The 461,373-nt window shown below is 47.1% G+C and carries 365 protein-coding genes, 3 tRNA genes and 1 pseudogene (2 of these 369 cut by a window edge); 129 read left to right on the forward strand and 240 right to left on the reverse strand.

Annotation, left to right across the window (positions count from 1 at the left end; genetic code table 11):
• Positions 1–575, forward strand: partial view of an Hsp70 family protein gene (locus ACMXI2_RS20785; RefSeq protein WP_483777988.1) — the 3' portion only. It extends 1,924 nt beyond the left edge of the window; only the last 575 of its 2,499 coding nucleotides appear in the window; its start codon lies off the left edge, out of view; the stop codon is at positions 573–575.
• On the opposite strand, the gene ACMXI2_RS20790 is transcribed toward ACMXI2_RS20785, so the two are convergent.
• The 5 genes from ACMXI2_RS20790 to ACMXI2_RS20810 all read right to left on the reverse strand — a co-directional run bounded on the left by ACMXI2_RS20790 (position 572) and on the right by ACMXI2_RS20810 (position 9,112).
• Positions 572–2,239 (reverse strand): hypothetical protein, encoded by a 1,668-nt coding sequence (locus tag ACMXI2_RS20790; RefSeq protein WP_483777989.1) that lies wholly within the window; start codon positions 2,237–2,239, stop codon positions 572–574. The genes ACMXI2_RS20785 and ACMXI2_RS20790 overlap by 4 nt on opposite strands.
• 27 nt (positions 2,240–2,266) lie before the next feature.
• Positions 2,267–3,931, reverse strand: a complete 1,665-nt coding sequence (locus tag ACMXI2_RS20795) for a hypothetical protein (protein WP_483777990.1) — start codon at positions 3,929–3,931, stop codon at positions 2,267–2,269.
• Positions 3,932–3,967: 36 nt separating this feature from the next.
• A complete protein-coding gene (locus tag ACMXI2_RS20800; RefSeq protein WP_483777991.1) occupies positions 3,968–5,221 on the reverse strand; it encodes a YeiH family protein in 1,254 nt (417 codons plus the stop codon).
• A gap of 27 nt (positions 5,222–5,248) precedes the next feature.
• Positions 5,249–6,667, reverse strand: a complete 1,419-nt coding sequence (locus ACMXI2_RS20805) for a phytoene desaturase family protein (protein WP_483777992.1) — start codon at positions 6,665–6,667, stop codon at positions 5,249–5,251.
• A 108-nt stretch (positions 6,668–6,775) separates the two neighbouring features.
• Positions 6,776–9,112: a GAF domain-containing protein gene (locus ACMXI2_RS20810; protein ID WP_483777993.1), complete on the reverse strand. Its 2,337-nt coding sequence runs from the start codon at positions 9,110–9,112 to the stop codon at positions 6,776–6,778.
• Between the two features lie 154 nt (positions 9,113–9,266).
• Between ACMXI2_RS20810 and ACMXI2_RS20815 the strand changes: the two genes are divergently transcribed.
• Positions 9,267–9,833, forward strand: coding sequence for a DUF1579 domain-containing protein (locus ACMXI2_RS20815; protein WP_483777994.1), 567 nt, complete (start codon positions 9,267–9,269; stop codon positions 9,831–9,833).
• Positions 9,834–9,870: 37 nt separating this feature from the next.
• On the opposite strand, the gene ACMXI2_RS20820 is transcribed toward ACMXI2_RS20815, so the two are convergent.
• Positions 9,871–10,755, reverse strand: a complete 885-nt coding sequence (locus ACMXI2_RS20820) for a carbohydrate kinase family protein (RefSeq protein WP_483777995.1) — start codon at positions 10,753–10,755, stop codon at positions 9,871–9,873.
• 104 nt (positions 10,756–10,859) lie between these two features.
• On the opposite strand from ACMXI2_RS20820, the gene ACMXI2_RS20825 reads away from it, so the two are divergent.
• Together ACMXI2_RS20825 and ACMXI2_RS20830 are read left to right on the forward strand one after the other, a co-directional pair.
• Complete coding sequence (locus ACMXI2_RS20825; RefSeq protein ID WP_483777996.1) at positions 10,860–11,543, forward strand: VIT1/CCC1 transporter family protein; 684 nt, start codon at positions 10,860–10,862, stop codon at positions 11,541–11,543.
• 57 nt (positions 11,544–11,600) lie between these two features.
• A complete protein-coding gene (locus ACMXI2_RS20830) occupies positions 11,601–15,305 on the forward strand; it encodes a hypothetical protein (RefSeq protein ID WP_483777997.1) in 3,705 nt (1,234 codons plus the stop codon).
• A gap of 1 nt (position 15,306) precedes the next feature.
• Here ACMXI2_RS20830 and ACMXI2_RS20835 read toward each other — a convergent pair whose 3' ends face one another.
• Positions 15,307–17,502 (reverse strand): S41 family peptidase, encoded by a 2,196-nt coding sequence (locus ACMXI2_RS20835; protein ID WP_483777998.1) that lies wholly within the window; start codon positions 17,500–17,502, stop codon positions 15,307–15,309.
• A 166-nt stretch (positions 17,503–17,668) separates the two neighbouring features.
• On the opposite strand from ACMXI2_RS20835, the gene ACMXI2_RS20840 reads away from it, so the two are divergent.
• Positions 17,669–19,786, forward strand: coding sequence for a type IA DNA topoisomerase (locus tag ACMXI2_RS20840; protein ID WP_483777999.1), 2,118 nt, complete (start codon positions 17,669–17,671; stop codon positions 19,784–19,786).
• A gap of 247 nt (positions 19,787–20,033) precedes the next feature.
• Here the strand turns inward: ACMXI2_RS20840 and ACMXI2_RS20845 are convergent, their stop codons facing one another.
• From ACMXI2_RS20845 to ACMXI2_RS20860, 4 genes are all read right to left on the reverse strand, one after another.
• Positions 20,034–20,870 (reverse strand): oxidoreductase, encoded by an 837-nt coding sequence (locus tag ACMXI2_RS20845; RefSeq protein WP_483778000.1) that lies wholly within the window; start codon positions 20,868–20,870, stop codon positions 20,034–20,036.
• An 82-nt stretch (positions 20,871–20,952) separates the two neighbouring features.
• Positions 20,953–21,855, reverse strand: a complete 903-nt coding sequence (locus tag ACMXI2_RS20850) for an AraC family transcriptional regulator (RefSeq protein ID WP_483778001.1) — start codon at positions 21,853–21,855, stop codon at positions 20,953–20,955.
• Positions 21,856–21,967: 112 nt separating this feature from the next.
• Positions 21,968–22,408 carry a nuclear transport factor 2 family protein gene (locus tag ACMXI2_RS20855; RefSeq protein ID WP_483778002.1) on the reverse strand — a complete coding sequence of 147 codons (441 nt, stop codon included), beginning with the start codon at positions 22,406–22,408 and terminating at the stop codon, positions 21,968–21,970.
• Positions 22,409–22,643: 235 nt separating this feature from the next.
• Positions 22,644–23,186, reverse strand: a complete 543-nt coding sequence (locus ACMXI2_RS20860) for a TetR/AcrR family transcriptional regulator (protein ID WP_483778003.1) — start codon at positions 23,184–23,186, stop codon at positions 22,644–22,646.
• Positions 23,187–23,302: 116 nt separating this feature from the next.
• On the opposite strand from ACMXI2_RS20860, the gene ACMXI2_RS20865 reads away from it, so the two are divergent.
• Positions 23,303–26,095, forward strand: a complete 2,793-nt coding sequence (locus ACMXI2_RS20865; protein WP_483778004.1) for an alpha-L-rhamnosidase — start codon at positions 23,303–23,305, stop codon at positions 26,093–26,095.
• Here ACMXI2_RS20865 and rpiA read toward each other — a convergent pair.
• The 6 genes and pseudogenes from rpiA to ACMXI2_RS20895 all read right to left on the reverse strand — a co-directional run bounded on the left by rpiA (position 26,083) and on the right by ACMXI2_RS20895 (position 32,070).
• Complete coding sequence (rpiA, locus tag ACMXI2_RS20870) at positions 26,083–26,784, reverse strand: ribose-5-phosphate isomerase RpiA (RefSeq protein WP_483778005.1); 702 nt, start codon at positions 26,782–26,784, stop codon at positions 26,083–26,085. The genes ACMXI2_RS20865 and rpiA overlap by 13 nt on opposite strands.
• A 78-nt stretch (positions 26,785–26,862) precedes the next feature.
• Positions 26,863–29,307 carry a glycoside hydrolase family 95 protein gene (locus ACMXI2_RS20875; RefSeq protein ID WP_483778006.1) on the reverse strand — a complete coding sequence of 815 codons (2,445 nt, stop codon included), beginning with the start codon at positions 29,305–29,307 and terminating at the stop codon, positions 26,863–26,865.
• Between the two features lie 98 nt (positions 29,308–29,405).
• Positions 29,406–29,714: pseudogene (locus ACMXI2_RS20880) on the reverse strand (hypothetical protein); the annotation flags it as partial.
• A 16-nt stretch (positions 29,715–29,730) separates the two neighbouring features.
• Positions 29,731–30,237: an AGE family epimerase/isomerase gene (locus ACMXI2_RS20885; RefSeq protein WP_483778007.1), complete on the reverse strand. Its 507-nt coding sequence runs from the start codon at positions 30,235–30,237 to the stop codon at positions 29,731–29,733.
• Between the two features lie 139 nt (positions 30,238–30,376).
• Positions 30,377–31,303 (reverse strand): YihY/virulence factor BrkB family protein, encoded by a 927-nt coding sequence (locus tag ACMXI2_RS20890; protein ID WP_483778008.1) that lies wholly within the window; start codon positions 31,301–31,303, stop codon positions 30,377–30,379.
• A gap of 449 nt (positions 31,304–31,752) precedes the next feature.
• On the reverse strand, positions 31,753–32,070 hold the full coding sequence (locus ACMXI2_RS20895; RefSeq protein WP_483778009.1) for a hypothetical protein: 318 nt from the start codon (positions 32,068–32,070) through the stop codon (positions 31,753–31,755).
• Between the two features lie 191 nt (positions 32,071–32,261).
• Here ACMXI2_RS20895 and ACMXI2_RS20900 point away from each other — a divergent pair, with 191 nt between their 5' ends.
• Complete coding sequence (locus tag ACMXI2_RS20900; protein WP_483778010.1) at positions 32,262–32,789, forward strand: dihydrofolate reductase family protein; 528 nt, start codon at positions 32,262–32,264, stop codon at positions 32,787–32,789.
• A gap of 8 nt (positions 32,790–32,797) precedes the next feature.
• On the opposite strand, the gene ACMXI2_RS20905 is transcribed toward ACMXI2_RS20900, so the two are convergent.
• From ACMXI2_RS20905 to ACMXI2_RS20935, 7 genes are all read right to left on the reverse strand, one after another.
• On the reverse strand, positions 32,798–33,010 hold the full coding sequence (locus ACMXI2_RS20905; RefSeq protein WP_483778011.1) for a tautomerase family protein: 213 nt from the start codon (positions 33,008–33,010) through the stop codon (positions 32,798–32,800).
• A 143-nt stretch (positions 33,011–33,153) separates the two neighbouring features.
• Positions 33,154–33,855: a DUF3823 domain-containing protein gene (locus tag ACMXI2_RS20910; protein WP_483778012.1), complete on the reverse strand. Its 702-nt coding sequence runs from the start codon at positions 33,853–33,855 to the stop codon at positions 33,154–33,156.
• An 11-nt stretch (positions 33,856–33,866) separates the two neighbouring features.
• Entirely contained in the window at positions 33,867–35,819 is a 1,953-nt protein-coding gene (locus ACMXI2_RS20915) for a RagB/SusD family nutrient uptake outer membrane protein (protein ID WP_483778013.1), read from the reverse strand.
• Positions 35,820–35,838: 19 nt separating this feature from the next.
• The gene (locus ACMXI2_RS20920) at positions 35,839–39,000 is read right to left on the reverse strand and encodes a SusC/RagA family TonB-linked outer membrane protein (RefSeq protein ID WP_483778014.1); all 3,162 of its coding nucleotides are present in this window, start codon (positions 38,998–39,000) and stop codon (positions 35,839–35,841) included.
• 79 nt (positions 39,001–39,079) lie between these two features.
• Positions 39,080–41,134, reverse strand: a complete 2,055-nt coding sequence (locus tag ACMXI2_RS20925; protein ID WP_483778015.1) for a beta-L-arabinofuranosidase domain-containing protein — start codon at positions 41,132–41,134, stop codon at positions 39,080–39,082.
• A gap of 2 nt (positions 41,135–41,136) precedes the next feature.
• Positions 41,137–42,984 (reverse strand): glycoside hydrolase family 2 protein, encoded by a 1,848-nt coding sequence (locus tag ACMXI2_RS20930; RefSeq protein ID WP_483778016.1) that lies wholly within the window; start codon positions 42,982–42,984, stop codon positions 41,137–41,139.
• 19 nt (positions 42,985–43,003) lie between these two features.
• Entirely contained in the window at positions 43,004–44,029 is a 1,026-nt protein-coding gene (locus ACMXI2_RS20935; protein WP_483778017.1) for a glycoside hydrolase family 43 protein, read from the reverse strand.
• Positions 44,030–44,228: 199 nt separating this feature from the next.
• On the opposite strand from ACMXI2_RS20935, the gene ACMXI2_RS20940 reads away from it, so the two are divergent.
• From ACMXI2_RS20940 to ACMXI2_RS20950, 3 genes are all read left to right on the forward strand, one after another.
• A complete protein-coding gene (locus ACMXI2_RS20940; RefSeq protein WP_483778018.1) occupies positions 44,229–47,396 on the forward strand; it encodes a ligand-binding sensor domain-containing protein in 3,168 nt (1,055 codons plus the stop codon).
• On the forward strand, positions 47,378–48,157 hold the full coding sequence (locus ACMXI2_RS20945) for a response regulator (RefSeq protein WP_079470226.1): 780 nt from the start codon (positions 47,378–47,380) through the stop codon (positions 48,155–48,157). The genes ACMXI2_RS20940 and ACMXI2_RS20945 overlap by 19 nt, the downstream gene beginning before the upstream one ends.
• Before the next feature lie 166 nt (positions 48,158–48,323).
• A complete protein-coding gene (locus ACMXI2_RS20950; protein ID WP_483778019.1) occupies positions 48,324–50,564 on the forward strand; it encodes a cation:proton antiporter domain-containing protein in 2,241 nt (746 codons plus the stop codon).
• Positions 50,565–50,791: 227 nt separating this feature from the next.
• Here ACMXI2_RS20950 and acnA read toward each other — a convergent pair whose 3' ends face one another.
• Entirely contained in the window at positions 50,792–53,518 is a 2,727-nt protein-coding gene (acnA, locus tag ACMXI2_RS20955) for an aconitate hydratase AcnA (protein WP_483778020.1), read from the reverse strand.
• A gap of 156 nt (positions 53,519–53,674) precedes the next feature.
• On the opposite strand from acnA, the gene ACMXI2_RS20960 reads away from it, so the two are divergent.
• The gene (locus ACMXI2_RS20960) at positions 53,675–54,511 is read left to right on the forward strand and encodes a class I SAM-dependent methyltransferase (RefSeq protein ID WP_483778021.1); all 837 of its coding nucleotides are present in this window, start codon (positions 53,675–53,677) and stop codon (positions 54,509–54,511) included.
• A gap of 3 nt (positions 54,512–54,514) precedes the next feature.
• Here ACMXI2_RS20960 and ACMXI2_RS20965 read toward each other — a convergent pair whose 3' ends face one another.
• On the reverse strand, positions 54,515–55,525 hold the full coding sequence (locus tag ACMXI2_RS20965) for an MBL fold metallo-hydrolase (RefSeq protein ID WP_483778022.1): 1,011 nt from the start codon (positions 55,523–55,525) through the stop codon (positions 54,515–54,517).
• A gap of 116 nt (positions 55,526–55,641) precedes the next feature.
• Positions 55,642–57,441: a chloride channel protein gene (locus ACMXI2_RS20970; protein ID WP_483778023.1), complete on the reverse strand. Its 1,800-nt coding sequence runs from the start codon at positions 57,439–57,441 to the stop codon at positions 55,642–55,644.
• 110 nt (positions 57,442–57,551) lie between these two features.
• Here ACMXI2_RS20970 and ACMXI2_RS20975 point away from each other — a divergent pair, with 110 nt between their 5' ends.
• Positions 57,552–58,226, forward strand: a complete 675-nt coding sequence (locus tag ACMXI2_RS20975; protein WP_483778024.1) for a Crp/Fnr family transcriptional regulator — start codon at positions 57,552–57,554, stop codon at positions 58,224–58,226.
• Between the two features lie 66 nt (positions 58,227–58,292).
• Here the strand turns inward: ACMXI2_RS20975 and ACMXI2_RS20980 are convergent, their stop codons facing one another.
• Positions 58,293–58,985 (reverse strand): Crp/Fnr family transcriptional regulator, encoded by a 693-nt coding sequence (locus tag ACMXI2_RS20980; protein ID WP_483778025.1) that lies wholly within the window; start codon positions 58,983–58,985, stop codon positions 58,293–58,295.
• Positions 58,972–59,757 carry a uroporphyrinogen-III C-methyltransferase gene (gene cobA, locus ACMXI2_RS20985; protein ID WP_483778026.1) on the reverse strand — a complete coding sequence of 262 codons (786 nt, stop codon included), beginning with the start codon at positions 59,755–59,757 and terminating at the stop codon, positions 58,972–58,974. Before cobA ends, ACMXI2_RS20980 begins: the two co-directional genes overlap by 14 nt.
• Before the next feature lie 185 nt (positions 59,758–59,942).
• Here cobA and nirB point away from each other — a divergent pair, with 185 nt between their 5' ends.
• The 6 genes from nirB to ACMXI2_RS21015 all read left to right on the forward strand — a co-directional run bounded on the left by nirB (position 59,943) and on the right by ACMXI2_RS21015 (position 70,537).
• On the forward strand, positions 59,943–62,441 hold the full coding sequence (gene nirB, locus ACMXI2_RS20990; RefSeq protein ID WP_483778027.1) for a nitrite reductase large subunit NirB: 2,499 nt from the start codon (positions 59,943–59,945) through the stop codon (positions 62,439–62,441).
• A gap of 25 nt (positions 62,442–62,466) precedes the next feature.
• Positions 62,467–62,844: a nitrite reductase small subunit NirD gene (nirD, locus tag ACMXI2_RS20995; protein WP_483778028.1), complete on the forward strand. Its 378-nt coding sequence runs from the start codon at positions 62,467–62,469 to the stop codon at positions 62,842–62,844.
• 85 nt (positions 62,845–62,929) lie between these two features.
• Positions 62,930–64,252, forward strand: coding sequence for an alginate export family protein (locus tag ACMXI2_RS21000; RefSeq protein WP_483778029.1), 1,323 nt, complete (start codon positions 62,930–62,932; stop codon positions 64,250–64,252).
• A 17-nt stretch (positions 64,253–64,269) separates the two neighbouring features.
• Positions 64,270–65,559 carry an MFS transporter gene (locus ACMXI2_RS21005; protein WP_483778030.1) on the forward strand — a complete coding sequence of 430 codons (1,290 nt, stop codon included), beginning with the start codon at positions 64,270–64,272 and terminating at the stop codon, positions 65,557–65,559.
• A gap of 20 nt (positions 65,560–65,579) precedes the next feature.
• The gene (locus tag ACMXI2_RS21010) at positions 65,580–69,077 is read left to right on the forward strand and encodes a molybdopterin-dependent oxidoreductase (protein ID WP_483778031.1); all 3,498 of its coding nucleotides are present in this window, start codon (positions 65,580–65,582) and stop codon (positions 69,075–69,077) included.
• Between the two features lie 2 nt (positions 69,078–69,079).
• The gene (locus ACMXI2_RS21015; RefSeq protein ID WP_483778032.1) at positions 69,080–70,537 is read left to right on the forward strand and encodes a rubredoxin; all 1,458 of its coding nucleotides are present in this window, start codon (positions 69,080–69,082) and stop codon (positions 70,535–70,537) included.
• On the opposite strand, the gene ACMXI2_RS21020 is transcribed toward ACMXI2_RS21015, so the two are convergent.
• On the reverse strand, positions 70,512–72,587 hold the full coding sequence (locus tag ACMXI2_RS21020; RefSeq protein WP_483778033.1) for a CehA/McbA family metallohydrolase domain-containing protein: 2,076 nt from the start codon (positions 72,585–72,587) through the stop codon (positions 70,512–70,514). The two genes, ACMXI2_RS21015 and ACMXI2_RS21020, sit on opposite strands and share 26 nt — an antisense overlap.
• A 284-nt stretch (positions 72,588–72,871) precedes the next feature.
• On the opposite strand from ACMXI2_RS21020, the gene ACMXI2_RS21025 reads away from it, so the two are divergent.
• The 3 genes from ACMXI2_RS21025 (at position 72,872) to ACMXI2_RS21035 (ending at position 76,023) form a co-directional block, all read left to right on the forward strand.
• Complete coding sequence (locus ACMXI2_RS21025) at positions 72,872–73,144, forward strand: hypothetical protein (protein WP_483778034.1); 273 nt, start codon at positions 72,872–72,874, stop codon at positions 73,142–73,144.
• Between the two features lie 154 nt (positions 73,145–73,298).
• Entirely contained in the window at positions 73,299–74,735 is a 1,437-nt protein-coding gene (locus tag ACMXI2_RS21030) for an AAA family ATPase (RefSeq protein ID WP_483778035.1), read from the forward strand.
• Between the two features lie 133 nt (positions 74,736–74,868).
• The gene (locus ACMXI2_RS21035; protein ID WP_483778036.1) at positions 74,869–76,023 is read left to right on the forward strand and encodes an MFS transporter; all 1,155 of its coding nucleotides are present in this window, start codon (positions 74,869–74,871) and stop codon (positions 76,021–76,023) included.
• Positions 76,024–76,058: 35 nt separating this feature from the next.
• On the opposite strand, the gene ACMXI2_RS21040 is transcribed toward ACMXI2_RS21035, so the two are convergent.
• Positions 76,059–76,868: a tyrosine-protein phosphatase gene (locus ACMXI2_RS21040; protein WP_483778037.1), complete on the reverse strand. Its 810-nt coding sequence runs from the start codon at positions 76,866–76,868 to the stop codon at positions 76,059–76,061.
• Between the two features lie 30 nt (positions 76,869–76,898).
• A complete protein-coding gene (locus tag ACMXI2_RS21045; RefSeq protein ID WP_483778038.1) occupies positions 76,899–79,775 on the reverse strand; it encodes a TonB-dependent receptor in 2,877 nt (958 codons plus the stop codon).
• 229 nt (positions 79,776–80,004) lie between these two features.
• On the opposite strand from ACMXI2_RS21045, the gene ACMXI2_RS21050 reads away from it, so the two are divergent.
• Positions 80,005–81,126 carry a helix-turn-helix domain-containing protein gene (locus tag ACMXI2_RS21050; RefSeq protein ID WP_483778039.1) on the forward strand — a complete coding sequence of 374 codons (1,122 nt, stop codon included), beginning with the start codon at positions 80,005–80,007 and terminating at the stop codon, positions 81,124–81,126.
• Here the strand turns inward: ACMXI2_RS21050 and ACMXI2_RS21055 are convergent.
• Complete coding sequence (locus ACMXI2_RS21055; RefSeq protein ID WP_483778040.1) at positions 81,091–82,053, reverse strand: LysR family transcriptional regulator; 963 nt, start codon at positions 82,051–82,053, stop codon at positions 81,091–81,093. The two genes, ACMXI2_RS21050 and ACMXI2_RS21055, sit on opposite strands and share 36 nt — an antisense overlap.
• A 70-nt stretch (positions 82,054–82,123) precedes the next feature.
• Here ACMXI2_RS21055 and ACMXI2_RS21060 point away from each other — a divergent pair, with 70 nt between their 5' ends.
• Both ACMXI2_RS21060 and ACMXI2_RS21065 read left to right on the forward strand, forming a co-directional pair.
• Positions 82,124–83,245: an alkene reductase gene (locus ACMXI2_RS21060; RefSeq protein ID WP_483778041.1), complete on the forward strand. Its 1,122-nt coding sequence runs from the start codon at positions 82,124–82,126 to the stop codon at positions 83,243–83,245.
• Positions 83,232–84,326, forward strand: coding sequence for an alkene reductase (locus tag ACMXI2_RS21065; protein WP_483778042.1), 1,095 nt, complete (start codon positions 83,232–83,234; stop codon positions 84,324–84,326). Before ACMXI2_RS21060 ends, ACMXI2_RS21065 begins: the two co-directional genes overlap by 14 nt.
• Positions 84,327–84,832: 506 nt before the next feature.
• On the opposite strand, the gene ACMXI2_RS21070 is transcribed toward ACMXI2_RS21065, so the two are convergent.
• From ACMXI2_RS21070 to ACMXI2_RS21150, 17 genes are all read right to left on the reverse strand, one after another.
• Positions 84,833–84,976 (reverse strand): hypothetical protein, encoded by a 144-nt coding sequence (locus ACMXI2_RS21070; protein WP_325637982.1) that lies wholly within the window; start codon positions 84,974–84,976, stop codon positions 84,833–84,835.
• 73 nt (positions 84,977–85,049) lie between these two features.
• Positions 85,050–86,570 (reverse strand): hypothetical protein, encoded by a 1,521-nt coding sequence (locus tag ACMXI2_RS21075; protein WP_483778043.1) that lies wholly within the window; start codon positions 86,568–86,570, stop codon positions 85,050–85,052.
• Between the two features lie 70 nt (positions 86,571–86,640).
• On the reverse strand, positions 86,641–87,942 hold the full coding sequence (locus ACMXI2_RS21080) for an IPT/TIG domain-containing protein (protein ID WP_483778044.1): 1,302 nt from the start codon (positions 87,940–87,942) through the stop codon (positions 86,641–86,643).
• 32 nt (positions 87,943–87,974) lie between these two features.
• Positions 87,975–89,810, reverse strand: coding sequence for a RagB/SusD family nutrient uptake outer membrane protein (locus ACMXI2_RS21085; RefSeq protein WP_483778045.1), 1,836 nt, complete (start codon positions 89,808–89,810; stop codon positions 87,975–87,977).
• 23 nt (positions 89,811–89,833) lie between these two features.
• Entirely contained in the window at positions 89,834–93,265 is a 3,432-nt protein-coding gene (locus ACMXI2_RS21090; protein WP_483778046.1) for a TonB-dependent receptor, read from the reverse strand.
• Positions 93,266–93,396: 131 nt separating this feature from the next.
• Entirely contained in the window at positions 93,397–94,524 is a 1,128-nt protein-coding gene (locus ACMXI2_RS21095) for a FecR family protein (RefSeq protein WP_483778047.1), read from the reverse strand.
• Between the two features lie 17 nt (positions 94,525–94,541).
• Entirely contained in the window at positions 94,542–95,084 is a 543-nt protein-coding gene (locus ACMXI2_RS21100; RefSeq protein WP_483778048.1) for an RNA polymerase sigma factor, read from the reverse strand.
• Positions 95,085–95,376: 292 nt separating this feature from the next.
• Complete coding sequence (locus ACMXI2_RS21105) at positions 95,377–96,486, reverse strand: acyltransferase family protein (protein ID WP_483778049.1); 1,110 nt, start codon at positions 96,484–96,486, stop codon at positions 95,377–95,379.
• A 29-nt stretch (positions 96,487–96,515) separates the two neighbouring features.
• Positions 96,516–97,385 carry a PKD domain-containing protein gene (locus tag ACMXI2_RS21110; RefSeq protein ID WP_483778050.1) on the reverse strand — a complete coding sequence of 290 codons (870 nt, stop codon included), beginning with the start codon at positions 97,383–97,385 and terminating at the stop codon, positions 96,516–96,518.
• Between the two features lie 12 nt (positions 97,386–97,397).
• Positions 97,398–98,915: a RagB/SusD family nutrient uptake outer membrane protein gene (locus ACMXI2_RS21115; RefSeq protein WP_483778051.1), complete on the reverse strand. Its 1,518-nt coding sequence runs from the start codon at positions 98,913–98,915 to the stop codon at positions 97,398–97,400.
• A 10-nt stretch (positions 98,916–98,925) separates the two neighbouring features.
• Complete coding sequence (locus tag ACMXI2_RS21120) at positions 98,926–102,159, reverse strand: TonB-dependent receptor (RefSeq protein ID WP_483778052.1); 3,234 nt, start codon at positions 102,157–102,159, stop codon at positions 98,926–98,928.
• Between the two features lie 205 nt (positions 102,160–102,364).
• Positions 102,365–103,489 (reverse strand): FecR family protein, encoded by a 1,125-nt coding sequence (locus tag ACMXI2_RS21125; RefSeq protein ID WP_483778053.1) that lies wholly within the window; start codon positions 103,487–103,489, stop codon positions 102,365–102,367.
• A gap of 54 nt (positions 103,490–103,543) precedes the next feature.
• Complete coding sequence (locus tag ACMXI2_RS21130) at positions 103,544–104,104, reverse strand: RNA polymerase sigma factor (protein WP_483778054.1); 561 nt, start codon at positions 104,102–104,104, stop codon at positions 103,544–103,546.
• Between the two features lie 72 nt (positions 104,105–104,176).
• Positions 104,177–106,351 carry a GH92 family glycosyl hydrolase gene (locus ACMXI2_RS21135; protein ID WP_483778055.1) on the reverse strand — a complete coding sequence of 725 codons (2,175 nt, stop codon included), beginning with the start codon at positions 106,349–106,351 and terminating at the stop codon, positions 104,177–104,179.
• Between the two features lie 61 nt (positions 106,352–106,412).
• Positions 106,413–107,339: an endonuclease/exonuclease/phosphatase family protein gene (locus ACMXI2_RS21140; RefSeq protein WP_483778056.1), complete on the reverse strand. Its 927-nt coding sequence runs from the start codon at positions 107,337–107,339 to the stop codon at positions 106,413–106,415.
• Between the two features lie 27 nt (positions 107,340–107,366).
• Positions 107,367–109,172: a RagB/SusD family nutrient uptake outer membrane protein gene (locus ACMXI2_RS21145; RefSeq protein WP_483778057.1), complete on the reverse strand. Its 1,806-nt coding sequence runs from the start codon at positions 109,170–109,172 to the stop codon at positions 107,367–107,369.
• Between the two features lie 19 nt (positions 109,173–109,191).
• Complete coding sequence (locus ACMXI2_RS21150; RefSeq protein WP_483778058.1) at positions 109,192–112,395, reverse strand: SusC/RagA family TonB-linked outer membrane protein; 3,204 nt, start codon at positions 112,393–112,395, stop codon at positions 109,192–109,194.
• A gap of 297 nt (positions 112,396–112,692) precedes the next feature.
• Here ACMXI2_RS21150 and ACMXI2_RS21155 point away from each other — a divergent pair, with 297 nt between their 5' ends.
• On the forward strand, positions 112,693–115,245 hold the full coding sequence (locus tag ACMXI2_RS21155) for a Kelch repeat-containing protein (protein ID WP_483778059.1): 2,553 nt from the start codon (positions 112,693–112,695) through the stop codon (positions 115,243–115,245).
• A gap of 30 nt (positions 115,246–115,275) precedes the next feature.
• Here the strand turns inward: ACMXI2_RS21155 and ACMXI2_RS21160 are convergent, their stop codons facing one another.
• Together ACMXI2_RS21160 and ACMXI2_RS21165 are read right to left on the reverse strand one after the other, a co-directional pair.
• Positions 115,276–115,692, reverse strand: a complete 417-nt coding sequence (locus ACMXI2_RS21160) for a peptide chain release factor-like protein (protein WP_483778060.1) — start codon at positions 115,690–115,692, stop codon at positions 115,276–115,278.
• A gap of 4 nt (positions 115,693–115,696) precedes the next feature.
• The gene (locus ACMXI2_RS21165; RefSeq protein ID WP_483778061.1) at positions 115,697–117,097 is read right to left on the reverse strand and encodes an RtcB family protein; all 1,401 of its coding nucleotides are present in this window, start codon (positions 117,095–117,097) and stop codon (positions 115,697–115,699) included.
• Positions 117,098–117,626: 529 nt separating this feature from the next.
• Between ACMXI2_RS21165 and ACMXI2_RS21170 the strand changes: the two genes are divergently transcribed.
• The 6 genes from ACMXI2_RS21170 to ACMXI2_RS21195 all read left to right on the forward strand — a co-directional run bounded on the left by ACMXI2_RS21170 (position 117,627) and on the right by ACMXI2_RS21195 (position 125,296).
• Entirely contained in the window at positions 117,627–118,253 is a 627-nt protein-coding gene (locus tag ACMXI2_RS21170) for a TetR/AcrR family transcriptional regulator (protein ID WP_079470266.1), read from the forward strand.
• A 5-nt stretch (positions 118,254–118,258) separates the two neighbouring features.
• A complete protein-coding gene (locus ACMXI2_RS21175; protein WP_483778062.1) occupies positions 118,259–119,590 on the forward strand; it encodes an ABC1 kinase family protein in 1,332 nt (443 codons plus the stop codon).
• Positions 119,591–119,707: 117 nt separating this feature from the next.
• A complete protein-coding gene (locus ACMXI2_RS21180) occupies positions 119,708–120,748 on the forward strand; it encodes a sensor histidine kinase (RefSeq protein WP_483778063.1) in 1,041 nt (346 codons plus the stop codon).
• Entirely contained in the window at positions 120,748–121,458 is a 711-nt protein-coding gene (locus ACMXI2_RS21185; protein WP_483778064.1) for a LytR/AlgR family response regulator transcription factor, read from the forward strand. Before ACMXI2_RS21180 ends, ACMXI2_RS21185 begins: the two co-directional genes overlap by 1 nt.
• Positions 121,459–121,554: 96 nt before the next feature.
• Positions 121,555–124,104 carry a TonB-dependent receptor gene (locus ACMXI2_RS21190; RefSeq protein ID WP_483778065.1) on the forward strand — a complete coding sequence of 850 codons (2,550 nt, stop codon included), beginning with the start codon at positions 121,555–121,557 and terminating at the stop codon, positions 124,102–124,104.
• A 121-nt stretch (positions 124,105–124,225) separates the two neighbouring features.
• Complete coding sequence (locus tag ACMXI2_RS21195) at positions 124,226–125,296, forward strand: hypothetical protein (RefSeq protein WP_483778066.1); 1,071 nt, start codon at positions 124,226–124,228, stop codon at positions 125,294–125,296.
• Positions 125,297–125,312: 16 nt separating this feature from the next.
• Here the strand turns inward: ACMXI2_RS21195 and ACMXI2_RS21200 are convergent, their stop codons facing one another.
• From ACMXI2_RS21200 to ACMXI2_RS21320, 25 genes are all read right to left on the reverse strand, one after another.
• Positions 125,313–126,044, reverse strand: coding sequence for a metallophosphoesterase family protein (locus tag ACMXI2_RS21200; RefSeq protein ID WP_483778067.1), 732 nt, complete (start codon positions 126,042–126,044; stop codon positions 125,313–125,315).
• Positions 126,045–126,052: 8 nt separating this feature from the next.
• Positions 126,053–126,598 (reverse strand): 2OG-Fe(II) oxygenase, encoded by a 546-nt coding sequence (locus ACMXI2_RS21205; protein ID WP_483778068.1) that lies wholly within the window; start codon positions 126,596–126,598, stop codon positions 126,053–126,055.
• A gap of 4 nt (positions 126,599–126,602) precedes the next feature.
• On the reverse strand, positions 126,603–127,292 hold the full coding sequence (locus ACMXI2_RS21210; RefSeq protein WP_483778069.1) for an NUDIX hydrolase: 690 nt from the start codon (positions 127,290–127,292) through the stop codon (positions 126,603–126,605).
• 241 nt (positions 127,293–127,533) lie between these two features.
• Complete coding sequence (locus ACMXI2_RS21215) at positions 127,534–127,962, reverse strand: NAD-dependent epimerase/dehydratase family protein (protein ID WP_483778070.1); 429 nt, start codon at positions 127,960–127,962, stop codon at positions 127,534–127,536.
• Between the two features lie 64 nt (positions 127,963–128,026).
• Complete coding sequence (locus tag ACMXI2_RS21220) at positions 128,027–129,412, reverse strand: undecaprenyl-phosphate glucose phosphotransferase (protein WP_483778071.1); 1,386 nt, start codon at positions 129,410–129,412, stop codon at positions 128,027–128,029.
• A gap of 34 nt (positions 129,413–129,446) precedes the next feature.
• Positions 129,447–130,682: a WcaI family glycosyltransferase gene (locus ACMXI2_RS21225; RefSeq protein ID WP_483778072.1), complete on the reverse strand. Its 1,236-nt coding sequence runs from the start codon at positions 130,680–130,682 to the stop codon at positions 129,447–129,449.
• A gap of 18 nt (positions 130,683–130,700) precedes the next feature.
• The gene (locus tag ACMXI2_RS21230; protein WP_483778073.1) at positions 130,701–132,134 is read right to left on the reverse strand and encodes a capsule assembly Wzi family protein; all 1,434 of its coding nucleotides are present in this window, start codon (positions 132,132–132,134) and stop codon (positions 130,701–130,703) included.
• Positions 132,131–132,712, reverse strand: coding sequence for a WcaF family extracellular polysaccharide biosynthesis acetyltransferase (locus ACMXI2_RS21235; protein ID WP_483778074.1), 582 nt, complete (start codon positions 132,710–132,712; stop codon positions 132,131–132,133). The genes ACMXI2_RS21230 and ACMXI2_RS21235 overlap by 4 nt, the downstream gene beginning before the upstream one ends.
• Before the next feature lie 6 nt (positions 132,713–132,718).
• On the reverse strand, positions 132,719–133,624 hold the full coding sequence (locus ACMXI2_RS21240; protein WP_483778075.1) for a glycosyltransferase family 2 protein: 906 nt from the start codon (positions 133,622–133,624) through the stop codon (positions 132,719–132,721).
• Positions 133,625–134,755, reverse strand: coding sequence for an XrtY-associated glycosyltransferase XYAG1 (locus ACMXI2_RS21245; RefSeq protein ID WP_483778076.1), 1,131 nt, complete (start codon positions 134,753–134,755; stop codon positions 133,625–133,627).
• A 9-nt stretch (positions 134,756–134,764) separates the two neighbouring features.
• The gene (locus ACMXI2_RS21250) at positions 134,765–135,841 is read right to left on the reverse strand and encodes a glycosyltransferase (RefSeq protein ID WP_483778077.1); all 1,077 of its coding nucleotides are present in this window, start codon (positions 135,839–135,841) and stop codon (positions 134,765–134,767) included.
• Positions 135,838–137,196, reverse strand: a complete 1,359-nt coding sequence (locus tag ACMXI2_RS21255; RefSeq protein WP_483778078.1) for a hypothetical protein — start codon at positions 137,194–137,196, stop codon at positions 135,838–135,840. Before ACMXI2_RS21255 ends, ACMXI2_RS21250 begins: the two co-directional genes overlap by 4 nt.
• A gap of 3 nt (positions 137,197–137,199) precedes the next feature.
• Positions 137,200–138,126, reverse strand: a complete 927-nt coding sequence (locus tag ACMXI2_RS21260) for a polysaccharide pyruvyl transferase family protein (RefSeq protein ID WP_483778079.1) — start codon at positions 138,124–138,126, stop codon at positions 137,200–137,202.
• A gap of 11 nt (positions 138,127–138,137) precedes the next feature.
• Positions 138,138–139,283, reverse strand: a complete 1,146-nt coding sequence (locus ACMXI2_RS21265; protein WP_483778080.1) for a glycosyltransferase family 4 protein — start codon at positions 139,281–139,283, stop codon at positions 138,138–138,140.
• A gap of 19 nt (positions 139,284–139,302) precedes the next feature.
• Complete coding sequence (locus tag ACMXI2_RS21270) at positions 139,303–140,568, reverse strand: hypothetical protein (RefSeq protein ID WP_483778081.1); 1,266 nt, start codon at positions 140,566–140,568, stop codon at positions 139,303–139,305.
• On the reverse strand, positions 140,561–141,715 hold the full coding sequence (locus ACMXI2_RS21275) for a glycosyltransferase family 4 protein (RefSeq protein WP_483778082.1): 1,155 nt from the start codon (positions 141,713–141,715) through the stop codon (positions 140,561–140,563). The genes ACMXI2_RS21270 and ACMXI2_RS21275 overlap by 8 nt, the downstream gene beginning before the upstream one ends.
• Before the next feature lie 3 nt (positions 141,716–141,718).
• On the reverse strand, positions 141,719–143,272 hold the full coding sequence (locus ACMXI2_RS21280) for a lipopolysaccharide biosynthesis protein (RefSeq protein WP_483778083.1): 1,554 nt from the start codon (positions 143,270–143,272) through the stop codon (positions 141,719–141,721).
• A gap of 10 nt (positions 143,273–143,282) precedes the next feature.
• A complete protein-coding gene (gene gmd, locus ACMXI2_RS21285; RefSeq protein WP_483778084.1) occupies positions 143,283–144,380 on the reverse strand; it encodes a GDP-mannose 4,6-dehydratase in 1,098 nt (365 codons plus the stop codon).
• Positions 144,381–144,412: 32 nt separating this feature from the next.
• A complete protein-coding gene (locus tag ACMXI2_RS21290; protein WP_483778085.1) occupies positions 144,413–145,759 on the reverse strand; it encodes a UDP-glucose dehydrogenase family protein in 1,347 nt (448 codons plus the stop codon).
• Between the two features lie 11 nt (positions 145,760–145,770).
• Positions 145,771–146,715, reverse strand: coding sequence for a GDP-L-fucose synthase (fcl, locus tag ACMXI2_RS21295; RefSeq protein WP_483778086.1), 945 nt, complete (start codon positions 146,713–146,715; stop codon positions 145,771–145,773).
• A gap of 25 nt (positions 146,716–146,740) precedes the next feature.
• Entirely contained in the window at positions 146,741–147,763 is a 1,023-nt protein-coding gene (locus ACMXI2_RS21300; RefSeq protein WP_483778087.1) for a mannose-1-phosphate guanylyltransferase, read from the reverse strand.
• 18 nt (positions 147,764–147,781) lie between these two features.
• Positions 147,782–148,291, reverse strand: coding sequence for a transcription termination/antitermination NusG family protein (locus tag ACMXI2_RS21305; protein WP_483778088.1), 510 nt, complete (start codon positions 148,289–148,291; stop codon positions 147,782–147,784).
• 109 nt (positions 148,292–148,400) lie between these two features.
• Positions 148,401–150,752: a GumC family protein gene (locus tag ACMXI2_RS21310; RefSeq protein ID WP_483778089.1), complete on the reverse strand. Its 2,352-nt coding sequence runs from the start codon at positions 150,750–150,752 to the stop codon at positions 148,401–148,403.
• 3 nt (positions 150,753–150,755) lie between these two features.
• Complete coding sequence (locus tag ACMXI2_RS21315; protein ID WP_483778090.1) at positions 150,756–151,490, reverse strand: polysaccharide biosynthesis/export family protein; 735 nt, start codon at positions 151,488–151,490, stop codon at positions 150,756–150,758.
• A 251-nt stretch (positions 151,491–151,741) separates the two neighbouring features.
• On the reverse strand, positions 151,742–152,410 hold the full coding sequence (locus tag ACMXI2_RS21320) for a response regulator (RefSeq protein WP_483778091.1): 669 nt from the start codon (positions 152,408–152,410) through the stop codon (positions 151,742–151,744).
• Positions 152,411–152,743: 333 nt separating this feature from the next.
• Between ACMXI2_RS21320 and ACMXI2_RS21325 the strand changes: the two genes are divergently transcribed.
• Positions 152,744–153,460 (forward strand): sensor histidine kinase, encoded by a 717-nt coding sequence (locus ACMXI2_RS21325; protein WP_483778092.1) that lies wholly within the window; start codon positions 152,744–152,746, stop codon positions 153,458–153,460.
• Here ACMXI2_RS21325 and ACMXI2_RS21330 read toward each other — a convergent pair.
• Positions 153,457–154,557 (reverse strand): T9SS type B sorting domain-containing protein, encoded by a 1,101-nt coding sequence (locus ACMXI2_RS21330; protein ID WP_483778093.1) that lies wholly within the window; start codon positions 154,555–154,557, stop codon positions 153,457–153,459. The genes ACMXI2_RS21325 and ACMXI2_RS21330 overlap by 4 nt on opposite strands.
• Before the next feature lie 172 nt (positions 154,558–154,729).
• On the opposite strand from ACMXI2_RS21330, the gene ACMXI2_RS21335 reads away from it, so the two are divergent.
• A complete protein-coding gene (locus ACMXI2_RS21335) occupies positions 154,730–155,680 on the forward strand; it encodes a DUF3829 domain-containing protein (RefSeq protein WP_483778094.1) in 951 nt (316 codons plus the stop codon).
• 263 nt (positions 155,681–155,943) lie between these two features.
• On the opposite strand, the gene ACMXI2_RS21340 is transcribed toward ACMXI2_RS21335, so the two are convergent.
• On the reverse strand, positions 155,944–156,750 hold the full coding sequence (locus ACMXI2_RS21340; protein ID WP_483778095.1) for a DUF6607 family protein: 807 nt from the start codon (positions 156,748–156,750) through the stop codon (positions 155,944–155,946).
• An 18-nt stretch (positions 156,751–156,768) separates the two neighbouring features.
• A complete protein-coding gene (locus ACMXI2_RS21345; protein WP_483778096.1) occupies positions 156,769–157,089 on the reverse strand; it encodes a hypothetical protein in 321 nt (106 codons plus the stop codon).
• Between the two features lie 169 nt (positions 157,090–157,258).
• On the opposite strand from ACMXI2_RS21345, the gene ACMXI2_RS21350 reads away from it, so the two are divergent.
• From ACMXI2_RS21350 to ACMXI2_RS21360, 3 genes are all read left to right on the forward strand, one after another.
• A complete protein-coding gene (locus ACMXI2_RS21350; RefSeq protein ID WP_483778097.1) occupies positions 157,259–157,972 on the forward strand; it encodes a pirin family protein in 714 nt (237 codons plus the stop codon).
• Between the two features lie 140 nt (positions 157,973–158,112).
• Positions 158,113–159,627 carry a sensor histidine kinase gene (locus ACMXI2_RS21355; protein ID WP_483778098.1) on the forward strand — a complete coding sequence of 505 codons (1,515 nt, stop codon included), beginning with the start codon at positions 158,113–158,115 and terminating at the stop codon, positions 159,625–159,627.
• A gap of 5 nt (positions 159,628–159,632) precedes the next feature.
• The gene (locus ACMXI2_RS21360) at positions 159,633–160,691 is read left to right on the forward strand and encodes a response regulator (RefSeq protein WP_483778099.1); all 1,059 of its coding nucleotides are present in this window, start codon (positions 159,633–159,635) and stop codon (positions 160,689–160,691) included.
• A gap of 2 nt (positions 160,692–160,693) precedes the next feature.
• On the opposite strand, the gene ACMXI2_RS21365 is transcribed toward ACMXI2_RS21360, so the two are convergent.
• The 3 genes from ACMXI2_RS21365 to ACMXI2_RS21375 form a co-directional block, all read right to left on the reverse strand.
• A complete protein-coding gene (locus ACMXI2_RS21365; protein ID WP_483778100.1) occupies positions 160,694–161,074 on the reverse strand; it encodes a hypothetical protein in 381 nt (126 codons plus the stop codon).
• An 11-nt stretch (positions 161,075–161,085) separates the two neighbouring features.
• Positions 161,086–161,772, reverse strand: a complete 687-nt coding sequence (locus ACMXI2_RS21370) for a hypothetical protein (RefSeq protein WP_483778101.1) — start codon at positions 161,770–161,772, stop codon at positions 161,086–161,088.
• 185 nt (positions 161,773–161,957) lie between these two features.
• Positions 161,958–163,481 (reverse strand): ArnT family glycosyltransferase, encoded by a 1,524-nt coding sequence (locus ACMXI2_RS21375; RefSeq protein ID WP_483778102.1) that lies wholly within the window; start codon positions 163,479–163,481, stop codon positions 161,958–161,960.
• A 461-nt stretch (positions 163,482–163,942) separates the two neighbouring features.
• On the opposite strand from ACMXI2_RS21375, the gene ACMXI2_RS21380 reads away from it, so the two are divergent.
• The 3 genes from ACMXI2_RS21380 (at position 163,943) to ACMXI2_RS21390 (ending at position 168,756) form a co-directional block, all read left to right on the forward strand.
• Positions 163,943–166,444: a cation-translocating P-type ATPase gene (locus ACMXI2_RS21380; RefSeq protein ID WP_483778103.1), complete on the forward strand. Its 2,502-nt coding sequence runs from the start codon at positions 163,943–163,945 to the stop codon at positions 166,442–166,444.
• Positions 166,445–166,456: 12 nt separating this feature from the next.
• A complete protein-coding gene (locus tag ACMXI2_RS21385) occupies positions 166,457–167,431 on the forward strand; it encodes a 2-hydroxyacid dehydrogenase (RefSeq protein WP_483778104.1) in 975 nt (324 codons plus the stop codon).
• Positions 167,432–167,493: 62 nt separating this feature from the next.
• Complete coding sequence (locus ACMXI2_RS21390; protein ID WP_483778105.1) at positions 167,494–168,756, forward strand: acetyl-CoA C-acetyltransferase; 1,263 nt, start codon at positions 167,494–167,496, stop codon at positions 168,754–168,756.
• A 7-nt stretch (positions 168,757–168,763) separates the two neighbouring features.
• Here ACMXI2_RS21390 and ACMXI2_RS21395 read toward each other — a convergent pair whose 3' ends face one another.
• The 13 genes from ACMXI2_RS21395 to lepB form a co-directional block, all read right to left on the reverse strand.
• Positions 168,764–171,781 carry a PVC-type heme-binding CxxCH protein gene (locus ACMXI2_RS21395; protein ID WP_483778106.1) on the reverse strand — a complete coding sequence of 1,006 codons (3,018 nt, stop codon included), beginning with the start codon at positions 171,779–171,781 and terminating at the stop codon, positions 168,764–168,766.
• A 478-nt stretch (positions 171,782–172,259) separates the two neighbouring features.
• Positions 172,260–173,210 carry a quinone oxidoreductase family protein gene (locus tag ACMXI2_RS21400; protein WP_483778107.1) on the reverse strand — a complete coding sequence of 317 codons (951 nt, stop codon included), beginning with the start codon at positions 173,208–173,210 and terminating at the stop codon, positions 172,260–172,262.
• Positions 173,211–173,279: 69 nt separating this feature from the next.
• A complete protein-coding gene (locus ACMXI2_RS21405; RefSeq protein WP_483778108.1) occupies positions 173,280–173,819 on the reverse strand; it encodes a Crp/Fnr family transcriptional regulator in 540 nt (179 codons plus the stop codon).
• 40 nt (positions 173,820–173,859) lie between these two features.
• A complete protein-coding gene (locus tag ACMXI2_RS21410; protein ID WP_483778109.1) occupies positions 173,860–174,099 on the reverse strand; it encodes a DUF1543 domain-containing protein in 240 nt (79 codons plus the stop codon).
• A gap of 61 nt (positions 174,100–174,160) precedes the next feature.
• On the reverse strand, positions 174,161–176,809 hold the full coding sequence (locus ACMXI2_RS21415; protein ID WP_483778110.1) for a GH116 family glycosyl-hydrolase: 2,649 nt from the start codon (positions 176,807–176,809) through the stop codon (positions 174,161–174,163).
• 470 nt (positions 176,810–177,279) lie between these two features.
• Entirely contained in the window at positions 177,280–178,707 is a 1,428-nt protein-coding gene (locus tag ACMXI2_RS21420; protein WP_483778111.1) for a glycoside hydrolase family 30 protein, read from the reverse strand.
• A 24-nt stretch (positions 178,708–178,731) separates the two neighbouring features.
• A complete protein-coding gene (locus ACMXI2_RS21425) occupies positions 178,732–180,147 on the reverse strand; it encodes a glycoside hydrolase family 30 protein (protein WP_483778112.1) in 1,416 nt (471 codons plus the stop codon).
• Between the two features lie 94 nt (positions 180,148–180,241).
• Complete coding sequence (locus ACMXI2_RS21430) at positions 180,242–181,804, reverse strand: RagB/SusD family nutrient uptake outer membrane protein (RefSeq protein ID WP_483778113.1); 1,563 nt, start codon at positions 181,802–181,804, stop codon at positions 180,242–180,244.
• Positions 181,805–181,825: 21 nt separating this feature from the next.
• Positions 181,826–185,179, reverse strand: coding sequence for a SusC/RagA family TonB-linked outer membrane protein (locus ACMXI2_RS21435; protein ID WP_483778114.1), 3,354 nt, complete (start codon positions 185,177–185,179; stop codon positions 181,826–181,828).
• A 305-nt stretch (positions 185,180–185,484) separates the two neighbouring features.
• A complete protein-coding gene (locus ACMXI2_RS21440) occupies positions 185,485–186,657 on the reverse strand; it encodes a FecR domain-containing protein (RefSeq protein ID WP_483778115.1) in 1,173 nt (390 codons plus the stop codon).
• Between the two features lie 86 nt (positions 186,658–186,743).
• Positions 186,744–187,334: an RNA polymerase sigma factor gene (locus tag ACMXI2_RS21445; RefSeq protein ID WP_483778116.1), complete on the reverse strand. Its 591-nt coding sequence runs from the start codon at positions 187,332–187,334 to the stop codon at positions 186,744–186,746.
• 101 nt (positions 187,335–187,435) lie between these two features.
• A complete protein-coding gene (locus tag ACMXI2_RS21450) occupies positions 187,436–188,398 on the reverse strand; it encodes a YheT family hydrolase (protein WP_483778117.1) in 963 nt (320 codons plus the stop codon).
• Positions 188,399–188,522: 124 nt separating this feature from the next.
• On the reverse strand, positions 188,523–189,710 hold the full coding sequence (gene lepB / locus ACMXI2_RS21455) for a signal peptidase I (protein WP_483778118.1): 1,188 nt from the start codon (positions 189,708–189,710) through the stop codon (positions 188,523–188,525).
• A gap of 345 nt (positions 189,711–190,055) precedes the next feature.
• On the opposite strand from lepB, the gene ACMXI2_RS21460 reads away from it, so the two are divergent.
• From ACMXI2_RS21460 to ACMXI2_RS21495, 8 genes are all read left to right on the forward strand, one after another.
• The gene (locus ACMXI2_RS21460; RefSeq protein ID WP_483778119.1) at positions 190,056–191,033 is read left to right on the forward strand and encodes a sugar phosphate isomerase/epimerase family protein; all 978 of its coding nucleotides are present in this window, start codon (positions 190,056–190,058) and stop codon (positions 191,031–191,033) included.
• 265 nt (positions 191,034–191,298) lie between these two features.
• Positions 191,299–192,519: a tetratricopeptide repeat protein gene (locus tag ACMXI2_RS21465; protein WP_483778120.1), complete on the forward strand. Its 1,221-nt coding sequence runs from the start codon at positions 191,299–191,301 to the stop codon at positions 192,517–192,519.
• Positions 192,520–192,673: 154 nt separating this feature from the next.
• A complete protein-coding gene (locus tag ACMXI2_RS21470; protein ID WP_483778121.1) occupies positions 192,674–193,309 on the forward strand; it encodes a (2Fe-2S)-binding protein in 636 nt (211 codons plus the stop codon).
• Positions 193,306–194,286, forward strand: a complete 981-nt coding sequence (locus ACMXI2_RS21475; RefSeq protein WP_483778122.1) for an FAD binding domain-containing protein — start codon at positions 193,306–193,308, stop codon at positions 194,284–194,286. The genes ACMXI2_RS21470 and ACMXI2_RS21475 overlap by 4 nt, the downstream gene beginning before the upstream one ends.
• Positions 194,283–196,520 carry a xanthine dehydrogenase family protein molybdopterin-binding subunit gene (locus ACMXI2_RS21480; protein ID WP_483778123.1) on the forward strand — a complete coding sequence of 746 codons (2,238 nt, stop codon included), beginning with the start codon at positions 194,283–194,285 and terminating at the stop codon, positions 196,518–196,520. Before ACMXI2_RS21475 ends, ACMXI2_RS21480 begins: the two co-directional genes overlap by 4 nt.
• Positions 196,517–197,671 (forward strand): XdhC family protein, encoded by a 1,155-nt coding sequence (locus ACMXI2_RS21485; RefSeq protein ID WP_483778124.1) that lies wholly within the window; start codon positions 196,517–196,519, stop codon positions 197,669–197,671. Before ACMXI2_RS21480 ends, ACMXI2_RS21485 begins: the two co-directional genes overlap by 4 nt.
• Entirely contained in the window at positions 197,671–198,264 is a 594-nt protein-coding gene (locus ACMXI2_RS21490; protein WP_483778125.1) for a nucleotidyltransferase family protein, read from the forward strand. The genes ACMXI2_RS21485 and ACMXI2_RS21490 overlap by 1 nt, the downstream gene beginning before the upstream one ends.
• A gap of 151 nt (positions 198,265–198,415) precedes the next feature.
• A complete protein-coding gene (locus tag ACMXI2_RS21495; protein ID WP_483778126.1) occupies positions 198,416–199,156 on the forward strand; it encodes a DUF72 domain-containing protein in 741 nt (246 codons plus the stop codon).
• Here the strand turns inward: ACMXI2_RS21495 and ACMXI2_RS21500 are convergent.
• A complete protein-coding gene (locus tag ACMXI2_RS21500) occupies positions 199,145–199,924 on the reverse strand; it encodes a DNA-formamidopyrimidine glycosylase family protein (RefSeq protein WP_483778127.1) in 780 nt (259 codons plus the stop codon). The genes ACMXI2_RS21495 and ACMXI2_RS21500 overlap by 12 nt on opposite strands.
• A gap of 325 nt (positions 199,925–200,249) precedes the next feature.
• Here ACMXI2_RS21500 and ACMXI2_RS21505 point away from each other — a divergent pair, with 325 nt between their 5' ends.
• The gene (locus ACMXI2_RS21505) at positions 200,250–201,008 is read left to right on the forward strand and encodes a murein L,D-transpeptidase catalytic domain family protein (RefSeq protein ID WP_483778128.1); all 759 of its coding nucleotides are present in this window, start codon (positions 200,250–200,252) and stop codon (positions 201,006–201,008) included.
• A 1-nt stretch (position 201,009) separates the two neighbouring features.
• Here ACMXI2_RS21505 and ACMXI2_RS21510 read toward each other — a convergent pair whose 3' ends face one another.
• Both ACMXI2_RS21510 and ACMXI2_RS21515 read right to left on the reverse strand, forming a co-directional pair.
• Complete coding sequence (locus ACMXI2_RS21510) at positions 201,010–202,569, reverse strand: L,D-transpeptidase family protein (RefSeq protein WP_483778129.1); 1,560 nt, start codon at positions 202,567–202,569, stop codon at positions 201,010–201,012.
• A gap of 158 nt (positions 202,570–202,727) precedes the next feature.
• Entirely contained in the window at positions 202,728–203,315 is a 588-nt protein-coding gene (locus ACMXI2_RS21515) for a hypothetical protein (protein ID WP_483778130.1), read from the reverse strand.
• Positions 203,316–203,601: 286 nt separating this feature from the next.
• Here ACMXI2_RS21515 and ACMXI2_RS21520 point away from each other — a divergent pair, with 286 nt between their 5' ends.
• From ACMXI2_RS21520 to ACMXI2_RS21545, 6 genes are all read left to right on the forward strand, one after another.
• Complete coding sequence (locus ACMXI2_RS21520) at positions 203,602–204,360, forward strand: DUF5672 family protein (RefSeq protein ID WP_483778131.1); 759 nt, start codon at positions 203,602–203,604, stop codon at positions 204,358–204,360.
• Positions 204,361–204,435: 75 nt separating this feature from the next.
• Positions 204,436–205,386 carry a hypothetical protein gene (locus tag ACMXI2_RS21525; RefSeq protein ID WP_483778132.1) on the forward strand — a complete coding sequence of 317 codons (951 nt, stop codon included), beginning with the start codon at positions 204,436–204,438 and terminating at the stop codon, positions 205,384–205,386.
• Between the two features lie 23 nt (positions 205,387–205,409).
• Entirely contained in the window at positions 205,410–206,021 is a 612-nt protein-coding gene (locus tag ACMXI2_RS21530) for a class I SAM-dependent methyltransferase (protein ID WP_483778133.1), read from the forward strand.
• Entirely contained in the window at positions 206,000–207,013 is a 1,014-nt protein-coding gene (locus ACMXI2_RS21535; protein ID WP_483778134.1) for a glycosyltransferase, read from the forward strand. The genes ACMXI2_RS21530 and ACMXI2_RS21535 overlap by 22 nt, the downstream gene beginning before the upstream one ends.
• A 19-nt stretch (positions 207,014–207,032) precedes the next feature.
• On the forward strand, positions 207,033–208,031 hold the full coding sequence (locus tag ACMXI2_RS21540; RefSeq protein ID WP_483778135.1) for a glycosyltransferase: 999 nt from the start codon (positions 207,033–207,035) through the stop codon (positions 208,029–208,031).
• Entirely contained in the window at positions 208,028–208,723 is a 696-nt protein-coding gene (locus tag ACMXI2_RS21545) for a hypothetical protein (RefSeq protein ID WP_483778136.1), read from the forward strand. Before ACMXI2_RS21540 ends, ACMXI2_RS21545 begins: the two co-directional genes overlap by 4 nt.
• A 56-nt stretch (positions 208,724–208,779) precedes the next feature.
• Here ACMXI2_RS21545 and ACMXI2_RS21550 read toward each other — a convergent pair whose 3' ends face one another.
• From ACMXI2_RS21550 to ACMXI2_RS21580, 7 genes are all read right to left on the reverse strand, one after another.
• Positions 208,780–211,317: a phosphocholine-specific phospholipase C gene (locus ACMXI2_RS21550; RefSeq protein ID WP_483778137.1), complete on the reverse strand. Its 2,538-nt coding sequence runs from the start codon at positions 211,315–211,317 to the stop codon at positions 208,780–208,782.
• 191 nt (positions 211,318–211,508) lie between these two features.
• Positions 211,509–211,928: a hypothetical protein gene (locus tag ACMXI2_RS21555; RefSeq protein ID WP_483778138.1), complete on the reverse strand. Its 420-nt coding sequence runs from the start codon at positions 211,926–211,928 to the stop codon at positions 211,509–211,511.
• A 161-nt stretch (positions 211,929–212,089) separates the two neighbouring features.
• Positions 212,090–212,305: a hypothetical protein gene (locus ACMXI2_RS21560; protein ID WP_483778139.1), complete on the reverse strand. Its 216-nt coding sequence runs from the start codon at positions 212,303–212,305 to the stop codon at positions 212,090–212,092.
• Between the two features lie 58 nt (positions 212,306–212,363).
• Positions 212,364–213,503, reverse strand: a complete 1,140-nt coding sequence (locus ACMXI2_RS21565; protein ID WP_483778140.1) for a hypothetical protein — start codon at positions 213,501–213,503, stop codon at positions 212,364–212,366.
• Positions 213,504–213,573: 70 nt separating this feature from the next.
• Positions 213,574–215,382: an STN and carboxypeptidase regulatory-like domain-containing protein gene (locus ACMXI2_RS21570; RefSeq protein WP_483778141.1), complete on the reverse strand. Its 1,809-nt coding sequence runs from the start codon at positions 215,380–215,382 to the stop codon at positions 213,574–213,576.
• A 15-nt stretch (positions 215,383–215,397) separates the two neighbouring features.
• Positions 215,398–216,375 (reverse strand): FecR family protein, encoded by a 978-nt coding sequence (locus ACMXI2_RS21575; RefSeq protein WP_483778142.1) that lies wholly within the window; start codon positions 216,373–216,375, stop codon positions 215,398–215,400.
• A gap of 10 nt (positions 216,376–216,385) precedes the next feature.
• Positions 216,386–216,961: an RNA polymerase sigma-70 factor gene (locus ACMXI2_RS21580; RefSeq protein ID WP_483778143.1), complete on the reverse strand. Its 576-nt coding sequence runs from the start codon at positions 216,959–216,961 to the stop codon at positions 216,386–216,388.
• 374 nt (positions 216,962–217,335) lie between these two features.
• Here ACMXI2_RS21580 and ACMXI2_RS21585 point away from each other — a divergent pair, with 374 nt between their 5' ends.
• On the forward strand, positions 217,336–217,662 hold the full coding sequence (locus ACMXI2_RS21585) for a hypothetical protein (protein WP_483778144.1): 327 nt from the start codon (positions 217,336–217,338) through the stop codon (positions 217,660–217,662).
• A 138-nt stretch (positions 217,663–217,800) separates the two neighbouring features.
• Here the strand turns inward: ACMXI2_RS21585 and ACMXI2_RS21590 are convergent, their stop codons facing one another.
• A complete protein-coding gene (locus ACMXI2_RS21590) occupies positions 217,801–218,094 on the reverse strand; it encodes a GNAT family N-acetyltransferase (RefSeq protein ID WP_159454320.1) in 294 nt (97 codons plus the stop codon).
• A gap of 442 nt (positions 218,095–218,536) precedes the next feature.
• Between ACMXI2_RS21590 and ACMXI2_RS21595 the strand changes: the two genes are divergently transcribed.
• Positions 218,537–219,517, forward strand: coding sequence for a DUF2157 domain-containing protein (locus ACMXI2_RS21595; protein ID WP_483778145.1), 981 nt, complete (start codon positions 218,537–218,539; stop codon positions 219,515–219,517).
• On the forward strand, positions 219,504–220,673 hold the full coding sequence (locus ACMXI2_RS21600; protein WP_483778146.1) for a hypothetical protein: 1,170 nt from the start codon (positions 219,504–219,506) through the stop codon (positions 220,671–220,673). Before ACMXI2_RS21595 ends, ACMXI2_RS21600 begins: the two co-directional genes overlap by 14 nt.
• A 69-nt stretch (positions 220,674–220,742) precedes the next feature.
• Here ACMXI2_RS21600 and ACMXI2_RS21605 read toward each other — a convergent pair.
• The 5 genes from ACMXI2_RS21605 to ACMXI2_RS21625 all read right to left on the reverse strand — a co-directional run bounded on the left by ACMXI2_RS21605 (position 220,743) and on the right by ACMXI2_RS21625 (position 223,863).
• Positions 220,743–220,815 (reverse strand) — tRNA-Gly (locus tag ACMXI2_RS21605).
• Positions 220,816–220,841: 26 nt separating this feature from the next.
• Positions 220,842–220,917: transfer RNA gene (locus ACMXI2_RS21610), tRNA-Gly, on the reverse strand.
• A 228-nt stretch (positions 220,918–221,145) separates the two neighbouring features.
• Positions 221,146–222,372, reverse strand: coding sequence for a PepSY-associated TM helix domain-containing protein (locus ACMXI2_RS21615; RefSeq protein WP_483778147.1), 1,227 nt, complete (start codon positions 222,370–222,372; stop codon positions 221,146–221,148).
• Positions 222,373–222,536: 164 nt separating this feature from the next.
• Entirely contained in the window at positions 222,537–222,737 is a 201-nt protein-coding gene (locus ACMXI2_RS21620) for a hypothetical protein (protein WP_483778148.1), read from the reverse strand.
• Positions 222,738–222,843: 106 nt separating this feature from the next.
• A complete protein-coding gene (locus ACMXI2_RS21625) occupies positions 222,844–223,863 on the reverse strand; it encodes a glycosyltransferase family 2 protein (protein WP_483778149.1) in 1,020 nt (339 codons plus the stop codon).
• 118 nt (positions 223,864–223,981) lie between these two features.
• Between ACMXI2_RS21625 and ACMXI2_RS21630 the strand changes: the two genes are divergently transcribed.
• The 11 genes from ACMXI2_RS21630 (at position 223,982) to ACMXI2_RS21680 (ending at position 236,471) form a co-directional block, all read left to right on the forward strand.
• Positions 223,982–225,130 (forward strand): sensor histidine kinase, encoded by a 1,149-nt coding sequence (locus ACMXI2_RS21630; RefSeq protein WP_483778150.1) that lies wholly within the window; start codon positions 223,982–223,984, stop codon positions 225,128–225,130.
• 81 nt (positions 225,131–225,211) lie between these two features.
• A tRNA-Leu gene (locus tag ACMXI2_RS21635) sits at positions 225,212–225,295 on the forward strand.
• Positions 225,296–225,745: 450 nt separating this feature from the next.
• Positions 225,746–226,996: an exonuclease SbcCD subunit D C-terminal domain-containing protein gene (locus tag ACMXI2_RS21640; RefSeq protein WP_483778151.1), complete on the forward strand. Its 1,251-nt coding sequence runs from the start codon at positions 225,746–225,748 to the stop codon at positions 226,994–226,996.
• Positions 226,993–230,727: an AAA family ATPase gene (locus ACMXI2_RS21645; protein WP_483778152.1), complete on the forward strand. Its 3,735-nt coding sequence runs from the start codon at positions 226,993–226,995 to the stop codon at positions 230,725–230,727. The genes ACMXI2_RS21640 and ACMXI2_RS21645 overlap by 4 nt, the downstream gene beginning before the upstream one ends.
• 14 nt (positions 230,728–230,741) lie before the next feature.
• Positions 230,742–231,215, forward strand: a complete 474-nt coding sequence (locus tag ACMXI2_RS21650; RefSeq protein WP_483778153.1) for a hypothetical protein — start codon at positions 230,742–230,744, stop codon at positions 231,213–231,215.
• 12 nt (positions 231,216–231,227) lie between these two features.
• Entirely contained in the window at positions 231,228–231,446 is a 219-nt protein-coding gene (locus ACMXI2_RS21655; protein ID WP_483778154.1) for a hypothetical protein, read from the forward strand.
• Positions 231,447–231,465: 19 nt separating this feature from the next.
• Positions 231,466–232,776 carry an ABC-three component system protein gene (locus ACMXI2_RS21660; protein WP_483778155.1) on the forward strand — a complete coding sequence of 437 codons (1,311 nt, stop codon included), beginning with the start codon at positions 231,466–231,468 and terminating at the stop codon, positions 232,774–232,776.
• Positions 232,769–233,446 carry an ABC-three component system middle component 1 gene (locus ACMXI2_RS21665; RefSeq protein WP_483778156.1) on the forward strand — a complete coding sequence of 226 codons (678 nt, stop codon included), beginning with the start codon at positions 232,769–232,771 and terminating at the stop codon, positions 233,444–233,446. The genes ACMXI2_RS21660 and ACMXI2_RS21665 overlap by 8 nt, the downstream gene beginning before the upstream one ends.
• Positions 233,436–235,730 carry an AAA family ATPase gene (locus ACMXI2_RS21670; RefSeq protein WP_483778157.1) on the forward strand — a complete coding sequence of 765 codons (2,295 nt, stop codon included), beginning with the start codon at positions 233,436–233,438 and terminating at the stop codon, positions 235,728–235,730. Before ACMXI2_RS21665 ends, ACMXI2_RS21670 begins: the two co-directional genes overlap by 11 nt.
• 200 nt (positions 235,731–235,930) lie before the next feature.
• The gene (locus ACMXI2_RS21675; protein ID WP_483778158.1) at positions 235,931–236,167 is read left to right on the forward strand and encodes a hypothetical protein; all 237 of its coding nucleotides are present in this window, start codon (positions 235,931–235,933) and stop codon (positions 236,165–236,167) included.
• Positions 236,157–236,471, forward strand: a complete 315-nt coding sequence (locus ACMXI2_RS21680; protein ID WP_483778159.1) for a PIN domain-containing protein — start codon at positions 236,157–236,159, stop codon at positions 236,469–236,471. The genes ACMXI2_RS21675 and ACMXI2_RS21680 overlap by 11 nt, the downstream gene beginning before the upstream one ends.
• A gap of 180 nt (positions 236,472–236,651) precedes the next feature.
• Here ACMXI2_RS21680 and ACMXI2_RS21685 read toward each other — a convergent pair whose 3' ends face one another.
• Positions 236,652–238,571 carry an alpha/beta hydrolase-fold protein gene (locus tag ACMXI2_RS21685; protein ID WP_483778160.1) on the reverse strand — a complete coding sequence of 640 codons (1,920 nt, stop codon included), beginning with the start codon at positions 238,569–238,571 and terminating at the stop codon, positions 236,652–236,654.
• Between the two features lie 699 nt (positions 238,572–239,270).
• On the opposite strand from ACMXI2_RS21685, the gene ACMXI2_RS21690 reads away from it, so the two are divergent.
• From ACMXI2_RS21690 to ACMXI2_RS21705, 4 genes are all read left to right on the forward strand, one after another.
• The gene (locus ACMXI2_RS21690) at positions 239,271–240,563 is read left to right on the forward strand and encodes a DUF2130 domain-containing protein (protein WP_483778161.1); all 1,293 of its coding nucleotides are present in this window, start codon (positions 239,271–239,273) and stop codon (positions 240,561–240,563) included.
• A 10-nt stretch (positions 240,564–240,573) separates the two neighbouring features.
• Positions 240,574–241,194, forward strand: coding sequence for an HAD family hydrolase (locus tag ACMXI2_RS21695; protein WP_483778162.1), 621 nt, complete (start codon positions 240,574–240,576; stop codon positions 241,192–241,194).
• Between the two features lie 202 nt (positions 241,195–241,396).
• Positions 241,397–242,041, forward strand: a complete 645-nt coding sequence (locus ACMXI2_RS21700; protein WP_483778163.1) for a DUF4136 domain-containing protein — start codon at positions 241,397–241,399, stop codon at positions 242,039–242,041.
• Positions 242,042–242,072: 31 nt separating this feature from the next.
• Positions 242,073–242,693, forward strand: a complete 621-nt coding sequence (locus ACMXI2_RS21705) for an outer membrane beta-barrel protein (RefSeq protein WP_325642904.1) — start codon at positions 242,073–242,075, stop codon at positions 242,691–242,693.
• Positions 242,694–242,770: 77 nt separating this feature from the next.
• Here the strand turns inward: ACMXI2_RS21705 and ACMXI2_RS21710 are convergent, their stop codons facing one another.
• Together ACMXI2_RS21710 and ACMXI2_RS21715 are read right to left on the reverse strand one after the other, a co-directional pair.
• Positions 242,771–243,787 carry an FAD:protein FMN transferase gene (locus tag ACMXI2_RS21710; protein WP_483778164.1) on the reverse strand — a complete coding sequence of 339 codons (1,017 nt, stop codon included), beginning with the start codon at positions 243,785–243,787 and terminating at the stop codon, positions 242,771–242,773.
• Positions 243,788–243,803: 16 nt separating this feature from the next.
• The gene (locus tag ACMXI2_RS21715; protein ID WP_483778165.1) at positions 243,804–244,982 is read right to left on the reverse strand and encodes an acyl-CoA dehydrogenase family protein; all 1,179 of its coding nucleotides are present in this window, start codon (positions 244,980–244,982) and stop codon (positions 243,804–243,806) included.
• 151 nt (positions 244,983–245,133) lie between these two features.
• Between ACMXI2_RS21715 and ACMXI2_RS21720 the strand changes: the two genes are divergently transcribed.
• Positions 245,134–245,574 carry a YciI family protein gene (locus tag ACMXI2_RS21720; protein WP_483778166.1) on the forward strand — a complete coding sequence of 147 codons (441 nt, stop codon included), beginning with the start codon at positions 245,134–245,136 and terminating at the stop codon, positions 245,572–245,574.
• A 72-nt stretch (positions 245,575–245,646) separates the two neighbouring features.
• Here the strand turns inward: ACMXI2_RS21720 and pyrF are convergent, their stop codons facing one another.
• The 3 genes from pyrF to ACMXI2_RS21735 form a co-directional block, all read right to left on the reverse strand.
• Positions 245,647–246,468: an orotidine-5'-phosphate decarboxylase gene (gene pyrF / locus ACMXI2_RS21725; protein ID WP_483778167.1), complete on the reverse strand. Its 822-nt coding sequence runs from the start codon at positions 246,466–246,468 to the stop codon at positions 245,647–245,649.
• A gap of 214 nt (positions 246,469–246,682) precedes the next feature.
• The gene (locus ACMXI2_RS21730; protein WP_483778168.1) at positions 246,683–247,309 is read right to left on the reverse strand and encodes an FMN-binding negative transcriptional regulator; all 627 of its coding nucleotides are present in this window, start codon (positions 247,307–247,309) and stop codon (positions 246,683–246,685) included.
• A gap of 70 nt (positions 247,310–247,379) precedes the next feature.
• Entirely contained in the window at positions 247,380–248,477 is a 1,098-nt protein-coding gene (locus ACMXI2_RS21735) for an Mrp/NBP35 family ATP-binding protein (protein ID WP_483778169.1), read from the reverse strand.
• Between the two features lie 189 nt (positions 248,478–248,666).
• Here ACMXI2_RS21735 and ACMXI2_RS21740 point away from each other — a divergent pair, with 189 nt between their 5' ends.
• Complete coding sequence (locus ACMXI2_RS21740) at positions 248,667–249,272, forward strand: carboxypeptidase-like regulatory domain-containing protein (RefSeq protein WP_483778170.1); 606 nt, start codon at positions 248,667–248,669, stop codon at positions 249,270–249,272.
• A 58-nt stretch (positions 249,273–249,330) separates the two neighbouring features.
• Positions 249,331–250,215: a 3-hydroxyacyl-CoA dehydrogenase family protein gene (locus tag ACMXI2_RS21745; RefSeq protein WP_483778171.1), complete on the forward strand. Its 885-nt coding sequence runs from the start codon at positions 249,331–249,333 to the stop codon at positions 250,213–250,215.
• A 186-nt stretch (positions 250,216–250,401) separates the two neighbouring features.
• Here ACMXI2_RS21745 and ACMXI2_RS21750 read toward each other — a convergent pair whose 3' ends face one another.
• From ACMXI2_RS21750 to ribD, 6 genes are all read right to left on the reverse strand, one after another.
• Positions 250,402–251,016: an Imm25 family immunity protein gene (locus ACMXI2_RS21750; RefSeq protein WP_483778172.1), complete on the reverse strand. Its 615-nt coding sequence runs from the start codon at positions 251,014–251,016 to the stop codon at positions 250,402–250,404.
• Positions 251,017–251,028: 12 nt separating this feature from the next.
• A complete protein-coding gene (locus ACMXI2_RS21755) occupies positions 251,029–255,360 on the reverse strand; it encodes a DUF6531 domain-containing protein (protein WP_483778173.1) in 4,332 nt (1,443 codons plus the stop codon).
• 35 nt (positions 255,361–255,395) lie between these two features.
• Positions 255,396–256,766, reverse strand: a complete 1,371-nt coding sequence (locus tag ACMXI2_RS21760; RefSeq protein ID WP_483778174.1) for a hypothetical protein — start codon at positions 256,764–256,766, stop codon at positions 255,396–255,398.
• Positions 256,767–256,782: 16 nt separating this feature from the next.
• Entirely contained in the window at positions 256,783–258,591 is a 1,809-nt protein-coding gene (locus ACMXI2_RS21765; protein WP_483778175.1) for a type VI secretion system Vgr family protein, read from the reverse strand.
• Positions 258,592–258,875: 284 nt separating this feature from the next.
• Positions 258,876–259,478, reverse strand: coding sequence for an IMPACT family protein (locus ACMXI2_RS21770; protein ID WP_483778176.1), 603 nt, complete (start codon positions 259,476–259,478; stop codon positions 258,876–258,878).
• Between the two features lie 26 nt (positions 259,479–259,504).
• A complete protein-coding gene (gene ribD, locus ACMXI2_RS21775; protein WP_483778177.1) occupies positions 259,505–260,548 on the reverse strand; it encodes a bifunctional diaminohydroxyphosphoribosylaminopyrimidine deaminase/5-amino-6-(5-phosphoribosylamino)uracil reductase RibD in 1,044 nt (347 codons plus the stop codon).
• Between the two features lie 108 nt (positions 260,549–260,656).
• Here ribD and prmC point away from each other — a divergent pair, with 108 nt between their 5' ends.
• On the forward strand, positions 260,657–261,511 hold the full coding sequence (gene prmC, locus ACMXI2_RS21780) for a peptide chain release factor N(5)-glutamine methyltransferase (RefSeq protein WP_483778178.1): 855 nt from the start codon (positions 260,657–260,659) through the stop codon (positions 261,509–261,511).
• Positions 261,512–261,566: 55 nt separating this feature from the next.
• Here the strand turns inward: prmC and ACMXI2_RS21785 are convergent, their stop codons facing one another.
• The 3 genes from ACMXI2_RS21785 to pepT all read right to left on the reverse strand — a co-directional run bounded on the left by ACMXI2_RS21785 (position 261,567) and on the right by pepT (position 264,024).
• Positions 261,567–261,962, reverse strand: a complete 396-nt coding sequence (locus ACMXI2_RS21785) for an ExbD/TolR family protein (RefSeq protein ID WP_079470398.1) — start codon at positions 261,960–261,962, stop codon at positions 261,567–261,569.
• Positions 261,963–261,972: 10 nt separating this feature from the next.
• Positions 261,973–262,689 carry a MotA/TolQ/ExbB proton channel family protein gene (locus tag ACMXI2_RS21790; protein ID WP_079470399.1) on the reverse strand — a complete coding sequence of 239 codons (717 nt, stop codon included), beginning with the start codon at positions 262,687–262,689 and terminating at the stop codon, positions 261,973–261,975.
• An 87-nt stretch (positions 262,690–262,776) separates the two neighbouring features.
• A complete protein-coding gene (gene pepT / locus ACMXI2_RS21795) occupies positions 262,777–264,024 on the reverse strand; it encodes a peptidase T (protein WP_483778179.1) in 1,248 nt (415 codons plus the stop codon).
• Positions 264,025–264,218: 194 nt separating this feature from the next.
• Here pepT and metE point away from each other — a divergent pair, with 194 nt between their 5' ends.
• Both metE and ACMXI2_RS21805 read left to right on the forward strand, forming a co-directional pair.
• Positions 264,219–266,510: a 5-methyltetrahydropteroyltriglutamate--homocysteine S-methyltransferase gene (metE, locus tag ACMXI2_RS21800; protein ID WP_483778180.1), complete on the forward strand. Its 2,292-nt coding sequence runs from the start codon at positions 264,219–264,221 to the stop codon at positions 266,508–266,510.
• A gap of 80 nt (positions 266,511–266,590) precedes the next feature.
• Entirely contained in the window at positions 266,591–266,785 is a 195-nt protein-coding gene (locus tag ACMXI2_RS21805; protein ID WP_483778181.1) for a cysteine-rich CWC family protein, read from the forward strand.
• A gap of 71 nt (positions 266,786–266,856) precedes the next feature.
• On the opposite strand, the gene ACMXI2_RS21810 is transcribed toward ACMXI2_RS21805, so the two are convergent.
• Complete coding sequence (locus tag ACMXI2_RS21810) at positions 266,857–267,285, reverse strand: FKBP-type peptidyl-prolyl cis-trans isomerase (protein ID WP_483778182.1); 429 nt, start codon at positions 267,283–267,285, stop codon at positions 266,857–266,859.
• 104 nt (positions 267,286–267,389) lie between these two features.
• On the opposite strand from ACMXI2_RS21810, the gene ACMXI2_RS21815 reads away from it, so the two are divergent.
• Positions 267,390–268,556 (forward strand): exo-beta-N-acetylmuramidase NamZ family protein, encoded by a 1,167-nt coding sequence (locus ACMXI2_RS21815; protein WP_483778183.1) that lies wholly within the window; start codon positions 267,390–267,392, stop codon positions 268,554–268,556.
• 69 nt (positions 268,557–268,625) lie between these two features.
• A complete protein-coding gene (gene fmt, locus ACMXI2_RS21820) occupies positions 268,626–269,558 on the forward strand; it encodes a methionyl-tRNA formyltransferase (RefSeq protein ID WP_483778184.1) in 933 nt (310 codons plus the stop codon).
• A 231-nt stretch (positions 269,559–269,789) separates the two neighbouring features.
• On the opposite strand, the gene ACMXI2_RS21825 is transcribed toward fmt, so the two are convergent.
• From ACMXI2_RS21825 to hemH, 7 genes are all read right to left on the reverse strand, one after another.
• Positions 269,790–270,758, reverse strand: coding sequence for a DPBB and LysM peptidoglycan-binding domain-containing protein (locus ACMXI2_RS21825; protein WP_483778185.1), 969 nt, complete (start codon positions 270,756–270,758; stop codon positions 269,790–269,792).
• 207 nt (positions 270,759–270,965) lie between these two features.
• Complete coding sequence (locus ACMXI2_RS21830) at positions 270,966–272,369, reverse strand: methyltransferase RsmF C-terminal domain-like protein (protein ID WP_483778186.1); 1,404 nt, start codon at positions 272,367–272,369, stop codon at positions 270,966–270,968.
• 277 nt (positions 272,370–272,646) lie between these two features.
• Positions 272,647–274,113, reverse strand: a complete 1,467-nt coding sequence (locus ACMXI2_RS21835) for an NAD(P)(+) transhydrogenase (Re/Si-specific) subunit beta (RefSeq protein ID WP_483778187.1) — start codon at positions 274,111–274,113, stop codon at positions 272,647–272,649.
• Positions 274,114–274,208: 95 nt separating this feature from the next.
• On the reverse strand, positions 274,209–274,520 hold the full coding sequence (locus ACMXI2_RS21840) for an NAD(P) transhydrogenase subunit alpha part 2 (RefSeq protein WP_079470407.1): 312 nt from the start codon (positions 274,518–274,520) through the stop codon (positions 274,209–274,211).
• Between the two features lie 29 nt (positions 274,521–274,549).
• Positions 274,550–275,680, reverse strand: a complete 1,131-nt coding sequence (locus ACMXI2_RS21845) for a Re/Si-specific NAD(P)(+) transhydrogenase subunit alpha (protein WP_483778188.1) — start codon at positions 275,678–275,680, stop codon at positions 274,550–274,552.
• 60 nt (positions 275,681–275,740) lie between these two features.
• Positions 275,741–277,087, reverse strand: coding sequence for a protoporphyrinogen oxidase (hemG, locus tag ACMXI2_RS21850; protein ID WP_483778189.1), 1,347 nt, complete (start codon positions 277,085–277,087; stop codon positions 275,741–275,743).
• A 9-nt stretch (positions 277,088–277,096) separates the two neighbouring features.
• A complete protein-coding gene (gene hemH, locus ACMXI2_RS21855; RefSeq protein WP_483778190.1) occupies positions 277,097–278,140 on the reverse strand; it encodes a ferrochelatase in 1,044 nt (347 codons plus the stop codon).
• A 227-nt stretch (positions 278,141–278,367) separates the two neighbouring features.
• On the opposite strand from hemH, the gene hemA reads away from it, so the two are divergent.
• The 11 genes from hemA (at position 278,368) to ACMXI2_RS21910 (ending at position 291,990) form a co-directional block, all read left to right on the forward strand.
• Positions 278,368–279,621: a glutamyl-tRNA reductase gene (gene hemA, locus ACMXI2_RS21860; RefSeq protein ID WP_483778191.1), complete on the forward strand. Its 1,254-nt coding sequence runs from the start codon at positions 278,368–278,370 to the stop codon at positions 279,619–279,621.
• A gap of 4 nt (positions 279,622–279,625) precedes the next feature.
• Entirely contained in the window at positions 279,626–280,546 is a 921-nt protein-coding gene (gene hemC, locus ACMXI2_RS21865; RefSeq protein WP_483778192.1) for a hydroxymethylbilane synthase, read from the forward strand.
• Positions 280,536–281,279 (forward strand): uroporphyrinogen-III synthase, encoded by a 744-nt coding sequence (locus ACMXI2_RS21870; protein ID WP_483778193.1) that lies wholly within the window; start codon positions 280,536–280,538, stop codon positions 281,277–281,279. Before hemC ends, ACMXI2_RS21870 begins: the two co-directional genes overlap by 11 nt.
• Positions 281,276–282,304: a uroporphyrinogen decarboxylase gene (hemE, locus tag ACMXI2_RS21875; RefSeq protein ID WP_079470414.1), complete on the forward strand. Its 1,029-nt coding sequence runs from the start codon at positions 281,276–281,278 to the stop codon at positions 282,302–282,304. Before ACMXI2_RS21870 ends, hemE begins: the two co-directional genes overlap by 4 nt.
• Positions 282,305–282,310: 6 nt before the next feature.
• Entirely contained in the window at positions 282,311–283,222 is a 912-nt protein-coding gene (hemF, locus tag ACMXI2_RS21880; RefSeq protein ID WP_483778194.1) for an oxygen-dependent coproporphyrinogen oxidase, read from the forward strand.
• 45 nt (positions 283,223–283,267) lie between these two features.
• On the forward strand, positions 283,268–284,239 hold the full coding sequence (gene hemB / locus ACMXI2_RS21885) for a porphobilinogen synthase (protein ID WP_483778195.1): 972 nt from the start codon (positions 283,268–283,270) through the stop codon (positions 284,237–284,239).
• A 36-nt stretch (positions 284,240–284,275) separates the two neighbouring features.
• The gene (gene hemL / locus ACMXI2_RS21890) at positions 284,276–285,562 is read left to right on the forward strand and encodes a glutamate-1-semialdehyde 2,1-aminomutase (RefSeq protein WP_483778196.1); all 1,287 of its coding nucleotides are present in this window, start codon (positions 284,276–284,278) and stop codon (positions 285,560–285,562) included.
• Between the two features lie 154 nt (positions 285,563–285,716).
• The gene (locus ACMXI2_RS21895) at positions 285,717–286,139 is read left to right on the forward strand and encodes a hypothetical protein (protein ID WP_483778197.1); all 423 of its coding nucleotides are present in this window, start codon (positions 285,717–285,719) and stop codon (positions 286,137–286,139) included.
• Between the two features lie 137 nt (positions 286,140–286,276).
• Positions 286,277–287,395 carry an efflux RND transporter periplasmic adaptor subunit gene (locus ACMXI2_RS21900; protein ID WP_483778198.1) on the forward strand — a complete coding sequence of 373 codons (1,119 nt, stop codon included), beginning with the start codon at positions 286,277–286,279 and terminating at the stop codon, positions 287,393–287,395.
• A 31-nt stretch (positions 287,396–287,426) separates the two neighbouring features.
• Positions 287,427–290,567: an efflux RND transporter permease subunit gene (locus tag ACMXI2_RS21905; protein WP_483778199.1), complete on the forward strand. Its 3,141-nt coding sequence runs from the start codon at positions 287,427–287,429 to the stop codon at positions 290,565–290,567.
• The gene (locus ACMXI2_RS21910) at positions 290,560–291,990 is read left to right on the forward strand and encodes a TolC family protein (RefSeq protein WP_483778200.1); all 1,431 of its coding nucleotides are present in this window, start codon (positions 290,560–290,562) and stop codon (positions 291,988–291,990) included. The genes ACMXI2_RS21905 and ACMXI2_RS21910 overlap by 8 nt, the downstream gene beginning before the upstream one ends.
• Before the next feature lie 48 nt (positions 291,991–292,038).
• On the opposite strand, the gene ACMXI2_RS21915 is transcribed toward ACMXI2_RS21910, so the two are convergent.
• From ACMXI2_RS21915 to ACMXI2_RS21925, 3 genes are read right to left on the reverse strand one after another with little or no spacing between them, the layout of a single operon-like run.
• Positions 292,039–292,836 (reverse strand): carboxylesterase family protein, encoded by a 798-nt coding sequence (locus ACMXI2_RS21915; protein WP_483778201.1) that lies wholly within the window; start codon positions 292,834–292,836, stop codon positions 292,039–292,041.
• A gap of 37 nt (positions 292,837–292,873) precedes the next feature.
• Positions 292,874–293,671: an O-methyltransferase gene (locus ACMXI2_RS21920; protein ID WP_079470422.1), complete on the reverse strand. Its 798-nt coding sequence runs from the start codon at positions 293,669–293,671 to the stop codon at positions 292,874–292,876.
• Positions 293,672–293,685: 14 nt separating this feature from the next.
• Positions 293,686–294,423, reverse strand: a complete 738-nt coding sequence (locus ACMXI2_RS21925) for a glycosyltransferase family 2 protein (protein ID WP_483778202.1) — start codon at positions 294,421–294,423, stop codon at positions 293,686–293,688.
• Between the two features lie 187 nt (positions 294,424–294,610).
• Between ACMXI2_RS21925 and ACMXI2_RS21930 the strand changes: the two genes are divergently transcribed.
• Both ACMXI2_RS21930 and ACMXI2_RS21935 read left to right on the forward strand, forming a co-directional pair.
• Complete coding sequence (locus ACMXI2_RS21930) at positions 294,611–295,939, forward strand: hypothetical protein (RefSeq protein ID WP_483778203.1); 1,329 nt, start codon at positions 294,611–294,613, stop codon at positions 295,937–295,939.
• Between the two features lie 124 nt (positions 295,940–296,063).
• The gene (locus ACMXI2_RS21935; protein ID WP_079470425.1) at positions 296,064–297,008 is read left to right on the forward strand and encodes a hydrogen peroxide-inducible genes activator; all 945 of its coding nucleotides are present in this window, start codon (positions 296,064–296,066) and stop codon (positions 297,006–297,008) included.
• Between the two features lie 64 nt (positions 297,009–297,072).
• Here the strand turns inward: ACMXI2_RS21935 and ACMXI2_RS21940 are convergent, their stop codons facing one another.
• From ACMXI2_RS21940 to prmA, 3 genes are all read right to left on the reverse strand, one after another.
• Complete coding sequence (locus ACMXI2_RS21940) at positions 297,073–297,876, reverse strand: M48 family metallopeptidase (RefSeq protein WP_483778204.1); 804 nt, start codon at positions 297,874–297,876, stop codon at positions 297,073–297,075.
• A gap of 106 nt (positions 297,877–297,982) precedes the next feature.
• On the reverse strand, positions 297,983–298,624 hold the full coding sequence (plsY, locus tag ACMXI2_RS21945; protein WP_079470427.1) for a glycerol-3-phosphate 1-O-acyltransferase PlsY: 642 nt from the start codon (positions 298,622–298,624) through the stop codon (positions 297,983–297,985).
• Positions 298,625–298,739: 115 nt separating this feature from the next.
• On the reverse strand, positions 298,740–299,567 hold the full coding sequence (prmA, locus tag ACMXI2_RS21950) for a 50S ribosomal protein L11 methyltransferase (protein ID WP_483778205.1): 828 nt from the start codon (positions 299,565–299,567) through the stop codon (positions 298,740–298,742).
• Positions 299,568–299,688: 121 nt separating this feature from the next.
• Between prmA and ACMXI2_RS21955 the strand changes: the two genes are divergently transcribed.
• Entirely contained in the window at positions 299,689–300,258 is a 570-nt protein-coding gene (locus ACMXI2_RS21955) for a hypothetical protein (RefSeq protein ID WP_483778206.1), read from the forward strand.
• 90 nt (positions 300,259–300,348) lie between these two features.
• Here ACMXI2_RS21955 and ACMXI2_RS21960 read toward each other — a convergent pair whose 3' ends face one another.
• From ACMXI2_RS21960 to ACMXI2_RS21970, 3 genes are all read right to left on the reverse strand, one after another.
• Entirely contained in the window at positions 300,349–302,688 is a 2,340-nt protein-coding gene (locus tag ACMXI2_RS21960; protein WP_483778207.1) for a polyribonucleotide nucleotidyltransferase, read from the reverse strand.
• Positions 302,689–302,812: 124 nt separating this feature from the next.
• Positions 302,813–303,085 carry a 30S ribosomal protein S15 gene (gene rpsO / locus ACMXI2_RS21965; protein ID WP_106528148.1) on the reverse strand — a complete coding sequence of 91 codons (273 nt, stop codon included), beginning with the start codon at positions 303,083–303,085 and terminating at the stop codon, positions 302,813–302,815.
• A 149-nt stretch (positions 303,086–303,234) separates the two neighbouring features.
• Positions 303,235–303,930 carry a cell division ATP-binding protein FtsE gene (locus tag ACMXI2_RS21970; protein WP_483778208.1) on the reverse strand — a complete coding sequence of 232 codons (696 nt, stop codon included), beginning with the start codon at positions 303,928–303,930 and terminating at the stop codon, positions 303,235–303,237.
• 153 nt (positions 303,931–304,083) lie between these two features.
• Between ACMXI2_RS21970 and ACMXI2_RS21975 the strand changes: the two genes are divergently transcribed.
• Entirely contained in the window at positions 304,084–304,449 is a 366-nt protein-coding gene (locus ACMXI2_RS21975) for a BlaI/MecI/CopY family transcriptional regulator (protein ID WP_483778209.1), read from the forward strand.
• Positions 304,450–304,451: 2 nt separating this feature from the next.
• Positions 304,452–306,140 carry a TonB family protein gene (locus ACMXI2_RS21980; RefSeq protein ID WP_483778210.1) on the forward strand — a complete coding sequence of 563 codons (1,689 nt, stop codon included), beginning with the start codon at positions 304,452–304,454 and terminating at the stop codon, positions 306,138–306,140.
• Positions 306,141–306,443: 303 nt separating this feature from the next.
• On the opposite strand, the gene ACMXI2_RS21985 is transcribed toward ACMXI2_RS21980, so the two are convergent.
• Positions 306,444–307,619, reverse strand: coding sequence for an AIR synthase related protein (locus tag ACMXI2_RS21985; protein WP_483778211.1), 1,176 nt, complete (start codon positions 307,617–307,619; stop codon positions 306,444–306,446).
• Positions 307,620–307,756: 137 nt separating this feature from the next.
• Here ACMXI2_RS21985 and ACMXI2_RS21990 point away from each other — a divergent pair, with 137 nt between their 5' ends.
• Positions 307,757–308,695, forward strand: a complete 939-nt coding sequence (locus tag ACMXI2_RS21990) for a bifunctional riboflavin kinase/FAD synthetase (protein WP_483778212.1) — start codon at positions 307,757–307,759, stop codon at positions 308,693–308,695.
• Here ACMXI2_RS21990 and ACMXI2_RS21995 read toward each other — a convergent pair.
• From ACMXI2_RS21995 to ACMXI2_RS22005, 3 genes are read right to left on the reverse strand one after another with little or no spacing between them, the layout of a single operon-like run.
• Complete coding sequence (locus tag ACMXI2_RS21995; RefSeq protein ID WP_483778213.1) at positions 308,692–308,961, reverse strand: hypothetical protein; 270 nt, start codon at positions 308,959–308,961, stop codon at positions 308,692–308,694. The two genes, ACMXI2_RS21990 and ACMXI2_RS21995, sit on opposite strands and share 4 nt — an antisense overlap.
• A gap of 8 nt (positions 308,962–308,969) precedes the next feature.
• Positions 308,970–309,965, reverse strand: a complete 996-nt coding sequence (holA, locus tag ACMXI2_RS22000; protein ID WP_483778214.1) for a DNA polymerase III subunit delta — start codon at positions 309,963–309,965, stop codon at positions 308,970–308,972.
• Between the two features lie 28 nt (positions 309,966–309,993).
• On the reverse strand, positions 309,994–310,653 hold the full coding sequence (locus ACMXI2_RS22005; RefSeq protein ID WP_483778215.1) for a ribonuclease H-like domain-containing protein: 660 nt from the start codon (positions 310,651–310,653) through the stop codon (positions 309,994–309,996).
• A 171-nt stretch (positions 310,654–310,824) separates the two neighbouring features.
• Here ACMXI2_RS22005 and ACMXI2_RS22010 point away from each other — a divergent pair, with 171 nt between their 5' ends.
• Both ACMXI2_RS22010 and ACMXI2_RS22015 read left to right on the forward strand, forming a co-directional pair.
• Positions 310,825–311,787: a zinc ribbon domain-containing protein gene (locus ACMXI2_RS22010; RefSeq protein WP_483778216.1), complete on the forward strand. Its 963-nt coding sequence runs from the start codon at positions 310,825–310,827 to the stop codon at positions 311,785–311,787.
• Positions 311,788–312,223: 436 nt separating this feature from the next.
• A complete protein-coding gene (locus ACMXI2_RS22015; protein ID WP_483778217.1) occupies positions 312,224–312,619 on the forward strand; it encodes a response regulator in 396 nt (131 codons plus the stop codon).
• A gap of 77 nt (positions 312,620–312,696) precedes the next feature.
• Here ACMXI2_RS22015 and ACMXI2_RS22020 read toward each other — a convergent pair whose 3' ends face one another.
• Entirely contained in the window at positions 312,697–314,340 is a 1,644-nt protein-coding gene (locus tag ACMXI2_RS22020; RefSeq protein WP_483778218.1) for an ABC-F family ATP-binding cassette domain-containing protein, read from the reverse strand.
• Between the two features lie 244 nt (positions 314,341–314,584).
• Here ACMXI2_RS22020 and ACMXI2_RS22025 point away from each other — a divergent pair, with 244 nt between their 5' ends.
• Both ACMXI2_RS22025 and murI read left to right on the forward strand, forming a co-directional pair.
• Positions 314,585–315,247: a carbonic anhydrase gene (locus ACMXI2_RS22025; protein ID WP_483778219.1), complete on the forward strand. Its 663-nt coding sequence runs from the start codon at positions 314,585–314,587 to the stop codon at positions 315,245–315,247.
• Between the two features lie 2 nt (positions 315,248–315,249).
• Positions 315,250–316,068, forward strand: a complete 819-nt coding sequence (gene murI, locus ACMXI2_RS22030) for a glutamate racemase (RefSeq protein ID WP_483778220.1) — start codon at positions 315,250–315,252, stop codon at positions 316,066–316,068.
• Between the two features lie 54 nt (positions 316,069–316,122).
• Here murI and ACMXI2_RS22035 read toward each other — a convergent pair whose 3' ends face one another.
• From ACMXI2_RS22035 to ACMXI2_RS22070, 8 genes are all read right to left on the reverse strand, one after another.
• Positions 316,123–318,171, reverse strand: coding sequence for a S9 family peptidase (locus ACMXI2_RS22035; RefSeq protein ID WP_483778221.1), 2,049 nt, complete (start codon positions 318,169–318,171; stop codon positions 316,123–316,125).
• Between the two features lie 138 nt (positions 318,172–318,309).
• Positions 318,310–319,695 carry a Gfo/Idh/MocA family protein gene (locus tag ACMXI2_RS22040; protein ID WP_483778222.1) on the reverse strand — a complete coding sequence of 462 codons (1,386 nt, stop codon included), beginning with the start codon at positions 319,693–319,695 and terminating at the stop codon, positions 318,310–318,312.
• Between the two features lie 372 nt (positions 319,696–320,067).
• Positions 320,068–320,832 (reverse strand): succinate dehydrogenase/fumarate reductase iron-sulfur subunit, encoded by a 765-nt coding sequence (locus ACMXI2_RS22045; protein WP_483778223.1) that lies wholly within the window; start codon positions 320,830–320,832, stop codon positions 320,068–320,070.
• A gap of 63 nt (positions 320,833–320,895) precedes the next feature.
• Positions 320,896–322,869 carry a fumarate reductase/succinate dehydrogenase flavoprotein subunit gene (locus ACMXI2_RS22050; RefSeq protein WP_483778224.1) on the reverse strand — a complete coding sequence of 658 codons (1,974 nt, stop codon included), beginning with the start codon at positions 322,867–322,869 and terminating at the stop codon, positions 320,896–320,898.
• Between the two features lie 19 nt (positions 322,870–322,888).
• Positions 322,889–323,572: a succinate dehydrogenase cytochrome b subunit gene (locus ACMXI2_RS22055; protein WP_483778225.1), complete on the reverse strand. Its 684-nt coding sequence runs from the start codon at positions 323,570–323,572 to the stop codon at positions 322,889–322,891.
• A 187-nt stretch (positions 323,573–323,759) separates the two neighbouring features.
• Entirely contained in the window at positions 323,760–324,323 is a 564-nt protein-coding gene (locus ACMXI2_RS22060) for a hypothetical protein (protein WP_079470450.1), read from the reverse strand.
• 30 nt (positions 324,324–324,353) lie between these two features.
• Positions 324,354–325,172, reverse strand: a complete 819-nt coding sequence (murQ, locus tag ACMXI2_RS22065) for an N-acetylmuramic acid 6-phosphate etherase (RefSeq protein WP_483778226.1) — start codon at positions 325,170–325,172, stop codon at positions 324,354–324,356.
• A 19-nt stretch (positions 325,173–325,191) separates the two neighbouring features.
• Entirely contained in the window at positions 325,192–326,040 is an 849-nt protein-coding gene (locus ACMXI2_RS22070; RefSeq protein ID WP_483778227.1) for a BadF/BadG/BcrA/BcrD ATPase family protein, read from the reverse strand.
• A 216-nt stretch (positions 326,041–326,256) separates the two neighbouring features.
• On the opposite strand from ACMXI2_RS22070, the gene ACMXI2_RS22075 reads away from it, so the two are divergent.
• On the forward strand, positions 326,257–327,873 hold the full coding sequence (locus ACMXI2_RS22075) for a S41 family peptidase (protein ID WP_483778228.1): 1,617 nt from the start codon (positions 326,257–326,259) through the stop codon (positions 327,871–327,873).
• Positions 327,874–328,178: 305 nt separating this feature from the next.
• Here ACMXI2_RS22075 and ACMXI2_RS22080 read toward each other — a convergent pair whose 3' ends face one another.
• Together ACMXI2_RS22080 and ACMXI2_RS22085 are read right to left on the reverse strand one after the other, a co-directional pair.
• A complete protein-coding gene (locus ACMXI2_RS22080; RefSeq protein WP_483778229.1) occupies positions 328,179–330,299 on the reverse strand; it encodes a carboxy terminal-processing peptidase in 2,121 nt (706 codons plus the stop codon).
• 262 nt (positions 330,300–330,561) lie between these two features.
• Positions 330,562–331,791, reverse strand: a complete 1,230-nt coding sequence (locus ACMXI2_RS22085) for a PQQ-dependent sugar dehydrogenase (RefSeq protein ID WP_483778230.1) — start codon at positions 331,789–331,791, stop codon at positions 330,562–330,564.
• Positions 331,792–331,931: 140 nt separating this feature from the next.
• Here ACMXI2_RS22085 and ACMXI2_RS22090 point away from each other — a divergent pair, with 140 nt between their 5' ends.
• Positions 331,932–333,188 (forward strand): MFS transporter, encoded by a 1,257-nt coding sequence (locus ACMXI2_RS22090; RefSeq protein WP_483778231.1) that lies wholly within the window; start codon positions 331,932–331,934, stop codon positions 333,186–333,188.
• Between the two features lie 40 nt (positions 333,189–333,228).
• On the opposite strand, the gene ACMXI2_RS22095 is transcribed toward ACMXI2_RS22090, so the two are convergent.
• Positions 333,229–333,723: a YkgJ family cysteine cluster protein gene (locus ACMXI2_RS22095; protein WP_079470457.1), complete on the reverse strand. Its 495-nt coding sequence runs from the start codon at positions 333,721–333,723 to the stop codon at positions 333,229–333,231.
• A gap of 164 nt (positions 333,724–333,887) precedes the next feature.
• Here ACMXI2_RS22095 and gcvP point away from each other — a divergent pair, with 164 nt between their 5' ends.
• Positions 333,888–336,749, forward strand: coding sequence for an aminomethyl-transferring glycine dehydrogenase (gene gcvP / locus ACMXI2_RS22100; RefSeq protein ID WP_483778232.1), 2,862 nt, complete (start codon positions 333,888–333,890; stop codon positions 336,747–336,749).
• 79 nt (positions 336,750–336,828) lie between these two features.
• Here gcvP and ACMXI2_RS22105 read toward each other — a convergent pair whose 3' ends face one another.
• Positions 336,829–338,079, reverse strand: a complete 1,251-nt coding sequence (locus ACMXI2_RS22105) for an alkaline phosphatase family protein (protein WP_483778233.1) — start codon at positions 338,077–338,079, stop codon at positions 336,829–336,831.
• A gap of 317 nt (positions 338,080–338,396) precedes the next feature.
• On the opposite strand from ACMXI2_RS22105, the gene ACMXI2_RS22110 reads away from it, so the two are divergent.
• The 4 genes from ACMXI2_RS22110 (at position 338,397) to bamJ (ending at position 342,214) form a co-directional block, all read left to right on the forward strand.
• Positions 338,397–338,909 carry a hypothetical protein gene (locus tag ACMXI2_RS22110; RefSeq protein ID WP_483778234.1) on the forward strand — a complete coding sequence of 171 codons (513 nt, stop codon included), beginning with the start codon at positions 338,397–338,399 and terminating at the stop codon, positions 338,907–338,909.
• Between the two features lie 144 nt (positions 338,910–339,053).
• The gene (locus ACMXI2_RS22115) at positions 339,054–339,404 is read left to right on the forward strand and encodes an MmcQ/YjbR family DNA-binding protein (RefSeq protein ID WP_483778235.1); all 351 of its coding nucleotides are present in this window, start codon (positions 339,054–339,056) and stop codon (positions 339,402–339,404) included.
• A gap of 73 nt (positions 339,405–339,477) precedes the next feature.
• The gene (locus ACMXI2_RS22120; protein WP_483778236.1) at positions 339,478–341,370 is read left to right on the forward strand and encodes a CocE/NonD family hydrolase; all 1,893 of its coding nucleotides are present in this window, start codon (positions 339,478–339,480) and stop codon (positions 341,368–341,370) included.
• Between the two features lie 124 nt (positions 341,371–341,494).
• Positions 341,495–342,214, forward strand: a complete 720-nt coding sequence (gene bamJ / locus ACMXI2_RS22125; protein WP_079470465.1) for a BamJ family beta-barrel-assembly machinery protein — start codon at positions 341,495–341,497, stop codon at positions 342,212–342,214.
• Positions 342,215–342,552: 338 nt separating this feature from the next.
• On the opposite strand, the gene ACMXI2_RS22130 is transcribed toward bamJ, so the two are convergent.
• The 8 genes from ACMXI2_RS22130 to ACMXI2_RS22165 form a co-directional block, all read right to left on the reverse strand.
• The gene (locus ACMXI2_RS22130) at positions 342,553–343,554 is read right to left on the reverse strand and encodes a chorismate synthase (RefSeq protein ID WP_483778237.1); all 1,002 of its coding nucleotides are present in this window, start codon (positions 343,552–343,554) and stop codon (positions 342,553–342,555) included.
• Between the two features lie 22 nt (positions 343,555–343,576).
• Positions 343,577–344,839, reverse strand: a complete 1,263-nt coding sequence (gene aroA, locus ACMXI2_RS22135; protein ID WP_483778238.1) for a 3-phosphoshikimate 1-carboxyvinyltransferase — start codon at positions 344,837–344,839, stop codon at positions 343,577–343,579.
• A gap of 39 nt (positions 344,840–344,878) precedes the next feature.
• Positions 344,879–345,904, reverse strand: coding sequence for a 3-dehydroquinate synthase (aroB, locus tag ACMXI2_RS22140; protein WP_483778239.1), 1,026 nt, complete (start codon positions 345,902–345,904; stop codon positions 344,879–344,881).
• A 74-nt stretch (positions 345,905–345,978) separates the two neighbouring features.
• A complete protein-coding gene (locus tag ACMXI2_RS22145; protein WP_227024498.1) occupies positions 345,979–347,082 on the reverse strand; it encodes a chorismate mutase in 1,104 nt (367 codons plus the stop codon).
• A gap of 33 nt (positions 347,083–347,115) precedes the next feature.
• The gene (locus tag ACMXI2_RS22150) at positions 347,116–347,958 is read right to left on the reverse strand and encodes a prephenate dehydrogenase (RefSeq protein WP_483778240.1); all 843 of its coding nucleotides are present in this window, start codon (positions 347,956–347,958) and stop codon (positions 347,116–347,118) included.
• Complete coding sequence (locus ACMXI2_RS22155) at positions 347,955–349,118, reverse strand: pyridoxal phosphate-dependent aminotransferase (protein WP_483778241.1); 1,164 nt, start codon at positions 349,116–349,118, stop codon at positions 347,955–347,957. Before ACMXI2_RS22155 ends, ACMXI2_RS22150 begins: the two co-directional genes overlap by 4 nt.
• A gap of 8 nt (positions 349,119–349,126) precedes the next feature.
• Positions 349,127–349,951, reverse strand: coding sequence for a prephenate dehydratase (locus tag ACMXI2_RS22160; protein WP_483778242.1), 825 nt, complete (start codon positions 349,949–349,951; stop codon positions 349,127–349,129).
• Positions 349,952–350,534: 583 nt separating this feature from the next.
• The gene (locus ACMXI2_RS22165; RefSeq protein WP_483778243.1) at positions 350,535–350,768 is read right to left on the reverse strand and encodes a hypothetical protein; all 234 of its coding nucleotides are present in this window, start codon (positions 350,766–350,768) and stop codon (positions 350,535–350,537) included.
• Between the two features lie 131 nt (positions 350,769–350,899).
• Between ACMXI2_RS22165 and ACMXI2_RS22170 the strand changes: the two genes are divergently transcribed.
• Both ACMXI2_RS22170 and ACMXI2_RS22175 read left to right on the forward strand, forming a co-directional pair.
• On the forward strand, positions 350,900–351,475 hold the full coding sequence (locus tag ACMXI2_RS22170) for an RNA polymerase sigma factor (protein ID WP_483778244.1): 576 nt from the start codon (positions 350,900–350,902) through the stop codon (positions 351,473–351,475).
• A complete protein-coding gene (locus ACMXI2_RS22175) occupies positions 351,450–352,583 on the forward strand; it encodes a S1C family serine protease (RefSeq protein WP_483778246.1) in 1,134 nt (377 codons plus the stop codon). The genes ACMXI2_RS22170 and ACMXI2_RS22175 overlap by 26 nt, the downstream gene beginning before the upstream one ends.
• Before the next feature lie 67 nt (positions 352,584–352,650).
• Here the strand turns inward: ACMXI2_RS22175 and ACMXI2_RS22180 are convergent, their stop codons facing one another.
• The 7 genes from ACMXI2_RS22180 to ACMXI2_RS22210 all read right to left on the reverse strand — a co-directional run bounded on the left by ACMXI2_RS22180 (position 352,651) and on the right by ACMXI2_RS22210 (position 361,626).
• The gene (locus ACMXI2_RS22180; protein ID WP_483778247.1) at positions 352,651–353,367 is read right to left on the reverse strand and encodes a carboxypeptidase-like regulatory domain-containing protein; all 717 of its coding nucleotides are present in this window, start codon (positions 353,365–353,367) and stop codon (positions 352,651–352,653) included.
• Between the two features lie 204 nt (positions 353,368–353,571).
• Positions 353,572–354,525: an aldose epimerase family protein gene (locus ACMXI2_RS22185; protein ID WP_483778248.1), complete on the reverse strand. Its 954-nt coding sequence runs from the start codon at positions 354,523–354,525 to the stop codon at positions 353,572–353,574.
• 115 nt (positions 354,526–354,640) lie between these two features.
• Positions 354,641–355,969 carry a xylose isomerase gene (gene xylA / locus ACMXI2_RS22190; RefSeq protein WP_483778249.1) on the reverse strand — a complete coding sequence of 443 codons (1,329 nt, stop codon included), beginning with the start codon at positions 355,967–355,969 and terminating at the stop codon, positions 354,641–354,643.
• 45 nt (positions 355,970–356,014) lie between these two features.
• The gene (locus tag ACMXI2_RS22195) at positions 356,015–357,493 is read right to left on the reverse strand and encodes a xylulokinase (RefSeq protein ID WP_483778250.1); all 1,479 of its coding nucleotides are present in this window, start codon (positions 357,491–357,493) and stop codon (positions 356,015–356,017) included.
• Between the two features lie 95 nt (positions 357,494–357,588).
• Entirely contained in the window at positions 357,589–359,274 is a 1,686-nt protein-coding gene (locus tag ACMXI2_RS22200) for a sodium/sugar symporter (RefSeq protein ID WP_483778251.1), read from the reverse strand.
• A 398-nt stretch (positions 359,275–359,672) separates the two neighbouring features.
• The gene (locus ACMXI2_RS22205) at positions 359,673–360,812 is read right to left on the reverse strand and encodes an NAD(P)/FAD-dependent oxidoreductase (RefSeq protein WP_483778252.1); all 1,140 of its coding nucleotides are present in this window, start codon (positions 360,810–360,812) and stop codon (positions 359,673–359,675) included.
• 13 nt (positions 360,813–360,825) lie between these two features.
• Positions 360,826–361,626 carry an SDR family NAD(P)-dependent oxidoreductase gene (locus tag ACMXI2_RS22210; protein WP_483778253.1) on the reverse strand — a complete coding sequence of 267 codons (801 nt, stop codon included), beginning with the start codon at positions 361,624–361,626 and terminating at the stop codon, positions 360,826–360,828.
• A gap of 149 nt (positions 361,627–361,775) precedes the next feature.
• On the opposite strand from ACMXI2_RS22210, the gene ACMXI2_RS22215 reads away from it, so the two are divergent.
• Positions 361,776–362,822, forward strand: coding sequence for an NAD(P)-dependent alcohol dehydrogenase (locus ACMXI2_RS22215; protein WP_483778254.1), 1,047 nt, complete (start codon positions 361,776–361,778; stop codon positions 362,820–362,822).
• Positions 362,823–362,950: 128 nt separating this feature from the next.
• Here ACMXI2_RS22215 and ilvA read toward each other — a convergent pair whose 3' ends face one another.
• From ilvA to ACMXI2_RS22255, 8 genes are all read right to left on the reverse strand, one after another.
• Entirely contained in the window at positions 362,951–364,207 is a 1,257-nt protein-coding gene (gene ilvA, locus ACMXI2_RS22220; RefSeq protein ID WP_483778255.1) for a threonine ammonia-lyase IlvA, read from the reverse strand.
• A 160-nt stretch (positions 364,208–364,367) separates the two neighbouring features.
• Complete coding sequence (ilvC, locus tag ACMXI2_RS22225) at positions 364,368–365,414, reverse strand: ketol-acid reductoisomerase (RefSeq protein ID WP_483778256.1); 1,047 nt, start codon at positions 365,412–365,414, stop codon at positions 364,368–364,370.
• 121 nt (positions 365,415–365,535) lie between these two features.
• Positions 365,536–366,072 (reverse strand): acetolactate synthase small subunit, encoded by a 537-nt coding sequence (ilvN, locus tag ACMXI2_RS22230; protein WP_079470487.1) that lies wholly within the window; start codon positions 366,070–366,072, stop codon positions 365,536–365,538.
• Between the two features lie 49 nt (positions 366,073–366,121).
• Positions 366,122–367,870, reverse strand: coding sequence for a biosynthetic-type acetolactate synthase large subunit (gene ilvB, locus ACMXI2_RS22235; RefSeq protein WP_483778257.1), 1,749 nt, complete (start codon positions 367,868–367,870; stop codon positions 366,122–366,124).
• Complete coding sequence (gene ilvD, locus ACMXI2_RS22240; RefSeq protein WP_483778258.1) at positions 367,836–369,515, reverse strand: dihydroxy-acid dehydratase; 1,680 nt, start codon at positions 369,513–369,515, stop codon at positions 367,836–367,838. The genes ilvB and ilvD overlap by 35 nt, the downstream gene beginning before the upstream one ends.
• A 247-nt stretch (positions 369,516–369,762) precedes the next feature.
• On the reverse strand, positions 369,763–370,665 hold the full coding sequence (locus ACMXI2_RS22245) for a branched-chain amino acid transaminase (protein WP_483778259.1): 903 nt from the start codon (positions 370,663–370,665) through the stop codon (positions 369,763–369,765).
• A gap of 687 nt (positions 370,666–371,352) precedes the next feature.
• Positions 371,353–372,450 carry a phosphotransferase enzyme family protein gene (locus tag ACMXI2_RS22250; RefSeq protein ID WP_483778260.1) on the reverse strand — a complete coding sequence of 366 codons (1,098 nt, stop codon included), beginning with the start codon at positions 372,448–372,450 and terminating at the stop codon, positions 371,353–371,355.
• Complete coding sequence (locus tag ACMXI2_RS22255) at positions 372,441–373,343, reverse strand: sugar phosphate nucleotidyltransferase (protein ID WP_483778261.1); 903 nt, start codon at positions 373,341–373,343, stop codon at positions 372,441–372,443. Before ACMXI2_RS22255 ends, ACMXI2_RS22250 begins: the two co-directional genes overlap by 10 nt.
• Positions 373,344–373,474: 131 nt before the next feature.
• Between ACMXI2_RS22255 and ACMXI2_RS22260 the strand changes: the two genes are divergently transcribed.
• From ACMXI2_RS22260 to ACMXI2_RS22270, 3 genes are all read left to right on the forward strand, one after another.
• Complete coding sequence (locus ACMXI2_RS22260; protein ID WP_483778262.1) at positions 373,475–374,815, forward strand: alpha-L-fucosidase; 1,341 nt, start codon at positions 373,475–373,477, stop codon at positions 374,813–374,815.
• Positions 374,816–374,844: 29 nt separating this feature from the next.
• Positions 374,845–375,792, forward strand: coding sequence for a 1-aminocyclopropane-1-carboxylate deaminase/D-cysteine desulfhydrase (locus ACMXI2_RS22265; protein ID WP_483778263.1), 948 nt, complete (start codon positions 374,845–374,847; stop codon positions 375,790–375,792).
• Between the two features lie 67 nt (positions 375,793–375,859).
• Complete coding sequence (locus ACMXI2_RS22270) at positions 375,860–376,591, forward strand: hypothetical protein (RefSeq protein ID WP_483778264.1); 732 nt, start codon at positions 375,860–375,862, stop codon at positions 376,589–376,591.
• 2 nt (positions 376,592–376,593) lie between these two features.
• Here the strand turns inward: ACMXI2_RS22270 and lipB are convergent, their stop codons facing one another.
• Positions 376,594–377,298 (reverse strand): lipoyl(octanoyl) transferase LipB, encoded by a 705-nt coding sequence (lipB, locus tag ACMXI2_RS22275; RefSeq protein ID WP_483778265.1) that lies wholly within the window; start codon positions 377,296–377,298, stop codon positions 376,594–376,596.
• Positions 377,299–377,416: 118 nt separating this feature from the next.
• Here lipB and ACMXI2_RS22280 point away from each other — a divergent pair, with 118 nt between their 5' ends.
• Both ACMXI2_RS22280 and ACMXI2_RS22285 read left to right on the forward strand, forming a co-directional pair.
• Positions 377,417–378,490, forward strand: coding sequence for an RluA family pseudouridine synthase (locus ACMXI2_RS22280; RefSeq protein WP_483778266.1), 1,074 nt, complete (start codon positions 377,417–377,419; stop codon positions 378,488–378,490).
• 123 nt (positions 378,491–378,613) lie between these two features.
• Positions 378,614–380,284, forward strand: a complete 1,671-nt coding sequence (locus tag ACMXI2_RS22285) for a T9SS type B sorting domain-containing protein (protein ID WP_483778267.1) — start codon at positions 378,614–378,616, stop codon at positions 380,282–380,284.
• Between the two features lie 3 nt (positions 380,285–380,287).
• On the opposite strand, the gene ACMXI2_RS22290 is transcribed toward ACMXI2_RS22285, so the two are convergent.
• The 8 genes from ACMXI2_RS22290 to ACMXI2_RS22325 form a co-directional block, all read right to left on the reverse strand.
• Positions 380,288–381,238 carry a hypothetical protein gene (locus ACMXI2_RS22290; RefSeq protein WP_483778268.1) on the reverse strand — a complete coding sequence of 317 codons (951 nt, stop codon included), beginning with the start codon at positions 381,236–381,238 and terminating at the stop codon, positions 380,288–380,290.
• 132 nt (positions 381,239–381,370) lie between these two features.
• Positions 381,371–381,910, reverse strand: coding sequence for an anti-sigma factor (locus ACMXI2_RS22295; RefSeq protein WP_483778269.1), 540 nt, complete (start codon positions 381,908–381,910; stop codon positions 381,371–381,373).
• Between the two features lie 164 nt (positions 381,911–382,074).
• Positions 382,075–382,938, reverse strand: a complete 864-nt coding sequence (locus ACMXI2_RS22300) for an anti-sigma factor domain-containing protein (protein WP_483778270.1) — start codon at positions 382,936–382,938, stop codon at positions 382,075–382,077.
• Between the two features lie 66 nt (positions 382,939–383,004).
• Positions 383,005–383,508 (reverse strand): RNA polymerase sigma factor, encoded by a 504-nt coding sequence (locus tag ACMXI2_RS22305; protein ID WP_079470502.1) that lies wholly within the window; start codon positions 383,506–383,508, stop codon positions 383,005–383,007.
• Between the two features lie 119 nt (positions 383,509–383,627).
• Positions 383,628–384,206: a peptide deformylase gene (gene def / locus ACMXI2_RS22310; protein WP_420990386.1), complete on the reverse strand. Its 579-nt coding sequence runs from the start codon at positions 384,204–384,206 to the stop codon at positions 383,628–383,630.
• Positions 384,207–384,308: 102 nt separating this feature from the next.
• The gene (ruvX, locus tag ACMXI2_RS22315; protein WP_079470504.1) at positions 384,309–384,722 is read right to left on the reverse strand and encodes a Holliday junction resolvase RuvX; all 414 of its coding nucleotides are present in this window, start codon (positions 384,720–384,722) and stop codon (positions 384,309–384,311) included.
• Between the two features lie 27 nt (positions 384,723–384,749).
• The gene (locus tag ACMXI2_RS22320; RefSeq protein WP_483778271.1) at positions 384,750–385,616 is read right to left on the reverse strand and encodes a UbiA-like polyprenyltransferase; all 867 of its coding nucleotides are present in this window, start codon (positions 385,614–385,616) and stop codon (positions 384,750–384,752) included.
• A 12-nt stretch (positions 385,617–385,628) separates the two neighbouring features.
• Entirely contained in the window at positions 385,629–386,162 is a 534-nt protein-coding gene (locus ACMXI2_RS22325) for an RNA methyltransferase (RefSeq protein ID WP_483778272.1), read from the reverse strand.
• Between the two features lie 46 nt (positions 386,163–386,208).
• On the opposite strand from ACMXI2_RS22325, the gene mutS reads away from it, so the two are divergent.
• Positions 386,209–388,818 (forward strand): DNA mismatch repair protein MutS, encoded by a 2,610-nt coding sequence (gene mutS, locus ACMXI2_RS22330; RefSeq protein ID WP_483778273.1) that lies wholly within the window; start codon positions 386,209–386,211, stop codon positions 388,816–388,818.
• A gap of 77 nt (positions 388,819–388,895) precedes the next feature.
• Here the strand turns inward: mutS and ACMXI2_RS22335 are convergent, their stop codons facing one another.
• The 3 genes from ACMXI2_RS22335 to ACMXI2_RS22345 form a co-directional block, all read right to left on the reverse strand.
• A complete protein-coding gene (locus tag ACMXI2_RS22335) occupies positions 388,896–390,473 on the reverse strand; it encodes a SusD/RagB family nutrient-binding outer membrane lipoprotein (RefSeq protein WP_483778274.1) in 1,578 nt (525 codons plus the stop codon).
• Between the two features lie 37 nt (positions 390,474–390,510).
• On the reverse strand, positions 390,511–393,792 hold the full coding sequence (locus ACMXI2_RS22340; protein ID WP_483778275.1) for a SusC/RagA family TonB-linked outer membrane protein: 3,282 nt from the start codon (positions 393,790–393,792) through the stop codon (positions 390,511–390,513).
• A gap of 919 nt (positions 393,793–394,711) precedes the next feature.
• Positions 394,712–395,743, reverse strand: a complete 1,032-nt coding sequence (locus ACMXI2_RS22345; RefSeq protein ID WP_483778276.1) for a LacI family DNA-binding transcriptional regulator — start codon at positions 395,741–395,743, stop codon at positions 394,712–394,714.
• Between the two features lie 314 nt (positions 395,744–396,057).
• Here ACMXI2_RS22345 and ACMXI2_RS22350 point away from each other — a divergent pair, with 314 nt between their 5' ends.
• The 7 genes from ACMXI2_RS22350 to ACMXI2_RS22380 all read left to right on the forward strand — a co-directional run bounded on the left by ACMXI2_RS22350 (position 396,058) and on the right by ACMXI2_RS22380 (position 408,832).
• Positions 396,058–396,933, forward strand: coding sequence for an AraC family transcriptional regulator (locus tag ACMXI2_RS22350; RefSeq protein ID WP_079470510.1), 876 nt, complete (start codon positions 396,058–396,060; stop codon positions 396,931–396,933).
• A gap of 138 nt (positions 396,934–397,071) precedes the next feature.
• Entirely contained in the window at positions 397,072–397,656 is a 585-nt protein-coding gene (locus tag ACMXI2_RS22355; RefSeq protein ID WP_483778277.1) for an RNA polymerase sigma factor, read from the forward strand.
• Between the two features lie 92 nt (positions 397,657–397,748).
• Entirely contained in the window at positions 397,749–398,771 is a 1,023-nt protein-coding gene (locus ACMXI2_RS22360; RefSeq protein WP_483778278.1) for a FecR family protein, read from the forward strand.
• A 5-nt stretch (positions 398,772–398,776) separates the two neighbouring features.
• A complete protein-coding gene (locus ACMXI2_RS22365) occupies positions 398,777–402,262 on the forward strand; it encodes a SusC/RagA family TonB-linked outer membrane protein (protein ID WP_483778279.1) in 3,486 nt (1,161 codons plus the stop codon).
• A gap of 11 nt (positions 402,263–402,273) precedes the next feature.
• Positions 402,274–403,851 carry a SusD/RagB family nutrient-binding outer membrane lipoprotein gene (locus tag ACMXI2_RS22370; RefSeq protein ID WP_483778280.1) on the forward strand — a complete coding sequence of 526 codons (1,578 nt, stop codon included), beginning with the start codon at positions 402,274–402,276 and terminating at the stop codon, positions 403,849–403,851.
• A gap of 200 nt (positions 403,852–404,051) precedes the next feature.
• Positions 404,052–407,201, forward strand: a complete 3,150-nt coding sequence (locus ACMXI2_RS22375; protein WP_483778281.1) for a SusC/RagA family TonB-linked outer membrane protein — start codon at positions 404,052–404,054, stop codon at positions 407,199–407,201.
• 29 nt (positions 407,202–407,230) lie between these two features.
• The gene (locus ACMXI2_RS22380) at positions 407,231–408,832 is read left to right on the forward strand and encodes a SusD/RagB family nutrient-binding outer membrane lipoprotein (RefSeq protein ID WP_483778282.1); all 1,602 of its coding nucleotides are present in this window, start codon (positions 407,231–407,233) and stop codon (positions 408,830–408,832) included.
• Positions 408,833–409,081: 249 nt separating this feature from the next.
• On the opposite strand, the gene ACMXI2_RS22385 is transcribed toward ACMXI2_RS22380, so the two are convergent.
• The 3 genes from ACMXI2_RS22385 to ACMXI2_RS22395 form a co-directional block, all read right to left on the reverse strand.
• Positions 409,082–409,894 (reverse strand): alpha/beta hydrolase, encoded by an 813-nt coding sequence (locus ACMXI2_RS22385; protein WP_483778283.1) that lies wholly within the window; start codon positions 409,892–409,894, stop codon positions 409,082–409,084.
• 84 nt (positions 409,895–409,978) lie between these two features.
• On the reverse strand, positions 409,979–412,303 hold the full coding sequence (locus ACMXI2_RS22390; RefSeq protein WP_483778284.1) for a M1 family metallopeptidase: 2,325 nt from the start codon (positions 412,301–412,303) through the stop codon (positions 409,979–409,981).
• An 8-nt stretch (positions 412,304–412,311) separates the two neighbouring features.
• A complete protein-coding gene (locus ACMXI2_RS22395; protein ID WP_483778285.1) occupies positions 412,312–412,893 on the reverse strand; it encodes a HupE/UreJ family protein in 582 nt (193 codons plus the stop codon).
• A 68-nt stretch (positions 412,894–412,961) separates the two neighbouring features.
• Here ACMXI2_RS22395 and ACMXI2_RS22400 point away from each other — a divergent pair, with 68 nt between their 5' ends.
• Complete coding sequence (locus ACMXI2_RS22400) at positions 412,962–413,450, forward strand: DUF6702 family protein (RefSeq protein WP_420990394.1); 489 nt, start codon at positions 412,962–412,964, stop codon at positions 413,448–413,450.
• 459 nt (positions 413,451–413,909) lie between these two features.
• Here ACMXI2_RS22400 and flxY read toward each other — a convergent pair whose 3' ends face one another.
• From flxY to ACMXI2_RS22550, 30 genes are all read right to left on the reverse strand, one after another.
• Complete coding sequence (gene flxY / locus ACMXI2_RS22405) at positions 413,910–415,202, reverse strand: flexirubin biosynthesis putative acyl-CoA ligase FlxY (RefSeq protein WP_483778286.1); 1,293 nt, start codon at positions 415,200–415,202, stop codon at positions 413,910–413,912.
• A 12-nt stretch (positions 415,203–415,214) separates the two neighbouring features.
• Entirely contained in the window at positions 415,215–415,592 is a 378-nt protein-coding gene (locus tag ACMXI2_RS22410; RefSeq protein ID WP_483778287.1) for a holo-ACP synthase, read from the reverse strand.
• A gap of 5 nt (positions 415,593–415,597) precedes the next feature.
• Entirely contained in the window at positions 415,598–417,283 is a 1,686-nt protein-coding gene (locus ACMXI2_RS22415) for a C45 family autoproteolytic acyltransferase/hydrolase (RefSeq protein WP_483778288.1), read from the reverse strand.
• A 1-nt stretch (position 417,284) separates the two neighbouring features.
• A complete protein-coding gene (locus ACMXI2_RS22420) occupies positions 417,285–418,802 on the reverse strand; it encodes a phytoene desaturase family protein (protein ID WP_483778289.1) in 1,518 nt (505 codons plus the stop codon).
• Positions 418,789–422,664, reverse strand: a complete 3,876-nt coding sequence (locus ACMXI2_RS22425; protein WP_483778290.1) for a 1-acyl-sn-glycerol-3-phosphate acyltransferase — start codon at positions 422,662–422,664, stop codon at positions 418,789–418,791. The genes ACMXI2_RS22420 and ACMXI2_RS22425 overlap by 14 nt, the downstream gene beginning before the upstream one ends.
• On the reverse strand, positions 422,657–423,850 hold the full coding sequence (locus tag ACMXI2_RS22430; protein ID WP_483778291.1) for a DUF2062 domain-containing protein: 1,194 nt from the start codon (positions 423,848–423,850) through the stop codon (positions 422,657–422,659). The genes ACMXI2_RS22425 and ACMXI2_RS22430 overlap by 8 nt, the downstream gene beginning before the upstream one ends.
• Positions 423,851–424,210 carry an ApeI family dehydratase gene (locus ACMXI2_RS22435; RefSeq protein ID WP_483778292.1) on the reverse strand — a complete coding sequence of 120 codons (360 nt, stop codon included), beginning with the start codon at positions 424,208–424,210 and terminating at the stop codon, positions 423,851–423,853. It abuts the gene before it with no gap.
• 35 nt (positions 424,211–424,245) lie between these two features.
• A complete protein-coding gene (gene lolB2 / locus ACMXI2_RS22440) occupies positions 424,246–424,869 on the reverse strand; it encodes a flexirubin biosynthesis protein LolB2 (protein ID WP_483778293.1) in 624 nt (207 codons plus the stop codon).
• On the reverse strand, positions 424,847–425,479 hold the full coding sequence (gene lolA2, locus ACMXI2_RS22445) for a flexirubin biosynthesis/transport protein LolA2 (RefSeq protein WP_483778294.1): 633 nt from the start codon (positions 425,477–425,479) through the stop codon (positions 424,847–424,849). Before lolA2 ends, lolB2 begins: the two co-directional genes overlap by 23 nt.
• On the reverse strand, positions 425,472–426,251 hold the full coding sequence (locus ACMXI2_RS22450) for a polysaccharide deacetylase family protein (RefSeq protein WP_483778295.1): 780 nt from the start codon (positions 426,249–426,251) through the stop codon (positions 425,472–425,474). The genes lolA2 and ACMXI2_RS22450 overlap by 8 nt, the downstream gene beginning before the upstream one ends.
• The gene (locus ACMXI2_RS22455; RefSeq protein ID WP_483778296.1) at positions 426,245–427,309 is read right to left on the reverse strand and encodes a beta-ketoacyl synthase N-terminal-like domain-containing protein; all 1,065 of its coding nucleotides are present in this window, start codon (positions 427,307–427,309) and stop codon (positions 426,245–426,247) included. Before ACMXI2_RS22455 ends, ACMXI2_RS22450 begins: the two co-directional genes overlap by 7 nt.
• 12 nt (positions 427,310–427,321) lie before the next feature.
• Entirely contained in the window at positions 427,322–428,518 is a 1,197-nt protein-coding gene (locus ACMXI2_RS22460) for a beta-ketoacyl-[acyl-carrier-protein] synthase family protein (protein ID WP_483778297.1), read from the reverse strand.
• Positions 428,515–428,781, reverse strand: a complete 267-nt coding sequence (locus tag ACMXI2_RS22465; RefSeq protein WP_483778298.1) for a phosphopantetheine-binding protein — start codon at positions 428,779–428,781, stop codon at positions 428,515–428,517. Before ACMXI2_RS22465 ends, ACMXI2_RS22460 begins: the two co-directional genes overlap by 4 nt.
• A gap of 19 nt (positions 428,782–428,800) precedes the next feature.
• Positions 428,801–429,358 (reverse strand): hypothetical protein, encoded by a 558-nt coding sequence (locus ACMXI2_RS22470; RefSeq protein ID WP_483778299.1) that lies wholly within the window; start codon positions 429,356–429,358, stop codon positions 428,801–428,803.
• 64 nt (positions 429,359–429,422) lie between these two features.
• Complete coding sequence (locus tag ACMXI2_RS22475) at positions 429,423–430,679, reverse strand: NAD(P)/FAD-dependent oxidoreductase (protein ID WP_483778300.1); 1,257 nt, start codon at positions 430,677–430,679, stop codon at positions 429,423–429,425.
• 44 nt (positions 430,680–430,723) lie between these two features.
• On the reverse strand, positions 430,724–431,785 hold the full coding sequence (locus tag ACMXI2_RS22480) for an SAM-dependent methyltransferase (protein ID WP_483778301.1): 1,062 nt from the start codon (positions 431,783–431,785) through the stop codon (positions 430,724–430,726).
• 14 nt (positions 431,786–431,799) lie between these two features.
• Positions 431,800–432,945, reverse strand: coding sequence for a beta-ketoacyl synthase N-terminal-like domain-containing protein (locus ACMXI2_RS22485; RefSeq protein WP_483778302.1), 1,146 nt, complete (start codon positions 432,943–432,945; stop codon positions 431,800–431,802).
• Between the two features lie 12 nt (positions 432,946–432,957).
• Positions 432,958–433,377: an acyl-CoA thioesterase gene (locus tag ACMXI2_RS22490; RefSeq protein ID WP_079470537.1), complete on the reverse strand. Its 420-nt coding sequence runs from the start codon at positions 433,375–433,377 to the stop codon at positions 432,958–432,960.
• Positions 433,378–433,380: 3 nt separating this feature from the next.
• On the reverse strand, positions 433,381–434,136 hold the full coding sequence (locus ACMXI2_RS22495) for a hypothetical protein (RefSeq protein WP_483778303.1): 756 nt from the start codon (positions 434,134–434,136) through the stop codon (positions 433,381–433,383).
• A gap of 6 nt (positions 434,137–434,142) precedes the next feature.
• Positions 434,143–434,568 carry a hotdog family protein gene (locus ACMXI2_RS22500; protein WP_483778304.1) on the reverse strand — a complete coding sequence of 142 codons (426 nt, stop codon included), beginning with the start codon at positions 434,566–434,568 and terminating at the stop codon, positions 434,143–434,145.
• A 75-nt stretch (positions 434,569–434,643) separates the two neighbouring features.
• Complete coding sequence (locus ACMXI2_RS22505) at positions 434,644–435,519, reverse strand: LpxL/LpxP family acyltransferase (protein ID WP_483778305.1); 876 nt, start codon at positions 435,517–435,519, stop codon at positions 434,644–434,646.
• Positions 435,519–435,776: an acyl carrier protein gene (locus tag ACMXI2_RS22510; RefSeq protein ID WP_079470541.1), complete on the reverse strand. Its 258-nt coding sequence runs from the start codon at positions 435,774–435,776 to the stop codon at positions 435,519–435,521. The genes ACMXI2_RS22505 and ACMXI2_RS22510 overlap by 1 nt, the downstream gene beginning before the upstream one ends.
• A gap of 95 nt (positions 435,777–435,871) precedes the next feature.
• On the reverse strand, positions 435,872–437,098 hold the full coding sequence (locus tag ACMXI2_RS22515; protein WP_483778306.1) for a beta-ketoacyl-[acyl-carrier-protein] synthase family protein: 1,227 nt from the start codon (positions 437,096–437,098) through the stop codon (positions 435,872–435,874).
• Positions 437,099–437,147: 49 nt separating this feature from the next.
• Positions 437,148–437,876 (reverse strand): flexirubin biosynthesis SDR family reductase FlxB, encoded by a 729-nt coding sequence (gene flxB / locus ACMXI2_RS22520; RefSeq protein WP_079470543.1) that lies wholly within the window; start codon positions 437,874–437,876, stop codon positions 437,148–437,150.
• 48 nt (positions 437,877–437,924) lie between these two features.
• Positions 437,925–439,460, reverse strand: a complete 1,536-nt coding sequence (gene flxA, locus ACMXI2_RS22525) for a flexirubin biosynthesis tyrosine ammonia-lyase FlxA (RefSeq protein WP_483778307.1) — start codon at positions 439,458–439,460, stop codon at positions 437,925–437,927.
• Between the two features lie 146 nt (positions 439,461–439,606).
• A complete protein-coding gene (locus ACMXI2_RS22530) occupies positions 439,607–440,896 on the reverse strand; it encodes a hemolysin family protein (protein ID WP_483778308.1) in 1,290 nt (429 codons plus the stop codon).
• Positions 440,897–440,919: 23 nt separating this feature from the next.
• Complete coding sequence (locus ACMXI2_RS22535) at positions 440,920–441,651, reverse strand: ZIP family metal transporter (RefSeq protein ID WP_483778309.1); 732 nt, start codon at positions 441,649–441,651, stop codon at positions 440,920–440,922.
• Complete coding sequence (locus ACMXI2_RS22540; RefSeq protein WP_483778310.1) at positions 441,648–442,226, reverse strand: phosphatase PAP2 family protein; 579 nt, start codon at positions 442,224–442,226, stop codon at positions 441,648–441,650. Before ACMXI2_RS22540 ends, ACMXI2_RS22535 begins: the two co-directional genes overlap by 4 nt.
• 2 nt (positions 442,227–442,228) lie before the next feature.
• The gene (locus tag ACMXI2_RS22545) at positions 442,229–442,972 is read right to left on the reverse strand and encodes a class I SAM-dependent methyltransferase (RefSeq protein WP_483778311.1); all 744 of its coding nucleotides are present in this window, start codon (positions 442,970–442,972) and stop codon (positions 442,229–442,231) included.
• Positions 442,973–443,003: 31 nt separating this feature from the next.
• Positions 443,004–445,022, reverse strand: a complete 2,019-nt coding sequence (locus ACMXI2_RS22550; RefSeq protein ID WP_483778312.1) for an LTA synthase family protein — start codon at positions 445,020–445,022, stop codon at positions 443,004–443,006.
• A gap of 166 nt (positions 445,023–445,188) precedes the next feature.
• Between ACMXI2_RS22550 and glmM the strand changes: the two genes are divergently transcribed.
• Positions 445,189–446,571, forward strand: coding sequence for a phosphoglucosamine mutase (gene glmM, locus ACMXI2_RS22555; RefSeq protein WP_483778313.1), 1,383 nt, complete (start codon positions 445,189–445,191; stop codon positions 446,569–446,571).
• A gap of 198 nt (positions 446,572–446,769) precedes the next feature.
• Here the strand turns inward: glmM and ACMXI2_RS22560 are convergent, their stop codons facing one another.
• From ACMXI2_RS22560 to ACMXI2_RS22580, 5 genes are all read right to left on the reverse strand, one after another.
• Positions 446,770–447,897, reverse strand: coding sequence for a cysteine desulfurase family protein (locus ACMXI2_RS22560; RefSeq protein WP_483778314.1), 1,128 nt, complete (start codon positions 447,895–447,897; stop codon positions 446,770–446,772).
• Between the two features lie 193 nt (positions 447,898–448,090).
• On the reverse strand, positions 448,091–448,822 hold the full coding sequence (locus ACMXI2_RS22565; RefSeq protein WP_079470552.1) for a LytR/AlgR family response regulator transcription factor: 732 nt from the start codon (positions 448,820–448,822) through the stop codon (positions 448,091–448,093).
• On the reverse strand, positions 448,819–450,111 hold the full coding sequence (locus tag ACMXI2_RS22570) for a sensor histidine kinase (RefSeq protein ID WP_483778315.1): 1,293 nt from the start codon (positions 450,109–450,111) through the stop codon (positions 448,819–448,821). The genes ACMXI2_RS22565 and ACMXI2_RS22570 overlap by 4 nt, the downstream gene beginning before the upstream one ends.
• Positions 450,112–450,284: 173 nt before the next feature.
• Entirely contained in the window at positions 450,285–450,632 is a 348-nt protein-coding gene (locus tag ACMXI2_RS22575; protein ID WP_483778316.1) for a DUF4907 domain-containing protein, read from the reverse strand.
• Entirely contained in the window at positions 450,625–451,623 is a 999-nt protein-coding gene (locus tag ACMXI2_RS22580; protein ID WP_483778317.1) for a Kelch repeat-containing protein, read from the reverse strand. The genes ACMXI2_RS22575 and ACMXI2_RS22580 overlap by 8 nt, the downstream gene beginning before the upstream one ends.
• Before the next feature lie 247 nt (positions 451,624–451,870).
• On the opposite strand from ACMXI2_RS22580, the gene ACMXI2_RS22585 reads away from it, so the two are divergent.
• Together ACMXI2_RS22585 and bamG are read left to right on the forward strand one after the other, a co-directional pair.
• The gene (locus ACMXI2_RS22585; RefSeq protein WP_483778318.1) at positions 451,871–453,205 is read left to right on the forward strand and encodes a DUF4270 family protein; all 1,335 of its coding nucleotides are present in this window, start codon (positions 451,871–451,873) and stop codon (positions 453,203–453,205) included.
• A gap of 9 nt (positions 453,206–453,214) precedes the next feature.
• On the forward strand, positions 453,215–454,444 hold the full coding sequence (bamG, locus tag ACMXI2_RS22590; RefSeq protein ID WP_483778319.1) for a BamG family beta-barrel-assembly machinery protein: 1,230 nt from the start codon (positions 453,215–453,217) through the stop codon (positions 454,442–454,444).
• Between the two features lie 226 nt (positions 454,445–454,670).
• On the opposite strand, the gene ACMXI2_RS22595 is transcribed toward bamG, so the two are convergent.
• Positions 454,671–456,041 (reverse strand): GH1 family beta-glucosidase, encoded by a 1,371-nt coding sequence (locus tag ACMXI2_RS22595; RefSeq protein WP_483778320.1) that lies wholly within the window; start codon positions 456,039–456,041, stop codon positions 454,671–454,673.
• A gap of 186 nt (positions 456,042–456,227) precedes the next feature.
• Between ACMXI2_RS22595 and ACMXI2_RS22600 the strand changes: the two genes are divergently transcribed.
• A complete protein-coding gene (locus ACMXI2_RS22600; protein WP_483778321.1) occupies positions 456,228–457,274 on the forward strand; it encodes a formylglycine-generating enzyme family protein in 1,047 nt (348 codons plus the stop codon).
• On the opposite strand, the gene ACMXI2_RS22605 is transcribed toward ACMXI2_RS22600, so the two are convergent.
• The 5 genes from ACMXI2_RS22605 to ACMXI2_RS22625 all read right to left on the reverse strand — a co-directional run.
• Positions 457,257–457,766: a DsbA family protein gene (locus ACMXI2_RS22605; RefSeq protein WP_483778322.1), complete on the reverse strand. Its 510-nt coding sequence runs from the start codon at positions 457,764–457,766 to the stop codon at positions 457,257–457,259. The genes ACMXI2_RS22600 and ACMXI2_RS22605 overlap by 18 nt on opposite strands.
• 1 nt (position 457,767) lies before the next feature.
• The gene (locus ACMXI2_RS22610) at positions 457,768–458,229 is read right to left on the reverse strand and encodes a redoxin domain-containing protein (protein WP_483778323.1); all 462 of its coding nucleotides are present in this window, start codon (positions 458,227–458,229) and stop codon (positions 457,768–457,770) included.
• Positions 458,230–458,343: 114 nt separating this feature from the next.
• Positions 458,344–459,888, reverse strand: a complete 1,545-nt coding sequence (locus ACMXI2_RS22615) for a M56 family metallopeptidase (RefSeq protein WP_483778324.1) — start codon at positions 459,886–459,888, stop codon at positions 458,344–458,346.
• A 13-nt stretch (positions 459,889–459,901) separates the two neighbouring features.
• On the reverse strand, positions 459,902–460,261 hold the full coding sequence (locus ACMXI2_RS22620) for a BlaI/MecI/CopY family transcriptional regulator (protein ID WP_079470564.1): 360 nt from the start codon (positions 460,259–460,261) through the stop codon (positions 459,902–459,904).
• A gap of 171 nt (positions 460,262–460,432) precedes the next feature.
• Positions 460,433–461,373, reverse strand: partial view of a redoxin domain-containing protein gene (locus ACMXI2_RS22625; protein ID WP_483778325.1) — the 3' portion only. It continues 199 nt past the right edge of the window; 941 of the gene's 1,140 nt are visible here — the last part of the coding sequence; its start codon lies beyond the right edge, outside the window; its stop codon occupies positions 460,433–460,435.

Raw genomic sequence — 461,373 nt, forward strand, 5'->3', positions numbered from 1 at the left:
CAGCAACTGTACAGGATATTATGGTGGATCTGGATCATATCAGCAACCGCCTGGAATTACTCAGCACAGACGATGTAACCGACGAAAAATATCAGCTGGAAGAAAAGAAACGTAAACTCGCACAACATCTCGACAGCACCGGGAAAGACCAGCTGATTGTAGAAATTACAGAACTCTATTTTAAACGGAAAGAATATTGTTTGTATAATATCCGGGAAGAAGAAGACAGCACCCGCATGATCCGTTTTGAAAAGATCACCGCCGATGAAAGCGCCTGTCTTTCTTCACAAAGCTACTACGCCATCAAAGCAAAAATTGATGAGCTGAATGACCTCAGCTGGGAAATAAGACGCAACAAACCCGAAACCTGGATCAATGCGTATTACTACTACGCCAATGTAAGTACGGAAGATTATACAGATCCGCAAACAGCCGCCCGCTTCAAGGAAATCGGGGAAAAAGCGCTGGAACGGAAAAATTATGAAGAACTGAAAGTAGCCGTGAATCAACTGTACAACCTCATGCCGGATACTAAAAAAGAAACCGACCAGCTGAAAGGAACCGGGATCGGCTAATTGCCAACTTCCAGTTCTATTCCTTCCGCATTATTTTCCAGCAGGTTGAAATGCAAACTGGTACTATCAGTAAGCCCGATTTCAATAGGGATATTCCTGTCGGAGGTAGCCCAGTAATTGGGGTCGAGCTTAAAAATCAGACTGCTTTCTTCCAGGAACTGCCTGGAATTTTTATACGGCATCAGGAAAAATCCTTTGACCCGGTAGGCGCGCGCATCATCCATCGGGGATCTGGCTTCTTTACTTCCATTCCAAAGCTGCCCTACATATACATACAACTGGTTAACGGTGAGCTGCAGCGGTACATAAGCGCTATCGGCCGGCGCAATATAACAGGAATAAAAAGTATCCGGCGTTTGAATCATGGCAATGGCAGGAACGATCAAACGGTTGTAGAGATGCAGGCTTTGCCGGTGAGCGGTATTCGACTTTGGTGCAGAGATAGTTGCTCCCGGTTTGCGATCTTTAAGACGATCGTCCACCGTCTTTAATACAGCAGGGTCGGTTGTATTAGAGAACAACGGCTTTTGCAATGCGGCCATAAAGTCGGGGCCGTATACGTCGTCTCCTGTTTTAGGTGTTTTACTGGTATCCCTGTTTGAAGTATATACCGAGTCCGTTTGTAAGTTGTACAGGAGGTATTTTACAGGTTCATATGTAGAGGCATTCATAAAATAACTTACTTCCATGCTGGCCCCCCGTGGTTGCCGTCCTTCACCCTCCGATCTATTGTTTATGAAATAAATCGACGAACACACTACAATTATAATCGTCCATCCTGCTCCCTGTTCACTCAGCCATCGTGGTAAAATTGGGGCAAACCAGTGCCCTACCCACCATGCCCACTGTTGCGCCAGCGACATATTATTTCGCTTTTCTTTCTGATACGCCAGTATCTTCGTTTTCCATCGCTTATTTTCCTCCTGTACATATTCTGTGGTTTGCAACTGCGCTACCAGTCCGGGTACCGCACTACCATGTTTAAAATCATTCCGGTATATAGCAAGCCCCAGATTAATCAAACAAATACCATAATCACTTCTCCAGTCCTGAAACGTATGCGGTAACTGATTCAGCTGTTTCACCAACGTGATGTTGGCAAAAAACGACAGCTCGTTATATGGAATCACCTCGCCTGCCCTCAATTTCGCAATGGCAATTTTCAGTTGTTCTTCCAGCACTTTTACATAACGGAATATCCGGCCATAGCAGGTTGTAGTATGCTCTCCATCCAGTAGCCAGGGATTGGCAAACAGATAGGAAGTACTTTGCAACCGCTGATGTTTAAAACTATCCAGCACCGCATTGGTAAATAGCGGCTCGTAGTAGGGAGATATAAATTTCAGGAACCCATTCTCATTATAAAGAGGACTATCTGCAAACCTTCCGGTGATTTCACCGGTTTCCAGGAAATGCAGCAGCACCGGGTCTGCCGCTATCTGTGCATGATAGCGCAGCTCATTGCCTGCTGTCAGCTTGTCGAAAAACTGTAACAGCTGGTGCTTATCGAATGTCCATTGATTTATTTTGAATTGCTTATCATCCGACAGTTCCAGTTCTGCCAGCATTTTTTTCCGGAGAAGGGATAACGCAGCAGCATTCTCCGTATCTACGGGTTCACCATGAACTGCCTCCAGGAAACTAACGGGATTCACATATTTCATAAGAGAGCAAAATAAATAAAAAAGTGGCTACTCCATCGGAATCAGGTCTACGCCGTTGAAATTATTAGTCAGCTGCCGGAGTTGCAGCTCCTGCTGCAGCTGGTTCTTTTGGGATAAGAAAACTTCTACCGGGATATAACGGTTGGAGTGTTGCCAGTAGCTACTGTCCAGGTTGAGTTGCAGGCACGACGTTTTCAGAAACGACAGCGCATCATACACAGGCATGAGGAAAAAACCTTTGGCACGATAAGATGGTACGTATTCCATTACATATTCCGCCTTCCATTCCGGGTCCCAGCCTATGCCGGCGTAGAAATATACCCTGCTTATTGAAAGCGGCAGGGGCACAAAGGCGCTGTCGAACGGCGCTATGTAACACGAGTAAAAAGAATCGGGCGTTTGTACCATCGTAATCAGTGCGCCATCCTGACGGTTAACAACATGCATGCTTTGCCGGTGTGCGGCATCATTCCAGGAGCTGTCTTCCGGCGCCCACTCCCGCAACCGGCCAAAAGGCGGACGTACAAAGCCGGCGCCATAATCTCCCTGCATACGCACGGCCTTCATAAAATCAGCGCCATACACATCTGCCCCCGTGGCGGGAGATGGCAGCTTAGCGCCCTTTAACAGCTTCTTCGCCCGTTTTTCTGTGTCCATCAGCAACTGCGATAAAAGGTATTGCATGGTCAGCGAAGTACGGGCGCCCATAAAAATACTGTGCTCACTTTCGCGGACTTTTATGCGGGGCGTATATTCCTGTTCAAAGCGGGCGCCAATGAAAATGGCTACAATAATGCCAAGCGCAATCCCTCCTTTCAGCAAGGCATCACGCACCAGTTTCCGGCGCTGTTGCCTGGTTTTATAACCGATCCCGAAAAACCTGCCCAGCAATGATTTGCGGCTGGCTGCCTTTTCTTCCAGTTGCTGAAGATACCGGTGTGTTTCTTCTCTCACATACGCGCCACATTTCAATGTGTTTACGGCATGCAGGATTTCCAGCGCCTTTTTATTTTCGCGGGTGCCATCCAGCGCCAGCGCAAAGTTGATCATCAGGATACCATAGTCATTCCGGAACTCCTGGAAAATATCCGGCAGTGCATTCAGCGCCTGTACCTGCTGCAAACTCACATACAGCGCGGCTTCCCTCCACCTGGAGCCGGGATCAGCTCTCCTTCGCTTTTCTGCTGCTTCCAGTATTTTATAGGATTCGGGTAATGCCCGGAATATTTTATCGTAGCTCCGGTTCAGGTGTTCGCCATCCATTAACAGCGGGTTGGCATACAATTGCCGTAGTGCCGGCGCCTGCTGCTGTTTCAGGCTGTTGAGCACTGCCGTGGTAAATACCGGCTCATAAAACGGTGCTATAAAAGTGAGGAACAGAGGCGTGCTGTAAAGCGGGTTATTATTAAAAAGTCCTGTCAGCTTACCCGTTTCCAGGAAAGCCGACAGGACGTTATCTTCATTGATCTGTTGATGTAAGTGTAATTTGCCGGGTGACTGCAGTTCATCAAAAAAAAGCAGCAGGTCGTTTTTACTAAACCATTGTGCACCTACCCTTAATACCTTTTCTTCTGATAGTTCCAGCTCTGCCATCATTTTTTTCCGGAGAAGGGATACTGCTGCAGCATCCTCCGCTGATACGGGCCCGCCATTCATCTTCTCCAGGAAAGCAAAGGGATTCAGGTATTTCATATACCGGCAAAATACTAAAAAAAGTAATCAGCCGGGTCAGGAAAACAACAGGTAAGCCAATATCAGTGTAACAATCACGTTAAACGTTTGGGCTATCAGGAACGCATACACGGGTTTCCTGCTTTCTGTGCCGATCAGGTCCTTGAAATTTGTTTCCAGCCCTATGCTGGTAAATGCCAGCGCAAACCACAGTCCCTGTAAACTTTTCAGCGATCCCTTCACCGGCGCAATAGCCGCAGGCGACAATAAAAAAGAAAACACCAGTGAAGCAATGATAAAACCAATCACGAATTTGGGAAATCTATCCCAAATCACTTTCAGCGTGGGCTTCTGTTCCTTATCGGCCGCATTCGGATGTTTGGTATAGGTCCAGTATACCGATATAGCAAAAGCAGCGATACCCAGCAACACATTCTGCGAAAACTTCACGATGGTGCTGATCTTCAATGCGGTTTCACCTACCAGCGATCCAGAGGCCACCACCGCACCGGTAGTGTCTATACTACCTCCCAGCCAGGCCCCTGTTACTTCTTCCGGGAACTGGAAATGATGGGCAATCATCGGCATAAAAATCATCATAGGGATAGCGGTGATCAATACCAGCGAAATCACCAGCGACAATTTCTTTGAATCTCCCTTAATAGCGCCGGAAGTAGCGATAGCTGCAGACACCCCACAAATAGATACAGCGCTGGATAACATCATGGTCAGTTCTTTATCTATTTTCAGTTGCTTACATACCCAATAAGAAAAATACCACACAGAAATAACTACCACCAATGCCTGTATCAGTCCCAGGGAACCGGCTTTCAGCACATCCGAAAAAATAACAGTGGTACCGAGCAATACCAGGCCTATCTTCACAAAAAACTCCGATGTAAGCGCTTCCCGGAACCAGGTGGGTAATTTAAACAGGTTACCGATCAGCAAGCCAATGATGAGGCTGAAGATAACTGCTTCCAGTCCAAGTTCATTTAACGCGGCGTTACCCGCTACAATCAGCGCTAATGTGGTTAATATAAACACAGCAGGGAATACCAGCAAGGTGTTTTTTAATGATCTGCCGGTAAGAAAGGATCCCAGCAGGGCCACCAGCAACACGTAAATAAACTGTGCGCCGATCTTTAAAAAGTTGGCGCCGGTCAATACCTTTGTGGTAAGATCACCGGTGGCATTCCATTTGTAATCCGGTAAAGCAATGTGTACTCCGGCCAGCGACAGCAGGATGATCAGGAACCCCAGTACAACAATGGCCCAATCTTCCTGTAAATAAGACTTAACTCCAGGCATATTTTTTTTCATTAAGATAGTGACGGTTTAAAAAATATCTTTCAGCACGGTGTTGGCAGCATGGTATCCGCACATGCCATGAACGCCGCCTCCCGGCGGTGTGGCGGAAGAACAGATATAGATCCCTTTGGCAGAGGTACGGTAGGGAGAAATGCGACAGGCAGGGCGGGTGTACAACTGCCTGATGTCAATGATGCCGCCATTGATATCGCCCCCTACATAGTTTGGATTATATATTTCCATCTGTTGTGCATTCATTGTGTGTTTTGCCAGGATCAGGTCGCGGAATCCCGGTGCAAAGCGTTCTATCTGCTGTTCTATGATCCGGGTCATGTCCGCATCGCTGCCATTGGGAACGTGGCAATAGGCCCAGGCTGTATGTTTTCCCGCAGGCGCCCTGTTATCAAACAGGCTTTGCTGCGATAGCAATACATACGGCGCCTGACAGACCTTTCCGTCGTATGCCTGTTGCTCCGATAAGGCAATTTCCTCAAAGGCGCCACCCAGGTGTACTGTGATGGCCTGCCTGCATTCCGGCGCGGTGAAAGGAATGGGGCCGCTCAGCGCCCAGTCCATCTTAAACACGCCCGGGCCATAGCGGTAGCGGGATAGTTGCCGTTTATAATAAGGTGAAAACTGATCACCTGCAATGGTCAGTAATTGTTTTGGCGTGAGATCAAAAACCACTGCATGATGCGATGGCAATTGCGAGAGCGAGCTAACGTGCACGCCTGTCTGAATTTGTCCGCCTAGTGAAATAAAGTATTGCGCCAACGCATGCCCGATAGCCTGTGAGCCTCCTTTGGGAACCGGCCATCCGTAGCGGTGGCCTACCGCAGACAATACAATGCCGATGGCTGCAGAAGCCACGTTGGTTAAGGGTTGTATGGAGTGCGCCGTCATGCCGGCCCATAAACCCCGCGCTGCGGTAGTGGAAAACCTGTTGGCAACAGCCGATGCAGAGCGCAGCGCATTCAGCCCAAAACGGGCCATGATCAAAGGATGCCGCGGAAAGGAAAAAGGCCCCAGGCTATCTTCCGCCACTGCCTCCCAATTGTCTGCTACCGGCTTTATCAGCTCCCGGTACACTTTTTCATCGGCTCCCAGCGCGCGGGCGGTATCGTCCAGCGAACGCGCCAGGAAGGCTGCCGTGCCGTCATCAAACGGATGGGCTGCTTCCAGCGGGGAATAGGCAAACTCCAATCCATAATCCGCCAGCGGCAATTTAGAAAAAAAAGGAGATCCCATTGCCATTGGATGCACGGCTGAACATACGTCGTGGTAAAACCCCGGCAACGTGAGTTCTGCGGTACGCATTCCCCCGCCAATGATGTCCTTTGCTTCCAGCAGCAACACCGATACCCCCTGCTGTTGCAGCCTGATGGCGGCAGACAGGCCATTGGGTCCGGACCCTACCACTATTACATCGTAATCTTTTTTCTCCATGAGCTGCTTGCCGTGGTTGAGAGATCATATCCCCGCGCTGATTCACTCGTCTACAAACCAAGTACGCTATTAACGGGAATGCAAATTATTTTTGAGAAAGATAATATTTTATTTTGCCTCTTCCACTACTACGGCCAGCCGGAGTGCTTTCAAACCGCTGAGGCCCTGCAGGTCTTCCAGTTCCAGCTCTTCCAGCTCCGGATGCAGCACACCGGTATCCTGTAAATAACGGATAAACGGCAGGTAATCATCCACATCGTCCCTGTCGGAATAGATCAACGCAATTTTATCGGGCTGGGTTAACCGCTCTTCGGTATTCCGGATATGTACTTTATCGATCCGTTTTTTAATCATCTGGTAACGGATATTATACGCGCCCTCCACATCAAACTTCCGCTCATCTGCCCGGAAGCTGATGTCAATAGGATGGTTATGCACAAAAATAAGCTGGGTGGTATACAACTCTTTTTCCATTTGCGCGATCAGCGAGTGGGTAAGCTTTGTAATGGCCACCATAGAAGACAACTGCCATAACCGGAGGTTTTTGAGATGGAAATGATTAAAGGGCCGGTCCGGTGCAATAGACTGACCAATATAAATATCATACTCCACCCCATCTGTTCTGAACTTTTCAAAATAACAGGGATAAGACTCCTGTAACCTGGCTTTCTCTGATTCCAGGTAGCCGTTCGCAGCCTGGGTGATCAGCTGCATAGACGTTTCCAGTGCATCCTTGTTCACATTACCGGCCATGCTTTGCAGGCACGCATCAATAGTTTCACGGGTATTCGGATATTGGGCGGCAATATGTTGCAGGTACTTCACCGATTCTTCTTCCAGGAACCTGTTCAGTGCATTTTCATCGGAAGGGCTCAACTGCTGATGCAACAGGGCCTGCTGCCATCGCTGGCAATGATAGATCATCTCCTGTAGCAAATCATTCTGCTGGTACTTACGCAGCACGTCCAATGTATTGGCGAGGATGCTTAAATGACTATCCAGGTCGGCAATAATTGCCTTATTTCTTTCCACAGTAGAATTCCGGATATCAATGGCGCCATACAACGGGTATACTTCTTTGAACAGGATATTGCTGATCACAGCCGGCTGGTTCTTTTTCAGCCGGTACAGGTAATACCAGGCGGCCTCATTAAATTTCCATTGCACCGCCGGTTGTATGGAGGTAAATTTCTCCTTGATGACCTTCTCTATCTCTCCGTTAAATTCTTCTATATAGATCTGCAAAAGCTGTCCTATTGCTCCTATGGCAGGTTCCAGCAGCGACAAAGTTTTTTCATCAAACATATGATCGCTCCAGGTATGTACCGCAAATGCCCCTACCGGTTCCCCCAGATGGAAAATGGGCATGATGGCGAGCGACTTTACCCCCTGCTGGCGGAAATATTCCAGGAAGGCGTATTCTTTCCGCGTTTCCTTCCAGATATCCTGAGAAAAAAAGAAGAGAGGTTTCGACATAAATGATTTCGCGTTCCGGCTGAACTCTTCCGGCGACAGGCGGCTTTCTCCCCAAACGGCAAACAATATACCCGTCCCGCCTTTTTCAAAACTATATACCGGGTTATCATTTACCCGGAGGAAAGGAAACAGGTCGAATTCAATTCTACTGTCACGCACCAACGATTTAAGCGATAAGATCACCTGTTCGAAGTTCTGCTCATTTATCAGTGTTGTACGCGATAACCTCATACCGGCAATATTCTCCACCGCTTTTTCCGCCGTTACATCCGTTACGGTGATCACACAAAATCCACGGAAGCTGAACAGGTTCAGCGGCAACATTTCTTCCAGTATTTCCTCTCCACCGCCTTCGCTGAAATGCGTATACAGCTTTACAAAATCAATTTCCGGCAGTTCCGCTTTCGCCGTTACCGTAACAAAGTCGGTGTTGATGGCCACTGCATAGTATTGCAGCAAACCGGTAGCGGTATTCACCCCTGCATGGTGCTGCTCCGTTTTCACCGGCGCCTGGAAATTATAAAGCCGCTGCAGGATCAGTGAATACACCAGTTGCAGCCTTTCCCGGTGATAATCGGCCGGTGTGCGGGTTACTTCGTAGGTATGTTCCTCCGTGTTGCTTCCGAGCAGTTGATAAATCAGGTCTGTACCATAAAAAGTAGTGGGAAGGAACGGGAAGCTGAGTCCCCATGCCAGCTGATGCTCCGGGCTCATGGCAGGAGAAAGACAGGCATATACATATTCCAGCAGACCGGAATACTGTGGCGTTTCTTCCAGGGGAATATCCCGCCGGCCAATATCCGACGCTTCAAATGCTGCCAGCGCTTCTTTATACAACCGGGCCTTCACCGTGGGTTCTTCCCCGATCCGTTGCCTGAGATAGGATATAAATGCTTCAAAGGAAATGGCTGCATCTATTGCCAGTGGCTGCGCCTTTTTTCCCGACACATCCAATATGGTTGTTTGCATAAAGAGGAATATTCTTTTTCAGGATCAAAGGTAGGGGAAATCCCGGCTATTTACGAGGTGTAACACGCATGCGATGGCGGAGAGCAATAAATATCTTATCTTGTTGTCCTGTAATTTCACCCCGATACAAACATCTCTTAAACAGCTGCAAATCATGAAAACAATTTACCTGTTAACAGCTGCGTTATGCCTGTTAATTAACTCCGCAACCTTTGCACAGCAAGACTCTGCCGCCATGATGAAAGCATGGACAGACTACATGACACCAGGCCCCGCACATCAGAAAATGGCACAAATCGACGGCGAATGGACAGCCGACATGACCTTCTGGGAAAAACCAGATGCGCCACCCACCAAATCAATAGGCGCCGCCACGTACAAAATGATCCTGGGCGGCCGCTATTGCGAAGGCCGTTATACTGCCAACATGATGGGCATGGACTTCGAAGGGATCAGTACTATGGCGTACGACAATGCAAAGAAAATGTACATCTCCACCTGGGTGGACAACATGGGCACCGGCATCACCGTGATGGAAGGGAAAGCTAACGGCGATGCACTTGAATTTACCGGCAAAGGACTGGATCCCGTAACCGGCAAAGAACACAATATCCGCCAGGTAATGACATGGCAGGATAAAGATCATCACAGCATGGAAATGTACAAAACCGTAGATGGAAAAGAAACAAAAGACATGGAGATAAAATACACCCGCAAATAACACCAGGTTTTGCAGGGGATTCAGCTTCCGGCGGACGCTAATTCCCCTGCTTTAAAATATCATTCACGTTATAATCCGGCGCGCCTCCCGCATAAGACGCCACCAGCGCCCCCAACGCATTGGCAAACACCAGGCATTCCCGCGCCGCACACCCACGGATTATACTATGCAGAAACCCCGCCAGGAAGGCATCCCCACTACCGATAGTATCCACTACCTTCACCGCAATACCAGGTTCCACATAAAAAATATCATTCGTAAACAACAACGCACCATCTGCACCCATTGTTACCACAATAGTCTCAATCCCAAAACGCTCCGATAACATACCCACGGCCTGCTCCTTATCCACATAAGGATGATACCATTCACTGATCAGTTCCAGCTCACTGGTATTCAGCTTCAGGATATCACACTCCGTCAGCAGCCATTCCACATGCGCACGGGTATAATGCGGCTCCCTTAAATTAATATCCAGCACTTTTACCACATCCTCCTTCAATGCCTGCTGCAATGTATGCAGCGATACTTTATCACGGGAGCAAAGACTTCCGAATACAAAATAGCGTGTAGCCGTATCCTTTAGCCGCGCTGCCAATGCAGGTTCCCATTCAATAAAATCCCACGCTGCCGGGTATACGATATCATAATGTACATTATGCGGATCAGTCATATCAGCAAATACTTTCCCGGTTTCCTGCTGCTCATCGATCTGCACCAGGCTGGTATCCAGTCCAAACCGGCGCAGCATATCCAGCAATCCCTGCCCCCGCACATCACGCCCCACCCGCGATACCATCGATACCTGCTCTCCCAGCTTTTGCAGGTGGTAAGCTACATTCATCACCGCCCCGCCGGGTAATTCCTTCTCCGGTAAAATATCCCAGAGCATTTCACCAAAACATACAATCCCGTTTGCCATAATTTTCCAATTTTGATTAAAGGTGATGATCCCTTACCTTGTTCAGACAAAATACGATAAAGCGCTTATATTTATAATTTGAAGCCCCCTAAACCCGGAAAAAGATGCACCAGGAAGAACATTTAAAAAGCTCAGATTTTATTACAGATATGGTCATTGGCATGAGCGACGGACTCACCGTGCCCTTTGCCCTGGCCGCAGGACTCAGCGGCGCCGTGAGCAGTAATAACATCATCCTCACCGCTGGTATCGCTGAAATTGTAGCCGGCTGTATTGCTATGGGCCTCGGTGGCTATCTCGCCGGGAAAACAGAACTGGAACATTATGAAAGCGAATTAAAAAGAGAATATACGGAAGTAGAAACCATGCCTGCCAAAGAAATAGAAGAAGTGAAAGAAGTGTTTGCGGAATATGGCCTCAGCCCGGAAGTACAACACCTGATTGCCACCGAGCTGTCGAAAGACAAAACCAAATGGGTGAACTTCATGATGAAATTTGAACTGGGACTGGAAGCGCCTGATCCAAACAGGGCGCGGCAAAGCGCACTCACCATCGGCGTCTCCTATTTTGTAGGCGGACTCCTGCCTTTATCGGCCTATCTTTTCACGGACACGCCCCAACGTGGTTTGATGGGCTCCACCGCGCTCACCATCATCTGCCTGTTTGTATTCGGCTATTTTAAAAGTAAAGTAACCGGGCAACCACCCACACAGGGAGCCCTGAAAGTAACCATGATAGGTGTGCTCGCCGCTGCCGCCGCTTTTGCCATCGCAAAACTGGTTTCCTGAAAGTGAACATATACGATACCCGGCTGTTTGTAATCAGATCATTCGCATACGAGGAACATGAAGATATCACCTAAAGCAAAAATATGGCTGAAAGTACTGGCCATCCTGCTCATCATCAGGATAGCCATAGGCGTGCTGTTATATTATCTTGTGGAACATAAGTTCGTAAACATCATACAGTACATCGTGAACAAGGAATCCGGTAACGCCTATACGTTTAATGCGGATGATATCGACTTCTCCCTTCTCAAAAGAAATATTGTAATCAGTGGCGCGCGGCTTACAGGAAAAGATACCGTCAACGTGGCCTCACATTTCGATGTGTCCATTCCCAGGGTCTATCTCTCCATACAATCCTGGCGGGCACTGATACTGCATAAAAAATTGTTGGTGGACAGTCTTTCCGTGATCAGCCCGGCGCTCAGCATTCATGAACATGTGTCGCGCGGCCCACGCCAGGAAGGGTTCCAGCTTTCATCTGTAGTACAACACCTGGAACAAGCCCTTCAATATGTAAATGCCCGCATCGTTCACCTGCAAAACGGCTCCCTGTTATACAGCAAGGTAAAGGGGCCGCCGCCACTCCATGTTGATCATTTCAATTTCTCTATCCTCAATTTCTCTAAAGTTACCCAGGCCGACAGCCACATTCTCGGATCGGATGATGTGGACTTTTCATTCGATCGCCAATACTGGGTCCTTCCGGATGGCAGGAATACCATCAGCTTCAAACGGCTGCACTTCTCCGGTAAAAAACAAATCTTTGAACTCGACTCCGCTACTATCTTCAGTGCCGCTACTGCCACAAAAGGAGAGATGTCGCTGCAGGCAGATAAATTCTACTTCAGCGCCCGGCATCTCCCTGCTATTTATATGCGGGAAGAATTGCTGATAGATACCCTCGTATGTATCCGCCCCGTGCTGAAGCTCCCCGGCAGAAAGGTGAGTACCAAAGATAGAAAAGTAGCGCTGGACAGCCTGCCCAATACTCTGTTTAAAAGAATGAACTTCAGGTACATCGAAGTAAAAGATGGTGAACTGTTGCTCCGCGGCAATGTGTCTACCGGCACTACCAAACGTACCAACCTGAATATCTATAACCTCACCATTGCGCATGATACCACGCCCGGTATCACCACCGACAGTATCGCACTGAACCTCAATAAAATAAAGTTCTATTCGCTCGATAGTATGTTCCAGCTCAGCGTGGATGAATTTATCCTGCAACAAAATGATGTGATCTTTAACAACGTGGAATATAGTCCCACGCCACAAAACCATTCCGGCAAAGGATTAACATTCCGCGCACCATCCCTGCGGCTTAACAATGTAAGCCTGGAACACTTGCTGAGAAAGCGTTTGAAAGCTGCCAGCGCGATACTCTACGAACCCGGCATCACCTTTCTTACCAAAGCAAAGCAATCCGTTAAAGGTAAACCACCAACAGACAGCACCGCGCTTAAAATGCCGGCCTTCTATCAAACATTGCATGGCCTCAGTGAACTGATACAGGTGAACACTTTCCGGATAGTAGATGGTAATGTTAACTTTACTTCCAACGGTAAATCAAAGGTGACGATACTGGTAAAAAAACTGAACACCGATATCCTGCTGCACAACTTCCTGCTCAGCGATTCACTGGTAGATATTAAACACGCCATGCCCAACCTGCGTATCCTGCAAATGAACGTGATATCCGACAAGGCCAATATTACGCTGGACAACTATAGTTTCAACGGTACCCACCGGCATAACAAAGCCGCAAAAGCAGCCGTGGCACTCTCTAACGGCGCCCGCATTGCTGCACGGGATCTTTACTGGGAAGTGTTCGACTGGGATGTATACCAGCAAACAAAGGATATACAGATAGATGCGTTGAGAATAGGCGCCATCAATATACAGGCGCCGCATAGTGGCGCAAAGAAAGAAGCTCCTGCAAAGAAGGATCTGCCGATAATCCGCGTTGGTCGTGTAAACATCGGCAACATGCAGTTTAACAGCGAAGGCGCCGGTGAACACAGCAGTTTTAATGCGGATAAAATTACTTTGAAAGATGTACGCACGCGCGAACGCTTCTTTACCTGGGCAGCTGCCACCGGGCAGCTTAACCTCATCAGCCATCATAATAAAAAAATGGATGTTGCCATTGGAGGCATGCAGTTTAACAGCAACGGCCATACGCATATTACTGACGCCGATGCTACGCTGTATAACGGTAACGGTCACACTAAAATAACGGTTCCTTCTCTCGATATTCAAACCAATATCCATAGCACCGATTTCAGCAGGGTAGCTATCAGTAAACTGGCCACAGGCAATGCCGCGGTTGCGCATACCAGCATTAAAGGACATGACACCACCCGGCTGGAAACACAGGCCACGCTTACGGGAAATCAACTGGAATTAAATACGGTAGGCCAACGCCTGTTGCAATATGGCGACATGAATGTGCAACTATCAGCGGTTTCTTATAGCCATACCGGTACCACTGCCGTGGTTCCACAGCTATCCCTGCAACTTAATAAAGGATCGTTGCATAAGGACAAGTCCGGTCATTTGTCGATCTATTCCGGTGTAGCCCTCGCATGGCGGGAGGCGCAACTTTCCCTGCACCATGCCGATACATTGGAACTGGTATTGCAAAAATTGTCCGGCATGTTTAAAGATGCGTCCTTCTCCTGGCGCCAGGGCCATAAAATGAAGTGGCAATCATTTATCAGCAATACCACTCTCAGCGACGGCGGATTACGCTACCGCAATAAACAGATCCATGCCCACGCGGAAAACTTTAAACTGGACCCCGCCACCCAAACATTTCATGTGAGCAACTTTGAAGTAGCGCCCAACCTTACGGCAGCAGAAACTTTTCGCACCGCCCGCTGGCAGCGCGATTACATTACGGTGAAAGGAGATGCATTACAGATCAGCGGTGTCAATATGCATCACCAACCCGGCGACACCACTATTGCCATCCGCAAAATCACGGTGAATAATACGCTGCTGACTACGGCCAGGGATAAACGAATTCCATTTGAACACGGCGTCGAAAAATGGATGCCTACAAAATTAATTCACACCATTCCATTTGCCTTGCAGGTGGATTCTATCGTGGTAAAGCAATCGGCTGTAACGGTCAATGAATCGTCGAAGTCCACACACAAGTGGTCGGCCGTACCCATTACAGATATCAACGCCCTGATCACGCATTTCGGCAATACGTACAGTAACACCGACAGCCTCCTGGTGCAGGCCACCGGCCGGCTGCTGGGAAATCCCATCCGTTACTTTTCCTATCATGAATCCTATGGGGATTCCCTTTCGGGCTTCACGGCACAAAGTTATCTCGCCCCGATGGACCTGAAGGATTTTAACGCCGTAGCCATCCCGATGGCTGCCGTAAAAGTAAGACGCGGTTATGCAGATACGGTCTTCTCACAATGGTCAGGAAATAAATACGCTACGCTGGGCAACATGAATTTTTACTATCACAACCTGAACATACAGGTGCTCAATAAAAAGGATTCCACGCGCCAGGGTTTCAAGGCTAACCTGGAAACCTTCCTCGCAAACGCTTTCCTGAGAAACCGCAATCAACGGCCCACCCTTATGTTCTTTGAGCGCGACCGGGAGAAGTTCATCTTCAACTACTGGGTAAAAGCAGAAACTTCCGGTATGGTAACAGCCGTAGGCGTTAAAAAAGACCGGAAGTACCTGAAGAAATATAATAAGGTAGCGAAGAAATACTCTTTACCAAAAAAATAACTTATTCCCTGATAATTGCCAGGGCCCTGTCCAGCAGCTCATCCCTGTTTTCCCGTATACCCTTCACCGTTGGTTCCATCACAATGTCAGGAACAATGCCTACACGCTGCGTTTCCCGGCCATCAGGATAATACACGCCAATGCCGGTGATCAGCGTTTGTACGCCGCCGGGAAGTGTGAAATAAGAAACATTTCCATCTGCCCCGGCGGTAGTACTGCCCAGCACCACTGCACGCGGCGCCAGCCGGAGCGCCATCGTTACAAACTCGGCATTGCTTTGCGTGGTGGCGTCTACCAGGATCACCAGTTTGCCTTTGTAATAATCTTTGTTTCTTGTGCCGGCTTTCATTTCATCTGTCATACCAAACAACCCTGGTTGCTGTACACTGCCAACGGTAAACTTAGCAAAAGGTACGGGCGACGGCAACACATACTTCACAAGTGAATTCAGCAGGTTGTCCGCAGGATAAGAACGCAGGTCTATCACCATTCCTTTGGTATTTCTAAAAGCCTCTCTCACCGAATCCATTTGTGTGTTCTTAAAATTGCCCGGGTATACATATCCCACGTCTTCTCCTATCATCTTCCAGGAAACAGACGGCCAGTCATTCGCTATAATAGCCTGTTTATAAGTAGTGGTGGCCAAAGCTACACTGCTGACTTTACCATCTCTTTCGTATTCCATTTGCAGGGTACTATCCTGCGTTTGAAACAGGATCCGTTCAATCCTGTTTAGCTGTGTGGCATAATTGGAAGCAGAGGTAAGTGGCAATAATCTTTGTACCATAGCTGCCACCGGCTCTTTATTGATAGCAGTAATCACATCCCCGATGCATAGTCCGCATTTTTCATCGCCCACTTTTACCAGTACGGCCTTGTTTTCCACGAACCGCGCCCTCAATGGCAGCGTTCTAAATCTATCCACTCCGCGGATCACTACATTGGGGCCATACATGCCTGCGTGCGAATCGTGAATGCCTGCAATCAGCCGCAGCAACGCAGTTTGGTATGCCGCGGTATCTGCCGCGGCTATCATTGCGGGGATATGCTCAGCCAGTTTATTATTCCAGCCTTCAGTGATCAGGTGCTTATAGGGAAAATAATACTGTATGATGTTCCAGTAGCGGTATAATGCCAGCAGGCGGAAACCTGCGTCAGGATAGGGCATTGTGTTATAACCTTCTTCATTCTTAAATGCCGGATTACCCGCAGGCTCCAATCCGAGGTAATAACTGACATCATCACGGGGCATGGCGGCCACCTTTTTCAGGGCCACAGATAACGCAGCGCCGAGGGTTTTCTCATCTGAGATCCAGTCAAGATCAGGTGTAAATTTAACAGCCATTTTACCGGTGCGTGTACGCCGGAATTCCTGCGGCGCCGCAAGCTGATTGGTCCAGCGAAACAGCACCTCATTCCTGGCCGTTTCGCTGGTACTGTTCAGTATCGCCGGCAGGATCCGGAATAGTTCATAGTCCCAGTTATACTCCCCGGCCATTACCGCAGGATGATAATATTTCAGGAAGCCCCAAACTTTTCCAAGTACTTCCAGGTGTGTTATTTGCAAAGGTGTAAGACCGGAAATATTTATACCGGAGCCTTTATCGAACACATGATCGCTGTCGGCCTTATACACGCGGAGGGGTGGCGCTTCCTTCAACGGCTTTCCATCAATCAATATTTCCAGGTTATCTGCCCATACGTTGCCATTGCTGTGATTAATGGCGCCGGCGTATACTGTGCCGCCACCTGGCGGAAGGGAAAGGGTAATGCTGTATTTTTTCCAGCCGGTGGTTCCCTGCAGCCGCTGCTTCTGCATATTGTCCATTTTGTACACAGCGCCCGATGTATTGTCCACCCGCATAAACAGGCCGGCATAGCCATTGGTCACCGAATCCAGTTTCAGGTAGCCATTGAGCAAAATGGTTTTCCCGGCGAAAGTAACCGGTATACGCATTACCGTGCAACCGAAATCGTTACTGCCTCTTTTTTGAAATGGCGTAATACGTAATGCTCCATGTCCTTCGTAACTGGCGCTGTCAACGGCGAGGCGGTAATTGGAGCCCCAGTCGATCCAGCCGGACGGTAGTCCGCCATCCGGTTTTTTACTTTCAAAACTTCCATCGAAGGACGCAGGGAATTGTGCTGCAACAGGAAGAGATAAGGCACACGATAATAAAAGGGCTGGAAAGCGCATAAGGAACAGGATTTTCAGGTTCAAATCTTACCTTAAAATAACGGGTATTTTTGTGCACTAAAAGTTAAAGTATGTACTTGATTATTTTAAGATTTTTTTGGCGTATTTTAACCTTCTTTCATTTACAACTTTTTATCCGACATTTGTTACCCAATTTTAAACGAATATGAAAGTTTGCATTGCTGAAAAACCAAGCGTGGCAAGGGATATTGCTGAAGTGATCGGTGCGAAACAACGCAAAGATGGCTACTATGAGGGCAATGGCTACCAGGTAACCTGGACTTTCGGACATTTCTGTACCCTCAAGGAGCCGCACGATTATTACGAGCAATGGAAGTTCTGGCGGCTCGAAGATCTGCCGATGATTCCTCCCAGCTTCGGTATCAAACTGATTGAAAATTCAGGAGTACAAAAACAGTTTAAAATTATAGAAACCCTGGTACAGGCCTGTGAAGAAGTGATAAACTGCGGGGATGCCGGCCAGGAGGGGGAACTGATCCAGCGCTGGGTGCTGCTGAAAGCCAAATGCGCCGCGCCCATTAAAAGACTCTGGATTTCCTCACTAACGGTAGAGGCTATCCGCGATGGTTTTCAAAACCTGAAAGCTTCCGAACAATATAATAACCTGTACGCTGCAGGCAGCGCACGCGCTATCGGCGACTGGCTCCTGGGCATGAACGCCACCCGGCTGTTCACCAAAAAATTTGCGCAGGGCAAAGTGGTACTGTCTATCGGAAGGGTGCAAACACCTACTCTGGCCATGATTGTACAACGGCAAAAGGAAATCAATGCCTTTGTATCCGAAGATTACTGGGAACTGAAAACCATTTACCGGGAAACAGAATTCACCGCGGCCATCGACCGGCTGAAAACACCGGATAAAGCCGCCAAAGGGCTCTCCTATCTACAGGAACATCCGTTTGAAGTAACTTCTTTTGAAAAGAAAGATGGAAAAGAAGGCAATCCGCGCCTGTTTGACCTCACCGCCCTGCAGGTGGAAGCCAATAAAAAATTCGGCTTCTCCGCAGACGATACGCTCAAATATATCCAGAACCTCTACGAGAAAAAGCTGACCACCTACCCCAGGGTAGATACCACCTATCTCTCAGAAGACCTTCACCCAAAAATTGCGGGCATCCTGCAGGACATGATGCCCTACAGCGCGCTCACTGCACCGCTGCTGGCCGCGCCGATCCCAAAGCTGAAAACCGTTTTCGACGATAAAAAAGTAACCGATCACCATGCCATCATCCCTACCGGTCAGCATCCCGGTGGTCTTCCCCTGGAAGAAAAACGGATCTACGACCTGGTGGCCCGCCGCTTTATCGCCGCTTTCTACCCGGAATGTAAGATCTCCAATACCACCGTACTCGGCAAAGTTGGACAGGTACCTTTCAAAGTAACCGGTAAACAGATCATAGAACCCGGCTGGAAAGAAGTTTATGCCAACGATATAAAAGAGAAAAAGGAAGGGGAAGAAGAAGAAAAAATACTCCCACACTTTGAAGTGGGTGAAAGCGGGCCGCATACCCCCCGCATCCACCAGGGTAAAACATCTCCTCCCAAAGCCTTTACAGAAGCTACTTTGCTGAGAGCAATGGAAACTGCCGGCAAGCAGGTAGATGATGAAGAAATGAGGGAACTGCTGAAAGACAATGGTATCGGCCGGCCTTCTACCCGTGCCAACATCATCGAAACACTGTTCCGCAGAAAATATATCGAGAAGAAAAAGAAGAATATCTATGCCACCCAAACCGGCATGGATCTCATTGACACCATACAAACAGAATTACTGAAAAGCGCCGAACTAACCGGTCAGTGGGAACGTAAACTACGCCTCATAGAAAAAGGCGAATATGCTATGGATACCTTCAAAGATGAACTGATCCAGATGGTGGTTGATCTTACCAAAGAAGTAAAAACCGCCAGCTACAAGTTCATCACCATTGCTCCCGATCCGCCACCCGTACCGGAAGAAAAAGAGAAGCCTAAAAAAGAACCTAAGCCCAAAAAGGTAGTGGTGATAGAAGAAATGCAATGCCCGAAATGCAAAACGCATCCACTTAAAAAAGGTAACACAGCCTATGGCTGCGCCAATTTTAAGGAATGCGGCTTCAAACTTCCTTTTGAAATACTGGGCAAAAAGTTAACTGATAAACACATCACGGATTTGCTGACCAAAGGCAAAACCGCCAAAATAAAAGGGCTCAAAGTACCCGGCAGCGGGGAAGAACGTGAAGGTAAACTGGAGCTGGGAGCGGATTTTAATATCAGCATGTCTTAGTGAGGAGGGCATCGCCTTCGGCGATGATAAATTGTCTTGGAGCAGGATTACGCTGATTTTACTGATTACACTGATTTGATTATGTTTTGATTTTAAATGATTAGGGGAGATATAAGCGGATATTTTCGTTTATATCTCCCCTAATCATTTAAAAATCTAAAATCCCAGAAAATAAAATCAAGGAAATCAGTAAAATCAGCGTAATCCTGCTCCAAGACAATTTATCATCGCCGAAGGCGATCCACCACTACGCAATCGCAGTTCCTACGGTTACTTCTTTCCACTGTTCCAGGTCGGCTTCCAACGCGGCTATTTTCTGATAAGCGAGGTTGTAGGCGTCTTCACCGAGGAAGAGGTGCAGCGGTGCATTTTCCACAGTGGCTACATCGATGATGGCGGCTACTGCTTTTTCAGGATCTCCAGGCTGGTTTCCGTTGATCTCCTGCTGATGCGCCTGTTGGGTGGCGCGAACAGACTCATAGGCAGCCAGTGGGCTGGCAGGCAGGCCCAGGGAGCCGGAAGTAAGGAAATCGGTTCTGAAATAACCGGGTGAAACGATGGTAACGGAAATACCAAAAGGTTTTACTTCTGCGGCGAGCGACTCTGATAAACCATCTACTGCAAACTTGGTAGCGCAATAGATCCCGAAGCCGGGGAAGCCACCGGTAAAGCCGGCAATGGAGGAAATATTGAAGATCTGTCCCGACTGCTGCGTTCTCATATGCGGCAGGATATTGCGGGTTACATTCAGGAGGCCGAATACATTCACCTCAAAATTGTTTCTTGATTCCGCATCCGACAGCTCTTCAATGCTGCCTATCTGTCCGAATCCGGCATTGTTCACCAGCACATCGATACGGCCAAAACGGCTGATCGTTTCTTTTACTGCTACCTGTATGCTGTTCTCATTTTTAAGGTCAACGGCCAGCGGCAGAAAATCCGCGTCCGTTGCAATTTTGCGCAGGTCGTCGATGCTACGTGAAGTGGCGGCTACTTTATATCCTTTACCTAATAATTGTTTTACAAGGGAGCGGCCTAATCCTTTGGAGGCGCCGGTTACAAACCATACTTTTTTGTTGTCCATGAACTTGTGTTTTTTGTTAACACAAAAGTAGATCAGGGAACGTTGCCGCCTGTTACGTTATTCAAACCAATGATTGCAAAAATCAAACAACGCGAAAAGCCCCGGGAGTGATGCTGGTTTGTTTTTTGAAAAAGTTACTGAAGTGGGCAGGTTCTTCAAATCCGAGGGCATAGCTGATCTCTGCCACGTTCCAGTTGGTGTGCTTTAATAAAGCCTTTGCTTCGGCGGTTATGCGTTCTGCAATATGTGCCGTGGTGGTTTTACCGGTGGTTTCGCGGATGGCCCGGTTCAGGTGGTTTACGTGTACGGACAACTGCTTTGCAAAGTCGTTGGCAGAACGCAACGCAAACCGCTGTGCCGGCGATTCAATAGGGAATTGCCGTTCCAGCAGGTCGGTAAATACCGCGGTGATACGCGACTTCGCATCGGCATGCTGGTACAGGGTTTCGGAGGGTTGCATCTTTAATGCGTAATGGATGATTTCTGTGAGGTAACTGCGCAGCAGATCGTATTTATAGACATAGTCCGTATTAATTTCTGTGAGCATCTTTTTGAAGATCTCTGATACTTCTTTGTCCTGTGCCTTCGTGAGTATGTAAGAAGGAATGCCGCCCGGCATCATCATGGGCAGATCGTGGATGTTACCACGGGTGGCGCCGGTAAAAAAGGACTCCCTGAATATGCAGAAATAGCCGCTATTATCGGCGGATAGAGGCTCCCAGCCATAAGGTACCTGCGGGTTGAAGAAGATCAGGGTACTGCCTTTCACTTCAATGGTTTTATCTGCATAGTGATAGAGGTTGGTTCCCCTTAGCAGGCTTACCTTGTAAAAGTCGCGGCGGCTGTACTTCACCGTTGAAGCGCCGTCTACAATACAGTCTTCCAGCCGGAACACATTAAAATGTCCTATATCCTGCTGTAACTTATCGGGTACTGCCTGGAACTTATATTCGTAAAACTCCCGGAGTGTTTCTGTTTTGTTCATCTTACAAAATTACAAAATTCACACTATGGTTGATGTGATGATGGTAATTATCCGGAAAATCGCCATCATCACATTATCCTGTTTAGCCGGGACTTTTCTCCGGTCCCGCGCCCTAACAGGCCAGTATCAGGTCTTCCGGTTCCCGGAATTTCCGTTCGCTGCTTTTAATAGGCACGTCGTTGATGGCCGCCAGCCTGCGCTGCATGAATCCGTCGGCATTAAACTCCCATAGCTCATTACCGTAAGATCTGAACCAGTTACCGGCATAGTCGTGCCATTCATATTCAAAACATACAGCAATGTGGTTGTCTGTAAAGCTCCAGAGTTCTTTTTTCAGGCGGTAGTCCAGCTCCCGCTGCCATTTTTTTGTAAGAAAGGCCACTACTTCTTCCCGGCCGTTGATGAACTGGTCGCGGTTGCGCCACACAGTATCGGGTGTGTATACCAATGATACCTTTTGCGGATCACGGCTGTTCCAGGCGTCTTCTGCCATCTGTACTTTCTGCAGGGCGGTTTCACGCGTAAACGGGGGAAGGGGGAATTTTTGTTCCATGATAAAAATGTTTAAAAATGATGAATATGATTTATACAGATAGATCGATCTGTCTATTTAAAAAGATTTAAAAAAAGATGCCCGGCATCTTTTGATTTACAGGTGGCCTGTTTGGCCTGAACTGATACATGGAGTGCGCAGGTAATTACCGCTAATCTAACGGTGCAGTCTGCAATCAGCCGCCGTACTACAACCTCCTGACTGCTTCGTCTGCAGTTCCGGTAAAGCTGCCGTACTACAACAATCCCAACGCCATTTTCCTCGCTTCCTGCACCGGCCACTGATTCCGGTAAAGCTGGCTTTCCACGATCGCGGATTCAAACAACAGGTAAACATGATCCTTTAACAATTGCTTTTCGTTGGTGAGGATCTCCCCCAGAAAGGCGCGCAGGTCTTTTTTATGATCCTGTATCACTGTCAGCACCGCGGTATCCTTTTCCGTAGTTTCCGACAGGATATTCAAAAAGGCACACCCTCTGAAATGCTCTCTTTCATTATTATCCAACAGGAAGTCAAACGCCGCCGCAATTTTATCCTTCGGTTTGCTGGCCTCATCAGTAAAGCTTTTCAACCCCGCCATCCAGTCGATATGACGCTGGTTTAAGAACGCCAGGAGCAGGGATTCCTTTGATTCGTAATGCAGATATAAACTGGCTCTTGCCACACCGGCTTCTTCAATTACCTGGTTAATACCCGTGGCATGATATCCCTGGTTATAGAAAAGCGTAGTGGCTGTATCCAGCAAACGCTGCTTCGGATCACCTGTTTTCTTCTTCATGGAACAAAGATAAGAAATAAATAGACAGATCGGTCTATCTTTTTTTCATCTACATAAAACAATAAAAAAAAAGTGTGGCTTACTTTATCTTGTTGTCAAATAATCAAGCGCTTAGCATGCATTCAACATTCCGGAAATTGTTTCTGTACCTGTTATTTTTATGGCCTGTCGTGTCAACCAGTGCAAAGGCGGGCAGCCTTACCACCAGAACGGCTTTCACAAAAGCCTATAGCCATTACAAAGCGATGGGAACGCCCGCCCAACCTGCTACTGCCAGCAAAGCAACATCAGGAGTCACTCCCTGTGAGGCTACCGGCCTGAAATGTGAACACCTGGTAACGCCACTCGGCATAGATGCCGCTCATCCGCGGCTGTCGTGGCAACTGGAAGATACGCGCCCCGGCGCGCGTCAAACGGCTTACCAGATCCGTGTATCCACCGACTCCCTGACACTGAACACCCACCCGCTCTGGACCTCCGGAAAAATTAACCGTGCAGATATCCTGACCACTTACTCCGGAAAAGCACTCGATCCGTTTACCCGCTACTACTGGAGCGTGGAAGTGTGGGATAAAGACGGCGTAAAATCCATTGCCCGCCGCTCCTGGTTTGAAACCGGCATGCAGCAACAAAACAACTGGAAAGGCGCCTGGATCAGCGACGACAATAACGTTCGCCTGAAACCCGCCGCTAACTTCAGGAAAGTTTTCACGGCTTCTAATCCAATTAAATCCGCCCGCGCCTATATCGCGGTGGCAGGCCTGTATGAACTGTATATCAACGGGGAAAAAGCAGGCAACCACCGCCTCGATCCCATGTACACACGCTTCGACCGCCGCACCCTGTACGTTACCTACGATGTTACCTCCCTGTTGCAATCCGGTAAAAATGCCATCGGCGTGATGCTTGGCAATGGGTGGTACAATCACCAGTCCACTGCCGTATGGAACTTCCATGAAGCGCCGTGGCGCGGCAGACCTGCATTCTGCCTCGATCTGCGGGTAACCTATACCGATGGTACCGTGGAAACCATCTCCTCCGGGAAAGACTGGAAAACAGCGCTGGGACCTATTGTATTTAACAGCATCTACACCGCCGAACATTATGATGCCCGCAAGGAACAACCAGGATGGAGCACGGCAAATTTCGACGATAGCAAATGGAAGAATGTTATTTACCGCGCCGCTCCCTCTCAAAATATTGTATCCCAACAATTATATCCCATCGAAAATGTGGAGGAAATTCCTGCTGCCGGCGTTACCCATCCCAACGACAGCACCTGGATATATGACCTGGGCAGAAATATTGCCGGTGTTAGCAAGATCCGCGTAAGCGGTGCAGCCGGCACCGTCATTAAACTGAAGCACGGCGAACAACTGGATAAAAAAGGTTTCGTGGATCTCTCCAATATCGTGGTGCATTACCGCCCTACAGATGATACCGATCCTTTCCAGACAGATATTTTTACCCTCAGCGGCAAAGGCGAGGAAACCTTCATGCCCCGCTTTAATTATAAAGGTTTTCAGTATGTGGAAGTTACCAGCACCAAACCGGTGCAGCTCAATAAGGAAAGCCTTACCGGCTATTTCATGCACAGCAACGTACCTCCCGCGGGCCACATTCATGGCTCCGATTCCATGATCAATAAATTATTCGCAGCCACCAATAACGCATATCTCTCTAACCTGTTCGGCTATCCAACGGATTGTCCGCAGCGTGAAAAGAACGGCTGGACGGGAGATGCACAGATCGCCATTGAAACAGGGTTGTATAGCTACGACGGCATCACCATCTATGAAAAGTGGCTGGCAGATCACCGCGATGAGCAGCAACCCAACGGTGTGCTGCCCTCTATCATTCCAACCGGCGGCTGGGGATATGAATGGGGCAACGGTCCGGACTGGACCAGCACTATTGCCATCATCCCGTGGAACATCTATCTTTTTTACGGGGATGCCACGCTGTTATCTGCTTCCTATGATAATATGCGCCGGTATGTAGACCGGATCACCGATATCAGTCCTTCCGGATTAACCACCTGGGGCCTCGGCGACTGGGTACCGGTAAAATCAAAATCACCGGTAGAATTTACCTCATCAGCCTACTACTACGCCGATGCACTGATACTGGCCAAAGCTGCGAAACTGTTTGGCAAAACAGCCGACTATACCTATTACAGCGCATTAGCAGAAAAGATCAAAACCGCCTTTAATGCCAAATACCTGAACAAGGAAACCGGTATTTATGGAGAAGGAGTACAAACAGAGCAAAGTGTTGCCCTGTACTGGGGATTGGCGCCGGACGCCATGAAAAGCAAGGTAGCAGCCAATCTCGCAAAGAGAGTAGCCGCGGATAACTTTCACCTCGACGTAGGTTTGCTCGGAACCAAAAGTATCCTGAATGCGCTGAGTGAAAACGGGTATGCAGATGTGGCCTGGAAACTGGCCGCGCAACGCACCTTCCCTTCCTGGGGCTGGTGGATCATGAACGGCGCCACTACCCTCTTTGAAAACTGGGACATCAACGCTTCCTCAGACCTATCGCGCAACCACATCATGTTTGGCGAAATAGGCGCCTGGATGTACAAAGGGCTCGCCGGTATTAAGCCGGACGAAAATGCTCCCGGGTTTAAAAACATCCTGCTGTCGCCCAATTTTGTGGAAGGACTCGATCATTTTGAAGGAAGTCATGACAGCCCTTATGGTACCGTAGTTTCTTCCTGGAAAAGAAACGGTACTGCCATCACCTACCGTGTGACAGTACCCGCAAATGCCGGTGCAGACATCTTCTTTCACATCTCACCCACACAAAAAATATATGAAAATGATAAACCGGTAACTACACAAAACACCGGTAAAGGGTTACGTTATCATGTAACCGCTGGTACGAAAGAGTTTCAGATCAGGTAAGCCGGATCTTTCGGAATAATTTCCACTCCTTTCTTTCCTGCTATGATGGCAGCATGCGCCATATTGTAAAAAAGCGAAGTTTCAAGAATACCCGGAATTTCCTTTAAACGATCATTGAGGCTGTCTAATGGCGGGAAAGAACGGAACCAGATATCAATGAGCAGGTTGCCATTCTCCGTAATCACCGCGCCATCTTTTTTATTGCTGAGCCGGATCACCGGGTTAGCCAGTGAAAATATTTTCTTCAGCTGCTTCATCACAAAAGGAACCGCTTCCGGGATCACCTCTATCACCACGGGGAAAGTAGTGTACAACTGCGTTACGTATTTGGAGCCATCGCCGATAAGGATAAACTTATCTGCCATCGCGGCCAGCAATTTCTCGCGCGTATGAATACCGCCGCCACTTTTCAACGCATTCAGCTGATGATCGAACTGATCGCATCCATCGAAATAAATATCCAGTTGGGATAGCTCACCGGGTTGCTTCGTGTTAAATCCATGTTCCTGCAGCAACTGCTGTGTACTAAAGGAAGAGGTGACCGTAGTAATACTTTTAAACAACGTTTCCTCCGTTTTCAGGTAATTCACCAGGTGTGCAATGGTGCTGCCTGCGCCCAGTCCTATGGTATGGCCGGGTTTTATATAATCCAATGCTGCCTTTGCAGCCACTTGTTTCAGATCTTCCATATGGGTTGTTATGAAAGGTAAAGATGCGATTTTTTTGTCTTACTCAGGGTAGACTGAGTAAGACAAAACTCCGCAACTTTATACTGCTATGTGATACATCATTCCCTTCTTTGTAGCAAAGCGCAATACGCCATCCTTATACTGATGCGGAATCACCACTCCGTTACGATCCTTTACCACAGCCCTTTCCGGCAGCAACACCCTACATTCTGCACCGGTATTGGAGAGCAGGTGGAGTTCCTGCACCGCTTTATTCTTCCAGCTGAAATCCACCACAAAACCATTGATGGCACAAAGTCCCTTTACCTCGCCGGCAGCAAATTCCTCATTGTCCGGCAGGGCCGGCAGCAGGCGGATCACGTTATCGCCGCCATGACTTTGCAGCAACATTTCCGCGATACCGGCAACAGCGCCTAAGTTACCATCAATCTGGAACGGCGGATGTGCGCAGAAAAGGTTAGCATAAGTACCTGCTCCTGATCTCATACTGATTTCGCTGGTAGCAGCGGCTGGCGCCAATAATTCGCGTAACATCGTATAGGCGTGGTTGCCGTTGCCTAAGCGCGCCCAGAAAGCAATTTTCCATGCGCGCGACCACCCGGTGCCGCCATCGCCTCTTCTGAGGAGTGTTTTTTCTGCAGCGGCCGCCAGCTCCGGCGTATCCCACGGCGTAATTTCATCGTAGGGGTATAAGCCATACAATGGTGATACGTGGCGGTGATGCGGGTCGGATTCTTTATAATCCTGCAGCCATTCCTGCACCCCACCCATGCTTGGGCTGATCTGGTTGGGCGCCAGTTTGCCCAGTACCGCCTGGAGTGTGTCTGCCCAGGCTTTATCCGTTTGCAGGATGCGGGCCGCTTCCTGGTTGGCTTTGAGCAGATCCCTTCCGATCTGCATATCCATTGTTGGACCCATACAGGTTTGTCCTTGCTGCCCGTTGGGCAGGATGTACGCATTTTCCGGTGAATTAGAAGGCGCCGTAACCAGCCACTGATGCGATGGTTCGGTGATCAGGATATCTTTATAAAATACAGCGGCGCCTTTCAGGACCGGGTATATTTCTTTCAGGAACTTTTTATCGTTGGTATACTGGTAATGTTTCCAGAGATGAGTGGCTACCCAGGCGCCACCGGTTAGCGTAGAGCCCCAGTCGGCCCCTTCACCTGGAGAAGTAAAGCCCCACGGGTTGTTGATCACATGCGCTACCCAGCCATCTGCATTGTAGTAAGTACGGGCAGTGCGCTGACCGTATTTCGCCATTTGCCCGGCCAGTGTAAACAGTGGCTGGTGGCAGTCCGACAGGTTGGTTACTTCCGCCGGCCAGTAGTTCATCTGTACATTGATGTTGAGATGATAGTCGGCGTTCCACGGCGTTTGGTACTCTTCCGCCCATAGTCCCTGTAAATTGGCCGGCATGCCGCCATTACGGGAGGAGCTGATCAGCAGGTACCGTCCGAAGTTAAAATACAGGGAGGCCAGGGAAGCGTCTTTCTTACCGTCGTGCAGGCGTTGCAGCCGGTCGATGGTAGCGAGTGACTTCACCTCCTCATTGCTGTTATCTGTAAACGATATGCGGCAACGGTTGAAAAACGACGTATAGTCTTTTACGTGTGCCTGCAGCAATGATTGCCACGACGAGGCAGTGACTTTGCTGATGTCTGCCAGTGTTTTCTGCATCGGGGCCGGACCGGGTGTTTCCACCGCCGGCCAATTCATATTGGTACGGGCGGCCACCAGTAATAAACATTCGGTGGCGCCGGCAATGGTGATCTGGTCATTGCTTTGTGTGCGGGTACCACCTTTGGGTATTACTTTCAGTACGGCTGCATACTGAACGCCGGGGTCGTTGTTGCCGCCATTCAGTGTGCCGCTCATTTCCAGGTTGCCGTTTACCAGTTTCAGTGCGGCGCGTTCTTTCCGGTATAACCCCGTGCTGAAAGAGAGGCTGCCGGGCTTGCTGGCAGTGAGTCGTACCACGGCTACCTGTCCGGGGGCGGATACCAGTACTTCTTCCTTAAAAGTAACCCCGTTCTTTTCCCAGCTTACGGCGCTGATGGCGCTATCCAGCCGCAGCTGGCGCTGGTAGTTGCTTACCGCCGACAGGGTGTCTTTCCACTGAATAAAAAGATCGCCCAGGGTTTGATAGCAACCAAACTTTACGTTGGCGCCACCACTGCTTCCCGGACCCTTGCACACAAAATACTGCTGCAACATTTTCTGCGCTTCAATATTTTTTCCTTCCAGTAGTAATGTTCTGATCTGTGGCAGGTAGTTGCCTGCTTCTTTGCTGTCGGCATCCTGTACGCCGCCGGCCCACATCGATATTTCGTTTAATACAATCCGTTCCCTGTTGGTGTTACCAAACACCATAGCACCCATACGCCCGTTTCCCAACGGGGCAGACGCGGTAAAATGCCGGGCCGGTTCACTGAACCGTACCGTTACATCAGATTGCGCCGATAATGTGAGGGCGCCCAATAAAAATGCAGCTTGCAGCGTGGAATATATCTTGCAGTTCATATGCTTCAAGATATATAAAATAGTTATGCAGCGGAAGCCCCCAAGGGGTAATTGCTAATTACAAATTAAGAAATGCGAATTCAGTATCGGTGACGGGCTCATTGCAACCACTTCATGCCTTTCATGCACGCCCGGGCGGTATGATAAGGACGACAGCGGCCATGCGGTTGCAGCTGCCAGGCGTTGATAAAACCAACCAGTGCTTCGGCCTGCGGCCACCAGTGTTTTTCGGTATTCATATGCCGGCGGTAAGTTTCATATTCATACCATAGGCCACCATCTTTGTCAATGTCGCCCTGCAGGATGGCGTTGGTGATCACCAGGGCCAGTTTCCGGTATTGTTCCGTGAGGAGCGGATCACCGGCAATTTCCGCGGCTTCCTGCAGGAGCCGGCTGGCTTCAATATCATGGCCGTAGGATACATTATTCCCTTTTTACCTGCCATTGCTCATCAAAAAATAAATGCAGATGCCCGTTTTTTTTATCGATGATCTTATCATAGAATACCTGCAACAGCCGTTGTATTTGTGTACGTAGTTTTTCATCCGGCCAAACGGTGTACAGGTTGGCATAGGCTTCCACCACATGCAGATGGGTGTTCATGGTTTTCTTTTCATTGGCGTCTTTTGCACTGAGGCGCAGGTCTGCTATTTTCTGCCACTCGCGTGTGAATGCTTCAAAGTAGCCGCCATAAACCGGATCATAGCTGTGCTCCTCTATACTGTTGTACAGGGAGATGGCCGTGGCCAGTACCTCCGGATGTGGCGCCGCTTTGTAGTATTCACTGTAGGCGTAAAGCGCAAATGCAATAGCGTATACCTGTTTCTTTGTTTCCGCCGGCTGGCCGGTATAGTCCACCGTCCAGTATACGCCTCCGTAGGTGTGATCAATAAAGTGCGTATTAAAATACTGATATGCACGATCCGCCATTACAAGGTATGCGGGGTTGCGGGGTGGAATTCTGCCTGAAAAATATTTTATACTGCAATTAGCAAATCTATCTCTATAAAAGACAATTTTTATAATACTTATTTGTCTATTCAGGGTGCTTTGTTATCAGTTGGGGAGATCAGTCTTCCGCAGGGGTGATTTCAAACCTCGCGGCGTAATGTAGTGGCTCCACAGGTCTGCCGGTAAGGGCGCCCCAGGCATAGGTAAAACAGGCGCCGAAATAAAAGATCAGGGAAGAATAAAACATAAACAACAACACCAGCACAGTAGACGCAGAAGCGCCATAAATGCTGTTAATACTGCTATAGGTGAGCATTACCTTTAATACCATTTTCCCGATGTTAAACAGGATACTTGTCACCAGCGCGCCGGTAATCCCTATCCTCCAGCGTGGACGCCCGTCCGGCAGGAAATGGAACACAAGAAAAAACCAGATGGTAACAATGATCACAGAAATAACATAGTTGAGCGTACTGTTATAATAACCAGCCAATGCAGGCAGGTATAAGTCAATATACTTTCCAAGAAAGGTACGTGCAGTTTCCACCACCAGGTCGATAATAAACAGCACACCTGCAAAAACAATCACCAGCACGGCCTTCAGCCGGGACACCATAATTTCCCAAAAACTACTCTTATGGGTTGGTCTTATTTTCCAGAGTTCATTCAGGGAGCCTTTAATAATTTTAAAGAGTGTGGTAGCAACAAACAGCAGGAAGATAAACCCGGCAATAGCGATGATCCAGTTCTGTGCAATACTCCGGAAGGCCTTCAGGGTTTCGAGGATGGCTTCGGTTGTTTCCTTTCCAAACATACCTTCCAACTGTATCATGAGGCGCAGGCCAGGGTGTTGTATCCGGAAAATAATACGCAGCAACTGGATAATAATGATCAGGATAGCGGGCAACGCAAAAGTGGTGAAGAAGGCTGTAGCGCCGGCCATCCGCAGCGGGTCACTGGCCTGCAGCGCCTTATATGCCTCTTTAAAGGAAAGCAGGAAAAGCTGCCAGCGCGGCAATTGTTTTTCTGTTGTAACGGTGTTCATACCTGCACCCAATTTACTGATTAATTTCCGTTGCTGGTCAGCCGGTTGAAATTGCGGAGTACATTATTTAATTTGCCCCGCAATTACCACCTTATGCAAATATTACGCCTTCTTGTCATTTTAACATTTATCAGTTGTGATGTACTTCTTTACAGTGGTTGCCACCAGTAATAAAAAGGTTTTATAGGCGATAATTACAACAACGACGGTGAGCGGATTAATGGCGGAGAAAATTACGGGCTGTTTTAAAAAACTAAAGATAGTAGTTAGCTGACGAGGCGCATTCTGTCAAAGGGCAAGTTCTTCCCGGCCTTCAAAAATATAAAAACGCGGTGTAGTGAGGGCCTTGTTCATGTGGCGGTTCCTGATATGATATTTGCAGAAAATTACTTGTATTAACTTAGTGGGGCTCTTATTCAACAAATAGATCGAACATACTTAATTACTGACTATTGCAGTCTTCTTAACGGTGGGGTTCTGAAAGGTACCCATTCCGCAATTTTCTCAATACTTTTCTCAATAGATTCCAATCGTTGATCAACTAAGTCAAACCGCCGATCAAACCGGGTTTCCATTGCATCAATTCTGAGATCCGTGGTGTCAAGTCGTTTGTCTACTGAGTTAAATCGCTCATTCACTGAGTCAAATCGTCCATCTACTGCATCGAACCTTTTATTCACTACAGCAAATTGTTCATGAATTGCACTAAATTGTTCATGAACTTTATCAAACTTTGACAAAATTGTCTGTAAAGCTTGTGTTTCCATATACTTTATAAAATTTTAATTCGTCAAATTTAATACATATTTAAAGTACACAACACTTTCAAATCAGATATTTTTTATCACATTATTATTTACTAAATCACTCTATCATTCTGATTCAGCTACTATCAAATACCAATGGAAATTTTGTACATTCTCACTTATTAATTAAGCCTCAATTTATCATAAAAAACATGAAAAAGCTAAAAGTATATATTGCCACCAGCCTGGATGGCTACATCGCTGACCGCGATGGGAAAATCGAATGGCTCACCGGTTTCCCAAACCCGGAGAACACGGATTACGGTTATGCTGATTTTCTTGCCACCATCGATACCACGCTGATGGGAAACACTACCTATAAAGATGTGCTGGTACTCAGTGAAACTTTTCCATACCCGGATAAAACAAATTATGTGTTTACAAGAGACAGCACATTGATAGACACACCATTTGTACAATTTATCAGCCGGGATATTACGGAGTTTGTAAGGAATCTTAAACAAGAAAATGGCAAAGATATCTGGCTCATCGGCGGCGGACTGCTGAATGGTGCGCTACTGGAGGCAGACCTCATCGATGAAATGATCATTCATGTGATGCCGGTAGTATTGGGAGAAGGAAGTCCTCTATTTGGCGGTATACCAATGGAAAAAGCATTCCGGTTAACGGATACCACATCTCATCCCAATGGTGTGCTGAAGTTGCACTACGTGATATAACTGATGCGTTATTTCTTCACCATCTGCGCAACTCCACGGCCGAAAGACCAATCCGCCAGATCGTTTTCTACGAAGACGATGATTACGTCATCTACACTCACCGGTGGGGCGGCTGCAATGTGGCCGGCTATTTTCTCATACAACGCCTGTTTCATATCCGCCGTTCTGCCGGCCCTGGCCGCACTGGAAAAGGCAAATCGTACCTGGCAATCAGTGCTCACCAGTAGCAGCGTAGCCGGGATAGCGACTCACGGATATCCTCTTTGACACCATCACAGGTGAATGATATCCGGAAACGAACGAAGAAAAATAAAAAGCCCACCGGAAAACCGGCGGGCATGTGAAGCGGTCTGTTCATCATTCTCTACAGTGTAATCTCCTGTACCGGGGAGAAAAGCAGATCTTCCACACCAGCTATTTTTAAGCCAACCCTCACAAATACAGAAGGTTGTGCCGGCACTACATCCGGTATAGTCAGCTGCAAACTGATATTAGCAGGATCAACAATATCGCCGCCGGCCATGTCGGCTGTTTCAATACTATTACGGCCATCCACAAACTGCGTTTTACACACATACAGGAATACTCGCTCAATATCCCGCGCATTGGCATCTTTAATGATCTTCTCGGCGCTAAAGGTAGCCGTGAGTTTTCTGGCCACCGCCGTAAATTTCGGAGAACGGATCATGTAATAAGGCATTACCTCGATATCCTGGTGCAGGCTACCGGAGATAGTCAGCGGAATGGTATCTGTATTGGTTGTTTTATCAGGAATAGATCTGAAAGGCCCCTGGGCAGCAGGAATCACCAGCTTATAGGCAGCGTTGAACAGCATTGCTGAAAACGAGCCATCCTGGCTAACATTAACGTTGATGGGCGTACGGGTTCCCCATCCGGGTTCCCACAGTTCAAAATACACATCGTTATAACTAACATTTATTGGTTCTCCCTGGTATACCAGTCTCCCGTTGAAAGTACTGGACGGCGCCTTATAGTTATCTTTTTTGCAGGAAGCAAAAAAGACACCTAACGCAATGATTATCGCATACTGAATTTTAGTTCTCATAATAAATCACTTTACTGGTTAGGATTCTTTACTATTTTAGGATTATTATTCCGGATATCATCTCCGATAAATCCGTAATAATTTCCTAAACGGAATAAATGCGCAGAGGTAACCGCTCCGGGTAATACCTGTTTAAATACATACTTACCGTTATTAGCACTTCCCGGATCATATACTTTATAGGGCCACAGGGCAAATACGCGTGTGCTTACTGCGGTTGCACTTCCTGGTGCAGTGGTGAGCGGCGTTTTAGCGCCATTCCATATCTTGTGTGCCAAACGCCAGCGCTTCATATCCCAGAACTCATGTCCTTCAAACGCCAGCTCCACTTTCCTTTCATGTACAATCCGGTCGAAAGTGATTTGTGCGGCTGTCAGCGGAATTTTAAAGCCGGCTCTTTCACGTACTTCATTGATATAGCCGGCTGCCACTCCCGCCTGCCCCAATTCAAACGCAGCTTCCGCAGCGTTTAGCAATACTTCTGCGTAACGGTAACGGATCCACCACACTTCACTCTGCGTACCAATACGGCCGGAGCCAACAGTTGGGTCCATATACTTGCGGATGATGAAGCCGGATTGCGCGCTGAACTCCAGGTTATTTACCGGGCCGTCGAACCCTACCACCTGTACATCCGGGCCGTTCGGCTCCAGCTTTGCCTTTGCTCCGAAATTATCACCGGTAACAATGCTGCCATCTTTCTTAATGTAACCCGCCCAGATATCCACTTTCTTGTCTTTAAATTCAGATCCCGGCAACATAACGGTTGCGGCTAAACGTGGATCCCTGTTGGCAAACAGGTCCATCGGATCGTTGTAATAGATATAGCCGCCGCCATTGGCACTTATGGGCAACGGGGCAAAGGTGTTGTCCAATAACTCGAACGACTGCACGAGATTCAGCGATGGATTGAGGCGGCCACCCTGCTGCTCTTCGGCATTGGAACGGGGCTGGCTCCATAAGGTCCAGGGTTGTACCCTTCCGCTCTGTAGTTTGTAATCCTTTGCAAATATTACTTCCGGATTGGAGCCCTTGTCTATAAACAGGCTGACAAAATTCTGTGTAACATTATCTGAATTCTTTCTATACAAAGAATAACTTCCCGTTGCAATCAGCTCCTGTGCCGCCTGTAAGGCAGTCGTATAATAAGCATTTGCTTTTGAAACAGGAATTCCCACTTCTCCACCGGGCAAAGATACCTGCGGTGTTTCAGCGCCATGTTTCGCAATGGAACCGGCATATAGTGCAGCCCTTGTTTTGGTGGCCAGCGCCAGTCCTACCGTTACACGGGTTTTGCTTACCGGGCTTGCAGGCACATATTTCTTTACAGAATCCATTTCATTGATCACAAAATCGTAGATCTCTGATTCTTTTGCGCGCGGATGTTGCAGATAAACAGGATCATTTTTATAATCATATTCCATTGCCTGCAGGATCAGCGGCACGCCGCCCACCCTTTTTACTTCTTCAAAATATACCACTGCTCTCAGGTAACGCGCTTCTGCTATAAAGCGGTCTTTCACCTCCTGTTTAAGCTTTGTAGAAGTACCGCATTTTTCAATAAAGATATTCAGTTCCCTGATGTAGGCATAGTCCCAATAGGTTACTTCCGCACCTCCGCGAACAATCATACCAGGAAACACGTATGGGTAATCACTCGCGCTATGCCGCCAGTACTGGCCGTTTTCAGAAGCAAAGGCTTCATCGAAGCGGGCAAATTCTCCCCAGTTATCAATGGTCTGTACTACCATCGACGGAATGGTGGAATTGTTCACATCTGTTTGCCTGTCGGGATAACGATCATACAGATCTGCCAGTACCGACAGGATCAGCCCTTCATCATTCCATAACTGATCGTTCTGCAGGATGTTGGAGGGTGGCACATCCAGGAAATCTTTGTCCCTGTTGCAGCCCGTACTTAAAGCGAGTGCGCAAAGACCTATATATAACAAACTTTTTTTCATAACGAATCTTATTAATTACTTAGAAAGTAAAATTCAACCCAATATTAACCAGCTTATTCTGCGGATACTGCAACCCGTTTTCATCAGCTATTTCCGGCTCTATTCCAAGATCTTTTACATTATCTAACGAGAAGAGATTGTAAGTATTTACATATACCCTCACCTTCTTAAACCTGATCCTGTCCAGTATTTGCTGGGGAATGGAATAGCCTATTTCCATTGTTCTCAACCGCAGATAATGCACATTATGCAACCAGAAAGTGGAAGGCTTGTTATAATTACTATGACCACCTTTGTTGAAACGCAACGGAGGGTTTTTACCGGGAATCCATTTGCTGTTCAGATCAAAAGGATCTTCGCGGTGCCAGCGGTCATCGTAGAATTGTTTCAACAGGTTACCGCCATTCTGATAGGGCCATCTCATTTCCCAGTTCTGATTATAGGAGTACATGGAACCACCGGAGAAGTCGGCTGCAAAATCAAAACCATTCCATCTTACGCCAAAGTTCAAACCAAAATTAACCGTAGGGTTACCAGTTGTCTGGTAGCCGATGGGGCGCTGATCGTAGTCATTAATTACGTTATCACCGTTCATATCTTTGTAGATAATATCTCCCGGTAACAAAGTTTTATTGCCTTGTCCATCAACGTTAACAGGGTACTTATTGATTTCTTCCTGCGACTGAAACTGACCGATTGCTTCATATCCCCAGTAGATATTATTCCAGCGATCTTCAATGGAATTTCTGTAGTGATCCCATGAGTTGCCCCAAACCGGTTTATAACTTTCGAGGAACCTGCTGCGGGAGTAAGACACATTACCGCCTATCATGAAATTCACTTTGCCTGCCTGCCCGTTATAGGCAGCAGAAAACTCGCCGCCTCTTTGTGAATCGCTGTTCACGTTTTCATCCGGCAGGTTGTAACCTATTTCACTCGGCACCAGTACATCGTATTTGCGGCCGCGTAAGCCGGAGCGTTTACGGTTAAAGAAATCGAGGGAGCCGGATATTTTCCCGTTCCACAACTGGTAATCCAATCCTATGTCGGCGATCTTACTGGTAAACCAGGAGAGGCGGTCGTTGGGAACGCCTTTATCGCGGGAACCCCTGATAACAGTGCCATCCAGGATTACGGTAGAAGTACCATAGGTGTATCCGGGCAGGTAATCGTAGGCGCCGATACCGATATCATCGTCACCCAGTTCGCCATAGGAAGCCCGTAGTTTTAATTCTGTGAGGATAGAATTTCCGCCCAGCCAGTTCTTAACAAAGGGTTCTTCTGTTATTCTCCATCCTCCGGAGATAGATGGGAAAAAGCCCCATCTTTTATCTGGAGTAAACTTCCAGGAGCCATCATAACGGCCCGCTACTTCGAGGAAATATTTATCGCTGAAGCTATAGTTCAGACGGCCGATATAGCCCACACGCGCTTCCGTCCAGTCGTTATCATTATAGGTATCCATATCGGAAAACTGGATCAGTGGCAGCTCGTTACTTTTGGGTACGGCATGCACCCATACATCCAGTTCCCGGCGCTTGATGCGCTCAGACACCAATGTAGCGCCGATGGTATGTTTACCAAAAGTGTTGTTATAATTGATCTGGGCCTGCAGTACGTTTTCCAATACTTTATGATTGCCCCTTTCCCTCCAGGGATTGGAGCTTCCGCCGGTACGCAGATAAGTATCGGTGGCTTCCTGGTAGGTGTAGGTGTCGTACGTATATTCGTGACCGTTCATCAGCTTGTCGGCGAAATAGTAGGAATACATTCCTTTCAGCGTAAGCCCTTTTATGGGTGTTTCGTAAGTGGCGTTAAAGTTGGTTTGCAGTACGCGCCAGTCTTCCGTCCAGTAGCCGGAGATGTCTTTGGATTGTACCGCCCAGTTCTCTGTGTTATGGCCGATATCATTTGGGTACAGCGGGTTGTCGTTGGCGTAGGGTCTTTCTGTTGGCCTGTTACGGAACAGGGCGAAACGGGGCGCCCAATAATCGTCGCCGCCCGGTACGCCGGGGTTATCGCGTTGCTCAATACGACCGTTGATCTGTACGCCTACTTTCACACGTTTGGCTACTTTGGCATCCACGTTACTCTGGATGTTGGTACGGTTAAAATCAAACTCTCTTCCAAGCACTGATTTCTGATCCAGGCGTGTGAGGGAAAGATAGTAGTTGATATTCTCCGAACCGCCTGTAGCATTTACGTTAATAGAATTCTGCGGAGCGTTTTTCTTGATAATAAAATCGTACCAGTCGAAGCTCTTATATCCTTTTTCTGTTCCCGCTTTCCATTTCTCCAGTTCTTCCCTTGTGATGTCTGTATGTGGGTTTTCGTCGTTCATTTCTGCATCTGCTTTACCCAGCATCCATTCATAGGCGTTTACGGTTTTGGGGAACCTCGACCAGTTCTGCCATCCCGTATAGGCGTCTACGTTAATAGTATTTCCGGCGCCCATTTTACCACGTTTGGTAGTTACCACCACTACCCCGTTGGCAGCCCTTACACCGTAAATGGCGGCAGAGGCGTCTTTGAGTACGGTAATACTTTCAATGTCGTTGGGGGAAATATTATTGAACTGGCCGGCATCTTTCTGTATACCGTCAATTACATACAGGGCATTTCCAAAATTACGGATCTGGATATTGGCGCCGGCGCCTGGCCTGCCGTCGGGCATACGGAAAGATACACCGGGGATTTTACCTGCCAGCGTAGCGCTCACAGTAGAGGCATGAACCCTTTCCAGGTCTTTACTGGTAACCCCCGAGATAGCGCCTGTAATAGACTCCTTCTTCTGTGTACCATACCCTACCACCACTACTTCTCCCAATCCTTTACTATCAGTTTCCAGTTGTACGTTCACTACTTTCTTACCCGACAACGGAACTTCCTGTTTTAAAAATCCTACATAGGAAAACACCAGTACGGCGCCACTTTCAGGAACAGACAGCGAGTAATTTCCGGCGCCATCTGTAGCGGTTCCTTTATTGGTACCTTTTACATTCACTGTTACTCCTACCAGTGGTATTCCTTTATCGTCTGTTACCTTACCGGTAATCACCATATCTGCGGGGGCAGCATGGGCCATCAGGCTGAGGGAAAGCAACAATACCGTGAATAGCCGGCAATAGCCGCCCGGTATCACTTTCCGGATTGAATTGCGGAAACGTAATCGTTTTTTCATAACATGTTTTTGTGTGGTCTTATTAAAATATCAGTCTTACATAACTGCCTGTTTGGTTGATGTCTGCTTGTGCTGTTGTTTACTTCACTACCGGGAATGCTACTATTCTCACTTTCGTGCATCCATAGGGCACCAGGCTTATATTGGTTTCTTTGTCGTTTACTTTTCCTTTATAAATACCATTCCTGTCTGTTACGGGTTGTGGCGCCACGTCATCCACCAGTTTCCACTCAGGGATTTGTTTAGCGGTGGTGGTAAGGGTTACCGGCGCGTGTGCCAGGTTCCATACGAAAGTGTCTGTTACCGGTTTCAGGGCGCTTACCTGCAGGTACTTTGCCGGCTCGCGGATGATTTTTTCAGGCAGCCCATAGTTCCATTCACCCTTAGGATAAACGCTGAAGTAATCGCCTTCCACCTCGTCATGTCCTTTCTCCCATTGCTCTTCTAACCTTAACGCGTATACGATCGGCCCTCTTTCCACGGCGCGTGAATTACGGCCCCAGTTGGAAGTGCGTATCTGCATGGGAAGTTGCAGCACCAGCTGATCATCGTTATTCCAGTTACGGTTTACCGTAATGATCTGACCACCTTTCGCAGTGCGCAATTTTTCGCCATTGAGCAATATGGTTGCTTCATCGCACCAGGCTGGAATACGCAGTTGGAGGGGGAAGGCAACTACCTGTTGCATGCGCATCCGGAAGCGGATTTGTTCTTCAAAAGGATAACCGGTTTCTTCCCGGATAGTAACGGGCGTATTGTTTTTTCCCACTTTGGCAGTTACTTCACTCGGGCTGTACGTAAGTGCAGCAAGACCGTTTCCTGCGGCGCCATACCACAGGTGGGATGCGAACTTTGTCCAACCCTGGTGCATATTGGCCAGGCAGCAGGTATAACCGCTGCGCATGCCCAGTACGTTATTCATTTCCCGGTCGAACGGCAGGGAAAAATTAAATACGCCTCTTTTGATATTCACCTGGTTGGCTACCTGGAAGTATTGTTTGTTGTTATAGTCGTCTGTTGTTTGTGTGGGCAGCGCGTTAAAGGTCATGCGTTCCAATGCTTCCATGTACAGGGGATCACCGGTGATGCCGATAATTTCCTCCAGGGAAAACATGGCTTCCACAACGGCACACAGCTCTGTTCCCTGCGTAGGCGCGTTACCGTGCAGGTCTTCATCTGCAGAGAAGATGCCCATTGGCAAACCGTGAAGGTTCATCAGGTCGGCAAAGCCGGTGTGCAGGTCCTGCAGGTACTTTTTGTTGCCGGTGCGCTGATAGTTCATCACGGGGTCTTTCAGCCCCATGCCTACATTCACGCCGTGGCGACGCATCCAGTGCTGGTCGTTTTGTTGTGCTGCGGCATCTATTACCCAGCTGCGGTTGCCGAGCCAGCTGCTCCAGGTGAATGCCTGTGATTGCAGCAATGTGGCCAGTTCCAGCAGTTGTTTGTCTTTATTGATGCTATACAGCCATTGTGCTACCATTACATTCTCAGCGCCGCGGGAGGTGGCCCATTCCGTCCATTTTCCGAGCGGGCAGGTTTTCAATACCTGCAGCTGGTAGTGAAAGTACCGCGTCATAAAAGGTAAAACACGGGGATCATTTGTGGCCGTATAATATTGTTGCAGTACTTTCAGCATCACCATCTTCGGCCACCAGTCGTCGCCGGCTGCAGCGTTACTAACGCCAATGGCTATATTTTTCTCTCTTTCTGCTTTTGTGAGCGGACCAAAATAACCGGAAGGGCGCTGGTGATCGAGCGTCCAGTTGATATAGCGGAGTACTTTATTCTTCAGTTCTTTGTCGTTGAGCAGGTAAGCCAGCGGTACAGCGCCATCGAGCCAGTAGGGTGTTTCCTCCCAGCCATCGCCTTTTCCACCGAGCCAGCCATTGTCGTTCTTCACTTTATCGTATACTTCATCGAGGTGACCACTGGTGCCGTTACGCATGATCTGCAGCTGGTGCAGCAGCCAGCCCTGCGGCTTTACTGCGCCCAGCGGCAATGCCTGGTAAACGGGCATCACAAAGATATTGTTGTCGGCCCTGGCACCCGGCAGATGCGTTGCATCCGCCGGGATAAGACCAACAAAAAAAACAGAAAGCATCAATAAGCCAAACAACTTTCGCTTTTTCATCATTATGGTTTTATAGTTACCAAAGCCGGGTTATATAATTTCTGATGAATCAGTTTTAGTTTTTCCAGTGGCATCTTCTGCACTTTCCGGTCGTAGGTCATCAGGCCATTTATTTCCACCTCCACATCAGTTGTTTGTGTGTATACGGCAGCTGACAATCCCTGTTTAATCAGTGTTTCCAGCCTATCGGTAAAGCCGCTGTAGCGTTTAAAAAGATCTTCCTCATTTTTGAAGCTCTGGTAACCCCAGTTGTCTTTTTGCTGCCAGACGTGTCCGTTCACCGGGAGACCGAGGCCACCGAATTCACCCAACACGATGGCGCGTTTATCGCCATATATTGCCGGGTCGGGCATCGCGGGCTCCGGGTAGTTATGCAGATCAATAATATGTCCTACCGGGTAGAAATTACCACCGCTGGCAGTGTTCACGAGGCGGGACGGATCTTTCTTCATGGTCCATTCCGCGATTTCTACCGTTTTGAATTGTCCCCATGCTTCGTTGAATGGCGTCCATACTACAATAGAAGGATAGTTGTATAAGTGGTCGATGATAGCGTTCCATTCCTTGCGGTAGTAGCCTTCTGATTCGGCTGAACGATTCTGGTCGGTAGCGCGGTCGATGATACCGGGACGAGGCTCCCAGCCGTTCCCGAGATCGCCGCTTGGCATGTCCTGCCATACCAGCATTCCCAGTTGATCGCAGTAATAGTACCAGCGTGCCGGCTCTACTTTAATATGCTTCCGGATCATGTTAAAGCCCATTGCTTTAGTTTGTACGATATCAAACTTCAGGGCTTCATCTGTAGGGGCGGTGTATAATCCGTCGGGCCACCAGCCCTGATCCAGCGGGCCGTACTGGAATACAAATTTATTGTTCAGCAACATGCGTTCCACACCATTGGCGTCTTTGCCAATGGAAGATTTACGCATGGCGAAATAGCTTTTTACTTCATCTATCACTTTACCTTTTCGTGTAACCGTAAGCGTGAGATTATAGAGGAAAGGACTTTCGGGCGACCATAATTTTGGCGAAGCTATTTTTAGTACGGCATTTTCACCGTTGATCGTGTTCTCTGCTACTTTGGCGCCACCATCGTACGCGGTTACTTTTATTACGTCGCCGGCTTTTATGTTTTCCACATTGGCCGCTACGGTGAGTGTTTCCTGGTCGATGTCGGGTGTTTGTTTGGTTGAGGCGATATAGGTATCCGCTACCGCTTCCACCCAAACCGTTTGCCAGATACCGGTTACCGGTGTATACCAGATCCCTTCGGGACGCTTTACCTGCTTGCCTCTTGGCTGATCGCCGTCGTCGGTTGGGTCCCATACTTTTACTACGATCTCCTGTTTACCTTTTTTCACTAACGAGGTGATATCGAAGGTAAAGGGATCAAAACCGCCTTCGTGGCTGCCGGCTTCTTTGCCATTCACATATACGGTAGTACGCCAGTCGGATGCACCGAAGTGCAGCAGTATCTTTTTGCCCTGCATACCGGAAGGCAGTGTGAGTGTGGTGTTGTACCACAGGGTGCTGTCTTTCCCCACATTGCGGCCTACGCCGGAGAGTGCTGATTCAACAGCAAAAGGTACCAGTATTTTGCCGTCCCAGGTGGCAGGTTGATTTTCCTCTTTTGCTTTGATGGCATAGTTCCACAACCCGTTCAGGTTTTTCCAGTTGCCGCGAACCAGCTGCGGACGCGGATAATCCGGCAATGTAGCTGCCGGAGATACCTGTTCGCTCCAGGAGGAAGCAATCTTTCCTCCCACCATTTTCCAATCCTGTTGTTGTGCTATGGCTGTACTGCTGCCCAATCCAAGTGCCAGTGCAAAAAATAGGTACTTCTTTTTCATATATTTACTTAAAGTGATTTTATTCTCCAGAGGGATTAGTGATCCATGTATTTATTTTCACCGGTTCTCCAAAAAACGGGGTACCGTCTGTGTTCCAGGCGATTTTTTGAATGCGGGGATTACGAAGGTTGCCACATCCCTGTCCGGCTTTTGAGTTGGCGTGATAAATGATCCAGTCTTCTTTTCCGTCGGGTGATTTAAAGAAGCCGTTATGTCCTGGTGCATAGGCGCCATTTTCGGGTTTGCTTCGCAGTACCGGCTCCGGTGATTTGGTCCAGCTTGCGGGCAGCAGCGGATCGGCGCCGGTCTTTAGTTTCATGATGCCGAGTATATAATTTTCTGTCCAGCAACCACACGCGGAAAAAACCAGGAATACCTCTCCTTTAGCATTCCGCAGGATTTCAGGACCTTCATTTATCCCGTTCTGTTCCCACGGATACTGCGGCGCAGCTATCTCTACTTTTGACGAGGCCAGTGTCCACGGATCTTTCATACGGGCTATATACAGGCGTTGCACGGCATCTTTTCCGTTATGCCCGCTCCAGATAAAATAGTTATTGCCTTTATGTTCAAAGAGGGTACCATCAATGGCGAAGTGCTCCGGATGGGCAGGATCGGTGATCTGTCCTTTGTCCGTCCAGCTGCCGGTGGTAGGATCTTCGGCGGTATTTTCCAGTACGAAGGTGTGTTGCGGATGAATGCTATCTGATGATCCGGCGGTATAATACACGTACCATTTCCCATTCAGGCGGTACAGCTCCGGCGCCCAGACATCCCTTGCGTTGGGACCTTTGGCCGGTGGCCTCCAGATAACCGTTTCGGTTGATTGGGCCAGCGCCGACATGTTTTTTGTTTTCCTCATCACCAGGTTATGACCGGTGGTATGCATATAGTAATACATGCCGTTGTGCCTCACCACCCAGGGATCGGGGCCGGAGGCCAGTAAAGGATTCTTGAACATACCCGTAGTATCCGCAGAGGTAGCGCGGCATATCCCACTGATGAACAGAAAAAATACCAGTGAAAGTAGTTGGCTACTTTTCATAACATGGATTTAGAAGATGGCTTATTTAAGTGTATATTTCACGCTTAACACACTTCTCCAAAGAAAGACTATCCTTTGAATACTTGTTTGCCCATTTATCTCATTTTTTCTCGCTTTTGTATCATTTTAGCTTTTGGCCGGACGGTGGTGGGTTTTAGCGGAAAAACCATTAGTTTTAAGTTTTCCACTAAATGAACACATGCCAAAAATCCGCTATTACATCCTGTTCATGTTGCTGCTGCTAAGCGAGGCGCTATATTGCCAGTCGCCCGGTTTTGTACATTACCAGGTAGAGAACGGTTTATCGCACAACGCCGTTATCTGTACGCTGCAGGATAAACAGGGGTTTATGTGGTTTGGAACGCTGTATGGTTTAAACCGGTTCGATGGCTATACCTTCCGCGTATTCCGGCGAACAGAGCAGCCCGGAAGTATCGGCGGCAACTATATCCTTTGCCTGTTCCAGGACGATGATGGTTTGCTATATGTGGGATCGGACAAAGGAGTATTTATATATAACCCGCGTAATGAGCAGTTCCGTGAGCTGAGTAAAAAGACAGCAGGAGAAGTACGGGCCATTACCAAAGACAGGCAGGGAAATATCTGGATTATATCCGCAGGACACCTGTTCCGTTACCAGGCTGCCACCGACCGCCTGACGGAAATTCCCGGCTTTCCGGACGCGTCCTCTATTTGCCTGGATGGTGAAGGGCATCTCTGGTTGTCATCCTCCAGAGGGAATATGGCTGTTTATCACTACGACAAAAACAATTTCACCACCTACTCTCTTTTTTCGCACTCTACCAAACCAAATTCCTACGCTATCCAGAAAATTGTACCGATGGGCGGGGATACTATATGGGCGTGTACCGCAGGGCAGGGCCTAAAACTATTCAACACACGGGCACGTACCTACGAAGATTTCCTTTCCAGGGACACCACCGGCATTGAACTGTATGTGAGGGATTTTATCCGCCGGAACAATGATGAATACTGGATTGCATCGGAATCCGGTATCTATATCTATAACATTAAAAGCGGTAAGATCATCAACCTGAAAAAAAATTATGATGATCCTTACTCTGTTTCTGATAATGCCATTTATAATTTTTGTAAAGATAAAGAAGGCGGTATATGGGTAGGCACTTACTTTGGCGGCGCCAATTATTTCCCGCAGCCATATACTTATTTTGAAAAGTTATTTCCAAAAACAGGTTCCTCTTCTCTCAGTGGTAATGCAGTAAGAGAAATACATCCTGACAAATATGGTCATTTATGGATAGGTACTGAAGATGGCGGGTTGAATAGGTTTACGCCATCGGATGGCAGTTTTTCCGCCATCAAGCCATTGGATAAACATGCGCCGGGTTTATCGCATACCAATCTTCATGGTTTACTGATCACCGGAGATTCTCTCTGGATAGGCACTTTCGAGCATGGATTGGATGTCATGGATATTCCCACCGGGAAATTTATCCGGCACTATGCCCCAGGTGACGGTCCGCATCAGCTCCACAGCGGCTTTATTTATAGTTTGCTGCGCACCAGCAACGATAATATACTGATATGCACTACCTGGGGGTTATATGAGTATATCCGTTCCCGTGATGAATTTAATACTGTAAAAGAAGTACCGCATTATATTTTTTATACGGCTGTTTTTGAAGATAGTGAAGGCACCATATGGTTAGGCACGGTGAGAGACGGACTCTATTTCTATAACCGCCGCACGGGAAAGAAAGGACTCTACCTGCATGATGCAGGCGACAGCACCAGTGTGAGTAACAACCGGGTGAACAGAATTTTTGAAGACAGTCATCATCGTTTATGGCTGGCTACAGATGATGGTCTTTGTTTGTATAACCGGCAACGGAATAATTTCACTACCTACAGAACCCATCATGGTTTCCAGAGCAATATGATGTTCTGTATCCTGGAAGATCAGAGCGACCGCCTGTGGGTGACTACCTCCAAAGGGCTGGCGTGCTTTACACCTGCCACTGAAAATGCGGTGGTATATACCAAAGCCAGTGGATTGTTAAATGATCAGTTTAATTATAATTCTGCTTATAAAGATAGTTGCGGTAATATGTATTTCGGCAGTGTAAAAGGATTGATCCGTTTCAACCCGGAAACGTTTGTGCGTAACAGTTATCTCCCACCGGTATATATTACCGGCTTCCAGGTGTATAATAAAGAAGCAGCCGTAGGCGATATCCTGGAGAAATCTATTTTCCTGACGGATACGATTGTATTATCGCACGACCAGTCGTCATTTAGTATCAACTTTGCCGCGCTGAGTTACACGTCGCCTGAGATGACGGCCTATGCGTATAAAATGGAAGGCCTGGACCGTGACTGGACTTACCTGGAAACCAACCGGAAAGCCTTCTTCACCAGGTTATCTCCCGGTACTTATAAGTTTATGGTGAAGTCGGCCAGCAGCGGAGGCAACTGGAGTATTACACCGCGTGTGCTTACCATTACTATTCTGCCGCCCTTCTGGGCCAGCTACCAGGCATATGCCGCCTACATCATCCTGTTATGCAGCCTGGTGTATTTTATTATCCGGTGGTATCATCAGCGTGCGCAGCAAAAACAAAAACGGCAGCTGGAGCTGTTGGAGCACGAAAAAGAAAAAGAGTTATACCAGGCGAAAATTGAATTCTTTACACATCTCGCGCATGAGATCCGGACACCGCTCACGCTGATCAAGGGACCAATGGAAAAGGTGATCCGTAAATCGGATGAAGTGCCGCTGATCCAGAAGAACCTGCGCATCATGGAACGCAATACCGACCGGCTGCTGGAGCTGACCAACCAGTTGCTCGATTTCCGCAAAACAGAGATCAATGGTTTCAGCCTCAATTTTGTGCGTACCGATATTTCTGAACTGCTGAAAGAAAATCATCTGCGGTTTACGCCAGCTGCAGAGCAGCAGGATATCCGGTTTAAAATAGAGTTATCCAGCCTGCATTTTTTTGCTTATGTAGATGGGGAAGCATTACATAAAATATTGGGCAATCTTATTAACAATGCTATCCGGTATGCGGCAACCAAAGCATCTATACACCTGTTACCTGTTGATGAAAATGATACCACTTTTACTATACTGGTGAAGAATGACGGATACATTATTCCTGCGGAGATGAAAGAGAAAATATTTGAGCCGTTCTTCCGGGCAAAGGCCACCGCCGATAAATCCGGTACCGGTATAGGGTTGTCGTTATCAAGATCATTGACGCTGCTGCACAAAGGCAGCCTGGAGCTGTTATCCACCGGTGGAACACTAAATGTTTTTTCACTTACTTTGCCTGTTCACCAGGAAATAGAGTTTAACCTGAGCAAATGGAAAACAAACCACTGATACTGCTGGTAGATGATAATGAAGAAATCCTTTCTTTCATTGCAGACGACCTGGAAGATAAATATAAAGTGATCACTGCTCGCGACGGGCAGGCAGCCATGCTTTTATTGCAGGAGCAACCCGTGCAACTGGTGATCAGTGATGTGATGATGCCTGTAATGGATGGCTTTGAGCTTTGCCGCATTATTAAGTCTGATTTTGTATCCAGTCATATTCCGGTGATCCTGCTTACAGCACGCAATACGATGCAATCGAAAATAGAAGGACTTGAACTTGGCGCCGATGCTTATATTGAAAAACCATTTTCACCTGAATTCCTGCAGGCGCAAATTGCGAGCCTGCTCAGCAACCGTCATAAAATAAAATCCTACTATGCCAGCACCCCGCTGGTACATCTGCGCAGCATGGCCTATACCAGCGCCGACGAACAGTTTTTAGAGAAACTGAATGACCTGATCAACCAGCATCTCAATAATATTGACCTGGATGTAGAACAGCTGGCAGACTTCATGAACATGAGCCGGCCTACCTTCTACCGAAAAATAAAAGCGATATCAGATCTTACCCCGCATGAACTGATTAATATTGCGCGCCTGAAAAAAGCGGCGTCTTTACTGTCTACCGGATCGTATAAAGTAAATGAAGTGGCCGAGCTTTGCGGTTTTGCCTCCCTGACTAATTTTGGGAAGAATTTCCAGAAGCAGTTCGGGATACTACCATCGAGGTATGTGGCGCAGATACAGGCGGAGAAAGAGCGGTAGCTTCTTTTCCTTTCCCTTCTCCCAAACTTAATCTTGCTTCCCCGCAGGAAAAATAATATATTAGCAATATTCAAAGGTCCGGAAACTGGCATCTGACACATATGTGCGCTGATTTCTCAGCGTCATAAAAGTACATCACACGAATCATTAAATCGATTATTACTGTATGCATCTACCATCATTGATCATTGACCTGGCATTAATATTAGGAGCGGCGGGAGTTATTACATTACTGTTTAAACGGCTGAAACAGCCGATGGTGCTGGGGTATATCATCGCAGGGTTTATAGTGGGTCCCAATTTCAAATTATTCCCCACTATCGGGGATGCGGAAGGCATAAAAACCTGGTCTGAGATCGGTGTTATTTTCCTCTTATTTTCACTGGGTCTGGAGTTTAGTTTCAAAAAGCTGATGCGGGTGGGAGGTACTGCCACTATTACCGCATTTGTAGAAATAGCGCTTATCACGGTAGCCGGTTATTTCACCGGTAAGCTGATGGGCTGGGGTTTTATGGACAGCCTGTTTCTCGGGGGGTTGCTGGCCAGTTCTTCCACTACTATTATTATCCGCGCCTTTGAAGAATTAGGTATCAAGAAAAAGTCATTTACCAAAATCGTATTCGGCGTATTGGTGATAGAAGACATTGTGGTGATCCTCATGATGGTATTGTTATCTACGATGGCAGTGAGCCGTAAATTTGAAGGAACAGAGATGTTGTTTACCATTGCCAAGCTGATGTTCTTCCTGGCGGTATGGTTCCTCGCGGGCATCTTCCTGTTACCTACTGCACTCAAAAAAATAGAACGTTACCTGAATGGAGAAACTTTGCTGATACTAAGTATAGCGCTCTGTTTGGGCATGGTGATCCTGGCAACCAAAGTGGGTTTCTCCGCAGAACTGGGCGCCTTCATTATGGGTTCTATCATAGCAGAAACCACTTCTTCTGAAAAAGTGGAACACCTGATACAACCGGTAAAAGACCTTTTTGGTGCTATCTTTTTCGTATCGGTAGGCATGCTCATTAACCCGGAAATGATTGTGGAATACAGGTGGCCGGTGTTGTGGATAACATTGTTAACCATTACCGGGAAATTTTTCAGCACCACTATGGGAGCGTTATTATCCGGTCAGCCGCTGAAACAGGCCGTCCAGGTGGGTATGAGTATGGCGCAGGTGGGTGAGTTTGCCTTTATTATTGCTACGCTGGGTCTTTCACTGGGTGTGACCAGCGAGTTCCTGTTCCCGGTAGCTGTGGGCGTTTCGGCCATTACTACTTTTACAACGCCTTACATGATCAAGTTTTCCATACCGTTTTACAACTGGCTGGAAAAAATTATCCCTACGCGCTGGATGGCCACCTTGAACCGGTATAGCGCCAGTTCACAAACCTTACAGGCGGAAAGCGACTGGCGCATTGTATTGCGCAGTTATGTAAAAGTGATTGTACTCAATGCGGTGATCATATTTGCGATGATCCTGCTGAATACCTACTATATTGGCCCGTTTGTGATAAAGTATGTGAAGAACCTGTTCCTGGCGGAGATGGTAAGTGTGATCATTGGAATTGCCATGATGTCGCCGTTTATCTGGGCGCTGATGGTACAGAAAATTTCGAGCAACTCTTACAAGGCGTTGTGGCTGGATTCCAAATACAATCACGGACCGCTGGTAGTGGTGGAAGTGGTACGTAACGTGGTGGCGGTGCTGCTGGTGGGTTTCCTGGTAATTCAGTACTTCCCCTTCTGGCAGGCGTTGATAGGCACCGCCATTATACTGGCCTGCGTGTTGCTGGTGCTGCGTTCACAATTACAGAAATATTATAACCGTATTGAAAGCCGCTTTCTTACCAATCTGAATGCCCGCGAGACAGCGGATGCGGCCAACAATAAAGCCACAGCAGCAGATCTTCTGCCCTGGGATGCACAGGTATCTGAGGTGGAAATTGATCCGTGGTCTACCCTGGTGGATAAGCCGCTGATAGACCTCGAGCTGCGGGAGAAATACGGCATCAACGTAGGAGCCATTAAAAGAGGAAATGTGACTATCTACGCACCGACCCGTGATGAAAAATTGTTTCCGCACGACATCCTTACTGCTATTGGCACGGAAGCGCAGCTGGAAGAATTTAACCGGGTAGTGAATACCCTGAATGTAGAAAGAAGTGATGATGTGGCAGATGAAAACATTGGCCTCACCAGCATCGTGGTGGATGAGCACAATGGCCTCAAAGGCCAGACCATCCGTGGATCCGGCATCCGCGAAAAAACGCAGGCGCTGGTGGTGGGTATTGCCCGCGGCGGTGAAAAGATCCTTAACCCCGCTTCCGAAACGGAGTTTGAATGGGAGGATGTAGTTTGGCTGGTGGGTAACCGCCGGAAGATCCTGGAATTTTCAAGGGGAAGGTAAGCGAGAAGGATCGCCTTCGGCGATGTTAAATTGTCTTGGAGCTGGATTACGCTGATTATACTGATTTAAGGATTTGATTATTTTGGATTTTAAAAGATTAGGGGAGATAGAAGCGAATTCGCTTCTATCTCCCCTAAATATTTATAACAGATGGTGGGAAAATCAACGGAATCACGGTTAATCCCAAAATCCTGCACCAAGACAATTTAACATCGCCGAAGGCGATCCTACGCTTTTTCAAGAAACGCCCGCAGCACATACTGCAAAATACCACCATGACGATAATACTCAATTTCTATCAGGGAGTTCAGCTTTGATTTTACTTTGAAAACAATGGGCGCCCCTTCTGCCGGGATAGCCGTTACCGTTAGTATTTTATTTGGAATGAGACCAGCAGCAATATCGCTGATTGTGTACAATTCAGTTCCGGTAAGTTTTAAGGTGTTTGCATTTTCTCCTTCCAGGTATTCGAGTGGAAGTACGCCCATGCCTACCAGGTTGCTGCGGTGAATACGTTCATAGCTTTCAGCAATCACTGCTTTTACGCCGAGAAGGTTGGTACCCTTTGCGGCCCAGTCGCGCGAAGAACCGCTGCCATATTCCTTTCCGGCCAGTATGATCAGTGGCACTTTTTTAGCGGCATATTGCTGCGCCGCATCATAAACGGGCAATACTGTTCCGGATGGAATAATAGTGGTAAAACCACCTTCTTTGGGCGACAGCTCATTTTTAATACGCACATTGGCAAAGGTGCCGCGGATCATTACTTCATGGTTTCCCCTGCGGGAGCCATAGGAGTTAAACAGGCGTGGATCAATGCCATGATCCAGCAGGTATTTGCCCGCCGGCGTATCCGGTTTGAATGAGCCTGCCGGAGAGATATGATCCGTGGTGACGGAATCTCCCAGTTTCAGTAGCACGCGTGCACCTTTTACATCTTCCACGGGAAGCGGGAATTCGGACAAGCCGTTAAAGAACGGCGCTTCCCGGATGTAGGTGGAGTCGTTGCTCCAGTGATAATCCTTCCCGGAGGGCGCCAATAAACCGCGCCATTGTTCATCACCGTCAAATATTACCTTGTAGATATTCTCAAAGTCTTCCTGCTTTACTGCGGCGGCTACGGCGTCGTTGATTTCCTGCTGGGTGGGCCAGATATCGCGGAGATACACAGGTTCGCCATTGGGGTCGTAGCCCAGCGGGGCGGTGAGCATATCCACATCGATGCGGCCGGCAATGGCGTAGGCTACCACCAGCAATGGCGAGGCGAGGAAGTTCATCTTCACCTGCGGATGTACCCTTGCCTCGAAGTTACGATTGCCGGAAAGCACAGATGCCACCACCAGGTTTCCTTTCTCCACCGCTTCCGCAATGGCCGGCGGCAGCGGACCACTGTTACCAATACACGAAGTACAGCCGTAACCAACGATATGGAAACGCAGCGCTTCCAGTTCGGAGAGTAACCCGGAGCGTTTCAGGTATTCCGTTACCACCCTTGAACCCGGCGCCAGGCTGGTTTTCACCCAGGGTTTTACATACAACCCGCGACTGATAGCTTTTTTCGCTACCAGCCCTGCTCCTATCATCACACTTGGATTGGAGGTGTTGGTACAGCTGGTGATAGCGGCGATGGTAATGGCGCCGTCGCTCAGTACATATTCTTCATTTTTCAGTTTAATACGTACGGATTTAAGATAGTCCAGTTCTACCGCTACTTCTTCCACCTGCTTTTGTATTTCGTAGGTAAAGGCGGTACCGGAACCACCTTCCGACAGCCAGGCGGTGTCGCGGCGTTTTCCTTCGGGAGTATACATGCGTTTAAATTCCTTGCTGAGCAGGGTTTCAAACTCGTTGTGCAGATCGCGGACCAGGATACGGTCCTGCGGCCGCTTAGGCCCGGCTACCGCGGATTGTATTTGTCCGAGGTCCAGTTCGATAATATCTGTATAAGTGATTTGTTCGCTGCCATGACGCCAGAGCATATTTTCTTTGCAATAATTCTCCACTTGTGCAATATCTTCTTTGGAGCGGTTAGTGCGGTGCATGTATTGCAGCGTTTGCGTATCTATCGGGAAATAGGTAACGGTGCAGCCAAATTCCGGCGACATATTGGAGATAGTGGCGCGGTCAGGTACAGAGAGGAAGTCCAGCCCGTCGCCGAATACTTCCACGAATTTGTCGACCACCCCGTATTTACGCAACAGTTGTGTGATGGCAAGTACCATATCGGTGGCAGTAACGCCTTCTGTGAGCCGGCCGGTGAGACGCAGCCCGATTACCTGGGGGCAGGAGAAATAAATAGGCTGACCCAGGATAGCAGCTTCTGCTTCAATACCGCCTACGCCCCAGCCCAGTACACCGATACCGTTGACCATCGGGGTATGTGAGTCGGTGCCAACCAATGTATCGGGAAACAGCCAGCCATCGCGGCTTATAACGCCTTTGGCGAGGTATTCCAGGTTTACCTGGTGGCAGATACCCATGCCTGGCGGTACTACCGTAAAATTATCGAAAGCCTGTTGTGCCCACTTGAGCAGCTGGTAACGTTCTTTATTACGTTCATATTCATAGGCCACATTTTTTGTATAGGAGTAATCTGTTCCGAAGAAATCGACCTGCACGGAGTGATCTACCACGAGATCCACCGGGATGGCCGGGTTAATTTTTGCACCGTCTTTTCCTTTACGGATCACTTCTGCACGGATGGAAGCAATATCCACTACGGCGGCAACGCCGGTAAAGTCCTGCATCAGTACACGGGCGGGTTTAAAGGGTATTTCTTTGTCCGTTCCTGCCGGGTCCCAGTTTACCAGTGTTTCCAGGTGTTCGTCGGTGATGGCGAAGTTGTCGTGGTTCCGCAGTACATTTTCCAGTAAGATCCTGATCGAGAAAGGCAACCGGGAGATTTTTCTACCGTCCTGTTCCAGTTTGCTGAGTGATGCGATACGTGGCTGCATAATCTGAGTTGTTGACATTTTAGTGAAACAATGATGCTACCATTTTGTTTATTAAATATACCTTATTGTGAACCGTTCAGGAACGATTAATATTAAAATAACCCTGCCGTGCTTATGCATTGGCCTATATTAGCTTTATTATAAATACACCTCAAAATGACCGAAAAATTAAAAGTACCCTCCACTTCCCGCCTGGTGCTGGAAGCAGCCATGCAATTGTATACCACAGCACTGCAGCAGCAGTATATAGAAGCGATCGATTTTAGCGAAACCAGCGGTTTCTATGATGAACTGAAACAACAATATCCATTTATTACAGATGTGATCTGCCTGCGCAAACAAAGTATCCGGAGGATGTTGCGGGAGCGTATGCCCGCGTTTCCGGGTCAACAGGTGATTATGCTCGGCGCCGGACTGGACCCTTTATCTTTATATCTCCTGGAAAATTACCCGCAACAGATCAGCGGAATCATAGAGGTGGACAATGGATATATCGAAGAAAAGCAACGGCTCTATGAGGAGATCATGCCGGGCAACCCGTTGATCCGTTTTATCAAATGCGATATAACGGATACTGCATTACTATGGAGTAAATTATTGGAAAACGGCTACCGGGAAGAGATTCCGGCGATCATTGTTTTTGAGGGCGTGCTTCATTATATCTCCAACAATGCGTTTGTGCAGGTAATGCAGTTGTTTAAAACGCTGCAACAGCATAACCTGGTATTGCTGGATTATTCTTTATCTGAAGAAGAGGTACCTGCCAGATTCCTGTCTTATCACAAAGTGGTGAAAGACGTGCTGGAAAGCTATATTGGCCGGCCTATAAATATGAATAACCGCGCAGATATTGCCGGTTTACTGTACCGGCTGGATGGTATACTGGAAATAGTGGAGCCATTGTGTGAAACGGAAAAAAAGCTCACCGGGAACAATCAGCTGTTTCATGCGCCCGGTGAAGGTATTGTAGAAATGGTGAGCTTCCGGATCTAGGGACTACTCCCACCAATGTTCCTGGGGATAATGTGCGCCTACGGTTACCGGTTCTCCTATGCGGGGTGTGGCGACAAGCAGACCTCTTTGTGCGCCTGCGGCAGTCACTCGCTTCGGGGAGTCATTCCAGGCATGCATAGCCAGTACAAATTTGCCCCAATGTACCGGCAGCAGGGCTCGTGCCTGCAGGTCGATGGCCGCCTGCACGGTTTCTTCCGGGTTCATGTGGATGAAAGGCCAGTAATCGTTGTATTGTCCGCATTCCAGTATCACGAGGTCGAACGGACCAAATTTATCACCAATGGCTTTGAAATGCGTATCGTACCCGGAGTCTCCCCCGATAAAAATCTTATACCCGAAGATTTCCAGTACAAAAGAAGACCAGAGGCTGCCGCCTCTTTTAAATCCACGGCCGGAGAAATGTCGTGCAGGCGTAGCCGTTAGGATGATATCATTTGCGATTTCATGGGTTTCCCACCAGTCCATTTCCGTGATATTATTGCCGGTTGCCACGCAGTGCTGCAGATCATAGCCAACGCCCAAGCTGGTATATATTCTTTTAGTATGGGACTTTAGCTGTGCTAATGTTTTTTTATCAAGATGATCATAGTGATTGTGGGTAATGATCATGAGATCTATTTCCGGCATATCGGCGGGCGTATAGGCATCTGCTCCGGGGAATGCCTTTACCATAAATGACATGGGCGATGCGCTGCCGCTAAACACGGGGTCTACCAGTATATTAAATCCCTTTACATGGATGAGGTAAGAAGAGTGTCCAAACCAGGTGACCACAGGCTTTTCCGAATATAGTGCTTTCAGATCGGTGCGCACCGTTGGCATTAGTCCGGGAGGCCGTACATCTGCCGGGCGTTTCAGTACTTTGCGAAACATGGTGAAATAAGTAACATCCTCCGGCTTTACCGGCGTAATGGAGAGGTTCTGAAAGGCTCCGTTCCGGAAGTTCTGAGAGTGTTGTATTCTTTCTTTTATGGAAGGTAATTTCCGTTGCATGTATTAAAGTTAAGAAGCTTTTATACGAAGACGGGCAACGCGGGAGAATATTTTACCGGGTTAAAAAAAGGTCCACCCCAAAGAGCGGACCTGCATTTCAACCATCATGTCAGTTATTAAGGCCGTGCCAGCAGGCGTTTTCCCCGTGCCATTAACCGCAGCAGGCGGGTATTGCCATAGAAAGCAGAATGATACTTTGCGGTGGCCCTGCGGCGTTCGCCATAGGTTCTCAGCACCGCATCGGCAGTGACGATGCCTGTTAATTTCTTTCCTGCATCGAGTACTGCCAGGATATCCGGCGGATAGCTATCGAAGAGTTCTGTAACGAGATTGATATCATCGGCGGGATACAGGTAGGGCGCAGATGATTCCAGGAGCTCCCTGAGAGGCGTATTGTTTACGGCCGATAGGTGCTGCCGGTTAATATATCCTTTGAAATGCCCGGTCTTATCTGTTACCGGCAGGTAGCGGTAGTGATAAAAGACTGTTTGCAGCAACTGATGTGCCTGCGCCTGGGTTGTTTGTTCATCCAGCACTACCGGGGTGTTGGTGGCCACGGCCGCCACATTGATCAGCTGCATCATATCGGGGGTATATTCTTCCGGGGTGACAATGCCTCTGCGGCGGATCTTTTCGGTCATGATGCTGCCTTTCATGAGAAAGAACGACACAAAATAAGCGGCCGTGCAGGCGGCTATCAGCGGCAGGAGGCCGTGTGTTTGCCCGGTTGTTTCCAGTGAGAATACAATGGCGGTGAGCAATGCGCGGGAGGCGCCGGCAAACATGGCGGCCATACCAATCAACGCCGCCGTAGCGATGTTGATGCCGCTGCCGGGGAATAAATGCATCACTGCCACACCCAGTAACGCCCCAAAAGCGCCACCAATGGTAAACAGGGGAGCCAGTGTTCCGCCGGAGGTACCGCTACCCAGGGAGATCACCCATGAAAGATACTTGAGGACGCAAAGTGATACCAGCAGTGCCAGCGGCGCGTTGCCGGTTAACAGTGTTTTAATGTTATCATAGCCCACACCCATTGTGTGTGGAGCGAAGTAGCCGATCACACCTACCGCGATGGCGCCGAGTGCCGGCCACCACATCCAGTGGATGGGCAATTTCTCAAACAGGTCTTCCACAAAATAAACGGATTTCGACACGTAAGCCGCCACTACGCCCACTATGGCGCCCATCAGCACATAAGTGACCAGGGCAATATCGGTTACGGCGGGGATTGGGGGCATGGCAAAAACCGGGGTGCTGTCGAACAACAGGATGTGCATCCCGGCGCCGGCGATACAGCCTATAGCTACTGGGATCACCGAACGGGGAGAGAATTCAAACAGCAGCAGTTCAATAGCGAGCAAAATAGCTGCCAGCGGGCTTCCGAAGATCGCGGCCATACCGGCGCAGGCGCCTGCTGCCAGCAATACTTTTCTTTCTGCGGAAGAAATATGGATTACCTGTCCCGTGAATGAGCCAATGGCGCCACCGGTAGCGATAATGGGGCCTTCCGCACCAAAGGGACCGCCGGTGCCGATAGAGATGGCGGCGGACAGTGGTTTCAGCAATGTGATTACCGGCGGAATCTTACTTTCATTGCCGATGATGTTTTCCATTGCTTCCGGGATACCATGACCGCGGATGGCTTTACTGCCAAAACGCGCCATCACCCCTACTATCAGGCTGCCTATAATGGGTACTATGATTACCAGCGTGCCCAGGTGGTTTCCTGCCGGCCCTGCTTCTTCAAATGAAAATTTCCCGTAAAACGACAGATTGGTAATGAGACTGATCAGCAACACCAGTGCTTTTGCCACTACGCCAATGACCAGGGCGTTGATACATGCCTGCAGGCTGAGGTAAAATACTCTCCGTGACATGTTTCCGGCAAACTTCTGCTCTTTTTTGTGATTCATACTATATAAAATGACAATTACATCTTTAAAAAAACACAAAGATATGATTCAAATCATATTAAAACCTATTTTTTCTTCCAAAAACGTGAAAAAACATTAGTATTGCAGTCATGAAAAAAGCCGGAACCTGCGATCTGAACACCTGTTTTTTATGCCAGTACAGCATTCCTGAATGGATTGCGGCGGTATCAGATCACAGGCAGCATCTTTTTTATAAGAAGAATGAAACGATTTTCCAGGAGGGCAGCCCGGTGAAGGGGATCTTTTTTTTGTATGATGGCAAAGTGAAAGTGCATAAGCAATGGGGGGCCGAAAAAGAACTTATTGTCCGCTTTGCGCAGAAAGGGGATATCCTTGGGCATCGTGGGTTGGGCAGTGGAGAGCGGCTGTATACTGTTTCCGCCACCGCGCTGGAAGACACCACGGTGTGTTATACGGAGCTGTCGTTTTTTGAGGCGTCGCTGAAAGTGAACCCCAGCCTGGCATTGAAGCTGATGCAGTTTTATGCCGACGAATTACAGGAAGCAGAACGGAAGATGCGCAATTTGGTGCATATGGACGTAAAAGGCAGGCTGGCAGATGCTTTGCTGGAACTCAGCCGGTTGCATAAGGCGCTTCATTTTACCATCAGCCGCCAGGATCTTGCGGCTTTTGCAGGCACTACCTATGAAACTATTTACCGCAATTTGCAGGAGTTTATTGCGGAGAAACTGATTACTGCGGAAGGCAGGGCGATAACGATATTAAACGAAAAGAAGCTGCGCAGGTATATTGTTGGAGGTTGAGTGGAAGTAAACCCGACGCATACATGGCTTTGAGGTGGACTTGATCCGGAAATGCCCGCTGGCAGGCTAACTGGTCTCGGTAAGCCGGAGTAGTTTATCTTCGTTCAAAATAGTGATACTTTTCCCTGAAACGGCTACCAGCCGTTCTTCTATCAATTCATTCAATACCCGGAAAGTGGTTTCATAAGTAGCCCCGATGTAGGAAGCGAGGTCTTGTTTACTAAGTGCGAGGTCAATAAATCCGTCTTTGTTGAAGCCAAACTTTTGTTGCAGTAGTATCAGTGCATTGGCCATGCGGCCTTTAACAGACATATGTGCAAGGTTACGCATCTGTTTTTCGGACGTTTGCAGTTCCTGTGCATAAAACAGCATGAGTTCGTACAGCAGGTCGTGATTAATTTTAAGAGATGCCTGGAAAAAGTCCATCTCTATAAAACAAACTTTTACCGGCTCCAATGCAGTGGCTGATATGGGATAATGATGTTCCGTACCGCCTATACCGCGGTGGCCAACGATATCGCCTTTTTGTGCAAAGCGGACAATGAGTTCCTTTTCGGAGCCCCAGTGTTTATGCACTTTCATGCGGCCTTCATAAATAAAGTAGATGCCTTCTACTTTATCACCTTCTTTAAACAGGGTTTCTCCTTTGTTCAGGGTAAAATTTTTGCGGTACAATGCTGTTGCCGGGGCCCATTCTTTCAGGGATAACCGGCAAAGGAGGCAAGTTTTACCATCACAACCCTGTTTATCTTTCTTCATGTATTGTATTGCTGTTTTGTAATTGTTGTAATGTTTCATCTGCCAGCATGGATTGCAACTTTACTACCTCCCCTACCACTATAATAGCAGGATTTCCCATTCCGGCGGCCTGTGCACGTAAGGCAATATCCTTTACGGTACCGATCACCATTTTTTGCTGTGGTGTAGTGCCGTCCTGGATAATGGCTACCGGTGTAGCTGCTTTGCCGTGTGCATGAAAGATATCCATGATACCTTCCAGTTTACTCATGGCCATTAATATTACTACCGTTGCAGTAGATTGTGCCGCCAGCGCAATGTCTTTTGAAATATCGCCGCTTTTGGTGGTACCGGTGGTTACCCAGAAGCTTTCCGCGGCGCCCCTGCAGGTAAGCGGTATCATCTGGGATGCCGGTACTGCTACTGCGCTGGAGATCCCTGGTACAATAGCCACTTTGATCCCATGCTTCCTGGCGGCTTCAATTTCTTCCACAGCCCTGCCGAATATGAAGGGATCGCCACCTTTGAGCCGTACCACATGGCCATGAGCCAGTGCCATTTCCACGATCAGGTGATTTATTTCCTGCTGAGACAGGGCATGGCAACCATATCTTTTACCTACAAACTTAATGATCGCACCCGGCGAGGCATAAGTGAGCAGGGATTCGTTTACCAATGCATCATATAATATGACGTTGGCCCGGCGGATGGTATTAATCGCTTTCAGCGTGATCATTTCAGGATCTCCCGGTCCTGCTCCGACTAAAGATAGAGATGGAATTGCTACCTGCATACATATTGTATTTAAAATTATGTGATTATTTAACAGCTATGCATGCCTAAAATTAAAACAAAAACGCTTAATTTTATAATTAACATCATACACCTACCTTAAAAATCATCTCCAAAGCAAAAAATACTATTATATTAATTATTTAATAATATAATTCAAGATTTCTGATCCTTAAATATAATCGAATGAAAATAGTAGTTATAGGAAACGGTATGGTGGGATACAAATTTTGTGAGAAGATCATTTCCAAATCTGCCGACACCCCGATTGAACTGGTTGTATTTGGAGAAGAACCCCGTCCCGCCTATGATCGCGTACATCTCACCTCCTGGTTTGACGGCAAAACAGCCGACGACCTCCTGCTTGCTACGGCCGACTGGTACGTGGAGCGGGGCATCCGCCTGCACCTCGGCGACCCGGTACTACAGATTGACCGCACCCATAAAACGGTGCAGTCTTATAAAGGTATCGTGGAAACCTACGATTACCTGGTGATGGCCACCGGCTCTGCTGCATTTGTACCACCGGTACCCGGCATGGATAAAAAAGGCGTATTCATTTACCGCACTATAGAAGACCTGGAAATGATGAAGGCATATGCCCCCCGAGCCAGCAGCGGCGCTGTTATAGGCGGCGGGTTGCTGGGACTGGAAGCCGCCAAAGCTCTCCTGGACCTCGGTATTAATAATACGCATGTGGTGGAGTTTTCCCCCCGCCTCATGCCACGCCAGATAGATGAACAGGGTTCGAGCATCCTCCAAAACAAACTGGCCGGCCTGGGACTGAAAGTGCTTACTGGTAAAAACACCCGGGAGATACTGGGAGATGAAGCAATAACAGGGCTCCAGTTTTCCGACGATACTATCCTGGAGACAGACATCCTGGTAGTTTCTGCCGGTATTAAACCGCGCGACGAGCTGGCGCGTGCTGCCGGTATCGCCATTGGCCCACGCGGTGGCATTGTGGTAAACGAACAGATGCAGACAAGTGACTCCTTTATATATTCCATCGGTGAGTGCGCACTTTACAACAACATGATCTACGGCCTGGTGGCCCCGGGTTATGAAATGGCAGAAGTGGCCGCCTCCCATATCGCCGGTGAAGCTAAAGCCTTCACGGGGTTTGATATGAGCACCAAATTAAAACTCATCGGCGTGGATGTGGCCAGCTTCGGCGACCCGTTCCCTGCTCCGGAAAGCTGCCACAGCATTGTATTTGAAGATAAATTCAAAGGCACTTACAAAAGGATCAACATTACCCGGGATGGCCAGTTCCTGCTGGGAGGTATATTAATAGGTGACGCAGCCGCCTACAACATGCTGCTGCAAACCACCAAAAACAAACTGGTCCTGCCGGCCAACCCGGAAGATTTACTGCTGGGTAACAGAAGCGGCAGTGCCGATGCCGGCGCCGGCGTTACCGCCCTTCCGGATGAAGCCATTATCTGCAGCTGTGAAAGCGTAAGCAAAGGCGCTATCTGCCAGGCAGTAACCGATGGCCGTGAAACACTGGATGAAGTAAAAAAATGCACCAAAGCCGGTACCTGCTGTGGTGGCTGTACGCCAATGGTGAAAGATCTGATCACCGCCACCATGAAGGCACAGGGCAAATATATCCGTAACGTGGTATGCGAGCACTTCCAATATTCCCGCCAGGAAATGCTGGACCTCATCAAAGTAAAATCACTCCGTTCCTTTGATGAAGTACTGGACCATTACGGCAGCGGCGAAGGCTGCGAAGTATGTAAACCAGTGGTAGCCTCTATTCTCGCCAGTTTGTGGAATGATATGATCCTGGACAAAGGCAATGACACTGCGCAGGATTCCAACGACCGCTACCTTGCCAATATCCAGAAAGGCGGTACCTACTCCGTAGTGCCCCGGATTCCCGGTGGAGAAATTACACCGGAAAAACTGGTAGTGATCGGGCAGATAGGTACTAAATATAACCTCTATACGAAAATCACCGGCGGACAACGTATCGACTTGTTTGGCGCACACCTAAGCGATCTGCCAAACATATGGGAAGAATTAATTGCAGCAGGTTTTGAAAGCGGCCATGCTTATGGTAAAGCGCTCCGCACAGTAAAAAGTTGCGTAGGCTCCACCTGGTGCCGCTTCGGACTGCACGACAGCGTGAGCTTCGCCATCCGCATAGAAGAACGCTACCGTGGATTGCGGGCGCCGCATAAAATTAAATCGGCCGTATCCGGGTGTATCCGGGAGTGTGCAGAAGCGCAGTCGAAAGACTTTGGCATCATTGCCACCGAAAGAGGCTGGAACCTGTATGTATGCGGTAACGGCGGTTCCAAACCACAACATGCACAATTACTTGCATCAGACATCGACAGCGAAACCTGTATTCAATACATCGACCGCTTCCTGATGTTTTACATCAAAACAGCCGATCCGCTGACACGCACTGCTACCTGGCTCAACAAGCTGGATGGCGGTATGGACTATTTACGCAATGTGGTGTTGAATGACAGTCTTGGTATTGCCACCCAGCTCGAATCAGAAATGCAGCTGCTGGTAGATAACTACAAATGCGAATGGCGCGAAGTGGTGGAAAACCCTGAACTGCGCAAGCGTTTCTCCCACTTCGTAAACGCACCAACCGACAAAGATCCGACAGTAAAATTTGAAACGATGCGTGCTCAGAAGAAAGCCGCTGAATGGAAATAATCTCTTTACACAAAAATACACTGCTATGTCTACTACTCACACAACTACTACCAGCTGGTTCCTGGCTTGCAAAACATCAGATGTACCTACCAATGGCGGCGTTTGCGTAAAGTATAAAGAGGAGCAGATAGCCCTGTTCTATTTTGCCCGCAGAAATGAATGGTATGCCACCCAGAACCTTTGCCCGCACCGCCAGCAGATGGCACTCAGCCGCGGTATGACCGGCACTGTACAAGATGAGCCCAAAGTAGCCTGTCCTTTTCATAAAAAAACATTCTCCCTGAAAGATGGCCGTTGCCTGTCTGACGAACACGAATGTTCCCTCACCACCTACCCTGTAAAGATCGTGGACGACATGGTATATATAGGCGTAGCCACTGAGATGGAGATGGCAGGTGTATAATAAAAAAACGAAACCCGGTAGCTGGCAGGCTAACCGGGCTTCTGATCCGGAAATGATTGGCTCATTCAAAATCAACCAAAGTTACATGAAAAAATGGTTTCCAGGCAAGGTATCGTTGATACTTCCCGGACTGCTGTTATCGCAGTACGGCTATGCCCAGCTCACACTCGGTGCGCAACTCAGAACCCGCACCGAACTACGTAACGGACAAGGCGCTCCGCAGCCCGATGGCGCCGCACCAGCTTTCTTCACCTCTCAGCGTACCCGGTTAATGGCCGGCTTCAGTGCTTACCGGATCAAACTGGGACTAACGGTACAGGATGTACGTGTTTGGGGGCAGGATGGCTCTACTATTAACCGTACCACTACCCCGGATAATAACGGGTTTATGCTGCATGAAGCGTGGGCGGAGGTATTGCTGACAGATACCGTGGTGAAGAATAAAAGTCTTTCTCTAAAGATCGGCCGCCAGGAACTGGTGTATGACGACAGCCGTTTACTGGGTAATCTCGACTGGCTGCAACAGGGCCGCCGGCACGATGCAGCGGTGTTGAAATACGAAAGTAATGCGTGGACCCTGCATGTGGGCGCCGCCTTTAACCAGAATAAAGAAAATGCCAACGGCAGCGTATACAATGCCACGCCTCCCGGTAATTATACCGCAAACACCAATGGCGGCAATATGTACAAAAGCCTGGAATTTGCCTATGTATCCAGGAAGCTGAACAAGGGTAATTTATCCTTTCTTTTCCTGGCAGATCAGTTTTCAAAATACCACATCGACAGTGTAGAGCATGTGGCCGTAAAAGTATATGAAGGAGCAGTAAACACCCGTTTGACCACCGGGTTATTTTACACACAGGCATTTAACAGATTTACCTATACAGCTGCCGCGTATCATCAGTTTGGCACCAACGGGAACGGACAAACGGTGAGCGGCAGTTTACTTTCAGGTTCTTTCTTTTATAGTGTGAATAAAGCGTTCAGCGCTGGCGCCGGAGCGGATTATACCAGTCCGGATTTTGATCCGCTGTATGGTACCCCTCATAAGTTCTGGGGCAATATGGATTACTTCTATGTGGCCAGCGGATTTGGGAATAAAGGATTACAGGACTATTACGTAAAAACGAAACTAAAGCCGGGGTCGCGTTGGGCATTGACCGGCGACGTACACGAGTTTTTCAGTGCAGCCGATGTAACGGGCATGAATAAACAGTTTGGAACAGAGGCAGATGTAACAGCGAATTACACCCTTACCAAAATGATAGGACTGGAAGCAGGTTACAGCCATTTCTGGAGTACTGCTACCCTGTCGTCCCCTACTGTTAAAAATGTAAAAAACGCTGCTGCAAACAGTAACTGGGCATATATATCGGTTAATATCCGGCCCGAATTTCTGATTAAATAATCTGTAAAACACAACACATGGCTGCTCCTTTAGAAAAATTAAAAATATTCAGTCTTGATACCATACAGATGCGCACGTTCCATATTACGTGGCTGATGTTCTTCGTTTGTTTTTTCGGCTGGTTTGGGCTGGCCCCGCTGATGCCTACTATCCGTACGGATCTCGGGTTAACCAAATCGCAGGTAGGTAATATCATTATTGCTTCCGTATCCGGCACCATCATCGCGCGGCTCATCATTGGCCGGCTCTGCGACACCTGGGGGCCGCGTAAAACCGCTATCCGGCTGTTGCTGGTGGGTTCGTTGCCGGTATTCCTGGTAGGCTTATCAAAAGACTATACTTCCTTTATGCTGTTCCGTTTAGCCATCAGCGTTATAGGGGGCTCCTTTGTTATTACGCAGTTTCACACCTCCCTTATGTTCGCCCCTGCCATCAAAGGCACCGCCAATGCAATTACCGGCGGCTGGGGCAACCTGGGCGGAGGCGTTACCAACATGGTGATGCCGGTGATATTTGCCGCGATTGTTGGTTTTGGTTACACCAAACCTGAAGCGTGGCGGTATGCCATGATACTGCCGGGTCTGATGATGCTCGGTGTAGCGTACCTGTATTACCGTTATACCAAAGATACGCCTAACGGAAATTTTGATGAGATTGGTTATAATAAGAAAGATAATAAAACGGATTGGTCCGTGCTGGGCGACTGGCGCATCTGGGCGCTTACGCTGGCATACGGAATGTGTTTTGGTATGGAGATCACTTTTGACAATGTAGCGTCTTTACATTTTGTAGATACCTTTCAGCTTTCGCAAGGCAGTGCAGGGTTCTGGGCCGGCATCTTTGGTTTTATGAACCTGTTTGCGCGGGCACTGGGAGGCATTATTTCAGATAGGGCAGGCGCCAGATTTGGCATGAGAGGTAAAGGATGGTTACTGGCCCTGATGCTGCTGGCGGAGGGAATCGGGTTGTTACTGTTTGCACAGGCGGGATCGCTGGTAGTGGCTATCATAGCCATGCTGGGCTTTGCGCTGTTCCTGAAAATGGCCAATGGCGCCACTTATGGCATCGTACCGTTTATCAACGAAAAAAATGCAGGGCTTGTTGGCGGCATTGTTGGCGCAGGAGGTAACCTCGGCGGAATGATGTTCGGCTTCCTGTTTAAATCAGACAGTATCAGCTACGTACAGGCGTTCACGTATATTGGCTATGTAGTTATTGCCATCTCCTGTATTGTAATGCTGACACGCTTTACCCGGCAGCCTGCTGCTGAGGAAGCACCGGTAAGAACACCGGTAGCGGTATCATAAATCATTGTAAAACCTTTAGCATGCAAGCATCATTCAAAACCACCTGTTGTTACTGCGGCGTAGGCTGCGGAATAGTGGTATATAAAGACCGGCAGGGCAAGCTGCATGTAGAAGGTGACAAAACACACCCGGTTAACAAGGGCATGCTTTGTTCCAAAGGTATGAACCTGCATTATACAGTGATGGATACATCAGACAGGTTGTTGTATCCTGAAATGCGGTATCACCGTAACCTTCCACGGCAAAGGGTTACATGGGACCAGGCATTGGAAAGAACCGCCGCTGTATTTGCAGCCATCATAAAAAAACATGGTCCGGATGCTGTAGCCTTCTACGCATCCGGGCAATGCCTCACGGAGGAATACTATGTAGTGAATAAGCTGATCAAGGGATTTATTGGCAGCAATAATATAGATACCAACTCCCGGCTGTGTATGAGCAGTGCGGTTGTGGCTTATAAAATGGCTTTGGGAGAAGATGCCGTGCCCGGCGCCTACGATGATATAGAGCAGGCCGACTGTATCTTTGTGGCAGGCGCCAATCCGGCATGGTGCCATCCCATTTTATGGCGCAGGGTAGAAGCAGCGAAGGCCGCCAACCCGGCCATGAAGATCATTGTGAGTGATCCTCGGGTAACGCAAAGTTGCGCGCTGGCGGATCTGCATTTACAGGTAAACCCCGGTACCGACATTGTATTACATCATGCCATAGGCCGGGCGCTGATCACCGCCGGGCATACGGATAGCTCCTTTGTGGAAGCGCATACCAATGGTTTTGATAAGTACAAGGATACCGTGATGGAACGCACCATAGAAGAAGCCGCCGCCATTTGCGGTATTGCGGCAGAAGATATTCACCGTGCGGCTGATTACATCGGCAACGCCACCGGGTTCATGACCCTCTGGACAATGGGTTTGAATCAAAGCTCAGTGGGCGTGCATAAAAATCTTAGTCTCATTAACCTTCACCTCATTACCGGGCAAATCGGCAAAGCCGGCAGCGGTCCTTTTTCTTTAACAGGCCAGCCAAATGCAATGGGGGGCCGCGAAGTAGGCGGCTTATCCAATCTCCTGCCGGCGCACCGGGTACTGAACAATCCCGTGCACCGTAAAGAGGTACAGGCTTTCTGGGGAGGCACGGAGCTTTCCGACAAGCCGGGTTTTACTGCCACAGAGATGTTCACAGCCCTGAACGATGGACGGCTGAAAGCTATCTGGATCATGTGTACCAATCCACTGGTAAGTCTGCCCGACGCCCGCTTTGCCGAAGCTGCACTGCAAAAAGCAAAGTATGTAGTGGTGCAGGAAATTTCCAGTAAGCCCGAAACATTGCGTTATGCAGATGTAGTATTACCCGCGGCCGCATGGACGGAAAAAGAGGGTACCATGACCAACGCAGAACGACGCATCAGTTATCTCACCAAAGTGAATGATGCGCCCGGCGAGGCATTACCCGATGCCGAAATCATTTGCCGCTTCGCGCAAAAAATGGGTTATCACGGGTTCGACTATACGAATGTATCTGAGATATACGATGAACATTGCCGGCTTACGGCCGGTACCAATATTGATGTGAGTGAACTGAACTATGATATTATCAAGGCGCAGCGCAGCGTGCAGTGGCCCTATCAATCGGGCAACGGCACGCCGCGCCTGTTCCGCGACCACCGGTTTTATACCCCAGATGAAAGGGCGGTAATCCATAGTTTCGAAGACGAAAACACATCCGAGCCACTCAGCAATGAGCTGCCGCTGGTATTAACTACCGGCCGCATACGCGACCAGTGGCATACCATGAGCAAAACGGGTAAGGTGAGTAAGCTGAAACAGCATATTTCTTCCTCCTTCCTTGAAATACATCCCGAAGATGCACGGCAGCGCGGCATTTCGGCAGACGATATTGTTACCGTTACCAACGGACGCGGAACAGTACGGGTAAAAGCGCAGCTCAGCACCACCATCAAAAAAGGAGTTGTTTTCCTACCCATGCATTGGGGAAAGATATTGCACAACGATCTTCACCGCGCCAATAACCTGACCAGCCCGCTGCTTGATCCTCTTTCCAAACAGCCGGACTTTAAATATGCAGCAGTACAGGTAGCGCGCTACCGGAAACCGGTACAGAAAATTGTGATAATAGGCGCGGGAGCCGGGGCCTGCGGTTTTGTAAAATCGTACCGCGAATTAAACACTTCAGATGAAATAGTGGTGTTCAGTAAAGAAGACCTGCCGTTTTACAACCGCGTGATGCTACCGGATTACATCAGCGGCACCCAGCAATGGAAGCAGCTGGTGAAGATGACCCGTGCAGAAGAAAAATCCTATAATATTACCTTGCACCGCGGCGTAAGCATTACGCATATCGACCGTAGCAACAAGTTACTCACCGATAGTAACGGGAACGTACATACGTACGATATCCTGCTGATGGCAACCGGCAGCCGGGCGGCCACGCTGCGGGATATTCCACCCATACCGGGCATTTTCACCATGCGTACCCGGATGGATGCAGATGCTTTCAAACAGCATATAGATCCATCCAAAGGGAAAGTCATGATAGCAGGCGGTGGATTATTGGGGATAGAGCTGGCAGCATCTCTCAAAGAAATTAATATAGACGTTGGCGTTATACAACGTACTTCCCGTTTAATGGACCGTCAACTGGATACACTGGGCGGACAGCTACTTTACGAAGAGCTTACCGACCGTGGTATTGACATCTATTACAATGATGAAATCAACCGTTTCTCCGGGCAGGATCAGCTGGAAGGCATCCAGCTGAAAAGTGGCCTGTACATTCCGTGCCAGGCAGTGGTTATGTCTATAGGCACGGTTCCCAATATAGAGCTGGCGCAAGCGGCACAGCTGGAGTGTAACCGGGGTGTGGTGGTGAATGAATATCTTCAGACCAGTGATCCGGAGATTTACGCGATTGGTGAAATTGCCGCTTTCAATGGTACCTTGTACGGCATTACTGCTGCTGCAGAACAACAGGCAGAAGTAGTGGCCCGGTATCTTAACGGCGACATCAGCAATTATTATCAGGGTTCCCTGTTTATGAACATCCTGAAGATGCATGGCACGGATCTTTGCTCGCTTGGCATGGTGGAAACGCCAAAAGATCCGGCTTATGAAGAGGTAGTGTTTATTGATAAAGCGAAACGTTATTATAAGAAATGTATCATTCACCAGGACCGGCTGGTGGGCGCCATCCTGATCGGCGACAAATCGGAGTTTATCGAATTCAGGGATCTCATCCAGCAAAAAATTGAGTTGTCGGATAAGCGGCTGGAACTACTGCGTTCCGGTAAAAAGGGAACGCCGGTAATGGGCAGGCTGGTATGCTCCTGTGGCAATATAGGCGAAGGTAATATCATGGAGAAGATAGCAGGAGGTTGTGATAACCTGCAACAGCTTTGCCAGGCTTCCGGCGCTGGCCTGGGCTGTGGCAGCTGCAAATCAGAGGTGAAGGCTTTGCTGGAAAAATCAATTCAAAAAAACGTGGCAGCACTTGTATAATTATGGCTAAACATACGCATACATTACCCGTTAATTTCACCGGTGGTATTATTTCACCGGGATACCTGCTGCAGTTACTGGAAACAGCAGCTGCAGCGCAGGCTACGCATGTACGTTTTGGCTTACGGCAACAATTGCTGGTAGATATACCGGATAGAAATTTAGCTGTCTTTAAAAAGAACTGCGCGGAGAAACAATTGCCGATAGCGGATCAGCCCAATATTATGAGCTCCTACCCTGCTGCCGGTATCTTTATCCACGACAGCTGGTTGAGTGAAGGGATTTATAAAGATGTATTTAACGGCTTCGACTATACGCCAACACTGAAGATCAATATATGTGATAGTCAGCAAACATTTGTGCCGTTGTTTACCGGGCATATTAACTGGATCTCTTCTTCCAGTTTACATTACTGGTACCTGTATATCCGCATGCCGGGAAGCCAGCAGCTGTATGCGTGGCCGGAGCTGATCTATACCAATAATATTGCTGCTATGAGCAAGCAATTGGAGCAAAGCATCAATGAAGGCGATACGCCGGAGGAAGTGTACCAGCAGGTAAAACAGGTGGCGGGTTACATCGGCCGCGCGAAAGAGAAAGAACCGGATCTTCCTGCTTTTCATTTGCCCTACTACGAAGGTTTTAATAAGCATGACAATAGCTATTGGTTAGGTATTTACCGGAGAGATGAAGATTTCCCCATTGCTTTTTTGAAAGAAGTATGTACCATTTGTTTGGAAACCCGCATCGGGCAATTATATGCCACGCCGTGGAAATCGCTGATCATTAAAAATATTGAGCCGGCTCACCGTAAGCTCTGGGATTATGTGTTGGGGAAATACGGCATCAATGTACGTCATGCGGCGAATGAATTGAACTGGCAGGTAGAAGATAATTGTGAAGACGGGCTTGTTTTAAAGCGGCACATCATCCGCTATTTTGATACTGCCGATGTACGTACTTATGGTTTGTGTTTCAGCGTGAGGATTAACCGGCCGGCGAGCCTTTTTGGAACGGTGGTGATCCGCAAGCAGGAAAACAAGCATGGCAGCAAACTGAAGTATATGCAGCGTTACGACATTCTGTACACGGCGGGGTACAACGCCAATTCTGCACAGCTGTTGTTATACCGGGAAGGTGTTTCCAAAGAGCACCTGGGGCCTTATATTGTAGCGTTGTGCAGAACTTTTTACGAGCGGGAAAGTGAGGCGGATGTATTACAGCATTATGTAACAGAGCAGCAATCGCTGGCGCCTGTTGCCGCTGCTGAACGGACTGTCCATCAATGCCAGGTGTGCTTAACGGTATACGACGATACCGCCGGAGATCCAGAACAGCAGGTACCTGCTGGCACTTTATTCAGTGATTTACCGGAAGATTATTGCTGCTCCGTATGTTCGTCGCCGTTAGATGAATTTAAAGCGATTAATGAAGCTACTTTATCCATACACACTGTGTAAATGCGCCATTAGCGGCAACATCCCATAATTCAAACCGTACCCATTTACGGTTTTCCAGGTTGGTATTAAATGTAAACGTGTTTGATCCGAATGACTGTGTCTGATGCAGGGGAATTTTTTCCCGGTAAACATCCTTCCCATCTCCGGAGATGATTACGGCGTAGTTAAGCGGAAAAGTCCAGCTGGCAGATACTTTCACAATTCCTTTTCCTGTGGCGGCGATCGTATTTCCGGAAGATTTTCCATTCACGGTAAAAACGGGCAACAGTATTTCTCCTGTGGTTACAAAAAACTTTCCCTGCTGCATGGCATCCAGCACAGGTTGCCAGCCATCTTTAAAAGCGGGCAGGTGATCCAGCTGGAGATAGTTTACGTTGAGGTGTCCGTACAATTCATCTTCCGGCGTAATACGGAACAGGTCTGCTTCTGCAATCATTGTTTTGTGCAAGCCCCAGTTGGCCATATCATCCAGCAGATCCAGCGCCCGCTTCCCGAGATAAGGCTGTGAAAGGTCGGCGGGTAAAGCTTTCCAGGCGGCGCCCATAAATTGGGGAGCCGTGAAAAATGCTTCCTCTTTATATTTATCCGGGAACCCGGTAGATCCTTTGGTACGTGCGTGAGCTGTCCAGGCCATGCCTTTTTCTGTTTGCAGGAGCTGCAGCATTTCCTCTTTATTGCTTATGCGGTATACTTTTCCGTAGGTGGGATCATTGGTTACAAAAGGCTGTGAGGGCTTACGATCCATCACCCAATAAACCGGTTTAGGAAAGATGTTCATCCAGTGGCCGCCGAAGAAGTTATTGGGTTCTTCACCGGGGAGTAATAAAAACTGTTTAGTAGATAATCGTTCGCACTCTTTAAACAGTGTTTGCTGTTCGAGGAAGCGTTCACTTTCCGGACCGCGTGGATGGCCGGGGCCGTGGAACTCGCCCAGGTGGACGATATTCACACCTGTTTCACGAAAGGCTTTTATGAATGCAGGAAGTTCCGGCATCGGCAGTTTATTCAATACATCAGCGGTATGCTCCTGGTGAAAGTGGCTGCTCATGGTGTAGTATCCGGGGAGCGGCGTATATGCATCACTGTGGGTATAGCGGCGCACATACTGCAATGTTTTGCCGGCATTGGTATTGCTGAGTAAACAAAAGAAATGAAGGCGCTGTTCGGTTCCGGGAGGAGCATTAAACCAGGGTACCCATCTTTTATCTCCTTCCGGCTCCTGCCGGATACCAATACCATAGCCGGGTGCAGCTTTATTATAGCTATTCCCGTACCAGGTAAACGACTGGTTGAAACAATTATCCAGCGGGTAAAAGAATTGGTGTGGCGCGGGAAATAACGCCAGGCTGCCGGTTCTACTTTCACCGATGATGGTGCGGTATTTTACGGCTACATTAGTGCTCTGCGTGCCTGTTACTGCCGGCACGGACTTCATCACACCTTTGGGATCGGCCCAGTGGATCTGTTGCCAGGGTATATCCGTGGCCGTTAGGCCGGCGTCGTATAGTATAGCGATAGAATCTTTTTGGGTGGTCATTACGGCTGCTATGTTCATCAGCCCGCTGCCATTGTACAGGGTTATTTCCACAGCACCACTAAAAGGGCCTCCAGTAGCGCCGGCCACACGAATAACAGTGCGGGAGCCATCTGTAATAACGGCTATACTGTCTTTCTGCAATTGTACCGGATAAGTGGTGCGGGGTAATTTTGCCGTTTTATCAAAGAAGATATTCCAGCCGTTTTGTGATACCAGGTCGCGTTTGCCAGCGGTAAGAAAAAACACCGGCTGCAGCCCGGATGCCACCTGCTGCCATTCTTTTTTGCCGGTATTCCAGCTGAGGCTGTGGATAAGCGGATTTTGCTGCTCCATATCCAGTACAATCCTGGCCTGTTGATTGGCGCCGGTATTCCACACAGCAGTGAGCTGCTGATTGGCCACGCTTACCTTTGTCCCGCCGGAGGGCTTGTATCCATGCAGGTTTACCGGCACCTGCGCTGCAACGGGCAGGTAAAGAAAACAACAGCTGACAATATATTTAAAGAAGGGCATAACGTGGATATTTACATACAGAAAAGGGGAGAAATCATTACCTCCCCGGTAATCATCTCTCCCCTACAAAATATATAATTGTCCTGATAACAACCTACTATTTTTTATAAACAGCAGTTGTTTGTAACCGGTTTAGTAAAATAACCGGTGGTTGTGTGGCGAACTTAATAAAATCTGCTGCGCTTACCTGGCCTCCGGTGAGCTGTTTTTATACCTGAATAATGATCCGGTTGCCAGCTGACTTCAGGAGATGTTTAAACCAGTACTTTTTTAATCAGCATCTTATGCCTGCATTAAATCCGGCTGATATAAACTTAGCTGATATAAACTTAAATGATGCAGCGGGAAAAGAAGTTACAAAGGACAAAACAGTTCATCCATCCGGAGAAACCGATTATGAAAAAACTTCAACAGATACATTCGGTGAAACACGAACTGGTTTAGCAAAAACGGATTTCGGATTAAGTTCCGGTGTAGGGGTTGAGTATAAAAGATTTGTGCTGGGAGTTAATTATGAGCCGGGCCTGATAAATATCGGGGGAGATTACAGAGACTGAAAAGGAACTTTTCCATTATAAGCACCCTGCTTTATAAGTTATGGCTGCGGATATATTTTGATCCGCAGCCATAACTATGTATATTTGTATAGTTGTGGCTGCGGATATATTCCGATCGGCAGCCACAACTTAGTTAATATTAAAATAATTAAACATGGAAAGACTTATCGGCAGGGAGAGCGAAAAAAAAATACTGCAACAGACGCTGATTTCTGAGGAAGCAGAACTTGTTGCTGTATATGGAAGAAGGAGAGTTGGAAAAACCTTCCTGATCCGGGAGTTCTACAATAAACAACTCATTTGTGAATTTTCAGGCGTTCATAATGCCTCCGTTCAACAACAGCTGGAAAATTTCAGGAATAGCATTGCCATTGCGCTAAACTCGCCTGTACCACCTATGGTTCCGAAAACCTGGACAGAAGCATTTCTTCTGCTTATAAAATTTTCGACCCCGTTACTGGGAAAGGAAAAAAGAGTAATATTCTTTGATGAGTTTCCCTGGCTAAGTTCTCCTAAATCGGGTTTTTTATCGGCGTTTGAATATTTCTGGAATTCATGGGGATCAAAACAAGCCGGACTGGTAATTGCCATCTGCGGCTCCGCGGCGTCATGGATGATCCAAAAAATTGTTAATAATAAGGGAGGATTGCATAACCGGATTACAAAAAAAATCCGCTTGTTACCCTTTACACTCCATGAAACGTCAACTTATCTGCATAGTAAATCTGTGAATCTGGATACATATCAGACCTTACAGATATATATGGCCTTTGGTGGTGTTCCGCATTATCTAAAAGAGATTACAAAAGGAGAAAGTGCCACACAGACTATAGATAGGTTGTGTTTTACAAAGGATGGGCTGCTTGTAACTGAATTCAATAACCTGTATCATTCACTGTTTGAAATGGCCGACCGTCATATCACAGTTGTAAAAGCACTGGCAGCGAAGCCATCAGGTTTAACAAGAAAAGAGATCATTGAAGCCTGTAATCTGCAAACTGGCGGTACCACAACGAAGCTGCTTGATGAGCTGATCCAGTCGGCCTTTGTGAGCATATATATGCCATTTCAAAAAAATACGAGGGATGGAATTTATAAACTAGTTGATGAATATAGCTTGTTCTACCTCAAATTCATTGAGCATTCCAGAGCAACGGGGAAGGGAACATGGATGAAACTGTCGATCTCACAGTCGTGGAAGAGCTGGAGTGGCAGTGCCTTTGAAAGTATTTGCCTAAAACATACTGACCAGATTAAACATGCTTTGGGGATCTCTGGTGTCTATACTGAAGAATCTTCCTGGAGATCAATACCTGAAAAAAAAGAGAAAGGAGCACAGATAGATTTGCTGGTTGACAGGCAGGATGGCTGTATTAATATCTGTGAAATGAAATTTTCCAATACCCCATTTTCCATTGATAAATCTTATGCCACAGAACTGGAAAACAAGCTGCAAGTTTTTAGAGAAAGGACCAACACAAAGAAGACCTTATTCCTGACAATGGTAACTACTTATGGTACCAAAAACAATATGTATAAAACAGCGGTCGTTCAGAATGAAGTAACAATGGAGGATTTATTTAAACAATAAAGTGTCCGTCTAACACCCAAACCCTCCCCCCGCTTCATTTCCGCGCTCCCTCCCGCATTTCCCGGGCTAATTCTCCCCGGATTTGCCTAATTTTGCACCGTCAAATACCTCAAACAGGTGTGGAGCGCAGATCATGTTAGCAGATATTCAAAATGAAACCGATGCGAGGCAATACCGTATCGCTATTTCCGTCTTCTTTTTCATCTCCGGATTAGGTTATTCTTCCTGGGCTTCCAGGATTCCCTCCATTAAGCAGCAATTGCATTTAAATGAGGCGCAGTTTGGGCTGGTATTGCTGGCACTGCCTATCGGGCTGATGCTCACAATGCCCATTACCGGCAAACTGCTGGGCTTATTCAGCAGCCGGAAGATCATGGTATTTGGCGCAATGGTGTTTAACCTGATACTGAGCTTACCGGGTTTCACCACCAGCATCTGGCAGCTGGCACTGGTGTTATTTTGTTTTGGCTCTGCCCGTAACCTGCTGAACCTCTCCATGAACTCGCAGGCGGTACAGGTGCAGCACTTGTTCCCACAGTCTATTATGACCACCTTTCACGGCATCTGGAGCGTGGCGGGCTTTGCAGGCGCGGCCATTGGCTACCTGATGGTGACCATGAACGTGGCGCCTTCCTATCATCTGCTGATGATTAGTACATTATTACTGGTATTTACCATCTATTATTATCCCAAAACATTACCGGATCAGCCGGTGAAGGAAACGGTAAAAAGAGCGGCTTTTGCGCTGCCTGATAAATCGCTGCTGAAATATTCGCTGATCTGCTTTGCCTGTATGGCCACGGAAAATACGATGTACGACTGGAGCGGGCTATACTTTGAAAAAATTGTTGGCACCAGCAAATCTACTGCTGTAGCTGCTTTTGGCATATACATGGTAGCCATGACTACCGGGCGTTTTATCGGCGACAGGCTCGTAAACCGGCTGGGGATCAAATCGATGCTGCTGTATAGCGGCTGGTTTATACTTACCGGGTTATTGCTCGCTATAGTGCTGCCTTATCCGGTGACGGCCGGTATCGGTTTTATTTTTGCAGGTTTGGGAGTAGCGTGTGTAGTGCCACTGGTATTCAGTTTGGCAGGACGCTCAAAGAGCACTAACAGCGGGCAAACACTGGCTTCTATTTCCACGATCGGCTATCTTGGATTCATGGTAGTACCGCCACTGGTAGGATTGGTGGCCCAGGCTACCAGTTTACGCTGGTCATTTGCTATTATGGCAATATGCGGATTAGCGATTGTAGCCCTGGTGAAAGGAATGAAGGAATAAGTTTAAGCGGAGGGGATTCCCCTCCGCTTAAACTGCTAAATAGTATACTTCTCTTTCAAAACTGCCCGCTCCTTTTCCCCGATACCTAATTCTTTCTCAAAGAAATTTTCTACCGTGCCGTATTTGCCTTCAATGGCATTAAAGAGGCTATGCAGTAATTCCGGTTTCAGTTCCAATGCTTTACGAATGGTTTCTTCATCCATGCCCGTGCGCTGTTGCAGCCCCTGGAACATCCGTTTATTCATAGGCAGCAGGTATACATTGCTGGCAGTAAAATCTGCTTCGATGGTTTGCTGCGGCACGCCTAATGCGTAAAGGAATAGCGCGGTAGCCATACCGGTTCTGTCGCGGCCACCGGTGCAGTGGTACATAATAGATTCATTGGCAGGTAATACCAGGAGTTTCTGGAACAGTGGTTTATAGCGATCGCCCAGGTATTGGGTGTTGCCGTAAAACTTCTCCAGGAAATTACCATTCTTAATAATTTCCCCCATTTGCGCGGCGCCGGGCAGGCTGTCGCTGCCGGCGGGGCATAGCAGGTAATCCGTTTTTGGCAGCAAATGATCCGGGGCAGCAGCAGCTTCTTTCACACCACGGAAATCTATTACGGTGTGGATATGTTTTTGTTCCAGTACGGTGAGATCCTGGTCTGTCAGGTGGCTTACATCAGCAGAGCGGAACACTTTTCCCCACACTACTTTTTTGCCATCCTTTGTTTTGTATCCGCCTATATCGCGGAAGTTAACCGTTCCCTGCATGCGCACCACTCTTTGCGCGCTATCGGCTAATTGGGCAAAAGTTGCACCAGGTAAAGCAATGGCCAGTACCAGCATTATTCTTTTCATATAGTATTTGTTATTTTTTGAGAGATGATGTTATTTGATGATGTCCCACCGGATACCGGCCTGACCGCGACTGCCATACCATTCTTCCGCGGCAATACGTCGTTTATCACCCATATAGGTTTTCAGTGGTTCGTTGGTAATGTTATTCAGTTCTGCAAACACCCGTATTTTGGATGTGATGTTTACAGTAGCAGAAGCATCTACCGTAAAGTTTTTATCTGTCCAGGTATAAAAATCCTTACCCAGCTGCTGATTGATGGTTTCCACAGATGCACCGCGGTAGTTGCCCGCAATACGGATCATAAGACCGTTGCGTTCATAAAAGAGGATGCTGTTAAACAGGTGACGCGATTGGTTTGGCAGGCTGGTTTTATCCATGATCTTATTACCGCTGGCGGTTCTTGGTACTTCCACTGACGAGCTGATAAAAGTATAATTCAGTTCTGCGCCCAATCCACTGAGGATACCTGGCAGAAAATCGAACCGTTTGTTGATACCTGCTTCCAGTCCTATGAGGGAGGCGTCGTTCAGGTTCTTTGCCTGTGCCACCACGTAGTTGGTGTTATTCTCCGTGTAGTAAGTTTTATCTGCAAAAATTACGTTACTGATCTTCTTATAAAAGACACCACCGGAAATAAGACCAATATTTTTAAAATAGTATTCGCCCATCAGATCGAAGTTGTTGGAGAAAGTAGGCTGTAAGTCGGGATTACCTTTGGTGATGGTAATATTAGAGCCGGTGTTATCCACAGATTCGCCTGGCGTGAGGTCTGTAAAATTGGGGCGGATAAACGTGCGGGTGTAGGCAGCACGCAGGTTGGCCTGGTCGTTAATGCTGTATTTAAGATGCAGCATTGGCAGCAGCGCGTTGTAATTATTTTTTACTGTAGCCGGTGTAATGGTAGTTACTTTTGGTGTGCCTTCGGCAGTGGCTTTTGATCCATGTAATGTAAATGCGGTGTATTCATTTCTAACACCGGCAATCATTTTCAGTTTATCTGTAAGATCGATTTCTGCCATTGCATAAGCTGCAGCTACATTTTCTGTACCTGTATAAATATTGGTGGCATTGGATTTAGACGTGTAGTCGGCAAAGCCGTTTTTGCGCAGGGTGGCGGTATCATACAAATCAAACAACTGTTGTTTGGTGATGGGATCAATCATAAACTGATCATAGTTGCCTTTCAGCCCCTGGAAGAAGCCGCCGCGTACCGGGAAACCGGTGGTTTGCAGTGTATTCAGCGGCAGCAGGCCCGGTGAATTTGGAATGCCCAGTGCTGCGCCGGGGAGGTACACGATGTTGGAGCCGTACATACCGGCGCGGTCTTTATGACGGTATTTGGCGCCAAACTTCAGGTTCACCCTGGAAGATGCGCTTATTTTGAAGTTCACCTGTGCGGTTTTATCTTCTTCTTTTGTATCCAGTTGCGCAATCACTAACTGTTGCAGGGTAAGCTTCGACGGGTCCATTACTTCCCCGCTGTTTTTTATACCGGCATCAAAGTGTAGCGGATCACCGCCGGTACCATTTGGTGAATCGAAGCCCCAATACCGTTTTCCATCTGCAGAAAGATTATTAAAACCACCGGTAATTTTCTGCCGGAAAGTAGCGATGGGCAATCCTTTATTACCATTGGTAGGCGGTGTTTCCAGGAAATACTTTGTGTAGTAATCGCTCACCGTCCAGTCCATTTTCACTTTGGAAGACAACTGGTGTTCTCCTCCCAGTTCACCGCCGTTCAATACGGTTTGGTAGTAAGAGTAGCGATAGTTATACTGATAGCGGCTGTTGTTGTAATCCACATAAGATTCATATACCGGGCGGATGTCGTTGAACTTATCCATCAGTCCGCGGAAGAATATTTTATTGGCAGAATTGAATTTATATTCGAGTCCAACGTTGGCGCCATAAGTCTGGCGTTTGCCCATGTATCGTTTCAGCATAACGGTGCTGACAGACTTCTGTTGCACCGGATCGGGAAGACCGGTGTTATAGGCCACTTCAAAGGCATCCGTGCCCCACTGGCGGTCCCAGATGGCGCCGGCGATCATCACGCCCAGTTTATCTTTAAAAAAGCGATCACCGTATACGAGGGATGCGTTGTAGGTAGCATCTTTTGAGAAGGTGTTGTAACCGCCTGCCGCGCTTACATTGAGTGTTCTTTTAGCGGGAGCGGTGCGGGTAATGAAGTTAATGGAACCGCCAATAGCGTCGCCTTCCATGTCTGGTGTAATGGCTTTGGCTACCTGTACGTACTGGATAATTTCTGAAGGTACTGCGTCCAGTACTGAGTTGCGGTTGCCCAGTACATTGGCGCTTGGCAGGCGGCTGCCGTTAAAAAGAATAGAGGTCCAGGCGAAAGGCGTACCTCTTACCGTGGCGGCATCGGCTTCCCCGTGGTAGCGGGCTACGGCTACACCCTGTACACGTTGTACGGCTTCGGCGGCATTACGGTCCGGCAATTTACCGATGGCGTCTGCCGCGATTACGTCCATGATAGCAAGGGAATTCTTTTTGATACTGAGGGCTTTCACGGTGGAAGGCGCCATTGTTCCTTTCACCAGTACTTCTCCCAGTTTGCCGCCGGTGGGCGCCAGTGTGATATTGCCGGCGTCGTTGATGCCGGGCTTTACCGTTAATTCCAGTTGTTGTGTTTCATGTCCTATATAGGATACCAGCAAAGTTACTTTACCGGTGGTGTGTACGTTGATAGTGAAAGCGCCATTCAGATCGGTAGCAGTGCCTTGTTTGCTTCCTGCGGTTTGTACAGAAGCGCCGGGCAGGTGTCCTTCCCTGCCGTTGACAACTCCCTTGATGGTTTGTGCCTTTGCCGTGCCGGCCATTACCAGCAGGAGCAGCAATGTAAGGTAACGGGAGCTTTTTAATGGTATAAAAATGCGATCCATATGAAGGTATTTTTCAACAAAAGTGGGGGTTGCTGATGATGAGTTCGACCGCATCCAACTACTGCTACGTGTATACGTATTTTCCGTTTTAAACGTACTCACTTTTATTGAAAACCAATACATTACCATGTGTTACGAAATCATTACCAAATGGAGTAACAGCTATCTGAAACCGCAGGTTTAACATTCCGGTAATATTGGTTTTATACTTTCGGTGCATATCCGCACTATGATATATGTTATTGCCATCGGAGCATTTCAGGCGCTTACCGCAGTTGCTTTATTAGGGAGCAGTAAATTGCGCAGTAAAGCAGATTTTCTGCTGATCCTGTTGCTGTGCTGTATTGCTGCGCATCTCGCTATTAAATTCTGTATCTATTCTTTTGTGAACGACAGCGAGGTGCGTACACAGATGAATACATTTATCGGTTTTTGTTACGGGCCGTTACTGTATTTATATGCATGCCAGCGGCGGAATGCTGCATTTATTCCAGCTTCACGGTGGTATGTTTTTTTGCCTTTTATACTGGGCGCAGTGGGCTATCTTACGGTGGTGTGCGTGCTGATGTGGTCGGCGGATGCCGGTCATGCGGTATTGTATTACTACAATGAAACCACTACCTGGATAATGATGGTGTTGGGTTTCCTCTTTCCCGCATTATCGCTCCGTATTGCGAAGCAATTACCTGATATGCCGCAGGAGAAGAAGCTGATCAACAGTATCAGCTACCTGTTGGGTATTATCAGCATCGTTTCGCTGGGATTTAAAATGGCGCAATCGGTGCATATGCTGGATGGCTCCTATAACTATAATATTATCTGCAGAGATATCGTATATTCTTTACTGTTAGTGGTGTGCCTCGTGATTATCCGGTACAAGTATGTGGGGATCATAGGTGTGCAGCCGGTGAAGGCAGCGGCGCAAACAGTAGCAGCGGCGGAGGTATTGCCTTCCCGCAGGATGCAGCTCAGTACCGAAGAGCAGCGGCTGCTATTGCAATCGCTGGAAGCTTATCTTCATAAAACAAAAGTATTTACGGATGCCGAGCTAAACCTTGACAAGCTTGCGCAGGGCGCCGGGATCAGTAAGTATCATATTTCAGAAACGCTGAACAGTTATGCCGGTAAGTCGTTTTACCAGTATATCAATGAATGGCGTATCCGGCGGGCGATGGAACAGATCCGCTTCATGAACGAAAAAGCGCTGCCGGTGAATGTGTTAACACTGGCGTATGATTGTGGCTTTAAAGCCAAGTCATCTTTCAACCAGTATTTTAAAAAGATCACCGGTCTTACACCTACTGAATATATCAAATCACTGGTGGCTACCAGCGTAACTATTCACGAGTGACGGGCTGTAAAATTCGGCGGAAAAGATCCGCTGTATTTTGTCTATTTCTGCCGCGTACATTGTTTTTTTCCGGGTACCAAAATACAGGGTATTTTCTATGACCTGTTCTCCTTCCCACACCAGCTTTATGCTGCCAGCTTCAATTTCATGGGCGCACAAAAAGTCGGGCACTACCGAGAAACCGGTTTCCCCGCTGAGACAGCGAACAATAGAGCAAATATTTGGAACGATGTAGTTGGGTTTAAAATCCATTTGATGGCGGAAGTTGAATTGCCAGAAACGTTTCAGGTGTTCCATATCTGCCGCGGTGCTGTACCAAAGCTGTTCTTTCAACCAGTTTTCCGCCGCTTTCACGTCTTTCTTTTTCAACAATGCGTCCAGGGGTTTGATATCTGTTTTGCCACCGGCCACCAGTACAATCTTTTCTTTTGAGAAGGATTTAAACTCCAGGTTTTTCTGATCACCTTTCTGCGGGGTGATGATGAGGTCCAGCAGTCCTTTATCGAGGTCATTGATCATTTGCGGGTAGTCACCGAATTTGATGATGATGTTAAAGGGTAGTGTGGCGATATATTTCTCCAGTGTATATTGAAATGTTTCGAAGCACATACCGATGCTGATAGTGGCCCTGTCGGCTTTTGTGCTTTTATGAAAAAGCTGTTCTGCGTTTTCCAGTTTGAGCAGTGGTTCCTCTATAAAATTATAGATCACTTTTCCCCTTTCGGTGGGCACTAGTTTTTTGGCCGAGCGGTCGAACAGTTTATAGCCGGTATATGCTTCCAGGGAGTTGAGGTGCAGGCTTACGCCCGGCTGTGAAATAAAGAGTTCCTGCGCTGCGCCGGTGAGGGTACCCTGCTCATAGATGGATTTGAAGGTACGGAGCCATTCCAGGTTAAGTCCCATATTATTATCATTTTTCTGATACAAAGATATAAGTTAAATAATTATGATAATAATATTTTTTGGAAGAATTTTGTGTTGTCAAAATACGAATACGATGCTTTTTACACATTATACACTAGGCGGACTTCACCTGAAAAACAGGATAGTAATGCCGCCGATGACCAGGTCCAGAGCCGCCCGCGGCGATGTAGCCACTTCACTGATGGCGGAATATTACAGTCAGCGTACCGGCGCCGGGCTGCTGATATCAGAAGGCACGCAGGTGAGCCGGCAGGGCCAGGGCTATGCCTGGACGCCGGGTATATACAGTCCGGAGCAGATAGCCGGCTGGAAACAGGTGACAGACGCCGTACATGCCAATAACGGCCTCATCTTTGCCCAGTTGTGGCATGTAGGCCGTGTTTCACATATATCCATACAGGAAAACGAGGCCGCTCCGGTGGCGCCTTCCGCCATCCTTGCAGAAGGCGTGAAAGTATTTGCCGATCCCGCAGGGAAAGGGGCCGAAAACGGCGCCGGGGAAATGGTGCAGCACTCTATGCCCCGGGAGCTTACCAAGCCCGAAATACAGGCTATTATCAACGATTTTGCACAGGCAGCCAGAAACGCCATAGCCGCCGGTTTTGATGGCGTGGAGCTACATGGCGCCAATGGCTACCTGATTGAGCAGTTCATCGACTCACAAACCAATCACAGAACAGATGAATACGGCGGCTCCCTGGAAAACCGGTTACGCTTCCTGAAAGAAGTGGTAACAGCAGTAGCCGACGCCATCGGCAAACACCGTGTAGGCGTGCGCCAGGCGCCGCTGACCACTTTAATGGGCGCTATGGACGACCATCCGGAGGAAACTTATATTGCGGCAGCAAAAGTGCTGAACGACATAGGCATTGCCTATATCCACATCGCGGAAGCCGACTGGGACAATGCACCCGTGATGCCGGTGGCATTTAAGGAAGCATACAGAAAAGCCTTCTCCGGTACCCTTATTTATGCCGGTAAATATACTGTTGCCAGGGCAGAAGAAGCATTGCAGAAAGGCTGGGCAGACCTCATCGGCTTTGGCCGGCCGTTTATTGCCAACCCCGATCTTCCTTACCGCCTGCAACACCAGTTGCCGCTCAATGAACCCGACAGATCGAAATTCTTCGGAGGCAGCGCGGCAGGGTACACCGATTATCCCATCATTAAAAAAACAACAGATGCTATTATTTGAACCATATACCGGCAAAGGCCTGGCATTAAAGAACAGGATCGTGATGGCGCCCATGACACGCGCACGGAATCCAAACGGAATTCCCAATGAAATGAATGCGTTGTACTACCGGCAACGCACCAACGCAGGACTCATCATCACGGAAGGTACTTCCATCTCTCCTACTTCCTCGGGCGTATTGCATATTCCCGGCTTGTATACACCGGAGCAGGTGGAAGGCTGGAAACTGGTTACAGCAGCCGTTCACGCAGCAGGCACTAAAATATTTACACAGTTGTGGCATGTGGGCCGCGTATCACATACCACCAATCAACCAGGCGGCATTGCACCGGTAAGCGCTTCCAACATCCAGGCTGCCAACTCACATGCATGGGGCTACAACGAAAACGGCCAGGAAGCCTTTGTTCCCTGTTCTGTTCCGGTAGCATTAACCACCGAAGGCGTGAAAGGCGTGATACAGGATTTTGCCAACGCCGCTGCCAATGCGGTAAAAGCAGGCTTCGACGGAGTAGAACTCCACGGCGCTAACGGCTACCTGATTGAACAATTCCTGAATCCCTTTGTGAATAACCGCACAGATGAATATGGCGGCAACATCGTTAACCGCAGCCGCTTTTTACTGGAAGCAATTGATGCGTGCATCGCTAACATTGGCGCAGCGAAAGTAGCTATCCGTCTTACTCCTTATGGTGGCCTTCATGAAATGCCCCACTACGACGAGCTGGAGGCTACCTACCATTACCTTGCTGCGGAACTCGGCAAACGGAATATCGCCTACATTCATATCATGGACCAGCAGTCGAGAGGCAGCTTTGCCTTACCTGACGGCTTCCTGGAACGATTCAGAAAACAATACAATGGTGTAATCATACTGGCAGGCGGCATGAACAAGGAAAAAGCGGAACGGTATTTAACTGCCGGCACCATTGACCTGGCCGCATGGGGAGAGCCTTTTATTGCCAACCCTGACCTTGCCGAACGACTAAAAAACGACTGGCCATTAAATACACCCGACCGGAATTTACACTATGGAGGGGCCGCACATGGATATACAGACTATGCGGCGTATGAAGGAGCATGATAAAAAGAAAGCATTACGATTCATACCGTAATGCTTTTTTTATGAGTACTCATCTGCCAATATATGAAGATTAACCCACACATGAAGAGTAATGCCGCCATTGCCTCCCGGATGCCTCTCCCATACTTCGGACTTGGATATGTCATGGACTATCCATGCACTATCTATACAGTTCCCATGCACTCCTCATGCACTCCTCATGCACTATTAATGCACTATCAATGCACTATCAATGCACTATCAATGCACTATCTCCCCTTTGGAATACCTATTTTAATAATTATCTATATGGCTTTATTTTATTCAGAAAGCGTTCAGACAATCTAAAGGGCATATTGATTTATCACATTATCAATAATATTAAACTTTACGTTATTACACGCTGTTTTCACAGCATTTTTTCCGCGACCCGATCTATTACATTCTCCCCCATAAAACACTGAACCCGCCTCTTACAGCGGGTTCAATTCAACTAAAACAAACTTTAGCCATTGGGCATCCGGCTATTAGCATACCCAAAAAGTTTCTCCGCAGGAAATAAACTGCGTAGTTGGCAAAGTGCGGCCTTTGCTTTTTTCCTGTGGCGCTTTACTAAGGCTGGCAACTGTAATTTTTGTGAGCTTCAGCTTTGAAGTGATTTTCTTTTTCATATTGATACAGATTTAGGTTATTTCAATTTACGATAAGAATCTGTTACCATCAATCACGTAAAAAGGGGATTTATCACTGCTGTGCTCCTTTGCTGATCTTGTTATTGACGATACGTGTGTTGCCGTCGATATCGAGACTGCCATTCACTGCCTCAGAAATCACTGCGCCGGTATTGCGGGCGGGTGAATTAGGAGCAATGTGCAGATCTGGTGTTGTTGTGCTGATGAGTAAAGGATCTGTACCATATACGGAGTTCGCATCTGTGCCGGAAGTGGCTTTCCATGTATTGAAATCGGTAATGATGTTAGTGTTGGTACCATTCCAGATCCATTGCGGTGTGCCGGTGGTGAAGTAAAGGTTGTTGTCGATGATATTACCGGAACCGGTGCCGGTATATTTATGCACAAAGATATCTACCGGTCGCGCATATACGATATTATTACGGATCACATTATCAAAGCATTGTTCCGTGAGGCGGATCTCTCCTTCTATTTCGCCAAAGGCGCCCGGCTCGCGGTCGTTGAACAACAACGTGTTGTTTACCACATAACAGTTGCGTGTACCACCGGAAGTATAACCCAGGTAACCACCAAGATAGATGCCGGTGCGCCAGCAGTTATACACAAAGTTATTCCTCACGATGCAGTTGCTGGTAGGGTAAGCATCATTTTCACTTACGATACCGATGCCGCGGTCTGCTTCATGAATATGGTTTCTTTCCACGGTGATATTCCGCGCGCCGTCTACATAAATAGCAATGGCGCCGTGGCCATGTGTGCCGCCAACAGGGCCGCGGGTCATATCAATATTATACAATTCATTTTCGGTGATAACGCCGTTCCTTGCATAATTAAATGCAGGGTTAGTATTGGCGGCGTAGCCGCCTGCTGCGTCGATACCAATGTTCTCAGTATTGTAGATCGTGTTTCTCCTGATAATAAATCCGTCTACATAACCATTGATCGTGAGATTTTCGCTGTATCCTGTTTTGGTATCGTGAATGATATTATCCTCCACAAGGATGTTCTTCATCACATCGGCGGTGTTGCCGATAATTTCGATACCATGACCGCTACGGCCTTGTGAAGGATCTACGTTATGCTCTATGTTATAAATTTTATTTTTCCGGATGATGATATTGCCGGCGCCAGCGTCTGCTGTGACCCCATTCACATTGGCCCATGCCGCGGTACTTTTTAAATTGCAGATATCAAATCCTTCCAGCACCACATAACTGGTGTTACTGATAGTAACCAATGCTTCCTTCCCGGTAACGGTCATACCAGTGCCGTCAATCACGGCTTTTTCACCGGGATATACTTTGAGGGTAATGAGTTTTTCCAGTCGCCCGGAGCGTGGAAATACTACCTTCTCTGCGTAAGTTCCGGCTCTCACCATCACGGTATCGCCGGGAAGGGCTTTTGCCAAAGCGATGTTGATGCTGCGTACCGGTTTGCTGATAGTACCTGCGGCCGAGTTATCGCCGTTGGCGGCTACGTACCAGGTGTGGGTTTGTGCGGCATCAACGGTAGTAACAGCGGTAGATCCTTTACTACAGGCGCCGGCCAGCATAGCGAATAGCAATAAATACATGTTCCTGTTTAACATCTTTAAAAAATAAATGGCGGCAGTAAGCTACTGCCGCCGTGGGTTTGCATATAAGTTATTCTGAAATTATTTTCCTGACCCTGTTATTATTTTTATCCAACACATACACTATTCCATCCTTATCTACTGCTACTCCCATTGGTGCGTTGAAAGAGGCTGCAGCTCCGATGCCGTCTGTAAACCCGGCGCTGTTGCTGCCGGCATACGTAATCACATCCCAGGTGTTAGCGGAAATAGCACGGATACTTTCATCGGCATTGGCGCCGTAGCTGCCATTACCGGCCACGTATATATTACCGGTGATGTCTACTGCCAGTCCCCAGGGATTTGCAAACCGTGCAGCAGCGCCAGTTCCGTTTACGTACCCTGCTACTCCGGTAGACCCGGCAATAACGGTAGGCTGCCAGGTACCTGCTTTAAACTGGATAATAGTATGACCAGTATTACTTGATACATAGAGGTTACCAGCTTTGTCGAAGTCCATACCACCGGGAGCTGTGATACCGTTGATAATAGCGGTACTGCTGCCATCCGCCTTCATCTCGAAAACGCTTCCGCCCCCGTTGCTGCAATAATATACTTTACCGGATACTTTATCTACCGCTACATTCCAGGGCTCCTGTACGGTGCCTCCGAGGGTAGTGGTGGCGCCGTCTGGTGTAATTTTGCGGATACTCCACGTACCCGGATCTGCCGTATACACATTGCCCTGTGCATCCAGTGCTAAACCGTATGGAATCTGGAAACGCGCTGCCGGGCCTTTGCCATCGTCGCTTCCACTGTTACCCGGGCTACCGGCTAATACAGTTGTATTTCCTTCGTTATCAATTTTACGGATACAGGCGTTGCCCGGATCTGCCACATATACGTTCCCGTTATCATCTGCACCAATTCCCATCATCCGGTACCAGCTTTGCCCGTTAAAATTAAACAACGCGTCGGCGCCTTTTCCATTTGCAAATCCCGCCGTTCCGTTGCCAGCCAGCGTTGTAACGGTCCTGGAAAACACATAGGTAAAAGGGGTGCTGCTCACCACGCTGTCTTTCCCTACTTTCACCACGAGGTTACCGGTGCCACACTTTTTTGGCACTATCACCATGATCTGTTTCGTATTGGCGTTCACGATAGCACAACGTTTACCGTTGATGGTAACGGTGATATCGGAGGTATCAGCGGAGAAATTATCGCCTGTAATCAGTACTTCTGTGGTACTGCCGCCGGTAGCGGGAATGAAGTCGGTGAGCAATACGGGTTGTCCTTCCGCGTGTTTCAGATCATCGTCTTTTGAACATCCCGCCAACAAGGCAGACATCAGTAAACAACCTTTCAGTATATATGAATTCAGTGGCCTGATCATAGCAGTTAGTTAAGAATTAAATAAAGAAAAAATTACCAGCCCGGGTTTTGCACCAATGCGCGATCTCTTTCCAGGTCCTGTTGCTGGATAGGGAACATATACATTTTGTTATCCCAGTATCTTTTCTGGAAAAGTGTGCGGGTATAAAAACCGGTGAAGGAAAATCCCTGGTCATTATCTTTCGCATTTATATTCATGCCGTAAATCGCCTGGTTTTCCGGTTTACTCATCAGCAAGCGGCGGATGAGTGTATAATAACGATCGCCTTCAAAGCAGAGTTCCACCTGTCTTTCCCGCAGAATATATTTTCTCATTTCTTCCTGGTTGCCTACTGCGCCGGGATATACGGTTTCAATGCCGGGCAGTCCGGCGCGCGTTCTTACCTGGTTGAGGTACTTCACGATATCAGGATTGGCGGGATCATATTCATTCAAAGCTTCTGCATAGTCCAGCAAAATTTCGGAGTAACGGAGAAGGATATACGGAGAACGGTATGCGTCGGTAGACATGCTGCGGAGATTATCGTTCGGACTCAGTAATTTAGCCGGTAGATAGCCGGTGATGATGCTGCTGCCCATTCCCTGCATCCCGGATTTACCGCTGTAATAGAACTCCTGGCGGCCGGTACCATCTTTATTTTTTTCAGAAGAGAAATAGTTTTTATCATCTACTGATACCGCTGCAATCACCGGGCGGCGGTTGTAAGCGATGTAAGCATAGAACCGTGGTTCGCGCTTTGCATACATATTCCAGTCGCCTTCCTTATTTTCCCAGTAATGGTCGCCGTCATGTGTAGCAAAGCCCGTTTCCACGTAGTTGGAAGTAGGATCACTGATGGTTTTACCATTGTTCATATAAAAGGCATCCACTACATTTTGTGTGGCGTTGTACAGGTTGTATCCTGCGGGGCCGGGAGAGGAACAGATGGTATATCCCCAGCGTTGCCAGTTCATGGAAGCCAGAATGATTTCATCGTTCCAGGAAGTAAGGAATACATCTCTTACAGAAAGGAACGGATCGAAGGTAGTACCGCCATTATCGAGGTTGGTAAACAGTTTGTACTTGTTGGAATCGATGATCGCTTTTGCTGCCTGTGCGGCGATGCGCCATTTATTCACATCATAGCCGGCGGGAGCGAGTGCGGTACCGTCCTGGTTTTTGAACGCAGCGAGAGCAGGGTTGCCATTCCATAACGGGCTGGCTGCCCACTGTGCTACTTTTGCTTTTACAGCGAGACAGGCGCCGCGGGTTGCACGGCCGTTGTTACCGGAGGAACTCCATACGAAAGGAAGTCCGGCGGCAGCGCCATCCAGCATTTCATTGATGAATTTTACGCAGGTATCGAAAGGCGCTCTCGGGTATTTGTTCATGTCTTCGTCCTGGCTAACCGTAGTGGTGAGTTTCACAAATGGTCCGTATTGTCTTAGCAGCATCCAGTAAAAGTAGCCGCGCAGAAAAAGATTTTCCGACTTGTATTGTGCTTTCAGTTCGTTGCTCAGCTGATCGGCCGGCACTTTATCGATGTTTTGTTCAAAGATGAAAGATTTCCGGATGGCGGTATAGTAGCCGCCCCAGTTGTAGAAGTACCAATCGGATGCGCTCCAGTTGCCGCTTACCATATACCTTACCGTGGTACCGGGAATGGAAACCGAGAGATCATCCGCGGCGCCGATGCCGGCATAGTCGCCGCCAGCCTGGCGGGCGCTGTAGATATTACTCAGATAGGCTTCCGCGTTAGCCCTGGTTTGCCAGATCTGATCTTCTGTGAGAAGATTATCCGGCTTTTTGTCCAGGTACTTGCTGCAGGATACCAGTGTGATGGCGTTGATACCGATGAAAAAAAGTAACAGGTATTTATATCTGGTCATAACAATAATCTTTTTGATCTTGATTAAAACTGCGTTCTTACACCCAGGGTAAAGGTTTTCGGATAAGGGTACCTTGAAGCATAGATACCCAGTTCCGGATCCCATAATTTAAACTTCGAGAACGTGAGCATGTTGGTGGCAGTGGTATATACCTGCAAGCTGCTGATGCCCTTGCGTTTCATATCGGGTGTGATAAAGGAATAGCTGAAAGTGGCTTGTTTCAGGCGCATAAAGCTACCGTCCCTGATCCACCAGCTGCTGTTTAAATAGTTATTGTCGTTGGTATTGGCGACAGTTAAACGTGGATAATGTACATCCTGACTTGGATTTTCCGGTGTCCATCTGTTCATCATATCTTCCAACACACTCGCAGGATATTGTCCCATACCGGCGAAAGGAATTACGCCTACGCCATCGGCGCCGGCCCCATTACCGAGTACGCCTGAACCATTGGCCATGATCCCTACATCAGCCACGCCTGCGAAAACGGCGGAGAGTTCAAATTTCTTATACCCGAAATTAAAGCCATAACCGTATGACCAGGTTGGAAAACTGGATTTGCCTAAATAGGTTTGGTCGTTACCATCAATCCTTCCATCGTTATTAAGATCAGCGTATTTCACATCACCGGGATGCACTACCCTGAACTGTTGCGGGCTTTTTTCCACGTCGTCCTGGCTGGTGAACAGGCCGAGGCTCTGGTAGCCTTTGAACTCGCCATACTTATGTCCTTCCTGTTGAGCATAGGCATACAGGGCAATGGGATTATCTGCAAAGAGGATCTTGTTACGTGCGTAAGTAACGTTACCGAATAAACGAATAGAGATATCTTTTCCGATATGACCGGTGTATTCCATGCTGCCATCTATTCCTTTATTCACCATTTCCCCGATGTTACCATAAATGGCGCTGGAGCCGTATCCTGCAACGGGTGAAATAGATCTGCGGGCAACGAGGATGGCACTTCTTTTATCCTGGAATCCATCTACTATAATATTCAACTTATTCCACAAACCTATTTCCAGGCCAATATCTGTTTTAGCAGATTTTTCCCAGGTGAGATTTTCCGTACCAATTACATCTGCATTAATACCTCCATAATAGGAAGGCGTACCGGAGCTACCGAAAGAAACACCGGATGCGCCATTATAATAAGTGAGATAACCGAAGCGGTTATTCTCAATCTGATCATTACCCGTCATACCATAAGATCCACGGATCTTTAACAGGTTGATCACTTTTGTATAAGGCAGAAAAAAGTTTTCTTTGGAAATCACCCAGCCAACGGAACCTGCGGGGAAGTAACCCCATCTTTTCCCTTGTTCAAAGTTTTCAGAACCGGTGGCGCCCATATTTATTTCCGCCAGGTATTTATCCATATAGGAATAGGTGACCCTGGCTGCAGCGCTTTGGTTGCGGTAAGGGATGGCTTCTTTTACGTTGCCTGCAGAGCCTACCAGGCGGTTGCGGATGCTACCCACCAGCAATCCACCGAAATTATGTTTACCGAAGCTATGATCATACGTGAGGTTCCCTTCCAGGTACATCATGCGTTCACCTGTAGAAGAAGCGCCATAGCCCAGGTAAGTATTTCCTGTTCTGGTTTGGTTGAAGATCAGGCTACCGTCTTCATTTCTGCCAGGCGCATAAAACAAATCATTTACTCCCGTCCTGCGGTTATCAAATTCGCTGTAAGTATCAAAAGAAAAACGGGCGTTGGCGCTCAGTCCTTCGGTAATTACATCCAGTTTCTGATTAAGGGATAACACGGATTGGATGGAGGGTCTGAATTCTGTGGCGTAGCCGGCGTTTTGCACGAGGTTAAAAGGATTGGAACCGCCGTTATTAACCGGGCCAGCCCACTTGCCATCCGGGTAAGATACGGGGAAGGAGATGGGGTTGGTGCCGTAGGTAGCGTACCAGATAGAGCCGGCGGAATTGCCCGGGTAGCGGGTATTTACCAGCATGGAAGCCAGGTTGAGGGAAAGCAATGTTGTTTTGGTAACATTCAGGTCTACATTACTCCTGAAATCATATCTTTTGAAATTGAGGTTGGGGTTGTAGCCGATGTTATTCACTTTATATTGTCCATCCTGGTTGTAAAACGACATCGACACATAGTAACGCATGGCTTCACCACCACCGCTTACATTTACGTTGGCATTGGCCATAGATGCCCAGTCCTTATAAATAGTCTTGATCCAGTTTACATTTGGATAGATATATGGATCAAGTCCGCTGGCTGTTTTACGAATCAGTTCATCGGAATATACCGGTTCTTCGCCGGCATTGGTACGGGCTTCATTATACAGCTTCATATAATTCACGCCGTCCAGCATTTTTGGCATCTGGGTTAATCCGCTGAAGCCTGTTTCTGCTTTGGCAGATACTTTTGGTTTACCCGCCACGCCTCTGCGGGTGGTAATGATCAGTACGCCATTGGCGCCTTTGGCCCCATATACTGCGGTAGCGGAAGCATCTTTCAACAACGAAATACTCTGGATATCTTCCGGATCAATATTATTAAAAGCGCCGCCGTAGGTGCTGTTTACATCTTCCCTTTGCACGCCATCCACAATGATGAGCGGGGAAACGCTTCCCTGGAAAGTACCAATACCGCGGATGGTGAAGTTAGGGTTATCATAACCGGGTTCACCGCCACCGCTCTGCATGGATATTACGCCGGCTACCTTGCCTACCAGTGCGTTGGTAAGTGAGCGTACCGGTGTTTGCATATCGGCCATATTTACGGTGGATACAGCGCCTGTTACGGTTACTTTTTTCTGGCTGCCAAAACCTACTACCACTACTTCGTTCAGCTTATCCACTTTGGCGGTTAAACTTACTTTGAGTGTTTTCTGGTTGACTACCTTTACTTCTTCGGGATTCATTCCCATCATGGCCACTTTGATAATGTCATCCCTGTTGGCGGCAATGGAAAATACGCCCATCACATCGGTAACCGTTCCTTTTTTACCGTCTTTCACCGTAATAGTAGCGCCAGGTAAGGGATTTCCATCTACATCCATTACCTGCCCCCGCACCAGCCATTCTGCCGGTTTCTCCCCTGCAGGAGCTACCGTTGTTTCCGGAGCAGCTGCTTTTTTGTCGAGTACAATACGATTGCGTTGCAGTACATAGCTGATATTTTTATTTTTAAAGATAAAAGCCAGTACTTCTTCCAGTTTCGCCTGCTGGAAGTTGAGCGACATCTTTTCCCCGTCGTTCAACAGCTGGTTGCTGTACACCAGTGTAAGCCCTGTTTGCTTTTTGATGGCCCGGAAGATCTGCAGGAGGGTCACCTCGTTACCGGTAACCGTAACGATTGATTGCAGCGAAGGCGGCGGTGTTTGTGCCTTCACGCGGGAAAATGCAGTGCATATAAGGGCACACAGCACCAACATGCGCACAACGTTTCGCATAGCCAGCTGGCAGTGGCGTATACTTTTTCTCATTCGGGAATTGTTTACAAGTTAAAATGATGGTACAGCAAATGACCGTAACAAATGCTTTCATTGCAACTACATCGTTTTTCAGAAAACGGGTGACAAGGAGTAGTAAAAATATTTTCTGAGGGAAGAAAAATTTATCTCAGGGTAATTTCATTACCTGATAAATGGTATTCGATATGTGCAGTTGTTTTAAGATCGGATAAGAAATCTTCCAGCCGGTTACGGTCCATCAGGCCCGTTACTACTTGTCCGGCTTCTTTGTTTTTATCCAATACAAAACGCATCCCATAGAAGCGGGAAGCAGCGGTGATAAGGGTTGTTAGCGGCATGCGGTGATAGTAGTAAACACCGTTGCGCCAGGATAATACTTCTTCTTCATCAAAATGACTGGTAACAAATCCTTTACCGGCATCATAATCGGCCTGGATACCTGGTTGCAGCGTTTGGCGTTCGCCCGTTTTTCCTTTGGTAACAACGCTGCCCTGTACCAGCGCCGTTTTCACGATGCCCGGCTGATAGGTATTTATATTAAAAGCTGTTCCCAGCACTTGTACGCTGGTAAGTGCTGTGTGTACAATAAAGGGTTTCTCCGCATTGGCGGCCACTTTAAAATAGGCTTCCCCTTCTACATATACTTCTCTTGCCGGCCGCCCGAAGTGGAAAGGAAAACGTAGCCTGGTGGCAGCGTTCAGCCATACTTCCGTACCGTCTGACAAAGTAAGTTTATAGCTTTCTCCGGCTGGTACATCGAGGGTATTTAATACGGTGTCGGCAGAAGAGTATTGCAGGGCGCCATTGCTGGTATTCAGCGTGGCGTTGTTGAGGGCGATCGTTTTGGGGCTGCTGTCTTTACTCAGCACTACTTTTTCGCCATTGCTCAGTAACAGGCGTACCGGTTGCTTTTGCTGCTGCATAGCCACCGCCGGCGAAGTGGCGGGTGTTGTGCGGACAAAGAAGTAGTAGACACCACTACCTGCCAATAGCAATATGGCGGCGGCAGACAACCACTTTTTAAGGTGGACTACCGGGCGGGGTGCTGTTCTTTCTTCCTTAATCCGGTGGAGGGCTGCTTCAGAATCAATCTGCTGAAGATACCTGTCTGTATGAAGGGTTATGTTCTCCAGTTCCAGCTGATCCCATTGTGCTTTGAAGCCGGCATCATGCTGCAGCATTTCCTGCACATACCGCTCCTCTTCTGCAGAGAGTGTTCCCGACAAACGTTGTAGATATAATTCAAATATTTTTTCCTGTGCCTGCTCCATTGTTAACAAAACGCGGGCTAATACCCCTTATTAGTAATTGCATGACGTAATACTTTCAGCCCTCTTTTCAGATGGGTTTTGAAAGAATTGATACTGATGCCCATTTCATCCGCTGCTTCCTGGTAACGTTTTCCCTGGATATACACCATTTGTATAGCTGATCTTTTTTGTACGGCCATATCATTGATGGCCGTTAATACCTGTTTATAATAATCCGGTGAAACTTCGGTGTTTGCCATACAGGTATCCTCCTGTAACTGGGTGAACGCTACTTTATTTTCCAGTTCCGTCTTTTGCTTTTTAAGATGCGTCAGGCAACGGTTTTTTACGGCCTGATGCAGGTATCCTTTGATATCACCTGAAAAATGAAGGTATAACTTTTTGTCCCAAATGTCCAGGAAGAAGGTCTGTACAAGATCATTTGCTTCTGCTTCGTTTCGCAGGAACCAATAGGCATTCAGGCAAAGCAGCTTGTGATACTTCATAAATAAAGCATCATATGCTGAAGCATCGCCTTCCTTTAACCGCTGTACCAATACTATGTCTGAAGAATGATTCATGTAACCGGAACCTTATTGGTAATTATTCATTACAGGTAGCTTAAACACATAACATATCTGTAACGCTGCTTGGCGGCAGCCTTATTACAGTGATTTTGATTAAATGATCCGGAAGAAATTGACTTCTTCCATTGTTCACGCTTTGATACTAAAGATTTTGGCTAATTGACTATTAAACTGGAATCAAGGTAAATAATAAAATCGGAAAAATATACGGCCCCGGTAAAAAAATTAAAAGCCCCGGTAAAGGATACCGGAGCTTTTTTTCTCATGGGGGGTTTCAGTAGATAGCTTATAATTTAAAGAAGATCTTCTTTTTAAATAGCCAGTAGCACAGTCCCCATTCCAGTGCCAGTGCCGCAAAGGCAGATAATATTTCCCGGATGCTTTCGGGAATTCCTGCCAGCGCAGTAAATCCTTTTACGAAGATATCAGTCGTGGGATTTACCCATTGCCCACCTACTGTTTCAAAGAAGAGATAAATAAAAATGGCGTTCATGCCCACTACTGTGGCTATCCAGGCGTAACGCACATTTTGTTTTACATCTATAAGCCAATACAGCAGGGCCATTACCAGCATCACCCATCCCCCGGAAGCCAGCGTAAAAGAGGCGGTGGCAATCCGTTTGATAATGGGTGTAATGCCTGCCAGGTCCAGTCCATAGCCGGTGATGAGCCCTATCAGTCCTGCTGTCACCAGGATCTTTATTTTCTGTGTCCGTGGCCGGTCGCTGATCAGTAACTTCCCGGCCAGCGCGCCCCAGATGGTATGTGCAGCAGTGGGTATAAAGTTAATGGTTACCCATCCGCCCGGGTTGATCTTACCCATCAGCACAGTATCCATAAAAGCTCCGAAGTTATGACCTTGTGTGAAGGGTTCTTCGAAACCGGGCAATAAAACAAACCGGTACAATAAATCAGTTGCCAGCAGCAATAACAGGCTTACGCCCAGCTGGAAACCAAAGGAACGGCGTATGATGAGGTAAGCGATCAGGGTGGTTACCGATAACTGCGTGAGCACATTCCATAACTCCCATACTAACCTTCCTGCATATACGCAATGGAGGGCGGTACCAAATATAAACAACTTTAAACAACGCAGGGCAATATGCCTGAAATTTTGTGACCAGGTAATGCCCTTTTGTGTTTTATAATAATAAGAGATGAACATCGCAGCACCGGCCATTGTCATAAAAGCAGGTTGCACCAGGTCCCAGGCGCGCAGGCCGTTCCAGGGGTGGTGAAAAAACTGCGTTATTAAACTACCGGCTATCCCCGTAGGATGTAAATGTGCTATTGACTCATAGATACGGGCGCTTTCTCCAGCCAGAAGAATCATGATAAGGCCACGCATTACGTCCAGGGAAATCAATCGTTGGCTGACATTGGTTGTTTTGTTCATTGTCCTGTTTGTAGGCTTAAATTAATAATTTATTCCGGCATATTTAATAAAAAAGCGGCGGCGCCTTCATCGGGGATGGTGCCCAGCTGGGTAGACCAATCGTTGGAAGTGGCCACCATACCAAGTCGTATAGCCGCTCCCGTAAAGCCTTTTATTTTTGAGCGGTCCAGTTTTCCTTCAAAACGGATCACGCCACCGGCTTCCGCAATGGCGCCCATCGTAAAGAAATCTGTACCTGATTGCTGGTCGAAACTGAAGCTGGTTTGCGGTCCATTATGATAATACATCGCCATCGGGACGGCGGCCGTGTTCTGATTGAGCAATAACTGGCCCTCCAGCAGTACATCGTACGCCGCGCCGGTAAACAGGGAGGTGATCAGGCCGGTAGCAGCACTGTTGTCGCTGTCGATGTACATGTCGAAAATAGCGCCATCGGCCAGTTTCCCGCTCATCTCTCCATAGAAATAAACAAACTGTCCGTCGTAATCAAATTTCACCTTTTTGAAAACGCCACCGGCCGGGCCGGCAGTGATCACATTCTGACTGATGGTATCCCAATCGGCCAGGCTGTTATCGGTGAGTTTCACCGGTGAAGTTTTGGAGATCCGGATCACGGTAGATCCTTCTGCCGTAACCCCTGCAGCAGATGTAGCATACAACGTGGGCACGTATTTGCCCTTGCCCTGGTAGATATGCACGGGGCTTTGCTCGGTGGAGCCGGTACCATCGCCGAAGTCCCATTTCCACGAGGTGGCGCCGGTGCTGGTGTTATTAAAAGATACCTGGTTGCCGTTTACTTCGATGGTATATACTACCAGCGGCGCGGGATTGGTATCATCTTTTTTACAGGCGGAAGCTGCGCACAGCAGCATGAATATATAGAGCAGTTGCTTTTGCATGATCGGGTGGTTTTAAGGATTCTGTACGCACAATTTATTGGTTTCTATCTCATCGATCGGGATGTAATAGATAATTTTGGGATTATCGGGCTGCACCACCATACCGGCATAACCGGAAGGATTTACGGCCGGGTTGATATCCGATTCTTTCAGTCCCGGTAAATGATAACCCCAGTAAGTTCTGTTCATTGCTTTTTTATTGCGGTACACATCAAAGGTGCGGTGGCCTTCAAAGGCAAGTTCCAGTCGTCTTTCCTTTAGTACCACGTCCAGCGCGGTTTTACCGGCAGGCAGCTGTTGATGATACAATGCCCCCGACAAGCCGCGGTTGGTGCGAATGATATCCAGGTCGTCCAGTGCGGCGGCTGTTTTGCCTGCTTTCGCTGCTGCTTCAGCCCTGTTCAGGTACATTTCCGCAAGGCGGAAAAGGATGGGTGAGCTAAGCGTAGGACTTCCCCCCTGCCCGGAGAATTTAGAGATATAGTAAATATCGATGCCGTTCTTTTTCTGCAATACGCCGTTGTCATCTTTCAGCGGGATAATATATTTCCAGCGTACATCTTCCGGGTTAGCAGACATGGTATCCCTCAGCGAGGCGGAAGCAAATTCTTCGCCCCAGCCGGAGTTACCGTTGGAATAGATCATGGAGGCGATAGAACCAAACTTACCGTAATCGTCCAGCTGCGTAAAGGCCACGCAGAAAATGGTTTCTGTACCGGCGGTAGCGTTGGCAAACAGATCGGGATAAGTAGCCGGGGTAGCCAGTGAATAGCGACCGGATGAAATGACCTGTGATGCGAAGTAGGTGGTGCTGTCGTTGTTCCCTTCATACAGGTATGCCCTGGAAAGCAGCGCCCATGCAGCTTCGCGGGAAGCATACTGCGGACCCCTGCTTTGCGACATCAGTTCGGCTCCCCTCCTGGCGTCGGCAATAATCTGTGCATATACCTCTCCCACACTGGCCCGTGCCTTTTGCGCAGGATCGCTGGTAGCTGTGCGCAGGATCACACCGGGAGCGCCGGGGTTTTGCGCGTATGGCATGGCAAATAATTTCACCAGGTTAAAGTGACTGAAGGCGCGTAAAAAATAGCACTCGCCCAGCATTTGCTGCGTAGTGGCATCAGGGTTAGCCTGCTTTTCCACCGCTTCAATGACAGTATTGGCGTCGTTGATAATTTTGTAGGAGATATACCAGAAATAGCGTGTATTCGTTTGCGTTGGCGAGTGGCCTAACGAGAAACTATAGAACAGGGGATCTTCTGTTGTTTGTCCGCATACAATATCATCACTGGCAAAATCCGACAGCTGGAAATACTGGCGCAGGTACATGTTATTATCATCGGTGGTACCATTAAACGGCACGTGATCCTTCAGCAGGGAATATGCCCCGTTCACAGCGTTCTTCAGCCCTTCGGGAGAACCGGTAATGGTTTCTGTGGTGAGGGCATCGCTTGGATTCACATCTTTCATACAACCTGTTTGCCATAACAACACAGGCAGTAGTAGTAATATTATAATCGCTGATCTCATGACAGGCATTTTAAAATCTGAAATTAATGTTGAACAGGTACTGGCGGTTGTTGGGATATTTAAAATCCGATACGCCCGGCATCACCTGTGATCCGGGTGTGATGGTGGTTTGCGGGTCCTGCCCTAAGAAATTGGTGAACGTATGCACGTTGTCGGCGGTGAAGCCAACGGTTACCCCATCGAGGCGCCACCTGTTTACGAGGGCTTTTGGCAGTTCGTAACTCAGGCTGATGTTACGTAATGCCCAGAAGCTGCCGTCTTTCAGAAAACGTGTAGACGTTTGCGTGCTGTTGGCAGAGTTCTGCGGACTGGGCTCTGTGGCAATATCACCGGGCTTTGCCCAGGTGCTGCTGCCTTTGGGCAGGTTTACCTGGTTGTAGTAAGGTTCGTTGCCGTCATTTTCCACAAAGCGCAGGTTATTGCTGTATACTTTGTTGCCGGAAAGAAAATAAATATTTGCGCTTAAAGAGATACCGCTGTAGGTAAAGGTGTTGGTCATGCCACCCTGGAATTTCGGCAGTGCGGAGCCCACTTCCTGGTAGGTGGCGCTGGCATAGTCTGATGTAGATGATTTGTTGCCGTCTTTATCCACTACTTCCCACAAAGGTGCGCCGGTTTGTACGTCCACACCTAACCATTTGGGCATATAAAATTCATACAGGTTACCACCATTGCGGTAGATCTGCGAGATACTCCAGGTAGATTGTGTATTAATGATACTGGCAGGGAATTTCTGCAATTTGTTGGTATTGAAGTTGATATTAAAATCGGTGCTCCACTGGAATTTCCGGCTGCGGATATTTACGGAGCTGATGCCCAGTTCCACGCCGTTATTCACCAGTTCACCAACGTTCTGCCAGCGTGTTTCAAAGCCAACCGACAGTGGTTGTGACACCTGCAGCAACAGGTTTTTGGTGATATTATTATACACATCCACACTCAGATCAATACGTTTGAACAACCCGATATCGATACCACCATTCCACTGATATTTGCTTTCCCAGGTGAGATCCGGGCTGGGCAGCTGTGAAGGAGTTGCCGCTATTTGCCCGTTGTACTGACTGGCCAGTGAAAACAATGCGAGATAGCGCGATGACCCGATGTCCTGCGTACCGGTAACACCGTAACTGGCGCGGAGTTTCAGATTGGTGAACACATTATTGTCTTTCAGAAAATCTTCGTTACTCATCAACCATGCTGCAGAAACAGAGGGGAAAGATGCCCAGCGGTTACCGGAGGGAAAATTGGAAGAGCCATCCACGCGGAATGATCCGGTGAGGAAATATTTATCCAGGTAACTGTAGTTTACCTGTGAGATGAGCGACTGTATAATGGCTTCATTGATACTACCATTTACGATCTGGCTGTTAGCTACTACGTTCAACACCTTTAACCCGGCGGGCAATCCTTTTCCCGAGGCGCCCAGCACTTCAGTATTGCTGCCTTCAAATGCTACGCCCGCGAGGCCGCTGATGCGGTGATCACCCATGCGGAAATCTACTTTCAGCAGGTTATTGGATACGTAGCCGTAGTTAAGCGTGCTAAACTCGCTGAGGTAACCGGTACTATGATATTGCCCGGCCACATCCGGCGAATACCAGGTTTTATTTTTATTGTATCCCAGCGAAAGCCGGTTGGTGCTGGTAAATGTGAGCCAGTCGGTGATGCCGATGTTAAGTCCCATGTCATAATTCACATCAAAATTTTTATAGGGATGTTCTGAATTATTGATGGTGTGAATAGGATTTACCTTATCGCGCGACCACCATTTGAAGGGCGAGTTACCATCTACATACAATGCTTTACCGGAGCTGTCGTACGGGTTATCCCAGGGCATATTGAGATAAGCATAATACATATCGTTGTAGTCGTATGTTTTACCAAAGGAGCCACTGAGATTGATGTTATTGGTTAAGCTGATACGTTTGGTAAAGTGATAGGTAGAATTGGCTCTCAGGTTTACGCGCTGATAGTTGGTATTCATGAAAGTACCTTTCTCGTTGTAATAAGAGAGGCCCAGGTAATAATCTGATTTTTCTGACCTGCCGCTGGCGGAGAGATATACATTTTGCATGGGTGCGCGCCGGAACATGTCTGTTAACCAGTTATAGTTCTGGTTGCGCAAGGCAAGCGGGCGTTCATTGTAGAATTTCAGCAGGTCTATTTTATAGGAGTTGTTGGTAGCGCCGGGAATATAGTCGCGGTAATATTCTTTCTGGCGTTCATACAATTCGCTGCCGTTCATCATGTCCATTGTGCCGAAGTCGGGTGTACGGAAGCCCGTGGTTACTTTTGCCTGGAACTGTATTTTTCCGGAGGCGGCTCTTTTGGTGGTGATGATGATTACGCCTGCGTTAGCCTGGGAGCCATACATAGCGGTGGCGCCGGCATCTTTGAGTACGGTTACGCTTTCGATATCGTTGGGGTCGTAGTTGCCGCCAATAATACCATCCACTACTACGAGCGGACTTTGTGAAGCGTTTACAGAAGAAATGCCGCGCATGCGTATTTCTGCTGCCGCGCCGGGAACGCCTGAGCTGCTGACCACCTGGAGACCGGCTACCTTGCCTTGCAGCATGGTACCTACATCATTGGTGGTGACGTCTTTCAGTTTTGTGGCATCTACTACGGTAACGGCGCTGGTTAATTCGCTTTTCTTTTTATCGGAGTAGCCCACTACCACTACCTGGTCCAGCTGACTGTTAGCGGTACGCAGGGTTACCTGCATACCGTTGCGGGCGGGCAGTTCCTGTTTATCATAACCGGTGAAGGAAATTACCAGTATTTCACCGGCATTGGCGGGTACGGTAAATTGTCCGCCGGCATTGGTGGCGTCGCCCCTGCTGGTGCCTTTTACGATTACAGTAGCGCCGGGGAGCAGTGTGCCATCAGGGCCACGTACTGTACCGGTAATACGGCCAGTAGTATCCACTGGCGGCAGCGGGGGCTCGGACTTTGGGCGGATCACGAATACGCCGTTGTTGATAGAAAAGGTGACCGGCTGATGTTGCAGGCATTGCTCCAATACGGATTGCACGGAGGCGCTGCTTACCTGTAAGGTAACCGGGGTAGTGTTTTTGAGGGCGGATTCATTGTATACGATGGTGGCCCCGGATTGCAGGATTATTTCTGCAAACACTTTCTGTAACGGCATATTTTTCACAGAGAGGGTAACCTGTTGTGAAAAACTCCTGGCGCTTACGTGTAAGCAGGCGATCAGGATAAGCCAGGTGGTCATTTTCATAACCCGCAAAATTTTGGTTAATAAAAGTCCCTTTGGGAGAAATGGTATCTCCTTAAATTTTAAATGCATACTTTTAATAAGGTTTAGAATTCTTAAATGATCGTCGCTGATCTTACAGGATGCTGAGCTGCTGCCGGGGGTGTGTCACCACCTCCGGCTTTTTTCATTGTTCAATGTGTTACTTCATATGTTCTTTTTACAGGTTTTACGGTAATACCACTACTTTATTTCCATCTGTTTTAAAGTGATTAGTTCCGTTTTCTTCTAATACTTGCAATACGGCTGATAAATTAAGATTCCGGCTGATTCCGCCACCATACAGTTCTTTACCGGGTGCGGACTGATATACTATTTCCACATCATACCAGCGGGCAATTTCCCTCAGTATGGTTGGCAGGTCCATATTATTAAATACAAAGAGGCCGTTTTTCCAGGCCATAATTTTATTCACGTCGGCATCGCGTACGGTGAGCTGGTGGCCGGATAGTGCCAGCACGGCCTGCTGACCGGGGCGCAGGATCTTATCCTGTACTTTTATTTTTCCATCCACCAGGGTGGCGTTGATAGTTGGTTCATCGGCGTAGGCCATCATATCGAAGCGGGTGCCCAGCACTACCACTTCCATTTCATTGGCCTGTACTTTAAAAGGTTGTGCGGCATTGGCGGCAATTTCAAAGTAGGCTTGTCCCTGCAGGATCACTTTCCGTTCTGTTCCCCGGAAACTGGTAGGATAGCGCAGGGAAGTAGCGGAGTTGAGCCATACGTTGGTACCGTCCGGCAATACCAGCTGATACTGGCCACCACGGGGTACAGAGAGGGTGTTGTATACCACTGCGCCGTTGGCGTCACCGGCCTGGTAGGCCAGTTGTCCTTTTTCTTTTTTGATAATGTTTGCACCGCCCTGTTTACCGAGGGCGCCGTTGGCTGCATCATCGAGGGAGATGGTGCTGCCATCGGCTAATGTAAGCATGGCTTTTTTGTTGGCAGGAGGTTTATCTGTTGCGGCTGTGTTATCCGCCATGATATTTTTTTGGGGAGATGGATACCGGTGCTGCCACCCTATTTTGCCGGCTACTGCTACCAGGGCCAGCAGGGCCGCAGCAGCCGCATAACGCCAGAAGGGAATCCTTTTTACTTTTTGTGACTGCATCACCGGTTTCAACCTGTTGAGCAGCCGCTGTTCCAGCATCCGGCGATCTTCCCCCGGCTCCACGGACAGCGGCACTTCGCTGTCGTCGAAGCTATCATACCACTCATGAAGCGCTTCCGCTTCTTCGGGTGAAGCATTGCCTTTCAGGTAACGTTGGATCAGGTCTTTTAGGTGCTGCATAATAACAGAGTACAGAAATACTGCCGTTACCCTTAGTTGTTTTTATATTTTTTTTCAGAAGAAGAAAGAAAGATAGGGGTATACATCTTTCAGGCGAACGCGCAGGTGTTTCAAAGCCTTTGTGAGATGGGCTTCCACTGTTTTTTCGGACAACTGCAGAGCCGCCGCGATTTCTTTATTGCTGTATTGATCATGGCGGCTGTATAAAAATACGAGGCGGCATTTTTCGGGGAGCCGGGCTATTTCCTGTCCGAGCCGTTCCTGCAGGCGGCAATAATCCAGGTGATCCATGTCCGGGGTTTGTACCAGTTGCTGCGCTACATCGGACGTATCGAGCGGATGATCCGGCAGCAAACGGCTGATCTGGCGGAATACGGCGTAGCGGGTGGCCGTGGCGAGGTATCCGGAAAGGTGGCGGATATCCAGCTCCGCTTTTCTAACCCACAGGCTGGCCAGTACTTCCTGCACTACATCTTCAGCAGCGGCGCGGGTACGTAAGCGGTTGTACGCAATAGCATACAGTTTCTCCCAGTAACGATGAAATATTTCGGTGTACGCCGATTCATCGGATTGCCGTAGTCTTTGTAATAGCGCTATGTCACTTTGTTCCTCCACGTGTGGTAATTGGTTGATATCCGGTGTGCGCTATAAAAATAAGTAAAAAGAAGCGGAATTTGTCTTTCCCGCTTACAACGCATGCACACTCGCTCCCCAGCGACGGTCCGGCGTAGGCCCCATTTCCAGCTCCAGGGTACCGCCTTGCATAAGTTGCCGGTGCGTGAAAAAGGGGGAGGTCAGTACTTCTCCGTTGAGGCGGGCGCTTTGGATATATTTATTGGTATCTGAGCACTGGTTGGCAATGATGGTAAATCGGCGGTTATCCGGAAGGGCAATACTTATCCTGCTGAATACGGGGCTGCCGATGGTATAGATAGGTATGCCCGGGGTAACCGGGTAAAAGCCCATAGACGCAAACACCACAAAGGCGCTCATGCCGCCGCCATCTTCATCACCGGGGATACCAAATACATTGTCTTTAAACCAGAGGTCCAGTAAAAAGCGGACGCGCTTCTGCGTTTTCCACGGGGCGCCGGCATAGTTATACAGCCAGGGAATGTGGAAACCGGGTTCATTGCCCATAGAAAACTGTCCTACGAGACCGGTGGCATCCGGGAATTTGTGCCATAGCTCATAGCGCGGCATGCCCGGATCTTTGCGGAACAGTTCATCCAGCCTGGCTTCAAAACGTTTTTCGCCACCCATTAAACTGATAAGGGCAGGCAGGTTGTGTTGCACCTGCCAGAGATAGGTCCAGCCGTTGTTTTCATCGTAATAGTCGCGGCCACCCGGTCCTCCGTCGAAAGCAGGATCTATACTGATCCAGTTGCCGGCGGCGTCTTTTGGCATAAAAAAGCCATTGCCCGGGTTCCAGAGGTGGCGGTAATTTTCGCCGCGGGCAGCAAACAGGCGGGCATCGGCATCGTGTTTTAATGCCGCCGCGAATTGCGACAGCGCCCAGTCGTCGTAGCTGTGCCCTAATGTAACGGCCACCGCCTGCCGCTTTTCAAGGGGATGTACGGCGCTGATGGTTTCGGTATCGCCGGGTGGTAAAGCCGGGTAGTATCCGTTGGTGTAGTAGAATGAGTCGAGCGAGCCGTTGGGACCATTACGCCACGGCAGCATGGTAGCCATCCATGCGTTCTTCTTCATCCCCGCGTATGCTGTATCTGGGGCTGTTATCGGGATGCCTTTGCGCAGCGCGTCGAGAAAAACGATGGTGCTGTGAAACCCGTTCATACAGGGATGATCACCATACAGTCGCGGAAAAGTGGGCATCCAGCCGCTTTGCCGGTACATTTCTGTATAGGAATACAGCATATCGGCTTCCTGCTGCGGGTGCAGGATCATGCGCAGGGGGTGCAGCGCCTGGTAGGTATCCCAGGTGGCGTCATCTACATAAAACGGGCGGGGGGTGCGGTTTACTTTTTTATTGTACCCGCTGTAGTAAAGTGTATCTTCTGTAATATCTACCATCCGCTCGTGGCACCGGTACAGGGCGGTGTAAAAAGAGCGGCGTTGCGCCGTGGTGCCACCTTCCACCCTGATCTGATCCGTTATTGCTTTCCATTGCTGCCGGCCATTGCTTTGTACTGTGGTAAAGTCTTTGTTATCTATCTCCCGTTTAAAACTATTTTCCGCACTCGCCATACTAACGTAAGAAATGGCGTACTTCAGGGTAATGATGTTAATGGTGGTATCGGGGAAAGAAAGATATTGCAGTGTATCCGTTAACGTTAGAACGTTAACGGGCGTATTAAATTCTCCGTATAAGTATACCGGTACATCGTCATGATACAGTGTTTGCGCAGTAACTGCGGTACCGTTGGTGTGGTACCCGGCATTGTCCAGTAATAAATATTTCCGTGTACCAGCGGGATAAGTAAAACGATAGACACCGGTTTTGCTGCCAGGCGTAAATTCCACGGTGGTATTACTTTCCAGCAACATAGTGTGATAATACCAGGGATGAATAATTTCCTGGTCGTAGGTTTGTTTTTGTTGCCAGCGTGTGGGTGTAAGTTTACCGGTGGCGGGTTGTACTACAAACAAAGGGCCGCTGTTATGTGCGGCCACCTGCAGCGGAAATCCGCTGATCTGATCATCGGTGTAATCCTTCCTTAACGGGTAAACGCGGATCATTTGATTGGGCAGGTGCATCACGGGCCTGGTGGGCTGCAATAACGTGGAAACATTGCCGATAGTGGGGTCGATATACTGTTCTGTACTTACTTGTGGACTGGTGCTGCAACCCAATAAAAACAGTAAGGCGATTACCGGCAGATAACAGAAAGGTGACTGCATAGAATGCCTGTTCATAACACGGGCCCACATCAGCAGGCCCGTGTTGATAAAAAAGAGATGACTATTTACTGTATTCCACCGTGGCTATTACGGGGAAGTGATCAGATGGTTCCCTGGCGATATATTTCGACATACGCACTTCTTTGGGGAAGTTGGCGTTTGCCTCCGGAGTGGCGCCTTCAGGGCGTTTGCTGCGGTAGGTATCGGTAAGGATCCCATAACGGCTCACTTTAAACTGTTTGGTCAGGAAGATATGATCGATCCGGCTGTCTGTTTTGCTGTCGGGTTTAAAGCTGTTGAAGGTACCGTTCAGCGCGTAACGGACAGCGGTAGTTTCGTATGCATCTTCCAGCACACCGGAGGTGTGGAGCACGGCATAAGATTCACTGGTTTGATCCACGTTGAAATCGCCCGTAAGGATCACCGGTTTGTTGCCGGTCATCTCTTTTATTTTTGCCAGGATCAGCTTCGCACTTTCTGCGCGGGCTACTACGCCCACATGATCCATGTGGAGGTTAAAGAAATAAAAGGTAAACCCTGTTTTAATTTCTTTGAACTCGCCCCAGGAGCAAATCCTGGGCAGCACGGCATCCCAGCCTTTATTGGGCCTGTCGGTAATAGTAGACATCCAGAAATCACCTTTTTTGAGCAATTTGAATTTTGATGTTTTATAGAAGATGGCAGAGTATTCTCCTTTTGTTTTTCCGTCATCGCGGCCTATACCGATATAGTCGTAACCGGAAAGACTGCCTTTCACATCTTCCAGCTGGTGGTATAAACATTCCTGGGTACCGAATATATCAAAGTCGTGAAACGCAATCAGGGAAGCGATTACGGGGAACCGCTGTTTCCAGCCGTTGCCTGCAATAGAATCGTCTTTGTTGTTATCGTTGCGCATATTGTAGGTGGCTACATTGAATTTTTGCGCTTTTACGCCGTAGGAAAAAATGACTACACAGGCCATTAGCAGCATTACGCTTTTCTTCATCTGTTGTTATTTATACGGTTATCAATGTTACTCTTCCCAGCCTGGATTCTGCAGCAGGGCAGGATTGAGCTGAAGGTCGGTGTAAGGAATGGGATACAGGTACTTGCGTTCCAGCCATTCTTTCGGTACGTTATCCAGCCAGTGCAATTCGCCATAGGTGCCGTGCGACAACTGCTGCGGATTTGCGGTGTTACCCAGTTGGGGAGATACGTTAATATAGGTAACTCCTTTTACGGGATTGGCCGGCATGGTCTGGTAGAAGCAAACATCCGGCACACCGTCGCTGTCGAGATCCATTGGCACGTTCAGCGCCGGCACGTACATACCGTTCCAGGAACCGGTGAGCAACGGCGCCTGTCTCCATCTTACCAGGTCATAAAAACGGAATCCTTCCAGCACCAGCTCTATCCCTCTTTCCCTTCTGATTTCCAGCAGGGAAGGATCAGTAATATCGTTAAAATAATTGCTTTTTAAATAGTTATCAATGATCACCGGTTTACTGGCAATACCGCCGGTAATACCGGCACGGGCGCGTAGTGCGCCTACTGTTATTTTCCAGTCGTCGTCGCTGAGCAGCTTCAGTTCCGCGCGGGCTTCCGCATAGTTCAGCAGGATTTCCGCATAGCGCATGAGGCTAATGGCATTGATGTTATTGGTACCGTTATCATAATAAGTGTCATCCAGGCACCATTTAATAGGCATATAACCTGTATAGGTATACGAAAATACCGGAGGTGCAGACACCACTGCTCCATTGCTGGTACGCTTATATCCCGGTGTGCGGATGGTTTGCTGAAGGCGGTTATCGCGGCCCAGCGTTTCTTTGTTAAAGGGCAGGGTATCATATCCTGGTATGCTGGTAAAAGGCGTACCATCCACATTGAGGTAGGTATTCACAAATTTACGGGTGAAGCTGAGCCGGGAGCCATACGTAGCGCTGGTATACCACCAGTTGGCATCGTTAAAGGCGCCGAGGCTGGCGTTGGCGATATTCGCCAGCATCACTTCTGCCGTAACCGGAGCGGTGTTGGTAAATAATTGCCGGTACGACAGGGTACTGCCACCCGCCTGGCTTAAACTAAACGCTTTACTGTCGATCACTGTTTTGGCAGCAGCGGCGGCGGCAGTCAGCAGGCTGTCGGCGCCACCCACCAGGCCCAGCTGCTGCTGATATTTGCGGAAGGTACCTTCAAACAGGCATACGCGGGATTTAAATCCATACACCACATTTTTAGTGATCTGGCTGCAGGTTGGATCGCTGGTGAGGGTGATGTTGGCGGCGGCGTAATCCAGGTCGGCGATCACAGAGTCGATGATCTTTGTGCGCGGATCGCGGCCGGCATACAGGGCGGGATCATCTACTTCAAAAGGTTTACCGATCCAGGGTACATTGCCGAAACGTTTTACTTTATCGAAATAAAAGTACGCCCTGAAAAAGCGGGCCAGCCCGAGGTAATTATTTCTTATGGCTTCCGGCACGCGCTGATCGGTGCAGTTGGCGATGAAGTAATTGATATTCCGTAAATTTTTCCAATCCCAGCCTGTAGCTGTTCTGGAAGTATATCCTCCCTGTCTTAAAAAATCGGGAACGGAATTCACGGCGCTATAATCAGCCATTCCGTCTGTTTTATAGATATCGTTGATACCAGGTAGTACGTCGTAGAAAGAGTTTGAATAGAGTTTCAGTCCATCGGCGCTTCCAAACACCGCATCTTTAGTAGCGGTGGATTGCGGCGTCTGATCCAGATTTTTTGCGCAACCGGTGATAAACATCCCTGCTGCCAGTACCAATGCCGTCCTTTTCCGGAGTAATGCAGTTATATATTGTTGCATAGCTTTTCCTTTTTATTTATCAGAGTGTGATGTTAATCCCGATCGTATAGCTTTTCAGGATGGGATAGTTATTACCGTTGCCGGAACTGTTCTGATCCGTTACGGCATCCGAGCGGCGGATGCTTTCCACATCAAGGTCGCGGGTAATTTTATAGAGTGGCGACCATGACCAGAGATTTTCCGCGGAGAGATAAACGCGGGCAGACGTCATCCGGGCGCGGGATACCAGCGAGTGCGGGAGGTTATAACCCAGCTGCAGATTTTTGAGCCGTATGTACGCTACATTCTGCAGGTACTTGGATTGTGGCGGATTTAATTCACCCGCGCCGTTTTGCGCTACATATCCGCGGTAACGTGGGAAGTATGCGTCGGGGTTATCTTCCGACCAGATCTTTCCCTGCTGCGATTTAGGCATAAAGTTATAGGGCCGGTTATACTGTCCCCAGAATACATCTGACTCTGATCCCGGCCACCAGTCCTGTTGCAGTACCCCCTGAAAGAAGGCCCCAACAAAGAAGTTATTCCAGTCGGCACTCAGGTTGATGCCATAGGTATACCGCGGCAGGGTATCACCAATGATAGTCAGATCGCCATGCTGGCTCAGGGTATTTGCGCCGTTATTGATGGCGGGATCGTTATCCAGGTTTTTAAACCGGATATCGCCGGGCAGCCATTGTCCGCTGTTAGAGGCTTTGAAGAGGGCCTGTGTTGCTGCGGCCTGAGCTACATTTTCTTTTGTCCAGTAGCCATCGTTGGTATATCCCCATATTTCACCAAAGCGCTGACCTACATAATAATCAGTGAGTTTATTATTGGTGTTGTTGTATTTGGTGATAGTGGCTTTATAATCGGCCATAGAAACGCTTACTGCATAGTGGAGTGGTTTGGCTGCTACGTTAAACTGGTCTTTCCAACCTACGGTTACTTCCCAGCCCACTGTTTTCAGATCTGCATAGTTTCCTTTGGGTACATCGGTACCAAATACGGCGGGAAGTGTTTGCCCTACAGTGAACATATTTTTAGTAATTCTCGTATAGGCGTCGCCGCTAATGGTGAGGTGATCATTGATAGCAGAGAGGTCCAGTCCGAGATCGCGGGTGGTGGAGGTTTCCCAGGTGAGACCGTCCGGCAGCACCACAGGTTGCGATGTTTGCTGTTGCTTTACACCGTTGATCACGCGGGCTGATTGTGTGATAGCCAGTTTTTCCTGGTAGGCATAGGAGGCTACATTACCATTACCCAGCGAACCATAGGAGCCTCGTATTTTCAGATCGGAAATAATTTTGGGCGATACCTTCCAGAATGGCTCCTGTGCTACTCTCCAGCCTGCGGATACGGAGGGAAAGAAGGCGTAGCGCTGATCGGAGGGAAATTTGGATGAGCCGTCGTAACGGCCATTCACTTCCACGAGGTAGCGGTCTTTATACGCATAGTTTAACCGGAAAAATTCACCCATAATGGCCCAGCGGTCGTAGCCGCCGGTGGTGTTTACATTGGTGCCGAGTGCGAGACTGAGGTCTTTGGCATCGCTGTACACCAGGCCGTTGCGGGTGGTAGCGAATCCTTTGTAGGTCGACTGCTCATAGTTGAACCCCACGAGGGCTTTAAAGTAATGCACATCTCCCCCAAAACGGTTTTCGTATTCACCATACAGATTAGAGGCAAGATAGAGGGTATTGTAATTGCTCATCATGAGGTCGTTGTAGGCATTGCCCACGTAAGCAATTACACCCGGCGCTGCGCTGTACGGCACCGGTACGCGTAAGCGTTTCTGGTTATCGGCGGTGTTCTGGAAGGTGAAGTCACCTTTCAGCCGGAATTTATCCTTATAAATATTAGCTACAAAGCCGGTCGTGTTTCTGAATACCTGTTTGTTCCAGTCGAGTCCGTTTTTTCCATAATACATATCCCCTACTGTGTAGGCAGCAGAGGCGGTGAGGGTGCCATCCGGGTTGAGCAACATGGAAGAAGGATGCGCTTCATCGGCCATATTGCGCCAGATACCACCCCCTTCGCCAACGTTGAGCGGGTTGTGATAATCCCTGTTGGAAAATTCTGTGTTGTTATACACCTGCAAAAAAGGGAACAGCTGGATGTTGCCTTTTGCGCGCAGGTTATACATTTTATAATCGTCGGTGTTAAAGCGGAACAGTCCATCCTGACCATAGTAGCGGCCGGTGAGGTAGTAGCTGGCTTTACCGCTGCTGCCCGAAACGGTGAGGTTCTGGTCTGTGGCGGTAGTATGGTTTTTATATAGCAGGCCGTACCAGTCGGTGTTGCCATAATACTCATAATTGCCTGCTGCATTCACGATTGTTTTCGGCAGGGTGGGATCATCTTCATGCGCTTTCAGCGCATCCAGGTATGCTTTGGAGAAAGGTTGTGTTTTATTAATATTTTGTGGCGACTGGGAATAATCGTTCCAGGCGCTCCAGGCTTCGTTGAAATTTTTGGCGTATTCGTAACCGTTAGTTACCATATCAGGAACTGTGGTTGGCTTTTTAATAGAGTAATTAGACGAATAGCTCACGCTCAGTTTATCCTTAACCGGTGTTTTTGTGGTGATGAGGACTACGCCAAATGCCGCTCTTGCCCCGTAGATAGCGGCAGAAGACGCATCTTTTAATACGGTGACACTGGCTACATCGGCGGGGTTGAGCATCGCAGGATCTCCTTCTACCCCATCAATGAGGATGAGGGCACTTCCTCCCTGTCCGATGGAGGTGGTACCGCGGATATTATAGGCGGGCGACTGGATCGGTTTTCCATCACCGGGTACCAGGTTGAGGTTGGGGATCATACCCTGTAGTCCCTGGCTGAGATTAGGGAGCGGACGGTTTTCCAGTACTTTGCCGGACACCTGTGCAACGGCCCCGGTAAGATTTGCTTTTCTCTGGGTGCCATATCCTACCACTACCACGTCGTTGAGGTTGGAGATGTTATCTTTTAATACTACCTCGATATTTGTTTGGTTACCTACGGCGAGGGTATCCGGTTTGTATCCGACAAAGCTGAATATCAGGCGGTCGTCCGCAGTGGCATTGATAATGAAATTACCTTTGGTATCGGTGTTGGTGCCAGCGCCTGTGCCCGACAGTTTAATAGATACCCCCAGCAATGGCTGGCCAGCGGCGTCGACCACCCTGCCCTTTACCGGGTGCGATTGCGCAGTGCTTCTGAATGCGTAGCCTAGCAGCAGTAGAATGCATAACCATCTCTTCATGGCGATTCTGTGATTTTGTAGATCAGGAATAATAAAATGTCTGCTGCAAATAAGGAAGTGCGGGTTAACGGGTGGGTTAACTGGTGATTAATGGGGTTAATTAACCCAGAATAAATTATGAAATGCGTGTATAATCGCCTAAATTAACACTAGAAAAGTTTCTTAAACTAAAGTTAACTTTCAGATCGGAGATAATACCTATTTAGCGAGTAATTTGCCACGTTATTGAGAGCCGGGAACCCGCTTTTACCATAGGACAATTGAAAAATTCTTACAGCAACAATTGTAAGGCAGCCAATGTACAGATCTACTCTTTTATTATTGACGTTACTAACTATAACCATCATCAGCAAAGCCCAGGAAGCTTACGGACTGGAGTTCGCGTGCAAAAATATCCCGCAGGAATCGCGCACGTCCCTTGATCTTTCCCCGGAACAACCTTTGGTGGTAAAAGATAAATATGCGCTTTCGTTTGATTTGTCTTTTATGCCTTTTTATTCTTCTTATTTCGGATATATTTTCCGGATAACGGATGAAAAGAAACAAAATATCGACCTGATATATAATGTACATACGTTTGCGTTTAATGTAGTTACCGGCAATGAATTTTCCGGGATCTCTTTTAAGATAGACCGGGACTCCCTGTATCATCAATGGAATAACATCCGGCTCGACATTGATACAAGGGTGCATACGCTTCTCGTTACTGTAAACGGGAAAGCAATAAAAAGTATCCGTCACCCGGTTATTTCAGGACACCAGCTGAATATTTGTTTTGGCGCCAATTATCGCAAAACATTCAAAACCTTTGACGTAGCGCCGATGCGGCTCAAAGATGTGAGAATTTCCACCGGGCAGGAGTTGTTACATCACTGGCCGCTGGACCAGGTAAGTGGTACAGTCGCAAAAGACGGGTTAACCGGGCAAACCGCCGCCATTAAAAACCCTGTTTGGCTGCGGCCTCAATTCAGCCAATGGCAACTGGCCGATTCCTTTTCCATTAACAGCAATGCCAGCGTGGCAATGAATCCCGCCACCGAAAACGTGTATATCACCGCGAGGGATTCCATATATCAATACAATTGCAGTTTGCGCACACTGGTGGCCAGCGCTTTGCCGCAGCAACAAGGCACTCCCGCGGGTATACGGTCGGTATACGACCTTGCCCGGCGCCAGCTGTGCAATTTATTCCCCGACAGGCAACAGGCAGCCCTGTTTGATTCAGCCACCGGCAGGTGGAACCAGTCTATTGATCATAATGCAGTAACCAACTACTGGCATTCCAATATTTTCTTTTCGTTATACGACAGCACCATTTATTCCCTCGGCGGGTATGGCGACTTCCGCTATAAAAATGAGATCCACCGGTATGATCCGCGGCAGCTGCGCTGGGATACCGTACATGCAACCGGCGACTTTTTCACGCCGCGTTACTTAGCCGCCGCAGGCGCTAATAACGCCGGCGACTCCGTTTATGTGCTGGGAGGCTATGGCAGTATTACCGGTGATCAGCTGCTGAATCCACACCCACTGTACGACCTGATGCTGTTTGATGTAAAACGCCGGACTTTCAAAAATATCTGTAAGCTGAAAGAACCGGAAGAGCCTTTTGCTTTTGCCAGTAATATGATCGTCAACAGCGCGCACCAGGAATATTTTGCGCTGACATTTCCCAACGACCGGATGAATTCTTCACTGCAACTGATCCGGGGTTCGCTGAAAAACCCGGTGTATACCAAAATGGCAGCCAGTTTACCGTACAATTTCTACGACACCAAATCAGCTGCATACCTGTTCTATTGCCCGCAGAATGATAAACTGGTAGCGGTTACCTTCTTCTCTCCAAAAAATAATATTACAAAGGCAAAAATATATACGCTCAGTTTTTCACCCTACGGCCTTGCAGTAAAAGCGCCAGTCAATGAACGTATACCCGTATACGTAGTACGACTGCTGCTGGCAGTAGCCATTGGTTTCTCCCTGTTCCTGCTGGCGGCTGGAATTTCTGCTTTAAAAATCAATAGAACAGTAAAGGAAGATGATGAGCCGCAGGTAGCTCCTGCTCCGCAGGCGGATGCACAGGAACCACCCGCAATACATATACCTGCAACTACTATCCTGCATACGCAACCCGCATCGGCCGTTTATTTATTCGGGCATTTCACTGTGCTCGACAAAGAAGGCAATGATATCACCCGGCTATTCAGCCCGCTCCTAAAAGAATTGTTCCTGCTATTATTCCTGCATTCCTTACCGGGTAAAGCGGGTATTTCTTCCGAAAAAATCAATGAAATACTATGGCCGGGACGATCTGTGAAAGATGCGAAAAATAACCGCTCCGTAAATATTGTGAAGCTGAAAAGTATCCTCGATAAAACCGGCGCCTATACGCTGGTGAAAGAAAACGATAAATGGATCTTTCATTTCGATGATCCGCAGATCCAGGTGGATCTGGCTGAATACCTGCACCTGTTGTCCGTTATTTCAATCGATGGGAGTAATGTTCACCGCGTTGCGGACATTGTAAAAAGAGGCGCATTTTTGCAGGAAACAGAGTACTCGTGGCTGGACAAATTCAAGGCGGATATTTCTGCGCAGGCGATTCCACTGCTGATCCATTACCTGGAGGAGCATACTGCAGAACCGGAGCAGGTAATCAGTATCTGTGATTGTATTCTCAACTTTGATTCCCTTTGTGAAGAAGCCGTGATGTTAAAATGCAAAGCGTTGGTAACGCTGCGGCAGCACGCTTCTGCGAAGAAAATATACACTTCATTTATTGCCGAGTATGAAAGGATTTATGGGGAAACGTTTGAGATGGAGTATACGAAGGCAATAGAGCAATATTAAAGAAGGTGTACCGGCCGATACACCTTCTTCTTACAACCGTTCCCGGATCACTTTCACCGCATCCCCTCTTTCCAGTTCGTTGTGTTCCTGCCAGCGGTCCTGCTGCTGTTTTACCAGCTCACTGGTTTGCCAGGCGAGGAACTTTGCCTCCAGCCGTTCCAGGCATAACCGTTTATTCTGTAGTTGAGAGCGGCTGTCCCGAATACCGCGAACGGCGGTTTCCACTTTATTCACATGCTGACCGCCCGGACCCGCTGCACGACAGGTGAGCAGCAGCGTAGCAGAGAGCAGGGTACCGTTAATATCTCCTTTGATATTTTCCAGTACCTGTATGCTGATGCCTGCTGTACGGCCTTCCTTTATCATTATTTCCTGCACCTTGGCCACTACCCTGCAACATTCTGCAGGGCCGCGGCCGGAGGTGATTTGTACAATCATTTGTTCCATGTTGTTAGTCTTTATTCATTCTTACTATGGCGGGCATAAACCGGCCTTGTATGTCTACTAATTCCTGCTGAGCGCCGATAACATTTTCAATGTCTTTATACGCCAGCGGATTTTCTTCCACGCTGCCACCGATGAGGGTTACACCTGCGGCGGCCAGCATTTTTTTCAACCCTGATACGGTCATGCTTTCTTTGGCTCTTTTTCGGCTCATGGCCCTGCCTGCGCCGTGGGAGGCGGAGTACAAAGCGTTGTCCACGCCCTTTCCCATTACGAGGTAGGCGGCGGTGCACATGCTGCCGGGAATGATGCCCATTTCGCCGGCATGAGCAGGGGTAGCGCCTTTGCGGTGAATGATCACGGATTGACCGTTTGCGAGGGTATCTTCCCAGGCAAAGTTGTGGTGATTTTCCACTTTTGCGAGCGACTGCAAACCCAGCGCCTTCATGAGGTTGAGGTGAATGCGGTCGTGGCATGCTTTGGCATAATCGCCTGCCAGGTTCATGGCCAGCCAGTATTCCTGTCCGGCTTCGCTGTTGAGATCCAGCCAGGCCAGCTGCTGCGCTGACTTTGGCAGCTTACAGGTGTCCATAGCGATACGCGTGTAATGCTGCGCAATGTTAGCCCCCAGTCCGCGGCTGCCGGAATGCGACAGCAGCGCCAGGTACTTTTTTGGTGGCAGTTGCAGCGCATTGTGGTCTTTCAGTTCTATTAAGCCAAATTCCACGAAGTGGTTGCCGCTGCCGGAAGAACCTAACTGCCGCATGGCTTTGGCCTGCAATTTCCGCAACAATTCTGTCGACTGAAACGCCGCGCTGTCGAGCACTTCATGTTCCTGTGGAAATTCCAGTCCACCTTCCATACCAAAGTGCGTGTATTCTTTCAACGCTACTTTTACCTGGTGGGAGAAGCGTTTTAAAAAGCTTTCTCCTTCGCCGAAGATGATGAGCGCCATGCGGCAGCCGATATCCACGCCTACCGCAAACGGCAGCACGACGTTATCAGTAGCCAGTACGCCGCCGATAGGCAGGCCGTAGCCGGTATGTGCGTCCGGCATAAGGGCGCCCTGGATGGCAACCGGTAAAGACATTGCTGTTTCCATTTGCTGTTTGGCGGAGCGTTCTATTTCTTTGGCGCCGTATACTTTCAGCTGGCCTGTTTTTTCCAGCAGGTCGTACGACTGAAAATTGCATTCCACCGGTTCATCGATAAAGGTGTCTGCTATTTTTCCCAGTATTTCGTGGGAGCGATAGTTGGCCGGATTAGCTTTGATGGCGGTTAACAGCGTTATGAGATCTGTCTTCGCTTCGTGTTTGAAATGCTTTGATATAATATTGACCACGAGGCTTCTGGCCTGGTCGTTTGTATAACCTATTCTACTAAGTTCCTTTGTTTTTATACTGCCCATAAAAGGTAATGTATTTGCAGTGATGCGGCCTTTGCGGGCACACCAATGCTGCGCCGGCGATCCGGTGCGGGTATTGAATATAAATTTTGTTCTGTGTGGGAATACACCTTCCGAAGAAGAGATAAAGCAAACGGAGGCACTAACGTATCCGTATATACGAAATACGTTTATACAAAAGACATAAGATGCATGAAAAGATTATTCCGGCTTATGTAAAAGTAAGCAGCAACGTTTGCCTGATCAGGCAAGAAGCGAAAGGTGCGATATGTGGGTATGTTCTGTCATGATTCCTTGTATTTTTAAAGATGATAAATAAGGAATTCGGATGCAAAGGTATATTTATTTTATAAATACAACTGCATTTTTTTCGCATAATAATTTTAGTGCCGATTGTAGCAGATTTTAACATTTCTCCAGCCTATAAAAAAGGGTTTATAACTGCGCATGACGTAAATTTGTATGTACCCGCATTTTTAACCTCCGGAACCCGCTCCGGACGGGTTACATCAACATTATAAAACTTTTTCTTATGGACAAACAGCTCATCCGCAACGCCTATAAAGTGTACTGGCTGGAAAACGGCAAAGCGCCCGTTTCTGTTTATGCGCTCTGCAAACTTGTAGACGTTTCTGAAACCGAATTCTATGAACAATACAGTTCACTGGAAGCGGTAGAAAAAGACATCTGGTTAGCTATCTTCCAACAAACATTGGATCAACTGCATGCAGATGAAATTTATCAGCAATATAATGCACAGGAAAAACTGCTGGCCTTTTATTTCCTCTGGGTACAGAAGCTGAAGGAAGACCGGAGTTACCTGTTATTGCAGCGCAAACACTTCCGGTTACCGGACCTGTACCGCAACAAACTGGAAACTTTCCGTCACGCGTTTAACAAGTATGTGAGCGACCTGGTGAAAGAAGGCTATCAGTCCAGCGAAATCAAGGAAAGAAAATATATTTCCGACCAGTACGTACATGGTTTCTGGTTACAGGCCCTGTTTGTGCTGAAATACTGGCTGGATGATACCAGCAACCAGTTTGAAATGACGGATGCCGCCATTGAAAAAGCGGTAAACCTGAGCTTCCAGCTGATCAAATCCAATACACTGGACAGTTTGCTGGATTTCGGGAAATTCATTTTTACGCGGAAATAAGTATCATGAAAGAGCAATCCAATATTCCCACTTCCAAAGTGGAACGGGCAGGCAAATTCGTTACGACAGGACTTAAGGTAGGTACCAATTATATCAAACACTACACCCGGAAACTGATGGATCCTTCTACCACCAAAGAAGAGCTTCACCAGGACAATGCCGCGGATATTTACGATACGCTGAGTAACCTGAAAGGCAGCGCGCTGAAAGTGGCGCAAATGCTGAGTATGGATAAAGGTATGCTTCCGAAAGCCTATACCGAAAAGTTCGCCATGTCGCAATACAGCGCTCCCCCGCTGAGCGGCCCGCTGGTAGTAAATACTTTTGTAAAGACGTTGGGAAAATCGCCTTCACAGCTGTACGACCAGTTTGACCTGCAGGCGTCCAACGCCGCCTCCATAGGGCAGGTACATAAAGCCGCCAAAAATGGTAAAAAACTGGCCGTGAAGATCCAGTATCCCGGCGTGGCCAATAGCGTAAAGTCCGACCTCCGCATAGTGAAACCCTTTGCCATCCGCATTGTGGGCATGAACGAGGTGGATATGGACAAATATTTTGACGAGATAGAAAGTAAGCTGCTGGAAGAAACCGACTATAAGCTGGAACTCCGCCGTTCTATGGACCTTTCCAGGGAATGCGCGCATATTCCCAACCTGAAGTTTCCCGGTTACTACCCGGAACTGTCGTCGGAACGGATCATTACAATGGACTGGCTGGACGGTCAGCATCTGAAGGAGTTCCTGCTAACCAACCCCTCGCAGGAAGTGCGGGATAAGATTGGCCAGGCCCTCTGGGACTTTTACCAGTTCCAGGTGCATAGCCTCAAACAGGTGCATGCAGACCCGCATCCCGGCAATTTCCTGATGCGCCCGGACGGAACGGTGGGCATCTTTGATTTTGGCTGTGTAAAGGAAATACCGGAAGATTTTTATGAAAATTACTTCCTCCTGGTAGATAAAGAGGTATTGAAAGACGAGAAACGCCGGCATCAGATCTACACCAACCTGGAGATGATCCATCCGTCGGACAGCCCCAAAGAGGTGGAATTCTTCTCCGGTCTTTTCCAACACATGATCGATTTGCTGACCCTTCCCTTCACGCTGGACACTTTTGATTTCGGCAACGAAGTTTATTTTAATGAAATATATGCCTACATGGATGAACTCTACAATATGAAAGAGATCCGTGATTCAAAGGTAGCTCGTGGCTCCAGGCATAGTCTTTATATTAACCGTACCTATTTTGGGTTATACTCCATTCTGAGCGACCTGAAAGCGAATGTAATCACCGGCCCCGCCAGGATACAGGAGCTGATGGATGCCAGGAAAACGGCTTAACGGGCTTTCCGGGGACATACCCCGGAAAGCTTTGTTTTTTTCCATGTTAGTCGTAGAATTATTACAATTGGTCGCAACTCTGCCTTGATAATTATACAAATGCCCTAATTTGCCGCCATGAAACAGGAATGGTACCAACAGAAATGGGCAATAATAGCCAGGCATATTCTCGCATGGCTGATATTCTTCTCTCTCCCCTATTTGTTACATCCTACCAACGAAAAGTACGACCGGGACCGCATAGATGAAAAACAGGCGTGGGCTATGTATGTGTATTTTACTTACCTGGTAATGGTGGTGTTTTTTTACCTGAACGCCTGGGTATTTATTCCGAAGCTGGTTTATAAAAAGAAGATTGTCGATTATATCCTCTACATCGTGGGGATATTTATTTTTATGTGCACCATGCGGTATGCTTTTGAAAAGATATTCCTGAAACCGCATCAGATAGATATAAAACCTGCCATCCTGTTCACCTTTTTTGCTTTTTTCTTTGTACTCTCGGCAAGTACCGCCTTCCAGATGATTGTAGATAAAATGAAGCTGGAAAGACGAAGCAGTGCGCGGGAAAATGAGTTGCTCAAAACGGAATTATCGCTGCTCCGCTCACAGGTAAGCCCTCATTTCATGTTTAATGTACTTAACAACATGGTATCGCTGGCGCGCAAAAAGTCGGATGTGCTGGAACCTTCTCTCATCAAACTGTCGTCGCTGATGCGTTATATGTTGTATGAAGCAGATGAAGACAAAGTTCCCCTGCAAAAAGAAACAGAATACCTGCAAAGTTATATAGACCTGCAACAGCAACGTTTCGGGAAGAATGTAACCATCCAGGTATCGTTGGAAACGGGGGATACCTGCTATGAAATAGAGCCAATGCTGCTGATCCCCTTTGTGGAAAACGCTTTTAAGCACGGTACCGGCATGATCACCGATGCAACGATAGATATCCGGTTATATACGCGCGACGACAAGCTGTTTTTTTCTGTGCGGAACCGTTTCATTAAAGATTCTTCCGAAATAAAAGATAAAACCAGTGGTATCGGTCTTACAAATGTAAAAAGGCGTTTGAATTTGTTGTATGGAGATAATTATGTTTTGCATATTGATAAGAAAGATGACTGGTTTATAGTATCCTTGCAATTAAATCTCCACTGATGATGAAATGTATTGCCATAGATGATGAACCGTTAGCGCTGGACCTGCTGGAAGACAATATCAGCATGGTTCCTTACCTGCAGCTCACCGGCAAATGCAACAACGCATTTGAGGCGATGGAGATTTTGCGGCGCCAGTCCGTAGACCTCATATTCCTGGACATCCAGATGCCGGGGCTTACGGGGTTACAGTTCCTGGAATCGCTGCCCAATAAACCGCTGGTGATCCTCATCACTGCTTATGAAAAATATGCGTTGCAGGGGTTTAACCTCGCAGTAACGGACTATCTCGTAAAACCGGTGTCCCTGGAACGCTTTATCAAAGCCTGCAATAAAGCGCAGGAGCTTTTCCTGCTCAGAACAGGTGGGAAAACGGCGCGGGAAGAGGCGGACTTCTTTTTTGTAAACGTGGACTACAGCCTGCTGAAAGTGGTATATGCCGATATCCGGTGGATAGAGGGATTGAAAGATTATGTAAAAATCCACCTGAACAGCAACCCCAAACCGGTTATTACCCGTATGAGCATCAAGGGATTGGAGGAGCAGTTGCCCGGCTCCAGGTTTGTGCGGGTGCACAAGTCGTATATCGTTTCCGTTGCGGCCATCACTACGATCCGGAAAAACAGTGTATTCCTCGATACGCTGGAACTTCCTGTGGGCGATACTTACCGTGATGCGGTATATGCCATTGCCGGTAAGGCCGGTCAGTGATCCGACAGTTCGTAGCAGTTTTTTCCCCACTCATCTCATTTAATTTATTTTATCCACCTGGTGGGTATACTTTTGCGTGATCTGAATTTTTATAAAATGTATAAGATTTATTTGTTTATCACCCTGTTTTTGCTTTCAATGAGTGCTGTAGCTCAACCCCCTGCAGGCGCCAAAATGCCGATGGGTATGGGAATGAGCGGCCATGTATATGGCAAAATTATTGACCCCGATGGAAAAGCCGTTCCTTATGCTTCCGTAATTATCCTGCAGAACCGCATGGATAGCGTTACAAAAAAAATGAAGGAAAAACTGCTGAAAGGCGTACTGACCAAAGGCAACGGTGAGTTCAGCCTGGAAGATCTGCCCGGCAGAGGCCCGCTCAAGCTGCGGATCACTGCTACCGGATACAAAACGGTGGAACAACCGGTTACCTTTCCTCCGTTTGAAAAGGATCTCGGCAATATTAAGCTGGCAGTAAGCACCACGCAGTTGCAGGGCGTTACGGTAGCCGGCACCAAACCGATGATGCAGATGGATATCGATAAAAAGGTATTCAACGTAGAAAAAAACATCGTAAGCGCCGGTGGTACCGCGCTGGACGTGATGAAAAACGTGCCTTCTGTAAATGTGGATATCGATGGTAATGTAACCCTGCGTAACAGCGCTCCGCAACTGTATATCGACGGTCGTCCGACCACCCTTACCCTGGAACAGATTCCGGCGGATGCGATTGAAAACGTGGAAGTGATCACCAATCCTTCTGCCAAATACGACGCGTCCGGTGGTAGCGCCGGTATCCTGAACATTGTACTGAAAAAGAACCGGAAAACGGGTTACAATGGTAACCTGCGCGCTGGTGTGGATAAACGCGGCGCTGTAAATGGCGGTGCTGACTTTAACCTGCGCCAGGATAAGGTAAATATTTCTGCCAGCGTAATGGGCAACCAGATGAAAGGCCGTACCAATGGTACCACCGAGCGTAACAACTTTGCAGACGAACCGCCTACCAACATCAACCAGTACAACACCAACAAAACAGATGGTGGTTTCGTTTTTGGTAAACTTGGGCTGGATTGGTTTGTTACCAACCGTACCACCTTGTCTGTGGCCGGTATCAAGGTACATGGCTCCATGAACCCTTCTGAACGGATAGATATTAATACCGACAGCCTGAATAAAGCCGGCGATATCAGGGCTTTCAGTCAGCGTAACTCCAGTTCCCATAACAAGTTCAATGCTAACGGCCTGGTATTGGGAATGAAACACCTTTTCCCTAAAGAAGGAGAAGAACTGACCGCCGACTTCAACTATTTTGGCGGAAAGAGCGATAATAACTCCGACTACAGAACTGACCGTTATACCGGCAGCAACATCAGCGGCAGCGATATACAACAGATACTGGGTAATGGCTCCATGAGCTTTATGACCATTCAAACGGATTATGTAAAACCTTTTACCGGTAAATTAAAACTGGAAACGGGTTTAAGAGCCTCTGTCCGTAAAACGAAGAGCAACTTTAACAACTATATGCTGGACCCGGAAACACAGGAATATGTACTGATCCCGGCCGCCTCCAATAATTATAAGAACAGTGATAACGTATACGCAGCTTATGTAAGCGTATCCAATACCATCGGTAATTTTGGTTATAAAGCAGGCGTACGTGCAGAAAGTTCCAATTACACCGGCGACCTGCTCAACAATGGACAACATTTCTCCAACAACTACCCGGTGAGCCTGTTCCCATCGCTGTTTTTAAGCCAGAAGCTGAAACACGACCAGGAGCTGCAGCTGAGCTATACCCGTCGTATTAACCGGCCCAACTTCTTCCAGCTGATTCCTTTCACCGATTCCACTGATAAGCTGAATATCACGAAAGGTAATCCAGGGCTGGTACCGGAGTTCACCACTTCACTGGAAATGTCGTACCTGAAAACGCTGAAAGGAAACAATACCATATTGGCATCTCTCTATTACAGACATACCAACAACCTGATCACCCGTTACCTCACGAAGGAAACCGATCCGGTAAACGGCCAGGAAATGCTGGTGAACACTTATATCAACGCGAATTCCAGCTATTCTGCCGGTGCGGAAGTAACCGCCATGTATAATTTCACCAAATGGTGGAGCGCAACGGGCAACGTGAATATTTATAATTCAAAGATCAATACAGACAATGTTACGCAATCGCAGGATGCGCTCTGGAGCTGGTTTGGTAAGCTCAACAACACCTTTAGGCTGCCAGCCAGTTTTGAATTGCAGCTCACAGGTACGTATCAGTCGAAAACCAATTTGCCGGTGAATGAAAATAAGAATGTGCAGAGCGGTCCGCCAATGCAGCAGTCGCAGAATGCTTCACAGGGCTACATTGCTTCTTTTTATGGTGTAGACGCCGCCATCAAAAAGAGCTTCCTGAAAAACAATGCCGCTTCGGTGACCTTTAGCGTGAATGATATCTTCAGAACCCGCTGGTCCGACCAATATTCACAAAGCGATTATTTCACACAATATTACAGTCGCTTACGCGACCCGCAGATGATGCGCCTGACATTTGCTTACCGGTTTGGTAAAATTGACGCCAGCCTGTTTAAGAGAAAGAATATGGGCGCGGGCATGCAGGGAATGCAGGAAGTGATTCAGTAAGAAGTTGTCTTATAGTTTAAAGCACCGGAATGCGAGGGGGTACACCTGAGCGTTCCGGGCTTTTTTTTGTGGGGGATTTTTTACATCTTTGGTTGATTTTGTAACCTTATTCTCCTATATCATGAAAAGATTCTTTTTGTTAACTTCCTTTTGCTGTTTGACGGCAATGATGAGTAATGCACAGATCCTCAATCAGACTACGTTGCAGAGTGGCGCCGATTTTAATATTGATGGGATTGGACGCGCAAGCCAGTTCAGGACATCTGTCACAACCGGCGCAGGTGGGTCAGGTCACTATATGCTTATGCAGGGTAGCGCTTATCGCTGGGGGTTGGGAACCGTCAATGCAGAAAATGGTACTAACCCTCAGGGCAGCGATTTTGCATTATTTGCTTATAACAACGATGGCAGCTTTATTGCCAGGCATTTAACAGTTATGAGAAGTAACGGATTTATGGGGATTAATATAGTGTCACCTACTGCGCAATTGCATGTCAACGGTCCCACACAAATAAGTTTGGCTAAATTTACCTGTACGGATATTCCGGAAACGAGTGCGGCATTGACTATTCACAACTCAACTTCATTTACCGGCAGTTACGTACCTACTATTACTGGTCGCGCCTATTCGCCGGGAAGATGTTACGGTTTGTCTCTGATTGCTGAAGCCGAAGATGTGACCGCTTCCTCTAATGAATCGCATGCAGCTGCTTTTACACTTCTCGCGAGAAGTAACACACTTAGCGGCTTAGTAAATGCGAATGTGTTTGTGGTAAGATCACCTTCAGCCCCATTCATGCTTATCAAAGCCAATGGCAACGTGGGCATAGGCACCACTGCCCCCGGTACCAATAAACTTGCCGTAGAAGGCACTATTGCCGCCAGAAGGGTTAAAGTAACACAGGCCGCTACCTGGCCTGATTATGTTTTTGAGCAGGATTACCTGTTGCCATCTTTACAAAAAACCGAAGCATTCATCAGGGAAAACAAACATTTACCAGAGGTACCTTCCGCAAAGGAAGTTGCTGAAAACGGCCAGGATCTGGGAGATATGAATACCATTCTGCTGAAAAAAGTAGAAGAGCTTACATTGCACCTGATCTCTATGCAAAAAGAAATAACGGAAGTAAAAGCCACCAATAAAGCATTGATGAAGGAGTTAAAAACAATACAGACAGCTGTAAGCAAATAATAGTTGAAGGCCGGAGTCATGGATTCCGGCCATTCTCCCCCGGATACAGCAAATACACCGCATCGCTCTGCCAAACTTCCTTCGTATCCACATTCATCGCGGAAATTTTGCCTTTGAAGGCGGCACCGGTATCGATGTTATGTACGTTGCAGGCGATCATGGGGAGGTCTTCACCATAATTAAGACTGGGGGTATGACCGATATAGATCTCTTTGAACTGCAGCAGTCTTTTTGGATAGAACATGGAGTTCTTTGGAATGCCGCGATCCATCGCCAGGGCGAGTTCCCAGAGGCTTCTGTCCCAATAGAGCATGGGTTCAAACCTTTCATGGGCGGGGCCGTGAGTGGAAGTGAACCCCGCGTGTATGTACAACCTGTTTTGATCATCAGTGTAATACATGCGCATGCGGTTCAGGAATTGTTTGTGACCTTCCAATGCTGCGGGCGACAGTTTATTGAAGCTCTCCACCGTGGCTTTGCCGCCATTGCGTTGCCAGGAGGCTTCGGGCATTACGCCATTCAGCCAGGATTCGCACCAGGCGTCGTGGTTTCCTTTTATAAAAATGCAGGTGTATTGTGATTCCAGTTCCATGAGCCAGGTGATTGTTTCTGCAGACTCAGACCATCCATCTACATAATCACCTAAAAAAATCAGAGTATCGGTTGTTTTCGGCGCGATACGCTCTACCAGCTGTTTGAGGGCTTTCAGCGCACCGTGTATATCACCTATTACGTAGGTTGCGGGCATGTTTTGTTTTATTTGTACATAATGTCTGTTCGCAGCACATATTTCACACCTGCGGTAAGCAATGAACCTTCATGCCGCAACGGGTGATGAAATATCAGGGCGGTACCGGTTTCCGGGCGGATAATTTCGCCGGAGGCAAAAATGGTTTCCCCGCCGGTATATGCTTCGTTCAGATAGATCATAAAAGTATACTGGCTGGCTTCAAACCTGTTCCGCTCAAAACTGCCGTCCTTGTGCATTTTGAAACGTTGTCCCGGACTGTATTTATAGAACCGGAACAATTCATTTACACCGGAGGCGGTTCTGTTATCTTTTCCTTCCGGAGCAGAGTTTTTCAGCCGTTCCCAGATAAAGGTAGCATAAGCTACATCTTTATACAAGACCCGTTCATTATTTCGTACACCTTTTATCATCCGTTGTACGCCTCCACCTACGTCTACGGTGGCTTCTCCGTAGCCCATTGCTTCACTTTTTTTTATGAGTTGGGCACATTCGGCTGTGCTGAGAAAGTTTTTAATGGTAAAAATTTCCGGGGTGTAAGTCATTTTCTCCATAACATCAGGTTTCAGTGGGAACATTGATCTGGAAATTATTTTTCTTTAGTTGTTTGTTGAACTTATACAGTTCGGGATGCCGGTTCTTCAATCCTTCGCGTTTCAGGCCCGTATTAACCACATAGGCGGCATCCAGTATTTTGCGGCGGAAGTTGCGCCGGTCGATCGTTGTTTGCAGGATACATTCATACAGTTCATGCAGCTCTGTGATGGTAAACAGTTCATCCAGCAATTCAAATCCTACCGGGTAATACTGGATCTTCGACCGGAGCCTTTGCAGTGCCTGTTTAAAAATATGTTTATGATCGAAGCCCAGGACCGGCATTTTCCTGACATTGAACCATTTTACATCATTGGCCATGCTACCGGCCACCACATCAAATTTAGCGGGGTTAATGAGGGCATAATATCCCACGGCTATTACCCGGCCACGCGGATCCCTGTCAGGTGCGTCAAAGGAATAGAGCTGTTCAAGGAATACTTCCTTCATGCCGAGCTTTGTTTGCAGGATGCGGGAACAGGTGTCCAGGAAGGTTTCTTCCATTTGCAGGAAGCCGCCCGGTAAGGTCCAGCAGTCTTTAAACGGCTCCTCTTTACGGTTCAGCAACAATACCGATAAGGTATTGTTGTGGTACCCAAATACCACCAGGTCTACCGCCAGGGAAGGGTTCTTATACTCGTGGAAAGACATCATACTCCGTTTGCGTCATTTTAACGTGAAGTAAAGATTTTTTGGGGAGATAACCTAAAAAAACTGGGGTTGTGCACAACAAAAAGGCGGCGCCGAAGCACCGCCTTTTTTTATTTGGACCCGGGATAGGAATATTCCAGTCATCTCATAACCTACAACTGTTACACTGTTAAAGTAACAAGATGCAAATATACACCCCGACATCTATATAAAGTAGGCCGCTATCCCGCAGGTTACCAGTATTTCATGGATGATGGGCCAAAGTCAGGATATCTTTTACTTCCAGTACCGGCTTCGGGCATCCGTAGCGGGTAACGTTGATCATGGCCTGCCCTACCTCTGCCAGCGTGGATACCGACTGCGGAAAAAACCGCGTTTTAGCCACTTCCATCGTGAGATCGTACGTGACCCGTTTGTAAGCCTCCTCCTTCATTCCTACAGAAGAAACGCCCAGGCAGAAGTAGCAGGCATTATATCCGTGCAGCTTTGCAGCCACGGGCAGCATATCATAGAAGTTTTCATGAATAATTTCCTTCAGCCTGGGATGCCGTACGCCACAAGGCCTGCGGTTAATGACCAGCACCTCTTTTACATCCGGATGTTGTAAACATTCATGCAGCACCCCTTCTCCTACCATACCGGTACTTCCTGTAATAATGGCTCTTATCTCCATAGGAAAGATTTAATCTGAAATTTAATCTTTCCTATGATTTTAAGCAAAATATCTATACCGGTATTCAAAACGCATTCTCATCTCCCTTAATCGTATTTCTGATCGTTAAAAATATAATACGCAGATCGAGATATACCGACCAGTTCTCCATATACCAGATATCATGTTCGATCCTTCTGCGCAGATGCGATTCTTCCGTAATTTCCCCACGCAACCCGCATACCTGCGCCCAGCCTGTGATACCGGGCTTCAGAAAATGGCGGATCATGTATTGCTGGATCACCCGCGAAAATTCCTCGGTATGACGAAGCATATGTGGACGAGGCCCCACAATAGACATATCTCCCATAAAAACATTCAGGAACTGCGGCATTTCATCGAGGTTTGTTTTACGCAGAATACGCCCGATCTTCGTGAACCGGCTATCATGCCGCGTGGCCTGCTTCGCATTCGCCTCATTGTTTACATACATGCTCCGCAGTTTCAAACAGGGAAAATTCAGGTTATTACGGCCTGTACGGTATTGAATAAAAAACACCGGCCCCCTGGACTCCAGCTTGATCAGCAGCGCCAGCAAAGGAATCAGCCAGGTGAGTATAAAAACAATCACAAGACTGCTGAAGATAATATCAAACACACGCTTACGGATGCGGTTGGCAATATCATCCAGCGGTTCAGAACGTAATGAGATAATAGGAATATTATTGAAGTAATCCACAAAGATCTGCCTGTTCACAAACAACTTGAAATCGGGTACAAAACGGAAATGAATCAGGTTCAGTTCTGCCTCCCTCGCCAGCGTGTACAGGTAAGGAAATTTTTCGGGAGATAACGTAGAATATATTTCACGGATGTTGTTAGACTGTGCGTAAGGCACACAGGCTTCCAGGTTGCCGATTACCGGGTAATAAGACAACTCATGCACGTTACTGTATTCTTCAAAATAACCTTCAAACTTAAGGTTGCTGTTATCTCCTATCAACTGATCCGCCAATTGTTTGGAAAGATCATTATACCCCAGGATGACTACTTTCTTCTCCACTCCGCTGCGATGCAGGATATGCCGGGTAACCTTGTAGAAAATCCAGCGGCCCAATAATACCATGCACAGGAAGCTGGAACAATAACTCAGGATAAACAACCGGGAATATAACTGCTTGGTAAGAAACAATGACAACAACAATAACAACAGGTACAACAATATACTCTGTATTGTTTTGCGGGCAATACGGTCAAACGATAATTGCTGACTGAGGAAGTAAATACCAGTAGTGTACAAAGCCACCAGCCAGGAGAGATTTGATACCACGAGAAAAATATCCACATTAATATCCTGCATACGGTCGTACCGCTGTAACCAGGAGCTGGTTAAAAAAAACAACACATTCAGCCAGATAAAATCCAGAACAATCAACTGGATACTGCAAATTTTGAGATACCGGTTCAGCATAAAATAGAATATGGTTGATCAATAAAAGAAAGCGCTACGCCACCTGTTCTTTAAAGCGCGTCATCACTCCTGAAATAGAAAGGTGACTGGCTGCAAATTCACGGGCATTCCTTGCAATGTCGGCAGTATTTTCCCATACGGCCCTGCCTATTCCTGTTTGCAACGCCTCCTGGTTTTCCGCATCCACGAGGATGCCCATCTGATGCCGGCTAACCAGCTCATGCAGGCCAGTGCCTTCATTGGCGGTAATCAGCGCTATACCGCCCACTGCGAGTATAGTAGTTAATTTAGATGGCATCACCAGATCGCTGGCATGTGATTTTTGTATAACCAGGTGTACGTCTGCCATGTTTAAAAAGTTATTAAACTGCGCGAGGGGTTGCAATGGAAAGAAAATTGTATTCTTTAACTGCAGCTGCGATGCAACCTGTTCCAGTTTGGCCTTATAAGGGCCGGAACCACAGATCAGGAATTTCATTTCTTCGCGGTGCTGCCATGACGCGGCGGCATGCAACAAGGCTTCCAGCCCCTGCTTTTCGCCGATGGCGCCGGAGTACAATATAATTTTATCGGTAGGCAGAAATCCAAAAGACTGCTTTAATATAGCCTTGTCCGTTAGTGGATGAAATTGTGTTACATCCACCCAGTTAGGAAAATAAAACACTTCCCTGCCGGCCTTGTCACTTATTTTACGGATCATCCCGTCGGCTATACTGCTTACATGATCCGCCTGCCGGAGAATCATCTTCTCCAGTTTCAACAGCGCATTGATAAGCCGTGGCGAGCGGATCATCTGCAGGTCGCGCGCGGCTTCTATCTGCAGATCCTGCACATGATACACGAAGCTGGCGCCCCGCAGCTTTTTATAGAAAACGGCCAGCAACCCGAGATGAAAAGGCGGCGCTACCGTAATTACGATATCATACTTCTTTTTCCACACCAGCTGCATCACTTTGACGAATGCGGCTGCCGCAAAAGAAAAATCCTGCAACATTCTCTTCTTACCGGAAGGTTCTGCAGGTACATACTGCGGGCAGCGATACACCGTTAGTTTTCCTTTTCCCTGCGGATGTACTTCTTTTTTAAACCAGTTCTTTGACCGTTCATAGGGCGATTGCACCTGCCATTGCGGATAATAAGGATAGGTAGTTATTACCGTGCAGTCGTCCCCGTTATCTGCCAGCCAACTAATCATTTCTCCATTATACTTTCCTATTCCCGTTGGCTCGGGTGAAAAATTGCCGCCTATCAGTAATATTCGTTTACCCATATACGTTGTATTTAAATATTATTGCCGCCAACTCCATAATACCCCCAGCATAAACCCCACGTTATCGGAGAGCTGCCCCTGATCCACTGCTATGGATGCTTTCAGGGCAAGTCCTTTCGACGACACCTGGTACTGAAACTCCTGCAGGGTATACCATTGCCGCTTCATTGGTTTAAAAAGGGCAGTATTGGTGTAGGTGCCATAATTCTGCGTGTAGGTGATTAATGTTCTACCGGTAATTTTTTTCGGGAGATGATAAAGTGCGCCGATATGCACTCCCATTACACGGTTATTAATAATATTCCCCCCCTTTGCTCTCAGTGAATCCTTGTGATCATTCCAGTTGAACGGCTTCATGCTGGGGAAGTAATGCTGTCCGCGATCCCGGTCAATAAACAACGGAGTGCCGATCACACGTTCATGATAATCCCAGCCAGTAAGATATACCCCGTTGTTATAATAGCTTTCTCGTTGATGCAACGGGAAGAAATCGTTCATTTGTTTGGTATACAGCACCTCTGCTGTGATCTTCTCCAGCCAGCTGCCAGCTTGTTTGTTGGTATACACAATACCCAGGAGCCGGTCGATATTCCGGATATCGATACCCTGCCCCGATTCAAAAGGAGTTTGATTATACAGGCGAAGAGACAACTGGTCGTTTTCCCATTCAATACCTCCTTCTATAATGCCGCGGTGGTCGCCGGGGCGATTGGGCTGTATTTCCGAAGTACCAACGGTGCCATCATCTTTTGTTTTAACCAGCAGCACATCCATAAACCCCTGCCAGTCGGCAGTGATCTTTGGCAGGTCTTTCCGGTTGCCGCCCCATACCGCGTAGTGCTGTAGGCCGCCAAATACTTTTAGTTTTCTTTTGCCTATGCGGAGATAGAAATTTTTCTCATGCAACCAGGCATCTTTGATGTATTGGTCCTTCCCCATCCAGCCGTGACTGATGAGTCCTTTAAACTGAACCCAGCCATTGGTGTAGGGAATATCGGTGTACTCCGTTACCGCGATGCCTACTTTTGGAATAGGGAGTGCATTACCACTAATCCCCATAGAGCCGCTGCTCAGGTCTTTATCATTTTCCCCAATGATTTCCTCATACCGGCCGGCCCTGATTTCCCAGTGTTTATAACCGGCTTTTACATATCCCTGCTCTATAAATGTTTGGTGGAACTGATCATTATTGTATACATCCAGCCCGTATCTCACATAAAAATTCTCCTTCCATACATGCCTGTTACTAAAGCCAACATGTGTGGATACATCGCCTTTACGGTCGCTGATGGTACCAAAATGATTAGCCATGAGCCAGAGCGGCTGGTAGTCTTTCGAAGCAATGGTCCCTGCTGCGCCCGCGTGCACTTCCAGCGAATCTGCAAAATGAACCTGCGCCCACGCGGTGGCTGGTCCCATCATTAACGCGATATATAAGCACCATTTCTTCATATAGCCGCCGTATTTAGCATGGTAACCGTATGCCCTTTCATTTCCCTTTTACGTACTGCCACCGCAGGGTTCCCAGAGTAGATCAGCCAGGGCTGCATTTCTTTTGAAGCCACGCTGTTCACCGTAAGTACGGCATGGCTGCCGCAGGTAACACCTGCACACACTACTGCCATAGCGCCTATCCAGGCGCCGTTTTCAATGTGAATGGGCCCGAGCCGGTAAGGAAAATCCGGTTGTTTATAATCGTGGTTGCCGGTGAGCAACAGGGCGCCCTGCGAAAGACAAACATGATCTCCCAGCGTTACCGCCGCCAGGTTATCAATCCACACCGACTCCCCTATCCAGCAATGATCGCCGATAGTCAGCAGCCAGGGATATTTGATCCGCACCTTTGTTTTTATAACGAGGCCCTTGCCTACACGGGCGCCAAACAGCTTCAGCAGCTTACTTTTAAAGCCATAAGGCCAGGGGAAAGCGCTGTTGAAAATATAGTAGTTACAGAAGTACCATAACAGCACTTTCCACTTAGGGCCGGCATAATAACTGCCTGTATTAAATGCAGCAAGATTAGTGGTCATGTGATATCAGATATGAATGTTATAATCCTGTTTCAGTAACGCCATAATATCTTCCCTGCTTTCTTTTCCATCAAGCTTTTGCTGAAATTCCTGCACATTAACGTCTACGAGTAAACGATACCAGTACCCCTGCATGAAATGGAAAAGGAAGCCCTTATAGCCATCCAGGAAGCCGTAACGTACCACATAGCGGAACAGGAAGTACAGCGACGCGCGCATTCCCGGCGACATGGAGGCGTATACCTTCTCTTTCAGGAACCGTTTCCGTTTGGCCTGTGTTCCGCTTTCGCGCAGCAACCTTTCATCGGTTTGCCAGAAGCCATAGCGGATATTCAGCAGGTCCACCATTTCACGGATGGCGTAGTTATTATGTTTGTTTACCCACCAGTGAATAGAGTTCAGGTTATCGTCTACAATATGTTCTTTAAACAGCATCGTAGCGCCGTCGGACAATACAATATGTTCATCCATCCAGCGCTGTTCGATGCTGCCTACCCCATTGCGCCATATCCGCAACAGGGTATGCGGGTAGAAACCGCCGAAGCGGATCCATTTACCTTTAAATAACACCTTGCGGCGTATATATATCCCCGTTATACCAGCTGGTACTTTGTCTATCCGCTGGCGGATTTCCTTTACCAATCCGGGTTCCAGGTACTCATCTGCATCCATGCGCATCACCCAGGGCGTTTCAATGCCGCAATGATCCAATGCCCATTGAAACTGATTGGCATAGTTGACCCATTTACGCTGAAAAACCTTTGCACCGAATCTCTCCGCTATCGCTACGGTATCATCTGTTGAAAAAGCATCTATTACGTACAGTTCATCTGTTATTTGCCGGAGATTCTCCAGGCAGCGTGCCAGGTGCAACGATTCATTAAATGTGAGTATTACTACCGCGATCTTCATCTAGCTACATTTTTCATACAGTTCTACATAAGACGATGCCAGCGTGGCATCATTGAAATCACTACGGATCTGCAAAGGGGCAGACCGCGTAATCCTTTGCCGTTGCCCTTTTTCCTGGTAAGCAGCAGTGAGCTGTGCTGTGATCATATCCACACTATCGATCCCCGTAATCCAGCCCAGATCATGCTGCTGCACATAGGTTGCCAATCCTACCTGATCGCTGATCAGCACCGGCGTACCCGCATACAGCGATTCTATCACCACAATGGCAAAGTTTTCATTACGGGAGGTAAGCGCAAAAAGGTCGGTGGCAGCGAGGAAATGAAATTTGTCCTCACTGCCTTTCCAACCTACCCATTCGACGCTATTATCCATATCGAGCGACGCAATTAAATCTTTTAGTTCTGCTACATACTGTGCATCTCCACTCCCGGCGATCTGTAACCGGTAGGGGAACGTAACCTTTGCCAATGCACGGATCAGCAGGTCCAGCCCCTTCTTGGGATCCACCCGTGAAAGAAAGCTGATGGTAAATACTTCGTTCTCCTTCCGTATAAAACTCCCTTCCGGCAAATCCACCAGGTTAAATACCTGTCCGCCTTCCCAGTGGGTATTCACCTGCCGGCATTCCTTCCACTCCAGCTCTGATGAAACATGCAGGTAAGTATTCTTTAATAAACGTTTACCCATCACCGTATGCAGCAGTTTCTTCTTCCTGTTATTCCGCGCCGTTAGTACATAGTCGCAGAACATGCCATGCGGCGATAGCAATGGTTTCAGCTTCCTCCATTTACAGATAAAGGAAGCGCCCATTACCAGGAAATTCCACCAGGAGTGGATATGTACTTTATCAAATCGTTTTGCATTAGACCAAACTGCTTTCCACAATGCCGGCGACACATGCGTATGATCGCCGGTGATCCTCTTGAAATAGGTTACCTTAACCCCGTCCATGATCACCGTAGTATTAGCCGCTATATCCAGTTCCTTCGCACCGTTGGCAGTGGTAGTATACACTTCCACCTGGTGCCCCATTAACACCAGTTGCTCCGCCAACCGCGCTATTACTACAATAGGACCTCCGTACACGTAGGCCGGTTTGTAGGAAGGAACAATAAAAAGTATCTTCATAAACAAGGGTTATTTATTCATTGAATCCAGTGAGTGAAAAGCATTATCCACCATCGCCGTCATGGTGAGGTTTTCTCCCACAAATTGCTTTGCATGTTGCCCCAGCCGGTTGATCTCTTCATCCGACAATTGATCCAGCACATACAAACACTCCTCCATACTATCGAAGATCAGTCCGTTGTAACCATCCCGGATATAGCTGTACTCCACGCATTGCAACACTTCCTCGCTGCGTTTAAAAGTACACACCGGTTTACCATAGGCCATTGCTTCCACCGCCGAAAGGCCCACCCATCCTGGCTGAAAGTACAGATCGGCGATGCCAAACAACTCCTGTTTGATGACAGGATCATATACTGCCCCGAAGTCGTGCACATGTGGATAACTGCTGAAGTCCGGTTTATATTTACCTGCCCCGATGATAATAAATCCATACTGTTCCGGATCGGTTTCCTGCATCAGCTTCTCCAGCAGATCAATACGACGGCCGGTCTCATTAAAGCGGGCGCAATAAATCAATATGCGTTTTGAACGGATATTGTACTTTTCCCGTAGTGCCGCTTTATCGGGCGCCTCCCGTTGCATGATCTTCTCTACTTCAGAAATAGTATTGTTTAAAGCCACTGCTTTTAAACCCGGCATTTCCTGTTGCCAGAGCGCCATTTCCTTTGGCGTGTAAAACCAGGTAGCATCTGCCAGTTGTATCATCCATTTCAGCAGGCGGCTGGGCCGTTGCTCTTCCTGTACATATCTTTTTACTGAAATACCATGTCCCCAGAGGATAATCTTTTGTTTCAGCAAAGGTTTCATCAGCAGGATCATCCAGGTTGACAAATGCGCGAAATTGAGCATCAGCACCAGCACCTTATAATCTTTACTAAAAAAGCGCAACGGGTTATATAACACAAATGGGCCTACGCTCCAGGCAGGTAATTGCTTCACCGCAGTATTGCCTGCCGACAGGTTCTGCTGTTTGATAGCATCCGCCTGATCATAACAATACAGATCGAAAGGGGCCTGCTCATTGAGCCGGTTAAAAAAATGTTCGCGGTAATGCGGTACCAATGGCTGCAGGATGGCAATCATACCAATACATTTTTATGTGCATGAATAATACTGCTCACATCATAACCATAAATCATGCGGCGGCCTTCATGGATGGAATCAAAAGCCACCACGTTACCATCGCGCTTCCAGCGCGGGTGTAAATCGCAGTGCAGACCGCTGCGTGTAAAAGCCATCTGCTCCAGTGAGAAGGCTTTTAACACACCTTCTTCCACGCCGGCCAGTAAAGGGTGTGCTAGTTGCAGGTCAGGTTTATCATCAATCATACAGTAAGTGCCCAACGTAACTTTCTGTTGTGTGCTGTACTGGAAAAGGAACAGCGTACGAATCCCCTGTTGATTGGGATAGGTATCACAAATCATCCAGTCGCGGTCCGCAGGGCAAAACATCGGATGCCCGTCTTCTGTAATAATATCTTTCGCCAGCATAGCCGGTGTACCGTTATCCACATCTTCCAGTAACAACCAGTTGAAGGGCGCTACTGCTTTGGCTCCTTTCTCTTTTGTATATAATAGTTTCTTCAACACTTTCTTTCCTCCGGAAATCAACCCGGAAGGCATCATTTTATACAACAGCGAGCCACGCAGTTTTTCTATGTTACTGCCAGTTCTGCCCCAAATGGCAATGTGGGCATCATCTTTCCAGTCGAAATGACTGAGGAAACCTGTTGCCAGGCATTTCAGGTTGCTGCCATCCACACCGATGGTCATGAGCCGTGTGGTTTCGCCGCCATCCTTTAACTTATAGCGGTGCAGGAATGCTAACCGCTGCTGCGAAGGATTCAGCAGCAGATGCGTGATATAATGATGTTGCCCCAGGGCCGGATTCATTTTATAATTGGCAGCAGCGGCAATAGACAGCAGCAGGGTCTGCTCACCGGTGTATACATTATGTTTCACAATACCGGATGTATCGGGCACATGAACGTGTGCATACTTATCCGTAAGACCCGTGTATCCATATCCTCCTACACGGAACAGCCGCGCATAGTCGATACCAAAAGCGACGCCCTCATCTGTGATCACATGGGCGGGCTGATGCAATACGCTCACACATTTACCGGCATTTGTATCATATATCCGCGAACCCCAAACATCATCAACACGATCATTTACGATAAAAGTATCTGTATCGCCGATCCATTGCTGGCGGGCGCCCTGCGGATAGTTGTAGGCATAGGTATCTCCCATGCGGCGGTATTGCTGTGCTGCATCAAAATAGCCGATGCCGCAGGGGATGCGCGGGTCCGGGGGAACGGTGATATCTGGTGTTTGTAATGCGAGCAATTTATCACCTGCAGCATTCCAAGCTACCAGATCATGAAAACCAAAAAAGAAATGTCCTGTTCCTGCTGATAAAATAAATTCCTGCTGCATATGTTAATGTGTTGTGATGAAAGATGATTTATCCATGCACTTTTCCTTTCTTAACAAAAAAGTCTGATCATGAATTTTATTATCGATACGCCTGATAACATCTTCTTCAGATAAATAGAAACCATTCACTGCCTGCAGCGTTTTCAGCAGGTCTGTTTTTACGATATCCCTGGCCATAAATTCCGCACTGATGCGGTTACCGGAAAGTGTCTTAATTTTCTGATGAAGAAACGATTTGCGGTAAAGCTTCACTGGTGTGGCATTGATATTATACAGATGAATGGCGGCCTGCCAGTCCATCCATTTAAATTCCGCCACACCGCTGCCTTCTGTATGCGGGGTAGACAATATAAAGCGATGCCAGGGCACGCGCAGCGCATCGGCCAGGATAGCGCCGTGCATGGCTTCTGCAATCACATATTCTGATGCAGCGATTTCCTGTAAGGTATGCTCTACTCCTTTTTCAGACCGCGGTGAGATATAATTATAACCCAGTTTATTACAGAGCGCTTCCCAATCGAAAAATGGCACTGACTTAAAATAAGGGATCACGCTCACCTTATACTTTTTTTTCACCTTCAGGAATTTATCGAACTCCGGCAACTGACGGATGGCATAAGCAGCATCTGCGATATACGGGAACTGGTTATTAAACGCATAGGCAGACAATGGTCCCCGCAGGAAGCGGATATCCCAGCTGCTGTTGAGGCTGAAGGTTTGATGAGAGGGCCTTACACCTGTGCCGAATACGATCTTGCATTTGTCCGGTATATCCCTGAATAATGGAGAACCATCGAACAGGATGGAGCCAATGCCCAGGAATGCTTCCGGGTCATTGATATTGCCTTCGCCAAATAACTTGGGCCAGAGCCAGCCGTTCAGGTCGTCACCAAAATTACCTTTGGGATCTTTATAATATACATAGTCCACGTTGTAGTCATTTACAGGTTAGCAATACGTAATACTTTTACTGCATCATTACTGTTGATCCATGCTGTAAAATCAACTGCCCGTCGTTCCCAGCTGTGAGCTTCGCTGTTCACCGTTGCCGGCGCCAGTCTGCCATTGGCCAGTTTACTGATCAATGCTGCCAGCGATGCCGGCGCATTATTGTTGAAATAATATCCCTGTTGTCCGAATATTTCCAGTGGCTCACCAATGGCACAGGTAAACACCGGCTTATCAAATGGCAGGTACATATAAATTTTGCTGGGGCAACGCGCCCAGTCCTGCACGGTATCATTCAGCGGAGAAATAAATGCATCAGCAGCAGTAAACCAGGAGCTGAGATCTTCTTCCGGCGCGTAGCCCAGGAATTCCACCTGTGCATCAAGTTGTTTCTCTTTCACAAAAGTTTTTGCTTCCGCCATATGTCTTCCCTGACCCAACAGCATTAACACCACATCACTTCGTTCCTTGCTCACCATCTCCATCGCTTGCAACATAGTGAAGAGGCCATAGTTGCGGGTGAGCGTGCCCATATAGATCAACATTGTTTTACCCGCATAAGCGTCCTGCAATTCTTTCAGGCGGATACGGGGCGACGCGATTACATCGTTATTGAATGCGTATGGCGAGTATAAAACGGGAAGCTGTTTGCGGAACAGCTGTGCAGCTCTTTTCGTATATACGTTACAGAGATACTTACTGGCACATAGTAATCCATCTGCATATAACACCGACCAATACTCCAGCGCCAGCATAGCAAACTTGCGAATCCCTTTATTATCAGGGATACCAGAGGGCAGCTCCGAATGTTCGATGAGTATTTTTGGTTTTACGTTGAGTTTACTTTTGGAAATGCGGTTACGGAAACTAAAGGAACAAAACAGTACATAGTCGGGTGCAATCTGGTTTACCAAATCTGTTTTAACCCGTACTTCTTCCCCAGCGGAGCCAGGCTGATAGTAGTATACCTTCACGGCCTCGCTGCACTCCATCCCTATGCGTTTGCGATTCTCTTCACTGTCCTGTGCAATGATGGACACCTCCCAGCCGAGCGACAGCAACGGTCCGGCCATGCCTATGGCCCGTTTCATGGTGGCAATGAATTTAATATCCCCTAGTGTAATGAAGCATATTTTCATAGCTGATGTTTTTTACCGTTTATATTTTCCCTTCGGGAGATAGCATATCGATCGTTTCATTTGTATGTACCGTTACTTCCTCAGTGCTGGCTTCTTCCATAAAATCATAATACGCGCGTAACAACACTGCACCGATAGCAGGTATATTAAATCTCAGTTGCTGGATGGGGGAGAAAAGAAAGGTCCATATCACCCCAATCGTCATGAGCACCAGTACCGGGTACAAGGCTGTATCAGCAGCATTCCGGATGAGATAAAACCCCATTCTCAGCAGGAAGATGAATATGAGCAATACCGCAATAAATCCACCCAGCCCACAGTTTACCCAGGCGCCCAGCAGGATCGAGTGACTGGGGATCAGGTGATCTGTTGAGGTAGCCAGTTGTTCATTCATCTCTTCATTCTGGTATAGTAACAGGATCCGGTAATACTGCAGGTTATCATCTTTTGCCCAGGAACCGTGACCGAACAAAGGCGCATCAGCAATAGCGGCCATTGCAGCAAAGGTTTCGCCCCTGCCTGTCATGAGTAACGACAACGGATTATAAGGATTATCGAGCCGGTCGATTTGTTCGGAAGCATGATCCCCCCCTATTTCATGGTTCATCACAGCATTTACATAACACACATAGGCAAACTGGAACAGGATAGCGCCTGCAATACCAAATACCAGCAACCGGTCGCGGGTGAGGTACATACCGCTGTTAAAGCAATAGATGATGATAGCACCCAGGAAAAAGACCATGCCTGTTGAGCGCGAGTCGCGGGCAAAACACAACAGGCTATAGCCTAATAACAGTGCCAGCACTGCTTTCCATCGTCCTCTGCGATATAATAGGAAAGAACAGATATAAACAGCATACGACAGGATAGGTACCATTTTAAACTTGAAGTACGACATATCGGTGTCTGCATTATCATCTGTCCAGATAATATTTTTTATAAGTGTCATGCAAAGGAAGAAGAAGATTGCCTGATCATCTTCCAAAGTTTTAAACAGAAAAATAAATGAGAGGATAGACATAATAATAGCAGCCCAGCCGCGCATGAAATTTTCCGATGAACTATGTACAACAAACAGATCTGTAATAGCCTGAAATACAAAAAGCGCTACCAAGGCAAAAATGATCTTGCGGAACATGGGATATGCTTTAAAATCCCGCAGGTCAAATACAAAGGGAGTAGACAGCAGCACCATGATCTCATTGAGCTTCAACTGGCCTACCAGTGCTACATTCACGCCACTCAGCAAGGTGTACATGGCTATTTTGATCCGGTTAAACATAGGCAGGCATTTTACCGCGTACCGCGTAGTTAACAATTTGCTGTAGTCGTTCCCGGTTTACATCCAGGCTGTATTCCTGTAAAAAATCTTCGCGCAACCTGGCGCCTTTATCTGTTTCCGGATCAAAGGCCAGTAAGGATTGTTTAAAGGCCGCCGGTTCATCGGACACAATAAAGTGATGGCTCTTCACGCCTTCCACTCCCTTCCGGGTGCTGATAATAGGTGTGCTAAGCGCCATTGCTTCCAGGCATTTCAGGCGGGTGCCACTGCCATGCACCAACGGAATGATCACTGCACTGGCTACGGAGATATACCATTTTACATCGTCTACCTTTCCAAAGGCCACAATATTGCGGTACTCTTCTTTGCCGGTAATTTGTTTCAGCGCCTCTTTAGAACCTCTGCCAACCAGCCACAGATCATACTTCCCGGCCAGGTCATCGTCCCATACATTTTCTATAAACCATTTGAGGCCGGCGAAATTCATATATACACCGAAGTTAGCCGTCATCACCAGCACACGCTGTTGCTTCTTCCCGGTGAAGTGATAATCTTTTGCATCCAGGAAGTTGGGGATGGTAAAAACTTTCTGTTTAGGCAGGAATCTGGTGTGATAGGCATTATCATCTTCACTTACTACCAGCACAGCAGCAGCCTTGTTAAAGTACATACGTTCATGCAGCTTCTCCATGCTGAACAACTGCCACTTGCGCAGCTTATCCACAATACTTTTTGAAGGTAGCTGCCACGTGATCATGGGCTGTGCGTTGTGAGTACCCAGGATAACGGGTATCTGTTTCTCTCTGAAATAAGAAATATAATGACCTACATAGCCATAGTCCAGGATAGCCGCCGCCAAAGGGTATTCCCGGCACACTTCTTCAAAGATGTTCATCACAGTAGCGGATCGCTGGAAGTATTGCTTACCCGTAATACGGGTCAGCAGGTCAAAAGGTTTTGCTTCATAAGTATAAAAAGTAACGTTAGGGAGATGGTATTTTTGCAGGTCCACCTTCTCCACATTCCGTACCACGGCAATCACCTCATAGCCGAGCTGCGACAAAGCTTTGATCAGGTAGTAGCTCCTGATCCGTTCTCCCCCGTTTTGCGGGAAGGGAGATATGTCTGTGAAGAAAAGAATGTTCATATCTTAATTCGCTTTTAATACCACTAGCCGTGCCTGTAGTTTTGTAAAAATCCTGTTGAGTAACTGTTCCACTTTCGCGGTTTCATTAGTGGTTAGCCCAATGAAACGGATGAGGAACACAATACTGATGATACTTATTATCGTGGTAACGCCCAACCGTACAAACCCTTTACCCATGAATAGCTGCGGGATACAGGCCAGTCCGGCTGCCAGCAGTACCGGCACTATTGATTTGATGATCACCTGCCTCGTGAATACTGCCGGTGATAAGCCCGTGATGGTTTTCGCTGCCATCATACGATAGATACCACTTATTACTTCTATGGCTATTGCGCTGATCAATACCGTAGCTGCGGGGTATCCGGCTTTCAGCAGCAACCATGCAACGGGTAAATTGAACAGCACCATTGTGCTGACCACTACCTGGTACTTTCTTATTTTCCCTACCGACTGCACGGCTACCTGTATGCCGGATGACAGCTGGTTAATCAACGTAGCAACGATGATCAGGCGACACATCATCACGGTAAAATCAGGCACTTGTTTGAGCCAGCATTGCAATACAAAAGGCATTTCTATCATTATAGGGATGGCAAAAAAACTCAGCAGGAAAAAGGAAAACTTGCTGGCAATCATCGCCAGCCGCAGCATCCTCGGACGGTCGCCACTGCCTTCACTTTTAATGATCTGTGGATTCAATGCCCGCAACATGGTAACAGAAAAGTAGCTCAGCTGCGCATTCACCTGGTTGGCTATACCATAGGCCGCGTTTACAATGGTACCGAAGAAAACATTCAGCAGGAGTGCAATACCCTGGTTGCGGGCCACAAAGCTGCCGGCGCCAAACATATTCCATCCTGCATAGGCAAACATTTCTTTCAACAGACTTTTGTCGAAATACTGCCGGATGCGGATTCGGCTTTCCTCATACTTCACAGCGCAATACACTTGCTTGAATACCAGCAACAATACCGTGAGCAATGCCATGAGGCCACCGTATACAATGAGCCGGTCGTACGAGGTGTATTGCAGGCTGAGTGCTATCAGCAGCTTTCCTACTGACTCTACAATACCCAATATGGCTACCATTACCATGTTTTCCTGTGCAATCAATGTAGCATCATAAGGCACGGAGATGATGGTAAAGAATGCGCTGACCACCATGAATTGAAAGATAAGCTTTGCGGCCACCGTGCGGGATGCAGGATAGTTGAGCACATGATCAAAAAGATAGCTGCCTATTACTTCAAACAGCAGCACCAATGCCAGGCCCAGTACAAAGTGTAGCAGCACGCTGGAGTTAAACACCACTTTTAATTTGTGTGCGTCTTTGGTGCCCAGGTGAAAAGACATATAGCGCTGCGTGCTGATGGTCATGGCCATGTTCAGAAAAGACAACATGGCAATGACCCCGCTGATCAGGTTAAACAATCCATAGTCTGCCGCACCCAGCAGGTTGAGTACCAGCCGGGTGGCGTACAAAGAAATAAAAACCGTGATCAGCATTCGCCCGTAAAGTGCTCCTGTATTCAATATCACCCTGTTCGCTACCTGCATGTTGGTTAAATTATCCGATTAAGTGTTCCAGTTGTGTAACTTCTTTCTTTGCAAACAACGCCACATCGCTGGCCATCATTTCCTTTACCAGTGCTGCCAGGTCGTAGGCTGGTTCCCATCCCAGTACTGTTTTGGACTTGGTAGGATCGCCTATCAGCAGTTCCACTTCTGTGGGGCGGAAATAACGCGGATCGATGGCTACCACCTGCTTGCCTAACGGCAACGCATATACTTCATTTGTGCAGGCGGCTACGGTACCAACTTCGTCTGCGCCCGTGCCGGTGAAGGCGATTTCAATGCCCAGTTCTGCAAAAGACATGCGTACGAACTCTCTCACCGTAGTGGTGATGCCGGTGGCAATTACATAGTCGTCCGGTTTTTCCTGTTGCAGGATGCGCCACATGGCTTCCACATAGTCTTTTGCATGACCCCAGTCGCGTTGTGCATCCAGGTTACCGAGGTACAGTTTATCCTGCAGGCCGAGTGCGATAGCAGCAGCGCCCCTGGTGATTTTGCGGGTTACGAAGGTTTCTCCGCGCAGTGGGCTTTCATGATTAAAGAGGATACCGTTGCAGGCGTACATGCCATAAGCCTCGCGGTAGTTCACCGTAATCCAGTAAGCGTATAATTTCGCCACGGCGTATGGACTGCGTGGGTAGAAAGGCGTGGTTTCACGTTGCGGTACTTCCTGTACCAGTCCATATAATTCGGAGGTGCTGGCCTGGTAGATGCGTGTTTTCTTTTCCATTTTCAGGATGCGCAGTGCTTCCAGGAGACGCAATGTACCTATTCCGTCCGCGTTGGCCGTGTATTCAGGCGTGTCGAAACTTACCCGTACATGGCTCATGGCCGCCAGGTTATAGATTTCATCCGGTTGGATTTCCTGTATAATGCGTATGAGGTTGGTGCTGTCGGTCATATCGCCGTAATGCAAACGGAAGCGCACATTTTCGCTGTGCATATCCTGGTAGAGGTGATCAATTCTTTCTGTGTTGATCAGCGAAGCGCGGCGTTTTACACCATGCACCATATATCCCTTTCCCAGCAGCAGTTCTGCCAGATAAGCGCCATCCTGGCCGGTAATACCTGTTATCAGGGCTACTTTCATACGATCGTTATTTTTAGTGATAAAGAAATGAGTTATTGCATAAGGGCATTTACTGCGGTAGCGGCAGTATTGCCGATGCCGTAATAGGTGAACCCGTGTTTTACCAGTTGTACATCATCATAGATATTCCTGCCATCAAAGAGCAGTGGTGTTTGCAGCAGGCTATGCAGGCGTGGCCAGTCGGGCATCCGGAAGGCATTCCATTCCGTTACCAGTAGTACCGCATCTGCACCGGTGGCGGCGGCATACATATCATCTGCAAAGATGACGCTGTCGCCCAGCAGGTGAAGCGCTTCTTCCATTGCAACGGGATCGTATACACGAACCTGCGCGCCGGCTTCCAGCAGGCTGTTGATCAGCACCAGGGAAGGCGCTTCCCGCATGTCGTCGGTATTGGGCTTGAAAGACAATCCCCATATGGCGAACGTGCGGCCTTTGATATCGCCGTCGAAATGACGGAATACTTTATCGGATAGTATTTTCTTCTGGTCTTCATTCACTGCTTCCACTGCTTCGAGAATGCGGAGCTGATAGCCGTATTCTCGGCCGGTCTGAATCAGGGCTTTTACATCCTTCGGGAAGCAGGAACCACCGTAGCCGATGCCGGGATACAGGAAGTGTTTCCCGATGCGGGGATCGCTGCCGATACCTTTGCGTACCTGGTTAATATCAGCACCTACAAGCGTGCATACGTTGGCGATATCGTTCATATAGGAGATCCTGGTAGCCAGCATGGCATTGGCTGCGTACTTGGTCATCTCCGCGGAGGCGATATCCATAAAAAGCAGCGGGTGTCCGTTTAACACAAATGGGCGGTATAATTGTTCCAGTACTTCGCGGGCATGGGTAGTACTCACGCCGGCGACTATACGATCCGGCTTCAGGAAATCATTTACCGCAGCGCCTTCTTTCAGGAACTCCGGGTTGGACGCTACATCGTAATCAATAATCAGCTGACGGGCCGACAGGCTTTCCTTTACTGCGCGGTTCACACGGGCGGCGGTACCTACCGGCACGGTGCTTTTGGTCACCAGCAGGAGGTAATGCTCCATGTGCTGCCCTACCTCATGCGCTACCTGTAATACATACTTCAGGTCAGCGCTGCCATCTTCTCCCGGTGGTGTGCCTACAGCAATGAATACTACTTCAGCACCGGGTAATGCACTGGCCAGCGAGGTAGTGAAGGAAAGCCGGCCGCTTGCCTGATTACGCATCACCATTTCAGGCAAACCGGGTTCATAAATGGGCAATACCCCTTTCTGAAGCCGCGCTATCTTTGCTGCGTCCACATCAACGCAGGTAACACTGGTTCCCACTTCAGCCAGGCAGGCACCGGTAACCAGTCCAACATATCCTGTTCCTACAATAACTACTTTCATACCCCTGGTTTTTAAGGTTGTAATTTGAACTGATCCTGTTGCAGGAAATCCCTGTAAGCCATTACCAGTCCTTCTTTCAGGCTGATGCTATGTTTCCATCCCAGCCGGTGCAGTTTTGATACATCCATCAGCTTACGTGGTGTGCCATCCGGTTTGGTAGCGTCAAAAATGATTTCCCCTTCATAGCAAACCACTTCCCGGATATATTCTGCCAGTTGCTTGATGGTGAGGTCTTCTCCTATTCCGATGTTCACCGGTTCTTTATCGCTGTAATGCTGCATGAGATATACACAGGCATCCGCCAGGTCATCTGCAAATAAAAATTCGCGTTTAGGCATTCCCGTACCCCATACAGTTACCGATGGTTTCTGATTTACTTTTGCTTCATGAAAGCGGCGGATCAGCGCCGGTAATACGTGTGCATTTTCCGGGTGATAATTATCGCCGATGCCGAACAGGTTAGTGGGCATTACGCTGGTAAAGTTGCAGCCATACTGATCGCGGTAAGCTTCGCACAATTTGATGCCGGCTATTTTTGCAATCGCGTAGGGTTCATTGGTTTGTTCCAGTAAACCTGTGAGTAAGAAACTTTCTTTGATAGGCTGCGGCGCCATGCGCGGGTAAATGCAGGAGCTTCCCAGGAACTGCAACTTGGTAACGTTGTGTTTCCATGCCGAATGGATTACATTGGCGGCAATCATGAGGTTATCATACAGGAACTCTGCGCGGTAAGTATTGTTAGCGTGTATGCCGCCTACTTTGGCGGCTGCCAGGAATACATAGGCCGGTTTTTCTTTTGCAAAAAATTCATCTACCGCTTCAGCGTTCCGTAAATCCAGTGTGCCGGATGTGCGGGTAATAATGTTCTGGTAACCTAGTGTTTCCAGTCTGCGTTTAATAGCACTTCCTACCATTCCGCGGTGGCCGGCTACATATATAAGATCGTTTGCCTCCATACGTGTTGATTGATTGTGTTTATGTTTAGAGCAGCTCCGGGCGGTTTTCCCTCACCCATTGATGCAGTTGTTTAATATCCTGTCCGCTTCCTTTCCGCATAATCAGCAATGCGCTTTCTGTATTCACCACCACCATATCTTCCACACCTACCAATGCTACCAGTTTATCTTTTCCTATCACCATACTCTTACGGGGATCGCTTTGAATAAATACTGCCTGGTGATTCCTGTACTGGTAATGTTGTGAAAGTGCATCTGCCAGTGCTTCATAGCTGCCTACATCGCTCCAGTCCATTTTGCTGGGCACTACTTTTACGATACTGCTTTTTTCCAACACTGCATAGTCGATGCTGTCAGACGGAATCGCTTCCATGCTTTCTTTCGACAGCACGCCGGTTTGTTTCCATTCTTCCGCGGCGATGGCAGCAGCTTCATAGATAGCAGGTGCATGTTTTTGCAGTTCCTGCAGCATGATGCGTGCTTTGCAGCAGAAGATGCCGCTGTTCCAGAGGAATCCGCCGGCGGCCAGCATGGCTTCTGCCACGGCGCGATCAGGTTTTTCCACGAAACGGAGCACATCATGACCGGAGTAGCTGATGTAGCCGAATCCCGTATCCGGGCGTGTAGGCACCAGGCCAATGGTAACAATATGGTTGCCAGCGGCCAGCAGGCCGGCGGTTTCAATGGCCATTGCGTATCGGTCGGGCGTGCCTATCAGGTGATCGGCCGGTGTAATGAGTAGTATGGTTTCCGGCTCTGCGGTGAAGGCTGCCAGGGCAATGGCGGCAGCCGTATTACGTCCTACCGGTTCGGCCAGGCATACCGGCGCAGCTGCGCCTGCCTGCATCAGTTGTTCCTGAACAATTTCCGACTGCTGTTCATTGACAATCGCCATTACTTTGTTACAGGCAAAACGGTTTCGCCGGAAAGCGAGTTGCAAAAGACTATAGCCGTCGAACAGGGTGAGTAATTGCTTGGGCGTTTGTTGGTTGGACAAAGGCCATAACCGGGTGCCGGAGCCACCGCAAAGGAGAATATGCTGCATCATAGGATGATTGGTTTATGGTCAGTAATGATGTCCGTTCACCGTTTTATGGCCGGTGATCACCGTCATTTCCCTGGAAGGCACGGTTGCTACAAGCATACAGCCCAGCCTATTGAGTTCCACTTTCACGCGGTTACGGCTGATCTGTAAGATCCTGGCGGTAGAAGCAGAACGATTTTCTTCTTCCTCTGCCCGTATAGGAAATTTTTCTACAGATACATCTTCATAATCACGGAGAAAATGGCGGATGAGTGCTATTTCGTGATCCGGTATCACCGCCGGTTGCCCCAGCCAGTACACGAAGTTGACCACGTTGTCTGTTTCCTTTACCACCCAGCTCCTGCTTTCAGGAATGTGTACGAATACGTAGGATGGAAAAAGAGGTTCCTGGATGATCTTACGGGCACGCACCAACGGTTTAGCGGGAACGTAGTGTTCCACTTTTTTACGGGTGAAAAGGTCTGCCACTTTTTTTTCGCATTTTGGCCGGGTATATACCGCATACCAGACCGGAGGCTGTTCATTAAACATAGAAGCCGGTTTTAAGGTGATCGGATAGTTTTTTGTAGAATTTATAAAGGCAGGAGCGGGCATGATTTCGCCCTTTGTTTATTTATATCTCGACTATAGCTGGCTGCAGTTACTTTACACTGCGCCTGAATAATCCGGGTTTCTTTGTTACTTCCGTGTATCCGTATCCGTTAATATCACCATATCCGGATCCGTAACCGTATCCTGCTACACCTTGTCGTTTGATACCGTTAAACACGATGTTTAGTTTTCCTAACTCTTTATTCTGATACAACTCTTCAATGAGTTTAAGATAGTGTTTCGGAGTCCGCTGGTGACGTACCACATACAGGGTAGCATCGCAATAAGGCGCTATCAGGCGGGCATCTGTTACCAGTCCTACCGGTGCGGAGTCAATGATAATATAATCGAACCGTTCTTTCAGTTCATTCAGCAACCGTTCCAGTTCACCATTCAGAATAAGTTCACTTGGGTTTGGCGGCATAATACCGGCCGACAACAGATAGAGGTATTCATTATCTCCAACGGGTTGCAATATCTGCTGCAACGATGCTTTGCCAACGAGGTAGTTGCTGATACCCGGATCGGCACGCATGTTCAACATTTTGCTGACCATTGGTTTTCTCAGGTCAAATTCCAGCAGCACTACTTTCTTTTTGGCGAGTGATAAGCTCATGGCCAGGTTAACGGATATAAAGCTTTTTCCTTCACCGGATATGGAAGAAGTGATCAGTAATGTTTTGCGGTCGCCGTTTAAACCGATATAAGACAGGGATGTTCTCAATGCCCTGAACTGTTCTGCCACCGCGGTTCTGCTGTTATTAGACATCACGATGGCATCTTTGCTGTCGTGGTGCATAATCTCTGCTGCAATAGGCGCCGTTGTTATTTTTTCAATATCTGAGCGGAACATCACTTCGCGGTTCATCATATCTTTCAGGGATACAAATCCTGCTACCAGTGCAAGAGCTGTGAGTATCGAAATACCGAATACCATTGGTTTCTGCGGACTGAAAGCATATGCTGCTGCTTCTCCCGCATCTACCACGCGGCTGTCGGAAACGGCGGCCGCGTATGCCAGTGCGGTTTCTTCTCTTTTCTCCAGCAGGAAGGTGTAGATATTATTTTTGATCACCTGTTGCCTGCTTACTTCCAGCAATGCTTTTTCTTTTCCGGGTACGCTGCGGATGATGCCCATGTTGCGGCTGTTTTCTGCCTGCAGGCGTGTTAAGCCCGCCTGCAGATTGGCGCGCAGGCTCCCGATATTTTCCATGATAGCGGGTTTCAGCCTTTCTACCTGCCGGTTCAAACTTGCCAGCAGCGGGCTGTTTTCGCCGGTGGTTTTGCGTAGTCTTTCCAGTTGTAATTCTGTTTCAGACAACTTGCTCACCAGTTCCAGCAACACCGGATCAGAAAGTCCCAATGTACCGGGTACAATATTCCCTCCGGGATTCTGGCTGGTAACATATCTTTCAATGGCATCCAGTACGGAGATCTGCATATTGGCCTCACTGATCTTGCGATCGTTTTCCTGTACACCTGCGAGGAATATTTTACTTTGTTCACTAATGTCCACAATGCCCTGGGAGGTTTTGAAGTGTTCCACTTCTGTTTCCGCCTGGCCCAGTTCCGTACTTACAATACGCAGGCGTTCTTCCACGAAGCGCATAGTGTTGGCAGAGGTTCTGTTCTTATCTTCCACAGCGGCCTGGCTATATACCCGGATCAGTTCATTCACAATATCTTCCCCGCGTTCCGGCGCCGCGTCGGTGTATTCAAGATCTACTACGCTGCCGGCTTTTGCGGCGGGCATAATTTTCATGGTACCGAGGATGATCTGCATCCAGGTTTTCTCATTCATGATATGCAGCACATAACCGGCGGTAGTATCTGTATGCCTGGCTTCTGCCTGGATGAGCATTTTTCCCCAGCGTGTTTGCACCGTATCGTTCAGCGGATATTTTTTACCGTCGATGGCTACACGCTTTTGCACAGGATCATATGTAAAAGGCCAGTTGCCGGTAGAAGCCAGCTGGATAGATTCCGGTTCCAGGAAGGTAAATTTCACCGGGCTATCTTTATAAAGTACAACGTCTCTTATTTTTCCTTTTTCTATTACTTCTCCATAAAGATTCAGGTTCCTTACCACTTCCTTTGTGAGGGTGCGTGACTTCAGGATTTCTATTTCGTTTTCCATCACTGTTTTGCTGCCGCCCATCAGGTCGAGCGACTGCAGCATATCGCTGGCGCCGAGCCCATTGGTGGCTTCCTGTACCAGGAGTACACCGGAAATTTTATACAAAGGAGTAGCATAACGGAGATAAAGGAAAGCAGCTACCAGTGCGGCTACTACGGCTCCTGCAAAGAAAGGCCAGTATGGCAGATAGCGGGAGCGGATGATAGTAAGCAAACTCTGAGGCGCTTCCGTGTGCTGGGTTTTATGTCCGTTTACTTTTTGCATAACCTAATTATTAATAACTAACCGGTCCAGGATAATAACGAGTAATGAGAGACTGCTGAGAATAATTGGCAGGATTTGCCGCGAACGATCAGCCGTCGCTACTTTTGATTTATTGGGTTCTACATATAGGATATCATTGGGTTGCAGAAAATAGTAAGGAGAATTCAGGATACTTTTGTCGTTCAGATCGATGCGTCGTATAATCCGCTGCCCGTCTATCTCCCGGATTAACAGGATATTATTTCGTTTACCGAACACCGTTATATCACCTGCCATTCCCAATGCTTCAAGGACCGATATTTTTTCGTTGGTTACATTTACTACAGTTGGTTTATTCACCTCTCCCAGTATGGTTACGCGGTAGTTGAGAAACCGTATGCTCACCACCGGGTCTACCAGGAGCTTTCGTTCAATGAGCTGATCATGCAGGTATACGGTAAGTGCTTTTTTGGTGAGGCCCGTTACTTTTACGGGACCCAGTACGGGGTACTGTATAAATCCCTGTTCATCTACCAGGAATCCTCCCAGCATAGCGCCGGCTCCTGCATTGGCGCCACCTGCGCCGGAAGCGGAGGTCATGTTGGATACATTATATATGATCACATCCTCCGGATTAAGACTGCTTACGTTGATCTGCAGTATGTCATTCTTCTGAATACGGGGGTCAAAACTGCTATCTGATGGTAATAGCACCGTATCTCTCACATCATTGAAATAAACAGCATTTTTGGTTGACACGCACGAAGTAAACAAACAACTTAAGCATAGCAATCCCAATCCTATCCAGGTTAAGCAGGCTTTCAATATCATCGATATGGCATTTAACATCATCACTTACACTGACCGTTCCTCTCAATACAAACTTACTTCAGAACGGGGTGGGATTCAATTACTCACTACAGTATAAATTGGGATGATTGGTATGGCGTCCTTACTTATTAAAGTAAGTTACCGCTCACAACCACTGACATATATAATAAAACAAAATATTAATAATATATTTGAATAAAGATAAAAAATAGGGTAATGAATAAGTTATTTGATAAAATTTTTGAGATTAACTCAGATTTGGTTGAAACGTTCAATTTAAAATATACCTTTTTCAGATGTTGGTTCACAGTGAATACTGTCACAAATAGCTTGGCTGCCATTTCCTTATATGAGTAACCTTCTTTCAGCAGGGCCACCAGTTCATACTCCCTGCGGGTAAGCTTGTCTTTGATGCTTTCCAGCGGATCCTTATTGATATGAGTAATGAGCAGGTGCGCTGCACGTGGGGATAAAGAAGCGCCGCTTTGAACAGTATCCATCACCGACTGATAGATATCACTGAGGCGGCTGGATTTAATGACATAGCCGCTCGCGCCATTTTTAATGGCTTCAATAATATACTGCTGCTCCTCATGGCCAGACAGTACAATCACCTTTGCGTCGGGATACAACCGCTTTACTTCGCGGAGCCCTTCAATGCCGGATATACCAGGTAACGTGATATCCAGCAGGATTACTTTTACATCCGGATAAGTAACAGGTAAGGCCATAAATTCCTCTATCGATTTACAGGCAAACATCACCTTACACTCCTGGAAGTCTTCCAGGAATTCACGGTAATTACTTAGCAGAAAATGGTTGTCTTCAATGATTCCAATGTTGATCATGGCTAAACGGGGGTATGGTATTCGAAATGATATGGTTTAATAAGGTAATCTGATAGTAAATATAGTCTGAAAAATGATAGTTGATTAGTATAATTTTTTACACATATGTTATGTATTTATATACAGATGGAAATAAAACATGACATCTTTATAAAATAAATTATAAAATATTCTATATAAACAAATTCTCACTCTATGTTAAATAAAAATGATCAATACGGACTTTTTTAAAAATATATATAAGTTTCGTATATTGTGCACATAACCATTTGTGCTCCTAACCCGGTATCCTTCGAAATAGAAACCTTATTAAGAATCAACCAAAAAAAGAGTATGCTGAACCATATCAAAAGGCATGCAGGTGGCCAAAAATCATTACTGGAAATGCGATCGGATTTTATTGCAATGGCTACACATGAATTTAAAACACCGATCAGTGCCATCTCATCCTCCATAGAGTTACTGGAAACCAAAATGCAGAGAGATGAATTGATGTTACCGTTTTACGAACGCAATTTGTCCCGCATTAAGGAAGAAATAGACATTTTAAGCAGCATGGTAGACGATATCCTTACTACCGGCAGCATGGTAGCCGGCCCCCCTGTAACACAACCGGAAGAAACAGCACTACCCATTTTTGCCAGTATGATCCGGCAACAATATTTCAGTAACCGTGCTGATCAGCGGGAACTCCGCATCAAAGTATCCGGGCGCCCGCGTAATATCTATATCGACAGAAGCCACCTGGCGGGGATACTCACCAATCTTATCAGCAATGCGTTTAAATACTCTTCCGGCGATCCGCTGCTCGGCCTGCATTTCCGGAAAAACCACCTCTGCATCAAAGTAAAGGACAATGGCATCGGTATACCGGAAGCGGATATACGCTTTTTATTCACTCCTTTCTTCCGGGCAACAAACGCCCGCAGCAAAGAGGGTACCGGCCTCGGCCTGGCTATTGTAAAATCGTATGTTGCCGCCAACAACGGGCATATCAGCGTAACCAGCGGCAAAAATGGTTCTGTTTTCTCGGTTACCTTTAGCTATTAACGGAGCAGCATCACTGTTCCTTTCAATACATGCTGGTCACTGCGGCTATCCGTATACGTACATACGTACACATATGCCTGAACACCCGCCGGCATGCCTTTAAAATTCCCGTCCCAGCCCGCTTCGGGCGCGTTACTCATAAACACCAAAGCCCCCCACCTGTCGTATACCCGTAACCGGTAGTCGTGAATAACATCATATACTTTCGGGCGAAACAAATCGTTCAGTCCGTCGTTGTTTGGACTGAAAGCACCGGGCATCACCACCGTACAGTTTTTCCAGGGAGATTCTACCTTAGCAGTTACACCGGCGCTGTAATCATGCGCATCCATTATTTCCGCTATATGCGTACCCGCCGCAAGCCCGGGGAACACGCTATCTGTTTGCCATTGCCCGTTATCCAGCCGGTACCGGTAAGGCGCCGCGCCGCCGGTTACATGCAGCATAATGCGCCCATCAGCTACTTCCCCACAGCTGCAGGGCTTTACACTGGCCTGCACTGCCGGCGGCATCAGCGGATCAATGGCAGAAAGATTGTCCATCAGCAGCGCGATCCCATACATACTTTTATTGCAGGGCGTTGTAGGATAAGCCCAGCAGGAAATATAAGCATAATTGCCGTGCGGCCTGAACACTGCATGATACCGTTTCCAGTTTTCATGGGTAAAGTTACCGGACGACCACAACAGCTCGGCAGTATCTCCGGGTGCATTACCTCCAAAAATCGCCAGGTTGCCGTAACAGGCCGGGTATAAATAATAAAGTGTAAAGGCCAGGTCGAAGCTCAATACATAAGTGCTGTCCTGTTTTAACGAGGCAGACAACTTTTGGGCGATACCTTCCAGGAATCCTTTTCCACTATGCACACCTATATAACTATTACCAGCTGAGGGGGCCAGCAGGATCTCAAAAACGCCCGGCTGTGTATCCGGCGTACCATTAGCTACCATCCAGCCTGCAGGAACCAAACCTTTCCCGGTACGGCCTTCCAGTGAAGGGTTACTTAAGGGTATCTGCTGCGCCTCCGCCGGCACGCACAAAGCTAAAAACAGCCAGCAGCATAGTATTCCGTATATAACTGTGAGATCTGAAAACATGCCGCTCATTTACCGCATTAAAATTACCGGTTATATAGATGATGACATATACTTATACAAGTAGTTTGTCGTCCTACTTTTCTTTTGTTTTCTTTGCCCGAAAAAATATCTTTGCCCACGAAAATGCCCCGGCACCCGATTGTGCCATTGTTTAATCCGAAAAACACTTATCATGAAAAGATCCGTACTGTACTTAGCCCTGGGAACCGCCCTTCTCACCACGTTTGTGTCATGTAATGAAACTGGTAAAAAAGACAGCAACGCAGCGTACGAAGATAAATCTGCATCTTCCGCAAATGACGTAATTGAGTACACCAACCTCATTGTAGACCTGTCTAACAAAAATTCCGACTACGTAGCCCGGCTGGTAAATAACGCCGACCGTGTAACCGAATTACTGTCTGGCAACGGCAATCCTGCCTTCCTTAGCAGTATCATCAAACCCATTATGATCAATATGATCAGTCATGGAAAGGTGAAAGTGGAAGAACCGGTAGATGCCTTAAATAAGGCAGATCAACAGTTTTTTAAAGAAAAGGTAGCCAGCTTTAAAGGCTCGTTCGACAAGTTAAAAACTACTTACACCCAACTGGATGATTACCTGAAAGCACAGGACTATAAAGACGACAAAGGCGCAAAGGGCCTGGCACTGGCAGATTCCATCCGCAACGATGCACAGGTTTTCTTTGAACAGAAAACTGTCCTGATGAAAAGAGTGGGCGAAGTAGCAGATGCCAGTGAGGCGATCATTCTGAAAGACAGCCCCATAAAAGAATATGTACTGGCTATGAAAGCCGATATGCAGTCGGTACGCGATTACATTAACCTGCTGGGAGAAGGTGGTGCAGACTTCGCAAAGATCAGCGATAAAGCGCAGGCAGCCTACGACGCATTGGAAAAAAGCCAGGCAGCGCATGCAGGTATAGATATGGCCAACGCCGCAAAAGAAAACAAAGAATCATATTACAAGAACTTCTACGACAGCTTCCATCAGTTCCTCCTGACAGCAAAAAGGATCATGCGTGATGCCAGGGAAAAAGGCGAAATGACCGACAGTCAGCTGGAAAGCCTCGACAACTCGCTCGATACCATGATTGGCAGGTACAACAGCTTCACAAAATAAAATAACAATGGGTGGATATCCGCAATGGATATCTATCCATTTGCTTTACAGAAAAAAAATACTTCTTCCAACAAAAAACCGCAGCCAGGAATGACTGCGGTACTTTTCTTATCCACTCGTTTATCGTTGTAAACTCAACGCTGTATTATGCGAAAACTGTTGTAATGTAGTTGTTACGGTCTTTTCCAGTTCTGCGCCGGAAAGCTCCTTGCGGAAAGCTTTTTCCTCCAGTGCAGACATCACCTTATATAGCGGTTCATTATTTACTTTCTTCTGCAGATTAATTTCGCTGCTTTCACCACCGTAGATCTTATCCCAGCTTTTACGTACTCTGTCCAGAAAGCTTTATGTTGTTCCCACCATTCTTTGGCCAGCTGGCATTTGCTTTCGCCGGTGCGGTTATAGGTATTCAATCCTTTCTCTCCCACAATCACCTTATCCGTACCATTTGCGCGGATCACTTTCTTGTTATCCTGCTCATGTACAGATCCGGTAGCAGTGATTTCATGATGATTTACCCGGTGTAATACATTATAGTCTTTGCGGGTGGTATACTCCCGGCGGGGCAACGGTGCATCGGACGCAGCTTCCCAATAGTGGCGGCCATCGGCATGTACCCAGGTAGCAGAGCCTTCGTAGCGCGGCTCATCATCCACGCCGTATACTTTCTGTGACCACTGGCCTTTCATCTGGGCGGCGGGTAGCGTAACTTTCTTCCACTGGTTATCCTGTGCATAAGCAAGCAGTTGCTGATTTTCGTACTGCCAGTCTTCCGTCCAGTGCTTGATCACGCTGCTGTCTGCAATAAGCAGATGCTGCAATACAATGCGGCGGGGATCTTCAGATGCAACGGTTACATATTCTATGGCGTCAATAATTTTATGATATCCTTTGGGCTTATAGCTGGTATCTGCCGGGAATGTTTCCGTGTACTCAAAAGTCACTTCCTGGCAGCCACACATACTTCTGATAGCTGCTTTATCCTGCAACAGTTTATCACCGCCCTTTTGCTGGGCTGTTGCTGCCAGCGCCATGAATGCGCTGATGATTAAAATGGAAATACATTTCATAAAAATAAAAATGAGTGGTTAGTTGAATTTACGTGTGCCATCCGGCTGATACGCAAACCGGAAATTATAATAACGGCTTATTGATGTTCCGTGGTTGGAGGTGATGAACAGGCCGGTTTGTTCTGCCAGCACCTGCTGCAGCAATAGCGCTCCCATAGCCTGTATCTGTTGCTTATGGATCACCGTAACCGGTACGGGTACTTTGCTTAACAGTTGTTCATTCCTGGTAGCGGTAACCACTACTTCCTGTAATACTTTACTGCCGGAAGTAGTGTCTGTTTGGGCAAAAAGGGTCCCTGCCCGCATGATGCAGGTGAGCAGGAATAAATATCTATACATCTTAAGGTTTATCTGAAATTGTGAAGCAAAAGTACGGGCATAAACATCAGTACCTTTACGAGTTTGGGAAAGTTATTTACGAGATCCGGAAATTTGCATTTAACTTAGTTGGCCCGGAAAAACTAACCGGTGTCCAAACAATTTTAAATCATTACCTGTTCATTAATATATGAAAACACAATACTTCCCGGCGGGCGACAGAGGCGTTAAAGACATAGGCTGGCTGAAAAGTAATTTCTTCTTCAGCTTCAGTGATTTTTATCACCCGATGCGCAGCGCTTTTGGTACGCTGTTCGCTTTCAACGACGACTATGTAGAAGCCGGCAAAGGCTTTGGTATTCATCCACACGTGAATATGGAAATTATTTCCGTTTTACTGAAGGGAAAGATGAATCACAAAGATACAATGGGATATAGTACCGAGATAGAAGCACCCGCTGTACAGATCATGAGTGCCGGCAGCGGACTAAGACATGAAGAGTATAATATAGGTACAGAAGAAGTTAACTTCTTACAGATCTGGATTCTTCCCAAACAACAAAACATTTCACCACGCTACCAGCAGCGGAGTTTCCCCCTGGAAAAAAGAAAGAACAAACTGGTAACCATCGTATCCGGTGAAGAAGGGATGCAGCATTGCTGGATCAACCAGAACGCGAAGTTGTCGCTCGGTTATTATGAGCAGCCGGCCAGCGTTACCTATACCTTTAACCAGCTGAATAAATGCCTGTTTATCTTTTCCATTTCCGGCAGCCTGAGAATACAGGACCAAGTATTGCAGCCGCGTGACGCTATCGGGATATGGGAAACCGGTGAGGTGATCCTGCAGTGCGGAGAGAAAACGGAGTTCCTGATTATTGAAACACCTGTCAATCAGAAGTAGATACCTTCTTAATACACATTAAATACAAACATATTATTACTTTTATAAAATAATAACATCCAATTTATTCATACAGGTAATTTATTCCACCGGGAATCATTAAATTTATATAGCACCGCTCTAAAGGGTCAATTACCTGTATGATTAATACCTCCCAAAATAATTACATAGGTTTCGAGGTACTCTTTAACCATGCCACCATCAGCATACTGGTTGCTGACAACCAGCACCGGATCGTGATGGCCAACCCCTTTCTGCTCAACCAGTTTGGCTACACAAAAGAAGAAGTTACGGGTCAGTTAACAAGCCTGTTACTTGTCCGCAACGGTAAAGAACAATATGCAGTACGGAAAAACGGCAGCCAGTTCCCGGTAGAGATCAGCCAGGCTAACCACGCCACCCCGGAAGGGATACTAACTATCCTTTACATCACTGATACCACCGATCGCCGGAATGCAGAGATGACGCTCCGGGAGCTTTCGCTGCAACGGAAAGAAGCGGCCGTTAAAGACGGTTCGCTCCAGCGGATGCACAGCTTCCTCAGTAGTTTATGGACCAGTACCGGCGCCATGATCATTGTAATCAATACCGATGGTTTCATCAAGTGGTTCAACCCGGCAGCAGAAAGGATACTGGGCTATAAAGCCAGCGAAATGGTGGATGTGTATACCCCATTGCTGCTGCATGATCCGGAAGAAGTGGCCCTGCGGGCAGAAGAATTTTCACAACAGCTGAACCAGCCGGTTGCTCCCGGTATGGAAACACTCACAATCAAAGCCAGGCTGAACCTGTACAATGAATACGAATGGCAATATATCCGGAAAGATGGAAGCAGACTACCGGTTTCCCTGACGGTATCCGCCATCCGGGATGCCACCGATATTACAGGATACATCGGCATTGCCATCGATCTTTCCCGTATTAAACAGGCGGAATCAGAGCTGAGAACTTCCCTGGAAAAAGAGCGGGAGCTGAATGAACTTAAATCCAGGTTTGTATCCCTGGCCTCCCACGAATTCAGAACGCCACTCAGCGCTATTCTGTCTTCCATCTACCTGGTGTCCAAATATGAAGCAGATGATGATTTAGCCAAACGGAGCAAACATATTCAACGTATTATTTCCGCGGTTAATATGCTAACGGATATATTAAACGATTTCCTGTCGGTAGGAAAAATAGAAGAAGGAAAGATACAGGTACGCCCCGGTACTTTTGATGCCGGCAAACATATCAGCAACATTCTCGGTGAAATGGACGGACTCAAAAAACCAAAACAGAATATTTACTATGCCCACCACGGCGCTGCTCATGCCTGCATGGATCCTACACTATTAAAACACATTGTTATGAACCTTGTATCCAATGCCATCAAGTTTTCTCCGGAGGGAGCCATCATTTCAATTCGGTCACAATGCAGCGACAGCAACTTCCAGCTATCCGTAAAAGACAAAGGAATAGGTATTTCAGAAGAAGACCGCCAGCATCTTTTTGAGCGCTTTTTCCGTAGTCAGCATGTGTCCAATATCCAAGGTACAGGACTCGGACTGCACATTGTAGCCAAATATGCAGAATTAATGAATGGCACAGTTTCCTGTAACAGCGCTCCGGAAAAAGGTACAGAGTTCATTGTTACGGTTCCCTTCCCCAAAAACTGACGCTCATGGAAAAAATATTGCTGATTGAAGATAACGCTGCCATCCGTGACAACGTAGCAGAAATCCTTGAACTGGCCAACTACCAGGTGCTCACCGCCACCAACGGCAAAGAAGGCGTGGCAATGGCCCTGGAACACCTCCCCGACCTCATTGTATGCGATATCATGATGCCCGTGCTGGATGGCTATGGCGTATTACACATGCTGCATAAAAATAAGGCCCTCCAAAAAACGCCTTTTATCTTCCTGACGGCCAAAGCAGAAAGAACGGATATACGAAAAGGAATGGAGCTGGGCGCAGATGATTATATCACCAAGCCTTTTGAAGGCACAGAGTTACTCAGTGCCATAGAAAGCCGCCTGAAAAGATGCGCAGAGATCAAACAGGACACCGTTACCGGTTTACACGGACTCCAGGTACTGCTTTCTGCCAGTACCGGCAGGGATCAGCTGACCATGCTCAAAGAAGACCGTAATACCAATCACTATAAAAAGAAACAAAGCATTTACGCCGCAGGCAACCGCCCGGATCATTTGTATTACCTCCTCCAGGGAAAAGTAAAAACATATAAACGCAACGATGAAGGTAAAGAACTGATCATTGGTTTATATAACGAAGGGGATTTCCTCGGGTATAATGCCCTGCTTGAAGGCGGTAACTACCAGGAGTATGCAGAGGCGATGGAAGACACGCTGATAGCCGTGATCCCGCAAAAAGATTTTGAACAGCTGATCAGCAGTAACCCCGAAGTGCTGGGGAAATTTATCCAGCTATTATCAAAAGAAATGGCGGAAAAAGAGCAGCAGCTGATCGGACTGGCGTATAATTCGCTTCGTAAAAAAGTAGCGGAAGCATTACTGATGCTCGACAAAAAATACAATACAACAGGCAGTAAACATTTTACGATTGATATCAGCCGGGAAAACCTTGCTGCAGTAGCAGGCGTGGCAAAAGAATCTCTGATACGTACATTGGGCGACTTCAGGGATGAGCAGCTGATTACATTGAAAGAGGGTCAGATTGCTTTTCTATCTGTCAAAAAACTGGCGGCGCTGGTAAACTGAGCCTATACCTTTTCAGCCGCTATAAAAACGAGAAATGCAACCTTTAACCGCTCGTACTCCCGGATCATTCCTTCCATATCATTTTTCAGCACAGCATAAGTATGAGGCGCAGGCACACCCGCCGGCTGCCAATTCAGCCAATCGAGCTGCTCCCCTATTTCATGCCGCAACAGGACAAGCGACTCTTCCCGGTCCAGCATAGTGAGCTGAAACTCCTCTGCCTCCTCAATAAACGACCGCCGCGTTGTTTCTTTTAACGCTGCCGCCAGCTGGTTGATCAGCGAGGCATTATCTTCCCTTAAGGCTTTCAGTATCCTGATCCAGTTGCTGCATGCCTCCTGGTAAGCAGTAATATCTGTGTCAGTCAGAGGTTCATAAAACATATTGATAGTTGCTAATTATAGTAGGTTTGCTCCATCTGCAGATTCTTATCCGCTCCCCATTTCTTCAATAGCTGACATAGATGTTGCTGGTGATGATTCATCTGCCGGATGCCTGACATTAACTCCATCATATAACGGAGATATTGTTCGTCTGGCAAATAGTTTTCTTTTCTTGCCACATCTTCCAGTACAGACAACATGGTTTTGCTTTGCAAAACAAAATCCTTTACTACCCTATATAGTTTAGAGATGTGTTCCTGCCCGGGTTCGGCGATCGGCTCCCGTTTCCTCGATTTTCCGGCCGGCTGCAATTCCTGCTTCATATTGCGCAGGATCACATTGTGATAGATAGATGCCTCCCTGTAAAAATGAATGATGAGATCATTGAAATCCAGGTATAAGCCCGGCAAACTACCAGCTAACGCCTGTACCTGCGTATAAAATTCCTCCAGCTTCTCCAGCACCTTCGCCGTTTCCGGCGCTGCCTTTTCGGCGATACAGCGCTGTATTTCGTCTGCATACCGGTCGTTGTTCCCCGGTATGCCCAGCTGCATATCCAACAATGCTTTCACACCGGCATGACGTCCATACTGCCTGAAAATATGATTCCCATACTTGCGTAAATGCCTGATGGGAAAAAAGAGGAAACCTTCACAAAATTTCCGCTGACGGGATGTAGGAGTTAATCCGCTGAACATGATTTGTATTTTTTTAACAGTAGGTAAAAGTATCACCGCTGATAGAACGGTGATACCTTCTCAACAGCACATCTTCACTTTTGTTTACGCCAAGGAATCCAGGTGGATGTCCAAATACTAGCGTAAAACTAAGCCGGAATACGTTGCTGAACAATGACGGGCATTATTCCTTCTGCTGACTGTCATCATTCTTTCAGATGACCGGGATCATTACCCGGCTGCGGAGGCTGATAGTTCATACAGCGGAAAACGAGGAATTTCCTTACTACGCGGCCCTGGCGGGTAACAACAATGGGAGGCAGCGACCGTACGGAGCTAAAGAACGGCGCCAGTTCCTCTTCCACAAACGTTTGTTCATCCACATCATCGTTCACGTCGGTCAATGAATTAATAAACAGGGCGTTTTTTCCCTTTAATGCATTAATATTGGTTCCGATAAAATCGAACTGCAGGGCATTTTCGCCAATAATATTACGGGAGTATACCATGCGCCCCAGGTAAAGATTGAGCATCGCACTGGTTTTATAATCATCTGCAGAGAAAATAAAATCATCGGGGTATTCTTCGGACAATGTCTTCACACCGTCGCCCAGCCCTTTCCAGCCAATCATCGTATCATCTGAATGAATAGGCACGGGATAGAAAATGATCTCTACGGCCAGCGCCAGGTGTATTACCAATGAACAGACCCACTGCCAGCGTACATACTTAAAGGTGATCCAGGTGCTTATCCATATAATACCCGTAATATAGGCAGGCATCATCCAGTTGATCTTTACCCAGTAGATAGGTGAAATCAGGAAGAAAATGCCAAAAACGGGAATGAAAAAGCATAACAGGAAAAGCTGCCGGGCGGAGATCCGGCCAATATGCCATCCGTATTTGCGGACCAGTTTATACACATAGTACAGCAAGGCAAAAAATAATACCGGCAACAGGATCGCCGCCTGGTGACCAATAACGCCGAAAAAATCCAGCGGCCGGAATTCCACGCCTCCTACCCGGCCGGTCGATTGGAACCGGAAAGAAGCAAAGTCGTTATCCACATTCCAGATCACAACCGGCAAAATGGTGATACAGAAAACCACGATACTGCCAAAGAACCAGGGCGACCACAAATACCGCCGGTGCCTCTTCGACAGCAACAGATAAAGCACGGCGCCTGCCGGCAGGAAAACAGCCGTGTACTTGCTGTCGAATGCCAGTCCCATTGCAATCCCCGCCCATATCCAATATGCTTTACGCTCCTCAAATACTGCCCTGTACATCGCTATCAGCGATAATGTCCAGAACAGCAGCAAAGGCACGTCGGGCGTGGACACCAGTGATAAAATAGTGATCATCAGCGTGGCGCCCAACAACAACAGGCTATTCCAGGCACGCTCCCGGGAAAGGAAACATCCTGACAAGCTATAAAAAGCCAGCAAGGTACCGATGGTTACGAGGGTATCTGCCAGCTTTATCACAAATACATGCCGGCCGAATAAGTCTGTAAAAGCACGCAGGATCCATGCTATCGCCGGAGGGTGGTCGAAATATGACAGCGCGAAGTGTTGTCCGTAGAAGTAATAATAGGCGTCCTGGGGCATGGCCCCCATGATCCCTATAAATGAAAATCTCATCAACACAATAATCCCGATGGCAACGGCCACCCACTTATTTGCTGTGATATAGGCAATGAAACGATTACTCCCCGATAGATCCTGCATATGTTAGGCTGACAGTTGTAGTTGTAGTTGTTACAGATAATGTGATCAGATGCGTTCCTTCCACAATCTCTGTGCCGCTTGGTAATTTTATACCCGTTACTTAACTATAATTAACACTACCGCACTGGTTATGTTCAGCCTCAAACAGTGGCTATTCCGCGTTCAGGCGTCCGGGGCAATGCCGTTCATTGTTTTTGCTACCGGAGGAAATCAGGCACGGGGGCCGGCTTTCCCTGCAGCCGGGCAGTGAGGTCAGTGATATCCATTTTCCAGCGGGGAAGTAGAAATTCCTCATCAGACCGTCCCATTCCCTGTTGGCATCATTTACCAGCAGTTTTTTTGTTCGTTGGTCCCCCCGTTAGATAAATCAATCATTAAAGATGATAAAAAATTATGAATTACAAATCCTTAATTCATAATTTGTAAATTTACCAGACCTCTTTTCACCAAAACAACCCTGCATGGCTGGACAGATCAATTTACCGGAGCATATCAAAGGCTTGGACGAAGCAGCTGTTAAGGCTTCAAGAGAACAATATGGCAGCAATGTTCCTCCGGAACCTGCTACAAGTCCACTGAAGGCCATATTGAAAGAGATTGTAGAAGAACCCATGCTGGTATTGCTGATAGCGGTAACCGCTATTTATTTTGTGATGGGAGAACTCGGTGAGGCTTATTTTATGCTGGCTGCCATTGCATTGGTGTCTGGCATTTCGTTTTACCAGGACAGCCGCAGCCGTAAGGCGCTGGAAGCGCTGGAGAAAATGAATGAGCCGCTCAGCAAGGTTATCCGCAGCGGGGAACTGAAAAGTATACCTACCAGGGAAATTGTGAAAGGAGATATGATGCTGGTGTCTGAGGGTAATACGATCAATGCCGACGGTATCATTGTACACGGCAATGACTTTTCTGTCAACGAATCGACCCTCACCGGGGAGGCCTACGCCGTATTCAAGCAAAGCGACAGTGAAGATAATAAAGTGTACAGCGGCACCGTCGTGGTGTCCGGACTCGCTATCTGTGAAGTACAGGAGATAGGCGCGCAAACAAAAATCGGTCAGTTGGGGGAAGCCATTCTCAATATCAAAGAAGAAATAACGCCGCTGCAACTACAGATCCGGCAGTTTGTAAAATGGATGGCCGTAGTCGGCGTAATCGTTTTCCTGGGAGTATGGCTGTTTAATTATATCCGCAGCGGAAGCCTTACCGACAGCCTGCTGAAAGGACTAACGCTGGCCATGTCTATTTTACCCGAAGAAATACCGGTGGCCTTCACCACCTTTATGGCGCTGGGTTCCAGGCGACTGATGCAGATGGGGATCATCGTAAAAAGGATCCGTACCGTGGAAGCATTAGGCAGCGCCACCGTTATCTGCATCGATAAAACAGGTACTATTACTGAAAACAAAATGAGCCTGCAGGCCGTATATAACGGCGCCGACCACACGATATATGAAGCCGGCCACTTTCCGGCAGCGCTGATCACCAGTGCCATGTGGGCCAGTGAACCCGTACCCTTTGATCCGATGGAGAAAACACTCCACCGGCTATACGAAGAAATGGTACCGTTTGATGAACGTACCAATTACACAATGGTGCATGAATATCCTCTGGAAGGCAAACCACCCATGATGACGCATATCTTTGAGAATGCCGCTGGTAAGCGCCTCGTGGCAGCGAAAGGAGCGCCGGAAGCAATACTACAGGTTTCCCATCTCCCCGAAAAAGAAAAACAAACGATCCTCGACCAGGTAAATATACTGGCAGCAAAGGGCTACCGGGTATTGGGAGTAGCCACTTCGGATTTTACCGGCACCAACTATCCCGCCACACAACAGGAATTGCCGTTTGTTTTTGTGGGATTGCTGGCTTTCTACGATCCTCCCAAAAGCAATATCGGCAAGGTATTCCAACAATTTTACCAGGCGGGCATTAAGGTAAAGATCATTACCGGCGACAACGCCATTACCACCCGCGCCATTGCACAACAGGCCGGGTTACAGCAGGCGGATGAAGCAGTAAACGGTGATACCCTGATGCAGATGAACGAAAAAAAGATGCAGCAAACCTTACAGTCCGTCAATATTTTTACACGCATGTTCCCCGAAGCAAAACTGGCAGCCATCAATGCATTGAAGGCTGACAATGAAGTGGTGGCCATGACCGGCGACGGCGTGAATGATGGTCCTGCCCTTAAGGCCGCTCATATTGGCATTGCAATGGGCAAAAAAGGAACGGAGATCGCCAAACAGGCCGCCGCGCTGATCCTCGTGAACGATGATCTCAGCAACATGGTAGATGCCATTGCAATGGGACGGAGAATTTATACCAATATAAAAAAGGCGGTGCAGTATATCATCTCTATTCACATCCCGATTATTCTTACTGTATCGCTTCCGCTGTTCCTCGGGTGGATCTATCCCAACATATTTACACCCGTGCATGTAATCTTCCTGGAAGTAATTATGGGCCCTACCTGTTCTATTGTATATGAAAATGAACCGATGGAAGAAAATGCCATGTTACAACCACCCCGGCCTATTACGCAAACCTTCCTGTCTTTCCGGGAAATGAATATCAGCATCCTGCAGGGCCTGATCATCACCGCAGGTGTATTAACGGCCTACCGGTGGAGCATAGCGCAGGGTTCCGGGGAAGTGCTCACCCGCAGCATGGTGTTCACCACGCTGGTTCTCGCAAATATTTTTCTTACCTTAGTGAACCGTTCATTCTATTACTCCTTTATACACAGCATGCGCAACCGGAACAAACTGATGGTTGGCGTAATTGGTATCACCCTGCTGTTGCTGGCAGCCATGCTATATGTTCCGCCGGTGGCGCGGTTCTTCAGTATTACCGGCCTTTCAGTATATGAACTGCTGCTGTGTACCGCCATCAGCGCGGCATCGGTATTATGGTTTGAAATATGGAAACTGGGGAAGAGGAAATTTCAGCGCAATTAAACTGATGATATTATGAAGGTATTCACAACAAGGGTTATTCCGGAAGAAGGGTTATCACTCCTGCAACGTGCAGGCTTTACCGTTACACAGTGGTCAGAAGAAAAAGAAATGACACCTGCGCAAAGAGTACAATATTGCAAAAACAGTGATGCCCTGCTTTTCGCCGGTGGTGAAAAACTGGACCGGGCATTTTTAGAACAGTGCCGGCACCTGAAAGTGATCAGTCTTTTATCCGTAGGATACGACAACGTAGATCTGAAAGCTGCTACAGAACTGGGATTACAGATCACCAACACACCTGGCGTATTAAGTAACGCCACCGCCGACACCGCCTTTTTACTGATGTTATCCGTAGCACGCAAAGCATTCTATCAACATAAAAGAATTTTAAAAGGCGAATGGGGATTCTCTACTCCTACCGCCAACCTCGGCACCGACATCGAAGGAAAAACACTGGGCATATGGGGACTCGGCAACATAGGTACGGTAATGGCTAAACGCTGCAAGGCTGCTTTTGGCATGAAAATCATTTACTCCAACCGGCATCGCAACGAAGCCGCTGAAAAAGAACTGGACGCCACCTTTGTTACCTTTGACGAGTTGCTGCAACAAAGCGATGTTATCAGCATACACACTTCCCTTACACCCGAAACAAAGGAAAAGTTTAATAAAGAAGCCTTCCGTAAAATGAAGCCCACCGCCATTTTCATCAATGCTGCACGTGGAGGCATTCACAATGAAACAGATCTCATTGCCGCTTTAAAGGAAGGGGAAATATGGGGCGCCGGGCTGGATGTTACCAATCCGGAACCCATGCACCCGGACAATCCACTGCTGGAAATGCCCACCGTAGCAGTACTGCCGCATATTGGCTCAGCCACGCTGGAAACCCGCAACGCCATGTCCAGGATTGCTGCACAGAATGTAATTGCTGCGCTAACCGGCCACCCCGTGCCCAACCCGGTGAATCATATTTATGACCTGTAAACAAGTACCACCGGTGATTGTTGGGCTGATATATTCCTTAACTTTAGTTAAAGCACAGCAGCATGAAAAAGGTCGCTATCATCGGCGGATTACGTATCCCTTTCGTAAGATCCTTTAGAGAATACAATCATATCAGCAACCAGGAAATGTTAACCACTGTATTGAGTGCATTGGTAGACAAATACCAGCTTTCCGGAAAACGACTGGGGGAAGTAGCGCTGGGCGCATTGCTGAACCGCTCCACCGATTGGAACTTTGCCAGGGAGTGTGTGCTGGGCACATCGCTGGATCCGCATACGCCTGCCTATGGCGTGCTGAGAGCCTGCGGAACCAGTCTGGATACCACCATACAACTGGGGCTCCGCATTGGCTGTGGGCAAATAGATACCGCCATCAGCGGCGGCAGCGATACCAACAGCGATATTCCATTGCTGTTCCGGCAACAGCTGGCGTGGAAGCTGGCCGACCTGCGCGCAGCAAAAACTTTTTCCCAACGGCTAAAAATACTGGCCTCTATCCGCTTCAAAGACCTGAAGCCATTATACCCTTCCATCGTGGAACCCAGAACGGGCCTGTCGATGGGGCAACACACCGAAAAAATGGTGAAGGAATGGGGCATTACACGCGAAGAACAGGATGCGCTGGCATACCGGAGCCATATGAATGCCGCAAAGGCTTATGAAGAAGGCTTTTTCAATGACCTCATTATTCCTTACAAAGGTGTAAAAAGAGATACTATTGTGCGGGCCGATACCACACCGGAGAAACTGGCTGCATTGAAGCCGGCTTTTGATTTCAGCGGCAACGGCTCCCTGACAGCGGGTAACAGCACTTTATATACCGACGGTGCGGCTGCTTTGCTGATGGCCTCCGAAGAGTTTGCGCAGCAACAGAACTGGCCCGTGCTGGCCCATCTCGTAGATGCGGAAACCGCCGCTGTGGATTATGTAAATGGCGAGGGCCTGCTAATGGCGCCTACCTATGCTGTGGCACGTATGCTGAAACGCAATCACCTGAAGCTGCAGGACTTTGATATTTACGAAATCCATGAAGCCTTCAGCGGGCAGGTACTCTGCACACTGAAAGCATGGGAAGATGCAGCTTACTGCAAAAAACTCGGCTGGGACACGCCGCTGGGAAGTATCCACCGGGGCAAATTAAATACAAAAGGCGGCAGCGTGGCTATTGGCCATCCCTTTGCAGCCACCGGCGCACGCATAGTAGCGCAAACGGCTAAAATGCTGCAACAGCACGGCAGCGGCCGGGCTTTGATTTCTATCTGCACCGCCGGCGGCACGGGCGTAACAGCAATATTGGAAAGCTAAGCGCTTCCTACTTCTTTAATGATGCCAGGTAGGTGACCAGGTCAACCAGTTCCTGCTGCGACATGGCCGTAGCGAGGCCGGTGGGCATGAGCGAGTGTTCATATGCTTTCCGGGACACAATGGTGCTCTTTTGCAGTTTTACACCCTGCCCCCCGGCGGTACGTACATCAACTTCCTCTTTTGTTTCTCCGGCAATATACCCCAATACCTGTGAGCCATCTTTCAGTTTAAAGAAATAGCCTTCAAAGCCAAAGCTGATGCCTGCATCCGGTTCGATGATGGCATCGTAGATAGCGCTTTTGGTGAGCTTGCTGCCAATTTCTGTTAGTGCAGGTCCGAAGTTCACACCGGAGTTTCCATCCAGGTGGCAGGTAGCGCAATAAGTATTAAATACTTTTTTTCCTCCGGAGATGTTGCCCGGCAGGGTCACCAGCTTATCTACGGGCTGCAGGTCGTGGTGTACTGCTGCAGGCTCATAATAGGCTACGGCTTTAGCTTTGATGTCTTGCCGCCATGCGTGCGTAAGAACCGCCCTGGCTACAGTATCTAAATCGGCAGGGAGCAATTTGCCTTCCACCATATTCCACAGATCTGCAAATCCGTCCCATCCGTGACCAAGATTGCGCGTGGCCTGTTGCCGTAACGTTAAAGGGTATACGTTGTTGCGCATCACCGTAGAGAGCAATGCCCGGCCGGTGCGGTCCTGTGTTTTGCCGATGGCGTTTATCAGTAGGGTGGCGGATGTTGAATCTTTTTTTGAAATGGTTTTAATCACCAGTGGTTGTCCGCCGCTTTGCAGCAGCGTTTTCATAGCGTATCCCTGGAGGTCCTCACGCTTTGAATCCAGCACCATCTGCAAAAGTGCTTCATTCTGATCGCGGACATGGTACTTTAACACGAGGTCAATAAATTCCATATGCCCTTTAAATGCGGCCAGGCTGTTAAGGAGCAGGGCTGCGACTTCCGGTGTTTTGGGTACTGCTTTCTCATCCAGCTGTATAAATGCCAGTGCATTGATATAGGCTTGCTGCGGATGTTGTCCTTTCAATAACCCCAGCAGCACGGGAGTGGTTACTGCAGCGGGATAGAAATCGAATGCGCGGAAGTAACGTTTGTTTTGCAGGGGATCTGCATCCGGTTCCAGGATCAATGCGGCCAGCAGCGGCAGCGCTGCCGGTGTTCTGGCACGCCAGATAATATCGTGGTCTGCTACCGGGTGTTTTGTATTGGGTGGTAATTTCCGCCATTCATTAAAGCAGGCATCCCAGTTGCCATCTGCTGCAATGCCCAGTGCTTCCAGGTACCACCGGTCATTTCCGTTGTATTGTGCAGCGAGCAACGCCCAGTTGGCAGGCATGTCTTTTTCACGGCTGTGATGCATGGCCAGCAGTAACTGGCGGCGCACCGCAACGGAAGTATCTGTTACCAGCATATTACCGTAGGATACGCCGGTTTCCCTGGCGGCGCGAATGGCCGTAATGCGGATATCTTCATCTTTATCTTTCAGGGCTGCCTGCACATAGCCGTTACCGTTAGGCAGCCTGCTGAGCAGCCACAGGGCGCGGGCACGGTAGCGGGGATTGGCGCTGTTATACAGCTCCTGTAATTCCTTTTCTGCTGTTGCGCCCATGCCGGATAGTTTTGTCCAGGCGAGGTAGCGGGTACTGAGATTAGGGTTTTTCAATGCGGCAATGGCATCGGCGGCAGTATTGAGTACCGGTGGCTTCACCTTATATGAGCTACCGGGCGGGGCTATACGAAATACGCGGCCCCGGTTCAGGTCGGCCACCTGGTGACCGCCAACGCCGGGGTCGTACCAATCGGCTGCAAACAGTGATCCGTCAGGCGCCACGCACACATCTGATGGCCGGAACCACTGATCGGAACCGCTTTCCAGGATATTTTCAATAGTGGCCGTATAGCCGGCGCCGTGTTTTTTAACGGGATAGGATCTTACCACATTATGGCCTGGATCTCCGTGGATCATCTGGTTACGAAAGGGCGCCGGTAACAGCTCTCCTTCATAAATCACCATACCGGTAGGCGAACCCGAACCCGTTTGCAACAGGTTGGGCACTACACCGGGATCATTGAGGTGCCAATGCCGGTATGGAATGGAGTCTTCCATATTCATACGGCGGGATGACCAGCCTGCGCCGGTCATCTCATCCGTATAACCATAGTTGCCATGTTCAAGAATATAATTGATGCGAACGCCCCTGTTGCCATCGTCGTCGTTATCGCTCTGCCACATATTACCAAAAGCATCCACCGCTACTTCGTAGTTGTTACGGAAGTTATGCGCCATAACTTCCAGGTTGCTGCCATCTTCATTACAGCGGAAAATCATTCCCTGGCGGTAAGGCTTCCCTTTGTTGGCGATGAGATTACCTTCTGCATCACGGATCACGTTTCCGTTTTTGTCAAGTATGCTGTCGCCGGCGTTACCAAAATTGAAATATAGTTTCCCGTCGGGACCAAAGGTGAATGAATGAATAGCATGATCGTGCTGTACTCCACCGATACCGCGGAACAGCAATTCTTTTTTATCTGCTTTATCATCTCCATTGGTATCCGTAAAAATAAAAACGTTCGGGCTGCAGGACACAATCACTTTATTCCCCAGCACACAAATACCCAGTGCGGCATTAATGCAGGTATCCTGGTAAAATACTTTGGCCGTGTCTGCCTTACCATCTCCGTTCAGATCTTCCAGGATCATAATACGATCACCGGCAGCCTTATAAGGATGATCCGGATTTAGTTCATTGCGGTAATTATAGGCTTCTGTGATCCATACCCGGCCCTTTTCATCGATATCCATATTGGTGGGATTCATGATGTTGGGTTCACTGGCAAACAGGGTAGTTTCCAAACCGGAAAGCGTTTTTAGTCCGTGTACGGCATTTTCAGGCAGTCGCTGCTGCGCTTCCGTTAATACAGGTGGAGGCGTTGCCGGCTTGTTGGATTGGCATGCGCTGATAACAACAGATACCATAAATATCACCCGGTGAATGTATTTCATATACGTGGAAATAATTAATTGTCAATATAACACGTATTAAAAGTAATAAATAAATTCACATTTTTCCATAAAAAAACCCGTCCCGGGAAACCGGGACGGGTGGTCCATTGTCATCCATTTCACCGAATAAATAATTCGTTGCCGGCATAGTGCAGATACCATGCCGGAAATGAATGAACAACTTAGTGCAGTATTTTTTCCAGTTCTTTTTCCAATGCCACCCAGGATATTAAAATTCTTATCCTTGAATTTGTTATATGCTTTTTGCCCGAGGCTGGACTGCCGTAACCCGTGGGTATTTTACCGGTGATGACAGATTTCTTTTGTGCAAATGCACCTGAAACGGCTACTGTTGCCAGGCAGCCGGGAATCATTTTTTGATACGATGAATGATTGGTTGGTTTTGCCCGAAAGTATAAAAATGCAACAGCTAGTGCTTAACGGCGGGCGGTCGATGGATCATGATTACCGGCGGGCCTCAGGGAATGAGCACCAGCCTGCTGCCGCCGGGTACTTCCCTCGTCCAGGCGGTGGCTACTTCACTCAGCGGCATCTCTATAGTGTTGATCAGCAGTTTTCCTTCAGCAGCCTTTCTCATAATTTCCGGTAATACTTTAAAGATGGCTTCTATAGATACGCTGCCTCCGCCACTTCCCATGATTTCCAACCTCGAACTGCGCAATGCCGCGGAAGAAAGTGAAATAGGATCTCCGGCCATACTACCCACCTGTATCAGACGCGTGCGCGGTGCTTCCTTCGTCATGCTATTACCCGTTAGTGCTGTAATAAGCGTCATTGCCGGTTCTCCCCACAGGTAATCTATTACCACATCATAAGGTTGAGCGGCAAAAGCTTTTACCAGGTTTTCGGGAGATTGATCCAGCGGTATACACTCATCCGCCCCAAGCGCACGCAGTTGTTCCAACACGGCTTTATTACGACCGGCGGCAATCACTTTGCCCGCTCCCAGCAATTTTGCTACCTGTACTGCCAGCTGACCGGATGTACCGGTGGCGCCGAGAATCAATACAGTTTCTCCGGGTTGCAGCTGCGCCCTGTAGGTTAATGCCAACCAGGACGACATCGCAGGATTTAAAATAGCTGCGGCGGTGGCATCAGGGAGGCCATCCGGAACCGGGATGCTCCAACCCGGAGTGGTAATGCTTAATTCCGCGAAAGTACCATAAGGCTTACGTATGGCGCCGAAATATACCCGGGCCCCACTTGCCAGCAGACCCACGCCATCCACACCGGGAACAAAGGATTGATCGCCGCCCGCAGAATAGTGCTTTCCTGCTGCAATGGACCTCACCACATGGTGTATAGCGGCGGCCCTTACCTGTACTATCTGTTCTTTTTCCCCGGCTACAGGATCAGCGAAATTTCCATACTGAGGAACCTGACCGGAAGTTACAATTGCTGCATTCATCTTATTTGCATTTTTGTATTACAAAAGTGCACGACGAAAAAACAGGATCACTTTACATTTGTTAAGAAATTACCGCTGGAGTTTATTCCTGATCCGGCTAAGGGATACAGGGGTAATACCCAGGTAGGAAGCGATGTATTGCAGGGGAACCCTTTGCAGGATGTGCGGTTGATCACGAATCAGCGCTTCATAGCGCTCCTGCGGCGTATCGCGGATCTGGGATATGAACATGCTGGCGTAACGCAGCAAACGTTGAAAAATAATTCCTTCCATCTTTGGCCTCAAGCCCGGCGTACTATCGATTACCAGGTCCAGGTTTTCTTTGGAGATCTTATAGAGCCTGGCGGCAGTAATGGTTTCTATAGTACACATACTCGGCTGGCCGGTACGGAAACTCTCAATAGAAGACACCGCTTCTCCCTCAAAGAAAAACTGGAAGGTAGTATCTTTCCCTTTATTGTTAAACCACACGCGCACCGCACCTTCTATGATGAGATAGGCATACCGGGATATTTTGCCTTCTTCCAGCAAAACAGATTTGGCAGGTACGCTGATTTCTTCATAGAGATGCCCGTACTGCGACCAATCAATGTATTCTAATCCATTCATAAATGTTGCAGCTGAAAATATCTGAAATGAATAGAATCGGCTATCGCATCGGCACATCATCCACGTCTATCCCATATTTGTCATCAACATGCGAGGTAGCCTCTCCGAACGAGGTATGCTTGTAAAAAGCCGTTTGTTTAGATGCCGGCCAGAATGCCCTCACATCGGGGATAAGATCACGCAGGTGAAGCCCGATCCCAAAAAACACATCGTGTTGTTCTGTATGACGCCCCTCCGGCGAACATCCCAACACCAGCATAAACAATTTTAACGCCGCCATTTTTTACTGTTTGCAATAAGAAAGGTACAGCATTTTTAGTTCTCGTATATGCCCTCATAAATTATACGATAATAAGATGAAGATGCTGACCTGCCTTCAATTGCAGGGATGTGGCCAGTTGGATAGTAACGTAACCATTTTCTTCTTTAAAGGTGGCCGGTGTTTTCTTATCTCCCAACAATACCTGTTTCACACCGGTACGCTGAAAACCCAGGGTATTTATTTGCAGCTGACCATATTTTAGCTGCAGCGTATGACTACTACCCTGTTGTGTATAAGTGCCCCATCCTTCGGCGGTAACAAAGGGCGCTTTAAAATTTTCCCGGTTGATGGCCGGTGCAAAAGCGATAAAACCTTCAGGACCATGATAACGGAATCCGCTGGCGGTAATAAAAGTGCCATAGCTGGCCATTGCACGCGCGTAGTGGTCGCTGCATTCAATTTCATTAAACGGGTTACGCTTCACGGCGTGGTAACGGTCGTGTATAGCACGGGTAAGTGTAAGCGCTTCATCTGTCATGCCTTCCGCCATCATATGCGCTGCCACCTGGTGTTCAAAGCCACTCATGCATTCATTAAAGTACCCGAGCTGCCACGCGTTTTTTACGCCAAAAGGAAATTCCTCATTGCGGGGATTGGTGTTCAGGATCATGCCTCCTTCACCTGCCAGCGCATAGGGCCGGCCTCCGGGATGAGCGGCGATATAAGGCCCTACATCTGCCTTAAAATTATATTTATACAATGCTTTTAAAGCCGATAATGTTTTTTCGCGGTCAATCACCCGGTCTATGCCCACCTGGAAAGCCCAGCTCTGGCCATATACCTGGTCGATATGACAAGTATTGTAAGAACCAATCACCGATCTTCCTTTTACTTTATCCGGCTGATGAATAAAATATTCGCCATTGAACAACTGCGTTTCCATGTTGCGTTTTCCTTTCTCCGTATAGTCGTTACAGATAGCAGCGAAGGCAGTATCATTTAGTTCTGTGGCCATGAGTGCGGCAGCTTTAACAGCGGCAATACACAAACCCACTATCCAGGCGATTTCCCCGTCCCAAACAGCATCCAGCGTATTTTCCATCGGCGTATCTTCCATACCGTCGTTGTTACGGTCCTGGTGGATCAGGAAGAGCGTGGCCTTCTTTATATTGGGCCAGTTTTGTTGCAGGAAAGAATGATTGCTGCTCATCTGGTGTTCGCGGTAAATGCGTAATATAGTGCCTGCCTGTCCGTCGATAGCGGGACGTTTCTCCGCTTCACCGCGGAACAGGATGCCGCCGTCGGGCATCTGGCCAATGCCGAGGTCTACCCGTTGCCGGGTATCGCGCTCCAGTGCCGGGAATATGCGTCCTACAGCCTGCGCATACTGCCATACGTGGGTGCAGGTGCCTTCACAGGCGCCCACACCTTCCCAGGCATAAAAGCGCCCCGACCTGAAGCGGTGTGCCGTGGTAGTAGCCAGCGTGGATATGTTGAGAAAAGTGCGCTCCATAAACCACCACGGCAGCGATGCATCATACCAGGTATTCTTCCACAGGCGGCTTTCTCCGGCCAGGCGGGCATAATTTTCCAGTACATATTTCATTACTGCAGATGCATCTGTAAACTTATTGGCGTAGTAGCGTCCTTCTCCCTGAATGTCTTTGAAATGCAGGTTGGCCGCGTACCAGCTGATGGCAAAAACAGTACGTATAGTCCTGCCCGGTAGTATGTCATGCCTGGTGGCAACTGTGCCGGTTAATTGCTCCCCCGTTCCTTTCACTGCGTGCTTTGCAGACATCAGTGAAAAATGTGCAGCCGTTAATTCACCGGTGGGCATTACCGGGTTTACCATTACTTTATTACCCGCCGCCGCGATGCAAAAATTTCCGTAGTCATATTGTTTCTGAAAATCTTCTTCATTGCCACTTTTTGTACGCACTGTTTCATAAACGCCCTGCCAGTTCTTTCCTTTTACGGTAGTATTCACGCGTTCGTGTGCAGCACCGGCAGAATAAATAGCCGTCTTGTTTTCCAGCCATCCGAGAATGGTAGCGGTAACAGGTACGGTATCTTTGTTTTCTATTTTATAGGACAAAATGGTGACAGGTAATCCGGAATCATCTTCATTCAAAGGAATAAAAGGAGAAAATGCTTCCAGTGTAACAGCTACCGGCAGCTCGGGATCGGTATAACGGATAGTGGCTATCGGATACGTTGCTTCAAAACTGATTTCAGGCCAGCTTTCCTCATCAAACTTCCGGATAATGGTTTGCCCGCCCCAGGTAAGCTGCAACGCAAATCCCTGGTCCAGCGGCCGGATATTCTTCGATGGCTCAATATAACACGCCCCATCGCGGGAGCGCACTTTTTTGCCGCCATCCAGCACGTTGGCGCTGTAGTTAACTACTTTGGGTTCTATTCCTTCCTGGTTTTTATTAAAAATATCCCAGAGCCACAGGCGGCCATCGCCACCGAGATACACGGTGCCGCACATGATCCCTCCTACCGGCATACCAATATATTGCAGCTCATTTTTACTTTTGAGATAAGTGGTGGCATTGCCCCTTTCGTAGAGCGAAGCGATCCAGGCGGCATCCGGCTGCCGGGTAAACAACAGGCGGCCACTTGCTGCCATACCGCTGCCTAACACCGGCAAACGCACAGTGAATGCTCCCGCCATTGTTAAACCAATATTTCTTAAAAATTTTCTACGTTCAATACCCATAAAGAAGTGTTTTATCGAGAGCCGATTGCATAAAAGATATTCCTGTGGCGGCATTGCAGGAATCAGCGATTTTTATTTTGGAAAGTCCGGGCATCACGTGCAGGCATAATGCCTTAAAGACATTACTATCATTGTTCAATGTTATATTTCCCTGCCAGGTGTTAATCATAACCAGTGGTACAGCAATATATACAACCTTCCGGAAGGATTATGCCGGATGTTAAGGGAGCGTCAGGAAATGTGAATAAATCATCAGCGCGGATTTTGTCTTTTTCAGGATTAGACTGACTATTCTGATTTAATTTTGGGAGATATAAAAAGATTAGGGAAGATAAAAGCGGATATCGGCTTTTATCTTCCCTAACCTTTTAAAATCAAAACATAATCAAATCAGCGTAATCAGAATAATCAGTCTAATCCTGAAAAAGACAATTTCCGCATCGCCGAAGGCGATCCTCCGCGCGCTGCATTTACTGCACGATCAGCGTACTGATAGAGTGCGGCAGGCTTTTAGTGGCCGCAGCCTTTCCTGCTATCCATAAGCTGAAAGGAATTTCTTTGTCGGTGGCGTTCATTACTACTACCGCCAGTTTGCCATCGGTGTTTACAAATGCAGTGGTTTGCAGCATGGAACGGCTGGAAGAACTTACCACACGCTTGGCGCCGGGGCGGATGAATTTAGAAAAATGACCGAGATAATAATAAGCGTTGGTATAAATCAGTTCTCCTTTTTGGGTATCAGCATGCACCGGTGCAAAACAGAAGTTGCCCACGTGGTTTGGCCCGCCCTTCTCATCCAGCAGGATGTTCCAGTCGGTCCATGCGGCGGTACCGGCGTTAAAATCGCCGATCATGGAGGCGCCATATTTTTCGCCAATGAACCAGTCGTGTACTTTAGCAAGATCAAATTTCTCAATACACCCTTCCGTAAAGATCAATGCCTTATCAGGGAACGCTTCATGTACCAGTCTTTCGTTCTGGAACTGCATTTCACTGCCGGTCCAGGTTTCATACCAGTGATAACCTATCCCCCAGATATATCTGGCGGCTTCCTTATCCTGCAGCAACGTGCTGGCGCGTTGATACAGGAGATCTCGGTTGTGGTCCCAGGCAATCAGCTTTTTGCCGCCCATGCCGGCTTTCTGTAAGGTAGGTCCGAGATAACTTTTGATGAAGTCGCGTTCTTCCTCCGCGGTGTAAATACAGGACTCCCATTTCTGTTTGGCCATCGGTTCATTCTGCACGGAAAGGCCCCATACCGGGATACCCAGCGCTTCGTATGCGTTGATGAACTTTACATAGTGATTGGCCCATACCTGGTAATATTGTTTCAGAAGGTGGCCACCCTGTAATACGCTGTTATTGTCTTTCATCCATGCCGGCGGGCTCCACGGGCTTACAAACAACGGCAGCTTCCCGCCGGCTGCGGCAATGGCAGCTTTAATAAAAGGGATGCGGTATTGCTTGTCGTGGTCCACGCTGAAAGTTTTCAATGTAGCGTCGAATGGCGTCGTGTAGCTATAGCTGCCGCTGGAGAAATCGCAGCTCTGGATGTTGGTCCGTGAAAACGTATACCCGATACCGTTATTAACATCATAGTACGCTTTCAGCAACTCCTGCTGTTTATCTTTGGGCAGTTTAGCATATGTTTCCGCCGAAGCGTCTGTTAATGCGCCACCTATACCGATAAAGGTCTGGAAACTTTTCTTTGTGTCTACAAACACGCAGGGCGCTGTTTCCAGCGGCTGTGGCATGGCAGTGAATTCCAGTGTAGCCGTTTGGGTTAGCCGCAGGTTGGTATTTTCAGCGGTGGTAAATACCGTTACTTTTTTCTGCTGACTGTAACCGGCGCTCCACAATGCGAGCAAACTGGCTCCTGTCAAAAATATCTTCTTCATATCATTAATGTCAGTTACCATATTTTACCAAACAAAAGTGGCTACTTCTCCGCTTCGGAGGGAAGCTGCAGCTACTTTGCTTTTTACTTTAATCTGGAAATCCTGCGCAGCCGCATCTGTATTTACTACAATCAGCACAGTTTTACCTCCGGGCGTTAAAAAGGCGACGTTATCAAGTGTGCCTGCGATATTGGAAGCAATCCTTACGGAACCAACCGGCACAAACTTAGCAGCATGACCTATTACATAGTAGGAGGAGTTACGGGAAATAGCCTGCCCATCAATGGTAATACCACCCAGGCACTGGGAGCATCCACCCTGATCGGTGTGTGGATTCCAATGTGCATCAGCGGCGAGATTCCATTGCAATACATTGCGGCTCCAGTTGCGGGTAGCGCCTACGATCAGTTTGCTGACATTATTTGTCAGCTCATGGGAGAAACTACCTTTTCCATCAGACCACTGCTCTGTGAAGTAGAGGTGCTTTGCCGGGAACTCGTCGTGTACTTTACTCAGCGCATCAATAGTGCCGCCATACAGGTGAAACGCGGAACCATCTATATAAGGATAAGCGGCCTGGTCTCTCAAAATAGTGAGCGGGTATTCCGGCTTATCACAGTTGTGATCATACAGGATGATTTTTGTTTTCACGCCGGCTTTTTTAAAAGCAGGCCCCAGGTGATCTTTGATAAAGATGGCCTGGTCTTCTGCCAGCATCAGCATGCTGGGATTATTTTTAGGATGCAGAGGTTCATTCTGGATGGTGATGGCATCGATAGTGATACCAGCGGCTTTCATCGTCTTTACATACTTTACAAAATACTGTGCATAAGCGCTATAGTATTCCGGTTTCAGGCTGCCACCAATAAACGAGTTATTTGTTTTCATCCAGGCTGGCGGCGTCCAGGGAGAGCCTAATATTTTAATAGCCGGATTTAGTGCTACAATTTTTTTCAGTACGGGGATCAGGTCTTTTTTTTCTTCGTTGATATTGAAATGTTTCAGCTCCGGATCTGTTTGTCCGTCGGGCATATCATCATAGGTAAATACAGATGCGCTCAGATCGGAAGCACCGATACTGAGGCGCAGGTAGCTGATGCCGATACCGTTTCCTTTTGTGAGGAACAACTCTTTCAACAAGGCATCCTGTTGTGCAGCGGGCAGCTGGTTGATCAGCGTGGCGCTGCCACCGGTGAGAGTGAAACCAAAGCCATCTATCAGCTGAAATTTCTTTGCGGGATCCACTTCAATGGTAGCAACATTTTTTTCCTGCTTGGAAAACGGCAGTGTAGTTACCTGCCGTTGCAGGGCAATGGATTTGTCGGGAGATGTTAACCAGTAACTGATCTCTTTATTTTTTTTCTGCTGACTTATTGCGGGCTGGATACTTACTGTCAGCAAGGCGAGGCAACATAGCAGTTGTCCGGTTTTCTTCATCATAGCAAAACGAATTATTAATCGGTAAAAGTATTCAGGAATTCCCGGATTTCCTCCTTTTTTGAAGAAATACTGGAACTCCTGAATAAAGGGATCGTTACTCCCACTCTTTGCTCTGCTTCAGACTTGTGTTTTGCAGTTCCAGCGCAGGAATCGGCAATATTTCATTCTTCGGTTTAAAGCTTCTTTTTTCGATAGCGTTCAGTACGGCGGACGCCTGCCCGGTTCTTACCAGGTCAAGGAAACGGTGTCCTTCTCCGGCCAGTTCCAGGCGTCGTTCTTTAAAGATGTTATCAAAAGTAGCATCTACGGGCGTTAGTCCAACGCGGGCGCGTACGGCATTGAGCAGCTGATAGGCGCGACTGCCGCTGCCACTGCCTTCTCCTGCTTTTACGCGGGCTTCTGCCTCCATCAGGTAAGTATCTGCCAGGCGTATTTCATACAGGTTTTGCGGAAAGTTCAGTTCCATATTACCACCGCCTTTGGAGATGTTGGCAGTACGGCCCACAAATTTATTCAGGAAGAAACCCGTGTTATCAAAACTTTCCGAGTAGGTAGCTTTACCTGCGGCAACCAGGCTCTTCATATCCAGTATGGTGGCGTTGTAGCGTGGATCACCACGCATAACGCTTTCCAGTTCTTTGGATACAAGCAGGAAACCCCATCCGGCCACATACTGGGAAGCCTCACTCGTAGCAGGTGTTGCCACCAGGCTGCGGGGACCGCAAAGGATATTCAGAATATTTCCATCGGTGTTGGCAACACCTGAAGTCCAGTTACCGCCTGAAGTAGCCGTATAGGATATCTCAAAAATAGATTCGCTGGGGAATTTGTAAGCATCTTCTGATCTCCAGAGATCGGCAAAATTCGGTACCAGTGTATAGTTATATTTAGCGCTCGGCTGACCGGGAGTTTCGCCATTTACTTCTTTAAGTTCTGCGGCGGCTTCGGCCCACTTTTTCTCATACAGGTATACTTTTCCCAGCAAAGCATGTGCAACGCCTTTACCTACGCGGCCTCCTTCGGTAAGACGTGGCGGCACGTCCGGCAGACTGGCTTCAGCGATGGCGTCTTTCAGGTCCTGTTCAATCTGTTTGTATACTTCTTCCGGTGCGGCCTGGGTTACTTTCTTTACATCCGCAATCGGAAGGGGGGCTGTCATCAGCGGTACATTCCTGAATAAGCGCACCAGGTCGAAATAAAAATATGCACGCAATAATTTTGCTTCTGCGGCATATCTCTTTTTCAGATTTTCATCCATTGGTACTCCCGGCAGCTTGGATAACAGGATATTTGCGCGGCTGATGCCCGAAAAGCCTCTCTTCCAGAGTTCATCCTGCGGACCGGTAAGCGGCGTAAGCAGGTCTAACCGGGTCATTACCTGGAACACATTGATATCACTGGGACTGGCGCCGCCTGTCCAGTGGTCATCTGATGCGGCATCCATAGCGCCTATCTTCGTAGTATAGTTGCCGGCCTGGTAGCCCACCATGTCATACACCGCTACCAGCCCGTTAAAAGCTTCCTGTTGATTGGAGTAGTAAGTACTTTCCAGGAAACTTCCTTTGGGAGGAACGGTGATGAATTTATCACTACAGCTGCTCATTAACTGCATGCCTGCCACTATGGCTACTATATATTTTAAGTTTCGTTTTTTCATTTTTGATCAGCTTTAAAATTATCAGAAAGTAACATTCAAACCACCCATAAAGGAACGCGCCTGCGGATATACGCCACGGTCGATGCTCAACGCATTGGTACCGCCTATTTCAGGATCATACCCGGTATATTTGGTAATGGTGAACAGGTTTTCGCTCATAACGTATACACGTATTTTCTGCAACCCGGTTCTCTTCACCAGCGTTGACGGCAGTGAATAGCCTATCTGTAATGTTTTAATCCTGAAGTAGCTGCCATCTTCCAGGTAAAAAGAAGAAGGGCTGCTGTAGTTTTTATTTGGGTCAGCAGCGGTAAGCCGCGGATAAGTAGTAGATGGATTTTCCGGCGTCCAGCGTTCCAGGGCTTTGGTTTGCCAGTTTGCTTTGGGAATATCCAGGCGGCGTAATCCCTGGAAAATTTTGTTGCCGTTAACGCCCTGGCCAAATGCGATGATATCAAATCCTTTGTATGCGGCGCTGATGGTTACACCATAGGTCCAGCTCGGAGTGGGGTTACCGATGAAAGTCCGGTCTTTATCAGAAATACTGCCATCACCATCAAGGTCTGCAAACTGGAAATCTCCTGGTTTTGCGGATGGCTGGATCTTGCCGCCTGTTTTGTTGGTGTAGGCATCTATCTGTTGCTGGTTCTGGAAAATGCCCATTAATTCATAACCATAAAAAGAGTTGAAGGCATGACCCACTTCTGTTCTTACAATTTCGGGCATGTTCTGGAATCTCTCTTCCTTATCGTTCAGGCGGGTTACGCCATCACCGAGGTAGGTCACTTTGTTTCTCATGTAGGAAGCATTACCATTGGCAGAAAATTCCACTTCACCGATCTTTCCGTGGTAGCCCAGTTCCAGCTCCACGCCACTGTTTTCCATGCTGCCCACGTTGGCCGCAGAGTTGCCGATAGCGCCTACAAACAGGGGCAGGCGGGGCTTCATCAGGATGTCTTTTGTTTTTTTATTGTACCAGTCGAAGCTCAGTGTAATATTGCGCAACAACGTAGCTTCAAAACCGATATTGGTTTGACTGGTAGATTCCCATTTCAGATTTGGGTTGGCCGGTGCATTTGGGCTGTAACCAACGGTATAGCCGAGCGGACCAAAATTATAATTCCTGCCGCTGCCGATAGTAGAAGCAAATGCCTGGTCGTCTATTTCATCGCTACCTACCGTACCGTAACCGCCGCGGAATTTGAGGAAGTCCACCACTTTATTTTCCGGCCAGAAACTTTCTTTGGAGGCCACCCATCCCAATGAATAAGAAGGGAAGATACCATACTGGTGATTGGGGCCGAAGCGGGAGGAACCGTCGCGGCGCAGGATACCTTCTACCAGGTATTTTTCTGCATAGTTGTAGTTGATACGACCGAAGAGAGAAGATACGCGGTGATCAATATTTTCCTTACCATCAGAGATGCGGTTAGCCGCTGCCGATTTAAAGTTAAGCGATGCCTCTTCAAAATTTGTGGCCGGGATATCGTAGAACATCACATTGAGTTCCTTCAACCGGTTATCCATATAAGCGCCCTGCCCTGCGAGCAATGTGATATTGTGCTTATTGAAACTGCGGGTATAGGAAACAATATTTTCAATATTCCAGGCATAGCTTTGATGCTGGCCGCGGTTAAAAGATGTACGGGTATTTTTGGAAGAGCTGTTCAGGTAGTAAATGGGCGTAAATGTTTCATCTCCCCAGAAGGAAATTTTTGCGCCTACAGTAGAGCGGAATTTCAATCCTTTAACCGGTTCCATCTCCAGGAAGGTATTACCTACCACGTTATGCGACCAGTCGTAATTTCCAAGACGGGTACTGATATAAGCCAGTGGATTGGTAATTTCCTGCGCCACCTGGTCGGAGATACCATAAAACTGACCAGCCGCATTTTTCCGGGCGCCTGTTTGTGTGTATGCGCCTCCGGCAGATTCTGCCGGATCGGTGATCACAGCTTTGGTGATCGGATCCAGGTTGATGGCGGAACTCAGCGGTCCGCCAAATTCATTATTGGTATTACCGATGCCGGTTGATTTCTCATAAGAATAACCAACATTTTCGCCCCAGGTAAGCCAGGGAGTAATTTTATGTGTGGAATTCAGGCGGAAGTTAACCCGTTCGTACTTGGAGATATCAGAGGCCACTACACCTTCCTGCTTCAGATAACCAAAGGAGGAATAGAACGTAGATTTTTCGCTGCCACCGCTGATGCTCAGTTCATGATTCTGACGGATAGCGCTGTTGTTGAATATTTCAGCCTGCCAGTCGGTTCCCTTGCCATAAGAAGAAGGATTGGCAAAAGGGGCGGCGCCGCCATCATTTGTAACGGCTTCATTTCTTAAAGTGGCGTATTGCGTGGCATCCAGCAATTTCAGTTTATGTGCCGGTGCAGAAGTACCTAAGTACCCATTATAGCTCACGGATATTTTACCGCTCTTGCCTTTTTTGGTAGTTACCAGGATAACTCCCGCAGCAGCTCGTGCGCCGTAAATAGCCTGGGAAGCCGCATCTTTCAGCACTTCCACGGATTCAATATCGTATTGGTTCAGGTAACCGATGCCGCCATTATCTACCACTACTCCATCCACTACCCACAGTGGGTTGTTGTTGTTAAAAGAAGTGATGCCTCTCACCCGGACAGACGACGCCGAACCTGGCTGACCGGAACTGGCAGCTACTGTTAAGCCGGACGTACGGCCCTGGAGTACCTGCTCCACGCGGGTTACAGGCTGGGATTCAATATCAGCGGCACGCACACTGGAAATAGCGCCGGTGACCACACTTTTCTTCTGGATACCATAACCCACTACCACCGTTTCCGTAAGTGCCGTATTGGAAGGTTTCAGGTGAATACTCAAAGGACTGTTGGATACCGCCACCACTTTGCTGTCGTATCCGATGAAAGATACCAGCAACAGGCTTTTGTTATTGGGTACTTTGATGCTGAATTTACCTTCAGCATCTGCCGCAGCTCCGGTACCGGCATTCTGTACACGGATAGTAGCTCCCGGAATGGGTTCGCCTGTTTCAGTTAACACTCTACCGGTAACGGTTATACTGGAATCGGCGCTTTTTCCCGGAAGTATATTTACCAGGGTGATGCGCTTTCCTTCCATGACATAAGCCAGGGGTTGATTCTTCAGGCAGATGTCCAGGGCTTCCTTTACCGATACATTGCTAACATTTACGTTAACACGCGCAAATGAAGACAATAAGGCTTCGTCATACACCACAGATATACCCGCTTGTCGGGCCACTTCTTTCAGCACTTTTTTCAGGGGTGCGTTTTTTTCCGAGAGTGTGATCTGCTGCGACAATCCTTTTGCGCTGATATGCAGGCAAGCTGTAAGAAGCAAAAAGGCGGTCATTTTCATAACGCAGAACGTTTTGGTTGATAGTAATTTCCGGGTACAGGAAATTATACCACTAAAGTTTAATTGCATACTTTTGTAGTGTTTGGGAATTCTTGTAATGAAGTTCTTTGATTAAGGGACTGAAACTCAAGGGGAATGCCCAGGCCATACCGGGAGTGTTGCGAGCACTTCCGGTTTTTTCGGACATACCTTCCCCGGTTAACTTGTTTCGGTTGTTGTCATCTGTTTAAAATTTATCAGTTTTTACGTGGATTGCCGCAACGTGGAAGCTGCAATAATTAGCAAATATTAAAAGTGTTGTCTTCTTATTTTATTACGGTTAATTTTCTTCCTTCCAGGTTAAATTTCGCACCACTGGCTTCCAGTAGTTTCAACATTTCCGATAGCGGCAGGTTCCTGTTGATCCTCCCTCCGAATAGCCTGTCGTCTGCATTTCCTGCATCTGTCTCTATATCATACCAGCGGGCTAACTGTCTCATAATTACATTTATATTAGCATTGTCAAATTCAAAGAATCCGGTTTTCCAGGCGGTTACACCCGCTACATCTGCAGCGTGTACCGACATCATGCCGGTGCTGTTACTGATGGCTGCCTGATCGCCGGGACGCAGGTACTTTTCTGCCTTGCCAAGTTTCACTTTTACCGCACCACTGAGTAAAGTGGTTTTCACGGCATCTTCATCGGCATAGGCCATGATATCGAACGCAGTGCCCAGTACCTGTACTTCTATGGCGTTTACTTTTACAATAAACGGGTGTTTTGCATCCTGCTTTACTTCAAAATAGCCCTGCCCTTCCATTTCCACTGTGCGGTTATTACCGGTAAAAGCAGTTGGATAACGCAGGCTGGAGGCGGAGTTGAGCCATGCCATTGTGCCATCCGGCAATTCAACGGTGAACTGCCCGCCGCGTGGTACTTTCAGCGTGTTATATCCAACTGATGCATTGCTACCGGATACGGCGTACTCGAGTTTTCCATTCTGTTGCTTCACTACCGTTGCACCCTGCTGTATCACCTGTTTGCCTGCACTGTCGAGCGTTACTACCGAGCCATCGGCCAGTGTAAGTATGGCTTTGTTGGTACCCGGCATTACATCTGTGATGAGCGGAGCAGCCGGTAAAGATACTGCAGGCTTACGCAGGGTGTAAAACAAAGTAATGCCGGATGTTACCAACAAGGCTACTGTAGCTGCTATCGCCCAGTTACGGCGGAAGGATACCCGCATCGGTACCGCTTCTTCCTTACTGGTACTGATAGAACTGAGCAACCGGGTTTCTATCCGGTTGCTCAGTTCTTCCGGAACTGCCGGCCGCTCCTGCATGATACGCTCAAAATCCTGTTGCATTACTGACAACAAAGGCTTATGCGCATCAGAGGTCAGCAGCCAGCTGTATAAGGTGGCTATTTCCTCCGGGCCGCATTGCCCATCGAGGTATTTTTGCAATAGTGCTTCCTGGTAGTCTTCCGGTAAATTCATTATTATGCCAGAACCTTTTGCATACAGGCCCTGCATATAATATCCGGAAATGAAGAAAGAGGGTACCCCTCCGGGAAAATATTTTTTTAAATAATTGTGGTAAGAAGATAGGTAGCCACCAGGATATCGCCATGACGGAAGATATAATCCTGTATAAACCGCATACTGAGCACCATATGCTTTTTAACGGTATCGCGGGAAATACCTAAGATGGCGGCGGCTTCGTCATATGTTTTGCCTTCCTGCCGGCACAGGCGGAATACGCTTTGCCGCTGACTGGTCATCCGGCTTAATGCTTCCTGGAAAAGACGGTCGTATTCCCGCGACCTAATGGTCAGATCGGTTAACCCGGTATCGTGGTGAGAGAGCTGCAAAAACAACTGTTCCCGCATTTGCCCATCGGTAGCCAGTTTGGCGATGGTTTTAAAAACGTGGTTACGCGCAATCCTGTAAAGATAACCGCTGAAAGAAAGCTTTGGGTTAATCCGCTCCCTGATTTCCCATATCTTCAGGAACACATCATGAACAAGGTCCTCCGCCAGGGAAGGCACTTTGCAAAAGCGTAACAGGTAGATATAGAGAGAAGAATGGTAGTGCCGGTAGATACTGGAAAAAGCCAATTCGTCGCCCCCTATCATCCTCAACAACACTTCTTCTTCAGATGGCATTCGCTCCATATGAGTTTAACAGGTTTTAATGATGCACACCGTTCCGGTGTAAATTATAAAAAACCACGGGAAATACAAATAACACGAATTTCACAGCACTGGTGTATAGTTTACGCTTCCTGTATAAATGCCAGCGCCCTTTTCTCCGACCAGTAAAAATCGTCCCCGAATTTTACAAATCCTACATGGCCGCCCTGGTGTGGGGTTTCCAGGAACAGATATGGACTATCGGCCGCTATCTCATAAGGATAACATTCCTTCCCCAGGAACGGATCATCCTTCGCATTGATCACCAATACCGGTATCCGGATATAGGGCAACAACGGCCGGGAGCTGCATTGTTCCCAATAGGTAAGGGCATCTTTAAACCCATGCATGGGCGCTGTATAGCGATCATCGAACTGCCGGAACGACCGGATATCGTCATACCGGTCGAGACTGATGCTCCCCGGGAACTGCAACTCCTTCAACCGCAGCTTCTCCCCCAGGTCGCGGATGAAGCGCTGCATATATATAATATTGTGCCTTTTCTCCAGCTCCGCGGAGCCGCTTTTCAGGTCACACGGCACAGAAATAGCTACAGCCGACTTTATCGCACTATCCAACGACGCGCCCCTTTCTCCCAGGTATTTTAATGTTACATTCCCTCCCAGCGAAAAACCCACCAGGTGAATGGTCTTATACTTTTTCAGCGCCCCCAGGTATCGGATCACGGTATGCAGATCTTCCGTTTCGCCACTGTGGTAAAAACGGAGGTTTTTATTCGGCTCGCCGCTGCAGCCCCTGAAATTCATGGACACCGTATCAAACCCCGCGCCATTGAAGATATGCACCATTCCCAGCACATACTTGCGGCCGGCATTGCCTTCCAGTCCATGCAGGATCACTACAATACGTTCATGCCCCTTCTCACTGAAATCCAGATCCAGGAAATCGGCGTCGGGCGTAGCAATCCTCTCCCTCCTGTAAGCCGCCGGCCGGATGCTGCGGAATAAAGAGGGATAGATGGTGAGCATATGGCGATTCTGTAATAAAAAAGGCGCCTGGTAATCTGAGTTATGTAATACGGGCATCCCGCAAAATTACGAATTCAAACTCCTTAATCCGTATTTTCGCTGCATGCCGCTACCCGTTTTTGGTATAGGGAAAATATTTAATCTCCCTTACAAAAAGGAAGATTTCAAAGTCAAAGCTGGCTTATCTTATCGCTGAAAATATTCTTCCCCAACGGATGCGGTTATGATGAATACTCATCCAGATGATCCATGCTTTTCCCACAATATGATCTTCGGGAACATAGCCCCAGAAGCGGGAATCCATCGACTCACGGCGGTTATCCCCCATCATCCAGTAATAATCCATTTTGAAAGTATAGGTATTGGTTTCCTGGTTGTTGATATAAATTTTTCCATTCACCACACGCAGCATGTTATGTTCATACGTATCTATGATACGGCTGTAGAAAGGCAGTGTAAGGGTATCCAGCATTACGGTGGTCCCTTTCCGGGGAATGTATAAGGGACCGAAGCAATCCTCGTTCCAGTCGTAGTGTTTCGTATCAAAGGGAAACACCCGGGAGTCTGCAAAGGCGTCATACACATAGCGTTGCACGGTAGCGCCCATCGCCTTCAGGGTGTCTATATTGGCGGTGGTGAGGTTGTAAATAAACATGCCCGAATCGCGGGTAGCCCGCTGGATATGATCTGTTCCCAGTACATCCCGCATGGAGTCGCTGAGTTCCTTTTTATCCGGCATGGTAACATAATATCGCGCTTCAAAGTGTTCCGGTGAGGCCGTGGGCATATGATTGATGTACACGATGCCGTCGATGATCTGCAGGGTATCGCCTGGAATAGCAATGCATCGCTTGATCCAGTTTTCTCTTTTGTCGACCGGCCGGATTACAGGAGGAGGATAATTTTTATGAACGTATTCCGCACCAAGCGACCGCATATTCGTGTAGTAGTCCTCATCAGCGCCGGTAATGGTTTTCAATACGGTATCCCCGCAGGGATAATTAAATACCACCACATCATTGCATTGAATACTGCTGAAGCCCGGTAAACGCGTATAAGGCCATTGAACGGCGGTGGAAAAGGGTTTGGTATTTTGGGTAAGCGGAAGGGTGTGATGGGTAAAAGGCCATGCCAGTGGTGTAATGGGGATACGCGGACCATAACTGATTTTGCTGACAAAAATAAAATCGTTGATCAGCAATGTTTTTTCCATAGAAGCGCTGGGGATAACAAAAGCTTCAAAGATAAAGGTACGGATAAGGGTAGCGGCAACTACAGCAAAAAGAGCAGCTTCTATCCATTCTCTCACCTTCGATTTCTTCCGGGTACCTTCCTCTGGCTGCTTTACATCGCTGAAAGAAAAATTCATTTTACACGTGGTTTTGGACAAGTAACTACTAACAATTTAATTAATTATACCCACATCTTTTCAAAATTTATATGAATAAAAAGGGCTGCTGTAATGACGCAGTAAGCAACGGCAAAAAACCTTTATAGCAGCAGCATACAGCCCAAATCAGCTATTACCTCGATGAAGCATCTGCGTTATAAAAAACATGCATTTCATTGTACTACTATACCCGTTTCTGCAAAAAAGTATTATCTCCCGTAATTCTTTTTAAATAATTTCAACAAGATAAAATCGTTTTATTAAATTGCTCTGCGTAACCACTTCAGTAGTTATACATTTACCCACGTTCCAAACATAATTATCATGCATACGTCGAGACGTTCTTTCATACAACAAACCGGGCTGATAGCCGCAGGTATGATGTTGCCCGGTGCTTTGGCTGCCATGACCGGCAACAAAGCGCTCCCAAAGAAAATAGGTTTGCAGCTGTATACTCTCCGCGACCAGCTGGCCAAAGACCCCAAAGGTACGCTGGCCAAAGTAGCAGGTATCGGCTACAAAGAAGTGGAAACCTTTTACGGCTACCTGGGCGCGGGCGATAAAGGAGAGTTCTGGGGACTGAAGCCCGCCGAACTGAATGTCGTATTAAAACAGTACCAGCTCAGTACACCCAGCGGCCACTATCAGCTCAACGACTACCTCACCAAAGGCAATGGCAACGCGGATGCGCTGCAGCCACAGATCGACCTGGCCGCCGCACTCGGACAACAATATTTTATCGTTCCGGTACTCCCTCTCTCCCTCTGGGATAAGAAACTGGGTGCTGACGATTATAAGTTCATGGCCGAACAACTGAATAAAGCCGGTGAGCAATGCAAAAAAGCAAACCTGAAGATCGGTTATCATAACCACTACTGGGAATTCAAACCGCTGGCAGACAGCAACAGCACCGGTTATGAAATTATGCTGAAAGAAACAGATCCCGCACTCGTTACCTTTGAACTGGATCTTTTCTGGGCGGTAAAATCCGGGCATGATCCAATCTCCCTGTTTAAAGAAGCACCGGGCAGATTTGTAGCCTGGCATGTGAAAGACATGGACAAGGCTAATACTGCCAGTCTTACCGCCAGCGGTACAGAAAACAAAACCTCTATGGAACTGCTCTCCGGCGTTACTTTTGCAGAAGTAGGAACCGGCAGCATCAACTTCTCCAAAATATTTGCCCAGGCAAAACTTGCCGGTGTAAAACATCTTTTCGTAGAGCAGGATAAAATCACCATCGATCCATTTGACAGCGTAACACAGAGTTATAAATATGTGAAGAACGTTTTGCTGAAATAGCGAAGGGGATCGCCTCCGGCGATGCGGATGTTGTCTTTCCCGCTGATTACGCTGATTATACTGATTTAGGGATTTGATCACTTTGGATTTTACAGGATTAGGGGAGATATAAGCGAAAATATCCGTTTATATCTCCCCTAATCCTGTAAAATCCTTATAAAATTAAAAAAGTAAAATCAAGGTAATCAGTATAATCAGCGTAATCAGCGGGAAAGACAACATCCGCAACAAAATTCGCGTAGTTTTGCACCAAAGCAACTAACATATGGCGATGCATGAAATTGAAACATTGGTGGAACTATCTGTTCTTTGCCTGGATAAAAGCCAGGAAGAAGGACTGGATCGCAGGAGCCTCTTTTTTAACCTATACAAATTACAACAGCAATACGATACGGGGTTTACCCATTTCCGGGTAATGGACGTATTAATCAAACATCATTTCGTATATACCTTTCCCGTTACTGCACATCCGGCTTATACCGCGCATGCTGCCTGGTTTGATGCACTGGCTGCCAGTAAGCAATTTAGCTTCATTTACCAGGACCCCACCGCCGAATGGAACCAGGAAGCCAATCCTGTAGCGGGTTACGCCAATTTCGATTTTGCCACTCAATCTTATATTTTATATTGCGATGCCGGCTCCGCGCTCTGGGCGGCTTTGGTGGCCAATGGCGCCCTCACCGGTGATGATGCCATAACGCCGGAAAAGATAGACACCTTCCCGCTGGCACATGAAGTGGCAGAAGCCGCTGGTGAACAAAAAGATAAAGACGTGCTGGGCCTGTGGTATCAGCTTCTTCCTTACATGGTAATGGAAGCGGAACAGGAAGGAGAACCCATTCACTACAAAGCGCTGGAAGCCATACTGGAATTGGTGGTAGCCAACGATGCCATCCCGGATGAAGGGCTGCCTCCGGCAGATGAACTGCCCGTAGGCGGTGAGTTGGGGAAGTTCTGCAAGTGGTGGTACGCCCCCGCAGCAGATAAAATGCCTGCAACAGCGCCGGAAGAAACAGCAGAAGAAATAGACCTCGAAGCCGTACCATTTACAGAACAGGTGGATAAAAGCGCCGCCTGGTACGAGCAACAGGTAGTGCAGATCCTCCAGGATGCCAATGCAGCCATCACTCACATGGAAGATAGCGGCCCCAATGAAGCCACACAGCGAAGCGTTTATGAACGTCTGCAACAAGGACTGGTATATGCTGATAAAGGACTGGAGCTGTCGCCCGGCGAACCCGGACTGCTCATGAATAAAGGCTCCATACTGATGCTCCTGGAACAATACGATCAGGCGCTCGCCGTTTATAACGAAGCACTCGCCATCGCACCCGAAAATCCATATGTACATCTGAATCGTGCAGTACTCTTTTATCACATGGAACAGATCCCGGAAGCCATTGCTTCTTTTGAACACCTGCTGCAACTGGAACCGGGAAATGAATTTGCACAACAGTGGCTTTCACATCTTAAAAATGGCGGGTGATTATCATCGCGCTTCCCGTCGGATATTAAAAGATCTGAAGCATAAAACTACCTGTCTTCTTCCGCGTGGTAAAGGCGATATATCCGTTCATCTATTTTAAAAGCAAAATACCGGATTTATTTCCTAACTTATTAGTGATTAAATCTGGTAGAAAATGCCACAGGAAAACGACCAACAACACTATCCGCACAGGAAAGAAAAACATGAAGCCCGCCGCGACTTCCTGAAACAATCTTCCGCTATGATGGCGCTGGCGCTCACGCCGCCGCTGGTAATAAAAGCGGCTCAGCACGATGAGGCCATTGCAGGTATCTTTGAAAAGATGCCGGTGAGCATGGAAATAAACGGGAAGAAAATAGAGATTTCTGTAGAGCCCCGTGTTACTTTGCTCGACCTTCTCCGTGAACAACTAAATCTTACCGGCACCAAAAAAGGCTGCGATCATGGCCAGTGCGGCGCCTGTACGGTGCATGTAAACGGCCACCGCATTAATTCCTGTCTCACGCTCGCCGTCATGCAGGAAGGTAAAAAAATCACGACCATTGAGGGCCTCGCCAACGGCGAACAACTGCATCCGGTACAGGAAGCCTTTATTAAACACGATGGCTTCCAGTGCGGCTATTGTACCCCCGGGCAAATCATGTCGGCGGTAGCCTGCATCCGTGAAGGCCATGCCGGCTCTCCGGAAGAAATAAGAGAATTTATGAGTGGGAATATCTGCCGCTGCGGTGCATACGACAATATCGTTCACGCCATTGCGGAAGTAAAACAAGGAGGGAAAACAGTATGAACCAATTCTCCTACGTACGCCCCGCCAGCCTGAAGGCAGCTATAGACGCGGTGACAAAAGATAACACGGCCCGCTTCATTGCCGGCGGCACCAACCTGCTGGACCTGATGAAAAGCGGGGTGGTGATCCCGGAAAAACTGGTAGACATTAACCGTTTGCCGTTAAAAGATATCCAGTTAAATGGCAACACCCTGCATATAGGCGCACTGGCGCTTAACAGTGAACTGGCCGCACATGAACTGGTTACCACGCATCATCCGCTGCTGTCGCAGGCTTTACTGGCAGGCGCTTCGCAACAACTCCGCAATATGGCCACCGTAGGCGGTAATATAATGCAACGTACCCGCTGTACTTATTTTTATGATACCACCATGCCCTGCAACAAACGCAGCCCCAACAGCGGCTGTGGCGCTCTTGGCGGCATCAACCGTATGCACGCCATCTTCGGCGCCAGCGAAAGTTGTATTGCCGTACACCCCAGCGATATGTGCGTGGCACTCGCAGCACTGGATGCTACTGTACTGGTAACCGGTCCAAAGGGTAACCGCCGCATTCCTTTTACAGACTTTCACCGCCTGCCGGGCAATACCCCGCAACTGGATAACAACCTGGCAAAAGGAGAACTGATCACAGCAGTGGAAATTCCCACCAGCACCTACACGAAAAATGTATACTACCTGAAAGTACGCGACCGCGCCTCCTACGCTTTTGCACTGGTATCCGTGGCCGCAGCGCTGGACATCAGCAACAATGTAATCCGGAGCGCCCGGCTGGCAATGGGTGGCGTGGCGCACAAACCCTGGCGATTGTATGATGCCGAAAAAGCATTGGCCGGCAAAGCGCCTACGGAAGAAAATTTCCGCTATGCTGCCGGCATTGCGTTGCAATCTGCCAAAGCATATACCCATAACCAGTTTAAAACAGGTTTATCAGTCAACAGCATTCAAACCGCCTTACTTAAAGCTGCCAGTGTATGAAAAAGCAACAAACAGGACAGTCGATGGACCGTGTAGATGGCCGCCTGAAAGTAACCGGCGGCGCAAAATATTTCGCAGACCACCAGCTGCCTGATCTGCTGTATGCCGCACTGGTATGCAGCTCCATCAGCAACGGTACCATTAAAAGCATCAATACTACCAAAGCGCTCAGAGCACCCGGTGTACAGGATGTAATATCACATCTCAACGCCCCCCCGGTACCGGGATACAAAAATTCCGATCCCAATGCGAAAGATGGACTCAAAATATTCAAAGACAACCGCATCTACTCCAACGGTCAGCCCGTAGCCATCGTATTGGCCAACACGCTGGAACGCGCTGTACACGCCGCTTCCCTCGTGGAAGTACAATACAACCAGGAAACGCATTACACCGATATGAATGCCAATATGGGCAAAGCCTTTCAGAATAACCGGATGAAAGACTATACACGCGGTGAAGCGGATGCATGGAAAAAAGCGCCCGTAACCATTGACGCCACCTATAGCCTTCCGATGGAAGTACATAACCCGATGGAACTGGCCGGCATCATCGCCCACTGGGATACGCCGGACACACTGGTGCTATACGCCAAAACACAGGGAGTGAAAAATGTGCAGGATACCATAAAAAGATTATTCCAGATACCTGAACAAAATATCACCGTGCATTCACAGTTTGTGGGTGGCGGGTTTGGTATGGCGTTACGCGTATGGCCGCTGGAAATAGCCACCATACTGGCCGCAAAGAAAGTACGCAAACCGGTAAAACTGGTGATCACACGCGACCAGATGTTTACATTGGTAGGTTACCGGCCCAACGCTATACAACGATTAAGCCTGGGCGCCACCGCCGATGGTAAGCTCACCGGCATCACCCATGAAGCGGTAGCTGTTACATCTCCCTACGAGGATTTTACAGAAGGCATTGTAGCCATGAGCAAATTCATGTATGCCTGCCCGAATGTAACTACCCGGTACAAACTGGTACCGCTTAATATCAGCACGCCCATCTGGATGCGCGGCCCCGGCGAAGCTACCGGTGCATTTGCACTGGAATCGGCCATCGATGAACTGTCTTATAAGCTCAACATCGATCCACTGGAACTCCGGGTGCTGAACCATGCGGATACCGACCCTGAAAAAGATCTCCCTTTCTCCAGTAAATATCTCAAGGAAGCTTACCAGCTGGGAGCTGAAAAAATTGGATGGTCGAACCGGAAAGCCGCTCCCCGCAGTATGCAGGAAGATGGTATGCTGGTAGGCTATGGCATGAGCAGCGGCACCTTTGGCGCATTCCGCGGCAAAGCAACGGTATCAGCTACACTGAAAGCAGATGGTTCTCTCATCCTGCAGAGCGCTGCTGCCGATATTGGCCCGGGTACCGCTACCGCAATGGTACAGATAGCAGCAGATGTAACCGGCATGGCACCAGCAAAAATAAAATTCATGCTCGGCGAATCTGCTTACCCCTTTGCGCCCCAGCAGGGTGGTTCTTCTACCGTGTCTACTTTAGGCAGCGCGGTAACAGACGCCTGTAAGGCACTGCAGCAGAAGCTGGCCGGTCTTGCAATCAGCCATGTACCTGCGTTTAAAAATGCTGCTCCGGAAACAATTATTTTTGAAGATGGACAACTGCTGAGAGCCGGACAAAGCGAAAAAATATCTTACGAAACTATCTTACAACAACAACAGCTGCCGGAAGTAAATGTAGTAGCCACTTCACAAAGCGGGGAAGAAAGAAAAAAATATTCCATGTATTCTTTCTCTGTGCATTTTACCAAAGTGCATGTACACCCTGCTACCGGCGTGGTTCGTATAAAACATATTGTAAGTGTGGCAGACGCTGGTACTATTGTAAATGCCAAAACAGCCCGCAGCCAGATGATCGGCGGCGTAGTAGGCGGCATCGGTATGGCGCTCACTGAAGAAGCAATCATGGATCACCGTTTCGGACGTTTTGTAAATAATAATTATGCAGACTATCACGTTCCGGTAAATGCAGACACACCACCCACCGATGTATATTTTATTAACAAGAAAGATCCTTATATTAATCCGATGGGCTCAAAAGGCATGGGAGAAATAGCGCTGATCGGCTTTGCCGCCGCAGTTTCCAATGCAGTGTACCACGCCACCGGCAAGCGGGTACGCGACCTGCCCATCACGCCGGATAAAGTACTGGATGAGAAAGGATATCAGCAATGGAAGCTGGAAAATAAAATGAGTACATGAAAGAACTGGAAGACATTGTGAAATCATACCACGCTGCCTGCCGCCAGGGAATAAAAACGGCGCTGGCCACGGTAGTATATGTAGAAGGCTCTGCTTACCGCCAGCCAGGCGCAAGGATGCTGGTTACAGAAACCGGCATGCTCACCGGCGCCATCAGCGGCGGCTGCCTTGAAGGGGACGCCCTGCGCAAAGCGCAGCTGGTGATGATGCAGCAACGGTCCATGCTGGTGACTTATGATACCAACGATGAAGATGATGCCAAACTGGGCGTTGGACTCGGATGCAACGGTATCATTCACATACTGCTGGAACCTGTGAATGCAGAAGATCCCGGCAACCCCGTGGCCATGCTGCAGGAAATAACTTCCCATCGTGCACCCGCCGTATTGGTTACCCTGTTTACGCTGCGCCAGCGCAAAGCGCCCCAACCCGGCACCTGCCTGGTGCTTACCGCCAACGGCCAGATGCATCACCGTATCACTGACTCTCAGCTGCAAAATGCCATCACCGCAGATGCACATCAGGCCTTACAAACACGCGCTTCTTTTACAAAAACATACCTCTCCGCCGGCAACGACTACACAACACATACGGCTTACATTCCGCCAGCGCCACAGCTATTAATTGCCGGTGCAGGCAACGATGTAATCCCGCTGGTGAAAATGGCAGCGCTGCTCGGATGGCACACCACCGTTATCGATGGCCGACCGGGTTACGCCACCGCTGCGCGTTTTCCGGCAGCTACACAGGTGATCACCGCCAAACCCGCACAGGTGCTCCTACAGGTGCAAACAGATCTATATACCGCAGCTGTACTGATGACCCACAACTACAATTACGATCTTGCCGTGCTGGCGCAACTGCTCCCGCTGCCACTACCCTACATCGGCGTGCTGGGGCCTGCCAAAAAACTACAGCGTATGCTGGACGAACTGGCAGAAAACGGTATCTGCATTTCCCGGCTACAACGGGAACGCATACACGGTCCGGCAGGATTGGACCTGGGCGCTGAAACATCGGAAGAAATTGCCTTATCTGTTATCAGTGAAATAAAGTCCGTGCTGTCTGCCGCTACCGCAGCATCACTGCGGGAAAAAACTACCGCTATCCATTCCCGCGAACAACAGGTCATACATCAACAACAACTATAATGGAAACAACTGGTATCATCATCCTGGCCGCCGGCGCCTCTAAACGACTGGGAACACCCAAACAGCAACTCCCCTTCCAAAACAAAAGCCTGCTGCAAAATGTAGTGCATACGGCCCGTCAGTGTAATATGCCCACGGTAGTAGTGCTGGGCGCATTTGCCACACAGATCAGGGAACAACTGGCGGCTGAAAAAGTACACACCGTAGTAAATCCCAACTGGCCCGCCGGTATGGGTGGCTCTATCCACACGGGGTTACAGCACCTGCTGCGTATAGCCCCTCACGTGAGCAACGCATTGCTGCTGCTATGTGATCAGCCTTTTATTACCACTGCGCTGCTGGAAGAAATGTTTGCGCTGAAAAATTCTTCCGGCAAAACGATTATAGCTTGCTCCTATGGTAATTCTACCGGTACGCCGGCGCTTTTTGGCAAGTCCTTTTTTCCACAATTGCTGGCACTCAATGGCCAGGAAGGCGCAAAAAAAATACTCTTGCAACATCCGGAGCAGGCAGCTACTGTTGATTTTCCACAGGGAGCAGTGGATATAGATACCAATGGCGACTATGAACAACTGCTCATCAGCACAAAATAAATCACCGTTTCAGGAACCCTTTTCCCATCACTACAGTATTAATGCGCATCTTCTGACCCGGGAAACATTCATGGTCCTGTATTTCAGGATCCCGACGCGGTATTTCTTCTTATATGGGAACAACATTTGCAGCGCTTCCATTAAAAAAAGAATGGCAACCACAGGCATTCATATCGGCACATCCGGCTGGAGCTACAGGCATTGGCGCGAAATATTTTATCCAACGGGACTAAAACCCGTTGACTATCTCCCCTGGTATGCAAAAAAATTTAAGGTAACAGAAATAAACACCAGCTTTTATCACCTGCCCAAGCCAGTTACGGTGAAAGCCTGGATAGAAAAAGTACCTGCACGCTTCTATTTTTGCCCGAAGATCAGCAGGTATATCACCCATGTAAAAAGATTACTGGACCCCGAAGAATCATTACCCAAATTCTTTGACCTCTTCGATCCCTTCACAAAACACCTGGGACCCGTACTCATCCAATTGCCGGCGGCGGCTGCTTTTGAGGCCGAAAGAGCAGATCACTTCTTCAAAATACTGACTGAAAATTATCACGATTATCATTTCGCCCTGGAAGCGCGGCACCAAAGCTGGCTTTCCGGGGAAGCAATGGCGTTGCTGCAGCAATACAAAATTGCCTGGGTAATTGCACTGTCGGGGCGCCGGTGGCCATTTGCAGAAACCATTACCGCAAAGCATATCTACGTCCGCTTCCACGGGCCCGACGGCAAATATGATAAACTATATCCTGAGAAAACAATAGATACCTATGCGGGAAAATTCAAAGAGTGGGAACAGGACAAACATACTATCTGGGCATTTTTTAACAACGACGGGCACGGTTATGCTTTACAAAATGCACAGCAAATTATTGCGCTACTCAAATAGCTCCTGCTCATCTGTATAATAAGTTTTCCGGCCACCGCCGGTGTCCTTCTTAATAGGAGCGCCACCAGGACTTTCAGTTAATTTGGAGTTATGCACCAGCATAAAATCGCGGACCTCGCCATTAATGATATCAGGGTTACTTTTCAGGATCTTCTTTTCCGCTCCTTCCAGGATCTTTTTAACTGATTTCAACAACGCTTTGATCTTTGACGCCGGTATTTTATTGGCGATAGAAAAAGGCGAAATTTTCGCATCCCATAAAATATCATCCGCATACGCGTTCCCGATACCCAATACATTGTGCTGATCCAGCAGGTATTTTTTGATAGTTATCTTCTTCTTTGCCAGCTGCGCTGTCAGGTAACTTTCGTTGAAGTCTTCCGACATTGCATCCGGTGCAGTTTTCTCCTCCGGGTCGAGGGTGATATTGGCGGCGGCCTGAAAATCCGTTAAGGCCAGCCCGGTACCATCTGCAAACAACAATTCTGCAATGGTATACTTCTGCTCATTCTTCTTATCAAACAGATACAATTTCCCATGCAGCATTAAATGCATACCCAGCACATGCCCGTTCTTAAATACAAAATGCAGCTCCTTTCCCACCCGTTGTAAGTGTTCCAAAGCCTGCCCTTCCAATGCTGCCTGCAGGTCGGCTTCTTTCGTATGTAATTTCTTGGCATTTTTTACCGTAATGGACTTCAGTCTTTTATGAAGCAGCGCCTTTTCCAGGTTATGCCGGAAGGCTTGCAGATCAGGTAATTCAGGCATAATGAATATTTTTAAGATAAGTTAACGAATGTGGGGGAAATAATAAAGGGCCGGCAGCAATAACCGACCCATTTTTTATGGCAGTTTTTTCCTTCTACGAAACAATAAACCAAAGATAATTATCATAACAGATCAGCTTATGCTGATATTGTCCATCATTTAACCAATATTAGCCACTTATACATATTTTTCATGTATGTGAACATCCTGTTAAAATAATCGTCCAACGGCCTCAGACGCGACTTTACGGGCTTTTCAAACATAAAAATCGCTATATTTGTTGCCTATGCCTTTTCTCTAAACCAATAAAACACGGAGTGTGAACATGAAATTGAAGCAAGTGATGAAACCGTTGATTTTTATTATTACAATTTGTCTTTTCGTATTTCTATTTACCAATTTTACAAACCTTACCACAGCAGGAACACCCACTGCAGCTATCCAACCGGCTACTGCTGTAAAAACGGACTCGGTTCAACGGGAAAGTCTATACGACATGATGCGGCTGGATACTACCGGTCTTTCCAGGGAGGCGTTTGACAATGCGATGGTAGGATACGAGCACCTGCAGGAAAAAGGACGGATAAAAAATCCGGATGTAGTGTCTATTATCGACTTCTCCCTGCCCAGTACAAAAAAGCGTTTGTTTGTAATAGATCTGAAAAATAAACTATTACTTTTCAATACCCTCGTATCTCATGGCCGGAACTCCGGTAAAGATATCGCCAACGCTTTTTCCAACAAGATGAACAGCTTTAAAAGCAGTCTTGGTTTTTATGTTACCGGCGATACCTATAACGGCGAACATGGCTACTCCCTCCGCCTCGAAGGAGAAGAAGCCGGCATCAACGATAACGCCCTTAGCAGGGGTATTGTGATGCACAGTGCAAACTATGTGAATGATAACCTCGGTAAATTACAGGGTTATATTGGCCGCAGCCTGGGATGCCCCGCCATCCCCGAAAATGTGCACCGCAAAGTGATCAGCAGCATCAGGAATGGTACCTGCCTGTTTCTTTACAGCCCGGATAAATATTATTCCACACATACCAGGATCCTCGTAAAAGACAGTACTGCATCTTAAACTATTTAAACAGCTTTTCCTTAAAAACGGCGTCATGCCCATATACATCGGAGGCAAAGTATAACTTGCCTCCTTCCGCCCATGCGGTGAAATAGGTAATAATCACCGGCACCGGATTCTTTACCGCCACAAACTTTTCCTTTCCGCTGTTCATAGCGCTGTCAATTTTTTCGTTGGTCCATTGAGGTAAGCCCTCCAGGACAAACTGCGCCATTTTTACCGGATCTTTCAGCCGGATACAACCATGACTGTAAGCCCGGTTATCCCGCTCAAAAAGACTTTTCTCAGGCGTATCATGAAAGTAGATATTATAACTGTTCGGGAACAGGAACTTCACCCGTCCCAGTGCGTTGCGCGGCCCGGGCCGCTGACGGATAACCGGCAACCCATTCGCCTGCCCGGTAACCTCCATATCTTTCGACGCCAGGTATCCCCTGTTGCGCCGGATGGCAGGCAGGATTTCCTTCCGGACAATGCTGCGGGGAATATTCCAGTAAGGACTAAACACCACCTGGTTCAGCATTCCTGAAAACATAGTAGTGCTGTGTCCTTCCTTTCCCACCACAATATCCATATCAAATAAACGTTTATCCCCATCCGTTACATGCAGTATAAAAGCAGGTATATTTACCAGGATCAGCTTCCCCTGCGGTTTTACAGGCATCCACTTCATGCGTTCCATATTTACCAGCAACTCCTGCAGCCGTTCTTCAGCGGGGATGTTTAATGCATTGATCACGGTATCATTCAATACCCCGTTTTGCGTATACCCGTTGCTGTTACGAAATGCATTGATGGCAGTTTCCAGTTCATCATCAAATACATCGGTGCTGTCATTATGCTTCAGCTCCCCGGTTATCAGCAATCGTTTTTTTACGGCTATAATTTCGGGAGAGGATTGCCCCTTTTTCAATCCCTTCTTTATCGCGGGCAACGCCTGCCAGCCGCCCTTTTTGACATATTCCCGGTAGACTTTGAGCGGTTCTTTCATAGAAGCAACCGCCGGGAACATCTTATCATTGGTTTTAAGCATGGAATCGGCCAGCTCCATTAAAGCGTAACCCTGCGCCGGCACCATGTGCTCCAGCTGACCAACGCTGCCCCCGGTTTCCCTGAAATAGTTAATGAGCCGCCAGGTAAGCTGCAATTCCGTTTTAATAATCTCTTTGTCGGTAGCGCTCACCACCAGGCTGTCTTCATCTATGAGAGCATTCAGCCGCTTATCAAGCGCCCGGTTGCTGGTACTGTCTTTACTGTAATTATACAGGCTCCGGAAAGCGGCGGCCTGTTCTACCGGTCCTTTGCTGTCGAACCAGGCAAACTCGAAGTTACGCGCATTGTAAAAGCTGCGTAACCGGTTAGCGATGGTATCATTCAGCTTTTCTGCGGTGATGAATGCGGCAATAGCAGAACTGTCGAGGAACAGGTCGTTGTAGGCATTTTCCGGGGTGACCCCTGCATTACGGGGACTAATGTGTTCATCGGACGTGGCGGGGGTAGATGGGGAGTTGCAGCCATTCAGCATGTATGCAAACAATGTAATCAGTAGTACCCTTTTCATACCTGATCGTCTATCAAATAGGAAGCCGGTTGCAGGATGTCCTTTTACCGGGCAAATAAAGAGCAGACGTAGCCGCTCTGGAACAAACTGTGCAAATAGCGCAACAAAAAGTCCCCCCGCGGATGGCAGGAGGACTTTCTCACAAAAAAATATTTGTGCTAATTTTTCAGTCCCAGGTATTGCTGTACCGACTTATAATTTTTCCAGTCCACTCCACTGGCACTGCGGGCAGCAACGCCGCCGGGAACAAGCACATAGCGGAACTGCTGGATCACTTTCTCACCGGGATAATTGCCGGAGCTGAGATCATGACTGGCCAGGATGATGATTCCTCCTTCAGCAGCGCGGAAGCTTACAAACAGGTAAGGATCCACATAAGGCAACGGCACTATATACGGCGCATCGGCGGAGTCGAGGTTAAAATAAACATTGATCAGCCCTTTAGTCAGTATCTCGTTGGTCAGTTTCGGAATTTCGATGGAACCAATAAAGCCATCGCCGGTTGGCACGCCATTTTCATCCCGGATACTATCAAAGGCTACGTTAAGCCACTCCGAGTAGATCACATTCGCCACACCGGTATCGCCTTTGGCGCCACCAGGGCCGGCAGGACCGGCTGGACCCGCAGGCCCGGCCGGACCAGGATTTCCGGCAGGGCCCTGATCTCCGTCTTTGGAGCAGGCGGCAAAAGCCAGAATTACAGCAAACAGAAACATAAGGGGCAGGTGACGGGAAGATAATTTCATAAAGGAAGATTTTGGATGATTTAATATAATTAATGATATGTGGAGATTCAAGGCAACGGGATCTTTAACACGTTAGTCAATATACAAAAAAACAAATAACAAAAATGGTATAATTTAGTTCAGATAGCCATCCATAACTACTCGCTTTTCTTGAACAAAATCGTCACTTGTTGGTTTAAATACAATGTGGCCTCTTTTTGTCATCTGAACCATTTCTTTGATAACCTATAATTAGAATATGACAGTGCGCCGTAAACTTTGTGTGATAATACCTGTACATAAATCTGTGCTATCTGAGGAAGAAGTTTTGTCCCTGTATGCATGCCACAGGCATCTGAAAGCATTCGACTGTTTCCTTGTTTACCCGGAAGGACTGCCCATTGATCGTTACCTGGCAATACATCCCGGACTCAAACTTAAACCGGTTGCCCCATCGTGGCTTTCTTCCCTGGGGAATTATAACAGGATGAAATTATCAGTTCCGTTTTACCAGCAATTTGCTGACTATGAATTTATGATGACCTATGAACTGGATGCTTATATCTTCAGCTCTAAAGTTCATGAACATCATGGATTCGACTTCGATTTCATAGGGGCGCCCGTTTTTGAGGGATACCTGAATGCAACACCGGATGCACCATTCCACGGTGCACTTAATTCCGGTTTTTCTATCCGCAATATACAGTCGTGTATCACGGTTCTGAAATTACTCAGAAGGTATAAGTTGAGATGGAAATTCTACCATTTCATTTACGCCAATTGCGCCGCTTTACGGAGAAGGATAAAACAGGATCAGGACGCTATCTTTTTTAACATTCATCTTAAAAAATATTATACAGGAAAAAATTTCAATGAAGATATGATCTGGACACAGGTAGTTCCCCTATTGGAACCTACCTTCAGAACAGCCCCACCGGAAACCGCGGCTGTATTCAGCTTTGAGGTAAACCCCGAACGGCTCTATGAACTAAACAATGGCCGGCTGCCACTCGGATGTCATGCATGGTTCAGGTTTCCTTTCTGGGAAAAATATATCAAAGTGTAAGCGTGCGCTTACCAGGTACATGCTTGTTTTCCAGGCATCATTTTATTAAATTTACTATACATCTATTTATCAGGTATGGCCAATTATCATGTGCAATCTCCTGTCTTATTATTATCCTTCAACCGACCTGATACTGCCTTAAAGATATTTGAACGGGTAAGAGAAGCCCGGCCCGCTAAGTTGTATATCGCTGCAGACGGACCACGAACCGGCGTAGAAAAAGATACACAGCTATGCAGGGAAACAAGGATGATATATGACCAGGTAGATTGGGACTGTAGCGTATACAAATTATTCAGTGAAGAAAATAAAGGTTGTAAAGTAGCCGTAGCAGAAGCTGTGACCTGGTTTTTCCAACAGGAAGAAGAAGGCATTATCCTGGAAGACGATTGTTTACCCACCAACGATTTCTTCTATTTTTGCGACCAGCTGCTCCCGCGCTACCGGCACGATACACGTATGGTGAATATCACCGGTACCAACCTGCAGATGGGGAAAAAGTGGGGAAATGGCAGTTACTATTTCTCACAATACAGCCACATCTGGGGATGGGCAAGCTGGCGGCGGGCATGGGAAGCATACGACATCGACCTCGAGCACTACGACGAAAAAGAAACCGTTTCCGTACTGGAAAATATCTTTACGGATCAATTCCTGATCGACGGCTGGATAGACATCTTTCAAAGACTAAAAAGAAAAGAAATAGACTCCTGGGACTACCAGTTTAACCTGATTAACTTTTTCCGGAACGGACTATGTATTACACCCAATGTAAATCTTATCAGCAACTTAGGGTTCAGGCCGGATGCCACCCATACTTATAACGTTCCGGATGATCACGCCAACCTACCGGCGGAACAACTGGAAAAACCCCTGGTGCATCCTTTACATTTTACACCGGAGAAACAGGCAGATTATTATTTTTTAAGTAAAGACTTTATGCTCGAAGAGAAATGGCGGAAAGTAAAAAAAGAACAACTGTTGAGAAGACGGTTTAAACGATGGGTAAGAAGTTTTTTTAAATAAATCATCCTCAAACGTCCAGCAGTATGTTTCAAAAAATGATAGAAAGATCTGCCCTGAAAAAGATCCATCCCTATTACGAAATAGACGGATGGCTCACCGAACGGGAGGCACTGGGACTGTTCCTCACCGCACGTAAACTGCGCCGCGATGCGGTAGTAGTGGAAATTGGCAGCTGGCAGGGAAAAAGCACCTACTGTATTTCAAAAGGACTCCGGTCAGGAAAAATATATGCCATCGATCCATTCAATGCAGACGCCGGGTTTGACCAGGAAAGCCGCAAAGAATATGCAGAGAAAGGCGCCAGTACCGATCTCCTGATACGCTTTACAGAAAATATGGAACGCCTCTCTGTTCATGATAAGATCATCGTAAGAAAAGGCTATTCGTATGAAATGCATAACGACTTTCAAAAAATCGACTTCCTTTTTATCGATGGCGACCACTCCATCGCAGGATGCAGATCGGATTTTGAATTGTACGCCTCCAAAGTTGTAAGAGGTGGCTATATCGCTTTCCACGACTACTACCCCGACCGGGATGAACTGGGCCCTACTTATGTGATCGAAAACCTCGTGGGCGACCATTTCAATTTTTTCAGGCAATATGACTCGTTATGGATCGGGAAAAAAAGATAGATTATTCACTGGTTATATGCACCTTCAACCCGGATAAACGTATCCTGCAACGTTGCCTGGAAGCCGTGTGGCAGCTGGATACCACCGGCATTTCCACCGAAGTGATTTTAGTGGATAACAACAGTGATTTCCCACTTCACCAGCAATCATATATAAAGATATTTGAAGAAAAGATCCCCGGCATGCACATCCTCCTGGTACCGGAGCAGGGCGTAAATTACGCACGGATGGCCGCCATAGAAAAAGCTGCCGGCAACTATATCGTATACTTTGACTACGACAATGAACCCGAAAGCGATTACCTCCAGGAATTGAAAAAACTAAACGAACAATTTCCTGCCGTGGCTGCCTGGGGGCCCGGTATCGTAAAGGTGGATTTCATTGACGGAGTAGATAGCGCTATCAGGCATTTTGCCAGCATGGCCTTTCAGCAACGGGAAGAACAAACGGTAAGAACCGCCCGGGAAAATTCGTGGCAATCCTGTTACCCTTTTGGTACCGGTCTTTGCACTACCGCTTCGCTGTTGAAAGAATTTGTACAGCTGGCCCGCCAGGGACGCTTTACCGCCTCTGGCAGAAAAGGGAATAAACTCAGCAGCGGGGAAGACACACAAATGGTACTGCATTGCATCAGCAAAGGATATGCTGCAGGCGTATCTCCAGCGCTGAAACTCACACATATCATACCGCGGAGCCGGGCCAACAGCCAATACCTGCAACGTTTGCTGTATGGCACGTTTATCTGTTATGAAACCTGCCTGTTGCAGGTATTTCCCGAACAAAAAAAATCACTCGAACAAAAAATAATGCCGCGGTGGAAATTCTCCCGGAAATCCCTGAAGAAATTCATCCGGGCCCGCTGGAGCAAAGATCCGCACAAAATGTTTGATCTCGTGGAATTCATTGCCACCAACGCAGGAACCTATGCAGCATTGAACAAACCGGTACCGCTACCGGTGAACCAGATAGTGAGGATGCTGAAAGTAGAATAGCTTAAAACTAAATATAAACATGAAGTGGAAGATTCCGGAAAGTAATACTAAAGGCGTTTCAGTTATTATTTGCTGCTATAACAGTGCTTCCCGGCTGCCGCAAACATTAGCTCATCTGAATGAACAGGTAGTGCCGGAAGATTTTTTCTGGGAGATTATACTGGTCAACAATGCCTCTACAGATAACACAGTTGAATGCACCCGGGCCATCTGGCAGGAAAACCAACCGGTAAATGCTACGTGCAGGATAGTAGATGAATTTACACGCGGACAAATGTATGCCCGGAAAAGAGGCGCCAGGGAAGCCAGTTATGAATGCCTCCTATTTTGTGACGATGATAACCTCCTGGATAAAAACTACGTTTATCTTTCCTGGCAGGTGATGCTGAAAGATAAAATGATCGGTGCAGCAGGCGGGCAAAATGTACCGGTAACAGATTCGGCAGCATACCCCGACTGGTTTGAAGACTATAAAGATAAATATGCCATCGGCATCCCCGCGGAAGAATCAGGCGATGTAACCCACCGTGGGTTTGTACTCGGCGCCGGACTGATTACCCGCAGAGCCCTGTTCCTCCAGGTATTTGACGACAGGTACCCTTCCCTCCTGAATGGCAGGAATGGCGAAAAACTCACCACCGGCGATGATTTCGAATACTGCAAACGACTGCTCCTGTGGGGGTTTACCTTATATTATGATAAAGAGCTGAAACTGAAACATTTTATACCGGCAGAAAGATTAACAATAGATTACAGGGACCGCCTGATGGACGGCATCCGCGAGGCCACAAAAGTACTAAGCATGTACGACAGGGCGCTCTTCCTCCACAACAAAAATAAACATAAGAACAGGTGGCGCTTACTTGTTATGACCCCGGTCCGGATATTGTTTGCAAGAATGGGTTTGTCTAAACGGGATCTGACAACAGAAAGACAGGTACTCTTTTACCTGTCGCCGTTCGCCCGCAAACAGGACGAGGTTACCAACTCAATTAAAAAATTCTTAAATAATAAATGATGGCAAGAGAAAGAAGAAAGCAGTTTAAGATATTCTCGTTTTATAATCATAAAGTAAATCCCAGGGTACCCCGGTATCAAAAAGCAGTGTTTGGTAAATTCGGAGTACCGGTACATCACATTGTTGATGAACAGTTCAGTCATGGCGATTTTCTGAACCATATCTGCAGAACCGTTACAGATACCGACTACCTGATTTTCTTTGATATTGATTGCGTGCCCACGCGTAAGGAATGGTTATCTGATCTATTGGAAGACCTTCGTGAACCCCGCACCATCGCCGGCGCTGCGCAAACAGCCAATCACCTGCGCGATGCAAAAAACCTGTATGTTTCCCCGTTCTTCTTTGGTATTTCCACCGCTTACCTGAAAGAGCTGGGGTATCCGGATATGAATATGACGGAAGATATGGACGCAGGACAAAATCTAACGGAACAGATTATACAACGTGGCGGCAACGTAAAATACTGGTGGCCCACCCACATCGAAGATGAGCAATGGTACCTGCATCATCCGGAACATAATAAATTCGGATACGGCACTACCTACAATGACCGCATTTATCATGCGTTCCTGTCGCGGCACGATTTGTCGCAGCGCTTTATAAAGAAGTGTAAGTCAATACTACCCTTACTTACCAAACTTCGTTTGAAGCTAACAGACAAAAAACAATCGCCTCCGGTAGGACAATAAAAAAAGGCGCCTCGTATTAATGAAGACGCCTTCTTTCCTATCATTGCAAATAAATATTATACTCTTCCCATCACCGGGTCGCTTATGCTTTCCTTCCCGGTTTCCACCCTGCCGGCATAACGCTGTGCGAATACATCGCTGCCGGTGGCCTTCACGGAAAAATCGTACCAGCCGTGGCTTTTAACCAGGTCTATTACCAGCGTGGCGGTTGTGCGTGCGGCTACTGTTTTCTTCAGCACGCCCTTGTTATATCCCAGGTCGCTGATGGTAAAGGTGGCCGGTTGTGTACTGTGGTTCACCAGTTTCAGTTCCACATTCCCGGTCAGTTTTTTACTATTGGTAAGGCCCCGCTGATAGCTGCATTGTATTTCCACCTGCGGATCATTGGATGCGCCGGTAAATTCACGGTAAAAGCCATTAGGGCCATATACCCTCAGGTGATAGTGCGCATCCTCAAAAGCCGTCAGTGGCCAGGTATCTTTCAGCTGGTCTCCGGCCTTCACGGCGTACGACCAGGTTCTTACCGGCTCCATTATTTGCGTGGTTTCCTGCAGGTATTTGCCGGGGGCATATACATTGAATGGAGCGCCGGCAGCCCGGTCGCCAAACACCTTGCTGGCCGCCTCAAAACTGATTTCAAATGATTGCTTATCCGCCCCCAGTTTCCCTCCAACGTACAATTCATAAGGCAATGCGTTGGAAGCCCGGGTGCCTTTCTCCTGCTGTGGCATCCACTCTGCGGTGGCGGGGTTGGCATTGATCTTTGCAATTTCCTCCGCCGTGAGCAGCTTAAATTCATCCGGCAGCTTCTTGAACTTCGCATTGTAGATCGTTTCAATAAACTCGTTCCTTTCCGGGAAGGGTACTGAAATTTTTTCCCCGTTAAAAGGACGGAATACGGAAGTAAGATCACTGCACACCGTACGTCGCCAGGCAGATATGTTCGTTTCTTTGATAGGTTTACCCGTTTTATGTTGCAGGAAATGCTCCATCAGCTGCACAATGGAAGTATGATCACATACCTGCGAATTTACGTAGCCACCGCGGCTCCAGGGCGATGCTATCACCAATGGCACACGATAACCTAACCCGATAGGGCTTTCCCGGATTTCATCTGCGCTGAGATATTTCTTTGCTTCTTCTTCCTCGCGTGTCACATATTCAATACCGGTGTCAATTCCTGCAGATACTTTGCCGGTGCCGGGTTTATGTGGTGCGGTAAACGGGGGTACGTGGTCGAAGTAGCCATCATTCTCATCATAACATAAAATGAAAATGGTCTTTTTCCACACCTCTTCCTGTCGGGTGAGGATATCCAACACTTCCGACACATACCAGGCGCCATACCACGGCGATCCGGGGTGATCAGAAAACTCGCCCGGCGCCACCAGCCATGAGATGGTTGGCAGCTTACCTTCATTTACATCTGTTCTGAACTGATGCAGGATATCTCCCTTCGGCACCTGTACAGTTCTTTCCATGCCGCCGTCTTTGTAGGCGAGGGTTTCCAGTTCGTGGTAATCCGGATCGGCAATATTGGTGGTAAAGGCTTTGTTATGGAGATTTTGTGCGCGTTGCGGCAATTTGGCAAAATTAGCCGCTGTAAACTTTTCCGCATCGGACTTTGCCCGTTCCAGTTCCGTTTTACGTTGTTCCAGTTGCTTTTGCAGCTTGGTGGCTTCCTCCCCGGAAGTGCCGCCCAGTTTTGATTCCAGCGCTTTTATTTCGGCAGGCAGCTCTTTAATTTTACGTTGCAGGTATTGGATATGCCCGGCAGCAAAACGAACGTTATAGGCAGCAAACCACTCTATGGGGTTATCGGTAAAGTTGGCCAGCATACCATCCTTTTCTCCTTCCAGGCCCGCAGCACTGATTTCATTCTGGTAAATTTTCCAGGAAACGCCGTTGTCTTCGAGGCGTTCGGGAAAACTGGTCCAATGTGCTTCCCGGCCATAATCCACGTCTTCATTCCATACATTGGCTTTGGAATCGGCTTTCTGTTCATCCCGCACGGTACCTGTCCACAGATAAAGCCTGTTGGGCGTAGTACCGGTTAGTGAAGAACAGAAATTCTGGTCGCATACGGTAAACGCATCTGCCAGGGAATAATAAAACGGAATATCCTCCCGGTTATAATACCCCAGTGTGAGTGGCATAGGCGCCCAGTCTTTGTTACCTGATTTCTTTACCAGCAGCCACTGATCATATTTACCGTTGTTGCGGGCATCTACCTGGTTACCCCATGAATGCGGCAGGCTGCTCATCCAGGTAGCCTTTGTTTCCTTCAGATTGAGCCGGAAAGGGGCATACGTTTCATGCTTCGCATTGCTCTGCAGCCATACCAGGTTTTTATTGGGCAGCTGAATGGCACGCGGATCATTGTAGCCCCTCACGCCACGAAGCGTTCCATAACAGTGATCAAAGGAACGGTTCTCCTGCATCAGCACCACGATGTGCTCTGCATCCAGGAAAGTGGTACCCGGTTTAGGGTCAATAGCCATTGCCCGCTGGATAGACGCCGGCAGGGCACCGAAAACACCGGCTGCCCCGGATAGCAACGCTGCCTTCTTAATAAAATCTCTTCTGTTATCCATTATTCGTTGAATTTTTCATGTACACTGTAAAGGGATTACGAAAGATGGAAAATAGTAAAAATCCCGTGCTATACGCAACTTACTATGAAGAATCGCTGTTATTTTATTATTATGGTTCTGACTTAACGGAAATAAAAAAGGCGCCCGTTTCCACGGAAGCCTTATGTATGTTGAGAAATGGTAAAGATGGTTTACTGTGCGGAAGGTATCAATACAATTTTCACTCTCACTTTGGTAGCCGGCTTTTGCGATGCAGCGCCGTTCACACCTTTGATATCCACCTCTACTGCCTGATCATCGTGGATAACGAAATAAGATTGGTTGTTATACACCTGCGGCAATAATTCAAATGCCTGTGGTACCACTGTTGGAGCATTGGCATCGTATCTGGCCATAGAAACGATCACGCCATCCAACTGGTTCACATTATTCAGCTCCGATACCGGAATGGAATAGAAGTAAACGCCGGTATTGTTATCGAATCCCCAGTCGTTTGGATTTATTTCAAACAAAATCGTCTGGTTAGGGATTACTACTTCGTTAGTTGTTTTGGTGCAACCGGGCAATATAAAACCCAGTAACAGCAGCGGCAGGTAAAACCATGTTTTCATATTGAGTTGCTTTTAACATCATTTTACCAAATACAATGCCATAAACATATAATTCCATGCTAATCCGTATTTTTATGGCATATTACCACGATATCCAAAAGCCTTTGAACATATTCCCGGTGTCCGGTTACAACACGCCGGAAAGTCAATAGTGGCGAGGTTCAGGCAATCTGACGAACCCGGCAGGGAACAGGGCTTTCTTTACGGAAAATTCCCTGGTATTCATTCTCCGGGGCGCCAAAACCCTTGCACAGTAAAAGCTCAATAATTCCGCATTCATGCATGCCCCGGAAAGCGTGGCCACCGACAACATCAGCTACCGGATGCAGCGCAGCAATTGTACCCGCTACGCTGGAAGGAAATATATTGAGATACAATATTTGAAAATAAAAATATTTCAGCGGGGAGGTCTGATTCCTCCGCTGAAAATAATAGTTAGATTCTTACCTGTACACCGGCGGTTCCACCTATATATCCGCCGCGAAATTTGTTATTACTCCTATACTCCGACCAGATATAATGATCGCTCAGCTCCTCTCCCACGCCATGTTCCGTTTGCACAACATTAAACGTAGGACCGGCAAATACTTCTACCCTGCTACCAAAACGGTAGGCGGGAAATATGCCCAGCGACTGACGGTGATAGTAACCCTTTTTGAAATCGGTGAGCATCAACGTGGTGGCTTCTGCATTGATCCTGAAATGTGATAACAGCGGAAAATGCGCACCAATACCTGCCTGCAGGGCATACAGCGGATCAGGGTTATCTTTAAAGTTATATCCCACCCCGAGGATACCGTATAATATTCTTCCACCCGATTTGAAAGACGCAATAGTGGTGGCAGTTTCATCGATGCTCACACTTACCTGTTTCTCGCCGCCTTTCACGATGTTGATCACCCCAATCGGGCATTCGCTGCTGTCCGCAATGTTGATAAAGCCAACCTGCACACCTTTTACCTTCTTTGCCATATTCAGGAAACCGGCTACCTGTGTATGCGCGTTCTCCGATTTATTCATAAAGCCGGCTACCTGTATGTTGGCATCCTTCTTTACAATATTCGTAAACCCGGCTACCTGCGCCTGTGAATTATTTGCGCCCATGTTCATAAAACCGGCTACCTGTGTGCCTTTCACATCATGCTGCACAAGATTGGCGAAACCTGCCATCTGGAAACCATGCAGGCTTCCGGACAAATTCAGAAAACCTGCTACCATAGCGCCGTCGGCGCTGGTTTTTACCTGGTTCATAAAACCTGCTACCGTAGCAGCGTGAAATGTTTTACCAATATGATTGGAAAAAGCCGCTACTTCTGCACCGGTAGCGTTGTCTTTAATGATATTGGAAATGCCTGCGATAGCCACGCCTGTTTCGGCTTTGGACACACCGGCAATGATATGCAATGAAAAATGATTCGTATAGGCAGCTGCATTTTTCCCATTGCTGCTCAACGGATATATAAAACCAATATGTGCAGGACTGGTAAGCGGCGACTGCGCGTAAGTCGCTGTAGTAAAGGATAAAACGGAAACCAAAAAACAAATGATCCGGCTGCTGAAGTAAAATATTCTCATGGTGTGTTAGTTATTTCGTACTGTATAACGACACCTTGAAGAACTTATACCCCTATGTGGAAAATGAAATTTAAAAAAGACTGATACCCGCCTGCCATCCCAGCCAGGAAGTAACGGAGTTTCCCATGTTAAAAGAAGGATAGTGCCTGCTAAAGTCCACCGACTTATAACCCGGCATGGGCGCTATTTTCTCATCGATGTAAATTGCCATCGCAGGCCCTGCAAATAAGGTGATGCGTTTGGATAATTTAATGTTGAGAGAGGGCTGCAAACGGAAGATCTGTGTATTGCGCTCCCAGCTGCCCAGGAAAATATTCTGCCCGGTAATTTCTGTGGATAAAGACAACGTTTTATTAAATGGAATAATTTTACCTATACCATATCCCAGCGACCACGCTTTGTTATTTTCACCAAAGCTGGCGCCACCCAGCAGGATGCTGTACAACTCACTGCGACCGGCTTTCCAGGCGATATTAAAAGGCAGCACATCCGTACTGAACAACACTACTTTTTTGTAACCCTTGCGCACAATATTGATGATGCCGATACTATATCCGTTCACGGTATCTGCAATATTTACCAGGCCAATCTGTACTCCGTCCATTTGCCGCGCGTAATTAAAAATAGCGGCGAGCTGCAAGCCTTTCATCACACCGCGGTTGATATTTCCGCCGCCGGCCAGCTGCATACCGTGAGCATCTTTTCCGTTGTAATTGGCAATGCCGCTCAGTTGCAGCCCGTCGAGGTTGTTACCGTTGTAGTTGAGCGCGCCTGCTACCTGCCAGCCCTGCGTATTACCGCGTGTAACGCCCGCGATGCCTTGTATGGATACCCCGTTCATATTTCCATATACCTGACCTATGGCGCCGGTGAGCTGCACACCTTCCATATTACCCTCTGTAATATTGCTGATGCCGGCTGCCTGTACACCTTTCATAGAGTCCAATACATTATTGTGAAACCCTGCCAGCTGTACACCTTTTGTTTTTCCACCCACTACATTCACCAAACCGGCGATCTGTACATGCTGCATATCATTTTTCACGATGTTGAAAACGGCGCCTATTTCCACGCCATCTACCCCGGCAGCGTAGCCGCCGAGCATGTTCATGGAAAATTTATTCACTACCTGTCCGCTCATCCTGCCGTGAGTACCCAGGCCCGGCGTGAGTGATACCTGGTAAGGCTTATCGGCCAGGAAGGCGCCGATGTTCAAACTGGTTAGCTTCTGACGGGAAGATAAAAACATGCTGCCGAACCAGGTTTTTTCCACGTGTGAATGCCCGGTGATATCCACCACTTTCAGCTGATAAGTAGAAGGGGCAATGCTTACCGTGATTTCCTGGTCGTAGCCGGTAGTGAGTAACAGGGAGGTATCTGCATAGAGGTCCTTACTAACACTGATGGCTGCGGTAGGATATTTATCCTTTAACCGCAGCCTGAAGTAACCGTCGTTGTTTGTTAAGGTAGAAATGAGTTGCTGTCGTTCATACACACTGGCATTAGGTAGCCGTTGCCCTGTTTTCCGGTCCGTGACCACCCCGCTGATCAGATAGTATACTTGTCCCGACGATTTTTTTAAAAGGATAATATAGTTCCCCGATTCTTTATATAAAAAATCACCGTTGAATAAAATATCAAGTACCTGTTTTACACTTTTATTTTTTACGGAGATGCTTACCAGGCTGTCTTGTGGAAGGATGGTGCTGAGATACGAGAAATAAAAATTGCCTTGTTTACTGATGGTGGTGAGCACATCCGAAAGTGGCTGCTGCTTCACATCAATGCTAACGGTTTTATTCAATAACTGCTGGGCAGCCAGTGGTAATGAAAAACAACAAACAAATAATAATGTCAGCAATTGCTTAGGTAGTAACATACAGTACGAAGGCTATTATTTCAGTGTAATTTGTGATCCCTGTTTCTCCACGGCGATCTCATAAGTAAGCCCGATTACTTTTAAAGTACTATCCAGCGAACTGTTGGTAAAGGTAGAATTAATCTGCAGATCGCGTTTAGCATTATTGACAATAACGATGTTTACGCCATATGCTTCATTCAGGATCTCCACCAGTTTCCATAAAGGAGTGTTATTGCATACAAATGTTTGGGTGCGGTAATAGCTGTACAATTCATCTGTATTACTTTGTTTGCTGGGGGCAGCCTGTTGTTCGGTTACCACCGCTTTTTCGTGTTGTTTCAGTTGTACGCTGTTATTGTTTTTTGTTACTTCCACGGCGCCGGTTTCCACAATTACCTCTGTTTTACCGTGTACGCTTTTAACATTGAAAGAAGTACCCAATACGGTTACGGTTACATCGTTCACTTTTATCACGAAAGGTTTTCCCGGGTCCTGTGCCACGTTAAAAAATGCTTCTCCTTCCAGTTTTACCGAGCGTTCTTTTCTGTTACCCGCATAGGTGATGGTGGATTGTTTATTCAGCGTTACCTGCGAGCCATCCGGCAAAACGTCTTGTTTGATTTGTTCCCCTGAGCTTACGATCAGCGGGGTGTTGCGGTTTTGCGAGATAAACCAGGCGCCGGCAGCGCCTATCATGACAATGAGTATGGCGGCAATGCGGAGAATAGGTCGCCAGGCAATACCGGCATCCGGTTTTACGATGCGGGTCGTATTTTCGTTGGCGCTTACCCGTTGCCGGAAGCGCGACCATGCGTCATTTTCATTCACGGTGCTTACCGCGGCCAGTTTGCGGCTTTCCTCCCAAATCAGGCGGAAGTGTTCAAAATAGCGTTGATGCTCCGCCTTCTCTGCCAGCCATGCGGTTACAGCTGCTTTTTCGGATGGTGTGGCGATATCCAGCAGATGCTTTACCAGCAGGTCGTCGTTTATATGTGTAGATGTTTTTTTCACGGGTGCACTTTTACAGGTGGAGCAAAATTAATAACAAGGGCAGAAAATCTACCAGGTTGAGTCGTAGTAAGCGCAACGCTTTGCCCATCTGATTTTCCACAGTTTTTATAGAGATATCCAGGCGATCTGCTATTTCCTGGTATTTCAGTTCTTCAAAGCGGCTGAGTTGAAAAACGGTGCGGCATTTTTCAGGTAGTGCCATCAAAGCTGCTTCCAGCTTCTCTTCCAGCTCCCGCAGCATTACTTTACCGGATGCGTTGCCGGTATCATGATCATTGCTCATCTGGTATTTGGTATGTGCCTGGTGGGTAGCTTTCACTTTCTGGTGCCGCAGATAATTAATGCACTCGTGATACACCGCCCGGTATAGGTATCCCGAAACAGATTGCTTTATTTTTATATCACCTGATTTTTCCCACAGTTTACAAAAGACATTCTGTACCATCTCTTCCGCCATCACTTCGTCTTTTAATAAGGTACATGCATATGCATGCAAGCCTTTAAAATGAGTTTTAAAAACCTGTTCAAATGTTAATGAGTTTTCTATTACCGGTGCTGCAGTATTACCCGGATTTATAAATTCCATACCCAGGGTTTGATATCTAACGTCAAATATAATTCCTTCTGCCAATTGAACTGATTTATTATACGACACCTTTCTAAGTACTTACCCCTACGCGGATTTTGTCTTTTTGCAGGATTAACCTGATTAGGCTGATTTCCTTGATTTTATTTTGGATTGTATTTTGGATTGTATTTTGATTATTTGATATATTATAAAGAATGCTTCTACAGCAAATAACAATATGAAAATCAATGTGATAAAAATAAAATCAAGGAAATCAGCCTAATCAGGTTAATCCTGCAAAAAGACAAAATCCGCACCACTTTAACATTACTTTATATTCGTGTTAAAGAATATTTCACAACTGGACGATTATTATTGTGGAAATTATCCCGATGAAATTTACCTGTACACTTTGCCTGTTACTGTTAGGAAGTACTGTTCTTTTTGCCCAATCCAAAACGGGTTACATCAATTTTCAACAAATGATTGGTATGATGCCGGAAAGTAAACTGGCAGGAGATTCATTAAATATTTTACAAACGAAGTTGAATGCCAACGGGCAGCAGCTGGTGGCAGAGTACACAAAAAAGATATTAAAGGCGGTAGCTAACGAAAAGGGCTATACGCTGGTGATTGATAACTCCAGAGACGCGGTATTGGTATCCGCAGAAGCCGATGACCTGATGTCAGCAGTAAAGGTGAAGAGGGGAATCAGGTAAGAGGGCATTTGAATATTTAGTTATTTAGTTATCTGACTGGTCTCAATGTTCGATGAATCTTCCGCCATTCTTATTTTCTGATAATGTGGATGGCCGGCAAATAATTAAATAACTAAATGTCAAATGTAAAATAAAGAGCTATATGTGTAAACCATGCGCCAGCAGTGTTTTCCACTGAGGATTACTGCGTACAAATTCTGCCACTTTTTTGCTGGAAGGCACCATACGGATATTCTGTGCAGAAATTTCCTCCATTACTTTTCCCAGCATCATTGGTAATACACCCTGTTTTTCCAATACCGGCGGCACTTCTGCACCAGTCAGGAAAATACGGCTTCCGTTTCTTTCGTAAATAACTTTAGCCATTTGTCCGGCTATATGCGCCTCAAACTGCCTGGCCTCTTTGTTGTCAATAATTTTAAAATCCTTCATGATCATAATTATTTTTTACATGATGTTTCTAGCGGTAGCATACTAAAGGGAAGTATCTTATGCAAAGGGAAGTTGAAATAAGATAGTACGAATGGTATTAAAATACCCTGAAAAAGCTGATTCCGTCTGCAAATATACTAATAATATAACAGAAAACCGTGAAACAATAATATGTAAAAATAATTAATATTTAAAGTAGTTGGCAGGTAAGCCTTTAATTGGAAGCCTTACGTGAAACACGCTGCCACTAAGGGGATATTCAGCTACCTGTTCAGCTGTCATGTGCTCCGGGCAGTTGTAATCAGCAGTTCATTCATTTTCATGTTCATGCGGTGGATTTACTGCGAATCGTTTCCGTATACCGCAATATATAGTTTTGTGCGCTGATATTGTATATTGCAGCGGGTAACGATTGTTAATTCCAACTACTTTAACTCCATCTATGAACATCAAAGTATTTGAAAAACTCCGCGCAGCAGAACTGATAAATGATGCGGAGCTTACAGCAGTAAAAACTGCGGAAGATCAACAGCTATTCTCCCTCCACTGGGAAATAAAAACACTACTCTACCTCGGCGTACTACTGCTGAGTGGCGGTTTGGGTATCCTGATCTATAAAAATATTGATACTATTGGTCACCAGGCAATCCTTTTGATCATTGGTGTGATCTGCGCCGGTTGCTTTAGTTATTGTATCCGGAAAAAGGCGCCGTTTTCATGGGCAAAAGTAAACTCGCCCAATGCGTTCTTCGATTATGCGTTACTGTTAGGTTGTCTCACGTTCGTTTCGTTTGTGGGTTATCTCCAGTTTCAGTACACAGCATTTGGTACTGCGTATGGACTGGCCACTTTTATCCCACTGGCCGTACTCACCATTAGCGCCTATTACTTTGATCACCTGGGCGTACTGTCTATGGCTATCACCAACCTCGCTGCCTGGATGGGTATTGCAGTAACGCCTTTCCAGGTGTTATCCGCCAACGATTTCGGCAGCGGGCGGCTTATTTATACCGGCGTGATACTGGGAGGCCTCCTGTTGGTGGTCGCATTTATATCTGCCAGAAAAAATCTGAAAAAAAACTTTGCCTTTACTTACCAGAACTTTGGTACGCATATCATTTTCATTGCCTGTGTAGCGGGCATGTGTGTATATGATGCAGGTTGGTTAGCCTGGTTCGCATTTATGGCGGTTATTGCTTACTTTATTTTCAAAGAAGCATTCAAGGAACGGTCTTTCTATTTTGTACTGATCACTGTTCTATATAGCTACATCGCTGTGAGTATTGCCGTAGTGCGTTTACTCGTTACAACAAACGATATCGGCGGTGTATATCTTGGTTTGTTATACTTCATCGGTTCTGCCATTGGCGTAATTGTATTATTGATCAGTCTCAACAAAAAAATTAAACATGCTGGCATATAATTCCCAAACACTCGATAATCTTGAAATACGGGAGGAAGCAGAAAAAGCATTGCGGAAAAACTGTATCACAGTACCTGCCTACAAAGCAATAGAAGCAGCGCACCCGGTAGATTTTTATACGCCTAACCCCGTGATTAAAATCGGGTTGTTTATTCTTACGGTTGTTATTATTTCCTTTTCGCTTGGCTTGTTGTCGCTCATGGCGATGGATCTGCTGCGTAATGAAGATGGATTCGCAGGTCTTTGTATTTTCGCCGGACTGACATGTTATGGTATCCTGGAAATATTTATCCGCGAGAAGAAGTTATTCCGCGCGGGGGTTGATGATGCCCTGTTATGGGGCGCCGTACTGCTCATTTGCAGCAGCATGGCTATTGTAGACAGGATCTCCGCTTCTACTATCTGCTTCGTGGTTTGTATGGTCGCCCTGCTGGCTACTTTACGTTTTGCAGATATGATGATGGCTGGCGTGGCGTATCTGGCTTTCCTGGGTTTTATATTTACGGTAGCTATCAAACTGGGGCCTGTTGCCAAAACCATTGTGCCGTTTCTTATCATGTTCATTTCCACTACCATGTACATTGCAGCAGAAAAAATATCGGCCTATCATAGCAGCAGGCATTATAAACATTGCCTGACGGTGGTATCTGTACTGTCTTTGCTCACACTTTACCTGGCGGGTAATTATTTCGTGGTGAGAGAGGTGAGTAATGAGATGTTTGATTTGCAGTTGCAGGATGGACAAAGTATTCCAGGCGCTATATTCTTCTGGATCTATACAGCCATTGTTCCGGTGATATATCTCTACCTGGGTATCCGGAAAAAAGATGCTGTGCTGTTGCGTACGGGTATGATATTACTGGCAGCCATTGTATTTACCATCCGTTACTATCACAGCGTGCTTCCGTTGGAAACGGTGATGGTAATTGGCGGACTGGTACTCACTGTAGGCGCCTGGGCGCTGATCCGTTATCTGAAAGAACCAAGGCATGGCTTCACTTATGCCGAGCCGGAAGATCCTTCCCTGGCAGATAAATTAAGGCTGGAGTCGCTGATTATTGCGCAAACTTATGTACCGGGTGCACAGCCTGCCGGTAATGATGTGCAGTTTGGCGGCGGTACCGGTGGCGGTGGCGGAGCAAGCGGAGGATACTAACAAGGGCGCGGAAGTCTCTCGCTTCCGCGCATAAAAAAAGCCTGACTGAGATGATCAGTCAGGCTTTAGAGCGAAAGACCGGGCTCGAACCGGCCACCCCGACCTTGGCAAGGTCGTGCTCTACCAAATGAGCTACTTTCGCAGATGTATTAAGAACTTTATAAAAACTGGAGCGAAAGACCGGGCTCGAACCGGCCACCCCGACCTTGGCAAGGTCGTGCTCTACCAAATGAGCTACTTTCGCAGGTATTAAAAACTTTGTTATTTTAAGAACTCTTCCTTTCGAATCGCATTCTTCCGTTTGCTTTGCCCCGTGGCGTTTTCGTTGGGATTGCAAAGATAGGAAACGGACTGAAAACACAAAATTTTTTTTGAAACTTTTTCGAATATCTTTTACGCCGCTGTATACAGCAACTTGCTGAAACACAACAGGGAAAAGCATTTCAACAGAAAAATAAGTAACACTTTTTATTTACATTGTGCTCGGTACAACAGCTGCACGGATCACCACCGGCTTCTTTTTCGACTTCTTCCTTTTACCCCACCACACATAAAAACCCGTTACCGGTAAAGATGCGCAGATCAGGCTGATGATGAAGGCCAGGATCTTTCCGGGTAGTCCGGCGATGGCGCCCACATGGATATCATAGTTCATGTCTATTAGCCGCTCGCCTGCATTTTTATGCGAGTCGTTCCTTCTACCCAGCAGCGCGCCGCTGTACTGGTCAAACGTAAGGTTATCAGAACTGTAATAGGTTTCCGCTCTTTTATTTCCGCTGATAGTGTTCACCCCGGTTTCACCGGATGCCGGGTAAATGAACAGGCGCTTTGCATCTTTCAGAATAGGCAGGGCCTTGCTGTAAGCGATATCCAGCGGATCCTGGCTTAGCTGTGCTGCTGTTTTGGCGGATTCATATTGTTTTACATCAGGAGGGGTAATACTGCGGGAGGCCACTACATATACCGTGGTCTGAAACCATGTAAACGCCCATACCATGCCAGTAAAGGCAATTACCAGTGCAATGATCATGGCATAAAAGCCCAGTACATTGTGCAGGTCGTAGTTCACTCTTTTGAAGCCTGCTTTCCATTTTATTTTAAAGCTCTTATCGCGGTTGGCTTTGTTCCACTTCTTTGGCCACCACATGATTAACCCGGTGATCATCAGAACCACAAAAATGAGGGTACTCCAGCCTACAATAGTTTGGCCGTATTTGTCGTTCAGCAGAAGGCTCCAGTGGATACCCTTTACAATTGAAAAGAAGTTGTGTTTATAGTCGATCTTTCCGGTCACCTCTCCAGTGTAAGGGTTCACCAGCACAGATTCATAATACTCCAATGTACCAAAATAGGTCAGTGCAGTATCAATGCCTTTATAAGCCATAAACTCCCAGGCCATATCCGGCCGGGTATAAGTGGTGATCGTCATCGCCGGTTTGTCGGGTCCCAGGGCCGCCTGTGCAATCTTTTTCAGCTCGCTTACCGGGCGTAAGGGCGTATTTTCCGGGGCAACATATAATATTTTACGATAATAATAATCGTTTACTTCTTTCTGAAAAACAAACAAACAGCCGGTAATGCTGATAATAAGCACAATAATACCTGCCCCCAGCCCCAGCCAGAGATGCAGTTTATCCACAACTATCCTGAACAGCGACTTATGCTGTTTCTTCTTTAACTTATCCGTCCGTTTAAACATATACTAATCCCCCCGGTAGATCTCATGCCGGAGATACAAAAGTCGATTCAAATGGTCAGAAAAGCTGATCGGATCGGGAAATTTATTTACGCAAAACGGAAAGGCATAAAAAAACCTCCACCGGAAAACCGGTGGAGGCAGGATAATTATGTTTAAGCCGTAGCTTATTTATATTTTGGATTGTACAGCGAGCTTTCCTGCACCTTTACTTCCGGTTTGCCCTTGTATCTATGTGCATAAAGCCCGTAGCTAAGTCCCAGGATAAAGGCTACCATACAAAACAATTGTACGTAAAAAAGCCAGCGGGAACGGGAAACCTTGTCTAGGGTGATGTCGTATTTATTTTCTACTGTATTCTGTTCCATAATCAGTTTATTTCCGGTGCAAACCTACATAATATTTTGAAATTTTCGAATTTTCATAGCTGGTAATTTTGTGAGACAAGAAACTTTCCCCGGAGATTACCGCTGTTTAAATCAATTCAGAAAAATGTTTGTGTCCGAGAAAATAGTAGCGCCAGATCATAATACCGTGAAACACACCACTCATTTTCATCAGCTTCATTTCCGGCAGATCATCTTTCTTCACATAAGTTCTCCGCCAGCGATAATAATCCCTATAGGCGCGGTAAATAGCCGCCATATCCTTTGGTTTTCCTGCTACCAGGCTTTTTACGCCCGCCAGTATATCCAGGAAAAAGCGTTGTACCAGCACAATCCAGCGGTCTTCGCTATGCAGGTTTTTCCACAGCATCATCAGGTTATTCCTGAAATTCAGGTACAGCTTGCGGGGATTCCCCTGTGGTAAGCTCCCTCCTCCTACGTGAAACACCCTGGAATCAGGACAGTAACAAATGCGGTAACCCGCTCTCTGCAGCCGCCAGCAAAGGTCCACTTCTTCCATATGGGCAAAAAAATCGCGGTCGAAGCCCCCCACCTGGTGATAACAGGCCGAACGGATAAACAATGCCGCCCCGGTTGCCCAGAAAATGTCCTTTACGTCGTCATATTGCCCGTGGTCTTTCTCCGTGGTATACAGGATCCGTCCGCGGCAAAAAGTATAGCCCAGGATATCCATCCAGCCGCCGGCTGCCCCTGCATATTCAAATTCGTCCGGGTCTTTGTAAGCTCTCATTTTAGGCTGACAGGCAGCAATCTTTGTATCCTGCTGCATGAGCGCCACTACCGGCTCTATCCAGCCCGGTTCCACCTCTACGTCCTGGTTGAGCAGCACGTAAATGTCGGCCTGCACGTGTTGCAGGGCATCATTGTACCCGCCGGCAAATCCATCGTTCCGGGGATTCTGGATAATCCGGATCTGCGGGTAATGCTCCGCTACAAAAGCCACACTGTCGTCCGTAGAGGCATTATCGGCCAGCACCAGCTGCAGGTTGCCGTAGGTAGAACGGCAAACAGACGGCAGGAACTTTTCCAGAAAAGATCTCCCATTCCAATTTAAAATAACAACTGCTACTGATGGCAATACGGACAACGGCAATTACGTTTATGCGTGAACAATTATTTTTGAGATGCAAATATGCAACAAAGGATTCTAATATTTGCGAATCATTACAGATTCAGGTAAGTCGAATAAGGCTTAAATTAGAAGTATGTTTAAACAGTATATCGGTTGGAAGTTTGTACTGGCCTCCATAGCAGTGCTCATCATAGGCACTACTATCTGGTTTGTAAGTAATTTATCCCGCAATATTCAGGAAGAAGAAAGAAAAAAAGTTGCTACCTGGGTGGAAGCCAACCGCGAACTCCTGCGGGCAAGTTCCGAAGCCAATCTTAACCTGGCAGTAGACATCGTTACCAACAATACCACCATCCCGCTGATATTAACCGACGAAACCGGTAAGATCCTGGATAGCCGCAACCTCGACTCCATGCGCATTATGCAGGACCCCAACTTCCTGAACAACGAACTGCAGGCTTTCAAAAAGCAACATCCGCCGTTTATCATGGAAGTGGATTCCAAACAGAAACTATATAACTACATCTACTACGGCGATTCGCTGATCCTCCGGCAGATCCGCTACTACCCTTACATTCAGCTGATAGTGGTAACCCTTTTCATTGCCATAGTACTCTTTGCCCTGTCCAGCACCAACCGCGCCACCCAGAACCAGGTGTGGGTAGGACTGGCCAAAGAAACGGCCCACCAGCTGGGCACGCCCCTCTCTTCTATGGAAGCCTGGCTGGAAATCCTCCGCGACAATGAAGCCAATGCCACCATCGTAACAGAACTCTCCAAAGATGTAGACCGGCTAAAACTCATCACCGACCGTTTCTCTAAAATAGGAAGCGTTCCAAAACTGGAAGAGAAAGACATCGTGGCACAAATAGAAAACATGACCAATTACATCCGTAAACGGGCGCCCCAGAAGGTGATACTCACGGTTCACAGCGCAGAAGAAGAGCTACCTGCTATGTTTTCTCCCCCGCTTTTCGACTGGGTTGTGGAGAATTTATTAAAAAATGCACTTGATGCAATGGAAGGAAAAGGGAAGATCGATATCACCATAGAAAACCACCCGACTTTTATCACCATCGATGTAGCCGACACCGGTAAAGGTATCCCTAAACTGAGCTTCGAAAAAGTATTCAAACCCGGATTCAGCACCAAAAAGCGGGGATGGGGCCTGGGCCTGTCGCTGGCCAAACGGATCATTGAAGAATACCACCGCGGCCGGCTGTATGTGAAGTCGTCCGAAATAAATAAAGGCACCACTTTCCGGATCCTATTGCGGAAATAATGACCCTTTTCAGTAAAATATGAATAAATAAATTTGCTTATTTTAAAAAAGCCATTATTTTTGCACCCCATTCTACCAGATGCGAAGGTGGCGAAATTGGTAGACGCGCTACTTTGAGGTGGTAGTGCCTGAAAGGGCTTGGGAGTTCGAATCTCCTCCTTCGCACACAAGGAAACGATCGGTTTTGATCGTTTCCTTTTTTTATGCAATCAACAGGCTGATTTGCCTGTTTTTGTGGAGCAATAAAGTGTGTTCGAGATTTTTCCGAAATTCTTAAGCGCCGATTTATCATGTAGCCAAACTGCCATAGAAAGGCTAATGTCGGATGTTCCAGGCCATCGCCCCATTTTTCTCGCCCATATAGCTGAAAAGCGAATGTTCAGATACTCATAATCGTGTATTTTCCCCCGCGGATAGGATAAAGGACTTGAGTACATTGTGGGCATTTTTGTTGACATTATTTGTACTAACATGTTTGTAATGTTGACCACTTCAGAAATTGTATTTTCATATTCAATTTTTTATAGTTAAATTGTCAAATAGAAAATATTAGCACATATCCCCAAAAAAGAGAAGCCCCAAACGAATTGATTATTAAATCAATATAACATTGTAATGGTTATCCTTCATACCGCTGACTGGCATATTGGCCAGTTATTCCATGAATACGATCGTACTTACGAACATTCTCAGTTTTTAAATTGGCTATTGGCAACGCTTATAACCGAGCATGTCGATGTTTTGCTGATCAGTGGCGATGTATTCGATCTATCCAACCCTTCAGCAGTATCTATCAAAATGTTTTACAACTTTCTCAACCGGGCGATTAAAGCTAATCCCGATCTGCAAATAATAATCACTGCCGGCAACCACGATTCTGCTGCACGATTGGAATCGCCCAAGCCACTATTGGAATCATCCAGCATACATATAATTGGCCTTGTGGAGAAAAAGGAGGATGGGAGTATTGATTATGAAAAACTAATTATTCCGCTGAAAGATAAAGACGGAGTAATCAAAGCCTGGTGCCTGTCAGTCCCCTTTTTACGAATGGGCGATTATCCGGTCATTCCCGATGCGGAAAATCCTTATACAGCTGGTGTTGCAACGTTCTATGCGGAGGTGTATAACTGCGCCTGTGCTAAAAAACGGGCAAGCGAACCCATCATTTGTATGGGCCACCTGCATGCGCAGCAAACGGATATGACTGATGTGGACAAATCAGTTGAACGGGCCATAATGGGCGGTATAGAATGTATTGGCACTACGGCTTTCCACGAAGATATTCGGTATGTGGCTTTGGGGCATATTCATAAAGCACAGCGGATTGGTGGTAAGGAACACATACGCTACTGCGGAAGTCCATTGCCTATGTCCTTCTCCGAAGCTAACTATAAGCATCAGGTAATTGTGTTTGACCCAGAAGAACAAGGCATCAATAACCTGAAATCTATCGAAGTGCCTGTATCTGTGGCATTAAAAAGAGTCCCCCTTGTTCATAGCTCACTTACAGATGTGATCAATGCATTACAGCAATTACCTGTTGCAGGTACCGATCCCCAATTAGCGCCATACCTCGAAGTACGGGTTCTGCTCGATGGGCCTGAGCCCGGGCTGCGCCACAAAATAGAAACAGCCCTAGGCGGCAAAGATGTTCGCCTGGCAAAAATTGATGTAAGATACCCTGCCGCCAATACCACGGGCGATAGAGCAGCGGCTGTTGCGGAAGGCAGCCTTCGCGAACTCCAGCCCCAGGATGTTTTTGAGCAGGTATATCAATCCAGGTACAACAATGTTGTTCCAGTAGAGCTGCTCCGATTATTTAACCAGGTAACCCAGGAGGTCGCCCAATCTGAAACGATATGAAGATACTGACCATCCGCATAAAGAACCTGGCCTCGCTGGAAGGGGTGACTGAAATTGATTTCACGCAGGAACCGCTATCATCCGCAGGCATTTTTGCCATTACTGGCCCTACCGGTGCGGGAAAATCTACCCTCCTGGATGCACTTTGCCTGGCTTTGTATGGCAAAACACCCAGATACTTGCAGGCCAAAGAATCCGGGATCGAAATAACGGATGTACAGGGAAGTACCATCAGCCAGGGAGATGTACGGGGTATATTAAGAGACGGCACCGGCGAAGGATTTGCAGAAGTAGATTTTACAGGTGTTGACGGACAACGCTATAGGTCTACCTGGCGGGTGCGAAGAGCGAGGGATAGGGCCGAGGGAAGCCTGCAACAATATAACATTGCCTTAAAAAACGTCGATACCAACACAGATATTCCCGGGAAGAAGAACGAAATACTAGAAGAGATAGAAAGATTGGTAGGATTGAATTTTGAACAGTTTACCCGTTCCGTACTGCTGGCCCAGGGTGATTTTACTGCTTTTCTCAAAGCGGCCAAGGAGGAAAAATCTGCTCTGCTGGAAAAGCTTACAGGCACGCATATCTATTCTGAAATATCCAAACATGTGTTTGCCAATTACAGCAAAGAAAAGCGAGAGCTGGAAGACCTGAACCTGCAACGCGATGGTATTGGCACACTTACATCTGCAGAACTGGAGGCTTTTGAGCTGCAAAAAGCAACACTGGAACAAAGCATAGTGATACAGGAAAAAGATGCAGAATCTTTAAACAAGGAAATTGCCTGGCATATCCAGCTTACGCTATTGCAAGCCAATCTCAGTACAGCGCATACGACGCATGAACAGGCCATTGAAGCCAAGCAAAATGCAGCGGGCCGTGAGCAGGAATTAAAACAGGCAGAGCAAGTGCAATCCACCCGGACCTGGGTGGATGGACAACAAGCAACTGAAAAGCAACTGGCTGAAAAGACAGCAACGCTGCAACAATTACAAACAACGCTTGATAGCCTACAAAAGCAGCAGGAGGCATTAGACAGGCAACTACAAACCGCAAATGAAGAAGCGACTACCACTATTCAAAAACAGGTAGAAGCGGTACCGTTCTTAGAAGAAGCAAGGGCATTGGATGTACAGATCAGGGAAAAAACAGAACAGGCAAACCAGGCAGCGACAGAAGTAAAGAGTGTTGAAGATAATCATCTACAACTGGAACAACAGCTACAGGTACGGCAGCAGCAAACCGAACAGTTACTCACTTCCATTACACAATTACAACAGTGGAAGGAAGATCATAGTACACGGCAGCCCATTGCTGAGAATCACGGCCTCATCAGCTCAAAACTTGGTGATGCACGGGTTCTGTTGGATGCGATACAGTCGTTGTTGCCGCAACTGGAAAGCACACAAACTTCTATAGCCGAAGCGAAACAGGCAAAAGCTGACCTGGAGCCAGAATCAGCAGCTATAATACAGCGCTTGCAGGTAGAGAAGAAGCAGCATACCATAGCTTCGGAGGCATTGCCGACTATACCCATTACATCTTTAGAAAAAGAAAAAGCAGCTATCGACTCCCGCATAGAAGATATGATTGCGGCAGTAGCGCATTGGAGAATATTATCTCACAGCGAGGCTGACTTTAATACATTAAAGCAACAACTGGCCGGTAATAAAAGAGAATTAAGCAATAAGTCGCAATCACTGGCACATGCGTCAGCGCAATTGGTGGTTGCTGCAGCAGAGCGGGATGCATCGCTCCGCATGTTGAATCGAGCGCGCCTTGCTGCTGCTGAAAATGTGGAATCCCTGCGATCACAATTAATACCCGAAGAACCCTGCCCGGTTTGTGGCAACAAAGAGCATCCGTATGTTACCGAACAGCCCCAATTGAATCATGTGTTAGCGGAACTGGAAACTACACATCATGAAAATGATAAAGCTTATACTAACTGCCTGCAAACAGAAAGCAGTTCGCAGGAAACGATCAATTGGTTAAAAGAAGCGATTGCCCTGCAGGAACAGGAAACAAGTATAAAAGAAACTGCACTTGCAGCGCATCAAAAAACCTGGGAAGACTTTGTTATTTATCCCCATACTGCTGAAATACCCAATGAACAAAAAGCAATATGGCTGGCACAGCAATTACAGGATGCGAAGGCACAACAAAAAAACCTGCAACAGCAAATACAATTGTACACTGCAAAAAAACAGGAGCTGGATGCTCTGCAGCAAAAAATAAGTACACTGGAACGGCAGCAGAACGAAAACAGCAATGCAGTAAAAGATACAGACAGGCGTCTGCAATCATTGCAGGAACAAGATACGCAATACCAGAAAGAACAGCAAAGCAATAACCAGGCACTTACCACAATAGAACAAAGCTTGTCTGCTTACTTTACCGCACCCGGTTGGTTTACGCATTGGAAAAATGATGCAGCAGCATTCCTGCAACGCATCAGTGATTTCGCTGAACAATGGAAAGCTACTGATCAAAAGATGGAAGACGATTCCCGGCAGCAGGGCATATTAACTGCAACACTCGAAGCCGCAAAGGGACAACTACAAAGCTTTTCAGTGGATGTACAAAAAAAGCAAGCCACACTTACCGCTGTAAAAGAACAACAGGCTACGCTCATCCAAAAACGAAAAGCCATCTTTAACGGCGAAGCAGCTACAACCATAGAGCAAGGTTTAAAACAGGCCGTAGCAGCAACACAACAAGCGCTGGAAAAAATTAAGTCTGAGCGAGAACTTTTACAAACAAATCTTACCCGTACCGGCACACAGAAAGAGCAGGCCGAAAAAGACATACTACTGTTGCAGCAACAAGCCGAAACCTTGCATCAAAAAACGCGGGAGTGGCTTACTGTATTCAACAGCCGCAATATCCCGGTTTTAGATGAAGAGCGATTATCGCATTTGCTGGCGTATGAACCCAGCTGGATAGAAACAGAACGTACCGCATTGAGAGCGCTAGCCGATGCCATTACACAAGCACAATCCGTATTGCAGGAACGCTCAGCACAACTGCAACAGCATGAGCAACAACGGCTCTCTGAACTAAGTGCAGAAGCGTTAACCGAATTACTGAATACTGTAAAAACAAACCTGCAACAACAGGTACAGCAAAAGAACGAGATCGGTTTCCAGCTGCAGCAGGACCTTGCCAATAAACAGAAGATCGGCGGCCTGCTGGGCATCATTGAAGCCAAAGGACTCATTACAGAAAACTGGGCAAAGCTCAATGACATTATTGGCTCGGCAGATGGGAAAAAGTTCCGGCTCATAGCACAGGAATATACCCTGGATGTATTGCTCAGCTATGCCAATGTACACCTGGGTATGCTCAGCAATCGCTACCTGCTGCAACGCATACCCAATACGCTAGGCCTGCAGGTAATAGACCAAGATATGGGCGATGAAGTGCGTACTGTGTATTCCCTCTCCGGCGGTGAATCGTTCCTGGCATCGTTGGCGCTGGCATTGGGACTGGCTTCGCTATCCAGTAGCCGCATGCAGGTAGAATCATTGTTTATTGACGAAGGCTTTGGCTCACTCGACCCTGCTACTTTAAATATCGCTATGGACGCGTTGGAACGTTTGCACAACCAGGGGCGTAAGGTAGCTGTGATATCGCACGTGCAGGAAATGACGGAACGTATACCGGTACAGATTAAGGTAAGTAAACAGCAAAGCGGCAAAAGCAAAGTGGAGGTAATTGGCGTTTAAAAAAGTATAAAACAATGCATCTTAACCAAACCGATAAAACAAATATTTATGTGGGCGCGCCCCTTCGGGTCGGTCTATCCGCTGCAAGTCCTCCGGCTCATAATTCGCCGTGCGGCCTTTCCGATGCTATCCCTCACGCGGAGGCAATCATAAAAGCAATGCAATTAACCAAACTAAAAACTAAAAAAAACAAAATCATGAATCAGAACATCGTTGATGCAATCGAAAGCCAAAATGTAATAGAGTTTTATTACGAAGGAGAATTCAGAGTTGTTGAACCTCATTGTTATGGCGTAACAACTGCGGGCAACGAAGGGCTTAGAGCCTACCAGACAGGTGGTTATAGCGCATCGGGGAAATTGGGGTGGAAAATGTATGATTTGGGCAAAGCCGATAGAATTACTGTTACGGATGACGAGTTTAATGGGCCTCGTCCTGGCTACCAAAGCGGCGATAAAGGAATGTCAAGAATTTATGTTGAATTGTAAAAACTTAAAACAATGGAAAGATATAGAAACGCAGGAGGAGACTCCGGAGTGTCGGCCTACGAAATAGGTACAGACTATATTAAAGTAAAATTTTCGGGAACATCCCGCACCTATATTTACAGCTACAAAAAAGCTGGCAGCACTCACGTGGAGCAAATGAAACAATTAGCTCGAAATGGTAGTGGCTTAAACAGCTATATTAACCGCTATGCAAAACACCTATATGATTAGCATTAAATAAAAATTTAATATGAAGATTATAGAAGAAGTCGATGATACTTTGCCACATACGGCAATACCGACATGGAGCGGTTTTATTTACCAAGGCAGAATTGGTCTCTATCATATATTGAAACAACTTAACTCTAAATCAGAAGATGAAATTAATGAATTAGTATTTCAGGTTGATTCAATAGAAGATTTCACAATAATGAGATCAAATCCAAACGGCAGTCCTATGCCAGTTTCCATGCATCAGGTAAAAGCGGTAAAAAGTGAAGCCTATGCAACTTATAAAGATGATTTTGACCAACTTGAACAAAAGTGGGCGGCCATTGGAATTAACACGGTTGAGGCATTTTTTCATCTGGCAACAAAAAACAAAAAAGCAAAAGCACAGATAGAGGCCTTACATCCCAATTTAAAAATTTATGTGTATGAGAACAATGCCGAATCATGTGCTTTAAGCGATATCGATGGCAAAATTAAAGCGCAGATTGTCTTAGTTCTTCAGAAATATAATATTGGTGGATCGGACAATCCAACGAATATTCAATTACTAAGTGAAATACTGGAAAAAATAGTGAGTGATAAAGTAATTTATATCCACTCTTTAAATCACGCAGGTGAGGCAATACGGCAAGCTGCATCTGATAATCCTATTCCACTTAAATACTTTTTAGACGAAATAAAAACTGATGTTACTAAACTCGTTCAAGATGAAAATTATTTTGAGACCATAATTAAAAGTAACCTGAATCGCTACTATGATGAATTTTGTATCAGTTGTGATGAAGATCAAATGACGGATGATGTTAAGATTAAGATGGACAAATACCTGGTGCTGTTTAACTCTCACCGATCACTTGGTTTTAGGTCATTTCTACAGAGTATTAGGCCACATAAAGAAATTAATTACCGCAATCTGCAGGAGTATACTGATCTAAGTATGACTGAAGACGAAATAAAAGACGCTTTCTTTAATATTCTGTTGATAATTAAAGGTTCAAATGAAAATGAAGGTATTGGTTGGATATGTCCTGAGTTGAAGCACTATTACCCAACTTCCTTGACCTATTCAAATACCGATAAAGGTCGAAAAAATGCATCCGAAAGAATATTAAAAACAGCACTAAGTACAATGGTCGATGTCCCTTTTAATTCGGATTATCTTATCACAAGCGAATGCAATGTTGATGACATTGAGGCTTGTGCAAATAATATAGGACACTTAAATATTGGCGATACAGACCTGGACGATGAAAGACGGGTTAGAATAACCCAATGGAAAAAGGTACGTCTGATTGATCTTGAAACAGCAAAAAATAAACTAAATGATTAATCTGATCAGCAGAATATTCGAAGAAGCCGGGCTTGAAGAAAAAACAGGCGCAGAGTTTAAAATCTATGGACTGAAAGAGCAGCAAAATTATTGGGTAATTGTTCAACGCAATGATGTTGTGGAGAATATTATTGATGAGCAAGTTGAGCTTTTCATAAAAGCAAAGGAAATTATTCAAAAACCAACATTTGACAAAAATGCGAATCTGCTTATTTTAAACAAGGTGGCAGCAATATCCGATATCAAAGCAGATAGTTTTTTACAGGTTGAGGAAAATCCATATCATTTTAAAAAGAGCATCCTTTATTACACAGAAGATGAACTGAATAATCTCACTAAGAAAATTGGTGATTCTCCAGCACTCTCCTCCATCGAATCTCTAATCTTAGCAGACCAAGTGTTTTCACGACATAAAATTAGTTTCGATGCTAATGATTTCGAATCATTAGTGTACCGGATGGCTATCAAAATACCATTCATTAAAATACGGATCACGCAAACCAATAATCTAAAATCACTAGAAGAGATCAATCAAAAATCAATCGGAAGGAATCCCCTTAATGACTTGTTAGAGCAAAATTTTCTTTCATTGGGTGACGAAGACTTTAACGCAATGACAGAAGAAGTTATTCTCGAAAAGATAAAAACAATATTGCCGGATGAAAATTAACAAGATCAGAATTCAAAACTTTAAAGTATTTAAAGATATTACTTTGGACTTCAGTTCGTCGGACATTATTGTATTTGACGGTCCGAACGGGTTTGGCAAGACAACTATTTATGATGCCATAGAACTGGTTTTTACCGGTAAAATAAGGCGGTATGATGATTTAAAGTCAAAATTGATTGATGGAAGACAAAACTTTTCAGAGAACCCATTCCTGCATGTAAATGCACAGGGTGGAGATGTGGTAATTACGATTGAATTTGCCAAAAATGATCAGGTTTATGTATTGGAACGATTTGCGCAAGCTGATGATATAAGCCCTTATATAGACTTTTCGATCTATAAGCTATTTATAAAAGATAACTTCCCCTCAGAAGAAAAGAGCGCTGTTAACAATGAAGAATTATTCTTGGTAGAAATACTGGGCAAAAATTATAATTCAAATTTTCAGTTTTTGAATTACGTTGAACAAGAAGAGTGTCTTTTTCTACTGAAACATTCTGATAAAAACAGAAAAAGTCATATTGGTCATTTATTTGACCTTAAAGAATTTGAAGAAAAAATTAAAAAAATTGATACGCTAAAAAAAAGAATTGATGCTTTTGTAAATAATAAAAACAATGAGGAGAAAATATTAAAAGAAGAAATTGATAAGGTAAAAGTTGGCTTGATTGAAGATCAAACACCCTCATCTTACATTAGACTATTTGGAGAAAAAGACTTGAATTGGGATCTGGAAGATGTAGATATCAATTCGTTTAACTATTTAGATGTGGCAGGTGCCGAAGGGTTTCTTGAACGTTTAAAAGTATTTGTTGAACGAAAAAGTTTATTTAGTCAATACAGGATAAATAGAGCGGTCGAATTTTTGTTGGGAAACGAGGCAATAACTCTTGATTTTTTCAGGTTTTACAGTTTTCTTCCTAGAAAAGATGAATTACGTGATCTAGGCAAAAGGATAGCCCAACAACAGAATTTAATCAGGCAATTAGAATCTCTTACTAACAATACACTTGAAACGGCAATTGATTTAGAACCCTATGAATTTATTCCGGCCGATCTTAAGGCAATATTTGCTACAACAAAACAGGAGCTTTTGTTTGGCTTTCAGGAGCTTTCGGGGCTAGATAAAATATACTCAGATATCTCCAGGTCGAGAAATGAACTGATCAGAGAAATTAATAATTTAAAAGATGCAGGAACCTTAACCAGCGAGTGCGTTTTATGTGGATATAACTGGGGAAACATTGAAGAACTCTTTTCTCAGATCGAGAAGAAATCAGATCAAATTAGAGTTATTAATTCTGAAAAGAGCATTCGAGTTGAGGAGTCATTTAACGTATTTAAGTCAGGGACCGTTCAACAGTTAATTGACATTTTAAAGGAAAACTTATCCCAGCTAAATTATAATGAAGAATTTGTAACCGAGCTATTGGAAAAGGAAGTCAGCAGCTTTAACAATTTGCTTAAGGCGTTTGATTTTCTTAAAGTTGATTATTTGCAATATCTAAGCAACGAACAGGAGATAGATATTTCGGAAGTCTTCAATAGATTAAAGAATACAATCACTCCTTTAAAGGATGAGTCTAGAATGGAGCAGATTGAAGACTATTTTATGACCTATTTTAATGAGTATTTTGATGGTGAGTTTACTAAAATTGATGGTATAACTATTGAAAATATAGAAACGAAGAAAAGATACCTTTCTCATAAATGGTCTCTAACTCAAAACCAGCTTTTGCAAGAAAAATCAACAAAATTGCTTGACGTGACTAAAAGCAGAGACGAAGCCAGGGAAACTTCTCAAAAATTAAATGGATTAAAAGGTACTTATAGCGCTTCACTAAAATCTTACCAGAAACAGATTATTAAGGATATAGAAGTTGTGTTTCACATATACTCGGGAAGGATTATGCAATCTTTTCAAGGAGGAATAGGTCTATTTATATATTCTGAAAAAGATGGTATAAGGTTTCAGTCCGACTCAAATAAAACATACGATGCGATTTTTACCATGAGTTCTGGCCAACTATCTGCTCTTATTATTGCCTTTACATTGTCACTTCACAAGAAATATTCGCAGAATAGAATAGTGCTGATTGATGATCCCGTTCAGACAATGGATGAGTTGAATATGTATGGATTTATTGATCTCCTTAGAAATGAATTTATAGACAATCAAATTGTCATGTCCACACATGAAGATATGATATCTGCCTTCATGAGGTATAAATTCAAAAACTATAATCTTACAGAAAAAAGGGTTAATTTAAAAGAAATAGCATAAGGTTATTAGTTGCTAAAAACTCAATGTTGAATACCTTTTATAAATGATTAAATACGATTTACATCTCTTGGACTGGTATGAATTCCAGAAGTTGTGCTTAGCCATTGTACAGGAATTTTAGGCCCAACCGTTATGACTTTTTTTGGATAGTAATGATGCAGGTAAGGACGGCGCTTTCTCCGGCACCTGGAAATAAAAGGATGATCAGAACTATAATTCACCCACAGCAGCCAATTATAACAATGCGTCTTCCTGACGAAATGATAGGTAAGACTGTTGAGGTAATTGCCTTTGAAATTGCGGAAGAAAAACCTGTAAAAAAAGAAAGTACCAGGCAGGAACGTCTTCAGGAGATCCTGGCACTAACTGCTTCCAGCCTGATTGATCTTAGCAAATTTAAGTTTGATCGTGACAAGGCCAATGATTATGATGAATAGTAAAGTTGTTGCCCTGGATACAAACGTGCTAATTTATCTGCACGATGGATCAAGTGAAACCAAAAGAACAATTGCCGCTAACCTCCTGTCTGATGGCCCTAAAATTCCTGCGCAAGTCATTTCCGAATACCTCAATACGATGCGCCGTTTGACCTCGATGCCAAGGGATGCCCTGCTATTTCAGTCCGCTGGTCTTTTTGCTAAAAATGATATAATACCAGTTACAGCTTCCACTTTACTATTAGCAGGTGAGTTGGTAAAAAAATATCAATTTCAACTCTTTGACGCCGTTATCGTTGCTTAAGACATGCACACCGGGTTGACAGTGGAAAAAACGCTTAAAATTCTCAATCCTTTCAAATAACTAATAATTTTCTTCCTTATTATAAATCATACAGCTCTTTCTGGGATACCACAACAAGACAAACAGGGCTATCCTTGTTTGTCTCTTTTTTTTTAGGGCAAAGCCTGTTCGTGCGTAAATTTATTTAAAAAGCAGCTGTGCAAAATTGAACAGGTTATTCCGCCATACCGGCCAGGTGTGACCGCCCTGGTATTCACTATAGGTATGCTTAATATTCAGCTCATCCAATTTTGCCAGCATCAGCTGACAATTCCCGTAAGCAATATCTTCTTTTCCACCCATAGAAATCCAGAACGTTTTCAAATTGTTGTTAATCGTAGCGGCATGGGCTTTCATAAAATCGTACTGAGCTGCCGCAATACCGGCTTGCCGCGACTGTATCCAGCCGGAACTGAATACCCCCAGGGAAGAAAACAGATCCGTGTTTTTGATGCCTGTATAAAGCGTATGAATGCCGCCCATCGATAACCCCGCCAATGCTCTTTTATTGGCAGCTGTTTCAGCGCGATAGTTTTTTTCTACCAGGGGAATAATAATATCCTTCAGTTCTGATTCAAATGTCTTCAATGCAGATTCGTCGAAAGCAGTGCCGCCTATGTTGGCATCGGGCATCACGATCAGCATAGGCCCGGCTTTTTTTGAAGCGATGAGGTTATCCATGATCAGATCTGTTTTGCCTTGCATGGCCCACCCGGTTTCATCTTCACCGCCACCATGCAAAATATAGAGCACGGGATATTTTTCGTTTGTATTGGCGTCATAACCTGGTGGGGTATAGATATATAACTGCCGCCATGAACCGGTAACCTTTGAGAAATATTTCCTGATCCGGATATCGCCATGCGGCACATCTCTTAACGCATAATAGTTACCGCCGGCAAACGGTATTTCAATACCGCTTGCCATTCTTCCCATGCCGTAAAAGGTTTCGCTGGCGGGGTCCGCAACGGCTACATCATCTATCAGCAGGGAATAGTAATGAAAGCCTTCGCCTATGGAATCTGTTGTTACTGTCCATAAACCGCCGGTGTCTTTCACCATATCATACCTGCGGCCCAGGTCCACCTGGACCTTCCGCGCTTCCGGCGCTTTGACGCGGAAAACAACGCGATGGTCTGCCAGTACCTGTGGATACTTTGCATTGCGAACATTGGTTTCAGCGGGGGCGCCCACCACCGGGTATTTTGAGAAGGTAGCGGTATCTACCGGTTTAAAGATCAGCTGGGAAAACATAAACAATCCGTTCTTCCATACCTTAAAGTCATGCACGCCGGGTTCAATGTAATAGATATGCGGTACATTGTTTTTTTGCAGGTAATCATGTGTACGTTTGCTGAAAGTAACTAATCCGTCGCTGGCGCCGCAGGAGATCCAGAGTAGTTTTATTTGCTGTTTTGCTTCCACAGGATCCGGTATCAGCTGCTCCGGTACTTTGGTGTTCGGGGCAGACGAAAAACCGCCGATCCATGCAAACTTATCCAGGTTACCCAGTCCAAAATTCAGTGACTGCCCTCCTCCCATCGACAGGCCGGCAATGGCCCGGTGCTCCCTGTCTGTATAAACAGGATACTTCTTTTGTATATAGGGAATAAGATCACTCAACAAATCTTTTTCAAAAGTGGCGAATGCCTGCACTTTGTCGGGGGCCATGATATTCCCCGTGGCCCGGTCGTCTTTCATGGCCCTTCCGTTGGGCATAACAACAATCATCGGCTCAATTTTTCCTTCTGCGTACAGGTTGTCCAGGATTACCTGGGGCGTGCCGCCTCTTAGCCATTCCTTTTCATCGCCGCCAATGCCATGCAACAGGTATAACACCGGGTATTTATTTTTCCTGGAAAATCCTGGTGGCAAATATATCAGTGCTTTGCGAGGATTGCCCACTGTTACTGAATGATAGCTGATGGTATCAATCCGGCCATGCGGTATATCTGTATGCGGGGTGTCAAAACCGGGCAGTGCGTGTTCAATAATGCCCTGTGTAAAAGCGGTTACGGTAAACAATAGAAGAATGGTAAGATTAAATACTATCTTTTTCATGTGGAATGATTGTTTTATTACAAATGCAGCCTAGTTGCTTCCGGATGATTAACATAAGAACTAAAAGCACGTATCATCAGAGCCGGTGATAAAACAAAAATACGGGAACCCACCTTTAACTAATAGCTTATTTGTTGAAATTGATAGTATAATTGTCTTATGGACAATAAAACAATATAGATAGCTTCATAACCCGGCGACAACTGTACGCTTTGATTACCGGTTTTACTTTTCAGGGAAACCTTGCCTGAAGAAAGAGAGAGCCAGGCCGCGCCAGGTATTGGCAACCTCTTCCATATACTACCCTCAGGATGGGATAACCCATAGATAAGCCATATATAACCCATATATAAGCCATAGATAACCCATACCTATAGAGATATGGGTTATCTATAGCTTATCACCTTTTTTACTCCGGGTAAACTATAAACATACCCTGAAGGGTTTATATATCGGTAATTACGAATATATCGGGAACACATTCTTAACAATCTCCTAACCCATATTTAACCTCCGTCTAACAATCATTTCCCATCTTGCCGTTGTTACCCCAGCAGGAAATACTATCTGATTGAAAAACCTATTAACTATTGTTTGTTTCAGCCATTATTGATGCAGGAGGAAGGAAGAGTAAGCTCCTTCCTTTTTTTATTCCGGCTGCCAAACCCCTATCTTTACGTAATTTTTTACTGAGATACTATGGGAACATCAATTACCTGTCCCAGTTGCAGGCACCAGTTTGTTATTGAGGATGCTTTTGCAGCGGATATAGAAAAAGAAATGCGGGGAAAAATGGAAGATGAGTGGCGCAGACGCCTGAAATCTCTCCAGGAGGAAAAAGATACGCTTCTTTCTGAAAAAAATAAGATGGCACTCGAACGCCGGCAGATAGAAACGCTGAAACAGCAACAGGAAGAAGAAGTGAACCGCCGTGTACTCGCAGAAAAAAAACAGCTCCAGGATACTATGGAGCAGGAACTACGCAAAACTATTACCGCCGATTTCGGCAGCCAGCTGTCGGCTTTGAAGGAAGCCAACCAGGAACAGGAAGAAAAGCTCCGGGAAGCCCGCAAACAGGAGCTGGAGTTCCTCCGCAAGGAGCAGGAACTGAAAACCAAAGAACAGGAACTGGAAATTGATCTCCAGAAAAGATTACTGGAAGCCCGGTCTGAACTGGCCGATCAGATACGAAAGGAAGAATCCGAACGTAACTCCCTCAGAGATACAGAACACCAGCTGCGCCTCCGTGAACTGGAAAAGCAACTGGAAGACCAGCGCAAACTGGCAGAAGAAATGAGGCGCCGGGCAGAACAAGGCTCCATGCAACTGCAGGGTGAAGCACAGGAACTGATACTGGAAGAAATGCTGCGTCTCCATTTCCCGTTTGATGAAGTGACGCCGGTAGGCAAAGGCGTTCGCGGCGCCGATTGTATACACCTGATCCGCAACCAATATGGACAGGAATGCGGACGCATCATCTATGAAAGCAAACGCACCAAAGAATTTATCAAAGACTGGGTAGAGAAGCTGAAGGCAGACATGCGCAGCCAGGGAGTGGATGTAGCCATCCTGGTTACCCAAACCATGCCGAAAGACATGGAACGGTTTGGTGAAAAAGAAGGGATCTGGATCTGCACCTTCGCAGAGGTGAAAGCACTGGCCTATGTGCTGAGAGATGGAATCATCAAAATTTCAGGTAAGCTCCGCTCACAGGAAAACAAAGGCGACAAAATGCACATGCTCTACGAATACCTTACCGGTGGCGAGTTTGCAGAGCAATGGAAAGCTATCCGCGAAGGATTTATGTCTATGAAATTATCCATACAGCGGGAACGGGATGCGATGGAAAAACTCTGGAAAGCACGCGAAAAACAACTGGAAAAAGTATTGCTCAATGCGGCGCATATCAAAGGCTCTATTGAAGGTATTGCCGGTAGTGATTCGGTAGACCTGCAACTGCTGGAGGATGCAGCCGATGAACTTCCTGAATAAATATAAACCTATGCAAAACAAAAAAATCAACACGATTATATTCGACCTGGGCGCAGTATTGATCGACTGGAATCCCCGTCACTTGTACCGTAAAATTTTTTCTTCGGAAGAAGAAATGGAAAACTTCCTCCGCGATGTATGTACTTCCGATTGGAACGAAACACAAGATGAAGGCAGAACCCTGGCAGAAGGCACCGATCTGCTGGTTAACAGCTTTCCGCACCATGAAGAAAACATCCGCGCCTATTACGGCAGATGGGACGAAATGCTCGGCGGGGAAATTGAAGGCACCAAAAATATATTGCATCAATTGAAGAAAAGCGGGCAATATAAATTATACGCACTCACCAACTGGTCTGACGAAACTTTCCCCATTGCCTGGGCCATCTACCCTTCCCTCCACTGGTTTGATGCTATCGTAGTTTCCGGCAAAGAAAAAATGCGCAAACCAGCCCATGCATTTTTCCAGCTCTTGCTTGACAGATACAACGCCGACGCACATACGTCATTGTTTATCGATGATAATTTACGCAATGTGTTGGCGGCGCGTGAGTTTGGTATTGATACTATTTTGTTTGAAAGTCCGGAACAGTTAAGAATTGAATTAGAAAACAGATCTATAATAATTTAATCCACTACATTACTTACTGTATTTGTTAACCCTTCTTCCACTTTAGGATTTCATTAACACTCCGCAGATAAACTTTCTGTAACAATCAACCATCTAATCCGTTCAAGAAGGATACACGGAAACCGGAATGTCAGGATACTAATCTGTTTGGTCCATGATCGTTAACCTGTAGATTTTATTTTTTTAATTAATACGCTAGGACATGAAAAAAACTTTGCTTTTATTCAGTGCCGCTGCCGCAGTGGTAGCGATGGTTTCATTCAGTAGCTGTCGTAAAGATCCCTTAAAAGATATGACTAATGAAGAGTCGAGGATCTATATCACTAATCACGACAGCACCGCTAACTTCACCTCATATTCAACTTTTAGCATAGTAGATTCGGTAGCAGTGCTGACGCGTAGCAGCGATTCAGCTAAAAAAGAATTAACCGACTACGACAAAAAATTAATTGCTTCCGTAAGCACTGCTATGCAGCAACGGGGTTACACACTTGTGAACAAAGCCGCCAAACCCGATCTGGCGGTGAACCTCACACGTATCGACAACTCCTACACCAACATCTCCTGGAATCCGGGATGGTGGGGTGGCGGCGGCTACTGGGATCCAGGTTACTGGGGATATCCGGGTGGCGGCTGGTACTGGCCTTCTTATTACACCGTTTACCAGGTGAATGAAAGACAGGTGGCCATCGACGTATTTGACCTCAAAAACCCCAAAAACAATAAGCTGACGGCTGTATGGAATTCATTATGGCGCGGCTCAGGCGTATGGAGTATCGGTAATATCGATTCAATGGTACAGGCATCTTTTGCCCAATCGCCCTACCTGAGTAAAACCGCTAATTAATGTTGATTGAGAACTTTTAAACTGACAGGAAATGAAAAAGATAAGAAACTGGATATTGATTTTTGCAGGATGTTTTGCTGCCCAGGCAGTATCCGCACAGGTTCGTCCGCCTTTATCCGTAGATGTTAACTATTCTATTGCACAACCCCTCGGTTCATTAAAGGACTATTCCGATAAAACCAGCTTCCGTGGCTGGAGTGCAGGGTTACAATATCAGTTGAATGACCAATGGTCCGTAGGATTACGTTCCGGATTCCAGGACTTTTACCAACGGCTTCCACGTGCAGTATATCCCGATAAACAAGGCGATGTATCTGCTGTTCAGTCGCGTACGTTACAGGTAATTCCGATCCAGGCAACGGTGAGTTATGCCTTTACCAAACCATCTGCAGCCGTTATTCCGTATGCTACCGTAGGTGTAGGTACTGCCAATATGAATTATGAAAAATACTGGGGTGAATTTGTAGAGAAAGATAATAGCTGGCAATTCCTCGTGAGCCCGGAAATAGGCATCAATGTGCCTTTTGGAAAAGCTTCACCGTTGATGTTCAATGCCAGTGTGCGGTATAATTATGCGCCTTATAAGTATGGCGATATCACCAATTACAATACCGTTCAGGGAAATATTGGATTGAAGTTCTCACTGAACTAAATCCTTTTGTGTCCATATTCTAAGAAGAAAGCGTGAGAGTGAGTCCCGTTCGTGAACCAGCGAACGGGACATTTTTTTTAGAATTCCATATACGCCTTAAAGCCTTTACTAAAGGCTTCCTTAATGGCGCCATCCCTGTCTTTATAAATATAAATTGCTTCCAGCCCATACTCCGGATGCTGTGCAATAAAGGCGAGTCCCTTTTCCACGCCCATCAGGATAAGCGGGTTATCAAAAGCATCTGCCGTAAAACAATCTTTTGCAATCACGGTTACGCTGATAATATTATTATGCAGTGCCACTCCTGTTCCGGGGTGAATGGTATGCGCAAAACGTGTACGTCCCTGGTCAAAAAAGCGGCGGTAATTTCCACTGGTGGCAATACCCTTGCCGGGAAGCCGTACCAGCCCCTGTACCGGCTCATACGCAGTATCCCCTTCCGATGGCCTTTCAATCCCCACACTCCATACTTTATGCTGATGATTATGTCCTTTTGCGCATAATTCACCACCTACATCTACCAGGTAATTATCTATTCCCTGCTGCGATAAAAAATGACCGATAACATCTACCGTATATCCCTGCGCGATACCGTTGCAATCAATCTGTACGCCCTTCTTTACAGCATACAGCTGATCCCCTTTTACACGGAGATAACGGTAACCAATATACGACATAGCAACTTTGATGCTATCGGGTGGCGGAACACCTTTAAAAGAAGGTTTGATAACGCCAAAACCCCACAGGTAAACCAGCGGTTTTACCGTAATATCAAACAGGCCATTGGTAGCTTTACTGGTGAATAAGGCTTTTTGAATAACTGCTTTCATGTGTTCATCCATCGTGATATGGCCGGTTTCATTAAACCGGTTGATGGCTGATCCGGGTTTATACAGCGACAACGACTGATCGATCACGCCAAATAGGGAATCAATTCGTTTATCCATTGACGTGGTATCGGCCGATAAATATTTCACGAGATAGTAGGTACCCTGTGCTTTTCCTTCGCAGGTGATCAGCTTCAGGGCAGGCGCCTGCTGCGCCCGGGTGTTGGCAGACCACAGAAGAATGGCCAGGAAAAAAAATCGTTTCATGTAACCGCTAATGCTGCTATTTAAATGCGTCTAACCCGGTAATATCCATACCGGTGATGAGTAAATGTATTTCGTGTGTTCCTTCGTAAGTCATTACGCTTTCCAGGTTCATCATATGGCGCATTACCGGAAATTCGCCGGTGATGCCCATTCCACCTAAAATGCTGCGGGCGTTGCGGGCTATATTGGCGGCCACTTCGCAGGAATTGCGCTTGGCCATAGATATTTGTGCGGCCGTTGCTTTTCCTTCATTTTTTAACACGCCGAGGCGCCAGTTGAGCAGTTGCGCTTTGGTGATTTCGGTGATCATCTCTGCCAGTTTCTTCTGCGTAAGCTGAAATCCGCCAATGGGACGGTCAAACTGAATCCGTTCTTTGGCATATCTGAGGGCCGTATCGTAGCAATCCATCGCGGCGCCTATCACTCCCCAGGCAATGCCATAACGCGCCGAAGAAAGGCAGGTTAACGGCCCCTTTAATCCGCGGGCTTCGGGCAGAATATTTTCTTTAGGTACTTTTACATTATCAAATACCAGTTCGCCGGTAGCGCTGGCGCGTAAACTCCACTTCCCTTTTGTTTCAGGCGTGGTAAATCCCTCCATCCCTCTTTCCACAATGATACCGCGGATCACACCACTTTCGTCTTTTGCCCACACCACGGCGATATCTGCAAATGGCGCATTGGAGATCCACATTTTAGCGCCGTTCAGGATCACCTGATCTCCATCTTCCCGGAAGTTGGTGAGCATACCGGCAGGATTGGAACCGTGGTCCGGTTCTGTAAGGCCAAAGCAGCCCATCCATTTTCCTGTAGCCAGTTTGGGCAGGTACTTCTTTTTCTGCGCTTCGCTGCCAAAAGTAAAGATCGGGAACATCACCAGCGATCCCTGCACCGAGGCGGTAGACCGGATGCCACTGTCGCCCCGTTCCAGTTCCTGCATCATCAGTCCGTAAGCAATATGATCCATTCCGCCTCCGCCGTATTCCACCGGGATGGTGGGGCCAAAGCAGCCCAGTTCTCCGAGTCCTTCTAAAATATGTGATGGAAAAGCAGCGCGCTGGCAATAGTCTTCAATGATGGGGGATACTTCTTTCTTCACCCACCGGCGTACTGCGTCGCGGATCAAAAGGTGTTCTTCTTTCAGCAAATCATCTATAGCAAAGTAATCAGGTGACTGAAACAGATCTTGTTGCATTAACTACAGGTTTAATACCCAATATAAGAAATTACCTGTTAGGAACCACGTCCGCGGGGAGATTTCAGTCATGTATGCCTGCATTAAAATACCTGGAGACGAGCATGTTATTTCATGACAAGTTTGTACCTTTCCTTCAAATTCAATAACTATGGCAAGCAAAGTTATACCTGCGCTTTTGCTATTGGGATTTTTAGTTGTTGTGATGTTATCATTTCACCCCACACCATTACAATCTGTTGCACTGAGCAAGGTGCTGCCACCAAAAGTCAAATCAGGCGCGTCTCCTGAACTAAAACGTTATTGGATGGTGCTGCTAAAGAAAGGTCCCGTCCGTAACCAGGATACTGCCCTTGCGGCAAAAATCCAACAAGCCCATATGGACAACATCAACAAAATGGCCGCCGCCGGCAAGCTGCTGGTAGCAGGGCCTTTTGAAAATGATGAAGAGTTACGTGGTATTTTAATTATGGATTGTAAAGACAGCCTGGAAGTGGTGTCGCTGGTGAATAAGGATGCTGCTGTGATAGCAGGCAGACTGGCTTTCGAGGTAAAGCCGTGGTGGACTGTAAAGAACTGTATTTTTAAGTAGAAATCAGGAAGATACCGGTACCTGGTGTCTGCTGCAAACTGCAGCTGCCAGGTACCGGTATTAAAAAATTATTTACACGGCTGCTACCATCTTGTTCAGATAGCCGGCCATTTCCACCTGGTATTGTTTGGCTACACGACGGGCGTCTGTAGCAAAATCGTCTCCATTGCCTGCATAAATGATGGCACGGCTGGCATTTACCAGCAGTCCGCAATCCTTATTCATGGCCTGTGTGGAAATTTCTTCGAGGCTTCCGCCCTGTGCGCCTACCCCAGGTACAAGGAAGAAATGATCCGGTACCAGTTTGCGGATATAGCCCAGCTGTGAAGACCGGGTAGCTCCTATCACGAACATCAGGTTTTCCGGAGTGCCCCATTCCATACCGGCTTTCAGCACTTTTTCAAACAGGAATTCGTCTCCGATCTGTTGCATCTGGAAATCCTGGCTGCCTTCATTGGAAGTTAATCCCAGCAGGATCGCCCATTTTTCAGAGAACTGGAGGAAAGGCGTTACGCTGTCTTTACCCATGTATGGCGCAACGGTCACAGAATCGAACTTATAGGTTTCGAAAAATGTTTTGGCGTACTGGGTGGAAGTATTGCCGATATCACCGCGTTTGGCATCTGCAATTGTGAATATACCGGCAGGGATATATTCAATGGTCCGTTGTAAACTTTCCCAGCCGCGCATGCCCATACTTTCGTAAAAGGCCGTATTAATTTTATACGCCACGCAAAGATCTTTGGTAGCGTCAATAATCGCCTTGTTAAAGGCAAACACCGGATCTGCATGAGAAAGCAGGTGTTTTGGAATCTTTTGAATGTCCGTATCCAGTCCTACACACAGGTAAGACTGCTTTTCCTTAATCAGATTCACCAATTCCTGTCGATTCATAGTCGGTTAATTTGGGGCGCAAAGTTAAGAAAAACTTAAGCATTGACGCTTCTTTAAACATATTATGATTACCTGTAATTGAAAAACAACTCTTTTTTATTCACTGTGGTAGTTGTGGTTTACCAGCAATGCGGATTTTCTTTAGCGCGGAAGATTAAAATAAAGATATTCCTTTTTGGGATTATGACCATCAACAAAAATAAAATGTTTCCGTCTATTTTTCAGTTGACCGGCGGGCCTCCATTTCTGCCGCCACACGCAGTGAATTTTCGTCGCCCAATGCCCGCAAATGCGCAATTACGCTGAAATAATCCATATCTTTTTTATTCTGGCTGAGCTTATAATTGGCGTTCACCTCCCGGATGCTCATTTCAAATCCCACAATTGCTTTTACATTATTCCGGAGCGTTTTATCGTCAATATCAGTGATATGCACCGGGCAGGCAGATGCCGCCTCATAGTGATCCATCAGTGCGCCCAGCGCCTGCACTACTTCTGCTTCTTCCTGGATACGGATAGTACCGTGAATATGTACTGCCATATAGTTCCAGGTGGGTATCTTTTCTTTTTCGTACCACGAGGAGGAGATGTACGCGTGATGTCCTGAAAACACTGCCAGTGTTTCGTTTTTCTCAAAAAATTCCCATTGTGGATTGATCCGTGCGATATGTCCGTGTAACACAAATTCTCCGGGTGTTTTTTCCACCAGCGTCATGGGAATATGTGTAGCATGGGGAGTTCCGGCGTTATCGGTATTGATCAGCAAACCAAAACCATTTTCCCCGATAAAATTGGCAATAGTATCCCAGTTGGTTTCCCTGGTATGTTTTGGAGTATACATATGAAGCTATTAAAGCAAATGATTACGGATCACAGGTATCCCTATCTGTAACCCGTAACCGCTGATTCTTTTATACAATAATTTCCACAATCCTGGTAGGAGCAACATTGGCGTTGCGCATAGCGATGCTGCGTGCAGCTGCACCGGCAACATCCAGGAAAGCCTTGCGGGTTAGCTTTTCGTCGCCGGCCATAGCGGGCACACCGGCATCACCACCTTCGCGGATGCTTTGTACCAGCGGGATCTGGCCGAGGAACGGGATATCCATTTCTTCCGCCAGTTGTTTTCCGCCTTCTTTACCAAAAATGTAATATTTATTTTCCGGCAGTTCAGCAGGTGTGAAATAGGCCATATTTTCCACTAATCCGAGAATTGGCACATTAATCTGTTGTCCCATGAACATGGCAATACCTTTTTTGGCATCGGCCAGGGCTACATCCTGCGGAGTGGTTACAATCACAGCGCCGGTAACAGGCACTGTTTGTACCAGGGTAAGGTGAATATCGCCGGTGCCGGGAGGCATATCGATGATCAGGTAATCCAGTTCATCCCAGTATACATCCGTAATAAACTGCTTCAAAGCGCTGCTGGCCATAGGTCCACGCCAAACAACCGCCTGTTTTTCATCTATCAGCAACCCGATAGACATTACCTTGATACCGAACTTTTCTATCGGCTGGATCATGCCTTTGCCATCTACATTCACCATCAGCGGCCTTTCGCCACGTAATCCGAACATAATGGGAACCGACGGACCGTAAATATCCGCATCCATCAGCCCTACTTTGGCGCCATCACGGCCCAAAGCCAGCGCCAGGTTGGCTGCCACAGTGGATTTACCCACTCCCCCTTTACCGGAGGCCACCACAATGATATTCTTTACATTAGACAGGACACCCTGTCCGTTTGCTCTTTTGGTGTTTACGTTGGCCGTCATGACAACTTCCACTTCTGCATCTTTGCTTACCAGCATGTGAATAGCATTCACACAGGCATTGCGGATCAGGTCCTTTAAGGGACACGCCGGCGTGGTAAGAATGACCGTAAATTTTACTTTATTGCCATCAATCTCTATATCTTTTACCATGTTCAGCGTAACCAGATCCTTGCCCAGATCCGGCTCTTCTACGTTGCTCAGGGCCTTTAAAACCTGCTCTTTCGTGATCATAAATTGTTGTTAATTTTGAATCCAGACAGCAAAGTTAACCCAATTGGGATTTAATTTACAATTTCTCTGGGCAGGTGACCAACTGCATGGAAACACGTAATTAAATTTTTATATCTTAGGGCCGGCATGCATCAGAAAAGATCCTACATACTGTCACTCATAATAGTTTTCGTTTTATCTCCTTTCCTTTTGAAAGCTCAGATCGCGGAATTCAGAGACAGCGTTATACAAATTTCGGGTATTACCATGACGGCAGACAGCCTGCGGGCCATCCCCGCGGTAAGCATCCTGGTAAAAGGACAAAACAGGGGAACTATCTCCAACAGATCCGGCATATTCTCTATTGTTGTATTTAAAGGCGATACCCTGTCGTTCAGTGCAGTGGGCTTCAAACATAAAAATTACCGCATACCTCCGGACATCAAAGGCAACAGCTTTTCCCTGATACAGCTGATGGTGGAAGATACCACCTATCTCCCTGTAACTATTATCAAACCTTATCTTTCCAGGGAAGAATTTGAACGTGCCTTCGCCAATATGGACATCCCCGATGATGCCTATGAGGTGGCACGAAAAAATACAAGTAATGCCAGGCTTCGCGCTATGGCCCGCTATATACCGGTTGACGGCAGGGAAGGCACCAGCCAATACCTCAAGAAACAGGCCCAGAGCCTTTACTATGCCGGTCAGCCCCCTCCGCAAAATATCTTTAATCCGCTGGCATGGGCCCAGTTTATCCAGGCATGGAAACAAGGCGACTTTAAAAGGAAAGACGACAGTTATGGCAGTTACTGACCGTAACGTGTAATACCTTAAATTAGCGCCTTATTCAATTCCGACAAATCACTACACCATGCAAAAAATTGCGGTTATCGGCGCTGGTACTATGGGAAATGGTATTGCGCATGTATTTGCTCAACACGGCTACGCCGTAAAACTGATCGATGTTTCGGCCCCGGCACTGGATAAGGCGCTGCAAACCATTACCAAAAACCTGGACCGCCAGGTGGCAAAAGGCGCCATTACTGAAGCCATAAAGGCGGATACACTGGGTAACATTTCCCTGCAAACCGACCTGGCCGCCGGCGTAAAAGAAGTATCCCTGGTAGTGGAAGCCGCCACAGAAAATATTGCGCTGAAGCTGAAAATATTCCAGGACCTCGATCTCCACGCACCGGCTGATGCCATTCTCGCTACCAACACCTCTTCTATCTCTATTACAAAAATTGCAGCCGTTACCAAACGCCCGGCAAAAGTAATAGGCATGCACTTCATGAATCCTGTACCGGTAATGAAACTGGTAGAGATCATCAATGGCTACGCCACCGATAAAGAAGTAACCGCTGCTATCGTAGCGCTCTCCGAAAAACTGGAAAAAGTTCCCTGCGTAGTAAATGATTATCCCGGCTTTATCGCCAACCGCATCCTGATGCCCATGATCAACGAAGCTATCTGCTCCCTTTTTGAAGGCGTGGCCGGTGTAGCTGAAATTGATACGGTGATGAAACTGGGTATGGCCCATCCTATGGGCCCCTTACAGCTGGCGGATTTCATCGGACTCGATGTTTGCCTCTCTATCCTGCAGGTATTGCACGACGGCTTTGGCAATCCTAAATATGCACCCTGCCCGCTGCTTGTGAACATGGTAACAGCAGGTTATCTCGGGGTTAAAAGCGGTGAAGGATTTTATAAATACACCCAAGGTAGTAAAGACCTGGTTGTGAGCGGGCGTTTTTAGATAAAGGGCATGAACTTACTCAACAGCGGATGCTCAATAAAACTATTGTTGCATCCGCTTCGTTTTCTCAACACCAGTAAGCTGATTAAATGTTCAAAGTCCAACCGCTTTCTATGATATTCCGCCGTGTCATTGATCCATGCTGAAACAACAGCGATATCCTGGCAGGGCTGATACGCCTGCATTCTACAGCGAATAAATGTAACATAGTTCCCATATCTTGTCTTTTGTACCTTTTACGCCCAGTTTGTCAACAAAAAATGTTTTCATCTCACCTTCCAGGTTTGAAAGCTCTTTCTCTATAACGGCCTCACATTTCGCCTTATTCTTCAACACTTTTACATCATTGTCTGTCGCAGCTAAAATCTTCTTAAAAAAAGGTAACAGATAAGTGGTATACACTTCATACCTTCTGTTATGAACAGACGGATCTGCCAGTTCTTTTTTTGAAGTAGCTAACAATGATGTTAAAGTTCCGTCTTCAATCAGGCGGATGATCTTTTTTTCACAATTCCTGAAAAAATTCTCATCAAGGATTTGTGTATATCCAATATCCACTTTAATATTAGCCGACAGGTTATCAAGACCATCATCAGGTCTGCCAACGGGGCCAACCCACATAGTGGTTTGCAGGGAACCATCATCTTTATATACTCTGGCAATGACATAACAATAAAAAATATCTTCGATATGTTTACTTAATGCCACCAGATGAGGATACCATAGCTTCTTTGGCTGTTTAAAATCAAATTGTTTAATCAGATCTTCAAATTCATTAACGACGCTAAAAAACTCAGACATACTATCTCTTATTTAGTGGTTACCAGGATATGTTTTTCCATGTGTATAGGTAATTCCGTTATCATCCATTTTCTTCAACAGATCCTGCATATCCACAGCATTAGTTGGATCATGGTCAAAATGCCAGTGCGGATTTGCATCGCCGGCTACCTTGTTGGCGATATCTTTATCCACCTGTTTATCCATCCTCGCTAATGATTCTTTCGATCTCGGGCCTTTGGAGAAGTTATCAGATTTGAACTCAATATCTTTGCCATCATAAGATTTATCATAATTACGCCCGCCAACTGACTTTCCCTTATTGTCTTTCCCGAATATCTCGTCGGCACGTTTATCATGCCATTGTTTGGCCCAGTTCAGCCAGCCCCGGCCTGATCCCGCTCCTGCACCGCCTGTCAATCCATACACATCAACCCAGCTGTTCGGGTCATGCACATAGCCATACATTTTCATGCCCCCCAGCAATCCAATAGGGTCCTGGGAAATATACATGCCACTTCCGGAGTCGTAATACCGGAACCTGTTATAACTTAACCCTGTTTCGGCATCTTCATACTGCCCCTGATAAAGATAATTACAAAATGTTTTATCGCCATGCAGGCGTCTTACTTTCCCATAACAATCGAGTTCCCGCTCCCACACTTTATTTCCCGATGTATCAAATGCATGCACCGGCGTGCCGAGATGATCTGCAACAATACTGTAAGACCCTGCCGCGGTGAGCTTCGCACAGGGCGCCAGGGAACTTTCTTCAAATACCCAGGTCACCAGGTTCTCTACCGGCTCGGCTTCTATCTGCAATGCGCCATCTGCCACTGCTTCCAGGTGCGGTGGATAATCGCCTGTATACTGCCATTCATGCAATGGTACATTGCCGTCCCATAGCCAGCGGGTTACCTCCTGCTTTCGTTTATTCACCTTCGCAATACGCCTGCCCAGCGGATCATAGCTGAATACAATTTCTCCTCCTGCAGGTGTGATCACTTTCCACAGCCATCCGTTTGCTTTCCATTCATATACCCAACCAGTATGGCTTCCTTTCAATACTACTTTATTTGCCTTCGCCCACGCCTGCTTATCTTCTGCTATTTGGTGATTGTGCCGGAATTCTTTGCAGATAAGATTTCCTTCTCCATCATAATAGTAGAAGTAATCCGGACATTCCAGCAGGCGCCCGCCTTTGCCATATACACGGTCGGTTCGTGCGGGTGTTCTGAAAAGATGCCCCAGCTTATCGGGTATCCGGTAAACGGTATCCACCGCAGCGCCGTTTGTTTGGCCATAGGTGGCACTTACCAGGTTATCAAATTCATCATAGGAAAACTGCGCCTGCGCACCATTCAGTTCATTCACCATCCGCCGCAGCTTCGTATTTCTTCCCCATTCATAACGAATGCGATGTTGTTCTACTTTATGCACCCCGATAGATTGCCTTAGTACCTTCCCCTGCTTATCGCGTTGTGTTTCCACACTCACTCCACCGGATAACATCCGCAATACTTCCAGTCCGCTTTCATTATGTTTCCACTGCGCCTGCCAGGCGCCTCCCGGTCCATTAGCCGCCTGCATCCCTTCCACATATCCTGCTGCATGATGTTCCAGCTGAATAGCAGCGCCCAACGTACTCCCTATGAAAACCGGCTCTCCCCATTCATTGTATTCACGGTTCACCGCGTGAGCGCCTTGTACCTCGCTGATGGCGCGGCCGCAGGCATCCCGTTGAATGGTAACTGCGCCGTCTTCATTAAAGGCGCCCGTCAGCTGCCCGTCTTTGTTATATCCATATGCAGTTACGCTGCCGTCGTTGTATTCTTCCCGTACCAGTAAACCGGTGCTGTCATACTCGCAGGCGGTCCACCGATTATCCGGCCGGAATATTTTTTTCACCTGGCCTGCTGCATCGCGCTCGTAATGGTAATGCACACCGTCGAAACCCCATTCATTGATGATATTCCCGTTTGCATCCGGCTCCTGCCGGTACAGCTCTCCTCCTTCGTTGGCAATACTGCGTAGCTGCAACTCCCTGTCGTAATTAAAACGGACATTCACACCATGCTGACTTCTTCCTGTTAACACACCCAATGGTCCGTAAGTAAAACTTACTTCCCGCTGGCCGTCTCCCGCCTTCACCAGGTTATCAGCGGCATCGTAACTGAACTGATGAATACTGCCATCGGCTTCTTCCACATGAATCACATTACCGGCAGCATTGTACTCATACGCGTACCAGTAGCCGGTTTCAGTGGTTTCTTTTATCAACTGCCCCAATTCATCATACTTCCAGTGACGCTGTGCATTTTCAGGAGAAGTAATTCCGCTGAGGTTGTGCTGTTCGTCATATTCCAGCACAAAGGTGCGGCCGTTTTTATAAGTTACGTGGGTGAGATACGGACCTGTATACCTGTACCGCGTTACCACTCCTTCCATGTTCTTTTTCTTCACCACCAGTCCTTCATCATTATAGGTCCATTCTGTTCGTTTGCCACCGGGCGTTTTAAGCCCTGTTAACCGCTGTTCCTCGTCAAAATAAAACAGGGTGGATTCCCCGTTGCCATTGGTTTCTTTCACTTTATTCCCATAGGCGTCATATTCATACTTCATAGTATTGCCCGCAGGATCTACCACTACTTCCAGTTCGTCATACCTGTTGTAATGCTGCAGGGTAACGCCTCCGTTGCCATCAATGAATTTATAAATAAGATAACGTTCGTCGTGGTAGTAGGTTGTCGTATGCCCAAGACCGTTAGTAACAACGGTTTTCCCTTTTTCATACTGTGCATGGTATTCCAATACGCCTTCATCTCCCCAGGTATGAACACAACGCGCCTCCTCTCCCCCGCCTTCATATTCCCAGTAAAAATTCAATCCGCTCTGGTTGGTTAGCCGCACCAATAAATGTCCTTTGTAAAAAAAGTATTTGCTAACATCCCGCGCATTCGTAGTACTGGCGAGATTACCTGCTTCATCAAAGGAATAACGCACGAGGTGAATAACCTCCGCTCCTTTGCGGGTGTGAATCCCTTCAATACGGCCGTGTTCATCGGTGGTTACCTGCAGCAGCCGGTTCCCGCTGTCGATGATCTGTTGCAGATAGCCATGCCCGTTATACCGGAACTGGATCCGGAATCCTGCAGCGCTACATATTTCAGATAGCATACAACTGCCATCTGGTGCAGGCCGGGTGTTGAAGCGATACCGGAGCTGCTCTTTATCTTCCAGGTAATAACCGCTGCTGTCGCGGCGCCACCACAACTGTTCCGCCCTGTTAAAATAGCTGCTGTTTGCAGGTAGTGCCGGCATCACTGTTTCGCGGCCATCTGCCAGGCGGATACTAAAGTAGCCGTTATGCAGATTGTACAGGCTGAGGTTATAGCTATGGTGCCAGTTGTAACCCAATGGCCCCTGTACTTCTGCATTGCTGTAATACGTACGTTCCCACACCAGCGGTATGGGACCGGGCAATTCAAAATCTATATTGGAGGAAACCACACTTCCGCTTGCGGCATCCACAGGTTCCCCAAATCTTTTACATTTAAAATCCTGTAGTACACCTGCCAGCTTTGGAAAGCGGCTTTCTATTTTATTGACCACTTTCTGTAAAGCCGCGCCTGCTGCTTTGGACAGTCCTTTCAGGCCCAGTTTAAACATCAGCTGAAACAGGTCGATAGTCGGCGGACCACCCACCAGCACCGGCTTCCCGGAAGAAGTCATGATCAGCAACATGGAAGTAGGCGCCATCAGCGCCATAGCGGTGCTCTTTTTATTCAGCCGTGGCGGTGAAGGAAGCCCCACCAGGTTACACGACAACGCGGGATGAAACTGCGTGGAAAAAGGGCCCCCGTCTGCCAGCACAGTAGAACTCCCCATCCACATTTCGGATGCTGCTTTGGGCTTCACAACAGGAAAGGGCAAATGTGCAATGATGGCGGGTAAATGCAGGATGGGTGTACCTGCGTTGGCCACCCATTGGTTATGCACTTTTACGGAAGGACTGAGTGCATGCACCAGCATTTGCGCGGTAGCTGCCAGCGAAAATGGTTCCGGCGCCGGTTCTTTTCCTTCCTCTGCAGGCGGCGGGGGTGGCGGCGGGGGCACTACGCTGGCAATAGCCGCCATGATAGCGCCCAGGATATCGAACACCATACCGATATGCGGTACCGGCAACAACGGTGATGGAGGAAATACGGAATCGTGAAAGTCGATACCTATGCCGAGATCAAAATATTTTGCGGCGGGCATTCCCGGGAAAGCGGGTAAAATACTGGCCATTCCTTTCTGGATATGGTCCAGTGAGTTTTTCTTTTCGGCAAATAATGCTCCAAAGCCTTTGTTTTCTACAGCCATGATATGATTACTTTATTCCCTCGCGGGATAGGATCTTAGTTAAACTCAAACAAGGTGGATTTACGTCTCACTGTTGCTTTGTCCATGCCTTCCGCCTGTAGTAATGTATGCCAGTCATCGCCTAATAGTTCCTGTAGGTTACTTTCCAATATGGCGAGATCTTCCGGTCCCCGGATCTTTTCACACAGATGTACTGCCATCGCGGCTGCGTGCAGGAAAGTTGATTGTCTTCTTACTTCCCGTTCCAGGTAGCTGCCGCCGGTCATGGACAGCAATAGGTTTTCAAAGGCCGTGTTCAATTGTCCCAGTTCATAATGCAGGTGACCACAAAGGCGGTATCCTTCCATGATCATAAAGGCATCGCCTTTATTCACGGCCTCCAGCGCCAGTGCTTCATAGAGTGCAATGGCCTGTTTTCTTTTCTTCCTGCCGGCCAGTATAGCGGCGCGGATCATCACACAGGATTTCCAGGTAGGATAGCCTGCCGGATCATTCCTGTCCATCAGCTGCCTTGATAACCGGATGGCTTTATCGGCATAGCCTGCGCTCTTATCAGCTTCACGCGCCATGAAATATGCCTGGGCAGCTATCATCATACCGGCTACTTCGTGGGGTTCACCGCCCATTTTTTTACTTAGTGAAAGCAGGACAGATACTTCCTGATCCAGCGCGGGCGAATCAGGCTGTGTAGTGCAATCCATTACTTTACGGATCTGTTTACGGAAACGTGCGTCTACACTGATGGTGTCAGAGTTGCCGCCGCCTTTGTCCATTTCATGGTTAATAGCGGCCACCATTTGAAGGGATGGCTGCAATATTTTTACCTGGTTGGTAAATATTCTGGGGATGGTAATACGGGAATTGGCCGCTATATCTATCGTAACAAGCCGGATACCTTCCGGCAATCCTTTTTTCAGTACGTCCGCGTACCATGCGCCGGCATCGGGCTGGTCGGGTCTTAAAGCGGGGAAATAAATGCAGCAGCCGGTATCTTCCAATCCGCGGATGCAGCCCATAAAACGCCGCAGTTCCTTCCAGGTACTTTGTGCTGTTGGCGGCAGGCTGCGGTCGGGTCGATAATCTGTTTTCAGCAGGCCATCTTTTTTCATTGCGCTGTAAACATCATATTCTTCGCGTGGCACGGGTTCAAACCATTCCAGGAATTCATTCCACAGTCCTTGTTCATACGCCTGGTGATCTTCCTGGTATGGGGAATCAAATCTGAAAAATATCTCTTTAAAAACACCAATGGCAGTGCGTTCGGTTTCCAGGAATTTATCAATAATTTCCACGTCGGCATATTGTATCAGCCAGATGGCCAGTTTCCATTGGTGATCGCTGTCGGCGGTGGCCCATGTTTCCCTTACTTTATAAAACTCCTGCCCGATAGTTGGTGAGGTTGTCATAAGTGAGCTTTAAGGATCAGGAATTTATTTTCACCAGTCCGCCGGATACTACTACATCGCCATGCCCGCTTACAGTAACATCCTTTGTACCATTTACCATAACGGAGGCGCCGGTAACGTTGGCATTTTTACTTCCGGAGGCCAGCAGGTCTTTCGATATCAGTGTAAGTGAATCGCCTCCTTTCACTACGGCATCCTTACTGTTTACAGTCACAGTTTCCGTGCCTTCCAGGTAGATGCCTTTTTTGGCTACAATAGAGCCTTGTTCGGAGGCTGCGATGCTAAATTTCTCGGAGGTGATTTCGACTTCTTTGGAAGATATTGACATTTTTGTTTTGGAGAAGAGCGACATTTTATCTGTACCATCTATGAAGATGGTATTACCGGCTTTGTCTGAAACGGTAACGCTGCCGTCGGCATCATTCAGTAGAATGGAAATGCCGGTACGGGTGCGGATGGCTTTCATGTCGTTATTGGCGGTGCCAAATCCCGACTTACCTTCCCCGTTGTAAGTGGTTCCCAATACGAAGGGGAGTTCGGGGTTGCCACCTTCAAAGTCCACCACTACTTCTTCTCCTTTTTCCGGTACCATATACATGCCTTTGCTGCCGCCACCGTGGGGAGCCACCACTCTCATCCAGGGGGTCATGCCCTGTTGCTGCCATTTGAAACGCGCTCTTACGCGTCCGAGGTCTTTAGGGTCATGATTGTCCACTACAGTAGCGCTCTGCGCTTCACAGAAGGGCATATTTTCCAGGTTCACGGGCGGAGCGGCCGCATCTGCCGGGATACCTTCAAACTCGTTGTAATAGTCGCCGTTGCCGGTTACATGATGAGTGAGCCCCCAGATCATGAATTTCCCATGATCATCTTTTGCGTATACACTCTCCTGTATAGAAATATGATCCCCAACCCGGAGCGAGGTATGCCTGCTGCTGCCCTTCAGTTGCACCATAGCGGCCATACGTCCTTTTTTTTGCCGGGTTACCAGCGTATCCAGTTCTGCTTTGGCGTTGCTGGTAAAGGCGTGGTTCATTTTATAGGTGGAGGGTGTACTGTATAATTTTTCACTTAGTCCCTGTACATGTGAGGTATAATCGTTGACTTTCCCGGCAGGCTGCGCCACCGTGGTATTTTCCACCACTTTATTGTTCCGGTAGTCAAATCCGTTCAACTGCTGATTGTTAGGTTGCACTTTCATTTCGAGGTCGAAGCTCATAAGGTCAACCAGGTGTACCAGTGATACTTCACGGGGTTGATATTTTCCAAAAACCACCTGTTGCCCGTTATAAAAAAACCATTCCCCGAAACGCTCTGAGAGCCGGTGCAGGAAGTCGAACGATGTTTCTTTGTACTGCACAATATATTTCAGAGGCGATGTAGTATTGGGATCTACCAATGGGCGCGCCACATAGGGGCCACCCGCTTTCAGCGTATTGTTCACAATAGCGCTGAGGTCCTGGTTTTCAAACACCTGTACATGCAGGTCGTTACTTAGCAGAACGGTGGGACTGTATCCGCGGATCACGCAAAAACCATGTGTGCCGTCACTTTCTTTTCCGGAGCTGACAGACATCACAATGCCATTGAAAACAAGCGGTTCATATGTTTGTAATTGTTCAAAAGCCTGTATGGTGATGCTCACTTCTTTTCCCAGAAAAGCTTTGGTAGCCGACACCATACCGGGGCCCAGTTCCTGCAGCCAGTCGTAGCCTATTTTCAGCTCAAAACGATGATGTCCCTGTAACTGTTGTTCCAGGCGCAGGGAATGAAATTGTTTAAACTGTTTGTCAGCAATAGATACGGTTGTTATGGTATGTAACATATACAGGGGGGCTTTTAATATTAATATGGTCCTATATCTGATCTGAAAAAGCTGGATGGGCGCTGCTGCATGAGCAGATCTCATCTCAAAAAACACCTGAAAAACGGGTTAAGGAAATCCTAGTTAACAAAAATAAATTTAAGGAAATTTATATTACGACCGGCTCATTTTATGCAAACGGGGAAAATATTTCCGGGGGTATTTTAGGGAGATGATCCTGAAGTACGGATTCCTATCTACATGTTGTAATATCCGCCTGCTTACCAGGATCATCCATTTTTCTTTCAGGGCTTTTGTGGTTGTATCTGCAACCCGTAAATATCTTTTAAGCGCAGCAGGCAAAGCTCTTCACCTGATTTTGGAATGCCGATCACCATTTCACAGAACAGCTGAAGTTCCTGTGAAATAACGGTGCAGTTATTTTGCTTCACCACCATCATCACGTCGTTCATGATGGTATAATCGAAGCTGAGATGATATTTTGTTTCTATGTTTTTCTGGATCACGGGGATCAGCTGCAGCACCATAGCCGCGCTCATTTTGTACGCATTGATGAGTCCGGGTACGCCGAGCAGGCTGCCGCCAAAATAACGCACCACCACAATGAGCACATCCGTAATTTGTTTACTGTCTATTTGCCCCAGGATAGGTTTGCCTGCCGAGCCGGAAGGTTCCCCGTCGTCGCTGGCGCGGAACTGGAGCCCGGCGGTGCCAATGCGGTAAGCATAACAGTGATGGGTGGCCTTTGGGTGTTCCTTTTTTACCTCGCCGAGGCATTCTTTTACTTCCTCAGGCGATTTAACGGGAAATGCGTACGCGAGAAATTTACTGCCTCTGTCTTTAAATTCTGCTACTGCTGTTTTATCAATTGTAAAATAAACCTCCATCAAAATAATTTAATACGCGCTTAAAACTACGCGGGATGATAAAAATCGATGCGATCGCCGGCTACCTGTAAGGTATGCGTGAGCGATGCGTTGGCAAGTACCGGCGCCGCCAGTCCTTCCGGCAGAGCACCCCTACCCGTGATAACACGCGCCTCATCCCACAAACCGGCTGCAATGAATTGCTGCAGCACATTGCTGCCGCCTTCCACCAGGATACTCTGGATCTGCCGCCGGTGTAATTGCTGCATCAGTTGCGGCAGCAGGGCGGCGTTGAAATCGAGCGGCAGGGTTTCGGTAAGACCGTGGGTTTCCGCCGCTGTAGCCGTGATGAAGATAGTAGGGATGCTACCGTCCCACACATGATGAGATCTCGGCACTTTCAGCTCCCGGTCAATGATCAGGCGCACCGGGTCTTTACCGGTCCACAGCCGGTTATTGAGCCGGGGGTTATCATTTATCGCGGTGCGGGTACCTGCCAGGATGCCCATTTCCTCGCTGCGCCATTTGTGTACGAGGCGGTCGCTGTATTTATTGGATATCCGCACGGGCGCCCCTCCTGCCCCGGCGATCAGGCCATTGCTGCTTTGCGCCCATTTCAGCACAATATACGGGCGTTGTTGTTCATGAAAGGTAAAAAAACGGCGGTTGATTTGCCTGCAGGCCGCTTCCAGCACGCCTGTTTGCACCTGTACGCCGGCCTTCTCCAGTTTTTCGATGCCTTTTCCGGCGACTGCTGAAAAGGTATCCACGCAGCCAATCACCACCTGCCGGATGCCTTGTGATACAATAAGGTCCGCGCAGGGCGGCGTTTTACCATGATGCGCGCAGGGTTCCAGGCTTACATACATGGTAGCCAGCGGAATGAGCGAACGTTCTTCCGGCGCCACGCTGTTCACACAGTTCACTTCCGCGTGGGCCTGCCCGTATTGCCGGTGATAACCTTCCCCGATGATACGCCCCTGGTGTACCAGCACGGCTCCCACCATTGGATTGGGCGCCACCTGACCGGCCCCCATAGCGGCCAGTTCGAGGCAACGCTGCATATAAAATTCATTGAACGTGCTATTCATAATCACCGGGCGAAGTAATATTTTTGCAAAAGTATCGTTTTTAACGAATGGAAAATGCCGCTCCCTCAGGTTTGCACTTTTCCCGTCACATTCCTTAAACTGATTATATTGAACATACAAACGGCCTTTACCTATATTACAGGCGCTATCAGTGAACTATATGATGAGCGGGAAGCCGCCAATATTGCGCATATCATAATGGAATACCTAACGGGTATGGGTAAACTGGACCGGATTGTTCACAAAACAAAAATCCTTTCCCCCGATCAGAAGCAACGTCTCCAGGCAGCCATAGAAGCGCTGCAACGCCACGAACCGGTACAATACATCACCGGTACCAGCTGGTTTTACGGCATGGAACTCCTCGTAAATAAAAATGTATTGATTCCACGCCCGGAAACGGAAGAACTGGTAGAATGGATGGTGCAGGATGCTGCACACCGCCACCGGCTTCACCTGCTGGACGTAGGCACCGGCAGCGGATGCATTGCGCTGGCATTAAAAAAATCATTGCCGGATGCACAGGTATCTGCCATAGATGTGAGTGAAGGCGCACTGGACGTGGCGCGCAGCAATGCTGCACGGCAACGGCTGGAAGTTGGGTTCCTTCATCTTGATGCGCTGAACCCGCAACAGATGGCAGGCTTACCGGAGTTTGATATGATTGTGAGCAATCCGCCCTATATCACGCAGAGTGAGCAAACCTCCATGCAGCAACTGGTTTGGGGCTTCGAGCCGTCGCTGGCCCTGTTTGTTCCGGATAATGATGCGCTGCTGTTTTATCGCCATATCTCCGGAATGGCCTATTCCAGGCTGGTTTCCGGCGGCGCCCTTTATTTTGAAATCAACGAGGCGCTGGGAAAAGAAGTGATAGCGCTCATGGAGCATATCGGGTTTATGGAAGTAACACTGAAGCAGGATATGTTCGGGAAAGACAGGATGGTAAAAGGAAAAAAGATATAAATAAAAAAACCTGGTGGTATAATACCACCAGGTTCCGTATAAGTTAAAGGCATTATTACTTATGTGCGGTGGCCAGCACTACTTTGGCCCCCATCTCCCTGGCCACTTCCATCACACTCACCACATCTTCCACCGGTACAGATTTTTCCGCATTGATCACAATCGTGGGATCAATCTTTTCATTACCGATGGAAGGCGCCAGCGCCTGTTTCAGGTGGTCAAAGGTCACTTTATTGGTGCCTACAAAAAACTCGCGTTTATCGTTGATACTGACTACTACTGTTTGTTTCGACTTGGTATTGCTCTTCGCTTTTGGCAGCAGCAGTTTAATCACATTCGGGTTAGCCAGGGTGGAAACAATAAGAAAGAACAACAACAGAATGAACAGAATGTCATTCAGTGCTGAGTTGTGCATTTCCACCTGTCTCTTATTTCGTCTGCGTAAATTCATGAGGGTGGTTTTAGCGGGTTGGTTCCTGCAAAATATCGATGAATTCAGCAGAAGCGCCTTCCATCTTGTTTACTACCTTGTCTATCTGGGCATTCAGGTAACTGTAACCAATGAAAGCCACGATACCGATAATTAACCCGGAAGCAGAAGTAATCATTTTTACATAGATACCCCCTGCAATAGTTCCCAGTGTGATATCAGAGGTAATGGAGATATTGAAAAAAGTCTGGATCATCCCTGCAATAGTACCGAGGAAGCCGAACATAGGAGCAATACCTGCAATAATAGACAGGATCACCAGGTTCTTTTCCATCCGGTAAATTTCCAGTTTACCCACATTCTCCATAGATTTTTCAATATTCTCAATAGGCTTGCCTATGCGCTGAATTCCTTTCTCAATCATACGTGCGATGGGTCCGTAGGTGTTTTTTGCCAGTGATCTGGCAGATTGCATATTACCCGTGGTGATCTGATCACGGATCATGGGCATAAAGTTATCAGGCAACCGGCCGGCTTTACTGATGGTGATGGCTCTTTCCACAAATACATATACAGCTATCAGGGAAAGTATCCCCAGTGGGATCATCAGCACGCCGCCTTTCATCAGCATATCTATCAGATGAATTTCCGGCGCCGGGGCTCCGGCAGCACCGGCTGCCAGGGCTGCTGAATCAGCCGGAAGGGACGATAAAGAATCCTGTAATAACGTAATAAAACCTAACAACATGAACTATATTTTAACGGGTGCATAAGTAGAACACACTACTATAAACGGTTAAAGTAATAAAATATTTGCGAATGTGCACGGCAATATTTACGCCTTCTCTTCCCAAACCTGTGCCAGATACACAATTGTTTGCACCGCTTTCTGCATATCCTGTATGCTTACGTATTCATGTTTGCTGTGAAGCGCCATTTCACCGGTAAAAATATTGGGGCAGGGAAGACCCATAAAAGACAGCCGGGAGCCGTCGGTACCGCCCCGGATGCTCATTCTCAGGGGTTGTACACCGGCGCGGCGGATGGCTTCTGCCGCATTGGCCGTTACTTCAGGATGATTTACCAGCACCTCTTTCATATTACGGTACTGCTCTGTTACTTTCAGCATAGCCTTTGCGCCATGATGCTTTGCCAGTACCTTATCCATGATCCTGCGCAGGAAAGTTTCATGCGCTTCGAGATGAGCGGTTTCAAAATCACGTATAATAAAATCGATCTCTGTTTTTTCCACAGTGCCCTGTATACGAACGGGATGGATAAAGCCCTCACGGTCGTCGGTGGTTTCAGGGGAAAGACTGTCCTTCGGTAACGCATCTACGATTTCACCGGCTATTTTGATAGCGCTTACCAGTTTATCCTTTGCAGCACCGGGGTGGGCGCTGATGCCGTATACCGTGATCCTGGCGCCATCTGCCGAGAAATTTTCATCTTCCAGGGAACCCAGTTCTCCGCCGTCCATCGTATAACCAAAATCGGCGGCCAGCTTCTTCATATCCACTTTTTCCACACCGCGGCCCACTTCTTCATCCGGGGTAAACAGGATGCGGATCGCGCCATGCTTTACTTCGGGATGCGTCATCAGGAAATTGGCGGCATCCATGATTTCGGCCACACCGGCTTTATCGTCTGCTCCCAGCAGGGTGGTACCGCTGGCAGTAATAATATCGTCGCCTTTTTTACTGGCCAGGTAAGGATGTTCTTTTGCACTGATCACTACTGTTTCATCATCGGGCAAAACAATATCGCCGCCATCGTACCCGGAGTGTACAATCGGCTTTATGCCGGCGCCGCTGCTGTCTGAAGAAGTATCCACATGTGAACAAAAGCAGATCACCGGTACTTTTTTACCGGTGTTGGCCGGAATGGTGGCATACACATAGCCATGTCTGTCCAGTTCTGCATCGGTAATACCCATTTCCTGTAATTCCTTTACCAGCAACCGGGAAAGATCCTTTTGTTTTTCCGTTGTAGGAAAAGTGTTGCTCATCGGGTCCGACTGTGTATCTATCTGTGCGTAACGCATGAAGCGTTTATCTACTGTATATGAGTAATCTGTAAACATATTGCAAACGTAAGGAAAATCATCTTCACACTTCTGCCGTAGATTATTCTGTTTTACCATCTCTCACAATATACCAAACAGTAATTTATTCTTTAAAATGATACTTTTTTAAGACAAAAAACCAAAATTACATGAAATGATCGAACAAAGATCTAATAATGATAGGTTTGTGTAGAATAAAATACATCCTATATATGCTTACCAACATTCCAGGCTATCCGAGAATAGGTAGCCAGCGGGAGCTGAAAAAAGCCTGCGAAAATTACTGGGCCGGAAAAATTTCCCTGGAGCGTCTTGAGCTAACGTCAAGGCAGCTACGAAAAGAAAACTGGAGCTTGTTACAGGAAGCCGGTATTGACCTGATCCCCTCCAACGATTTTTCCTGGTACGACCAGGTACTGGATATGTGCATGACCCTGGGCGTAATTCCTTCACGTTTCAAAGCATTGCAGCAAACATTTGCCAACCCGGGTTGCCCGGAGCTGTATTTCGCTATGGCAAGGGGTTACCAGAAAAATAATTTCGATATCACCGCCCTGGAAATGACCAAATGGTTTGATACCAATTATCATTACCTGGTGCCTGAATTTGAATCCGTTCAGCAATATACCCTTCACCAGCCTAAGTGTGTGAAAGAATTCAAAGAAGCGCTTAGTCATGGTATCACCACCAAACCCGTACTCATCGGGCCTGTTACCTTTCTCTTATGTGGAAAAATCAAGGGAGATGACCTTACGCACACCCAGCTGCTGGAAAAACTGCTGCCCGTTTATATCGACTTGTTAAGATCCCTTCAACAGGCAGGCGCCACATGGATCCAGCTGGATGAACCTTTCCTGGTGACTGACCTGGACCCCGCCACCAGAGACCTTTACCACGCCGCATACACCGCCATCAGCCAGGCATTACCTGCGCTCAGCATATTACTGACCACTTATTTCGGTGCGCTGGAAGACAATACCACCCTGGCTTTGCAGCTGCCGGTGCAGGCGGTGCATATCGACCTGGTAAGGGCTCCGGAGCAACTGGATGCCGTATTGGCCGCCCTGCCGGCAGATAAATTGCTGTCGCTCGGCGTAGTGGACGGGCGCAATATCTGGAAAAATGATTACGCCGCTTCCGTGACGCTGATTGAAAAAGCGATCGGGAAAATCGGTGAAGAACGTGTACTGCTGGGCACTTCCTGCTCCCTCCTGCATGTTCCCTACAACCTGGAAGATGAAACCACGCTGGACCCGGAAGTAAAACAATGGATGGCTTTTGCCAAACAGAAGGTAGCAGAAGTAATAGCGCTGAAGCACATCATAGCCGGTGATACCTCCCTCCTTATTGATAATGAAACAGTGATGAACAGCCGCAAAATATCTTCCCGGATACATCAGCCGGAAGTGAAAGCCCGGCTGGAAAGTATTACCACAGCGGATACACAGCGGCACAGCATCTTTCCCCACCGCCAGAAATTACAGCAATCGGTATTACAACTCCCGCTGTTTCCTACCACCACTATCGGCTCTTTCCCGCAAACCACGGAAATAAGACAGCTCCGCGCCGATCTTAAAAAAGGGATCATTACACCGGAAACCTATAATGCAGATATCCGCAACGCTATCACGGAAACCATTTACCGCCAGGAAAGCCTCGGGCTGGATGTGCTGGTACATGGCGAGTTTGAGCGGAACGACATGGTGGAATACTTTGGTGAACAACTGGACGGATTTGTATTTACTCAAAACGGCTGGGTACAGAGTTACGGTACCCGCTGTGTAAAACCACCGGTTATTTTTGGAGATGTACAACGGCCGGAACCCATGACCGTTGCCTGGAGCCGTTTTGCGCAGTCGCTGACCAGCAAGCCTGTTAAAGGTATGTTGACCGGCCCGATCACTATTCTGCAATGGTCATTTGTAAGAAACGATCAGCCACGTATGCAAACTGCTATGCAAATAGCACTCGCTATCCGTGATGAAGTGAAAGACCTCGAAGATGCCGGTATTACCATCATACAGGTAGATGAGCCGGCTCTCCGCGAAGGGCTGCCACTGCGTAAAGCACAACGCGCCGCCTATCTCGGGCAGGCCGTAAAAGCCTTCCGCCTCGCGGTAAGCACCGTGGATGATTCCACCCAGATCCACACGCATATGTGCTACGCGGAATTCAATGATATTATAGCGCACATCGCCGCGATGGATGCTGATGTGATTACCATAGAAACATCGCGCTCACAGATGGAGCTGCTGGAAGCGTTTGCAGGATTCAGATATCCGAATGAAACCGGCCCGGGCGTATACGATATTCATTCCCCGAGAGTGCCGGCTGTAGCGGAGATGGAGGCATTACTACATAAGGCGGCTACCTTGCTGCCGCTGCGTAATATATGGGTAAACCCCGACTGCGGGCTGAAAACGCGGAAATGGCCGGAAACAGAAATGGCGTTGCGTAATATGGTTACTGCCGCAAAGAATGTACGGCTGGCGATGAGCAACTAGTGCCGGGCTTTTAGTAAATGCAGCGAAAATCATCCACGCTGCATTTACTGAATGCAGCCTAAAATCCGTAATTTTAGGACATGGCGTGTCATGAAACCGTAACCTGTCCGCGGTGCGAATGCACCTTTGAATGCCGCGTAGGCACCATTCTACGCTGTCAGTGCCAGGATGTGATGTTAACTGAAGAAGAGCGTTATTTCATCCAGCAGAATTATAGCGGTTGTCTTTGTGCAGATTGTTTGCGCGATATGAAAGCAATGTATCAACAGACATAAAAAACTTACGGATGCAAGGGTAGTTTTATCAACCAGTTCCTGCATCCGTAAATCAAAAAAATACCTGAATATTATACGATTTCAACCAGTTCCAGGTCAAATACCAGGTCTTCGCCAGCCAGCGCGTGGTTAGCATCCAGGGTAATAAACTCGTCGCCGATAGCAGCTACTTTTACCTGGAAAACCTGTCCCTGAGGGTTGCTCATCTGCAATTCCATACCTACTTCAGGATTCAGATCAGCCGGGATATTTTCTTTTGGAAAATCCATGATCATTTCATCACTTTTGGGACCATATGCCTGATCAACAGGGATATGAATGGTTTTCTTGTCGCCAATTTTCATATCCAGCACACCATTCTCAAAACCTTTGATAACCATACCGGCACCTACCTTGAATTCGAGCGGAGCTCTACCTTCGGAAGAATCAAAAGTAGTTCCGTTCGTTAAACGGCCGTGGTAATGCACCTTCACTGTATCCCCGTTTTTAACAGTTTGCATAAAAATTAATTGTTTAGTGTTAATAATTACGCGCAAGATACAAAAAGCAGCCATAATCCGCACTTTTTGATACAGTCAATAAAGCTTTGCATTATCTTAACGGTATGAACCGTATTCTCCTTCTTTGCGCCCTCCTGGCAGGGTGCATTTATGAAACCTCCGCACAATATGCGGAACATGTATTGCCAGGCGCCACACAAACAGCGCGTTACCTTCCACTGCTGAAAAACAAGCGGGTAGCCATGATGGTAAATCAAACCGCCACCATCGATAATACGCACCTGGTAGATTCCCTGTTAAAACTGAATGTAAAAATACAGAAGATCTTCAGCCCTGAGCACGGCTTCCGCGGCAATGCAGGTCATGGTGAAAAAGTAGCCAACAGCATCGATTCTGCTACCGGTATTCCCATTGTATCGCTCTACGGACAACACCGTAAAGCTACCGCAGCCGACCTGGAAGATGTGGATATCCTGTTGTTCGATATCCAGGATGTAGGCACCCGCTTTTTTACTTACATCTCTTCCCTGCAGGAACTGATGGAGTCCGCAGCAGAAAATAAAAAAACACTCGTAATACTGGACCGCCCTAATCCTAACGGCGACTATGTAGACGGTCCCATCCTCGATACTGCCTACCGCTCCTTTATAGGCATGCAGCCCATCCCTGTTGTGCACGGCATGACCGTTGGCGAATATGCCCGGATGCTGAATGGAGAACGCATGCTCCGCAAAGGCGTACACTGCGATATTAAAGTGATCCCCTGCGAAAACTATGACCACAAAACATTTTACCGCGTACCCATCAAGCCTTCGCCCAACCTGCCCAATATGGCTGCTATTAACCTCTATGCCTCCCTCTGCTTTTTTGAAGGCACCGCACTTAGCCTGGGACGTGGCACAGACAAGCCTTTCCAGGTATATGGCTCACCGGCTTTTCCTAAAAAGGGTTACTCATTTACGCCCCGCGCCAGCGCCACCAATCCAACGCCGGTGCTGAAAGACCAGCTGTGCTACGGCTTTGACCTGAGCGATGCTCCCGAAGCTACTCCCCACGCAGGCCGTAGAATTGAACTGAAATGGTTACTGAATGCCTATCGCATGTTCCCGGATAAATCTAAATTCTTCATTCCCTTCTTCAGCAAACTGGCCGGTAACACTATTCTGCAGCAGCAGATCGTGAAAGGTATGTCTGAAGCAGAGATCCGCAAAAGCTGGGAACCCGGCCTGGCGAAGTTTAAGATAACACGGGCCAAATACCTGTTGTACTAAAAAGCAAAGGGGATGGCTTTCCGTCTTCTCCTCGCTAAAATCCGCGAAAGGTCGTTATTTTTGCATCCTATGAGTAAAGATCTTCGCATTGTTTTTATGGGTACCCCTGATTTTGCAGTGGCATCCCTTGATATATTGGTACAAAACGGATTTAACGTAGTGGGCGTGATTACAGCACCGGACAGGCCCGCCGGTCGTGGTTTACAGCTGCAGGAGAGCGCAGTGAAACAATATGCAGTGAGTAAAGGGCTCCCTGTTTTGCAACCGGAGAAACTGAAAAATCCTGATTTCATCGCTGCCTTAAAAGACCTGAAAGCCGACCTGCAGGTAGTAGTAGCTTTCCGCATGTTGCCTGAAACAGTATGGAATATGCCGCCCGAAGGCACCATCAATGTACATGCTTCGCTGTTGCCCAATTACCGCGGCGCCGCACCCATTAACTGGGCTATTATCAACGGCGAAAAAGAGTCTGGTGTTACCACCTTCAAACTACAGCATGAAATAGATACGGGCGACATCCTGTTCAGCGATAAAGTAGCTATCCACGAAGATGAAACCGCCGGCGAACTACACGACGCCCTGATGCAAACAGGCGCCCGGTTACTGCTCAAAACTGTACAGGCCATTGCTTCCGGCAATGTACAGGAAACACCACAGGCCAATATCCCCGCTGCAGCAATTAAACACGCGCCAAAAATTTTCAAGGAAACCTGCCAGATCAACTGGAACCAGCCGTTGGACGGCATTTACAACCTGGTACGCGGGCTTAGCCCCTACCCCGCTGCGTGGACTACTTTCCAGGGAAAAACACTGAAAATATACAAAGCCCGTAAGGAACATATCACACCGGCAAAAGCACCGGGCGACTTTGATACTGATCAAAAAACCTATATCAAAATAGCAGCACCGGACGGTTACCTTTACCTGGATGAAATCCAGCTGGAAGGCAAGAAGAAAATGGATGTGGAGTCGTTCCTGCGGGGATATCGCTTCCAGGTGTAGCAATCGCCTTCGGCGATGTAAATTGTCTTGGAGCAGGATTACGCTGATTATACTGATTATACTGATTTGATTTTTTAGATTTTTATAAATGATTAAGGGAGATATAGGCGGATCTATTCGCTTATATCTCCCTTAATCTTTAAAATCAAATATGATCAAATCATAGTAATCACGGTTAATCAGCGTAATCCTGCTCCAAGACAATTTACATCGCCGAAGGCGATCTTCGCGTTAATCCTCGTAACTCAGCTCGCAATAAAACTTGGTTTCATTGCTGCCGAGTGCCTGCATGGCACTGTCGCTCAGCTTGATGATGAGGCCAGCATTGGCTTTCATCTGCGGGATTACGTCCAGCACTTTTGCGTATACGGCTTTGCCGTTCAGCGGATTGGTTACCTTGATAATAGTACCGCGTGGCGCTGTGTTATGCAGTGCGTAATATTTACCTACCGCGTTGCTTTTGAACCAGGTACCGGGGCCTTTTTCAGAAGTAGTTTTTTTGCCGCCATTGGTTTGCTGCTCATACAACTGTTCAAAATCGGTGCTGCTGCTAACAGGAGCGGATTTAACCGGCGCCGGGGCAGGAGTAACCGTTTCTGTTGCTTCTGCTACGGGGCGGGCTTCCGGTTCTTTCTTAGCCGTTTCCTTTACTGCCGGAGGCGGTGGTGGTGGCGGGGATAAGGTAACCACCGGTTCGGATGCCGGGGTGGCTTTCTCCTTTACTTTTTCAGGACGGGGCGCAGCTTCTGCAGCGGCTCCACCGGCTTTCATAAAGCCCACAATCAGGTAGCTGTCTTTTTTCAGTCCGTCTCCGGAAAAACTATTCCACTGACGGATATTATCCAACGGTACTTTGTTATAGTTCACACTTACACGGTATAAAGTTTCTTTGTCGGATACTTTATGATATACCGGTTTGCCGGAGGCATCTGCTTTCTGTGAAAAGTTGGCAGCGGTGAGGGGGATATGCAGCTTATGACCCAGCTGTAATCCCTGTTCCATATTCACTTTATTGGCAGCCGCAATTTCTTTTGGCGGTAAGCCATAAGCACGGCTGAGACTATAAAAATTTTCTCCTTTTTTAACAACATGGGATATGTAGAGAGCGGGGGAAGTACCTTGTACCTCCAGCGTGTCCTGCGCTTGCGCCGCTACTGCACTAAAACCAAACAAGACGATTGAAAGAATCGATTTTATCATACTAACTCTGTTTATGATGCAGCAGAATATCTTAAATTTTATCTGCTATTTCGGGCAACGAATATATGCGTTAAAATTGACAAAATTATTTAATAAACCAAACGGAGAAAATCCCTTTTTGTTGTGGCTGCCGTCATAAACGGCGCCCCGTTGGCACTGTATTTCAAAGTTGGTATCATTCCCGGATAAATAGCAGTCGTTTATTCTTTACAATCCTGTAATTTCTTTCAGGATACGCAGCTCTTTCGGATAGTAGTTGTTCATGCGGTTGGGTAATATTTTCGCCCAGCCGAGGTTCATGTCCTCATATCTTACCAGTGCCCAGCCCCGCACCCGTGTGCTCATTCCCGGATCTTCCTTGCGCAGGTATTGCAACGCCTGCCGCAAATCCAGGGAAACCACCGGCAGCTCATCAGATACTAATGTACTGGCTGCCAGCTGATGATCGGGGATCAATTCTTTCGCGCCGGGATGACCCGCTTTTACACCCGCCTTGCGAATATACAATTGTTGCCGCAACAATGGTATTTCTGCCGCCACTGAAGGTGGTAAAATCAATACTTCTTCCTGGTGCATGAAATACTGGTAATCGTCTGGCATGTTTATCCAGGGTGTAATTACTTCCTGCTGACGGGCAGTGAGTGCAGTTGATTTATGTTGCTTCGGCTTACGCGGGGTTTCGCTGCTGCGCTTACGGAAGGCTGCTATAAAAAATCCTTCTCCCTTCAGCCTGTCGGGGTAAAACCGGTAACCGGTACAATTTCGTTTGTGCGTTACCGTTGTAACAATATTCCATTCGGGATTCAGCGTAACCGGGATATTCTCCAGTTCAAAATGTTCTGCCAGCCAATCCAGAATGGCTTCATCTTCTTCTGCAGAAAAAGAGCAGGTGGAATAAATAACAACGCCGCCTTCCTTTACCGACGGCAGCACATCTGCCATAATCCTTTGCTGCCGCTGGCTACAGAGCGTTACATTCTCCGGCGACCATTCCTCCACCAGCTCCGGATCGCGGCGGAATAACCCGGAGCCGGAACAAGGTGCATCCACTACCGCCAGATCGAAGTAACCGGGCAGTCTTGAAAAATCACGCGGATCATTATTACTCACCACTACATTTGCAGCGCCCCATTTTGTAAGGTTGTCTGCCAGCAGCGCGGCCCGTGGCTTGATCACCTCATTGGCCACCAACAGGCTATCCCGGCTGATCAGGGATTGCAGCAAAGTGGATTTGCCTCCCGGAGAGGCACAGAGGTCCAATACCTTCAATGGCTGCGTAAGATCCACCGTTGCACGTATCACCTGTTCCAGGAACATAGAGGAAGCCTCCTGCACATAGTAAGCGCCTGCATGAAAATAAGGATCAAAAGTAAAGGAGGGCCGCTCCGGTAAATAATACCCATCCCTGCTCCAGGGAACCGGGGTGGCGCCGGGAGCCGACAGGGATTGCAGCACAGCAGCCGTTTGTTCCGGCGTTTTTATTTTATTGGGATTCAATCGCAGTGAAGTAATTTTTTCGGCGGCGGCATGCACCTGCTCAAAAGTTTCCCGGTTATAACCCGGAAGTCCCGCTAACGAATCTAGTAGCGCTGCTGGTAATTGACTGGACAAAGGAATTTTTTTTCCGCAAATTTAGCAAAATTTGTTTTATGCAGGGGGATCGCCTTCGGCGATTTTAAATTGTCTTGGAGCAGGATTACGCTGATTATACTGATTTCTCTGATTTGATTTTTTGGGATTTTTTAAAAAAGATTAGGGAGATAAAAGCGAATATATCCGCTTTTATCTCCCTAATCTTCAAAAATCAAATATGATCAAATCCTTAAAATCAGTATAATCAGCGTAATCCTGCTCCAAGACAATTTAAAATCGCCGAAGGCGATCCCCGCTACACCTCCTTGATGGCGGAAAGCAGCTCCTGCAACACCTTCTTTGCATCCCCAAACAGCATGGACGTTTTGGGTTGGAAAAAAAGATCGTTTTCGATACCGGCATATCCCGGTTTCATACTGCGTTTATTGACGATCACCACTTTCGCGTTTTCAACTTCCAGGATAGGCATCCCGTAAATGGGGCTGGCGGGGTCGCTCTTCGCTGCAGGGTTTACCACATCATTGGCCCCTAAGATCAATACCGCATCGGTAGTGGGAAATTCAGCGTTGGCATCTTCCATTTCCAATAACTTTTCATAGGGAACATCTGCTTCTGCCAGCAATACATTCATATGCCCGGGCATCCGGCCTGCTACCGGGTGAATAGCATATTTTACTTCCACGCCTTTCTCTTCCAGCTGCTTCTCCAGCTCGTGACAGGCATGCTGGGCCTGCGCCACCGCCAAACCATAACCTGGTACAATGATCACTTTATTGGCATATGCCAGCACCACGGCGGCGTCATTCAAACTGATCTCTTTATAGTTGCCCTGCTCCTTCCCGGAGGCAGCAGCACCTGCTGCACCACCACCAAAAGAGCCTATCAGCACATTTTTCAGGGAACGGTTCATGGCCTTGCACATGAGGATAGTGAGGATCGTTCCGGCCGAACCTACCAGGATACCGCCCGTAAGCATCACCGGGTTACTGTACAGGAACCCGCCACAGGCCGCGGCTACTCCCGTAAATGAATTCAACAGGGAAATCACCACGGGCATATCCGCCCCGCCAATCGGCAGCACGAATAACACGCCATAGAATAACGCCAGCAGGAAAACAACATAAAACACAATAAGACCCGTTCCCGGTGAAACACCAAAGATACACACCAGCCAAACGGATAAACCTACTATCAGCGCCAATACGCCCATATTGAGGAAGTGCTGGCCATTGAAGGAAAAATCCTTTACTTTTCCGGTGAGCTTTCCCCAGGCAACAATACTGCCCGCACAGGATACCGCTCCAATGATGAGGCTCAGCAAAATGATGATCACCATTCCTTTTGAGGCAGACGACTCCAATAACTGAAGCGCCAGATGATCGTCAGAAACAGGTGCGTATAAATTTTTTATCAGTTTGATCAGGTGATCAAATTCCACGATAGAAATAAGCGCGGCGCAGGCCCCGCCCATTCCGTTGAACATACTTACCATTTCCGGCATGGCCGTCATCTTCACTTTCTTTGCAGACAACACGCCGATAACGCCACCGATAACCAGCCCGGTGAATATCCAACCATAATTATGCAGGGGGGTATCGTTTACCCGGTAGAGAAAGATAGTGCCGAGAATGGCCAGCGACATTCCCGCGGCGGCTACCAGATTGCCTTTGCGGGCAGTGTCCGGTTTACTTAACATTTTCAGTCCGAGGATAAAAGTAACAGAGCCGATCAGGTAGATAATTGATAAAATGCTGGATCCCATAAGTATTATGCTTTTAGCCGTTAGCTTTAAGCTGTTAAATTGTTAGCTTCTGTCTGCCGTAAAAAACAAACAGATAACCGGTAACTATTTATCAGCTATTTCTTTTTTCCTTTGAACATTTCCAGCATACGGTCGGTTACCACAAAGCCTCCTACCACATTGATCGTACCCAGGATCACCGCCAGGAAACCGATGATCAGCGCGGGATAATTATCCGCTTCTGCCTTCCCCATCACAATGATAGCCCCGATAATTACAACGCCGTGAATAGCGTTAGCGCCGCTCATCAGCGGTGTGTGCAATACAGACGGCACTCTCGAAATCACTTCTATTCCTAAAAAAACAGACAGGATAACGATGTAGATAAGATCGATATGCTGGTGAAGAAAAGTTAAAATATATTCCATGTCAGACGGGTATTTTACGATCTCGGCTACTAAGCTGGCTGCATCAGGTTTTTCACACGGTCATTCACAATATCACCGTTGTGCGTAATACAGGCGCCTTTCACAATATCATCTTCAAAATTCAGGTGCAGCGCTCCTTCTTTTGTCAGTATCAGTTTCAGGAAATTGAATAGATTTTTTGCATACAGCTTGCTCGCATCGGCTGGCATAGTAGCAGGCAGGTTGGAATTTCCGATGATGGTAACTCCTTTGTACTGCACGGTTTCATTGTTCTTTGTAGCACTGGTGTTGCCGCCCGTGGCCGCTGCAAGATCCACAATCACGGAGCCGGCGCGCATACGGTCCAGCATTTCATTACTAACCAGTACCGGCGCGGTTTTACCAGGGATTTGCGCGGTAGTGATCACAATATCTGCTTTGGCAATGCTTTCCCCAATACGCTGCTGTTGCTGCTGCTTATATGTTTCGCTTTGTTCTACCGCATAACCGCCGGCGGAGGAAGCGTCTGCGGCTCCTTCCACTTCTACAAATTTGGCGCCCAGGCTCATCACTTCTTCCTTCACAGCGGGTCTGGTATCAAATACTTCCACTACAGCGCCTAAACGGCGGGCAGTGGCAATGGCCTGCAAACCCGCTACACCGGCGCCCAGTATCAGTACTTTGGCGGGAGCAATACTGCCTGCTGCGGTCATAAACATGGGGAAATAACGGGAATAGCTATACGCAGCCAGCAATACCGCCTTATAACCGGCGATATTGGCCTGTGAACTAAGCACATCCATTACCTGCGCACGGGTAGTGCGCGGGATAGTATCTAAACTGAAAGCGGTGATATTACAGGACGCCCAGTACTCTACTTCGTTTACGCGGTACAGTGGTTGCAAAATACCGGCAATAATTTTCCCCGGAGGGATCTGGTCTGTCATCTCTTTTGACGGAGGCTGCAGGGTAAAGATGATATCTGCCCCGGTGAGGATGCCGGCAGCTGTTTTTATTTCCGCGCCAGCCTGCATATAGGCGTCATCGTTATAAAAAGCATTGTCGCCGGCTCCCTGCTCCACCCACACGGTCACCGACATTTGCTGCAGTTGCTTTACTACTTCAGGGACAAGAGACACCCTGGTTTCGCCGTTTTTTTCTTTTAAAATCCCTGCAATCATCTGGTGGAAATTTATAATGGAATTTAAAGAAAAAACGGCAACAACGAACTATTTTTCTGTTTAATTTTTCTTCAGGGAAGCGGCCAAAGCAGCGGCATGTTGCAGTAAAGCCGGGATGGCTACGCCTTGCAGGTAATTTCCTGCGACATGAATGCCTGGATATTTTTTTTCAAAGTCGGTTACAGCATTACGCAACTTAACATGACCTACATTCAACTGCGGAATGGCCTTGTTCCAGGTGCTGAACCGCTGCATTACCGGCGGAGCCGACAGATGCAGTAAAGACTGTACCTCCGAAACTACCTGCTGCTGCAGGGTTTCCGGGGTCATCTGGTCGAACAGGCGTTCCTGCCTTGCCCCTCCCAGGAATACGGTAAACAGGATTTTGCCTGCAGGAGCTTTATCCGGGAAGATAGCAGAGTTACAGATAGCGCCGAGGAAATGCAAATTTTCCGCATTGGGCACCAGGAAACCAAAGCCTTCCAGCGGCTGTGGCAGCGCGGCGGCGTCAAAACCCAGGTGCAGCACACCCATGCGGGGGTAATGAATATTGTTTAACAAGGCTGCGGTAGCCGCATCAAGGTGGGTAATGGTTTCTGCCGTACTGTATGCCGGGGTGGTCAGTACAACTTTTGAAGCCGTATAGCTTTCCGATACCCCGTTTTCCATCGCACTTACAATGTATCCGCCATTGGCGGCAGTGATGCCGGTTACTTTGCAATTAAAGCGTACCGGGGTGGTCAGCAATTGCTGTAAACGGTTTGTGAGCAGCTGATTACCACCTTTGAAGCTGATGATTTTCCGGCCGCCCATAGCGCCTTTGTCTTTCATCAGCCCTTTGGTAACACTGCCGTATTCCCGCTCCCACCGCGGGAGTGCGGGTAATACTTCCGCTACGCTCATCAGGTCGGGATTACCGGCATAAATGCCTGATAATACCGGATCAAAAACATATTCGGCAATCTCTTTATTAAATCTTCTTGTTACAAAATCACTCACCGTTTCTTCTCCTGCTACAGCTGCCGGTTTACGGAAGCGCTCTGTAAACAGCCGCCACTTGCTGCTGCGGCTCAGGTATGGAGAAGCCATGATTTTGAAAGGATGTGGGGAAACCGCATGTAGTTGATGTCTTCTTACCAGGAAGCGGTTTTTGCTGGCGGCGCTGGCCTGTAAAATTTCTTTGTCGAGACCAAGTTCTGTAAAATACTGCAGCAGTTCAGGCGAGGCTGCAATGGTGTTGGCGCCGGCATCCAGCTCAAAACCATTTTCCCGTATAGATTTCATTACGCCACCGGTATGATCAGAAACCTCCAGTACCTGGTATGGCACCTGCAGTTTCTGCAATTCATACGCAATACTCAGTCCGGACAGACCGGCGCCGACAATCAATACGGGTTGATCAGACATATGGTAAATTTAAACGGCTTCAGTTGCGATTATCTGCGTGCAATATTTAACCACTGCTTTTACCCACAACGGGTGAATATTCAAACACGGAATCATCGTAAAAGATTCACCGCCGCTATTCAGGAAAGAGTGTTTTCCTTCTACAGCTATCTCCTCCAGTGTTTCAAGGCAATCTGAAACAAAGGCAGGACACACGATCAGCAGTCGTTTTTTGCCTTCGGCCGGCAGTGTTTCCAGCAAACCGGCGGTGTAGGGCTTCAGCCATTCTTCACGGCCCAGTCTTGATTGAAAAGAGATCCCCCATTTTTCCCGCGGCAGTCCCAGCTTTTCCGCTACCAGCTCAGTAGTAACCGTAATCTGGTGACGGTAGCAATAATCATGTGCGGGTGACTTTACATGACAACAGTCATTTACCTTCATACAATGCGCACCGGTAGGATCGGCTTTACGCATATGCCTTTCCGGTAACCCATGATAACTGAATAATACGTAATCATAGTCCTGCTGAAGATATGGACGCATGCTTTCAGTAAGTGCATTGATATAATCCGGTTCTTCATAAAACGGAGGCACTACCGACAGCTTGAATTTATATTTTTTCTTTTTATAGACTTCCTGCGCGTATTCCACTGCTGTTTCATAAGAAGACATGGCATAATGCGGATACAGGGGCAACAGCACCACTTCTTTCAGACCAGGATTTTGTTTGAGCAGGTTGTCGTAAGCCACCTGCGGATGCGGATTACCATAACGCATCGCTATTTCCACCGGGATTTCCATGTCGTTCTGCACTGCCATCTGCAGCTGCTTTGTTAAAGCTACCAATGGCGATCCTTCTTCCCACCAGATAGATTCATAAGCCCTGGCAGATTGCTCCGCACGTTTTGGCACAATGATACCTTCAATTAAGATCTTGCGGAACAACCACGGATAATCAATCACACGCTTGTCCATCAGGAACTCATTCAGATAACGCTTAACATCCGGCACCGCGGTAGAATCAGGCGATCCGAGGTTCATTAATACTATTCCAACATCAGATTTAGATACCATTTCTTTTAAATTGGTGCAAAAGTAAGCAAAAAGCCGAAAGCGAAAAGCAATATGCCCCGTTACAGTGTGCATGATTAGTGTCATCCTTTTGTAAAGACAAAACCTGATAAAAATCATTTTTTCGTCGTAATGATTACCAGTAGCAGAAATGACACACTAATGACAGCTAACCCCTTTTGTTTGGGACGTATGAAAGTACTTTTGCAACCGGAAGCTTATACAAAAACATGCAGGTCAGTCATTCAAAAGAAATAGCAAATTTTCATATCGTTGGCATCAACTATAAGAAAACAGACGCTGCTATCAGGGGATTATACGCCATCAATCCGGCTCAGTATCAACAACTCCTGGAGCATGCCAGGGTAGTGCAATTAGACGATCTCTTTGTGCTCTCTACATGTAACAGAACGGAAGTATACGGATTTGCGGCGAACCCGGGGCAGTTGATAGATTTGCTTTGCAGAGAATCAAACGGCGACAGAAGCCAGTTGGAAGAATTAGCCTATACCAAGTCAGGAGAAGAAGCGATCAGGCATTTGTACCAGGTAGGTACCGGTCTCGACTCCCAGATCCTCGGCGACTACGAAATCATAGGTCAGATCCGTAATGCCACTAAGTTTGCCAAAGCGCATCACAGCCTGGGCAGCTTCCTGGAAAGGCTCGTTAACAGCGTTTTACAGGTTTCCAAACTTATTAAAACTGAAACAGGACTCAGCAAAGGCACAGTATCAGTGGCTTTTGCCACCGTGAGAATGCTGGAACGCATCTGTCCTGATATAAAAGATAAAAAAATTGTATTGCTGGGTGTAGGTAAAATAGGCCGCAACACCTGCAAGAACATGATCGAATACCTCGGCGTAAAAGAAGTAACCCTCATTAACCGCACCCTGCAGGTGGCCGCAGAATTCGCCGGTCAGCACGGACTGAAATACGCTCCTATCGAAAATATGGTAAGCGAAATGCAGCAGGCAGATGTGATACTCGTTGCTTCCAACGCCCCGCACCCAACGGTATTGGCAGAACATCTCTACAACGCTTCTCCAAAACTCATCGTTGACTTATCCATTCCTTTCAACGTGGAAGCGGCAGTAGGTGAACTCCCGCATATCACCCTCGTGAATGTGGATGAACTCTCCAAAGTACAGGACGAAACCCTGCAAAACAGGCTGGGAGAAGTGCCAAAGGCAGTCTCCATCATCGACGAACATATGGAGGAATTCCTTTACTGGTATAAAATGCGCAAACACGCAGTAGTACTGAAAGCAGTGAAAGATAAGCTGCAGGAAATACATACCCGCGAAATACAACAACAGAAAAACGGAGGTCATTACAACATGGAAGACATCGAACTTGTATCTTCCCGCATCATACAAAAAATGATTAATCTCATGGCTGGTAAAGTACGAAAGGAAACAGACAAAAGCGACCAGTACATTGCCATGATCAACGATATTTTTGAGACCGGAGTTAACCAGGAATAAACAAATGGATAAAGTTATCAGGATAGGCACAAGAGAAAGTCAGCTGGCCTTGTGGCAGGCAAACCAGGTAAATGATCTGCTCACCGCACAAGGTTACCGTACAGAACTGGTACCCATCAAAAGCGAAGGAGATATAGACCTGGTAACACCCCTGTATGAAATAGGCGTACAAGGCATCTTCACTAAAAGCCTCGATCTGGCATTGCTCAATAACCGTATAGACATTGCCGTTCACTCCTTCAAAGACGTTCCCACACAACTGCCGAAACAAATTGTACATGCCGCTATCCTGCAACGCGGGCCGGTAAAGGATTTGCTGGTATATAAAAAGGATACTAATTTCCTCTCACAACCGGATTATATAGCTAACATCGCTACCAGCAGTGTACGCCGTAAAGCCCAGTGGCTGCGGAAATATCCGCAGCACCAGCTGCATAACCTGCGTGGCAATGTAAATACCCGCTTAAAGAAACTGGCGGAGGAAAACTGGGACGGCGCCATTTTCGCGGTAGCCGGACTGGAAAGGATCAACGTACGTCCTGCCAATTCCATTGATCTCGACTGGATGCTGCCGGCTCCCGCACAAGGCGCAGTAGTGGCAGTGTGCAGGGAAGATGATCAATTTTGCCTCGATGCCTGCGCTGCTTTTAATCACGCAGATACGGCCCTCGCCACACACATTGAACGCGAATTTTTACGTACCCTGATGGGCGGATGCACCACCCCCATCAGCGCTTACGCTTATATACAAAACAATCACATACATTTCAGCGGCGAACTGTGCAGCCTGGATGGCGCCCGGTACTTCACTGTTTCACGCGAAGTACCATTGGAACAGGCCCAACACCTCGGACAGGAAGCTGCAGAAGATATTATGGCGCAGGGTGGCGCTGAAATAGTAGCACAGATCAGAAATGCGAAATGATAAATACCGCATATTAAGCACCAGGCATTTAACAGACAGCTCTGTGGCTGTTGCTGGTGAAAGTGGTATACACATAGATGTACAGGATTTTATACAGATAAAGCCGCTTTCCAATGAAGCGCTGTTAGGTGAAGCGCATATGGCACAGGTTTTCCGTCCGGAAGCAGTACATGTGTTCACCAGTGCCAATGCAGCGAAAATACTGGCCAGATGTTATCTCCATCAGGATGATACGTTTTATGTGATCAGCGAGCCAAATATTTGCTGTATTTCCGGCAGCACCAGGAAAGCAGTGGAAAACGCATTCACTGATTGTAAGATCTTAGCGGAATCACCCTATGGCAGCGAACTTGCTAAGGCTATTATACAACTCGGCAATATTACTTCTGTTAATTTTTTCTGTGGAAATATCCGGAGAAACGAATTACCGGATGCATTGCAAAAGGCTGGTATTGAAGTAAAAGAGTTCGTGATCTATGAAAATATCCCCGCTCCTGCCGTAACAGCCGATGATTACGACGGCGTATTCTTTTTCAGTCCCAGTGCAGTAAAAAGCTATCTGTCTGCCAACAGGCTGAATAGTAAAACCGTTTGTTTCGCCATTGGCAGAACAACCGCCACCGAACTGAGAGAACACACCGATAACAAAATTATAATGAGCACCGATATCAGCGAAGAAAGCATGGTGCAAACTGCTATATTTTATTTTAACAACATTAACTGCTACGAATGAGCGCATTGAAGAACGACTTATTGCTGAAGGCCCTTAAAGGCGAAACTGTTTCCCGCACACCAGTATGGATGATGCGTCAGGCTGGTCGCTATTTACCGGATTATATCAAACTGCGTGATAAATATACGTTCTTTGAACGCTGCGAAAACCCGGAGCTGGCAACAGAAATAACGGTGATGCCGGTAGACCAGGTAGGCGTTGATGCTGCTATTATCTTTTCCGATATCCTGGTGGTTCCACAGGCGATGGGTATGGAGGTACAGCTGGTAGAAAAAGTAGGGCCACTGCTGCCCGCTCCCATTAAAACTGCACAGGATCTGCAGCGTTTATGCGTTCCCGATGTACAGGAAAGATTGCACTATGTATTTGATGCACTGAAGCTCACCAAAAAAACACTGGATGGCAGGGTACCGCTGATTGGCTTTGGTGGCGCACCCTGGACCCTGCTCTGCTACATGGTACAAGGCAAAGGCTCCAAAACTTTTGATGAAGCAAAAGCATTCTGCTATCAGCAGCCTGCCGTAGCGCATCAGTTGTTGCAGATGATCACCGATACCACCATCGCTTACCTGAAAGCACAGGTAGCCGCAGGCGCTGATACCGTACAGGTATTTGACTCCTGGGGCGGGCTGCTCAGTCCGCAGGATTTTGAAGTATTCTCTTTACAATATATCCGCCAGATAGTAGCTGCGATGAAGGATGTTTGCCCTACTATCGTATTTGCCAAAGGCGCCTGGTTTGCCCTGGAAGACATGGCCGCTACCGGCGCGCACGGACTGGGTATCGACTGGTGTATTAAACCGGAACTGGCCCGCCAGTTTGCCGGCAGCAACATCACCCTGCAGGGAAATTTTGATCCGGCTAAATTGCTGGCTCCCATCCCTGAAATTGAAAAAGCGGTGAAGGAAATGCTGAAAGGCTTTGGCAGACAGCGTTACATTGCCAACCTCGGACATGGTATCTTACCCAATGTTCCGGTTGATCACGCCAAAGCATTTGTAGAAACAGTTAAAGCACACGGATAATTAACCATGAGCATCAAAGATAATTTCATATCATTCATACACGGCTTACAGGATGAGATCTGCGCTGCGCTGGAAAAGGCAGACGGCAAGGCTACTTTCCTGGAAGACCGCTGGGAACGCCCTGGTGGCGGCGGTGGTAAAACACGTGTGATCGCCAATGGGAATGTGTTTGAAAAAGGTGGCGTAAATACTTCTGTCGTTCATGGCGAATTGCCGGAAGCAATGGCACAACAGTTTGGCGTTACCAACAGCCAGTTCATGGCATGTGGTATTTCGCTGGTGCTTCACCCGGTGAATCCTTTTGTGCCTACCGTGCACGCCAACTTCCGCTATTTTGAATTGTATGATCAGGATGGAACGCTGAAAGACAGCTGGTTTGGCGGCGGTGCAGATCTTACGCCCTATTACCTGCAGGAAGAAGACGGAATACATTTTCACCGTACCTTTAAAGATGCCTGTGATCCTTTCGGAAAAGAATTGTATCCTGCATATAAAAAGCACTGCGACGAATATTTTATTAATAAACACCGTAATAACGAAGCGCGTGGAATAGGTGGTATCTTTTATGATTACCTACGTCCTAACGCGGAGAGAACTGCAGAAGAACTCCTGAATTTCTCCAAAGCAAATGGAAACGCTTTCCTTGACGCATATCTTCCGCTGGTAGAGAAAACAAAAAAACTGCCTTATACCGAAGCACATAAAAGCTGGCAGGCGTATAGGCGCGGACGTTATGTGGAGTTTAATCTTGTTCACGACAGGGGCACACTGTTTGGCTTGAAAACAAATGGCCGTACAGAATCCATCCTGATGAGCTTACCGCCGGTAGCCCGCTGGGAGTATGATTTTCATCCTGCACCTGGCAGCCCCGAAGCGCAGCTGGAAGAATACCTGAAACCCAGGGAATGGGTAAAATAATAAACCGGCAGACGACGATATAAAAACAATAAAATTTTTATAAAGATGATCAGAAGAAACAGAATTTTAAGAGTATCTCCTGCTATTCGTGCAATGGTAGCGGAAACAATTTTAACACCCAGCGATTTTATAGCGCCGTTATTTGTTACCGAAGGAGAAAATGTGAAGGAAGAGATCAGCTCTATGCCGGGTTATTTCAGGCACTCCCTGGACCTTACCATTAAAGAAGCCAGGGAACTCTGGAGCCTGGGTATTAAATGCGTACTGCTGTTTGTAAAAGCGCCGGACAGTGTAAAAGATAATAAAGGTACTGAAGCAGTAAACCCCAACGGGTTGATGCAGCGCGCCATCCGCGGCATTAAAAACGCCATACCCGAAATGGTGGTGATGACAGATGTTGCACTGGACCCCTACTCTTCCTACGGTCACGATGGTATTGTAGAAGGAACAGAAATTGTAAATGATCCAACGGTAGAAGTACTAGCACGTATGAGCCTGAGCCATGCACAGGCAGGCGCCGATTTTGTAGCGCCCAGCGATATGATGGACGGCCGCATTCTCGCCATCCGCAATATCCTTGAAGAAAATGGTTTCGACAAAACAGGCATTATGGCTTACAGCGCCAAATACGCATCCTGTTTCTACGGTCCTTTCCGTGATGCACTGGACTCAGCCCCCGGCTTCGGCGATAAGAAAACCTACCAGATGGATTATGCCAATTCCCGCGAAGCTATCAGGGAAACGCTGATGGATATTGAAGAGGGCGCCGACATTGTAATGGTAAAACCTGCTATGGCTTACCTCGATATTATGCGCATTATTAAAGATCGTGTAACCGTACCAGTGAGCGCTTATCATGTAAGCGGGGAATACGCCATGATCAAAGCAGCAGCAGAAAGAGGCTGGCTCGATGAAAACAAGGCCATCATGGAATGTATGACCAGTATGAAACGCGCCGGCGCGGATCTGATCGCTACTTACTTTGCAAAGGACGCGGTAAAACTGCTGAATGCATAATTCCCTATCTTGCGTAAAATAATAAACCACCAACAGATGTACAGTAAAAGTGAAATGTTATTCGGGAAAGCAAAGCAGGTAATTCCCGGCGGTGTTAACTCTCCCGTACGTGCATTTAAAAGTGTAGGCGGCACGCCCGTATTTATGGAACGTGCCAAAGGCGCCTATATGTACGATGTAGATGGCAACCGTTATATCGACTACATCAATTCCTGGGGCCCCATGATCCTCGGCCATGCCTATGAGCCGGTGGTGAAGGCTATACAGGAATATGCCACCTACTCCACATCTTTCGGGGCTCCTACAGAACTGGAAACAAAGATCGCAGAACTGATCGTAGGCATGGTGCCTAATATCGATATGATACGCATGGTAAACTCCGGTACGGAAGCCTGTATGACGGCCATCCGGCTGGCTAGAGGCTATACCGGCCGTAATAAGTTTATCAAATTTGAAGGTTGCTATCACGGTCACGCTGATGCGTTCCTGGTAAGCGCCGGCAGTGGCGTAGCTACGCTGGGCATTCAATCTGTTCCGGGCGTTACCACTGCTGTAGCAGAAGATACGCTTACTGCTCCATACAATAATTTACCCGCGGTAGAGCAATTGATTGCCGATAACACCAACCAGATTGCCGCAATTATCATTGAACCCGTAGCGGGCAACATGGGCTGTATCCTTCCGCAGCCGGGCTTCCTGGAAGGGCTCCGTCAGCTTTGCGACGCAAACAATATCCTGCTCATCTTCGACGAAGTAATGACAGGGTTCCGTCTTGCGCGCGGTGGCGCACAGGAATTGCTGGGCATCCGCGCCGATCTCGTTACCTTTGGTAAAATCATCGGAGCAGGTATGCCGGTAGGCGCAGTAGCCGGTCCGAAAGAAATCATGGAACATCTTGCTCCGGCCGGAAAAGTATACCAGGCGGGCACTTTAAGCGGCAACCCTATTGCAATGATTGCCGGTTATACTTTATTGCAAACGCTGAATGAAAATCCTGTTATTTACCAGCAACTGGAAGAAAAAGCCAGCTACCTGGTAAACGGATTAAAAGAAGCATTCGGCGCTGCAGGTATCGTGCATAGCATCAACCAGATGGGATCTATGCTGAGCGCACATTTCACCGAATATCCGATTGTGGACTTCACCGCTGCCTCCGCCGCTAATAATGAATTATTCAAACGTTTCTTCCATGCGATGCTGGATCGTGGTATTTATTTGCCGCCTTCCGCTTTCGAAAGCTGGTTTATGAGTAATGCACTCACTACCGAAGACCTGGACGAAACCATTGCTGCTGCTAAATCTGCCATGCAGGCAATCAAATAGTTAACAATTCAATCCTGTGCAGAGTGGAAAGAGCTGTCTCTATAAAATGAGACGGCTCTTTATTTTTATACCCATCTTACCATCTATCAAAAAATAACTCCTTTACAATAAACTAATCTTCAAATAAATCAAAAACTATTAATTTTGTGGTTTAATGAATGATCGTGCGCACATATTAAAACGTTGGACACTCGTCTGCTTCCTGCTGTGCTTACAGCTGGCAACCAGCGTTCTGCCTTCGTTTGCAGCTCATCGTCATTATTTTCTGTTACCGGATCTGCACAAGCAACAGGTAGAGCAGGACAGGTTATTAAGTCTTGTTAATAAAATCCCTGTACATCTCGAATCAGATGATGAAGGCGCTGAAGTATGGCATATTACCAAGCATCGCCGTAAAACGCGCTGGTATCTCTCTGCTGCTGCGCCACAGGTAAGTACTGCCACCCGTATTGTATATCTTGATGCAGATAACACTGCATACAGCCTTATTCCTGAAAATAAAACCGGTGAGTATGGCCGCCAGAAATCCTTCCTGCCCGCCTACTATTCCTTTCTCTTCCGGTTTACTCCCTTTTGAATACCAGCACACCTTTTATTGTAATCATTTTTAATTTTTTTAGGGAGATGCCTGCCTTTTCTGCTATCACAGCGGATGGCCTCCTATTGTGTTGTATTCACCTATTCCGGTTATTCCGGGATCAATATCTTATTGCTATGCGTCAATATACAGGGATCTTAACATCGCTGATCGCTCTTTTCATGGCTGGTTGCGCCACCAAGGGAGAAAGTACCAACAAAGAGGATCTTAAAGTTTTACCGGTTACCACACTGGTAACAAAAGATACACTGCTGCACCGTTCTTATGTAACAGATATCCAGGCAGTGCAGAATGTGGAAATACGCGCCCGTGTAAACGGATTTCTTGATAAAATTTTTATCGACGAAGGTCAGGAAGTAAAAAAGGGACAACTGCTGTTTGGTATCAATGATGCGGAATACCGGGCAGAACTGGCCAAAGCAAAAGCAGTTCTCAGCAGCGTGGTAGCAGAAAGCAAAGCCGCCGCACTGGAACTGGACCGGGTTAAGTTACTGGTAGAGAAAAAAGTAGTAGCGCCTTCTGAACTGGAAGTAGCCCATGCAAAACTCGCTGCCGCACAGGCAAAAATAGAAGAAGCCCGCTCTGCCGCCTCCAATGCGGAAATGCGGTTATCCTATACCAGTATCCGCGCACCCTTTGATGGTATCATTGATCGTATTCCCTTAAAGAAAGGAAGCCTGATCAGTGAAGGCACCCTGCTTACTACGGTATCGGATACACGCGAAATTTATGCTTACTTCAACGTATCAGAAACAGAGTATCTCCAGTATAATAAAGCGCTGGCCAAAGGCGACAACAGTTACCGGCAGGTAGCGCTTGTATTGGCGGATGGCACCGATTATAATCATGTTGGTAAAATAGAAACCATAGAAGGTGAATTTGAAGAAAATACCGGCTCCATTGCATTCCGCGCCCGCTTCCCCAATCCTTCCAAGCTGCTGAAACACGGCGCCAGCGGGAAAGTACGCCTCACTACCAACATCGACAGTGCGGTGATCATCCCGCAAAAAGCCGTATTCGAAATGCAGGACAAAAACTATGTGTTCGTGGTAGATGGCAGCAACAAAGTGAAGATGAGAAACTTTATTCCACAGGCCCGCTTTGCACATTTCTACATCGTTCGGTCCGGACTTCTGCCCGGAGAACGTATTGTGTGTGAAGGTGTACGCAACATCCGCGATGGTATCCGGATTTCACCACGCGGCGTACCAATGGATAGTTTACTCAGTTTATAATCACACAGCTTCTGAGCTGAAATCACGAACAATGTTTGAAACTTTTATAAAAAGACCAGTGCTGTCACTGGTCATATCGCTTATTATCACACTGGTAGGCTTGCTCGCGCTATTTACCTTACCGGTCACCCAGTTCCCCGATATTGTGCCGCCTTCGGTAACGGTAACGGCTAAATATACCGGCGCCAATGCCGAAGTATCTGCCAAAGCAGTGTCTACACCACTGGAAAGGGCCATCAACGGCGTACCGGGCATGACGTATATGTCGTCCGTATCCAGTAACGACGGGATCACCGTGATCCAGGTATTCTTCCAGGTGGGTACAGACCCCGACCAGGCCGCAGTGAACGTGCAAAACCGCGTAGCCACTATTATTGATGAGCTGCCCGAAGAAGTGATCAAAGCCGGCGTAACCACGGAAAAAGAGGTAAACAGTATGCTGCTATATCTCAACGTGATGAGCGAGGACACCACCCTGGATGAACAGTTTATCTACAACTTTGCCGACATCAACGTACTCCAGGAATTAAAACGTATCGACGGGGTAGGCCGTGCGGAAATCATGGGCGCAAAAGAATACGCCATGCGCGTGTGGCTGAAACCCGATCGCATGCTGGCTTACAATGTATCTGCCGATGAAGTGATCCAGGCTATCCGCAAACAGAATATCGAAGCGGCTCCCGGTAAAACCGGCGAAAGCTCCGATAAAGATGCGATGATGCTGCAATATGTATTACGGTATACCGGTAAATTTTTTGAACCGGAGCAATACCGGCAAATAGTGCTACGGGCAGGGCAAGACGGATCCGTGCTGCACCTCAAAGATGTAGCCGATGTGGAATTTGGCTCGCTCACCTACAGCATGGTATCCAAAACAGATGGCAAGCCTTCCGCTTCCATCATGCTTAAACAACGTCCCGGCTCCAATGCACGCGAAGTAATTAACAATGTGAAGGCAAAAATGGAAGAAATGAAACATTCCTCGTTTCCTCCGGGCATGACCTTCAACTTCAACTACGATGTATCCCGCTTCCTCGACGCCTCTATCCACGAAGTGGTAAGAACCCTGTTTGAAGCATTCCTGCTGGTATTTATCGTGGTGTTCATCTTCCTGCAGGACTTCCGTTCTACCCTCATTCCCGCGCTTGCGGTACCCGTGGCGCTGATCGGTACACTCGCCTTTATGCAGATGATGGGCTTCTCCATTAACCTGCTCACGCTTTTTGCGCTGGTACTGGCTATTGGTATTGTGGTAGATAATGCTATCGTGGTAGTGGAAGCCGTACACGTAAAAATGAGTGAAGAACACCTTCCACCGATGGAAGCCACGCTGGCGGCCATGAAGGAAATAAGCGGGGCGTTGGTGGCAATTACCCTCGTAATGTCTGCCGTATTTATACCGGTGGCATTTTTATCGGGTCCGGTAGGCGTATTCTACCGGCAATTTTCTCTCACACTGGCCATTTCCATTGTGATTTCAGGTATCAACGCAGTAACGTTAACGCCTGCACTCTGCGCCATCATGTTAAAAGACACACATGGCAAACCCCGTAAAAAGAGCCTGCTGCAGCGCTTCTTCAACGGTTTCAACAAAGGCTATAATGCTACTGAAAATAAATATGCGAAGCTGATCAGCTTCATCGCCGGCAGGAGACTGATTACACTGGCCTGCCTGGTATTCTTCTTTGCCGCCACCTGGGGCGTTAGCGCCATCCTGCCTTCCGGGTTCATTCCTACCGAAGACCAGGGGATGATCTACGTAAACGTAACCACTCCCCCGGGCGCTACTGTAGAACGTACCGAAGCCATACTGGACCAGGTGCAAACTATTGCCGCTGAACTGGGAGAAGTGGAATCCGTATCCACCCTCGCTGGTTACAGCCTGGTAAATGAAGTGGCCGGCGCCTCCTACGGGATGGGCATGGTGAACCTGAAACCCTGGGACGACCGCAAAGCATCTGTACAGGATATCATTGAAATATTACAAAAGAAAACAGCCGGTATTGCAGATGCCAGCATAGAATTTTTCCCGCCGCCTACCGTTCCCGGATTCGGTAACTCCAGCGGATTTGAACTACGGCTGCTCGATCGCAGCGGCAGCGGCGATCTCCGGCAAACGGCGCAAATTACCAACCAGTTCATCGACGCGCTAAAAAAAAGGCCGGAGATAGGCAGCGCCTTCACCAGCTTTGATGCAGAGTTCCCACAATACCTGATCCATGTAGACCAGGCAATGGCGGCAAAAAAAGGCGTGAGTATAGAAAATGCCATGAGCAATCTTCAAACGCTGATGGGCAGCTTCTATGCTTCCAACTTCATCCGCTTCGGGCAAATGTATAAGGTAATGGTACAGGCAGATCCCTCCTACCGTACCAAGCCCGATGACCTGCTGCGCCTCTACGTAAAAAATGACCGCGGCGAAATGGTGTCGTATTCCGACTTCGTAAAACTGGAACGCGTATATGGACCGGAACAACTGACGCGCTATAACATGTACACCGCTGCCATGATCAATGGCGACGCCAAACCAGGATTCAGCAGCAGCCAGGCCATTGCCGCCGTACAGGAAGTAGCCGCAAAAGAACTGCCCAGGGGATATAGCTACGAATGGAGCGGTATGACGAGAGAGCAGATCCTTTCCGGTAACCAGGCCATCTATATTTTCATTATCGTACTGGTGTTTGTATACCTGTTGCTGGCAGCCCAATACGAAAGCTTCCTGCTGCCACTACCGGTATTGTTATCGCTACCCGCCGGTATTTTCGGCGCTTTCCTTTCCCTGAAAGTACTGGGCCTGGAAAACAACATCTATGCACAGGTGGCATTGGTTATGCTGATAGGTTTACTTGGTAAGAACGCCATCCTCATTGTGGAATTTGCCATCCTTAGAAATAAGCATGGCGCTACCATCCTGGCCGCCGCGAAAGAAGGCGCCGTATCCAGGCTACGCCCTATTCTTATGACGTCCTTCGCATTCATTGCCGGGTTAATACCGTTGTGTATTGCCTCCGGCGCCGGCGCTATGGGCAATCGTTCCATTGGTACGGCCGCAGCCGGCGGCATGCTCATCGGAACCATTTTCGGCGTACTGATCATACCCGGATTATATGTGCTGTTTGCTTCCATGATCAGGAAAAAATCCGTTGAACTAAAAGCTTACACCAATGAATAAACGAATATATCAATACGCATTATATGCTGCTATGGCCACTGCAACAGTGGCCTGCAGCACACAAAAAGAACTGGCGCTGCCGGAGCGTATAAGCGTTCCCGTGGTATCCGGTAATAACAGTGACACCATTTCACTGCACAATTTTGCACAGGTGTTTAATGATCCTAACCTGCGGAGCCTCATTGATACCGCATTGCGTAACAACTACGACCTGCTCTCCGCTGCACAGCGCGTAGCTATGGCGCAGGCCAACCTGATGATGGCTAAAAACGCCTGGCTGCCATCGCTGAACCTATCCCTATCGGCCGGTGTGGATAAGTATGCCGATTATACGCTCAATGGCGTGGGTAATTTCGATACCAACCTGTCGCCCAATATCAGTAAGGATCAACGCATTCCCGGCCCAACACCCGAATACTTTGCCGGCCTGAGAAGCAGCTGGGAAATAGATCTCTGGGGAAAACTGAAAAGCCAGCGCCAGGCCACCTACGCACGCTTTCTTGGTAGTGAACAGGGCCGCCGGCTGCTTACCACGCAAATAGTGGCAGGCGTTACCGGGCTGTATTATGAGCTCACCGCGATGGATAATGAGCTGGCTATTATACAACGCAATATTAAATTACAGGAAACCGCAGTAGCCACCGTGCATATTCAAAAGGCCGGCGGACGCGCTACCGAGCTGGCAGTGCAACAGTTCACCGCCCAGTTACTGAGCACGCAGGCACTGGAGTATGGCGTAAAACAGGAAATCGCGTCATTGGAAAACCAGCTTAACGCCCTCCTGGGAAGGCTGCCACAGCCCATTGTACGCAGCACGGTAAAAGATGCGCAGGCGTTGCCGGCGGCGATTAAAAAAGGTATCCCTGCCAGTTTGCTGTTGCAACGTCCGGATGTACAACGTGCAGAACTTGAACTGGCCGCAACAAAAGCTGATGTAAAAGCTGCGCGGGCCGCCTTTTTACCCGGACTCACCATCACGCCGTATGCGGGCTTTAATGCTTTCAAAGCGGGGTTGTTGTTCCAGTCGCCTGCGTCCATTGCATGGGGCGCCGTGGGCAATTTAACCGCGCCCATCTTCAATAAAAAACAAATACAGGCCCAATACAATATCAGTACCGCCAACGCCTGGACGGCATTCTACGAATACCAGCAAACCATTGTAAATGGCTACCAGGAAGTAGCTTCCGCCTTAAATAAAGTAGAAAACCAGCAGGAGGCCTATGCGCTGAAAAGCAAGGAGGTATTGGTATTGCAGCAGGCGGTATCTACGGCTAACATTCTTTTCACCACCGGTTACGCCAATTACCTGGAGGTGATCACCGCACAGAAGAGTGTACTGGAAGCAGAGCTGGCGCTGGTAACAACGCGCCGGAATGTGTACCAGGGAATGGTATCGTTGTATCGCGCGCTGGGAGGTAACTAATGTCTTTTTAGCGGAACGGATCGCCGGTGCGGCGATCCGTTCCGTATTTTACTTTTTACGGTGCTGAAATAACCACGGCATCACACCGGGTTCCACAAACATATTGTCCCAGCTGTTGTGTCCTACGCCGGGATACTCTGTGTACTTTTCTTCTGCGCCCAGTGCTTTCAGTTTGGCGTCATAAGCCCTGGAAGATTCTACCGGCACTACTTTGTCGTCGCCGCCATGAAAGATCCACACCGGTACTTTTTTGGCAAACTTACCGGCAGCTTCTACGTTGCCTGCACCACAAATTGGAAATGCGGCAGCAAAAATATCGGGACGTTTGGTGATTTCATAGAATGTGCCCATTCCGCCGAGCGATAAACCGCCGATGTATACCCGTTTGGTATCCACTTTTCCACCGGCCAGTAAACTATCCAGCAACTGGTTGAGTAAAGCGGTGGGAGGTGTGGGATCGCCATCCATCGGAAAATCTGCCTTGATTATTTTACCGGTGCTGTCACGCTCAAATTTCATGGGCGCCCATGTTTGATTGGGAGGGCATTGCGGGAAAACCACAAATGCCGGGTAATTGGCGCGGATGGTATCGCGCAGGAACATGGCGCCACCATGCAGGAGCTGCGCATTATTATCACGGCCTCTTTCACCAGACCCGTGCAGGAAAACGATCAGCGGATATTTTTTGTGACTATCGTAGCTGGCGGGCAACAGGAGGCGGTAGCGGAGGGTATCCCCTTTACGTATAAACGATTCGTGGCTGTACTGGGAAAGATCATCCTGTGCGGCGGCTACCAGGCTACCGGTGAGGGCGCAGGCCAGGAAGAATAATTTCAGGTAACGCATAACGGGGTATTTTTACACCCAATATACTACGGCAAAATCAGTATTTCAGTGTAAAATGCTGTTTAACTTTAAAATCTTTCCGGAAAAAAACCAGCCCGATAAAAAACAGGTCGATGGTCATAGTCACCTGCGGATGTTCCTGTATAGTATGCCAGGCGGCTTCCATATCCGGGGTCCAGTGGATATCGTCAAAAATAAAAACGGAATATTCATCGGCAAACTGCAGGCACTGCTCAAAATAGGCCAGGGTGGGTTCTTTACGGTGGTTGCCATCTATATACACCCAGTCGGGCAGCTGCATTTGTTTTAACACGTCCGGTAACACGGTATCAAAATTCCCGGTTACCTGCGTAATGTTTTTTATGTGAAGCGCCTCAAAGTTTTTGGCAGCCCGGGCGGCTATATTAGGGCATCCTTCAATGGTATAAATACGGGCCTGCGGGGCGGCCTTTGCCATATATGCTGTAGAAAGCCCCATAGAAGTCCCCAATTCAAGGATACGGCCCGGTTGGAGATATTGTATCAGCCGGTAAAATAACTGCCCGAATTTAGGCTGTTTTGCCGCATAGCGGGTAATATCCCGTACCCGGCGTTCATTACCGGCCGATATCAGCGACCCGGCGCCCAGGTCGGTTACCTGCAGCGTTTCATTACTTTGCAGCAACTGTTTGCGCAACTGTTCTATTTCCCGGAAAGCCGGATGCTGTTTTTTATCCAGCAATACATCCTCTATCAGTGAAAATACAAAGGGAGAGTGTACGTCATGACGATTACCTGAAGTAAAATAATACTTCAGGTATTTTCCGGCTAAATTATACTGTTGCGCTAAACCCACTGGCTAAATTATTTTTAATAGATCTTTCCTTTTATCATGCCCCACATATGCAAACGATGCTGCAGGGATACTCTCAATACGCCAAGACCATAAATGGCGCTGCGTTTGAAATTGATACTGGAGGCTTCGTCGAAGTATTTGGTAGGACAGGTAATTTCTGCAATATCGTATCCTTTCATAAATATCTGCGAAACCATTTCATTATCGAACACAAAATCGTCATTATCAGCCATATAGTTGATATCACGCAATACCTCCGATGAAAAAGTCCGGTAGCCGGTGTGGTATTCACTCAGCTTCTGACCAATCAGGATGTTTTGTGTCAACGTTAAGAAACGATTAAATATGTACTTGTACATCGGCATCCCCCCTTTCAGGGCGCCTTTTCCCAGGATCCTGGACCCGAAAACCACCGGGTACACATCATTGGCGATAATACTGCACATGGCGGTAATGAGCTTTGGCGTATACTGATAATCGGGGTGCAGCATCACCACAATATCAGCTCCCAGGTCCAGCGCTTTGTTGTAGCAGGATTTCTGGTTACCTCCGTAACCTTTGTTTTTGTCGTGGCGTATCAGGTGCTGAATCCCCAGCCGCCTGCCGACTTCAAGGGTATCGTCTCTGCTGGCATCATCTACCAGCACTACATCATCAACTATGTCAAAAGGGATTTCCCGGAATGTTTTTTCCAGCGTAAGTGCTGCGTTGTAGGCCGGTAATACAACCACAATCTTTTTGTTATTAAGCATGAAAGTGGATCAAATTTGGCAGCAAAGGTAACTCACCTGCTGATAATTCAAAATATCTCCCGGAAATGCGTTCCGGACACCACCTATCATGATTTAATTTTAACTGTTATTAATTATTTATCTTTGCCTGATGATGTTTTTGGCATCATATTTTCTTAAATTTTTGTTAACAAAAAGCAAAAACAACATGTTAAAACACCTACCAACGGAAATGAGGCTCGATAAACGCTTGACCTGCAAGCCCGATGAGTCATTACCGTTAGTACGCCTGGCTCAAAAATTTCTGACCACCAGATGGATTAAAGTGCTACCAGCCCCACTTGTTTTACTTTTTACTTTCCAGACAGCCTATGCGCAGGACCCGGAACTGAAAAGCACCACGTCTCCTGTTATCAAAACCCAGGATACTACCATCCGCAAACTGCTGGAAGACGTACAACGGATCACCGACAATGACAAACAAAACTCTACCGCCATACAAGCCCTGTTACAGGGAAAGGAAATAGATAATATCACGAAGTATGAGCTGATAAAAAATAATATCATCAATGCCAGTGAAACGTATTATCTGCTGAATAAGAAAATTATCGATCTGAAGTCACGTACTACTACTAATAACCTCGATGTTTTCATCACCTCGCTGAATAACCCGGAAAGTAAAGCGCTGGGCTTTTCTTTGAGCGACCGCATTGTAGAACTGGTAGAAAAGATCATCCTGAAAAACAAAGGAGATAAAGGAGAAAAGAATTCTAAAATTGTTGAGTCTACCAAGTCGATCATCAACAGTCCTATCTTCCAGAGCTTTACCTCCCTCACTCCCCCGCTGGCAATTGCCAACTCGGTGATGAACTTCCTGCACAGCGTGAGTGTGAATAACAAACAGATCAATCAGAAGTCATTACAGGATTTCGAAAAGGAGCTGAACAAATATGTGGTGTATTACACCGCATTAAATGATGCCAACCAGAAATTTGAATATGGCCTGAACTTCAATAAAGATCAGCTAAGCCTGTTACAGGATAACCTGTTTGATCATCTGTCGTTTACCGCCACTTCCCTCAAATTTCCTGCTCCGCAGAAAGGGAACCAGGGTTTGAGCCAAACGATGAATGAATACTTTTTTGATTTTAAGAAAGAAAAAGTAGTGGATTACTTCGCTAAGCTGGAAGAAAAATATACCAAAGGCAAACGGATCGACTATGAATCCCTGCTGCGCGAAAACTCTTCCCTGAAAGAAGTAAATAATCAGCTGGAAGACCTGGTATTACAAACCAAACGGTTTGAAAATCTTTACAACGAATATTTCACTTTACTGGATTCTTACTATACCAAAGTAAACAACTCGCTGAAAATAGCTCAGGATAATGGCCTTGCCGACAAAAGCATCATCGATGCCAAACAGGCGGAGTTCAGGAACCTGAAAACAGAAGCAGTGGGCGAAATCCAGGCGTCAATCAATATACGGGAACTGTACAGCAATACAGAGAAAATCAAATACCGTTACAGGATATTCTAATTAACGGATTCCTATAAAGGCAAAAGACGGTAGTGAGATCCTTCACTACCGTCTTTTGCTTTTATAGGATTTAACGTCTTCCTATAGATTTTATTTATATCTTTGCGCCACAATCTTAGAGGAAATGACGACAGTTCAATTGGAGTACATTGTTGCGGTAGATACATACAGAAGTTTTGTAGTAGCAGCAGAGAAATGCTTTGTAACCCAGCCAACACTGAGCATGCAGATTCAGAAGCTGGAAGATGAATTAGGCATTAAACTGTTTGATCGCAGCAAATTACCGGTAGTCCCTACAGAAATAGGCGTATCCGTGGTTGCCCAGGCCAGGATCATTATTAAGGAAAATGCCCGCATCCGCGAGATTATAGCAGACCAGAAAAAGGAAGTACAGGGCAACCTGAAAGTGGGCATCATTCCTACCCTCGCGCCCTACCTGCTTCCCCGTATCCTGACCGGGTTCATGAAAAAATATCCGAAGGTACGGCTGGAAATATGGGAATATCCTACCGAGCAAATTATGCAGCAACTGAAACAGGAACTGCTGGATTGTGGCCTGCTGGCTACCCCGCTGCATAACCCCCACCTGGAAGAACATCCTTTGTTTTATGAGTCCTTTGTGGTGTATACCGCTAAAAGCAATGCTTTATACGAGAAAAAAATTGTGAAGGCAGATGAGCTGGATATCAAAGATGTGTGGCTGCTCAATGAAGGACATTGTATGCGCAACCAGGTGCTGAATATCTGTAAAGATAAATTCACGATGGGTGATAACAAGAACCTGGAATATAATACCGGTAGTGTGGAAACGCTGAAAAGAATGGTAGACCTCAACGAAGGCTATACGATTTTGCCGGAGCTGTCGCTGCAGGACCTCTCCTCCCGGCAGCTGAATATGGTTCGCTATTTCAAGGCGCCGGAACCGGTGAGGGAAATCAGCCTGGTAACACATCGTCACTTTATTAAACAGGCGTTGATAGAAGCCTTCAAAAAAGAGATCCTGGCACATGTGCCGGAGAAGATGAAGGTGCAGAAAAATAAGAAAGTAATTGAAATTATAACAGCATAACGGAAGATATAAAGGAAACGGGCTGGTAATAATACATTACCAGCCCGTTGCTTTTTAAAGAGATTTATGCTTTCGCCGGCGTATAATACTTCATCGCTTCCGGCATCAGCCCTTGTAATTTCTGTACGCGGGTAGCGTCGCTGGGGTGTGTGCTCAGGAACTCAGGTGGTTTCTGACCTTTGCTCATGTTAGCCATACGTTGCCAGAAAGGAATCGATTCCTGTGGATTGTAACCGGCCATTGCCATGAATATTACACCCAGGTGATCGGCTTCCAGCTCATTACCGCGGGAAAAGGCGAGCGTACCTAAGTTACCGCCTACACCAAATGCCTGGTTGAAGAGGTTTACGGCAGTAGGATTCTTATTCAGCGCTACGGCGCCGGCTACCTGGATACCCTGCATGACCAGTCCCTGGCTCATACGTTCGTTACCATGACGGGCAATTGCATGCGCTATTTCATGCCCCATTACACAGGCAAGTGCCGTTTCATTCTGGGTTACGGGCAACAAACCTGTATACACCACTACCTTACCACCGGGCATACACCAGGCATTCACTTCTTTGCTGTCTACCAGGTTAAATTCCCATTTATAGCTGGATATTTCATTCCCCATATTATTCTGGTTCATGTACCTGGTAACGGCGGCCGCAATGCGCTGGCCCACTCTTTTTACCATTTCGGCGTCTTTACTGGAAGTTTGCGCCACTACTTTGTTTTCAGACAAAAATGACTGGTATTGTTGCAGGGCCATTGATTGCATGGTGCTTTCAGGAACGAGGTTCAGCTGACTACGGCCGGTGATGGGTACACGCGAACAGGCCGCCAATGCGAGGCTTGCAGTAAAGAATAAAACATACTTTTTCATGGGAGCATCAATTTAAATATGCGGAAACGCACAATGCAAAAAGCAAAAAGCATGCACATTTTTATGGCTGTCGCTTTTTGCTCCCTGCTTTATTATATAACTATAACTAGTTCTTGTCTTTTCTGTTCTTAAACAGCGGAACTTTACTTTCCACCCCTTTCAAGAGCCGCGTAATATTCTTCTGATGGGTTAATACCACCATTAAAGCTACCGCAATAGCAAATATGCGATAAAAGATTTCCGGTTCATTGAAGATATAGAGGATAAGTATCGGGAAAGCGATACTGGCAATGATAGAACTGAGAGAAACGTACCTGGTTAAAAAAAGGATCATTAAAAATACGCCTACGCAGCACAAAGCTACCAGCGGCTGGATGGCAAGCACCAGTCCGAACAGGGTAGCAATTCCTTTACCACCCTTGAAATTTGCCCAGATAGGAAATATATGACCTACCACTGCAGCGAGCCCCAGACCGATCTGGAGATTCACGAGTTGTGTAAGATGCTCAGGATCAAGATAATAGGGAGCCAGATAAGCTAAACGTACAGCTAACACGCCTTTCAGCATGTCTACTACCATTACAAAAGTGCCCGCTTTAGGCCCCAGTACCCTGAAAGTATTGGTGGCGCCGGCATTGCCGCTGCCATACTCCCGGATATCCATACCAAAAACGCCTTTACTCACCCAAACAGCTGTAGGAACAGATCCTATCAGATAAGCACAAATAAGCAATAAAATTTCTATCATCACTACAAGTTAGGAATGCTAAGATAACAAATTCTGTGTTAAAATAGAGAGAATATTAGAAAAGATTGTAACACAAAAGTTGGATTATCAACACTATTTATATGTAACTTTTAATCTATTTTGTTTCGGGTACATAAAACTGAAGCGCCAGCCAGTTATCTTTTTCTATCCTTCCCTCCATGATAAAACCTTTTGAAACCGCGGCCGCTGCAATGTTTTCTTCATCGGTTGGTAAGATACCGCTCAATAATAATTTGCCCCCGGGCACTAATAAATGCCGCATATCTCCCATAAATTTCAGTAAAATATTATAGTTGATATTTGCCAGCAATATATCATATTTTCCGGTAATTGCGTCAAGGTTGTCCGCCTGCCATACTTTTACCTTGTTCATACCGTTGGCAGTAATGTTTTCCAGCGTATTATTCACGGACCATTCGTCGTAGTCGATGGCGTCCGCCGTATCAGCGCCCATCATTTCCGCCAGGATGGCGAGGATACCGGTTCCGGTACCGAAATCAAATACCTTCTTCCCTTTAAAGTCCAGTGGCTCCATGAGCTTTATCATGGAAGCGGTAGTGGCATGATGCCCGGTACCAAAAGCCATTTTAGGGGTAATAATAATTTCATATACGGGTTGGGGATCAAACGGCGGATGAAACTCCGCCCGGATACCGCAAAAACTATCTACCTGCACAGGTTGAAAATTGCTTTCCCACAGGGCATTCCAGTTAACCGGTAAAATCGTTTCTTTCGTATAGGTAACCCCGTGAGCCCCCAGTTGTTGCTGTAGCGCAGCCTCGTCGAAATCAGCGGCGGGGATATAAGCAATAAGTGTGTCCGGCTGTTCTTCAAACCCTTCGTATTTCAGCTCAGATAACCGGGCAATCAGCAGGTCTGTTTGTTCGGCGTCGGCCCGCATGGTAATAGCAATGTAAGACATAGGCCGCAAAGATAGCCATTAGCAGCTATCTTTCAACGTTTTGCCCCCGCATCTGCGGCTAAAACCATCTCTCAATATTAAAAATCATTATATTTGATTTATAAATCATATTAACTATCCTATGAAAGCACTGTTCCTCCTGCTGACCGGCGTGGCGTTGTCCCTGTCGGGAATGGCCCAGGTAATTAAAGTACGGCCGCCTGAACCTATTATGGATTCCATCATTTACCAGACTGAAAATGTAACCCTGGTCTTCGACCGGAAGCATCTCACGGAATATATGACGGGCATGGATTCCACCCTCCGTAACAGTAAATACAGCAACAAGGTATTTAACAGCGTACAGTTTGCGCACCTGAATGCCATAGATATGGGTAACCATTTCCGTAAGGCTTATTGCTACCTGGAAGATACTGCCAACAAGGATTTCAGTTACAGCACCGGTAAAATGAATATGTTATGGGCAGAAGATGGCGGTATTATGCTTCCTTATGTGGAAGAAATAATGCCGGACCTGCTGGCGGGCGGAGAAGTAAGGGTGATAGACAGAAGTACCAAAGCGATACAGCCGGCTTACAAGATGATTGCCGAACCGGTAGATGGTAATAATTACCGGGTGTTCCGCCTGAACAGCGGCCGGGAAATTTTCAGGGAAAGTACTTTTCGTGTAGAGCAGCTTACCAGGAGATAAAACGGATCCATCATAAAAAGAGAAAGCAGCCACCTGGGTGACTGCTTTCTTTTGTATTTAATTCCAGTTATCTGCTAGCTATAACAGCGCCTATTCGGCGTCAAAGGTAGGCTCCTGGGGTTTATCAGGACCGGCGTTGTAATTTCCGCCACCACGGTTACCGTCGCGGTTGAAATCACGTCTGTCGCCGCCACCGCGTCTGTCATCACCGCCACGTCTGTCGTCACGGGGACCACGTCTGTCGCCACGATCGCCACGATCACGGAAGTCGCCTCTGTCGCCACGCTCTTCACGTTCCGGTCTTTCTACATAACCTTCCGGTTTAGGCATAAGCACTTTGCGGCTCAGCTTAAACTTACCGGTTTTAGGATCGGTACCAGTCAGTTTTACTTTTACTTTTTCGCCTTCTGTCAGCACACCTTCCATTGTTTCCAGGCGTTTCCAGGAAACTTCAGAGATGTGGAGCAAGCCTTGTTTACCAGGCATGAACTCAACGAAAGCGCCATAAGGCATAATGGATTTTACAACGGATTCATATACTTCACCTACTTCAGGTATCGCAATAATTCCTTTCACCCATGCAACTGCTTTATCAAGACTTTCTTTCTGAGCAGAGAAGATACTAACTTCGCCGGTTTCACCAACCTCTTCGATGTTGATGGTAGTACCGGTTTCGCGTTGGATCTCCTGTATAATTTTACCACCGGGTCCGATTACAGCGCCGATAAATTCACGGTCGATGATGATCTTCTCCATGCGTGGCGCATGTGGTTTTGGTTCAGGACGTGCAGCAGGCATTGCTTCGTACATGGCTTCCACGATATGCAGACGGCCTTTCTTAGCCTGAGCCAGAGCAGAGCGCATTACATCCATGCTTAAACCATCCACTTTAATATCCATCTGGATACCCACAATACCATCGCGGGTGCCGGTTACTTTAAAGTCCATATCACCCAGGTGATCTTCATCACCGAGGATATCGGTTAATACTGCCCATTTACCATCGGAAGCGCGGGAGATAAGACCCATTGCCACACCGGAAACGTGTTTAGGCAGAGGCACACCAGCGTCCATCAGTGCCAGTGAACCGGCACATACGGTAGCCATAGAGGACGAACCGTTTGATTCGAGGATATCAGAAACCACCCTTACCGTGTAAGCATAGTCGCTGCCTGGCATCATTTGCTTCAGGGAGCGCATGGCCAGGTTACCATGTCCTACTTCACGACGGCCGGGACCGCGCATCATTTTCACTTCACCTGTAGAGAATGGAGGAAAATTGTAGTGCAGGATAAATTTGGAATAGTTGGAAACGGCTGCGCTTTCTATCAGCAGTTCATCTTCCGGGGTACCCAGTGTAACAGTAGTCAGCGACTGTGTTTCACCACGGGTAAACAGGGCGGAACCGTGAGGAGAAGGCAGGATATCTGTTTCCATAGCCAGCGGACGAACCTGATCCAGCGCACGGCCATCCAGACGAACGGATTCATCCAGGATCATGTTGCGGATCACTTCTTTTTCCAGGTCATGCAGGTATTCTTTTACCAGCGGCTGGTCTTCTTCCGGTAATTCGCCCAGGTGTTCTTTCAGTTCGGTACCAATGGCAGCAAACGCATCGCTGCGATCGTGCTTGGCAGAAGCAGACTTGGCTACCTGGTAAATTTTATCTTTTGCAAAAGCTGCTACTTTTGCTTTCAGTTCTTCGTTCTGATGAGGTTGTGCGTATTCACGTTTGCCGGTTACACCTTTCAGGTCACGCAGTTCTTCCTGTGCTTTCACCTGCACCTTGATCGCAGCGTGTGCTGCTTCAATAGCGAGGATCAGATCTTCTTCCTGGCACTCTTTACTTTCACCTTCCACCATCATGATGTTCTTGTCGGTAGCACCGATGATGAAGTCCATGTCGGCTTTAGCCAGTTCAGTACGGTTAGGGTTGATCACGAGTTTGCCATCAATGCGCGCTACGCGGCACTCGGAAATAATTTCCTGGATGGGAACGTCGGATACAGCCAGTGCAGCAGATGCAGCCAGACAGGCCAGTGCATCGGGCATTACTTCGGGATCAGATGAAATCAGGGACACCAGTACCTGTACTTCACATAAATAATTATCGGGGAACAGGGGACGCAGAGCGCGGTCAATCAAACGGGAAATAAGTACCTCGGAATCAGACAACCGGCCTTCACGTTTGAAAAAGGAACCAGGGATACGGCCGGCGGATGCAAACTTTTCCTGGTAATCAACTGTAAGGGGGAAGAAAGACTGGCCTGGTTTGGGTTCTTTATTCGCTACCACAGTGGCCAGCAATATTGAATTCCCTAAACGCACCGTAACGGCGCCGTCAGCCTGACGGGCCAACTTGCCGGTTTCGATGGTCACCATACGACCGTCTCCTATATCGAATTTCACTGAAATAGGTGTCAGATTCATAATAAAGTGAGGATTAAAAATAAAGTTATTCTTTTTTGATCGCTAAAGAACAACAAAAGGTATACATACAAAAAAACTATTCCCAACCATATAAGTTGGGAATAGCGCTATAATTAAGTCATGGTTATTTTCTGATACCTAACTTCTCGATGAGGGCACGGTAGCCGGTGAGGTTGGTTTTAGATAAATAGGAAAGCAAACGCTTTCTCTGGCCAACCATCTTCATCAAACCACGGTGGGTAGAAAAATCCTTTTTGTTTTGTTTCAGGTGACCGGAAATGCTGTTGATACGCTCAGTCAGCAGTGCAATTTGTGCTTCCGAAGAGCCTGTATTTTTTTCGCTTCCACCAAATTCCTTAAAAATATTGGCTTTCTTTTCAACAGTTAAGTAAGACATCTTTAAAAATAATAAGTAATAATAATGTTTTTTTGTCGCTATTTTTCCGGTGCAAAGGTAATTTAAAAAATAGGAATTACCAATTAACGGGAAATTAATAATAAATGAGAGATAATGTACATTTGTAATATTTTCTTTCTCAACAACTCCTAAGAAGAAAAATTCACAGCTGCATTATCCGTTACATGCCCGTTTTCTGTACGCAGTACTCTCGACGGGAATTTCTGTAATACAATGTAATCGTGTGTGGCCATCACTATGGCGGTTCCCTCCCGGCAAATACGGAATAACAACTGCATAATACCATCGGAAGTTTCCGGATCCAGGTTACCTGTAGGCTCATCCGCCAGGATCAGTTTGGGCGAATTCAGCATAGCACGGGCAATATCCACGCGCTGCTGCTCTCCTCCCGATAACTCATACGGCATCTTAAAACCTTTGGTACCCAACCCCACTTTTTCCAGTACATCCGTGATCTTATTCTCCATTTCCTTTGGATCCTGCCAGCCGGTAGCCCGGAGCGCAAATTTCAGGTTATCATGCACGTTGCGGTCGGTTAATAACTGAAAATCCTGGAATACCACACCCAGATTCCGGCGAAGATACGGCACTTTTTTCCAATCCATCTTCTTGAGATCAAAACCAACCACCTGTCCTGTGCCATCATTTAAAGGTAAATCGCCATACAATGTCTTTAACAAACTGGATTTCCCGGTACCGGTTTTACCAATAAGATACACAAATTCACCCTTATTCACCGTGATATTCACATCAGCTAATATCAATGAATGGCCCTGGTATATACTGGCGTTTGTTAATTGTATGATAGGTTGTTCAGGCGTCATGTCCTTTCTGTTTTTTACGGTCTGTGCGGACAAAAATAACTAATTAAAAAATAACTCGTTGTGATAATATGTCAAATATCCATCTCTTTAAAACTAAAAAAATAGTTGTTAAACTAAATAATTAGTTTTAATTTGGTTTTATAAACGAGATATATGAAACAACTCACCAAAGCAGAAGAACAGATCATGCAGGCACTCTGGGAAACAGGACCCGCCTTCGTGAAAGATATGATAGAAGTAATGCCGGAACCAAAACCACATTACAACACGGTATCTACCCTTGTGAAAATTCTGATTGAAAAAGGATTTGTTGACTTCAAAGCCTACGGTAAATCACACCAGTATTTTGCTCTTGTTACCAAAGACGCCTACAGCCACAAAACGGTGAACAATATTGTGAAAGGCTATTTCGACGGCTCCTTCAGCAACATGGTTTCTTTTTTTGTGAAAGAGAAAGAACTGAGTGTCACTGAACTGGAGAAACTGGTACAAAAAATTAAAGCAGCCCAAAAACCTTAACTATGACAGTTCTGCTCACCTATCTTTCCAAAGTGATCATCTGTTCTGCCGTTTTATACGGCTACTATTATATCGCCCTGCGTAATAACCGCTTCCATCAATGGAACCGGTACTACCTGGTGCTCATCACCCTGATTTCCCTGCTCACTCCACTCCTGAAGATTCCATTGCCGGGTCAGGCAACCGAATCGTCTGCAGTATTATCTTATACCGCACGTATTGTTAATATCCGCGAAACCGTGATATCGGCCAGCCCGGGGATCAGCTCCGGCACAGTACTCAACACATTGTACATCGCGGTGATAGGCTTGCTGCTGACAAAAACGGTGATCAGTCTTTTCCGGATCAAAAACCTGATCCGCCGCAGCCAGGTACAGGAAATTCCTCCTTACCGGTTTGTAAAGAACAAGGATATCAAAGCGCCCTTCTCTTTCTTCAGCTATATTTTCTGGGATCATCAAACTTCGCTGAATTCGCCCGAAGGGCAACAAATATTCAAACATGAACTGGTACACCTGCAGGAGAAACACAGCACAGATAAACTGTTCATGGAACTGGTCACCGCTATATGCTGGATCAATCCCTTCTTTCACCTGATTAAACGGGAACTGGCACTGGTGCATGAATTCCTGGCCGACAAAAAAGCAGCGGGAGAAGAAATAGCGGGCTACGCCCAAACCATTCTCCAGATGGCCTTTCAAAGCAAACAATTCAGTATTACGAACGACTTTTTCCATCCGCCAATAAAAAGAAGAATTCTTATGCTGACACAATTCCACACCCCCAGGTTCAGTTACCTGCGACGTATTATGGTGCTGCCACTGGCCGCATTCATTTTCTGCTCCCTTGCATTTGTGGCCGATAAGCGTCCGTCCGCCATTCCGGCGCTTACCGCCACTAACCCCCTTGTACCCACCCCCTCTGCTGTACCCTCCGCCACCCTGGCAATGGATACCACACCTGTGAAAAAGGTGAACAAAACGAAAGACAACGTGTATACTTTTGTAGAGCAGCCCCCGTCTTTCCAGGGCGGCGAAGAAGCGCTGGCAAAATATCTTTCCAAAAACATCCGGTATCCTAAAGCCGCACAGGAAAAAAACATTTCAGGTACCGTATTCGTACAGTATGTGGTAAACGAAGAAGGTAATATCACGGATGTTCATACCGTAGGGAAAAACCCGGGCTTTGGTCTTGCTGAAGAAGCCATACGTGTGGTAAAAGAAATGCCGCAATGGGTACCGGGAAAGCACCAGGGGAAAACGGTATCTGTTCAGTTTAACCTCCCCATCCGCTTTGTGCTGGATGCAGGCAAACAGACACCGAAAACCGGTGATCATACCATTAACTTCCAGCCATCTAATAATAATAATGAAGTATTCACCTTTGTTGAACAGCCCCCACAATTCCCGGGAGGAGAAGAGGCCCTGGCACGCTATCTTACCAGGAGCATCCACTATCCTGCAGAAGCACAGAAAGCCAAAGCCAGCGGCACCACCTTTGTGCAGTTTATTGTAGATGCAGATGGCACCATCCGTGATGTAAAAACAGTGGGCGCTAAGAAAGGTTACGGCCTTGAAGATGAAGCGATAAGAGTGGTCAAAGACATGCCGAAATGGGAACCAGGCGTGCAAAACGAACGCCAGGTAGCTGTGCAGTTCAATCTTCCTATCAGGTTTAGTTTACAAAACTAACACAACTATAAACAATCAATGAACAAGGGCCACAGTTTTAAACGGCGGCCTTTGTTATTAAAATACGGTTATTACTTCTTGAATACTTCTCAGATACTTCTTGGATACTTAGGAGTCGTCTATGTGTCGTATTCCCCATACAGTTCCTATACTGTTCCTATACTGTCCCCATACACTCCCTATACTGTTCCCATACACTCACAATACACTCACAATACACTTCCAATACACTCCCCATACACTATGAATAAAAAATCCTGCCCACTTTGCCGGTGAACAGGATCATTTTCTTAAAAGTAACCTCTAATACACAAAAGTACCGGCCGGCGCTTTCACGGTCACTTTCTTCTCTTCAGCGGCCTCTACCCTGCCTATAATCTGTGCATCGATATTAAAGCTTTTGGAAATGCTGATAATGCCGGCTGCTATTGCTTCCGGAACATACAGTTCCATTCTGTGCCCCATGTTAAACACCTGGTACATTTCCTTCCAGGGGGTACCGGACTGTTCCTGGATAAGACTGAACAACGGAGGTACCGGGAACAGGTTATCCTTGATCACATGCAGTTTCTCAATAAAATGCAGCACTTTGGTTTGAGCGCCACCACTGCAATGCACCATCCCGTGAATCTGCGGACGGAATTGCTCCAGTACTTTTTTGATCACCGGTGCATAGGTACGGGTGGGAGACAATACCAGCTTGCCTGCATCCACGGCGCCAAAGCCTGGGATATCTATTTTATCTGTCAGCGATTTTTTACCGCTGAATACAAGTTCATAAGGAATATTGGGATCAAAGCTTTCGGGGTATTTTTCCGCAATAGCTTTGCTGAATACATCATGACGGGCACTGGTGAGGCCATTGCTGCCCATACCACCGTTGTATTCCGTTTCGTAAGTGGCCTGTCCGTATGATGCCAGTCCCACTACCACATCTCCTGCCTGGATACGATCATTGGAGATCACATCTTCACGTTTCATACGGCAGGTAACAGTAGAATCCACGATGATAGTACGTACAAGATCGCCCACATCGGCGGTTTCCCCACCGGTGGAATAGATACTGATACCGTGATTCCGCAGTTCTGCCAGGATTTCTTCAGTGCCATTGATGATGGCGGCAATTACTTCACCGGGCAACAATTGTTTGTTGCGGCCAATGGTGGAAGAAAGGAGGATATTATCTGTAGCGCCCACACAAAGCAGGTCGTCCATGTTCATGATAATTGCATCCTGGGCTATACCCTTCCAAACGCCCAGATCACCGGTTTCTTTCCAATAAATATAAGCCAGGGAAGATTTGGTGCCGGCGCCATCTGCGTGCATAATATTGCAATAAGCCTCATCGCCCCCCAAAATATCGGGTACAATTTTGCAGAATGCTTTTGGGAAAAGGCCCTTATCAATGTTTTTAATGGCGTTATGCACATCTTCCTTACCTGCTGAAACACCGCGTTTGGCGTAAATATTATTATCCACCGGGAAATAAATAAATATGTAAATAAAAAATAAACTAAATAAAGATGCTCTTCAGGCTGCAAAAGTAACAGATTCCATGCAGAATGCCCGCCGAATGTGTTAGATTTGCACGGCGATTTTGATAGTTATTGATTTATATGCAGGTTCACAGGGACTTAGACCATTTACCGGAATTCCGTAATGCTGTTATCACGATAGGCACTTTCGACGGAGTACATGCAGGCCACCGCTTCATTATTGAGCAATTGGAGCAGGCTGCCAATACCTGCGGTGGGGAAACCGTGATCATTACCTTTGATCCGCATCCGCGGGAGGTATTACAACCCAAACCTAATAACATCCGGCTGCTGACTACCCTGCCTGAAAAAATTGCCTTGCTGGAACGTGCCGGTATCAATCACCTGGTAGTGGTACCTTTTACCAAAGAATTTTCTGAGATGCCCGCCCGTAGTTACCTGGAAGACTTCCTGGTAGCACGCTTCAAGCCGCATACCATCATCATAGGCTATGACCACCGGTTTGGCCACAACCGGGAAGGCGGACTGGAACTGCTGGAAGCAGAGCAGCAGCAATATGGCTTTACCCTGATAGAAATTCCGCAACAGGTTGTGCATCACCTTACGGTGAGTTCTACCAAAATCCGCAAAAGCCTGCAGGAAGGCGATATCCGGCTCGCCAATGAATTACTGGATTACACCTATTTCTTAACCGGCACCGTGGTGCATGGCGATAAAATGGGCCGGCAGCTGGGTTATCCAACCGCCAATCTGCACCTGGCAGATGAAAGAAAGCTGATTCCCGCTGAAGGGATTTATGCCGTAAATGCACAGCTCAGCGGCCGCAGCGAATTATTACCCGCCGTTATGAGCATTGGCTTCCGTCCTACTTTTAATGGCTCCGATTTGCGACTGGAAGTACACGTCTTTGATTTTAATGAAGATATTTACGGACAGGAATTAACGGTTCATTTTGTAGACTACATCCGCTCCAACCTGAAATTCGACAATATAGATGCCCTGATAGTGCAAATGGATAAGGATTCTGCACAGGCGAAAGAGATACTGGCGAAGATCTAAAATTCTTCTCCCAGGAATTCTGTCTTTTGCTCTTTCATTTTAGGAGGTTTCATCAAACGAACCCCGCGCCAGAGAAAAAAGGCAGAAGCGATTACATAAAAGCACATTATCATGGCCGTATTGGTGCTCATTCTAAGATCCACACCGATCCTTCCCTTATGAACAGTAACGATATTCATCAGCACAATTAAAGCGCAGCAACTACTTAAGCAGAAACACAACAGGCCAAACAGCAACCTGAATATCTTTTTTACCCCGATAGCCATATAAATAATTAATTCATCACCTTATACATCAGCTCTTTCATCAGCTCCCCGTCTTCCACACCACTATCATTAATGCCTATACTCCGCAGGTTATATTGATGTAACAGCAAAATAGCTTTTTCGGTTCCTTCGGGTCCGTATTGACGGGCAGCGCTCATATAATCCTTCACAAAAAACGGATGTACCCCAAGCGCAGTGGCTACTTCCTTCTCTCCTCCTTTTACGCTGAAAATGAGGTTTACTTTAGCGAAGAAATTATACAATGCGGGCAATGTCATCTGGATAGGCGCTGCTTTGGGATTGGCGGCAAAGTAGGAGATGATCCGGAATACTTTGGCCGTATTTTTCTGTCCCAGGGCGTTTTGCAATTCAAATACATTGTATTCTTTGCTGATGCCCACATACTTTTCGATATCCCCTTCATCAATCTTTTTCTGGGCCGGTAGATTTACCAGCAGCTTATCTATTTCATTGGAGATACGCGACAGGTCATTACCGATATGATCTACCAGGAGGATAGCCGCTTTTTGTGAGATGGCCAGTCCGCGGCTGCTCACATAGCTTTCTACCCAGGCAGGCAGCTGGTTATCATACAATTTTTTGGTAGACAGCAGTACGCCTTTTTCCTTTATGAGCTTGGCCATTTTACTCCTGCCATCTATTTTGCCCTGTTTATGCGCCACTACAAACACGGTGGAGGTAAGCGGGTTATCGATATAGGTTTCCAGTTTCAGGAGGTCGCGCATGGCCTGCGCTTCTTTGAGGAGTACTACTTGTCTTTCTGCAAACATCGGGTACCTGCGGCAGGCGTTGATCACCTGGCTCCAGTCGGTATCCTTTCCATAAAGGACGGTGAGGTTGAAGCCTCTTTCTGATTCAGGTAACAGTTCATGTTCAGCATAGCTGGTAACCTGGTCAATAAAAAAATCTTCATCTCCTTCCAGCCAGTATAATGATTTGAATTTCTGTTGCTTCCAATCCCTGATGATATCCTGGTACTCCATTACTAGAATGCTTTTCGTCTTTTTAAGACTATTTTTTTACGATAATAATATCTTCCTGTGTCAATGCCGGTAAACGTTTGAATTTCAGCAACAGCTGTGCTACCGCCAGTACATCCTTCTGGCAGTAGGCGGCAATACGTTCCAGGTCTCTTTCCTCCCAGTACACCTTGCCTACCATGCTGCCGTCTATATCGTCTTTGGGCGTATCAATACCCATTACGGCGGTCAGGAGTTTCAGGGAAATATAATGTTTAAAGTCCCCGAAGCGCCACAGTTGCAGGGTATCGAGCATGGGAATTTCCCAGGGTTTAAATCCGTGCAACTGTAAAGGCTGTGGCAAAGATAACTGATGAATAACAGACCTCCTGCAAATAAAAGGAATATCAAATTCTTTGATGTTATGCCCGGCGAACTGAAACCGGGGGTATTTCGCATAGAATTTATTGATTAATTCTAAAAATCCTGACAGCACAACTGATTCATCATCATTATAAAACGATTTCAGCCTTAGCTGGTACCTGTTATTTTCGAGGCTGAAGAAGCCGGCCGAAATACACACAATTTTTCCGAATTCAGCGTAAATGCCAGCCCTGTCAGCGTATGCTGAATCTTCGTTCCCCGAAACTGGCGCAGTTTTTGCAATTTTTTCCCGCCAGAGCTGTTGCATGTCTTCAGATAAGTGCTCCATAGCTGGAGCCGCCGGTGTTGTTTCTATGTCCAACAGTAGTAATTGATCTAATGCAATATTTGGAAGCACGATTGAAAAACAGTTTTATAGCTATTTATAAAATAAGAATATTATAAGTACTTTTGAATAACAATTTTTAACCATATAATAATAAACATAAAACTCACAACTATGACGGAGAACACTTTTAATTCACCTGCACCGGGATCACCCGGACCAGAAAAACCACGTAGCCGGAACGGTCTAATTTACGGTATTTTAATTGCAGCATTAGCGGGTACCTGGATATATATGTTGTACGATAAGAATAAATCCAATGAGCAAATCGTTCAAAAAAGTACACAGATAGATTCGATCTCTTCTTCCCGTGATGCGTTGCAGCAGGAATACAATGCGGCCAATGCCCGCCTGGATGATCTGGTTTCACAGAACACCCGGATGGATAGCCTGGTTAAAACAAAAGATAAAGAAATACAGGATATGAAAGCCAGGATCTCCAGCATCCTGACCAACAAAAATGCTACACAGGCACAGCTGGCGGAAGCCCGTCGCCTGATTGAGCAGCTGAAATCCAATATTGAAGGTTACTCAGAGACTATTGAACGCCTTGAAGGTGAAAAAATAGTGCTGGCAGGGGAAAGAGATTATGCACGTAAAGAGCGCGACTCTGTGTCTACCGTGAAAGACAGTCTTAATAAGAAAGTGGACCTGGGTTCCGTACTGCACGCATCCAACATTAAACTGTTACCAATCCGTGTAAGGAACAACGGTAAAGAAGTGGAAACCAGCAAAGCAAAACGCGCTGATATGATGCGGGTTACTTTTGACCTGGACGACAACCGTATTGCACCAACCGGCGACAAAGAAATCTTTGTGGCCATTACTGCTCCCGATGGGGCTCCTCTGGCTGTAGAAGCGCTGGGGTCCGGCCGTTTCACACTGGAAGATGGTACAGAGAAATTATATACCGCCAAGAAAACAGTTGCTTACACTACTGGTCAGAAACAAACAGTAAGTATGGACTGGAAACAGAACTCCGATTTCAAAGTAGGCGATTATGCTGTTGAAATCTATCACAATGGTTTCAAAATCGGACAAGGTAAAGTAACATTGAAAAAAGGCGGCCTGTTTTAATAGCAATCTGCCTTACTGATAAAGGCAATGGCCGGAGCGAAGATCAATCTTTTGCTCCGGCCATTCGCATTTATAGCGGGTTTATAGCGGGTTCATGGTGTTTTTTTCGCCTATCTGATTTGTTAATGATTAGTTATTGACAAAAAGATATATATAAAAATAAAATTAAATTAACGTTCTTTGCTTCACAATTAAAGATAGCCGGAGGCCACTGTACTCCCTTGACCAATGCTTAAGAAGAGAATGTGACAGGCATATAATGCCGGTTTAGCCCGTGTTTATAATTAAGGAGATTGATTTCAGCTGCTTGTTATCCCTGAAGTCAATGCCCTTTATTTGACAGAAAACGGACCCAGGTAATTCACTTCTTAACATCGTCTCTTGTGCGCCTTTTGTTATTATCGGATAAGATAAGAAGCCCAATTAAAACTGAAGCATGGAAGACATGAATAAAATAGTGTACGTTGTAGATGACGATGAAATATTTCATTTCATCATCAAAAAAATGTTGGGGCACCAAAGCGATCACCTGGTAGTTACCTCTTTTCTCTGTGCAGAAGAGGCCCTGGAGCAGCTTTCCAGTACCCCTCAACCTACCTTACCCTCTCTTATCATTCTTGATATGAATATGCAGCGAATGAATGGCTGGGATTTTATTGAGGCATACAGAGGATTGAAAACTTCTCTTAAAAATACCATCCCGATTATTATGTGCTCCTCCTCAGTAGATGTACGCGATATGCAAAAAGTACAGCGTACACCGGAGCTGATGGCATACATTACAAAACCGCTCGATAAGAATAAACTAAAAGTAATAGAGGAGTATCTGTAAGATATAAAAACACCATTAAAAAAAAGAAGCGAATGATCGGTTGACCATTCGCTTCAATTATTTTCAGCTATTTATCTTTACGCTAAAACTGCGCTGCCATACATTTCTTCACGCAGTGTTTTCACACGCTCATCGGCCAGGTACTCATCAAAGGTCATTAACCTGTCGATGATACCTTTAGGCGTCAGTTCAATAATACGGTTTGCTACTGATTGCATGAAGGTATGGTCATGGGTAGTGAACAACACCACGCCTTTGTAGTTGATCATACTTTCGTTGAAAGACTGGATAGATTCCAGATCCAGGTGGTTGGTAGGTTCATCAAGTATCAGCACATTCGGATCCTGCAGCATCATGCGGCTGGTCATGCAGCGTACTTTTTCACCACCACTCAGCACGGAAGTTTTCTTCATGATCTCATCTCCGCCGAATAACATTTTACCGAGGAAGCCACGCAGGAAAGGCTCATCCACATCTGTTACATGTGGCGGTACGTATTGACGCAGCCAATCCATCAGGTTCAGGTCTTTATTGGTAAAGAAGGCAGCGTTGTCGTTTGGCAGGTAGGCACTGGTAACAGTGGTACCCCATTCAAACTTACCGCTGTCGGCCTTTGCTTCATTGTTGATCACTTCAAAGAAAGTAGTGAGGGCCAGGTGATCTTTAGACAGGAATGCGATCTTATCTCCTTTGTTAACAGAGAAAGTAACATCAGTAAAGAGTTTACGGCCATCCACCAGTTTTTCCAGTTTCTCTACGTTCAGGATCTGGTTACCTACTTCACGCTGTTGCTTGAAGATGATACCCGGGTACTTACGGTTAGAAGGCTGGATATCTTCCACTACCAGTTTTTCGAGGGCTTTCTTACGGGAAGTAGCCTGTTTACTTTTGGAAGCGTTGGCGCTAAACCGGGCGATAAAGTCCATAAGGTCTTTACGCTTATCTTCCATTTTCTTGTTCTTGTCTGCAATCTGGCGGGCCATCAGCTGGGATGATTCGTACCAGAAGGTATAGTTACCACTGAAGATCTGGATCTTCGCGCGGTCCACATCTGCCACATGCGTACATACGGCATCAAGGAAGTGACGGTCGTGGGATACAACGATCACGATATTTTCGTAGTCGGCCAGGAAATTCTCCAGCCAGCCAATGGTTTCCACGTCAAGGTCGTTCGTAGGCTCATCCAGCAGCAGGATATCAGGATTACCGAACAGTGCCTGTGCAAGCAGTACCCGCACTTTAAGGCTACCGGCAATGTCTTTCATGAGCGTACCGTGCATTTCTTCCTTCACACCCAGATCGCTCAGCAGTACTCCCGCATCGCTTTCCGCAGTATAACCGCCCATTTCGCCATATTCAGCTTCCAGTTCGCCTGCGCGCATACCGTCTTCTTCGGTAAAATCTTCTTTGGCGTAAATAGTGTCCCTTTCGTGTGCTATTTCCCAAAGCTTCTTATTACCCATCAATACGGCATTCAGTACGGTAACCTCATCAAACCCAAAGTGGTTTTGCGTGAGCACGCTCATGCGCTCACCGGGGGTGATTTCCACAGTACCTTTATTCGGTTCTATTTCACCGGACAATATCTTCAGAAAAGTAGACTTACCTGCTCCATTGGCCCCAATCACACCATAACAGTTCCCTTTTGTGAAATTGAGGTTTACTTCGTCAAACAATACTCTCTTTCCAAAAGAGAGCGTTACGTTTTTAACACTGATCATGCTGGCTATGTAAATTTTGAAGCTGCAAAGGTACTGATTTTATGCGGGGTTTCCAAGAAGACGTCCTGGCAGACATATCAATAAAAAATATTGATAATCATCTTTATAATAACATTTTGTACATTTCCTTTGCTGAAACACCCGGCAGTAAGTAAACTTTTATTCCGTTAACCTCTTCATCATGAAAGGGTTGCCTGCAATATGCTTTCTATACGTATCTTTAGCGCATAAAAATGGAAACCGCATGACAGCTTATAACCAGATATTTGAGAACAACAAACGTTGGATAGCTACCAAGTTAGCCACAGACGCGGAGTTTTTCGAGAAGATGGCCGATTCCCAGAAACCAGCTTATCTGTATATCGGTTGCAGCGACAGCCGCGTTCCCACCAATGAAATCATGGGGCTCGAAGCAGGTGAAGTTTTTGTACATCGCAATATTGCCAACCTTGTTCCCAACACCGACCTCAATGTAATGGGAGTGATCAACTACGCGGTGGTACATCTCGAAGTAAAACATATCATTGTATGCGGCCACTACAACTGCGGCGGCGTAAAGTCGGCCATGCAGGCGAAAGACCTCGGCATCCTCAACCCCTGGCTGCGCAACATCCGCGATGTTTACCGCCTTCATATGGACGAACTCAACGCAATAACAGATGAGCAAACACGCTACGATCGGCTCGTGGAACTGAATACACAGGAACAATGCATCAACGTGATCAAAACCGCAGCGGTACAGAAATCATACGTGGAAAAAGGATTCCCTACCGTGCACGGCTGGGTGTATGATCTGAAAAACGGCATACTCAAAGACCTGGAAATAGACTTTGAAGGCGTACTGCACGAAATTCAGAAGATTTATGACTTAACAGGTTCCGGCCTGATGCAAAAAGACAACGACTAATCATGGGTCCGATAGGCATATTCGATTCCGGCTACGGCGGCTTAACCGTACTTAAAGAAATAGTAGCGGAACTCCCGCAATACGATTATATCTACCTGGGCGATAATGCCCGCGCGCCTTATGGCAACCGCGGCTTTGATACCATTCACGCCTATACGCTGGAATGTGTGCAGAAACTGTTTGCAATGGGTTGCCCGCTGGTAATACTCGCCTGTAACACCGCTTCGGCCAAAGCCCTGCGTACCATCCAGCAAAAAGATCTGCCCGATATAGCCCCCGATAACCGGGTGCTGGGCGTGATCCGCCCTACTTCTGAAATGGTGGGCACCATCACGCAAACCGGTGAAGTAGGCATACTGGCCACCAACGGCACCGTATCGTCCGAATCTTACCCGCTGGAAATACAAAAGTTTTTCCCGCACGTAAAAACACATCAGCTGGCCTGCCCCATGTGGGTACCGCTGATTGAAAATAATGAACACGAAAGCGAAGGAGCAGACTATTTTGTAAAAGAGTACCTGGATAAAATATTGCTGCCCTCACCCGGCATCGATACCCTCGTACTTGGCTGTACCCATTATCCCCTGCTGATGAAAAAGATCAAACAGTTTTTACCAGGCGGTATTACTGTTTTGTCACAGGGAAAAATTGTGGCACATAGCCTTAAAGATTATCTGAAACGCCATCCTGAAATGGAAAGCAGGTTGAGTAAGCAACAGCAACATGCCTTTTATACAACAGATGACCCGGCAATTTTTGATAAAATGGCGGAGATCTTTTACGGTAAAACAGTGACGTCTGCAAAGATGCTTACCAAATAAATAAAGCCTGCCGGCAAATGATACCGGCAGGCTTTACATTTTTATTTCTCTTCTTTATTTTCCCTCGAGCTTCAACAGGAATGAATACTCCAACGCCACTTCCTCCAGTGCTTTAAACCTTCCGGAAGCGCCACCGTGGCCGGCTTCCATATTGGTATGCAACAGCAGTAAATGATGATCTGTTTTCATTTCCCTGAGCTTCGCCACCCACTTGGCCGGTTCCCAGTACTGCACCTGTGAATCATGTAGCCCGGTGGTGACCAGCATATTCGGATATACCTTCTGCTCCACATTATCGTAAGGAGAATAGGACTTCATGTAATCGTAAGCATCTTTATTTTTCGGATTGCCCCATTCATCAAACTCTCCGGTAGTAAGCGGAATACTTTCATCGAGCATGGTGGTAACCACATCCACAAAAGGTACCTGTGCTACAATGCCGTTGAACAACGTAGGCTCCATGTTGGCTACAGCGCCCATCAACAGGCCACCCGCACTGCCGCCCATCGCATAAAGATGCGCAGTATCGGTATAATGTTGCTGTACCAGGAATTTGGCGCAGGCGATAAAATCGGTGAACGTGTTTTTCTTTTTAAACATCTTGCCATCTTCATACCACTGCCGCCCCATTTCCTGACCACCGCGGATATGCGCAATAGCAAAAGCAAAACCACGATCCAGTAAACTTAACCGGGTAGAGCTGAAAGTGGCATCCATACTGTTGCCATAAGAACCGTATCCATACAGTAATAACGGGCCCCTGCCATTTTTCTCAAACGCTTTCTTATACACAATCGACACCGGAATTTTGGTGCCGTCGGTGGCGGTGGCAAATAATCTCTCTGTTGTGTAATCTTTCGGATCATAACCGCCCAGTACTTCCTGCTGACGTTTCAGTTCACTGGCGCCTGTTTCCATGTTGTAATCATACACCGAGTTGGGTGTGATCATGGAAGTATAGTTATACCGCAGTTCTTTGCTGTCCATTTCCGGGTTACTGCTAACGGAAGCGGTATAAGCGGTTTCTGAAAAGGGCAGGTATTTTTCCGTATGGGTGTTGTCGTTGATGATCCGGATATGCGTTAAACCGCCTTTTCTTTCTTCCAGTACCGTATACTCTTTAAACAGCTCTACTCCTTCCAGCAATACATCGCTGCGGTTGGGAATCAGTTCTTTCCAGTTTTGCCGGGAAGTTTTATCCAGCGGGGTTTCCATCAGGCGGAAGTTGAGTGCGTTCCAGTTGGTGGTGATGTAGAATTTATCATCGCGGTGATCCACATGGTACAGCATCTCTTTTTCGCGCGGGTGGAAAATGCGGAATTCTTCATTGGGTTTGGCTGCATCCAGGATCCTGCTTTCAGAGGATAAGGTGCTTTCGCTGTTGATAATAATATACTTACCGGATTTTGTTTTGGATACCTCTACATTAAACGTTTCATCGGCTTCATGATATACTTCCTTGTCGGCTGCAACGCCCAGTGAGTGCCGCATGATACGATCGGCCCGGAGGGTAACGGTATCTTTGCGGGAATAAAACAGGGTTTTATTATCGCTGGCCCAGGTGCTGCCGGCGGTGGTTTCATGAATTTCGTCTTTCAGCAGTTCGTTTGTTTCCAGGTTTTTGATCCGGATGATATAACGTCTGCGGCTCACGGTATCTATTCCGTAAGCGAGTAATTTCGCATCGGGGCTTACACTCAGTCCGGCTACCTGGCAGTAGGCGTGGCCTGCAGCCAATTCGTTTACGTTCAGGATCACCTCTTCGGGCGCGTCCAGGCTGCCTTTCTTACGGCAATGTACGGGGTACTCTTTTCCTTCTTCATAACGGGTATAGTAATAATAGCCGTTTTTAAGATAAGGCACACTCATATCTGTTTCCTTGATCCGGGATTTCATCTCGGTGAAGAGTTTTTCACGGAGCTTTTTTTCGGGCGACAGGATAGTGTCGAGGTAGGCGTTTTCTGCGTTCAGCCAGGCAAGTACTTTCGGATCTTCCCGGTTGTTCATCCAGTAATAGTTATCGATCCGTTTGTCGCCGTGGATGCTGAGTTCTTTAGCTATCTTTTCCGCTACAGGAGGTTTTATATCAACCTGATCATTCATAGTATTTTTCTTTTGATTACAAGACAAAAGCGCCGTTCCCAAAAGCAACCAACAATTACCCTGGAAGTTTTTAAACATAGGAGATAGATTTAAATAGTAAGGTTTTAACTCAAAAGCATTACAAATTACGAATTCTCCTTACACTATTTTCATATTCACCGGGTCCCAGTTGATCAGTTTTTTGCTGAAGTAGCTCTCATTTGTTACCAGGGCTGGTCCTGCGGCGCGGAGACCAAATACGGCATCTTCCACTACCGGTTTACCGGAGCGCATGGATTCAAAGAAGTTGGTGAAGTGGTCCAGGCGGTCGTCGTATCCTTTGGGAGCGGCAAAAGCGCTGGAGGTTTCTACTGTATTCCGTTTGTCTGCCGGGTATTTGGCGTTATACTCCTGCACATACTGCGCCTGTTGTTGTTTGGTAAATGTGTTATAGGTATCCCAGCCACCATAGCCCGGCGCTTCCGGCAGTTTATGTTTTTTGATTTTGAAATCATTCCAGCCCAGTTCCAGCACGCCTTCGGTACCAATAAAACGGGTGTATTCTCCGCCGCCGCTGCCATCAGCAAAATTCACGCGGAGTGTCATCTGGAAGGCGGGATGTTCTTTTGTTTCGGGATAGTCGAAAATAGCCACTACCACATCCGGCACGTCGCGGCCATCTTTCCATTGTACCAGGTTACCACTGGCATAAATAGATGTGGGGCCGAGGGATCCGGTAATGAAATGCAGTCCGGAGATCAGGTGAACAAAGAGGTCGCCGGGGATGCCGGTACCATAGGCGCGGTAATTACGCCAGCGGAAGAAGCGTACCGGGTCGAAAGGCATTTTGGCCGTATCTTTCAGGAAGGTGTCAAAATCTACGGTAGCGGGTGAAGCATCCGGCGGGATGGAATATTGCCAGGCGCCGAGTGCGCTGTGGCGGTCCATCCTGGCCTCCACCACGTTCAGTTGTCCTATTTCGCCGGCCCGGTAACGTTTACGCGCCTCCGCGAGAGCGATGCTGCTGATGCGCTGGCTGCCCACCTGGAAAACGGCTTTGGTACGTTGCTGTGCGGCAATTACTTTATGTCCTTCTTCTATCTGCTGTACCATCGGCTTTTCACAGTACACGGCTTTACCGGCTTCCATTGCGGCGATGGCAATGGTATCGTGCCAGTGATCGGGTGTAGCTACTATGATGGCGTCTATATCTTTTCGTTTCAATAGTTCGCGGTAGTCGCGGGTGGTGTATACCTGGGAACCGAATACGTCTTTTACTTTTGTGAGGTGACCGGTGTACAGATCAGCAGCGCCCACAAATTCCACTCCCGGCACTTTGATGGCGGTTTCCACATCCCCGAATCCCATGATCCCCATTCCTACGCAGGCAATGCGGATTTTGTCGTTCGGAGCTATCCTTTTCTCAGGCTGTAATATTTCTACGTGTTCCTTTTCGTTTGCGAGGGCTGCCAGCTGGCCTATTCCGAGCAGTGCAGCGGTGCTGCCGATGTGTTTGATAAACTTTCTGCGTGATTGTTCTGACATATGTTCTCTGTTTTACATTGCGTGGAAAAAACACATGATAGTAAAAAAATTTAGAAAGATAAAGTCCGATGGATGAGCGGAGGTTGTCTTACCCAGGATTACGCTGATTAAGCTGATTATCTTGATTTGATCTTTTGTGATTTTATAAATGATTAAAAAAGATTGGGGAGATGATAGCAGTTTTGGATCTTTTTTGGAAGATTTTTAGCTTTTGGAAGATAAAAGAATAAATGAAAAAAAGAAAGGAGATAAGAATGGATATACCATTCTCATCTCCCCAAATCTTTTTTAATCATTTATAAAATCACAAAAGATCAAATCAAGATAATCAGCTTAATCAGTGTAATCCTGAGTAAGACAAACTCCGCGCGCTTATTTCTCGGAAGAAAGTCCTGCTCCAATGAACTCCCGGTTGAGGCGGGCGATATTGGTGAGGGAAATTTCTTTCGGACATTCAGCTTCGCAGGCGCCGGTATTGGTACAGCTGCCAAAACCTTCCTTATCCATTTGCGCTACCATGTTGAGGGCGCGGGATTGTTTTTCTGGCTGGCCCTGTGGCAGCAATGCCAGCTGGGAAACTTTTGCAGATACGAACAGCATGGCAGAAGAGTTCTTACAAGCTGCTACGCAGGCGCCGCAACCGATACAGGCAGCAGCCGCAAAAGCCAGGTCAGCTTTGTTTTTATCTACCGGTAAACAGTTCGCATCCTGTGCGTTACCTGTATTTACGGAAATATAACCGCCTGCTTCAATGATACGGTCGAAAGCGGATCTGTCTACTGTCAGATCTTTAATTACCGGGAATGCACCTGCTCTCCAGGGTTCTACCGTAATGGTGTCGCCATCTTTGAAAGCGCGCATATGCAGCTGGCAGGTAGTAGTACCATCCCACGGACCGTGTGCGCGGCCATTGATATGCATGGAGCACATACCGCAGATACCTTCGCGGCAATCGTGATCAAATGCTACTGGTTCTTTGCCTTCATTGATCAGCTCTTCATTCACCACATCAAACATTTCCAGGAAAGACATTTCAGAAGAAATGTTTTTTGCCTGTAATGTTTCAAATCTACCCTGATCGTTTTTGTTTTTCTGCCTCCACACTTTTAATGTGAGGTTCATGTTATAATGTTCCATATACCTTGGACAATTATTTGATTTATAATCCTGGTTAACCGTTAAACAGTTTACCAATAACCATTATTTGTAGCTACGCTGTGTTGGTTTACATTCAACGAATTCCAGCGGTTCTTTGTGCAGTTCATACTGGCCATCGCCTTTGTATTCCCATGCAGATACGTAGCTGAAGTTTTCGTCGTCACGTTTTGCTTCCCCTTCATCTGTTTGTGATTCTTCGCGGAAGTGGCCACCACAGGATTCGCGGCGGTTCAGCGCATCAATGCACATTAATTCGCCCAGTTCCAGGAAGTCGGCCACACGACCGGCTTTTTCCAGTTCAGGGTTGAATTCATTGGCTTCACCGGGAACACGAACATCTTTCCAGAACTCGGCACGCAGCGCTTTAATTTCTTCGATCGCTTCTTTCAGTCCCTTTTCATTACGCGCCATACCGCATTTTTCCCACATGATCTTACCCAGTTTCTTGTGGAAGAAATCGACAGATTTGGTGCCTTTGATGTTGATGAACTTATTCATGGTTTCCCTTACTTTATTTTCTGCTTCCACGAAAGCAGGATGGTCGGTAGGGATTGCCTTTGTGCGGATTTCATCTGCCAGGTAATTACCAACGGTATAAGGAATAACGAAGTAACCATCTGCCAGCCCCTGCATCAGTGCAGATGCACCCAGGCGGTTAGCGCCGTGATCAGAGAAGTTTGCTTCTCCCAGGGAATACAAGCCGGGAACGGTAGTACCCAGTTCGTAATCCACCCAGAGGCCACCCATTGTGTAGTGTACTGCAGGATAGATACGCATAGGCAGTTCGTAAGGATTTTCACCGGTGATTTTGGCATACATGTCGAACAGGTTACCATATTTCTCGGCTACTACTTCTTTACCCAGTTTAATGATTTCTTCTTTGGAAACATTGGAAAGCTGGCGTTTACCCACTTCAATATTACCATAACGTTCGATGGCTGCGGCAAAGTCGAGGTATACGGCCTGTTTGGAAGTACCTACGCCATAACCGGCATCGCATCTTTCTTTTGCTGCACGGGAAGCCACGTCGCGGGGAACGAGGTTACCGAATGCAGGATATCTTCTTTCCAGGTAGTAATCCCTTTCTTCTTCAGGAATGTCGCTGGCTTTGCGGGTATCGTTTTGTTTTTTGGGTACCCAGATACGGCCATCGTTACGCAGTGATTCTGACATGAGGGTCAGTTTCGACTGGTGATCGCCGGAAACCGGGATACAGGTAGGATGGATCTGCGTGAAGCAGGGGTTAGCGAAGTAAGCGCCGTTCTTGGTAGCTTTCCAGGCGGCAGTTACGTTAGAACCCATTGCGTTGGTAGACAGGTAGAACACGTTGCCATAACCACCGCTGCAGATCAGCACGGCATGACCGAAATGGCGTTCCAGTTCGCCGGTGATCAGGTTACGTGCAATGATACCGCGTGCTTTACCATCGATTTTCACGATGTCGAGCATTTCGTGGCGGTTATACATTTTCACGTTACCCAGCGCTACCTGGCGTTCCAATGCGGAGTAAGCGCCGAGGAGCAGCTGCTGACCGGTTTGACCAGCAGCATAAAAAGTACGTTGTACCTGCGTACCACCAAAAGAGCGGTTACTTAACAGGCCACCGTATTCACGTGCAAAGGGAACACCCTGTGCCACGCACTGATCTATAATATTACCGCTCACTTCTGCCAAACGGTGTACGTTCGCTTCGCGGGCGCGGTAGTCACCACCTTTTACTGTGTCGTAGAATAAGCGGAAAACAGAGTCACCGTCATTCTGATAATTTTTTGCCGCATTGATACCACCCTGGGCAGCAATACTGTGCGCGCGGCGCGGACTATCCTGAAAGCAGAATGCTTTTACTTTATATCCCAACTCTCCTAATGAAGCCGCTGCTGAAGCGCCGGCCAAACCAGTACCAATGATAATTACTTCCAGGTTGCGCTTATTGGCAGGGTTCACCAGTTTACAGTGTCCTTTATAGTCTTCCCATTTGGAATTTAATGGTCCGGCAGGAATTTTTGCGTCAAACATATATCCTTACTTTACAGAATTATTTGAAATAGATTACAACGGGGATGATAGCGAAACCGATAGGGATTGCGATACCAAACAACCATATGCCAATGAAGCTGAGTAAGCCGTTGTATTTTTTATGATTTAAACCAAAGGTCTGACAGGCGCTTTTAAAGCCGTGGACCAGGTGGAAGGACAGACCGATCATACCGATCACGTACAATGCTACCAGCCAGCCATTCTTAAAGGTTTCATAAGATAAAGCGTACAGGTCTTTCAGCGGTTCAATGCTGCCTTCATAAGTGCGGGTGGGCATTTCCGTGTAGTGGAATTTCCCCCAGAAGTTAACCAGGTGGATAACGATGAAGATGAAGAGGATACTTCCCATAATGGCCATCTGACGACTGAACCAGGAAGATGTCTGATTGCCCGGGTTCACGGCATATTTCACCGGACGGGCTGCTCTGTTGCTGAATGTGAGCTGGAGCGCAATAAACGCGTGCAGCAGTATCACAATTTTCAGCCCCCAGGCAATAAACTGAATCAGGCTGTTGTGTCCCATAAACGCAGCGTATGCGTTAAAGGCTTTGCCTTCGTCGTTATACAACAGCTGGAAATTACCTGCCAGGTGTACAATAACAAAACTGCAAAGAAACAAGCCGGTAGCACCTACCAATAACTTCTTACCGATAGAGGTATTAAAGAACTGTGACCACTTCATAAGTAAAATTCTAAGCTTCCTAGTATAAAAAGATGTTTGAAATGTCGGGCAAATTTAACGCAGGAAAAATAAAAACCAAATGATATTTATCAGGTTTTCACACGCATATACTATTATACGCATACATTACGTATTTATAATCATATAAACACGCATAATATCTTTCATTTTGTAATGAAAATTAATATTATTCCAGCCGTTTTAACATGATATTATCTACCATGTTAAACAGGTGTAATGGTTGATATGTCCGCCATTTATCATCATCGAGCAGGTGAACATAGTAGTGCAAACGGGCTCTCTCAAACTCTTCACGGGTTTGTATTGGCATGTTCAGGCTTACGATCCAACCGCCTTCATCGCGGATATCTTCCCACCATTCTTCATAATAACAATCATCGGAAGAATGGAAGTTCATTACATTTTCCGTGATGAGGATATATTTTGTGATGCCTTGTGCGATGAGGGTATCGATGATGTTGCGCTTCATAGTCATGATGTCGTTATCAATAGCATCATTCCATTCTCCCAGTAATTCTATGATGGCGAAGTTAAACTGGTAATCTATGAAGAGGATTTTCATGTACAGGTTGCGTGAGCCAAATTCATCCCACTGTGGATGTATATAATAGTTATACACCGAATTGGAATATTCAAACTCACTGTATTCCCTTCCGTAAAACGGAGAGTACTCATCTTCTTCGGCGGTGTACAAATGCCGCCAGTTGTAATATGGCTCTATGTTATGCATACCTGGTTTCTGGGTACAAAAATTTTTAAATCATTTTCCGGTAAAGTCGTCCACTGCCTTTTTCACGCTGCCAGCCTTTAACAGCAGTTGTTGCGCCTGTTCGTAGTCGGTGAGTGACAATTGTTCCATGAGCATTTTCACGCCGCGGTCTACCAGCTTTTCGTTACTGAGCTGCATGTTCACCATTTTGTTATCTTCTACCCTGCCGAGCTGGATCATTACGGCGGTAGACAGCATATTCAGCACCAGCTTCTGCGCAGTGCCGCTTTTCAGGCGTGTGCTGCCCGTAACAAACTCCGGCCCTACCACTACCTCCACGGGGAAGTCGGCGGCTGCAGATACCGGCGTATCCGGGTTACAGCTGATACTGCCCGTAACAATACCGTGCTTACGGCATTCATTGAGGGCGCCTATTACATACGGCGTGGTGCCGCTGGCCGCGATTCCCACCACCACATCTTTATCAGTTATATTATACGCCTGCAGATCTTCCCAGCCCTGTGTGCGGCTGTCTTCCGCAAACTCCACTGCTTTACGTATAGCTGTATCGCCGCCGGCAATCAATCCTACCACCAGTCCCTGCGGCACGCCAAAAGTAGGCGGGCACTCAGAGGCGTCTACCACGCCTAAGCGGCCACTGGTACCGGCTCCCATATAAAACAGGCGGCCACCTGCCAGCATTTTATCTGCTACGGCAGTCACCAGTTTCTCTATTTGCGGGATCGCTTTTTCCACGGCTAACGGAACGGTCTGATCTTCTTTGTTCATGTTCGTCAGCAGCTGCTGCACGCTCATCTTTTCAAGGTGACGATAGTGTGAAGGCTGTTCCGTTACTTTTACAAATGACATATTGAATGGTTAAAAATGATTAACGATGATATTCCAGCAAACCTTCCATTGGCGTGCGCAGCACTTTGCCCATTGGCAATTCATAGAGTTCGCACAATTCGCTGATAATGTCGCGGAAATGCCAGGCAACCCCACCGGTAAAGTGTAGTGCAGTGGTCCAGCTTTCCCTGTATTTATAAATATGATTGAAGAAAAAGTCGTTCAGCCCGTCTTCCAGGATATTCTGAATCATATAGTGCTCGCGGTTTTCCGACAGAAACTCTGTAAACCCAGCCAGGTATCGGTTGGCTAACGGCTTGCGGTATACGTTTTCCAGGATCTCATCTTTATTGGTATGGTACTTATATTCAAAGCGGGCGTGCAGGTCGTCATCAAAACTATGGTAGAGGTAATACTGGAGTACTTTACGCCCCAGATAGGCGCCACTACCTTCATCGCCGAGGATATAACCCAGGCCCGGATTGTTCTTCACCACCTCTTTCCCATCGTAGTAACAGGAGTTGGAGCCGGTGCCTAAAATGCTTACCACACCTTCCTGTGTGCCGCAAAGTGCACGGGCAGCGCCCATAAGGTCGTGCTGTACATCGTATGCAGCAGCCGGCCATACGGCCTTTATAGCATCGGATACCAGCTGCAGGTTCTTTGGCTGCGACAGGCCGGTTCCGTAAAAATATACTTCTGTTACCGGTTGGCCGGCAGGTAACTGTGGTACCAGTTCCTTTTCGAAAATGGCCTTGATCTGCTCCGCAGATTGAAAATACGGACTCACGCCCTGCGTTTTCAATACCAGCGGTTCCCCCTCGCCCAGCAAGCCCCATTCCGTCTTTGTAGATCCGCTGTCTGCAATTAACTTTATTCCAGCACCCATATCCGGTTATTTATGAAATTTAAGAATCCTAAAAGTTTGCACCCGATTTATGCTATTTTTGTCACAATTTAAACAAAAGGGGTTCATAAAAACAAATGGCCCCTTTAAGTTTAAGTGATGATGATACATGTATGCAGCAGATTGCTTTCCGCCAGGTGCTTTTGCTACATGAATACAAAGATTGGTCATATAAATTAGCGGGATAATAATCTGATTATGTCTAACAGGAAGTTGAATGTTTTTTTACCTCTTCTCTTTGCAGTTGTATTAGCCCTGGGAATGTTCCTCGGACATAAAATGCCTGGATCGAACAACGGAGGGGGCACTGTATTTTTCACCAAACCCAACAGGGGCCCGTTACAGGAAGTGATGGACCTGATCAAAGCGAAATATGTAGATTCACTCAATACAGATGATTTACAACAAGAAGCCATAGAAGGGTTGCTAACCCACCTGGATCCTCACTCCATATATATACCACCTTCTGAACTGCAACGGGTGAATGAAGATATGGAAGGTAACTTTGAAGGGATCGGGGTAGAATTCAATATCACTGCCGATACGGTGAACGTGGTGAGTGTGCTGAGCGGCGGCCCGTCTGAAACCGCAGGCGTGCAAACCGGTGATAAGATCCTGAAAGTGAACGACAGCCTGGTAGCCGGCAACAGCATAACTCCGGAAAAGATCCGTAAACTGCTGAGAGGCCCTGCCGGTTCTACCGTGAACACCATTGTATTACGACAGGATAAAAAAATCACCATTCCCATCAAAAGAGGCGTTATTCCTTTATATAGTATAGATGCCAGCTACCTGGCAGCTCCCGGTGTGGGCTATATCAAGATCAGCAAATTCTCTGCCACTACCTACGATGAGTTTATGAAAGCCATCCGTCTGCTGGAAAAACAAGGCATGCAGAAACTGGTCATTGACCTCAGACAGAACCCCGGCGGTTACCTGGATGCGGCCACCCGCATAGCCGATGAACTCATCGACGACCAGAAACTGATTGTATACACGAAGGGGAAAGACTTCCCACGCACCGATTATAAAACGAAACGGCCGGGTCTTTTTGAAAGAGGCGCCCTCGCCGTACTTACGGATGAAGGCTCTGCTTCCGCCAGTGAAATCCTTGCAGGCGCCATACAGGACTGGGACCGTGGCACCGTTATTGGCCGCCGCACTTTTGGTAAGGGCCTGGTACAGGAACAGTACGACCTGGACAACGGGGGCGCGCTGCGCCTTACCGTGGCCCGCTATTATATTCCTTCCGGCAGAAGTATCCAGAAGCCCTATGGAAAAGGGCATGATGATTATGATGACGACATCATTGAACGTTATCACCACGGGGAAATGGTGAACAAAGACAGTATTAAAATAACCGATACCGTGCTTTATAAAACAGCAGCAGGCCGCCCGGTTTACGGCGGTGGCGGTATTACCCCGGATATTTTCATTCCGTTTGATACTTCCCGCTTTACACCTACTTTAACGGCCATTTATACCCGCAATACGTTCAGCAACTTTGCGTATCAGTATTATACCACGCACAGGGAAATTTTCAAATCTTATAAGAACGCAGAGGCTTTCACCAAAAACTTCCAGGCTACGCCTGAACTGATCAGCGACTTTAAAGCATACGCTAAAAAAGACAGCGTACCTGGCCTGGATCATCTTACGGCCCGTGACGAAATAGAAATCCGGACAAGGCTCAAAGCCATGCTGGCACGCCAGCTGTACAGAACGGAAGGTTTCTATGAAGCCATTAATGCAGAAGATCCTATGGTAAAGAAAGCGCTTGAAGTAGTGAGCAAGGAAAAGGGCGCTGCGGAGTAATCGCCTTCGGCGATTTTTAAATTGTCTTGGAGCAGGATTACGCTGATTATACTGATTTGTAGGATTTGATCATATTTGATTTTAAAAGATTAAGGGAGATAGGAGTGAGTACCACTTCTATCTCCCTTAATTCTTTAATTGATTTTATTTTCAGGGATTTTTAAAAGACTAAGGGAGATAAAAAGCGATATCCGCTTCTATCTCCCTTAATCTTTTAAAATCAAATATGATCAAATCCTACAAATCAGTATAATCAGCGTAATCCTGCTCCAAGACAATTTAAAAGCGCCGAAGGCGCTCCCTCGTTACTGGTTCTTACGCTGCATCTTAGGCAATGACTGAACGATCAGGTCGTTCATTACGTTCACTGCTTCATCGAGATAGATGTCTTTGGTTCTGATCCTGATCCAGTCCTTGTTACGGGCTATCTTGGAAGAATCGCTGCCAAATTTCTCCATATCGGATTTGATATTTACGATACTGAGTTCTTTTACTTTATCATTTACTGCATCATATTTTTTGAGTGCAGCGGTATTTGTTTTTTGTTCTGTTTTATAAGTCTGCAGGTTCAGGGAATAAGTTTCCTGTTTTTCCAGTTTCTTTAAAGTGTTCAGGTTTTCGTTGAGCAATTTGAAAGCTGCGCTGGAGGCCATTCTTTTTTCGCTGCTCTTTTTCAGAGATTCTGCATTTACCGGGTTATACCATGCGGTGAAGCTTGCGCGGGGGATTTCATCCCATGCCAGTGCATCGGAATCTTTGCGTTCGGCTACTTCGTAGTATGGATCAGGCAATACGATATCTGAAGCCACGCCTTTCAGCTGGGTAGAGCCTCCATTTGCGCGGTAAAATTTCTGCTGGGTAAGTTTCAGGGCGCCGAGGCTGCCACCGTCTTTCACCGGGTAGAAATCATCGAGGTTGAAGAGACGCTGTACAGTGCCTTTACCAAATGTTTGAGTGCTGCCGATGATCACTGCGCGTTTGTAATCCTGCATGGCTGCAGCCATAATTTCGGAAGCGGAGGCGCTGTATTCATTTACCATGATAGCCAGTGGTCCTTCGTATTGTACATTTTTATCGCGGTCACGCAGTACTACAGCGTCGCCACCACGGGAACGTACCTGTACCACGGGGCCTTCCGGAATAAACAGACCAGCCATTTGCACTACATCCTGGAGGGAGCCGCCGCCGTTAAAGCGGAGATCGAGGATGATGCCTTCCACGTTTTCTGCTTTCAGTTTAGCTACTTCTTTGGCAACGTCTTCCGCGCTGCGGGCGCCGTTACGGTCGTTGAAGTCGGCGTAAAATTCCGGCAGGTAGATGTAGCCTATTTTATGTTGTCCGTTGATGATCGCTGATTTGGCGAATGTTTCTTCGGTAACAATTTCATCACGGATGATGGTGATATCTTTATTGGTACCGTCCACGCTTCTTACGGTCAGTTTAACGGGGGTACCTTTTTTACCACGGATCAGTTTCACCGCATCTTCTACGGGGTAACCTGTGATATCCACTGGTTCAGTATTTCCCTGGGCTACTTTCTGGATTACATCGTTTGCTTTCAGTTGTCCCTGTTTCCAGCTCGGACTTCCGGTAACGATGCTTACCACGCGGATTTTGTCGCCTTCTTCTTTCAGCTGTGCGCCGATACCAAAGAACTTACCGGCCATCTGTTCTTCGAACGCGCGTTTTTCATCCGGCGGGAAGTAGTCGGTATGCGGATCCATCGTAGTGGTGATTGCATTTACGTAGAGGTTAAAGCGATCATTATCGTTCTGCCTGTTTTTCAGACGTTCAAAATAACGGTCGTACAGTTGTTTCACCTTTACGCGGGCTTCTGCTTCCAGTTCCACATCGGTTTTGGTTTTAATACTGTCTTTCCCTTTATCTTTTTCTCTCATTTCCTGGAGATCGGTCAGTTTTTCCAGCGTACGGTATTTCAATACTTTGCGCCAGGCTTCTTTGCGGGCATTTTCATCAGCAGGAAAATCCACTTTATCCGGGTCCAGTGTTACCTTTTCATCCACAGTGAAATCAAAAGGTTTTGACAGGATTTCGGGGTAGATCGCCGCGGCTTCAGCCACCCGTTGTTTAATCAGGGTGTTGATGCTGCGGAAACAGTCGATCGGCGCGCCTTTCAGTTCATCATCAATATGAACGGCAAGCGGCATGAGCTTATCCACATCTGTTTTCAGGAAAAATTTCTTTTCCGTGTCCAGGCTACGCAGGTATTTATTAAAAACTTCGGTGGAGAATTTATCATCTATTGCTTTAGGTTGATAATGCCCTTCTTTCAGCATCTGCCCTACCAGGTTCATGATCACCTCGTAACGACCGGGAGGATCGTCATTATGTCCGAGCTTATTAAAAGCCAGCACGCCTGCGGAGATGCTAAGCAGCACAACCGGTATAATCACTTTCAGTCTCATATGTATCTCAATTGAACTTAAACGTTGTCAAATCAAATATAAAATAAAATCACCCGTCGGTCGTGCAATTTATTTCCTTTTAACAAAAAATTGGGCCAAACGGGCACCAGGCGAGATACATGGCTGAAAAGCGTTGCTTTTCCCGCTCGCTGCAGTACCTGTAAAGGTGTAGTTGCCGATAGCTCCGTGACCCGGGGTATACCGGGAGGAACCCCGCCTTAAAGGTGGACCTGAAGTAAACGATTAAGGTGGCTGGAATGTTTTATTCTTTCACCAGCTTATACACCGCTCCTTTAAAGCCGCTGCTGCCGGAAGTGCTGGCAAGCATATATAATTCGCCCTGTTCATCCTCTCCCCAGCTGAGGATCTGGAGGTTATCTGCCGGGCGACCGGTGAGTTCCAGGGGAGCGCTGTCCCATTTTTGCCCGTTGGGCGTGAGTACAAAGGCTTTGCCGTTATAATCGCCGAAAACATATAATCCTTTCAGTGCCGGGATGGCGCTTCCGCGATATACATAGCCACCGGTGATACTTATCCCCACATCGTGGCTGTATTCGTGGATAGGTGCAATCAATGCCGACTTGTCCGCGCCCGCAGGCACATTATAATCGTGATTGCCTTCCAGGATCCGCCAGCCGTAATTGCCTCCTTTGGTAATGATGTCTACTTCTTCATACTTATTCTGTCCCACATCACCCGCAAAAAGCATCCTGGTAGTTTTGTCGAAGGAAAAGCGCCAGGGGTTGCGAAGGCCATAGGCCCATATTTCAGGCCGGGTGTCGGGCCGGTTAACGAAAGGATTATCCGGCGGGATGGAATAGGGTGTTCCATTGACATTTATTCTTAATATTTTACCCAATAAAGTATTGAGATCCTGACCGTTGCCAATAGTGCCATGCTTATCGCCGCCACCGCCGCCATCGCCAAGCCCCACGTAGAGGTAGCCATCCGGGCCAAACTGCAGCTGCCCGCCATTGTGATTGGATTCCGGCTCATCCACTTCCAGCACAATTCTTTTGGAGGCTGGGTTAGCCACATTTGGATTTCCTGCTGTGGTGGTAAACTCTACCAGCCGGCTGGTGTGGTTGAAGCCGGATTTTTTAGCAGGCGAGCTATAGTACACATAAAACTTGTGATTCGATTTAAAATCGGGGTGAAAGGCCATCCCCAGCAGCCCCCGTTCATCATATCCCGGATTTACGGAGATCATATCGCCGCTTACATCCAGGAAAGGAGTGGGAAGCAGCTTGTTTTGCTGCACAATCCATACTTTCCCTTCTTTCTGACAGAAAAATAACCTGCCGGAACCATCCCCGGGCACGGCCATATTTACCGGAGATATGAACTGGTCTGTTACCAGCTGCAGCTTCGCTTTCCGGGGCGCATTAGCCGGAGGCTCCGGGCCATCATCATTTGAATTGTTGCCCGCACAGGCAAACTGTATGAATATAGCCGGTAATAAAGCCCGGAAAATAAGGGTATGTATTTCCATAGAACTGCGGTATTAATGCAGAATAAATATAAACCAGAAAGCCGAAAAGAAGAAGTGATTGTGGTGAGCGGTGAAGCGGATTGTCCGATATTCTGCCGGCGCCGGTTCTGATTTTTGTACCTTCGCAAAAAATCATCAGGTTGGACACTACGGCACCGAAAAAGAACGACCCATACGCTTCGCTACGCTTTCCGGAATTCAACTATTACCTGGTAATCCGCTTTGCGCTTGTATTTGCGCTGGCCATGCAATTTGCCATTATAGAATGGAAGGTATATGAAATTGCAAAAGATCCCTTCTCACTGGGATTGATAGGTTTGGCAGAAGTAATTCCTGCTGTGTTGCTGGCGCCGTTTGCTGGTCATATGGTGGACAAACGCGAGAAGCGGGGCATGCTCCTCAACTGTGTGATTGCTTATCTTTTTATCAGCTCGGGACTATTCCTGTTAACCTGGGACCGCGCAGTGGCGGGCATCTCAAAGCACTGGGTGCTTAACCTCATTTACCTGCTGGTTTTCCTGGGCGGTATTGTGCGGGCCTATACAAGTCCTTCCAACTTTACCCTGATGTCGCTGCTGGTACCGCGTGAATTATACGCCAACGCCTCTACGTGGAGCAGTTCTGCCTGGCAGATAGGCGGTGTACTGGGGCCTGCGCTGGGCGGGCTTTTCATTCACTGGTTCGGGGTACACTGGTCGATGTTGATGGTGGTATTTATTTTCCTGGCGCCTCTATACAGTTTGCTGAAGATAAAGCCCAAGCCGGTTTATTATAAACCGAAGGGGGAAAGTTTTGTGACGGGTCTTACTGAAGGAATGCGGTTTGTATGGAAAACCAAAGTGGTATTGAATGCGATGGCGCTTGATATGTTTGCGGTGTTGTTTGGCGGTGCGGTGGCGATGTTACCGGCATTTGCCACAGATGTGCTGCATGTGGGTTCCCTGGGATATGGATTGCTGCGTTCTGCCCCTGCGGTGGGCGCGTTGGTCACCATGTTTATACTGGCTCATAAGCCATTGGTGAACAAACCGGGCATCAAGCTGCTGGCGGCGGTATTTGGTTTTGGATTAACCATTATATTGTTTGGTCTTTCCACGAGCTTTTACCTGTCGATGTTTGCGCTGCTGATCAGTGGCGCGCTGGATGGTATCAGTGTAATCATACGGCAAACGATCCTGCAGTTAAAAACGCCGGACGATATGCGCGGGCGGGTAGCATCGGTAAGTTCCATGTTTGTGGGTTCTTCCAATGAGCTGGGGGCCTTTGAAAGCGGCTTTATGGCCAGGGCAATGGGTTTGGCGCCATCGGTGGTATTTGGAGGATGTGTTACGCTGGGTGTAGTGATCACCACTTACATTATCTCGCCGGCTATGCGCAAGCTGGATCTGAAGCCATAGCGGGCGGCGGGTAGCCTTTAACAGCACTAACCGCCTTTACCTATAAATCCATCTTTTCTTTTAACTTTTCCAGCACATAATAAACAGCCGGGCAAACGGTGCTGTTTTCGTAGGTGATCTTCGGGCGTTTAAAGAAGTCGTAACTGTCTGTATAGGGATAGTTGGCGCAATCGCCGGGGCGTACGTCATAGATGCCACAGTAGTTGTCGGCGCCCAGGAAAGGGCACGGCGTGAACTTCACCACATAGTCTTCATCCTTATCAAGCCGGAGGTAGGTTTCAATAAAATCGCCTTCCTTCATGCCTAGGTGCTTTGAGATGCGCCTGATATCGGGCCCTTTAAAACGGGGACTGATGGTTTTGCAGCAGTTACCGCACTGGAGGCAGTCGATTTTACTGAATGCTTCTTCGTGCAGATCCGGCAACAGTTTCTCCACTCCTTTTCCACGGCGGGTTTGCAGTTTTGCGAGGAACTGTTTATTCGCTTTTTGCTTGTCCTGGGCCTTCTGTTCCCAGTCTTCTAATATTTTGCTCATTTGCTGCAAAGATAGGTAAATAGTCTGTGGACAAAATTATGACATATACCCTTATCCCTGAAGTATCATTTATCACTGTTTTCCCCCGCCAATATTGATTGTTTGGCCGTTGCTTAAAATCTGCATAGCTTTGCGCATTCTATTTCAAATTACCTGCTTACATCATGAATCTTTTTGATATTCAACAAAATGAATTCGTGCACCGTCACATAGGGCCGAATGAAAGAGAGACCAACCAGATGCTGGAAACCATCGGGGCCTCCAACCTGGACCAGCTGATCAGCAAAACCGTTCCGGGCGCCATCCGTATGCAACAGCCATTGGCTATTCCTGCAGCGATGAGTGAAAGTGATTATCTCCGTCATCTGAAGGACATATCACTGAAAAACAAAGTATACCGCAACTATATTGGCCAGGGTTATTTTGATACCATTACACCGAGTGTTATTCTGCGTAATGTATTTGAGAATCCAGGATGGTATACCCAGTATACGCCTTACCAGGCAGAAATTTCCCAGGGCCGCCTGGAAAGCCTGCTGAACTACCAGACGATGGTATGCGATCTGACCGGACTGCCAATTGCCAATGCTTCCCTGCTGGATGAAGCCACTGCAGCAGCAGAGGCCATGACCATGTTCTTCAATGCGTTGAATAAGGATCATGACCATGTAACCAGGCCTAAATTTTTTGTAGATAACAACGTATATCCGCAAACGCTGGATGTAATTCATACCCGCGCTACCCCGCTTCACATTGAAGTAGTGGTAGGCGATTACAAAACTGCTTCCTTCGACGAATTATACTTCGGCGCGCTGATCCAGTATCCCGACAACGTAGGCGCTGCAGCCGGTTACCGTGCTTTCATTGACCAGGTACATGCGGCGGGTGCATTTGTAGGTGTGGCAACAGATCTGCTGGCACTGACCCTGCTCACCTCCCCCGGCGACATGGGCGCTGATGCAGCCTTTGGTTCTGCACAACGCTTTGGTGTTCCATTGGGCTTTGGGGGTCCGCACGCTGCTTTCTTTGCAGTAAAGGATGACTTTAAACGTTCTATCCCTGGTCGTATCATCGGTGTGAGCATTGATGCCAATGGCGGCCGTGCGCTGCGTATGGCACTGCAAACCCGTGAACAGCACATCAAACGTGAAAAAGCGACTTCCAATATCTGTACAGCACAGGCCCTGCTGGCCAACATGGCCGCCATGTATGCCGTATATCATGGTCCGGAAGGGCTGAAAAATATTGCTACCCGTATTTCCCTGCTTACCAACACACTGGCGGGCAAGCTCAAGGCCAAAGGGCTGAAGCTGGCGTCAGACAGCTTCTTCGATACTATCGTAGTAGAAGGCGCTGATGTAAAAGATGCAGCAGAAGCATTGGGTATCAACTTCCGTTACTTCGCCAATGGCAACGTGGGTATCTCTCTCGATGAAACCACCACCATTGCTGATGTAAACGATATCCTGCACGTATTTGGCGCAGGTACTACAGATGCAGCAGCCATTTCTGGTGGCACCACCGGTATCCCTGCCGATCTGCAACGTACTTCTCCTTACCTGCAATACCCTGTATTTAACAGCTATCACAGCGAATCACTGATGATGCGTTACCTGAAGATGCTGGAAAACAAGGATCTTTCCCTGAATACTTCCATGATCTCCCTGGGTTCCTGCACCATGAAGCTGAATGCAGCTACCGAGATGATTCCTTTGAGCTGGGCACACTGGAGCAAGATGCATCCATTTGCACCGAAAAACCAGGTAGGCGGCTATTTACAGATGACCGAAGAATTGGGAGAATACCTCAGCAAAATTACCGGCTTCGACGCATGCAGTCTGCAACCCAACAGTGGCGCACAGGGCGAATACACCGGCCTGCTGGTGATCCGCGAATACCAGAAGAGCAGAGGTGAAGGCCACCGTAATGTAATGCTGATCCCGGTCAGCGCCCACGGTACCAACCCTGCATCTGCAGTAATGGCAGGCTTTAAGGTAGTGATTGTAAAAGCACTGGAAAACGGCTACATCGATGTAGACGATCTGAAAGCAAAAGCAGCCACCTACAGTAAAGACCTCGCCGGTATCATGATCACCTATCCATCTACCTATGGTGTATATGAAGAAAGTGTAAAAGATATCTGCGCTACTATACACGAACATGGCGGACAGGTATATATGGACGGCGCCAACATGAATGCCCAGGTAGGTTTAACTGCACCCGGACTGATTGGCGCAGATGTTTGTCACCTGAACCTGCACAAAACTTTCGCTATCCCTCACGGTGGCGGCGGTCCCGGCATGGGCCCTATCTGCGTAGCCAAACACCTGGCGCCATTCCTGCCAGGACACGTTACGCTGAATGATGGCAAGCCATCCAACGCAGTATCTGCAGCGCCATTTGGTTCTGCCAGCATCCTGCTGATCTCTTACGCTTACATCCGCATGCTTGGATTCAACGGCGTTAAACAGGCATCTGAATTTGCTATCCTGAATGCCAACTATATGAAGGCAAAACTGGAAAAAGCATATGACATCCTGTATACCGGTGTTAACGGCACCTGTGCGCATGAATTCATTGTGGACCTCCGTCCGTTTAAAGCAGCTGCCGGTATTGAAGCGGAAGATGTAGCCAAACGCCTGATGGATTATGGCTTCCACGCTCCTACCATGAGCTTCCCGGTTCCTGGCACTATCATGATTGAGCCTACTGAAAGTGAGGATAAAGGTGAGCTGGATCGCTTCTGCGATGCCTTGCTGGCTATCCGTGAAGAGATCCGTGCGGTAGAACTGGGTCAAAGCGATAAACAAAACAACGTGCTGAAAAATGCACCGCATACCCAACAGGTGATCACTGCTGATGAATGGACCCGTCCATACAGCCGTCAGCAGGCAGCCTTCCCGCTGGAATATGTGAAGGCAAATAAATTCTGGCCTTCTGTAAGCCGTATCAACAATACATTCGGCGACAGGAACCTGATCTGTACCTGCGAACCTGCAAGTGCATATGAGGAAGCAGCGGTATAAGCTGTTGGTTTAAAAATTAAAAGAGAAGGGGATAGATGTTACGTCTATCCCCTTCTCTTTTTTTACAGATATATAACGGTTATTGTAAGACAGGCTCCAGTACTTCCAGGCGCCCATCGATTGGCTGGGTAATATCCAGGCCAAGTATTCTTGCTACTAACGGGTACACATGTACGTTTTCGAAAGTGGCGATGCGGGTGTGTGGCTTAAAGGCCGGGCCCCAGGCCATGAATACAGCGTTCATGTTGGTGAGGTTATTATCATACCCATGATGACCTGGACTTGCTTTTTTTGCCGGTGTAAATATATAGTTGGCTTCTGCCAGCAGGATAATATCACCGATGCGGTTATAAACATCTTCCTGGCCATAATGCCATCTTTCCGGTGTTTCCTTTTTCAGGTAAGCCGTATAGTGGTTTTCGTGTTGTTTAAGATAATCATATGCGGCTTTGATTTCCTCGTCGGTTTTACCGTATAGCATTACCTTTTCGTTTCCTGGTATACTTTTCAGGGGTTGCAGTACGGGTGCATCGGGCAGGGTGATGGTGTGAGTAGTATCTGCCTGCATCATACCGTGATCGGATACCACGATAAAATTTACCGGCAGATGCAACTGTTCTACTTCGGCCACCATTTTGCCGATGGCGGCATCCACAAATTGTACGGCGCTGCGTACACTGTCGGCGTCCGGCCCCCAGGAATGTCCCATGTGATCCACTTCGGGGAAGTAGAAGGTAATGAGGTGCGGGCGTTGTTCTTCCGGCAGGCGGAGCCAGTTTATTACTGTTTGGATGCGTTGATCGATCCCTGTTTTTTCCTGGTATTTAAAATAGTAGGTAGGGCGTACGTTTTGTATGGCGCTTTCTGAGCCTACCCAGAAATAGCTGGCGCTGATCATTTCCTGTTTCTCCGCCAGTACCCATAGTGGTACGCCGTTGTACCAGGTGCCGTCTTCCACGGCGGCGCGGTTGCCCACTTTGTAAACAGCATCTCTTTTACGGTCGTAAAAAAGATTATCCACCAGGCCGTGATGCGCCGGGTAAAGACCAGTAGCCAGGGAATAGTGATTGGGAAACGTAAGGGATGGAAATGCCGGCTGCATAGCAGTAGCGCGAACGCCTGCTCCCGACAGCCGCAACAGGTTTTGTGCATTGTATTTTTCGGCGTAGTCGTACCGGAAACCATCAATGGAGATCATGATCACATAGGGCCTCGACTGCTGCGTGGCGCTGTTCTTTCTTCCTTCCACTACCAGCTGGGCTGTATCCTGGGTATAACCGGCAAAGCTGATCGATAACAGGACGGCGGCTAATAAAAAAATCCTTTTCACTATTTATGGTATTTATGATTGCATGGTAATAATTGGGGAAGAATAACAGATGATGGGTTATGACGTGGAGGCAAATTAGAAAACTATTTCCATTCAAAACCATCGGAAGAAATTATATATCCGTTAATAAAAGATAGATATGAGTTGCCACAACTATTAAATCTTCCGTAAACATGTAATAATATTTTACCACATATCATTACAAAATGGCTATAAACAGGCAAAATGATAATCACTAAATAAAAAATTATATATATAATTTTAATTAATTAATTGTTTATCTATATATTAGCCAACTGAAAAACCATCTAACAACTATGTCTGATTACACCTTTATTACGACTGAGGAACATTTTCTATTACAGGACGCGCTGAAGAGAAACAAGCAACAGTTAACAAAATTCACCCTTATCGGTTTGGGGCTGTTATTCATTGCTGCTGTGATACCGCAAATTTATTTATACACTCACAACAACCTGGGTGATGCGGATGATTCGCTCCTGTCTTTCAAAAACCTTTGGTTCTGGGTATGGCTGTTATGCTTTGTGATAGCGTTGATATTTGCGTTGATAAAAGTAACAGATATACGCTACTGGGCCATTAAAAAAGACCTGACAGCCTTACAGAAAGCCACCCTGCAGGCGCCGATGGAAGCGGTATACCTGGAAAACAATGATACACAAACCAATATTATGATCCTGCTGGAGAATAAGAAAAAACGCCTGTTTTACTGGATGCGTGGTGCGTTGGAAGGATACAGGGCGGGGCAGGAAGTGGAGATCACCTATGCCCGTTATTCCCGCGTGATCATCAGTATCAACAAGAAATAATCCACCAAAGTTTTTAAGTGCCGGCCCTGTGCGTGTAGCCTACCTGCTAACGTACAGGGCTATACTATTGCCATTGACGGTGATAAATTTCCCTGTCCCTCCGGAAATTTTCCTGACTTTTGTAGCCAGATATAATTGTTACTCATGAACCTTGCACAATTTCAGGAATATTGCCTTTCACTCCCTGGCGTTACAGAAGAGTTTCCTTTTGGAGATGAAACCCTGGTATATAAAGTTTGCGGAAAAGTATTTGCCCTCAGCGGTCTTTCAAATTTTGAATCCATTAACCTCAAATGTGATCCGGAAGAAGCCGTTGAGCTGCGGGAGCGATATGAAGGTGTGATCCCCGGCTATCATATGAATAAAAAACACTGGAATACCGTTGATGTGCATTCCGGCATTCCCAATAAGCTGCTGCTGGGATGGATCAGGAACTCGTACGAGTTAGTAGTGGCGAGTTTGCCAAAGAAAGAAAAAGAGAAACTGGGCCGGTAACCGTTCCCCACATAGCTGCCAGCCATCCCCCGTTTTTTTATTACATTAGCCCGAAATCTAAAATAAACTGTTTATGAGAAAATGGCTGCTGCTGGCCTGTGCCGCGCTGTTTGTAATTCCCGCGGCGTGTAAAGCCGTTAACCAGGATTCACTCTGGATGTATGAACACTACACTAAAAAAGAAGTGTACATCACCATGCGCGATGGCATTAAGTTGTTTACATCCATTTACCTGCCAAAAGATCAATCAGAGAAACATCCTATCCTGATGACGCGCACGCCTTATTCCTGCGCTCCTTATGGAGAAAACGCCTTCCGTCCGTTATATAAAAATCATTACAAAGAATACCTGAAAGAAGGCTACATTATGGTCATACAGGATGTAAGAGGCACCTGGATGAGTGAAGGTAAATTTGTAAATGTAAGACCTTTCAATCCTGCTAAAAAGGGAAAGAAAGATATTGATGAAGCCAGTGATACCTATGATACTATCGACTGGCTCGTGAAAAACCTCAGCGGCAACAACGGTAGCGTAGGAATATTTGGTATTTCCTATCCCGGCTTCTACTCTACTATGGCTGCGCTGAGCGGTCATCCGGCACTGAAAGCGGTGAGCCCGCAGGCGCCTGTTACGGATTGGTTTTTGGGAGATGATTTTCATCACAACGGTGCTTTCTTTATCGCAGACGCTTTTTCTTTTTATACCGTATTTGATCACCCACATCCCAAACCCACTACAGAAGGGCCAAAGGGCATTGATTACTACACGCACGACAACTACAAATACTACCTGGAAACCGGCGCATTGCCCAACTTCGCTAAAATCATCGGCGACAGCGTAACCTTCTGGCATGAAATGTACGCACATCCTACTTACGACAGCTGGTGGAAAGCCCGCAACGTGCGTAACTTTCTACAAAATGTAAAACCTGCTATGTTGATTGTAGGAGGCGTGTTTGATGCGGAAGATTGCTTCGGCGCCTGGAATACCTATCAGGCAATTGAAACCAAAAGTCCGGCTACCAACAACCGTATTGTAATGGGACCCTGGTACCACGGTCAGTGGGCATCCAACGATGGCACCCACCTGGGTAATGTGCGCTTTGGCAGCAACACCGCCGAATACTATGCACAAAACGTTGAAATTCCTTTCTTCAATTATTACCTTAAAGGCAAAGGCGCTGCACCGGATATCGCAGAAGCCACTATTTTCTTCACCGGCGAAAACAAATGGAAACAACTCCCTAAATGGCCTCCGGCTAACATGGAAGATGCACCGGTTTATTTGCAGGAAGATGGTAAGCTTTCCTTCACCAAACCCGCTGTTACCAATAGCTTCAGCGAATACGTAAGCGATCCGGCCAAACCCGTTCCGTATACAGAAGACGTACATTTTGGCCGTACCATCAACTATATGACCGATGATCAGCGCTTTGCCTCCCGCAGACCTGATGTAGCCGTATTTGAAAGTGAAGTACTGGACAAGGATATTACCCTGGCCGGCCCGTTAGTAGCGGACCTGATTGCCAGTACCAGCACTACAGATGCCGATTTCATCGTGAAAGTGATTGATGTATTCCCTGATGATTTCAAATATGAAGAAGACGCGCCTACCGAACATCGCCGGGTGCCTTCTGCTACCTACCCGATGGGGGGCTACCAGATGCTGGTACGTGGAGAGATCATGCGTGGCAAATTCCGCAACAGCTTTGAAAAGCCGGAAGCATTTGTGCCCAATCAACCTGCTGAAGTAAAATTCACCATGCCGGATGTGGCGCATACCTTCCAGAAAGGACACCGCATCATGATCCAGGTACAAAGCAGCTGGTTTCCGCTGTCAGACCGGAACCCGCAGCAGTTCATGGATATTTACAAGGCTACAGACAAAGATTTTAAAAAGGCCACTATCCGCATCTACCACGATACGCAGCACCCTTCCAACGTGGTGCTGCCGGTAGTGAAATAATGATTTACCGGGGTGATGCTAATGGTGTCATCCCGGTAAAAGGCTTGCGGGTGAAATATTATATTGATTAACTTGCATCATCTTTAAAAAGCCTTATTTTAACTAACATTTCGGTCTATTATTTATGAAGTACAAAAAATACCTGTTCATAGGAGCCCTGGGATGCTTATCCGTACAAGGTTTCAGTCAGGCTAAACCTGCACCTAAGAAGCCCGTGGCCAAAACAGCCGTTAAGTCACCGGTATTAAAAAACAAGCTGGATTCCGTGAGCTACGGAATAGGAGTTAGTATTGCCGAGAACCTGAAAGCCCAGGGACTGGAAAATGTGAATCCCGCCCTCCTGGCCAAAGCAGTACAGGATGCGTTGAAGAACAAACCGTTAACACTGTCAAAAGAACAATGTGATATGAGCATAAGTAATTATCTGCAGCAGCTGAAAGCAGACAAAGCTGCCAAAAACCGCGAAGCAGGACTTAAATTCCTGGCGGAGAATAAATCCAAACCAGGAGTGGTAACACTACCCGATGGTTTACAATACCAGATCCTGAAAGAAGGCGATGGTCCTAAACCTACCGCCGCCGACAAAGTAAAAACGCATTATCACGGTACATTAATCGATGGTACGGTGTTCGATAGCTCTGTAGACAGAGGACAGCCCATTTCCTTCCCGGTAGGCGGCGTGATCAAAGGCTGGACAGAAGCCCTTCAGTTAATGCCAGTAGGCTCTAAATGGCGTCTTTTCATCCCTTCTGAGCTGGCGTATGGCGACCGCGGTGCGGGTCCAAAAATCGGCCCGGGTGCGGCGCTGATATTTGATGTGGAGCTGCTGGCGATAGAGCAGTAATGCAGCGGATGGAGCGCCTTTGGCGCTTTTAAATTGTCTTGGAACAGGATTAGGATGATTATGTTGATTGCACTGATTTTCCCATTTTTTGTTGTTTGGTATTTTGGGGAGATGAAAGCGGGTATTTGATTTTATTATAACGAGATTAACAAATTCGGGGAGATAGCAGCAAATGTTTTTGCTGTTATCTCCCCGAGATATTTTAGTACAAAAATCAATAAAATCAAATACCCGCTTTCATCTCCCCAAAATACCAAACAACAAAAAATGGGAAAATCAGTGCAATCAACATAATCATCCTAATCCTGCTCCAAGACAATTTAAAAGCGCCGAAGGCGCTACTCCCCTCTAAACACCCGCGGGCGGCGTTGTTCCAGCAGGAAGAAGTCTGCCAGTACCATAGCGGTAACGGCTTCCAATACTACCGGTACGCGCAGCGCGATGCAGAGGTCGTGACGGCCCTTCACGCTGAAAGTTTCCACTTCCCCGCTTTTAATGTTGAGGGTTTGTTGTTCTTTAGGTGTGCTGGATGTAGGTTTCACCGCAATGCGGAAAACCAGCGGGTTACCGTTGGTGATACCGCCTACTACTCCGCCTGCATGATTGGAGGCCGTTTTACCGGTTTTATCGATGATGGGATCATTATGTTCGAGTCCTTTCATTTTAGCGGCGGCAAAGCCGGCGCCAAACTCAATACCTTTGATGGCGGGAATCGCAAAAACGGCATGAGCCAGCGCGGATTCCAGCGAATCAAAGAAAGGTTCGCCCAGGCCAATGGGCAGGCCATTCACCACGCACTCCACGATACCGCCTACCGAATCTTTTGCTGCAATCGCGGCTTCCAGCCCAGCTTCCGGATCGGGATTACCTCCTACTTCCGTGATGGTGGCATTTACCTGGATCTCTTCACCCAGGATCTTTTTGGCGATTACACCGGCTGCCACCAGGTTGAGGGTGAGCCTGCCGCTGAAATGTCCGCCGCCGCGATAGTCTTCAAAGCCGCCGAACTTTTCGGTAGCTACAAAATCGGCATGCCCCGGACGCGGGAACTCCCGCAACTTTTCGTAATCAGTGCTGCGGGTATTGTTATTTTCAAAAAGAATGGTAACAGGCGCACCGGTAGTAAAATCGTTAAAAACGCCTGATTTGATAAAGGGCAGGTCTTCCTCCTTGCGGGGCGTAGTGCCCCTGGAGCCGCCTTTACGACGTTCCAGGTCTGCCAGGAAATCTTCCTGCTTTAACGGGATACCTGCCGGTATACCATCTATATTTACGCCAACGCTGGCGCCATGTGATTCTCCAAAAACATTTACCCTGAATAATCTGCCAAAACTGTTCACACGCTGATGATTTAAAGTGAAATTATACGGTTACCGCCACCTTACCACCTAACAATTCCAGGTGATCATAAAATTCCGGGTAGGATTTATTGATTGCTTCTGCATTGTCGATGATCACCGGGCCGTCTGCTGTTAAAGCAGCTACAGCACAGGCCATCGCAATACGGTGGTCGTTATGTGAATGTACCTGCGCGCCTTTAATACCGGTGCCGCCATGTACCAGCATGATATCGCCTTCAAGATCAATCTTGATACCCATCTTGCCAAATTCTGCCTGCAGTGTTAACCCGCGGTCGCTTTCTTTATGGGCTAAACGGCTCACGCCTTTTATTTTCGTAGTGCCGTTACAGTTAGCTGCCAGCGCTACCAGCGGAGGGAACAGATCGGGACAATCGGTGGCATCTATTTCAAATGCGTTCAATCCGCCTTTTTCTATATTTACCGTAAACACGCCGGACATTAAATGTGCGCCGGCTTTTTCCAATGCTTCCAGGATAGCTTTATCTGACTGGGCAGAGGAGGTGTTGAGATGCTGTACTTCCGCTTTACCGGCTACTGCTGCAGCTACCAGCAGAAAGGCCGCGCCGCTCCAGTCGCCTTCCACCGTATAGTCGCAGGCGTTATATGCCTGTTTCTTTCCGAAATGGAAGGTTTCAAAATTCTTTTCTTCCACCTGAACGCCAAAGTGCGCCATCAGCTGGAGGGTTAACGCAATGTATGGTTTGCTTTTCAGATCTGTTACTGTGATAGTTACATTTTCTGCTGCAGCGCCGTAGGCCATGAGCAGGCCGGTGAGGAACTGTGAGCTGAGGGAACCATCGATCGTAATATCTTTCGGATGTAATGGCCCCTGGATATGCAGCGGTAATTTACCGCCCTGTGTGGAGCATTTTACGTCGAGCTGTGGTAATACTGCTTCGAAGAAATCCATCGGGCGGGTAGTTAAGCTACCGTGGCCTTCAATGGTAATGGGCAGGGACGACAACGCCGCGATGGGCGTAAACATACGGATGCCCAAACCGGATTCGCCGCAGTTGATTTCATCATAAAACGGCGCTACACCGTTGCTGGTGATTTCGAAATAGTCGTATTCCCGTTTGATTTTAGCACCCAGGTTTTCGGCTACTTCCAGTGCTGCCAGGCAATCATTGCTCAGGCCGGGATTACGGATAACGCTCTTCCCTTTTGCCAGCAAAGCCGCTGCCACAGCGCGTTGCATGGCGCTTTTGGAAGGATTGGCCGTAACCGTGCCTTTAATGATGGCTGGTGATACAGTAACTTGCATATGTATATTTCGTCTGCCTTTAATTGATTAGAAAAAAATTTACAATTCCTGCAGTAACAACTTCAGTTCTGCAATAGGAATGGGCATAGTGGTTGCTTTCCCGATCTGCTCCAGCAATACAAAATGTATTACGTCTTTCTCCCGTTTTTTATCCAGTTTAAAGATGTCGAACACCGCGTCTTTATCAGAGTTAAAAGCTACGGGCAGCTGGTAATCGCTGATCAGTTTTATCAGGCGGATCGTTTGATCTGCCGGCAGGTTCATCAGCTTTTCCGAAAAACGGGCAGCTGCTACCATTCCTATGGCCACCGCTTTACCATGCGCTATATGTTCAAGCTTTTCCACGGCATGCCCGAGGGTATGACCAAAGTTGAGCCATCTGCGTGGACCGTTTTCCAACTCATCTTCCAGTACTACTTTTGTTTTTGCTGCTACTGATTTTTCCACCAGGTATTGCAGTACTTCCACATCGCGGGCCAGCGCTTTTTCTTTGTTATTTTCGAGATAATCAAACAGCGTTGCATCCATGATACACGCGTATTTGATGATTTCAGCAAAGCCGTTGTGCCATTCTTCTGCCGGCATAGTGAGCGGCAGGGCATAATCAAAAAGGATAAACTCCGGCTGGCGGATAATGCCCAGCAGGTTTTTCTGTTTACCATGACTCACCCCGTTCTTTCCGCCAATGGAAGCATCCACCTGCGCTAATAAAGTAGTAGGTACAAAGCCAAAGGGAATTCCACGCATGTAAATGCTGGCGGCAAACCCTGCCACATCGGTGAGCATTCCGCCGCCAATACCTACCAGCGTGGTTTTGCGGTCGGCTTCGTAAGAAATAAGACCATCGATGATCTTATCTACCGTAGCCATATTTTTTAATTCTTCCCCTGCGGGCACCACAATTTTGTTCCAGTTGTGCAGATGATGACCGTGATAATATTCTACATTTTCATCTATTACCAGTACTGCCCTGTGACGGTTTACATGATTGCCCAGCTCCATCAGGCTTTCCCCTAAAAAATAGGTAGTTTCCTGTTGTTGAAACTGGTGGGTTTGTATGAGCATGGAGCGATTAGCTTTAGCTGTCAGAAAAACTACTGCCGGCTGTTGTTAGTGTCAACAGCCGGCGGCTGATGGATCTACTTATCTTCGTTCATTACTTTGTTCTGGCGGTTGATGGATTCCAGGTGAACTGCATCGAAATATTTCACGATGAAATCTTTCGTCAGGCCCAGTTTCTCGCCCTTAGACACTGCGCGGTCCAGGATTTCATTCCAGCGGTTTGTTTGCAGGATGGTGATGTTATTTTCTTTCTTGTACACACCAATCTTTTCTGCAATTTTCATACGGTTGCCGAGCAACAGCATGATTTCATCATCTACCTGGTTGATCTGCGCGCGCAGTTTTTCCAGTGCGGAGTTGAAATCTTTTTTATCGGAATGTTCTCTTCTCCAGGTGATACCATCCAGCAGGTCTGCTAATTTTTCCGGCGTGATCTGTTGTTTGGCATCGCTCCACGCGTTGTCCGGATCTACATGTGTTTCCAGCATCAGTCCATCGTAATCAAGGTCAATGGCTTCCTGGGAAACTTCCTGCAGGATATCGCGGCGGCCGGAGATATGCGAAGGATCGCAGATCATAGGCAGTTCAGGCATACGGCGTTTCAGCTCAATAGCCAGGTGCCACATCGGTGCATTACGGTATTGGGTGTTGCCATAGCTGGAGAAGCCACGGTGAATTAAACCTACTTTATTGATACCAGCTTTCTGGATTCTTTCCACGGCGCCAATCCACAGTTCCAGGTCAGGATTGATAGGATTCTTAATTAAAACGGTTGTATCCACACCTCTCAGTGCGTCGGCTACTTCCTGCACAGAAAAAGGGTTTACGGTAGTACGTGCGCCTACCCACAGAATATCCACACCGAAATGCAGCGCGTCTTCCACTTGCTTCGCAGTAGCTACTTCCACCGCCAGCGGCAGACCAGTGATTTCACGGGCTTTCTGCAGCCATGCAAGACCCTTTGTACCTATGCCTTCGAAAGAACCGGGGCGGGTACGGGGTTTCCAGATACCAGCGCGTAAAACGTCCACTTTACCTGTTTTTTGCAGGGCCAGTGCGGTGGCTAATACCTGCTCTTCGGTTTCTGCACTGCAGGGTCCGGAAATGATCAACGGCTTTTTATCGGAAGACGGATCGGAGAATTTTGTTTTAGATAATATCTGTTCCATTGTCTGTACCATAGTATTGAAGTTAAGTAGATTATCAGAATTTAGTTATTTCAGGATCTTCCTGATTTTATTGGATTTTTGAATCAATTTGTAAAAGGTGTCGTAGTCTTCATTTTCCAGCAATGTTTTCATTTGCTGTAACTGGCTGATATGTTCCTCCAGTACATCGAGTACATTGTTGCGGTTGTGTTTGAAGATAGGTACCCACATATCAGGAGAGCTTTTCGCCAACCGTACAGTGGATTCAAAACCACCGCTCGCCAGTTCGAAGATGCGTCCTGACTCTTTCTCTTTTTTCAACACCGTTAATGCCAGTGCGAAAGAAGTGATGTGAGAAATGTGAGATACATAAGCAGTGTGCAGGTCGTGCTCTTCTGCATTCATATATACGGTGCGCATCTGCAGCTGGTCTACCATATTTTCCACTATTTCCAGCGCGTCTTCATCGCTGTTTTTCACATCGCAGAGCACCATCGTTTTATTTACGAAGAGGTTGCGTATAGCCGCATCGGGGCCGGAATACTCGGTGCCGGCCATCGGGTGGGCCGCCACGAAACGTCCTCTGTTGGGATGACCGGCAACGAGTTGCAGTATTTTTTCTTTGGTAGAACCTACATCCATAATCACCTGGCCGGGGCGCGCTTTATCCATGATGGCGGGCAGGGCCTGCAGCACTGCATCCACGGGGATTGCCAGTATTACCAGGTCGGAGCGTTTCATGGCATCTTCCAGGCTGGCGCCTTCATCGATGATGTTCAGCTCCAGCGCCCGTTGCAGGTGCTCCTGGTTCAGATCCACCCCGATGATCCGCTCCGCCACGCCTTTTTCCTTCAGCGTGATGGCGAGCGAGCCGCCGATTAAACCCGTTCCTATTATTGTTGCAATCATTTTACGTTGGTTTTGATACGTTCTATCGCTTCCTGGAATACCTTTTCATCCTGGCACAAACTCACCCTGATATAGCCGTTACCGTTACTTCCGAATATTCCTCCCGGGGTAATGAATACACGTGCCTTTTGCAGTATTTCATCAGTGAGCGTATAGCCGTTTTCGTTAGTAGCAGGTATCTTCGCCCAAACGAACATACCTACCTGGTTTTTATCGTAGGTGCAATGCAGCAGATCCAGTAACTGGAATACTTTCTCCCTGCGTGCACGGTAAATTTTATTTAAGTCATCGTACCACTCCTTCCCCAGCTGCAGTGCTTTTACAGCGGCCATCTGCATAGGCTGGAACATACCGGAATCCATATTGCTTTTGAAGCGCAGTACCTGTGCAATCCATTCTGCCTTACCCACCAGCATACCAATGCGCCATCCGGCCATGTTGGATGATTTGCTGAGGGAGTTCAGTTCCAGCACCACCTCTTTTGCACCTTCAAACTGCAGCAAACTTTCGGGTTGCTCATTCAGGATGAAGCTGTACGGATTATCGTGGCAGATAAGGATGTTATGTTGTTTGGCGAAAGTGATGAGCTTTGCGGCAAATTGCCTGTTTACTTTCGCGCCGGTAGGCATATGCGGGTAGTTTACCCACATCAGTTTCACGCGGCTCAGATCTTTTTGTGCCAGTGCATCCAGGTCCGGCAGCCAGCTGTTTTCTTCCGTCAGGTCATAATCAACAACAGTAGCGCCACTCAGGTTCACTGCGGAGCGGTAGGTAGGATAACCCGGGTTAGGGATCAGGGCCTCGTCGCCTTCCTGCAGGTAAGTCATGCAGATATGCATAATCCCTTCTTTGGAACCAATCAGCGGCAATACTTCTGTATCTGGGTTCAGGGTTACGTTGTAATAGCGTTGATACCAGTCTGCCATTGCTTTACGCAGGGCAGGAATGCCTTTATAGCCCTGGTAGTTGTGCGTATTCGGCAAAGCGGCATTTTCGTTCAATGCAGCCACCACTGAAGGATGAGGAGGCAGATCCGGACTTCCGATACCGAGATTGATCACCTTTGTACCGGTTTGGTTCATTTCCTCAATTTCCCTGAGCTTTTTGGAGAAGTAGTATTCTTCTGTGCCTTGTAATCTTTTAGCAACCTGTATTTGCATAAAACTGATTAATGTGTTTTTCCTTTTTTATAAATACCCAGCACTTTCAGGTGTTCTGTGAGTGGTTCTATTTTCGATAATGCCTTTTCAAAGTGAGCGGCGTTATCAAATTCCATGTCGGCGTGGAAGTAATAATTCCACTCTTTCGCCGGGATAGGAAAGGATTGCAGCTTCGACAGGTTGATGCCGGCCACTGCGATCTGGGTAAGCACTTTAGCCAGGCTGCCCCTGTCGTGGCTGGTTTGAAAGTATACGGATGCTTTATTGGCATCTTCGGGAGTAACCATCGGCGTGCGGGATACTGCCAGGAAGCGGGTATAGTTGTTTTTATTGGTGTGAATATTAGGCGCTATAATATCCAGTTCAAAGATTTCCGCTGCCAGTTTACCTGCAATAGCAGCGGTACTTTTCAGTTTCTTCTGTCTTACATGCCTGGCACTGAGAGCGGTATCTTCTGTTTCCACCAGTTTGATATGCGGGTACTTTTCCAGGAAATCCATACACTGCAAAAGAGCCATCGGGTGTGAATGTACTTCCCTGATATCTTCCATCGTTTGCCCGGGCAGTACCATGAGGTGCTGATTGATCTGGAGATAAATTTCACCGGTGATATGCAGACCGGAGTTTTTAATAAGACTGTAGTTTGGTAAGATGCTGCCGGCAATTGAGTTTTCGATGGCCATCATACCTGCATCCACATCGGTTTGTTGTTTTGCTTTTTTAACCAGCTCTGCAAAGGAGGCACAGCATTCTATTTCGGCTTGTTTACCGAAATACCCCTGGGCAGCAACCTGGTGAAAACATCCTTCAAACCCCTGTATGGCAATTTTCATGTGTATGTGATTGAGTTTATTCAGTTATAGTTGCTACAGCAACTAGCTATTAAAAACAGAAAGGGTCCCGATCCGGGACCCTTTGCGCTGTACTTTTATATGTAAGTATGTTATTGCAAACGGGTCCCCTGCTTCTTCGCATAAAAGAAGTAAGAGAAGTAATAAAAAAAGTAATTGCCTGAAACTGGCTGTAACATATGTTTATGTATTGTTGGCATCAGCTGGCTGTATGCCCTGTTTTTGGTATTAAAAAAGGCCTTCCGGTTCCGGAAGGCCTTTTTGTAGTTCTTTTATCTTTTACAAACGACCTCCCTATTCCTGGTACCAGAAATAATAAAAGCTAAAAAAGCCGAAAGAGGTTTGTTGTATCATATTATTATTTGTTACTCTTTTTAAGTGTAGGACAAAAATACGGCACGATTTTAATTATCCAAGGGGTAATATCAAAAAATATGCTTTTTTTAATAATAAAGGCCGTTTATTGAATAACTTTCAAATAAACATATTTCTGTAACCCAAAACAAGGCATAAAAAAACCGTTCAGGCCAAGCCGGAACGGTTAATTATAAATTCTAAAGTCAGATTAGTGATTAACAGCAGCTGAATCGATAGTTTTAGCAGCAGAATCAACAGTAGATTTTGCAGCAGCAGCTACAGAATCAACAGCAGAAGTAGCTACCTGAGCAGCTGAATCGATAGCAGCACCAGCAGCGCTAGCAGTAGAGTCGGTACCAGTTTCAGTTTTTGCACCACCGCAAGCAACTGCGAACAGACCGAAAGACAGAGCTAAGAAACCAATTTTGATTACGTTCTTCATGTTACAATTATTTAAGTTGTTTTTGAATGATTTAACCTTTATACCGGGATTACCTAAAAGGTAACCCAAACTTTTAAAAATATTTTTTTTCGCTACTTTGGGTTACCAAATGCCTAATAACTGTATTAAGAGTGAAGCAAAATCAAGACATAACAAGAGATCGGGAATTATTGCTGGGACTGGCAAAAGGCGAGGATAAATCATTGGAAATCATCTATTCTGAGAACTTTCCGGTGGTATTACGAATGATCCTTCAGCATAATGGCTCGGAAGACGACGCAAAAGATGTGTTCCAGGAGGCTATTATAGTATTATATGAAAAGGTACAAACCAGTGATTTTACTTTAAGCAGCAGGCTAAAAACCTTTCTTTATTCAGTTTGCCGCCATCTGTGGCTTAAAAAAGTTCACCGTACCTACGGATTATATGCTTTAACGCCTGAGCTGGAAGAAGTGATTCCTGCTGCAGAAGAACTGGAAGAGCATGATGCAAGGGATCAGGAATTCAGGATCATGGAAGGGGCGTTGAGCAGTATTGGTCAACCCTGCCAAACCATCCTGGAAGATTATTATCTGCATAAAAAATCTATGCAGGAAATAGCGGAAAAGTTCGGATACACCAATGCGGAAAATGCCAAGAACCAGAAGTACAAGTGCCTGATGCGTTTGAAGAAGTTATTTTTTGATCAATACAAAACACCACTATAAGCAGAAAGCAGCCATGAAAGAAGACATGATCTTATTACGTGAAATTGAGCGTTACCTGGAAGGGGAAATGAGCGAACAGGAAAAAACTGCTTTCGAAACTTTACGTCATACCAACCCGTTAGTTAATAAGCAGGTAGAAGAACACCAACTGTTCCTGCAACACCTGGACAATTACGGAAAACGCCAACAATTACAGGCTAAGCTCAACCAGATACATCAGCAACTGGATATGCCGAGCCTCCGCAAACAGGCACAGGAAGAAAATCAGACTGCAAGAAGATTAACCATCCGTCGCAGAACCATTACCAACCTGGCTGCCGCCGCCTGTATAGCACTGGTTACCTCCCTGTCTACCATCGCGGTAATACAGAATGTTTCCAAAAATAAATCCACTGCGCAATACGAAGATGTAAGAAGGGTACTGAATAATATTCAACGTTCCCAGAATGCTATCATCAGCGATATGAACAGCAAAAGCAGGGCGCCGTTAAACCCAGGCACTTATGGTGGTACCGGTTTCGCGGTATCCGGTAATGGCTACATCGTTACCAACTATCATGTAGTAGCCGGCGCTGACTCTGTATATGTTCAGAATAATAAAGGAGAAGCTTTTAAAGCCATCAGCATATTTGAAGATATTTCCAGCGATCTGGCTGTACTGAAGATTGCAGATTCTTCTTTTAAAAATCAACCCTTGCCCTATGCTTTGAAACCACAGAGCGTAAAACTGGGCGAAGAAGTATTCACAATGGGCTTCCCCCGCGATGAAATTGTTTATGGCAAAGGTTATATCAGCGCCAAAACAGGTTTTAACGGAGATACTACGGCCTACCAGGTATCTATCCCGGTAAACCCCGGTAACAGCGGCGCTCCGCTACTCGACAGCAAAGGAGATGTAGTGGGAATAGTAACCGGCAAACAAACTACCTCCGATGGTATTGCCTTTGCGGTAAAATCTGCCCACCTCAAACACCTGCTGGACGAAATGCCGAAAGATAAACAAACCCGTAAGGATTGGAACCAGAAGAGCCGCCTGGAAGGAATGAACCGGGTAGATCAGATTAAGAAACTGGAAGACTTTGTATATATGGTGAAGGTGTATAATTGAGCCAACACCCATTAAAGTAAAAAAGCGCAGGATATGTTATCCCGCGCTTTTTTTATGCCCTGCCTGGTTATTTCTTCAACCAGGCTTTGTATTTATCAGTGATCCAGTACAGCAGATCGTTGTTATTGATCGTCCGCATGGTATTATAATCAGGATAATTGTCCCGCATAAATAATTGGAGTGAGTCGCCTTTAAGCCCGGTTACCCGGCTTACCAGTACCGGCGTAAAGCGGGAGTCGATGTACTTTTCCTTTTCCATCTTCTCGTAATTCTCTTTAAACTGCCGTTTTTGTTTTTCTTTTTTGGAGAAACGGGTAATGGGACTAAACACAATACCAGCGCCTTCAGGGGTACTGCCGCCTGCCAGGGGCTTATTCGGATTATCAAGGATATAGCCATACTGGTTACGTCTATCCATCGAATCTACCTGGTAAGGGGTATACTGAGAGGTGATTTCCACTCCTTTCAGGAATTTCCCGGCAGATTCCATCACCACATTGATATTTTGGGTGCCGGAACTTTGGGTAACGATGATTGTATCCGGCTTGTACCCTACAAAAGTAACCAGGAGCCGGTCGTTGCGGGAGGCAGATATTTTGTAATACCCTCCCTGGTCAGAAAGCGACCTTTTCCCGGAGTTGAGATTGCTGATTGTGGCATAAGGCAGCACCAGCTTGTTGCTGTCTGAAATCATCCCGGTAACGGTTACCTGTGCCTGTGCCTTTGGAGCAAATGCCATACTGAGTATACAGCCTAGTGCTATGATGCGTATGAAACCCTTCATATAGAATATAATAATTTTTACAGCTAAATCTCTTCCAATTCTTTACAAACAGATCAGTATAGACATTGTTCATCTATCCTAATGAAATACAAATTAATGAAAATGCCACGGTGTTTTAAAAACAAAATCCTTCCACCCCGGGGCGGAAGGATCTGTATATTTAAAATTTCAGGTTGCTAAAGAATTTGCCGTCACCTGGTTATTCTATAAAGACACCTGGATGCGGGTACTGAAAACACGGCTTTCGCCGGCAGCCAGCTGAACCAGTCCGAGCCCGTTGTTAAAGGCATCCGGGGCGCCGCTGAGATTTTCTACGGCGATGCTGGTACGGTGCGGCGGAATATATATCTGCAGGATGGGGTAGCTATTTTCCGGGTAGAAGGCAATGTTGATATTTTTCTTCGGATCGTGGATCGTGGCAAGCGGTTGTGGCTTTGTGAGATCCAGCACAAAGGAATTATCAAGCTCCACGCCTTTGAGCAACCTCCCTTCAACAAATTCGGTATATGGCAATACCTTTCCGGTAGGGAGCAGTTTTTCGTTAAACTCCACTATTTCTTTTGAAGCAAAGGTGAGCATCAGTTCATCTACCGGGGTACCGGTGCTGAAGTATGGATGCCAGCCATCCATCACGGGGATGGTAACGCCACTTTGGTTTACGAGGGTGGTATTCAGCTGCAACTCATTACCGGCGCGCAAGGTAAAGGTAGCAATACAGTCGTACGCAAAAGGATACCCTGCATCATCCGTTTGTTTGAAATGATGGGTAAGAGTTACCGATGCCTGCTGATCATCTGCCTGTTGCGCGGTTACCATAAAGGGCGCATCGTATAATAAGCCGTGGATGGCATTTCCGGGCGCCAATGTTTTTTGAATGGCGTAGGGCTTGCCTTCCCAGGTATATTGCGCATCCTTCATGCGGCATGCGTAGGGACTCAGTTTTACGCTTTTAAAGCTGGTGCGCAGATTTGCTTCCAGGTCGGCGATATCTGTATAACTATCTATCAGGTTCAGATTTCCTGTTGCGTGCTTTACTTTGAAAGCATGCAGCAGTGCGCCGTAAGAAGGAATTATTTCTACCTGTGTTCCTGTTTCGAGATCCTGGAGCGCAATGATATCAAATCCTGCCTCTTGAAAAGAATGGATGCTAAATTTCATTGTTCATTATTTTGGAAGAAAAAATAAAACATTTTGGGATTTTACTTTGGTGTTATTTGATAACAGCTGTTTGTTGTTACTGCATAATGCCAGGGCAAAATCCCAAAATAGTATCTTAAATGCTTGCGTTGATCAGGTTTTCCAGCCATTCCTGTTTGCCGCTGGTTTGTTTGGGCTCTCCGTTTGCCACTGCAAAATTGCGAAGGTCTTCCAGTGTAAGTTTACCTGCTTCAAATTCCTGTCCTTTACCACTGTCGAAAGAAGCATACCGGTCCTGGCGGAACTTTTTATATGGCGTGGCAGTCAGTACTTTTTCCGCAACGATCGCTGCTCTTGCGAAAGTATCGATACCACCGATGTGTGCGTGGAAGATATCTTCCAGGTCGGTGGAGTTACGACGGGTTTTTGCGTCGAAGTTTACACCGCCGCCGGCAAATCCGCCAGCATCGAGGATTACGAGCATGCTTTCAATGAGGTCGTTGAGATTGGTGGGAAACTGATCAGTATCCCAGCCATTTTGTGCATCTCCGCGGTTAGCGTCAATGCTGCCCAGCATCCCTGCATCTACGGCTACCTGCAGTTCATGCTGGAAGGTATGACCTGCCAATGTAGCGTGGTTTACTTCGAGGTTCAGTTTGAAATCTTTGTCGAGGCCAAACTGGCGCAGGAAGCCGATCACCGTGGCGGCATCGTAATCGTACTGGTGTTTGGTAGGTTCGCAGGGTTTAGGCTCTATAAAGAAGGTACCTTTGAAACCCTGCGCCCGTGCGTAATCGCGGGCCATACCCAGGAAACGGCCCAGGTGTTCCTGTTCGCGTTTCATATTGGTGTTGAGCAAGGTCATGTACCCTTCGCGGCCGCCCCAGAATACATAGTTTTCGCCGCCCAGTGCGATGGTGGCATCCAGTGAATTTTTCACCTGGGTACCTGCATAGGCCAATACGGCGAAATCAGGGTTGGTAGCAGCGCCGTTCATGTAGCGCGGGTTGCTGAATACGTTGGCTGTGCCCCATAATAATTTCACGCCGCTGGCCTGTTGCTTTTGTTTGGCGTAGGCAACGATCTGTTGTATACGGCTTTCATATTCTGCGATGTTCGCGCCTTCATCTACCAGATCTATATCATGGAAGCAGTAGTAAGGAAGCCCCATTTTGGTGATGAACTCAAAAGCTGCGTCCATCTTGTCTTTAGCGCTCTGATTGGCGTCCGGAGAAGTGAGCCACGGGAATTGTTTGGTACCCGGGCCAAAGGGATCACCGCCTGTTCCGCAGAAGGTATGCCAGTAAGACACTGCAAAACGGAACAGTTCTTTCATGGATTTCCCCCCGATGAGGCGGTTTTCATCATACCATTTGTAAGCCAGCGGGTTGTCTGACTGTGGTCCTTCGAACTGTATTTTACCAATCCCTTTGAAATACTCGTTGTTTCCTAATGTAATACTCATAACTAATGTGGTTTTTAAAATGCTGGATCAACCTATATGTTTCCGTTAGTGCATCAGGGTACGGAGCCCGTTCAACCAGTTGCCGTAAACATCACGGTATTGTGATTGAAGAGCGGTATCCGGCTCTATTACTGCGAGGCATTCCATACCACGGAAAGCGTCTGCAGTGCTAACATAGCCAGCTCCTATTGCTGCGCCGCGGGCGGCGCCCTGTGCACCATCTGTATTATATAATTCTATCACTACATTGGCTGTATTGGCAAAGGCTTCCCGGAACAGGGGGCTGAGGAACATGTTGGCATGCCCGGCTCTTACGCGGTGAATGCTGAGGTCCATTTCCGCCATGATATCCATTCCATAGTTAAGGCCAAATACAATGCCTTCCTGTACGGCGCGCATGATGTGTGCGCGGCTGTGGCGGTTGAACTCCAGGTTGCGGAGGGTGGCGCCCAGACTCCTGTTTTCCAGGATGCGTTCCGCACCGTTGCCAAAAGGAAATACCTGCAGGCCTTTAGCGCCTACCGGCGCCTGCTGTGCCAGGGTATTCATTTCGGGATAGGTAATATCCCCTACCAGGTTTTTGAGCCAGCTGTTGGCAATGCCGGTACCATTGAGACACATGAGCACGCCATTTCTCGTATGGGCGTGGTCGTTATTCACGTGCACAAATGTATTGACACGGCTCTGCTGATCGAAACTGTTTTTATCATGTACGGCATATACTACGCCCGATGTACCCGCTGTGGTGGCGGCTTCTCCGGGTTGCAGCACATTGAGCGAGAAAGCGTTGTTGGGCTGATCGCCGGCGCGATAGGTAACCGGTGTGCCGGGCGCCAGCTTCAATGTAGCAGCTGCTGCCGCAGTGAGCTGGCCCTGGATACCGAACGTAGGTACGATGGCAGACAGCAGTTGTTCATCTATATTATAATATTTCAGTAATGCTTTGGAAACAGTATTTTCTTCAAAGTCCCAGAAGGTGCCTTCTGATAAACCGGAGATGGTGGTGCAGGCTTCACCGGTTAATTTCATCGCAATAAAATCGCCCGGCAGCATTACTTTATGAATGCGTTCATAAATATGCGGTTCATTTTCCTGGATCCAGCGGAGCTTTGAGGCGGTGAAGTTACCGGGAGAATTAAGCAGGTGCTCAAGGCAATATTGTTCCCCGAGGGCTTTAAAGGCCGCATTGCCGGTGTTAACAGCGCGGCTGTCGCACCAGATAATAGCCGGGCGCAGCACCTGTTGTTGCTTGTCTACACACACCAATCCGTGCATCTGGTACGCAATACCTATTCCTTTGATCTGTGCCGGATCAACAGTATACCTGTTCAGCAGTATTTCTGTAGCATGAATAATTTCCTTCCACCAGCTTTCGGGGTCCTGCTCTGCCCAGTCGGGATGTGGTACATCAATAATCATCTCTTTTTCGGGGCAGGTGGCAGTGGCCACGCAAACGCCGGTATCAGCATTCAGCAATGCTGCTTTGATAGATGATGACCCAATATCGTATCCTATAAAGTACATAACGCGAAAAATTAACAATCTGAAAAAGGACCGGATATTTTATGACAGGAAAATGTCCTAAAATATCCGGATACCAAAATAATAAAATGTTCCTATTACCAGAATACGGTATACAGGGCAATAAGGATACCTACAATCAGTAAGGCGCCCACGGTAAAGCCCAGGTTGGGTTTAAACATGCTGGCGTCGATAGCCAATCCTTTCGGATTGTTCACACTGCGTTTATCCGACAACGTGATAATGATCATACCCACCACACACACTACAAACACCAGTCCCATACGATCAATGAAGGCCATTTCGTATAATCCGCTGTCCGGGTTCAATGCGGCAAAGCCAAATTGCTGCAATGGCTCCAGGTTCACCCATGCCGGCATAAACTTCAGGAAGAAGGAAAGCAGCAAGCCACCTATCATCGCAAACATGGCTGCGCTGGAGGTTGTCCGTTTCCAGAAAAATCCGAGGGCAAACATGGCAAATACACCGGGAGAAACAAAGCCGGTATATTCCTGGATAAACTGGAAACCACCTTTTTTATCGATACCGAGGAAGTTGGAAATCACGATGGCAATGATCATCGTAATAACTACCACGGCACGGCCTACGCCTACGATCTTCTTTTCGTCGGCATCTTTGTTATATATCTTCTTATAAATATCCAGGGAATAAATGGTGGAAATACTGTTGGCCTTACCTGCCAGGGAAGCCACCACCGCGGCTGTTAACGCAGCAAATGCCAGTCCTTTTAGCCCCGAAGGCAGGAGGTTGAGCAATACGGGGTAAGCATTATCCGGATTCAGGGAACCACCTTTCATCATGGATTGTGCGAAATCGCCGTGGTTCTGGGCATACAGTACATAAGCCGCAATACCCGGTAATACTACGATCACCGGCATCAGGAGTTTCAGGAAGCCGGCAAACAGTAATCCCTGGCGGGCAGTTTTCAGATCCGCACCAAGTGCACGCTGTGTAATATACTGGTTACATCCCCAGTAGTTCAGGTTTACGATCCACATACCACCTATCAGCACGCTCAGACCAGGCAGATCGAGGTATTTGGGATTCTCTTTATGAAGGATCATATGGAAATGATCGCTGGCATGCTGTGTCATCAGGGAGAAGCCTTTTAATACGCCTTTCTCACCAAAATGTTCAGACACCAGCTGTAATGCCAGGTAAGTAGTGGCTAATCCGCCGAGGATGAGGAAAAACACCTGTATCACATCGGTGTAGCCGATCACCTTCATCCCTCCCAGCGTAATGAGGATGGCGAAGAAAGCCAGTGCCACCATACACACATAGAAGTTAATACCGGAGATAGTGGAAACGGCGAGGGCGCCGAGGTAAAGGATAGAAGTAAGATTCACCACCACATACAACAACAGCCAGAAAACGGCCATGATGGTACTTACCGTTTGATTATACCTGCGTTCCAGGAACTGGGGCATGGTATAGATCTTATTTTTCAGGTAAATAGGCAGGAAAAACACCGCTACCACGATGAGCGTCGCAGCCGCCATCCATTCGTAGGTTGAAATGGCCAGCCCCATGCTGAATCCGTTTCCGGACATCCCGATAAACTGCTCTGCAGAAATATTAGAAGCAATGAGAGATGCGCCGATAGCCCACCAGGTCAGGGAACCTTCTGCCAGGAAAAAGTCTTTGGAATCCGTTGTGGCCTTCTTCTTTTTCTGATAGATATAGTAACCATAGCCAGCCACTATTAAAAAATATACCAGGAATACCAGGTAATCAAAGATGTGTAAGGATTTTGTTTGCATAACGTTCAAACGTGGTTATAAAAAATTTAGCGGATCAATATACATAATAAATGTAAAAAATACGCTTACAATTGTTTTTTTTACGTGAAAATAAAAAACGCGAGGGCTGCCGCGGTTTACCGGGTGTTAAAACTATACATTTAAATTACTTGTCATAGTGCTTTTATCTAAAAAGAAACAATTGATACCCTTTACTTTCACAAAAGGTACCTGTGAACGCAATAAAAATACCTTCCTGATTGATTTCCTTTCCTTTATGGGGGTGGGAATTGTCAACTGAATGCCTGATAGCGTGGAAATAAAAAATAAATATAAAACACAGAAAACCGGGAAGCAAGTTTTTCCGCTTTAGCGGGAAAAAACATTTTGGGCCGATGCCTGCCCGTAGCGGGTTGCTTTCAGGATTCCAGTGCCATTACGGCGATGTTATCCCCGATTACAGAACCGATGGCAACGCCCATGCCTCCCATTCGCACACCCATGATCACATTTTTCGTATGTGCCTTTACGATAGGTTGCTTTGTTCTACCAAAAGCCATGATGCCGGTCCACCTGTCGGCCACCGCCACTTCACGGCCCGGGAGTATTACGTTATGTAACAATACTTCCAGCTCGTGCTGGATCCGGTCGTTAAACCGGAAGTTAGTAGAAGTTTCCCCGGCAAAATCAAGCTGACGGCCGCCGCCCAGCAGCACTCTTCCCTCCAGTTCCCTGAAATAGTAATATCCTTCTTCCATGTGGAAAACGCCTTTAAAGGGCAGGTTTTTTACCGGTGTGGTGATAAGCACCTGTCCCCTGCCGGGCACTACATCTTCCTCCGGGAGCAGCCGGCGGGTAAAGGCATTGGTACAGATGAGCGCTTTTCGGGCGGAGAAAGTAATATCTTCCTCCAGGGTATGATGCGGCACTATAACGTTTACACCTGTATGAAAATCATCTATTGTTTTTACGGTGCAGCCGGTTTTAATTTCTACTCCTTTTAATATAGCCGTGTCGATGAGTGCGCGCATCATTTTACCGGTATGCAATTCTCCTTCAAAATTATTGCGGATGAGTGCTTTCACATGACCGGGGGCAAAGCCGAAAACAGGCAGCTGGTCGTTTGCCAGGGTGAATGCGGGTTTCCCGTTGAAGAGTTCACCCAGGATGTGATTTACTTCCGGGAGCTGGTGCAGCGCCCATTCTTCGCGGGGACCTATCAGTTCATGGCTGCCGTTTTCCCCGTAGCCGATAGTGGCGTCGCCGAGGCGGCTGCGCAACAGGCGCAGGCCCTGCAGCCGCAGATTTACCAGGTTCTTCACCGCTTCCACGGACATCGTTTGCAGATCAGTCAATATTTCGGTGAGGCTGCCGATGCAGGCAAAGCCGGCGTTTTTGGTACTGGCCCCGGTGGGTAGAACGTCTCTTTCCAGCACCAGTACCCGGCTGCCCGGCGCTCTTTCTTTCAGGCTGATGGCGGCCGACAAACCAACGATACCGCTGCCGATAATGATATAATCGTATTGCAGCAGGCTTTCCTTCTCCCAGAAACTTAACATACTTACTTATTAGTTATACAGTGCCTACAGATCCGCCATCTACCCGGAAAACCGCGCCTGTGATGAAAGAGGCGTGATCAGATGCCAGGAAGGCCACTATGCTGCCGGTTTCCTCCGGGGTACCGGGGCGGCCCAATACCTGGTAGGGACGGTTTTGTTTCAGGAATTCCCGGGCAGCTTCGGCGATGGAAATATTTTTTTCTTTTGAGATGCCTTCCAGCATTTCATCTACCAAAGGTGTTTTGATAAATGCCGGTGAAACAGTGTTTACCAGGATATTGTCTTTCCCGTAGTTCTGCGACAGCGTTTTGGAATAGTTGTTCAACGCGGCTTTTGTAGCATTGTAATGCCCCATGTTGGGATCCGGCTGTTCCGCATTTTCGGAGGAAATGTTGATGATCCTGCCGCCACCCTGCTTTTTCATATGAGGTATTACCAGCTGGGTGAGCGCTACCAGACCGAAGAAATTGACTTCAAACACCTGGCGCCACTGATTCATACTGATAGTATCCAGTGGTCCGAAGGCATCAATGCCGCCGGCGTTGTTTACGAGGATATTGATGTGGCCCAGCTGCTGCACCGTAGTGTTGACCAGCCGCTGCAGGTCCGCTTCTTTCGTCATATCTGCTACTACCGCCAGCACATCCAGTCCCTGCAGGCGGAACATGGCGGCCGTATCTTCCAGTTCATCCGCATTGCGGGCGGTGATCACTACTGTAGCGCCTTCCTGCAGTAAAGATGCTGCGATACCTTTGCCTATACCTTTACTACCGCCGGTAACGATGGCTACCTTTCCTTTTAAGTTAAGCTCCATGATCTTATTAATTTTACACCAAAAATAAAAACAGGCGATCCGTTTATTACTGTATAAGTTATTGAAAAAACAGTAAAAAGAGCCGTTTAAAACCAATGGATATCCGGATAGTACAAATTATGTAGCTTCGGGGACTAAAATTATACACCATGATTGCAACAAAAGCTTATGCTGTGCAGGATGCTGCATCGCCATTGGGTCCCTGGAATTTTGAGCGCAGAGAGCCAGGTCCGCATGATGTACAGATCGAAATCCTTTACTGCGGGGTATGCCATTCGGATATACACCAGGTGCGGAATGAGTGGGGCAATTCCATTTACCCGATGGTTCCGGGCCATGAAATAGTGGGGCGTATCACCAAAGTGGGCGATCATGTCACCAAATTCAAGGTGGGCGATCTCGCCGGGATAGGCTGTTTTGTGGATTCATGCCGGGAGTGTGATCCGTGTAAATCCGGCGAGGAGCAATATTGTGTAACCGGTGGCGCCAGTACTTACAATGGTTACGAAATGGACAGAAAAACGCATACTTATGGCGGATATTCCACCCATATTGTAACAGATGAAAAATATACGCTGAAAGTTTCTGATAAATTACCGCTCGACGGCGTAGCACCGCTGTTATGCGCCGGCATTACCACTTATTCCCCGCTTCGCCACTGGAAAGTAGGCAAAGGCCATAAAGTAGCAGTAGTGGGTTTGGGTGGTCTTGGTCACATGGCGGTAAAGCTCGCCGCCTCTATGGGCGCTGAGGTAACCATGCTGAGCACTTCCCCTTCCAAAGAAGCGGATGCCCGCCGGCTGGGAGCCCATCATTTTGCGCTGATGACAGATAAAGCGCAGGCAAAGCAACTCTACAATAAGTTCGATTTTATCATCAATACTATTTCTGCCCCGCATAATTACACTACTTACCTGAACCTGCTGAACCTGGATGGTGTGATGATTTGCCTGGGCGTGCCCCCGGAACCTTCCGTGGTACCAGCTTTCAGCCTGATCATGGGACGCAGGAGCATTGCCGGGTCACTGATCGGCGGTATCCGTGAAACGCAGGAAATGCTGGATTACTGTGCGGAGCATAATATTACCAGTGATGTGGAAGTAATTAATATCAAGGATATCAATACCGCTTACGAGCGGATGCTGAAAGGCGATGTGAAGTACCGGTTTGTAATTGACATTGCGAGTTTAAAATAAGTTAGCCGGATTTTATTTACCCCCGTCCCGGCCAGTATAGGAAGATCTGCACAAATGTGAATTACTGGATCTTCCGGTGGTAGCATCACAAAAAAAATAGCGCGTCCTTTAATGGACGCGCCTGATTTTTATACGAGATAGCCGAACAGGCTGTCATCTTTATTCAGCTCGGTGATCTGGAAATTATATTTCTGACAATTGGCAATCAGTGTATCGTAGTCTTCGCGGTGCCTCAGTTCCACCCCTACCAGTGCGGGGCCTATTTCCTTATTATGTTTCTGGATATATTCAAACCGGGTGATATCATCATCCGGACCGAGTATATCATTCACAAATTGTTTCAGGGCTCCTGGGCGTTGCGCAAAGCGTACAATAAAATAGTGTTTCAATCCTTCATACAGGAGTGAACGTTCCTTTATTTCCTGCATGCGGTCGATATCGTTATTGCTACCGCTGATAATGCATACTACTTTTTTCCCTTTGATTTCGGCTGCATGGTCGTCCAGCGCTGCGATGGACAAGGCGCCCGCGGGTTCTACCACAATAGCATCTTCATTATATAACCGGAGGATGGTGGAACACACTTTTCCTTCCGGTACCAGGTGCATTTTATCCAGCACATCTTTACAGATTTCGTAGTTGAGGGTACCTACTCTTTTAACAGCGGCGCCATCCACAAAGCGTTCTATTTCATCCAGGGTAACGGGGCGGCCGTTTTCCAGTGCGCGGAGCATGGAGGGCGCCCCTTCCGGTTCCACGCCGATGATGCGGGTATTGGGGCTGTAAGTTTTAAAATAGGTGCCGAGACCGGCAGCAAGTCCGCCGCCGCCAACGGGTACAAAAAGAAAATCGATAGCGGACTGATCTTCCAGTATTTCCACTGCCACCGTGCCTTGTCCTTCAATTATTTTCGGGTTGTCGAAAGGAGGGATAAAGGTCATGCTGTTTGCTTTTGTAAAAGCCTGGGCTTCCGCGGAGCAATCGTCGAAGGTGTCCCCTACGAGGCGGATTTCTATGTGATCGCCGCCGAACATATTTACCTGGTTAACTTTTTGTTTTGGTGTGATCACAGGCATAAACACCACGCCTTTTATATTCATGGCTTTACACGCATAGGCGAAGCCCTGGGCGTGATTACCGGCGCTGGCGCAGGTAACGCCTTTGGCCAGCAGTTCAGCGGGCAGGCTACTGATCAGGTTATAGGCGCCGCGCAATTTATAAGAGCGTACAATCTGCATATCCTCTCTTTTCAGATATACGTCGCAGTTATAACGCCGGGAAAGATTGGCGCTATACATCAGCGGAGTGCGGGTGACGATTGGTTTCAGTTTCACTGCCGCGTCCAGGATATTCAGGGAATTGACACTACTCATTACTTCAGACATAAAATGTAATTAATACAAATGGCAAAGCATTTTCGGGATTATCGAAATCATGGAACCTGTATTCAGTATTGGAAAGATGTGTTCTTCCGTACTAAATACGAGCGCCAATAATTTCAATAATTCGAAAATGCTTTGCCATTGTAATGTATAATATTAGCTATTACGCGTTGTTAGGACGCAGCTTACGTACAGCCGCACCTGCCTGCCACATTTCGCTTTCGCGGAGTTCTTTCAGTTCTTCGTTCAGTTTCTCGCGGTAGTCCGGAGTGCTGTTGGAAGCGATAGAACGGGCAGCTTCTTTACCTGCAGCAACGCTGGCATACAGTTCATCAAATACAGGCTGGGTAGCAGTTTTGAACTTCTTCCACCAGTCGAGCGCACCGCGCTGAGCAGTAGTAGAGCAGTTTGCATACATCCAGTCCATACCGTTTTCTGCTACCAGTGGCATCAGTGACTGAGTGAGTTCTTCTACTGTTTCGTTGAAAGCTTCAGAAGGTGAGTGACCATTCTTACGCAGTGTTTCGTATTGAGCAGCGAAGATACCCTGGATACAACCCATGAGAGAGCCGCGTTCACCGGTAAGATCGGAGAAAACTTCTTTTTTGAAATCTGTTTCAAACAGGTAACCGGAACCAACGCCGATACCCAGTGCTACTACGCGTTCTTTAGCGCGGCCGGTAGCGTCCTGGAAAATAGCGTAGCTGGAGTTCAGACCCTGACCAGCCAGGAACAGGCGGCGCAGTGAAGTACCGGAACCTTTTGGAGCTACCAGGATTACGTCTACATCAGCAGGAGGAATAATACCGGTTTGGTCTTTATAGGTAATACCGAAACCGTGGGAGAAGTACAGTGCTTTACCAGGAGTCAGGTGTTGCTTTAAAGTAGGCCACAGGGTGATCTGTCCGGCATCAGACAGCAGGAACTGAATAATAGTACCTTTCTGAGCTGCTTCTTCGATATCGAATAAAGTTTCACCAGGAACCCAGCCATCAGCAACTGCTTTATCCCAGGTTTTGGAATTTTTACGTTGACCTACAATAACATTAAAGCCATTGTCTTTCAGGTTCAGTGCCTGGCCAGGACCTTGTACGCCATAACCAATAACTGCAATCACTTCGTTCTTCAGCACTTCCCTTGCTTTTTCCATAGGGAATTCTTCTCTGGTTACTACTTGTTCGAGTACCCCTCCAAAATTGATGGTTGCCATGTGTTGTTTTTTTAGCTTTTAGCTACTAGCTGTTAGCTATTAGCTGAGGTGTGATTTGAATGAATAATGATTAAGATGTCAGCTGCCGGCCGGCAGCCAGTTATTTGCTGAAAGCACGCGGCTAAAGACCGGGAGCTTCCTGTGTGTGTAATTCTTTCAGGTGCTCGTGGAAACGGCGGCTCCATTTTACAATGGCAACCCTTCCGCTCTTGGTATATTCTATCAGGCCGTATGGCTCCAGTTTCTTGATGAAATCCGTCAGCTCCTGCTGATGACCTGTTTTCTCGATCACAAAATAATCTGCGGTGATCGTCAGAATACGCGCATTGTTTTCACGTATCAGTCTTTCGATATCACCTGTATGTAACGACCGGGTAGAAATCTTGTACAACGCCAGCTCCTGGTATACCACTTCATCTTCTTCATGCACAAAAGCGCGGTGAATTTCAATCAGTCTTTCTATCTGTCCAACTACCTTATCCAGCTTCTCACGTGTAGACATCACCGTTATTACAAACTTATACACACCCGGAATTTCTGTTTCAGCGGTGGTTAAGCTGGTGATATTGATGCCCCTGCGGGTAAATATGATGGTGATACGGTTGGTTATACCTATACGATCTTCCGTATATACCGTTACTGTATATTCTTTTTGCATATACCTGTTGTGAATTACAAATGATCAATGTGAATCCTCCGGGATGCTGCTACTCCAGCCTGATGCTGGAAACAGGAGCGCCTGCAGGCACCATAGGGAATACGTTATCTTCTTTTTCCACTACTACTTCCAGCAGATAAGCACCCTTGTGCGCCAGCATTTCATCAATAGCGGCGGATATATCTTCCCTTGCTGTTACTTTTTTGCCGGGGATATAAAATCCTTTGGCAACCTGTACAAAGTCGGGATTGACCATTTCAGTGGAGGAATAGCGCCTGTCGAAAAACAGCTGCTGCCATTGTCTCACCATTCCCAGGAAGTTATTGTTCAGGATCACTATTTTCACCCCAATCTGCGACTGGTGGATAGTGCCCAGTTCCTGTAATGTCATCTGGAAGCAACCATCGCCGATAATAGCGACTACTTCTTTTTCAGGCGTACCGGTTTTGGCGCCCATTGCTGCCGGCAGCGAAAAGCCCATAGTACCCATTCCACCGGAAGTGACATTGGTATTGGGATTTTTGAAGCGGTAGTAGCGGGAAGCTACCATCTGATGCTGACCAACATCTGTTACCAGTACCGCTTCTCCTTTGGTTTTTTCTGAGATCAGGCGGATTACTTCTGCCATTTTCAGTTCACCTTCCTGCGGATAGAGTTCAGCATGCTGTACTTTATCATATTCTTTTTTATCGGCGACGCGGAATTCTTCCAGCCAGGCGGCATGCTCTGCAGGGTTTACCTGTTTGATCAATGCTGCCAGGGCTGGCTTCGCATCTGCGTGAACCGCTACATCAGCTTTGATGATCTTGTTGATCTCTGCTGCATCGATTTCGATGTGTATAACTTTCGCGTTGGGAACATAAGTGCCTATGTCGCCGGTTACGCGGTCATCGAAGCGCATACCCACTGCGATCACCACATCGGCTTCGCCGGTGAGCATATTAGGACCATAGTTACCATGCATTCCCAGCATACCTACATACAGCGGGTGATCTACCGGTACGGCAGACAAGCCCAGTAAGGTAGATCCAATCGGGATAGCGGCTTTTTCCGCCAGTGCGATCAGTTCTTTTTCCGCACCTGATAACAGTACGCCATGACCACAGAGGATGAATGGCTTCTTTGCACCGTTGATCAGTGCTGCTGCTGCTGCTACTGCATCCTGGTTTAATTCAGGAATAGGACGGTAACTGCGGATATATTCACATTTCTTGTACTCATATTCAAATTCCCCGAACTGTGCGTTTTTGGTGATATCCACCAGTACAGGGCCGGGACGGCCGCTGCGGGCAATGTAAAATGCTTTGGCCATTGCGCCCGGGATATCTTCCGGACGGGTTACCTGTATATTCCACTTGGTGATAGGCATGGTAATGCCAATCACGTCTGTTTCCTGAAATGCGTCGGTTCCTAACAGGGCAGCGGCTACCTGGCCGGTTACGCATACCATTGGGGTACTGTCCATATAAGCATCCGCCAAACCTGTAACCAGGTTGGTGGCGCCCGGACCGGACGTAGCAAAAGCTACACCTACCTTACCGGAGCTGCGTGCATAACCTTGTGCAGCATGAGTGGCACCCTGTTCGTGCCGGACGAGTATATGATGGACCTGATCCTGGAAATCGTAAAGGGCATCATAAATAGGCATGATCGCCCCGCCGGGATATCCGAAAATGGTGTCCACCCCTTCTTCGATCAGGGAACGGATCACAGCTTCGGAACCTGTAATCACAGGCTTTGCAGCTAACTGTTTATCTGCTATCTCAGGCTTCATCGGTAACACATCCTTCTGTTGCATTTTTTACAAGTTTTGCGTACTTAAATAAGATTCCATTGGTCACTCTCAATGCGGGTTGTTTCCATGCTGCCCGGCGTGCGGCCAGTTCCTCGTCACTGATTTCCACATTGATAAAATTCTTCGTTGCGTCTATTTCGATGATATCGTTGTCTTGTACAAGGGCGATATTTCCCCCTTCAAAAGCTTCCGGGGTGATATGGCCTACCACAAATCCGTGGGTACCGCCGGAGAAGCGGCCATCGGTGATGAGGGCTACGCTTTTACCCAATCCCACGCCCATGATAGCGCTGGTGGGTTTCAGCATTTCCGGCATACCGGGAGCGCCTTTCGGGCCTACCTGGCGGATGACGACCACATCTCCTTCTTTTACTTTACCGGAGGTGATACCTGCGATCAGTTCAAATTCGCCGTCAAATACACGGGCGGGGCCTCTGAAGCGTTCGCCTTCCTTGCCGGTGATCTTGGCTACGGAGCCTTCTGTAGCGAGGTTACCATAAAGAATCTGGATGTGGGCGGTTTGTTTCAATGGTTTTTCCAGCGGCACAATGATATCCTGTGTGCTGAAATCTATGTCTGCCACGTCTTCCAGGTTTTCAGCGATTGTTTTACCGGTAACGGTCATACAGTGGCCGTGGAGATAGCCTTTTTTCAGGAGATATTTCATTACCAGTGGAACGCCGCCGATGTTGTGGAGGTCTTCCATGAGGTATTTACCACTTGGTTTCAGGTCGGCGATCAACGGTGTTTTATCGCTGATGCGCTGAAAATCTTCCAGCCTGATAGAGATGCCTACTGACTTTGCAATGGCGATAAAGTGCAGTACGGCGTTGGTGCTGCCACCCAGGGCCATGATAATGGTGAGCGCGTTTTCAAACGCCTCTTTGGTCATGATGTCCTTCGGTTTAATATCTTTTTCAAGGAGCAGGCGGATGTATTTACCAGCAGCGATACATTCATCCTTTTTGTCCTGGCTCAATGCGGGGTTGGATGAGCTGTACGGGAGGCTCATACCGAGTGCTTCGATAGCGGAAGACATGGTATTAGCGGTGTACATACCGCCACAGGCGCCGGCGCCGGGGCAGGAATGCTGTACAATGCCTTTGAAATCGCCTTCATCCAGTTTGCCGGCCATTTTCTGACCTAATGCTTCAAATGCGGAGATGATGTTGAGATCCTGGCCTTTATATTTTCCGGGGGCGATGGTACCGCCATAAACCATGATAGAGGGGCGGTTAAGGCGACCCATAGCCATCAGGGAACCGGGCATGTTCTTATCGCAGCCAGGTACGGTGATCAGGGCGTCGTAATATTGCGCTCCTGCAACGGTTTCAATGGAATCTGCAATCAGATCACGGCTAACAAGGGAGTAGCGCATCCCCGGCGTACCATTACTCATACCATCGCTGACGCCAATAGTATGGAAAATAAGTCCGACCAGATCATTTGCCCAGACGCCTTTTTTCACGTCTTTCGCCAGATCATTCAGGTGCATATTGCAGGTGTTGCCATCGTAGCCCATGCTAACGATACCCACCTGTGCTTTTTTCAGATCTTCTTCTGTTAAACCAATTCCATACAATTGTGCCTGCGCAGCTGGTTGCGTAGGGTCTTGCGTGATCGTCTTGCTGTATTTATTTAATTCCATTGCTTTTTGTTATTACCCCGATTACAGGTGTTTATAGGTACCCTATTTTAAAAACTCTCCACAAATTACCCGGTGTCATCGTCAAATTCAAACCAACTTATTCCAATTTACCGGTCTTCAAATCTGCCCTTTTAACTTCAAAACCCTTTACTGCAAAGGATTGTAAGTTTTTCGATTTACAACCTTCAAAGGGTTTTAACTGTTAGCTGTTAGCATTTTGCGAATGCTAACAGCTAACAGCCAACGGTTATGCTAATTGAGCTTCGCGCTGAAATGACTTTTCCAGCACTTTAGCTTTGTAAGCCTGTTGGAGTAATTTTCCGAGTGACTGTGCCCAGGGCTTACTGAAAGGCTGACCGTCCAGGGAGTCGATACCGATGATTTCTGCTGCGGTACCGCAGAAAAATGCTGCTTCGGCTTCTTTTAACTCTGGGATGGTGAATAATTTCTGTTCCAGTGGGATATTCAGTTCCTGGCAAAGTTCGATAACAGTGGCGCGGGTGATGCCTGGGAGGATGTTACCGGCGGGAGGAGTGTATATTTTGCCGTCTTTTTCAAAGAAGATGTTAGCACCGGGGCCTTCTGCAACGTAACCATTCATATCCAGCAGCAGCGCTTCATCGTAACCTTTTTCTTTTGCTTCCTGCGAGGCCAGTATTGAGTTTACATAAAGACCGGCCGATTTCGATTCTATTTTAAATGCTTTCGGATTTGGTCGTTCGTAGGAGGAAGTCATTACGCGCAAAAGCTTTTCTCCCAGGTAAGCTCCCCATTCCCATGCGCAGATCAGGATATGCGACTCTGCGGCGGCTTTCAGCGTCATATTTGGCGGACAGAAAACCAGCGGCCGGATATACGCTTCTTCCATGTTGTTCATCTCCAGCACTTTATAACAAGCGGCGATCAGCTCTTCGTTATCAAATTTGTAGGGAATGTGGATCAGTTCACAGGAGCGCTTCAGGCGATCGAAGTGTTCTTTTGCTTTAAAGATTTTCACTTCGCCGTTTGCGGTTTTGTAGGCGCGGATGCCTTCAAAAACAGCATAACCGTAGTGGAGTGACTGGCCATACAGGTCAGTTGTAGCAGCATTTGCTTTGGTGTACTCACCGTTGATGTAAAGAAAAGTGTTGTCGTTGTAATAGCTATACATAAAATTGAAATTATACCAGGAATATACAGTCCAAAAAAAAGCCTTCCTCTTTGCGGAGGAAGGCGTTATATTTTGTGATTATATGCACGTTTACCTATCCTCCATACTGGTGGCTAATAATGACAACGACGATAATCACGACCTTCGTGATAGCCCAGTTGAGCTGAGGTACGATGTGATTAAGTTTTATATTGTCTTTATTTACCCACATGGAGGTGCTTGTTTTCTTTAGCGTTTCTACAAAAGTATTCGTGAAAAAAATAAAAAACAACAACACACCCAATATTTAGTAAAAAATTAATCACATTAAAGGTTTTTGAAAATATTTAAAAAAAGAAAGCAATAGTTACGCATTTTCTAAACAAATCAACTGATCCTTATAAATTAATCTACCGGTTTTGTGTACAAAAGACGCGGAAATTGTCTTATTCAGGATTACGCTGATTATACTGATTTAGGGATTTGATCATGTTGGATTTTAAAGGATTTGGGGAGATATAAGCGGGTATATCCACTTATATCTCCCCAAATCCTTTAAAATCCCAAAAGTCCGATCAAGGTTATCAGTGTAATCCGTTTAATCCTGAAAAAGACAACCTCCGCGTAAAAAAAAATCCCGGTGCAGGAAGCACCGGGATAAAATGATTTCATTTCATTTACTGTTCACGTTCTAAAAAATGATTTCATTTACTGTTCACTTGTTACATTGACATGCAGGCATTTGTCGATGATATCCTGCAGTACTGTTTCTTTTTCCATGAGCCGCTGAAGTAAAACCAGTTGGTTTTTTGCGCGGTCGTAATTGTGTGTCGGATACTTGATGGGATAATATACATCACCGTTCAGATAATCGGTGAGGAAGCGTATCCCCTGCATGTAGATCATAAACTTCCCGGCAAAGAACAGTTGCTCTTTTTCTACTTTTGTCAAAGTACCGCCAATCTCTGCGAGATACCCCTGCATAAGGGCTTCGTAGTATTCTTCGCGGATAACGATCTGGCTGAAATCCCTTTCTTCTTCAGACACGGGGCAAACATAAGTGCGTACCATGTCACCGAGGTCCGAGATGATTTTTCCGGGCATCAGGGTATCCAGGTCACATACACAAATACCTTCATAAGTATCCTTGTTGAGCAATACGTTATTGATTTTGGTATCATGATGCATCAGATGGTCCCTGAATTCAGGATTTGTTTTCAGTTGTTCATACGTTACTGCGATGTCAGAATAGCGGAGGAAATCTTCAATCAGCTCTTCTGCTGCAACTTTCCGGTCTTCCTTTGCCGTTCGGATAGCCTCCTGGAAGGCGCTGTACCGAAGGGTCAGGTTGTGAAAGTTTGGAATCGAAGCTTTAAACGGCTTCAGGTCAATTCCCGAAAGGTAACTGGCGAGGCGGCCAAATTGTCTGGCTGCTTCATACGCCTGCTTTGGGTTGTCGGCCTGGTCTACCGTTACGGAATCCGCAATAAAAGGGATCAATCTCCAGTATTCGTTGTCAATTACAAAGAGCTCTTCCCCGTTAACCGTGGGGATCGGCGTAATAAACAGATAGCCGGGATGATGAACTGCCAGATAATCCGCTGCCATTCTCTGGTTGGCGGCGATAACTCCTGGTTCCTTAAATACGTTTACATTGATCTTTTGTAAAACGTATCTACTGCCGTCCTGCTTTTTTTCTAACAAAAAAGTGTTGTTGATGTGTCCTGATCCAAATTTTCGGACATTTAATCCTTCAGGCTCAAGTCCGAAAGCCTGAAGGATCTTTTTGTTGGGTTTTATTTCCATAAATTGTCTGGATATTCTCCATTCTTAACCAGCGCCGACAAGCTGGCCTGCACACCCGGTGCATCTTCTTTGTAAGTAACGCCAAACCATTTTGCGCTGGTTGGTATTACCTTTACCTGGCCAATACCACGGCGGGTAAATTCATCGGCTACAATCGTAATAAAGAACTCCGATTTAGGATTGCTGCTGTTTTTTTCCAGAAATTCACTGAAAAGGCCCTGGCTCAGTTCAAATACGCTCGGATGAAATCCCCAGAAGTTCATGGATACCGGCGTGTTGGCTGCTAACGGATGTTTGCTGCCATCTGCCTCTTCATAAACAATCTGGTTGTTTTCAGCGTATATCTTGGTCCTTTCGTTGATAGCCGCCAGGTTACCGTCTGCGCTTACTTCGCATACACCGCGGGATACGGAACCATGCTCACTGATAGTTTTGCCCAGTTCATAACCTACCACGCTGTATACGTTGGGTTTGCAGTCGTTGTTCAGGAAAGCCGCCATTTTAACGAAAGCATCGGTACCATAGAAATCATCTGCATTGATCACTGCAAATGGCTCATTGATAGCATTTTTGGCGCAAAGAACGGCGTGGGCAGTACCCCACGGCTTGGTTCTTTCGGCCGGCACCGCATGATCTCCTAAAAAAGCATCCATTTCCTGGTATACAAAATCAACAGCCACGCGGCCTTTGAGCTTTGGTTCAAAGATCTCCTTGAACTCAGCCGCAAAATTCTCGCGGATGATGAACACTATTTTTCCAAAACCGGCGCTGATAGCGTCGTAAATAGAGTAGTCAACGATAGTTTCACCACTGGGGCCAAATTGCTGGATTTGCTTTAAACTGCCGTAGCGGCTGGCCATACCGGCCGCCAAAATCAATAAAGTCGGTTGCATTTTTCTGATATTAGTTTTATAAGTGTCAACTATTTACCTAAAAATATCGGCGCTAAATTTAATCATTAAAACTATTTTCACACTTTCTTTTTGTAGTAACACCCTTTTTTAAAGATTAATTAAACTGAACAATGAAGAGAGTATTAGTGCTGGTAGCCTTTGCCATGCAGCTTCTTACCGCTGCCCATGCGCAACAGAAAACAAATCCGGATGACATCAAAGAAAAAATGCAGTGGTTCTCCGATGCCAAACTGGGCATTTTTATTCACTGGGGCATCTATTCTGTCAAAGGAATAGACGAATCCTGGTCCTTCCACAACAAAAAAATATCCTACCCCGATTACATGCAGCAGCTGAAAGGCTTTACTGCAAATAATTACAACCCGCAGGCATGGGCCGACCTGATCAAAGAATCCGGCGCCCGCTATGCGGTAATGACCACCAAACACCACGATGGCGTAGCGCTGTGGGACAGCAAATACAGTAAACTGGATGTTGCTAACAGTACACCGGCGAAAAGAGACGTGCTCACCCCACTCTACGCAGCTTTGCGGCGCGATAGTATCAAATGTGGCGCCTATTTCTCCCTGATCGACTGGAGCCACAACGATTATCCGCAGTTTCTGAAAGACAGCAACCGCTACGAAATCAAAGCCCAGCCCGAAAGATGGCAACGCTTCCTGAAATTTTATGAAGGCCAGATGGCCGAAGTAATGACGAAGTTCAACCCGGACCTGTGGTGGTTCGATGGCGACTGGGAACATTCCGCCGACGAATGGGAAGCACAAAAAATGAGACAGATGCTCACCTCCCATAACCCCAACACCATTATCAACGGACGCCTCCAGGGTTACGGCGATTATGAAACCCCGGAACAGAACTTCCCCGTGTCGCGCCCGAAGTACCACTGGTGGGAGCTTTGCATGACCATCAACAATAACTGGGGATGGCAGCCACAGGACAACAACTGGAAAACACCCTTCGAAATTATCACCATCTTCGTGGATGCCGTCAGCAATGGCGGTAACCTCCTCCTCGATATCGGCCCCAAAGCCGATGGCAGCATCCCTGAAGAAGAAGTACATATGCTGAAAGAACTCGGCGCCTGGAACAAACGCAACGGCGAAGCAGTGTTCAATACCATCGGCGGTATTCCGCAGGGACACTTTTATGGCCCCACCACCCTCTCTAAAGATTCCAGCACCCTCTACCTGTTCCTGCCTGCTAAAACCAGCGGCCAGGTAATGGTAAAGGGCCTCTCCAATAAAATTGAAAGCATCACCGTACTGGGCAACAACAGCCAGCTGACCCACAAAGTAGTGGGCAAAATTTCCTGGAGTCCCGTACCCGGACTGGTTTTTATAAATGTACCGGAAAATGTACACGATAAATATATCACGGTGCTCAAAGTGAAGCTGGATAAGGCAGTGAAGCTATACAGGGGCCAGGGCGGTTTCTTAACCAATGATTAATAAGCATTTTTGATTTTATATTTGGGGAGATGGAAGCTGCCGTATGCTTTCATCTCCCTGATCTTTTTATCGCCTTATCACTTAACCGCTGCATGCTTTCTTACAACAACATTACCCTCGAATCTTTTCAAACCACCTGGCTGCCGGAGCATATCCACGCTGCCATACTGCGTTTGGATAAAATTCACCCGGAGGTATCAGGCAATAAGTGGTTTAAGCTGAAATATAACATCGCGGCGGCTAAGGCAAATAACAACACCGGCATCCTTACCTATGGCGGCGCCTACTCCAATCATATTGCAGCTACCGCGCTGGCCTGTAAGGAAGCAGCATTGCCCTGCGTAGGAATTATCCGGGGAGAAGAACATTACAACCACCTGAATCATACATTGCAAACCGCGGAAAACAATGGCATGAAGCTGGTTTTCATTAGCCGGGAGGATTATCGCAATGGTAAAGGCGGCGAAACCTTATATCCCGGTTATCATGTTGTTCCTGAAGGCGGTCACAACACCCTGGGCGCCAAAGGCTGCGAAGAGATCCTGTCTGTCTTCCCCACAACAAATTATACACATATCCTCTGTGCCGCAGGCACAGGCACCACGCTTGCGGGCCTTATCAACAGTGCCGCACCCCATCAGCAGGTAATCGGGATTCCCGTGCTGAAAGGCGCACAGTATCTCGAAAAGGAGGTTACAGACCTCCTGCATCCCGGAAATATCACCCGCTGGCAGTTGTTATACGAACACCACGGTGGAGGCTATGCAAAGAAATCGCCTGCACTTATAGATTTTATCAATACTATTTACAAAGAAACAGGCATCCCAACAGATATTATTTACACCGGTAAACTGGTAATGGCCTTTCGCGATCTGGCCCAGCAGGGCTACTTTCCGGCCAACAGCAACATATTGCTGATACACACCGGCGGCCTTCAGGGCAATCTTTCCCTTCCTCCCGGCGTTCTATCCTTTTAAAAACTGTTCGTTATATTTGAACGGTAGTGTATTTTTGCCAACTTTAAGAGCTCACGGAATAATCAGTATGAAGCAGATTGTGCGTATAACATTTGTTATTGGAATTTTTTTATTGACCGGATTTGCAGGAAACGCTCAGACACAGGAGTTTGTGCCACCTGTACTACCTAATTTTACCGCTTCTATTAAAACCGGTAGAATACAACTGGACTGGATCTCCGGCTTCACACAGGTAAAAGAAATTGGGGTACAGCGCTCGCTCGACAGCGTACTGAACTTTAATACCATTGGTTACGCCAGCTATCCTACTCAAACAAGGAATGCTTATCTCGATAATAAACCGTTACCGGGCAGCAACTATTATCGTCTCTTTATTTTATTCACCAACGGACGCTTCATGTACAGCAAAACCGTACTGGCCTTGTCCGACAGCACTATCCGCGCTGATCAGAAATTGCAGTATGCCGATATCATGGATGCTTCAAGAGGACTGAGAGGCCGGGAACAGGAGAACAGGGAGCCGGAAAGAGCTTCCTGGCATCCCTCCAACTACATCTACACTACCGCCGATGGTAACATCAACATAAAACTGCCGGATGCACCGCAAAAGAAATACTCCATTAAGTTTTATGAATCCAACGGTACTTTCCTTTTTGATATAAACCAGGTAAAAGGCCCTTCCCTCATTTTGGAGAAAGCCATTTTCATGCATGCCGGATGGTTCAACTTCGAAATATTCGAGGATGGAAAATTAAAGGAGAAATGGAACCTGTTCATTCCATTGAACTATAAAATGTAATGCTACACCATTTCAGCGTTGAATACTTCGCCGAAATGTTTGCTCAGCTTAGCTTTCACTTCTTCGAGGCTTACCGGCTTTCCCACTTCTTTATCGAGTGAGGCAACCTGCTTGTCTGCAATGCCACAGGCGATAATATTATTGAAGTAATCCATGAGGGTATTTACATTCAGGGCGAAGCCATGCATGGTTACCCAGCGGCTGCAACGAACCCCCATCGCGCATATTTTACGGGCTTTCGCTTTATCGTGCGGGTCCAGCCATACGCCGGTTTCCCCGGAAGAACGGTCGCCGGTTACGCCATACTCCGCCAACGTGCGGATGATCACCTCTTCCAGGCAACGCAGGTATTTGCCGATATCTGTAAAGAAGTTTTCGAGATCCAGGATAGGATAACCCACTACCTGGCCGGGACCATGAAACGTAATATCTCCGCCGCGGTTGGTAGGCACAAAGCCTATCCCCTGCTCCTGCAGCTCCTGTTGGGAAATCAGCAGGTTTTCCATATGCCCGCTTTTACCGATGGTATACACAGGTGGATGTTCGCAAAACAACAGGTAGTTGGTAGTAGCCTTTGGCAACTGATCGGCCACCCTGGTTTTCAACTGCACATTTTCCTTCAGCAACTGCTCCTGGTAATCCCAGGCAGCCTGGTAGTCTATCACGCCGAGGTCTTTTACTACAATCTTCTGCTTTACTTTATCCATGATCATATTAATCTTTTTCAGCCGCGCAAAGGTACGCCAAATCGCTGTGATACGGAACATTTGCCTACAGGGCTGCTAAACTGCCAACTAAGCTTTACCTTTGCAAAAAATTATATTGATGGCTGAAGAATTGCTGGAACTGGAAGATGAGCTGGAAAACGGGGATGGCAGCGAGGAATTATATGAAAAGATTAATATGGTGGTCGACAAAGGTCAGGACCCTATCCGTATTGATAAATTCCTTACTAACCGCATAGAAGGCGCCACCCGCAATAAGATCCAACAGGCCCTGGATGATGAACTGGTATTGGTGAACGATAAACCCGTGAAGGCCAATTACAAGATCCGGCCGCTGGACAGGATCGTTGTGTTTTCCAACCGGAACCCGGAAAATACCGATATCATTCCACAAGAACTACCGCTGAATATTGTATTTGAAGACGACGATATTATGGTCATCGACAAACCCGCCGGCCTGGTAGTACACCCCGGCTGCGGTAACCGCGATGGCACACTGGTAAATGGCCTCTCGTGGTACCTGGGCGATAAAACCCAGGCTACAGAGCCGGAAATTCCCCGTTTCGGGCTGGTACACCGCATCGATAAAAATACCAGCGGGTTGCTGGTCATCGCCAAGTCCGGGAAAGCGATGAACGACCTGGCCAAACAATTCTTTGATCACACCGTACATCGCCGCTACATTGCGCTGGTATGGGGCGATTTTGAAGAAGACGAAGGAACGGTGGTAGCTCACGTAGGCCGCCATCAACGCTTACGTAAAATCATGGACGCATATCCCGACGGTGAATACGGCAAGGAAGCCATCACCCACTACCGCGTACTGGAAAGGTTTAATTATGTAACCATGATTGAATGCCGCCTCGAAACCGGCCGCACCCACCAGATCCGTGTACACATGCAGCATATCGGCCACTCCCTGTTTAATGATGAAACCTACGGCGGTAACCGCATCGTTAAAGGCACCGTATACACGAAGTACAAACAGTTTGTGGAAAACTGCTTTAATATCATGCCCCGTCATGCCCTGCACGCACAACAGCTGGGCTTCATACATCCCCGCACCCGCGAGCAGATGCACTTTGAAAGCAACTTACCTTCCGACTTTACGGCTGTGCTGGAAAAGTGGAAAAGATACATCGCGGCCAGGCCACTGAAAGATGATGAAGAATAACTTATACCCGGTTTTAGCGGGGAACTGTCTCCGCTAAAATCATCTTCTTACAAAAATCATATTTATTATTATAAATATTCTACATGTTTAGGTTATCTTAGCGGCAATTACCCATGTCAACGCATGAGAGACCAAATAGCTGTTTTCTGTCGATTCGTATTCCTTATACCGGTTCTGCTGGTATGCTGCCTGTTTAGCAACAAGGCCGGCGCCCAGAACACCCCCTTTGCAGTATCCTCTACCTGTGTAAACGATACCTCTTTTTTCCTGATCATCAATCCCGCCGGTATTGACTCTGTAAAATGGTTTTTTAATGATCCCCCTTCGGGAGATAAAGATTCTTCCAGGAGCATGCAGGCGTATCATATTTATACCAGCACCGGCACCTATACCGATACCCTCATTGCCTGGCGCAACGGTGTTCCGGATACCACTATACAACCCGTTACCATCGTTACCCCCGTGATCTTCGACCTCGGCGATCAGGACATCACCCTGTGTGAAGGCGGCACTATGACATTGCAGGCGCCCATCATTCCCGGCGCTACTTACCTGTGGCAGGACAGCTCCACCAACAGCAGCATCCTCGTGGATACTTCCGCTACCTATAAAGTAAAAATAAATGGCTGCCCGAATCCCGACTCGGTGAATATTTTTTATACGCCTATCCCGGAGATCGACCTCGGCAAAGACCTCATATTATGCACCGGCGAGCATATTGCGCTGGATGCTACTGCGCAGAACTGTACGTATCTGTGGAGTACCGGCAATACAGAACCTACGCAGGATGTTTATACCTCCGGCACTTATCACGTAGACGTATATCCGAAAGGATGCCCCACGGTGTCGGATGATATCACCATTACTTTCACCGGCGCCCCTTATCCTTTCTCACTGGGGCCGGATACCCTGCTGTGTCCCGGGGAAACGATCCGCGTGGCCCCGGCCATCCCCGAAGCCACCAAATGGGAATGGAGTACCGGCGCTACTACACCATCGGTGACTATCCGCAATACTACTAACCTGTGGGCGCTGGTGGAAATCAACAACACCTGCAGCGTAGTAGATACCATCTTTATCAATTATAACCGGTTAAAAAAACTGGACCTCGGCAACGATACCAGCATCTGCAAAGGAAACTTCCTGGTGCTTACCGCCGATTTCGGCAACGGGCAATATCTCTGGCAGGATGGCTCCGACCAGGCCACCTATTATGTAACCAAGCCCGGCTTCTATTATGTGCATGCACAAATAGGCCGCTGCGAATCAATGGACAGCATCTCCGTGAAATTTGAAGATACCCTGCGGGTAAACCTCGGCCCGGATACACTGCTCTGCAGAAATGAAGTATACCAGCTGCGCGCCACCGGCGCCGGTGGCGGCGCCTATAAGTGGCAGGACAGTACCAGCACACCCATGTATACCGTTACCAGGCCCGGGTTTTATGCAATGGTGGCTACCAATAGTTGCGGAACATCTGTTGACTCGGTAGAAGTAAAATATCATGACTGCGAATGCCAGCTATACTTCCCCACCGCCTTTTCTCCTAACGGAGATGGAAGAAATGATTATTTCCGGCCGGTATACCGGTGTCCCATATACGATTATACGCTCAGCATCTATAACCGCTGGGGAGAACGGATTTTTTATACTACCGATCCGCAGGTAGGCTGGAACGGGCGTGTAAACGGTACTTTAGCGGATATTGCTACTTATGTGTGGATAGTGGATTATAAAGAAGTGATCACCCGGTTTGCCGTACATAAAACCGGCACTATTACTTTGGTGAATTAACGATTACTGCGCCCCCGTAAAATTCAGGAACTTAGCGGCAAACACGGCTGTTTCCCTTTTTTTGAAGGGTACGTTCCAGGTGCCGTTATAGGTAACCAGCGCGGGGATCAGGAGGCCATTGTATTTGGTCATCTGCACATTCATCTTCACATTAAAATCAAACAGCATCGTTTTGTAAGACAGGGCATATTTACGGCCAACGATCTCAAAGTTATCTTTATTAAACCAGGTGATCAGCTCGTCGATCACTACGTCTGCCCTGTCGATGCGGCTCAGACCGGGCTTTGTTTTGGCAGTAAACACATAGCAGGAGGTGCCGTCCACATAGTTTTCGGCGGTGATGGAAAAATCGTAATACCGCATTACCTCGCTGTTGAAGATGGCTACTTTGGGTCCTACGATGGGCACGCCACGTATAGGTTTCCCGGGGTTAAAGATCAGTTGTTTCAGCTGCGCCTTATGCCGGGCGAGGCTGCCGCTGGAGCGGTCGGGATCTTCACCTGATTCATCGGTACACACGGTGCCTTTGGTAAAGAAGAGGTTAGCGTATAATTCGGCTGTATAATAATTATAATTCCCTTTACGGGTATAGAAGTTGCCGGTTACTTTTTCGTTAGAAACCTGCATGGTGCGGCATTTCCCTTTCATTTCCTGGTGGGTTTGATTATACAGGGAAGCCTGTACCTGTGCATTTTTGCCAAGTACCTGGATATCGTTGATGGCATCAAAGCCTACGATATGCAGGTTTTTGAATGCGCGGTAAAAGGTGGTGTCATCTTCCACCCTTTTAATAAAGCTGTTAACGTCGAAGCCTATACGCTTTGCAGCTACAATAACTTCATCCAGGTTAACCGTCATTCCTTTATAGCGGGCTGTGTCCTGAGCGTTGAGTTGCAAACATTGTAACAGGCTGAGAGCAATGGTTCCGGCTATACTTTTCCAAAAATGTGACATAGCTGCAATTTAGTAAAAAAGAGCAAAGTGGGCGCCAGGCAAATACTAAAAACAGAAAGCCGTTGCAAGTATCACTTACAACAGCTTTCTGTTTTTCTTTAAAAGGAGATAGAGAAGAACTATCTCTTTTTATCAACCGGGGATTTTTCCGGCCACATACATTTGTTCCATAGTAGGTTGCAGCGCACCACCTTTTTTCTCCAGTGTAACAGCAAACATTTGTGCTTTGCCGGTTACTTTCATTTTCTGGAGGAGGCTGGCTGTATCACCCATTTCGAACACGCCCATATCAACCGGTTTGCCATCTACGATAGCCCAGAGTTGATACTGTTTGTCGGCAGTTGGTTCTGGCAGTTGGTTAACTTTCAGATACACTTCCTGACTTTGCGGGTTCCAGAATACAGTAGCTAATGCTTCAGGGAACGCTTTGGTACCTGGCATCGGCACTTTCAGAACTTTTGGATCCTGGAGAATATCCAGAGATTCCTGCATTTGTTTGCTCTTGGACAAAATGGAGTTCTGGGATACGAGTAAAGACTGGTATTTGTCTTTGTACTCCTTGAATTCCTTGTACCGGTTAAAGTACACATAATTCAAAATAAGGCTTCCCACCAGCAGCACGGCGGCGATGGCGGCAAGCCATTTCCAGGATAGGCTTTTAGTTTCTTGCATGGATACTACTTTTGTTGTTGCAGGTTTTGATGACAAAACGGAACATGATCATCATGTTTTCAGCTTTCACGGATATTTTTCTATAATAGTTATTCGTCTTTGAAAATGGTTAATCGGGGTGCCGGTAAAGGCGATATACTCATTTATGATAAACAAATCCGGCGTTAGTTTGCCAGTTTTGCCGACATGCATACCTGGTCCATACTTGGGTCAGGGCTACCGCCTTTCTTTTCAAGCGTAATGGCGAAGCCCTGGGCAATCGCTACTGCTTTCATTTGTTGTAACAGTTGTGATGCATCGGCGCCGGTGAGAAAAACACCTGCATCCACCAGTTTCTTATTCGCAATGGCCCATAGCTGGAATTGCTTACCGGCGGGAGGTACAGGCATCAGTTGCGCCTGGAGGTATACAGCCTGTGTTTTTGCATTCCATCCTACAGATACCAGGTTGCCAGCATACTTGCCGCCACCGGGAATTTTTGTCCATTTAAAATCGGGGTTATTCAGGGGATCTGCAACCACATTGCCGGGCGTTTCCTTCAAACTGGTCATCGCCTGCTGTTCTTTATCTGCTTCCAGCTTTTCTTTGGTGGCTATCAGCGCCTGGTAGCGGCTTTTATAGTCAGTGGATTTCCGGAAGAAAAAGAAATTCATGAAAACGCTGCCCAGCAGCAAGGCTATGATGGCGGCGGTCAGGTACTTCCAGATCCGGTCATTTGATTTATTTGCCACCGGCAGCTGTTTTAGCGGTGTTTCCCTGGCTGGTTGCTGCGTTTGTTTTTTGGTTTTCCCGTTCACGGGTGTGGGCGTCGGCGCACGCAGTTCATCCGGTAGCAGGTCGTTTCCTTCCTGCGTGTTTTCCTGACGGATAATTTCCATCAGCCGTTCCTTAATGCCGTGAGGAGGCGCTACTGCATACAGCTGCACAAAACGCTCCTTGTCGTGCTGCAATGAATCCACTGCAGCTTTAACATCGGGGTATTGAGATACGGCTGTTTCTACCTCACCTTGTTCTGCTTCCGGTAACATACCGAATACATAGCTTTCAAGGATTCCGGATGATATGTATCGTTGTACATCCACTATTTCTTATAGTTACAATTGTTTTAACAGTGTTCTCAATTGTATGATAGCATTGCGCATGCGGGTTTTCACGGTGCCCAATGGTATTTCAAGGGACCTGGCTATTTCTTCCTGGGTATGTCCTTTGAAGTAAGCCATGTCTATAATAATACGTTGATCTTTTTGAAGCTTTTCAATCACTTTGGTTAAACCAAGATGGTCCACAGATAAGTGTACTGCCAGCTGTGGTTCATACATCAGTGCCACACTGTTTACATCCTGTACGCGCTGTTCCAGTTTATGATTTTTTGAGCGAAGACTGTCGATAGCTGTGTTGCGGGTAATATTGAGCATCCAGGTAAATAACCGGCCTTTTGAGGCATCGTAGCGGTCAATATTCCGCCAGATCTTTACAAATACTTCCTGTAGTACATCTCCCGCTGCGGCTTCTTCTCCTACTACTTTCAGGGCTACGCCATATAAAGCAGGTGAATAATGATCATACAAATAAGTGAATATTTTTTCATCCCTGGCCATAAGGCCCTGAATCAATTCAACTTCAGTGTATGTTAAGGTAGCTCCCAAGTTTGAGGATATGGATGTTATACTTTATGATACCAAAATAACAGGTTTTCTTTACATTACAAAATTATTTCCTATTTAGGGAAAGTCATCTTGTAATCTACTCTTATTTTGCCTTTGGTAATATCTTCGAGCTTACTTTTTAACATTCTGCGCTTCAATGGCTTCAGGTGATCAATGAATAAAACACCATCGATGTGATCATATTCATGGAGGATTACCCGGGCAGTCACACCAGTGAATGTTCTTTCATGCGGGATAAAGTTCTCATCCACATAGCTCAGCGTAACTGTTTCCGCCCTGTTTACATCTTCCCGTACCTTCGGAATACTCAAACATCCTTCATTATATGCCCAGTCTTTCCCGCCGGTTTCCACAATATGCGCGTTAATAAACACTCCTTTCACGCCCTCATCTCCGGGATAATCGTTCTTTTCGTCTTCTTCCAGGTTATGAATAATCTGCTCACTATCTACCACAAACAGCCGGATCGCCTTATTCACCTGCGGGGCGGCAATGCCCACGCCGTTGGAACCATACATGGTTTCCCACATATTGGCAATCAATTCCTTCAGGTTAGGATATTCAGGAGTGATGTCTTCTGCTACTTTTCTCAATACCGGGTGACCGTAAGCTACAATTGGCAAAATCATGTTCAAATACTTGGTTTAATCCGCAAAGATAGACAATTTCGGAGTTAAGCGGAGGTTGTCTTTCTCTGGATTACGCTGATTTTACTGATTTTTTATATGCTATTATATTTTATTACGGAGATATTCCTGTAATATGATAGTAGCGCTGATCTCATCAACGAGGGCCTTATTCCGGCGGTCCATTTTCTTCAGACCGCTGTCGATCATCGTCTGGAAAGCCATTTTGGAGGTAAAACGCTCGTCCACCGTTACAACAGGGATATCCGGGAAGTTCTTTTTAATGATACGGATACATTCCGTAACCAATGCAGTGGCGTCTGTAGCATTGCCATCCAGTCCTTTGGGTTCCCCTATTACAATTGTTTCCACCTGTTCGGCAGCGAAGTATTTTTTCAGGAAAGGGATCAGGTCATGCGTGGCAACGGTGGTAAGCCCGGTGGCAATCATCTGTAAAGGGTCCGTTACGGCCAGTCCCGTTCTCTTTTTTCCGTAATCTATTGCCATCAGGCGGGCCATATCGTAGCTTTTTAGCAGTGTATCGGGTTAATGAAAAACGAGCATATCTGTGATCGCAAAAACAGCGAACACCACGCTCGCAATCCCGTTGGTGGTCATAAACATAATATTGATCTTACTGAGATCATCGGGTTTTACCAGCAGATGCTGCGAAACCAGCATCACCACAAAAACAGCGGCTCCTATCCAGTAGATCCAGTGAAAATGGCCGGTTAAGCCGATCGTTACTACCAGCGCCGCGGCTATTACATGGAGTAATTCGGAAAAACGCAGGGCGCCGGAAAGTCCCAGCCAGGCCGGGATGGAATTCAGCTGCTGCGATTTATCAAAGTCCTCATCCTGCAGGGAGTAAATAATGTCAAATCCGGATACCCAGCACAGCACCAGCAAAGATACCAGTACAGGTAACAGCGCAAAACTGCCGGTTACCGCCAGGTAAGCGCCAATGGGCGCCAGCGACAATCCTACGCCCAGCACCAGGTGGCAAAGGGCGGTAAAACGCTTGGTATAGCTATATCCCAGTACCACCAGCAAAGCTACCGGCGACAGGTAAAAGCACACCGGGTTGATAAACCAGGTGGTAATGATAAACAATATCACATTGGCTATAATAAAAAACAGGGCATTTTTGGGAGATATGATACCGGCCGGTATTTCCCTTTTCGCCGTACGTGGATTGAGCTTGTCGATATCCACATCCAGCCACCGGTTAAACGCCATCGCCGCACTCCGCGCAAACACCATACACAGCACTACCAGCGCAAATGTAACCCAGTTAAAGCTGCCGCCTCCTTTGGTGGTAGCCATAAAAAAGCCGGTGAGCGCAAAAGGCATGGCAAAAATCGTGTGACTGAACTTTACCAGCGATAAATACTTGTTGACCGTAGAAATCATATAATTAGTCCTTTAAGCCTTCTTCAATTTTACAAAGATATCCCAAACCACAATACCGGTGCTCACAGAAATATTTAAGGAATGCTTCATACCCAGCTGGGGAATTTCAATACAACCATCCACCAGCTTCATTACTTCCCCGTCTACCCCGCTTACTTCATTCCCAAAAACCAGCGCCAGCGGCTGATCCGCAGGTGGTACAAAACTGTTCAGCATATAGCTGTTTACCGCCTGCTCAATAGCCATCACCCGGTACCCGGCTGTTTTCAGCTCCTGTACAGCACTCACGGTTGTATCAAAATACTGCCACTCCACCGTTTCGGTAGCGCCCAACGCCGTTTTATTGATATCGCGGTGCGGCGGCACCGGCGTATAGCCGCAAAGAATGATTCCCTGCACCAGGAATGCATCCGCCGTACGGAACACCGACCCCACATTGTGCATGCTGCGTATATTATCCAGTACCAGTACAATAGGCGTTTTATCGGCAGCCCTGAACTCTTCCACCGTTTTACGGCCCAGTTCATCCATGCTTAATTTTCTCATCACCTGCAAAGATAATAGGATGGGATGAGTTTTATATATTTGCGGCATGGCAAAAAGTAAAACGGAAGAAACACCGCTCATGCAGCAACATAAGGCCATCAAGGACAGATACCCTGATGCCGTACTGTTGTTCCGTGTTGGCGATTTTTATGAAACGTTTAATGAGGATGCAGTTATAGCCGCCCGGGTGCTGGGTATTGTTTTAACCAAAAGGGCCAACGGGTCCGCCTCTTATGTTGACCTGGCAGGATTTCCCCACCACTCGTTAGATACTTATCTTCATAAACTGGTTAAAGCAGGTCACCGGGTGGCCGTATGCGACCAGCTGGAAGATCCTAAAACAGTAAAAGGTATTGTCAAACGCGGCGTCACCGAAATGGTCACACCAGGTGTAGCCATCAACGATAAGCTGCTGGAAAACTCCAGCAACAACTTCCTCGCAGCCGTTCACTTTGGTACAGACACCACCGGCGTATCTTTTCTGGATATTTCCACCGGCGAATTTTTTATTGCAGAAGGCAGCACGGAATATGTGGATAAACTCCTCCAGAGCTTCCGCCCGGCAGAAGTACTGTTCGCCAAACAACAACAGAAAAATTTCAAAGCCACTTTCGGCGCCCGTTTCTACACCTATACAATGGATGAGTGGATATTCACCACCACCTATGCGGAAGAAATACTGCTGAAACATTTCCAGACCCATTCCCTGAAAGGATACGGTGTGGAAGGCCTGCCCTCCGCCATTATCGCTGCCGGCGCCACCCTTCACTACCTGAAAGATACCGAGCATCCCAACCTCCAGCATATTACACGCATGCAGCGCATCAGCCAGGACGACTTTCTCTGGATGGACCGTTTCACCGTGCGCAACCTGGAACTGCTCAACAGCAGCGTGGAAAACGGGCATACCCTCCTGAAAGTACTGGACAACACCGTAACCCCGATGGGCGCACGCCTGCTCAAACGCTGGATGGTATTCCCCCTCCGCGATATCAACGCCATCAACGAACGGCTGGATACCGTGGAATACTTTATCAAAGAACCCGATCTCTCCAAATCACTGGTACATCACCTGAAACAAACCGGCGACCTGGAAAGACTGGTATCCAAAATACCACTGAAGAAAATAAATCCACGCGAAGTGTTACAGCTGGCCCGCTCCCTGCAACAGGTACAGGCCGTACAGGCACTCCTGGAAAACAGCAGCAGCGACTACCTCCGGCGGCTAAACGAAAAACTGGACCCCTGCGTTCCCTTACTGGACCGTATTCTCAATGAAATCATGGAAAACCCGCCGGTACTGGTAAACAAAGGCGGCTGCATCAAAGAAGGCGTAAACGCAGAACTGGATGACCTCCGGAACATCGCCAACAAAGGGAAAGACTATCTCCTGCAAATCCAGCAGAAAGAGTCAGAAGCCACCGGTATCCCTTCCCTGAAAATAGCTTTCAACAACGTATTCGGTTATTACCTGGAAGTAACCAACACCCACAAAAACAAAGTGCCCGACCGCTGGATGCGCAAGCAAACACTGGCCAATGCAGAACGCTATATCACCCCCGAACTGAAAGAGTACGAGGAAAAGATTGTAGGAGCAGAAGATAAGATCCAGGTGCTGGAAAGCAAACTGTTCGACGACCTGGTACAAAGCCTCCAGGCGTTTATTAAACCGGTACAGGAAGATGCACAGGTGTTTGCGCGGATCGACTGCCTCCTGTGTTTTGCACACAACGCCCTGCAATACAAATACCGGCGGCCGAATATCACGGAAGGGTTCGATCTTTTGATCAAAGAAGGCCGTCACCCGGTGATTGAAAGGGGGCTGCCTGCCGGCGACACCTACGTTTCCAACGACCTGCAACTGGATAAGGAATCCCAACAGATCATTATCCTTACGGGACCCAACATGTCCGGTAAATCGGCCCTGCTGCGACAAACGGCGCTCATCACCCTGATGTCGCACATGGGTAGCTTTGTACCTGCTACCAGCGCTGATATTGGTCTTACCGACAAAATATTTACCCGTGTAGGCGCCTCCGATAACCTGAGCGGCGGAGAATCTACCTTCATGGTGGAAATGAACGAAACCGCCAGCATCATCAACAGCATTACCCCACGCAGCCTCGTAATACTGGATGAAATAGGCCGCGGTACCAGCACCTACGATGGTATCTCCATTGCCTGGAGCATCGTGGAATACCTCCACGACATGACCACACACCGCCCTAAAACGCTGTTTGCTACTCATTATCATGAACTGAATGAACTGGAAAACAAACACGCGCGGGTAAAGAACTTCCATATCACCAACATGGAATCGGGGAATAAAATTATCTTCCTGCGGAAACTGGCGTCCGGCGGAAGTCGCCACAGCTTTGGTATTCACGTGGCCCGTATGGCCGGCATGCCGCCGGAACTAATCAACAGGGCCAATGAAGTGCTGGCCAATCTTGAAGAAAAACATATCGATGCGCCATTGCAGAAAAATATAAAACAGATCAGCACACCGTCCCAGAAACTACAGCTGAATATATTTGATGCGCATAGTGATGTGTTCCAGCAAATCCGGGAGAAACTGGATACCGTGGATATTAACCGGTTAACACCGGTAGAAGCATTGCTGAAGCTGAGTGAGATAAAGAATATGATCGGGTAGGTTTCTGGTCATCATTATAATAAAAAAACGTCCCGGAAAGTCCGGGACGTTTTTTTATTATACTTGTTCACTGGTCCTTAACGAACGTCCCAGAAAATTTTGATGTTGGCTTTGTCTTTTGACGCTACCTGGGCATAGTTATCCGGATTGTAAATCTGCTCTGTGGATGGGTACAGCAAACGCTGTGGCGGTGTCGTGGAACCGGAAGATGTACCGGTAGCAAAAGGTAATACAGGATAACCTGTACGTCTGACTTCTGTCCATGACTCGCCTGCCTGCAGGATGAAGAAGTTCACCCATTTCTGCGTCCAGATCTTTGCCAGTTTTTGCTGGGAAGTACCGCTGTAGGCAATAGCCGGCTTAGCAACGAAGCTGCTGATAACAGCGCCGGACGGTGTAGGCAGTATAGGCCATACGCCGGAACTGAATACAGCAGATTGGTTAATACTGTAATAAAAATTTACTGATTGAGCAATACCGTTTTCGTAATCTGTTTGCGGTGTACCAATACTCCATCTTTCACCTGCTTCTGCTTTCAGGAAGCTTACTTCAGATGCCGTAAATATTACGCCAGGCACATTGTAGTTATTAAAGAAAGTAGCGGTATCGTAGGTAGCATACCCTAAATTTTCATAATCAGTAGCAGTACCATTTGCCGGGAAACCATGCATACCGTGCTTTGCACCCGCATCCCAATAAACATCTGTACGTGGATCGCCATTGATCGCCATCACGGTATCCAGCAGAAAAGCAGGCGCAAACGGGCTACCCGTCAGGGCGCTTTGCAAGTCGCTTTTTAAAGTAGGCGAACTCATTTTGATCAACACGTTTTGAGAATTGTCACTCACCAGCGGATACTTGGACGGGTTGGTCAGCATAGCTGTTACTGCTGTTTTGGCATTGGCTTCTTTCACATAAGAAGTATGCATCAACAGGCGCAGGCGCAGGGAGTTTGCGTAACGCCTCCAGGCAGTAAGGTCGCCATTCAGCACAAAATCAGCTCTCTGAAAAGCGGCTAACGTTTCAACAGAGATAGTAGCCGTTTCAAAATAACTGTTCAGGTTGTCCAGTCCGGCAATCAGTGTATCATAAACAGCAGCTGCATTATCAAAAGGTGCAGGTATTACCACACGGTCAGTGTTGAGAGAACCAGCCTTGCTGAAAGGAATGTCTCCCCAGAGATCTATCATTTGTGCAGCCTGATCATACAACACCACTTTGGCACAGTTCAGAAAAATCAGTTGATCTGCCTGCTGGGCCGGCGTTAGGTTACTATAAGTAGTTTCCATTTCCCGGTAGTTAGCCATGATACCCGGACCAACATAGTTCAAGTCATTATCATCGCTTTTGCTACCTGCGTAAAAATCTATCCAACGGTTCTCCGTATAAGCCGGAGTAGGAATATACATTTTTATGGATGGCGACAGTGCCGTTGTTTGCGAAAATGCACCAGTGGTAGGCAGTATAAAGGTTGCGTAATCCCAGTAAGACGGGCGCATACGCTTGTTCATGTACATACCGCTGAGCAGTTTGCTCATAGAACCGGTAGTAGTTAACTCCGGGTTCGGGTAGGCGTCTGCAATTTGTTTCTTACAAGAGCTGAAAGTAGCTACCAGCAAGATGAGCAGTGAAGTATTTATTAAAAGGCGTTTCATTTTAATCTGTTAAGTTCGTTTACAAATCAGTATTCTGCTAGAAACGGGCACGCAGGCTGGCTCCCAAACTTCTTGTTGGACCAACGGTACCACCATCAATTCCCTGGCTAAACCATTGAGAACCTACTGCTACTTCCGGATCTAAGCCTTTTGGCAAAGTTTTCCACACATAGAACAGGTTTCTGCCAACCAGTGAGAACTGCAAACCCTGGAAGTGTAATTTTTCAACAATGCTTTTAGGCATGTTATAAGTAAGAGTAACTTCACGAAGCTTGATATAGCTGTTTTTCATTACTGCATTTTCATACAGACCATTGGTTTGCCAATCATACTGATTCATGTAGTATTGTGCAGCAGTAATTACCTTTTCATTCTTCTTACCATCAGCCGTTACGCCTGGTAAAATCACACCATCGTGATGTGCACCATTCGGGTTAGCCACCAGGTTACCGCTGGCATAGTCAATAGCATCGTAAGCAATACCACCGTGAGCAGCATCCCTGTATTGCAGGGTACTGTTAAACATACCTGCACCAATCTGGTAGTAGTAAGGAATAGATACCAGGTCGCCACCTAAACGGTAATCCAGCGTAAAGTCCAGTGTAAAGTTTTTATAGCGGAGCGAGTTGGAGAAACCACCCACTACTTTAGGCATGATGTTACCTGCTAATTCCCATGCGTTAGTATTAGCGGTATAAATACCATCCGCATTTACCAGGTAGTTACCGTTCGCGTCTTTATCACGTGGATGTACATAAATGTTACCCAATGGATCACCTACGTTGGATTGCAGCAACAGGTAACCGCCGTCATAACTCTGCATGGTTAAGGTTGTCATACCATCTCTCAGCGCAGTGAGCTTGTTCTTGTTGATGGCAAAATTAAAGCGGGTAGTCCAGCTGAAATTTTTGGTAGTGATGGGAGAAGCATTGATAGCTGCTTCAAAACCAGAGTTGCTGAGGTCACCTGCGTTCATTATCTGAGAGGTAGCACCGCCAGATGCTGGTGTACTCATAGTCAGGATCTGATCCATGACTTTGTTATTATAGTAACTGAAGTCTACACCAATCTTATTTTTCAGGAACCTTGCCTCGAAACCAAACTCAGTTTCCCTTTTCTTTTCGGATCTCAACTCTTCATTCCCAAAGGCGCTGGGATTGGTTTGCTGATAAGGAATATTATTCTTACTGAGGGTAACGGTGTAAGGATTGTAGGCAACGTTAGCCTGGTACATGTTGGGATGGTTACCCACCAGACCATAAGAGGCTCTGAACTTCGCGTAATCCACAAAAGAAGGCAGCTTCACTACTTCTGACAGAAGGAAACCCGCATTCACAGATGGATAGAAGTACTTGTTATTTTTTACCGGTAAAGTAGAAGTAGACTCATAACGACCGGTTCCTTCCAGGAACAGGAAACCTTTATAAGCCAGGTTCACCATACCAAAACCAGCTACATCGATCTGTTCTGCACGAACTCCTGTTGCATACAAAGGATCAGCAGAGTTGGCCAGACTAAACCAGTTTTCGTCCATCAAACCACCTTTCGTCTGGGTATACTGATTTTTATATTTCTGTTTGCGGCCGGTAACACCACCGGTGAAAGACATATCAAAGTCCTTTGCCACTTTAGGGTTATAGATCAACATCGCATCTCCGTAAAACGAATTGTTATTACGGGTATTCAGCGCATACTGACCGGTATAACCATAAACAGACGGCTTGGTATTGTATTGCTGATCAGAAGTAGTTACGTTGGTGAAATCACCACCTACACGACCTCTGAAACGCAGGCTGTTCAGGATGCTTACATTCAGCGTAGCGCTGTTGATAAAGCGGTTCTGTGTTTCATCATACCTGTTACGCAGGTTATTCCACAGGTAGTCCATCAGGTTGGTAGCCCGGAAACGGTAAGCCATTTTCTCATCCTGATCGTACTGGTTATTATCTGCAGCTACATATTTGTAACCGTTGCTGGTCTGATATTTATTGAAGAACGTACTCATGTCATCGAAGCGGCTGAAGAAGCCATCAAATGAACCGAATATGTTGCTCATCACATTCGCACGGTTGTGAACAAAGGTATTGTTATAAGTAGATATCAGATCTACGCTGACCCTGTCACTTAATTTTAATGTACCGTTGAAGTTAAAGTTGTTTTTATAGAGATTACTTCCCGGCATAATGCTCTTATAATCTACACGATTGTAAGAAAACCGGAAACTACCTTTATCGCTTGCGTTGGAAATAGCCACGTTGGCTGCAGAATTATAACCGTTCTGGAAGAAGTCCTTGTAGTTATCTTTTTGCGCTACATATTTACGGGTAGTGCCATCCCAGTATTTCACGTCACGGCCATCGAATTTTGGCCCGAACTGATCGTACGCTCTGTAATAAGGGTGCATAGCACCATCGGCGTCTGTAATCCAGCCATCGGGTGTAGCGCCTACGGAGATGTTGGTCGAAGGGTCATAACCGGGACCATATTCATTCTGGTAATCCGGTGTAGCAGCCAGTTTCTCCTGGTTGTAAACGTAGTTAACGTCTACATTCAGGCCGCGGCCTTTTGCTCCTTTCTTGGTGGTAATTACCACCACACCGTTAGTGGCTTCAGAACCGTACAACGCAGATGCACTGGCGCCTTTGAGGATCGTCAGTGTTTCAATGTCTTCGGGGTTGATGTCCAGTGCACCATTTCCCTCGATTCTTGAGTTGCTGGTACCGAAGCTGTTGGTAGTAGGATCGTTAAAGTTTCTCAGCGGCACACCATCCACTACATACAGCGGTTGTGTACTCAGGCTCACAGAAGAAACTCCTCTTACCTGTACGGAAACTCCGCTGGCAGCGCCGCCGGGAGCAGCTACAATTTTCACACCGGCAGCTTTACCATACAAGGCAGAAGCAAAGTTGGTGCTTCCGCTTTCGGTAATTTCTTTTGAACTTACGGTGCTGACAGAGTAACCCAGTGCCTTGGCTTCTCTCTTGATACCCATAGCGGTAACCACCACTTCATTCAAATTCTTGTTGTCTTCTTTTAATACAATGTTTACAGCAGACTGTCCATTAACAGCTACTTCCTGGTTGATAAATCCTATGTAGGAAAAAACGAGTGTAGCACCATCTGCTACCTGGATTTTGAAATTTCCATCGGCGCCGGTTGTAGCTCCGTTGGAGGCGTTTTTCTCTTTTACGGTAACACCCGGTAAAGGCGTTCCTTTTGCGTCCTTAACGGTTCCCGCAACAGCTTTCTTATCCTGCGCCCAGGCAGTGATACAGCAGCATAAGAAAAGCAACGTGGTGAGAAGAAGTGATCTTCGCATAGCTTCCTTTTGGTTTAGTGAATTATAACAAGTGAATCAGACACATAAGCAAAAAAACACAGAAGGTCCCGCTACCATTAACCTGCCTGCATTGCACAGGAGCTCTGATGGTAATCACGTGGTTTCCGTTCTTAAATAAATTAAATGGAATTACTCCATTGGCATTAATTGTTATTCTGACACTATAGTAGTAGTAAAACGTTTTAGCAATACCACATAAAAAAAACCTGTACACCGCTTTCACATTTCATTTTCGCTACAAGTTTGGCTGATCAGTCTGAATAACGGTTTCAAACTTAGGGATAATTATGAGAAGTGCAAAGAAGATTTAACAATTTTTTTATTTATCGTTAACAGCTCGTTAAGAAAGAGAAAATAATATTCCATGTGATTAAAATAGCATTAGGAGGTGATCGCCTTCGGCGATTTTAAATTGTCTTGGAACACTGATTACGCTGATTATAATGATTTTTCGGATTTGATCACTTTTGATTTTTTTAAGATCAGGGGAGATAAAAGAGGCACTTTATCTCCTTAATGTAAGCACTCCATCTGCGGGTTTAATCTACCCATTTACTACCCCTGATTTGTCAGGTATTTGTCAGCCAAATATAGATAACCCATAGTTAAGCCATATATAACCCATAGTTAAGCCGTATATAAGCCGTATCTATAGAGATATGAGTTATCTATGGATGATCGTTGTTTTATCTCCGGACCTGGTATAAGTAAAGCAGAAAGGATACATGTATTTGCAGGGAATGGGGGATCATCTGGTTACGGCCATTACACAATGATTAAGGGAGATAGCAGCGGTATTCCGCTCTTATCTCCCTTAATCTAAAAAAATCCAATATGATCAAATCCGAAAAATCATTATAATCAGCGTAATCCTGAAAAAGACAATCGCCGAAGGCGATCACTTCCGCGAAGAAGATCCGCGGATAATCAGCTCCGGCTCCAGTATTACCTGTTGTGGCGGAGAAGCAGGAGTCCCTGCCACATGATTCAGTTCTTTCATCAATAAATCCACAATACTTTTTCCGATAGCGGCGATAGGTTGTGATACACAGGTAATAGAAGGACTGTGCAAACGGAACAGGTCATGGTCATCAAAACCTACCAGCCCGATTTCCTTTCCTATCTCCCATCCCATTGAGCGGATCGTTTCAATACCGGCAATGCCAAGGTAGTTGGTGGCAAAAAATACGGCGTCCACGTCTTTTACAGCGGTGAGGAATTTCTTTATCTCATTATTGAAGCTTTCCCGGTCCAGGTCGAACGGCAGGCGTTTCACGAACGATTTATTAAAAGGAATTTTATGGTCTTTGAGCGCAGCAGTAAAGCCGTCAAGCCTTTCTTTCATCTGCGTTTGGTCAGATGCGATAGTAACGATGGCGATTTTTTTATAGCCTTGTTTCACCAGGTGAGTAGTGGCGTCATAAGCGCCCTTATAGTTGTTGAGCACCACATAGTGGCTGTTCACATGCGGGAAATAACGATCCACCAGCACCAGTGGTTTGGCCGCCGATTGAAGCAGTTCTATTTCTTTATCGAGGTTTTTGGTAGGCGTGATAATATAGCCATCTACCTGCCGGTATTTCAATACTTCCAGGAGTCCCTTTGCCTTTTCCGTATTGTCTTCTGTACTGCCGTAAAGCACTTTATAACCGTGCTTGTCGGCCTCGTCTTCCACTACTTTGGCCAGCGTGGCAAAGAAGTTGTTGGCAATATCCTCCACAATAAGACCAATAGTTTTGGTTTTACCGGTACGCAGTCCGCGGGCGAGCTGGTTTGGTTTATATTTCAGACGGGTGGCAATTTTCTGGATTTTCTTACTCACCTGTTCACTAATTCTTTTCTCCTTTGCTTTACCGTTGAGTACAAAAGATACCGTTGTAGGAGATACTCCGGCTTGTTTTGCAATATCTTTAATAGAGATCCCTTTCATAGAAAAAATGCTACATCGATTTAGCCGGACGTAATTTACAAAATGAAGTTGGAAATTACGCTCTTGTGCTAATTATTCCAAGTAACCCGGTCAAAACTATTCCTCTTCACCCCGGTTGGTTTTCTATCACATAAAAAGGTTATTTTCGTCAAAATGATATTTTTTTAACCAATTTTTAATAATTTGGCATCATTCATAGGACGATCTCAATACTGCTCGCCTGCCTGCATAGGGTTCCCCTGGGCGGGGATAATGGCAATGGTAATAAAGTACAGGACGGTCACAGTAATATAGTAGCTTAAATTAATACATGAATGAAACCCATCCTTATTAAAGTTGGGGCTTTTGCCGATAATCAGATCACGATTATAGAAAGAAGTGATCCTTATTTCAATACGCCATTCCACTTCCACCCGGAGTGCGAGCTGGTATATGTTACGGAAAGCCACGGGAAGAGAATTGTAGGGGATAGCATCGAGAGCTTTGAAGAAGGCGATATGGTGTTTCTCGGACCACATATACCGCATGTATGGTATAACGAGGAAGAATATTATAAGGGAGATGAAAATCTGAAAGCCCGCTCTGTGGTCATCTATTTCCCTAAAGATATATTCGGGGAGAAATTTTACGGATTACCGGAAACCAAAGCACTCAGTGAATTATTTCACCGGGCGCAAAGGGGGATGAAAATTACCGGCGCCACCCACGAACTGCTGAAACCCGAGATCCTGGCCCTTCCCCGGAAAGAAGGACTGGATCGCATCATATCCCTGCTCCACATCTTAAAAACACTCTCAGAAACCCGCGATTGCTATTACCTGGCCAGCACCGGTTACTCCCACGCCTATAATGTAAAGGATAACCATAAGATCGATGAAGTATTCAAGTACGTCATGAATAACTTCTCCAAAGAAATTTCCCTGCAGGATGTAGCCAGCATCACCAACCTGTCGCCACAATCCTTCTGCCGCTTCTTTAAAAACCGTACAAAAAAGTCTTTTGTACAGTTCCTCAATGAAGTACGCATCGGGCACGCCTGTAAACGGTTAACCGAGGAAGACTGGTCCATCGCGGAAATTGCCTACTCCTGCGGCTTTAAGAACCTGTCTAATTTCAACCGGTTCTTCAAGGAAATAGTAGGCAAAACACCCAAAGAATACAAAAATGAACTGCGCCTGAAGGAAGCATGATAAAAAATGTAATTATTTTATTATTTGGTTATTTAGTTATTTTAAAAAGTAAGGGCCAAATATCAAAATATCAAATTTTTCTTCTTACATTCATTTCAGTAATTATCAACCAAAACGCTTAATTACTACTGTAATTCGATGTACAGCAGTTATTCCGATAACCAGTTAATTTCGCTGCTAAAAAGCGACGACAGCGCCGCCTTCAATGCCATCTACGACCGCTACAGTAAAATGTTATATTTGTTTATACACAGCAAACTGGACGCCTCCGAGATCAGCAAAGATGTGCTGCAGGAACTCTTTATTTCCCTTTGGGAGAAAAGACATTCACTGATCCTCAAAGAATCACTGAAAGCTTACCTGTACCAGGTGGCCCGCCACAAAATCATCGACATTTACCGGAAAAACGCTACATACCGCAAATACCTGCAGCAACTTATCGGACATTTCGATGCACAGCCGCACTCCATCACGGAAACAGTAGATAATAAAGCACGGACACAGGAACTGTTTGAGGCCATCAACCACCTGCCCGACCGCATGAAAGAAATTTTTATGCTCAGCAGGTTTGAAAACCTCACCGTAGAACAGATCTCCACCCATCTTGGCCTTTCACAACAGACCGTAAAAAACCAGATTACCAAAGCGTTAAAGATACTAAGGACCAGCTATGCCAGGACCGACCTGATCGTCCTCCTGATATATGTTTATTTGTTTATCTAACCCGCACACCCGGCGCCGGATAAAAAATAATTAAATGTACATGGTACTATTTCCACGTTATTACGACTTATCAACACATAAAACGGCAACAGGTGGACACAGAACAGATTAAAATATTGCTGGAGCGGTATAACCAGGGGAATTGCTCACCGGAGGAGGCGGCTATTGTAGATCAATGGTTTGAAAACATCAACCGGCACAAGTCCACCTACACAGAAGATAAAGAACTCGACCGCGAACTCGACAGCATCCGTTTACAACTCAACAAACATATCACACCCGCGCCAAAGGTGCGGCATATCCGTGCCCGTTACTGGTACGCTGCCGCAGCAGTGCTATTACTGGCAGCAGGCGTTTTCTGGTTCAACCAGCAAACACCCGGCACACATCCTGCCACCGGCAACCAACCCGCACCCATTGCCGCTAACGGAGCCAACCGGTTGGTAAAAGACGGCTTTGTGGAAATCACCACGCCAAAAGGCAACAAGGAAAGTATTACCCTGGAAGATGGCAGCTCCCTGGAACTGAACGCCGGCAGTAAAGTACGCTACCCCGAACATTTCGGCAGCAACAGCCGCACCATTTTCCTGGAAGAAGGTGAAGCTTTTTTCAATGTAGCCGCCGACCCCGCCAGAAAATTTGTGGTGAATACCGGGGAATTAGCCACCACCGCACTCGGTACTGCCTTCAACATCCGGGCATATGCCAGCGAACACAAAGTAACCGTGGCACTGGTAAGCGGTAAAGTAAAAGTAGACCAGCTGAATAAAGGCAACCACGCCGCTTCCTCACTCATCCTGCTGCCAAGTGAACAGATCAGCTACGACCGCATTTCACTCAGCCTCGTAAAATCTGTTTTCAGCAAACCGGAAGAAATTACTGCCTGGAAACAGGGATACCTCGTATTCAGAGACGCACCCTATAATGAAATAGTAACAGGTATAGAAAATCGTTATGCCGTTACCGTTATTAACGAAAGCAACAAAAAAGAATGGAACTACAACGGCTCTTTCAAAAATGAAAGCCTGAAAGATGTCATGGATATCATCTGCCTGGCTAAATCCCTTTCTTATACCATTAAAAACGATACCGTTCACCTGCAAAACAAAAACTAGTCCATATGAGGGTAAAGCCATGCCCCATGATGTGGTTTGTATCCACGGGGTTGATGCTGACACTACTGTTGGCGGGGAGCTTGAACACAACGACTAGTGCCATCACGCAAACACCCGACCCGCCCACAGGTATAGTTGTCACCATCCAGGTAAAAAATAAAAACCTGGAAGAAGTAATGACCGAAATTTCGGTAAAAACAGGACTAAACTTTCATTACGACAAAACTGATCTTAACCTGAAGAAAAAGATTACGTTGCACTGTACGAAAACACCCATCGACGAAGTGCTTACGTTACTATCAGTTCAGGCCGGATTAAAGTTTACCCTGATCAATAACAAAATCATAGTAGGCGCAGAAAGTGAAACCAAACCCTCGCCCACTGTAGACCTGCTGAATCATGTGTCCCTGGAGAGAGAAATCAGTGGAACCGTACGCGATAACAAAGGCACGCAGCTCCCGGGAGTCACCATTCAGATCAAACATTCCAATAAAGGAACCCAATCTAACGCCGATGCTGGTTTTTCATTAAAAGCCAGTACCGGCGACGTGCTTGTTTTTAGTTCCGTAGGATTCATCACCCGTGAAGTGACGGTGGGCGCCGATCCCCGCATCGATGTACGCCTGCAGGAAAATGTAAAAGCGCTCAATGAGCTGGTAGTTACCGCACTGGGCATCCAGAAAAAAAGCAGGGAACTGCCCTACTCCACCCAACAACTGGATGGCGATGACCTCCAATTGGTAAAAGATGCCAACGTGATCAACTCCCTGAACGGAAAAACAGCCGGCGCCACCATCACCCGCAGCGCCTCCGGCATCGGCGGCTCCGTGAGAGTAGTATTGCGCGGCAACAAATCCACCCGCGAAAACCAACCCCTCTATATCGTGGATGGCGTACCTTATGCCAATTACACACCGGCACAACCCGCAGACGTATGGGGCCAGTCGCATAACATCATCGGGGCCGGTGGCCGCGACGGCGGCGATGGTATCTCCAACATCAACCCCGATGATATTGAAAGCATCAGTATCCTGAAAGGCGCTTCCGCAGCGGCGCTTTATGGCAGCCAGGCCGCCAACGGCGTCATCCTCATCACCACCAAAAAAGGGAAGCCCGGCCGAAGCAAAATTGACGTTTCTTCCGATTATACCCGGGAAACGCCCGCGATCCTGCCCCCGCTGCAATATCGCTATGCTCAAACCGATACGCCCGGCGTGGATAAAGTAGGTACGCCTCAACCCGGATCTCTCGGCAGCTGGGGCCAATCCATCAACGCACCCGATCATGTAAAAAACTTTTATAACACCGGCTCCACCTTCACCAACACCATCGCCTTCAGCGGCGGTACAGAAACAGCGCAGAGTTATTTTTCATACGCCAATACAACCAATAAAGGAATTCTTCCCACCAACAAATTCGACCGTCATACGGTGAACCTGCGCGAAACACTGAAGCTGCTGAACGATAAACTGGTAATGGACGCCAATGTATCTTTCACCGCACAAAGTACTACCAACCGGCTTTCGTCGGGATTGTATTACAGCCCCATCTCCGGGCTCTATACCTTTCCCCGCGGACAGGACTTCGACTACTACAAAAATAATTTTGAATACTACGATCAGGGCCGCGACCTGTATATGCAGAACTGGTGGAACATCCGCAATGATAAAAAGTGGATAGGGCAGGACGATCAACAAAACCCCATGTGGGCGCTGTACCGCGATCTGCGGCTGGATTCCCGCTACCGCGGCCTTGCTACCCTGTCGCTTACCTGGCAGCTGAACGACTGGCTGTCATTGAAAGGACGGGGTAACTTTGATAAATCGCTCGATCAATACGAACTGGAAGCATACGCCGGTACACAAATTGTACTCGCCGGCGCCAACGGACGGTATACCCTCGAACGGGAATTTAATACCCAGCTGTACGGAGATATGATGCTGAACGCCAGCCGCAAAATAAACAAGTGGCTGCACCTGGCCGGCAATATCGGCGCTAGTATTACAGACACCAAAGCACATGAACGCACTTTTAACGGCTCCAATCCCAATGCCGATCCCGGTCTCACTTACCCGAATAAATTCTCCGTATCAAATATCCTCAGCACCTCGCTGGATGCGCAACACAGTATAGACCAGAAACAACTGCAGGCCCTTTTCGGTAATGTACAGGCAGGCATCAACAATTATCTTTTCCTGGATCTCACCGGCCGCAACGACTGGTCCAGCACATTCGCCTATACATCTACCCTGCACAAAGGATATTTTTATTATTCAGCCGGGTTATCTGCCGTATGGAGTGAGATGTTCAAAATGCCCGCGGCTGTTGATTTCCTGCGTTCCCGCATTTCCTACGCCAAAGTAGGTAACGATATCGCCGCCTACTCCTCCCGGCCGGCGGCGTTTACGCTGCAAACCATTGCCGGTGTTACACGCGTGGTATTGAATCAACGTACCCTATACCCCGGTCTCAGCCTGGAGCCGGAAGACAACCGGTCTTTTGAAATAGGTCTGGAAGCGCATCTCCTGAAAAACAGGATCACCGCCGATGTTACCTTCTACAAAAATAATAACTACAAACAGTACATGGAAGTGCCGGCGCCACTGGGCAACAAGTATAATACCTACTACCTCAACATGGGGAATATACAAAACCAGGGATGGGAAGCCACACTCACTTTAATGCCTATACGCAATAAGGCAGTATCCTGGACCAGTACCATCAACTTTGCCGCGAATAAAAATAAAATCGTTTCCCTTTCTAATTCCAGGATCATCGGCGCAGATACCAGCAGCATGTTTGTGCTCACAGATTTCGGGGTAAATATGTTTGGCTCGTTTATCATGGAAGGCGGTTCCTGGGGCGACATTTATTCCAATAAAGAATTGTTGCAGAACGATAAAGGCGCCTACGTGATTGATGCTGCCGGCAAGCTGCAAACACGCAACGCTTTTAAAAAAGTCGGTAATCCCAATCCCGATTTTACATTAGGATGGAACAACAGTATCGACTATAAAAACTTCAACCTCAGCTTCCTCATAGATGGCCGTTTTGGCGGCAAGGTAATGAGCGTAACACAAGCAGTACTGGACTGGTACGGCGTAAGTGAAGAAAGCGCCAAAGCCCGCGACAAAGGCGGCGTGGAAATAAATGCGGTGAACAGCAACGGCACGCCTTACAGTGGAAAACTGGACGCACAGAGCTACTATACCACCATTGGCGGCAGGGCCGGCATTGGCGAAATGTATATGTACGACGCCACTAACATCCGCTTACGGGAACTGAGCCTGAGCTACCGCATACCGCTGAAGTGGAAATGGATACGCAATATGCGCATGGGAATAGTAGGCAGGAACCTGTTCTTTTTTGAACTGCATGCGCCGTTTGATCCGGAAGTATCTATGGGTACGGGCAACGGGCTGCAGGGTGTAGATGTTTTTGGGTTGCCACCCACACGAAGTATGGGCATCAACCTGAGATTAGGAATTTAAAATACTCACCAATGAAAAGCTGGAAAATCAACACATTATTCGCCGTTATGGCAGTTGTGCTGGCAAGTGCTTGTACGAAGAGATTTGATGAGATTAACAGGAATCCTTTCGACTTTACAGAAGAGGAACTGAAAGCCGATTACCGGCTGATGGGGGAACCATTGTCGCAGGCCCAACTGAACCTGCTTATTTATAACGACCCGCCTACCGCCCAGCTGCAACAAAATCTGAATGCGGATATTTTCTCCGGCTATATGATGGCGCCCACTCCCTTTGAAGGCAACATCAATAATACCAACTATGGCCTGCTATACTACTGGAATAATAAACCGTGGCAGGTAACTTACAGCAACGTAATGAAAACCTGCGATTTTGCACAATCAAAAGCGAAAGGCCACTATACCGATTTTTATGCGTGGGCACAGATCATCAAAGTAGAAGCCATGCATCGTATCAGCGATATTTATGGCCCGGTGATTTATACGAAGTATGGTATACTGAATGAGGAGATGGGGATTGATTATGATTCACAACAGGAAGCGTACTATGCTTTTTTTAAAGACCTGGATGAAGCGGTGGACACACTAACCGGATTTATAAACAGTGGCTTTCCCCAACGCTTTGCTGCCTTCGACCTGGTATACAAAGGCAACTACACCCAATGGGTAAAATTTGCCAACACCCTTCGCTTACGGCTGGCTATCCGTATTTCCGGTATTGATCCGAAAAAAGCGCGTGAAGAAGGAGAAGCAGCGCTGCGTCATCCAATCGGGCTACTCACCACGCCTGCGGATAATTTTGCAGTGAATATTTCACCGGTTACACATCCGCTGAATATTATGTGTTACACCTGGGCCGATCTGAGAATGAGCGCGCCGATGGAATCGATCCTCACCGGGTATAAAGATCCACGGCTGGCGCATTATTTTGTACCTACCGACGACGGCGTGAACATTTACCACGGTATCCGCAATGGTATTAAGATTGCCGCCAAAGAAGAATACAGTGGCTTTTCCCAGCTGGTGAAATTTGATAGTAAGATATTGTTTATGACTGCTGCGGAAGCCTGGTTCCTGAAAGCCGAAGCAGCGCTGTATGGCTGGCAGGGCGCCGGTAACGCAGCTACCAATTATGACGCCGGGATCAGCACTTCTTTTAATCAATACAGCATTGCTAACGCTAATGCATATATGAATAACAATGTGGATAAACCCCATCCATATACCGATCCCCAGAATGGCAATAATAATGTGCCGGAAGGCGATCCTCATTTAAGTACCATTACCATTAAATGGGAAGAAAGCGCTACGCCTCAACAGAAACTGGAACGGATCATCACCCAGAAATGGATTGCCATGTTCCCGGAAGGACAGGAAGCCTGGAGTGAATTCCGCCGCACCGGTTACCCTAAATTATTTCCCGTAGTAATCAACAACAGCGGTGGTACTATCTCCACCCAAAAATTTATCCGCCGCCTGCCCATGCCGCAGATAGAACTTGTTACCAATCCTAAAGCAGTAGCCCGTGCAGTAGCCACGTTAAAAGGACCGGATACTGGTGGAACACCGCTCTGGTGGGATCTCCGGTAGCATCTCAAAAAAAATTAAAAATAATTTAAAACAGGATAGTACTAAATCTATCTCCACACGACTCCTTTCCGGAAACAACCGGTAAAGGATGGTACGCGCCATGCTAACGGCTATCTCATTTTCCAACAATGCACGCTATAAAAATGGTCAGTTTAATTCAACTATACAAATCCCATTTATTAACCAAAAAAAAGGCAAGTATGAAAAAAAACCTACGCCTTATGAAAGTGTGCGCTATGACCGGTCTGGCCCTCACTTCCATATTAGCAGACAGTGCATATGTGAAGGCCGCCAGCTACACATGGTCGCCCGCATCTTCATTCCGTAGCACTTTCCAGGAAAAAGAAATCAGCGGCACCGTAAAGGATAGCAAAGGCAATCCTCTTCCTGGTGTTACTGTACAAATTAAAGGCGCCTCCAAAGGCACGCAAACAAGTGCAGAAGGTAAATATCATATCAATGCTAAAACCGGTGATGTACTGGTTTTCAGCTATGTTGGTTTTGCCATTAAAGAAAGTACCGTTGGCAGCAGCGCTACCCTCAATGCCACCCTTGAAGACAATGTAAGAGGATTGAATGAGCTGGTAGTTACCGCACTGGGCATCCAGCGTAAAGCAAAAGATCTCACCTATTCCACCCAACAGGTGAAAGGAGAAGATCTGACGAATGTAAAAGAAACCAACGTAATCAATAGCTTATCCGGTAAAGTATCGGGGTTGCAGATCAACCGCAGCGCATCCGGTGTAGGTGGCTCTGCCAGGGTGATTTTGCGCGGACAAAAATCTATCCGTGAAAACCAGCCACTGTACGTAATCGATGGCGTACCTATCGCTAACTTCACCAGCGCGCAACCTGGTGATCTATGGGGACAGGCATCCGGCGCTTCTTCCGGTGGCCGCGATGGTGGCGATATCCTCAGCACCATTAACCCGGATGATATTGAAAGCATCAACGTACTGAAAGGCGCCTCTGCTTCTGCACTGTACGGCAGCCAGGCCGGTAATGGTGTAATCATCATTACTACTAAAAAAGGTAAAGCCGGTCAGGCAAAAGTGAACTTCTCATCTAACTTCACTATCGACCGGCCTGCTTATCTGCCCGAATCACAAAACTCCTATCTTCAAACCGGTAACGGCACCATTGATAGCTGGGGTAAAGCAGGCAGCAGCAAGGAAATTGTAAAAGACTTCTTCAAAACGGGTACCACCTGGATCAACTCCGTAAACGTAGCCGGCGGTACAGAAAAGGCACAAACTTATTTCTCCTATTCCAACACTACGAATACAGGAATAATGCCTACTGCAAAGTATGGTCAGCATACGCTCAACTTCAGGGAAACAGGTACCTTCCTGAACGACAAACTGAATATTGATGCGAATGTGCAGATGACCACACAAAATGCACACAACCGTCCTACTTCCGGTTTATATTATAACCCGCTTACCGGTTTATACATCTTCCCAAGAGGACTGGATTTTGAAAGTTATAAAAACAATTACGAATACTTCTCTGCCCAACGTAACGTAAACATGCAGAACTGGTGGAATATCAATTATGACAAAGGCCAGGCGGGGGAAGACTTCCAGCAGAATCCATACTGGATTCTGAACAGGAACGTTACCGAAAACAGGAAAGATAACCTGATTGCGTCACTGAGCTTACGATATGCTATCAACGACTGGTTAAACGTACAGGTACGTGGTAACGCCAACAAAGCATGGGATAAATACGAACTGAAAGCAAATGCCGGTACACAAACCACTATTGCAGATGCCAACGGCCGTTATACCTACGATTACCTCACCAGCACCCAATACTACGGGGATCTGTTAGTATCAGGTAACAGGAAATTATCTGATAAACTCGGATTCAATTTCACTGCCGGTACCAGCATCAACGACCTGAAACAGGACCGTACCTTTATAGATTCCAAAGACGGCGACCTGGCTTTTGCCAATGTATTCCATATTGGTAACCTGAACCTGAGCCCTGCCGCAAAATTAACACCCACCGGCGCCAGAAGGCAGATTCAATCCGTATTTGCAACAGCCGGTGTGAACCTCAGCGAAAAAGTATTCCTGGACCTGACCGCCCGTAACGACTGGTCATCCACCCTGGCTTACACCCCTTCTATGAAGAAAGGCTACCTGTACTATTCAGCTGGTTTAAATACCATTCTGAGTGATGTATTCAAGATGCCTTCCGCCATCACTTATTCAAAGATCCGCGCATCTTATGCTAAAGTGGGTAACGACGTAGATCAGTTTGTAACACGTCCAACCAACCAGATCATTTCCGGCACACTGATCTCAAACATTGCCGGTCCTTTTGGTGGCGTGGCGCTAAAACCAGAGATCACCACCTCCGTTGAAATAGGTACAGAGTGGAGATTCCTTGACAACCGCCTCCACCTGGATGTTACCTGGTACAATTCTCATACAAAAGATCAGTACTTCGACTTCCCCGTATCCGTTGGTTACCTGTACCCTAATGCTTACCTGAATGCAGGCGACGTACAGAATACCGGTATAGAAGCCACACTGGGTTTCCAGGTAGTTAAACAGAAGAATGTAGGCTGGAACACTGCCTTCAACTTCACCCGCAACAGGAATAAGCTGATCAAACTGGCGCCACAGTTAAACGGTGATTATACCCTCACACCGAGAGGCGACAACGTTAATACGTACGCGTTAGTACTGCATGAAGGAAGCTCTTACGGCGATATTTACGGCAGGAAGGCAGTGCGTAACGAAAGCGGTGCGCTGGTTATAGATGACGAAACCGGTAAGCCCAAAGCAAAAGACGGCAAACTGGAATACCTCGGTAATCCAACACCAGACTTCCTCCTGGGATGGAGCAATACCATTAACTGGAAAAAGTTCAACGTGAACATCCTCGTTGATGGCCGCTTTGGTGGTAAGGTAATGAGCATCACCCAGGCGATGATGGATCAGTACGGTGTATCAAAAGCATCCGCAGATGCCCGTAACAACGGCGGCGTGGATGTACCTGCTATTTACGCAAGTGGTAAAGCATATACCGGGAAGGTGCCTGCAGACCTTTATTATCAGGGCATTGGCGGGCGTGCCGGTATCACTGAATTCTACATGTATGATGCTACCAACATCCGGTTAAGAGAATTATCCATCGGCTATACTTTCGCATTGAAACCAGGATTCTTCAAAGACATGAAGCTTGGACTGGTAGGACGTAACCTGTTCTTCATCACTAAAAAAGCGCCTTACGATCCTGAATTGAGCATGAGTACCGGCAACGGTGTACAAGGTGTGGATGTATTTGGTTTACCATCTACCCGCAGCTTTGGATTGAACCTGAAATGTGCATTTTAACCTGATTAAGAACAACAAAAACAAGAGCTATGAATTATAAAACATTCAAAATAGCTGGCCTGGCGATGGCCGCCACACTATGCTTCAGCAGCTGTACCAAAAACTTTGAGGACATCAACAAAAATCCATACGGTTCCACTGATGAGGAATTAGCGGCTGATTTCGCCCTGGTACCCGCTTTACTGCAACAGGCACAACGTAGTATTTACCTGTATCAGCCGGCGCCTACCTTCCAGCTGCAACAAAACCTCCTCAGTGATATTTACAGTGGTTACATGATGTCTCCTACTCCTTTCGGTGGTAACATCAACAATATCACTTACAGCTTCGTGGATGGCTGGATCAACACTACTTTCAGCACCGGCTATACCAATGTAATGAACCCCTGCTTTAAAGTGGCCGGTTTTACAAAAGGTAAAGTACCCGATAGCTACGCCATGTCGCTGATCGTGAAGGTGGAAGCCATGCACCGTACCTCCGATATCTTCGGCCCCATCATCTACAGCAAATACAATACGCCCAATGGAGATGGTTCTGTTGACTACGACAGCCAGAAGGATGTTTATTATACCTTCTTTGAAGAACTGAAAACAGCGATCGATATTCTGACGCCACTGGCCGGCAAAGAATCTACAGAGTTGTTTAAAAAATCTGATCTCGTGTACGGCGGTAATTACAAACAGTGGTTACAGTTTGCCAATACCCTCCGTTTAAGACTGGCACTGCGTATCGTAAACGTAGACGCCGCGAAAGCGAAACTGGAAGGCGAAGCAGCCCTGGCCAACGCCGGCGGACTGCTGCAAACTTACAGGGATAACTTCACCGTGGATATCGGAAGCACCACGCATCCGCTGAATACCATCTGCGGCTCATGGGGCGATATTTTAATGGGTGCGCCCATTGGCACTTATCTCGGTGGTTACAACGACCCACGCCTGCCCCTGTACTTCAAGAAAGCCGTGGACCCTGCTGTGAAAGACCGGTATATCGGTATCCGTAATGGTATTAATATCGACGGTAAAGCGCGTTACGCCGACTATTCCAAACTGATGGACCTGCCTGGCAAATTACAGCTGGTAACTGCTGCTGAAGCCTGGTTCCTGAAAGCAGAAGCCGCCATCCGCGGATGGGCAGGCGCAGGTAATGCACAAACCAATTATGAAACAGGTATTCAAACATCCTTTAATCAATATTCATTGGGCAGCGCCAGCACGTACTACAACAATGCTACTTCCCTGCCTGCTGAATATATTGATCCAAAGGCCATGACTGCCGGACAAAATGATATCAAGAAGGGTTCACAATACCTGAGCACCATCACCATCAAATGGGAAGAAGGCGTTACGCCGGACCGGAAACTGGAACGTATCATTACCCAGAAATGGATCGCTAATTTCCCTGAAGGACAGGAAGCGTGGAGTGAATTCCGCCGCACCGGTTATCCTAAGCTGTTCCCTGTTGTGGTGAACAACAGCGGTGGAAAAGTAAGTACTACTGATTTCGTTCGCAGGGCGCCGTTCCCAAGTAATGAATACTCTACCAACGGAGCTGCTGTTGCGAAAGCAGTGAGTACACTGAGTGAACCAAAAGACGTAGGTGGTACTCATTTGTGGTGGGATCCGAAAAAATAACTACCGGACATTCTTATTTTGAATCGCGTGCATAAAAAAGGCCGGTCCTGTTGAGGACCGGCATACGCGTATGTTGTCTTTCTCAGGATTAAACTGATTATACTGATTTAGGGATTTGATCACTTTTGATTTTAAAAGATTCTGGGAGATATAAGCGTATATCTCCCAGAATCTTTTAAAATCAAAAAAATAAAATCAAGGTAATCAGTATAATCAGTTTAATCCTGAGAAAGACAAAATCCGCTCTGTCTATTGTTGAAAAAACTGGTGGAAGAACAGCAGCTGGTACTTTACAGCGTTGGCCCAGTACTGCCAGTTATGCTCTCCAGGACGCTCCGTATAGTCGTGAGCGATACCTGCCAGCAATAATTTTTTATGAAGATCCCGGTTTACATCAATAAAGAAGTCTTTCACCCCGCAATCGATGATGATGGACAATGCGCCTGATTTGAGACTATCTACCTGTTTGAGTACTGTATAGTCGTACCAGTTAGCGCCGTCTGGTCCGGGTTCGCCCAGGCGTTTTTTCAGGTCCCAGTTTTTGGGGAAGGGGCGAAAATCCACACCGCCGCTCATACTGCCGGCAGCTCCAAATACATCCTGGTGGCGGATGGCAAGGAACATGGCGCCGTGGCCGCCCATGCTCAAACCGGCGATGGCCCGGTGAGCGGGTTCCGGTAAAGTTTGATAATGCTGGTCTATATACTGTGGAATTTCCTTTGACACATACGTTTCAAAACGCATGGAGCTGTCTACCGGGCTGTCGAAATACCAGCTGGTCACCGCGCCATCGGGGCATACGATCATGCACTGATAAGTATCTGCCAGTTCTTTGATAACGGGTACTTTGGTTACCCAGTTGGCGAAATTGCCGCCGGCGCCATGCAGCAGGTATACTACCGGGTAGCGCTGCGTGCCGTTTTTGTAGCTGGTGGGGGTAATGACCACACACTTGTAGGCGCGCTGCATTTTCTGACTTAAAATAGAAACGGTATCTACATCCGCGGCCCTGGCTGTTTGCACCAGGCATATCCATAATAATAAACGGGCTATTGCTTTCATAACTCGGGCTTTTAAAAGAATCTTAAAAAGTAAGGCGGCTACCATCCCCTGATGATAGCCGCCACAAAATATAAAATAGCTTGTTTATTTTGTACTTGCTTTCTTCATCGGGTTATCGCCGGCGGAGGCGCCACGGATTCTCCCGGATGCCTTAAACAATTCGAATTTGGATGGCGCAGCTTCGCGTGGCCAGCTGTTGTTGCTTTCGTCGATATCGGCTGTTTCCCGCAGTGGATCTAGCTTCACGGCTACTACCTGTTTATCTTTGGCAAATACTTTTGTAACGGCATTTTCATCTTTGCGCCAGATGTAGGCAGAAATCCGGTCGGTTTCTTTGGTACCATCGGCATAAGTCCATTCAATGATGAGCGGCATTACCAGTCCGCCTTTATTGGAGAATGTCAGCTGGTAGAAGTTCTTCTTACTGTCGTACAGTGCTTTTTCTTCTTTGCTCAGGCCGTTATAAAACTGGTTATAGGCCGCTTTATCTTCCTCGCTTACCCCGAAGCGGTTCCATTTACTGTAGAAGTCCTGCAGGCTGGTATCCTGGTCTACCGTGTATTTTACGCCGGCAGCCTTATTTCTCTGCCTGGCTACATGATCCATATTTTTATCGTAGGCTGCCTGTGCGGATTTGGCTGTTTCTTCCGGATTTTTGCCATCCATGCGATACCATTTGAGGCTGTCGATAGAGATGTCTACCGGTTCGGTTCCAAAGAACCATCCGCGCCAGAACCAGTCCAGGTCTACTGCAGACGCATCTTCCATTGTACGGAAGAAATCGGCCGGTGTGGGATGTTTAAAGGCCCAGCGGCGTGCGTATTCACGGAATGCAAAATCAAACAGGTCGCGGCCCATGATGGTTTCGCGGAGGATATTCAATCCTGTGGCCGGTTTTGCATAGGCATTAGGCCCAAACTGCACGATGTTCTCGGAGTTTGTCATGATAGGTTCCAGCTGATCTTTCGGCATCTTCATATAATCCACGATCTTATGAGCAGGGCCACGGGAAGAAGGGAAGTTGCTGTCCCACTCCTGTTCCGCCATAAACTGGCAGAAGGTATTGAGCCCTTCATCCATCCAGGTCCATTGTCTTTCGTCGGAGTTCACGATCATGGGGAAAAAGTTGTGTCCTACTTCGTGCGTGATCACTCCGATCATGCCGTTTTTAGTGGCTTCGCTGTAGGTGCCGTCTTTATCGGCGCGGCCATAGTTAAAGCAGATCATGGGATATTCCATTCCGTTGGCAGCTTCCACGGAAATGGCCACCGGGTAAGGATATGGAATAGTATGTTTGGAGTAGGATTTAAGGGTGTGGGCCACTACTTTGGAGGAATAGCGGCGGTAGAGCGGATATGCTTCCGGTCCGTAATACGACATGGCCATTACCTTGTTGCCTTCCACATTGGTAGCGAGGGCGTCCCATACGATGCGGCGGGAAGATACCCAGGCGAAGTCGCGTACATTCTGCGCTTCATACACCCAGGTGCTTGTTTTGCCGGCGTGGCCCTGCATGGCTTTCTTTGCTTCGTCGAGGTTCACTACTTCAACGGGCTCTTTGCTGTTTTGCGCCTGTTGCCAGCGCTGGTATTGCGCCGGTGTGAGCACTTCTTTATAGTTCTGGCATTCGCCGGTGGCGCCCACTATATGGTCCGCGGGAACGGTCATGCGTACACGAAAACTACCAAACGTAAGGGCAAATTCTCCTCTGCCGGTAAACTGTTTGTTCTGCCAGCCCTGGAAATCGGAATATACGGCCAGTCGCGGATACCACTGGGAAATGGTGTACAGGTAATTTTTATCTTCCGGAAAATATTCATACCCTCCGCGGCCGCCAATAGTCATACGGTCGGAAATGTTATACCACCAGGATACTTTAAACCGGTATTTCTCACCGGGCATCAACGGCTTAGGCAGATCGATGCGGAGCATTGTCTGGTTAATGGTATAAGGCAATGCTTTGCCATCAGCATCGGTGAGCTTTACAATCTTTACGCCCAGGTCTTTTCCCGAAGGCAGGATACTGTTCAGTGTGGCCAGCGTCATTTTATCTGACATGCGGCTTTCATTGAACTGCTGGTTATCGCTTTTGCTGTCGTGTTCATTCTCATCCAGCTGCAACCACAGGTAGGTAAGCGGGTCGGGAGAATTATTAAAATAGGTGATGGTTTCTGCGCCGGTGAGTTTCTGCTGCTCATCATCCAGTTGCGCTTCGATGTCGTAATCTGCCCTTTGCTGCCAGTATTTAGGGCCTGGTGCGCCGGAGGCAGAGCGGTACATGTTGGGTGTTTGCAGCATGGTCCCCAGCTGCTCGAAGCGGTTGCCATGATTGGATCCCGGGTTGTTTTGCGCCTGCAGCGACAATATGCTGCAGCACAGTACCCCTGCGAGGTAAAGTTGTTTTCTCATAAACAGTATTATATAAACAGTGCTCTTACGCTTTGAATGATCATTAAAAATGCGACGCCAAAGGTGGCAGAAGAAAGGAACATGTTCCAGTCCCGGCGTTTTACGCCTCCAAATTTCACGATCGCGGTAGAAATGAGCAGTATACACATCACAATGATGATTTGCCCGAATTCCAGCCCCAAATTGAATCCCAGGAGTGGCTTTACAATGTTTGCCTGGCTTCCAAGCAAACTTTTTAAGTAATTGGAAAACCCCAGTCCGTGAATTAAACCGAAAAATAATGCATAAAAATAATTCAGCTGCAGCTTTTGCGGCTCGTCGTTTTTCCTGACAATGTTAGAAACTGCTGTTACACAGATGGTTACCGGTATCAGGAATTCAATAAGCGCCGCAGGTATACGGATAATGTGTAACACACTCAAAGCCAGCGTAATAGAATGACCGATCGTAAATGCAGTCACCAATACCAGTACTTTTCTCCAGTCACGCAGCAGGTAAATGGCGCTCAACGCTATTACAAAAAGAATATGGTCGTACGCATCCCAGTTTATAATATGTTGCCACCCCAGCTGAAAATACAACTCATCCATTGTCCCCTTTTCTATAATTTTGGTAATTATAAAAAGTAAAAGTTAATTTTTATAAAAATATTAGTCCAGTGGGTTTATTATTATGTAAATGGTGGATGACATTGTGGCTCACAGCCCTGCATCCCTTCTATGCAAGTGTGACAGAGATTTCACACGACGCCGGCAAAAAAGAGCTGCAGGTAAGCTGCCGCATTTTTACAGACGACCTGGAAAATACCCTTAAAGCACAGTATAAGATCCCGCTTGACATTACCCACCCTGCCAGCCGGAAGCAGGTAGAAGGCTATATTTCTGCCTATCTCTCCCAACACCTGGTGATCACCCTCGACGGTAAAAATGTTCCCCTTCATTTTATTGGTTATAAAATAGAAGAAGATGCTGTGTGGAGTTTCCTCGAAGCCGAAAATGTACCCACACCCAAAAAAGTGCAGGTAAAGAATAACCTGTTGTATGAACGCCATGCCACGCAAACGAATATGGTGCATGTGCTGGTGGGCGGAGAGCGGAAAAGTACGAAGCTGGATAACCCGAAAGAGGTGGCGGTGATGGGGTTTTAGGATGTTTATTCAGAATTTATTAAAATGCGATTTATGTTATCGTTGATCCCATTTATATTCAGGGGAATTTGAATTTAGACATCAGAATCGGATCAACTGTGATCGATATTATAAAAGATAGATGAGGAGATATTAGAGCCCGACGAAACCGGGAGCGGCTATACTGCCACCTTCATTTCTATTCTTTATGCAACTGATCATCCACGAAAAACTATCATACTGCAGGAGCTTTCTCATTTCCGTACTACGATAGGTGCTGATAAGCTCAGATAAGTTATAACTATTCTTATAAAACGTTTATGAAAGAGATTCCCTTTTTTTTATCACTACCGAAGAGGAGTATAATAAAACAATGCAGCGCATACACCACATAATGATAAAATCTCAGTCCCATAGAACTAAATGAACTGGAATTAATGGCCATTGCAGCGGAAAGTTTTGAAGACAAAAACTATCCCTTTAACTTCTGTTATCCAAAAACTTCACCGGCTTCCGGCTGTTCTCCGGAAACTGCATCCGCATAATATCCTGCTGGCTGGTATACCGCACCTGCGGAATCACCCGCAGCTTCGCCTGCAAATAAGACTTTATCTTGCGGTCCATTTCTTCTGATTCTTCCCGTGGCCACAGGTGCAGCAATATTTCATCGGTACCGAGTTCATTGGAATACACTTCCACCACAAACTCCTTCACATCTTCCATATCATTAAGCAAATCAAACAGGGCAGGCGGATACAGGGTAGTGCCCTTATATTTGATCATCTGTTTTTTACGGCCTATTACGGGAGATAACCGGAGCGTATGTCTGCCGCAGGAGCAGGCTTCATAATGATACTGGCAGATGTCGCCGGTTTTATAGCGCAGCAGGGGCATACCTTCCACGCCCAGTGTGGTAATAGTTACTTCTCCTTCTTCTCCCGGTGCAACCGGCTGATTATTTTCATCGAGCAACTCCACATAAAGCAACTCCGGATGATGATGACCACCCTGCCCGGCTTTACATTCTGTAAAAGCAGTTTGCATTTCAGTGGACGCATAGGTGGAATAGAGCTGGATATTCCATTGCTCTGTAATCTTCTTGCCCAGTACATTCAGTGAAAAGTCCGTGTTGCGGATATTCTCTCCAATGCATACCGCTTTCTTCACGGAGGTTTGATTAATATCTATATGATGTTCTTTGGCATAAGCAATCAGCTTTACAATAAAAGAAGGAACCCCTACAATGGTGGTAGGTTGTATCCGTTGGATGTTTTCCCATTGCATGCTGGGCACACCGGGACCAACACGCAGTACGCCCGCTCCCAGTTTACGGATACCATTGTAATACGCCATACCCGCCATAAACTGACGGTCCAGCGTAAGCATAAGCTGGTAAATATCGCTATCAGTGCCATCTGCACAACAGAAAGAAATGTATTCGTTATAGCTTAAACGCTGCAGGTCTTTTTCCGTTAAGGCGATAATCACCGGGCGTCCTAAAGTTCCGGACGTAGTAGTGTATTCGGCTATTTTGCTTTTATCTACACAAAGAAACTCCCAGTTATGTTCCTGGAGATCTTCCTTTGTAACCGGCGGGATCTGTGAAAATGCTTCCAGCGATTGAACCTGGTCTGCAGCAATACCGTGTTTTTTAAACCATGCTTTATAGAATGGCGAAAATTCACGCAGGTAACCCAACAGGCGCATTACTTCCTTCTCCTGGTAAGCCCTGATAGCTGCTTTAGATTGTAGTTCTATATCCGGTATATACATCTTTCTATAAATTTATCCTTCTAAAATCACCATTGCAATAGCGGCACTTTTTTCATGAGACAATGATACCCATATTTTCCTGATGCCTGCTGATGCATATCTGTCTGCACCATTTCCTATCAAATACAATTGCGGTTTCCCGGCTTCATCATTGCGGATCTCTATTTCGTCGAAGTTCACACCGCCGTTGCCCCAACCGGTACCTAATGCCTTCAGCAGGGCTTCCTTCGCAGCAAAACGGGCAGCATAGCTTTCTGCCGGCATCGCCTGGTTTTCACAATAGCTGATTTCAAAAGGAGTAAATACCAGGTTCCGGAATCCATCTCCCTTCGCCAGCTTTGCCGCGATGCGTGGTACATCTACGATATCTGTTCCGATGCCAATGATCATAGTGGTTAGCTTTTTAGTTTAGCATTACACAGTGCCAGCTGCTTGCGGATATGATCTTCCTCCCCTTTGGTGGCAATCACTTTTGTTAACGCCGTTTCGTAATAAGATTTCGCCTTTGCATATGCCTGCTGCTTATATTCATAATCACCTGCCAGCACGTAGGTGTGATAATAGGCCGGGTTGGAAGCAATTAACGCACGGATATCCACTGCCTGTCCCTCTTTCATCTGATCTCTCAACTTGCGGTAGGTTTCAAAGGCAAGGTAATCTTTTGACAGCAGGAAACTATCTGCTGCAATATTCTGTGCGCTGTCATACACTTCATGATCAGTAGTAAGACCATGCATGCTGAAAATTTTATTCAGATCGTAAGCCACAAACTGCCCCAGCTGATAAGGTGCTGTAGACACCCATACCATCCCTTTCTTCGGCTCAAACACAATAGAGTGATGCGCAATCAGCTGGTTAATGGCTTTCTCATTACCCATCCCGATATCCGCGTTGTGCAAGCCTCCACGGTCACGCAGGATATCCACTGTTTTCTGAACAGTATTGGGGCCTTTTTCTTTCATTAATTCTGTCAGTCTTTCATAGCGATATTCGGAGGCGCTTTCCTTTATCTGTAATTTATTAGACGCCAGGCTGCCCAGCGAATCGCCCTGGAAGTGGTTGGTACAGGTAATAAAGTTTTTACCGGAGCTGTACATATCCATGCCTTCCGGTGTTTTTTCGATGATCACCGCCTTATTATCTTCTGCAGAACCAACCAGGAAGGATTCTGAAACAAACATCTTACGCTTCCGCGCAATTTCCCAAGCCTCGTTGATATTTTTTGCATACTGCAGTATTTCGCGCGCTACCAATGATACCGGGGTAGCGGCAGCCGTAGGTACGCTGGTTTTGGCAGCATTGATTGTAACGGTAAGCCCTTTGTCGTTCATGCCGGAAACCACGCCGGTAAAGCCGCCCCAGGTTACAAACATAAAGTTGTGTCCTTTTTCGGGGCGGTAGAATACTACCATCTTCTCTTCTGCAAAGGCATCACCCATGTAAAAATCGAAGTTGCGGCCAATGATCAGGTTACTGTCGGCCGACTGATCATTCCACGTACCAAACGACGTACACCCCACCAGCATCATGCCTTGCAGGGCATGCCCAATGTCGTGCGCAGCATGATAGTTCATCAGCCGGGCATAGTTGGTACCGATATAGTCGTAGTTGGGAGAAGCAGAAAAAGACTCTCCATAAATTTCTTCCTTAAACTCTTCCGGCACATGATCCGCCAGATCGCGGTTAAACCAACCGATAAAATATTTCAGGAAATGCAGGTAGAAAGTAGAAGGCACCATTTTGCTGAACTGCGCCACAAATACATCTTCCTGGCGACGGATCAGCTCCCCGGAGAGCTTGCCATTGATCACCCCTCTTTCAAACGGAGCACCTTCCACATACATTTCATACAACCCACTGTTGCTTTTACGGAACCAGTTATTGCCCAGTGTATACGCGGTGCTGTCCAGTTGCGAGCGCTGCAGCTGTAAGGCCCGCTGGTCGGCTATTACCGGCGGCGGCATTTTACTTACCGATACCAGGTAAATGGCCAGCCCGATAAAAAGCAATACGAAAAAGCCGATGATGTATAGTAGTATGCGTCCAAATCTTCTCCAGCCGCTGCGTTTCTTATTTTTCACTTCAAGTACAAATTGACTGATTAATTTCATCTACCAGGAAGTCCATCCCCAGCAACTCCGCCGAGGTGATCACACTGCTGATAGTTACCCCTAAAATTCCATGCAAGTTCAGGTTTTGACCGGTAAGATACAAATTGGATAGTTTGGTTCGGGCCGAAACCATTGTCCGTAAAGGATCCGCACTATCTTTTGCAATGCCGTACATGCTGCCGTCGCCGGTACCGATATAATCCCTGTACGATAACGGCGTAGCCGCATAGGACGTATGGATACAATCCCGGAAACCGGGAAACTGTTTCTCCACGCAATCAATAAGCAGGTTGGCCTTTTTCTCCTTAAATGCTTCATAATCAGCTCCCCTGCTGCCAGTTTGCAGCACTGTATTAAAAGTATGCTGCCATTGCTTTACCTCATCATACCGCATATAGGTCATAATCGATAAACTATCCGCCCAGGTTTCATGCCGTGAGCTGGCCGACACATACATCGCATAGGTTTGCGGCCACTCTTCTTCTTTATAGTCAATCCCTGCCCAGGCATTGCCCGTAGCATGATAATAATGATTGTAATTAAGATATTTAAAGGTGCCCGGCTTCAAAGCTACATTCAATACAAAAGCCCCTATAGAGTTCTCTAATCCCTGCATACGGCTGCGGTAAGCGCTACGCAATGCATCGCTATGGGTAATAGCCATCGTTTGTGCAGGGTGCAGGTTGGAAATATAATGCGTGGCCTGTACCGTCCTGCCATCCTGTAATACAATATGATCCACCTTATCGCCGTCGCCATTGATAGCGGTAACAGCCATGTTACGGATCACTTCTCCACCGTTCTCTCTGATCAGGCGGCATAGCAGCTTTCCTATCCGGGAGCCGCCATCCACGCACTTCCAGGAACTTTTCATATAGCTGTTTAACACCAACGCATGTACGTAAAAAGGCGTTTTCTCCGCTACGCCTGCATACAAAAGATTGTTGCCGGCGAGTACCTGTTGCAGCTTTTCATTGTTGGTAATGCTGCGTAAATAGTCGGCGGTGTTCAATTGCAACACCGACCGCTTTTCTTCATAATCACCAGTACGGAGATTATACAACGGGAACTTGCTGCATACTTCCGTGATCTTATTGCAATAAGCACGCAATGCGGCCTCTTCTTCAGGGAAATCTTCCAGCAGCGTGCGGATGAAGTTCTCCTCTCCCTGCGCAATGCGGTACACTTTATCGTCGCCGGCAAAACTGATATGGTCGAAACCATCCATATCCATGCGTTTCAGCCGGAGCTTATCATAAATGCCGAGGTATTTAAATACTTTGTACAGGTTTTCGCCAGGCGCCAGTCCGCCGATATAATGCACACCGGAGTCAAAAATAACTTTATCACGCGACCAGGTTTGCAGGCAACCGCCTGTTTGCCGGTTCTTTTCATATATGCATACACGATACCCATGCCGGCTGAGGATAGCTCCACATACCAAACCGCCGAGGCCGCTGCCTATAATGATAACATCATAGTGGTGCATAATTTTCCCGGGGAAGTTTTTTGATCACGAATATTACATTAGAAGTGTACCGGGTATTGTCTATTTCCTCCGCTACCGCACCATACTTGTGGACAAGACTACGTACATGCGCAGCTGAGAAAAACGACAATGGCCGATCTTTCGTTTTATTAAACCCAATTACTTTTGTAGACAAAAACTCCGTGAACCTGGTCCCCTCGTGCCTTTTGGCCATGTCGCTGTCGCCATCTCGGATCACAATCACGCCATCCGGCGTAAGCCGTGCTATACATTGCTGCAGCAGCATTTCCTGCTCATCCGCAGGCAGGTAGTGCAATACATCACTCAATATAAAGGCGTCATACTCGCTAAAAGGAGTAGCGGAAATATCACCATGAATAAACTGCAGCTGTTCCGGTTTCTTAAAACAATAAGCAGCAGTGGCTATCTTATCTTCGTCATAATCAATACCGGTAATGGTTCTGCCAGGCGCCGTCCAGGTAAGCATGTAATCCATGAATCCATACCCACAGCCAATATCCAGTATGCGTCCTTCTTTGGGCAGTAACTCATGAAACAGCTGGTAGTTGTTTTCCATCATCGTTTTCACGCGCATATACCATTCCAGCACTGGTCCTTTGTAGATATAATTATATTTCAGCTGCTCCCGGAAGTATTTTGGCACTTCTGTTTCTGCACGGAGTATTTCGTATTGTTGTTTAAAATACCGGCTGATAGATTTCGTACGTGCGCTGTAGTTATCTCCCCACGACTTATCTTCCTGCGTAATACGGGGCAGGTATTTTACGGTTACCGTACCATCCTTCAACAGGAAATCACCTTTACTCATCGTATAGGCCGTACCGTGAATCACCATCGGCAAAATATCCAGACCCAGTTGTTCTGCAATAAAAAAGGCTCCTTTATGAAAACGCTTGATAGCCGGGTCGGGCGAGCGGGTGCCTTCCGGGTATACCACAATGGAATACCCCGCCGCTACCCTGTTTCTCAGCTTTTCAATGGCGCCTTCCGCACCGTCCGCAACGGGGTAGTAATCCGCCAGGCGAACTACGGAGCCAAACACCGGTGAACGCCATACCCATTGATTGGTGAGCAATATCACCTTTGGGTGAAGCATAGTGGATACCAATATATCGAGGAAAGACTGATGATTACTGATAATCACTGCCGGCTTTTCCAGTTGTTCATTGGAAGGATTAATAATGCGCTTTTTCACATTGCGCATAATATACAATACACTGTGTGTATACGCAGAAAGTATGCGGTGATACAACACCTTGCCTTTTTCCTTATTGAACGGGTTCCAACGGATCAGCACCGTACCAATAGCAGTTAAAATAAAGCTACCCACCGCAAAATAGGTAAAGGAAAATACAGAGAGCGTCCATCCTTTGAAAGTCCACGGTGCAAAGCCTTTCCGCACACGGCCGGTGATCAGCCAGTTAAACAGGAAAGGAATCATTACCTGCGAAATCAACACTACCGTACCAATACCGATAATAGAAATCAGCGCAATAGATTTCAGTGAAGGATGCTGCGCAAAGATGAGCACACCCAGCCCAAGAATAGTAGTGATAGCCGACAGGAAAATGGATGATTTAAAGGAAGAAAGGGTTTTCTTTCCGGTTCTGTATTCCTGTAACAGTCCATCCATCATAAAGATGCTGTAATCATCTCCCAAACCAAAAATAAAAGTAGAGAGGATGATATTTACAATATTGAACTTAATCCCGAAAAGCCCCATGATACCTAATATCCACACCCAGCTGATGGCCATCGGGATAAAGGTGATGAGGGCCAGTTCAATGCGGCCATACGATAATAACAACGCAAAAAACACCAGCAGGGAAGTCATCCACGCAATGCTGTTGAACTCCTCTTTCACTACTTCTACCAGGCGGTTAGCGGCGTATTGTTTATCCAGCACCGTCGTATTCGGCATATTTTCCAACGCATCATATACCGCTTGTTTGTGGGCCAGATCTACTTTCAGTAAAGTTACTACGGAGGTAGTGCCGCTCTTTTCTATGATAAAATCCCCCAGGTTACCGCTGCGCAGTACCTGCAAGGCACTGGGATCGAGGGGCTGAAAATTTTCATTTATCAACTGATCAAAAGGATCAAAAGCAGCCTTACTAAAGCCCAGCGTGCTTCCTTCACTACGCAGATATTGCAGCAATTGCTGTTTCCTGTTTGCGGACCAATAATTATTCCAGCGGTCAATGCGCGCTTCCTGCTCCTTATTGGATAACAGTAATGCCTGTACGCCGGCATATTTTTTCACGATACCTTTTTCCTGCAACTGCCGTATAACCGGGAGCAGCTTTTCGCCGCTTTCCAGCGCCCCTTCCAGGTTCCGGCCATCAGATACTACATACACTGATTGCGCCACATAGGAATTCACGCTGTTCAGCTGTGCTTCTGCAGCTTTTAATTGTGGTGTCATGTAGTTCATGCGCATCATATCACTTTCAAAGGATACATTGCGTGCGGTATAGAAAAACACGATAGTAAGCAGGAAAATAGCGCCTACCAGGTACTTGTTTTTCTCCGGCCGGTAAGCGGATAATTTATCGAGCCAGTTATCATGAGGGGTGGCTACTTTCACTGGTTGCCGTCCCATCACCATCCAGTGTGGCAGGAAGATCAGCGAAAATAATGCAGCGCCTACCAGGCTGAGTGCAGCAAACAGTCCCACGTCTTTCAACATGGGAGAATGCACAAACTGCAAACACAGAAACCCGCCGATAGTAGTAAAGCTACCGAGCGTCATGGGGGTAGCCAGGTCGTTGATCACTTCGCGGATATCCTGCGAATGACGGTAATGATTAAATACATGCAACGAATAATTCACCGCAATGCCAAGCACTACAGCTCCTGCGCCCATCGCCATTACAGAGATGTGTCCCTTAATGACGTATATCCATGCCAGTGAAAACAGTCCGCCGAAAATAACCGGCAGCATCACCAGTACCGGGGCTCTTTTCTTTTTGAAAAACAGGGCAATCAGTACTACCAATAATGCAACTGTAATACCTTGCGTTAAAAAAGTATCCTGTCTTAACTGGGTGGCATTGCCCACGGAAACAGCGGTGCCACCGAAATAAGAGGCAGCGATGCGGGGGTATTGCTGATCAAGACTATCTTTTATTTTATCAAGTCCCTTCAGGAACTGCGCATTGATTTTTGTGGCGCCCGGCGGATTTGCCGGGGTGATAAAGATCATCAGGTGTTTATGATCTTTAGTGATGATGTAGTTATCATACAGCTCAAACTGATCATCATACTGCAGGTGTTGCAGCTTCTTTACGCCTATCCAGGAGATGCCTACCGGATCGGCCTGGATCATTTTTTTCAGTACCAGTCCCGCCGGTGATATCAGCGTATTATAATCGTATTGTAATGATTGCCGCAGTTGATGGGGCTCCAGTAAACTATCGATCTTTGCGTAATCATTTTTTTCCAGGAAGATGGGCAGGTGTTGTTGTATCACCTGCATCAATCCCATTATCATGGCATCGTCTGTTTGCGACTGGATTTGCCTGATATAGGGCGATAGCTGTGCGCCGGCCCTGGTGGACAGTTCTGCGGCATAGGCCGTTAAACTGTCTGGCTGAGCTTCCTGCGTAGTATCTTTTTGGGAGATGGTAACAATCAGCTTGTCCGCAAACCTGGAATCCTGGAACACCTGTTGCAGCTTATCCAGTTTCTTATCCTGCGGTAAAATTTTGGTAATATCTTCTTCCAGTTTTATTTGTGCAGCAAAATATCCAACCAGCAAAAAACCGGCAATGGTGCAACACCACAGCCATGCTTTACGCCGCTCAAAAAAATTATAGATCGCTACAAAAAGATTACCCATTTCTTCGTTCTTTTCTAAAAATTGTCAGTATTGCCCAACTCACTATCCAGGCCAGCAATCCACCCAATACTGCCAATGTAATGCTGCCAAACACATATTGCAACAGGTTGTCCCTGATGGTATCGAAGTTGATACCATTGGAAAATACCAGGTCTTTAGCGGTTTGCCCCATCCATACACGCCCTGCCAGGAAGCTGGCAAAGATCACAAACGGGGTAAGCGGCGGAGTGCTTATATGTGCAAAAAGCAGCACCAATGCCTTATTCAACTTAAATTTTATAGACAACAGGATAGATACTAACAGCTGGAATCCCCAGATAGGTATGATTCCCATAAAAATACCAAAACCAATGGAAGCCGCTTTCCTGATGTTGGATTCGTCAGACTTCAGTACTTCTTCTTTCCACATCCTTTTCCAGTTTTCTTTTTTTAAAAGAAAACGGACCAGGTCGCGGGGTTTGATATACAAAAAAGTAACGAGCACCAGTATGGTGTTCAGTACCGTGATGCGCGAAACATCCCTTACCGGTCTGAAATGAGACACCCGTTCTTCCGGCGGTGGGTAGTATACACGCACCGGCGTCCAGTCGACCTTGATACCTTTCCACGCGCTGCGCACCAATACTTCTATCTCAAATTCGTACTTGGTGCAGAAGTAGTGCATTCTCCCCATGCGTTGCAAGGGATAGAGGCGGTAGCCGGATTGTGTATCGGGGCCTTTCAATCCCGTGGTTACCTGGAACCAGAAGTTGGATACTTTATTGGCAGAAGTGCTTTTGCCTGGCATATTCTCCTGGTGCAGGTTACGGGCGCCTATGATCAGCGCTCCCGGTTGCTCTTCAATCTGTTGCAACATAGTGGGCAGATCGGTAGCAAAATGCTGTCCGTCGGCATCCATTGTGATTACATAGTCGTAGCCCTGCTCCAATGCATAGGAAAATCCACGGCGAAGTGCAATTCCTTTACCACGGTTAGGACTATACGAAACTAATTGCAGGGAAGGGAACTTCTCCAGCACCGCAGCCGTTTCATCTGTAGCGCCGTCATTTACCACAATCACATGACTGGTATAAGCAAGCGCATCGGACAATACAGCGCTCAGCGTACCGGCGTTGTTGTACGTAGGAATGAGCACCGCTGCGCGGTGACGTTCAAAGTGTTCGTTATGTGTAGGCTGGCTGGTCACTTAGTTGAATATACCCTGGAACTTCATAAATATTTTATCGTCGCGCTTCAGTGTAGCATTCACTTTCCATCCTCCTTCCTCTTCTTTGTAGGTCAGCGCAACATCCACCAGTGGCTGTTTCACCGGGTCTATCATGTTCAGGAATTTCATCTGGTTTGCTTTTTTCAACATCACCTTTCTATCCAGCGCACTTTCCAGCACTTCCGTAATGGTTTGCATCATGCATACACCCGGTACTACAGGCTGTTCCGGAAAATGTCCCTGAAATATGGGATGTGCCGCATTCAGTTGGATGGTGGTAGCCACCTGTCCGGGTTCCTGGGATTGCGCGGTGACGGTATAAAAATTTCCTGCTAACATTGGACTGTGTAATTATATAATTAAAGGTGACGTTTTTATTTTTCTACTTTCTGCAATGAAATATTGAATTTGAAGTGCTCATGACGGATGTTGATCGTATCCGGCACACCATTGTTATAATGCTGCATCCATACAGTGACAGCCGGTTTGCGGCGCGACGACTTTTCTATCCGGATCAGTTTTGTACAGGCAGTATCCGTGATATAGTAGTTGTTACCTTTCTCTGTAGGCACTACTATATAACGGTAACGGTTATCCGCAGCCATATGAGCCGCCTGCAGATCAGGCCGCAGCAGCACCAATGCAAAATCCTGCTGCAACGTTTTCACCACCGCCTTCTTGTTCATTTTGGCCATCAGGTAGTGTTTGGTGAAATTGCCCTGCTTATCAAATTCAAAATCAAAGAACTTAAATCCCATCTCGCTGGCAAATACCACCCGGATACTGCTATCCGGCATTTGCTTGAAAAACAGGAGTCCGCTCAGGTGGTGCTTCAGGATGTCTACCTGCGTACTATACAGCGTAGACGTGAACTGCGGGCTGAACTGCCTGATACAATTCACATCGCCGTTCACCCGCTGCAATCCTTTGTACACCGACCGGCAACCTGCCATCAGCATCACCATTCCCAACAAACTACTTAGCAGAAAATACCGCATCCGGGATATTTGTGTTCAATTGTTTATGTAAAAAACTGATGGTAGTATCATCGCCTGATAATTCTGCCATCGTGATTTTTGATACAGCATAGTCCTGTTTATCTACCAGCAGCACAATCGTTTGAAAATATTCTTTCATTACCTTGTTTACCGGCGTAAGCTCCAGGCGGTAACACTGGGCGTTTTCGGCGGCTTTGACAGAAAAATCAGCATTATCCAGCACTGTTCCCCTTACACAATCCACCGTAATTTTATTGATCTGTTCAAACAGCTTATTATTCTTCCCTGAAACTTTATTCTCTTTCTGTGCGTCTTTGATACGGATATCTTTCCCGTTAATCACCAGCAGGTAATAAGAAGGCTGGAGGTATTCCATTCTTACTTTATTATCTTTCTTAAACCAGAACTTCCCTTTAGACACAATCTTATCAGACAACATGCTCAGGTTCTTTTCCTGTACAAAATCGCACTGAATGCTTTGCGTGCCCTGAGCGGCCTTTGCAAACTGCTGCTTCAGCGGCGCCATATCCACTACCGGCTTAAATCCGGACTGGGCCTGCATTTGCAGGCTCACTACACAACCAATTAATATTAACAGCCATTTACACATATGCTCTAACGTTTAACATTTTATCAATTCTTTCCAGGCGGTATCCTTTTTCACGGATCGCATGAATCAGCTGCGGCAGTACACCGGCAGTTATCTTACAGGTATCATGCAATAAAATAACGGCCCCCGGTTTCAACTGTTGCATAATCCGGTGCAGTAATGCTGTTTCATCTTTTGCTACCGTATCCAGTGAGCGTATGTTCCAGCCTATCGGCAGATAATTACCTGCTTTTACTGCCCTTGCCAGGTTCGGATTGGTGACGCCGTAAGGCGGGCGGAACAGGCGCGGATGCAGGCCCGTAGCGTCTACCGTGAGCGCATCCATTTCCTGCATATCCTTCAGCATGTTACCGGATAACTTCATATCAAACCAGAAGTGGTGTGAATATGTATGATTACCTATGATATGCCCTTCTTCGTATATCCGTTTCAGTAAGCGTTCATTTCCCCTGATATTCTTCCCGATACAAAAAAAAGCTGCAGGTACCTGTTCATTGCGCAGGATATCCAGTATCTGCGGCGTAAAAGCCTCCTGTGGCCCGTCATCAAAAGAAAGCGCCACTACCTTTTCTGTAGTATTGGCCTCACAGAACGCCTTTAAAAAAAAGCCCGATTCAATATTCATCGCCCCGTAAACAGTTACCGGGAGATAAATAAGCAAAGGCACACCATACCACCAGAAGGAAATACCATACGCCATTACTTTATCCAGGAACAAAAGTACCAGGAGACTAATAGTGGCAATGATATTTACAACCCTGTTGTTTAGCATGCAGTAAGTAATACCAGTGAATGATGTGTTCCCTGGTGATGATTATAAATTAATACATTTTTTATCTGCTCCGGCGCCTTACCAAAAAACACCGCTGCTTCCGGCACTTCCTGTTGCGCGATGATGGCGTTGGCCATCCATACGCCAAAAGCCGCCGCTGTAGGATATTCCCCGCAAAGGTGTTTAAAGCTGGCTTCCGCGTGTTCAGGAAATAAGGCGTCGGCTACTTCTTCATAAATTTCATCCTGGTCAATATCACCATTCCTGCCGGTAACGATCAGATCGATATCTGCAGGCGTGCAATTATTATCTTCCAGGAATTTCATGATGTGCCCGATCACTTCTCCTTCCCAGAGCGGTTTGTACAAGGTACTTACGCCGGATAGTCCGGCAACAGTACCAGGTTGTTTGGTAATACCCAACGTAAAAAAAGCAGCGCCTTCACCGGCAATAGTGCCTCTGGAAGGGCTGTTCAGCAGTTCCATCGTTTTTACCGGCGTCTTTTTATAGAGGCCGAAACGCGACAGCAACTGGTGACTGTGATTCGTAATTTCATCCACTCCGCCGGCGAGAATGTGTTGTGCCGAGCCTTCTTTCAATATCATAATAGCGTCCAGCAGGGCGTTTTCAAAAGAAAAGCCGCGGTGAACGAAAGTGTTGTTATAGCCGTTGCAACCCAGCAGCAGGGCAATCTGACCGGCTACGGTGTTGTGCGTGCTTTGTATAAACGCAGTAGGTGTAAGCATTTCCTCTTGTTGATTCACCATTTTGGTGAGGAACAAGCCGGTGTCGTCCAGGCAACCATAAGCAGTGCCGGTAATGATTGCATCCGGGGAGGTAATGCCGGCTGCTTCCAGGCTTAAATTCGCTGCCCCTACTCCCATTTTCACCACCCGGCTCATCCTGCGGATCTGTTTCACATCAATCCATTGTTTGTAATCCGGGTCCACGGTTGCCAGGCGCACCTGCTCGTATTCCCTGGGAGTAGCCAGCAAAGGGCCTCCCTGCGCAGTTTCCTGCGGAGAAATACAACCGGCGCCATTTATATAGATCTGCATAATTTATAGCTGTTAACTGGCTCTTGAAAATAACAGGCTGGAACAATTGCCGCCAAAACCGAATGAGTTGGACATTACATGTTGCAGATCATGACCTGCAGAAAAGGCGGTAACAGGTGCAAACGGTAATTCCTTCATCTGGCGCCCGAAACGTGCATTCGGGTAAATAATTCCTTCCTTCACTGCCAGCGCCGAAAATACGGCTTCTATGCCACCGCTGGCGCCCAGCGTATGACCAGTGAAAGATTTAGTAGAACTCATCGCCGGGAAATGCGGCGCAAAGAGCCGGTTTATAGCGATTCCTTCCGATACATCATTATTCTGTGTACCGGTGCCATGTAAATTAATATAACCAATTTGTTGTGGTTGCAGTCCGCCCATATCCAGCGCGCCTTTCATAGCCAGGTAGTTACCTGTGCCATCCGGCGAAGACGCCGTTTGGTGAAAGGCATCATTAGCGTTGGCAAAGCCGCTGAAGCGGCACCAGGGCTGCAAACGGGCCGCCAGGCTGTCGGATACCAGCACCACATAACCCGCGCCTTCACCGAGGTTAAGCCCGGTACGGGTATCATCAAAAGGCCGGCAGGGCTGCTGATCAAGGATCATGAGGGTATTGAACCCGTTGAGTGTAAAGCGGGTCAGCGCATCTGTACCACCGGCAATCACTACATCCACAATGTTATTGCGGATCAGCCGGGAGCCATACATCAGTGCGTTGGCGCCGGAAGAACAGGCCGTACTGATGGTAGAGATGTGATGACGCACTCCCAGGCTGTCGGCCACCAGTTCGGTGATGCTGCCACACTCGTGATGAACCAGGTTCTGTAACCGGCCACCACGGGGATTGGACAGGTACTCCGCGAAAAAATCCTCGGTTTTATCCATCCCGCCTACGGTATTGCCGGAAACAAACCCTACCCGGTATTGGGAAATATCCCCCAAACCGCTGGACTGCCACGCTTCGCGGGCGGCAATCATGCTGAGCAGGGCCGTACGGCTGATATTTTCGGGCATCCGCGCGATATCGGCGAGGGTGGCGTTATCTGCCTTTACTTCTGCTACCGGAAAGGTAGTGCGATGAACAGAAGACAGGTGTTGCATGGCTTCCATACCGGGTTTCATGTCCCGGAACGATTGTATACAGGCCGGTACATCCAGCCCGATACCGCTGATCACTCCACCGCCTGCTATCCACACCTTTTCACTCATGCCTTTACGGTTTGATTTTCGGTAATATACACCGCCATCGTGCGTACCGAGTGAAAGATCTTCGGCCCTTCTTCAGGACTGGCAATGCGGATATTGTAGTGCTGTTGCAGCAATACAATCAATTCCAGCGCATCGATAGAATCGAGCCCAAGCCCTTCCTTTGTAAACAACGGCTGATCGTTGCCAATGCTGTCCGGTGCTACTTCCTGCAAGTTCAATTGTTCTATGATCTGCGCTTTCAGATCCGCCATCAACTTTTCCACTGTAGTTTGATTAAAGTTATTAACTGTTTTTTTGTTGATATAACGATGACAAAGCCGCCTCTGTTAAAGGGATGGCATTGTTCCGCTGTTTATTTTCCACGAGGAATAATATGGCCTCGTATTGTTGTTCCATTACTTCTACCCATCCACCAATACAAGCCTGTAAAGGCGTTTCTGCCAGCAGCTGCGCCGGATAGGTACTCATCAAAAAGGTATCAAAAACATCTGATACAAAAAAAGTATTCTCTCCTTTAAAACCGTGCCGGATGGAGATCTCCCCCATCACAATATTTGGCAGGGTATACACAAACAGCGCCGGACTGGCAAAGTCCTTTACAGTAGCGTAGTATCGCAGATCTGTATCCAGGCTGCTGTTCCGGTTGGATAATACCATGCCCGTTTGTTCGGGCGCCAACAAATGTATGTCTGTATCTTTCAGCAATACTTCCGCTGCCAGCCAGCCCAGTTTGCTGAGGGCATCCATTTTATGGAATTTAGGATACTGACCGGAAAAACGATCGTATCCCGCCCGCAGAAACTCAGTTAATTCCAGTGCGGAATCTGCTTCCCACAACAAAGCGCCATTTAAATAAACCCTGTTTTGCCGTATGACGCAACTACCTGTAATATATGTCGATCCGCTATTCAATCTCCGGGTTGCTTTTTAGTTTTTCTGTTAATTCGATAGTCCTTGCCAAACGTTTTAAGGCAGTGTCATGATTTTTCACAAAAGGATTGTTCATATCCCACACGTAACCAGCCAGTACAGAACAGATTTGTCCTTTTATCAGCGGATCGGCATCTTTCTTAAAGAAAATGGTATCGAGGGTACCTTCGTACCAGGCCATCACATAGGAACGGAACGTATTCACGCCCTGCATGGTAGGCTCCATATACTCTTTCTCCCAATCTACCGCCCCGCCTTTCAGCTTCCGGATCACCAGTTTTGCCGCTGTTTGCGAGGAAACACAGGCCAAAGTTACGCCAGATGAGAAAATCGGGTCCAGAAATTCTGTTACGTTACCTGTCAGCACAAACCCATCTCCATAAAATTTATCTGTGGTGGCGGACCACGACTGTAAAATACGTGGTTCAAATGCCAGCTCTACATCCCGGAAACGTTCCCTGGTATAGGGTTCCGCTTCCAGCAGGGCGCGGTATTTCTCTTCATCGGTGCCCGGATATTCCTCAAAAAATTCCGGATCTCCCACAAAACCCAGGGAGGTAACCCCGGTAGCAAAAGGAATGATCCAGATCCATACGCCTTTTTTATGTACCACTGCGGTAATGCGGTTAGGCTCGTCGGCCATAGAACGGCGCACATCCACGGTATGGGCAAACAACGCCTTGCGGGGTTGCAGGTTGGAGTTTTTCTCCAGGTTGAATAATTTGGGGATCACCCGGCCGTAGCCACTCCCGTCTACTATGAAACGGGCTGCTATCTGCGACTGCTGCCCATCTTTATCTTCTACTGTTGTAATGGAATCAGATCCGTTAAAACGTATATCCGTTACAGTTGTTTCATAAGCTACCGGTACACCCATGCTCTCCACGGTGTCGGCCAGCGTTTTATCAAAATCAGCGCGCGTTACCTGCCAGGTCCAGGTCCAGCCCGGCGTGAATTGCTCCTGGAAAGTAAAATCGCAGAGCGCGTCTCCTTTTACAAACTTCGCCCCATATTTCTGCTGAAATCCCTTGGCTTTGATGGCATCAATAAACCCCGCTTCTTCCAGGGCTTCCATGCTGCGGGGCAACAGGCTTTCGCCGATCACAAAACGGGGGAATTTCTGCTTCTCCACCACTTTTACGTTGTACCCTGCCTGATGAATGATAGACGCCGCTACTGTTCCTGCCGGACCTGCTCCTATTACCAGTACATCAACTTGCTCAGTTTTCATAAGTGACGATTTTGGGAGTTATAGATTTTATGCGATTGGGTTTGTTATTTCCTTTGACATTTCAACAATGTATAGTTCATTCCCATCTGGTCATTTTCCTCAATAATGGTTAAACCGGCATCGTCAATACACTGGAAGAAATCATCTGTATGATACATCTGGCTGTTACCATTAGCCATAGCGGTAAAGTACAGGGAAGTCTGCTGCAGGCAAAAAGCGGCGGATTTAAACTGCTGGCGGTTCCAGAAAGGTTCCAGGATATATACAGTCCCTCCTTCGTTGAGCGCTTCGCGGCAACGTTTCAGGATGGAAACAATTTCAGCTTCAGAAAAACAATCGAGGAACTGGCTCATCCAGATGGCATCAAAGCCTTGCGGGAAAGGTACTTCCTCGTGGAGGATGTTGGCAATATGAAAATGCACACGGTTTTCCACGCCGGCATCTTTCATTTTCTGCTGCGCCAGTCCGGCCTGACCCGGTAAATCAAAAATGGTCACTTCCACTTCCGGATCTTTGGCGGTGCAGGCCAGCGCCCATTTACCGGTGTTGCCGCCGATATCGAGCAAACGTTTTGGTTTTTTTTCAAAAACAATATCCAGCGCCTGCGGAGTAGCAAGGTCTGAATAGTAATGGTCGAAGTCGAACCAGCTTTTACCTACTTCAGGTGGCAGCAGCGACAAGCCGGGATAGATAGTATCCCAGGGACCAAGCTCGCGCAAACCAGCGGGCTTTCCTTCGGTAAGACTTTCCTGCAGATGATTCATGCCTTTGTAGCAGATATCCTGTGAAAAGTCCATATTGATACGGGTAAGCTGATCATGTAAAATAAAGTAACCGGTTTTGGTGAGGGTATACCGTTTATCGTTCACGATCACCAGTTCCATACCTAAACCTGCTTCCAGCAACACTCTTACAGCATAACGCGACATTTTGGTTTGCTCCATTATTTCTTCAATGGTAATACCGGCAGAGCGGCTGTTGCTCACAGCCGTTAAAATGCCCATATCACGTAATGCCCGGGTAGCCTGAAAAGCAACGGGGGCAAATGCCAGACGCAATGCCGCTTCCTTTGCTTCGAGTGCTGTTTTTGTTTCTTTATTAAACACGACAATAACTTTGTTTAGCTGTTAAGATTAAAAACCATCGCTGCATTGCATCCACCGAAACCTGATACTGTTTTCAGGAAGTGTCGGGATGTTTTTTGCAGCAGGGTATGATGAACATTCACCGGCATACTCACACCGGGTATTTCAAATCCTTTTGTTGGCAATACCACACCGGCTTTCATGGCCTGCATGCTGATGATGGCCTCTATGAGTCCGGCGGCGCCCAGTGTATGGCCGTAATAGCCTTTCAGGCTGTTTACAGGTACCGCTGCCAGCCCTGCGTGATGCAGCGCTTTCGCCTCCATTTCATCGTTGTACAGGGTAGCGGTGCCATGTGCCGATACAAACCCGATGTCTGCAGCGGTTAGTCCGCTGCCGTTTACCGCCAGCTGCATCACTGCGGCCAGTTCTTCGCCGGTACGGGATGGGCCGGAAATATGATTCGCATCATTGCTGATAGCGCCTGCGCCCAATGAAAAGAGCGCATCCCCTTTTTCCCGGCTGAGGATCACGGTGGCAGCGCCTTCTCCCAGCGTAACGCCTGTTCTGTTGGCATCGAACGGCTTACAGGGAACAGCGCTTACTGCCTGGAACGACTGAAATCCGGATAATACAAAGCGGGTCAGCACATCTGCGCCGGCCACCACTACGTGATCATAGCGTCCTGACTGAATGAGCCGTTTGCCGGTTAAAATGGCTACCAGCCCTGAAATACAGGCACTGCTGATCACCAGCGGTTCATTGGCCGCGTTAAAATGAGCGGCTACTTTCTTTGCGGTTGTATACAGCTGCATGTTGGCCAGCGGCGGTACAGCGCCTTCTGGTTGCTGCTCCAGCAGTTCAATATTTCCTTTTGTAGTGGAAATAATGAAGCCGGTGCGTGCATCCGTGAGCCTAACAGCTGTTTGTTGCAGGGCCGATTGAATAGAAACAACCAGCAGCTGCTCAAACCGCGTGTATCCTTTTACGTTAGCGTTTGCAGTAAAGGCATCCAGTTGTGCAGGCGTTGTGATAGCGCCATAAAACGGAGCAGCGGCATAGGCGGCATTGTTATGCTGCGCTATGCCACTGTTGCCAGATAAAACCTGGTCAAAATTTTCCCGGGTAGTACTGCCAAGAGGCCCCACAATATTATCTGCTACTACATACACCTGTTGCATAATACCCTTTGGTTATACCAGTCCGTGCTTTTTTTTCCATTCACTGAAAAAAGGAGGAGCAATCAATTGCAGGGACGAAGTTTCCTTGTCCAGGAAAACCTGTACGGAAGAACCCTTTGCTACTATTTCCCCTGTGGCAGGATTGGTAAGGATGTATTCAAATTTAATTTTTGCTGCCAGGTCGTCCACATACCTTGTTTCTACTATTACCCTGTCGCCGTAGCGCAAAGAGCGTTTGTAATCACATTGTACATTTACTACCGGCACGGTGAATCCTTCTTCAAAAATATCCAGGTATCTGAGCCCGTATTTTTCTCCGAAAGCTTCCCTGCCGTCTTCAAAATACCGCACATAATGCCCGTGCCATACTATTCCCAGCGGATCTGCTTCATTAAATCTTATCAGTATGTTGGTGCATTCAGTCAGTATCATAATTTATCCTTTCTTCTTTGGTTTCTTTGTTGCGGGTGTTGTACCGGCGGCTTTAGTTTCTTTCTTTGCTGCGGGCGCCGTTACTACCGGTTTTGGTTCTTCCGGATCTTTGGCTTCAGCGTATTTGGTTTTCAGTTTGCTATAGTCGTCGTCGATATCATCCAGCACGCTCTTGATGGTAGCCAGCCAGTAGTTACGCCATGCGAAGCTCCATTTCTGGCCTTTACCTACATAACGTTCTGTGAGCAGTACATTTTTCCTGTCCATGTCTACAATGGTCAGCCACATAGAGGCACTTTTGCTGGTTTTGCTCATGCCTTCCATTACCAGCATTACGCCAATACCATGTTTTCCGGCAAAATCGTACGATTTCACCACCTTGGTAATGTCTTCCGGTTTAAGACGTTCAAAGTCAGAAGATTCATCAGATTTCAGCGCATCTCCATTGATGGCTTCATTACGTTTGTTCACCAAACCAATACTGGTATTGTATTTATCGCGGTGAAATGCGCCTGGTACATCATACTTCTTTTGTTCGTTCACAATTACCTGGTTAAGGGCAGTAAACTCATGGTCTACGATGGCGTCTGTTTTGGCAGCGGCATCACCTATCAGTTTAGCCTGTGTAAAATCCACGCCCAGCCAGGTGAAAGTAGAATCTTTGTTGTCCAGGAAGTTCTTCAGTGTTTGAGCATTTGCTGTCATAGCCATCATGCTCAACATCAGCAACGGAAGTGCAATTAATTTTCTGCAGTTCATGTGTGATTAAATTTGGGGATTGATGAATATTTTCATTTCGCATTGTGCCATCAGGCGACCTTCAAACATCACTTTGCCGGTTACCATAGTGGCGTTAAATACTTCACCGCCGATTTCGGTGGTTGTTTCTATCATTTGGCCTGCCGGCGGCAGCTCCAGTATTTCCAGGTCTTTTACAGCGCCAATAAACCCCAGGGGAACGGGGGTATGCTGTTGTTTGGCGATATAGCCGATGCGGGCAGCGGCGGTTTGTGCAATATTTTCCATCAGGCCGGGTGCGGTGAGCACCCCATTCTCCACAAAAATATTATCTGGTGCTATGTGAAGGCCGGTACGGGTTACGGGGCCATCTACAGCCAGGATTCCACTGATCATCACAATGGGAGTACGCTGGGGAATATAGGCGGTGATATCGTCTGAATGAATAAACATCTGCACAAGTTATTATTAAATATGAAACACGAAATAAATAGAATTATACGAAATTATTAACAGTAAAAACACGCATTATTCCCAAAAATCGTAATAATTGAACCATTGTACCGGGTAACGGTATACTTTTTCTTCCACATGATGCACAAAATCCTGCAGGGCGGTTTCTACTCCCTGGTTACGCCGGCCGTGGTACGAGCGGGGTTCTGTGGCAAAAAAATGATAATGGGTAGCCGATTCCTTAAAGGCAAATACTACAGAAACCGGCACCCGGAAGGTGGCGGCCAGCAGGAAAGGACCCAGCGGGAAACGGGCATCCTGGCCTAAAAAAGGAACCGTTACGGTTTTATTGCCCGGCAGGAACCTGTCGGCATGCATACACACCAGTTCCTTATTACTCAATGCTTCATTGATAGCATAAATATGCGACAGGTCGTCTTTGATCACAATAATATTCATGTTCCGGTCGCCCGTAATACCAGACAGATAATCTTTGATCCGCTGATGTTCACCGTCAAACATCACAATATTGATACGGGTTTGCAGGCGTTTGAACAAATGGCCGGCCACTTCCCAGTTACCCACATGTGCGCTCAGCAGGATGCCGCCTTTACCACCGGCAATCATTTCACGCAAATGATGTTCTCCCTCAAACTCAAAGGTGAATTTATTGGACATGTCTGCCATCACCACTACCTTATCGATCAGTGTTTGGCCAAATACATGATAATTCCGGTATAAACTGAGCAATGCGCGGCCCCTGCTATAACCAATTTTGGTACGGAGATAATGATAGACAGGTTTTGAGGAACTCCAGGAAAATGCAAAAAAATAGAAGGCTACAAATCTCAGCAACATATACGCAGGCACCACCCCTCCATGCTTCAACAGGAAAACAAAACAACTATATCCGAACTTACTCCCCTTAGATTTTCCTTGCCAGGAAGGCATTATACCAGTTCTTTTTGTTGTACACGAGTGGCTACATAGTTGTAGAAATCCTGGAAGGTGACAATAGCCTGGAACTCTTCAGGATTTACTTTAAATCCGAAGTTATCTTCTATTACTACCACCATATCGATATAATCCAAACTATCCAGGTCCAGTGTGGATTTCATATTTGCTTCCGGCGTGATGGCTTCAGGGTTTGCTTCAAACTCCTCTACCAGAAACTTATTCGTAACAGTTATTATCTCTCTAATGTCCATAAAAGTGTGAAATCAGATATAGGTCGGTTAATAATTTGTGTTTATTCAGTCTATTGGTCAGCTAATCCTATTCCGAGCGCCAAAGTTAAGGATATTTATTTTCCATTCCACCCCCTTACTACCAGAGATGAATTTGTTCCCCCAAAACCAAAAGAGTTGGACAAAAATATATTAAAATTTTTATTAATTGTACTGGTTACAATATTTAACCTGGCGGCATCTTCATCCGGGTTATCCAGGTTGATATTGGGGGCAATAAAGCCGTGTTGCATCATAAGCATAGAATATACAATTTCACTGGCGCCCGCCATCCAGCATTCATGGCCGGTCATGGACTTGGTAGAGCTTACGTAGGGCCGGGAAGCGCCAAACACTTCATGAATCGCTTTGGCCTCGCTGGCATCACCGGCGGCGGTGGAGGTGGCGTGTGCGTTGATATACGCTATATCGCCCGGTTGCAAACCGGCATCCTGCAGGGCTATCTGCAGGGATCTTACGGGTCCGTCTACAGTTGGATTGGAAATATGCGCGCCATTGGAAGAAAAGCCATATCCCAGCACTTCGCCTAAAATAGTGGCGCCCCTGCGCTGTGCAGATTCCAGGCTTTCCAGTATCACGGTGGCAGCGCCACCACTGGGTACCAGCCCATCCCGGTCGCGGTCAAATGGCCGGGAAGCGCGGGTAGGATCTCCTTCTCTCACGGAGAATGCGGCGATGGCATCAAAATTTCCCATCGCATACACATTTACTTCCTGGGCGCCGCCACAGATCACAGCGTCCTGCATACCATTCCGGATAAACATATATCCGAGCCCAATGGCATGTGAGCCGCTGGCGCAGGCCGCGCTTACTGTGAAATTTACGCCCCTGAGCTTAAAAATAGTAGCCAGGTTCATATTCACCGTGGAGTTCATGGTCTGGAAAACAGATCCGGAACCCACCAGCATCGTATCTTTTTTAGCCCGCATCACATCATTGGCTTCTACCACTGGTTTTGCGGAGCTGTCGTTACCATATAAAAGTCCTATCGGTGTGGAGTCAATATATTCAGGTGTCATACCTGCCTGTGCGAGCGCTTCACGGGTGGCCATGTAGGCAAACTCCGCCTGTTCCGGCATCATGAGCCTTGCCCGGCGATCCAGCAACCCTTTGAGTTCAGGTCTTTCTATATACCCGGTTAGCCCGGAACGGTAGCCAAATGTTTTCCTTTCGGGATCCAGCACAATACCGGATTTGCCCTGATACAATGAATCTTTTACTTCCTGCATATCCTTTCCGATGCAGGAATAAATTCCCATCCCAGTGATCACTACTCTGTTCATAGCTCTTAGCTTTTAGCGGTTAGCCTATAGCCCAGTTATATTGACGTTATTAAGTGTGCAGCCCCCCATTGATGTTCAAAATTTCCCCGGTAATATAACCTGCCGACCTGGAAGCCAGGAAGGCCACTGCATCCGCTACCTCTTCGGCGGTGCCAAAGCGGTTCATGGGAACCTGCGCTGCCAGCTCTTTTTCATTAAGCTCGGCGGTCATATCTGTTCTGATGAAACCGGGCGCAACGGCGTTCACCGTTACCCCTCTTTTGGCGACTTCCTGTGCCAGTGCCTTTGTAGCGCCGATTACCCCTGCTTTGGCGGCAGAATAATTGGTTTGACCGGGTAACCCTTTGATACCAGACAGCGATACCATGTTAATGATACGCCCGTAACGTTTTAGCAACATGCCGTTCAGCACCTGCTTGGTTACATTAAAAAATCCGTTCAAACTGATATTGAGTACATTGCTCCACTGCGCCTCATTCATCCAGAACATCAGGGAATCTTCCCGGATGCCTGCATTATTCACCAGTACTTCTATCTGTTGTTCTTTATTGTTTTCTACCCAGCTGCCCAATACCTGTTGTACTTCGGCGGCATCGCCTACGTTAAACGGCATCAGTTCACCGGTACTGCCTTTTGCCTTCACTGCCTCCAGCGTTTCCAGCGCTGCAGCCTCATTTCCTTTGTAGTTGATCAGCACATGATAGCCCGCTTCGGCCATCTTAATACATACTGCCCTGCCTATGCCTCTGGACCCTCCTGTTACTAATGCACATTTCATGAATTACAAATTACGAATGACGAATGACGGCTAACCACAATTATTTGATCAGAACTGAATCGGCATGTTCTTTACCAGGTATGCTTTAATTTGCTGAAGATCTTTATAGCGCGGGCTGTCCTCAATAAATTTAGGGAAAATTGCTCTCACTTCCTGGTATACTTTGTGAGAGAATCCCGCCAAACGGTCCTGGCAATTCAGATAATCCACCGCCTGTAATACCGTCATCACCTGTATAGCCAATACCTGGAAAGTATTCTCTATTACTTTGCTGGTCATGATAGCAGCGTTGGTTCCCATGCTCACAATATCCTGGTTATCGTTGTTGTTCGGAATACTGTGCACATACATCGGGAACGACAAAGTCTGGTTTTCCGCCACGGTGGAGGTTGCCGTAAATTGCACTCCCTGCATTCCAAAATTGAAGCCAAGTTTGCCCAGGTTCATAAACGGCGGGAATTTGTGATTCAGTTTTTCGTTCAGCAGGTAGTTGAGTTGTCTTTCTGCCAGCATCGACAATTTTGTGATGGCTATCTTGATTTTATCCATTTCCAGGGAGACATAATCGCCGTGGAAATTTCCGCCGTGGAAAACGTTTTCCAGGTGATGATCCACTACTGGATTATCACTCACGGAATTCAGTTCCTGTACCACCAGCTTTTCTGCCTGTGCAAGGGTATCGTAAACGGGACCCAGGATCTGTGGTACGCAACGCAGGGAATAATACTCCTGTACTTTATCTTTAAAAATTTCTTCTTCCAGTTCTTTATAAAGATGATCAGGGCGATGGCGGACCATTTTGCTGCCTGTGAGGATCTCCCGCATTTTAGCGGCAATTTGCTGCTGGCCTTCATGCTTTTTCACAGCATTCAGTTCGGCCGACAGGTGGTCGTCAAACGCTTCCACGATTTCATTGATCATGGCAGATAATACCACCGACCAGCCCAGCAGTTTCTTTGCTTCAATGAGGTTTACCAGCCCAATGCCCGTCATGGCGGAAGTACCGTTTATAATGGCCAGTCCCTCCCTCACGTGGATGCCTATCGGTTTCAGGTTCAGTTTAGCAAAAACATCTGCCGTAGGCTGATATTTATCTTCATACCATACCTCTCCTTCGCCGATCAGTACCAGCGCCAGGTGGGCCAGCTGTACCAGGTCGCCGCTGGCTCCTACGCCACCATGCTCAAACACGCACGGATATACGTTTTTATTGATCAGGTCTTTTAAAAGATGTACCACTTCCGGGTGAATACCGGAATGCGCCTGCATAAAGCTGCTCAAACGCGCGATCATCAGGGCTTTGGTATGCAACGGCGACATACAGTTGCCGGCGCCGGAGCTATGGCTGCGGATCAGGTTATACTGCAACTGGAAAGTATCTTCATCGCTGATGCGGTATTGGGCCATCGGACCAAAACCGGTGTTGATACCGTAGATCAGTTTCTTTGCCGAAAACTTTTCGAGGAATAGAAAACTAGCTTCCACCTGCTGCAAAGCTGCTGTTTCCAATGTCAGCTCTTCTCCTCCCAAAAGAACCCTGTACACTTCTTCCAGGGACAGTGCCTTACTTCCTATTGCAACCATTTTATCTTAAATTAAATTATTTGTATATGTAAAAAAGTGCTCAAAATTAGTATAAAGCTAGATTTATCCAAATAAATAACACCCCCATTCAACGAATTACGGGTAATTACGCATGCGGTTATTACTTATCGGGGAAAGGAGCAAGCCTAATCTGTTGTTGTTGGCGGCGGCGGTATAACCAGTACTTTGTCGATACGATGCGCATCCATGTCCACTATTTCAAATGTAAAATCTCTCCAGGAGAACTTTTCTCCTGTTTGCGGAATATGTTCCAGGTGATGCAGGATAAACCCTGCCAGCGTATCAAAATCCTGTTCAAACTCGGTCATCCAGTCTTCTTTATCAAATTCTTCCAGGAAATCATAAAACGGAATCTGGGCATCTACGAGCCAGGTACCATCTTCCCGGAGTACCATTTCATAATCGTCGCTTTCAGCTGTTTCCGGCATATCACCTACAATGGCTTCCAGGATATCATTCAGCGTAATCATTCCCAGGAAAGTGCCATATTCATCCACAATAAAAGCGGCGTGCAGGTGTGTTTCCTTAAACTTCTCCAGTACCTGGTAAGCGGTATTGTTTTCCGGCACAAACAACGGCTTACGGATAATCTCCGTAAGCGGGGTCGACTTTCCGGCTACGGAATACAGGTCCTTGATGGTAATTAATCCTTTAATACTGTCTATCTGTCCGTCGCACACAGGATACACCGAATGCAGGCTTTGGAGAATTGTTTCCCGGTAGGTAGCAGGTTCATCGTTGATATCCAGCCAGGTAATATCATTACGGTAAGTCATAAGCGAGGTGATATTACGGTCGCCCAGGTGAAACACCCTTTCTATGATCTCCTGTTCAGTTTCTTCAATAGCGCCGGAGCTGGTACCTTCATTAATAATGGCTTTGATCTCTTCTTCCGTAACATGGGGCTCACCGGATTTGAGATTTAGTAATTTTATCAGCGCCGCAGAAGATGCAGTTAATAGCCAGATAAAGGGAAAGGTAAGCCAGGAAAGCACCTGCATTGGCTTAGCCATAAACTTGGCAATCGCTTCCGGTTTGGCCAGCCCGATACGTTTCGGCACCAATTCTCCCAGTACCATAGAAAAATAAGTGATCACCACTACAATGATGACGGTAGCTACCACACTGCTGTATGGTTGTATAGCCGGAAAGGTATTAAGCCAGGCCATCACATCTGTTTTGATGTTCTCGCCTGAATAAATACCCGTTAAGATGCCGATCAGGGTAATACCGATTTGCACGGTAGAAAGAAAGGTGTCCGGATTGTTGGCAAGCTTTAAAGCTGCCTTTGCTTTTTCATCCCCTTTATTGGCCTGGTTCTCCAATCGGATCTTCCGGGCCGAGACCAACGCTATCTCCGACATCGAGAAAAGGCCGTTCAATAAAATAAGGATGAGGATAATGACGACTTCCATATATAAAGCCTAAAAATAAAAAATTATTCAAATATCAGGGTTAGAAATGCCAGAAGCAAGCCCAGGGCTATTGCCAGCACTTTTTTCCTGCTGAGTTCATGATGTTTGGTACCACTTTCGTAAAAGATAGTAGTGGAAATGTGCAGAAATGCACCCACTACCAGCGCTACCACGTATAAAAGGTAATGTTGTATTACTTCAAAACGGCTGCCCAGCCAACCCGCCAGTACAGCGGCCAGCGGCGTTACCAACGCGAAAATGATCAGTATCCGCCATAGATCCGCCCGTTTCTTGTGGGCGTGCATCATCACCGTAATGAGTGTTAATGCCTCCGGAATTTTATGGGCAGCCACGCCCGCCATGAGCGAGGGCAGCGCCGAATGATCATTGTACTTAAAGCCCAGCGGCACCCCTTCCATGAACGCATGGATGGAAAGCCCCAGCAAAAGCGGGGTCACCGCAATATGATGGTGATGCGTCTGCGGCATATGGGTATGGCCGTGTTCCATACCGTGTGAGAGCTGCTGCAGGAATACCTGCAGGAAAAATCCCAGCACAATATAAACGCCCGCCTGGTGACCCAGCGCCTCATACACTTCCGGCAGGAGGTGCATAATGATCACCCCAAAAAGAAAAGCCCCTGTAAATGCGAGCAGATAAATGGAAAAGTTGGCATTGACGCGTTTTACTGTCATGGGAATAATCCCACCAGCAATGGTTGCGGCCAGTATTAGTATCAGATAGTTCCAGTTCATGATGCGAGTTCAGACTCCAGTCTTATGCGGCGTTGAAAGAAACTACCGCTCAGCAGTCCGATTAAAATACCCAGTACTGCACCTCCTGCTACATCGAGCGGATAGTGCACGCCTACGTATACCTGTGCATAGGCAATAGCAGCCGCCCATACAAAAAATAACCAGGCGTACCGGTGAAATGCCTGTTTTAAAGTTATGAAACAAAATGTAGCCAGGGCAAAATGATTAGCGGCATGATTGGAAGTAAAGCTCCCGCTCATAGGACAATACACCACTAATAGCCGGGCGTAGTGCGACACCAGCGGATCGCGGCAGGGCCGCACCCTTCCGATCGCGCTTTTCAGGTACAGGCTACTCTGATCTGCCACGCCAAAGCACAACAGGAAAAACAGTATCCAGAAAAGGCCCTTCCAGCCATAGTTAATAGTAACAAACAGCCCCAGGAACAGGTACAACGGCGCCCATACAAAAGGCTCCCTTAAAAAAGGCAGCACCACATCCAGGAATCCATTATACCATTGACCGTTAATATGAAAAAAGAGCCGGAGATCCTCGCGGAGTATCGATTCAAGCATGGCTATGATTTTGTGGCGATGATGATCAGTCGTGGCGAACGCTGTTCATCATAGCTGTTAAAGTGATAGTCGCCGAATATTTCTGTTATTTTGAGCCCCTGTTTGGCGAACATGGCCTCAAACTCCTGCCTGGTAAAGGCATTCACGCCTTCGGTGTACGTAGCGCGACGCATCTTTTCCTTATCCAGGATACTGATCTGCTTCATAAATTTATGCGCTTTCAGTTCCCGGCGGATATCAAATACCACGTTATCTTTTTCCTTTACTTCATCGTTCACCAGGTGAGCAGCTACATAATTGCTGTTCAGATAGTCCAGTACCAGTTTGCCTCCTGGTTTCAGGGCATTTTTGAGCGTACGCAATGCGTTGTCATTGTCGCGCTGCGTTTCAAAATAACCAAAGCTGGTAAAGAAGTTAAACACCACATCGAAGTAGTTTACCCAAAAAGGTAAACGCATGTCGTGCTGAAAAAAGCTGAGGTGGCCATTTTCCAGCTTTTTTGCGATATTAATACTTTCGATAGAAAGATCGATCCCGGTTACATAGTAACCTTTATCCGCCAGGTATTTGGCATGCCGTCCCCTTCCACAGGCTACATCCAGCATTTCCGCAACCGGCGCCGGTTGCAGATAGGTGAGTAACTTATCAATAAATGCTGCGGCTTCCCTGTCATCCCGGTTGTTGTACAACAGATGATAATAAGGAGAATTAAACCAATCTTTAAACCATAGTTTATCTACTTCCATATTTTGTGCAGCTATAGGCAGAAGCTAACAGCTATTTTTTATTATTAAACATCAAATATCGGGTGCTTTCGTAAAAGCCACGTGTTAAATTATCGAGGCTTTTCGCTGTATCCGGCTGCTGGGCACGGATATTCTTCAACGGGTCGCCTTTCAGATCGTACAGTGCGGCAGCATCTGTAACCAGGTTGATTTCATACAGGTAACGATCGCCCAATGTAGCGTAAAAAGGCATCTGATTACGCAGGTAAGTCATGAACACATACTTATCGTTCACCCGGGTACTATCAAACAGGTCTACGCCCAATGTATAATTTTTATACGGCATTCCCACCAGTTTCGCTACCGTAGGATACACATCCAGCAAGCTTCCGGGGGTATTAACCTGTTGCGGCGCCAGGTGCCTGGGACTGTACATAAATGCGGTTACGTGTACCCCGCCGGTGGATAATTCATATTCCGGCAACGGCATAAAACTGTATGGATTAAGCACACAGTTATGATCTCCGAAAAATACAAAAATGGTATTATCAAGATAGCCATCTTTACGGGCCATATTAATAAGGTGCCCCACGTTATAGTCTTCATACCTCAGCGCATTGAACTGATCCACCGACACAAAACCCGATTGTTTGAACTTTTTCATGTCCAGGTCCTTCTCCGTCAGCTTTTTAAAATCGCCGGCGCCGCTGGTAGTGGTGTACGGCGGGTGATTATCTGCCAGCTGGAGGAAGGCCACAAAAGGTTTCTTCTTATCATTATCTTCTTTAAAAATACCACTGGCTTCAGTGATCAGGTCATAGTCGGAGATGCCCCATACATCTGCCTTCGCGGATTTGTACATGCCCTCTTCATAAATGCGGACACCTTCCACATTGTTGGTAAATACCGCGCGGATATTGGCCCAGTTGGTATTTCCCCCTAGCAGATACAATTTGTCGTAGCCTTTGAACTGGTCCATCACAATACGCTGATCCAGCATTTTAGGGTGACGGCTGGCTGTTTTCACTGCGGTAATGTCCGGTAAGCCGGTGTGCACACCAAATACTGTTTTGGCGGTGCTGATGGCCGGCACATAAAAGTTTTTAAACAGGATGCCGCTGTCTGCCAGGCGTTGCATATTGGGTGTGGCCTGCATGGGATTTCCGTACATACTGGTTACTGCCGCACCGGTAGATTCCAGCATTACCAGTACTACGTTGAGCCGTTGCCTGCTGCTGTCGCCGGCAACGGTACGAACATAGTTGAGGTTATTCACATCGGCGGAATCCACTTTAAGGTAGGAAGCCAGGGACGGGTAATATTTTTTGGTGGCTTCGAGATTATAGGTATCCCCTTTTACAGAGAAGTTGGATGCAAAATACAGGATGGGATTGAGTCCCAGGCTGGTTACGCCGTTGTCGCGGGTAAACATGGCCTGGCTCCAGCGCAGCGGGAAATAAGCGATGTTTCCATAGATGCCTGCGGCAAACAACAGCACCATCCCTGTTACACAGCCGGTAAATGGCCATTTACGGAGGTAGATCACCGGCTGGGCGGCAAATTTTTTCCAGGTAGCCTTCTGCAAACGGTATACAAGAAACATGAAAACAAAAATTCCCAGCGCGCCTCTCACCACCGGGTAACTTTGCCATACCATCCGGGCATTGTCTGCCCGCTCCCCTTTTGCCAGGAACCTCAATACGGAAGGGTCAAGACGTTGCCCCAGGTAGTCGTAATGACCAAGGTCCAGTATATAAAGAAGGGTGAGTAACAGGTAAATAAGGAAGAAGTAGATAAAATTGGTATTACGTATAGCCCTGGACGCAAAAAATTTATTCCGGGTAATCAGCGTTAATAACAATATGGGGATCATGAGGTAAAGTGCCATCCGGAGATCAAATCTTAGTCCCAGGTTCCAGGCTTTGAATATTGCTGCATGCTCCGTAATGGTTGTTTTAAAGAAGAACAGGTAAAATATAGCCCTGAACATCACCATTAGCAGGAAGAGGTAAAGCGTTTGAACAAACACATAACGAATATACCGGGGTATATTCTTCCACGAGTATCGCATGTAACGTATAGCTGTTTTTTGAAAAGCGTAGCTGCAAATATAGTGAAAAGTGATGGCGGAAAATTGAAAAACAGTAATGAAAGCGGCGTATTCGTGGTCATCTTTTCATAATTAGGTTTTCTGGAATGGATTTTTTTATATTTGCCTTCCTTTAAAATTGAATCTTGTGGCACTGATCAAATCGATATCCGGCATACGCGGAACCATAGGCGGTAGGCCCGGCGAGGGACTTTCTCCATTAGATGTGGTAAAATTCACAGCCGCTTACGGCACCTGGCTGAGCCGGCAAACAGACAACCGTAAGGTGGTAATAGGCCGTGATGGCCGTATTTCCGGCGAAATGGTAAAAAACCTGGTAGTATCCACCCTCAACGGGCTCGGGATTGATGTAATAGACCTCGGTTTGTCCACCACCCCCACCGTGGAACTGGCGGTAACGATGGAAAATGCCGCAGGCGGTATTATTCTCACTGCCAGCCATAATCCGAGAGAATGGAACGCCCTGAAGCTGCTGAACAGCAAAGGCGAATTCATTTCCGGTGAAGACGGCGCACAACTGCTGGAAATAGCCGAACAGGAAGACTTTAACTTCGCAGATGTAAATAAGCTCGGCTCCTACACGGCAGACGATTCTTATCTGCAGAAGCATATCGACCTGATCGTGAATTACCCGCTGGTGGATGTGCCTGCCATTAAAGCACGCAACTTCAAAATTGTGGTGGATGCAGTGAATTCTACCGGCGCATTATTTGTCCCTCCCCTGCTGAAAGCATTAGGCGTGGAAGAAGTAGAAGTGCTGTTTGCGGAAGTAAACGGCAAATTCAGCCACAATCCCGAACCGCTGGCAGAAAACCTCACCGCTCTTTCCAATGAAGTAAATAAATCCAATGCCGACCTCGGTATTGCCGTTGATCCGGATGTAGACCGTTTGTGCTTTGTTTGTGAAGATGGCAGCATGTTCGGGGAAGAATACACCCTGGTGGCAGTAGCGGATTACGTTTTAAGCAAAAGAAAAGGTAACACCGTTTCCAATATGTCTTCCACACAGGCGCTGAAAGATGTAACCCTCAAGCATGGCGGTGAATATACCCCGTCTGCAGTAGGTGAAGTGAATGTGGTAAGGAAAATGAAAGACACCAACGCGGTGATCGGCGGAGAAGGCAACGGCGGCATCATTGTTCCTGACCTCCACTACGGCCGTGATGCCCTGATTGGTATCGGGCTGTTCCTGAGCCACCTGGCACACAGCAAAAAAAGCATCAAGGCTTTGCGCAACAGCTATCCCGACTATTTCATCTCCAAAAATAAAATAGAGCTGGATAAAGGCGTAGATGTAAAAACTATCTTCGAAAAAATCAAGGTAAAGTATAAAAACCAGCCTTTAAATACCGAAGACGGACTGAAAATAGAGTTCGATAAAGACTGGGTACATCTCCGTACATCCAATACAGAACCTATTATCCGTATTTATGCGGAAAGCCAGAATGAAACTACGGCAGACAATATCGCCAAAAGGATCATGCAGGATATTAAGGAGTTTATGCATTAGATCGCCTTCGGCGATGCGGATTTTGTCTTGGCTCAGGATTACGCTGATTTTACCGATTTTTTGGATTTTTATAATGATTAAGGGAGATAAAAGCGAATATATCCGCTTATATCTCCCTTAATCATTATAAAAATCCAAAAAAACAAAATCCAAAAAATCAGTATAATCAGCGTAATCCTGAGTCAAGACAAAATCCGCTTACATCAGTTCTTTCAGTCTTTCCACTACCTGGTCCACTTCTTCTTTGGTGTTATTTTTACAGAAGGAGAAGCGAACGGCAATTTGATTAGGATTACTATTGATGGCGCGAATAACGTGAGATCCCGCATTGGCGCCGGAAGTACACGCACTGCCGCCGGAGGCGCAGATGCCGTTGATATCCATATTAAACAGGATCATCTCCGTTTTCTCAGACTTGGGAAAAGCCACATTCAGTACGGTGTAAAGGCTGCTGCCATACAGATCGCCATTAAAGGCTACTTCAGGAATATGTTTTTGCAGCTGTTCGGCCATGTACATACGCAGGCCATTGATATGCGCGCTGTGTTCTTCATGGTGTATAGTGGCCAGTTCCAGGGCTTTTGCAAAACCGATAATACCATACAGGTTTTCGGTGCCGGCGCGCATGTTACGTTCCTGGCTGCCTCCCTGGATGAAAGGCGTTATTTTAACATTTTCATTGATGTACAGGATCCCTACTCCCTTGGGGCCGTGAAACTTATGCCCGGCGCCGGTGATGAAGTGTACAGGAGTATTGCGCAGATCAAACGGATAGTGACCTACGGTTTGCACCGTGTCTGAATGAAAGATAGCGTCAAACTCCTTGCAGAGGTTCCCTACGGCATGAATATCCAGCAGGTTACCGATTTCATTGTTGGCGTGCATGAGGGATACCAGGCAGCGCTCTCCGGAATTCTGCAGCAGTTCACGCAGGTGGTCCATATCAATATGGCCGGTAGGCAGCACATTCACAAAAGAAAGGGCTACGCCATCGTGGTGATGCAGGTATTCTACGGTGTGCAGGGTAGCATGGTGCTCAATGGGCGAAGAGATAATGTGCTTGCAGCCCAGATCTTTTACCGCGGCATTGATGGCCGTATTGCTACTTTCTGTACCCCCGGAGGTAAAGAAAATTTCTCCCGGATGTGCATTTAATGTTTTGGCGACTGATTTACGCGCATTTTCGATACCCAGTCTTGATTCCCGTCCGTAAGAATAGATAGAGGAAGGATTACCGAACTTTTCCGTCATAAATGGCAGCATCGCTTCCAATACCGCTGGATCCAGCGATGTGGTAGCTGCATTGTCGAAGTATATTCTTTCCAATGTTTGGTGGTTTTTGATAAAAGAATAATAATTAATGGTGGTTGGTGGTCTTAAAAGGTAGCGAAGTTCCGAAAATTTTGGGATTTTTGATTTTGGTTTTTTATAAGCGGAAATTTAAAAGGTGAACAATACGCCAAAACAGTTGAAGCGTGTTGTCCACCTTTTAATGCACATCTCCCGAAGGGAAAATATATTATGAATTTCTGTTAATCACGTCATAGAACCGGTCGCGGTACCCATCTGAAATGGGGATCGACTGGTTGGCGATCATCACGGTATTCTTTTCCACGCAGTTGATTTTGTTAAGTGAAACCAGGTACGACCGGTGTACCCGGATAAATTTATCGGCCGGTAAACGGGTTTCAAATGATTTCAGGCTGCGTAGTGTGAGTACCGGCAGGTTTTGTGTATAGATCTTCGTATAGTCTTTCAGTGCTTCGATGAAAAGAATGTCTTCCAGATTGATCTTGATGATCTTGTATTCTGTTTTTATAAAGATGTAGTCATTTACCCATGCGGCATCCATTGGGATGGCGTTATTGCCGGCGCTTACATTTTTCTGCTGGGTAGCAGACCATGTTTCGCTGGCTTTGGCAGCCGCCTTCAGAAAGCGTTCAAAAGGAACGGGCTTCAGGAGATAGTCTACCACATCCAGGTTAAAGCCATCCAGGGCATACTCTCCGTAGGCAGTGGTAAACACTACCATTGGAGGGTATTTCAGGGACTTCAGGAACTGGATCCCTGTAATATCGGGCATTTTGATATCAAGGAATACCAGGTCTACCGGTTCGTCCTGGATGAAGCGTAACGCGGTGGCCGCGTTTTCGAATTTACCGGCCAGGGTCAGAAAAGGAACCTTACGGATGTAGTCTTCCATGATTTCCAGCGCCAGCGGCTCGTCATCCACTGCAATACACTTTATCATTTTTTCAACGCAATTTTAAGATCAACAATAAATTGGTTCTCGGTTTCCGTGATATCAATCTCATGTTCATGCTCGTAGAGCAATGCCAATCGTTTTAATACGTTGTCCAGGCCAATTCCGCCCCTTTCGGCTACCCGTTCTTTAAAGTGACTGTTCTTAACTGTTAATCTGATCATATTTTCAGTTGTAGCAATATCTATATATATAAAGGAATCTTCGGTATAACTGATCCCGTGTTTAAAGGCGTTTTCCACAAAAGGCACCAGCAGCATCGGTTCTATTTCCACACCATCCGCGTTGCCGTTTAACTGGTAGCTGATTTCTATATCCTTTGGTAACCGCAAACGTTGTATTTCAATGTAATCATGAAGGTATTTCAGTTCGTGCGACAGCAATACCCGGGCTTCATTGGACTCATAGATCATATAGCGCATGATGGTTGACAGCTTCAGAATGGCATGTTCTGTTTGCGCCGATTGTTTATGAGCCAGTGAGTAAATAGTATTTAGACAGTTAAAAAGGAAGTGAGGATTAATCTGCGACTTTAAAAATTTTAATTCCGCATTTAATTTCTCCACTTTCAGCTCTTCCCGTTGTTTTTCGCTTTTAAACCATTCCAGGGCAATCTTTATAAATCCGCTCATAAACAACATGAGCAGTGCAAAAAATCCGGACCTTCGCAACACCTCCGGAAAAAGCAAATACTCCAGGATAGTTGGCGCATCCGGCTCCATCATTGGCATTCCGGGCAGTGCAGGAGCAGCGGCAATACCTGCAACGGCAACACCAGCAGTATCGTCAGGAGCGGGCTTTCCCGCAGTTACCTGGCCAACGGGGATAGCCTGTGCCTCTGCCCCCATCAATCTCTCCCTTATCATCATACGACGACGATGAAACGGTGGGAAGTCGTCGGATGTTACTTCTGAATTGTTAAATTTTCTATCCATGCGTATCGTCATCATCGGATGTGGCCTGCGCGCATAATTCCGGAAGAAATAATAATTTAAAACCGCCTGTTGCGCCGTGATAAAAACGATCAGTAAAACGATGCTGCTGAGATAGATGGCAATTTTTTTCCCGTTAAAAAAACGGGGGATCAGCACATATATATTGAGATAAAAAATACCGATGAGAAACAGGTTATCAATAAGTTCTTTTATAAAGAAACCTGTATGCAGGATCTGGATGCGATAAATGAAAAATGGAAAAAACAGAAAGCACGCCCAGCCAAGGATGTGCAGTGAAATGAGGAAGGGACGACTTTTGATAATCTGTTTAAAATTTAGCATCACATTATTTGATGCGATAAACTTACACCAGATAGGGTTAGGCTTGTGTTAAAATTTGTTAATCCGATATAAGGGTTTGTTAAATTTAATAAAGAGATTAAAAATAGCTTAAAAACGCGGAAATTGTCTTGGCTCAGGATTACGCTGATTATACTGCGCCAAGACAACATTCGCTATTGCGCTTCCGGTATCTGCATGGCTATTAATTCCTGCCGGGATACTGATGGTATTTTATGTTGTGTCAACTTCGTAGCTACCACCTGTCCTACACGCATTGCCTGCTCTCTTGATCTGAACGCATGGTTACCGGGAAGACCGGGAATCACATCCTGGTAAATATAGGTGTGTCCGTCTATATTTACCCTGTATCCCCATCCGTTGTTTATCTCAAAGGGCACCACTACTACCGGAACCATATCCGATCCGGGGTCGTGGGTGGTTTGCCGGTAAGATTTCCCCACCACAAAAGCCAGTACGATCACGGCAATACCGGCTACGATAATTATATTACGCTTAGTCATTTTCGTTGTACTCTGCAGTAGGATAAAATTCCCAGAAATCATCGAGCGACAGGCTGGAGCTGGCGCCCAGTCCAACGAAGCCACGGTCTTTCAAACTAAAGCCAACTGCTCCTGAGCGGGCAGCGCCTTCAAAAGCAGTTTTCTGTACCCAGCGGTCGGTACCCGGCGTGTATTCCCATACAGCAGCGGAATAGCCGCCTTTAATACCTGAAACGATGTAGCCCTTGCCCTGCATGGAGAAAGCGGCGGCGGAGCTGCCTGCAAAGTTATAGTCATCATCAAAGCTATCATCGCTTACGTTGGAGATAGGGTTGAGGGTAGTCCAGTTAGTTCCGTCGAATGAATAGAAGTCGGTTACATTAGCAGCGTTGGCAGTACCCATGCAAACATAGGCTTTGTTACCGATCACAAAAGCAGAAGCATCTGTTCTCTTTCCGCTGTTCATGCTTTCTACCTGCGTCCACGCGGTGGCATCCGGAGCTGTAGGGTCAAATTTCCAGTTGTCCTTTAACCAGTTGCCATCATAACCGGTGGTAATAAAACCTTTATCGTTCAGTGCAAAAGCCACCGCGCCATAACGGGCGGTTCCTTTAAAGTTGGCTTTTTTGGTCCAGGTTTTGGCAACCGGATCGTATTCGTAAAAGTCGTTCAGTTTATTTAATCCGTCGTAACCGGTACCCACATAACCTTTACCGGCCATTGCCATTCCAACTGCTCCATTCCTTGCCACGCCGGGGAATGAGGTAATCTGCGTCCACTGGTTCTGATCCACATCGTACACCCAGAAGTCCTGTAACCTTTCAGTTCCATCATAGCCGGTACCTACGTAAGCTTTATTATCAATTACAAAGGAAGCCGCCGAACTCCTGGCCACGCCTTCATATTGAGAGCGCTTAACCCAGTTCCCCACCAGCGTAGTGGTATCTGAACTTTTCGAACAGGCCGCCAGGGAAGCCATCAATAATAAACTATAACCTTTTAAATATCGCATTAGCATGTTCTTTTTACTAGCGCCAAAATTATCCGCAGGAGCATTCCGGCAAACAGGAAATAGCTGTTCCCCTGTTTTTAACGGACGGATACCGTTATTTCATCTACCAGTTGGTTTCTTTCGCCTGAAATGCCTGTTGCCGCGCTATTGGCGGCATAAAGGATATATTTCGTTATTCATCGATGAATTTTGGCCGTTGGCATATTAAAGGAACTGAAAGTATTGATCCTGTCTAAAATTGCGCACCATGAACAATACCATGTATCACTTATTTTTCAGGCGTTCAGCAGGAGGTATACGCAGGTACCTCCCCGCACTTTTACTGGTGGCGGCTGTTTCGTCCTGCCAAAAAACCGGGTTTACCTATAATAATGTTGTAGATAATAATCAGAATACAGATTACATCCTGACCGACACGCTCACCGTAAATGTGAAAACGGTGCAGCAGGATTCTGTACCCACTTCCGGGGCTGAGGTATTACTGGCCGGGAAAAGAGTGGACCCGCTGTTTGGCACCTCCACCATACAGTCCTATTTCCAGATTGCACAACCCGCCGCAGTAGATATCCCGGTGAATGGCTCCGCATACGATTCTATGGTATTGATCATGCGTCCTAACGGCTATATAGCCGGCGACTCCACCATACCACAGGATCTCCAGGTGTATCGTGTAACGTCTACCATCCAAACCGCAAAAAATTTCTACTACCTGTATAACAACAGCAGCTTCTCCACAGAAAGCACACCGATAGGCAGCTTCAGCGGCATTATCCGGCCGGGTACTGACACCATCGTTACCGTGCATATGTCCGATCTGCTGGGCAGTCAGCTATTTACCATGCTGCGTAACAAAAGTCCGGATATCACGGCCAATAATACCTTCCTGGAATTTTTTAAAGGACTGAATGTGAGAGGTGGGCCCAACAGTAAAGCCGTTACCGGCTTTAACGCTACAGAGAGTTACCTCGTGATGCGGTTATACTATCACGTCAACGAAATTATCACCACTGTTAAATATGTTGATTTTAAAATGCAGGCATCTAACCTGCAATTCAACCAGGTAGTAGCGGACCATACCGGCACGCCACTGGCGCCGCTTACCGGCAACGTTAAAGAACTTTCCTCCGCCAGCACCGGCAACAGGGTATTCACGCAACCTATCACCGGCTCGGCTACACGAATAGATATCCCCTATATCAAAAACCTCGTGTACATGGGACAGTTCTTTAAAATAATGAAAGTATACATGACGCTCAAACCGGTGCTGGGCACCTATACCGATAGCCGCCTTCCACCAAGAATGGCGCTGTGCGAAGTAAATAAACTGAACGATGTAACAGATACCCTTACTTATGGTCAGCTGACTGTAGATAAACTGTATGATAAAAACACTAACTACACCTTCGACATTACCAGCTATGTAACGAAAGAACAAACCGTCAGCGATGTCGACTCCCGCGGCCTCCTGCTTACACCCAGTGCTACAGACAGCAGAACAACGCTGGACAGACTGGTTACAGGTGATCAGAAGAATACTCAAAACCAGCTTAAAATACAGTTATACTATCTGTTGTATAAATAAAGGATACTCATGCGAATAAAAATATATAGCGGATTAATCATACTCCTGTTGTGCACGGCCACCGTAAAAGCGCAACGCGGCCTCAATTCCATTTATTCCGCCTATGGCATAGGCGACCTGGAATCGAGGGATTACAGCCGCAATTTCGGGCTGGGAAGCACTGGCATCGGCCGCAGGCATTCCGGCTACCTCAATGAACTGAATCCCGCCTCCTACAGCGCACTGCCTCCGCAAAACTTTATGTTTGACGTGTCGCTGAAAGCACAGCAGATAAATTACAGCGGCAACAATATTTCACAAAGCGCCGGGGATGTTAATTTTAAACGGCTCGCACTCGGATTCAAAGCAGCCAAATGGTGGGGTATCGGCGCAGGTATTACTCCCTTCAGCACCATCGATTACAAACTGGAAAACCAACAGTTTGTAACCGGTACAGGCACCCCTGTAACCGCCACCACTACTGGTACCGGCGGGTTTAACCGGGCCTATATCTCCAACGGTTTCCAGATCAGCAAAAACTTCTCCGCAGGCGTGTCTACCGCCTTTTTATTCGGCCCGTTGAATACTACCCAATATATTGGTTCTGATTCCTTACAAACACAGCATAACAAATATGGATTCAAACCCAACTTTACAGCAGGCGCACAATATGCAGGGAAAATAGGCAAGGACTGGCAACTCGGACTGGGCGCCACTTACCGCTTCGAAACAACGATGAAGCTCCAGGAAAAACTGAATATCGTTAACCAGGATGGTACTTCGTTATACCAGAAAGATGAAGATCCTTCTTTCTTTACCCTGCCCGCTGAATATGGTGCAGGTTTGAGTCTTACCAATGGTACCATTACCTGGGTAGCAGATTACCGGCACTCGCTGTGGAACTCACTGAATGCAAAAGGCGCTACCTACCGCTACCAGGACGGAGAACGGTATTCAACCGGTGTAGAATATACGATTAAACGGCAGTACTATAACCAGAGCTTTGAAGGAGCCGTGTTACAGGCGGGATTTGCTTATAATAAAACCCCGCTGGTAGTAGGCAGCACACAAATCACCGACATCTCCGGTACATTGGGCGTATCACTCCCCAATAAAAATGGTCAGCTCAGGTATTATGTTGGCCTGGAAGCCGGACAACGCGGAAAAGAAGGCACTGCGCTGGTGAAGGAAACATACGTAAATGCTGTATTTAATTTCAGCTTAAGGGATATCTGGTTCTTTAAACGATTGGCACAATAGTGGATAGGAATCGCCTTCGGCGATTGTAAATTGTCTTGGAACAGGATTACGCTGATTATACTGATTTATTTGATTTTATTTTTTCAGATTTTTTATAATGATTAAGGGAGATACAGGCGAATCTATTCGCTTATATCTCCCTTAATCATTATAAAATCTAAAAGGTTCAAATCCTGGTAATCAGTATAATCAGCGTAATCCTGTTCCAAGACAAAATCCGCATCTTCTACAATTCTTTCTCCGCCGACAACAACTCCCGAAACCAGTAGCCGGAGTCTTTAATCATTCGCTGCTGCGTGGCAAAATTCACGTACACCAGGCCAAAGCGGGCGCGGTAGCCCTCTGCCCACTCAAAGTTATCGGTAAGGGTCCAGGCGAAATAACCATCCACCGGAATCCCTTCTTTTTTTGCTTTCAGCACTGCAGTAAGATATTCCTGGAAATAGCTGATGCGCGCAGTATCTGCTACGCGGCCATCAGCGCCGGGTATATCCGGGAAGGCGGCCCCCCCTTCAGTAACGATCAGTTTCTTTACTCCTTTGTAACCGGTAAACTGGCGGAGAATTTCGTATAACCCGTTGCCGTTAATTTCCCAGCCCAGTCCTGTTAACGGCACATTCCTGTACCGGGCCTTCACCTCAGAGATTCTCACCACCGGCATAAAAGTGTTGTGCTTTACTACCAGCGGGAAATAATTCTGCACACCAATAAAATCAAAATCAAAGGCCAGCCGGTCCCAGTCGCGCCACAGGGCGTACCGGCGTTCAATACGTTTGAGCAACGGAAAATCCGCCGCCGGGTACCCCATTCCCAGCGAAGGTTCCAGGAACAGGCGGTTAAACAGCGCATCTGCACGACGCGCCGCCATCAGGTCCGCATCGCTGTTGCTATTGGGGATAATCTGTGAGCAGGACAGGGCCGTGCCGATATTCGCGCCGGCAACTTCTTCCCGGAGTACCCGTCCGCCCTCCGCCTGTGCCATCACCGCATGATGCACCGCCGGCAAAAACCAGGAGAGCCCAAACTTGCCCGGTGCATGTACCCCCAGCATATAACCCAGGGCCGTAAAGCCGAAAGGCTCATTCATCACAATCCAGTTCTTCACTTTATTCCCGAATTCGCGGGCGCATACCCGTACAAATTCTTCAAAAGCAAAAACAACACCCCGGTGGCTCCAGCCGCCTTTATGCTCCAGCGCCTGGGGCAAATCCCAGTGATAAAGGGTTACATAAGGCTCCAGCCCCAGCTCCAGGCACGCATCTATTACCCGGTGGTAAAAGTCGATCCCCGCGGAGTTTACCGCGCCCGTGCCTTTAGGCATGATGCGCGACCAGGACAGCGAAAAACGGAATACGGAAAAGCCCAATAGCTTCGCCAGCAGTATATCCTGTGTATAGCGGTTGTAAAAATCGGTGGCTATTTGTGCGTGGCTTTTATCTTTGATCTTGCCCTTACGGCCGGAGAAAGTATCCCAAATAGAGAGTCCCTTGCCATCGGTATTGAAGGCACCTTCATTCTGAAATGCGGAAATAGTAACCCCCCAGAGAAAATCATCCCCGAAGTCCTTTCGGGTAAAGGGTACGGCAGTTGTTTGCATATGCAATACCTGTAACCGGGAGCAAATGCTTCCCGAAACAGCATGCAGTTTACAACAGTTTTCGGGGAAATTTAATTATATAATTGTTAACGGGACAATTGCGGCCGGAAAGCCTGCGGTGAAAATTTCGCAAAAGCTGTTTTAATATATTATTTTTGAAAGCCTACTAAATTGATAGACAAATATATGTTTAAGATAAACCTATTGCTTGGCTTTGCATTGCTGAGCGCCTGTGCGGGGAATCCGGGGAAGCAGGACGCAGCTGCCGCCGGAAAGGATTCGCTGAATAAAATGGTACTGATACCGGCAGGTACTTTTACAATGGGCGCCGACGACTCTACCGGTATGGCAGATGAATATCCTAAACATACCGTGGATATTGCCGGTTTCTGGATGGATGAACATGAAGTGACCAATGCTGAATTTGCACAATTCGTAGCCGCAACAGGATATATAACAACTGCAGAAAAGCCCATCAGCAAAGAAGAATTGCTGGCCAGCCTGCCACCCGGAACACCGGAACCCGACAGCGCTGCATTGGCGGGAATGATGGCGCCGGGAGCGCTGGTATTCACACCTCCTGATCATGCGGTTCCTTTCAATGATATTTCCCAATGGTGGTCCTTTGTAGCAGGCGCCACCTGGCAACATCCTGAAGGACCAGCCAGCAACATCGATAAGCGGGAAAATGAGCCCGTTACGCAGGTGTCGTGGCTGGATGCACAGGCTTACGCCAAATGGGCCGGGAAACGCCTTCCTACAGAGGCGGAATGGGAATACGCAGCACGTGGCGGCCTGTCAGGTAAAATATATCCCTGGGGAACCGAAGCCTTAACCAGCGGCAAGCCCAAAGCCAATACCTGGAACGGTAATTTCCCTTACAATAATATCAAAACAGATGGCTACTCCGGCCTCGCCCCGGTGAAATCGTATAGTCCTAACGGTTACCAGTTATATGACATGTCCGGCAATGTATGGGAATGGTGTGAAGACTGGTACGATGCCAATTATTATATCCAGGGAGAAAAAGGAGTGAAGAATCCGGCGGGACCGGCAGCAGGGTTTGATCCGGACGATCCGGGCCAGGCCAAGCGCGTAATCCGGGGAGGTTCCTTTATGTGCAGTGATGAATATTGCCGGGGATACCGTGTGTCTGCACGCATGAAGAGCACACCTGAATCCGGTTTGGCGAACCTGGGTTTCCGTTGCGTGCGTTCACTTGACCAGAAATGAAGACAATTCGCGGTAGTCGCCGTTGTAGCGTTTGCCGTTTACATAAAAAGTAGGCGTGCCATTTACGCCGCTGCGAACGCCACTTTCAAAGTCGGACTCCACCCTGCTCAGCAGTTTGGGAGCCTCCATGTCTTCTGTGAATCGTTGCAGATCCAGCCCCTGTTCTTTTGCCAGTGTTATCAACAAGGCCTCATTTAATTCGGGCTGACGGTTATAAATGGCATCATGCATTTCCCAGAAACGGTCTTGTTTAGCGGCTGCTTCTGCTGCCAGAGCGGCATCCATCGCATATTCATGGGCTTCAGACAATGGAAAATTGCGGAATACAAACCGGAGCTGACTAGCAAAACGTTCCTGTAGTTCCTTTACCACGAAAAAAGCCTCCCGGCAGTAGGGACATTGAAAGTCGCCATATTCAACCAGTTCGATAGTGGCATGGGGCGCACCGAGGACATGGTCCAATGCGTTTACCGGCGGGATCAGTGTAGGCATATCAGTTATTTTTGAGATTTTCCAGGGCTTCCAGGATACCATCTGCGCCCGGGTTTTCGTTCACCGGCGATAAATAGCTCCATTGAATGATGCCGTTGGCATCTATAACAAACAACGCACGTTTGCTTACGCCAAACTTTTCCTCATACACGCCATAAGCAATGGAAACAGCACCTTTCGGCTCAAAATCGGAGAGCAGGTCGAAGTGGATCTGGCGGGCGCTGGCAAACGCGTGATGACACCAGGCTCCGTCTACAGAAATACCCAATAGCACAGCATTGTACTTTTCAAAGTAGTGAAGCATTTCATTGTACAGCGTCATCTGATCGCTGCATACAGGGCTCCAGTCGGCCGGATAAAAGGCCAGGATTACATTTTTGCCACGCAGGTCCTTTAAATGGACCTTCCTTTCCGGAGTGGCTTCCAGCGTGAAATCAGGAGCAATTTGGCCTTTCTGTAACATAAGCAATGAGTTCTTAACCCTATATAAACAGCTATTGCGAAATAATGTTGTGCAGAAACAAAAATGCCACGGTGGCGGACCGTGGCTTTTTGTGATGGGCTATTGCAGTTAATATTATTTAATAATGACTGTATCTGAGTCAACTCTGATGGCATTTCCGTCACCTTTGGTGGTAATCATCACTACGCCTTCCGGGTGCGCTTCGCCTTTGTAAATAGTAGCTTTGCCTCCCTTGTAAACATTTACGGATTTGATAGAAGAAGCGGGTATGCTGTTAGCTTCTTCACTGGACACTTTCTTACCATCTACCAGTAACAATGCACCTGCCGGAAGCGTTTGTGCACCATTGTTTTTGCCGGTACTAACACCCGTCCTGAATCCAATCACATTAACAGCACGGTGGGTAGTATCCGTTGCCGGTGCAACCCTTAACCCCTTCTTCATGGTAATCAGGATCACACCGTTCTTTCCCCGGGGACCATAAATTGCAGTAGCTGCATTGTCTTTCAACACGCTGATAGATTCGATCCCGTCCGGCGAAATACCTGTACTTTCCATTGATTCCACCGGCTTACCATCTACTATGTAGAGCGGGGCTTCATCCGGATCCACATTCCGAAGCCTGATCACGTTTCCTTGCGCAGGCGCCACCGTATCTTTTACTATTCTCGGCGGTGGAGGCGGCGGCTGTTTTACCACTTTGGGTGGTGGTGGAGGCGGCGGAGGCGTTTTAGGTGGTGGCGGAGGCGGAGGTACAGTGTCTTTAACGATAACGTTGGCAAAAGGATTAACGGAAGGCGCCTTTGTGTAATTGAGCGACAAAACGGTTCCTCCTACCAGTAGTCCTAATACCAGGTAACGCGCCATTTGATAACGTGATGACTTTTTGCTGTTCATCATGATGATCCTGTTTTTTAGATGTGAGAAATTGAAATTGTTTGCGATGGCCGTCGCATATGGGATCCCACTTACTTTAATTAAATTGTATTGATAGGCGGTTTTATCCACGCCCTGCTTTAGCAGGTACCTGTCTGTTATAAACTCCAGGTTTTCACGGATGGCTGTTTTCATGAGCCATGCGCCGGGATTGAACCAGTAAAAAATATTGTTGAGTTCTCCCAATACCACATCCACACTATGCCACTGCTGTACATGCACTTTCTCATGACGCAGTATGGCCGGCAGTTCCTCCGGCTGATGCAGCACAGGATTGATATAAATATTCCGGAAGAAAGAAAAAGGATTCACGGGTTGCTGCAGCACCTGTACGGGGATATCAGCTATTTCACTGCGTTGGGAGCTTCGGTGTATCTTCCATAACGACAACAACTGGAAACAAAAACGTATAGCCATTACAGATACGCCTGTCCAGAAGATATACACCAGCAATGTCCAGATAGTAAACACCGGTGCAGGCGCCTGCCAGCCGGCAAGATCCGGAACATAGGTCATCACACTATCCGCCAGTGCTTCGTGCCTGTTTACAAACGCATCAATGGGGATTGAGGGAAACAAGGATGAAAAGGCAATACCGGTGAGCAGAAACAACCTGTTCCCGGTATAAAAGGTAAGCCTGCGCAAACCAAAACGGTAAGCGAGAAAAAATAACGTAAGCGCGATATTTGCCTTTAAGAGGTATATTAAAATAGCAGGTACCATAGCCGTAATTTTATTATTTACCTTTTTCTATCATGTTGATAATTTCCTTTAACTCAGCCGGACTGATCTTTTTCTCTTTGGCGAAAAAAGACACCAGCTCTTTATACGAGTTTTCGAAATAGTCTTTCACAAAGCCATTCATAAACTTCTGTTTATAAGCTGCTTCTTCCATAACAGGTGTGTATTCATATACGTTACCCACCTTCCTGCTTTCCACAAAACCTTTTTTCTCCAGGTTCTTAATGGTAGAAGCCAATGTGGTATAAGGAGGCGCCGGAGCGCTGTGCGCTTCCAGGAAGTCTTTCACAAAACCTTTCCCTACTTTCCAGATAGCCAGCATGGCTGTTTCTTCTTGCTGGGTAAGCTTTTCCATAGCAATGAATATTTTGAATTACGATTCTTTCGTAAATCTACGAAAGTTTCGTAGACAAACAAATATTTTTTTAGAAAGATGATTTCAGCGGGCAGGATTGTTTAAAAAGAAAGAGGCGCAAAGGATGGAACCTTTGCACCTCTAAATATGTTTTCTCCCGGAGGGAAATTATTATTTCAATATCTCTTCCAGCTTGGAGGCCAGTTCATCACCACGCAGGTTTTTCGCTACGATCTTTCCTTTAGGATCGATCAGTACATTCTGCGGAATGGCGCGAACGCCGTAAAGGTCTGCTGCTGCATTCTTCCAGCCTTTCAGGTCGGATACATGCGTCCAGGTGAGCTTGTCTGCATCAACAGCAGCCAGCCACTTGTCTTTTTTGTCATCCAGGGAAACGCCGAGGATTTCAAAGCCTTTGGACTTGAATTTATCGTATGCCTTTACCACGTTGGGGTTTTCTGCACGGCAGGGGCCGCACCAGCTGGCCCAGAAATCAACCAGTACATATTTACCCCGGAAAGACGACAGGCTGATGTCTTTACCACTGGCATCTGCCTGGGCAAATTCAATGGCAGGCTGACCAACAGCCGTTTTACGGGCAGATTCGAGACGTTTGGAGAATTCTTTACCGGAAGGTGAATTCTTTGCTTCCTTGCTTAATTTCTTGAACAGCGGCGTAACTTCAGCTGGTTTTATATCGTAACCGGCTACCTGGTTTAACAGGAAGATCGCAATAGGAGAACTGGTATTTTTAGAAAGAAAATCGTTCTCGATCTTTTTCTCTTCTGCATCTAACGCATCATATGCTGCTTCCAGTTTCTTAATCCCTTCTTCGTCTTTATTCTTCGCCAGTTCGCGGTATTGTTTCTGCAAAGCAGCGCCTTTCTCATTTACATCTTTCAGCTGTTCATTCAGATTTTTGTAATCGTCATTTGCTTTGGAACCAGTAACAGTAGCTTTGCTGATAGAATCAGTAGTGCTGATAGTGATAACGCCTTTGTCCAGGAAAACCGCCAGCATATCGCGTCCCATCGACACTGGTTTCTCGGTACCTTTCTGCACCAGCATCAGGCTGGCCAAACCAGCTTCTTCCAGGGTACCGTTAAAGGTAA

The organism is Chitinophaga sp. G7 BAM 1005, from assembly GCF_057126945.1.

Excerpts from the sequence above, each read along its gene's own strand:
- ACMXI2_RS20790 (WP_483777989.1), bottom strand. The coding sequence starts at position 2,239 with ATGAAATATGTGAATCCCGTTAGTTTCCTGGAGGCAGTTCATGGTGAA.
- ACMXI2_RS20795 (WP_483777990.1), bottom strand. The coding sequence starts at position 3,931 with ATGAAATACCTGAATCCCTTTGCTTTCCTGGAGAAGATGAATGGCGGG.
- ACMXI2_RS20800 (WP_483777991.1), bottom strand. The coding sequence starts at position 5,221 with ATGCCTGGAGTTAAGTCTTATTTACAGGAAGATTGGGCCATTGTTGTA.
- ACMXI2_RS20805 (WP_483777992.1), bottom strand. The coding sequence starts at position 6,667 with ATGGAGAAAAAAGATTACGATGTAATAGTGGTAGGGTCCGGACCCAAT.
- ACMXI2_RS20810 (WP_483777993.1), bottom strand. The coding sequence starts at position 9,112 with ATGCAAACAACCATATTGGATGTGTCGGGAAAAAAGGCGCAGCCACTG.
- ACMXI2_RS20815 (WP_483777994.1), top strand. The coding sequence starts at position 9,267 with ATGAAAACAATTTACCTGTTAACAGCTGCGTTATGCCTGTTAATTAAC.
- ACMXI2_RS20820 (WP_483777995.1), bottom strand. The coding sequence starts at position 10,755 with ATGGCAAACGGGATTGTATGTTTTGGTGAAATGCTCTGGGATATTTTA.
- ACMXI2_RS20825 (WP_483777996.1), top strand. The coding sequence starts at position 10,860 with ATGCACCAGGAAGAACATTTAAAAAGCTCAGATTTTATTACAGATATG.
- ACMXI2_RS20830 (WP_483777997.1), top strand. The coding sequence starts at position 11,601 with ATGAAGATATCACCTAAAGCAAAAATATGGCTGAAAGTACTGGCCATC.
- ACMXI2_RS20835 (WP_483777998.1), bottom strand. The coding sequence starts at position 17,502 with ATGCGCTTTCCAGCCCTTTTATTATCGTGTGCCTTATCTCTTCCTGTT.
- ACMXI2_RS20840 (WP_483777999.1), top strand. The coding sequence starts at position 17,669 with ATGAAAGTTTGCATTGCTGAAAAACCAAGCGTGGCAAGGGATATTGCT.
- ACMXI2_RS20845 (WP_483778000.1), bottom strand. The coding sequence starts at position 20,870 with ATGGACAACAAAAAAGTATGGTTTGTAACCGGCGCCTCCAAAGGATTA.
- ACMXI2_RS20850 (WP_483778001.1), bottom strand. The coding sequence starts at position 21,855 with ATGAACAAAACAGAAACACTCCGGGAGTTTTACGAATATAAGTTCCAG.
- ACMXI2_RS20855 (WP_483778002.1), bottom strand. The coding sequence starts at position 22,408 with ATGGAACAAAAATTCCCCCTTCCCCCGTTTACGCGTGAAACCGCCCTG.
- ACMXI2_RS20860 (WP_483778003.1), bottom strand. The coding sequence starts at position 23,186 with ATGAAGAAGAAAACAGGTGATCCGAAGCAGCGTTTGCTGGATACAGCC.
- ACMXI2_RS20865 (WP_483778004.1), top strand. The coding sequence starts at position 23,303 with ATGCATTCAACATTCCGGAAATTGTTTCTGTACCTGTTATTTTTATGG.
- rpiA (WP_483778005.1), bottom strand. The coding sequence starts at position 26,784 with ATGGAAGATCTGAAACAAGTGGCTGCAAAGGCAGCATTGGATTATATA.
- ACMXI2_RS20875 (WP_483778006.1), bottom strand. The coding sequence starts at position 29,307 with ATGAACTGCAAGATATATTCCACGCTGCAAGCTGCATTTTTATTGGGC.
- ACMXI2_RS20885 (WP_483778007.1), bottom strand. The coding sequence starts at position 30,237 with ATGGCGGATCGTGCATATCAGTATTTTAATACGCACTTTATTGATCAC.
- ACMXI2_RS20890 (WP_483778008.1), bottom strand. The coding sequence starts at position 31,303 with ATGAACACCGTTACAACAGAAAAACAATTGCCGCGCTGGCAGCTTTTC.
- ACMXI2_RS20895 (WP_483778009.1), bottom strand. The coding sequence starts at position 32,070 with ATGGAAACACAAGCTTTACAGACAATTTTGTCAAAGTTTGATAAAGTT.
- ACMXI2_RS20900 (WP_483778010.1), top strand. The coding sequence starts at position 32,262 with ATGAAAAAGCTAAAAGTATATATTGCCACCAGCCTGGATGGCTACATC.
- ACMXI2_RS20910 (WP_483778012.1), bottom strand. The coding sequence starts at position 33,855 with ATGAGAACTAAAATTCAGTATGCGATAATCATTGCGTTAGGTGTCTTT.
- ACMXI2_RS20915 (WP_483778013.1), bottom strand. The coding sequence starts at position 35,819 with ATGAAAAAAAGTTTGTTATATATAGGTCTTTGCGCACTCGCTTTAAGT.
- ACMXI2_RS20920 (WP_483778014.1), bottom strand. The coding sequence starts at position 39,000 with ATGAAAAAACGATTACGTTTCCGCAATTCAATCCGGAAAGTGATACCG.
- ACMXI2_RS20925 (WP_483778015.1), bottom strand. The coding sequence starts at position 41,134 with ATGAAAAAGCGAAAGTTGTTTGGCTTATTGATGCTTTCTGTTTTTTTT.
- ACMXI2_RS20930 (WP_483778016.1), bottom strand. The coding sequence starts at position 42,984 with ATGAAAAAGAAGTACCTATTTTTTGCACTGGCACTTGGATTGGGCAGC.
- ACMXI2_RS20935 (WP_483778017.1), bottom strand. The coding sequence starts at position 44,029 with ATGAAAAGTAGCCAACTACTTTCACTGGTATTTTTTCTGTTCATCAGT.
- ACMXI2_RS20940 (WP_483778018.1), top strand. The coding sequence starts at position 44,229 with ATGCCAAAAATCCGCTATTACATCCTGTTCATGTTGCTGCTGCTAAGC.
- ACMXI2_RS20945 (WP_079470226.1), top strand. The coding sequence starts at position 47,378 with ATGGAAAACAAACCACTGATACTGCTGGTAGATGATAATGAAGAAATC.
- ACMXI2_RS20950 (WP_483778019.1), top strand. The coding sequence starts at position 48,324 with ATGCATCTACCATCATTGATCATTGACCTGGCATTAATATTAGGAGCG.
- acnA (WP_483778020.1), bottom strand. The coding sequence starts at position 53,518 with ATGCAGCCACGTATCGCATCACTCAGCAAACTGGAACAGGACGGTAGA.
- ACMXI2_RS20960 (WP_483778021.1), top strand. The coding sequence starts at position 53,675 with ATGACCGAAAAATTAAAAGTACCCTCCACTTCCCGCCTGGTGCTGGAA.
- ACMXI2_RS20965 (WP_483778022.1), bottom strand. The coding sequence starts at position 55,525 with ATGCAACGGAAATTACCTTCCATAAAAGAAAGAATACAACACTCTCAG.
- ACMXI2_RS20970 (WP_483778023.1), bottom strand. The coding sequence starts at position 57,441 with ATGAATCACAAAAAAGAGCAGAAGTTTGCCGGAAACATGTCACGGAGA.
- ACMXI2_RS20975 (WP_483778024.1), top strand. The coding sequence starts at position 57,552 with ATGAAAAAAGCCGGAACCTGCGATCTGAACACCTGTTTTTTATGCCAG.
- ACMXI2_RS20980 (WP_483778025.1), bottom strand. The coding sequence starts at position 58,985 with ATGAAGAAAGATAAACAGGGTTGTGATGGTAAAACTTGCCTCCTTTGC.
- cobA (WP_483778026.1), bottom strand. The coding sequence starts at position 59,757 with ATGCAGGTAGCAATTCCATCTCTATCTTTAGTCGGAGCAGGACCGGGA.
- nirB (WP_483778027.1), top strand. The coding sequence starts at position 59,943 with ATGAAAATAGTAGTTATAGGAAACGGTATGGTGGGATACAAATTTTGT.
- nirD (WP_483778028.1), top strand. The coding sequence starts at position 62,467 with ATGTCTACTACTCACACAACTACTACCAGCTGGTTCCTGGCTTGCAAA.
- ACMXI2_RS21000 (WP_483778029.1), top strand. The coding sequence starts at position 62,930 with ATGAAAAAATGGTTTCCAGGCAAGGTATCGTTGATACTTCCCGGACTG.
- ACMXI2_RS21005 (WP_483778030.1), top strand. The coding sequence starts at position 64,270 with ATGGCTGCTCCTTTAGAAAAATTAAAAATATTCAGTCTTGATACCATA.
- ACMXI2_RS21010 (WP_483778031.1), top strand. The coding sequence starts at position 65,580 with ATGCAAGCATCATTCAAAACCACCTGTTGTTACTGCGGCGTAGGCTGC.
- ACMXI2_RS21015 (WP_483778032.1), top strand. The coding sequence starts at position 69,080 with ATGGCTAAACATACGCATACATTACCCGTTAATTTCACCGGTGGTATT.
- ACMXI2_RS21020 (WP_483778033.1), bottom strand. The coding sequence starts at position 72,587 with ATGCCCTTCTTTAAATATATTGTCAGCTGTTGTTTTCTTTACCTGCCC.
- ACMXI2_RS21025 (WP_483778034.1), top strand. The coding sequence starts at position 72,872 with ATGCCTGCATTAAATCCGGCTGATATAAACTTAGCTGATATAAACTTA.
- ACMXI2_RS21030 (WP_483778035.1), top strand. The coding sequence starts at position 73,299 with ATGGAAAGACTTATCGGCAGGGAGAGCGAAAAAAAAATACTGCAACAG.
- ACMXI2_RS21035 (WP_483778036.1), top strand. The coding sequence starts at position 74,869 with ATGTTAGCAGATATTCAAAATGAAACCGATGCGAGGCAATACCGTATC.
- ACMXI2_RS21040 (WP_483778037.1), bottom strand. The coding sequence starts at position 76,868 with ATGAAAAGAATAATGCTGGTACTGGCCATTGCTTTACCTGGTGCAACT.
- ACMXI2_RS21045 (WP_483778038.1), bottom strand. The coding sequence starts at position 79,775 with ATGGATCGCATTTTTATACCATTAAAAAGCTCCCGTTACCTTACATTG.
- ACMXI2_RS21050 (WP_483778039.1), top strand. The coding sequence starts at position 80,005 with ATGATATATGTTATTGCCATCGGAGCATTTCAGGCGCTTACCGCAGTT.
- ACMXI2_RS21060 (WP_483778041.1), top strand. The coding sequence starts at position 82,124 with ATGCTTTTTACACATTATACACTAGGCGGACTTCACCTGAAAAACAGG.
- ACMXI2_RS21065 (WP_483778042.1), top strand. The coding sequence starts at position 83,232 with ATGCTATTATTTGAACCATATACCGGCAAAGGCCTGGCATTAAAGAAC.
- ACMXI2_RS21070 (WP_325637982.1), bottom strand. The coding sequence starts at position 84,976 with ATGAAAAAGAAAATCACTTCAAAGCTGAAGCTCACAAAAATTACAGTT.
- ACMXI2_RS21075 (WP_483778043.1), bottom strand. The coding sequence starts at position 86,570 with ATGTATTTATTGCTATTCGCTATGCTGGCCGGCGCCTGTAGTAAAGGA.
- ACMXI2_RS21080 (WP_483778044.1), bottom strand. The coding sequence starts at position 87,942 with ATGATCAGGCCACTGAATTCATATATACTGAAAGGTTGTTTACTGATG.
- ACMXI2_RS21085 (WP_483778045.1), bottom strand. The coding sequence starts at position 89,810 with ATGACCAGATATAAATACCTGTTACTTTTTTTCATCGGTATCAACGCC.
- ACMXI2_RS21090 (WP_483778046.1), bottom strand. The coding sequence starts at position 93,265 with ATGAGAAAAAGTATACGCCACTGCCAGCTGGCTATGCGAAACGTTGTG.
- ACMXI2_RS21095 (WP_483778047.1), bottom strand. The coding sequence starts at position 94,524 with ATGGAGCAGGCACAGGAAAAAATATTTGAATTATATCTACAACGTTTG.
- ACMXI2_RS21100 (WP_483778048.1), bottom strand. The coding sequence starts at position 95,084 with ATGAATCATTCTTCAGACATAGTATTGGTACAGCGGTTAAAGGAAGGC.
- ACMXI2_RS21105 (WP_483778049.1), bottom strand. The coding sequence starts at position 96,486 with ATGAACAAAACAACCAATGTCAGCCAACGATTGATTTCCCTGGACGTA.
- ACMXI2_RS21110 (WP_483778050.1), bottom strand. The coding sequence starts at position 97,385 with ATGCAAAAGCAACTGCTCTATATATTCATGCTGCTGTGCGCAGCTTCC.
- ACMXI2_RS21115 (WP_483778051.1), bottom strand. The coding sequence starts at position 98,915 with ATGAGATCAGCGATTATAATATTACTACTACTGCCTGTGTTGTTATGG.
- ACMXI2_RS21120 (WP_483778052.1), bottom strand. The coding sequence starts at position 102,159 with ATGAAAATGACCACCTGGCTTATCCTGATCGCCTGCTTACACGTAAGC.
- ACMXI2_RS21125 (WP_483778053.1), bottom strand. The coding sequence starts at position 103,489 with ATGCAGCACCTAAAAGACCTGATCCAACGTTACCTGAAAGGCAATGCT.
- ACMXI2_RS21135 (WP_483778055.1), bottom strand. The coding sequence starts at position 106,351 with ATGCAGTCACCTTTCTGTTATCTGCCGGTAATCGCCTTACTGTTTTTA.
- ACMXI2_RS21140 (WP_483778056.1), bottom strand. The coding sequence starts at position 107,339 with ATGAAGAAAAGCGTAATGCTGCTAATGGCCTGTGTAGTCATTTTTTCC.
- ACMXI2_RS21145 (WP_483778057.1), bottom strand. The coding sequence starts at position 109,172 with ATGCAACAATATATAACTGCATTACTCCGGAAAAGGACGGCATTGGTA.
- ACMXI2_RS21150 (WP_483778058.1), bottom strand. The coding sequence starts at position 112,395 with ATGAAGAGATGGTTATGCATTCTACTGCTGCTAGGCTACGCATTCAGA.
- ACMXI2_RS21155 (WP_483778059.1), top strand. The coding sequence starts at position 112,693 with ATGTACAGATCTACTCTTTTATTATTGACGTTACTAACTATAACCATC.
- ACMXI2_RS21160 (WP_483778060.1), bottom strand. The coding sequence starts at position 115,692 with ATGGAACAAATGATTGTACAAATCACCTCCGGCCGCGGCCCTGCAGAA.
- ACMXI2_RS21165 (WP_483778061.1), bottom strand. The coding sequence starts at position 117,097 with ATGGGCAGTATAAAAACAAAGGAACTTAGTAGAATAGGTTATACAAAC.
- ACMXI2_RS21170 (WP_079470266.1), top strand. The coding sequence starts at position 117,627 with ATGGACAAACAGCTCATCCGCAACGCCTATAAAGTGTACTGGCTGGAA.
- ACMXI2_RS21175 (WP_483778062.1), top strand. The coding sequence starts at position 118,259 with ATGAAAGAGCAATCCAATATTCCCACTTCCAAAGTGGAACGGGCAGGC.
- ACMXI2_RS21180 (WP_483778063.1), top strand. The coding sequence starts at position 119,708 with ATGAAACAGGAATGGTACCAACAGAAATGGGCAATAATAGCCAGGCAT.
- ACMXI2_RS21185 (WP_483778064.1), top strand. The coding sequence starts at position 120,748 with ATGATGAAATGTATTGCCATAGATGATGAACCGTTAGCGCTGGACCTG.
- ACMXI2_RS21190 (WP_483778065.1), top strand. The coding sequence starts at position 121,555 with ATGTATAAGATTTATTTGTTTATCACCCTGTTTTTGCTTTCAATGAGT.
- ACMXI2_RS21195 (WP_483778066.1), top strand. The coding sequence starts at position 124,226 with ATGAAAAGATTCTTTTTGTTAACTTCCTTTTGCTGTTTGACGGCAATG.
- ACMXI2_RS21200 (WP_483778067.1), bottom strand. The coding sequence starts at position 126,044 with ATGCCCGCAACCTACGTAATAGGTGATATACACGGTGCGCTGAAAGCC.
- ACMXI2_RS21205 (WP_483778068.1), bottom strand. The coding sequence starts at position 126,598 with ATGGAGAAAATGACTTACACCCCGGAAATTTTTACCATTAAAAACTTT.
- ACMXI2_RS21210 (WP_483778069.1), bottom strand. The coding sequence starts at position 127,292 with ATGATGTCTTTCCACGAGTATAAGAACCCTTCCCTGGCGGTAGACCTG.
- ACMXI2_RS21215 (WP_483778070.1), bottom strand. The coding sequence starts at position 127,962 with ATGGAGATAAGAGCCATTATTACAGGAAGTACCGGTATGGTAGGAGAA.
- ACMXI2_RS21220 (WP_483778071.1), bottom strand. The coding sequence starts at position 129,412 with ATGCTGAACCGGTATCTCAAAATTTGCAGTATCCAGTTGATTGTTCTG.
- ACMXI2_RS21225 (WP_483778072.1), bottom strand. The coding sequence starts at position 130,682 with ATGGGTAAACGAATATTACTGATAGGCGGCAATTTTTCACCCGAGCCA.
- ACMXI2_RS21230 (WP_483778073.1), bottom strand. The coding sequence starts at position 132,134 with ATGAAGAAATGGTGCTTATATATCGCGTTAATGATGGGACCAGCCACC.
- ACMXI2_RS21235 (WP_483778074.1), bottom strand. The coding sequence starts at position 132,712 with ATGACCACTAATCTTGCTGCATTTAATACAGGCAGTTATTATGCCGGC.
- ACMXI2_RS21240 (WP_483778075.1), bottom strand. The coding sequence starts at position 133,624 with ATGAAGATCGCGGTAGTAATACTCACATTTAATGAATCGTTGCACCTG.
- ACMXI2_RS21245 (WP_483778076.1), bottom strand. The coding sequence starts at position 134,755 with ATGAAGATACTTTTTATTGTTCCTTCCTACAAACCGGCCTACGTGTAC.
- ACMXI2_RS21250 (WP_483778077.1), bottom strand. The coding sequence starts at position 135,841 with ATGATTGCCATCCTGCAGCCATTGGTACCGCATTACCGCGAACATTTT.
- ACMXI2_RS21255 (WP_483778078.1), bottom strand. The coding sequence starts at position 137,196 with ATGCAGCAGGAATTTATTTTATCAGCAGGAACAGGACATTTCTTTTTT.
- ACMXI2_RS21265 (WP_483778080.1), bottom strand. The coding sequence starts at position 139,283 with ATGAAAATATGCTTCATTACACTAGGGGATATTAAATTCATTGCCACC.
- ACMXI2_RS21270 (WP_483778081.1), bottom strand. The coding sequence starts at position 140,568 with ATGTTTAACCGGATCAAAATAGCCATGTACACCTTGCTGAGTGGCGTG.
- ACMXI2_RS21275 (WP_483778082.1), bottom strand. The coding sequence starts at position 141,715 with ATGAACATTCTTTTCTTCACAGACATATCTCCCTTCCCGCAAAACGGG.
- ACMXI2_RS21280 (WP_483778083.1), bottom strand. The coding sequence starts at position 143,272 with ATGCAGGTAGCGAACAGGGTGATATTGAATACAGGAGCACTTTACGGG.
- gmd (WP_483778084.1), bottom strand. The coding sequence starts at position 144,380 with ATGAAAGTAGCCCTGATAACAGGTATTACCGGCCAGGATGGCGCTTAT.
- ACMXI2_RS21290 (WP_483778085.1), bottom strand. The coding sequence starts at position 145,759 with ATGAAAGTAGTTATTGTAGGAACAGGATATGTTGGACTGGTTACCGGT.
- fcl (WP_483778086.1), bottom strand. The coding sequence starts at position 146,715 with ATGGAGGCAAACGATCTTATATATGTAGCCGGCCACCGCGGAATGGTA.
- ACMXI2_RS21300 (WP_483778087.1), bottom strand. The coding sequence starts at position 147,763 with ATGATGCAGCATATTCTCCTTTGCGGTGGCTCCGGCACCCGGTTATGG.
- ACMXI2_RS21305 (WP_483778088.1), bottom strand. The coding sequence starts at position 148,291 with ATGTTTAATGAACAGCCTCCGGTCTGGTATGCGGTATATACCCGGCCA.
- ACMXI2_RS21310 (WP_483778089.1), bottom strand. The coding sequence starts at position 150,752 with ATGCAAAAAGTAAACGGACATAAAACCCAGCACACGGAAGCGCCTCAG.
- ACMXI2_RS21320 (WP_483778091.1), bottom strand. The coding sequence starts at position 152,410 with ATGATCAACATTGGAATCATTGAAGACAACCATTTTCTGCTAAGTAAT.
- ACMXI2_RS21325 (WP_483778092.1), top strand. The coding sequence starts at position 152,744 with ATGCTGAACCATATCAAAAGGCATGCAGGTGGCCAAAAATCATTACTG.
- ACMXI2_RS21330 (WP_483778093.1), bottom strand. The coding sequence starts at position 154,557 with ATGTTTTCAGATCTCACAGTTATATACGGAATACTATGCTGCTGGCTG.
- ACMXI2_RS21335 (WP_483778094.1), top strand. The coding sequence starts at position 154,730 with ATGAAAAGATCCGTACTGTACTTAGCCCTGGGAACCGCCCTTCTCACC.
- ACMXI2_RS21340 (WP_483778095.1), bottom strand. The coding sequence starts at position 156,750 with ATGAAATGTATTTCCATTTTAATCATCAGCGCATTCATGGCGCTGGCA.
- ACMXI2_RS21345 (WP_483778096.1), bottom strand. The coding sequence starts at position 157,089 with ATGTATAGATATTTATTCCTGCTCACCTGCATCATGCGGGCAGGGACC.
- ACMXI2_RS21350 (WP_483778097.1), top strand. The coding sequence starts at position 157,259 with ATGAAAACACAATACTTCCCGGCGGGCGACAGAGGCGTTAAAGACATA.
- ACMXI2_RS21355 (WP_483778098.1), top strand. The coding sequence starts at position 158,113 with ATGATTAATACCTCCCAAAATAATTACATAGGTTTCGAGGTACTCTTT.
- ACMXI2_RS21360 (WP_483778099.1), top strand. The coding sequence starts at position 159,633 with ATGGAAAAAATATTGCTGATTGAAGATAACGCTGCCATCCGTGACAAC.
- ACMXI2_RS21365 (WP_483778100.1), bottom strand. The coding sequence starts at position 161,074 with ATGTTTTATGAACCTCTGACTGACACAGATATTACTGCTTACCAGGAG.
- ACMXI2_RS21370 (WP_483778101.1), bottom strand. The coding sequence starts at position 161,772 with ATGTTCAGCGGATTAACTCCTACATCCCGTCAGCGGAAATTTTGTGAA.
- ACMXI2_RS21375 (WP_483778102.1), bottom strand. The coding sequence starts at position 163,481 with ATGCAGGATCTATCGGGGAGTAATCGTTTCATTGCCTATATCACAGCA.
- ACMXI2_RS21380 (WP_483778103.1), top strand. The coding sequence starts at position 163,943 with ATGGCTGGACAGATCAATTTACCGGAGCATATCAAAGGCTTGGACGAA.
- ACMXI2_RS21385 (WP_483778104.1), top strand. The coding sequence starts at position 166,457 with ATGAAGGTATTCACAACAAGGGTTATTCCGGAAGAAGGGTTATCACTC.
- ACMXI2_RS21390 (WP_483778105.1), top strand. The coding sequence starts at position 167,494 with ATGAAAAAGGTCGCTATCATCGGCGGATTACGTATCCCTTTCGTAAGA.
- ACMXI2_RS21395 (WP_483778106.1), bottom strand. The coding sequence starts at position 171,781 with ATGAAATACATTCACCGGGTGATATTTATGGTATCTGTTGTTATCAGC.
- ACMXI2_RS21400 (WP_483778107.1), bottom strand. The coding sequence starts at position 173,210 with ATGAATGCAGCAATTGTAACTTCCGGTCAGGTTCCTCAGTATGGAAAT.
- ACMXI2_RS21405 (WP_483778108.1), bottom strand. The coding sequence starts at position 173,819 with ATGAATGGATTAGAATACATTGATTGGTCGCAGTACGGGCATCTCTAT.
- ACMXI2_RS21410 (WP_483778109.1), bottom strand. The coding sequence starts at position 174,099 with ATGGCGGCGTTAAAATTGTTTATGCTGGTGTTGGGATGTTCGCCGGAG.
- ACMXI2_RS21415 (WP_483778110.1), bottom strand. The coding sequence starts at position 176,809 with ATGGGTATTGAACGTAGAAAATTTTTAAGAAATATTGGTTTAACAATG.
- ACMXI2_RS21420 (WP_483778111.1), bottom strand. The coding sequence starts at position 178,707 with ATGAAGAAGATATTTTTGACAGGAGCCAGTTTGCTCGCATTGTGGAGC.
- ACMXI2_RS21425 (WP_483778112.1), bottom strand. The coding sequence starts at position 180,147 with ATGATGAAGAAAACCGGACAACTGCTATGTTGCCTCGCCTTGCTGACA.
- ACMXI2_RS21430 (WP_483778113.1), bottom strand. The coding sequence starts at position 181,804 with ATGAAAAAACGAAACTTAAAATATATAGTAGCCATAGTGGCAGGCATG.
- ACMXI2_RS21435 (WP_483778114.1), bottom strand. The coding sequence starts at position 185,179 with ATGAAAATGACCGCCTTTTTGCTTCTTACAGCTTGCCTGCATATCAGC.
- ACMXI2_RS21440 (WP_483778115.1), bottom strand. The coding sequence starts at position 186,657 with ATGAATTTACCGGAAGACTACCAGGAAGCACTATTGCAAAAATACCTC.
- ACMXI2_RS21445 (WP_483778116.1), bottom strand. The coding sequence starts at position 187,334 with ATGGAGCGAATGCCATCTGAAGAAGAAGTGTTGTTGAGGATGATAGGG.
- ACMXI2_RS21450 (WP_483778117.1), bottom strand. The coding sequence starts at position 188,398 with ATGCCCGTATTACATAACTCAGATTACCAGGCGCCTTTTTTATTACAG.
- lepB (WP_483778118.1), bottom strand. The coding sequence starts at position 189,710 with ATGAATTTTTCTTTCAGCGATGTAAAGCAGCCAGAGGAAGGTACCCGG.
- ACMXI2_RS21460 (WP_483778119.1), top strand. The coding sequence starts at position 190,056 with ATGCATACGTCGAGACGTTCTTTCATACAACAAACCGGGCTGATAGCC.
- ACMXI2_RS21465 (WP_483778120.1), top strand. The coding sequence starts at position 191,299 with ATGGCGATGCATGAAATTGAAACATTGGTGGAACTATCTGTTCTTTGC.
- ACMXI2_RS21470 (WP_483778121.1), top strand. The coding sequence starts at position 192,674 with ATGCCACAGGAAAACGACCAACAACACTATCCGCACAGGAAAGAAAAA.
- ACMXI2_RS21475 (WP_483778122.1), top strand. The coding sequence starts at position 193,306 with ATGAACCAATTCTCCTACGTACGCCCCGCCAGCCTGAAGGCAGCTATA.
- ACMXI2_RS21480 (WP_483778123.1), top strand. The coding sequence starts at position 194,283 with ATGAAAAAGCAACAAACAGGACAGTCGATGGACCGTGTAGATGGCCGC.
- ACMXI2_RS21485 (WP_483778124.1), top strand. The coding sequence starts at position 196,517 with ATGAAAGAACTGGAAGACATTGTGAAATCATACCACGCTGCCTGCCGC.
- ACMXI2_RS21490 (WP_483778125.1), top strand. The coding sequence starts at position 197,671 with ATGGAAACAACTGGTATCATCATCCTGGCCGCCGGCGCCTCTAAACGA.
- ACMXI2_RS21495 (WP_483778126.1), top strand. The coding sequence starts at position 198,416 with ATGGCAACCACAGGCATTCATATCGGCACATCCGGCTGGAGCTACAGG.
- ACMXI2_RS21500 (WP_483778127.1), bottom strand. The coding sequence starts at position 199,924 with ATGCCTGAATTACCTGATCTGCAAGCCTTCCGGCATAACCTGGAAAAG.
- ACMXI2_RS21505 (WP_483778128.1), top strand. The coding sequence starts at position 200,250 with ATGAAATTGAAGCAAGTGATGAAACCGTTGATTTTTATTATTACAATT.
- ACMXI2_RS21510 (WP_483778129.1), bottom strand. The coding sequence starts at position 202,569 with ATGAAAAGGGTACTACTGATTACATTGTTTGCATACATGCTGAATGGC.
- ACMXI2_RS21515 (WP_483778130.1), bottom strand. The coding sequence starts at position 203,315 with ATGAAATTATCTTCCCGTCACCTGCCCCTTATGTTTCTGTTTGCTGTA.
- ACMXI2_RS21525 (WP_483778132.1), top strand. The coding sequence starts at position 204,436 with ATGGCCAATTATCATGTGCAATCTCCTGTCTTATTATTATCCTTCAAC.
- ACMXI2_RS21530 (WP_483778133.1), top strand. The coding sequence starts at position 205,410 with ATGTTTCAAAAAATGATAGAAAGATCTGCCCTGAAAAAGATCCATCCC.
- ACMXI2_RS21535 (WP_483778134.1), top strand. The coding sequence starts at position 206,000 with ATGGATCGGGAAAAAAAGATAGATTATTCACTGGTTATATGCACCTTC.
- ACMXI2_RS21540 (WP_483778135.1), top strand. The coding sequence starts at position 207,033 with ATGAAGTGGAAGATTCCGGAAAGTAATACTAAAGGCGTTTCAGTTATT.
- ACMXI2_RS21545 (WP_483778136.1), top strand. The coding sequence starts at position 208,028 with ATGATGGCAAGAGAAAGAAGAAAGCAGTTTAAGATATTCTCGTTTTAT.
- ACMXI2_RS21550 (WP_483778137.1), bottom strand. The coding sequence starts at position 211,317 with ATGGATAACAGAAGAGATTTTATTAAGAAGGCAGCGTTGCTATCCGGG.
- ACMXI2_RS21555 (WP_483778138.1), bottom strand. The coding sequence starts at position 211,928 with ATGAAAACATGGTTTTACCTGCCGCTGCTGTTACTGGGTTTTATATTG.
- ACMXI2_RS21565 (WP_483778140.1), bottom strand. The coding sequence starts at position 213,503 with ATGAGAATATTTTACTTCAGCAGCCGGATCATTTGTTTTTTGGTTTCC.
- ACMXI2_RS21570 (WP_483778141.1), bottom strand. The coding sequence starts at position 215,382 with ATGTTACTACCTAAGCAATTGCTGACATTATTATTTGTTTGTTGTTTT.
- ACMXI2_RS21580 (WP_483778143.1), bottom strand. The coding sequence starts at position 216,961 with ATGGAATTTATAAATCCGGGTAATACTGCAGCACCGGTAATAGAAAAC.
- ACMXI2_RS21585 (WP_483778144.1), top strand. The coding sequence starts at position 217,336 with ATGAAATTTACCTGTACACTTTGCCTGTTACTGTTAGGAAGTACTGTT.
- ACMXI2_RS21590 (WP_159454320.1), bottom strand. The coding sequence starts at position 218,094 with ATGAAGGATTTTAAAATTATTGACAACAAAGAGGCCAGGCAGTTTGAG.
- ACMXI2_RS21595 (WP_483778145.1), top strand. The coding sequence starts at position 218,537 with ATGAACATCAAAGTATTTGAAAAACTCCGCGCAGCAGAACTGATAAAT.
- ACMXI2_RS21600 (WP_483778146.1), top strand. The coding sequence starts at position 219,504 with ATGCTGGCATATAATTCCCAAACACTCGATAATCTTGAAATACGGGAG.
- ACMXI2_RS21615 (WP_483778147.1), bottom strand. The coding sequence starts at position 222,372 with ATGTTTAAACGGACGGATAAGTTAAAGAAGAAACAGCATAAGTCGCTG.
- ACMXI2_RS21620 (WP_483778148.1), bottom strand. The coding sequence starts at position 222,737 with ATGGAACAGAATACAGTAGAAAATAAATACGACATCACCCTAGACAAG.
- ACMXI2_RS21630 (WP_483778150.1), top strand. The coding sequence starts at position 223,982 with ATGTTTAAACAGTATATCGGTTGGAAGTTTGTACTGGCCTCCATAGCA.
- ACMXI2_RS21640 (WP_483778151.1), top strand. The coding sequence starts at position 225,746 with ATGGTTATCCTTCATACCGCTGACTGGCATATTGGCCAGTTATTCCAT.
- ACMXI2_RS21645 (WP_483778152.1), top strand. The coding sequence starts at position 226,993 with ATGAAGATACTGACCATCCGCATAAAGAACCTGGCCTCGCTGGAAGGG.
- ACMXI2_RS21650 (WP_483778153.1), top strand. The coding sequence starts at position 230,742 with ATGCATCTTAACCAAACCGATAAAACAAATATTTATGTGGGCGCGCCC.
- ACMXI2_RS21655 (WP_483778154.1), top strand. The coding sequence starts at position 231,228 with ATGGAAAGATATAGAAACGCAGGAGGAGACTCCGGAGTGTCGGCCTAC.
- ACMXI2_RS21660 (WP_483778155.1), top strand. The coding sequence starts at position 231,466 with ATGAAGATTATAGAAGAAGTCGATGATACTTTGCCACATACGGCAATA.
- ACMXI2_RS21665 (WP_483778156.1), top strand. The coding sequence starts at position 232,769 with ATGATTAATCTGATCAGCAGAATATTCGAAGAAGCCGGGCTTGAAGAA.
- ACMXI2_RS21670 (WP_483778157.1), top strand. The coding sequence starts at position 233,436 with ATGAAAATTAACAAGATCAGAATTCAAAACTTTAAAGTATTTAAAGAT.
- ACMXI2_RS21675 (WP_483778158.1), top strand. The coding sequence starts at position 235,931 with ATGATCAGAACTATAATTCACCCACAGCAGCCAATTATAACAATGCGT.
- ACMXI2_RS21680 (WP_483778159.1), top strand. The coding sequence starts at position 236,157 with ATGATGAATAGTAAAGTTGTTGCCCTGGATACAAACGTGCTAATTTAT.
- ACMXI2_RS21685 (WP_483778160.1), bottom strand. The coding sequence starts at position 238,571 with ATGAAAAAGATAGTATTTAATCTTACCATTCTTCTATTGTTTACCGTA.
- ACMXI2_RS21690 (WP_483778161.1), top strand. The coding sequence starts at position 239,271 with ATGGGAACATCAATTACCTGTCCCAGTTGCAGGCACCAGTTTGTTATT.
- ACMXI2_RS21695 (WP_483778162.1), top strand. The coding sequence starts at position 240,574 with ATGCAAAACAAAAAAATCAACACGATTATATTCGACCTGGGCGCAGTA.
- ACMXI2_RS21700 (WP_483778163.1), top strand. The coding sequence starts at position 241,397 with ATGAAAAAAACTTTGCTTTTATTCAGTGCCGCTGCCGCAGTGGTAGCG.
- ACMXI2_RS21705 (WP_325642904.1), top strand. The coding sequence starts at position 242,073 with ATGAAAAAGATAAGAAACTGGATATTGATTTTTGCAGGATGTTTTGCT.
- ACMXI2_RS21710 (WP_483778164.1), bottom strand. The coding sequence starts at position 243,787 with ATGAAACGATTTTTTTTCCTGGCCATTCTTCTGTGGTCTGCCAACACC.
- ACMXI2_RS21715 (WP_483778165.1), bottom strand. The coding sequence starts at position 244,982 with ATGCAACAAGATCTGTTTCAGTCACCTGATTACTTTGCTATAGATGAT.
- ACMXI2_RS21720 (WP_483778166.1), top strand. The coding sequence starts at position 245,134 with ATGGCAAGCAAAGTTATACCTGCGCTTTTGCTATTGGGATTTTTAGTT.
- pyrF (WP_483778167.1), bottom strand. The coding sequence starts at position 246,468 with ATGAATCGACAGGAATTGGTGAATCTGATTAAGGAAAAGCAGTCTTAC.
- ACMXI2_RS21730 (WP_483778168.1), bottom strand. The coding sequence starts at position 247,309 with ATGTATACTCCAAAACATACCAGGGAAACCAACTGGGATACTATTGCC.
- ACMXI2_RS21735 (WP_483778169.1), bottom strand. The coding sequence starts at position 248,477 with ATGATCACGAAAGAGCAGGTTTTAAAGGCCCTGAGCAACGTAGAAGAG.
- ACMXI2_RS21745 (WP_483778171.1), top strand. The coding sequence starts at position 249,331 with ATGCAAAAAATTGCGGTTATCGGCGCTGGTACTATGGGAAATGGTATT.
- ACMXI2_RS21750 (WP_483778172.1), bottom strand. The coding sequence starts at position 251,016 with ATGTCTGAGTTTTTTAGCGTCGTTAATGAATTTGAAGATCTGATTAAA.
- ACMXI2_RS21755 (WP_483778173.1), bottom strand. The coding sequence starts at position 255,360 with ATGGCTGTAGAAAACAAAGGCTTTGGAGCATTATTTGCCGAAAAGAAA.
- ACMXI2_RS21760 (WP_483778174.1), bottom strand. The coding sequence starts at position 256,766 with ATGACAACCTCACCAACTATCGGGCAGGAGTTTTATAAAGTAAGGGAA.
- ACMXI2_RS21765 (WP_483778175.1), bottom strand. The coding sequence starts at position 258,591 with ATGTTACATACCATAACAACCGTATCTATTGCTGACAAACAGTTTAAA.
- ACMXI2_RS21770 (WP_483778176.1), bottom strand. The coding sequence starts at position 259,478 with ATGGAGGTTTATTTTACAATTGATAAAACAGCAGTAGCAGAATTTAAA.
- ribD (WP_483778177.1), bottom strand. The coding sequence starts at position 260,548 with ATGAATAGCACGTTCAATGAATTTTATATGCAGCGTTGCCTCGAACTG.
- ACMXI2_RS21785 (WP_079470398.1), bottom strand. The coding sequence starts at position 261,962 with ATGAATTTACGCAGACGAAATAAGAGACAGGTGGAAATGCACAACTCA.
- ACMXI2_RS21790 (WP_079470399.1), bottom strand. The coding sequence starts at position 262,689 with ATGTTGTTAGGTTTTATTACGTTATTACAGGATTCTTTATCGTCCCTT.
- pepT (WP_483778179.1), bottom strand. The coding sequence starts at position 264,024 with ATGTTTACAGATTACTCATATACAGTAGATAAACGCTTCATGCGTTAC.
- metE (WP_483778180.1), top strand. The coding sequence starts at position 264,219 with ATGCTTACCAACATTCCAGGCTATCCGAGAATAGGTAGCCAGCGGGAG.
- ACMXI2_RS21805 (WP_483778181.1), top strand. The coding sequence starts at position 266,591 with ATGGCGTGTCATGAAACCGTAACCTGTCCGCGGTGCGAATGCACCTTT.
- ACMXI2_RS21810 (WP_483778182.1), bottom strand. The coding sequence starts at position 267,285 with ATGCAAACTGTTAAAAACGGGGATACAGTGAAGGTGCATTACCACGGC.
- ACMXI2_RS21815 (WP_483778183.1), top strand. The coding sequence starts at position 267,390 with ATGAACCGTATTCTCCTTCTTTGCGCCCTCCTGGCAGGGTGCATTTAT.
- fmt (WP_483778184.1), top strand. The coding sequence starts at position 268,626 with ATGAGTAAAGATCTTCGCATTGTTTTTATGGGTACCCCTGATTTTGCA.
- ACMXI2_RS21825 (WP_483778185.1), bottom strand. The coding sequence starts at position 270,758 with ATGATAAAATCGATTCTTTCAATCGTCTTGTTTGGTTTTAGTGCAGTA.
- ACMXI2_RS21835 (WP_483778187.1), bottom strand. The coding sequence starts at position 274,113 with ATGGGATCCAGCATTTTATCAATTATCTACCTGATCGGCTCTGTTACT.
- ACMXI2_RS21840 (WP_079470407.1), bottom strand. The coding sequence starts at position 274,520 with ATGGAATATATTTTAACTTTTCTTCACCAGCATATCGATCTTATCTAC.
- ACMXI2_RS21845 (WP_483778188.1), bottom strand. The coding sequence starts at position 275,680 with ATGATTGCAGGGATTTTAAAAGAAAAAAACGGCGAAACCAGGGTGTCT.
- hemG (WP_483778189.1), bottom strand. The coding sequence starts at position 277,087 with ATGTCTGATCAACCCGTATTGATTGTCGGCGCCGGTCTGTCCGGACTG.
- hemH (WP_483778190.1), bottom strand. The coding sequence starts at position 278,140 with ATGGTATCTAAATCTGATGTTGGAATAGTATTAATGAACCTCGGATCG.
- hemA (WP_483778191.1), top strand. The coding sequence starts at position 278,368 with ATGCAGGTCAGTCATTCAAAAGAAATAGCAAATTTTCATATCGTTGGC.
- hemC (WP_483778192.1), top strand. The coding sequence starts at position 279,626 with ATGGATAAAGTTATCAGGATAGGCACAAGAGAAAGTCAGCTGGCCTTG.
- ACMXI2_RS21870 (WP_483778193.1), top strand. The coding sequence starts at position 280,536 with ATGCGAAATGATAAATACCGCATATTAAGCACCAGGCATTTAACAGAC.
- hemE (WP_079470414.1), top strand. The coding sequence starts at position 281,276 with ATGAGCGCATTGAAGAACGACTTATTGCTGAAGGCCCTTAAAGGCGAA.
- hemF (WP_483778194.1), top strand. The coding sequence starts at position 282,311 with ATGAGCATCAAAGATAATTTCATATCATTCATACACGGCTTACAGGAT.
- hemB (WP_483778195.1), top strand. The coding sequence starts at position 283,268 with ATGATCAGAAGAAACAGAATTTTAAGAGTATCTCCTGCTATTCGTGCA.
- hemL (WP_483778196.1), top strand. The coding sequence starts at position 284,276 with ATGTACAGTAAAAGTGAAATGTTATTCGGGAAAGCAAAGCAGGTAATT.
- ACMXI2_RS21895 (WP_483778197.1), top strand. The coding sequence starts at position 285,717 with ATGAATGATCGTGCGCACATATTAAAACGTTGGACACTCGTCTGCTTC.
- ACMXI2_RS21900 (WP_483778198.1), top strand. The coding sequence starts at position 286,277 with ATGCGTCAATATACAGGGATCTTAACATCGCTGATCGCTCTTTTCATG.
- ACMXI2_RS21905 (WP_483778199.1), top strand. The coding sequence starts at position 287,427 with ATGTTTGAAACTTTTATAAAAAGACCAGTGCTGTCACTGGTCATATCG.
- ACMXI2_RS21910 (WP_483778200.1), top strand. The coding sequence starts at position 290,560 with ATGAATAAACGAATATATCAATACGCATTATATGCTGCTATGGCCACT.
- ACMXI2_RS21915 (WP_483778201.1), bottom strand. The coding sequence starts at position 292,836 with ATGCGTTACCTGAAATTATTCTTCCTGGCCTGCGCCCTCACCGGTAGC.
- ACMXI2_RS21925 (WP_483778202.1), bottom strand. The coding sequence starts at position 294,423 with ATGCTTAATAACAAAAAGATTGTGGTTGTATTACCGGCCTACAACGCA.
- ACMXI2_RS21930 (WP_483778203.1), top strand. The coding sequence starts at position 294,611 with ATGTTAAAACACCTACCAACGGAAATGAGGCTCGATAAACGCTTGACC.
- ACMXI2_RS21935 (WP_079470425.1), top strand. The coding sequence starts at position 296,064 with ATGACGACAGTTCAATTGGAGTACATTGTTGCGGTAGATACATACAGA.
- ACMXI2_RS21940 (WP_483778204.1), bottom strand. The coding sequence starts at position 297,876 with ATGAAAAAGTATGTTTTATTCTTTACTGCAAGCCTCGCATTGGCGGCC.
- plsY (WP_079470427.1), bottom strand. The coding sequence starts at position 298,624 with ATGATAGAAATTTTATTGCTTATTTGTGCTTATCTGATAGGATCTGTT.
- prmA (WP_483778205.1), bottom strand. The coding sequence starts at position 299,567 with ATGTCTTACATTGCTATTACCATGCGGGCCGACGCCGAACAAACAGAC.
- ACMXI2_RS21955 (WP_483778206.1), top strand. The coding sequence starts at position 299,689 with ATGAAAGCACTGTTCCTCCTGCTGACCGGCGTGGCGTTGTCCCTGTCG.
- ACMXI2_RS21960 (WP_483778207.1), bottom strand. The coding sequence starts at position 302,688 with ATGAATCTGACACCTATTTCAGTGAAATTCGATATAGGAGACGGTCGT.
- rpsO (WP_106528148.1), bottom strand. The coding sequence starts at position 303,085 with ATGTCTTACTTAACTGTTGAAAAGAAAGCCAATATTTTTAAGGAATTT.
- ACMXI2_RS21970 (WP_483778208.1), bottom strand. The coding sequence starts at position 303,930 with ATGACGCCTGAACAACCTATCATACAATTAACAAACGCCAGTATATAC.
- ACMXI2_RS21975 (WP_483778209.1), top strand. The coding sequence starts at position 304,084 with ATGAAACAACTCACCAAAGCAGAAGAACAGATCATGCAGGCACTCTGG.
- ACMXI2_RS21980 (WP_483778210.1), top strand. The coding sequence starts at position 304,452 with ATGACAGTTCTGCTCACCTATCTTTCCAAAGTGATCATCTGTTCTGCC.
- ACMXI2_RS21990 (WP_483778212.1), top strand. The coding sequence starts at position 307,757 with ATGCAGGTTCACAGGGACTTAGACCATTTACCGGAATTCCGTAATGCT.
- ACMXI2_RS21995 (WP_483778213.1), bottom strand. The coding sequence starts at position 308,961 with ATGGCTATCGGGGTAAAAAAGATATTCAGGTTGCTGTTTGGCCTGTTG.
- holA (WP_483778214.1), bottom strand. The coding sequence starts at position 309,965 with ATGGAGTACCAGGATATCATCAGGGATTGGAAGCAACAGAAATTCAAA.
- ACMXI2_RS22005 (WP_483778215.1), bottom strand. The coding sequence starts at position 310,653 with ATGGAGCACTTATCTGAAGACATGCAACAGCTCTGGCGGGAAAAAATT.
- ACMXI2_RS22010 (WP_483778216.1), top strand. The coding sequence starts at position 310,825 with ATGACGGAGAACACTTTTAATTCACCTGCACCGGGATCACCCGGACCA.
- ACMXI2_RS22015 (WP_483778217.1), top strand. The coding sequence starts at position 312,224 with ATGGAAGACATGAATAAAATAGTGTACGTTGTAGATGACGATGAAATA.
- ACMXI2_RS22020 (WP_483778218.1), bottom strand. The coding sequence starts at position 314,340 with ATGATCAGTGTTAAAAACGTAACGCTCTCTTTTGGAAAGAGAGTATTG.
- ACMXI2_RS22025 (WP_483778219.1), top strand. The coding sequence starts at position 314,585 with ATGACAGCTTATAACCAGATATTTGAGAACAACAAACGTTGGATAGCT.
- murI (WP_483778220.1), top strand. The coding sequence starts at position 315,250 with ATGGGTCCGATAGGCATATTCGATTCCGGCTACGGCGGCTTAACCGTA.
- ACMXI2_RS22035 (WP_483778221.1), bottom strand. The coding sequence starts at position 318,171 with ATGAATGATCAGGTTGATATAAAACCTCCTGTAGCGGAAAAGATAGCT.
- ACMXI2_RS22040 (WP_483778222.1), bottom strand. The coding sequence starts at position 319,695 with ATGTCAGAACAATCACGCAGAAAGTTTATCAAACACATCGGCAGCACC.
- ACMXI2_RS22045 (WP_483778223.1), bottom strand. The coding sequence starts at position 320,832 with ATGGAACATTATAACATGAACCTCACATTAAAAGTGTGGAGGCAGAAA.
- ACMXI2_RS22050 (WP_483778224.1), bottom strand. The coding sequence starts at position 322,869 with ATGTTTGACGCAAAAATTCCTGCCGGACCATTAAATTCCAAATGGGAA.
- ACMXI2_RS22055 (WP_483778225.1), bottom strand. The coding sequence starts at position 323,572 with ATGAAGTGGTCACAGTTCTTTAATACCTCTATCGGTAAGAAGTTATTG.
- ACMXI2_RS22060 (WP_079470450.1), bottom strand. The coding sequence starts at position 324,323 with ATGCATAACATAGAGCCATATTACAACTGGCGGCATTTGTACACCGCC.
- murQ (WP_483778226.1), bottom strand. The coding sequence starts at position 325,172 with ATGTCATTTGTAAAAGTAACGGAACAGCCTTCACACTATCGTCACCTT.
- ACMXI2_RS22070 (WP_483778227.1), bottom strand. The coding sequence starts at position 326,040 with ATGGGTGCTGGAATAAAGTTAATTGCAGACAGCGGATCTACAAAGACG.
- ACMXI2_RS22075 (WP_483778228.1), top strand. The coding sequence starts at position 326,257 with ATGTCTAACAGGAAGTTGAATGTTTTTTTACCTCTTCTCTTTGCAGTT.
- ACMXI2_RS22080 (WP_483778229.1), bottom strand. The coding sequence starts at position 330,299 with ATGAGACTGAAAGTGATTATACCGGTTGTGCTGCTTAGCATCTCCGCA.
- ACMXI2_RS22085 (WP_483778230.1), bottom strand. The coding sequence starts at position 331,791 with ATGGAAATACATACCCTTATTTTCCGGGCTTTATTACCGGCTATATTC.
- ACMXI2_RS22095 (WP_079470457.1), bottom strand. The coding sequence starts at position 333,723 with ATGAGCAAAATATTAGAAGACTGGGAACAGAAGGCCCAGGACAAGCAA.
- gcvP (WP_483778232.1), top strand. The coding sequence starts at position 333,888 with ATGAATCTTTTTGATATTCAACAAAATGAATTCGTGCACCGTCACATA.
- ACMXI2_RS22110 (WP_483778234.1), top strand. The coding sequence starts at position 338,397 with ATGTCTGATTACACCTTTATTACGACTGAGGAACATTTTCTATTACAG.
- ACMXI2_RS22115 (WP_483778235.1), top strand. The coding sequence starts at position 339,054 with ATGAACCTTGCACAATTTCAGGAATATTGCCTTTCACTCCCTGGCGTT.
- ACMXI2_RS22120 (WP_483778236.1), top strand. The coding sequence starts at position 339,478 with ATGAGAAAATGGCTGCTGCTGGCCTGTGCCGCGCTGTTTGTAATTCCC.
- bamJ (WP_079470465.1), top strand. The coding sequence starts at position 341,495 with ATGAAGTACAAAAAATACCTGTTCATAGGAGCCCTGGGATGCTTATCC.
- aroA (WP_483778238.1), bottom strand. The coding sequence starts at position 344,839 with ATGCAAGTTACTGTATCACCAGCCATCATTAAAGGCACGGTTACGGCC.
- aroB (WP_483778239.1), bottom strand. The coding sequence starts at position 345,904 with ATGCTCATACAAACCCACCAGTTTCAACAACAGGAAACTACCTATTTT.
- ACMXI2_RS22145 (WP_227024498.1), bottom strand. The coding sequence starts at position 347,082 with ATGGTACAGACAATGGAACAGATATTATCTAAAACAAAATTCTCCGAT.
- ACMXI2_RS22150 (WP_483778240.1), bottom strand. The coding sequence starts at position 347,958 with ATGATTGCAACAATAATAGGAACGGGTTTAATCGGCGGCTCGCTCGCC.
- ACMXI2_RS22155 (WP_483778241.1), bottom strand. The coding sequence starts at position 349,118 with ATGCAAATACAGGTTGCTAAAAGATTACAAGGCACAGAAGAATACTAC.
- ACMXI2_RS22160 (WP_483778242.1), bottom strand. The coding sequence starts at position 349,951 with ATGAAAATTGCCATACAGGGGTTTGAAGGATGTTTTCACCAGGTTGCT.
- ACMXI2_RS22165 (WP_483778243.1), bottom strand. The coding sequence starts at position 350,768 with ATGAAGAACGTAATCAAAATTGGTTTCTTAGCTCTGTCTTTCGGTCTG.
- ACMXI2_RS22180 (WP_483778247.1), bottom strand. The coding sequence starts at position 353,367 with ATGAAGGGTTTCATACGCATCATAGCACTAGGCTGTATACTCAGTATG.
- ACMXI2_RS22185 (WP_483778248.1), bottom strand. The coding sequence starts at position 354,525 with ATGAAATTTAGCATCCATTCTTTTCAAGAGGCAGGATTTGATATCATT.
- xylA (WP_483778249.1), bottom strand. The coding sequence starts at position 355,969 with ATGAGTATTACATTAGGAAACAACGAGTATTTCAAAGGGATTGGTAAA.
- ACMXI2_RS22195 (WP_483778250.1), bottom strand. The coding sequence starts at position 357,493 with ATGTACTTTATAGGATACGATATTGGGTCATCATCTATCAAAGCAGCA.
- ACMXI2_RS22200 (WP_483778251.1), bottom strand. The coding sequence starts at position 359,274 with ATGCAAACAAAATCCTTACACATCTTTGATTACCTGGTATTCCTGGTA.
- ACMXI2_RS22205 (WP_483778252.1), bottom strand. The coding sequence starts at position 360,812 with ATGTTAAGTTTCTGGGAGAAGGAAAGCCTGCTGCAATACGATTATATC.
- ACMXI2_RS22210 (WP_483778253.1), bottom strand. The coding sequence starts at position 361,626 with ATGGAGCTTAACTTAAAAGGAAAGGTAGCCATCGTTACCGGCGGTAGT.
- ACMXI2_RS22215 (WP_483778254.1), top strand. The coding sequence starts at position 361,776 with ATGATTGCAACAAAAGCTTATGCTGTGCAGGATGCTGCATCGCCATTG.
- ilvA (WP_483778255.1), bottom strand. The coding sequence starts at position 364,207 with ATGTCTGAAGTAATGAGTAGTGTCAATTCCCTGAATATCCTGGACGCG.
- ilvC (WP_483778256.1), bottom strand. The coding sequence starts at position 365,414 with ATGGCAACCATCAATTTTGGAGGGGTACTCGAACAAGTAGTAACCAGA.
- ilvN (WP_079470487.1), bottom strand. The coding sequence starts at position 366,072 with ATGCAAAAAGAATATACAGTAACGGTATATACGGAAGATCGTATAGGT.
- ilvB (WP_483778257.1), bottom strand. The coding sequence starts at position 367,870 with ATGCAACAGAAGGATGTGTTACCGATGAAGCCTGAGATAGCAGATAAA.
- ilvD (WP_483778258.1), bottom strand. The coding sequence starts at position 369,515 with ATGGAATTAAATAAATACAGCAAGACGATCACGCAAGACCCTACGCAA.
- ACMXI2_RS22245 (WP_483778259.1), bottom strand. The coding sequence starts at position 370,665 with ATGTATAGCTATTACAACGACAACACTTTTCTTTACATCAACGGTGAG.
- ACMXI2_RS22250 (WP_483778260.1), bottom strand. The coding sequence starts at position 372,450 with ATGGAAATAAAACCCAACAAAAAGATCCTTCAGGCTTTCGGACTTGAG.
- ACMXI2_RS22255 (WP_483778261.1), bottom strand. The coding sequence starts at position 373,343 with ATGCAACCGACTTTATTGATTTTGGCGGCCGGTATGGCCAGCCGCTAC.
- ACMXI2_RS22260 (WP_483778262.1), top strand. The coding sequence starts at position 373,475 with ATGAAGAGAGTATTAGTGCTGGTAGCCTTTGCCATGCAGCTTCTTACC.
- ACMXI2_RS22265 (WP_483778263.1), top strand. The coding sequence starts at position 374,845 with ATGGAAGCTGCCGTATGCTTTCATCTCCCTGATCTTTTTATCGCCTTA.
- ACMXI2_RS22270 (WP_483778264.1), top strand. The coding sequence starts at position 375,860 with ATGAAGCAGATTGTGCGTATAACATTTGTTATTGGAATTTTTTTATTG.
- lipB (WP_483778265.1), bottom strand. The coding sequence starts at position 377,298 with ATGGATAAAGTAAAGCAGAAGATTGTAGTAAAAGACCTCGGCGTGATA.
- ACMXI2_RS22280 (WP_483778266.1), top strand. The coding sequence starts at position 377,417 with ATGGCTGAAGAATTGCTGGAACTGGAAGATGAGCTGGAAAACGGGGAT.
- ACMXI2_RS22285 (WP_483778267.1), top strand. The coding sequence starts at position 378,614 with ATGAGAGACCAAATAGCTGTTTTCTGTCGATTCGTATTCCTTATACCG.
- ACMXI2_RS22290 (WP_483778268.1), bottom strand. The coding sequence starts at position 381,238 with ATGTCACATTTTTGGAAAAGTATAGCCGGAACCATTGCTCTCAGCCTG.
- ACMXI2_RS22295 (WP_483778269.1), bottom strand. The coding sequence starts at position 381,910 with ATGCAAGAAACTAAAAGCCTATCCTGGAAATGGCTTGCCGCCATCGCC.
- ACMXI2_RS22300 (WP_483778270.1), bottom strand. The coding sequence starts at position 382,938 with ATGTTACCGGAAGCAGAACAAGGTGAGGTAGAAACAGCCGTATCTCAA.
- ACMXI2_RS22305 (WP_079470502.1), bottom strand. The coding sequence starts at position 383,508 with ATGGCCAGGGATGAAAAAATATTCACTTATTTGTATGATCATTATTCA.
- def (WP_420990386.1), bottom strand. The coding sequence starts at position 384,206 with ATGATTTTGCCAATTGTAGCTTACGGTCACCCGGTATTGAGAAAAGTA.
- ruvX (WP_079470504.1), bottom strand. The coding sequence starts at position 384,722 with ATGGCCCGCCTGATGGCAATAGATTACGGAAAAAAGAGAACGGGACTG.
- ACMXI2_RS22320 (WP_483778271.1), bottom strand. The coding sequence starts at position 385,616 with ATGATTTCTACGGTCAACAAGTATTTATCGCTGGTAAAGTTCAGTCAC.
- ACMXI2_RS22325 (WP_483778272.1), bottom strand. The coding sequence starts at position 386,162 with ATGAGAAAATTAAGCATGGATGAACTGGGCCGTAAAACGGTGGAAGAG.
- mutS (WP_483778273.1), top strand. The coding sequence starts at position 386,209 with ATGGCAAAAAGTAAAACGGAAGAAACACCGCTCATGCAGCAACATAAG.
- ACMXI2_RS22335 (WP_483778274.1), bottom strand. The coding sequence starts at position 390,473 with ATGAAACGCCTTTTAATAAATACTTCACTGCTCATCTTGCTGGTAGCT.
- ACMXI2_RS22340 (WP_483778275.1), bottom strand. The coding sequence starts at position 393,792 with ATGCGAAGATCACTTCTTCTCACCACGTTGCTTTTCTTATGCTGCTGT.
- ACMXI2_RS22345 (WP_483778276.1), bottom strand. The coding sequence starts at position 395,743 with ATGAAAGGGATCTCTATTAAAGATATTGCAAAACAAGCCGGAGTATCT.
- ACMXI2_RS22350 (WP_079470510.1), top strand. The coding sequence starts at position 396,058 with ATGAAACCCATCCTTATTAAAGTTGGGGCTTTTGCCGATAATCAGATC.
- ACMXI2_RS22355 (WP_483778277.1), top strand. The coding sequence starts at position 397,072 with ATGTACAGCAGTTATTCCGATAACCAGTTAATTTCGCTGCTAAAAAGC.
- ACMXI2_RS22365 (WP_483778279.1), top strand. The coding sequence starts at position 398,777 with ATGAGGGTAAAGCCATGCCCCATGATGTGGTTTGTATCCACGGGGTTG.
- ACMXI2_RS22370 (WP_483778280.1), top strand. The coding sequence starts at position 402,274 with ATGAAAAGCTGGAAAATCAACACATTATTCGCCGTTATGGCAGTTGTG.
- ACMXI2_RS22375 (WP_483778281.1), top strand. The coding sequence starts at position 404,052 with ATGAAAAAAAACCTACGCCTTATGAAAGTGTGCGCTATGACCGGTCTG.
- ACMXI2_RS22380 (WP_483778282.1), top strand. The coding sequence starts at position 407,231 with ATGAATTATAAAACATTCAAAATAGCTGGCCTGGCGATGGCCGCCACA.
- ACMXI2_RS22385 (WP_483778283.1), bottom strand. The coding sequence starts at position 409,894 with ATGAAAGCAATAGCCCGTTTATTATTATGGATATGCCTGGTGCAAACA.
- ACMXI2_RS22390 (WP_483778284.1), bottom strand. The coding sequence starts at position 412,303 with ATGAGAAAACAACTTTACCTCGCAGGGGTACTGTGCTGCAGCATATTG.
- ACMXI2_RS22395 (WP_483778285.1), bottom strand. The coding sequence starts at position 412,893 with ATGGATGAGTTGTATTTTCAGCTGGGGTGGCAACATATTATAAACTGG.
- flxY (WP_483778286.1), bottom strand. The coding sequence starts at position 415,202 with ATGTATATACCGGATATAGAACTACAATCTAAAGCAGCTATCAGGGCT.
- ACMXI2_RS22410 (WP_483778287.1), bottom strand. The coding sequence starts at position 415,592 with ATGATCATTGGCATCGGAACAGATATCGTAGATGTACCACGCATCGCG.
- ACMXI2_RS22420 (WP_483778289.1), bottom strand. The coding sequence starts at position 418,802 with ATGCACCACTATGATGTTATCATTATAGGCAGCGGCCTCGGCGGTTTG.
- ACMXI2_RS22425 (WP_483778290.1), bottom strand. The coding sequence starts at position 422,664 with ATGGGTAATCTTTTTGTAGCGATCTATAATTTTTTTGAGCGGCGTAAA.
- ACMXI2_RS22435 (WP_483778292.1), bottom strand. The coding sequence starts at position 424,210 with ATGTTAGCAGGAAATTTTTATACCGTCACCGCGCAATCCCAGGAACCC.
- lolB2 (WP_483778293.1), bottom strand. The coding sequence starts at position 424,869 with ATGCGGTATTTTCTGCTAAGTAGTTTGTTGGGAATGGTGATGCTGATG.
- lolA2 (WP_483778294.1), bottom strand. The coding sequence starts at position 425,479 with ATGTGTAAATGGCTGTTAATATTAATTGGTTGTGTAGTGAGCCTGCAA.
- ACMXI2_RS22450 (WP_483778295.1), bottom strand. The coding sequence starts at position 426,251 with ATGCTAAACAACAGGGTTGTAAATATCATTGCCACTATTAGTCTCCTG.
- ACMXI2_RS22455 (WP_483778296.1), bottom strand. The coding sequence starts at position 427,309 with ATGCAGATCTATATAAATGGCGCCGGTTGTATTTCTCCGCAGGAAACT.
- ACMXI2_RS22460 (WP_483778297.1), bottom strand. The coding sequence starts at position 428,518 with ATGAGTGAAAAGGTGTGGATAGCAGGCGGTGGAGTGATCAGCGGTATC.
- ACMXI2_RS22475 (WP_483778300.1), bottom strand. The coding sequence starts at position 430,679 with ATGAAAACTGAGCAAGTTGATGTACTGGTAATAGGAGCAGGTCCGGCA.
- ACMXI2_RS22485 (WP_483778302.1), bottom strand. The coding sequence starts at position 432,945 with ATGCAACAGGTGTATGTAGTAGCAGATAATATTGTGGGGCCTCTTGGC.
- ACMXI2_RS22490 (WP_079470537.1), bottom strand. The coding sequence starts at position 433,377 with ATGATACTGACTGAATGCACCAACATACTGATAAGATTTAATGAAGCA.
- ACMXI2_RS22495 (WP_483778303.1), bottom strand. The coding sequence starts at position 434,136 with ATGAACTGCAGAAAATTAATTGCACTTCCGTTGCTGATGTTGAGCATG.
- ACMXI2_RS22500 (WP_483778304.1), bottom strand. The coding sequence starts at position 434,568 with ATGTTTATTCATTCAGACGATATCACCGCCTATATTCCCCAGCGTACT.
- ACMXI2_RS22505 (WP_483778305.1), bottom strand. The coding sequence starts at position 435,519 with ATGCCTTCCTGGCAAGGAAAATCTAAGGGGAGTAAGTTCGGATATAGT.
- ACMXI2_RS22510 (WP_079470541.1), bottom strand. The coding sequence starts at position 435,776 with ATGGACATTAGAGAGATAATAACTGTTACGAATAAGTTTCTGGTAGAG.
- ACMXI2_RS22515 (WP_483778306.1), bottom strand. The coding sequence starts at position 437,098 with ATGAACAGAGTAGTGATCACTGGGATGGGAATTTATTCCTGCATCGGA.
- flxB (WP_079470543.1), bottom strand. The coding sequence starts at position 437,876 with ATGAAATGTGCATTAGTAACAGGAGGGTCCAGAGGCATAGGCAGGGCA.
- flxA (WP_483778307.1), bottom strand. The coding sequence starts at position 439,460 with ATGGTTGCAATAGGAAGTAAGGCACTGTCCCTGGAAGAAGTGTACAGG.
- ACMXI2_RS22530 (WP_483778308.1), bottom strand. The coding sequence starts at position 440,896 with ATGGAAGTCGTCATTATCCTCATCCTTATTTTATTGAACGGCCTTTTC.
- ACMXI2_RS22535 (WP_483778309.1), bottom strand. The coding sequence starts at position 441,651 with ATGAACTGGAACTATCTGATACTAATACTGGCCGCAACCATTGCTGGT.
- ACMXI2_RS22540 (WP_483778310.1), bottom strand. The coding sequence starts at position 442,226 with ATGCTTGAATCGATACTCCGCGAGGATCTCCGGCTCTTTTTTCATATT.
- ACMXI2_RS22545 (WP_483778311.1), bottom strand. The coding sequence starts at position 442,972 with ATGGAAGTAGATAAACTATGGTTTAAAGATTGGTTTAATTCTCCTTAT.
- ACMXI2_RS22550 (WP_483778312.1), bottom strand. The coding sequence starts at position 445,022 with ATGCGATACTCGTGGAAGAATATACCCCGGTATATTCGTTATGTGTTT.
- ACMXI2_RS22565 (WP_079470552.1), bottom strand. The coding sequence starts at position 448,822 with ATGATAAAGTGTATTGCAGTGGATGACGAGCCGCTGGCGCTGGAAATC.
- ACMXI2_RS22570 (WP_483778315.1), bottom strand. The coding sequence starts at position 450,111 with ATGCTAAATTTTAAACAGATTATCAAAAGTCGTCCCTTCCTCATTTCA.
- ACMXI2_RS22575 (WP_483778316.1), bottom strand. The coding sequence starts at position 450,632 with ATGACTAAGCGTAATATAATTATCGTAGCCGGTATTGCCGTGATCGTA.
- ACMXI2_RS22580 (WP_483778317.1), bottom strand. The coding sequence starts at position 451,623 with ATGCGATATTTAAAAGGTTATAGTTTATTATTGATGGCTTCCCTGGCG.
- ACMXI2_RS22585 (WP_483778318.1), top strand. The coding sequence starts at position 451,871 with ATGAACAATACCATGTATCACTTATTTTTCAGGCGTTCAGCAGGAGGT.
- bamG (WP_483778319.1), top strand. The coding sequence starts at position 453,215 with ATGCGAATAAAAATATATAGCGGATTAATCATACTCCTGTTGTGCACG.
- ACMXI2_RS22595 (WP_483778320.1), bottom strand. The coding sequence starts at position 456,041 with ATGCAAACAACTGCCGTACCCTTTACCCGAAAGGACTTCGGGGATGAT.
- ACMXI2_RS22600 (WP_483778321.1), top strand. The coding sequence starts at position 456,228 with ATGTTTAAGATAAACCTATTGCTTGGCTTTGCATTGCTGAGCGCCTGT.
- ACMXI2_RS22605 (WP_483778322.1), bottom strand. The coding sequence starts at position 457,766 with ATGCCTACACTGATCCCGCCGGTAAACGCATTGGACCATGTCCTCGGT.
- ACMXI2_RS22610 (WP_483778323.1), bottom strand. The coding sequence starts at position 458,229 with ATGTTACAGAAAGGCCAAATTGCTCCTGATTTCACGCTGGAAGCCACT.
- ACMXI2_RS22615 (WP_483778324.1), bottom strand. The coding sequence starts at position 459,888 with ATGGTACCTGCTATTTTAATATACCTCTTAAAGGCAAATATCGCGCTT.
- ACMXI2_RS22620 (WP_079470564.1), bottom strand. The coding sequence starts at position 460,261 with ATGGAAAAGCTTACCCAGCAAGAAGAAACAGCCATGCTGGCTATCTGG.